Origin of the sequence: Streptomyces sp. NBC_01635 (assembly GCF_045209715.1) — a bacterium.
Taxonomy (GTDB): Bacteria; Actinomycetota; Actinomycetes; order Streptomycetales; family Streptomycetaceae; genus Streptomyces; species Streptomyces hirsutus.
In genome coordinates, this window is record NZ_CP109277.1 from 1764962 (window position 1) to 2223810 (window position 458849).

Here is a 458849-nt window from a genome sequence, read left to right on the forward strand (position 1 = left end):
TCTTCGCCGAGCGTGACGCGGAGCAGACGGAGAACCTCAAGCTCAAGGAGGAGCTGGCCGGGGAGGCCGAGAAGCTCCTGCCGATCACGGACCTGAAGGCCGCCCGCGCCGCGTTCCGCACGCTCAACGAGCGGTGGGAGGCCATCGGCCATGTGCCGCGGGACACCCGGCCGAAGATCGAGGGCCGGATGCACACCGTGGAGCGGGCCCTGCAGGAGGCCGAAGAGGCCGAGTGGCGCCGGACCAACCCGGAGGCACGTGCGCGTGCCGAGGGTCTGACCGGCCAGCTCCAGGCCGCCGTGGACAAGCTGAAGGGCCAGATCGAGCAGGCACGGGCGCAGGGCAACAACGCCAGGGCCCAGAAGCTCGAGCGGGAACTGGAGGGCCGCCAGGCGCTCCTGGACCAGGCTCTGAAGGGTCTGCAGGAGTTCGGCGGCTGACGCCGAGGACCGGCACGGCAGAGGGGCTCCCGTACCGCGTGTACGGGAGCCCCTCTGCCGTGCCGGCCGTGCGCCGTGGCCGGTCTACGTCCGGTTGCGGGCCGAGGTCACCCTGTACACGTCGTAGACGCCCTCCACGCCCCGTACGGCCTTCAGGACGTGCCCGAGGTGCTTCGGGTCGCCCATCTCGAAGGTGAAGCGGGAGGTGGCGACGCGGTCGCGGGAGGTCTGGACGGCCGCGGAGAGGATGTTGACGTGCTGGTCGGACAGCACGCGGGTGACGTCCGACAGCAGCCGGGAGCGGTCCAGGGCCTCGACCTGGATGGCGACCAGGAAGACCGAGGACTGGGTGGGCGCCCACTCGACCTCGAGGATGCGCTCGGGCTCACGGGACAGGGAGTCGACGTTCACGCAGTCGCTGCGGTGGACGGAGACGCCGCTGCCTCGGGTGACGAAGCCGATGATCGGGTCGCCGGGGACCGGGGTGCAACAGCGGGCCAGCTTCACCCAAACATCGTCGACGCCCTTGACGACGACCCCGGGATCGGCGTTGGAGCGGCGCTTGCGGCCCCGCCCGCGGGCCGGCGGCACCGACTCGTCGATCTCCTCGGTGGCCGCCTCCTCGCCGCCGAGGGCCTGCACCAGCTTCTGGACGATGTTCTGCGCGGCGACATGGCCCTCGCCGATCGCCGCGTACAGCGCGGAGATGTCCGAGTAGCGCATCTCGTGCGCGAGGGTGACCAGTGAGTCGCCGGTGAGGATGCGCTGGATCGGCAGGTTCTGCTTGCGCATCGCGCGGACGATGGCGTCCTTGCCCTGCTCGATCGCCTCGTCGCGGCGCTCCTTGGAGAACCAGGCGCGGATCTTGTTGCGGGCGCGCGGCGACTTGACGAAGCCGAGCCAGTCCCGGGAGGGGCCCGCGCCGGCCGCCTTGGAGGTGAAGACCTCCACCAGGTCGCCGTTGTCCAGGGTCGACTCGAGCGGGACGAGCCGGCCGTTGACCCGGGCGCCTATGGTGCGGTGGCCGACCTCGGTGTGGACCGCGTACGCGAAGTCCACCGGGGTGGCGCCCGCGGGGAGCGCGATGACATCGCCCTTGGGAGTGAAGACGAAGACCTCGTTGCGGGACAGGTCGAAGCGCAGGGACTCCAGGAACTCGCCGGGGTCCTCGGTCTCCTTCTGCCAGTCGAGCAGCTGCCGCAGCCACGCCATGTCGTTGACGGCGGCGGAGTCCTTGCCGGATTTGCTCGGGGTGACGTCGGTGCGCACCTTCGAGGCGCCGGCGACGGCCTCCTGCTTGTACTTCCAGTGCGCGGCGATGCCGTACTCGGCGCGGCGGTGCATGTCGAACGTGCGGATCTGCAGCTCGACCGGCTTGCCGCCGGGGCCGATGACCGTCGTGTGCAGCGACTGGTACATGTTGAACTTGGGCATCGCGATGTAGTCCTTGAACCGGCCGGGGACCGGATTCCATCGCGCGTGGACCGTGCCGAGGGCCGCGTAGCAGTCGCGGACGGTGTCCACGAGGACGCGGATGCCCACCAGGTCGTAGATCTCCGCGAAGTCCCGGCCGCGGACGATCATCTTCTGGTAGACGCTGTAGTAGTGCTTGGGACGGCCGGTGACGGTCGCCTTGATGCGGGCCGCGCGCAGGTCCTGCTGCACCTCGTCGGTGACGATCGCCAGGTACTCGTCGCGCTTGGGGGCGCGTTCGGCGACCAGGCGGACGATCTCGTCGTACATCTTGGGGTAGAGGATCGCGAAGGCGAGGTCCTCCAGCTCCCACTTGATGGTGTTCATGCCCAGCCGGTGGGCGAGCGGCGCGTAGATCTCCAGCGTCTCGCGCGCCTTCTTCTCCTGCTTCTCGCGCTTGAGATAGCGCATGGTGCGCATGTTGTGCAGGCGGTCGGCGAGCTTGATGACCAGGACCCGGGGGTCCTTGGCCATGGCGACGACCATCTTGCGCACGGTCTCGGCCTGCGCGGCCTCGCCGAACTTGACCTTGTCCAGCTTGGTGACGCCGTCGACCAGCAGGGCGACGGTGTCACCGAAGTCGCGGCGGAGCTGTTCCAGGCCGTACTCGGTGTCCTCCACCGTGTCGTGCAGCAGGCCGGCCATCAGGGTGGCCGGGTCCATGCCCAGCTCGGCGAGGATGGTGGTGACGGCGAGCGGATGGGTGATGTACGGGTCGCCGCTCTTGCGCTTCTGGCCTCGGTGCCAGCGCTCGGCGACCTGGTAGGCGCTCTCGATCTGGCGGAGGGTGGCGTTCTCGATCTTGGGGTCGTTGCCGCGCACTATCCGCAGCAGCGGCTCCAGCACCGGGTTGTACGGGTTGGCGCGCTGGACCCCGAGCCGGGCCAGACGGGCGCGGACGCGGTTGGAGGAGCCGGAGCGGGCCGGCTGCCCGCTGTTGGGGCGGACCATGGGGGCGGAGCGCTCGGACGACGAGGATCCGCCCGCTCGGGCGGGGGAGGGTTTGGGCCGTGGCTGCTCGGGCTTCTCCGCGGCGGCGGCCTGGGCGTGCCGGACCGGCCCGCGCGGGTCGTTCTTCGCGTGGGGCGTGCTCGGCACGGGCTTGGCCGCGGCAGCCGAGCCGGACTCGGGCTTGTCTGCGGTCAGGTGCTGGGCCTCGTCTGCCAAGAGGACTCCTCGTACGCGATCCGGGCCCCAGATCAGGTTCCGGAGCCCCCATGGTAGCCATCCCGTGCCTGCGGATCTCCCTCGGACCGGTGGGCGGATTGTTCACCTCTGAAACGCACGGGGCGGGCCCCGGATTCCCCCGGTGCCCGCCCGCGCGGTGTCCGCCACGCCCGTCCGGCGTGCTGCGTCGCTGGTGGGACGGTGTCCCCCGGCGCTCGTCAGAGCGTGAGCAGCGCCTCCAGCGGGGCGCCGGCCAGGGCCGGTTCCACGCGCGCCCGGCCGCCGAGGAAGCCGAGTTCCATCAGTACGGCGAGGCCCGCGACGTCGGCGCCCGCCCTGCGGATGAGCTGGACCGAGGCCTCGGCGGTGCCGCCGGTGGCGAGCACGTCGTCGATCACCAGGACGCGGTCGGCGGCGGTGAGGTCCTCGGCGTGCACCTCGATCTCGGCGGAGCCGTACTCCAGGTCGTACGCCTGGCTGAGGGTGGCTCCGGGGAGCTTGCCCGCCTTGCGCACGGGGATGAAGCCGAGGCCCGCGCGGACGGCGACCGGGGCGCCGAGGATGAAGCCGCGGGCCTCCAGGCCGACGACCTTGGTGGCGCCGGTGCGTCCGGCGATCTCGGCGAGGGCGTCACTGAGAGCGGTGAACGCCGCCGGGTCGGCCAGGAGCGGGGTGATGTCCTTGAACATCACCCCCGGCTCCGGGTGGTCCGCCACGTCCCGGATGCGGCTCAGCAGCAGGGTGGAGATATCGGTGAGTTCGGTCATCGGCGCTTTCCGGAAGGTCGGCCGCGCCCGCGGCTGCGGGGCGCGGACTGGTCGCGTGGGCCGACGACGGCAGCGGCGTCGTCCGGCCCGTTCTCGTAGTCGTCGTCGGGCACCCTGACGGTCCTCGGCTCGTCGTCCGTGTCGGTGCCCTGGGCGCGCTTGGCCAGGACACGCTTCCTCAGCGACCGCATCGGAGGCTCGAGCTCCTTGAGGTCGGCGACGAGCGGAGTGGCGATGAAGATCGACGAGTACGCACCGGCGGCGAGGCCGACGAACAGGGACAGCGAGATGTCGTTCAGCATACCGGCGCCGAGGACACCGCCACCGATGAACAGCAGGGCCCCCACCGGCAGCAGCGCGACCACCGTGGTGTTGACGGAACGGACCAGGGTGCTGTTGATGGAGCGGTTGGCGATCTCGCTGTAGGTCCAGCGGGACTGCTTGGTGATGTCCTTGGTCTGTTCCTTGAGACTGTCGAACACCACGACCGTGTCGTAGAGCGAATAGCCGAGGATGGTCAGCAGACCGATCACCGTGCCCGGGGTGACCTCGAAGCCCACGAGGGCGTAGATGCCTACGGTGATGGTGAGGTCGTGGATCAGCGCGACGAACGCGGCGACGGCCATGCGCCACTCGAAGGCGATCGCCAGATAGATCACGACCAGGAACAGGAAGATGCCGAGGCCCTGCCAGGCCTTGTTGGCGATCTGCTCGCCCCAGCTGGGACCGACCAGGTCCGCGTTGATCTGCTCCGCTTCGACCTTCAGGTCCTGGGAGAGCTCCGTCTTGATCTTGTCCGAGGTACTGGTGTCGATGGCCGCGATCTGGATGCGCAGGCTGCCGTCGCCGAGCTTCTGGACGATGGCGTCGTGGCCGGACGCCTCTTCCGCGTAGGTCTCGGCCTGGGCGACCGAGGCACTCATGTTCTTCGGGGTGGTGAAGACCGCACCGCCCTGGAACTCGATGCCCATGTGGAGGCCGCGCACCGCCAGGCCGACGATGGCCAGGACGGTGATCAGAAGGGAGACGCCGTACCAGATCTTGCGGTTCTTGATGAAGTCGTAGCCGACCTCACCGTGGTGCAGCCGGGCGCCGAGATTACCGAGCTTCGACATCTCTCACGCCTCCTTCGTCTGGACGGGGGCGGAGTGGCGGCGGGTGCGGCGCAGCGGGGGTTTCGCCCCGAGGGCCTTCGGATCCAGGCCGGACCACTTGTGACCGTCGGCGAAGAACTTCCGGCGGGCCATCAGCGTCAGCAGCGGCTTGGTGAACAGGAACACCACCACGACGTCGAGCACCGTGGTCAGACCGAGCGTGAACGCGAAGCCCTGGACCTTGCCGACGGTGACGACGAAGAGCACCGCGGCCGCGAGGAAGGAGACGAAGTCGGAGACCAGGATGGTGCGTCGGGCACGCGGCCAGGCACGCTCCACGGCGGTGCGCAGGACACGGCCCTCGCGGATCTCGTCCCGTACCCGTTCGAAGTAGACGATGAACGAGTCCGCCGTGATGCCGATGGCGACGATGGCTCCGCAGACGGCCGGCAGGTTCAGCGCGAAACCGATGGTCGGGCCGAGCAGCGCCATGATCACGTAGGTGAGGGACGCGGACACCAGCAGCGAGGCGACCGCGATGAACGACAGACCGCGGTAGTAGACCAGCAGGTAGAGGACGACCAGGGCGAGGCCGATCGCGCCGGCGATCAGGCCGGCGTGGAGCTGGTCGCCGCCGAGTGCGGCAGTGACGGTGGTGACGCTGTCCTCGCGGAACGTCAGGGGCAGGGCGCCGTAGGACAGCATGTTGGCGAGTTCCTCGGACGACTTCTGGGTGAAGTTGCCGGAGATCTCCGCGTTGCCGCCGGTGAGGGCCTGGCTGACGTACGGGTCGGAGACGACCTCGCCGTCCAGGACGATGGCGAACTGGTTCTGCGGGGACGGGTTCTGCGCCAGCTTGCCGGTGATGTCGGCGAACTTCTTGCTGCCCTGGTCCGTGAAGTCCATGGTGACGGTCCAGCCGGCACCGGTCTGCGTGTTGAGGACGGCCTTGGCCTCGTCGACGTCCGTGCCGTCGACGGCGGCGGGGCCGAGGATGTACTTCTGCCACTGGCCCTGGGAGTTCTGGCCGCAGGCCACGGTCGAGTCGGTGGCCTTGGCGCCGTCACCGGCGGAGGCGCGGACATCGGCCTTGGTGCAGTCGAGCGCGGCGTACTGGGCCTGGAGCTTGCCGTCCGTCTCGGCGGGGGCGCCGTCCGTCGCGGACGCGGAGGGGCTGGCCTCGGCCGAACCGCTGGGGGGCGCGGAGGGGGTGGGGTCGGCCTTCAGGGCCTCGGTGACCGCACGGCCCTGGGTGGTGGCGTCGGCCGACGGGCCGGTGGAGGCGGACGGGGACCCCTCGTCGGTGGTCTTGTCCGTGGCCTTCTCGCTCGCGCCGCCGGTGGCCTTGTCGCCCTCGGTACCCTCGGTGGAGGCGTCACCGGTGCCGCTCGGCGTGGGAGCGGCTCCGCCCGCGGCGAGTTCAGTGGCGACGACCGGGCGGAAGTAGAGTTTGGCGGTGGTGCCGACCTGTTCCCGGGCCTGTTCCGAGTTGGTACCTTTGGGAATGTTGACGATGATGTTACGGTCACCCTGCGTCTGGACTTCGGCCTCGGAAACACCGAGACCGTTGACACGACGCTCCATGATGGAGACCGCGGTCGCCATATTGGTCGGGTTGATCGCGGATTCCTGACCGGCCTCGGGGACGGCCGCCAGCGTGATGCTGGTGCCGCCGGCGAGGTCGATACCCAGACGCGGAGTCTTGTGTCCGGAGGCGAACATCCCTCCGATGAGCGCCACCATGGCGATCAGAATCAGGGCCAGCGAGCGCCACGGCTTGCTTGTGACGCTCGCGTTAGTTCCCTTTTTGAGTGCAGCCACCTTTTTGTAACTCCCTCTCGGGCCGCCCCGAGCCCGGTCGACGGGCGGGCGGCCATGACATGGTCTCGGGGTTCCGCGGGAGCTGGGCATGTCCCGGGCGCGCGGGCCGTACTGCCCGCGCACCCGGGGTCACGACTACTTCGCCTCGGAACCGCCGTCGGACTTCTTCGCCTGCTCGTCCGTCTTCGCCTTGTCGGCGGCGTCGGTGCCGGCATCGGCCGGCTCGGTGTCGGCGGACGCCTCGGCCGTGTCAGCCGTGTCAGCCGTGTCCTTCTTGCCGAAATCGACCGGCGCGTCGTCGGAAGCGGCGGAGGAGTCGTCGGTCTCGGTGAGGGAGGAGGCGTCGTCGGGGACGACGTCGGCGTCGGACTTCAGGTCGTGCTCGATGCCGTGAACGATGCGGTTGTACTCCTCGTCCGTCAGTACGGCACCGATGGAGTTCTTCGCGAACAGCAGTTCCACGCCGGGTCCGGCGTCGAGGAGGACCGTGTCTTCACTGACCTCCTTCACCGTGGCATACATACCCCCGATCGTGCGGACACCGGAACCCGGCTGCATCTGGTTCCGCATATCGATGGCCTGCTGCTGCTTCTTCTTGGCCGACCGGGTCATCAGGAACATGGCCCCGATGAGCACAATGAACGGGAGGAGGGTCAGGAGACTCACGGGTCGGACTTCCTTCACACGACCGCGATGGTGAACGGCCTGATGGTTGGGGGTATGTGATGCCGCCGACAAGGCGTGGCATCGGCGGATTCTAGGCGAGTCCGCGCGCAGGGAACAACGCTCAGCATGGCACCGGGGTTCCTCCCGTGGCCAATGCCGTCCCCCTCACGCCCCGAACAGGTCCTGTTGTCCGTTTCCGGCAACCGGGGAACCGGGCGGGACGAGACCGAGGTGCGCCCATGCCGCCGGTGTGGCGACCCGTCCGCGCGGGGTGCGGGCGAGCAGCCCCTCCCGTACGAGGAACGGCTCGGCCACCTCTTCCACGGTCTCCCGCTCCTCCCCCACCGCGACGGCGAGTGTGGACAGACCGACCGGTCCGCCGCCGAAGAGCTTGAGCAGCGCCTCCAGCACCGCGCGGTCCAGCCGGTCGAGGCCGCGGGCGTCGACCTCGTAGACCGCCAGGGCCGCCTCGGCAATCTCCCTGGTGATCCGCCCGTCGGCCTTGACCTGGGCGTAGTCGCGGACGCGGCGCAGCAGGCGGTTGGCGATGCGGGGCGTGCCGCGCGACCGGCCGGCGATCTCGGCGGCGCCGTCGGCCTCTATCCCGACGTCCAGGAGGCTCGCCGAGCGGTGGACGACGCGTTCCAGCTCGGTGGGCTCGTAGAACTCCATGTGCGCGGTGAAGCCGAAGCGGTCGCGCAGCGGGGGCGGCAGCAGGCCCGCGCGCGTGGTGGCGCCGACCAGGGTGAAGGGGGGCAGCTCGAGGGGGATGGCGGTGGCGCCGGGGCCCTTGCCGACGATGACGTCGACGCGGAAGTCCTCCATCGCCATGTAGAGCATCTCCTCGGCGGGCCGGGACATGCGGTGGATCTCGTCGAGGAAGAGGACCTCGCCCTCCTGCAGGGAGGACAGGATCGCGGCCAGGTCGCCCGCGTGCTGGATGGCCGGCCCCGAGGTGATGCGGAGGGGGGCTTCCATCTCGGCCGCGATGATCATGGAGAGGGTGGTCTTGCCGAGGCCGGGGGCGCCGGAGAGCAGCACGTGATCGGCGGTGGCCCCCCGCGCGCGGGCCGCGCGCAGCACCAGGTCGAGCTGCTCGCGGACCTTCTCCTGGCCGATGAACTCGTTCAGGTCCTTGGGGCGCAGGGCGGCCTCGACGGCCTGGTCCTCCCCGTCGGCGACAGATCCCACCAACCGCTCGGCGGCAGTGGGGTCGGTCGTGTCGTCCCAGTTCACTGAAAGTCTCCTAGCCGGATGGGGCGGGGCAGTACGAGGGAGGCGGGGCTCTTACGGGAGGGGAAGGCGGTGCGGGGTCAGCGGGCGCGGTTCAGGCTCTGCAGGGCCGCCTTCAGCAGCGCGCCCACCTGGGGTGTGCCCTCGGCCGCCTCGGCCTGGGGGGTGACGGCGGCGACGGCCTCGTCGGCCTCGCGCGTCGCGTAGCCGAGGCCGATCAGGGCGGCGTGCAACTGGTCGCGCCAGCCCGCGGTGACGGGGCCGGCGGCGGTCGCCGTGCCCACCGGTGCGCCGAGGCGGTCCTTCAGCTCCAGGAGCAGTTTCTGGGCGCCCTTCTTGCCGATGCCGGGCACGGCGGTGAGCGCCTTCTCGTCGGCGGTCGCGACGGCCCGGCGCAGCGCGTCCGGGACGTGCACCGCCAGCATGGCCTGGGCCAGGCGCGGCCCGACGCCGCTGGCGGTCTGCAGCAGCTCGAAGGTCTGCCGCTCGTCGTCGTCCGCGAAGCCGTAGAGGGTGAGCGAGTCCTCGCGTACGACGAGGGAGGTGGCGAGCCGGGCGGTCTGGCCGACGCGCAGCGTGGACAGCGTGTTGGGCGTGCACTGGACGGCCATGCCGACGCCGCCGACCTCGACGACCGCGGTGTCGGGGGCGAGTGCGGCGACCGTGCCGCTGACGAAGGCGATCATGCGGTGCGCCCCTTCGATGGGTTGGGCGATGGGTTCGATGAGGGGATCGGTGCTGTGGGTGTTCTCCGGCCGGACGCCTTCGGGGCGGCCGTGCGCGCAGGGGTCGCGCGCGGGGCGGTGCGGGAGGCGTGCAGGGCGGCGGCCTGCTGGAGGCGGTTCTGCGCGGGGGCCCGCCAGATGTGGCAGATGGCGAGGGCGAGGGCGTCTGCCGCGTCGGCGGGCTTCGGAGGCGCGTCCAGCCGCAGCAGACGGGTGACCATCGCACCGACCTGGGCCTTGTCCGAGCGCCCGGAACCGGTCACGGCCGCCTTGACCTCGCTGGGGGTGTGCAGGGCGACGGGGATCCCGCGGCGGGAGGCGCACAGCAGGGCGACGGCGCTCGCCTGGGCGGTGCCCATCACCGTACGGACGTTGTGCTGGCTGAAGACGCGCTCGACGGCGACGAACTCCGGCCGGTACTCGTCCAGCCACTGCTCGAGGCCCTGCTCGACGGCGACGAGACGGTGACCGAGGTCGGCGTCGGCGGGCGTGCGCACGACGCCCACACCGAGCATGGTCAGCGGTCGCCCCGCGACCCCTTCAACCACCCCGACACCGCACCTCGTCAGTCCCGGGTCCACCCCCAGTACGCGCACCCTGCACCCCTCTTCGCGGCTGATCCGCCGCCGCTCTCGCGGACCTGGTCGATCGCCGTCGGGGTTCCTCAATCGATGGTTGCGGTCCGGCGGACGGTGATCCTTGACGTGTGCCAGGCTATCGGCTGCCACCGACAGGAGCGGCGGGCCGATGGGGAGGTGTCCCATCGGCCCGCCGGAACCGTCGTGCACGCGGCAGCGCTACGCGTCGACCTTCTCCATGATCTCGTCGCTCACGTCGAAGTTGGCGAAGACGTTCTGCACGTCGTCGCTGTCCTCCAGCGCGTCGATCAGCTTGAAGATCTTCTTGGCGCCCTCCTCGTCCAGCTCGACCTGCATGGTCGGGACGAAGTTGGCCTCGGCGGAGTCGTAGTCGATCCCGGCACCCTGCAGAGCGGTACGGACCTCGACCAGATCGGTGGCCTCGCTGAGCACCTCGAAGGACTCACCGAGGTCGTTGACCTCCTCGGCGCCCGCGTCCAGGACGGCGGTGAGGACGTCGTCCTCGGTCAGCTCGCCCTTGGGGACGATCACGACGCCCTTGCGGTGGAACAGGTACGACACCGAGCCCGGGTCGGCCATCGAACCGCCGTTGCGGGTCATCGCGACGCGCACGTCGGAGGCGGCACGGTTGCGGTTGTCGGTGAGGCACTCGATGAGCACCGCGACACCGTTCGGGCCGTAGCCCTCGTACATGATCGTCTCGTAGTCGGCGCCACCGGCCTCGAGACCGCCGCCGCGCTTGATGGCGGAGTCGATGTTCTTGTTCGGCACCGACTGCTTCTTGGCCTTCTGAACGGCGTCGTAGAGGGTCGGGTTGCCCTCCAGATCGACACCGCCCATACGCGCGGCGACCTCGATGTTCTTGATCAGCTTCGCGAAGAGTTTGCCGCGCTTGGCGTCGATCACGGCCTTCTTGTGCTTCGTCGTGGCCCATTTAGAGTGGCCGGACATCTGCCTGTCTCCTTCGCGTAACCCATCTCTGCAACGAACGCAGGAATCCTACAAGGGTCAGGCCGCCTTGTACCCGCGCGCCATGTCGACGAACAGACCGTGCACCCGGTGATCTCCCGTCAGTTCCGGGTGGAACGACGTGGCCAGTGCGTTGCCCTGACGGACGGCGACGATGTGGCCGTCGTGCTCGGCGATCACCTCCGCACCGGCGCCGGCGGACTCGACCCAGGGAGCGCGGATGAAGACTCCGTGCACGGGGCCGCCCTCGACGCCCCTGACGTCGACCGCCGCCTCGAACGACTCGTTCTGCCGTCCGAACGCGTTGCGGCGCACGATCATGTCGACGCCTCCCACGGTCTCCTGACCGGAGCGCGGGTCGAGGATCTTGTCGGCGAGCAGGATCATCCCGGCGCAGGTGCCGTAGACCGGCATGCCGCCTTGCACGCGTGCGCGCAGGGGCTCCATCAGACCGAACAGGACGGCCAGCTTGGAGATGGTGGTGGACTCCCCGCCGGGGAGCACCAGGCCGTCGACCCCGGCGAGCTCCTCCGGGCGCCGCACCGGCCTGGCGACGGCGCCGGCCGCGGCCAGGGCGACGAGGTGCTCCCGTACGTCGCCCTGGAGGGCCAGGACACCGATGACGATGTCGCTCATGCCCGGTGCCTACCAGCCTCGGTTGGCGTAGCGCTCGGTCTCGGGAAGGGTGTCGCAGTTGATGCCGACCATGGCCTCGCCGAGATTGCGGGACGCCTCCGCGATCACCTTGGGGTCGTCGAAGAAGGTGGTCGCCTTGACGATGGCGGCCGCACGCTTGGCCGGGTCGCCGGACTTGAAGATGCCGGAGCCGACGAAGACGCCCTCGGCGCCGAGCTGACGCATCAGGGCGGCGTCGGCGGGGGTGGCGACACCGCCGGCGGAGAACAGCACCACCGGCAGCTTGCCCAGCTCGGCAACCTCCTTGACCAGCTCGTACGGGGCGCGCAGCTCCTTGGCGGCGGCGTACAGCTCGTGGTTGTCGAAGCCGCGCAGCCGGGCGATCTCGTTCTTGATCTGACGCAGGTGGCGCACGGCCTCGACGACGTTGCCGGTGCCGGCCTCGCCCTTGGAGCGGATCATCGCGGCGCCCTCGGCGATGCGGCGCAGGGCCTCGCCGAGGTTGGTGGCACCGCAGACGAAGGGGGTGGTGAACGACCACTTGTCGGAGTGGTTGACCTCGTCGGCCGGGGTGAGGACCTCGGACTCGTCGATGTAGTCGACGCCGAGCGACTGCAGCACCTGCGCCTCGACGAAGTGGCCGATGCGGGACTTGGCCATGACCGGGATGGAGACCGCCGCGATGATGCCCTCGATCATGTCCGGGTCGGACATACGGGCCACGCCGCCGTCCTTGCGGATGTCGGCGGGCACGCGCTCCAGCGCCATGACGGCGACGGCGCCCGCGTCCTCGGCGATCTTCGCCTGCTCCGGCGTGACGACGTCCATGATCACGCCGCCCTTGAGCTGCTCGGCCATGCCGCGCTTCACACGGGCGGTGCCGGTCTCGGGACCCTGGTTTTCGGAGAGCGTGCTGGACACGAGTGACCTCACTGATGACGAAGAGGGGGTTTCTACAGCACTGAGGAAACGTGAACGAACCAGTCCACAGCAAGAGCCAATGGAGAGGCGGTGGATCGTTTTGGGCGGAGCTCCCGGCGGCTCTCCCGGTGAGTGCCGCCGGCCGGGGCCCGCCCGGCGGATCATTCCGGAGACGCGGGACAGGCCCTAGGCCGCGCGTTCGATCAGGGCGGCCGGCGGTTCGTCGTCCATTTCGAACGCCATCGGGAACGGCGCGTGTCCCGCCAGCCGGAACCAGCGCACCTTCCGGTGCCGGCGCAGGGCGCGTGCGGCCCGTACGGTGTCGTTGTGGAAACGGCGGGCCATGGGCACCCTGCGGACCGCCTCGGCGAGTTCCACGGTCGCGTCCTCTCCCCCGGGCGCCTCCTTGACCGCGTCGACCTGCTGCGACTCGGCGAAAACGGCCCGCAGCGCCTGGCTCAGTTCGCTCTCGGCGACCTCCCGCTGCTCCTCCACCGCCTGCCGCGCGGCGTGCGCGGCCTCGTAGAGCACGATCGAGGCGGCGGGGTCGAGCACCCCTGACGTGGCCAGTTCCTGGGCCACGGAGGCGCGGCGCAGCAACTGCGCGTCCATTGCGGCGCGGGCGGCGTCGATCCGGGCGTGCAGCCGGTCCAGCCGCCCCGCCGTCCAGCTCAGGTAGAGGCCGATCACGACGAGGGCGACAAGGATCCAGATCAGGGTTGCGGTCACGGGCGGCAAGGCTACCGGGACACCGCACCCGCCCGGCCGAGCGTCCGGGGCGCCCCGGGGGCCGGCGCCGGCGCTCGTCGCCGTTCACCGGAGGTGCGGACTGTCGCGTCCCGGGCCCGGCCGAACAACTGCCCTCGGTCCTCGGCTGCCCTCAGTCCCTCGCCAGCCCGAAGCGCGACCACAGCCCCGTCGTCCGTTCGTCTGCGGCCACCGCCGCCGCTCCGGCGGTCACCGTCTCGTAGACGGACATGATGTCCGCGCCGACGGTCGACCAGTCGAAGCGGCGGACGTGGGCGCTGCCCCGCTCGCGCAGCTTCGCGCGCCGCTCCGGGTCCCCCAGGAGGCGTACCGCGGACTCGGCGAGCGCGTCGGCGTCCTCGTTGGGGAACAGTTCGCCGGCCGCCCCCCGGTCGAGCACCTGGGCGAAGGCGTCCAGGTCGGAGGCGAGCACCGGCGCCCCCGCGGACATCGCCTCGACCAGGATGATGCCGAAGCTCTCGCCGCCGGTGTTGGGCGCCACGTACAGGTCGACGCTGCGCAGGAAGCGGGCCTTGTCCTCGTCGCTGACCATGCCGAGGAACTCGACCCGGGAACGGAGTTCGGCGGGCAGGTCCTCCACCGCCTCCTTCTCGTCGCCGCGCCCCGCGACCAGCAGCCGCGTCTGCGGGCGGGCGGCGAGGATCTTCGGCAGGGCTCCCATCAGCACCGGCAGGCCCTTGCGGGGCTCGTCGATGCGGCCGATGAAGCCGATCGTGTCGCCCTGCCACTCGGGCCGGGGCTCGGCGCGGGCGAAGAAGTCGACGTCCACCCCGTTCGGGATCACCACCGCGTCGCCGCCGAGGTGTTCGACGAGCGTGCGGCGGGCGTACTCGCTCACCGCGATCCGTGCGCTGATCTTCTCCAGTGCCGCCTGCAGGATGGAGTACGCGGCGACCATGGCCCTGGAGCGCGGATTGGACGTGTGGAAGGTGGCGACGATGGGTCCCTGGGCCGCCCAGCAGGCCAGCAGGCCGAGCGAGGGCGAGGTCGGCTCGTGGATGTGGATCACGTCGAAGGCGCCCTCGTGGAGCCAGCGCCGCACCCGGGCCGCCGACAGGAAGCCGAAGTTGAGCCGGGCCACCGAGCCGTTGTACGGCACCGGCACCGCACGGCCGGCCGAGACGACGTACGGCGGCAACGGCGTCTCGTCGTCGGCCGGGGCGAGGACGGACACCTCGTGGCCGAGGCGGATGAAGTACTCGGCCAGATCGCGGATGTGGAACTGGACGCCGCCCGGCACGTCCCAGGAGTACGGGCAGACGATGCCGATCCTCACGGGGTTCCCTCCCGGGCGTCCTGATCGGGTTCCCGCGCGGGATCGAGATCCTTGAGCCACAAGCGCTGCAGCATGTGCCAGTCCTCCGGGTGGTCGGCGATCCCCGTGGCGAAGGCGTCGGCCAGCGCCTGTGTCATGACGGACGTCTTCTCGGCCCGCGTACCTGACTCGGGGACCGGGACCGCTGGATGGACCCGGCCCCGCATCACGGGCGAGTCGTCGTACCAGAGCGTCGCCGGCAGCAGCAGCGCTCCGGTGTGCTGGGCGAGCAGGGCGGGGCCGGCCGGCATCCGCGCGGTCTCGCCGAAGAACTCGACCTCCACGCCGGAGGCCGACAGGTCGCGGTCGGCGACCAGGCAGACCAGTCCCCCGTCGCGCAGCCGCCGGGCCAGCGTGCCGAACGCACTGCCGCCGCTGTGCGGGAGCACCTCCATGCCGAGGTCCTCCCGGTAGGCGACGAAGCGGTCGTACAGCGTTTCCGGCTTCAGCCGTTCGGCGACGGTGGTGAACGGGATGCCGAGCCCGGTGGTGGCCCAGGCGCCCGCGAGATCCCAGTTGGCGAGGTGCGGCAGCGCGAGGACGACGCCCTTGCCGGCCGCCATGCCGTCGGTCACTCGGTGGATGTCCTTGATGTCGATGCCGTTCGCGATGCGCTCCGGGCTCCAGGCGGGCAGCCGGAAGGACTCCATCCAGTACCGCAGGTACGAACGCATGCCCGCGCGGGACAGTTCGGCGAGCCGCTCGGGGCCCGCGCCCGGCACCACGCGCGCGTAGTTGCTCTCCAGCCGCTGCACGCCCTGGCCACGCCGCTTCCAGGCGAGATCGGCGATGGTCCGGCCGAGCCGCACGGCGACGGGTTCGGGGAGCTTCTTGACGGTGGCCCAGCCGGCGCCGTACAGAGCGTCGCTCAGGCGGTCCCGCGCGCTCACTTCGCGGCCCCGCTCCCGCGGGCCTCCTGCTCCCCGGCGGCCTCCTGCTCCTCCGCCTCCTCTGCGGACTCCGCCTCGGCGGACTCCCGGCGCACCGTGACGACCCGCTGGATCAGCGTGATCAGGCTGCCGACGGCGACGATCCACAGGGCGACCGGCAGCAGGTACTGGATGCCGGGCACACCGAAGGCGTGCAGACCCGCCAGACCGGCCGCGACCAGCGAGATCACGAGCCGTTCGGCCCGCTCGATCAGCCCGTTCACGGCCACCGGCAGCCCGATCGACTCGCCGCGCGCCTTGGTGTACGACACCACCTGGCCGCTGGCCAGGCAGAAGATCGACACGGCGCACAGGACGATGTCGTCGCCCCCGCCCGCGTACCACAGGGCGAAGCCGCCGAAGACGGCCCCGTCGGCGACCCGGTCCAGGGTGGAGTCGAGGAAGGCCCCCCAGCGGCTGGAGCGGCCCAGCTGGCGGGCCATGTTGCCGTCGACGAGGTCGGAGAACACGAACAGCGTGATCACGACCGTGCCCCAGAAGAACTCGCCCATGGGGTAGAAGACCAGCGCGCCCGCGACCACGCCGGCGGTGCCGATGAGCGTGACCGTGTCCGGGCTGACCCCCCGCCGGATGAGAAACGCGGCGAACGGTGTGAGGACACGCGTGAAGAATGCACGCGCGTACTTGTTCAGCATGGCCTTCCCGACGGTCGGTGTGGCCGTGTGGCCCCACTGGCCACCGGCTGGCCCATCGTAGTCACGCGCGCGTGTCACCGACGGCCGGGCACCCGAGGACCCGGTACGGGGACCGCCGTCGCACGGGTCCGCGGGCCGGACCGGGCCGGAAGCCGCGGCCGGGGCCGGACTCGGGACGTCCGGGGGCACGCCCGGGTGGCGCCGGGAGGCGGGATCGCGTCCTTCGTATGGACGCGCCGTGACGGGAGTGGAAAGCTCGAAGGACCGCGGGCGTCGCCGGAGCCGTCACCGCTCGGGGTGCCCCGGGCCAGGCCCCGGGGAGGATTCCGCGAGTCCGCGCCCACAGTGACCTCACCGTGCACGGGAGGCAGGACCATGGGCGACAAGGCGCACACACATCCCGGAGCCGCCGGAAGGGCACAGGCGGCCGACCACCCCACGTCCGTACGGAATGTGGTGCTGGTCGGCCACTCCGGATCGGGCAAGACCACCTTGGTGGAGGCTCTCGCACTGACCGCCGGAGCCGTGAACCGGGCAGGCCGGGTGGAGGACGGCGGGACCGTCTCCGACTACGACGACATCGAGCACCGGCAGCAGCGCTCGGTACAGCTCTCCCTGGTGCCCCTCGAATGGGACGGCATCAAGATCAACCTGTTGGACACCCCCGGATACGCCGACTTCGTCGGTGAGCTCAGGGCCGGTCTGCGAGCGGCGGACGCGGCCCTTTTCGTCGTCTCGGCCTCCGACGGGGTGGACGGCTCCACCCGCATGGTGTGGGACGAGTGCGCGGCCGTCGGCATGCCGCGGGCCATCGTCGTCACGCACCTGGAGGCGGCACGCGCGAACTTCGACGAGATGACGCGCGTGTGCGCGGAGACGTTCGGCGGGGACGACCCCGACGCCGTACTGCCGCTGTACCTGCCGCTGCACGGTCCGGAGGGGGCCGACGGGCACGCGCCCGTGACGGGTCTGATCGGGCTGCTGACCCAGAAGCTGTTCGACTACTCCTCCGGCGAGCGCAAGGAGCACGAGCCCGAACCGGACCGGCTGCCGCTGATCGAGGAGGCCCGCAGCCGGCTGATCGAGGGGATCATCGCGGAGAGCGAGGACGAGACCCTCATGGACCGCTACCTCGGCGGCGAGTCGTGCGACGTCAAGACCCTGATCGAGGACCTGGAGAAGGCCGTCGCGCGCGGTGTGTTCTTCCCCGTCCTGGCCGCCGCCCCCGCGGCCGAGGACGCCCGCCAGGGCTTCGGCACGGTCGAACTGCTGGAGCTGATCACCGGCGGCTTCCCGACGCCGCTGGAACACGGCACACCGCCGGTGACCACCATCGACGGCACACCGCGCGAGCTGAACCCGTGCGACCCCGACGCCCCGCTGGTCGCGGAGGTCGTCAAGACGTCGTCCGACCCGTACGTCGGGCGGATCTCGCTGATCCGGCTGTTCTCCGGCACCCTGCGCGCCGACCAGACGGTGCACGTCTCGGGGCACGGACTGGTCGACCGGGGCCACGAGGACCACGACGTCGACGAACGGATCGGCGCCCTGTCCACGCCGTTCGGCAAGCAGCAGCGCCCGGTGTCCCACGTCATCGCGGGCGATCTCGCGTGCGTGGCGAAACTGGGCCGCGCGGAGACCGGGGACACCCTGTCCGCCAAGGACGACCCCCTGCTGATGGAACCCTGGGAGATGCCCGACCCGCTGCTGCCCCTGGCCATCCAGGCCCACAGCAAACCGGACGAGGACAAGCTCTCGCAGGGACTGGCCCGCCTCGTCGCGGAGGACCCCACCATGCGTCTGGAGCACAACCAGGACACCCACCAGGTGGTCCTGTGGTGCCTGGGCGAGGCCCACGCGGACGTGGCCCTGGAGCGCCTGCGCAGCCGGTACGGCGTCCAGGTGGACGTCGTGGCCCACCGGGTGCCGCTGCGCGAGACGTTCGGCGACCAGGCCTCCGGGCGCGGACGGCACGTCAAGCAGTCCGGCGGGCACGGACAGTTCGCCATCTGCGAGATCGACGTGGAGCCGCTGCCGGGCGGTTCGGGCATCGAGTTCGTGGACAAGGTCGTCGGCGGCGCGGTGCCACGGCAGTTCATCCCGTCCGTCGAGAAGGGCGTACGGGCCCAGGCCGCCAAGGGAGTCGCGGCCGGTCACCCGCTGATCGACGTCCGGGTGACGCTGAGGGACGGCAAGGCGCACTCGGTGGACTCCTCCGACGCGGCCTTCCAGACGGCCGGCGCGCTGGCGCTGCGGGAGGCGGCCGCGGACGCGCGGATCAATCTCCTGGAGCCGGTGGCCGAGGTGAGCGTGCTGGTCGGTGACGACTACGTGGGCCCGGTGATGAGCGATCTGTCCGGCCGGCGCGGCCGGGTGCTCGGCACCGAGCAGTCGGCGGGCGGCCGGACCCTCATCAGGGCCGAGGTCCCGGAGATCGAGATCGGCCGGTACAGCGTCGATCTGCGGGCGCTCTCGCACGGCACCGCGCGCTTCAGCCGCCGGTACGTGCGGCACGAGCCGATGCCTGCGCAGGTCGCCGAGCGGGTCCGGGAGGAGGCGCTCAGCGCCTGACGGCGGACGGGGCGCGTGCCTCCTCCTCATCGCCACGGCCCGGGATCCGGCGCCGGGCACCCACGGGACCGTTCCGGCGGCCCCGCGGGCGCCCGCGCACCACCGCGCCCGGGCGTAGGCCCGTACACGTGCCCGGACATAAGCCCGTACACGCGTCCGCACGTGACGGAACGCGCCCCGAGAGGCCTCACTTCGTACCGGCAGGCGGCTTTCGGCCGTCCGCCGACGGACGCCGCCGGCGACGGATACCCTGAAGACCAGTTCAACAGGTGTGCGGAGCAAGGAAGTCGGGAAGGCCGCAAGACGACAGTCACGGCGATCGGGGGCGGGAATGGCCGTTGAAGGCGGTTACGCGGAGTTCTTCGGTCCGCAGGTGCCACGCACCGGCGACGAGGGGCAGACCCCGACGTTCGCGCTGGCCTCGGCCGCCTACCGGGACAATGAGGCCGACGAGATACTCAAGGCCAACACCGAGTGGCACAAGTCGTCCGTCAGCAAGCCCCGGATCGCGCTGTTCCGGCCGAATCTGGGCGAGGCGTTCTCCCGGGCGATCATCGACCGGATGCTGGGTTCCGGGCGGGCACCGCTCATCCAGTCCTTCGGCACCCAGCCGCAGGCGGTCGTGGAGCACAGCCTCGCGGCCCACCGCATCCGCAGGGAGCGGGACAACTGGCTCAGTGCCGTGATGGTGCTGTGCGGCGTGCTGTTCCTGCCCGGACTGCTGGTCTGGCTGCTGGTCTTCCAGATCCGCACCACCATCGCGCGGCGCGAGGACAAGCGGGCCGGCGCGCTCGCCACCACGCTGCTGGTCGCGATGGGACTCCTCGCCGTGGTCTTCCTGCTCCGGATGCCCTTCGACGGGTTCTGGGGCTGGTACGCGCGCGCTTGTGTCGTCGCCCCGGTGATCGGCTGGTTCTGGGCCAAGCGGATCTGCGAGCGCACGGCACGGGACCTCAGGGAGCGCTGGAGCAGCCTCCTCTCCGGCGGCAGCGTGGGCGCCAAGGTGCCCGAGGCGGTGCCGAGCAGCCCCGGCGAGACGGCCGCCGAGGAGCTGCGGCAGTCGCTGGCCCGGCTCAGCGCCGAGCAGCAGTCCAATTCCGTGTTCTACGCCGGGCCCAAGGGGATACTCGGCATGGGCACGCGTTGGGGCAGCTGGCAGCTCGCCGAGGAGCTGCTCCCGATCGACCCGGACCGGGAGATCAACCCGTTCCGCAGCTGGGACGTCATCAAGGCCGTCCACGACCGGCTGCGCATGCTGGAGCGCGGCCCGCTGCACACCGGTGGCTTCCCCAAGCCGACGGTGCGGCACTGGATCGTCACTCCGATCGGGGAGAACGCGGACGGGGTCTCCCGGCCCGACGGCACCGACGTCGAGGCCTACCGGATCAAGCCGCACGCCATACAGGAGATCTGCAACAACCAGCAGTTCGGCGCGGGCGACCGGCACTACCTGGGCGTGCAGTGGACCCTGTGGGACGGCCAGCTGGTCCTCACCATGCTGATCACGGTGACGGTGCTGCACGAGACGCTGCGCATCGAGGTCACCGGGCACGCCCTGGGCCCGGTGCACTCCCTGTTCACCAGCAAGCCGGCGGCCAAGGAGAAGAGCGTCCAGAAGTCGGTCAGGTTCTGGGAGACCCGGACGGTGAAGCTCCCGCTGGTCGACACCGACGAGGTGGTGCGCCTGGCCGCCCGTGCGCCGCTGACCTGGTATCCGCCGCTGCTCTACTGGCTGGGCGGCAAGCTCTCGCTGCCCGAGCCCTTCGGGCTGCGGCACGCCTGGGCGGACAAGCCGTGGCGGCACCGCTTCATGGCCGACGACGCGCTGCGCGCGGCCACGCCGGTCCTCCGGGCGGTGCACTCGGCGGCGATCAAGGTGCTGAAGGAGAACGGCGTGGACACGGAGAAGTTCGGTGCCCGCTCGTCGAACCTGAGCGGAGCCATCCAGGACGCGGCACCCCGCAAGGCGGACGTGTACGACGCGTAGGTTCCCGACCATCGCGCAGGGGGCGGGGCGGCCGTGGGCAACGGCCGCCCCGCCCCCTGTCGGACGGAGAAACGGACGGATCGGATCACTCCGTCGGCCAGGCCTCCGCGAGCATCTTGCGGGTGTCGCCCAGCAGTTGCGGCAGCACCTTCGTGTGGCCGACGACGGGCATGAAATTAGTGTCGCCGCCCCAGCGGGGCACGACGTGCTGGTGCAGGTGCGCGGCGATGCCGGCGCCCGCGACCGTGCCCTGGTTCATGCCGATGTTGAAGCCGTGCGCACCGGAGGCGGTACGCAGGGCGCTCATCGCGTGCTGGGTGAACTCGGCGAGCTCCGCGGTCTCCGCCGTCGTGAGATCCGTGTAGTCGGCGACGTGGCGGTACGGCACCACCATGCAGTGACCACCGGTGTAGGGGTAGAGATTGAGCACCGCGTACACCAGTGCGCCGCGCTGGATGATCAGCCCGTCCTCGTCGGACTTGGCCGGGATGGAGCAGAAGGGACAGCCGTCGTCGGCGCCCGGGCCGCTCGGCTTGTTCTCGCCCTGGATGTAGGCCATCCGGTGGGGCGTCCACAGACGCTGGAACGCGTCCTGCGTGCCCACTCCGATCTGCTGCTCCGGCTCACTCGTCATGCATGCAGCATATGGCGTCACTGCGGGGGTACGGCAAAGGCCCCCGGGGTTCCCGGGGGCCGACCCCCGCCTGCGCGGGGAGCCCTCGCGCCGACGCCACGAGGACGAGGGCTACGACGGAGCATCCCCGCGTCGGCGGGGAGCACATCAGACCTGAACCCGACGCTCCACCACGTCGACGATCTCGGCGATCGCCTCGTCACGGGGAATGCCGTTCTTCTGCGACCCGTCGCGATAGCGGAACGACACCGTGCCCGCGTTCATGTCGTCGTCGCCGACGATCACCATGAACGGCACCTTCTGCTTCTGGGCGTTCCTGATCTTCTTCTGCATGCGGTCCGAGGAGGAGTCCACCTCGACCCGCAGGCCCTGCTTCTTCGCGTCGGCGGCGAACTTCTCCAGGTACTCCACGTGGGCGTCGCCGACCGGGATGCCCATCGCCTGCACCGGCGCCAGCCATGCCGGGAAGGCACCCGCGTAGTGCTCCAGCATCACCGCGAAGAACCGCTCGATCGAGCCGAACAGCGCGCGGTGGATCATGACCGGGCGGGTCTTGGAGCCGTCCGCGGCCGTGTACTCCAGGTCGAAGCGCTCCGGCAGGTTGAAGTCGAGCTGGATGGTCGACATCTGCCAGGTGCGGCCGATGGCGTCCTTGGTCTGCACGGAGATCTTCGGGCCGTAGAAGGCGGCGCCGCCCGGATCCGGGACCAGGGGCAGGCCCTGCTTCTCGGCGACCTGGCGCAGCGTCTCGGTGGCTTCTTCCCATGCCTCGTCGGTGCCGACGAACTTTTCCGGGTCCTTGGTGGACAGCTCCAGGTAGAAGTCGGTCAAGCCGTAGTCGCGCAGCAGGTCCAGGACGAAGGTGAGGGTCTTGTCGAGCTCCTCCGCCATCTGCTCGCGGGTGCAGTAGATGTGCGCGTCGTCCTGGGTGAAGCCGCGGGCACGAGTCAGACCGTGCACGACACCCGACTTCTCGTAGCGGTAGACCGTGCCGAACTCGAACAGCCTCAAGGGCAGTTCACGGTACGACCGGCCGCGCGCGTCGAAGATCAGGTTGTGCATCGGGCAGTTCATGGGCTTGAGGTAGTAGTCCACGCCCTCGTCGAGCTGCATGGGCGGGTACATGCCGTCGGCGTACCAGTCCAGGTGGCCCGAGGTCTCGAAGAGCTTCCCCTTCGTCGCGTGCGGGGTGTAGACGAACTCGTAACCGGCCTCCTCGTGCTTGCGCCGCGAGTAGTCCTCCATGACCCGGCGGATGATGCCGCCCTTGGGGTGGAAGACGGCGAGGCCGGAGCCGATCTGCTCCGGGATGGAGAACAGGTCCAGTTCGGAGCCGAGCTTGCGGTGGTCGCGCTTCTCTGCCTCGGCGAGGAACTCCAGGTGCGCCTTCAGCTCGTCCTTGGACGGCCAGGCGGTGCCGTAGATGCGCTGGAGCATCGGGTTCTTCTCGCTGCCGCGCCAGTAGGCGGCGGCGTTGCGCATCAGCTTGAACGCCGGGATGTTCCGGGTCGTCGGCAGATGCGGGCCACGGCAGAGATCCCGCCAGCACAGGTCGCCGGTCTTGGCGTCGAGGTTGTCGTAGATCGTCAGCTCGCCGGCGCCGACCTCGACGTCCGCGCCGTCGTCGTGCGACGCGGAGCCCTTGAGGCCGATCAGCTCGAGCTTGTACGGCTCGTCGGCCAGCTCCTCGCGGGCCTCGTCGTCGGTGACCACGCGGCGGGCGAAGCGCTGCCCGCGCTTCTGGATCTCCTGCATGCGCTTCTCGATGGCCTTGAGGTCATCGGGGTGGAAGGGCTCGTCGACGTCGAAGTCGTAGTAGAAGCCGTCCTTGACCGGCGGGCCGATGCCCAGCTTGGCCTCGGGGAACAGCTCCTGCACGGCCTGGGCCATGACGTGCGCGGTGGAATGGCGCAGGATGTCGAGGCCGTCCGGGGACGAGATCTCGACGGCTTCGACGGTGTCGCCGTCGCTGACCTGGTGGGCGAGGTCCTTGAGCTCACCGGCCACCCGCGCGGCGATGACCGAGCGTTCGCCGGCGAAGAGCTCGGCGGCCGTGGTGCCCGTCGTCACCACGCGTTCTTCCCGCTCGGAATCGCGTTGGATGATCACACGGACGTCTGACACCGGTCTCTCCTGACTGAAGGCTGGGCCGCGGCGCCATACCTGAGCGCACGCATGGGTGCGATCGTACCGACCCGGACCGGTGCGGGTCGAAATCATTGCCGCGACCGTATGCGCCGCCGTCCCCGCCCGCGTCCCTCGCGCCGTCCCGGTGGCCGCCGTTGGCGGTGCGGGGTTTTTTTCCGGGCATGCGGGTGGCCCTGAGCGCGAAGAAGCCGGTCCGCCTGGGGCGGACCGGCTTTCCCGGTGGGCGATACTGGGTTCGAACCAGTGACCTCTTCGGTGTGAACGAAGCGCTCTCCCACTGAGCTAATCGCCCGGGAACGGACTGAACGATACAGGGCCGGGCGGGCTCGGTTCAAACCGCTTGGAGGTAAGCGGTCAGGCCGCGCCGCCCGGAGCGCATCATCAGGGTGTGGTTGGCGTGGAAGAGGGGGCGTCCGGGCAGGGCGAGGCGGCGCAGCAGGGGTCTGCGGAGGCCGGCCTCCTGGTCGTAGCGGGCGAGTGTGCCGTTGGGGACGGTGGGGGTGACGGTCCAGCGGGCCCAGCCGTCGAGGTCCCCGGACAGACGCACTTCGAGGACTCCGGCCAAGGGGTCGCGCCGGGTCTCCCGCAGGGTCGTCACCAGGTCGAAGGGCAGTACGGAGCGGATCCGGACGACCCCGCCGGTGGCGTCGAGCCGGGCCACCCCACGTACCTGCGGCCACCAGCGGGGATAGTCCTCGATGCGCTCCAGGGCGTCGTACACCGGTCCGGCGGGCGCGGGCAGGCTCCACAGGCTGCGGAAGCGGTAATGGTTCCGGTCCATGGGGGGAGTGTGCCCGCCCGCGCCCGGGACGTACGGTCTCCTGCCGCCTCTTACGGCATCCGGTGTCCCAGTAGGGCGAGGTTCTCGATGGCGGCGAGGCCGTAGAGCGCGGTGTCGTTGGTGGACACCCAGGTGGCCTCACTGCCGGCGACCAGGGCGGTCGGTCCGGTCACCTTCTCGGTCTTCCAGGGCGCGGACTCCTGGTAGCCGTCGGAGTGGTAGAACGTGTCCCACGCCCGGTCGGCGAGCTTGTCGTCACCGGTCTGCACGGCGGCGTAGGCGTCCAGGCGGGAATGGCCCTGGAAGAGGATCAGGCTGCCGAAGTTCGAGCCGTAACGGGCCGCCTGCTCCGCCTTGGTGGCGTTGAAGTAGCGGCAGTAGTCGTAGTAGGCCTCGTCGAAGGCCGGCATGTCGACCAGGTCGATGAGTTCGGCGCACAGTTCGTTCAGGCCGAAGACGGCCGACAGGTGGGAGACGCCGACCACGGGTTCCTCGGCGATCGCGAACCTCCCGGTGTCCAGGTCGTACAGTCCGGTGCCCTGGACGAATCCGTTGGGCTGGGCCGCGATGGTCTCCATGGTGGACAGCACGCGTGCTTTCGCCTTCTCCCATTTCGGGCCCCGGCGTTCCCATTCGGTGAGCCAGGCCGAGACCAGGCCGCTCCAGTCGGTGCCGAAGCCGATGGACAGGGCATGCCGGTCGGGGGTGTACGGCTCGGTGCGGATCTTGCGGATGGGGTCGAGGACGAGGAAGGTCTCGTCGGAGTCGACGTTGGCGTGCATGAGGTCGCCGACGCGTTCGTCGGCGGTGAGGAAGTAGTAGTAGCGCCGGTAGGTGGTGTTGGCGATGCGCTGCTGCTTGGCGCTGTCGGCCCAGTGCTGGACGCCGTGCCGGGTGCCGAGGCCGGCCCACTTGCCCAGGTGGTAGACGTCGACCTCGCCGGTGTGCCGGGTCATCGCCTCGGCGAAGCGGAAGATGTCGGCGCGGCCGGAGCGCAGGTAGGCGTACCAGAGCCAGAGGTCGGGCGAGAGTTCGGAGTTGTCCCAGGCGTAGCCGCCGACGTCGTAGCGCCACTGGTGGCGGACGGTGTCGTAGGTGTGCATGATGTCGCCGTAGTCCCAGAAGCCGTACCAACGGCGCATCTCCACCTGGTCCTTGTAGTAGGTGAAGAGGAAGTCGAGGTGGTCCTCGATCTTCGCCTTGGCCGGGGTGGAGCGGTCGGGTGCGGAGAACAGGCCGGGGCCGAACACCTTCGCGCCGATGAGCTGTTTCGGCGGTGCGGCGAGCTGCGGGAGGACGCGGACGGCCTCGACCTGTTGGGCGAGTTTCTCGGCGCTCGGGGTCGACTCGTTGGCCCAGAAGAGGAGTTCGGAGGTACGGGCGATGCCGTAGGGGGTGCCGAACTCGGGCTCGTAGTCCTCGTAGGTGATGTTGAGGCCTTCGAGCTGTTCGGGGAAGGTGTCCTGGCCCATGCCGTCGTGGTAGAAGCGCAGGTCCATGGGTTGCGCTTCCGGCGACCAGAGCCAGAGGGTGACCTCGGCCGCGTCGGTGTGGGCGTCGCGGATGTCGAGCTGGGCGGGGTGCTTCTCCCAGAAGTCACGCAGACCGAAGGAGAGTCCGCCGCCGACTCCGCCGACGTAGCCGAAGCCGGAGGCTCGTCGTCCGCCGCCTGCGCCGATCCAGCCGTAGCCCTTCTTGGTGCGCTTGCGCAGGGCGAAGCCGTCGGCGGAGAGCTGGGAGAGGGTGTAGTCGCCCCATTCGGGGATGTACTGCAGGCGGGTGGTGACCCGTTGGTCCCAGGTGGCGGGATCGGGCAGCTTCTCGCCCGCGAACTGGGCGGCCTGCACGGCGGCGCCCGGGTCGCGGCGCAGTCCGGTGATGCCCTTGACGGCCTCGCGCAGCATTCCCGTGCCCTCGCCGCCGAGGCGGATGTGCCGGTCGTAGGACTCGTCGCGCAGGGGCACGGTGAAGCGGACGCCGATGCCGCGGATGAAGTCGCCGCTCGCCCTGCCGGGTTCCTGCTGTCCGTCGTAGGTGACGGTGTGCACCATGCGGAAGGAGTCGGCGCCCGCGTAGAAGTAGAGGCGGATGGAGAAGGGCAGCCAACTGCGGTGTCCCTTGCGGTGTTTGCCGTCGACGCGGACGACGGCGCGGACCGGTCCCGCCTGTTCGACGGTGACCTCGTCGATGGCGCCGTCGAAGCGCTCGGTCCTGACGGTGGTCTGGTCGCCGTCCTCGGACTCGGGCTGGCGCAGCAGGACGAGGCGGCCGTTCCTGGCGATCTCGGTCGGGCCGCGGGTGACGGACTTGACGAGGGTGGCACCGGACCTGCCTATTCTCGCGGTGATGACGCCGGTCGAGATGTCGATGGTGGCGCCGCGCCGGTCGACGGTGACCTTCTTCTGCGGTGCCGCGGGAGCGCCGGTGGTCAGGGTGAGCTTGCCGGCGCCGGAACTGACTGCGTGCGCGGTCCACTTCAGGGAGCCGTCGGGCCAGTAGGCGAGGGGCCAGGACTGTACGGGGACGGCCCTGCCGTCGGCGTCGCTCAACGCGAAGGTCTGGTCGTCGCGGTGGACGCCCTTGGGCCAGGGCACGCCGACGGTGGATCCGGGTGCCGCGCCGAGGCCGCCGTCCTCGAGCCAGTCCAGGATCACGGGGTCGTCGCCGGCGCTCTCGGCCCTCGGTGCGGCGGCGGCGTCGCGGCCGCCGAGGGACCGGCTGAACTGGGCGGCGGCGCCTGCCACGGCGGCTGCCTTCAGGAGGGACCTGCGGGGGATGGGGGACATGGCCTTTCCTTTCCGTGCGGGATGCAAGGGGATGTCAAGGGCATGACAGGCAAGGGTGCGGCGCCGGGGCACCGTCCCTGGTACGGAAGACACCGCCTGTCAGCGGTGCCGGTGGCGCTCCTCCACGGCGACGGCCGCCGCCGCGACCGCGCCCAGGACGGGCAGAGCGAGCGGCGCGCTGAACCAGGCGGAGCAGACCACCACGGCCAGCCCGCCGACGATCAGGAAGGATCCGGCGGGATCGAGCACGGTGCGGCGGCCGGCCTGCGCGCACAGCGACCGCCAGGAGGCCCCGGGCCGCCAGGAGGCCGCCGCGCGCAGCCCGGCGACGACCGCCGCGATCAGGGCGAGCACGCCCACGGCGCCCACGAGCTCGCCGCCCGGCAGTCCGGCCCGTACGGCCCGCACGTCCACCCAGACCACGGCGAGGGCGGCCCACCCGGCGAGTCCGACGAGCCAACCGCCGCGCAGCGCCGACCGGAAGTCGGCCGTGAACTCCCGCAGCCCGCCGCGTTCATGGGCGAGCTGCCGTCCGAGGTGCCGCGAGCCGGCCGCGAACGCGGCGGGGTAGGTGACCAGCGGCAGCGAGGCCAGCGCGATCCACACCCCGGTGAGCAGGCACTCGGCGAACAGGGCGAACTTCCCGGCGAGCGGCGACTCGCCGCGGGCGGCACGGGTCCCGGTGTGCGCCTCGGTCACGATCGGTTCACCTCAGCCCTTCAGGCCGGACGTGGCCATGCCGTCGATGAGGTAGCGCTGGAAGGCCAGGAAGAAGGCCAGCACCGGCAGGAGCGCGACGAGGGACATGGCGATCATGCCGCCGTAGTTCGCCACCCCTTCCTGGTCGACGAACATCTTCAGTCCGAGTGAAACGGTGTACTTGCCGGGCTCGTTGAGGTAGATCAGCGGACCCATGAAGTCGTTCCAGACGTTGATGAAGGTGAAGATGGCACTGGTGATCAGGGCCGGCCGGCACAGCGGGAGCACGATCGACCAGTAGATGCGGAAGTGCCCGCAGCCGTCGAGGCGTGCCGCCTCGTCGAGTTCCCTGGGCAGGTTGCGCATGAACTGCACCATCAGGAAGACGAAGAACGCCTCCGTAGCCAGGTACTTCCCCAGCAGGAGCGGGGTGTACGTGTTGATCATGTCCATGTTGCGGAAGAGCACGTACTGCGGGATGAGCAGCACGTGGTACGGCAGCAGCAGGGTGCCGATCATCAGGGTGAAGAGCAGATTGCGGCCGGTGAACCTGATCTTCGCGAAGGCGTAGGCGGTCAGTGAGCAGGACACCACGATCCCGACCACCGAACCGACGGCGAGAAAGAGCGAGTTGACGAAGAACGTGGAGATCTGGATGTCCGCGATGCCGTCGGCGAGGCTCGTGTAGTTGGCGGTGATCGGGTCGGCCGGGAAGAGGTCCAGGCTACCGACGACGTCCTCACTGTTCTTGAAGGACCCGCCGATGACCCAGATCACCGGGTAGAGGATCACCGCGAGGATCGCCAGCGACCCTGTGTGCCAGGCGAGCGAGCCGGGCAGACGGCGCCGCAGGGCCCCCGCCCTCGTGGACCGGGCCGGCGCGCCGTCGGGGGCCGAGGGGGGTGCCCCCCGACCGAGCGAAGTCGAGAGATCGGGTGAGCTCATCGGCCGCCCTCCTCGTAGTGCACCCAGCGCTTCTGGGACCAGAAGAGCACCGCGGTGACCAGGGCGACCGCGACCAGCAGCATCCACGCCATCGCGGAGGCCAGGCCCATCCGGCTGTTCTCGAAGCCCTGGACGTACAGATAACAGGTATAGACCATGGTTCCGTCCGCGGGACCGCAGGCGTTTCCCCCGGCGCCGCCGCCGACGATGTAGGCCGAGCTGAAGATCTGGAAGGAGTGGATGGTCTCCAGCAGCACGTTGAAGAAGAGGACCGGGGAGATCATCGGCAGGGTGATGTTCCAGAACTGCCGGAGTCTGCCCGCCCCGTCGACGTCCGCCGCCTCGTACAGTTCGCGCGGCACCTGCTTCAGGCCGGCCAGGAAGATGACCATGGGGGCGCCGAACTGCCAGACGGTGAGCGCCACCAGGCTGTAGATGATCAGGTCCGGGTCACCGGTCCAGCCGCCGGCGTCGACGCCGAAGAGCTTCTGCGTGCGGTCGACGATCGCGTCGTCGGAGAAGATCGCCTTCCACACGATGGCGACGGAGACGCTCGCCCCGATCAGCGACGGCGCGTAGAAGGCGGCCCGGTAGAAGGCCTGCCCGCGCCGCTTCTGGGCCAGCAGCAGCGCCACCCCGAGCGCCGCGATCAGTTTGATCGGCGTACCCACGACCACGTACCAGAGCGTGACCTGCACCGAGTGGCGCCAGCGCGGGTCCGCGAACATCTCGGAGAAGTTGTCCAGGCCGATCCACCGGGGAGCGTCGAACAGGTTGTAGTCGGTGAACGCGAAGTAGAGCGAGGCGGCCATCGGGCCCGCCGTCAGCAGCAGGAACCCGGCGATCCAGGGGGACATGAAGAGGTAGCCGGCCAGGTTCTCCCGGCGGCCCCGCCGCTTGAGGGCGGCGGGACGCGGGGACTTCACCGGACCGTGCCGCGGCTCGGAGTCCCGGGTGAGGTCCTCCGTCGCAGGGGCGTGTGTCACGGCGCTTCCCATCAGCCGGCGAGAGCCGTCTTCGACTCGGTGAAGAACTGCTTGACGGCGTCCGCCACGGAGCGCTTGCCCAGGCCCAGTTCCTCGGCGATGCGCAGGAACGCGGCCTCGCAGATGTCGGCGCCGTTCGGGTGCGGGGTGATGGGTTCCAGGACGTCCGCCTCGACGAGGGACTCCTCGTAGGCCGCGATCGCCTTGTTGACCGGGTCGGTCGGCCGGTACGCATCGAACTGGGCCTGCGTCGTGGGCACACCGCGGTCGTATCCCATGATCTCGGCGACCTCGGGATCGTGCACCATGAAGTCGATGAACTGGGCTACTTCCTTGGGGTGCTGGGTGCGCTTGGAGGCACTGAGCATCAGGGAGCCGAGGTACTGACCGGTCTTCCTGCCGTCCGTGGTCGGGATGGGCGCGAGGCCGTACTCGCTCTTGCCCTCGGAGGTGTAGCGGACGGTGAAGTTGTCCCAGGTGAACTCGCTTCCGGCGAGTTCGGCGGAGAGCGCCGACTTGGGCTTGATCTGGGCGACCTTCTTCGGGTCGGCGAACAGGCCGGTCCGGACGCCCTTCTCCGCCTTGGTCCACCACTGGGTCAGATCCGCCTCGGTGAATCCCAGGCCGTCCTCGGTGAAGAACGCCTTTCCGTTCTGCCGCAGATACAGGTCGTAGAGGTACATGACGCCGTACATGCCGCTGTCTCCGGCCCGGCCCGCCCTGTCGCGGATCCTCACCATCGCCTCGTCGAAGTCGTCCCAGGTCCATCCCTGTTCGGGCTTGATGCCGGCCCGGGTGTAGACGGGCTTGTCGATGACCAGGGCCAGCGAGTTCGACCCCACGGGAACGCCGAGGAGCTTGCCGTCGACCTCGCCGAACTTCTCCAGGCCCGCCCGGAATCCGTCCATGGAGAGGTTGCCGGCCTTCACCTGCCCGTTGAGGTCGAGCAGCACATTCTTCGCATCGTATTTGCGGAGGAATCCGATGGCATTCTGGAACACGTCCGGAGGATTCCCTCCGGACGCCTGCGTGTTGAACTTCTTCCAGAAGTCGGGGTACGGCTGGAAGTCGGTCTTGATCTTGATCTTCGGGTACTTCTTCTCGAAGAGCGCGATGGTCTTGTTGATGCGTTCGGCCCGGTCCTCGGCACCCCACCAGGAGTAACGGAGCGTCACAGTCCCCTTGCTCGACCCGCTTCCCCCGCCGCACGCGGTGGCCGTGGCGCCCAGCCCCGCGACGGCCAGCGAGGCTCCCGCCGCTTTGAGGACCGTCCGCCTCCCGGCCTGCCTCTCCGCATTCCCGCCCTGCTGCATACGAGCCTCCCCGCGACGTCGCGTCCGCCTCATGAATCGTTTCAAGTAAGCGCTTGCTGGCACAAAGTACGGAGGACCCACGAGCGCGTCAATGATTCGGACAGGAATTGATGGGCGCACCGGCCGGGCGGGAGCCGCGACGGCTCGCACCCCTTCGACGGAGACGGACGGAGGCGGACGGAAACACCCAGGTCCGCGCGGCCCGGCCGACGGACCGAACACCGCCGGGCCCGCCGGAGCGCGGGGCCCGCAAGGTCACGGTTGAGTGAAGGCCGGCGCGGGCGGGGCGGTCGCACCACCCGTCGGGCAGCCGCGGGACACCGGGCGGAGGCATCGCGTGGCCTCACCGCCACGCACCCGCGCGCCGCCGGGGACACGCGGACGCACTGCGGCCCGGCTCACCGTCGGTGAGCCGGGCCGCAGTGGGATCCGGTGGGCGATACTGGGTTCGAACCAGTGACCTCTTCGGTGTGAACGAAGCGCTCTCCCACTGAGCTAATCGCCCGGACGCAGGAAGAACATTACCCCATGTCAGGGAGTGCCCGTGACGGGCGGGGACCGGTGCTCGCGCCCCCGCCGCGGCTCACTGGTTCTCGATCTTCCAGGGCATCACGAGGCCGAACTTCCACAGGTAGATCCCGGCCAGCGCGGTCCCGATCACGAGGGCGACGGTGGTCAGGATGATGTTCCGGCGCCGCACCCGGGGATCGAGTGCGCGCTGCGCCGCCTCGGTGACCTTGCGCTTGGTCCACCGGAGCACCAGCTGGGCCCAGACGAACTCGGTCGCCCAGATCGCCATGCCGCCGAAGATCACCACCCAGCCCGGCCCGGGAAGCACCAGCATGGCGGCACCGGCCATCACGACCGCGAGCCCCACGACGAAGACGCCCACCTGCCAGCTCAGGTGCAGAGTGCGGCGCGCTTTGACGAAGGCCGGCGCCCTGGAGCCCAGCGCCCGTTCGTCCGATGCCTGGTCGGCCCTGTCCATCCCCGCTCGATCCGCCGTCGTGGCCGCCTCGCCGGGTGTGTCACTCCCCGTGTTCATACGGCCAAACACTACCGGAGCCCCTCACTTCACCGGAACGGGCTCAGCTCGCGAACGATCTTTCGGCCGGTTGAGTTACGTAAACCCATGCAAAACACTCAGAGGGGTTTACAACGGCACCGTAGGTGGCATGTCGATTTCGCCGACGTGCGAATCCCCGAGCGCACACTGAGCGAAAGGCCCTGGCGCTTATGAACACCACGGTCAGCTGCGAGCTGCACCTGCGCCTCGTTGTGTCGAGCGAGTCCTCCCTGCCTGTCCCCGCAGGCCTGCGGTACGACACGGCCGACCCCTACGCCGTGCACGCCACCTTCCACACCGGAGCCGAGGAGACCGTCGAGTGGGTGTTCGCCCGCGACCTCCTCGCCGAGGGGCTTCATCGCCCCACGGGCACCGGCGACGTCCGCGTCTGGCCGTCGCGCAGTCATGGTCAGGGCGTCGTCTGCATCGCCCTGAGCTCTCCGGAGGGAGAAGCTCTGCTCGAGGCCCCGGCACGGGCTCTGGAGTCCTTCCTGAAGCGTACGGACGCCGCCGTGCCTCCCGGCACGGAACACCGGCACTTCGATCTCGATCAGGAGCTCTCGCACATCCTGGCGGAAAGCTAGGCGAGGGTTCACCAAGCTGCCCGACGCCGTCGACTCGGGGTGACGGCTCGGGCCCTGACAGCCGTGCAACGGCACACAACGGCGCCGACGCCGCGGGACACCGCGGGCGGCGCCGTTGTGCTGCGCTCGAGCTCCGGCACGGAACCCCGGCGGGACCGCTCCTCCGCGGCCCTCGAAGCCGTATGCGAGCGAGGAGCGCTCATGGGCTTGCGGGAGCCACTACCATCGGCCAGCATCGGCGGGCGCCCGCCCGACCCTCAGGCCAGGGAGCGAATCGTGCTGATCACCCACGACACCCGGTGCGCGCTGGACACCGTGGTGGATCTGGTGAACTCCGCGCCGGAGGACGACTCGGCACCGGACGGGCTGCAGGACCTCCCGGCTCTCGAGGCCTTCGTGCGCAGCCACGAGGTCAGCGAGGTCGGGGTCCTCACGGAGTTCGACCTGTCGGCGGTGCGCAGGATCCGCGGACGGTTCGCCTCGGTCTTCGCCGCTCCCGACGCCCACAGCGCAGCCAAACTGATCAATGAGCTGATCGCGGCCGCGGGCACCACGCCCCGGCTCACCAACCACGACGGCTACGACTGGCACGTGCACTACTTCGCCCCCGGTGCCTCGGTCACCGATCACCTGGCGGCGGACTGCGGGATGGCACTGGCGTTCTTCGTGGTCGCCGGGGAACAGGAGCGGCTGCGGCGCTGCGAGGCGCCGGACTGCCGGCACGCCTTCGTCGATCTCTCCCGCAACCGCTCCCGCCGCTACTGCGACAGCCGCACCTGCGGCAACCGCCTGCACGTCGCCGCGTACCGCGCACGCCGCAAGGAGGCGGCGGGCTGAGCGTACGCAGCGGGGCGAGGCGGGGGGCGCACTCCGGGGCCGAGCCGAGCCGGCTGAGCTGCCTGAGCCGGTCGTCCGGGCGGGCGACGTGGCGATGCCGTGCCGACGCGGTCCCGACGGGTGGCGCCGGGTACCGCGGGTACGGCTCACAGCCAGAGCAGGTCGTGCAGGGCGGCCGTGAGCAGCAGACACCCGATCACCGCAAGGAAGATCATCAGCGGTGGCTGGGAAAGGGCGAAGAGGCATCCACGCGGCTCATCCTGCGGCGGCGCGGCCTCGCTCTGTGTCGTGTCCAGCATCTCGCGGGGATCATGACGCATCGGGAGCGCCCGATGCGATCACCACTCACGGACTGAACGCGAGGGTCCGATTTCCACGATCCCTCGTCCGAGCTGTGATCGTTTGCGCACGCTCCGGGACCGCCTGTGACGCTTCGGCCCGCTGCCTCCCGCTCCCGCGTCACCCCGTCACCTGCGGTGCGGCGCGTCCGCCCAGGACGGCTTCATATGCCGTGCTTCTTGAGGATCGCCTCGATGTCGCTGAAGTCGTCGTCACTCTTGGGCGCGGCCGTGGGGCGGGTCGCCCCCGGGCGGGAGCCCGGCCCCAGGGAGGGGGCCGAGGCCGTGGGGGCCACTGCCCCGGGCTGCGCGGACGCCCCGGCCGTCCGGCGCTGCTGCTTGCGTTCCTTCCGCTCCTGGCGGGTGCCGCCGCGCCGGCGCTCCACCGCGCGCGTGGTCATGAACAGCACCCAGGACAGGCCCAGCACGCCGAAGCCCGCCCAGGCCGTGGGGCTGAAGGCGGTGTCGGCCAGCCACTCGACGACACCGGTCATCACCAGGCCGATGGGAACGAGCGCATAGGCGGCGATGCGGGTCGCGGTGAGGAAGCGCTTGCGGTAGGCCGTGACCAGCGCGATGCCCAGGCCTGCCGCGGACACGGCGGAGCAGACGGTCTCGGCAATCATCCGGTCCTCCAGGCAGGGGTTCGGTGGCATCGGGCACTTCGTCCCTTCCATCCTGCACCTTCCGGACCTCACCGGGCCATGCTCCGGCCGCAGATCAGGGACATCTCCGGGTCGGCTCCTCCGCAGGTGCCGGTGCGGCGTACTCCCCCGGAGCCCGTCGTCCCGGTCATGCCGGTCATGCCGGGCTCACGGGCTCACGGGCTCACGGGCTCACGGGTTCCGGCGCCTGATACAGCCTGATCCGCACGAAAGACTCTCGGGGCCGGACGGGCGACAGGTCCGATTGGGTGCCGCGGCGCGGGGCTGGAAGACTGTCGCCCATGAGCGACTCCTCCCCCGCCCGCGCCGCCGCCCCCGTACTCGACGTGTGGTGCGATCTGCAGTGCCCGGACTGCCGTGACGCCCTCGACGATCTCCGCGCCCTGCGCGCCCGGTACGGCGACCGTCTGGAGCTGCGGCTGCGGCACTTCCCGCTGGAGAAGCACAAGCACGCCTTCGCCGCCGCCCAGGCCTCCGAGGAGGCGGCCGAGCAGGGGCAGGGCTGGGCCTACGCCGAGGCCGTACTGGGACGGGTCGAGGGACTGAGCCGTGCGGGAGAACCCTTCCTGGTCGAGGTCGCCCGGGAACTCGGACTGGACGCCGAGGAGTTCGACACCGCGCTGATCGACGGCCGGCACATCCTGATCGTGGACGCCGACCAGGCCGAGGGCAAGGCGATCGGGGTGACCGGCACCCCGACCTATGTCATCGGCGGTGAGCTCCTCGACGGCGGCAAGAGCCAGGAGGGCCTGCGCGAACGCGTCGAGGAGATCGCGGACCGGCTCCTCGCCGAGCAGGACGGCTGACCGAGGATCTCCCCGGCCCCGGCCCCTACAGCAGGTGCTTGTACATCGTGTACCGCGTCGTCCTGTAACCGAGTGACGCGTACAGCCGCTCCGCCGGAGTGTTGTCCGCGAAGACGTTGAGACCGATGGCGCTTTTCCCCGCGGCGATCGACTGCGCCTCGGCGAGCAGCATGAGGGATCGCCCGTGCCCCCGGCCGCGGTGTGCGGCGTCGGCCTCGACGTCGAACACGTATCCATGGTCCTCGCGTACCGCGAGCCACAGCGTGCCCACGGGGATGCCCTCGTGTTCGAGGACGCTGAGGAGCATCTCCTCCGAGTCCCGTCCGTCGGGGAGCAGGTCAGCCTGCTCCCTGGCCGCCTTGGTCCGCGCCTCGGCCTCCGGGACACCGCGCTCGATCCAGCTCCGCGCGTACTCCGCCTCGCTCCTGACCGACCAGGTGCCGAACTCGGCGTCGGTCATCGGCCGTCCGCGACTGCCCTCCGGAAGGGCGGGCGGGACGTCCCCCAGCGCCTTCTCCATGGTGTAGTTGCGCACGACGTAGCCGAGCGCCGTGGCGAGGCGGAGCGCGGGCCCGGCAGGGGCACCAAACCCGGCCGCCCGTGTCTCGGCCCCTTCGGCTTCGGCTTCGGCTTCGGCTTCGGCTTCGGCTTCGGCGGGGATCGTCACCTCGATGCGGCGGCAGCCCCAGCCGCGGGCGATCTCCTCGGCGGCGAGCGCGGCCACCGTGCCCCGGCCGCGCCTGCGGTCCGGCTCCTCGATCCGCAGGTTCGTGATCCGGGCCACGGCGTCACCGAAGACGGGATGCGTACCGATGTGTATGCGTCCGACGGGACGGCTGTTGACACACACCTGGTAGCGGCGGGAGCGCGTGCCGTCGGGATTCTGCTGGAGCGGCTCGGCCGGCCGCAGGGTCGTGGTCATCAGTGATGTTCTACCCCTGCGACCGCCCGGATCAGCCGAATGTCACGCACCGGCCCCGTACCCGGTCCCCAACCTCGTCACGGATCGAGGTCGGCCGCCGCGCGCTCGTCGAAGATCCGCATGGCCTTGGCCGTCACCGGGCCCGGGGCACCGGGCAGTTCACGGTCGTCGACACGCCGCACGGCTTGCACGTCCCGCAGGGTGGAGGTGAGGAAGACCTCGTCGGCCCGCTGGAGGACGTCCATCGGCAGATCGGTCTCGGCGGCGCCGGTCCACTCGACGGCCAGCGCCCGGGTGATGCCCGCGAGGCAGCCGGAGGCGACCGGCGGGGTGTGGATCTCACCGTCCAGGACGACGAAGACGTTGGACCCCGTGCCCTCGCAGAGCCGGCCGACCGTGTTGCCGAACAGCGCCTCCGAGGCGCCCTGTTCGCGGGCGCGGGCGAGGGCGACCACGTTCTCGGCGTAGGAGGTGGTCTTCAGGCCGGTGAGCGCGCCGCGTTCGTTGCGGGTCCAGGGAACGGTGATCACGGCGGTGGAGTCGGGGCGGCGGGTGGTGTCGCCCAGGGCGACGACGAGGGTCGGGCCGTGCTCGCCGCGGTCGGAGCCGAGGGGGCCGTGGCCGCCGGTGAAGGTGATGCGCAGCCGGCCGAGCGGCATCGGGTTGGCCTCGATGACGGCCGCGCAGGCGCGGCGGACCTCGTCGAGGTCCGGTTCGGGCAGGCCGAGACCCCGGGCGGAGCGGGCCAGCCGGTCGAGATGCCGGGTCAGCGCGAACGGTCTGCCGTTCACGGTCTTCACCGTCTCGAAAATGCCGTCGCCCACGGTCAGTCCGTGGTCGAAGACGGAGACGCGGGCGGACTCGATGTCCTGCAACCCGCCGTCGAGCCAGATCTTCACCTCAGGGTCCCTTCGCTCACCTCGTGCCTGCCCGACGCTACCGCGAGCAGCCGGGACGCCTTCAGCTCGGTCTCCCGCCACTCCCCCTCCGGGTCGGATCCCCAGGTGATGCCGGCACCGGTGCCGAACCGGAGCACGGCACCGCCGTCCGGCTCCCGGTCGATCCAGAAGGTACGGATGCCCACCGCCAGCCCGGCGGCGCCCCGGTCGGCGTCGACCCAGCCGATGCCGCCGCAGTACGGGCCCCGGGGCGCCGTCTCCAGGGTGTCGATGATCCGCAGGGCGCTCGACTTGGGCGCGCCGGTGACGGAGCCCGGCGGGAACGCGGCGGCGAACAGCTCGGGCCAGCCGGTCCCGGGCCGCAGCTCGCCCCGCACCGTCGACACCAGGTGCACCAGCCCCGGATGCTTCTCGACGGCGCACAGGTCGGGCACCGTGACGCTGCCGGTGGAGCAGACCTGGCCGAGGTCGTTGCGGACCAGGTCGACGATCATCACGTTCTCGGCGTAGTCCTTGTCGAGGAGGTCGGCCTCGGTGCGTCCGGTGCCCTTGATCGGCCCGGACTCGACGACGCGCCCCTCGCGGCTCAGGAAGAGCTCGGGCGAGGCGGTGGCGACCTCCACGCCGTGCCCCGGCAGGCGGATCGTTCCTGCGTACGGTGCCGGGTTGCCGCGGGCCAGCAGGGCGGTGAGAGCGTCCACGTCGGCGTCGGCCGGGACGGGGGCGGACAGTACACGGCAGAGGTTGGCCTGGTACACCTCGCCGGCGGCTATGTGCTCGCGGATGCGCCGTACGCCGGCCACGTACGCGGCGTGGTCCAGGGAGGACGTCCAGTCACCGGTGGCCGGCCCGCGCCAGCCGCCCGGCACCGGCGCGGGTACCGGCTGCTCGTGTACGTCGCGGAAGCGCGCGCAGGTCAGACGGCTCTCGAAGTCCGCGCAGACGGCCCAGAAACCGTGCGAGTCCAGGGCCGCCGGGTCGTCGGTGACATCGAGGAGACCGGTCGCGACGCGGCTGCCGAAGCGGGCGAGGGGTGGGAGATCGAGCACGCCGTCGAGTCTATGGCGGGGGCCGTCGAGGTGACCTGGCCGTGTCCGTGAGCAGACGCAGCGCAGCACGCTGCACAAACGGGTTTTTGTACTGGCCCCGGAATCCGCTAGAGTTCACCACGTCGCCGGGACGCGCAAGCGGACCGGACCGACAGGCGGACGTAGCTCAGTTGGTAGAGCGCAACCTTGCCAAGGTTGAGGTCGCGAGTTCGAACCTCGTCGTCCGCTCGAAGGATCGGGGGCCTCCCGGGCCCCTGCGCTCCTGGTGGAGTGGCCGAGAGGCGAGGCAACGGCCTGCAAAGCCGTCTACACGGGTTCAAATCCCGTCTCCACCTCCATGGACGATTAGCTCAGCGGGAGAGCGCTTCCCTGACACGGAAGAGGTCACTGGTTCAATCCCAGTATCGTCCACTGGATCTTCGGATCCTCCGCGCGATTAGCTCAGCGGGAGAGCGCTTCCCTGACACGGAAGAGGTCACTGGTTCAATCCCAGTATCGCGCACGCAGCACCCATGATCCGCTTTTCGGAGCGGTCGTGGTCCCGAGGACGATTAGCTCAGCGGGAGAGCGCTTCCCTGACACGGAAGAGGTCACTGGTTCAATCCCAGTATCGTCCACATCACCCCGGAACCCCCGGCCGCTCAGGCGGCCGGGGGTTCCGTCGTCAGGACGAGAAGAGCATGCGGCCGAAGCCCTTGTTCCGGTGGTGGCCGTAGTGGTGACCGCCGTGCGGGGCGCCCCACGCGGGCTGAGGCGCCGCCGGGTATGCCTGCGGGGCCGCGGGAGGCGGCGGCGCGGCCTGCTGGGACCACTGGGACTCCAGCCGGGTCAGCGACTCCAGCTCGCCGTAGTCGAGGAAGATCCCTCGGCAGCCGCTGCACTGCTCGATCTGGACACCGTTGCGGTTGTAGGTGTGCATCGGCGCACGACACTTCGGACACTGCATGATCGGTTCAACTCCTCGCCGGTCGGACCTGCTTCAGGTATCTCCAGGACAGACTCTGCCCGACTGCGGTCGGTTGCACCCTACTTCGTCGATTCGTGCGCCAACTCGGCTGGGACCGCGGCTATGCGCCGGCAGGCGTCGACCAGGGCGTGGTCCACCTCGTCCAGGGGCCGCCCGTCCGCCACCGCCTTGGTGACCGTCCGCGCGGCGGTCTGCACGGTGAGGGCGCGGGCCGGCACGTCCAGGACGGCCCAGGGGTCTTCGGCGGCGTCGAGGGCGGGCCCGCCCGCGGCCCGGTACGCGTCGAGGAACCGCCCCCACTCCTGCGGCGCCAGCAGCCCGCAGGCGAACCAGGCGGCGGGACGGCCGAGATCCCAGGCCGGGGCGCCCACGCCCAGGTCGTCGACGTCGATCAGCCGCCAGGACGCTCCGGGCGCCCGCACGAGCTGGCCGAGGTGGAGGTCGCCGTGGCACAGGGCGGCCGGCTGCGGCATGGGCGCCTCGGCGCGCGCCCAGGCGGGCAGGGTCGCCCAGGCATCCAGTACGGGGGCCACGGCCGGGTGGTCGCCGACGGCACGGAGCCCGGCGACGGCACGGGCCGCCTTGAGCGGGCCGCGCATGACCGGCGCCGACGCGGGGACCGGCGTGCGGTGCAACAGGGCGAGCAGGGTGCCGACGGCCTCCCAGGGGGCGGCGTCGGGATCCTCCGGGTCGACCGGGCTGCCGTACGGCCAGAAGGTCACGAGCCTGCCGTGCAGGTCGGCCGGTGCCGGACCGAGCGGGGGCAGGAGCACGTCCGGGTGGCGGGAGGCGAGGGCGAGGCGCCGGGTCAGCTCGGCGGCGTCGGCGTCCGGCGCGTGGGCCTTCGCGACGGTGTCCGCGTGCCGGACGACGGTGCCGTCGGGCCGGTCCGCGAGGGTGCCGCTCACCCCGCAGGGGCAGGTGGGGGTGCGGGTGTGGGCGATGTCTTCGGCCCGGGCGGTGAGTTCGGACAGGAGGGGGATGGCTGTCATGGGTCTCCCTGATGCGGCCTGCGGAGAGAGTACGCGGGAGCGTGACCGGCGTTGGCCGGTGGCGCGGGGAAGGACACGACTGCCCGTGGTGGCAACGCACCGGTGGTGCAGTGGCGGCCGCGCGACTCGGCGACACTGACGAACACCGCCCGCAGCACCACCCCCGTAGGCACCGCGACCATTGATTGAGCAACCCCCACGGCCGGCAACCACCTCCGCGAGAGCGGCGCCGGTTCAGGCGCACAAAAAAGTGCCGGCGCAGCTCCCCAGCTGCGCCGGCATTCCTGCCGTCCGTCGCACCCCCGTCCCCACGGGGTTTCATGGGTGGATGTCCCCGCCCGGACCGCTCTTCCGGGCCTGGGGTCGCCGCTCAGCGCCCCAGCATCTCTCCCACGGACGACGCCTGTGTGGCCACCGTCTCCCACCCGTCGAAGACGAGGAGGAGCAGGGCCGCCAGGGGAAGAGCCATCAGTGTCGCCACCACCGGGTGGCGACGGCCCTCACGGCTCGGACGGAACATGGCGGCTCCCGCCTTGTGTGCCCGTGTGCGGACGACTGTCCGCGATGCCGTATGGGCCATGGCCCCTCTCCTGACCGTTTCTGTTGTCGTGGTGCCTCGGGTTCTGTGTGCGAACCTCTGGCAGCGGCGGGCGTCCGACCTCGGGGGACGAGTACCGCACCCGCCGCTTGACCTCAAATCTAGGTGCCCGGCGCTTCCCGGACGTCATGCCTTCGTACCGATTGCCGGGCCTCCCGGAGGATGAGCCGTGACCTGCGGCGTACTCCCCTGGGTGGAGACGGGCCGCTCCGTGTCAGGGACATCCCCGAGGGGGCGTCCGGTCCGCCCCCTTCTCGTCGCTCATGTCTCCGAGTCCTCCACCCGCGGCACCGGGTGCTCGACCAGTGCGAGGACCCGGTTCGCCATGAACCGGGCTGTTCGCACCGCAGTTCCCGTACGCGTGACTTCACTCACTTCGACCACGCCCCGGCGCACCGCCGTCTCCACCCTGCGGCCCGCCCTGCTCGCCACCACCTCGTACGTGCGCGTCGTGTCCCCGGCGTCCACGACTATCTCCACACGGTCGCCCTTCATGTGATCAATCCCCCTTCGGTATCGAATGGTTGGGACCGCCACCTCGCGCGAACCCGGCCTGTCCGCGCGTCCCCCGACCACTCTTCAAGTCTCCCACCCACCACTGACAATCCGCCGCTCCGAGAGGGCGCGGCCTCTGCGCAAGGGCGCCCGGAGAAACGTAAGCTGGGGCACGTCACAGGACCGGGCAGCGGGGATGAACATGGCGATGATGCGCCTGAGGCGCGAGGACCCGCGCGTCGTCGGCTCTTTCAGACTTCACCGACGGCTCGGCGCGGGAGGGATGGGCGTTGTCTATCTCGGTTCCGACAAGAAGGGGCAGCGGGTCGCACTGAAGGTCATCCGGCCCGATCTGGCGGAGGACCAGGAGTTCCGCTCGCGGTTCGCGCGGGAGGTGTCCGCGGCGCGCCGCATCCGTGGCGGGTGCACGGCCCGTCTGGTGGCCGCCGACCTCGACGCGGACCGGCCGTGGTTCGCCACGCAGTACGTGCCCGGCCCGTCGCTGCACGACCGGGTCGCGGACGGGGGGCCGCTCGGCGCGGCCGAGGTCGCCGCGGTCGGCGCGGCCTTGTCGGAGGGGCTGGTCGCCGTGCACGAGGCCGGGGTCGTGCACCGGGATCTGAAGCCGTCCAACATCCTGCTGTCCCCGAAGGGGCCGCGGATCATCGACTTCGGCATCGCCTGGGCCACCGGTGCCTCGACGCTCACCCACGTCGGCACGGCGGTCGGCTCGCCCGGCTTCCTCGCACCGGAGCAGGTGCGGGGCGCGGCCGTCACACCGGCCACGGACGTGTTCTCGCTGGGCGCCACGCTGGCGTACGCGTCGATGGGCGACTCGCCCTTCGGGCACGGCAGTTCCGAGGTGATGCTGTACCGCGTGGTGCACGAGGAGGCCCATCTGCAGGATGTCCCGGACGCGTTGGCGCCGCTCGTCCGCGCGTGCCTCGCGAAGGACCCCGAGGAGCGGCCGAGCACGCTCCAGCTGTCGCTGCGGCTCAAGGAGATCGCCGCCCGGGAGGGTCAGGGATTCACCGGCGTCCGTCCGCCGGCTCCGCGCGGCGCGGAGCCGGAGCGTGCGGCGGGGCGCTTGGCCGACACCTACCCGGACCGTGCGCAGCGCCGGGTGCCGGGGCAGCAGGGTGCGCCCGAGGGGCAGGCCACCACTCCCCCGCCGCACGCCGCGGCCCCGGGTCGCGGCGCCGGTCCGGCCGGGGGCGGGGCGCCGCGGCGGCGGGGCAACCGGAGCGTGCCGCCGTCGCGCGGGAGCGGCGCGTCACGCGGTGGCAGTGCCTCGCGCGGCGGCGCCTCCCGCGGTGGCACGCCTTCCCGGTCCGGGTCCCGGTCCACGTCGGGTTCCCGGTCCACGCCCGGATCACGGTCCACGTCCGGATCACGGGACTCGACGCGGTCGGGCACCGGCCCCCGTCGTCCCGGGCCCCGGACGACGGGGAGCGGCCTGCGGCCGGCCAATCCACGGCTGCTCCTGCAGCGGCTGTTCGTGTTCGTCGTGGTGACACTGGTGGTCGCGGTCGGCATCGCCTTGATCCAGGGCTGACAGGACCGGCCCGCGGCCTCGGCGACGACGGCAGGGGCGCAGTGGCCGCCGGTCACCGGAGCAGGGCGTCGGCCGACTCGGGACGGCCGACTCCACCCGAGTACCTGCCGGGGCCGCGCCCGAGCCGGGGTCGGGCGGGCTCGGCGGGTTCGTTCACGGCGCAGGCAGGCTCTCCCCGTCCTGTCCCGTCGGCCGGCCCGTCGCCACCGCGTAGAAGGCGACCGCGGCCGCCGCGCCCACGTTGAGCGAGTCGACGCCGTGGGACATCGGGATGCGGACCCATTCGTCGGCGGCGACCAGGGCCTGGGTGGACAGCCCGTCGCCCTCCGCGCCCAGCATCAGGGCGACCCTGTCCATCCGGTGCGGGGCGGCCTCGTCGAGGCTGCGGGCCTTCTCGTCGGGGGTCAGGGCGAGCAGCGTGAAGCCCGCCTCACGGACCGATTCCAGGTCCCTGGGCCAGCTGGTGAGCCTGGCGTACGGCACGGAGAAGACCGCCCCCATGGAGACCTTGACGCTGCGGCGGTAGAGCGGGTCGGCGCAGTCCGGGGAGAGCAGGACCGCGTCCATGCCGAGGGCCGCCGCCGAGCGGAAGATGGCACCGATGTTGGTGTGGTCGTTGACGGACTCCAGGATCACCACCCGGCGGGCGGTGCGCAGCAGTTCGGCAGCCGTGGGCAGGGGGGTGCGCTGCATGGAGGCGAGCGCGCCGCGGTGCACGTGATAGCCGGTGACCTGTTCGGCGAGTTCCGGGCTCACGGCGTAGACCGGGGCGGGGAGTTCGTCGATGACGTCGCGCATGACGTCGACCCACTTGGCCGAGAGCAGCATGGAGCGCATCTCGTAGCCCGCGTCCTTGGCGCGTCTGATGACTTTCTCGCCCTCGGCGATGAACAGGCCTTCGACGGGTTCGCGGGTGCGGCGCAGCTCCACGTCGGTCAGGCCCGTGTAGTCGTGCAGGCGCGGGTCGTCGGGGTCCTCGACGGTGATGAGATCGGCCACGGGGGTGATACTGCCTTGTCCTGGGTGTGGTGCCAACGGCCGGGATCGGCCGTGTTACCGGGGGTTACTGCCGGGGATGTCGCCTGCGGTCCACAAGGGTCGCGAAGGCTTACGAGGGCTGCGAGGGCTGCGCGGGCTGCGGAGCCCGCGCAGCAGGAAGTCCGACGTTCACGACCTCGCCGATGACGATGACCGCCGGCGGCTTGACCCCCTCGGCCCGGACGGTCTCGCCGACCGTGGCGAGAGTGGCGTCGACGCGGCGCTGGGCGGCCGTGGTGCCCTCCTGGACCAGGGCGACCGGGGTCTCCGGCGACCTGCCGTGCGCCACGAGGGCCTCGGCGATCCGGCCGATCTTGTCGACGCCCATGAGCACCACGAGGGTGCCGGTCAGCTTCGCCAGCGACGGCCAGTCGACCAGGGAACGCTCGTCGTCGGGCGCGACGTGCCCGCTGACCACGGTGAACTCGTGGGCCACCCCACGGTGGGTGACCGGAATCCCGGCCGCGCCCGGGACCGAGATGGAGCTGGAGATGCCGGGGACCACGGTGCACGCGATGCCCGCCTCGGCGAGCGCGTGCAGTTCCTCCATGCCGCGGCCGAAGACATACGGGTCCCCGCCCTTGAGCCGGACCACCGCCTTGCCCTGCCTGGCGTGTTCGATCAGCGCGTGGTTGATGGCCTCCTGCGCCATGAACCGGCCGTACGGGATCTTCGCCGCGTCGATCACCTCGACGTGCGGCGGGAGTTCGGCCAGCAGGTCGCGCGGGCCGAGCCGGTCGGCGATGACGACGTCCGCCTCGGCGAGCAGCCGGCGTCCGCGCACGGTGATCAGGTCCGGGTCGCCGGGACCGCCGCCGACGAGGGCGACGCCCGGGGTGCGGGTGCGGTGGTGCCGGGCGACGAGCGTGCCGTCGCGCAGACCCTCGACCACGGCGTCGCGGATCGCGGCGGTGTGGCGGGGGTCGCGGCCCTTGACGTCCGTGGTGAGGACGGCGACCGTGACTCCCTCGCTGTGCCCGGTGGCCGGGGTCCAGGCCGTGGCCTGGTCGGCGTCGTCGGAGCGGACGCACCAGACGCGGTGGTGTTCGGCCTCGGCGGAGGCGCGGGCGTTGGCCTCGCCGTCGCCGGTGGCGATCAGCGCGTACCAGGCGTCCGTGAGGTCGCCCTCGGCGTAGCGGCGCCGCTCCCAGGTGATCTCACCGGCGTCCGCCATCGCCTCCACGGAGGGCGTCGCCTCCGGTGAGATCAGAACGATGGACCCGCCGGCCGCTATGAGGGCGGGCAGCCGACGCTGGGCGACCTGGCCGCCGCCGAGCACCACGACTCGACGGCCGGTGAGGCGGAGGCCCACGGGGTAGGCGGGGTGTTCGGCCATGAGGCTGCGGCTCCTCGTACAGGCGGGCGTGCGAGGGGCGCTACGGCACTGGAGCGGCCCTGACGTGCGGTCTGCGGATGTGGGACCAGCGTACGGCGGTGGGGTCGGCGTACGGCGGGGGTGGGGCGGCGACGGCGGAACACCGGACGCCGCGCCCCACCCCTGCGGGGTACTGCTACTTCTCGGTGACGCCCGCCGAGTCGAACGTCGCCACCTCGTGCATGGCTCGCGCGGTGCTCTGCACCATCGGCAGGGCGAGCAGCGCACCCGTGCCCTCGCCGAGGCGCAGGTCCAGGTCGACCAGCGGACGCAGGCCCAGCTTGTTGAGCGCGGCCACGTGGCCGGGCTCGGCGCTGCGGTGTCCCGCGATGCACGCGGCCAGCACCTCGGGAGCGATGGCACGGGCCACCAGGGCGGCGGCCCCGGCGCTGACGCCGTCCAGGATCACCGGCGTACGCAGGGACGCGCCGCCGAGGAGCAGGCCCACCATGGCCGCGTGCTCGAACCCGCCGACGGCGGCGAGGACGCCGAGGGGGTCGGCGGGGTCCGGCTGGTGCAGTTCGAGGGCGCGGCGCACGACGTCGGTCTTGCGGACCAGGGTCTCGTCGTTGATGCCGGTGCCCCGGCCGGTGACCTCGGCCGGGTCCGCGCCGGTGAAGACGGAGATCAGGGCGGCGGACGCGGTGGTGTTCGCGATACCCATCTCACCGGTGAGCAGGGCCTTGTTGCCGGCGGCGACCAGGTCGCGGGCGGTCTCGATGCCGACCTCGATGGCCTGCTTGGCCTCCTCGCGGGTCATCGCGAGGCCGACGGTCATGTCGGAGGTGCCGGCGCGGACCTTGCGCGGCAGCAGTCCCGGGGTGGCCGGGAGGTCGGAGGCCACACCGACGTCGACCACGCAGACCTCGGCGCCCACCTGCGTGGCGAAGGCGTTGCAGACCGCTCCGCCGCCGAGGAAGTTGGCCACCATCTGGGCGGTGACCTCCTGCGGCCACGGGGTGACGCCCTGGGCGTGAACACCGTGGTCGCCCGCGAAGACCGCGACGGCCGCGGGCTCCGGAATGGGCGGCGGGCACTGCCGGGACAGTCCGGACAGCTGAGCGGAGATGATCTCCAGCATGCCGAGCGCGCCGGCCGGCTTGGTCATCCGCTTCTGCCGCTCCCAGGCCTCACCGAGTGCCTTGGCGTCCAGCGGGCGGATCTGCGCGACGGTCTCGGCGAGCAGGTCGTGCGGCTCCTCGCCGGGCAGCACCCGCCTGCCGTACGTCTCCTCGTGCACGACCCACGACAGCGGGCGGCGCTTGGACCAGCCGGCCTGCATCAGCTCGGGCTCGTCCGGGAACTCGTCGACGTAACCCACGCACAGGTAGGCGACCACTTCGAGGTGCTCGGGCAGGCCCAGGGAGCGGACCATCTCGCGCTCGTCGAAGAAGCTGACCCAGCCGACCCCGAGGCCCTCGGCGCGCGCGGCGAGCCACAGGTTCTGGACCGCCAGGGCGGAGGAGTACGGCGCCATCTGCGGCTGGGTGTGCCGGCCCAGGGTGTGCCGGCCGCCGCGGGTCGGGTCGGCGGTGACGACGATGTTCACCGGGGTGTCGAGGATGGCCTCGATCTTCAGTTCCTTGAACTGCTTCGCCCGGCCCTTGGGCAGGGACTTGGCGTAGGCCTCGCGCTGGCGCTCGGCCAGTTCGTGCATGGTGCGCCGGGTCTCCGCGGAGCGGATGACGACGAAGTCCCAGGGCTGCGAGTGGCCCACGGAGGGCGCGGTGTGGGCGGCCTCCAGGACGCGGAGCAGGACCTCGTGCGGGATGGGGTCGTCGCGGAACCCGTTGCGGATGTCCCGGCGCTCCCGCATGACCTTCCGCACGGCCTCGCGCTCGGCCTCGTCGTAGCCGGGGGCGGCGGGGCCGGCGGCCGGCGCGGCGTGCACCGCTTCGGCGCCTCGGGTGTCGAGGTCGTCGGGGTTCTGGGCCGGTACGGACTGGGCCGGTTCGGGCGAAGCCGGTACGGCCTGGATCGGCTCGGTCTCCGCGGGCGGGTGCTCGCCCGGCGCGTTCTCCGCGAGGCCCTGCTCGGCCGGCGGCTCGACGGCCGGTTCCGGGACGGGAGCGACGGGAACGGCGCCGGTGTCGACCCGGCGGGGCACGGGGGCCGGACCTGCGGCCTCCGGCACGGGCTGTTCCTCGGCGGGGAGGGCCGACGGCTGCGGCGGGGTCGGCGCGAGATGCGGGGTGGTCGGCACGGCTCCCTCGACGGGGACGAACTCCCCCAGGGTCTGGTCCGGCCGCGCCTCCGGGGGAACGCTGCCGGGGAGCGGCATGGCGGTGCCGTCGAAAGCGACCGGGTCGGCGGCGAGGGCCTCGGGGCCCGAGGGTGCCGGGGGTGCCGGGGAGTCGGGAAGCGGCGCCCATGCCTCCTGGGCGGGCAGGGCGAAGGGGGCGGCCGGGGTCTGCTGGAGGTCCTGGGCCGGGTGCGCGGCCGGGACGTACGGGCCGTCCGGTCCCTCGGTCACGGGCTCGGCTGCCGCCGCCTGCTGAAGCCCCGGCTCGGTTGCCGCCACGGGAGCGGGCTCCGTGGCGGGAGTGGGCTCCGTGTCAAGTGCAGGCTCCGTGTCGGGGGCGGGCGCTGCTTCGAGGGCTGACCCGTCGGGCTCCGGTTCCTCGGCGTGCTCGGGCGTCCGGAGGGCGGCGGCTTCGGGGGCCTGTCCCTGGTCGACGGGTGCGACCGGTTCGGCGGGTACGGGGGTGGACACCTCGGCAGCGCCGTCGTCCTGGGCGGCGGTGGCGCTCGCCTGCGGGGCTGCCGGGCCGGTGAACGGTCCCTGGGGTTCGTGGGTCACGGCGGAGAGGGCCTCGGTTCCGTCGGCGGCGACGGTGACGTCCTCCGGCGCCTGGGCGGCCACGGCCTCCTGGACCGGAGAGTCCGGCGCCACGGCGGCGACGGGGGCGGCGTCCGCCTCGGGCGCCGGCACCTGCTCCTCGGCAGCCGCTGCCGGTACGGGCTCGGCGCCCTGACCCGCATCCTGACCCGCGTCCGGGACGGGGGACGGTACGGCGTCCACGGCGGGACCGGCTGCGTAGCCGGGGCTCCCGGGCAGCCCGGCGGTCGCACCGGTCGCCGAACCCGGTTCCGTGCTCGAACCCGCGTCGGGCCCGGTCGCCTCGGCCGTCGGCACGGAAGAGCCCTCGGAGCCTTCGGACCCCGCAAGGCCCTCCGGTCCCGGAGCCCCCTCCGGACCCGGCGCGGGAACGGCGTCCGCGACCGGTGCGCCCGGGGTGCTCTGCCGGTCCGCCGCGGCCGCGGCGGCCTGCGGCGCGTCCTGCGGCTGACCGGCGCCCGCCTCCGTCGCGACGCGGGCGACCAGCGCCTGGGCGGCCCCCAGGGACCGCTGAGACGGAACAACCGTTTCCGCTTGGGCGGTCGCACCCACCGTCGCATGGGCGCCCCAGGGCTGCGCCGCCTGCGGGACCGCTTCCCGGGTGCGCGGCACGTCGAGGTACTCGGGACCGGCGGACGGCAGGCCTGTCTGGCGCACCGGCACGTCGGCGGGGCCGCGGTCGGCAAGGGAGCGGACCGGGCCGGCGGTGGTGCTGGGAATGGGCGGGCCGAGGTGCAGCGGCCGGCGCGGCGCGACCGGCGCCTGCGACCCGTGCGTGACCGCGGGACCGGGCGCCTGCTGCTGCCCGGGATCGGGCAGGCGGACGCCACCGAGGTCGACCGACCCGGTGTCCCGGCCGGACGTCTCGTGCGGTCCCGGCTCGTGCACGGTCTCGACGACCGGCTCCGGCGCGGGTGGGGCGACCTCGTTGCCCCAGGCGCCCTGGGCGCCCGGCAGCAGCAGGTCTTCGTCCTCGGCGGAACTCTCGGAGAGGTAGGCGTACGAGTCGGGCGCGGGGACGCCCGGCTGCTCCACCATGCCTGCGTTCTCCGGCTGTCCCTCGCCCGGGACCTGGCCGGTGTCGGTCATGCGTACCCCTCGCCCATCGGTTAGTGCTCCTACGACCAGCTCACCCGGAACGGCGCACCCGACCGCTCCACACTGAAGAACGAGCGTGCGTCCCCAGCGGTACGAACGGCCTTCCCTAAAAGGCGACAAAGCCATTCACAGGCATTGTCGCTGCCGTACGACCGCCGCGTCAGCTTGATCCGCGACGGTTCCGCTGTGGACTGCGCCACGTTGCGCGTCCTTGGCTTGTGCCGTACCACACACACCTCGGAACGGGCGTGTTTTCGGGACATCGGCCGACGAGTCGGCGGGCGTCCGAGTTGCGGTACAACGATCGGCCAGCCTACCGCGCGCGATACGACAACCCGCTCGCGGGGACGGCATCGGAACAGGGCGGCGCGCTCAGGTGGTACGCGTCGGCAGCACGCCGCTGAGCAGGAACGCGACGCTCCGTTCGGTCTCCGTCCAGGCCTTGGTGTCGAGCTCGACGGACTGCAGGAGGGCGCACTCGACCCGGTAGCCGTGCTCGGTCAGTTCCCGGCCGATCCGCTCGGCCGCGTCGCGGGTGGCGGCGTGCGTGACGATGCGCTGCGGGCGGCGGTCGGCCACCGCCAGGACCACGGCCGCTCCCCCGCCGCCGACGCGGACGACGTCCGGTTCGGGGAGGTCCTCCAGCACCTGCGGGGCGGTGCCGTGCACGACCTGGAGCTGAACGCCGTGACGGCGGGCGGTGGAGTCGGTGTGCGCGCAGGCCCGCAGGTCGCTGTCGACGGCGATGACCGCGGCGCCGGCCCGCGCCGCCTCGACGGCGAAGGCACCGCTTCCGCAGCCGATGTCCCACACGAGGTCGCCGAGTCTGGGGCCGAGCCGGGCGAGCTGGGAGACGCGCAGCGGCTCCCGTTCGCCCTCGCCGAGGCCGCCGCCGTAGGCGTCGGCCGGCAGCGTCCAGCCGCGCGGGCCGGCGGCGGGGTCGCGCCCGGCGATCCAGCCGCCGGACGCGGTGGTGGCCTGGCCGCCGGCGACGATGACGACGTTCGGGTCGCGCCAGGTGTGGTCGGCGGCCCGGTCGGAGGTGACGACGCTGACCCGCTCGCGCGCGGTGCCGAGTTCCTCGCAGATGACGAAGGTGCGGTGGACGCCCTCCATGAGCAGGCCCAGTTCGGCCGGGCCGGCGCCGGGAGACGTGAGAACCGCCACTTTGGTGTGGGCCCGGCATACGTTCACCGCGCGTCGCAGGGTTCGGGGATGTGCGACCACCACGTGTGCGTCGTCCCAGGGCATGCCGGCTCGGGCGAAGGCGGCGGCAACGGAGGAGACCGCGGGGACGACCTCGACCTCCAGGCCGAACTCGGGTGCGCGCAGGGTCCTTACGACGCCGAAGAAGCCCGGGTCGCCGTCGGCGAGGACCACCGCCGTGCCGCGGTGGCCGGCGACCCGGCGGGCGGCCAGGGCGACACTGCCGAGCCGGATGCGCTCGGCACCGGCGGGTACCTCGGGAAGTTCCAGGTGGTGCGCGGCGCCTGCCACCAGGGTGGCGGCGCCCAGTGCGGCGCGGGCCGCTGCGGTCAGCGGCGAACCGTCCCAGCCGATCACCGTGACCCGGTCGGCCATCGTCGTCAGTCTCCTGGTGTGCGCGGGGCGTCTTGGGTGTGCGGGGTGCGGTCGGCCGCTCCGCCCGCGGGCTTGGTGAGAGTACCCGGTACGGCCGTGAACCGGGGCGACCCGCCACCGTCCACCCGTCCGGGAGGATTCCGGACGGGGCTCAGCTCCAGTCGGTGAAGGCGGTGAACTGTCCGGTGTCGGCCAGTTGTTCGGCCGATCCCTCGAGGTCCTCCGGCAGCAGGCTCCACACGATGAAGTCGGTGCGTACGTCCGTCCAGACGCCGTCGTCACCGCGGACGTGGGCTATGCAGGCGTTGCGCAGGACGCCCTCGCTGAGGCAGCCGATCTTCTGGGCGACCTGCTGCGAGGCGGTGTTGTCGGCGGCCGTGCGCAGCTCGACGCGTTCCAGCTTCTGGTCGCCGAAGAGCCACTGGGCCGTGGCCATGGCGGCCTCGGAGGCGTAGCCCTCGCCGCGCGCCCAGGGGGCGACGATGTACGAGAGTTCGGTGGACCGGATGTGCCAGTTGGTCTTGGTGAGCCGGATGACGCCCACCAGGCGCTGGGTGAGGAACTCGGTGACGGCGAGGTCCAGTCCGCGTCCGGCCGCACGTTCGGCGGGGGCGTGCTCGGTGATCCAGGTGCGGGCGGCCTGCTCGGTGAAGGGCTGGGGGACGTCCGTCCAGGCGGCGACCTGTTCGTCGTTCATCATCTCGGTCAGAGGGGGGACGTCGTCCGCGTCGAGGGGACGCAGCACCAACCGCTCCGTGCTGATGGAGATGTTGGGGAAGGTGCTGCTCGTCATGCGCCGCTCCGTAACCTTCGTGACCGTCGGACACCGCTGAACTGCCCAGCATGCAGCATGAAAGCACCGAACCGCACCACGGGGTCCACTCCGTGTACCGGAGTGGACCCCGAGAGTGCCGGACGGGCGCCGGGCGCGGCGCGGGCGGCTGTGCGCCCCCTCGTGCGACCGGCCGTGTGCCCTGTGCCGGTGGTGCGCGTCGCCCGGACCGGACGGCGGATCAGAAGGCGGCGACGACCGAGCCGGCGTACTTGTCGTCGATGAACTTCTTGACCTCGTCGGAGGTGAGCAGCTCGGCGAGCTTCTTCACGCGCGGGTCGTCCTCGTTGCCCTCCTTGACCGCGAGGAAGTTGGCGTGCGGGTTGCCCTCGGCGGCCTCGAGGACGAGGGCGTCCTCGGCCGGCTTGAGGTCGGCCCCGATGGCGTAGTTGCCGTTGACGACCGCGGCGTCGACGTCGGCCAGGGCACGCGGCGTCTGGGCCGCCTCCAGCTCCTTGAACTTGAGCTTCTTCGGGTTCCCGGTGATGTCCGACGGGGTCGCCTCGAAGCCGACGCCTTCCTTGATCGTGATGATCTTGTTGGCGGCGAGCAGCTGCAGCGCGCGTCCCTCGTTGATGGTGTCGTTGGGGATGGCGATGGTCGCACCGCTCTTCAGCTCGTCGGTCTCCTTGACCTTCTCGGAGTAGAGACCGAGCGGCTCCAGGTGCACGTCGCCGGCGGGCACGATGTGGGTGCCGTTCTTCTTGTTGAAGTCGTCGAGGTACGCCTGGGTCTGGAAGTAGTTGGCGTCCACCGAGCCGTCCTCCGTGGAGGTGTTCGGCGTGACGTAGTCGGTGACCTCCTTGACCTCCAGGTCGAGCCCGGCCTTCTCCGCCAGGTTGTCCTTGACGAAGTTGAGGATCTCGGCGTGCGGCACGGGGCTCGCGGCGACGGTCAGCGGGCCGGAGGCGTCGGACCCGGACTTCTCCTCCGAACCGCAGGCGGTGAGGCCGAGGGTGAGGGCTCCGGCGGCGAGGACGGCGGTGGTGATCTTGACGGTGTTACGCACGAAAAGTGCCTTTCCTTCAGGGTGGTGCGGCCCCGACTCGGGGTGGTGCGGGGCCTTCGGGGAAGTGGGGATCGGGGGGTGGGCGAAGGCTGGGGGGCGAGGTTCGGGCTACCCGGCCTTGCCGGCGTCGGCCGTCGCGGCCGTCGTCGCCGGTTCCTTGGCCTTGAGCAGCCGCAGCCTCGGCCCGGAGCCCTGGCGTCCGCCCCGGTGGTGCAGGGAGCGGGCCGCGTAGTCGCCGGCGAACTGGATGAGGGAGATGACCACGGCGAGGACCGCCACGGTGATCCACATCAGTCCGGTCTCGAAGCGCTGGTAGCCGTAGCGGACGGCGAGGTCGCCGAGTCCTCCGCCGCCCACGGTGCCGGCCATGGCCGAGTAGCCGATGAGGGCGACGATCGTGGTGGTGATGCTGGCGATCAGTGAGGGCAGCGCTTCGGGGACGAGGACCCGGCGGACGATGGTCCAGGTATTGCCGCCCATGGCCTGCACGGCTTCGACGAGCCCGTGGTCCACTTCGCGCACGGCCGTCTCGACGAGCCGGGCGAAGAAGGGGATGCCGCCGATGGCGAGCGGCACGATCGCGGCCTCGCTGCCGATGGTCGTCCCGGTGATCCAGCGGGTGAAGCTCATCAGGGCGACCATGAGGATGATGAACGGCATCGAGCGGCCGACGTTCACGATCTGTCCGATGACCTTGTTCACCAGGCCGTTCTGCAGCAGTCCGCCCTTGTCGGTGAGGACGAGCAGGACGCCGATCGGGAGGCCGAGGGCGACGGAGATCAGGGTCGACCAGCCGACCATGATCAGCGTCTCCACACACGCCTGTTCCAGCAGCGGCTGCATCTGGGACCAGGTCACTTGGCCTCCTCCTTCACGAGCACCGACGGCGCCCGATCCACCTGCTGTGTCTGTTGCGCCGGTTCCGTCTGTTCGACGGTCTCGATGTGCAGCCCCTGTTCGCGCAGGAAGCCGATCGGTACGACGTTGTCCTCGTAGCGGCCCGGGAGTTCGATGCGCATCCTGCCCACCTGGAGGCCGCCGACGGTGTCGATGGCGGCGCCGAGGATCGAGATGTCGATGTTGTAGGTGCGGGCCAGCTGGGAGATGACCGGCTGGGTCGCGCTCTCGCCCTGGAAGGTGATGTCCAGGACGGTGCGGTTGTCGCCCGAGGCGTCGCCGGCGACCGGGAACAGCGCGGAGGCCAGTTCGGAACCGGGGGTCGCCAGGAGGTCGGTGACGGTGCCGGACTCGACGACGCGGCCGTGTTCCATCAGCGCGGCCGAGTCGCAGATCGACTTCACGACGTCCATCTCGTGCGTGATGAGCAGGACGGTCAGACCGAGCTGGCGGTTGAGGTCGCGCAGCAGCGTCAGGATGGAGCGGGTGGTCTCCGGGTCGAGGGCGCTGGTGGCCTCGTCGGACAGCAGCACCTTGGGATCGCCGGCCAGGGCGCGGGCGATGCCGACGCGCTGCTTCTGGCCGCCGGAGAGCTGGGCGGGGTAGGCCTTGGCCTTGTCGGCGAGGCCGACCAGGTCGAGCAGCTCCAGCGCCTTGCGGGAACGTTCCTTCCCCGACCGGCCGAGGATCTCCAGCGGCAGTTCGACGTTGTCCTGCACGGTGCGTGAGGAGAGCAGGTTGAAGTGTTGGAAGACCATGCCGATGCGGCTGCGCGCCTGTCGCAGTTCCCGGCCGGCCCGCGGCCCGCGCCCGGCCAGGGCGGTGAGGTCCTGCCCTGCGACGGTCACGGTGCCCGAGGTGGGGCGCTCCAGCAGGTTGACGCAGCGGATGAGCGAGGACTTTCCGGCGCCGGACTGGCCGATGACGCCGTACACCTCGCCTTCGCGGACGTGCAGGTCGACGCCGTCCAGGGCGGTGACCTCGCGTCCGCGCGAGCGGTAGACCTTGGTGAGGCCCGAGGTGGTGATCACGTGGGTAACCGTCACTTTCGAGTGCGCGGCACGTCAGGGCAGCCGCGCACGAGGCATTGAGGGGCGAAGCTCAGGGGCCAAAAGCGGCCCGGACTCGGCACGGCCTCTCGCGAGCGGTGCGGAAGCAACCAGGGAGAGACGTGCGCGCGGGGGCGTGGTTCGGTGCGCATGCGGAACACGGAGGACTCGCGTGCGGGTACGAACCGGCTCTCGCTTCGGGGCGCGAGGCTCAGATGCTGCGGGGGCCCTCTAGAAGGCGCGCATTCGGAGCGGACACATACATCCGGCACCGAGCGGCACACGCGCTTCGGTGGCAGGGATGCGGTCGCTCGTCGTGGTCATGCGGCAAGTAAAGCAGATGTCGGCCCCCGACCGGAGAGGGCTGTCCACATTCCGGACAGCCGTGGACACCCGTGACCGCACGTCAGGACCGTACGGTGATCTCCAGCCCGGTCTCCGTGACCAGTACGGACAGGGCCGACAGGTCCCCGACCACGAGATCGGCGGTCAGTTCGTAGGCCTGGTGGGTTGTGGCCAAGGCCACGGTGGTCATCCCGGCCGCCCGGCCCGCCTGGAGCCCGGCGGGGGCGTCCTCGAAGACGACGCAGTGGGCGGGGTCGACGCCGAGGGCGCGGGCGGCGAGCAGATAGGGCTCGGGGTCGGGCTTGCCCCGGGTGATGTCGTCGGCGGCGACGAGAGTCTTGGGCAGGATGCCGGCGGCGGCGAGGCGGGCCTCGGCCAGCCGCCGGGTCGCGGAGGTGACGACGGCCCAGCGGTCGGCCGGCAGCGCGCCGAGGAGGTCCAGGGTGCCCGGCAGCGGGATCGCACCGCCGTTCGGCACGTCCTCCACCTCCAGGTCCTCGATCCGTGCGACGGCCTCGGGCACGACATGGGCGGGCAGCAGGTCGGCGGCTATCTCGACGGCCGGGCGGCCGTGCAGTTCGATCCGCCCGAACTCCTCGGCCGTGATCCCGTACTCGACGGCCCACCGGGTCCAGCAGCGCTGCACGGATTCGAGGGAGGAGACGAGAGTGCCGTCGTTGTCGAACAGGAGGGCTTGCGCATGGATGGTCATGCCATCGACCCTACGGGCCCCGGTGTGCGGCTGTGCCCGTGCCCGGCCCCGCCGCATACGGGCATGGTGGGGCCGGGCGCGGTGGGACCATTACGGCGTAATAAGGTCGCTGCCATGCTTGATGCCCTGACGCTGGCGACCGGCGTCGCCGCGCTGCTGCTCGCCGCCTGGTGCGGCTGGGCCGCCTACCGCGACCAGCCGACGAAGGACTGGCACTTCATCGGCATGGCCGTGGTCACCCTGCTGACGCTGGTTCAGCTGGTGGTCGGGGTCGTGCAGCTGGCCCGGGGCGAGGAGCCGGAGCAGGGCACGGTCATCTTCGTGGCGTATCTGCTGGGCTCGTTCGCGTGCGTCCCGGCGGCGGGCTTCATGTCGCTGGCCGAGCGCACCCGGTGGGGATCGATCACGGTCGCCGCGAGCGGTGTCGTGCTGGCCGTGCTCGAGGTGCGGCTCTATGACATCTGGAAGGGCTGAGACGACCGTGACGGACCAGGAACCGGAGCAGAAGCCGGGCGGGACCCGGCTGATCGGCGGGCCCGGACTGCTGCTGGTGTGGCTGTACGGGGTGATGGTCGTCGGCGCCGTGTCGCGTTCCGTGTACCAGATCGCCACCGAGTTCGACCGGGCGCCGCTCGCCTACTCGCTCTCGGCGATCGCCGGAGTGGTCTACGGCTTCATCACGTACACCCTGGTCCGCGGTGGGGAGACGGCTCGCAGGGCGGCGCTGGTGTGCTGCGCGGCCGAGCTGGTGGGTGTCCTGACGGTCGGCACCTGGACCCTGGTGGATCCGTCCGCCTTCCCCGACGCGACCGTGTGGTCGGACTACGGGATGGGCTACCTGTTCATCCCCGTCCTGCTGCCCCTCACCGCGCTGTACTGGCTGCGCAAGGCCCGCCCGGCGTAACGGGCGTGCCCCGGGCGGACGGTGACGGGGCCGCGCCCCGATCGGGCACGGCCGCCCCGTCGCCCGCCCGGCGCTCTTCCCGTCAGGCGGTGGTCGCGTACGAATCCGCCGTCTTCTCCAGGACGATCATCGGTACGCCGTCCGTGCCCCGGGACGTCCCGACCCGCTGGTAGCCGACCCTGCTGTACAGCTGGAGGTTGCTCTCGCTGCGGTGACCGGCCTGGAGACGGAACATCCTGGCGCCCCGCTCGTCGGCGAGGGCGGACTCGGCGGCGCGCAGCAGCCGGGCACCGATGCCGTGGCCCTGGAGGCGGGGGTGGACGCAGAGCTTGCCGATGGCCGCGGCGGCGTCCTCGGTGCTCCTGCCGTGCACCGAGCCGACGATCTCGTCGCCGAGCCGGGCGACGAAGACCAGGTCGGCGGTGACCTCCTCGCGGACCGAGTCCAGACTCTGGACGAGCGGAGCGATGCGGTAGTTGCCGTACAGCGCCGCCTCGCTCTGGAAGCACAGGTACTGCAACCTGAAGATCTGCTCGGCGTCCTGCTCCGTCGCCGCAGAGATGGTCACGCTCATGCCCATGTGCGCACGCCTCCCGCTCACCTGATCACCTGTGGTCCCTCACTCCTATCCCCGTCCTCACCCCGATGCAACCTCCGGCGCGAGCAAACGACGCAGACATCCAAGACATCTGGAGCGTTCCGGACCCAGACTGCCTTGTGAGATACCCAACTCCCCTGCGATTTCCCGGTATGTCGGGTCGTGCGGGGACAGCAGGGCCTCCAGCAGCCGGGGGCAGCGGCCGGGCAGCCGGCGCACCGCGTCCCGCAGGGCGCGGCGGCGGGCGGCGGCCAGGGCGAGGAGCTCGGGGTCGCCCTCGCCGGTGCCGGCGGTGTCGGCGGGGTCACCGGCCCACGGCGTCTCGTGCCGGGCGGTGCGGCGGGTGCGGCGGGCCTCGGTGCGGACGGTCCGGCGGAGCCAGCCCGGCGGATCGTGCGGCGGGTCGTGTGCGTCGAGGCGCTCCAGGAGGCGCAGCCAGACCGCCTGTTCCAGGTCGGCGGGTTCGGCGCCGGACGCGTACGCCTCGGCGGAGGCCTCCGCGGTGAGCAGCGGACGGAGGGCGGTGACCAGGTCGTGCGTCATATGCGCAACGACGCCGGCCGCCCTGGCGGGGTTGCCGGAGCGGCCGGAACTCACCCCGACCGGGGCACAACGGCTCAGCCGTTGACGAAGTCCTCGCGGGCCAGCAGACCGGTGTCCGGGTGGTCGGTGAAGACGCCGTCGATGCCGGTGGCGAAGTAGGCCCGGAAGGCGCCGAAGACGTCGCCGTAGGCGTCGGGGTCGCCGCCCTTGCGGAAGTTCGCGGGCAGGAAGGGGTTCTCGTTGCGCATCGTGTAGGGGTGCAGGATCAGCCCGGCCCGGTGCGCGTCACGGACCAGGGTGGTGGGCTCGGCGAGGTTCCCGGCCGCGTCCCTGGGGATGACCAGGTCCAGGGTGGGGCCGATGCCCTGCGCATAGGAGGCGATCTCCTTGAGGCCCTTCGGCGTGACGAGGTCGGCCACCTTGCGCGGGTCGCCGTTCTCCACGAAGTCCCAGGGGCGGCTGTTCGCCCCGGAGAGCAGCACGGCGAGCGGGTTGCCGACGAGCCGGCTCATCCGCTGGATGCTGGTGGGCTCGAAGGACTGGACGATGACGGGCGAGTTCTTCTTGTCCTTGCCGTGCTTGCGCAGCAGCCGGGCGAGGAGTTCCTCGGTGCCCAGGCCCAGCTTGCGGAAGTAGGTGGGGTGCTTGAGCTCGGGGTAGATCCAGACCTGCTTGCCGCGCTCCCGGGTCTGCTCGTTCTGCCAGCGGAGCACCTCTTCGAAGGTGGGGATCCCCCAGCGGCCGTCGTAGAGGGTGTTGTGCGGGCGGTTGGCCGGGATGCGCTCGACGGCGCGGAGCCGCTTGAGTTCGGCGAGGGTGAAGTCCTCGGTGAACCAGCCGGTGGCGGAGACACCGTCGAGCAGCTTCGTGCGCTCGCGGTCGGCGAACTCGGGATGGTCCGCGACGTCCGTGGTGCCGCCGATCTCCGGCTCGTGCCGGCAGACGAGGTGGCCGTCCCTGGTGGGCACCAGGTCGCCGGCCTCGACGATGTCGGCGCCCAGGTCGAGGGCCAGGTCGTAGGCGCCGAAGGTGTGCTCGGGCCGGTATCCGCTGGCGCCCCGGTGGCCGATGACCGTCGGGACGGGCAGGCCCTTGAGCCCTCGTCCGCCGCGCCGGGATGCGCCGGGCCGGCTCTCGGCGGCTCTCGCCGTGCCGCCCAGCCCGAGGACCGTGCCGCCCGCGCCGAGCACCGCCGCGCCAAGGAGCGCGCGCCGTCCGGTCCCGCCGGTCGCCGTTTCGTCCGTCCGCTCGTCCGACTCCTGCGCTCCCATGGGGACCCTTCTGCCGTTGGCCGTCACTGCGGGGCGATCGTAGGGGCGCGTACATGACGAACGGGAGACCACGGCCGGAACACGCGGGTGACACGGGGATACGGGATGCCACACGGGTGAGCCGCAACCCGAACGGCCGTACGGGGAAGAAATCCTGACATGCCGTCGGGTTCGGGGGTGTCGCACCGGGGTACCCGGCCGCTCCGGAGGGTCTGCGGCGCGCCTCCCGCGGGCCGGGGGGCGCGCGTGGTTCCCTCCGGGCCGTGCCCGGACTCCGGACCGACGGCGGTCGCACCCCGACCGGCGCCGGCTCCCCCGGACGCGACATGCCTCACATCCGGCGCGTGGGTTACGGGCGCGCAACATCGTGTCACCGCAGGTGAACATGCGTAGACACCGTGTAATACCTGAGTGAACCCGACGTGCGGCACCCCCTCGGCCGCGAGTAATGTCCTCACCTGCACAGACTCATACCGCATTCCCGACACCGGAGGACCCGTTGTCCCGCTTCGCACTCATCAAGGCAGTGCTCGGCCCGGTCATGCGCCTGATGTTCCGCCTACGGGTGGAGGGCCAGGAGCACATTCCGGGTGACGGTCCGGTGATCCTGGCGGGCAACCATCTCACCTTCATCGACTCGATGATCCTGCCGCTGGTCTGCGACCGTCAGGTCTTCTTCATCGGCAAGGACGAGTACGTCACCGGCAAGGGGCTCAAGGGCCGGCTGATGGCCTGGTTCTTCACCGGTTCCGGCATGATCCCGGTCGACCGCGACGGCGGCCGGGGCGGAGTCGCGGCGCTGATGACGGGCCGCCGGGTGCTGGACGAAGGCAAGATGTTCGGCATCTACCCGGAGGGCACCCGCTCCCCCGACGGCCGTCTCTACCGGGGCCGGACCGGTATCGCGCGGCTCACCCTGATGACGGGCGCGCCCGTCGTCCCGTTCGCCGTGATCGGCACCGACAAGCTCCAGCCGGGCGGCGCGGGCCTGCCCCGGCCGGGCAAAGTCACGGTCCGCTTCGGCGAGGCGATGGAGTTCTCCCGCTACGAGGGCATGGACCGCGACCGCTACATCCTGCGGGCCGTGACCGACTCGGTGATGACGGAGGTCATGCGCCTGTCCGGGCAGGAGTACGTGGACATGTACGCCAGCAAGGCGAAGGCGGCCTGATCCCCGACGCCCCGTGACGTCCGGCGGGGCGAGGGCGCCGCGGCCCTACGGACGCCCGGCCCCCGCGGTTTCACCGGTCTCCGTGTTCCCGGCGGCGGCCGGCCCGGCCCACGGATTCCTCAGTGCCAGGCCAGCCGTGCGCGCCGCTCCCAGTACGCGTGCGGGTCCTCGGGCAGCGCGGCGAGCCGGGTGAGCTGGTCGTCGTCGAGGTCGACGACGGCCGCGTGCAGGTTGGAGGCGAGCTGCGCGGTGGTGGCGGCGCCGGAGAGGACGACGCCCGCCCAGGGCCGGCGCAGTACGAGCGCGAGGGCGACGGCGTCGCACGCCAGTCCGGTCTCCTCGGCGACGGCCCTGAGCGCGTCGGGGGCGTGGGCAGCGGCCAGTCGCCCGTTGGCCATGCCCTCCTTGACGATCACCGTGAGCCCGGCGTCGTGGGCTTCGGCCAGGGCGGGCTCGGCGGAGGTCTCCAGCGCGTTGTACGTGGACTGGACGGTACGGAACAGGGGTTCGCCGTCGACGGTGACGGCGAGCGCGGCGCGGATGGCGTCGGCCTGGGCCGGGCCGCTGGTGGAGAAGCCGACCGTGAGTCCCTGGGCCGCCGCCTCGGCGAGCCGGACGTGGAGGTCCTTGTCGGTGAGTGCGGGGCTCTCGGGGGTCACCGAGTGGATCTGGTAGAGGTCGAGCCGGTCCCCGAGCAGCGCGTCGGACTCGGCGCGCTGCCGCTCGTAGGCGGCGAGGGAGTGCTCCTTGACCTCGTGGTGCTCGGCGTCGATGGACCAGCCGGCGGTGTACGTGTAGCCCCATTTGCTGCCGATGACGACGTCGTCGGCGTCGGGCCGCTTCGTCAGCCAGTCGGCGAGGAACTCCTCCGACCTGCCGTACGAGCGGGCCGCGTCGAAGTAACGGACGCCCTGGGCGTAGGCGGCGTCGAGGAGGTCGTGGGTACGAGTGCGCAGGGCCTCGACGCTGCGATCGGCGCCGAGGTCGTCGTCACGGCCCAGGTTGATGTAGCCGGGTCGTCCGACGGCGGCGAGTCCCAGGCCGATGTGGCAGGTGGGGGTAGTGGCCGAAGCCAGTGCGGAGAAGGGCATCGGGGCTCCGTTCGGTCGGCTCCTTGCGGCTGCCGGACCAACGTAACCCGCGATGCCCCTGCGACACCCGCTCCCTTGCTTCTTGGCGTCGGCTACTTCTTGGCGTCCGCCCACGCGTGCTGGGCGGCCAGGTCCGTCCTGAGCTCGGCGAGCTGGACGGCGACCGCGCTCGGTGCCGTGCCGCCGCGGCCGTTGCGGGAGGCGAGGGCTCCGGGAACGTTGAGGACGGTGCGCACCTCGGGGGTGAGGTGGGCGGAGATCTTCACGAACTGCTCGTCGGTCAGCTCGTCGAGCTCCTTGCCCTCGGCCTCGGCGGTCTTGACGCACTCGCCGGCGACCTCGTGCGCGACGCGGAACGGCACGCCCTGCTTGACCAGCCACTCGGCGATGTCGGTGGCCAGTGAGAACCCGGCCGGGGCCAGCTCCTCCATGCGCTCGCGGTGCACGGTGAGGGTGGCCATCATCCCGGTGAAGGCCGGCAGCAGGATCTCCAGCTGGTCAATGGAGTCGAAGACCGGCTCCTTGTCCTCCTGGAGGTCGCGGTTGTACGCGAGCGGGAGGGCCTTGAGGGTGGCCATCAGGCCGGTCAGGTTGCCGATCAGCCGGCCCGACTTGCCGCGTGCCAGCTCCGCGATGTCCGGGTTCTTCTTCTGCGGCATGATCGACGAGCCGGTGGAGAAGGCGTCGTGCAGGGTCACGAAGGAGAACTCCTTCGTGTTCCAGAGGATGACCTCCTCGGCGATCCGGGAGAGGTTCACGCCGATCATCGCGGTGATGAAGGCGAACTCGGCGACGAAGTCCCTGGATGCCGTGCCGTCGATGGAGTTGGCCGCGCTGCCGTGCTCGAAGCCGAGGTCCCGGGCCACCGCCTCGGGGTCCAGGCCGAGGCTGCTGCCGGCCAGTGCGCCCGAGCCGTAGGGCGAGACCGCGGTCCGCTCGTCCCACTGGCGCAGCCGCTCGGCGTCCCGGGACAGCGCCTGGACGTGGGCGAGGACATGGTGGGCGAAGAGCACCGGCTGGGCGTGCTGGAGGTGGGTGCGGCCGGGCATGGCCACCTCCGGGTGGGCCTCGGCGAGGCCGACGAGGGCGTCCTGGAGATCGGCGATCAGGCCGCCGAGCGTGCGGGCGTGGTCCCGCAGGTACATCCGGAACAGGGTCGCGACCTGGTCGTTCCTCGAGCGTCCGGCGCGCAGTTTGCCGCCGAGGTCGGGGCCGAGGCGCTCCAGCAGGCCGCGCTCCAGGGCGGTGTGCACGTCCTCGTCGGCGATGGTGCCGGTGAACGAGCCGTCGGCGACGTCCGCCTCCAGCCGGTCGAGGCCCTCGGTCATGCGGGTGAGCTCGTCCTCGGTGAGCAGGCCCGCTCCGTGCAGCACGCGTGCGTGCGCCCGCGAACCGGCGATGTCGTAGGGCGCGAGCCGCCAGTCGAAGTGGACGGACGCGGACAGCTTGGCCAGGGCCTCGGCGGGACCGTCGGCGAAACGGCCGCCCCAGAGCCGTACGTCACCGCTGTTGCTGCTCACTTGCGTTGCTCCTCGAAGACAGGCAGGTCATGGATGGGCCACATCATGGATGCGCCGCCGCCTCCTCACTCAGGCGCAGGAGAGTGAGGAGGCGGTGTCAGAGTAGTGCGTGACGGGGCGTCAGCCGGTCAGGCCGTCGGGGTCTGTCCGGTCGGGCGATCCGCCGGTCGGAGGGTCAGGCGAGGTCGCGCTTGGCGGCGATCTTCGACGACAGGCTGTAGATGTCGATGAAGCCCTTGGCCGCGGCCTGGTCGAACGTGTCGCCGGTGTCGTAGGTGGCGAGGTTGAAGTCGTACAGGGACGACTCGGAGCGCCGGCCGGTGACGACGGCCCGCCCGCCGTGCAGGGTCATCCGGACGTCTCCGTTGACGTGCTGGTTGGCCTCGGTGATGAAGCCGTCCAGCGCGCGCTTGAGCGGGGAGAACCACTGGCCGTCGTAGACCAGTTCGCCCCAGCGCTGCTCGACCTGCCGCTTGTAGCGGGCGAGTTCGCGCTCGACGGTGACATTCTCCAGCTCCTGGTGGGCCGTGATCAGCGCGATGGCGCCGGGCGCCTCGTACACCTCGCGGGACTTGATGCCGACGAGGCGGTCCTCGACCATGTCGATCCGGCCGACGCCCTGGGCGCCCGCGCGCTCGTTGAGCTGCTGGATGGCCTGGAGGACGGTGACGGGCTTGCCGTCGATGGCGACCGGCACGCCCTCCTTGAAGGTGATGACGACCTCGTCGGCCTCGCGCGCCACGGCGGGGTTCTGCGTGTACTCGTAGACGTCCTCGATCGGCGCGTTCCAGATGTCCTCGAGGAATCCGGTCTCGACGGCGCGGCCGAACACGTTCTGGTCGATGGAGTACGGCGACTTCTTCGTGGTCGCGATCGGCAGACCCTTGGCCTCGCAGAAGGCGATGGCCTTGTCGCGGGTCATGGCGTAGTCACGGACCGGGGCGATGCACCTCAGGTCGGGGGCGAGGGCGACGATGCCGGCCTCGAAGCGGACCTGGTCGTTGCCCTTGCCGGTGCAGCCGTGGGCGACGGTGGTGGCGCCGTGCTTCTGCGCGGCGGCGACGAGGTGCTTGACGATCGTCGGCCGGGACAGCGCGGAGACCAGCGGGTAGCGGTCCATGTAGAGGGCGTTGGCCTTGATCGCCGGGAGGCAGTACTCGTCGGCGAATTCGTCCTTGGCGTCCGCGACCTCGGCCTCGACGGCACCGCAGGCGAGCGCGCGCTTGCGGATGACGTCCAGGTCCTCGCCGCCCTGGCCGACGTCGACCGCAACGGCGATGACCTCGGCGCCCGTCTCCTCGGCGATCCAGCCGATGGCGACGGAGGTGTCCAGACCGCCCGAATAGGCGAGTACGACGCGCTCGGTCACGGGATTCTCCTTACAGTGCATTCGCTGACATGCATGAGTATGCAGGAGGATGCATGATTCGTCAATCCGACTCCATCCGGAAGGCCTAACTCCGATCGGAGGGGTCGATTTCGCATGGAGTGTACGGATTCCTCCGTACGGAGTGCGCAGAGCCCGGGATTGATTCGGCGTGTGATTGAACGCGGGTAATCGCTTTCCCGTACCTCCCGCCGGACGCAGGCGCCGCGTCGGCACATCCGGGCCCTCCCCCACGGGCCCTCCCCCACGCAACCCCGAACCACCCCCGACCCGAGTGAGGCATTCGCATGTCCAGGGCCCTTCCGAAGTACAGCAAGCGTCGCGTCGGTTTCATCGGCGGCGCCGCCGCGGTGGCGCTGTCCGGTGCGGTGATCGCCGGATCCGCTCTCGCCGGCGAGTCGTCCGACGGCAACGACGCGAACGTCCGGACGCTCGCGGGGCCCGGCACAATCAGCTGCCCCGACGTGGCGCCGGAGCTTCCCGCCATCCCCGCCTCCGCCCAGGCCGAGGTCGACCGCAACCTCGGCCAGCTCGACACCCAGATCGACGAGGCCAACCGGCGACTCGTCGACACCGTCGGCCAGGGCGGCCCCAACTTCGTCCAGAACGCCATCCTCGGCCCCCTCGAGGACAAGCGCGTGGCCGCCATCAACCGCATCGCCACCGCCATCGGCCGCACCGCCGAACGCCCCGCCGGACTCGACTCCCTGGCCGCCTGCACGCTCGACGCGGAAGGCGCGGCGGACGCGGGCGGGGAGACCGGCGGCAGCGGCGACGGCGGAGAAGCCACCGCCCCGCCCGCCGAGGACACCGGTCAGGGGGCGGGCCAGGGCGACGCGGGCCAGGAGGGCGGGGACGGCGCGGGCGACGCCGGGAACGCCGGCGTGGGCACGATCAGCTGCCCCGACGTCGCGCCGGAGCTTCCCGCGATCCCCGCCTCCTCCCGGGCCGAGGTCGACCGCAACCTCGGCCAGCTCGACACCCAGATCGACGAGGCCAACCGGCGACTCGTCGACACCGTCGGCCAGGGCGGCCCCAACTTCGTCCAGAACGCCATCCTCGGCCCCCTCGAGGACAAGCGCGTGGCCGCCATCAACCGCATCGCCACCGCCATCGGCCGCACCGCCGAACGCCCCGCCGGACTCGACTCCCTGGCCGCCTGCACGCTCACGAAGTGACGTGACAGGCGCCTTGGCCGCCCCGCGACACGCCGGCCGGGGCGGCCACGGGCGATCCCCGGCGCCGTCCGGGACCCGCGTCGACCGCCCATGTGCTCAGACAGGCGAACGAACTGCCTTCATGCTCGGTGACCATGGGAAAGACCTATGAGCGCGTAGACGCCCGCCTGCGCACGTTCATAGAGGCACAGCCGGTCTTCTTCACCGCCACCGCGCCCCTGTCCGCCGACGGCACGGTCACCCTCTCACCCAAGGGCCTCACGGGGTCCTTCGCGGTCCTGGACGAACTCACCGTGGCCTAACTCGACTTCGCCGGTTCCACCGCCGAGACCATCGCCCGTCTCCGGGAGGACGGCCGCATCACCCTGATGTGGTGCGCCTTCCAGGAGCCGCCCACCATCGTGCGCGTGCACGGCCGCGGTGAGCCCGTCCTCCGGGACGACCCGCGCTTTCCGGAGCTGCTCGCCCGCTTCCCCGGCATCGACCCGACGGTCCACGGCCTGCGCGCGGTCGTCGTGGTGACCGCCGGCCTCATCCGCGACACCTGCGGCTACGCCGTCCCCTTCATGCCGTACGAGGCGGACCGCGACCTGCACGGGAAGCGGTTCGCGCGCGAGGACGACGCCTCGCTGGACGCGTACTTCACCAGGAAGGAACACATCGCGACGAGCCTCGACGGCCTCCCCGGGCTGCCCCTGCCCCGTCCCCGGCTCCCGTCCCGTCCCCGGTCCCGCGGCATCCGGCGTCCCCGGAGGCCGCGGCCCAGGACATGTTCCAAGCCTGCCGCGAAAGTCCGTCCCGCCTCCGGATATCGCTGAACGCTCCCGTGTCACGGCACGTATGTGTGGGCCAAGGGCCAAGTCCCACGGAGGAACCGTGACCACCACGCTCGCAGGCGGACGTGCCGCCCGCCGTCAGACGATGCGCCGCATCCGTCCACGCCGCTCACCCGCCGTGCCCCTGCTGCTCGCCGTGGGGGCGGGCGCGGTGGCCGTGCTGTGGTTGTGGTGGGACAACACACCGTCCATCTCGGACACCACCGGCCGGATCATCGCCGCGGGCCGCATCACCGGCCTCCTGGCCGGCTATCTGATGGCCCTCGTGGTGCTGCAGATGGCCCGGGTGCCCGCACTGGAACGCCGGGTGGGCTCGGACCGGGTCGCCCGCTGGCACGCGATGAGCGGGCGCTACACCGTCAGCCTGGTCATCGCCCACGTCTTCCTCATCATGTGGGGCTACGCCCTCCAGGCGGGCAAGACCCTCGGCGACATCGTCCAGCAGACGATCACCTCGGTCGAGCAGCTGCCGGACATGGGCAAGGCCGCCATCGGCACGGGTCTGCTGTTCGTGATCGCCTTCCTCTCGATCGGCCCGGTCCGCCGGCGGCTGCCGTACGACAGCTGGTACCACGTGCACCTGCTGACGTACGCCGCGCTGTACCTGACGTTCTGGCACCAGATCACCACCGGCAACGAGTTCGCCGTGGAACCGTCCGCGAAGACCTTCTGGTACGGGCTCTACGGCGTCGTCACCGCGCTGGTCCTCTGGTACCGGGTGCTCACCCCGATCCGGCTGAACCTGCGTCACCGGATGCGGGTGGAGGCGGTCATCGAGGAGACGCCGGGCATCGTGTCGGTACTGATCGGCGGGCGCAAGCTGCACCGGATCGGCGCCGAGGCGGGGCAGTTCTTCCGCTGGCGGTTCCTGGCGCCGGGAATGCGGTTCAGCTCCCACCCGTACTCGCTGTCGGCGGCGCCCCGCCCCGACATGCTGCGGATCACCGTGAAGGCGATCGGCGACCACACCTCCCGGCTGCGCGAGCTGGAGCCCGGCACGCGGGTGTGGGCGGAGGGCCCCTACGGGGCGCTGACCGCCCAGCGCCGCAGCCGCGGCAAGGTGCTGCTGGTCGCGGGCGGCGTGGGCATCACGCCGATGCGGGCCCTGTTCGAGACGCTGCCGGGCGCCTCCGGCGACATCACCCTGCTCTACCGGGCCAACACCACCCACGACCTGGCCCTGTGGAACGAGCTGGCCAAGATCGCCGACGAGCGCGGCGCCCGCCTGATGTACGCGGTGAACAGCCCCGACGGGGAACGCCCCGACATCTCCGCGGACAGCCTGCGCCGCAAGATTCCCGACATCGACGACCACGACGTCTTCATGTGCGGCCCGCCCGGGTTCGCCCAGTCGGTCTACGACGCACTGCGCGGCGCCGGGGTCCCCGCCCGCCGTATCCACCACGAGTCGTTCGAGATGTGAGCGACGGGTCATCCACACCCATCAGGAGCTTGAGAAGCGATGAGGAAGAGTCATCCCGTCCGGCGTGCTGTGCTGGCCACCGCCGCCACCGTCTCCGGGATCGTGCTGCTGCTGACGCTGAAGCCCGGTTCCGACCAGGGCTCGGCCGACGCGGCCGGCAGCGCGGTCCCGCCCGCGGCGCAGTCCCCGCAGGGCGGCGCCCAGGCCATCGCGAACGGCACCGTCACCGGTGACGCGGCCGACACCCAGTACGGCGCGGTGCAGGTGCGCCTGACCGTGAGCGGCGGAAAGATCACCAAGGCCGAGGCCGTCCAGTCCCCCAAGGGCGGCCAGAGCGACCAGATCAACGCCAACGCCGTGCCGAAGCTCAACCAGGCCGCGGTCACGGCGCAGGGCGCCGAAATCGACGCGGTCTCCGGCGCGACGTACACCAGCACCGGATACAAGAAGTCCCTGCAGTCCGCACTGGACAAGGCGAAGGCCGCCGGAGCGGCCGGGAGCGGGAACGATCAGGGCGGTGCGGGCGGCGCGCAGGCCCTCGGCGACGGCACGGTCACCGGTGACGCGGCCGACACCCAGTACGGCGCGGTGCAGGTGCGCCTGACCGTGAGCGGCGGAAAGATCACCAAGGCCGAGGCCGTCCAGTCCCCCAAGGGCGGCCAGAGCGACCAGATCAACGCCAACGCCGTGCCGAAGCTCAACCAGGCCGCGGTCACGGCGCAGGGCGCCGAAATCGACGCGGTCTCCGGCGCGACGTACACCAGCACCGGATACAAGAAGTCCCTGCAGTCCGCACTGGACAAGGCGAAGGCCGCCGGAGCGGCCGAAGCCGCCGAGAGCGGTGGCGACTCCGCCGCGGACGCGTCCGCCGGAAGCGGGCAGGACGGAGGCGGAGGGAACGCCCGGGCCGCCCTCGATGACGGCACCGTCACCGGTGACGCGGTGCAGACGGAGTACGGAGCCGTGCAGGTCCGGATCACCGTCGAGGGCGGGAAGATCACCAAGGCCGAGGCCGTCCAGGCCCCCAAGGGCGGCCAGAGCGACCGGGTCACCAACCAGTCCGTCCCGAGGCTCAACCAGGCCGTCGTGAAGACCGGCGGCGCGGACGTCGACGCCGTGTCGGGCGCCACGTACACCAGCGCCGGGTACAAGAAGTCGCTGCAGTCCGCGCTGGACCAGGCCGGTGGCTGAGACGGTGGCCGAGTCCGCACAGGCTCCCGCCGCGGTGCGTCGTACGGAGGAGACGATGGGGACCGTCTTCTCCTTCGACGTCCGCGGCGGGCAACCCGCTGCCGTGCAGGCGGCGTTGGAGGATGCGGCCGCCGGGCTGCGCCGCGTCGACGAGGTGTTCAGCACGTACCGGGACGACTCGCAGATCTCGCGGCTGGCACGCGGCGAGCTGACGGTCGCGGAGTGCGACCCCGAGGTCGCCGAGGTGCTGGAGCTGGCCGCGGAGGCGGAACGGGTGAGCGACGGCTGGTTCAGCACCCGCTACCGGGGCCGGCTCGACCCGACCGGCATCGTCAAGGGCTGGGCCACCGAGCGGGCCGCGCGACGGCTCGCGGAGGCCGGGGCGGTCGGGGTGAGTCTCAACGGCGGCGGCGACGTGCAGCTGCTGGGGACGCCGGGCGCCGGGCGGCCGTGGCGGGTGGGGGTGTCGGACCCGCTCCGTCCGGGCGGCCTGGCGGCCGTCGTCTCCGCCGCCGGGGCCGACGAGCTGGCCGTCGCCACCTCGGGCACCGCCGAGCGCGGCGATCACATCGTCGACCCGCGCACCGGCCGCTCCGCCGTGACCGACCTGGTCGCGGTGACGGTGGTGGCGCCCCGGCTGACCTGGGCCGACTGCTGGGCCACGGCCGCCTTCGCGATGGGGTCCCGGGAGGGGCTCGCGTGGCTGGAGACGCTGCCCGACGTGGAGGCGCTGCTGATCACCGCGGGCGACGAGGTGCGCTGCACGGGGGGCCTGGCGTCCCGGCTGGGATGAATCCCGGCCGGTGCCGGGGGACGCCGAGGCCGTCCGTACGGGGCCGCGGGCAGCCGCGCGGCTTTCAGTTCCCGTTCTGCGCCAGCCGCAGCATGTGCTCGGCCAGCGCCTGCCCGCCCGCCGGGTCGCGGCTGATCAGCATGAGGGTGTCGTCGCCGGCGATGGTCCCCAGGATGTCGTGCAGTTCGGCCTGGTCGATCGCCGAAGCCAGGAACTGGGCGGCGCCGGGCGGGGTGCGCAGGACGACGAGGTTGGCGGACGCCTCCGCGGAGATCAGCAGTTCCTGGGAGAGCCGCCGCATCCGCTCCTCCTTGGCGGACTCGCCCAGTGGTGCGCGCGGGGTGCGGAAGCCGCCCTCGCTGGGCACCGCGTAGATGAGGTCGCCGTCGGTGTGGCGGATCTTCACCGCGTTCAGCTCGTCCAGGTCCCGGGAGAGCGTCGCCTGGGTGACGGTCAGCCCGTGGTCGGCGAGCAGCTTCGCCAACTGGCTCTGCGAACGCACCGGTTGCCGGTTGAGGATGTCCACGATCCGGCGGTGACGCGCGGTGCGGGTCTGCGGTACGGCAGGCCCGGCAGGCTGTCCGTGGTCCTGATCGTGGCTCATCGGCGTCTCATTCTCCGGTTGTCCTCGGGGGCGTTCTTCGGCTTGTGGCGCGGTTCTCGCCCCGGTTCGTGGTCCGGCTCACTGTCCGGCTGGTCCTTCTCCGTCCGCCGCCCGGCGGACGGCGTCCAGGATGCCGGGCAGCGCCCCGAGGAAGGCGTCCACCGCGTCGTCCCCGAGGATCAGCGGCGGCATGAGCCGTACGACATCGGGGGCGGGCGCGTTCACCAGGAAACCGGCGTCCTGAGCCGCCTGTTGCGCCTGGGGCGCGAGCGGTTCGGTGAGCACGATACCCAGGAGGAGGCCGGCGCCCCGGACGTGGCTGATCAGTGGGTTGCCGAGGTTCTCGATCCCGGCGCGGAGCCGCTCGCCCTGCCGCTTGACGTTCTCGAGCAGTCCTTCGCTCTCGATGGTGTCGAGGACGGCGAGTCCGGCGGCGCAGGCGACCGGGTTGCCCCCGAAGGTCGTGCCGTGATGGCCGGGGCGCAGCAGGTCCGCGGCGCGGCCGAAGGCGACGGTCGCGCCGATCGGCAGTCCGCCGCCGAGCCCCTTGGCGAGGGTGACGACGTCGGGCAGGACTCCTTCGTGGGCCTGGTACTCGAACCAGTTGCCGGTGCGGCCGATGCCGGTCTGCACCTCGTCCAGGACGAGCAGCGCGCCCGTGGCGGCCGTGATGGCGCGGGCGGCCTTCAGATAGCCGGGCGGGGGCACCACGACCCCGTTCTCGCCCTGGATCGGCTCGATGACGACCAGCGCCGTGTCCGCGGTGACCGCGGCGGCCAGGGCCTGCGCGTCGCCGTAGGGCACATGGGTGACGTCCCCGGGCAGCGGTGCGAACGGCTCCCGCTTGCCCGGCTGGCCGGTCAGCGCGAGGGCGCCCATGGTGCGGCCGTGGAAGCCGCCGTCGGTGGCGACCATGTGGGCCCGGCCGGTCAGCCGTCCGATCTTGAACGCGGCCTCGTTGGCCTCGGCGCCCGAGTTGCAGAAGTACACCCGGCCGTCACGGCCGAAGAGCCGCAGGAGCCGTTCGGCGAGCTCGACGGGCGGCTCGGCGACGAACAGGTTGGAGACATGGCCCAGGGAGGCGATCTGCCGGCTGACGGCCTCGACGACGGCCGGGTGGGCGTGGCCGAGCGCGTTGACGGCGATCCCGCCGACGAAGTCGGTGTACTCCTTGCCGTCGGCGTCGCGGACGGTGGTACCCGCGCCGCTGACCAGGGACAGCTTCGGCGTGCCGTAGTTGTTCATGAGCGCGCCCTGCCACCGCGCGCTCAGCTCCTCGTTGCTCACGACTCCCCCTGTGCGTGCGGTGTCTCGTCCTGTGCGTGCGGTGCCCCGGCGGCGACGGCTGCCTCGGGGGTCTCGTCCGGGGTCCCGTCGGGCACGACCATGGTGCCGATGCCCTCGTCGGTGAAGATCTCCAGCAGGATCGAGTGCTGGACCCGGCCGTCGATGACGCGGGCGGTGGTCACGCCGTTGCGCACGGCGTGCAGGCAGCCCTCCATCTTCGGCACCATGCCCGAGGACAGCTCCGGCAGCAGCTTCTCGAGCTGGGTCGCGGTGAGGCGGCTGATCACCTCGTCGGAGTTCGGCCAGTCCTCGTAGAGCCCCTCGACGTCGGTGAGGACCATGAGGGTCTCGGCGTCCAGAGCAGCAGCGAGTGCCGCAGCCGCCGTATCAGCATTGACGTTGTAGACATGGTGGTCGTCCTGGGAACGGGCGATCGACGAGACGACCGGGATGCGGCCGTCGGCGAGCAGCGCCTCGATGGCGCCGGTGTCGATCTCGGTGATCTCGCCGACCCGGCCGATGTCGACCGGTTCCCCGTCGATCTCGGGCCGGTGCCGGGTCGCGGTGATGGTGTGCGCGTCCTCGCCGGTGAGGCCGACGGCGAAGGGTCCGTGCCGGTTGAGCAGCCCGACCAGTTCGCGCTGCACCTGTCCGGCCAGCACCATCCGTACGACGTCCATGGCGTCCTCGGTGGTCACCCTGAGGCCGGCCTTGAACTCGCTGACGATGCCGTGCCGGTCGAGCGCGGCGCTGATCTGCGGGCCGCCGCCGTGCACGACGACCGGCTTGAGACCGGCGTGCCGCAGGAAGACCACGTCCTGGGCGAAGGCGTTCTTCAGTTCCTCGTTCACCATGGCGTTGCCGCCGAACTTGATGACGACGGTCTTCCCGTGGTGCCGGGTCAGCCAGGGCAGCGCCTCGATGAGGATCTGCGCCTTGGGCAGGGCGGTGTGCTTGCGGGTGGTGCTCATGAGGAGTACGCGCTGTTCTCGTGGACGTAGTCGGCGGTGAGGTCGTTGGTCCAGATGGTGGCGGTCGCGTCACCGGCACCCAGGTCGGCGACGATGTGGACCTCGCGGTAGCGCATGTCGACCTTGTCGCGGTCCTCGCCGACACCGCCGTTCTTGCACACCCAGACGCCGTTGATGGCGACGTCGAGTGCGTCGGGCTCGAAGGCGGCCTTCGTCGTGCCGATCGCGGACAGCACCCGGCCCCAGTTGGGGTCCTCGCCGTGGATGGCGCACTTGAGGAGGTTGTTGCGGGCGATGGAGCGGCCCACCTCGACGGCGTCGTCCTCGGTCGCGGCGCCCACCACCTCGACCTTGATGTCCTTGCTGGCGCCCTCGGCGTCGCGGATGAGCTGCTGTCCGAGGTCGTCGCAGACGGCGCGTACGGCCTCGGCGAACTCCTCGTACGCGGGGGTGACACCGGCCGCGCCGGAGGCGAGCAGCAGCACGGTGTCGTTGGTGGACATGCAGCCGTCGGAGTCGACGCGGTCGAAGGTGACGCGGGTCGCGGCGCGCAGGGCCCGGTCCAGTGCCCCGGCTTCGACGTCGGCGTCGGTGGTGAGGACGACCAGCATGGTGGCGAGGCCGGGGGCGAGCATGCCGGCGCCCTTGGCCATGCCGCCGACGGTCCAGCCGTCCTTCGTCACGACGGACGTCTTGTGCACACTGTCCGTGGTCTTGATGGCGATGGCGGCCTTCTCACCGCCGTGCTCGGACAGCCGGCCCGCGGCCGTCTCGACTCCCGGGAGCAGCTTGTCCATGGGAAGCGTGACACCGATGAGACCGGTGGAGCAGACGGCGATCTCGCCCGCGCCGGCCCCGAGCACCTCGGCGGCCTTCTCCGCGGTGGCGTGGGTGTCCTGGAAACCCTTCGGTCCCGTACAGGCGTTGGCCCCACCGGAGTTGAGGACGACAGCGGCGACCTGCCCGCTCTTCAGCACCTGCTCGGACCAGAGCACGGGTGCGGCTTTGACACGGTTGGAGGTGAAGACGCCCGCGGCGGCGTGGCGCGGTCCGTTGTTGACCACGAGGGCCAGGTCCGGGTTGCCGTTCTCCTTGATCCCGGCGGCGATGCCCGCCGCCGTGAATCCCTTTGCTGCCGTCACACTCACGGCGCGACTCCGATCGTCGTCAGTCCGGTGGACTCGTCGAGCCCGAGGGCGATGTTCATGCTCTGCAGAGCGCCGCCCGCGGTGCCCTTGGTGAGGTTGTCGATGGCGCTGATCGCGATGATCCGCCCCGCGGCCTCGTCGTACGCGACCTGGATCTGAACGGCGTTGGAACCGTGGACGGACGCCGTCGCGGGCCACTGGCCCTCGGGGAGGAGGCGGACGAAGGGTTCGTCGGCGAACGCCTTCTCGTAGGCGGTCCGGACGGACTCGGCGGTGACACCGGGCCGGGCCTTCGCGGTGCAGGTGGCGAGGATGCCGCGGGGCATCGGCGCGAGCGTCGGCGTGAAGGAGACGGAGACCCGCTCCCCCGCCGCCGCGCTGAGGTTCTGGATCATCTCGGGGGTGTGCCGGTGGACGCCGCCGACGCCGTACGGCGACATCGACCCCATGACCTCGCTGCCCAGCAGGTGCGGCTTGGCCGCCTTGCCCGCGCCGGAGGTGCCGGAGGCGGCGACGATCACCGCCTCGGCCTCGGCGAGGCCCGCCGTGTACGCCGGGACCAGGGCGAGCGAGACGGCGGTCGGGTAGCAACCGGGCACCGCGATGCGCTTGGACCCCTCCAGCGCGGCGCGGCCGCCCGGCAGTTCGGGCAGGCCGTAGGGCCAGGTACCGGCGTGCGGGGAGCCGTAGTACCGCTCCCAGTCGGCGGCGTCGGCGAGCCGGTGGTCGGCGCCCATGTCGACGACGAGCACCTCCGGGCCGAGCTGCTCGGCGACGGCGGCGGACTGGCCGTGCGGCAGCGCGAGGAAGACCACGTCATGCCGTCGGCCCTGCCCGGCGAGCACCTCGGCCGTGGTCGGCTCGAGCACCCGATCGGCGAGCGGCACCAGATGCGGCTGCAGGCTCCCGAGCCGCTGCCCGGCGTTGGAGTTCCCGGTCAGCGCGCCGATCTCCACCCCGGGGTGCGCGAGCAGCAGCCTCAAGAGCTCGCCGCCCGCATATCCACTGGCCCCGGCCACAGCCACTCGTACGCTCACGGAAACCTCCTCCTCGATGGCATGACTATACGTACATCTGCAGGTTTATGCAATGGGGGTCGGACTGCCGACGCGCGCCGGTGTGGTGACTGAGCGCGATGGTCGGCCCTTGAGCACTCCTGTCGGCCCCTGAGCACGACGGTTGGCATGCAAGGCGATGGTGTGACCGTGCACTGGAGCTGTCCGACGGGCACCGGGCTCGTCGCGGGTGTGCATCCCACTCGGCCGCAGGGCAGCGCCTGGACGGGCTGACCTGCATGGTCTCCCTCGATCCCCTTCACCCGCCTTCGTGAACGTGCTGAGTCGGTGGCCTGTCGAGCCGACCGGGGATCGGCCCCGGGCCTCGAACCCTGCGATGGGGGACCGGCCGCCTCCCGACCACGGAATCGGGACCGGAAACTACGCTGGCGCCCCTTCCGCCCGCCCAAGGAGCAGCGTGCCGCCGTCCTTCGTCCACCGGATCACCAAATACGACCCCGCCGACCGCGACGAGCACGGCCACTACACCGGCGCCGAGGACACGGTCAGCGACCACGGACCTGTAGAAGCGGCGTACCTGGCGGCGATCGCCGCCTTCGCGGAGGCCTCGGACATCGACCGGCTGGAGATCCGCGAACCTGCGGTCACCGGCTTCGTCCACTTCGGCGTGGAACCGCCGATCGAGGGGCACGGCCTCGGCGGGCTCTTCCCGCCCGACCTCACCGGCTACCACGACGGGGCCGAGGTCTCCCTTCCCGTCGCCCTGGAACTGGTCCGGGCCATGCTCCGCGACCAGGGCGCCTGGTGCCGGCTGGAGGTGGGGGATGTGTTCACCGTGCACGTCGGGTGGGACCAGTACGTGTACGTGGGCAGCGACCGGCCCTGCGCGGAGGCCGTGGCCCGTACGCGGGAACTCGGCCTCTTCCCAGAACCGCTGACGGCCTCGCCCTACGCGGCTGAGTTCGACGAGGCGGAAGTGACGGAGCCGGCCGACGAGGACTTCTGGACGCGCGTGCGCGCCCTGCTCGCCTCACCGCAGACGTTGCTCCTCGAGGAGACCTACGTCCTCCCACGTTCTGCCGTCTCGATGAGTTCGGCCTGGAAGCCGTCGGGCAACGCCTTGAGCCGGATCGGGCGGTGATCGAGTGCCGGGTCGCCGAGCCGCGTTCACCGATCAGCGAACAGCACTGCCGCGAGGCCCTCTTGCAGATCTTTGACGAAATACTCGGGAACCTCCAGCGACGGGAAATGTCCCCCGATTTCGGGCGACCTCCATCGGACGATTTGTCGGTACCGCTCCTGCGCCCAGGGGCGCGGACACTTCTCGATGTCGCGGGGATACATACTGATTGCTGACGGGACATCGACCCGAAGTTCCGGGTCCAGCGAGTTGTGGCTTTCGCAGTAAATGCGGGCCGCCGACGCGCCGGTCCGCGTCAGCCAATACAGGGTGACGTCGTCAAGAATCCTGTCTCTGGAAATCTTCTCGAACGGGCTGTCTTCGGTATCTGACCACTCAGCGAACTTGTCAAGGATCCAGGCAAGAAGCCCGACCGGTGAGTCGACGAGCGAGTAGCCGATGGTCTGCGGTCGGGTCGCCTGCTGCTTCGCGTACGCCGCGCGGTGGCGCCAGAAATCGCGGGTTTCCTCGGTCCACTTGCGCTCGACCGCTGTCAGCCCGTCCGTTGTCAACCCGGGCGGCGCCTCCGCGAACAATGTGTGGATGCCGAGAACGTGCGCCGGGAACCTGCCGCCGAGAACCGTGGTGATATTTCCTCCCCAGTCGCCGCCGTGGGCTGCGAACTTGCTGTAGCCGAGCCTTCCCATCAGTTCCACCCATGCGGCCGCTATCTTTTCGGTTCCCCACCCGGTGGTGGCCGGCTTGTCGCTGTAACCAAAGCCTGGCAGCGACGGGACCACGACGTGGAACGCCGGCGCGTCTGCATCCTTCGGATCTGCTAGCTCGTCCACTACATCGATGAACTCAGCAATGCTGCCTGGCCAGCCGTGCGTCAAGATCAGAGGAGTGGCATCCGCACGTGCGGATCGGCGGTGCAGGAAGTGGATTCCCAGATCATCAATGGTCGTGCGGAATTGGCCGATCCGGTTAAGGCGCTCTTCGAACGACCGCCAGTTGTACCCGGTGCGCCAGTAGTTCACGACATCGACGAGGTCGGCGAGAGGGACGCCCTGTTCCCATCGACGAGTGCCGGGCCCGGCACGATAGACCGTCTCGACCTCCGGTAGCCGCGCCGCGGCCAGTCGCGCGCGCAGTTCGTCGAGGTCAGCGTCAGTTGCGTGGGCTTCAAATGCTTGCACGTCGCTGGTCGGACGGGGCATGAGACCTCCTGGCCGTCGCGGAACCGGCTACGACCTACCAAGAACCGGCTAAGGCGGTTCTAGCAGCTCTCCAAGCCATGCCGCAACCGGCTAAGGTGGTTCCATGCGTGCTGCGTTCCCTGACTTCCGCCTCGGTAAGGTGCTGGCAACCAGCTTCACGGGGACTCTGTCGGAGCGTCATGGCGACGCTGTGGAGCGCATTCCCACGCGGCACCGACTCGTCGACTGGCTGGCAGTCAACGGCCTCGCCGTGGACTCCTGCACCACTGCCCAGCTCGACCTCGCCCGGGAACTGAGGGAGTCGATTCACGCCGTCGCGACAGCGGCCGCGATCCAGGACGCCCTCCCCGCATCTGCCGTCCAAGTCATCAATGACTGCAGCGCTCAGGGGCGGGCCGCGGCGATCCTGACGCTCGAAGGCAAGCGGCGATGGCGGCTCAACTCGGCTTCCTGCGTGGAAGATGCCCTCAGCGTGATCGCCGCCGACGCGATCAGCATCATCGCAGGCGAACGAGACGGAAAATTGGCCTTGTGCGCATCACCAACCTGCCAAGCCGCCTTCTTCGACACCAGCCGAAGCCGCACTCGCAAATGGTGTGACATGAACACGTGTGGGAATCGTCAGAAGAAAGCGCGCTTCAATGCCAGCCAGCGCAAAAACCCCAGATCAGCGGAGTGATCGTTACCTAGTGCCGCATCAGGCAACGTTCGCCCTGTTGTGGTGTGACGCGCCGCCCGGATGCTTGGCCGGGCGGCATGGGGCGGCCACCTTCGTCGTGCAGCGATACAAGTACAGGCCCGCGCACTTGCCTGTTAGATTTTCCTTGAGCAACTAACCTTCCCGGTTCGGAGTTCGTATCCGCCGGGGAGGCTTTTTCATGCCCGGAAACAGATTGTCTCGGGCTGAAGTCGACCACCCTCACCACGGAGTCTCGTGTCAGACATCTCCCTGCGCCTCGCAGACCTTGCCGACAAGCCCACAGCCGAACGCCTGTGGCTGATGTTCCGACATGACATGTCGGAGTTGGAGGGTGACCTGCCCAACCCCGACGGATCCTTCCGAGACGAATGGCTTCACATGGCCTTCTCCGAACCCGACCGGGCACCGTATCTCCTGACGAGCGGTGACCGGCCCATCGGGTTTGCGTTCATCCGCGGTCTGACTGGTCCGACGCGCGTGATGAACAGCTTCTTCGTGGTGCGCGGGGCACGACGGACGGGGACCGGGATGCACGCTGCTCAGGGCATCGTGGCCCGGCATCCGGGGCCGTGGGAGATCGCGTTCCAGGATGCCAACCCGGGCGCGGTGAAGTTCTGGCGTCGCGTCGCCACAGAGATCGCCGGCGACGCCTGGACCGAGGAGCGCAGACCGGTGCCGAACCGGCCGGACCTGGCACCTGACGTCTGGATCTCGTTCAGTACCACGGCCGGATCAAGCAACGTTGGCCCTGTCGACGACTGCGCGTAGGCGCCGGTCGTCGGCGTGGCGGTTTCGCCAGATGATGTAGCGGCGGATCATGCTGCCCTGTTCCTTGTGGTCGGCGTGGTCGGTTCCATCGAGGGTGAAGTAGCGCAGGGCCGTGAACTGGGCCTCGATCCGGTTCAGCCAGGAGGAGTTCGTCGGCGTGTAGGCAATCTCGACGTTGTTCGCCGCCGCCCAGGTCCCGACCCTCTGGCATCTCTTCGTGGTCAGGTGCGGGGAGAAGTTGTCACAGACGATCGCGATGCGGACCTCGGGCGGGTAGAGGCTGCGCAGGTAGCGGCAGAACTCCAGGAACTGGGTGCGCTTCTTGACCGGCTTGATGTGGCCGTAGAGCCGGTCCCGGGTCAGGTCCAGGGCGGCGAACAGGTGCCGCACTCCGCCGTAACGGTTGTAGGTCGCCCGGCGCCGGCGACGGGGCTCCCGCTCGAGGTCCTTGTGCTTGCCGCCGCGTTCGGCCCACTGCCGACCGGGGTGGGGCATCGGGTTGAGAGGGCCGAACTCGTCCATGCAGAAGATGATTTCGGGCTCGCCGGCTTCGGGTATGACTTCGCCGTCGGCGATCGCGTAGAGGTGTTCCACGCGGGCCTTCTTGGCCGCGTAGTCGGGGTCGCGGGAGGTCTTCCAGGTCTTCAGGCGTTGAAAGGAGACGCCTTCCTCGCGGAGCAGGATGCGCAGGCCCTCGTGGCTGATGTCGTCGACCACCCCCTCGGCGACCAGGAAGTCCGCCAGTTTGGTCAGGCTCCAAGTGGAAAAAGGCAGGTCGTGCTCGGTCGGCTTGGACTTCGCGATCTTCTTGATCTCGCGGCGCTCGGGCAGCGTGAAGACCTTGGGCCGGCCGCCCTTGTACTTCGGGTAGAGCGAGTCGAAGCCGTCGGCGTTGAAGTTGTGGATCACGTCCCGGGCCCGGTCCGCGCTGGTGAACGTCACTTCGGCAATCTTGGCCACGGCCATGCCCTGTGCGGACAGCAGCACCATCTGGGCACGCCGCCAGGTCACCACCGATCCGGTTCCCCGGCGGATGATCCGAAGCAGCCGTCGGCCTTCGTCATCGTCGATCTCGCGTACACGTACTCGTTTTGCCACCTGGACAGGGTGACGGCCACGCGGCGCCCGGCACAGCACCCGGACGGCGCGTCAAATCACAACAGGGCAAACGTTGCCTGCTACGGCACTAGGTACAGCCAAGTGGGTTCCACGCCCGCGACACATCTGTCACGTTGGGTGCACCCGAACGGCACCACCAAGAGCCATCCGCCGCCTTCGATCAACGTCCTCAATCAGTACGTCTACGTTTACTGATCGGCGATGAGCCGGCAAACCGCTCACATCGCGGTGAACGCGTCCCGCTCGACGTTCATCGAGGCCCCCGGAGCCAGGCCGCCGGCAGCAAACACGCTGGCCTCAGCCCTTCCAGCCACTCCTGCTGACGTCGGACCGCCTCACCACGACATTCACGCACAGTGAGCGTCCACCACCATGATTCGCCAACCAGCCCTCTCAAGATCCGCCAACAAGAATTCTCCCGGCGCTCCTGACCTGCACAGCTCGGACCATGATCTGCCAACTGAAATCCTCGGTCACACCGGGGCTGTGCGGCTCGGCCCCGCATCCGGCGAGTGAGCAGTTCACCCGGCGGGGCCGAGTGCTCCAGTTCGGTGAGCTGAGCGTTGCGGCTGACGAGCGAGGTGATCTCTGTTGGGCCATGGTGCGGATGCAGTTGCGGGGCGGTTGCATAGGATCGCCGGCATGGCACTGCGACCTGTTCAGGTGAACATGAAGGCTCTCGATGCCTCGGCGGTCGGCCGGTTCTGGGCGGAGGCGCTCGGCTGGAGTGCCTACAGCCCCGGCGTGACCACCTACGTCGGACCCACCGGCGGCCTCGTCTGGCCGGACCCGGTCGCCGTCGGCGTCGACGTCGTTCCCGTCCCGGAACCCGGGACGACGGCGAAGAACCGGGTGCACCTCGATCTCGCCACCATCTCTGCGGCCCATCAGGCGGAGCTGGTCGCACGTCTGAAGGCTCTCGGTGCGACGCCCGCCCACGTGGGCCAGGGCGACGTGCCGTGGACGGTCCTCGCCGACCCGGAGGGCAACGAGTTCTGTGTGCTGGAACCTCGGGAGACCTACCGGGACACCGGGCCGATCGCCGCGGTGGTGGTCGACTGCGCGGATCCCCGGGCCATGGCCCGGTTCTGGGACGAGGCGTTGGACTGGACCCTGCGGGAGGTGACCGACGATTATGCGGTGTTGCGCTCCGCCGAGGGTGTCGGCCCGTATCTCGAGTTCCTCCGCACGCCCGACGTGAAGACCGTGCCGGACCACGTCCATCTCGACCTGCTGCCGTACCCCGGTGACGACAAGGCGGCCGAGGTGGCCCGGCTGCGGGCCCTCGGCGCCACCGACCTCGACCTCGGCCAGGGCGACGTCCCGTGGACGTGCCTGGCGGACCCGGAGGGCCACGAGTTCTGCGTCCTCGCCCCGTCTTGACGCGGAACCTCAGCACACCCCGGCACATGAGCCCGATGTACTCCTGCGCCATGCCCTGAGCGGGTCGGGCTGCGGCGTCCCGGTCGATCCGGGCGACGAGTGCTCGCGCGCAGGGTGCGGGATCAACCCGCTCACCGGCCGCAGCGCTCAACTCGCCGGCCGAAGTGCTCGGTCACAGCCGGTGAGATCCGGCGTTCCGGCCGGACCTTTGCCCCTGCGGCCGGCCCTGCCCGGCATCATGATCGTCCTGTTCCCCGCCGCGTCCCGGGCGTGCTCTTCGAGCATGGTGCGTCGTGAACACGCTGGTGACCGCGCAGCGGGCCCTGTTTGACCTTGACACGGTGACAAGGCCTTCACTGCTTGCCGAGGAGGTGGTCTCGTTGACTTCCTCCCCCTCCTGAAGGAGGGGGATTCCTACGGCTCGCGCCGTGGGGTTTCCTGCTTCACTGCCGACTGCCCGCCCGGAGTTCTCCGTTGAGGTCTTACACCGGCTCCACAGGCCGACACCGTCAGTCCGACGGCCAGAAGGTTCTGCGCCGCGTTCACGTCCCGGTCATGGGTCGCGCCGCAGTCACAGGTCCAGGTGCGGACCTGCAGCGGCAGCCTGTCCTGCAGGGCGCCGCAGTGGGAACACAGCCTGGAGGAGGGAAAGAAGCGGTCCACGGCCACGACGTCCCGCCCGTACCAGGCGGCCTTGTACTCCAGCATGCTCCGGAACTGCGACCACGCGGCATCACTGATGGCGCGGGCCAGGTTCCGGTTTTTGACCATGTTGCGCACGGCCAGGTCCTCGATCACGAGCGTTTGGTTCTCACGCACGAGTCGAGTGGTCAGCTTGTGCAGCACGTCACGCCTGCGGTCAGCGATGCGGGCATGGATGCGGGCGACCTTGCGCCGGGCCTTCTCACGGTTCGCCGAGCCCTTCGCCTTCCGCGACAGCTCCCGCTGGGCCCTGGCCAGACGGGCGCGGTCGCGGCGCTCATGCCGGGGATTGGTGATCTTCTCCCCGGTCGAGAGGGTCAGCAGGTGGTCCAGGCCCACGTCGACACCGACCGCCGTATCGGTGGCGGGAAGCGGCCGGACGGTGGAGTCCTCGCACAACAGGGACACGAACCAGCGCCCGGCCGCGTCCTGCGAGACGGTCACCGTGGACGGCTGCGCTCCCTCCGGCAGCGGCCGGGACCACACGATGTCCAGCGGTTCCGTCATCTTCGCCAGCGTCAGCCGCCCGTTTCGGTAGCGGAACCCGCTGGTGGTGTACTCGGCGGACTTCCGGGACTTCTTCTTCGACTTGAAGCGCGGATACTTCGCCCGCTTGCCGAAGAAGCCGGTGAACGCCACCTGCAGGTGGCGCAGGCACTGCTGGAGCGGGACCGAGGAGACCTCGTTCAGGTAGGCGAGTTCCTCGGTCTTCTTCCAGGCCGTCAGCAACGCCGACGTCTGGTTGTAGTTGACCCGCTCCTGCCGCGCCCACGCCTCGGTGCGGGCCGCCAGCGCCAGGTTGTAGACCTTCCGCACGCATCCGAACGTGCGCGACAGTTCGGCCGCCTGCGCATCGGTCGGATGGAAGCGGTACTTGAACGCCCGCTTCACGCACGCCGTGGTCACGCTCACAAACTAGCGGGACTGTCTGTGAGTATCAAATCCGCCGGTCAGAGCGCGGCTTTCCGCCTTGACGGCGGAACCCCGCCCAATGCCCTGCTCCGCAGGGGTTTCGTTTCCTCCCCCTCCTGAAGGCGGGAGTTTCACGAAAGGACTCAGATGACGGCCACGGGACAGGACGTGGATGCGGCACGAGTGATCCGGGGGCTGGAGGACGACCGTTCGTCCGTGCGGCTGCGGGCCGCCATGGCGGTCGGGACGACGCCCGACCCTCGCTTCGTCGACAAGCTCGTCGAGCGATGCGCGATCGAGCCCGAGTTCTTCGTCCGCGACATGCTGACCTGGGCGCTCACCCGCCACCCGGCGTCCATGACGCTTCCCGGGCTGCTCCGCGAAGTCCGCTCGGAGTGTGCGCAGGCACGGAGCCAGGCGCTGCACACGTTGTCCAAGATCGGGGACCGGCAGGCGTGGCCGGCGATCACCCGGGCGCTGCTGACCGACGCCGACGACGAGGTGGCGCGAAGCGCCTGGCGGGCCGCGGTCGTGCTCGTGCCGGAAAGCGAGGAGTCCGCGTTGGCCACGGCGTTGGCGACGCAGCTCGGGCGCGGTGAGCGGGAGACGCAGCTGAGTCTCAGCCGGGCGCTGGTCGCACTGGGGGAAGCGACCGCGCCGGCTCTGCACGCCGCGACGACGGCCCCCGACCCGCGCGTGTGCGCGCACGCGCTCACCACACAGCGGCTGCTGCGCGACCCGGACGCCGGATTCGAGTTCGCGATCGAGGAGGCCAAGCGCATCGTGGCCCTCGGCGGGTCCGGCGAGGAGGGACGATAGGGAGTGTTGATCGGTGAGGTGGCGCGACGGTCCGGGGTCAGTGCCCGCATGCTCAGGCACTACGAGTCGCTCGGTCTGGTGCGGCCTTCGGGTCGTACGGGCTCCGGCTACCGGGAGTACTCCGGGGAGGACATCCGGCGGATCTTCCACATCGAGAGCCTGCGGTCGCTGGGGCTGTCGCTACGTGAGATCGGGCGCGCGCTCGAAGATCCCGGCTTCACGCCCTCTGCGCTCGTCGGCGACCTCATCCGTCAAACGCGCGAACGCATCACGGCGGAGACCGAGATCCTCACGCGGCTGCGCCGGATCGATGCCGCGGATCCCGCCGGCTGGGAGGACGTCCTCCAGGTCGTTGCGCTCCTCCAGGCACTGGGCTCGAAGAGCGCCGACGCGCGCCAGCGCGCGGCCCTTTCCTCGGTCGACGAGGTCCCGGTGCCGGTGGAGGCCCTGGTCGAGGCGGTACTGAGCGAGACGGAGCCGAACGTCGCCGGAGCCCTTCGATGGGCACTGGCGCGATCGGGTGAGGGCGGCCCGGCGCTGCTGGCGGAGGGCCTCGGCTCACCGGTGGCCGCGGTACGGGAACGCGCCGTCCGGTCCCTCGCCGAGATGCCCGGTGATGAGGCTGTCGCGCAGCTGCGGGACGCTCTCGTGAACCCCGACGCCGTGGTCCGCGGGTACGCGGCTCTGGCGCTCGGGACCCGTGGGGTGGCCGACGCGGTCCCGACGCTCATCGACATGGTCGTGGAAGGAAGGAACGACACCGACGCAGCCGATGCGCTGAGCGTGCTGGCGAGCGGTGACGCGGCGGCGGATCGGATCGCGACCGGGCTCATCGACCGCCTCGCCCACGACACCACTCGAGCGCCTGCACGCGGGCGGCTGACCCAGGCGCTGGCGGGCATCCCGGGGACGAGGGTGTCACGTGCCCTCGTGGAGCTGTCGCATGACGGGGACCGTGCCGTGGCGCTGACCGCGGCGTACCTTCTTCAACTGCGCGGCGCACGGTGACGGATCTCCCCCGGGGTGCGCGTACGCGGCCCGCGCGGGGCGGAGGGGTCCCAAAACCCATCACCGTCCGCCGAAGGGGGCCGGCGGACCTCCTGGCCCGGTTTCCGCAGCGCTGCCCCGACATCGCAACGGACGACGAGGCCACGGTCGTCCGCTTCCGGGTGTCGCTCCAACGCCCATGGCCACGGGACGTCGTCATCCCGGCACGCCTCAACTGAGGTTCAAAGAACGTCCACCACCCGGCCCTGCCTCGAAATGCCCCGGTCAGCAGCGCCCACCCCGTCCGGCGGGCCGACCGCGACGCTCAGCCGGGCCGACTCGGGCGCTGAAGGGCCGACTGAGCCGCTCGGTCACAGCCGGGTCCGACGCTAGGGTCCCGCACATGTGGGAAAGGCTGGGAGCGGTCGACTGGGCGGGGCTGGAGCACAACTACGGGTCCGCCGAGGACGTGCCCGGCCTACTGCACCGGTGCGCGGGCCCGGATCCGACGAACGCCGAGGAAGCAGCGGGAGAGCTGCTCAACCTGCTCTTCCATCAGGGCGGCTGGATCTGCTCCGCCGCCTCGGCCGCGCTGCCCTTCCTGCTTCACCTGGCTGCCGACCCGCATGCGCCGAGCCGTCGCACGGTGCTGGAGCTGGTGGGCATGTTGGCGGCGGAGGGCGGACAGGTCACCGAAAGGTTCATGGATCCCGGCTGGGCACCGGCGTGGGAGCGGGTGCTGCCCGAAGTCCTTGCCCTGCTGGCCGACCCCGAGCCGGAGATCCGGCGCGCCGCGGCCGACGCGGCCGGTGCCTGTACCAGCCCCGGTGCGCTCCTGCTGCCCGAACTCCTGCGGTGCTGGCGGGCGGAGAGGGACCCGGTAACCCGGCTCGACCTGGTCCTCGCACTCGGCCAGGCACTCCGGCGGGAGCCGGCCGGTGACCGGTCCGACGAGGTCGTCTCCCTCCTCCGCTCACTGCTCGGCTCTCCGGAGTCTCAGCTTCGTCTGGCGGCGGTGCACACGCTCGCGGCAGGTGATCCGGGTCTCGCGGCGGGGCGGCTGGACCTCCTGCTGGACGCTGTTCGCGATCCGAGCGTGGAGTTGTGGCAGCACACCAGCTCGCTGGAGAGCGGGGCGCAGGGTGTCCAGGTCTGGACGGCGGCGCTGTTCGCAGGCGCCTCCACCGCCTCTGTCGCCTTCACGCAAGGCCTGCTGGCCGACCATCCCGACGAAGGGCAGCGGATCGGTGCTCTGGCTCAGGCGGGCGGGCTGCTGTCGCAGTGGCGCTCGCCGACCGATGCGCTGATGCCGGCCCTCGTGGCCCGGCTGGACGATCCGGTCACCGAGGTGCGCTACCGGGCGGCCGAACTGCTGGCCTGCCTCGGCCCCTCGGCCGCTGCCCATGCCGACGCGGTCGCCGGGCTCCTCGGCGACACCGCGGCCCGGACGACACGTGGGGCGGAGACGGTCGCCGAGGCGGCGCTGTGGGCGCTGGCCCGGATGAATGATCCGCGCTGCCTACCGGGCCTGGCCGACATCACGGCCGGCTCCCGATCCGGTTTCGCATCGACCTCCGCCTTCTTCGGCAGCGCCCGCGACGCCTTCCACATCCCCGTCCTCCCCACCCTCGACGAGGTACTCGTTCACCTGCCGGACCACGCCGATCTGCTGCTGCCGGCAATCTGCGACCGGCTCGGCACCGCCACGGACATCCACGTGCTCCAGCGTCTCTGCGACGTGCTGGCCGCCTGGGGACCTGTCGCGCAACCGGCAGTGCCGCACCTGCTCGACCTGCTGGGCGACGACAAGAACTGGACCGCGGCGGCGACGGCCCTTGCCGGGATCGGGCCGGCGGGCGGCGCGGGGCGTGAACTGCTGCTGGCCCGATCGACCGCCGCAGGCTCAGGTTCCGACGCGGAGCTTGCCGCCTGGGCGTACTGGCAGGTCGGAGGGGACCCGGAACCGGCCCTGAAGGTGCTGGGGACCGCCGCCGCCGAGAGCGGCTCCCCCCACCCGGCCCTGTCCAAGCTGGCCGCCCTCGGCCGCCACGCCGCCGGCGTGACGGCCCTGCTACGCACCATGACCGGGGCCGCCGACACCTGGACCAGGATCGAGGCCGCGCACGCCCTGTGGGCCGCGACCGGCGGCACGGGAAGCACCGTCCCGGTCCTTCTGGAGGCCGTGCAGGATCTGGCCGAGGACACCTACCTACCGGTCATGCTCCCCGCGGTGCGCCATCTGGCCCGGATCGGCGAGGCGGCCCGGCCCGCGGCTCATCTCCTGCGCGACCTGCCGAACCGTGACCGCCGCCTTCACTACTTCGGCGGCTGGCGCGCCTTCACCGAGGACGAGTCCGTACGCACCGCCGTCGACGAGCTGCTCATCACGGCCGGCGTCGGCTCCACCCATTGGTGATGTGATCAGGTGCGTGGCCGGCCGCGCCACCCGAAGCACTCAGCCGCACGGGGGAACCGGCCATGCGCCACGCCAGGGTGATGTGCATGCCGCCCTCGGCCAGGACCTCCAGGACCTCGGCGAACAGGTCGAAGGGCCGGCCGCACGGTGCCCGGTTCCGGGACAGGCGCTCGCGTGCGGTCGCGGCGTCCCGCCGGAGCAGGGTTGCGATGGGCCGCGAGGTGACTCAAGGCCGTGCGCTCCAGTGGGCGTGGAGACCCGAACCGACGAGGACGAGCAAGGAGCTTGCAGGCCGGACAGTTACAGGCGGAGGACGAGGTCCAACAACACGGCAAGCGGCAGCGACGGGTTGGCCGCCGCCGCTTCCGCCACCTGCCGGTCGGCGTCGGTGAGCAGGTCCACGACGACCGACGGTGAGAGGGCCGGGTGGCCGGCGGCTATGGGCCTCGCTCGGCTGTCCGCCAGGCAGGCGAGCAGCGCTCGGGCCGTCGCGTTCCGGTGTCGGGCAATCTCGCGGAATGCCTTCTGCGCCGGTGGTTCGTGCCGGGTCAGGTACTCCAGCAGTGCCGGACTCGCGTCCGGGTTGGCCGCCACCTTGGCCAGGACCCGGGCTCCGTGACGGTCGACCATGGTCCGCAACCGAGCTTCGGCAAGACCCGGGTGCGGAGCGACGGATTTGGTTACTTTCACGTCGGGGTCGTCGGCCAGCGCGTCGCGGATCTCCGGTGGCAGGTCGCGTCGTTGAGCCACGAGCATGCGCACGGCCGGGTTCGGTGACTGCGCCAGCTGCCGAACCTCACCGGGCGACGCGACAGCGATCCGTGGCAGCAGAGTGGCACCGATCTTGGTGTCGTCGGCCAGGTGGACGAGTACGTCGAGCGGTACCTTCGGGTTGCCCGCGAGCCTGCGCCGCACGTCGTGGCCACGGTCGTCGGCCAGGGTGCGCATCAGCACGGCGTCGATCGCGGGGTTCCCGGCGAGGTCGGCCCGGACACCGGGGACAGGATCTGCGGCCAGCCGTCGGTACACCTCCGTGGGCAGACCGGGGCGCGCGGCAAGCGTCCAGCGCAGCAGCACCGAAGGATGGTCCACGAAGCCGACCACCGCTTCGGTGGGTGTCCCCGGATTCCGCAGCGCGGCCTCCTGGATCTCATGCATCGCGGACTCGTGGGACCCGTCGCAGGAAGCGCCCGGAGGCAGCTCGCAGTCGGGCCGCGGGCACTGCGGCTCGTGCATGAACGGCGGCGCTTCACGGGCACAGACCAGGCATCGACGCGCCGGAGGCAGCCCCTCGCTGATGAGCGCTGCCAGTACGTCCGGGGGCGTCGCCTCGTTGGCAGCCACCGCACGGCGGACCTCGGTGTGCGGATGGCCGGCGAGCCTGGTGGCCATGTCGGGCGTGGTCCACAACGCCACCTCTGCGACCACGCGTACATCCGGGTCCGCGGCGAGCGTCTCCGTCACATTCGCCGGGAGGCCGGGGCAGGCGGCCAGTTTCTCCCGGTGCTCCAGGACCGGATCGGCTGCGAAGCGGCGCGCCCATTCCGGGGTACCGGCTCGCTCGTCGAGCAGGGCGAGGGCAACGTGCGGCTGTGTCACCGGATCGACGTCGGCGGCGGCCAACAGGCCCGCATACGCAAGCTGCACACCGCTCGCCGGAACCCGTGCGGCCAACGCGACCGCCTGTGCATGGCTCAGGTCCTCCCGAGCGACGAGACCCACGGCGATGTCATCGTCCGCGACCGCGATCAGTCGGTCGACCAGCTCGGCCGGCAGGGCCGGATTGGCGGCGAGCCCGCACAGCACATGATCCACGAAGGCCATCCTGCATCTGTCCCTGACACCGTGCCAGGGGCAGAGATCAACAGACCGCGGTAACAAGCCCTATCGGGCCGTGAAACCGACGAATGCCGACCAGGCCGCGCGGTGCACCGAGACACCAGGGCGGTGTATGTCCTTGGAATCGCGTACATGCATTCCGTGCGGGCAGGACGCCACCTCGACGCACTCGCCGCCTTCCTCACTGCTGTAGCTGCTCTTGACCCACAGAAGCCCGGACGCGTGCTCCCGTACCCTGGCTTTCATAGCTCCCCCAGCAGTTCCTCGATGTGGCTGAGCGACGCCCGGGGCGTGAGCGCCTGTGCCCGCAGAATGCCGTACTTGACCTCAAGACCCTTCACGAGCCGCCGCTCAGTGTGCACATGGCTGACGTTCTGAACCTCGACGTAAGCGATCCTGCGCCCTTCGGCCGTCTCGATCAAGATGAAGGGACCGGCCATTCCAACATTCTCCTCGCTGCCCAGCGGCATGACCTGGACCTCGACCGTCGGCCTCCGCCCGGCCAGCAGAATCTGTTCCAACTGGCCGCGCAACACGCTCCGGCCCCCGATCGGCCTTCGCAGCACGGACTCGTCGATGACGAAGCTCATCATCGGCTGAGGGCTCCGGCCATAGACCTCTTGACGCGCCAGGCGTGCCACGACTCGCCGGGCAATGGCATCCTCGTCGAGCGGCGGACGCATCATGCCGAACACCGCCTGCGCGTACTCCTCCGTCTGCAGCAGCCCCGGCACCGCCTGATTCGCGTACACGTGCAGTTCGACCGCTTCCGCCTCCAGTCGCGCCGCGTCCCGGAAGAACGCCGGATACTGCGCCCGCGCGACCTCCTCCTTCATCTCCTGGAGGACACCGCCCGCGTCCAGGAGTTCGTCCGCCCGGTCGATGAACTTCGGCGGCGGGATCCTGCGGCCCTGTTCGTACGCGGCGATCGTCGAGGGCGAGTAGCCCGTCGTCGAAGCGAAATCGGGCCGCTCCAGGCCCGCCCGGATCCGGAACCGCTTCAGCTGCCGCCCGAAGACACGCAGGATGCCGGAGTCCGCCCCCGCATCCTGTTCGCCTTCTTCCGCACCGGGCTCTTCGGCAGCCCGTCCCCTCAGTTCGCTCATGTGCATCACCGCCTCTCCCGTCAACGCGGCTCCGCGTCGAAGCGACACGCTCCGCCCCGCCCACACGCACCGACAGGCGCCGTACAGCGCCCAGGTGTGTGCACGCCGTTCGCCCCGCCGCACGAGAGCTCTTCCTCACCTCACTTGATAGGCAAGTCGCCACTTGCCTATTGTGTCGGTCATGGCGGAGGACGTCTTCAAGGCGCTGGCCGATCCGACCCGTCGGCGCATCCTCGATGAGCTGGCGGAACGGGACGGCCAGACGCTGTTCGAGATATGCACGCGACTGGTGACCAAGCACGGCCTGGGACTGTCCCGCCAGGCCGTCAGCCAGCACCTGGCCGTGCTGGAATCCGCGGGGCTGGTCCTTACCCGACGCCAGGGCCGCTACAAGTTCCACGACCTGAACACCGAGCCCCTTGAGCACATCGTGACCCGGTGGCTCAAGCCCGACAGACCGGAGAGCACGTCATGAGGATCCATCTGACCAGCGCCTTCGTCGACGACCAGGAAAAGGCCCTGCGCTTTTACACCGAGGTGCTGGGCTTCGTGAAGAAGCACGACCTCCCACTGGGCGAGGACCGGTGGCTGACCGTCGTCTCGGCGGAGAATCCCGACGGAACCGAGCTACTACTCGAGCCCTCTCGCCATCCTGTCGTGGCGGCGTACAAGACGGGGCTGGCCGAGGACGGCATTCCGGCCCTCTCCTTCGCCGTGGACGACGTACGCGCGGAGTTCGACCGGCTGCGCGGGCTCGGGGTGCAGTTCACCCAGGAGCCGCTGGAAATGGGCGAGGTCACCACCGCGGTCCTGGACGACACCTGCGGCAACCTGATCCAGATCGTGCACAGCAAGTAGGGACCCCGGGGAGGCCGGCGGCGCGCCCGCCTCCCCCGAGTCACGCCCCTCCCCCGGGCCGTACCTCCTCAGGCCGCGCCCTCCCACGCGCTCTGCAGGAAGGCCGAGGCGTCCGCCAGTTCCGGGAGGCTGATGCCGTGGCCCTGGCCCGGGTAGCGGTGTTCCTCGAGGCGGGCGCCGGAGTCCTCGCGGAGCCAGGTGCCCGTCCTGGTGACGAGGTCGGCGGGGATGACCCGGTCGGCGACGTCCCGGCCCCAGAAGACCGGCACCCCGGCCAGGCGACCCTGTTCCTCGGGCAGGCCCGCGTCCCACGGCAGGGTGCCGGACAGGAGGACGGCGGCGGCGAACCGCTCCGGGCGGGCGAGCAGCAGGCCGCCCGCCATGGCCATGCCGCCGGAGAAGCCGAGGAGCGAGACCGACGCGTGTCCGGCGGCCTCGGTGTCGAGCCAGTCGAAGAGCCAGTCGGCGGTGGCCGCGATGGAGTCCGGCAGGGGGCGCCCGATCCCCCGGTTGGCGAACCACGCGTATCCGCCGCCCTCGGCCAGCGGGGCGCGCACGAAAGCCACCGTGGCGCCCTGCGGCAGATGCGGCGCGAGCTGCGCGAACGACGCCTCGTCCGCTCCCCGCCCGTGCAGGGCGACGACCAGCGGCGTGCCGGGCCTGCGGTCGGGTGCGACGGACCAGGTGACCGTGGGGGCGGCGGTGTACGGCATGGCTACGGCACTCCTCGGGCGGTGCGGGACGGGCGAAGGGGCGGACAAGGGCACGAGCGGACGCGGACTTCGGCCCGGGACCGGGCACGACCGAGCGTACCCCTACTGATTGAAAGTTGAAGCAAAGGCGATTGTGGTTTAGCTTGAAGGTTCAAGTTTGTCGGATCGGGCCGTCGCTCAGTGACGCCCGGCACCCCCACCGTCTTCGCCGTCCCCTTTCGAGGAGTCCCCCCATGGCAAGTGCCACCACCCTGTCCCGCCCTGCCGCCGCCTCCGGGCAGGACGCCCCCGCCGTCCCCGCCCGCGCCTACGACGTCGGACTGCTGGTGCTGCGTCTCGTGCTCGGCCTGACGATGGCCGTGCACGGCGCGCAGAAGCTGTTCGGCTGGTTCGGCGGGGGCGGGGTCGAGGGCACCGGGATGTTCTTCGCGTCCCTCGGCTACCCCTCGCCCGAGGCGTTCGCCGTCGTGGCCGGGCTCACTGAGACCCTCGGCGGACTCGGCCTCGCGTTCGGCCTGCTCACCCCGCTCGCCGCGGCGGCCGTCGCCAGCACGATGGTCAACGCGATCGCCGTGAAGTGGGGCGGCGGCTTCTTCGCCCCGGAGGGCGTGGAGTACGAGCTCGTCCTCACCCTGGCCGCGGTGGCGCTCGCCCTGACCGGCCCGGGCCGGATCGCCGTGGACCGGCTGCTGCCCCGGCTGCGCTCGCACCGCCTCGAGTACGGCATCGCCGCGGTCGTGCTCGGCGCCGTGGTGGCCGGCGTCACCCTGCTGCTGCGTCCCTGAGGCACCGCGGGCGGTTCTCCGCTCAGCGCCGGGTGCGGGCCGCTCGCTGTCCTGGGGACGGCGGCCCGCACCCGGACCACTACCGCCGCTTGATCCTCAGGAACGTCACCGAGTTCTCCGGGAACGTGTACGTGAATCTGCCGGACACGCCCCGGAGCGTGGACGCCACCGGGGTCACCGGCGTGTCCGTCTCGGTGTTCATCGCGTCCGCCTCGGCGGCCAGGGTGGTCACCCGGGCGGTGGAGGCGGTCCTCGCGCCGCCGAGGTCGATGGCCGTACGGGCCTCGGCCGGCTGGGCGTTGACGACCTTGACGATCAGGTCACCGGTGCGGTCGTCCTCGGTGACGACCTGGCGGAACGGCTCGGCCGGCTTGTCGTCGGTGAAGCTGCCCCACTCCTGTCCGTCGAGGGAGAGGGTGACCTGGCGGCCGCGCACCTTGACGCCGATGTCGTAGGCGCGGCCCGTCTCGATCGATCCGGACTTGGAGAGCAGCGTCGACTTGCCGCCGTCCACGGCCTGTTCGACCGCGGATTGGGTGTTGTTCCAGCCGCCCAGGTTCCACCAGTAGTAGTTTCCGGTGTCCTTGACCCCGAAGGCGACGAGGAAGCCTTCCTTGCCAGACTTCTTGGTCGCCCTCACCTGCAGGTCGTAGTCCTGCCAGGCCGGGTCGCCCGCCGTGACCAGGGTGTTCTCGGCTGCTTCGTCGGTCTGGACGTACTGCCCGTCCTGGACGCTCCAGCTGCCGCCGCCGCTGTGCGTCCACTGCGAGGCGTCCCCGGAGAAGTCGTCGCCGAGCAGGGGCGCGCCGTCGGCGGCGGTCACCCGCACGTCGTCGTACGCGGCGCTGGTGGCCCAGGTCGACAGGCCGACCGCGCCGCTGAGGGGACCGCTGACGTCCGGTGTGCCGCTCGCCTCCGACGGGACCACGCGGTCACCGGTGTTGGTCATGAACAGCTTCTGGACCTCGTAGTTGGCCGACCCCCAGGAGGCGTGGTTGTTGAACCAGATCATGTCGGGCGACCACTGGACGTAGTCCTCGTTGGCCAGCAGCGGTGCGTACGAGGCGAGTTCCACGATGTCCGCGTTGCGTTCCAGGCCGGTCATGAACGCGGCCTCGGCCAGGCCGTTCTTCCAGGCGTTGCCCTGCGAGGCGTACTCGCCCAGGAAGACCTTCGGGCCGCCGCGGTCGTAGGAGTCGTAGCGGTCGTTGTTCTGCAGGAACCACTGCGGGCTGTTGTAGTAGTGCTCGTCGACCATGTCGACGTCGCCGTCGCGGTTGAGCTGCCAGAGGGTGTCGAAGGTCGTACCGGTGTCGTCCGGGCCGGAGTTGGAGACGACGGTGATGTCCGGGTACTCGGCCTCGATCGCCGCGCGGAACCGCTCGAAGCGGGCGAAGAACTCCCTGGGCAGGTTCTCCTCGTTGCCGACCCCGAGATGGGTGAGCCCGAAGGGCTTGCGATGGCCCATCTCCGCGCGCACCTTGCCCCAGGTCGAGTTCGCCGGGCCGTTGGCGAACTCGATCAGGTCGAGGGTGTCCTGGATGTGGCGCTCCAGCAGTTCCTCGTCCTCGGTGGCCCTGTTCTGGCCGCACCCGGTGACCAGGGCGGGCACGACCGGGAGCGGCATCGCGCCGATGTCCTCGGCGAAGCGGAAGTACTCGTAGTAGCCGAGTCCGTAGCTCTGGTTGTAGCCCCAGAAGTTGGCGTTGGTGGCGCGCTCCTCCACCGGCCCGACGGTGTCCTTCCACTGGTAGGCGCGCTTGCGCTGCCAGCCGGAGTCCTCGCTGTAGCCCTCCATGGAGCCGGTGTTGACCAGGCAGCCGCCGGGGAAGCGGACGAAGCCGGGTTTCAGGGCGGCGATCTTCTCGGCGAGGTCCTTGCGCAGGCCGTTCGGCTGCCCTTTGTAGGTGTCGCGCGGGAACAGGGACACCATGTCGAGGGCCGCGGCGCCGGAGGAGGCGACGGAGAGGCGGCCGCGGTTGCTGGTGCGGGCGGCGGTGAAGGTGGCCTCGTACCGGGCCCAGTCGCCCCTGACGGCCGCCCGGCGGACGTTCGCGAGGCTGCCGGCGGCGTCCTTGAGCGTGACGGTGAGGGTGCTGCCGCTCTCGGCCCGGGCCCAGACCGAGAAGTCGTACCGCTTGCCCTGCTCCACCCGGATGCCGGTGTTGTAGCCCGCGTTGGTGACGGACGAACCCGCTGCCAGGGACAGGTAGGCGCGGTTGCGTTCATTGAGCCAGCCGGAGTCGTTCCGCACCTCGGCCGTGCCTCCGGCAGTCCAGGAGGTCAGGGGCGTGTAGGAGCCGTTGTCGGCGGTGGAGTACTCAAAGGACCGGTTCTGCACGAGCTCGGCGTACAGCCCGCCGTCGGCGGCCCGGTTGATGTCCTCGAAGAAGACGCCGTACATCGTGTCGCCGATCGCGGCTCCCTCGGCGTGCGGGTCGACGGTGATCGTGTAGTCGGTGACGTCCTCGGCGTGTGCGGGGGCCGACAGCAGGGCGGCGGCGGTCAGTAACGCGGTGGCGGTGAGGCCCGTTCTGAGGCGGGTGCGGTTGCGTGGACGGGTGCGGGCGGTGCGTGACATGGATACTCCGCGGCTCTCGTGGGAGTGGGGGGAGTTTCGCCTGACGTGACATTCCCGGATGTGTTCGATATATCGACCGATGGTCAACACTTCGAACGGCAAGATAGGGAGGAGGCGGGAGCACGTCAATGGTGCGTGCGCGCCGGAGACGACGGGAGCGGGGCGGGATGGGCGAGTTCTGGCCGGTGCCGGACGCACTGGTCTACCTGAGGGGAAGCTGGCGGGTGACCCGGTCCGTGCGGGACCTCGCCAGTGGCGACCTGGGTCGGTTCGAGGGCATCACGCTTTTCGGCCCGCTGGAGGGCGGCGGCCTGCTGCACCGGGAGTCCGGCACCTTCACCTGGCGGGGCGTTACCCGGCCCGCCGAACGCACCCTGCGCTTCCTGCCCGGCCCCGGCGGCACGGTGGACGTGCGGTTCGCGGACGGCCGTCCGTTCCACGACCTCGATCTCTCGGCGGGCCGGTACGTCGCCGACCACCCTTGCTCCGCGGACCTCTACCGGGGCGAGTTCACCGTCCGTGACGAGGACCGCTGGCGGACGGTCTGGCGGGTGCGCGGCCCGGCCAAGGACCTGGAACTCGACACCGGTTATGTCCGCGCGGACTGACGGCCGCGTCCACGAGGGCGGCGAACGGCGGTAACCGCCCTGCCCGCGTCCGCTATATCCGTGTCGCCTGAGCGGAGACTCCTTCGATGCGCAGGCTCCAGCGGCCGGCCCGTCCGCTGACGCTCACCCGTGACAGCGAGCGGACGTCGATGTTCCAGTAGGTGGCGGGCGGCGCCTTCAGCGCGTACACGAGTGCGGCGCGGATCACGGAGGGTTCGGCGACCGCGACGACCCGGCAGTCGTCCTCCGGCGGCCGGGTGTCGAGCCAGTTGCCGACGCGGGTGATGAAGTCGAGGAGCGACTCCCCGCCGTGCGGGGCCGCTCGCGGGTCGGCGAGCCAGGCGTCCACGGTCTCCGGCTCCCGGGCCATCGCCTCACCCAGGGTCAGCCCGCGCCAGCGACCCATGCCGCAGTCCCGCAGGGCGAGCTGGACCAGTGGGGCGTAGCCGAGTCCGGCACCGGTGTCACGGCTGCGCGGGTTCGGCGAGCAGTAGCGCAGATCGGCGGCGGCGAGCGGCAGCAGTTCACGGGCCACCCGCTGCACATCGCTCCACCCGGCGTGATCCAGTGGCCGGTCGTCCTCGAAACGCTCGGTCAGGCGCGAGAGGCTTCCCGCCGCGGCAACGAACGTGACCCGAAGTGCCATGCCGCGATGGTCAGTCCCTGAAGTGCACAAATCAAGGGGTATGGCCATGGTGTTACCCGGAGTCCATCAGGCCGTCGGACAGCGGTCGGGACCTGCCGGACGAACCGACATGAAACGCCGCCCTTTCACCCCGTCCGCCCCAGCACCTCGTCCCAGGCGGTACGCAGTCGCCGTACGCCCTCCGTGATCTCGCCGGTGCCCGCGACCGCCGCGAAGCTCAGCCGCAGGTGGGCGGCCGGGGGCTCGGCGCTGAAGTAGGGGCGGCCGGGGGTGACGGCGACGCCGGCCCGCAGGGCCGCCGCGGTCAGGGCGGACTCTCCCCCGGGGCCGAAAGCCCGGGAGGTGCCCCCGGTGCCGTCGGGCAGGCGCAGCCAGAGGTGGTAGCCGCCGGCCGGGATGTGCGGCAGGGCCAGTTCGGGCAGCCGGAGCCGGAGCGCGGCGGTCATCGTGTCGCGGCGGGCTCTCAGCTCGGTGGAGACCGCCCGCAGGTGACGCGGCCAGGCGGGCGAGCCGACGAGTTCCAGTGCGGCCTCCTGGAGGGGCCGGGGAACGAAGAAGGTGTCGACGATCTGGATGGCGCGCAGCCGCTCCAGTACCGGGCCGTGCGCGACGAGGGCGCTCACCCGGAAACTCGGCGAGGTCGCCTTGGTGAGCGAGCAGACGTGGACGACGACGCCGTCGGGGTCGTCGGCGGCCAGCGGGCGGGGCAGGGGGCCCGCGTCCTCGTGGACCAGGCGCCGGACGAAGTCGTCCTCGACGACGAACGCGTCCGCCTCGCGTGCGATGCGCAGCACCTCGCCGCGCCGTTCGGGGGCGAGGACGGCGCCGGTGGGGTTCTGGAACAGGGGCTGGCAGACGAAAACCCGGGCGCCGGTGGCCCGGAAGGCGTCCGCGAGCAGCTCCGGCCGTACTCCGTCCGCGTCCACCGGCACGGGCACCGGACGCAGTCCGGCGGCTCGGGCGATGGCCAGCATGCCGGGGTAGGTGGGCGATTCCACGAGCACGGGGGCGCCGGGCGGGGCGAGCGCGCGCAGAGCGGTGGTCAGCGCGGACTGGCCGCCCGCGGTGATCAGCACCCCCGCCGCGGTGACCGCGCCTCCGACGCTGCGCGCGAACCACTCGCGCAGCTCCCCCAGCCCTTCCACGGGCGGTCTCCCCCAGGCTCCCGGCCGGCGCCCGGCCCGGGACAGTGCCGCCGCCATCGCGCGCTCCGGCTGCAGCGAGGGGTGCAGATAGCCGCCGTTGAACTCGATCACGCCGGGCGCCGGGGCGGCGAGCGAGACCAGGACGCCGGAGGCGTCGACCGAGCGCGGAACGAGATCGGCGGCGCTCTCGGCGCTGAGCGCGACCTCCTGCCAGGAGGTGTCGCCGGCCGTGGGGGCCGGGGAAGCGGGCCGGTCGGCACGGAACGCGCCGGCTCCGGGCCGGGTCACCACCAGCCCCTCGGCGGCGAGCCGGGCCAGCGCCCGCGAGACGGTCACGGGGCTCACCCGGAACCGCTCCACGAGCGCCCGGCTCGACGGGAGCTTTCCACCCGGTGAGTAGCGGTCCAGCTCCCGCCGCAGCCGATCCGTCAGCTCGGCCACACTGCTACGCTCATGCATGAGAGCAGAGAGTAGCGCTACTACCGCGGACCCGATAGCAGTCCCCGCCCGCCGGGACCCCGCCCGCCGGGATCCTGCCGGCTTGGGCACCCTGCAGGCCTCCCTCGGCGTGGTCGCCTTCTCGCTCACCTTCCCGGCCACCGCCTGGGGACTGGAGGGGTTCGGCCCCTGGTCCCTGGTGGCCGTGCGCTGCGTGCTGGCGGGTCTGATCGCGGGCGGCTGCCTGCTCGCGGTGGGAATGCGGGCGGGGACCCCGGAAGCGGGAGCGGCAGGTGTCCCCGGGCGTTCCCGGAAGAGTCCGGCGCGGTGGCGCGGGGTGCGGCTGCCCGCCCGCCGGCACTGGCCGGGACTCGCGGTGGTCGCCGCCGGAGTCGTCCTCGGGTTCCCGCTGCTGACCACGCTGGCCCTGCGGACGTCGACCACCGCGCACGCGGCCGTCGTGGTCGGCCTGCTCCCGCTCACCACCGCACTGTTCTCCGCCCTGCGCGTCGGCTCCCGCCCCTCACCGACCTTCTGGGCGGCGGCCCTCGCGGGTGCCGCCGCGGTGGCGGTCTTCACGGTGCGGCAGAGCGGCGGCGCGCTGACCACGGCCGATCTGTACCTCTTCGCGGCGCTGGTGGTGTGCGCGGCCGGGTACACGGAGGGCGGCAGGCTGGCCCGGGTGATGCCGGGCTGGCAGGTGATCGGCTGGGCGCTGGTGCTGTGCCTGCCGCTCGCCGTACCGGCCGCCGCCCTCGCGCTGGCCGTCGAGCCGGTGCGGCTGACCGCGCACGGCGTGGCCGGAGTGCTGTGGGTGGCGGCGGGGTCCCAGTTCCTGGGGCTGGTCGTCTGGTACCGGGGCATGGCGGCGATCGGCATCCCCCGGGCCAGCCAGCTCCAGCTCGCCCAGCCGCTGCTCACCCTGGTGTGGTCGGTGCTTCTCCTGGGCGAGCGTCCGACCGCGGCGGCACCGCTGACGGCGGCGGCGGTCCTGGTGTGCATCGCCGTCACCCAACGGGCACGCGGCTGAGGAACCGGTCCCGTCGCCCGCGCCACGTGCGGAGTTCCGGGGGCGCCGACCGCGCGCCCTGCCGGGCGGCGCGCTCCGCCGTAGACTCGGAGCCACGGACCGCTGCTCCCGCACGTGGTGAGGAGACCCCGATGCGCGCAACTGTGGGCGACCAGCTCGTCCAGCACGGCAGGGTGGTCGGCCAGCACGACAAGGTCGCCGAGATCGTCGAAGTGATGGGCCGGAAGGGCGATCCGCCCTACCGCGTCCGCTTCGAGGACGGGCACGAGGCCGTGTGCTCACCCGGCCCCGATTCCGAGATCCGGCACAGGAACCACTAGGCCGGAAAACAACCTTCTGAACCCGTCAGGCCGGGGGTGGCGCCGGCTCACCGTAGTGGTCGGCGACCACCCTGGCCATCGCGCCGGTCGGGTCGGCGGACGCCTCCCGGGCGGCGAAGAAGACGTGCCCGCGCGCCCGGGGGTACGACGTCGCGAGCGTGAGGTGCCGGGACAGCTCGGCCGGGTCCTGCCAGGCGGCGGGTTGCGCCGGATCACCCGCCTTGTAGAGCGCCTCGCCCACGTACAGCTGTGTCCCGGAGCCCTCCACGACCGCGGACCACCAGGGCAGCAGCTTCGCGTAGTCGGCGGCGGCGAAGCCGATGTTCCAGTAGAGCTGGGGACAGATGTAGTCGATCCAGTTCTCCCGTGCCCACCGGCGGGTGTCCGCGTGCAGGTCGTCATAGGTCTGCACGCCCGCCCGGGTGTCCGAGCCGAGGGGATCGGCCGTCGCGTTGCGCCAGACCCCGAAGGGGCTGATGCCGAAGCGGGTGCCGGGTCGGATCTCCTTGATCCGGGCCGCCGTCTCGCGCACCAGCCGGTCGATGTTGTCCCGCCGCCAGGCCGCCCGGTCGGGGAAGGCTCCGCCGTGCGTGTCGTAGGCGGTGTCGTCGTCGAAGGTCTGTCCCGCCACGGGATACGGGTAGAAGTAGTCGTCGAAGTGGACCGCGTCGACGGGATAGCGGCGCACCGCGTCGAGCATCGCGTCCTCGACGAAGGCGCGGACCTCGGGCAGGCCGGGGTTGTAGTAGAGCTTCCCGCCGTACGGGACCACCCAGCCGGGGTTCTCGCGGGCCGGGTGCGTGGCGGCGAGCCGGGTGGGGTCGGTGTGCACGGCGACCCGGTACGGGTTGAACCAGGCGTGCAGTTCCAGGCCGCGGGCGTGGGCCTCGGTGACGGCGGTGCCGAGCGGGTCCCAGCCGGGGTCCACGCCCTGGGTGCCGGTGAGGCAGGCGGACCAGGGTTCGTACGGGGACGGCCACAGGGCGTCGGCCGTGGGCCGCACCTGGAGGATCACGGTGTTGAGCCGGTTGCGGACGGCCGCGTCGAGGTGGGCGATCAGCTCGGCCCGCTGCTCGGCGGCGCTCAGCCCCGGACGGGACGGCCAGTCCCGGTTGGCGACGGTCGCCAGCCACACGCCCCGCATCTCACCGGCGGCCGCGCCCCGGCCCCCCGTCGCGCCCGCCGGCCCGGACAACGGCCGTCCCGGGGCGGCCGACGCGGCCGACATCATCGTCACCGCCGACAGCGCCGCCACCGCGAACGCCCTGCGTGACACTCGTCCCATTTCGCACCCGTCGCAAAAGCCGCGATCCGCCCGACCGCGGACCTCTCCGGACCCCAGGATGCCCGACCCCCGCGATCGATCATCGATACTTCCGGGTAACGTGCACGAACGGAGCAGGCGGCCGGAACCCGGCGCTCCTGCCAGGAGTCGTAGACAGCGCAGGCCAGAAGGACCCGAGCCGCGCCCAGGAAGCGAAAGGGACGATGTGACCGACATCGAACGCGTCGGAGTGGTGGGCTGCGGCCAGATGGGCGCGGGGATCGCCGAGGTGTGCGCCCGCGCCGGACTGGACGTGCGAGTCGCCGAGACCACCGGTGAGGCCCTGGAGATCGGCCGCACCCGGCTGTTCAACTCCCTGACGAAGGCAGCGGAGCGCGGCAAGATCACGGCGGAGGAGCTGGAGGCCACCCAGGCCCGGCTGAGCTTCACCACGGACCTGGGCGAGTTCGCCGACCGCGACCTGGTGATCGAGGCCGTCGTCGAGAACGAGCAGGTCAAGACGGAGATCTTCCAGGTGCTCGACCAGGTGGTGACCCGGCCGGACGCGATCCTGGCCTCGAACACCTCCTCCATCCCGCTGGTGAAGCTGGCGGTCGCCACCTCGCGGCCGGACCACGTCATCGGCATCCACTTCTTCAACCCGGCCCCCGTACAGAAGCTGGTCGAGCTGATCCCGGCCCTCACCACCTCCGAGGGCACGATCAGCCGGGCGCAGCTCTTCGCCGAGAAGGTGCTGGGCAAGCACGCGATCCACGCCCAGGACCGTTCCGGGTTCGTGGTGAACGCGCTGCTGATCCCGTACCTGCTCTCCGCGATCCGGATGTTCGAGTCGGGCATCGCCAGCCGCGAGGACATCGACAACGGCATGGAGATGGGCTGCGCCCACCCGATGGGCCCGCTGAAGCTGTCCGACCTGATCGGCCTGGACACGGTGGCCTCGGTCGCGCACTCGATGTACGAGGAGTACAAGGAGCCGCTGTACGCCGCGCCGCCGTTGCTGCAGCGGATGGTGGACGCGGGCCGTCTGGGCCGCAAGAGCGGCTCGGGCTTCTACAGCTACGGCTGAGTCGGTCGTCCGCGACAGTGAACTGACGAGCCGCCATATTCACTGAACGTCGCATTCCGGCCATGCACGTGGGCCCGGCACCCCTGAACCGCAAAGGGTGCCGGGCCCACGGCGTTCACACGCCGTGTGCGCTCCGGGCCCGCATATGCCCCCCGCACACTCTTACCCCGCGTCCACCAGGGGAGTTGACTCACCCTCCACAGACACGGAACGAGAAGGACTACGGAGAGGAGCTGAATCGTGATCCCCGATCCCGAACAGCCCGCCGTCCAGGGTGAGGTCGCAGAGTTACGGCGCCGCCTCGATGTGGCATACGCCCGCGTCGAGGGCGGACTGGCGCTGCTCAGCCACCGCACCGAGGAGGCGGCCAGGGAACTGGACGAGCTGAACACCCGGATCGTCACCCTGGAACACGCCCGCTGGCCGCTCCAGGCGGTCGCGGCCGTCACGGCCGTGGGCGCGCTCGTCGTGACGGCCTGGCAGGCGTTCGGCCACTGACGCACGCGCCCGGGCCGGGCGGCCGACGGCTGCGAAGAGGTCAGGGCATGGGGTCCTGACCCAGCCTGAGATGGTGCAACAGGAGTAACGCGGCTGCCATGTTGGCGGCCGGGACCTCGCCGCGGGCGACCAGGTCGGGAACCACCTTGAGCGGCACCCACTCCCGGCGGTCCGACTCGAAGTCGTCCACCGGGTGTCCGAGGTACTCGCCCTCGTCGGCCCAGTAGATGTGATGCCGGGCGTCGGTGAGCCCGTTGGACGGCTCCACGCTCATGAGATGGCGCAGGGGTCCCGGCCGCCAGCCGGTCTCCTCCTCCAACTCCCTGGCCGCCGCCCGGACGACGTCCTCGCCGTCCTCGACGACCCCTGCGGCGAGTTCCCACCCCCAGCTGTCGGTGATGAAGCGGTGACGCCACAGGAGGAGCACCTCGTTGGCCTCGTTCACCACCGTGGCCACGGCGACGGGCCGCAGCCGGATGAGGAAGTGGTCGAGACGCCGGCCGTCCGGCAGCTCGACATCCGCGAGATTGACACTGAACCAGCGGTTCGCATACACGGTTTGCTCGTTCTTGTTCGCCCACTGCACGGTTATGCCACCTTTCGTTCGACAGGTGGCAATATCGCAGCAGCGGCGGTTCGGCAGCAGGCGCACAGGAGGCCGCCGGCGGCGCAGCGGACGGCGCGGCACGGCGCACGACGCGCGGCTGGGGCATCCGGAGAACTCCCCGCCCCGCCGTGCCTACAGCGGTACGCGCAGGGCTCCGTCGATGAGTTCGGCCGCCTCGGCGGTACCTTCGCAGCCGTTGCGCACCAGGTGCTCGCGCACCGCCCGGAGTCTGTCGCGCAGCCGCTGCGACTCCATCCCCCGGGCCTGCTCGGCCATCTGCACGGCGATGGCGACCGCCTTGTCGGCGTTGCCCTGCCGCAGTTCGACGGTGCTCAGCATGGCGAGACGGTGCACCCGGCCCCGGTCGTGCGCGGGGTTGTCCACGGCGGCGGCCGCGTGTTCACCCGCCGCCGCCAGCTCGCCGAGGCTGAGCAGGGCTTCCGCCACCTGTACGTTGACCAGGCCCGGCTGGACATAGCCGGTCTCGTCGGGTTCGTGGCCGCGCCGGATGCGCTCGGCGGCCTGCTCGGCACGCCGGATGCAGGACAGCGCGCCGGAGCCGTCGCCCAGGTGCGCGTACGCCTTGGCCTGCATCGCGTACAGGTCGGAGGCGAGCGCCGGGGTGATGTGCTTGCCGGCGGCGCGGAGCGCGGCCTCCGCGAAGGCGACGGCCTGCCGGTGCTCCCGCATGAACAGCGACTGGTTGACGAGAAGCGCGATCACATACGCGCCGAGTCCCCGGTCACCGCTGGCCTTCGCCAGCCGGAGCGCCTGGTGGAAGTAGCGCTGGGCGAGGCCGTGGGCATCGGAGTCGTACGCGCAGATCCCGGCGACGGCCACCAGTCCTCCGGTGGCCCGGTGCAGTTGGCGGCCCACGGCGTCGGTGTAGCCGCCCCGGAGGAGGGGGGCGGCCTCGGTGTTGAGGAAGCCGACGATGCGGTCACGGGTCGCGACGCCGCCGGCCTTGCGGTACATCTGCTCGTAGTGGCTGCGGGCGGCGCGCAGCATGTCCAGGTCACCCGAGGTGACCCGGTGACGGCCGCCGCGCGAGACATCGACGTCCTCGGGCGGGTTCTCCCACTCCCAGACGGGCATCACGGCGGGGGTACCGGTGACCGCGGGCGCGCCCAGTATGTGCGGGCGCCGCTGCTGGTCGGAGCGCCACAGCGCGGTGGCCCGCTCGACGAAGCCGGAGAGCGTGCCGGTGTGCGGGGCGGAGGGTTCGCCGGGGACGCCGAGGCCGATGTCGTCGAGGGTGACCGGGCGGCGCAGCCGGCCCGCCAGCACCTCGCAGATCAGGTCGGGCACCTGGCCCCGGGGCCGCTGGCCCTTCAACCAGCGTGCCACGGCGGTGTGTTCGTATCTGAGGGACAGGCCGCGCGCCCGGCCGGCCTGGTTGACGTGTGCGGCCAGGCCCGCGTGCGAGATACCGGCCTCGTCCAGGACCGCGTCGAGCAGAGTGTTGGGCTGCATGAGGCCCCCCGGGGGATCGGTGCCGACAGAGTAGTGGCTGGGCGTTCACACGGGGTGTGAACGGAGTGCTCGCATCCGCAGGGTGTGCGCGCTGTCGCGGAGAGTTGCCGGCCGGTTGACTGAGGTGCCTCGCAAGAGGCCGGCCGGGCCGCCGGCTCCCCCTCGTACAGTGCGGCGGCCCGCTTCCATGCCGTCCGCCCGGCTGCCTGCCCGACACTCCGTGGCGGGGCGGACGGCACCGCCGGCCCCGGCGATCACGCCGGGCACCCCGGTCATGCCGGGTGCTGCAGCGGGCTCGTCGGGGAAAGGTCCGTCGTGCCGGACCGTGCGGCGCCCCCCGCCCCCGAGGGGGCGCGGGGGGACGGGCGCTCGTTCCTGAGGATCAGCAGGGCGACGTCGTCCTTGGGCGGGTCACCGGTGTGGTGGACCAGCGCCGTGAGGATCGTCCGCAGGACGGCCTGCGGTGTGGGCGCGGCCTCGCGGGCGGCCGAGGCGAGCACCTCGGACAGCGGGAAGAAGCGGCCGCCGGCGTCCCGCGCGTCCTCGGCTCCGTCCGTGTGCAGGACGAGCGTGTCGCCGGGCAGCAGCGGGGCGCAGGCGACGAAGGGGAGTTCGGCGGGCAGCGGAAACGGGCCGAGCGGCGGGAGCGGGTCCGTGCGGGCGAGCGGTTCGGCCCGTGGACCGCTCAGCAGATGAGGCCATGGGTGCCCGCAGTTCAGGGCCCGCATCTCCCCGTCGGGGAGGATCTCGAGCAGCAGGACGGTGACGAACTCCTCGGCGGTCCGGACGTCGTGGCCGGCGCGCGCCGACAGGCGCTCGGCACGCGCCCGCTCCCGCAGATGCCGGTCCATCGCCCGCTCCAGTCGGCGCAGGACTCCGGCCAGGTCGGGCTCGTCGTGCACGGCCTCGCGGAAGCCGGCGAGAACGGCGTCGACGGTGGGGACGGCTCCGAGCCCATGGCCACGGACGTCGCCGATGACCACCCGTACGCCGTACTCGGTGGCGACCACCTCATACAGATCGCCGCCGATCCGGGCGCCCCGGTCGGCGGACAGCTGGACGGCGGCGACGGCCAGCCCGTCGACGCGGGGAGGCGGCCGCAGCATGCGCTGCGCGGTGCGGGCGATCGTGCGGTTGCGCCGCACCTCCCGCAGCAGGCTCCGCCCGACGTGCAGGGCCAGTCCGGTACCGAGAGCGCCGAGGACCGTGGGCGGCAGTCCGCAGGCGAGCGCCCGGCGCAGCAGCGGGCAGTGGTCGGGTCCCCATGAGGCGGTCGGTCCCCATGAGCTGGTCCTGGACCGCCCTGTGCGGGGCGCCCCACCCTTGAAGCGGATCATGCCGATGGCCCCCCATTTTGGCCCTGACAGCGCAGACCGGCCTTGAAAGGCCGGTCTGATTCTGCCGACCGGATCACCCGATCCGGACGTATCGCCCGGAAATGTCACCCAAACGAGTGAGGTAACCGGGGGAACGGATGTGCGTGGGGCGCGTACGGCCCTGTGGGACGGTTGAGCCCTGCCCAGCGCGGCAAAGGCGGCCCCACCCCGGTACGGGGCGGGCCTTGCTCGTAGCAGCCCAGGAGCCCTGCGGCCGCCCGGCCTGGCTCCGACCGCCCGGCGGGTCTCCGGCATGATCCGCCAAAGGGCCCGGAAGCACACGGGGACCGCGTGGCCGGCCACGGCACGAACGAGCCGTGCGCGGCGGACACGCGGTCCCCGAAGAACGCCGTGGGCCCCGAGGAGTCCTCCGGGCCCGGAGGGCGTCAGCCCCGGAGGGTCGCCCCGGTGCGCTCGCCCGCGAGGGCGACCGCCGATTCGCGGGCCGCGGACGCCTCGTCGACCGTCAGCGTGCGGTCGGGCGCGCGGAACCGCAGCGCGTACGCCAGGGACTTGCGGCCCTCGCCCAACTGCTCGGCGTTCTCGTACACGTCGAACAGGCGGATGGATTCCAGCAGTTCACCGGCGCCCTCGCGCAGGGCCGCCTCGACGTCCGCGGCCGGCACGGAGCCGTCGACGACCAGGGCTACGTCCTGCGTGGCGACCGGGAAGGTGGAGATGCCCGGCGCCTGCGGGATGCTTTCGCCGGCCTGTTCCAGGGCGTCCAGGTCGAGCTCCATCGCGCAGGTGCGCGCGGGCAGGCCCAGGTTCTTCACCACGCGCGGGTGCAGTTCACCCGCGTGGCCGATGACTCGCTCGGTGCCGTCGACGGTGACCGCCAGTTCGGCGCAGCGGCCCGGGTGCCACGGGCCGTACCGGCCCTGGCGGACGACGAGTTCGGCGCCCGCCTCGGCGGCCACGGTCCGGGCGGCCTCGACCGCGTCGGCCCAGTCGGCCGGGCGGCCCGCGCCCCACCAGCCGGCCTGTTCGCGGGCCCCGGCCAGAACGGCGGCGACGTGCCGCGGCTGGTCCGGGAGCGCCGCGTCGAGCCCGGCGAGTTCCTCGTCGGTGGGCCGCCGGTCCACGGGCAGGCGGACGGCGGCCCGCTGCTCCTCGCGCGGCTTGAAGACCAGGCCGGTCTCGAACAGCGCGACGTCGTGGCTGCCGCGTCCGTCGTTGCGCCGCAGCGCGCCGAGCAGGCCCGGCAGCAGCGAGGTGCGCAGCACGGGCTCCTCGTCGTTGAGCGGGTTGGTCAGCTTCACCACCCGGCGGGCCGGGTCGTCCGCGTCCAGGCCGAGCTGGTCGAAGATCTGCTCGCCGACGAACGGGTAGTTCGGCGCCTCGACGTATCCGGCGCCGGCCAGGGCCCGGCCGGTCCGGCGGTGCAGCCGCTGCCGGGAGGTCAGCCCGCGTCCGGCGGGCGGCCGGGGCAGGGTGACGGGCAGGTTCTCGTAGCCCTCGAGCCGGATGACCTCTTCGGCCAGGTCGTTCGGGTCGGTGAGGTCGGGCCGCCAGGACGGCACGGTGACGATCAGCTCGTCCTGCCCGTAGACGTCGCAGCCGACCTGCTGGAGACGGCGTACGACGGTCTCCCGGCCGTAGGCGACGCCCGCGACCTTGTCGGGGTGGTCGGCCGGGATGGTGAGGGTATGCGGCGCGGAGGGGGCCATGAACTCGGTGACCCCGGCCTCGGCGGTACCGCCGGCGAGCAGCACCAGCAGGTCGACGGTGCGCTGCGCGGCAGCGGCGGCGGCCTGCGGGTCGACGCCGCGTTCGAAGCGCCGGGACGCCTCGGAGGACAGCTTGTGCCGGCGGGCCGTGCGGGCGACGGACACCGGGTCGAAGTGCGCGGCCTCGACGACGACCTCGGAGGTCGCCCGGCCGAGGGCGGGGGTCCCCCCGGTCGAGTCTGTTCGAGACTGGGGGAGGTCGGCGATCTCGGTGTCGGCGCCGCCCATGACACCGGCGAGCCCGATCGGGCCGCGCTCGTCGGTGATCACCAGGTCCTCGGCGTCGAGCGTGCGCTGCACCCCGTCGAGGGTGGTGAGCTTCTCGCCCTGCTCGGCCCGGCGCACGCCGATGGTGCCCCGGACCATGGAGCGGTCGTAGGCGTGCAGCGGCTGGCCGAGCTCCAGCATCACGTAGTTGGTGATGTCGACGGCCAGGGAGACCGGGCGCATGCCGGCCTTCTGCAGCCGGCGGGTGAGCCAGATCGGGGAGCGGGTGTCGGGGCTGAGTCCGGTCACCGTACGGGCGGTGAAGCGGTCGCAGCCGACGGGGTCGGAGACCTCGACCGGGTAGCCGTAGGCGTTCGGGCCGGGGACGTCGAGCAGGGCCGGGTCGCGCAGCGGCAGCCCGTAGGCGGTGGCGGTCTCGCGTGCCACACCGCGCATCGACAGACAGTAGCCGCGGTCCGGGGTGACGGCGATGTCGAGGACCTCGTCGACCAGTTCCAGCAGCTCGACGGCGTCCTTGCCGACCTCGGTCTCCGGCGGCAGCACGATGATGCCCTTGGTGCCGTCGTCGCCCATGCCCAGCTCGTCGCTGGAGCAGATCATGCCGTGCGAGACCTTGCCGTAGGTCTTGCGGGCGGCGATCGCGAACCCGCCGGGCAGGACCGCGCCGGGGAGCACCACGACGACCTTGTCGCCGACCGCGAAGTTGCGGGCGCCGCAGACGACCTCCTGGGGCTCACCGGTGCCGTTGGCCCGGCCGACGTCGACGGTGCAGAAGCGGATCGGCTTCTTGAAGCCCTCCAGCTCCTCGATGGTCAGTACCTGACCGACGACCAGGGGGCCCTTGAGGTCGGCACCGAGGTGCTCGACGGTCTCGACCTCGAGGCCGGCCGCGATGAGTTTGGCCTGCACGTCGCGGCCGGTCTCGGTGGCCGGCAGGTCGACGTACTCCCGCAGCCAGGAAAGCGGGACCCGCATCAGATCTCCATCCCGAACGGCCGGGTGAACCGGACGTCACCCTCGACCATGTCTCGCATGTCCTCGACGTTGTGGCGGAACATCAGCATCCGCTCGATGCCGAACCCGAAGGCGAAGCCGCTGTACTTCTCCGGGTCGACGCCGCAGGCGGTGAGCACCCGCGGGTTGACCATGCCGCAGCCGCCGAGCTCGATCCAGCCCTCGGACGAGCAGGTGCGGCAGGGGCGGTCGGGGTTGCCGACGGACTCGCCCTTGCAGACGTAGCAGAGCATGTCCATCTCTGCGCTCGGCTCGGTGAAGGGGAAGAAGTTCGGCCGCAGCCTGGTCTTCATGCCCTCGCCGAACAGCGACTGCACCATGTGGTCCAGGGTGCCCTTGAGGTCCGCCATGGTGAGGCCCGCGTCGACGGCGAGGAGTTCCACCTGGTGGAAGACGGGGGTGTGGGTGGCGTCCAGCTCGTCGGTGCGGTAGACGCGGCCGGGGCAGATCACGTAGACCGGCAGTTCGCGTCCGAGCAGGGAGCGGATCTGCACGGGCGAGGTGTGGGTGCGCAGCACGACGCCGGACTCGGTGCCGCCCTGGGGGCCCTGCACGAAGAAGGTGTCGTGCTCGCCGCGGGCCGGGTGGTCCGGGCCGATGTTGAGGGCGTCGAAGTTGAACCACTCGGCCTCGACCTGGGGGCCCTCGGCGACCTCGTAGCCCATGGCCACGAAGATGTCCTCGATGCGCTCGGACAGCGTGGTCAGCGGGTGCCGGGCGCCGGACGGTACGCGGTCGTGGGGCAGGGTGACGTCGACCGCCTCCTCCACCAGGACCCGGGCGTCCCGCTCGGCCTCCAGTTCGCTCTGACGGCCGGCGAGGGCCTTGTTCACGGCACCGCGCGCCTGGCCCACGCGCTTGCCCGCGTCGGCCTTGGCGTGCGGGGGCAGGGCGCCGATCTCGCGGTTGGCGAGGGCCAGCGGCGAGGCGGGGCCGGTGTGGGCGATCTTGGCCTCGTGGAGTGCGTCGAGGGAGTCCGCGGCGGCGAAGGCGGCGAGCGCCTCGTCCCGCATGCGCTCGATCTCTTCCGGTTTCAACGCCTCGACCTCTACAGGGTCGTACGACTTATTGGGTGCCGACATCTCTTCCCGTACTTCCGATTGGCTGGCTGATGGTCCCCGTCACCGGCTCGTGGCCGAAGCGTCTCCGTCTGTGGGACACAAAGGTGCCAGAGGCCGAGTCTAACGGGGTGAGGGACCGCGAATGCGCCCGTGGGGCCCGGGTGCGCGCTAGCTGAGGTACGCGGGGGCCGCCACGGGCAACGTAAATCGGAGTTCCGCGCCGCCACCGGGGGCGCGGCCGACCGTGATGGTTCCGCCGTGGGCCTCGACGATGCCCTTGACGATGTACAGCCCGAGGCCGGTGCCGCCGCGCTTGCTGCCCCGCCAGAAGCGGGTGAAGACGCGGTTCATGGACTCCTCCGGGATGCCGGGGCCCTCGTCGCTCACGGTGACCGACGTGGCCGCGTACTCGCCGTTCTCCCGGTCACGGGGGGACGCCGAGGGCGTGATGTCGATGGTGACGGTTCCCTCGCCGTGGCGCACCGCATTTTCCAGCAGGTTGCTCAGTACCTGGTCGACCTTGTCGGGGTCCGCCCACAGGTCGGGCAGGGGCTGCTGGATCCGCAGCAGGAACCGGTCGGCGGGCTGTCCGGCGGCGACGTACGCCTGGATGTGCCGTCCGACGGCGGCTCCGATGTCGACGGGCTGGCGGCGCAGCTCGAGGCGCCCGGAGTCGATGCGGGAGATGTCGAGGAGTTCGGCGATGAGCCGGGTGACCCGGTCGGCGTCGGCGTCGACGGTCTCCAGCATCAGCTGCTTCTGTTCGTCGGTGAACCGCTCCCACTTGGCGAGCAGGGTGGCGGTGAAGCCCTTGACGGAGGTGAGCGGGGAGCGCAGTTCGTGGGCGACGATGGCGATCAGTTCGGCGTGGCTGCGTTCGGTGCGGCGCCGGGCCTCGGTGTCGCGCAGCGACACGACGACGCGGTGGACCGGTCCGGTGGGCCGGGTGCGGACGTAGCGCGCGGAGACGAGGACCTCCCGTCCTCCGGGCAGCAGCAGGTTGCGCTCGGGCTGGCTCACCCGGATGGCGAGGCCGCCGTAGGGGTCGGTGAGCTGCCACCAGCGGCGGCCTTCCAGGTCCTCCAACGGCAGGGCCACGTCGAGCCGTTGGCCGAGGGCGCGCTCGGCGGGGACGGCGGTGATACGGGCGGCGGCGGCGTTGAAGCAGATCACCCTGCCGTGCTCGTCGGCGACGACGAGGCCGTCGGGCAGCTGGTCGGGGTCGATGCCGAGCTCGGCGGGGCCGGCGGGCCGGGGTGCTCCCGGTGCGCTGCTCGTGCCGACGGTCATCCCCGTATCCCACCTCTCCGTACTTCCTCGGGGTGCCCCGTGCTCAGGCGGAGTGCCCCGGTCCGGCCGGAGCCGGGGAGCCTGGGGTACGGCCGAGAGCTGGGGGAGGGTCCCCGGGCAGGTCACCTTACTAGCTCTCGGTGACGGAGCGGCACCCTCCGACGGCGCGCTGTGCACGCGCCGACGCGTAGAGACATACGGCGGCGGCGGTGGCGAGGTTCAGACTTTCGGCCCTTCCGTGAATCGGAACACGGACGACGGCGTCGGTGAGCGCCCGGGTCTCCTCGGGAAGCCCCCATGCCTCGTTGCCGAAGACCCAGGCGGTGGGTCCGCCCATGGTGCCGTGGTCGAGTTCGTCGTCGAGGTCGCGGTCGCCGGCGCCGTCCGCGGCGAGCACCCGTACGCCGGTGTCCCTCAGGGCGGCCACGGCGTGCTCGACGGGGACGCCCACGGCGACGGGCAGGTGGAACAGCGATCCGACGGAGGCGCGTACGGCCTTGGGGTTGTACAGGTCGACGGAGGCGTCGGTCAGGACGACGGCCTCGGCGCCGGCGGCGTCGGCGCACCGCAGGACGGTGCCGGCGTTGCCGGGGTCGCGTACGTGGGCGAGGACGGCGACGAGCCGGGGGCGGGCGGCGAGGATCTCCTCGAAGGGGGTGTCGAGGAAGCGGCACACGCCGACGAGGCCCTGCGGGGTGACGGTGGTGGAGATGTCGGCGACGACCTGCTCGTCGGCGAGGTGGATGCGGGCGCCGGCGTCCCGGGCGGCACCGATGATGTCCGCGTACCGCTCGGCGGCCTCCAGGGTGGCGAACAGTTCCACGAGGGTGGCGGCGCCGGTGTCCCGGGGAGCGGCGGTGCCGCGGTGAACGGCGGCCTCCCGTACGGCCTGCGGCCCCTCGGCGAGGAACAGTCGCTCCTTGCCCCGGAAGTTCCGTTTGGCCAGCCGCCGCGCGGCGGACACGCGGGGCGAGCGGGAGGAGATCAGCTCGGGGGTGGCGGGGGGCATTCGGTTCACTTTCGCTCTCGGCTTCCGGGGCAGCTCCCGCGCGGTGCCACGGAAGCTTCCGCACAGACTACGGACCCGCAGGCGCTGCCTGCGGGTCCGTTGGATCACGCCGGTTCGAGGCCGGCGCGGCGTCACGCGGCCTTGGGCGCGTTCACGTCCGCCGGCAGCGCCTTCTGGGCGACCTCGACGAGCGCGGCGAAGGCGGTGGCGTCGTTGACGGCCAGCTCGGCCAGGATCTTGCGGTCGACCTCGACGTTCGCGGCCTTCAGACCCTGGATGAAGCGGTTGTACGTGATGCCGTTCGCGCGGGCAGCGGCGTTGATGCGCTGGATCCACAGCTGGCGGAAGTCACCCTTGCGCTTCTTGCGGTCGTTGTAGTTGTAGACCAGCGAGTGGGTGACCTGCTCCTTGGCCTTGCGGTACAGGCGCGAACGCTGACCGCGGTAGCCGGAGGCCTGCTCGAGGATCGCCCGGCGCTTCTTGTGGGCGTTGACTGCCCGCTTGACGCGTGCCACTTTTTAACTCCTTGTAGCGGGGCCGCGGTTGATGGTCACGCGGCCCGAAATCGATTGGGTCCCGGTTCTGACGTGCCTAGGGCGCAGGAGCGCCGGAACGTCACTTGCCGAGAAGCTTCTTGATCTTCTTGGCGTCGCCCGGGGCCATCTCGGCGTTGCCGGTGAGGCGACGCGTCACACGGGACGACTTGTGCTCGAGCAGGTGGCGCTTGCCGGCACGCTCACGGAGCACCTTGCCGGAGCCGGTGACCTTGAAGCGCTTACTGGCACCGCTGTGCGTCTTGTTCTTCGGCATGGCGCCGTTATCTCCTCGTCGGTGGCGCTCCGGTGCCCGGTCACGAAAACCGGGCACGGTGGAGCGTCGTACTTGTTTCGGTTATGTCCTGAGGGCCGGCGGGCCCCCGAGGTCATGCGGTCACACGTCGGCGGGAGCCTCGGCCTGGGCCTCGGTCTCGGCCGGAGCTTCGGCCGGTGCTTCGGCGTCCGTCGAATCCTCGGCCTCCGCGGCGTTCTGCGAGCGGCCGGGGTGGGCCTTCGCGTCCGCCTTGCGGGCTTCCTGCGCCTGGCGGGCCTCGGCCATCGCCTCGGTCTTCTTCTTGTGCGGACCGAGAACCATGATCATGTTCCGGCCGTCCTGCTTCGGGTTCGACTCGATGAACCCGAGGTCCTGGACGTCCTCCGCGAGCCGCTGCAGCAGTCGGTAGCCCAGTTCGGGCCGGGACTGCTCGCGACCACGGAACATGATCGTGATCTTGACCTTGTCGCCCTGCTTGAGGAACCGGACGACGTGACCCTTCTTGGTGTCGTAGTCGTGCGGGTCGATCTTCGGCCGGAGCTTCATTTCCTTGATGACCGTGTGCGCCTGGTTCTTGCGCGCCTCACGGGCCTTCATGGCCGACTCGTACTTGAACTTCCCGTAGTCCATGAGCTTGCACACGGGCGGGCGGGCGTTCTCCGCCACCTCGACCAGGTCCAGGTCGTACTCCTGAGCAAGCTCCAGTGCCTTGGCCAGCGGGACAATGCCCACCTGCTCGCCACTGGGACCGACAAGTCGCACCTCGGGCACGCGAATCCGGTCGTTGATGCGGGGCTCGGCGCTGATGGATCCTCCTCGATAGCACCACGCGACGGTCTGGCGGACAGCCGCGTAACGTCTGTGTTCGTTAGACCTAACCGCGCCGAAGCAACAAAAATGCCCCGGACGATCACAGGCGGGGCTCCTCGAACTACCGGAACACCGCCGCGGTCACCGCGGGGCGCACTTTCGGGCGGATCACCGCTGAGCGGCACCGCCTGACCGGTGACCTGTCATCCGGGGGACGATCAGGTGGGAGTTCGAAAGCCTCCACTTGTGGGCCGGACACGCATACTGCGAGCAAACGGGTCCGACCGGTCGTTACACAAGGTTAGCAGCTTCCTCGGGAGCGCGCTAACCGTCTGCGCCGCGCCCCTGTCGGCGCCCCTCCTGCTGTCAAGGGGACACGCGCCGGGCCCTATCGTGTGGGGCATGAGTGAGACCTCCCCCTCGGACACCCCCGAGACCGCCGACAGCCCCGACTTCGACGCCATGGCCCGTGACATCGCCGAGGTCCCGGCCGTCGAGGTGATCGTGACGGTCGCCGTCAACCTGATGAGCGCCGCGGCCGTGAAGCTCGGGCTGACCGAGGAGGGCGACGCGCACAAGGACCTGGACGAGGCCCGCAAGCTGGTGCACGCGCTGGCCGGTCTGCTGGACGCGTCCACGACCGAGATCAGCTCCTTCCACGCGGCGCCCCTGCGCGACGGCCTGAAGTCGCTCCAGCTGGCGTTCCGCGAGGCCTCGCTCGTCAAGGACGAGCCGGGGCAGGGCCCGGGCGAGAAGTACACCGGCGCGATCTACGGCTGAGCGTGCCGGAGCCCGGTGGTCCGGGCACCGGCACGCGGGCGCGTACGGGTCACCCGCGTACGTAGAAGGGCTCGCCCGGCGGCGTCGCCCCGGCCGGCAGTACTGCCAGGTCGAGGCCGCGCACCAGGCGGGCCCTCAGTGTTTCGTCGGCGGCCAGGCTCTGTGCCACGGCGCGGGCGGCCTCGGCGACGGGGGCGGCGGGGTCGAGGACCAGGGCGAGGGTGCCGTCGGCCTGTCCCGGTCCGAGGTGGGCGCGCAGGACGGCGGGCTCCGCGGCGACGACGGCGCGCAGGGCCTCGACGACCAGGGGGTCGGCCAGCGGGTCGGCCGTCGTACGCCCCTCGGCGAGCGCGCGCAGCAGCGGGCCGGTCAGTTCGAAGGGAACGGGCCCGGCCATGTCGAGGACGACCGTGTCCGCCTTCTCGTGCGCGGCGGCCTGCAGGGCCTGGTGCAGCGGTACGGCGACCGGGCGGGCCGCCGGGTCCCAGCGGGCGAGCGAGTCGGTGGAGGTGAAGGCGGGCAGCGCGGTGCGGTCACCGGCCTTCAGGGTGGGGACGGCCATGTCGCTGGTCTTCTCCCGGCGCAGCCCGTTCTCGTCCTCCTCGACCTCGCCGAGGACGGCCACGACGGGGACCAGCAACCGGGTGCCCTTGAGCGCGTCGAGGACCGGCGTGACGGCGTTGCCGTCCTCGGCCCAGGCGGCGAGGGCCGCACTCAGCCGGGGGTCGGCGGAGCCGTCGTCGTCGCGGTAGCCGGGGTCGGGGATGTTCTTGTTCGCCACGGTCGTCGACCCTATCGGCCTGGAATGGCAGGCTCGCACGCGGGCGGGCGGCGGGACGGGGCGGCCGCGGAGCTGCGGGAAGGGGAGGTGCCGGTGAGGTCCGACGGGTGGGACGCGCGGTGGGCGGCGGCGATGGCGGCGGTGGCCGTGCCGGACGGCGCCGAGGTGTCGGTGGGGGTGCTGGACCCGGTGTCGGGGGCAGGCGTTTGCCACGGTGACCGGGCGTTCGTCACGGCGAGCGTCGTGAAGGTCGGCATCCTGGTGGCGCTGCTGCTGGAGGCGCAGGACGTGGGACGGGCGCTCACCGGTGAGGAGCGGTCGTACGCCGCGGCGATGATCGAGCGCAGCGACAACGACGCGGCGTCCGCGCTGTGGCGCTCGATCGGGCGGTCGGCCGGCCTCGACGCGGCACACGCCCGCTTGGGCCTGACCGCCACCGAGGGCGGCGACGGCCCCCGGTGGGGGCTGACCCGGACCACGGTCGCCGACCAGCTTCTGCTGCTCCGCCAGGTGTTCGGGGCACCGGCGGACTCGAGGCTGCCCCCCGCCTCGCGGGCGTACGTGCGGGAGTTGATGGAGCGGGTGGTCCCGGAGCAGGCGTGGGGGGTGCCGGTGGTGGCGGACGCGTTGCCGCCGGGCGGCGCGGCGTGGGCGGTGAAGAACGGCTGGGTGCCGCGCGACGCGACCGGGCTCTGGGTCGTGAACAGCGTCGGCCGCGTCACGGTCGGGGGCCGGGACCTCCTGGTGGCCGCGCTGTCCGACGGCAGCCCGACGATGGGCCGGGGCGTGGCACTGGTGGAGGCGGCGGCGCGGGCGGCGGTATCGGCGTTCACGGGAGAAGCCCGGCGGCGTCCGGAGCCGGGCCGGCGGCTCACCGCGTCGGGCGAAGCCGACGGCGCCCGTCCGGGCTGACGGGCCGAACGGGAGGGAAGCCGGGTGAGGGGGCGTCACCCCGGCACGCGGGGCCCCGGTGCGCCCCGCCGCACGGCACCGGACCCGGCTCCCTGATCCTGCCGGTCCGAACGGAAGCCCTTAGGCGTCCTCGTGGGCAGACCGGCGGCCGCGCCACAGGACGATCGTGGCGACCAGGAGGACGCCGCCCGCACCGCCGGCGAGGGGAGCGGCCCAGTCGGCGGTTCCCGTGTCGGACTCGGCGGTGTCCGGGCCGGGGCCGAAGTACCGCTCCCCGTAGGCCGCCGACTTCAGGCCCTCGGGCTTCAGCCGGGCGGCGGCCTCGATGGCGGCGGCCGGGTCGACGAAGCCGAAGCCGCGGGAGTCGTCGCGGCCGTCGGCGGGGGCGTTGCGGGCGGTGTCCTCCAGGAGACTCTTGAGCTGGGCCGGGGTCAGCCCGGGGTGGGCCGCCTTGATCAGGGCGACGGCGCCGGAGACGAACGCGGCGGCGGCGCTGGTGCCCCAGCCCTCGTAGTACTTGCGGTCGGGGTCGGCGATGATCACGTCGACCCCCGGGGCGCTGACCGTGGCGTACCAGCGCCGGGTGGAGAACGGGGCGCGGGTGCCGTAGCGGTCGACGGCGGTGACGGCGATGACCCCCGGGTAGGCCGCCGGGTAGGAGACGCGGTCGCCCTTCTCGCCGCCGTTGCCGGCGGAGGCGACGACGGCCACGCCCTTGCGGAGGGCGTACTGGATGGCCTCGTCCTCGCCGGACTCGGGGTGCGCGGAGGCGGAGTCGTCGCCGAGGGAGAGGTTGATGACGTCGGCGCCGTGGTCGGCGGCCCAGCGGATGCCTTCGGCGAGGGCGTTGCCGCGGGTGCTGCGGGCCTTGGCGCGGGAGGGGTCGCCGTCCTCCAGGATGACGCGGACGGGGAGGATCTTCGCCTCGGGCGCGATGCCCAGGACGCCTTCGCCGTTCCCGACGCCGTGTCCGTGACCCGCGATGATGCCGGCCATGGCGGTGCCGTGCCGGGCCCAGGGGCGGTCTCCGGTTTCGGCTCCGAAGCCGACCAGGTCCTTTCCGGCCAGGACGTTGCCGGCGAGGTCGGGGTGCTCGGCGTCGACCCCGGTGTCCAGGACGGCGACGGTGACGCCCGCGCCCCGTGTGGTGCGCCAGACCTCCTGGGTGTGCAGGGCGTCGATGCCCCACTGCTGGTCGCGGATGCTGTCCGCATGGGCGGCGGTGGCGGGGAGCAGGGCGAGGCCGGCGGCCAGCAGGACGCTCAGGGTGGCGGATCGAGCGGTCGCGGGCCTCATGACGGCTGCTCCGTGGTCGTACCGACGTTCTTGCGCAGGCCGCGTTCGACCCGGTCGGCGAGGCCTTGCGCCTCGTGGCCGAGGCCTGCCTGGGCGGGGGCGGTGGTGGCGCCGGACTCCATGGCGTCCTCGGCGGGCAGCGGGGTCTCGACGCCGCGGCCGTCGGCCCAGCCGGACACGGCGTAGACGACGACGGGGGCGTCGGTGAGGACGGAGATCGTCCAGGCGGCACGCTGCCCGGCGCCGAAGCCGGCGGCCGCGGTCCCCTTCGCCGCGTACGGACGGGGTATCAGGTCGGCGCGGCGGTCCAGGCGTTCCTTGTCGAAGCGGCCGGCGAGGGAGGCCATGCCGGCGGTGTCGGCCCGGGTGAACAGCAGGCCGACGGTGGTGACGTGGCTCTGGGTGGCGTCGGTGTAGGTGGCGCGCAGCAGGCGCTCGCAGCCCAGGGGGGCGAGCAGCTTGCGCAGCAGCGGGTCGAAGGCGTCCTCGCAGTCGCTGTCCGGGGCCACGGCTATCCGGGTCCAGACGCGGTCGGCGTCGCCGGGGCCGGCGCCTTCGCCCTGCAGGGTGGGCGGGAACAGTTCGTCGACGGGGACGTCGTGCCACATGCTTCCGGCGGCGGTGAAAGCGCTGTCGGCCCCCTTCTCGCCGGAGTCCCCGGCGAGCCAGCTCCCGGCGACGGCACCGCCGATCAGTCCCACGCCGAGCACGAGACAGACCGCGGCGGCCACGACCTGGGGGCGGCCCCGCCGGCCGAGCGGGTGCGGCCGGGCGTTCTCGTCGTACCCCTCGGGCTGCGCGAACGTCACGACCGGCCGGCCGGAGCCGGAGGCGCCGCCGGGTGCCATGGGAGCGCTCCAGGAGAACGCGGGGTCGGGGTCGCCCGGACCGGAGTACGCGGCGGTGGCCCGCCCGGCGCCGTACGGCTCGTCGGCGCCCGGACGCGAGGCCGGGACCCACGCGTCGTCCCGCGCGGGACGCGGCGCCGGTCCGGTCGGCCGGAGCGGCCCGACCGGGAGTGGCGGCGCGGAGGCCGGGTGCCCGGGGCCGTGCGACCCGTCGGTGCCGGGCCGCGGGCCCGGGGACATCGCGTTGTCCCGCTCCGGTCCGGACGGCGGGGCGGGGTGCGGCGGCACGGCCGGCCGGGGCGGTGCGGACGCCTGGACGGAGACCGGGCGCAGACGGGTCGTCGTCTCCGACGGGGTCTCGGGGCGCGCGCCGGTGCGGCGGGCGTCCGCGCGGCCTGCGGTGGGACGCTGCTCGGCGGGCCGTTGCTGTCCTGCGCGGAGGGGGCCGTGCGTGGGCTGCGGTGGCACGGTGGCCGAGCCGTGCGGCGGGGGGTCCGGGGACGGTGCCCCGCGGCCCGCGGTGGGCGGGGTGTCCGGGAAGCGGGCGGACGCCCTCGGCGGGGGCGGCGGAGCGCTGCCCGTACCCGCCGGTCCGCCCTGCCCGCCAGCACCGAAACTCGGAAAGCGGGGCCGGGACGGCGAGGACGCCGGGGACGAGGTCGAGGAGACGGAGGCGGAGGCGGAGGCGGAGGCGGAGGCGGAGGCGGAGGCGGAGGGGGAGGGGGACACCGGGGAGGAGGGAGCGGGTACGGGCATGTCTCCCGAACCGCCCTCCGCGCGGCGCGGGTCGGCGGACGGCGCCGCGGCCGGCCGGCGCACGTCGAACGCGCCGGTTCCGCCGGAGGTCCGTCCCTTGGGCTGCACCGGTGCGGCACCGTTCGCCGCTCCCCCGGCGGGCGTCGCAGCGGGCGTCCGCCGCGGTCCGGTGCCGGCGTCCGGCTGCCGTCGGTCCGGCTCACGAGCGTCCTCGTCCGCGCCGGTCGGCGGGTGGGACGGGCGCGGGAGCGCGGACGGCGGAGGAGGAGTCGTGGGGCTCGGAGAGGGGGAGGCGCGCCGCGCTTCCGTACTCATGCACCCCCCGTTTCCTCGTGCCCGGACCGTTTCCTCGCCGCGGGCCGGTGTCTGCCGCCGGACCCGGTACGAAGTCGTCCCGGGCACAGATACCCGCACGGAAGGAGCGTCATCCCGGTACGGGCCTTCGTCCGGCGTGGGCCGCCGGGCGTGCGCGTCACTCTACGACGTGACCCAGGCCGAACGGGAACCAGTCCGCAGGCCCGCGGCATCTGCCCGGAACATCCCCTACCCGTTCGGAAGACCCTTCTGGCAGGCTGCGTTCATGACTGCGCGTGCCTCCGACCGGGCCCGTTACGAACAGGCCACCGCCCATCTCGACGCCCCGCTCGCGATCGTGGATCTGGACGCCTTCGACGCCAACGCGGACGATCTGCTCCGCCGTGCGGGCGGAAAACCGGTCCGGGTGGCGAGCAAGTCCGTGCGCTGCCGCGCCCTGCTCGAACGGGTGCTCGCCCGGGACGGCTTCGCGGGCATCATGTCGTTCACCCTCGCCGAGTCCCTGTGGCTGGCCCGCTCCGGTTTCGACGACATCCTGCTCGCCTACCCCTCCGCCGACCGCTCCGGTTACGCCGAGTTGGCTGCCGATCCCAAGCTCGCCGCCGCCGTCACCGTCATGGTCGACGACCCGGCGCAGCTGGACCTGATCGACGCCGCGCGGGCCGGCGGCGGTGAGGTGGTGCGGGTCTGTCTGGAGCTGGACACCTCGCTGAAGCTGCTCGGCGGCCGGGTGCGGGTCGGTGCCCGGCGGTCCCCGCTCCATTCCCCCGCGCAGGTCGCCGAGGTGGCCCGCGCGGTGGCCCGGCGCCCCGGGTTCGAGGTCGTGGGGATCATGGCGTACGAGGGTCATGTCGCGGGGGTCGGCGACGCGGTGGCCGGGCAGCCGCTGCGGTCCCGGGCCGTGCGGCTGATGCAGGCCACCGCCCGGCGGGAACTCGCCGCGCGGCGAGCGGCGGTGGTGCGGGCGGTGCGGGAGGTCGTGCCGGACCTGGAGTTCGTCAACGGCGGCGGTACGGGCAGCGTGCAGTACACCGCGGAGGAGGACGCGGTCACCGAGATCGCGGCGGGTTCGGGGCTGTACGTACCGCGGCTGTTCGACAACTACACGTCGTTCACCGGGCGTCCGGCGGCGCTCTTCGCCCTGCCCGTCGTACGGCGGCCGGGCGTGGGCGTGGTCACGGTGCTCGGCGGTGGTTATCCGGCCTCCGGCGCGGCCGGCACCGACCGGCTGCCGGTGCCCTGTCTGCCCGAGGGACTGCGCTACGACCCCCAGGAGGGGGCCGGCGAGGTGCAGACGCCGTTGCTGGGCCCGCCGGCCGACGATCTGCTGATCGGCGACAAGGTGTGGTTCCGGCACGCCAAGGCGGGCGAGCTGTGCGAGCGGTTCGACGCACTGCGGCTGATCGAGGGCGACGCGGTGACGGACACCGTACCGACGTACCGCGGCGAGGGCATGACGTTCCTTTAGGGCCTGTCCGGCACGTAGGGCCTGTCCGGCGCGGGTCAGGGGGTGGGGCCGACGCTGTTGCCCACGCCGCCGCCCGAGTCCGCGTCGCCGACCGCGCGGATGCCCCGGGTGATGCGGTCCATGGCGGCCGGGGGCGGTGCGCCGTCACCCGCCTCGAAGACGTAGCGGACGACGATCGGCGCCCCGGTGCCGATGGTGGAGGGGAAGACCAGCGACTGCACGTACCCGCCGGGTCCCTTGCCGGTCGTCACCCGCCAGCGGACGAAGTACCCGGCGCGGCCCGCCACCGCGACCGGGCCGGACTTCACGACTTTGTGGGACTCGATGCCGCCGTAGGGCTGCTGGTCGAGGGCGTCCTCCTCGAAGGCGTCCTCGGCCGCGTCGGAGACGTCCTCCTCGGCGAGCAGCTCGGGCGAGGTCTCATCGGTCGCGGTCACCGTGCGGGACATGACGAGGCCGTGGCGGCAGACGCTGCCCTCGCCCGGGCAGTCGTGGGTGCCGGGGGTGGTCATGACGACGTCGTCCTGGCTGACGTGCTCCGGCCGCACCCAGCCGTCGAGGAGCGGGAAGGTGATCCCGTTGAGCTGGTCCTCGACGGTGTCCGGGTCGTCGGCGGGGGGTCCGGACACGGTCTCCGAGGGGGACGCGGACGGTGGGGGGCCGGTGCCGTCCGGCGCGTGGGCGGACGGCGCGGTGGTCGGGCCGGTCCTGATCTCCGGGTCGCCGTCGTCGCCGAGCAGCACCGCGCCGGTGACGATCGCGGCGACGAGCAGGGCCGCCGCCGTGACGAGGGCGATTACCCGGGTACGGCCGCCGGCGCCACCGGGGGACGGCGGCACCGGCCCGCCGGGGGCTTCGGGGCTGCGCCGGTGCTCGGTCCAGGCCGCGCCGTCCCACCAGCGTTCCAGGTGCGGGGCGTGCGGGTCGGGGTACCAGCCGGGTACGGGCGTCATGCTCATCCGGGCACTGTAGGACGAGTACCGGCGAAGCCCGCCTCCGTTCTCGTGACTCGTCCGCGCCCGGAGCAGGTTGCCGTCCCGGTCGCGGGCGACGGCGTCGGGGTTCAGCGGTGACCGGTCGGCATCGTCTCCGTGTCGAACGCCACGAAGCGCAGCTCCGAGGTGTAGCGGCGTCCCTCGTCGTCGTGGAGCCAGGTCTGCTCCGGTGAGGGCAGCATCTCCGTGAACGTGACCGTGCCCCCCGGGTCCCTACGGGCCAGCCGGCGCAGCGCCTTGGCGAGGATCGTGACGTACACGGGGCTGTCGAAGTCGACGTAGAACGGCCGGGACTCGGCCGGGGAGACGACGAAGACGTAGCGGGGCAGGCCGAGCCGGACGCGCCACCGCCGGGCGCGGACGAAGCGCCGGGCCTCGTCCTTGTCGTCGGCGAACCCCGCCTCCGACGCGGGCAGTCGCCACGTCTCCCGGGCCACCACCAGCCGGTCGACGGTGACGCGCGGTGTGTGGCCCTCCGGCGGCAGGAGGCGGAAGAGGTCCATCGACAGGGTGGTCAGGACGTGCGAGAAGACGTCCGCCACCGGGAACCGCGCGCCGTCCGGAAGCCGGACGACGAGGTCGCCGTCGCGGTCCTCGACGACGGCGTCGGCGCTGCGCACGGCCCGGGGGCGGGCGGGGTCCGCGGTGAAGTCGGTCAGCGCGACCTGGTAGTCCCGGGGCCGTATCAGCGTGTGCCGGACCCGGGCGGACAGGCGCGCACGGTGCTCCTTGGGGATCAGCGGCAGCAGGCGCGGCCCGGGGTGGTCCCGGTCGGTGAGACGGAGCAGTTCGTCGGCGTCCGGGTGCTGGTGGGTGAAGAGGGAGGCGCCCAGCGTGTTGGCGGCCAGGTGGAGTTCACCGAGGACGAGGGTGAAGTCGCCGCGGGCCACCGCCTCGGCGCCGTCGGCGGCGATCATGATGTCCGGGCTCAGGTACCGGGCCGCCGTCCAGCCGCCGGAGCCGGTGAACTCCTCCCGCACCGCCGCCTCGATGTCCGCGGAGCGGACGGTCACGCGGCGGGTGTTCGGGGGGATCGCGAGGATGCGCTGCCAGGCGGCGGCGAACTCCTCCTGGAGTTCGCCCGCGGTGGCGCGCGCGGTGCCGTGCAGCACCGGCAGGCACGCGAACCAGAGGGCGGCCAGGTCGACCGCTCCCTCGGCGGCGAGGCGTTCGTACACCGCGCGCGTCTCGGTCCGTACGACGTCGGCGAGCCGTGAGGTGAGCCACCCGGCGCTGTCCATGAGCAGCCGCAGCGGGCGCAGCGCCTCCAGCACATCGGGGCCGAGGCGGGCCGTCGCGGACCGGCGGGAGTCGTGGTACACGAGCGCCCGGCACGGCGCGGTCGACGCGGACTTCTCCCGTACGGCGGCGGTGTCGGTCAGTTCGGTGAAGTCCCGCTCCAGGCCGGTCAGCGCGCCGACCAACGCGTCCACGTCGTGGGCGGCGGCCACCGCCGCACGGCCCTCCTCCAGCCGGTCCAGCGCGGCGAGCCCCCGTCGGCGCGGTTCCGGCGCGCCGACGGCCTCCAGCCAGGCCCGCAGGTCCCGGTCGGGGTGGGTGCCCGCGGGTACGTCCAGGCGCCGGACCACCCAGCGGCGGGCGACCAGATCGGTGAGGACGGCGGGCACGTCGTGGTCCGGGAGCGCGGCGGCGATCGCCCGCGCGGGGCGGACTCCGTCGCAGAGGGCGAGGACGGCCGCGGTCTCGGCGGGTACCGTCACCGGGCGCCGGCCGGGCACGCGGACCCGGCAGCCGTCCACCGTCACGAAAGGCACGCGGCGGGGGGCGATCCACTCCCGCAGGCCGGGGTCGGCGTCCAGGGTTCTGGCCAGCGCGTCGATGCCCCAGCTCGCCCAGTAGACGGTGGACTCGGCGACGATTCCGGATCCGGTGTCGACGACGGCGCCGGACGCCGCGGCGTCCCAGCGGCCCCAGCCGACGGGGCCGAAGAAGCCGATGGTGTCGTTCTTCACGCAGAACCGCTGCCAGTAGTGGGCGACCAGTTCCTCGCGCTGCCGGGGCATGCTGCTGCGGCTGTCCGCGCCCGGCGTCCAGCGCAGGAACGGGGCGATGCCGGAGGTGAGCACCGGGCGGTTCTGCCAGGCCACCGCCTCCCGGAAGGACGGCGTGCGGGCGATGTCCTGGAGGGTGTGCGCGGTCTCCACGGCGGCGTCGGAGAAGAGACGGGTGAAGTCCGCCCAGCGGGCGCCGTCGAGAGGGGTGTCCGCGTCGAACTTGTCGGCGGCCTCGGCCAGTCCGGCCGGGGCCAGTCGCAGCACCCCGTCGGCGGGGAAACCGGGGCCGCGCAGCGCGAACTGCTCCCACAGACGCCAGCGGCCGAGGGACGGGACGAGGTCTTCGGTCATGGCAGGGCTCTCCTTGGCGAGCGCGGGAAACGGGCGGGCGGAGGGACAGCACGGGCGGGTCGGGTGGGCGCGCGGCACGACGGCAGGGTGGGAACGGGCGGGGAGCGGGCGGGGAGGGTTCAGGTCGGCACCGGGTATGGACGGGTGCGTGGCGCGCGCCGGTCCCTGGTCCTCGTGCGGGCGCGTCGGGGGCAGGGACCGGCGGGGCGCACAGTGGGTGCGGAGCGGGTGCCGCGGGGTCAGGAGCGCCCGTAGTCGGCGTCGACGACCTCGGCCAGGTCCCTCGGCGTGGGGTAGGCGAAGACCAGCGAGACCGGCACTTCCGCGCCGAGGGCTTCCTCGAGCCGGCCGGTGATCTGGAAGGCGGTGAGCGAGTCGCCGCCCGCCTCGTAGAAGTCGGTGTCCGCGGTCAGGTCGGGCAGGCCGAGGACGTCACGGAAGATCTCGACGAGCAGGTCGGCGGTGCGGGTGGCGGTCGCGGCGTTCTCGGTCATGGTGTGTACTCCTCGATGGTTGTCGCGGTGGGTGTTTCCACGGTGGTTTCCGTGGGTGTCGCGGTGCGCGGGCGGAGAAGGGCGTGCAGGCCGGCGGGGGTGTTGCCGCCGGAGACGACGGCCACGGCCCGTTCGCGGCGGCCGGCGCGCAGGGCTCCGGCCAGGGCGACGGCTCCGCTGGGTTCGGCGTCGACGCCCAGGCGGTGCAGCAGGGCCGCGGCGGCGAGGATCTCGGCGTCGCCGACGGTCATCAGGTCGTCGACGCGGTCACGGATGATCGGGTAGGGGACGCGTCCTGGCCGCTGGCCGCGCAGGCCGTCGGCGACGGTGGCGCAGGGCGGCAGTTGGACCGGGTGTCCCTCGGCCAGGGAGCGGGCGTAGCGGGGGGTCAGGGCCGGTTCGACGCCGACCACCCGGACCGGGTGGCCGACGGCGGCGAGGCAGACGCCGGCGAGGAGTCCGCCGCCGCCGGTCGGGACGTAGACCGTCTCGGTGCCGGGGGCGTCGGCGAGCAGTTCGGTGCCGACCGTGCCCTGCCCGGCTACCACCAGGGGGTGGTCCGAGGAGGGCACGAAGGTGGCGCCGGTCTCCTCCGCGAGCCGGCCGGCCCGCTCCTCCCGCTCGGCCACTCCCCCGCCCACCTGGACCGTCTCGGCGCCGAGCGCGCGGATGACGGCGGCCTTGGCGGGGGCCGCGCCCGCCGCGAGGACGACGGTCAGCCGGATGCCGAGGGAGCGGGCGAGCCAGGCGAGGGCGATGCCGTGGTTGCCGGACGAACCGGTGACGACCCGGTCGGCGTCCAGCGCCAGGACGGCGTTGGCGGCTCCGCGCATCTTGAACGAGTGGCCGGCCTGCCGGTGTTCGGCCTTCAGCAGCAGATCCGGTCCGTGGGCCGCCGTCACCGGGCCGCGCAGCAGGGGCGTGTGCAGGACATAGGGGGCGATCCGGGTGGCCGCCGCGACGACGTCGGCAGGACCGGGCAGGGTGCCGGCCGCGGCCGGCCGCAGGCCGGTGGCGGTCACGGGGCACTCCCGACGACCAGCCGGCGACGGTCCGCCTTGCCGCCCCGGGTGGTGGGCAGCGTGTCGTGGCGCTGGAACCGGCGGGGCATCAGGTGCGGCGGCAGCGAGCGGGCCAGGTGGGTGCGGAGCTCCGCGTCGGCGGTGGCGGTCAGGTCTCCGGTGACGTGGGCGGCCAGGTACGTCCGTCCCCGGTCGTCGGTGTGCGCGGTGACCGCGGCGCCGCTGACGCGCGGGTGGGACAGCAGGGCGCCCTCGATCTCGGCGGGGTCCACCCGGTGGCCGCGGATCTTGACCTGCCGGTCGGTGCGGCCGACGTAGGTCAGGCCCTGCGGGCCCCACCGGCCGAGGTCACCCGTGCGGTAGAGGCGGGCGCCGGGCGGGCCGAAGGGGTCAGGCAGGAAGCACTCGGCGGTACGGGTCGGGCATCCTCCGTAACCTCGCGCCACGCCCGCGCCGCCGATGTACACCTCGCCCACGTCGCCGTCGGGGACCGGTGCGAGGCCTGCATCGAGCACCCGGACGACCGTGCCCGCCCGGGGCGTGCCCACCACGTCGGCGGCCGTGTCGGGATCGGCCGGGACGGCGTGGCGGGTGGTGGTCATGGTGCACTCGGTCGGGCCGTACTGGTTGACGAGCGTGCCCGGTACCGCCCGCCGTCCGCCGGCGGTGAGGAACGGGCGCAGGGACTCGCCGCTGGAGGCGACCAGGGTGACGCCGGCCAGCGGGTCGGCCGGGTCCGGCTGCCCGGCCAGGTGAGACAAAAAGGACGGGGTGACGCTGAGCAGCGCGGTCACCCGGTGTTCGCGCACGGTACGGGCGAAGTCGCCGGGGCGCAGCAGCCGGGCGCGTTCCACGATCACCAGCCGGGCTCCGGCCAGCAGCGGGGCGAAGGTGTCCCGGATCGAGGCGTCGTAGCCGAGCGGCGCGGTCTGCAGGGCCACGGTGTCCGGGCCGAGGCCGAAGGCGCGTGCGGTGTCGCGCAGGTAGGCGTCGAGGGCGTGGTGTTCGACCAGGACCGGGCTGGGTTCCCCGGTGCTGCCGGAGGTGTGGCTGACGTAGGCCAGGGCCTGCGGGTCGACCGGCGGGGGCGGCGTCGCGGGATGGTCCGGCGGGGCGGTGGGGCGGTGGGGCCCAGCGGTGGGACCGTCGGGCTCGGCGGTCGGACGGACCGGCTCGGTGCCCGGACGCTCCGGCTCGGCGGCCGGACGGCCCGGCTCGGTGCCCGGACGGCCCGGCTCGGCGGCCGGACGCTCCGGCTCGGCGGCCGGACGGTCCAGCAGGACCGTGGGCACGTCCAAGCCGAGCGCGTGGGCGTGCGCGGAGGTGGTCAGCAGCAGGCGGGTGCCCGCCCCGTGGACGAAGGCCGCCAGCCGTTCGCGGGGCTGGGCCACGTCCAGGGTGAGGAAGGCGGCTCCGCAGCGGATGACCGCGGCCATCGCGGCCACCGCGTCGGCGCCGTGCTCGACGGCGACGGCGCACACCGTCTCCGGTCCGGCGCCGCGGGCCCGCAGCAGCCGGGTCAGCTCGTCGACGCGCGCGGCCAGCCGGCCGTACGTGATCTCACCGGCGGGGGTGTCCAGCGCGATCCGCCCCGGGTGGCGGGCGGCGTGCGCGGCAAGGTCGTCGGCGACGGTGCGCATCACGCCTCCTCCGTGCCGGTGACGGTCCGGTCGACGGCCACGAAGCGGAGTTCGGAGGTGTAGCGGTGCCCGTCGTCGTCGGTGAGCCAGGACTGCTCGGGGGTGGGCAGCATCTCGCTGACCTTCAGACGGGCCCCGGGGTCCTTGCGGGCGAGCCGGCGGGCCGCCTTGGCGAGGATGGTGACGTACACGGGGCTGTCGAAGTCGACGTAGAACGGGCGGGGTTCGGTCGGGGAGACGATGAAGACGAAGCGGGGCAGCTCGTGGCGGCGCTGCCAGTGCCGGGCACGCACGAATCGGGCGGCCTCGTTCTTCTCGTCGGCGAAGTCGGCTTCCGAGACGGGCAGTTGCCAGGTCTCGCGGGCCACGGTCATGCGGTCGACGGTGATGCGCGGGGTGTGTTCGCCCTCGGGGCGGAGGGTGAAGCGGTCCATGACGCGCTGGGTGAGGGTGTTGGCGTAGGCGTCGAGGACGTCGTGGGCGCTGCCGTCGGGCAGCACGGCGGTCAGCCGGCCGTCCCGGTTCTCGACGCGGACGTCGGCGCTCGGCACCGAGTTCGGACGGTGCGGGTCGCCGGTCTGGTCGACCAGGGTCACGTAGTGGTCCTCGGGTCGGTCCAGGGAGGGCCGGCTGCGGGTGGACCACTTCAGGGGCAGCTCCTTGGGCAGTGTGGGCAGCAGGCGCGGGCCGGGGAAGTCGCGGCTGGTCTCGGCGATCAGCCGGTCGCGGTCGGGGTGCTGGTGGACGAAGAGGGAGGCGCCCATGGTGTTCAGCGCGCAGTGCATCTCGCCGAGGACGAGGTCGACGTCCCCGCGGGTGAGGGCGTCCGCGTCCTCGGCGACGACCAGGATGTCGGGGCTGACGTAGCGGGCGAGGGACCAGCCGTCGCCGGACTCGCCGAACTCCCGGCGCACCCGGTCGGCCAGCTCGGCCGTGGTCAGGCGGACGCGACGGGCACCGGGCGGGAGGTCGAGGATCCGGGCCCACTTGGCACTCAGTTCGGCCTGGGCCGCGTCGATCAGGTCGCCGGCGTCCGGGTGCGGGGAGGGCAGGGTGTTCATCCACAGGGTGGCGAGGTCCACGGGTGTGCCGTCGGCGCTCAGGCGGTCGTGGACGGTGCGCAGCCGGGCGCGGATGGCGTCGGCGAAGCGGTTCGTCATCCAGCGGGCGGCCGTCAGGCACAGCTGGAGGGGCTCCAGACGGGCCAGCAGCGCGGGTCCGGCCGTGGCGGTGGCCGACCGTCGGGCGTCGGAGTACACCAGTCCCCGGCAGGGGGCTGTGCGTGCGCCCTTGGCGCGCTGGGCCTCGCTGTCGGTGAGGGCGGCGAAGTCGGCCTCCAGGGCGCCGATCGCGGCGGTCAGCGCGGTGGCGTCGGTCCCGGCGTCCCGTACGGCGTCGCGGCCGCGCTCCAGCACGGCGAGTTTCGCCAGTGCCCGGTCGCGGACGGTCTCGTCGGGTACGCGCTCCAGGATGTGACGCAGGGCCCGGTCGGGGTGGGTGGCCGCGGGCACCTCCAGACGCCACTGCACCCAGCGCCGGCCGGCCAGTTCGCGCACGATGCCGGCGACGTCGTCGCTCTCCAGGCCGAGGTCGGCGGCGACGGCGGTGAGGTGCCGGGTGCCGTCGCAGCGCAGCAGCACGGCCTGCTGGAGCTCCCCGACGGGCTGGGCGGGCCGTCCCGGGATCCGTACCGTGCCGTCCTGGCAGCGGACGAAGGACATCCGGCGCGGCGGGATCCACCGCATCAGCTCCTCGTCCTCGGCGAGCACCTTGGCCAGGGCGTCGACGGCCCAGCCGGAGAAGTAGACCTCCTGTGCGGCGAGGAAGCCCCGGCCGGCGTCCACGGCGACGGCGTGCGGCGCCGACAGGTCCCAGCGGCCCCAGCCGACGGGGCCGAAGAAGCCGATGGTGTCGTTCTTCACGCAGAACCGCTGCCAGTAGTGGGCGACCAGTTCCTCGCGCTGCCGGGGCATGCTGCTGCGGCTGTCCGCGCCCGGCGTCCAGCGCAGGAACGGGGCGATGCCGGTGCGCAGGACGGCGGGGTTCTGCCAGGCGAGGGCCGCCTGGAAACGGGGCTGGGCGGCGACTCGCTGAAGGTGGCGGGCGGTGTCCACGGCGGCCGCCGACAGCTCCTCGGCGAAGGCCTGCCACTCGGGTCCCGACAGATCGGTGCCGGGGCCGAATTTGTCGGCGGCCTCGGCCAGTCCGGGCGGGGCCAGGCGCAGCACGCCGTCGGCGGGAAAGCCGGGGCCGCGCAGCGCGAACTCCTCCCAGAGCCGCCAGCCTCCGCCCGGCAGCAGGACCGGTGCGTGCTCGTCCGACATCACGTGCTCCTTCCGGAAAGGGGGTGCGCGGGGAGGCCGCTCGGTCCGGCCGGGCCGTGGCCGCCGCCGGGAGGCCCGGCTCCCCGGGCGTACAGCACCGTCCCGCGCCGGGGCGGCCGGGCGCCAGAGAAGATCCGGCAGCAACGCGCGCCGCGGGCTCGGCGCGTTCGTCCCTGCCCCGGCCGGGGGCCGCCCGGCACGCTGTCGGCGTCGGCCCCGACCTGCGGCCGGCCCCATCACCTGCGGGAGGTTCACCGTGACGCAATCCCACTCCGCGACCGGCTCGGGCGCCGAGGAGGCCCGCCCGGGCACCGACGAGGTGTATCTCGTGGTGCGCAACGACGAGGAGCAGTACTCGATCTGGCGGGCGGACCGCGAAGTGCCCGCCGGGTGGTACCCGGAGGGCCGGCGGGGCAGCCGGCAGGAGTGCCTGGACCACATCGGCGTGATCTGGACGGACATGCGTCCGCTCAGCCTGCGCCGCCGGCTGGCCGGGGCAGATGTCTGAGCCACGGGCGGGCCGGCTCCTGGACCCGCCGGCGCACGCCCCGCCGCCGGCGCCGTCCGGGCTGCTGTGCCCGGCCGTGCTGGACCTGTCCGGGCTGCGGCACCGGGCGCGGGCGCCGGGCCCGCGCGTGCTGAGGGCGCCGCTGGAGCTGTACCTGGCCCGTGTCGGTGCCCTGGACGAGCGGACCCTGCGGGACGCGCGGGAGCTGCTGGACGCGGAGGAACGGGGCCGGGCCGGCGCGTTCCGGCACGACCGCGACCGCGACGCGTACGTGGTCGCGCACGCGGCCCTGCGCGACGTGCTGAGCACCCTGCTCGGCGTACCCGCCGACGCGCTGCCGTTGACGCGGGAGCCGTGCGCGGGCTGCGGCGGACCGCACGGGCGACCGGCCCTGCGCATGCCGGGCGTGCACTTCTCGCTGTCCCACAGCGGGGGTCTGGTGATGGTGGCGCTCGCCCTCGCGCCGGTCGGTGTCGACGTGGAGGGGCTGGCCACCCTGCGGGCGGCGCTCGGCGCGCAGTCGGCGCTGCACCTGGCGGAGGCGGACGAGCTGGCGCTGCTGCCCGCGCACGAGCGTCCGGCCGCGTTCACCCGGGCCTGGGTGCGCAAGGAGGCCTACCTCAAGGGCCTGGGCACGGGTCTGGTGCGCGATCCGGCGCTGGACTACGTCGGCACGGGGCCGCTGCCGACCGCTCCGGCACCGGGGTGGACGGTACGGGACGTCCTGGTCCCGGCGGGGTACGCGGCGGCGGTGGCCCTGCGGACGCCCTGACGGCGTACGCGTGAACACGGCGGGGACCGGTCCGAGGGACCGGTCCCCGCCGTGGCGTTGCGGCCTCCTGACGCGGTCCTGCGTCCCGCAGGTGGGCGAAGAGCGCGACGCCTTCACCAATAACCCACAAGTGCACAGGAGTTGGCGCGCTACGATCACCGGCGTGACCGCTCCGGAACCGACCATCGTCGCCACCTCCGGAGGTCATCGCGTCGGCACGCGCACCCGGGTCCTCTTCCACTCCCTGGTCCACCACGCGGTCGATCTCTCCGGTGCGCACGGCCGACGCCCCCGCGTCCTCTATCTGGGTACGGCGGTGGGCGACGCCGAGCACGTCACGGCGCGGGTGGGCGAGGCCGCCCGGGTGGCGGGCTTCGACCTCACCCCGCTCCAGCTCTTCCCGATGCCGAACGTGGACGACGTCGAGGGCACGGTGCTCGACCACGACGTGGTCTGGGTGATGGGCGGCTCGGTGGCCAACCTGCTCGCCGTGTGGCGGGCGCACGGGCTGGATGGGGTCCTGCGGCGCGCGTGGCGCTCGGGTGTGGTGCTCGCCGGGGTGAGCGCGGGTTCCATCTGCTGGTTCCAGGGTGGCACCACGGACTCCTTCGGCCCCCGGCTGCGCCCGGTCACCGACGGGCTGGGCCTGCTGCCGTACGGCAACGGGGTGCACTACGACAGTGACGAGGGCCGGCGTCCGCTGATCCACCGGCTGGTGGCCCAGGGCGTCTTCACGACGGCGCACTGCACCGACGACGGTGTGGGGCTGGTCTACCGGGGCACCGAGCTGGTCGAGGCGGTGGCGGAGGAGCCGGACAAGGCCGCCTACGTGGTGCGCCGGGACGGCGAGCGGGCCGTGGAGGAACGGATGGAGCCGCGGTTGCTGCCCGGGCCCCCCGGCTGACCGGCCGGACGGACGACCCCGCGAAGGAGCCGACGACCGCGTGGGGCGACGGGCACCGCGTGCGGCCGTCGCGGCTCCGTGGCCACGGCTCCCGCCCCCACCCCCGCGTCCGCGTCGCTCCACCGCCTCAGACCAGGCCGTGGCGTACGGCGTGGGCGACCGCGTGGGCCCGGTTGCGGGCCTGCAACCGGGCCATGATCTCGTAGATGACGTTCTTGACGGTGTGTTCGGAGCAGCACAGCAGCAGGGCGATGTCCGCGTTTCCGTGGCCCTCGGCCATGAGGCGCAGCACCGACGTCTGCCGGGCGGTCAGGGCGGGCCGGCCGCCGCCGTCGGCGGCGGCGGCCGGGTCGCCGGGTCGCGGACCGCCGGCCAGCAGGTGGGAGAGGTCCGGGTAGGGGATGCTCGGGTGCGGATGGGCCGCGCGGCGCACCGCCGCCGCCAAGCTCTCCTCGGTGAGGTCGGCGGCCCGCAGGACGACCGCCCCGGCCCGCAGCGCGAGCCGCAGTCCCGTGCGGCCGACGGTGTCGCACACCAGGACCAGCGGGCCCGCGCCGTGCCGGCCGCGCAGGGCCTGTGCGGCGTCGGCGGCGGCCACCACGGTGACGGTCCCGGGCCCGCCGTGCTCCGCCGCGTGGACCAGACCGGCGCGGCGGGCCGTCGCGCGGACTCGGTCGGCACCCCGTGCGGGCGGGATGCGAAGGGCCGGGAACACGCCGGCCGTGGCGGCGGACGCCCGGGGCGGCGCGGCGGTCAGGGTCGCGGTCACAGCAGGCCCGCCCGGAGTGCGTAGGCGACCGCGTGGGCGCGGTTGCGCAGCCGGAACCGCTGGGTGATGTCGTGCACCACGGTGGTCACGGTGCGCGGCGAGTAGGCGAGCCGCTGGGCGATCTCGGCCGTCTCGTGGCCGTCGGCGACCAGCCGCAGCACCGAGCGCTCCCGGTCGGACAGCATGCCGTCGGTCCAGCCGCCGGTGCCGTGCCGGGCGTCCGGCGGGCGGTCCAGGAGCTGTTCGAGCAGGCCGGGTGGCAGGGTGCAGTCGTCGCGGGCGGCGGCCAGCACCGCGTGGGCGAGGCGGGGGCCGTCGGCGTCCCGGCGCACCAGCAGGCCGCGGGCACCGGCGGCCAGGGTGTGCAGGGCGTCGCCGGAGGCGAGGACACCGGCCACCAGCACGACGGCGGGGCCGTGCCTCAGGGCGCGGGTGGTGCGCACCATGTCCAGCTCGCCCGGGCCGAGGCGGTCGACGGTGAGGACGGCGACCCGGGCCTCGGCGGGCTCGCACACGGTCAGTTCCGGGCAGGCCAGCAGGGTCGTACGCGTGCCGGCCTCCAGTACCGGATCGAGGGCGACCACGCCGACGGATACGGGTGCTCCCATCTGCTGCTCCTAGGAAGTCGGTTCGCCCGGTCGTGGGCACTTCGGGCGGTGTGCGGTGGGACTGCGCACCACCGTGCCGGGCGCAGGGACGCGGCGGCATCGGTAACCGGCCCCCACCTTTCCCCCGGGCGGGGCGGCCCCATCGGCTCGTGGGCCCCTCGCGTCCTCCTCCCGGCCCGGCGCACGGCGGCCGCCGGCCGGTCCGGTCGGCAGTGTGATCAGCGGACCTGGGATCCGGGAGACGGGAAAGGAGCGGCCAAGGGGCCCGCGGCCCGGAGAAGGGGTGCGCACGGGGGTCCGCGCATACGCCGTGGGGCGGGCACAAGGGCCGAACGCGCAGTATCACGTTTCCGTCCGGTACTCCGTCCCCCATCCGAGCTGCACGGGCGACCCCGCCTCCGAGCTGCGGGTTTGCCGGCCAAGGGGTGGTTTCGGGCGTCCGGGCCGCTGGAGCGGGGCGAGGGTCGCGCAGAATATGGGGGCCGCTTACCCATGTGGGGGTCACGGGGGTCTGCGACCTTCTTTCTCGTGACTGAGACCGCCAGCCTCCCGACGTCCCGGAGCACCGGCCTCCCGCCCTCGTGGTGGGCACCGGCGCTGTCCCTCGCGGAACGACTCGCCGCCCCCGGCCTCGCCGGGGCGCCCGCCGGAGCCACCTCCGGGGACGCACCCTGGGCCGCCGGGGACGCCGAGGGCTTCGCCCTGCGGCTGGCCGGTCTGGGCGTGGACGGGGCCACGGCCGCGGCGCTGGCCGCGGAGCCCGCGGCGCGGCTGGCCGCCCGTGCCCCGAAGCCCGACTGGGCGCGGTACGCCGAAGCGGCCCTGGACACCGCCGCGGCGGCACCGGTGGAGACGGTCGTCCCCGGTGAGGGACCCGACGCCTTCGCTCCGGTCGTCCGGCCGCTGGTCGCCACCGCCACCGCGCGGCTGACCGAGCTGCTGCCGGCGTTCGAGGACGCCGAACCGGACGTGTGGCGGGAGGCGTTCGCGCGGCGGCTGACGCGCCAGCTGGTCCGGCAGGCGGCGCGGACTCTGGTCCGCGAACTCGACACGGCGCGGCGCGCCGGGCGGCTGGCCGGCGCCGGTGCCCGCGAGCGGTTCGACGCCTTCGCCGCGGCCGCGGGCACCCGGCAGGGCCTCTGTGCGCTGTTCGCCGCCTACCCGGTGCTGGCCCGGATGCTCGCGCAGACCGCTCTGGACGCGACGGCCGCCACGGCCGAACTGGCGGCCCGTTTCGCGGCCGACCGAGAGGACCTGGCCGCCGGACTCCTCGACGGACGCGACCCCGGCCCGCTCGCCGGGGTGGACCTCGGCCGCGGGGACGCCCACCAGGGCAACCGGTCCGTCGCCGTCCTGCGGTTCGCCGGGGGCGACCGGCTGGTCTACAAGCCCCGGCCGCTCGACCAGCACGCGCTCCTCGACGACCTGGTGGACTGGCTGAACGCCAAGGTCGCCGGACTGGACCTGCGGACCCCGCGCAGCCTGCGCCGCGAGGCGTACGGCTGGCTGGAGTTCGTCGAGCACCGCTGGTGCCGGTCGGTGACCGAGACGGACGCGTTCTACCGGCGCCAGGGCGCGCTGCTGGCCCTGCTGTACGCGGTGGACGGCGCCGACATGCACTACGAGAACGTCATCGCCTGCGGCGACCAGCCGGTCCTGGTGGACGCCGAGACGCTGCTGCACACCGGGCTCGCGCAGTCCATGACGGCGGGCGCCGACCCGGCGGCGGACGCGCTGCACGCCTCCGTGCACCGCGCCTGCCTGCTGCCGCACCTGCTGATCGGCGAGCACGGGGCGCTCGACATCTCCGCGCTCGGCCGGTCCACCGACGGCACCTACCCGAGCGAGGGCCTGCACTGGCGGGACAGCGGGCTGGACACCATGCGGGCCGTACGCGCCCCGGTCCTCAGCCCCGCGGCGCACAACCAGCCGCTGCCCGCCGGCCGCCTTCTCGAGGGCGCCGATCACCGGGCGGCCCTGCTGGAGGGGTTCCGCGCCGCGTACGCGGCGTTCGCGGCGCACGGTCGTGAACTACTCGGCGACGACGGCCCGCTGATGGCCCGTGCCGACCGTCCCGCCCGGCTCATCGCCCGCTCCACCCGTCTGTACGCGACCCTGCTGGAGGAGTCGGCCCACCCGTCGCTGCTGGGCGACGCACTCGCCCGGGAGGGGGTGTTCGCGGTGCTGTGGACCGAGTCCGAGCACGACGAGGCACGCCGGCGGCTGATCGAGCACGAGACGGCGGCACTGTGGCGCGGTGACGTGCCGCTCTTCACCCATCGGCCGTCGGGGACCGCGGTCCGGGCCGACGACGGCACGTGGCTGCCGGCCGTGCTGCCGGTGGCGGGCGTGGCCGCGGTGCGGGCGAAGATCGCCCGGATGGACGAGGTCGACTGCCACGACCAGGAGTGGATCATCACGGCCACGCTCGCCGCCCGGGGCGCGGGCTCTCCGCTGGACCGGCCCAGGTCCGAACTGGCGGTGGAGCCGGTGCCGGCTGTCGCGCCCGACGCGTCCCGGCTGCTCGCCGCCGCGTGCGGGATCGCCGACGAGATCGCCGCCCGCGCGGTACGCGAGGGCGGGCGGACCAACTGGCTCGGCCTGGAGCGGGTGTCCGGGCCGCACTGGGCGGTGCTGCCGATGGGCGCCGGACTCGCGCAGGGCTACTGCGGAGTGGCGCTGTTCCTGGCGCACACCGCCGCACTGGCCGGAGCGGACCGGTACGCCGGGCTCGCCCGGGAGGCCGTCCGCCCCCTGCCCGTCCTGCTGAAGGCGCTGGCGGACGAGCCCGAGCTGAGCGCGGCGGCGGGCCCCGGCGCGTACGACGGTCTCGGCGGCATCGTGTACGCCGTGCTGCGTCTGTCGGCACTGCTCGGCCCGGACGTCGCGGACTGCCTGCCGGACGCGCTCACCGCTCTCGGCCACGCCGCCTCCGTGAGTTCCGAGCCCGGGTTCGCCACCGGCACGGCGGGAGCCCTGACCGCCGCGGTCGCGGCGCACGAGACGACCGGCGACCCGGCGGCGCTGAGCCTGGCGGACGCTCTGGCGGACCGGCTGCTCGGCTCGGTGGCCGGAGAGGTCACCGGCGCCGAAGGCGCCGTGCCGCCCGGTGCGGACCGGTGTGCCGCCGCCTCGCACGGCCTTCCCGCCGGTTTCACCGACGGCGCCGCGGGCATCGCGTGGGCCCTGCTGCGGTACGCCGCCCGCCGCCCCGGGGACGCCACCGCGCACACGGCCGCCGCCCGGACGCTGCTGGACACCGCGCTGCGCGACACCGGGGCCGCGTCCGCGGACGTGTCCTGGTCCGGCGGGTTCGCCGGTGCGGCGGCCGTCGCCGCCCACCTCTCCCCCGCGCCCTCCGTGTCCCGGGTCCCGGTCCGGCCCGCGGACGCCGAGGTCCGTCCCGACCTCAGCCTCGGGCGGGGCACGCTCGGCACGCTGGAAGCCCTGGCCGTGCGCGCCGGGAGGGGCGACCCGGCCGCCGCCGGAGCGCTCGCCCGGCGCACGGGCCAGGCACTCGCCCTCGTCGAGGCACAGGGCCACCGCTGTGCCACCCCCGACCACGTTCCCTCCCCCGGGCTGCTCGACGGGCTGTCCGGCATCGGCTACGGCCTGCTCCGTCTGGCCCACCCCGGCACCGTCCCGTCCGTCCTGCTCCTGGCCCACCCCGACCACTGACCGGCAAGGCGTCCGCGCTCCTCCGCCCCATGGCATCTCCGCCTCCATCCCGTGCTCGCCGTACGGAAAACAGAAGGGGAACACCTTTCATGGATCAGCACCTCGCCACCACCGCCGCCGACTCCGTCCAGCACAGCGCCGACGAGCAGGACGCGGCGGGCGGGATCACGCTCACCGGCCGCAACCGGGCCTGCGCCCGCGCCCGTGTCCTGGCCGGGATGGTGCTGACCAGCGGCATCGTCGTCACGCTGAGCACCCTGGACACCTCGGTCTCCGCGCCGGGCTGACCCCGCGCGGTGTCGAGTCGTGTGAGGGCGCGGGCCCGCCGGGCGGGCCCGCGCCGCGGCGCGTCCGGCGGTTTTCCGTCGGGCTCGTGCTCTGCCCGGGCCCCGACATGCCGATTATCATCTGCGTCCATGCGTTCCCATGCGCCTTTCCTCGTCGGGCGGGACCCCCAACTCACCCTGCTCGAACGTGCCATGGACCAGGCGAGACAGGGACGCGGCGGCGTCGTCTTCCTGGTCGGCGAGGCCGGAGTGGGCAAGTCGCGGCTCGCGGCGGAGGCCGTGGGCGGCGCGCTGGGCTCCGGTATGCGGGTGCTGCGCGGCCGCAGCAGCACCACCGGGCCCGCCGTGCCGTTCCGTCCGCTCACCGAGGCGCTGATGTCGCTGTTCCGCAGCGGCGAGCCCCTGGACGACCTCGCCCTCGGCCCCTACCGGCCGGTCCTCGGGCGGCTGATACCCGACTGGGACACAGGGGAGCGCGAGAGCAGTTCCATGGTGATCCTGGGCGAGGCGGTGCTGCGTCTGCTGTTGGCCGCCGGGCGCGGGCGGGGCCAGTTGCTGCTGCTGGAGGACCTGCACGACGCCGACCCCGAGACGCTCGGCGTCCTCGAATACCTGGTGGACAACCTGGAGTACACGCCGGTCCTGCTGCTGGCCACGGTGCGGACCGATTTCAGCGACGCGCTGGACCTGGCGCAGTCCGCCCGTCGGCGGGGCGTCGCGACCCTGGCCGAACTGCCGCCGCTGACCCGGCCCCAGGTGGACGAGATGACGGCGGCGCATCTGGGGGCCGACGGTCCGGGGAACGTGCCGGCGGCGGTGCTGGACCGCCTGTGGGAGGACAGCGCGGGCAGTCCGTACCTGGTCGAGGAACTGCTCCAGTCCATGATCGGGGCCGGGACGCTGGTGCAGGGCACCGACGGCTGGCGCGCGGTCGGCGATCTGCGCCGTGACGTTTCCTCGACGCTGGCCCGGGGCATCCTGCGGCGCATCGACCGGCTGGGCACACAGGGCCTGACCCTGCTGTCGGCCGCCGCCGTCCTGGGCCGCCGCTTCCCTCTCACCGTGCTCCAGCGCATGACCGGTGTCGAGGACCGGGCGCTGCTCAGTCATCTGCACGCGGGCGTCGCCGCCCGCCTGGTCATCCCCGACGAGCCCGCCCCCGACTGGTACTCCTTCCGCCACTCCCCCACCGTCGAGGCCCTGTTCACGCAGATGACGCCGGGTCAGCGGGCGGACCTGGCACGGCGGGGAGCGCGGGCCGTCGAGGAGCTCCATCCGGGTCTCGAAGGCGATTGGTGCGCGCTGGCGGCCGGGCTGCGCTGCGAGGCCGGGGACCGTGTGGAGGCGGGGCTGCTGTACGCGGACGCCGGCGGGCGGGCCCTGGCCGCGGGTGCCCTGGGCTCCGCCGTGACGCTGCTCAGCCGGGCCGAGGGCCTGCTGGCCGGCGCCGGCGATCCGCAGGCGCGGGCCTCGGTGCTGGAGAACCTGCTGCCCGCGCTCGCGGAGGCCGGCGACTTCGCCCGCGCCTTCGACCTGGCCGAGGACCTGCACGCGCTGGGCGGCGCCGGGCTGAGCGCCGTGCGGCTGGCCACGCTGCACACCCGGCTGGCCAAGGTGGCCCACACGGCGGGGCGGTGGAGCGACGGCAACCGGCAGATCGACCGGGCACGCGAGGTCCTGGCGACCGCCCCGGACGAGGCGACGGAAGCGGCCGTCGACGTCACGGCCGCCTACCTCGCCCTCGACACGCCGGGTTCGGACCGCACCCAGCACGCGGAGAAGCTGGCCCGGTCGGCGGCCGACACCGCCGAGCGCCACGGCCTGCCTGTGGTCGCCTGCCAGGCCCGGGAGCTTCTCGCCACCGTCGCCCGCGAGCGGGATCCGGAGGAGTCCGCGGCGATGCTCCAGCAGGCCCTGGTGACGGCGGAGCGGCACCGGCTGCCCCTGCAGCGCATGTACGCGGCCACCCGTATGGGCGGCAACGCCTGGCTCGCCGAGGGCGACACCTCCGGTCTGCTGGCGGCCCGCGAGGAGGCGCTGCGGCTCGGCTCGGTGAACATCATGCATACGGTGGACGGCATTCTCATCCTGGACGCGGTGCTGCGCGGCGACCACGAGAGCGCGCGGTCGGCGGCGGACGACTGCCTGGCCGTGGTGCGGCGGCTGCGCCTGGCGCCCGCCGTGCGGTACGTCCTGATGGCGCGGGCCGCCCTGGAGGCGCACCGCGCGGACCGGGCGGCGATGGAGACCGCTCTGGCGGCGTTCGCCGAGTGGGACGGCGCCGGTTCGCAGGAGGAGCCGCTGAGTCTCGGCCTGGCCCGCGCCTTCTGCGCGCTGCTGGAGGAGGACCGTGACCTGGCCCGCGCGGAGCTGCGGTCGGTGCAGGCGCTGGAGGCGGGCAACCCCTCCACCTACCACCTCGGCGGCACCCACGGCCTGGTCCTGCTGCTGGACGTGCTCTCCGGTGACGCGGGGCGGGCACGGCACGAGGAGATCACCGCCACCGCGATGGCCCGGATGCGGTGGAACCGCCAGTTCGTGCTGCTCGCCGACGCCGTGCTGCTGGGCCGGGAGGGAGCGGGGCCGCGCGCGGCGGCGGCGGTGGAGTCGGCGCTGACGGTGGCGCAGCCCTATCCGCTCGCCCGGCATCTGGGACTGCGGCTGATCGCGGACGCGGGGCACCGGGACGGCTGGGGCGATCCGGTGGGCTGGCTGCGCCGGGCCGAACACTACTTCCACGAACGGGACGTGGCGGCCGTCACCGGCGCCTGCCGGGCGGGGCTGCGCAGGCTCGGCGCCCCGGTGCACCAGCATCGCTCCGGCACCGGCCAGATCCCCGAGAAGCTGCGCGCGCAGGGCGTGACCGTCCGGGAGTTCGACGTGTTCCGGCTGCTCGCGGAGCGGCTCAGCAACAAGGACATCGCCGACCGCCTGTTCATCTCGCCCCGCACGGCGGAGAAGCACATCGCGAGCCTCATCACCAAGACGGGGTCGGCCAACCGCGCGGACCTGTGCGCGCGGTCGGCCGCCTTCCGGGGGTAGGACGCGCCGGCTACCGCATCTCGCGCACCGCCCTGGACCCCAGCACCGCCAGCCCTGTCGCGGCGAGCACCAGGGCCACCACCCCGAACAGGGCGAACGTGTCCCTCCCGGCCAGTGCCCCGCACAGGATCAGCGACAGCGGGGCCACGGCGTAGCCGAGGACCATGTCGACGGAGACGACGCGGCTGAGCACGTCCTGGGGGATGTTGCGCTGGATCCAGCTCAGTCCGAACACTCCCTGGAAGCCGATGGCGAAGCCCATGGCGAGGACGGTCGCCACGACGACCGGAGTGCTGTGCACCAGGCCCAGGACGGCCATTCCCGCGCCCAGCCAGCCCGCCAGCGCGGCCACCAGCAGGCCGACCCTGGGCCGCCCGCCGACGGCGCCTCCGACGAGTGTGCCGAGCACCGCTCCCCCGGCGAGTGAGCCGTTGAGCACGCCGAGCGTGGCCGAGCCGCCGCGCAGCACCTGGTCGGCGAGGGTGGCGAAGCCGACCGTGAAGGGCCCGGCGTAGCAGAAGTTGACGGCGGTGTCGAGGGCGACGACGGTCCGCAGCCGCGGGTCGCGCGCGGTGTAGGTGACGCCCTCGCGGATACGGGCGCCGAGGGACGCCTGCTCCTTCACCGTGCCGGCGGAGGTTTCGCGGGCCGCCGCGGGACGGGTGCGGACGCGCGCCACGCACAGGCCGCACAGGGCGAAGCAGACCGCGTCGACGAGGAAGGCGACCGGCGCCCGGGTCAGGGCGATGACCAGGCCGCCGACGGCCGGGCCGACGACGGCGGCGGTCCGCGCCCCGACCCCCATCAGCGCGTTGGCCGGGGTGAGTAGTTCGTCGTCCACGACCGAGGGCAGGATGGAGACACGGGCGGGCTGGAAGAAGGCGTCGACGGTGCCGAAGGCGGCGGCCGCGGCGCACAGCATCCACACCGTCAGGTGACCGCTCAGTCCGGCGAGTCCGACGGCCGCCATCAGCACCGCCCGTGCCCAGCTGGACACGACCATCAGGACGCGCGGGGACCAGGAGTCGCTGAGGCTGCCGCCCACCAGGGTGAACAGGGCTCGGGGGACGGCCTGGAAGGCCAGGACGTAGCCGAGGGTGAGAGTGGAGCCGGCCAGCCCGAGGGTGATCCAGGAGAACGCGACGACGCTGAAGCCGTCGCCGAGCAGGGACAGTGACTGTCCCGTCCACAGGAGGCGGAAGGACCGGTGCCGGGCGGGTGCCCACAGCCGCGGACCGGCGCCGGTGAGGGTGGTGGCCATGGTGTGCCTTTCGTCGGACCGGGTCCGGTCAGTAGTGCACGGGCAGGGCGGTGAGGCCGCGGTTGAGCAGGGAGGGCTGCCAGGCCAGGCCGCCGGGGTCGGCGAGGGTCAGACCGGGGTGGTCGCACACGAGCGTCCGTACGACGGCCACGGCCACCAGCCGGGCCAGGGCCGCTCCGATGCAGAAGTGGGCGCCGAAGCCGAAGCCGAGGTGGGTGGCGCCCGAGCGGCGGACGTCGAACCGGCCGGGGTCGGGGAAGCGGGCCGGGTCGCGGTTGGCCGCGGCGGTCACGAGGAAGATCCGGTCCCCGGCCCGCAGGGTGCGGCTGTCGAGATCGACGTCGCGGGCGGCGGTGCGGATGGACATCTTCGACGGGCCGTCCAGCCGCAGGGTCTCCTCCACCGCCCCCTGGGCCAGTTCGGGCTCCGCCCGGACGGCGGCCAGCTGGTCGGGGCGGGTGAGCAGGGCCAGGACGGTGTTGGCGATGAGGTTGCTGGTGGTCTCCCCGCCGGCGAACGCCATCTGGGTGAGCATGCCGACGAACTCCTCCTCGCTGACCGAGTCGCCGACCCGGCCCTCCCGCAGCACCTGGCTGATCAGGTCGTCGCCCGGTTCGGCGCGGCGCCGGGCGACGAGGGCGCCGAGGTAGTCCTCCAGGCTCACCAGCGCCTGGAGGGAGGCCCGGTACTCGCTCTCCTCCTGGGCGGTGCCGAGGACGAGGTCGGCGACGCGGGTGTTCCAGTACCAGAAGGAGGGCGCGTCGGTGGGCGGGATGCCGAGCCAGCGGGCGAACACCAGGGCGGGCAGCGGCTTGGCGACGCCGGCCATGAGGTCGCCGGTGCTGCCGGGCACGGCCTTGCGGGCGAGGACGGCGCGGGACGCCTTCTCGGTGAAGGTGCGGTAGCGGGCCACCGCGCGGGCGGCGAACGCCTCCTGGAAGACGCGGCGCAGCCTGCGGTGCTGGGGCGGGTCGTTGAAGACCATCCAGCGCGAGAGGATGCCGAAGGCCCGCTCGGCGTCCTCGCGGGCGCCCTGCGGGACGGCGTCCATCAGCGGCCGTACCCGGTCGGCGGAGACCGCGGGGTCGCGCAGGCAGCTCATCACCTGCTCGTAGCCGGTGACGAGCCAGGCGTGGTGCAGGGGGCTCCAGTGGACGGGGGCCTGCTCCCGCAGGGCGTCGAGGTGGCCGTAGGGGTCGGCGATCATGTCCGGGGAGAGCAGGTAGCGCTCGGCGAGGACGGGTGCGGGGGCATGGGCATGGGTGGTCATCGGGTCTCTCCCGTCCCGGTGCCGGGGGTGGTGCTCGTGGTGGTGCCGGCGGCCGCGGTGGTGCCGGTGTGCTCGATGCCGGCGAGCAGGGCGGCGATGCCCTGCACCCGGGGCTCGGCCATCATCGACATGTGGTCGCCGTCGCTGATGTGCAGCGTGAGCCCGCCGCCGGCCACCTCGCGCCAGCGGGCGACGTAGGTGTCGTAGTCGACGTCCAGGCCGGGCATGGTGCGGCCGCGCGGCAGTCCGGCGGCCTCGCTGCCCACCACGAGGTGCACGTGTCCGGGGTGGGGACGGACGTCGTAGGCGGCCAGGGCGGCGAGCAGCGAGTGCCACACCTCGATCGGGGCGCCTTCGACGAGGGCCGCCTCGGCCGGGCTCATGCCCGCTCCCAGCAGGGTGGCGGTGAGCTCGGCGGTGGCCCGGTCGCGCTGCGGCGAGGGCGGCAGTTCACGCAGCCGGTCCCGCAGGCGCAGCGCTTCGCGCAGGTCCCGGGTGACTCCGTCGAGGCGGGTGCGGGCGGCGGTGTTGGGCAGATACGGCTCGATCAGGACCAGCGGTGCGACGGCGTGTCCGGCCTCGTGCAGCTGGGTGGCCATCTCCAGGGCGATGTTGGCGCCCATGGACCAGCCGAGCAGGGCGTGCGGCCCGGTGCCGCCGCGCTCGGTGATCTCGGCGACGTAGTTGGCGGCGATGCCCGTCACGGTGCTCGGGTCGATGCCGCCGAGCAGGCCGCGCGCCTGGAAGGCGTGCACCGGGCGGCCCGGCGGCAGGGCGCGGGAGAGGGGGACGAACCAGGCGGCGCTGCCGCCGGTGGGGTGCACGCACCACAGGGGCTCCCCCGCGCCTTCGCGGAGCCGCACCTCGGAAGTGACGGCGGCGGGCAGGCCCTCGCCCGCCGCCCGGACGGCGTGCTCGGCCAGCCGGGCGAGGGTGGGGTGCTCGATCAGGTCGCCGACGGAGACCGGCAGGCCGCGCGCGGCGGCCATGAGGGAGACGCGGACGGTGGACAGGGAGCTGCCGCCGACGTGGAAGAAGTCGTCGTGGACGCCGATCCGGGACAGGCCGAGGACCTCGCGCCAGATCTCGGCCAGGATCTTCTCGGCGGCACTGGAGGGGGCGACGTACTCGGCGTCCGCGCGGTCGGGTCCGGCCGTCGGCAGGGGCAGGGCCCGCTTGTCGGTCTTGCCGCTGCGGTTGACGGGCATCTCGTCGAGGACGACGAACCGGGCGGGCACCATGTACGCGGGCAGTGAGGCCCGCAGGGCGCCGCGCAGTTCCTCCGGGGCGGGCCGGCTCTCCGTGGAGACGACGAGATAGGCGACGAGGGCGGGTTCGCCGGGCAGGTCGGTGCGGTGCAGGACCACCGCCTGGCGGACCTCGGGCAGCTGCCTGAGGGCGTGTTCGATCTCGCCCGGTTCGATGCGGAAGCCGCGCAGTTTCACCTGGGAGTCGCGGCGGCCCAGCCACTCCACGGAGCCGTCCGGCCGGTGCGTGCCGAGGTCGCCGGTGCGGCACAGGCGGTCGCCGGGGGCGCCGTACGGGTCGGGGACATAGGTGGCGGCGGTGAGGGCGGGTCTGCCCAGGTAGCCACGGCCGACGGCGTCGCCGCCGAGGTGGATCTCGCCGGGTACGCCGACCGGGACCGGCTGCAGGTCCTCGTCCAGGACGTGGACGCGGGTGTTGCGCATCGGGGTGCCGATGGGCGGGCGGCCCTGGCCGGGGTCGAGGTCGGCGGCGAGGGACCAGACGGTGGTCTCGGTGAGGCCGTAGACGTTCTGGAAGCGCCTGCCGCGCGCCCACCGGTCGGCGAGTCCGGCCGGGCAGGCCTCGCCGGCGACCTGGAGCACCCTGAGGTGGGGGAAGGCGTCCTCACCGAGCACGGCGAGGGCGCTGGGCGGCAGCATGGCGCCGGTGACGCGGTGCTCGCGTAGGGTGCGCGCGAGGTCGGGGCCGGGGCGCAGGTCGTCCCCGGGGGCGGTGACCAGGCAGCCGCCGTTGGAGAGGGACCAGGTCAGTTCCAGGATCGAGGCGTCGAAGCCGAAGGAGGCGAACTGCAGGACGCGGTCCTCGGGGGCCGGGTCCACCAGGTCGCGCTGGCCCTCGATCATGTTGGACAGGCCGCGGTGCGCGATGGCCACGCCCTTGGGCGTGCCGGTGGAGCCCGAGGTGTAGATGATGTAGGCGAGGGTGTCGGCGTCGGCCTCCGGGCCCGGCACGGGCTGCTGGGGTTCCGCGGGGGCGTCCAGGTGGATCACCGGCCCGTCGAACGGCACCGTCCCGGCGAGGGCCCGCTGGATCAGCAGCACCCGCATGCCGCTGTCCTGTGCCATGAACGCGAGCCGCTCGGTGGGGTGTTGCGGGTCCAGGGGCAGGAAGGCGCCGCCGGAGCGCAGCACACCGACGGCGGCGCGCACCAGGTCCGGGCCGCGTTCGGCGCAGATGCCGACCACCGTCTCGGGTCCCACCCCGAGCCGCCGCAGGCGACGCGCCAGTTGTTCGGCCTGCTCATGGAGTTCCGCGTACGTGACCCGCTGCCCGCGGTGCTCGACGGCTGCCGCGTCCGGGGTGCGGGCGGCGTGTGCGGCGATGTGCTCGTGCAGGAGCAGCGGGGAGGAGGGGACGAGGGGGCCGCGGGCCCACTCGTCGAGGGCGGTGGCGCGGGCGGCGCCGGTGAGGGCGGGACGGGTGACACGGCCGTCGGGGTCGGCGGTCATGGCCTCGAGCTGGGCGCAGTACACGTCGGCCAGCTGCTCGGCGGTGGCGGGGGCCACGTATTCCGGGTCGGCGTCGAGGGTGAAGGCCTTGACACTGGCGTTGACCAGCAGCGGGAACATGGTGCGGGCGATCTCCAGGGAGTCGTCCCAGGAGTCGTGTGAGAGGCGGTGGAAGTTGACGTAGTTGAAGACGGCGTCGGTCAGCCGCGGTTCGGTGGGCCGGAGTCCGGCGATGCGGACCAGGGGGACCCTGCGGTGCGGCAGCATGTCCTGCTCCGCCCGGAAGACGTCCCTCAGGTGGGCGAGCCAGGTGCCGCGCGGGCGGGCCACCCCGAACGGCACGGTGTTCAGGAACAGTCCGCGCATCCGGTCGGCGCCGGGCAGCTCGGGACGGCCGTTGGTCACCAGGCCGATGCTGTGGCCGAGGGCGCTGTCGTCGCGGTCGGCGAACAGGCTCATGGTGTGGTGGAAGGCGGCGATGAGGACGGTGCGGCGGGGCACGCCCGCTTCCTTGGCGAGCCGGCCGATGCGTTCGGCGAGGTGGGCGTAGGAACGGCGGACCTCGTGGACCGGCGGGTGGCCCTCGGCGGCGCCGTCCGCCCGGCGGCGGAGGGTCACCGGTCTCAGGTCGGCGAGCCGCTCGCGCCAGTACGCCAGTGACTCCTCGCTGTTCAGCGCGGCGCGTTCCAGGGCGACGTACTCGGCGAACGGCGGCGCGTCGGGCGGCTGCGGGGCGGTGCGGTGGGCGACGGCCTCCCGGTGCAGGGCGAGCAGGTCGGCGACGAGGGAGGTCAGGCTCCAGCCGTCGAGGACGACGTGGCAGTCGGTGAGGACGAGCCGCAGGTCGTGGTCGGTGACGTGGTGCAGGTGGAGGCGCACGAGGGGTGCCTCGGCCAGGTCGAAGCGGCGGTCGAACTCCTCGTCGACGAAGCGGCGCAGCCGTGCCCGCTGTTCCTCGCGGGGCAGTCGGCGCAGGTCGGTGTAGCCGACGGGCAGGTGCGCGGTGCGGTGGACGAGCTGGAGGGGCTCGCGGTAGGAGACGAGGTCGACGGAGGTGCGCAGGATCGGGTGTCCGGCGACCAGCGCGTCCACGGCGGCCTGGAAGGCGCCGAGGTCGAAGCCCTCGGGGACGGTGATCTTCAGGTCGGTGACGTTGTGGTAGGCGCCGCGCCGGGGGTCGGCGAGCATCTCGTGCAGCATGCCCGCCTGAAGCATGGTGAGCGGGTAGGCGTCGGCGAGGTCTTCGGGCAGCCGGTCGGCGTCGGCGGGGTCCACCTGGGTGAAGGGGGCGACCGGCTCGGGGGTGTCGGTGGCGTCGGAGACGAGCGCGGCCAGGTCGGCGAGGGTGCGGGCGCGGAAGACGTCGGCGACGGTGAAGGCGAGTCCGGCGAGCCGGCCCAGGCCGACCAGGCGCAGGGCGAGGATGGAGTCGCCGCCGAGGTCGAAGAAGTTGTCGGTGCGGCTGACGTGCTCGGTGCCGAGGACCTGGCTCCACACGCCGGCCAGGACCTGCTCGGCCGGTCCCTCGGGCGGCACGTGGGCGCGCTGTGTGGCGGCGTCGGCGTGCACGGCGCTCAGCGCGGCCCGGTCCACCTTGCCGTTGGCGGTCAGCGGCAGCCGCTCGTGGCGGACGAACAGGGCCGGGACCATGTAGTCGGGCAGGCTCAGCCGCAGTCCCTCGCGCAGGGCGGGCGGGTCGAGCGGGCGGCCCTCGGGCGTGACGACGTGCGCGACCAGCCGGGCCGTGCCGCCGTCGGCGCGGGCCACCACGGCGACGTCCGCGACGCCGGGCAGGGCGCGCAGCGCGGTCTCGACCTCGCCGGGTTCGATCCGGTGACCGCGGATCTTCACCTGGTGGTCGGCGCGGCCCACGTAGGCGAGTTCGCCGTCGGGCAGCACCCGTACCAGGTCACCGGTGCGGTACATGCGGGTGCCGGGGGCGCCGAAGGGGTTCTCCGGGAAGCGTGCGGCGGTCAGTTCGGGCCGGTTGCGGTAGCCGCGGGCGACGCCGCCGCCGGAGACGTACAGCTCGCCGACGGTGCCGGGCGGGACGAGCCGGCCCCAGGGGTCGAGGACGTAGCCGTGCTGTCCGGCCAGTGGCCGGCCGATGGGCGAGCGGACGGTGCCGTGGACGTCGTCCTCGGTGATGGTGCGGAGGGTGACGTGCACGCAGGTCTCGGTGATGCCGTACATGTTCACCAGGGCGGGCCGGTGCCCGGGGGCGGTGAACCAGTCGCGGTAGTCCCGCACGTCGAAGGCGTCGCCGCCGAAGACGACCGTGCGCAGGGCCAGGTCGCCGAAGCCGGCTCCGGCGTCCTCCAGGTGGGCGCGCAGGCCCTTGAAGGCGGCGGGGGTCTGGTTGAGGACGGTGACGCGCTCCTCGCGCAGCACGCGGTGCACGGCCGCCGGGTCGCGCACCTCGTCCGAGGGGAGCACCACGACGCGTCCGCCGGTGGCGAGCGGCGCCCACAGCTCCCACACGGAGAAATCGAAGGCGGGCGAGTGCATGAGCGTCCACACGTCGGCGGGGCCGAAGCCGAAGTGCCGGTCGGCGGCGCCCAGCAGCCAGGCCAGGTTGGCGTGGGTGACCTCCACGCCCTTCGGGCGGCCGGTGGAGCCGGAGGTGTAGATGACGTAGGCGAGGTCGTCGGGGGCCGGACGGATGTCGCCGCCCTCGTCGGACCCGTACTCGTCGTCGGAGTCGTCGAGCAGCATGAGCCGGGCGGGCAGGGAGCCGACGGCGGTGCGCGAGGCGGTGTCGGTGACGATCCAGTCGATGCCCGCGTCGGTGACGGTGAACTCGCGCCGGGCCTGCGGATGGGAGGGGTCGAGCGGCAGATGGGCGGCGCCGGCCCGCCAGATGGCGAGCAGGGCCACCGCCAGGTCGGGGGTGCGGTCGAGGCAGACGCCGACGAGTGAGCCGCGGGCCACGCCGGCGGCACGCAGCCTCCGCGCCAGCGCGGAGGCACGGGCGTCGAGCCGGGCATAGGTCAGGGAGCGGCCCGATCCGCTGACGGCGACCGCGTGCGGGGCGCGGGCCGCGTGCTCGGCGAACCGGTCGGGTGCGGTCCGCGGGGCAAGGGCGGTTCCGGTGCCGGTGTTGGCGGGGCCGTCCGGGCCGAGGAGGCGGCCGCGTTCGGCGGGGGTGAGCGGGTCGATGGTGCTGAGCGGGGTGTCGGGGGTGGCGCAGAACGCCTCCAGGAGGGTGACGGTGTGCCGGGCGAGGGCGGCGACGGAGGCTTCCTCGAACAGGTCGGGCCGGTAGACGAGGGACAGCTCGGTGCGGTCCTCGCCGGCGCGCAGGTCCAGGGTGAGATCGAACTTGGCGGTGGTGAGGCCGATCCGGTACGGGGTCACCACCGCCTCCCCGAGGGTGAGGCCGCCGGAGGCTGCGGTGCCGGACTGCGTGTAGAGCACCTGCACGAGCGGGTTGCGGGCCAGGTCGCGGTCCGGGCTCAGTGCCTCGACGACCTTCTCGAACGGCAGTGACTGGTGCGAGAACGCCTCCAGGACCCGGTCCCGGGTCCGGGCGAGCAGCGCGGCCGGGGTCGGGTCGTCGGAGAGGTCGCCGCGCAGCACGAGGGTGTTGGCGAAGAAGCCGACGAGCTGCTCGGTCTCGACGCGTTCCCGGTTGGCGACGACGGTGCCGACGGCGATGTCGCGCTGTCCGGTGTGGAAGGCCAGCGCGGCCTGGAAGGCGGCCAGCACGGTCATGTAGGGGGTCGTGCCGACGCGCTGCCCCAGTGCGGCGAGCGCGTCGGTGAGGGAGGGCGGCAGGGTGACCTGGTGGACGGCCCCCCGGCTGCCGGGGGTTTCGGGGCGGGGGTGGTCGGCCGGCAGCTCCAGCGGGGTGAGTCCGGCCAGGCGGGTGCGCCAGTGCTCCAGCGCGGCGGACCGGTCGCTCTCGCGCTGCCAGATCGCGTAGTCGGTGTAGTCCAGGGGAAGTTCGGGCAGGTCCGCGGCGCGTCCCCGCGTCCTGGCGCGGTACAGCTCGGCCAGGTCGCGGACGACGAGGTCGAGGGACCAGCCGTCGGAGACGATGTGGTGCATGCCCAGGACGAGCACATGGTCGTCGGTGGCGGCGCGCACGAGCGTGGCGCGGAAGGCGGGTTCGCGGGCGAGGTCGAAGGGGCGCAGGGCGGCCGCGTGCACGGCGGCGGCCAGGCGGCGCTCGCGGTCCTCGGCGTCCGCGCCGGTCACCTCGGTCACGTCCAGGACCGTGCTGCCCGCGGGCAGCACCCGCTGGTGCGGGACGCCCTCGTGCTCGGGGAAGACCACGCGCAACTGCTCGTGCCGGGCGACCAGGTCGGCGACGGCCACGCGCAGGGCCGGCACGTCCAGCGGGCCGGTCGTCCGCCAGGCGGCGGGGAGCAGGTAGGTGGGCGCTCCGGGGTCGAGCCGGTCCAGGAAGTACAGGCGCTGCTGGGCGGCGGACAACGGGATCCGCTCCGGGCGGGGCCGGATGCGGGTCGGCCCCGTGTCCCGGGACGCGGCCCGGCCGCGCAGCCGCTGCTCCAGCAGGCGCCGGGCCGCCGGGGAGAGGCCGCCGCCCGCGGCGGCGGGGCCGGGACGCACGTCGGATGTGGTCATGAGGGCACTCCGATCTCGGTTCTGGAGAAGAGGAAGTCGGTGAGGGGTGAGGGCGCACGGACTCGACGGCGGGGCCGGGCGTCACGGACGGCCGGAAGTCGCCTGTCGGGGACGGTCAGAGGTCGGCCGTCAGGGACAGGTCGATCTCGTCGTCGCTCATCTGCGAGATCAGCTCCAGCAGGCGCCGCTCCACCTCGGCGGCGAGCCGCTCGACTGTGGGGTGCTCGAAGAGGTCCCGGACCTGGAGCGGGCAGTCGAAGGCGGTCCGCAGGCGGGAGGCGACCGCCACCGCGCGCAGGGAGTGGCCGCCCAGGGCGAAGAAATCGTCGTGGACGCCGACCTTCGGCAGGTCGAGCACCTCGCACCAGATCTGTGCCACGACCGTCTCGGCCGGGGTGCGCGGTGCGACGCCGGCCCGCGGCGCGGGCTTCTCGGGCTCGGGCAGGGCGGCGGTGTCCAGCTTGCCCTGCACGGTCAGCGGCAGGGAGTCCAGGAGGACGAAGGCGGAGGGGACGAGGTAGTGGGGCAGATGGGTCCGGCAGTGCGTGCGCAGGGATTCCTCCGACAGCCCGCCGCCCGCGGCGTAGCCGACGAGGACGGTCTCGCCGTTCAGGGTGCGCACTACGACGGCCGCGCCCCGCACCCCCGGGTGCCCGCGCAGCACCGCCTCGGCCTCTCCCGGTTCGACGCGGAAGCCGCGGATCTTGACCTGGTCGTCGTTGCGGCCGAGGAACTCCAGTTCGCCGTCGGCCAGTCGGCGCACCACGTCGCCGGTGCGGTAGAGACGGCCGCCGCGCGCGCCGAACGGGTCGGGGACGAACCGCTCCGCGGTGAGGGCGGGCCGCCCCAGGTAGCCGCGGGCCGTCTCCGGTCCGCCGATGAGGAGTTCGCCGGGCACGCCGAGCGGTACGGGTTCGCCGAGCGGGTCGACCACGTAGGTGCGGCGGCCGCCCAGCGGGCGGCCGATGGGCACCCGGCCGACCGGTGCCCCGGGGAGGGTGTGCGCGGTGGCGGAGATCACCGTCTCGGTGGGGCCGTACGTGTTGACCACGGGCACCCCGGGCAGGTGCGCGAACCAGTGCCGCAGGGGGTCGGCGGGCAGTTCCTCTCCCCCGGTCACCAGCAGTCGCAGGGAGGCCAGTCGGGGAGCCAGCGTGTCCAGGCGGGCGACCAGCTCCGTCCAGTACGACGGTGTCAGTTCCATGACCGTCACCCGCTCGGCGGCGACGCGGGCGGCCAGCTCCTGGGGCGCCCAGATGTCGTCGGGGCGTACCAGCACCGTCGCCCCGGTGCTCAGCGCGGGCAGGATCTGCTCGAGGGAGGCGTCGAAGGAGGTCGAGGCGAAGGTGAGCACCCTGTCCCGCGCGGTCAGCCCGAACGTCTCGCGGGCGGCGCGCACATGGGCGTCCAGGGCGTGGTGCTCGACCCCGACGGCCTTGGGGCGGCCGGTGGAGCCCGAGGTGAAGATGACGTAGGCGAGGTCGTCGCGGTGGGGGGTGTGGCGGGGCCCGTCGGGGTCGGGCAGGACGTCGTCGGCATCGACCGCACCGGCCGTGAGGGCGACGGCGCGCTCCCGGGTGCGCGTGTCGCACACCACGTGCCGTACGGCGGCCTCCTCGCACATGTACCGCAGGCGTTCCTCGGGGAGCCTGGGGTCGAGCGGGACGTAGACGCCGCCCGCCCGCCAGACGGCGAGCATCGCCGCCACGGACCACACGCCGCGGCCGACGCACACGCCGACGGCGTCGCCCGGGACCGTGCCCGCGCGCGTCAGGGCCGCGGCGAGGCCTCCGGTGAGGGCGTCCAGGCGGGCGTAGTCGAGGGTCGTGTCCTCGCAGACGACGACGGGGGCGTGCGGCGCGCCCGCCACCTCGAACGCCGGCGCCGGCTCCGTGTCCCGCCCGGCGCCCGCGAGGAGGCGGTGCCGTTCGTCCGCCGAGAGCAGGGGGGCCTCGTCGGCGCGGGCGGTGGGATCGGCCAGCAGGGCTTCGAGGACGCGGCCGACGTGGCGGGCGAACCGGGTCGCGGTGTCCGGGTCGAACAGGTCGGCGGCGTACTCGACGTTGAGCGCGAACCGGTCCGGCCGGACCACGAAGGTGGCGGTCAGGTCGAACTTGGCCGAGCCCCAGGGCAGCGCGAAGTCGGCGGTCTGCAGGCCGGGCAGGCCGATGCCGGCCTCCGTGGACTCCTGGACGTCGACCATGGCCTGGAACAGCGGGTTGCGGGACAGGTCGCGCTCCGGGCGGAGCCTCTCCACGACCTGCTCGAACGGCACCTCCTGGTGGTCGAAGGCACCCAGGACGACGTCGCGCACCCGGTCCACGAGCGTGCCGAAGGCGGGCCGTCCGGACAGGTCGGTGCGCAGGACGACGGTGTTGACGAAGAAGCCGACCAGCGGCTCCAGTTCGAGGCGTCCGCGGCCGGCGACGGGCGTGCCCACGCAGATGTCGGTCTGCCCGGTCCAGCGGGCCAGCACCGTCTGGGCGGCGGCCAGCAGCACCATGAAGCGGGTCGCGCCGCGCTCGCGGGCGAGGGCGTCGGCCCGGTCGACGAGTGCGCGGGGCAGCTCGATCTCGACCGCGCCGCCCCGACCGGTGAAGGCGGGGGGCCGCGGCCGGTCCGTGGGCAGGTCCAGCACGGGGGCGCCCTCGAGGACCCGTTCCCAGTAGGTGAGCTGCGGTTCCAGGGCGCCGCGGTCGGCGCGTTCGCGCTGCCACACGGCGAAGTCGCCGTACTGCACGGGCAGCGGCGCCGACGGGGCGCCCCCGCCCGTCAGGCGGGCCGCGTAGTGGCGGCCGAGTTCGTCCAGCAGGACGCCCTTGGACCAGCCGTCGGTGACGGCGTGGTGCAGGGCGAGCAGGACGACGTGGTCGTCACCGGACAGCTCCCACACGCCGGCCCGCAGCAGCGGCGGCCGGGCGAGGTCGAAGCGGCGTTCGGCATGGGCCACGGCGAGGCTCCGTACGGCCTCCACGCGGGCCTGCTCGTCCGGGGCCTGCGGCGCCCGCTCCCAGCGCAGGGGTACCGGGACCGGGTCGTGGACCTGCTGCACGGGGCGGCCGTCGGACTCGACGAGGGCCGTGCGCAGCACCTCGTGCCGCTCGACCAGGTCGTTCAGGGCCGCCTGCCACGCGGCACGGTCCAGGCCGCCGCGCACCCGCCAGCAGTACCACAGCAGGTACGACTCGCCCCGGTCGGAGGTGCGGTCCAGGAACCACAGGCGCTCCTGCGCGAAGGACAGCGGCAGCGTCCCGCCGCGGTCGACGGGGACGATGCCGGTGGCGCCGCCGACGCGGGCGGCGGCCACCCGCGGGGCGAACCCCCGGACGGTGGGGTGCTCGAAGACGGTGCGCAGCTCGATCTCGCGGCCGAGACGCTGGGCGATCCGGGAGACCGCCATGGTGGCGAGCAGGGAGTGGCCGCCGAGGTCGAAGAAGCTGTCGTCCAGGCCGATCCGGTCCAGGCCCAGGACGTCGGCCCACACCTCGGCGACGATCCGCTCGGTCTCGTCGCGGGGCGCGGTGTACGCGGGGTCGTCGGCGGGGCGGGTGTGCGCGGGATCGGGCAGGGCGGAACGGTCGAGCTTGCCGGAGACGCCGACCGGGAGGGCGTCCAGGACGACGAACTCGGACGGTACGGCGTAGTGCGGCAGGTAGCGGGCGCACCAGGCGCGCAGGCTCGCCCGGTCGGGGGCGGCGGGCGCGTCCGGGGCCGGTACGACGTAGCCGGTCAGGCCGCGGCCGGTGGCCCGGTCGGGGCGGGCGGCGGCAGCGGCGACCAGCGGGCAGGCGCGCAGCACCGTCTCCACTTCGCCGAGTTCGATCCGGAAGCCGCGGATCTTGACCTGGTCGTCGTGGCGGCCGAGGAACTCCAGTTCGCCGCCGGACGTCCAGCGCACCAGGTCACCGGTGCGGTAGAGGCGGCCGCCGGGCGGCCCGTAGGGGTCGGGCACGAAGCGCTCGGCGGTCAGCGCGGGGCGCCCGAGGTAGCCGCGGGCCACCTCCGTGCCGCCGATGAGGAGTTCGCCGCGGACGCCGACCGGCACCGGCTCGCCGTCGGCGTCGACGACGTAGGCGCGGCGGTCGCCCAGGGGCCGGCCGATGGGCACGGTGTCCCCGGGCGGGTCGTCGGCGTCGTGGGTGGTGGCGGTGACCGTGGTCTCGGTGGGGCCGTAGGCGTTGCAGACCCGGGCCCGGGGGACGGCGGCGCGCCAGACCGCGAGGGTGTCGGGCGGGACGGCCTCGCCGCCGAGGATCAGCAGCCGCAGGGAGCCCAGGGCGGCGGCCAGCCGCCGGTCGAGACAGAGCGTGAGTTCGGACCAGTAGGTGGGGGGCACGTTGACGACGGTGAGACCGTGCCGCTGGACGATCTCGGGCACCTGCGTGGGCAGCCAGGGCTCGTCGGGCCGCATGACGACGGTGGCACCGGAGGTGAGGGCGGGCAGCACCTGGTCCAGTGAGGCGTCGAAGGCGAAGGAGGCGAAGGCCAGCACCCGGTCCGCGGAGGTGATCCCGAAGCGCTGCCGGGCGGCGGCGACGTGCGAGGCGAGGGCGGCGTGTTCGACGCCGACCGCCTTGGGCCGGCCGGTGGACCCGGAGGTGAAGATGACATGGGCCAGTTCGCGGGGGTGCGGCCGGTGGCGGGGGCCGTCCGCGGCCGGGCCGGCCGCGGTGACGTCCACCGTCACCGGCGCGAGCGGGGCGGCGGTGGCGGCGGTGGCGGGTTCGGCGACCACGCAGGCCAGTTGGGCCTCCTCGGCCATGTACCGCAGCCGCTCGGCGGGGAGTTCGGGGTCGAGGGGCACGTAGGCCCCTCCGGCCCGCCAGACGCCCTCGATGGCGGCGACCGACCACAGGCCGCGGCGCAGGAGCACGCCCACGGGATCGCCCGCGGTGACCCCGGCGGCGCGCAGCGCGGCGGCGAGTGAGCCGGTCATGGCGTCCAGTTCCGCGTAGCTGACGCTGTCCTCGCCGCAGCGCAGCGCGGTGACGTCGGGGCTGCCGGAGAAGGCCACCGGCGGCGCGGGGTCCGCCGCGCGGTCGGGCGCCCGGTGCCAGTCGGGCCGGGGACGGCCGCGGCCGCCGGGGCCGTCGGGCAGGGCGCGCGTCAGGTCCCGCACGGGGGTTTCGGGGTCGGCCAGGACCGCCCTGAGCAGGAACGTGTAGGAACGGGCGAAGGCACGCATGGTGGCGGCGTCGAAGAGCGCGGTGGCGTACTGGAGGATGGCGGCGACGCTGCCGTCGGTCCGCAGGGTCAGGTCCAGGAAGACGTCCAGCGGGGTCTCGGTGAGCGGCGGGGCGACCAGCGTCACCTCCAGGCCGGGCATCTCCACCGGTTCGACCGGCGCGTTGAGCAGGGTGAACGAGGCCTGGGCGAGCGGGTGCCGGGACAGGTCCCGGGAACCGCCGAGCGCGCCGACGACGAGGTCGAAGGGGGCCTCGGCGTGGGCGAGGTCCACCGGCACCCGGCCGCGCACCCGGTCCAGCAGGGCGCCGAAGCCGGGTCTGCCGGACAGGTCGGTACGCAGCACGACGGTGTTGACCAGGGGGCCGATGAGCGCGTCGGCGCCGCGCCGGGCCCGGTCGGCGAGCGTGCTGCAGACGGCGATGTCGTCGCGGCCCGCCCAGTGGCCGAGGAGGACCTGGTAGGCGGTGAGCAGGAGCGTGTAGCGGGTGACGCGCCGGGAGCGGGCCAGGGCGTCGACGGCGGCGACCAGGTCGGCCGGCAGGTCGAAGCGGACCACGTCGCCGGAGCCGTCCCACACGCGCGGTCGCGGCCGGTCGGTGGGCAGGTCGAGCGGGGTGAGGCCGCGCAGCCGTTCGCGCCAGTGGCCGAGGAGCCGTTCCAGCCGTTCGCCGCGCAGGCGTTCGGACTGGACGCGGGCGAGGTCGGCGTACCGCAGGGCGGGCGCGGTGACCGGCTCGCCGCGGTATCCGGCGGCGAGCTCGTCCAGCAGGACACCCCACGACCAGCCGTCCACGGCGATGTGGTGCACCTCGACGAGCAGCAGGTGCTCGTCTGGCGCCAGACGGGCGAGCACGGCCCGGACCGGGTGCTGCGCGGACAGGTCGACGGGGTGCCCCAGCCGACGGGCGAACAGCTCCTCGGGCCCGTCCACGTCGACCCGCTCCAGTTCGACGCCCGTGGGGGCGTCGACCACCGGCACCGGCTCCCCGCCGACGGCGCGGAACCGGGTGCGCAGCACCTCGTGCCGCGCCATGATCCCGGACAGCGACCGTTCCAGGCGGTCCGCGTCCAGCGAACCCCGCAACCGCAGGACCAGCGGGAGCATGGATCCGCTGGAGGAACCGGCCAACTGGTCCAGGAACCACAGCCGGCGCTGCGCGAAGGATGCCGTGGGGGAGTCGACGCCGTTCGGTGCCCTCTCGGGGGCCGGTCCTGCTGTCACTGTGAGCCTCCAAGCCGTGTTTCGCAGCAGACTGCCGTCGGCGGCCGGAGGCCCATAGGGAAGAAGACGCAGCACCGCGAGCAGAGCGGACTGCCGTCGTGGAGGGGGTCGACGGCGACTGGTTCACACGCTGCCGCAGGGCACGGAGCGGCGGTGTCCGCGTCCGGTGGTGGCGGGAGGCGTGAAGGAGCGGTGGGGGGCGGCGGACGGGGGTGCGACGGCGGGCCCGGCGACGCGCGCGGCGTACGCCGGGCCCCGGAGCGGCGGCACCTGTGGGGGACGTCAGAGCGGTGTGACGTACGCCCCCGAGATGCCCCCGTCCACCAGGAAGTCGGTGGCGTTGACGAAGGAGGAGTCGTCGCTGGCCAGGAAGGCGACGGCGGCGGCGATCTCCTCGGCTTCGGCGAACCGGCCGAGCGGGATGTGCACGAGCCGGCGGGCGGCGCGCTCCGGGTCCTTGGCGAACAGTTCCCGCAGCAGCGGGGTGTTCACCGGGCCGGGGCAGAGCGCGTTGACGCGGATGCCCTCGCGGGCGAACTGCACCCCGAGTTCGCGGGACATGGCGAGGACGCCGCCCTTGGATGCGGTGTAGGAGATCTGGCTGGTGGCCGCGCCCATCCGGGCCACGAAGGACGCGGTGTTGATGATGGAGCCCTTGCCCTGACGGCGCATGTAGGGGATCGCGGCCTTGCAGCACAGGTAGACGGAGGTGAGGTTGACCTCCTGGACGCGCTTCCAGGCGTCGAGTCCGGTCTCCAGGATGGAGTCGTCGTCGGGCGGGGAGACGCCGGCGTTGTTGAAGGCGATGTCGACGCTGCCGTAGGTGTCGTACGCCGTCCTGAACAGCGCCTCGACCTGCTCGGGCTCGGTGACGTCGGCCTTGACGAAGGTCCCGTCGATCTCCTCGGCCGCCGCCTTGCCCCGGGTCTCGTCCACGTCGCCGCAGACGACGTGCGCGCCCTCGGAGGCCAGCCGGCGGGCGGTGGCCAGGCCGATGCCGCTGCCCGCTCCGGTGACGACGGCGCTGCGGCCGACCAGGCGGCGGCAGATGATGTCCTCGGTCGCTTCGTTCACTGTGCGGAGCCCTCCGTACCTTCGGTGCCTGCCGTGCTCGACGGGACGCTGCTGATGAAGACGTTCTTGGTCTCGGTGAAGGCGGCCAGGGCGTCCGGGCCGAGTTCACGGCCGAGGCCGGACTGCTTGAACCCCCCGAAAGGGGTCCAGTAGCGGACACTGGCGTGGGAGTTGACGGACAGGTTCCCGGCGCGGACGGCGCCCGAGACCCGCAGGGCGCGGCCGACGTCCCGGGTCCAGACCGAGCCGGACAGGCCGTGGTCGGTGGCGTTGGCCAGGCGGACCGCGTCGGCCTCGTCCTCGAAGGGCAGGACGACGGCGACGGGCCCGAAGACCTCTTCGACGGCCACGCGCGCGTCCGGGGCGACGCCGGTGAGGACGGTGGGCGGGAACCAGAAGCCGGGGCCGCCCTCGGGGGCCTTGCCCCGGATGCCGTCGGCGTCGTCGGGGACGTAGGAGCGGACACGGTCCAGCTGGGTCCGGGAGATCAGCGGGCCCATGTCGGTCCGCTCGTCGGCCGGGTCGCCGACCAGGACGGACTCGATCGCGGGGGCGAGGAGGCCGAGGAAGCGGTCGTACGCCGAGCGCTGGACGAGGATGCGGGTACGGGCGCAGCAGTCCTGGCCGGCGTTGTCCAGGAAGGACATCGGGGCGGCGGCCGCGGCGGCCTCCAGGTCGGCGTCGGCGAAGACGATGTTGGGGCTCTTGCCGCCGAGTTCGAGGGTGACCGGCTTGAGGAGCGCCGCGCCCTTGGACGCCACCCGCCGGCCCACGGCGGTCGACCCGGTGAACACGATCTTGGAGACGCCCGGGTGTCCGACGAGCGCGTCGCCCGCGACCGGACCGTGTCCGGGGAGCACCTGGAACAAGCCCTCGGGAAGGTCCGCCTCCAGGGCGAGTCGGGCCAGGCGCAGCGCGGTCAGCGGGGTCGTCTCGGCGGGCTTGAGGAGGACCGCGTTGCCCGCCGCGAGGGCCGGTACCGCGCCCCAGGCCGCGATCGGCATCGGGAAGTTCCAGGGCGCGATGACGCCGACGACGCCGAGCGGTTCGAGGAATGTCACGTCCAGGCCGCCGGCGACCGGGATCTGCCGGCCGGTGAGCCGCTCCACTCCCCCGGCGGCGTAGTCGAGCAGGTCCCGGACGTTTCCGGCTTCCCAGCGGGCGTTGCCGAGGGTGTGCCCGGCCTCTTGGACCTCGAGGCGGGCCAGCTCCTCCAGGTGTCCGTCGACGACGGTGGCGAAGCGGCGCAGCAGCCGGGCGCGGTCGCCGGGGGCGAGGGCGGCCCAGGTCGTCTGCGCCCGCGCGGCCGCTGCGACGGCGGCGTCGACGTCGGTCGCGGAGGCGGCGGGGACGGTGGCGACGACCTCTTCGGTGGCGGGGTTCAGTACGCGCAGCTCGTCGGGCGGCGGCACTTCGTCGGGCAAGGCGTCGGACAGCGGCAACGGGGGCCTCACATGCGTTCGAAGGAGCGGCGCAGTTCCCAGTCGGTGACCGCGGCGTCGTAGGCGTCCACCTCGACGCGCGCCATGTTGCGGTAGTGCGCGACGACCTCGTCGCCGAAGGCGGCCTTCGCGAGGGTGCTGTTCTCCCACAGCTCGGCGGCTTCCCGCAGGGTCGTCGGGACGTGCTCGAAGCCGGCGGCGTAGGCGTTGCCGCGGCAGGGCTCGGGCAGTTCCAGCCCGTGCTCGACGCCGTGCAGCCCGGCCGCGACCATGCCCGCCACGGCGAGATACGGGTTGACGTCGCCGCCGGGCAGCCGGTTCTCGAAGCGCAGGGAGCGGCCGTGGCCGACGACGCGCAGGGCACAGGTGCGGTTGTCGTACCCCCAGGCGACGGCGGTCGGGGCGAAGGAGCCCGGCTGGAACCGCTTGTAGGAGTTGATGTGCGGGGCGTAGAGCAGGGAGAGCTCGCGGAGCGCGACGAGCTGTCCGGCGAGGAAGTGCCGCATGACGTCCGACATGGCCTCCGGGTCCTGGGCGGAACCCGGCATGGCGCTGGTGCCGTCGGGGGCGGCGAGGGAGAGGTGGATGTGGCAGGAGTTGCCCTCGCGCTCGTCGTACTTGGCCATGAAGGTGATCGACACGCCCTCCTGGGCGGCGATCTCCTTGGCGCCGGTCTTGTAGACGGCGTGCTGGTCGCAGGTGACCAGGGCCTCGTCGTAGCGGAAGGCGATCTCGTGCTGGCCGGGGTTGCACTCGCCCTTGGCCGACTCGACGGTGAGGCCGGCGGCGGCCATCTCGTTGCGGATGCGGCGCAGCAGGGGTTCGATCCGGCCGGTGCCGAGCACCGAGTAGTCGACGTTGTACTGGTTGGCCGGGGTGAGCCCGCGGTAGCCGGCGTCCCAGGCCTGTTCGTAGGTGTCCCGGAAGACGATGAACTCCAGCTCGGTACCGACCTGTGCGGTGTGTCCGAGTCCGGCCAGGCGCTCGAGCTGGCGGCGCAGTATCTGGCGGGGGGCGGCGACGACCGGGGAGCCGTCGGCCCAGGCCAGGTCCGCGACGACCAGGGCGGTGCCCTCGTTCCACGGCACGCGGCGGAGCGTGTCGAGGTCGGGGAACATGGCGAAGTCGCCGTAGCCGTTCTCCCAGGAGGACATGGCGTAGCCGTCGACGGTGTTCATGTCGGCGTCGACGGCGAGCAGGTAGGCGCAGCCCTCGGCGCCGTGCCGGAGCACCTCGTCGAGGAAGAAGCGCGCGGCGAACCGCTTGCCCTGCAGCCGCCCCTGCATGTCGGGGAAGGCCAGGACGACGGTGTCGATCTCACCGCCCGCGACGAGGGCGTGCAGCTCCTCGACACCGAGCGGGGGTGTGGGGTCTGCCACGGAAGGGCCTCCTCGGGCTGCTTCTGGCCCTTCTGGCCACACGCGGCCGCTGAGGGCTGCTCATGGCTTCTGCGGGCTTCGGTTCGGTCGGCCGGGAGCCATAAGGTATTGCGGACGACCATTGCTTGGGAAGGGGACGCGGCCGTATGCCGGAGGACTCGGAGAAGTCGGGGAAGCCGGAGGACGGGGCCGGCGCGGTCGGGGACGGTCTCGCTCCGGTGCTGCGGCCGGTGCGCGCCGGCAACGGCTTCGAGGAGGCGCTGGAGCAGATCCTTCAGGTGGTGCGGCTGGGCCTGGTCCCGGACGGGGAGCGGCTGCCGGCCGAGCGGGTGCTGGCGGAGCGGCTGGGGATCAGCCGGGTGACGCTGCGCGAGGTGCTGAAGGTGCTCCAGGACCAGGGTCTCGTGGAGTCCCGGCGCGGCCGGTACGGCGGCACGTTCGTGCTGCCCCGGCCGACGGACGCGGGCGGGTCCGAGCTGCGGCGGCGGATCGCCGAGGTCGACATCGAGGACGTGCTGCGGTTCCGGGAGGTGCTGGAGGTGGGCGCGGCGGGCCTGTGCGCCGCGCACGGCCTGCCGGACGCGTGGGCGGACCGGCTCCGGGGGGCGTTGGCGGGCACGCGCGACGCCCCGCTGGCCGAGTACCGCCGTCTGGACACCCTGTTCCATCTCACGCTGGCGGAGCTGTCCGGTTCGCCGACGCTGGCCGCGCAGTACGCGGCCGTCCGGGCGTCGGTGAACGACCTGCTGGACTGCATCCCGCTGCTGGTGCGCAACCTGGAGCACTCGCAGCGGCAGCACACCGCGCTGGTCGAGGCGGTGCTGGAGGGGGACGCCGACGGGGCGCGGGAGACAGCGCGCGAGCACTGCGCGGGGACGGCGGCACTGCTGCGGGGCTTCCTGGCGTGACGTGCCGGCGGCGGGGGCGGCGACATCCACCCGGGGCGGGGTCCGGGGCGGGATTCGGAACGGGCTCCGGGGCGGGGGTCTTGCGTCCCGCCGTCCGCGCCGGGACGGCATGGGCCCACAAAGGTCTGGATCCGCTCCATTTCCCGCTGCCTCGCCACCGCCCTCGTTCTTCTCGCTGGTCCACGCCGGGTCCCGCCAGCTGCTCGCGCTGTCCCGCGCCGGCTCTCTGCCGAAGTTCCTGTCCCTCACCAGCCGTCGCGGGGCCCCGTGCCTCGGGCCGCTGGTGCCCGGCGCGATCGGCTTCGCGCCGGCCGCCGGCCCGGGCAGCGGCGCGCGCGTGCTGAACGTCGCCGTCCTCGGCGCGACCATCTCGTACGCGCTGATGTCCCTGTCGCACATCCTGCTGCGCCGCCGCGAGCCGGAGCTGCCCCGGCCGTACCGTACGCCGGGGAGGGTCGTACGCCACCTGGTCCGGGCGGCCACGGCAACCTGAGCGGCCCCGGCCCGGCGGCCACCCGGCGCCCGGCGCGCGAGGTGCTCAGCCGCGGGTCAGGGTCAGCAGGTCGCGGGCCGGGCCCGTGGGGCGGTGGCCGGTCGGCCAGACCGCGCGCAGTTCGCGGGCCAGGGCGATGCCGTCCACGGGAACGCGGATGAGGCGGCGCATCGCCAGCTCCTCCCTGACGGCCAGTTCGCTGAGGACGGCCGGACCCGCGCCGCTGACCGCCGCGGCCTTCACCGCGGTCGTGGAGGACAGTTCGATCAGCGGGCGGGCCAGGCCGCCCAGCGCGGTGTCCAGGACCTGCCGGGTGCCGGAGCCCTTCTCGCGCAGGATCAGCGAAGTGGCCGCCAGTTCCTCGGCGGCGAGCGGCCTACGGCGGCGGGCCCAGGCGTGGGACGGCGCCGTCACCACGATCAGCCGGTCGTGGGCGATCACCGCGGAGTCCAGGCCCGTGGGCACGGTCAGCCCTTCCACGAAACCCACGTCCGCCTCGTCCGCCAGCAGCCGCTGCGCGACCGTCGCGGAGTTCCCGGCCAGCAGGGACACCGCCGTGTCCGGCCGCTGTGCGCGCAGCGCGAGCAGCCAGCCCGGCAGCAGATACTCGGCTATCGTCATGCTCGCCGCCACCCGCAGCCGTGAGTCCCGGCGGTCCCGCAGCGCCTGCGCGCCGGCGTCGAAGGCCTCCGCGGCCTCCACGATCCGCCGGGCCCAGTCGGTGACCAGCGCTCCGGCGTCGGTCAGGCGCGATCCGCGCGGTGAGCGGTCCACCAGCGCCACACCGAGCTGCCGTTCCATGGACCGGACCCGGCTGCTGGCAGCGGGCTGGGTGATGCCCAGCTCGCGCGCCGCGCCGCCCAGGCTCCCGACCCGCGCCACCGCCAGCAGCAGCTCCAGCCCCCCGAGGTCCGGCACCCGGTGGGCGAGGGTCCCCGCGGTCACCGGCCGATGTCCCGCATGGTCGTCCCTCGTGCTCATCACGCCAGCTTATGTCGCCCGGTGCTGCCGGCGACCCGCCTCTCGCAGCGCCCGGGGCAGCACCGCCGCCGCCTCGGCCAGCGACGGCCCGTACCAGGTGAGATGCCGGCCGCCGACCAGGGCGCAGGGCAGTCCGGGGAAGGCGTCCGGGCCGTCGTCGGCGGTGAAGCGGTACGGCTCGTCGGGCAGCACGACGAGGTCCGGGGCCGCCGCGCGCAACTCGTCCAGGGGTACGCGGGGATAGCGTTCCGGGTTGTCCGCGTAGAGGTGGTCGACGCCGAGGCGGGACAGCAGGTCGCCGGCGAAGGTGTCGCGGCCCAGCACCATCCAGGGCCGCCGCCAGACCGGCACGACCGCGGTACGGCGGGCCGCGGGGACTGCCACGGCGTCCCAGGCGGCCTCGGCCTCGTCCAGCCACCGGGGCCGGGTCACCACACCGCACGCCGTGAGCACCCTGGCCAGCTCGTCGAAGGCCTGGGGCAGCGTCCGCACCTCCGTCACCAGCACCTCGAGGCCCGCCGCGCGCAGGGCGTCGAGGTCGGGGGCGCGGTTCTCCTCCTCGTTGGCGATCACCAGATCGGGGGCGAGGGCGGTGATCAGGGGGACCTTCGGGTTCTTCGTGCCGCCGATCCGCGCCACGTCCAGGCCGGCGGGGTGCGTGCACCAGTCCGTGGCGCCGGCCAGGGCACCTGGAGCGGACAGCGCCACGGCCTCGGTGAGCGACGGGACGAGGGAGACGATCCGCACGGAAGTCACCGGCGCAGCTTGTCCCGGACCGCTTCGATGTGCTCGGCGACGGCGACGACGATCAGCCGGGTCTCCGGGACCGTGGCCCGCCACCGGTGCCGGACGCCTCCGGTGAGGTACAGGGTGTCGCCGCGGCCGAGGCGGTAGGCGCGGCCCTCCGCCTCGATCTCCACGGCGCCGTCCGCCACGTACATCAACTGGTCGTTGCGGAACTGGAATTCGCGCCCGGCGTCGTGGTCACCGGTGAACTCGGAGGCGTGCATCTGGTGGTGGCCCCGCACCAGGGACCGGACACGGGGTTCCGGCAACGGCTCGGTGCCCTCCGCGCGGACGACGTCGACACTGCACGCCGGGTCGGCGGCGGCGAGGAGTTCCACGGCGGTGGTGCGCAGGGCGTCGGCGACCTTCTCCAGGGAGCTCCGGCTGGGGCGCGCGCGCTCGTTCTCGATCTGGCTCAGGAACGGGACCGACAGGCCGCTGCGCTGGGCCACGACGGCAAGCGTGAGGTCCAGCGCACGGCGTCGCCGCCGCACGGCCGCGCCCACGCGCAGCGGCTGTTCTTTGTGGTCGCCCATCGCTCCGGCTCCCTCCTTCGCCCGTCGTCCCGTGCCCCGTCGTCCCGGCGCACTCCTGCTGTTGAGCTGTCTGCACCCTACGCATGTTCGGCAAACCGTTTCAGGCGCCTGTCATGTCGTCGTCCTGTGCACTCGCGCACGACCCCACAGTTCACGCCAGCCGATGCTCGGGTCCTCCGGTTCCCTGTGCGCAGGATGCGGGGTGTTTCCGCCATTGTCGCCCGAAGAGGGGCGAGAGGTCACGGCGAGGGCCTGGAGACCCGGGAGGGCATAGCGCTGCGTGATTGGCCGGATTCTTATCGTGTTCCCGTCGGGTCGTGTGCCCGTTCCGGTCGCGGGCCCTGTGCGGCGGCGGGCCCTGTGCGGCGGCGGGCCCGTTGCCGCCGTGGGCCCGTTGCCGCCGTGGGCCCGTGGTGGCGGTGAGCGCTGTTCGACTTGCACCGCACATGTTCCGAGGGGCGGACCCGGGCCCGCTGTCAGGTGCGGGGCCGGGCCCGCCCCTCGGGGCGAGCGGTGCGAGGTCACCGCGGCGACCGGTGATCACCGTGGTGACGTCGTCGTCACTGCGGGGTCATGCGCCCCACCACGTCGGGGTGCTCCTCGAGCCAGGCGGCGACGGCCGCCTCCTCCTTGCCCTGGCCCCGGTCCTTGATCTCCTTCTCGAGCGTGCCGAGTTCGTCCTCGCTCATCGTGAACCCCTTGATCCACTTCGTGAGTTCGGGATACTGCCCGGGGAACGCCTTGTTCGCGATGGTGCGGATGGTGTTGCCCTCGCCGAAGAGCTTCTTGTCGTCCTTCAGCTTGGTCAGCTCGTACTCGCTGTACGACCAGTGCGGCGACCAGAGAACGACCGCGACGGGCTCCTTCTTGGAGTAGGCGCGCTTGAGCTCGGCCAGCATCGCCGGCGTGGAGCCGTCGACGACCTCGTACTCCTTGTCCAGGCCGTAGCCCGGCAGGACCTTTTTCTTGAGCAGGTCCATCTGGCCGGTGCCCGGTTCGATGCCGATGATCCGCCCGTCGAACAGGTCGGCCTTGCCCTTGAGGTCCTCGAAGGACTCGACGCCCTCGACGTACGACGGGACGGCGATGTCCAGGGAGGTCGGCTCGTACCAGGTGCCGAGGTCGACCAGTTTGTCCTTGCTCTGGTCCCAGAAGTTCTTCTGGGCGTGCGGCAGCCAGGCGTCGAAGTTGAGGTCGATGTCCCCGGTGGAGAGGCCGGTGTAGACCGGGCCGACCTCCATCTGCTTCAGGTTCATCCTGTAGCCGCGCCGCTCGAGGACGTTCTTCCACAGGTAGGTGATCGCGATGTCTTCCTCCCAGGGGAACCACGCGACGGTCAGCGGGCGCTTCGCCTCGGCCGGGTCGGCGGCGGCGGCACCGGACTTCACCGGCGCCAGCTTGTCGACGACGTCCGGGTGGTCCTTGAGCCAGGCGCGGACGGCGTCCTGCTGCCTGCCCTTGCCGGCCTTGTTGATCTCGGCCTCCAGGCTGGTGAGTTCCTCCTCGGTCATCGAGAAGTCCTTCATCCACTGGCCGACGACGGGGTTCTCGGCGGTGAAGCCCTTGCGGGCCAGGGTGTGCACGCCGTCGCCCTCGCCCCAGGTGCCCTTGGGGTCCTTCAGCTTCTTCAGGTCGTAGTCGCTGTACGCCCAGTGCGGCGACCAGAGCGTGACGACGACCGGTTCCTGCTTGCTGTAGGCGCGCTTGAGCTCGGCCAGCATCGCCGGCGTGGAGCTGTCGACGACCTTGTACTCCTCGTCCAGGCCGTAGTCCGGCAGGACCTTGTCCTTGAGCAGGCCCATCATCCCGGCGCTGGACTCGATGCCGGTGATCTCCCCGCCGAAGGTGCCGGCCTTGCCCTTGAGGTCCTCGAGGGAGTCGAAGTCCTCCATGTAGGCGGGCACGGCCAGCTCGAGCGTCGTCTCCTCGTACCAGGTGCCGAGGTCCTCGAGCCTGTCGCCGTACTTCTTCCAGTACGCCTCGTGGGTGGTGGGCAGCCACGCGTCCGTCTGGAAGTCGATGTTGCCCTGCGCGAGCGCGGTGTAGAGCGGGCCCGCGTCGAACTGCGTGGCCTCGACCTCGAAGCCCCGCTGCTCGAGGACCTCCTTCCACAGGAAGGTGGAGGCGACGCCCTCGTCCCAGGGGATGTAGCCGATGGAGATCTTCTTGCCGTTGCCGACGTTCTCGGCGTCGGCGACGGTGTCCGTACCGCCGCTCTTGCCGTTGCCGCCGAAGATGCTCATGCCGCCGGCCACCAGGGCCAGGACGACGACACCGATCACGGCGACCTGCGGGCGCGGCCGGTAGGACCAGATCTTCAGTCCCTGCGCGGCGCGGGCCTTGGCGGCGGCGCGGCGGCCGAGCGGGGACACCTGGGTGCCCAGGGCGCTGGTCATGCGGTCGAGGTAGATCGCCAGGATGACGATGGCGAGGCCGGACTCGGCGCCGAGACCGACGTTGAGCTGGCCGATGGCCTCGATGACGGCGCCGCCGAGACCGCCGGTGCCGACCATGCCGGCGATCGCGGCCATGGACAGGCCGAGCATGATCACCTGGTTGACGCCCGCCATCACGGTGGGCAGCGCCAGCGGCAGCTGGACGCGCAGCAGGGTGTTGCGGGGCGTGGTGCCGAACGCCTCGGCCGCCTCCACGAGGTCCTTGTCGACCTGGCGGATGCCCAGCTCGGTCATGCGCACGCCGGGGGCGAGCGCGAAGATCAGGGTGGCGACGATGCCGGGGGCGGGGCCCGTCCCGAAGAAGAGGATCGCCGGGATGAGGTAGATCATCGCGGGCAGCGTCTGCATGAAGTCGAGGATCGGGCGCACGAAGGCGCTGACCCGGTCCGAGCGTGCCGCCCAGATGCCCACGGGCACGGCGATGACGAGCGCGATGACGGTGGCGACGATGACCAGGGCCAGCGTCACCATCGAGTCGTCCCACAGTTCGAGGGAGTCGATGAAGGCGAATCCCACGAAGGTGAGCACACCGGCGACGGTGCCGCGCAGCCAGAAGGCGATCACCGCGAAGATACCGGCGAGCAGCAGCGGCTCGGGCGCCTGGAGGACGGCGTTGACGCCGTCGTAGGCACCGGTGAAGACGGTTTTGAAGAAGTCGAACAGCCAGGTCACATTGGCGAGCAGCCAGTCGACGGCGCTGTTGACCCATTCACCGAGCGGAATCCTAGGCACGGGCCAACACCTTCTCGCCCTCGCCGCGCGGGGAGTCGCAGGTGCCGGGGGCGCGCTCCTCGTCGCCGATGAAGCCGACGAGCCGCTGCCGGGGCACCACGCCGATGACCGCGCCCTCGCCGTCGAGGACGGCCACGGGATGTGCCGCGCGGGCGCTCATCGCGCACAGGTCGGTGAACGGCGTCTGCGCCGTCGCGGTCTCGCAGGCGCAGTCCGCCTCGTCGCCGCGCACCTCCTGCTCCATCACCGCGCCGGCGGTCAGAACCCGGGAGCGGTCGACGTCCTGGGTGAAGGAGGCGACGTAGTCGTTGGCGGGGCGGATGAGGATGTCCTGCGCGGTGCCGATCTGCACGATGCGGCCGTCACGCATCACCGCGATGCGGTCGCCCAGGCGCATGGCCTCGTTGAGGTCGTGCGTGATGAAGACGATCGTCTTCTTCAGCTTCTTCTGCAGCTCCACCAGCTGGTCCTGCATGTCGCGGCGGATCAGCGGGTCGAGCGCGCTGAAGGACTCGTCCATCAGCAGCAGGTCGGCGTCGGTCGCGAGCGCGCGGGCCAGGCCGACCCGCTGCTGCATGCCGCCGGACAGTTCGTCGGGCCAGGACCGCTCCCAGCCGGCCAGGCCACACAGGGCGAGCGCCTCGTCGGCGCGGCGTTCGCGCTCGGCGCGGGGCACGCCCTGCACTTCCAGGCCGTATGCGGCGTTCTCGCGAACGCTGCGGTGCGGGAAGAGCGCGAAGTGCTGGAAGACCATGCTGATCTTCCTGGAACGGACCTCGCGCAGCTCGCGGTCGGACAGCGCGGTGAGGTCCTGGCCGTCGAAGCGCACCTGTCCGGCGGTCGGCTCCGACAGGCCGTTCAGCATGCGCAGCAGGGTGGACTTGCCGGAGCCGGACAGGCCCATGACGACGAAGATCTCGCCGGGTTCCACGGTGAACGAGGCGTCGATGACGGCTGCCGTGGTGCCCTGGGCACGCAACTCCTCACGGTCTGCCTCGTTCTGGCGCAGTCTCTCGACCGCCTGGCCCGGTCGTCTGCCGAACACCTTGTACAGATGCTCGGCTTCAAGCCTCGTTGACACGCGTACCTCTTGACTCGACGGCGATGGAAAGGAGCGGCGCCCGTCGGGACGGTTCAGGCGTTCCTGACAGTTGAACCTGCAACCGGCGTCACTCCGGGGCCGCGCCTCCCCGCTTTCGCCGGTCGCAAACGCGTACGTGTCCTGCCTCACAATCGGACCGCCCCGCCCGAGGGGCGCCTCACGCTTCGAGGACCGCCTCGCACGACGGGCGTCGCGTCCCGCAGTCGCAGTCGCAGCCGCGGTCCCGCGGCTGCGACTGCGACTGCTGCTGCTGCTGCTGCTGCGGGACCGCTACGGCGACTGCGACTGCGGGGCACTGTCGGCGGCGTGCGGCATGATGCGGAGCGTGACCGGACGACTGATGCTCCTAGACACCGCCTCCCTCTACTTCCGCGCCTACTTCGGCGTCCCGGACTCCGTCAGGGCCCCGGACGGCTCGCCGGTGAACGCCGTGCGCGGGCTGCTCGACTTCATCGACCGCCTGGTCAGGGACCACCACCCGGACGCTCTGGTGGCGTGCATGGACGCCGACTGGCGCCCGGCGTGGCGGGTGGAGCTGATCCCCTCCTACAAGGCGCACCGCGTGGCCGAGGAGCGCCCCTCGGGCCCCGACGAGGAGGAGGTGCCCGACACGCTGTCCCCGCAGGTGCCGGTCATCGAGGCCGTTCTGGACGCCGTCGGCATCGCGCGCGTGGGTGTGCCCGCGTACGAGGCGGACGACGTGATCGGCACGTTCACCGCGCGGGCGCGCGGTCCGGTGGACATCGTCACCGGCGACCGCGACCTGTACCAGCTGGTGGACGACGCGCGCGGCGTGCGGGTGCTGTATCCGCTCAAGGGTGTCGGCACGCTCCAGATCACCGACGAGGCCGTGCTGCGCGAGAAGTACGGGGTGGACGGCGCGGGGTACGCGGATCTGGCGCTGCTGCGCGGCGACCCGAGCGACGGCCTGCCGGGGGTGCCGGGGGTGGGCGAGAAGACGGCCGCCAAACTGCTGGCCGAGTTCGGCGACCTGGCTGGGATCCTGGCGGCGGTCGACGATCCGAAGGCCAGGCTCACCCCGACCCAGCGCAAGCGCCTCACCGAGGCGCACCCGTATCTGGCGGTCGCCCCGAAGGTCGTCCGGGTCGCGGACGACGTCCCGCTCCCGGAGGTCGACACGGCCCTGCCACGGACTCCGCGCGACCCTGACGCCGTACGGGAACTGGCGGCCCGCTGGGGCCTCGGCGGCTCCCTGGAGCGGCTGCTGACGACCCTCGCGCGGTAGGGGTCACCGCCGTGCGCCCAGGTAATCGCCGGACGGAGGTGTTAACTTAGGTAAACCTAACTGAGTGACAGGGAGACCCCACATGGCACAGCGACCGGGACGCCAGCCGCGCAGGCCCCACTCCGGGCAGGTGCTCCGCACCGAGCGGCTGACCCCGCACATGCAGCGGGTGGTGCTGGGCGGCGAGGGTCTGGCCGACTTCACGGCGGACACCTGCACCGACCACTACGTGAAGCTGCTGTTCCCCGCCGAGGGCGTCACCTACCCGGAGCCGTTCGACATGCAGCGGATCCGCGAGGAGTTCCCGCGCGACCAGTGGCCGGTGACCCGGACGTACACCGTGCGCCACTGGGACGCCGAGCAGCGCGAGCTGACCCTGGACTTCGTGATCCACGGCGACGAAGGACTGGCCGGTCCCTGGGCCCGGCGGGTCCTGCCGGGCGAGACCGTGTTCTTCACCGGCCCCGGCGGCGCCTACGCCCCCGACCCGAGTGCCGACTGGCATCTGCTGGTGGGCGACGAGAGCGCGCTGCCCGCGATCGCCCGCTCGCTGGAGGCCATGCCGAGCGGAGCCAGGGTTTACGCCTTCGTGGAGATCGAGGGGCCCCAGGAGGAGCAGAAGATCGACTCCGAGGTGGCGGTCACCTGGCTGCACCGGGGGGGCCGTCCGGTCGGCGAGGCGCTGGTGGAGGCCGTGCGGGGGCTGGAGTTCCCCGAGGGCCGGGTGCACGCCTTCGTCCATGGCGAGGCGCACTTCGTGAAGGAGCTGCGCCGTCTGCTGCGGGTGGAACGGCAGATCGCGCGCGAGGACCTCTCGATCTCCGGCTACTGGCGGCGCGGTCACAACGAGGACGGCTGGCAGGCCTCGAAGCAGGAGTGGAACGCGCGGGTCGAGGCGGAGCAGGAGAAGACGGAGTCGCCGGCCGCGGCCGGCTGAGCCGCCACCGGGTCACCGCCGAGTCGCCCCCGAGCCCTCACTGAACCACCGCTGGTTCCCCGCCGGCCCGCTGCCCCGGCCGAACCGGCATCCCGGGGTCCCGGCCGGCACACCCGGCGACGCCGGTCGGGTGAACCCCGGCCCCCGCACCGCGGCGGACGGCGTGGCGCGGCGTCCCGCCCCCGCCCCCTGCCCGAGGATCCGGGCGCGTGACAGACACCTTCGAAGAACTCGTGGCCAAGCAGCTCGCGGCGGACGAGGCGCACGTCCGCGTGCGCCATCTGCAGGAGACGTACGGGCCTCCCACGGGCACCAAGTGGAGCAGCAAGCAGACCATCACCTGGGAGACGGCCTGGCGGGCCTGGCGCGACCTCGCCCGTGAGTTCCGGGTGGCGGTGAACGACTTCGCGCGGGCCGAGGGGAGACCGCGCCACGTGGTCGAGGCCGAGATCAGGCAGGCGGTACGGCACGAGCAGCAGGGCGGGGCGGACACGTAGCCTTGGCCCTCGTGACCCGCAGACGCAGAACCGCCCCGCCCTCCCCGCTGCCGCAGCGCGACGGCGTGGACCCGGTGCGGGTGCGCCTGCCCGGCACGGGGCCGTGGGCCACCGTGCGGGACCATCTCGTGGCCCGGTTCCCGGTCGGCTCCGATGTCGTCGACGGCATGTTCGACGCGGGGCTGATCGTGGGCGCGGACGGGCGGCCCGTGCCGGCCGGCGCCCCCTGTGTGCCGGGGCTGTTCGTATGGTTCCACCGGGAGCTGCCGGCCGAGGTGCCGGTGCCCTTCCCGCTGGAGATCGTGTACCGGGACGAGCACATCGTCGTCGCCGACAAACCCCACTTCCTGGCCACCACACCGCGCGGCAGCCATGTCACCCAGACCGCGCTGGCCCGGCTGCGCCGCGAGCTGGGCATCCCGCTGCTGGGCGCCGCGCACCGCCTCGACCGGCTCACCGCCGGGCTGGTGCTGTTCACCGTGCGGCCCGAGGAGCGCGGCGCGTACCAGACGCTGTTCCGCGACCGGCTGATCCACAAGGAGTACGAGGCCGTCGCCCCGCACGATCCGGCGCTCGCCCTGCCCCGGACCGTGCGCAACCGGATCGTCAAGGAACGCGGGGTGCTGACCGCCCGCGAGGTCGAGGGCGAACCGAACGCGCTCAGCCGGGTCGAGCTCCTGGACCACCGGGCCGACGGCCTCGCCCGGTACCGGCTGGTCCCCGGCACCGGGCAGACCCATCAGCTGCGGGTGCACATGAGCGACCTGGGCGTACCGATCCTCGGTGACCCCCTGTATCCGGAGGTGACCGGCCCCGTCCCGGCCGGTGACTTCCGGCGCCCGCTGCAACTGCTGGCGCGGGCACTGGAGTTCACCGACCCCGTGACGGGGGCGCGGCACCGGCTGCGCAGTGGCCGAACGCTCGCGGCATGGACCTCGTACGGGGAGTGGGCCGCAGAGGACCGCACCGCCGGGCACTGCGCCTCGGACGGCCGCGCCGCCGTGGACCGGACCACCGCGGACCGGGCCGCTGCTCACCGGCCCCCGGCGCCCCGGACCTCCGGTCAGTAGCCGCGCCACCAGTTCAGGAAGCGCTGCCAGGCGCCCGGCGCGCGGACCGGTTCCTCGGGGCCGACGGCGGCCGGCGGCTCGGCGACCGGTTGCCCGGCCGACTGCGCGTCCGGTGTACCTGCCGTGGCCGCGGGCCGCGGGGCGGGGACGTCATGATGCCCGAACGGATCGGGGCGGGCGGCGGTCGGCGCGGCCGGCTCCCCCGGTTCGGTACTGCCGATGAGCCAGTCGCGGCGCGGGGCCGCCGGCCGGTGGTCGTGGTTCGGCCGCTCGGTGATGTCCTGCGGCTCCCTCGGGGTGAACCGGACGGGCAGCTCGATGAGATGGCGCGAGGCGATCGACTCGGTGTGGCGCAGGTCCTCGTCGTCGACGTCGAGCTCGAGGTCGGGCAGCCGCATCAGCAGCGCGTCGACGCCGATCTCGGCGATGGCACGCCCGATGTCCTGCCCGGGGCACTCGTGCGGGCCACCGCTGAAGGCGAGGTGGGAACGGTTGCCCTGCATGTGGGCGGTCGGCTCCGGGCGCACCCGCGGGTCGGCGTTGGCCGGGGCCGGGGCGAACAGCAGTCCGTCGCCCCGGCGGATGCGCTGGCCGCCGAGCTCCGTCTCCTGCTTGGCGAAGTAGGCGAAGATGGTGCTGAACGGCGGCTCGTCCCAGAGCAGTTGCTCCACCGCCTCCGGCACGGTCATCTGTCCGCCGTTGAGCTGGGCCCGGAAGCGCGGGTCGACCAGCACCGTGCGCAGCACGTTGGCGAGGAGGTTGGCGGTCGACTCGTAGGCGGCGATGAGCACCACCCGCAGGTGCTCCCTGACCTCGTCGTCGGTCAGTCCGGCCGGGTGGGTGATGAGATGGCTGGCGAAGTCGTCCTGCTGTTCCAGCCGGCGGCGCGCGGTGAGCCGGCTCAGCGCGTCCATGACGTACGCGTTGCTGGCGATGGCGGTCTCGGTGCCCCTGATCATGTCGCGGGCCGACTCGACCATCCGGTCGTTGTACTCGTCGGGCATGCCGAGGATGTGGCACATCACGGCCATCGGCAGGTGCTCGGCGTACTGGCCGACGACCTCGGCCTCGCCCACTTCGCAGAACCGGTTGACGAGACGCTGGGTGCAGCGGTTGATGTGCCGGCGCAGACTGCGGAAGTCGATGGTCGACACGGCGAAGTCGATCACGCCGCGCAGCCGCTCGTGTTCGTCGCCCTCGGCGTGGGCGCACATCGGCTGCCAGGCGATGTGCGGCATCAGCGGGTGGTCGGGTTTGACCAGGCCGTCCCGGAGCGGGGACCAGATACGGCTGTCCTTGGTGTACTGCGCGGGGGTGCGCACCATGTGCAGGTTCTCGGCGTGGCCGAGGACCACCCACACCGGAACGTCGTCGTGGAGCAGCGCGGGCGCCACGGGGCCGTGTTCGGCGCGGAGTTCCTCGTACAGGTTCTTCAGGTCCGCCGATTCGTGCAGCCGGTGCAGTCCCCCGGGGCCCTGGCCGTGTGCGGGGCAGCCGGGGGGCGGGGCGACCCGGGAGTCGTCCGTTCCGGTCGGGGAGTGGGATTCAGGCGTCACAGTGGTCGCTCCGGAAAACAGGGGGAGAGCAGGGGGGGAGAGCAGGGGTCGGGGTGTCAGGTGCGCGAGCCCGTCATGGCGAGCGAGTGCAGGAACCGCATCAGCGTGATCAGTACGTCCCGGCTGGAGGCGCGGCGTCGCACATCGCAGTCCATGATCGGGACGTCCTCGGACAGGTCGAGTGCCGTCCGCAGATCCGCTACCGGGTAACGGGGCGCGTCCGGGAAGGTGTTGACGGCGACGACGAAGGGGACGCCGCGTTCCTCCAGTCGTCCCATGACGTCGAAGCTGACTTCCAGGCGGCGCGTGTCGACCAGCACCACCGCGCCGAGCGCCCCCTCGAACAGGCCGTTCCACAGGAACCAGAAGCGCTCCTGGCCCGGGGTGCCGAAGAGGTAGAGCACCAGCTGCTCGGTGATCTTGATGCGGCCGAAGTCCATGGCCACCGTGGTGGCGGTCTTGGACGCGGACCCGAAGTTGTCGTCGACTCCGATGCCAGCCTGGGTCATGGTCTCCTCGGTGGTCAGCGGCTTGATCTCGCTGACCGACCCGACCATGGTCGTCTTGCCGACCCCGAAGCCGCCCACGATCACGATCTTCGCCGCGGCCTCGGCCGTGTGCGGCAGCTGATCCTCGGTCCGTGGGCCCGGGATGGTCTCAGAGCCTTTGAAGTCCATGCATCACCGCTTCGAGAAGGGAACGGTCGGGCAGCGCCTTGCGGACGATCGGGGCGCGCGCCTGCACCAGTTCCGCCGCCAGCATGTCGGTGAGCAGCACGGTCACCACGCCGAACGGCAGGCTGAGGTAGGCCGAGAGTTCGGCCACGGACAGGGGGGCGGCACAGAGCCGGAGCAGTGCCGCCTGCTCGGGCGTGGCGGAGTGCGGGGGGTCCTCGACGCTCGCCACGATCAGGGTCACGAGGTCGAGGTCCGCACGGTTCCCGTCCGCACCGGCGACGACGTACAGCCGCTCCGGGTTGGGCCGTTCGTCCTCCTTCTTGTCCTGGGCGGGTTGCGGAGGAGGGTCCTTCTGTGGGGAGCGCCTCTGGCGTTGCGGAGGAGTCATACGGTCGTCCCGTTCCGGCGGGGCGGGCTGGTGAGATGGGCGCCGATACGGACGACGAGGTCGCGCATCATGGCCCCCATCCGCCCGGGCTCACAGGTCATGTCGGAGAGCACCGCGAGATAGGCGTTGGCGCCGGCGGCCATCAGGTAGAAGTAGCCGCCGTTGATCTCGATGATCACCATCTTCATCTCGCCGTCGCTGCGCGGGAGCTCCCCGGCGACGGCACCGGCGAGGCTCTGCACGCCGGCACAGGCCGCGGCGACCCGGTCGGCGGCGTCCGGCTCGCCGCCGAAGCGGGCGATGCGCAGGCCGTCGGCCGAGAGCACCACGATCATCTCGACGCCGGGTACGCCGTCGGCGAGCTCCTTGAGCATCCAGTCGAAGTTGGCCCGTTGCTGGATCACTTGAGGTCCCCCTCGTCGTCGGCCTCGGTGCGGGCCGGTTCGTTGATCAGATGCAGGTACGCGGTCGGATTCCGGGTGAAGTCGGTGGGATGGACGCCGGGTTCGAGGTCCTTCTTCAGACCGTCCCAGAACGCGTCGACCCACAGCCCGGGTTCACGGTCGTCCTTCGGCTCGGCCGGTTCGGGCTGGGGGGCCGGCCAGGGGGACCGGATGGTCTCGCCCCGCTCGGCGGCCTCCCGCTCGGCCCGTTCGGCGGCGGCCTGCTCGGTGTACCGCTGGGTCAGCGACGTCTTCACCCGGCTGCGGCGCTGCGGCAGCCCGTTGGAGGTCCATTCGGTGACCTCGGGGACGTCGTCCTCCATGGAGACGGTGGCGGGGATGCTCGGGCTGGTGGGGCGGCGCTTCTTGGGGACGCGCTTGGGGCCCGGGAGCGCGTCGACCTGCATCGGCACCGCGGTCGCGCCGATGCCGTGGGCGAGACCGACGCCGGGCTCGGTGGTCATCATGGCGCTCGGCACGATGAGGACGGCGCGGACGCCGCCGTAGGCGGAGGCCCGCAGCGAGACCTGCATCTTGTACCCGGAGCAGAGCCGGCCGATGACGGCCAGGCCCAGCCGGGGGCTCGTGCCGAGGTCCTGGAGGTCGACGCCCGCCTTGGCCTTCTCCAGCTTGTCCTCGATCCGGGCCCGCGCCTTCTCGTCGAGGCTGACTCCGGCGTCCTCGATCTCGATGGCGACGCCGGTCTGCACCTCGATGGCGGTGACGTGGACCTTGGTGTGGGGCGGCGAGTAGCGCGTGGCGTTGTCGAGGAGTTCGGCGACGGCGTGGATGACCGGCTCGACGGAGATGCCCTTGATGTTGACCTTGGCGATGGACTTCAGGTCGATGCGCCGGTACTCGAGGATGCGGGACATCGCGCCGCGCAGCACGCTGTAGAGGGCGACGGGCTCGGGCCACTGGCGTCCGGGACGGCCACCGCCGAGTACGGAGATGGAGTCGGCGAGGCGGCCGATCAGCGCGGTGCCGTGGTCGATGCGCAGCAGGTCGTCGAAGACCTCGGGGTTGCGGCCGTGGTCCTCCTCCATCTCCCGCAGTTCCTTGGCCTGCTGGTGGACGATCGCCTGGACGCGTCGGGCGATGCTGACGAAGGAGCGCTGGGAGGAGTCGCGCAGGGCTTCCTCGTCGTCGATGATCTTCAGCATCGTCTTGAGCAGCTTGATCTGGTACTCGGGCAGATCACGCCAGGCCGGGTTGACCTTTTTGAGGTGGAGGAGCACTTCCCGGGGAGTGTTCCCGCGGTGCAGGAAGTCCAGGGCCTCGGGGACCACGGCGTCCGCGAAGTGCAGCGTCTCCGTGTCATGGGCGGCGATCCGCGCTTCCAGGTACGCGCGGTGACGGTCGTGTTCGGCTCGCTCGTCCCGTAGAACGCGGCCGCGGCGCACCGCCTCGGCCGCGGCGACGATCACCAGCAGGGTGGCGACGACACCACAGGCGCCGACGGCGATCCGGGCGGGCTCCGTCACCAGGGCAACGGCGGCTCCGGTTGCCGCGGCCATCATTATGGCCGGCATCAACAGCACGCGCGCGTAGGGAAGTTCGCGGCGACCGGGCGGGGATTGGACACTCACCATGTAGGCCTCTGAAAACGAATCGGCTGATGGTCGGGGGACATACGGGTGGGGATGGACCGGGAAATCATGGGAATCATCCGCGTAATAGGGAACAGACACACGAATTCATCCCAACTCGGTGCGCTGCGGGCGAGCTTAGTCCGACAGGATCAACGCCGTGTCATATTCGGCAAGTGCCGGAAATGACCCTTGGGGCAGGAGTACGCTCGGGTTCATTTACACGCCCAGGCATCATTCGAACACTTACCGTAATGGCGTGCGGGTGCGCGAAACCCACTTCACTGCGCAGGGTGAAGAACGCCCCCGACGGCCGCGGAACCATCCGGTCCCGGGGACGCCGAAGCCCGGCGCGCACGGAGCGCGCCGGGCTTCACTGCGAACCGGCCGGGCCGGACCCGTCGGCGGGGCGGGACGGTGCGGGGGCCGGGGCGGTCAGCCCACGGAGGAGTAGGCCACCACTCCGCGCAGCAGTCCGTCCACCGCCTTGCGGGCGTTCTTCGCGACGGTGGAGCCCTCCATCGCCGGTGCCGCGGCCGAGATCTGGCCGAGCACGTCGATGACCTGCTTGCACCAGCGCACGAAGTCCCCCGCCGGCATCTCCACCTCGCGCAGCACTTCGTCGAGGCCCTTGCCGGACGCCCACATGTAGGCCGCCCAGGCGAAGCCGAGGTCGGGTTCGCGCTGGCCCACGCCCTCGGTCTGGGTGATCCGGAAGTCCTCCTCCAGGGCGTCCAGCCGCCCCCAGATGCGGACCATCTCGCCGAGCGCGGCCTTCGCCCCGCCGGAGGGCACCTTGGGCACCACCGCGTCGTCGCTGACCCGGGCCTCGTACACCAGCGCCGAGACACAAGCGGCGAGTTCGGCCGGACTCAGCTGCTCCCAGACGCCCTCGCGCAGGCATTCACTGGCCAGCAGGTCGAGTTCGCCGTACAGCCGGGCGAGCCGCTTGCCGTGTGCGGTGACCTCGTCGCCGCGCAGGTAGTCCAGCTCGGTCAGCAGGGCGACGATGCGGTCGAAGGTGCGGGCGATGGTGTTCGTCCGGCCCTCGATGCGCCGTTCCAGCTGCTTGGTGTCCCGCCGCAGCCGGTGGTAGCGCTCGGCCCAGCGGGCGTGGTCCTCGCGGTCGTCGCAGCCGTGGCACGGGTGGGCCCGGATCGCCTTGCGCAGCCGGTCGATCTCCCGGTCGTCGGCCGCCTGGGAGCGCCGCTTGCGGTGCCGCTCCGGCTCGATGTGCCCGGCCTTGGTGCGCAGTGCGGAAGCCAGGTCGCGGCGGGACTGCGGCGAGCGCGCGTTGAACGACTTCGGGATCCGCATCCGTTCCAGTGCCTCGACGGGCATCGGGAAGTCGATCGACGCCAGCCGCTTGACCTGCCGCTCCGCGGTCAGCACCAGGGGACGCGGCCCGTCGTGGTACTCGACGCCGCGCTGTCCGCCCGCACGGCCCGCGGGCAGTCCCGGCTCGAGGACCAGGGCCAGTCCGGCGTACTTGCCGGCGGGTACGTGGATGATGTCGCCGGGCTTGAGCTTCTCCAGGGCCACGGCCACCTCGGCGCGCCGCTGCGCCGCGCCCTGACGGACCAGCTCCGTCTCCCGGTCCTTCAGGTCGCGGCGCAGCCGCGCGTACTCCTCGAAGTCGCCGAGGTGGCAGGTCATGGAGGCCTGGTAGCCCTCGAGGCCCTCCTCGTTGCGCTGCACCTGCCGCGAGATGCCGACCACCGACCGGTCCGCCTGGAACTGGGCGAACGACGTCTCCAGCAGCTCGCGCGAGCGGTGCCGGCCGAACTGCTCGACCAGGTTGACCGCCATGTTGTACGACGGCCTGAAACTGGAGCGCAGCGGATAGGTACGGGTGCCGGCCAGCCCCGCGAGGTGCTCGGGGTTCATGCCGCGCTGCCACAGCACGACCGCGTGGCCCTCGACGTCGATGCCGCGCCGGCCGGCCCGGCCGGTCAGCTGGGTGTACTCGCCGGGGGTGATGTCGGCGTGCTGCTCGCCGTTCCACTTGACGAGCTTCTCCAGCACCACCGAGCGGGCGGGCATGTTGATGCCCAGGGCGAGGGTCTCGGTCGCGAAGACCGCCTTGACCAGGCCGCGGACGAACAGCTCCTCGACGACCTCCTTGAACGTCGGCAGCATGCCCGCGTGGTGGGCCGCGATACCGCGCTCCAGGCCCTCCAGCCACTCGTAGTAGCCGAGGACGTGCAGGTCCTCGGTGGGGATGGAGGCGGTGCGCTCCTCGACGAGGGAGCGGACCTGCTCCCGCGCCTGGTCGTCGTTGAGCCGCAGCCCCGCGTACAGGCACTGCTGGACGGCGGCCTCGCAGGCGGCGCGGCTGAAGATGAAGGTGATGGCGGGCAGCAGACCCTGGGCGTCCAGCCGCTCGATCACCTCGGGCCGGCCCGGTGTCCAGACCCGCGTGCGCTGTCTGCGCTCCCGCTCCCGGTCCGCCTCGCGCATGTTCCGGCCGCGGCGCCGGTCGCCCCACGAGGGGCGGGTCGCCTCCATCCGGGCCATCCGCGTGAGGTCGGGGTTGACGGCCTTCTTCCGGCCCTCGCCCTCCTCGAACAGGTCGTAGATCCGGCGCCCGGCGAGTACGTGCTGGAACAGCGGCACAGGCCGGTGCTCGGAGACGATGACCTCGGTGTGGCCGCGGACGGTGTCCAGCCAGTCACCGAACTCCTCCGCGTTCGACACCGTCGCCGAGAGGGAGACCAGGGTCACCGACTCGGGGAGATGGATGATCACTTCCTCCCAGACGGCGCCCCGGAAGCGGTCGGAGAGGTAGTGCACCTCGTCCATGACCACGTAGCCGAGGCCCAGGAGCGTCTGTGAGCCCGCGTACAGCATGTTCCGCAGCACCTCGGTGGTCATCACGACCACGGGGGCACCGGAGTTGACGCTGTTGTCACCGGTGAGCAGGCCGACCTTGTCGGCGCCGTAACGGCGGCACAGGTCGGTGTACTTCTGGTTCGACAGCGCCTTGATGGGCGTCGTGTAGAAGCACTTCTTGCCCTGCTGGAGGGCGAGGTGGACGGCGAACTCGCCGACGATCGTCTTGCCCGAGCCGGTGGGCGCGGCCACCAGCACACCCTTGCCCGCTTCGAGCGCCTGGCAGGCCTCGATCTGGAAGGGGTCGAGGCCGAAGTCGTACATCTCGCGGAAGGAGGCGAGTGCGGTGGCCTGCTCGTCAGCGCGCCTGCGCGCCGCCGCGTACCGCTCGGCCGGTGAGAGATCCTCTGTCATCGTGCTTTCGAGCGTACCGGGCCGCACCGACAACAGGACGATCATTATCCGGATCCCTCCCCGCCGGCCCTCGGTCCGCGCAGCTCAGGGGTGGTTCTGCCCGGCTCAGGGGCCCACGACCCGTACCGCACCGCGCACACAGCTCGCGGTCAGCGGCAGCGGTCCGAGCGGTTCCCCGTCCGCGTACCCGGTGACCTCCTCGGCGGCCAGCTCCACCCGCGACGCCCGGAACACACTCACCTCGGGCCGGCCGACGTGCGTCCCGCGGTACACGGTGGGGAAGACCCGCAGCAGGGTGGCCCGGCCGAAGCCGCCGACCACCGTGACGTCGAACAGCCCGTCGGTGAGGTCGGCCCCCGGGCAGATCCGCATGCCGCCGCCGTACGACGCCCCGTTGCCGACGGCGACCAGCGTCGCCTCGACCTCGCGGACGTCGCCGTCGTCGAGGGTGATCCGGTACGGGATCGGGCGCAGGGCCGTGAGTTCGGCGACCATGGCGAGGTCGTACTTGAAGCGCCCGACGGGCAGCCGCATCCGGTTGCCGCGATCGTTGACCCGGGAGTCGAAGCCGGAGGCGAGGACGGTGCCGAACCAGCGGTCGCCCACCCGCCCGAGGTCGATGTCACGCACCCGCCCGCACTTGAGGGCGTCGGCGATCATCCGGCCGGCGGCGGCCGGTTCCTTCAGCGGCATGCCGAGCGAGCGGGCGAAGTCGTTGCCGCTGCCGACGGCGATCAGGCCGAGCGGGGTGCCGGTGCCGACGACGGCCTGCAGGGCCAGGTTCGCCATGCCGTCGCCGCCGACGGCCACCAGGGCGCCGGTGCCCTTCTCCACGGCGTCGCGCGCGCGGACGAGCGCGTCCGCGGCGTCCTCGCCGAGCACGGTCCGCACCGAGAAACCGGCCGCGCGCAACGCGGAAGCGGCCGGCAGCGCCGCCCGGGCGCCCCGGCCGCGTCCCGCGGCGGGATTGACGAAGAGGGTGATCTCGCTGGTCACGGGAGTGACCTTACGAGCTTCGACCCGCTCCTCAGGTCACGTCGTCATAACCGTTGACCCGGTCCCTGGTCGCCTGCTCGGGCACGGCGGCCACGGGTTCCACCGGGTCGACGGCCTCGGCGGTGAGGTCCAGCTCGGAGGCCTCGTCGTCGGCGGGGCCCACAGACTCCTTGCGGGCGCGTCGTTTGTCGTTGACCAGCGAGAACGCCACAGCAGCGAAGTAGAGAAGGATAATGGGACCGGAGAGCGCGATCATTCCCACGGGGTCGGTCGTGGGCGTCGCGACTGCGCCGAAGACGAAGACACCCATGACGACACCCCGCCACCAGCCGATCATGCGGCGGCCGGAAACGATACCGCCCATGTTCAGCATGATGAGCAGAAGGGGAAGCTCGAAGGCCAAGCCGAAGATCAGCACCATCCTGATGGTGAAGTCGAGGACCTCGTCGAGCGACAGGATGTTGGCCGATCCCCCGGGCGTGAGGCTGAGAAGCACCTTCACGCTGATCGGCAGGATGACGTACGCCAGGTAGGCACCGCCCGCGAACAACGGGACCGCAACCGAGACGAAGAAGTAGGTGTACTTCTTCTCCTGCTTGTGCAGTCCGGGGGCCACGAACGCCCAAAGCTGATAGAGCCACACCGGACTGGAGACGACAAGGCCGGCCATGAGGCTCACCTTGATCGTCGTGGTGAACGGCGACGTCAGAGTATTGAACGACACAATGGCGCAGTTGCCGCCGTCGCTGTTCGCCAGATCCTCGCACTTCGGCACCGGCTCCGCGAGGAACTGCATGAGCTGCTCGCTGTAGAACGCAGCTGTGATCATCACCACGATGATCACGGCAACAGACTTGGCGAGCCGATTGCGCAGCTCACGCAGGTGTTCCACAAGAGGCATCCGCCCCTCGGGATCCTTCTCCTGCTTGCGGGCAGACTTGAGCAACCCACGTTCCCATCTCGTGCGGCGGGCCGGGATCACCGGCCCTGCGTCAGCGCTTGGTCGTGTCCGTCGGCTCCGCGACCGGGCGGGAGCTGGTCACGTCGCCGGGGGCCGCCTGGATGGTGCGCTGCGCCGGGGGCTGCTCGCCGGTGGCAGGCGGATCGGCCGGGGCGGAGGACTTGCTCTCCTCCTTCATCGCCTTCGCCTCGCTCTTGAGGATGCGGGCCGACTTGCCGAGCGACCGCGCCATGTCCGGGAGCTTCTTCGCGCCGAACAGCAGGATGATGACGACGAGGATCAGAATGATCTCGGTAGGTCCGAGCCGTCCCATAAGTCTTTACCTTCTCACCGAGGCGGGTGGGTGGGTGGCTGTCCGACTGATCGGACAGGTGCCCGAACGACGGCGCTGTCAGCGATCGTAACGCTCAGAGGTGAACCTCCGGCAATCCCCGTGCGTACTCCCGTCCGCGGTCCGGGCCTCGTTCTCCGGGCCGCGATCAGCAGCGTACCCGCCAGTGCCGTCAACTCGACAGGGCACAGCGGGGATGCCGGATCCGGGGCGCTCAGAGCGCTTCCGCGGAGCGGGCCGCACCGGCCGCCGCCCGCTCCAGGTCCTCCGCGGCCCGGTTGATGCGCCGCGCCGAGTCACTGACCTGTCTGCCGAGCCGTTCCGCCTCGACGAAGACCCGTACGGCGAACACCCCGAGCACCACGAGCCCCAGGAACCCCACAGCAACCGCGAACATCGCCCAGAACATAGGGGGAGCCTAGACGGTCCCGGACCCCGCGGAACGCGGGGCGCCCGGGAGGCGACCGCGATCCTACGCCGTCGAGTGCAGTCGCAGGGTGCTGACCCCGCCGCCGGTGAGGAGTTCGACGACCCGCTCCCCCGCCGGCTTGCGGACCGCCGTCTCACACGCGGGGCAGGTGAACGAGTAGAAGGTGGTACGCCTGCTGGCGCCTATGACCAGCCGCAGCGCGCTCGCGCCCAGCTCGAAACGCCCCCTGCAGTCCGGGCAGCCCGCCCGGAACACGACCGGCGCCACGCTTCTCATCCCGGAGAACGCGGACGCCACCGTCATGCTCCGTACTCCAGGGGTCGCCGACTCGCTCACAGTCCTCGCTCCTGCCCGTCGTCCTGCCCGCCCCGGACCGCGCACACCGTGTGCGGCCCCGCTCATCCGGCCGTCCCGGTGCCGTCGTACGCCGCCAGCGCCTCGCGGGCCGCCCGCCGGGCACTGTCCGCGAGGTCGTCCGGCGCGACGATCCGGCCGTCCCGCCCGAGCCGCAGCGCCAGCCGCTTGAGCGACGCCGGGTCGGGTGTCCGCAAGGTGATACGCAGCCCGCCGTCGGGCAGCTCATCCGCGCTGTCGTGCGGGTAGTACTCGGCGACCCAGCGGCCTCCCGGCCCGACCTCGACCACGACCTGCGGATCCTCCGCCGCCGGCTGCACCAGCCCCTCCGAGAGGTCCCGCAGCTCGACCTCGGGCGGCGCGGACGGCTCGTCGAGGATCTTGATCTCGGCGACCCGGTCGAGCCGGAACGTGCGGCGCGCCTCGGAGCGGCGGCACCAGGCCTCCACATAGGTGTGCCCCACGCTGACCAGGCGGATGGGGTCGATCTCGCGCTCGCTGAGCTCGTCACGGGCGGGCGAGTAGTAGCGGATCCACAGTCTGCGGCGCTCGGCGATGGCCCGGTCGACGTCCGCGAAGACACCGCCCTCGGACTCGAAGGTCACCGACAGCCGGGCACTGGCCCCCGCCGCCTCACCAGCCGCGGTCTCCACCTTGGCGGTGGCCCGCAGCAGCGCCTGCCGGTCGCTCTCGCGCAGTCCGGGCAGGGTGGCCACGGCGCGCGCGGCGACCAGCAGCGCGGTGGCCTCGTCCGCGGCCAGGCGGAGCGGCTCGGCAGCCTCCGCCCCGAGCGCGGCCGGGTTGTGCCACCAGATGCGCTCCCCGTCGGTGTCGATGTCCAGCAGGTCGCCGCCGCGGAAACTGGTGCCGCACATGGGCAGCACGTCGAGGTCCGAGACCAGCTCGTCCTCGGTGATGCCGAAGGCGCGCGCCACGTCCTCGATCCGGGCCCCCGGGCGCTCCCTCAGGTACGTGACCAGGGAGAGCATCCTGCGGGTCTGGTCGATGGCGTTCACTGGCCTGACCGGTTTGCCTGCCACGTTCTTGTCCGTCCCCCTCAGCCCTTGGCCACGGCGCGCAGCCGGTCCACCACGTCGGCCCGCAGCTCGGCGGGCTCCAGGACCACCACGTCCGCTCCGAACTCCACCAGCCAGGCGTCCAGGCCGTGCCCGTACGGAATCTCCAACTCTTCCCAGCCGCCGCCGAGTTCCCGCACCGAGGTGGCCTTCGCCCGAAGGGGGTACCCCGCGTCGGTGCGCAGCCGGATGCGCGCGGAGCGGTCGGCGCTCTCCCCCGCCCAGCTCGCGACCGTCTCGCGGACCGTGACGACGTCCGGAACCGGAGCGGTGTACCGGGTGCCGCGCGAGCGCACCTTGCCGGTGATCCGGGACAGCCGGAAGACCCGCTCGGCGCCCCGGTCGCGGTCCCAGCCGGCCAGGTACCAGTGGCCGCGCCAGCACTCCAGCGCCCACGGCTCGACGTGGCGCGGTTCGGGCTGCGCGGCGGTGGCCTTGCGGTAGTCGAAGACGACGGGGCGGCGGTCGCGGCAGGCCAGCATCAGTGGTTCGAAGGCGGCCTCGTGCACGGGGATGCGCGGCTCGAGCGCGCTGTGGGCCCCGTAGGGGTCGACGTCCTCGGGCAGTCCCGCCGCGCGCAGTTTCTGCAGGGCTCCGCTGGCCGCGCCGGCCAGCCTGGCCTGCTGCCACACCTTGGCCGCCAGGCCCAGTGCGGCCGCCTCCTCGGCGTCGAGGGTGATGGGCGGCAGGCGGTTGCTGTCCCGCCGGGCCAGATAGCCGACCTCGCCCTCGAGGTTCTCCACGGTCTCGATGACGAGACCGAGTTCGCGCAGATCGTCCTTGTCGCGCTCGAACATGCGGTTGAAGGCGTCGTCCGAGGCCGCCTCGAGGTAGGCCTCGACGGACTCGCGCAGCTCACGCTTGCTCAGTGGCCGCCGCGTGCCCAGCAGGCACAGCGCCAGGTTCATCAGCCGCTCGGCCTTGGCAATGGCCATCGACGCCCTTCGCCTCCTCATGCTGCTCAGTCCGATGACCGTACCGCCCCGCGGTGGCGCGGCAAAAGCCGAGGGCCCATGCCCGGACAGGCATGGACCCCAGATGATCGACTCCGGTCACCACCCAGACCCGACGTCGCACGGACGACCGGCCGGTGATCGGGCGAGTGATCAGACCCCGAGCAGGTCGACCACGAAGATCAGCGTCTCTCCGGGCTTGATCGCCGGAGTCGGGCTCTGGTCGCCGTAGGCCAGGTGCGCGGGGATGGTCAGCTGGCGACGGCCACCGACCTTCATGCCCTGCACGCCCTGGTCCCAGCCCTTGATGACCCGGCCGCCGCCCAGCGGGAAGCGGAAGGGAGTGCCGCGGTTCCAGCTGGCGTCGAACTCCTCACCCGTGCTGAAGGCGACACCGACGTAGTGGACGGTGACGGTCTGACCCGCCTGCGCCACCTCTCCGTCGCCCTCCCAGATGTCCTTGATCTCGAGGTCCGCCGGGGGCTCGCCGCCCGGGAAGTCGATCTCGGGCTTGTCGATGCTCACGTCTTACGCTCCTGCTTGTTTACGGAAAGGCGAACGGACACAGTCTTACATCACACGCGGTCACAACTTCGCGAGGATGTCGACCGAGAAGACCAGTGTGGAGTCCTTCTTGATGTCGCTGCCCTCCGGCGGCGTGTCGCCGTACCCCAGCTCCGGCGGGATGACGATGAGGACCCGGCTGCCGACCTTCTTGCCGGTGAGCCCCTGCGCCCAGCCCTTGACGACCTGCTGCAGCGAGAACGAGGTCAGCTGCCCCCGCCCGTACGTCGAGTCGAACTCCTTGCCGCCGTCCCACAGCACGCCCTTGTACTGCACGAGCACACTGTTGTCGGCGCCGACCTCCTCGCCGTCGCCCTCGAGGATGTAGCTCGACACGAGCTTCTTCGGAGGGGCCACGTCGGGCACCTCGATGGAGGGCGCCTTGCCGTTCGTGTTCGTGCCGACCTTGGGCAGATCGACGTTGTCCTGGGCGACCTCGCGGCCGTCGGCGGAGCTCTTCGCGTTGAACGTGTCCTGCACGTCCACCACGAACACCAGGGTGTCGGTGCCCTTGATGCCCGCCTGCTCGTTGCCCTGCGAGCCGTAGCCCCAGGTGGGCGGGATCGCCATCTCGACCCGGCTGCCGGCCTTCTTCCCCGTCAGCCCGTACCGCCAGCCGTCGATGATGCTGCCCTGGGCCAGCTGGATCGCCAGCGGAGCCTTGCGATCGTAGGAGTTGTCGAACACCTTCGCGGTGCTCCACACCTGGCCCAGGTAGTGGGCCACCACGAAGTCGTTCTCGGCGATGGCCCTGCCGCCGCCCGCGATGACGGTCTTCACCGCGAGATCCTTGGACGGGTCACCGCTGCCCTTGGCCACGGTGGGCTTCTCACCGAACTTCACTCCCGCGGTGATCGCCGGCAGCGGGCCGTCGACGATCTTCGGTGGAGGTGCAGACGACGCCTCCGGCGCGGACGGCGAGGCGCTCTCGCTGGCCTCGCTCGAATCGGACCCGCCGTCGCCGCACGCGGCGAGAGTGGCCAGTCCAGCGGGTACGGCAATGAGAAGTGAGCGTCGGCGCACGGTGGGGGCCTCGTAATCATCGATCTTGTCGGTGGCGTCCGCGCAACTCTACGGCGTGAGAAGGGCGCCGCACTGAGTAACGTACGGCGCCCGTGTGGCGTTCCGCGGTTCGGGAGACCGCGGAACACCACATCTCACATGCCGGCGATCAGCTTCTCCACCCGCTCGTCCACCGACCGGAACGGGTCCTTGCACAACACCGTCCGCTGCGCCTGGTCGTTGAGCTTGAGGTGCACCCAGTCGACGGTGAAGTCCCGCCGCTGCTCCTGCGCCCGGCGGATGAAGTCACCGCGCAGCCGCGCCCGGGTGGTCTGCGGCGGAACGGACTTGCCCTCGAAGATCTTCATGTCGTTGCAGATCCGGGCGGCCTGCCCTCTCTTCTCCAGCAGGTAGTACAGACCACGACGGCGGTGGATGTCGTGGTAGGCGAGGTCTATCTGCGCGACCCGCGGATGGGACATGGTCATGTTGTGCTTGGCCCGGTACCGCTCGATGAGCTTGTACTTCATCACCCAGTCGATCTCGGTGCCGATGCGGTCGAGGTCCTCGGCCTCGATCGCGTCCAGCGTGCGGCCCCACAGCTCGAGCACCTGCTCGACCGTGCCGGTGCGGATGCCTCGGCGCTCGCAGAAGTCCACCGCCTTCTCGTAGTACTCGCGCTGCACCTCCAGGGCAGAGGCCTCACGGCCGCTCGCCAGGCGGACCTTGCGGCGGCCCGTGATGTCGTGGCTCACCTCACGGATCGCCCGGATCGGGTTCTCCAGCGTGAGATCACGCATCACCGTGCCCGCCTCGATCATGCGCAGCACCAGATCGGTGGCGCCGACCTTCAGCAGCATGGTCGTCTCGGACATGTTCGAGTCGCCGACGATGACGTGGAGCCGGCGGTACCGCTCGGCGTCCGCGTGCGGCTCGTCACGCGTGTTGATGATCGGCCGGGACCGGGTCGTCGCCGAGGAGACGCCCTCCCAGATGTGCTCGGCCCGCTGGCTGACGCAGTACACCGCGCCACGCGGCGTCTGCAGCACCTTCCCGGCGCCGCACAGCAGCTGGCGGGTCACCAGGAACGGGATGAGGATGTCCGCGAGCCGCGAGAACTCTCCGTGCCGGGCCACCAGGTAGTTCTCATGGCACCCGTACGAGTTACCCGCCGAGTCGGTGTTGTTCTTGAACAGGTAGACGTCGCCCGCGATTCCCTCCTCGTGCAGGCGTCGTTCGGCGTCCACCAGGAGTCCTTCGAGAATGCGCTCCCCAGCCTTGTCGTGGGTGACCAGCTCGGTCACGTTGTCGCATTCGGGTGTGGCGTATTCCGGATGCGAACCCACGTCGAGATAAAGGCGGGCGCCGTTGCGCAGAAAGACGTTACTGCTGCGGCCCCATGACACGACACGGCGGAAGAGGTACCGCGCCACCTCGTCAGGAGACAGACGGCGCTGTCCCCTGAACGTGCACGTGACGCCGTACTCGTTCTCCAGCCCGAAAATGCGGCGGTCCATGACTGAACATTACGCCCGATCCCCTGAACCCAAACGGGGTTCGAGGGCACGGTTCGGATCATTTTCCGAACCGGCCGCAACCACGGCCCCGCCTGCGGGAACCGCCAATACCCTTCCGGTGCACATCAAAACCAGCAAAGCCACGCCACCCGCGACCGCCGGTATCGCGAAACCCCCCTGCGCGCCGCTCGTCTCGACCACCGGCCCGGCCAGGCCCGTGCCCACCGAAGCGCCCACGGTGAACGTCGTCACCAGCCACGAGAACGCCTCCGTGACCGTCCCGGCCGGCGCGTGCCGGTCCACCAGCACGAAGGCGCACGCGATCGCCGGGGCCAGGAACACTCCGGCGACCACCGCGAGCAGGGTCATCGCCACCGGACCGGGCATCAGCGTCAGCGGCAGGTAACACACCGCCAGGAAAGCCACCAGCACCCGCAGTCGCCGCGCGGGCTCACCCGCCCACTGCCGCGCCCCGTACGCCATGCCGCCGACGAGCGCGCCGAGCCCCAGGCCCGCCATCAGCCAGCCGTACACATGATCGCCGCCGTGTTCGTCCCCGTAGGGCACCGAGGCCACCGTGATGGAGCCCAGCGCTATGCCGATGAACAGGAAGGCGCCCAGCAGCGCCAGCAGTCCCGGAGAACGCAGCGCACCCAGCCAGTGCGCCTCGCGCGGCGCCGACCGCCACGCGCGCGAAGGCGCCGAGACCACCACGGACAGCGCGCCCAGCACGCCCAGCCCGTTCAGCGCCAGCAGGGCGACCTGGGGCGACCACACCGACACGCACACCGTCACGAGCAGCGGCCCGACGGTGAACATCACCTCCTGCGCCACCGCGTCCATCGCGTACGCCCGGTGCACCTGGTCCTCGCGGTGCAGCACCGAGGACCACAGGGCCCGCAGCCCGCCCTCCAGCGGCGGCGTGAACAGCCCCGCGGCGGCCACCGCCGCGTACGCCGCGGCCCGTGGTTCGGTGCCCACGAACGCGAAGACCGCCATCGCCAGCGCCGACAGCACCGCGGCCGGCAACTGGACCCGTGGCTGGCCCCGCAGGTCCACGAGCCGCCCCAGCACCGGCTGCCCGACCGCGTTGGCCACGCCGTACACCGCCGCCAGGGCACCGGCCAGACTGTACGAACCGCCCTCCGCGCGGACGAACAGCACGATCGCGATGGCCGCGGTCCCGTTGGGCAGCCGGCCCACCAGCGTGCCCACCAGCAGCCGGGCCGCGTGCCGCACCCGGAGGATCTCCAGGTATCCCGTGGCCATGCAGCGCCCTCCACTCCCTCGCCGGTGCTCCTCGGAACCTCGACGTTTTACGTATAACCTCGGTCTCCATACGTACCATGTCCGCTGTTCGCCAGTCCAGACGGAGTCCAGTCGAAGGAGCGGTCCCACGGTGGCCCGAGCCCAGACCCGCCCCACCAGCCGGGACGTCGCGCAGGCCGCCGGCGTCTCCCAGGCCGCCGTCTCCCTCGTCATGGGCGACAAATGGCGCGGCCGCGTCTCCGAAACCACGGCACAACGCGTACGCGAAGCGGCGCACACCCTCGGCTACCGCCCCAACCTGGCCGCCCGCAACCTGCGCCTCGGCCGCACCCGCACGGTGCTCCTGGTCGTCCCCGCCCTCACCACCGAGTTCTTCGCCGGCGTCTACACCGGGGCCGCGCGCGTCGCCGCCCAGCACGGCTTCGGCGTCGTGCTCTACCCCTCCCCCGAGGGCATCGGCCCCGCCCGCAACCCCTTCGCTTCCGGACAGGCCGCCCTCGACGGCGTCATCGCGTCCTCCATGGCCGCGGACGCCCTCACCGCGATCCGCGGCGACCAGCTCCCCCTGGTCATGCTCGACAGCGACCCCGAAAGCACCCTGGGCGCCGCGACGGTCAACCTCGACATCGCCGACGGCGTCCGCCGCATCGCCCGCCATCTCCTGGACCTGGGCCACCGCGACGTCCTCCACCTGGCGGCGGACGTCCCCTCCTGGACCTTCGACGTACGCGCCCGCGAACTGGCGGCCCGGCTGGCCGCGGTCCCCGGCACGACTCTGCGCACCGCCCGCTCGCCCATCTCCATCCAGGGCGCCGTCACCGCCGCCCACACCGCCCTGGCCGCCCCCGGCCGTCCCACCGCCGTCGTCTGCGACGACGACCAGCTCGCGGCCGGCGCCTACAAGGCGGCACGCCGGCTCGGCCTGCGCGTCCCCGACGACCTCTCCGTCACCGGCCTCGACGACCTGGCCCTCGCCACGGCCCTCGACCCGGAACTCACCACGGTCCGCCTCGACGCGGAACTCTTCGGCGAACGGGGTATGCAGGCCCTCCTCGCGGTCCTCGACCACCGCACCCCCGAGGCCGAAGACATCCCCGTCCACCTGGTGGTCCGGGGATCGACGGCCCCGCCCGCCCCGCGCCCCTGACGCACCCGTGGGGGCGTCCGCCCGCACTGCGGACGCACACCCCCACCTGGCCGTACAGACCCACCGCCTCACCCGAACGGGACGGGTGCCGGCCGGTTCTACTCCTTGCCCTCCGGAGTGCCCTCGGACGGACCCCCGGACGCGCCTCCCGCCTCGTCCTCCGCCTCCACATCGGCCTCCGCCTCGGACGCCGTCTCCGCGCCGTCGGCCGCGAGCAGCCGTGCCAGCTGCCGCCCGGTGATGCGCTTGAACTTGCGCTGCTGCGGCCGCGTACGGTCCAGCACCGCCACCTCCAGCCGCTCCGCGGGAATCTCCCGCTCACTGCCGTTGGTGTCCCGCGACAGCGACTGCACCGCCAGCGCCAGTGCCTCGGCCAGCGTCATGCCGTCCCGGTGCCGCTGGTCCAGATAGCCGCTGATCTGCTCCGCGTTGCCCCCCACCGCCACCGAGCCGTGCTCGTCGACGATGGAACCGTCGTGCGGCAGCCGGTAGATCTGGTCGCCCTCCGGGGTCTCGCCGACCTCGGCCACCACCAGCTCCACCTCGTACGGCTTCTCCGCCGCACTCGAGAAGATCGTGCCCAGGGTCTGCGCGTACACGTTCGCCAGGCCCCGGGCGGTCACGTCGTCCCGGTCATAGGTGTAACCCCGCAGATCGGCGTAGCGCACGCCGCCGATCCGCAGATTCTCGTACTCGTTGTACTTGCCGGCGGCGGCGAAGCCGATCCGGTCGTAGATCTCGCTGAACTTGTGCAGCGCACGGGACGGGTTCTCGCCGACGAACACGATGCCGTCGGCATACTGCAGCACGACCAGGCTGCGGCCGCGCGCGATCCCTTTGCGGGCGTACTCCGCCCGGTCGGCCATCGCCTGCTGGGGTGAGACATAGAACGGCGTCGACACGGGTCAACCGTCCCTTTCTGTCGAAGTCACTGGATGGAGGCTGGGTGAAGGGCCGTCACCAACGAACCGCGTGCCCTACAGCAGCGCGGCGCGCGGACCGTCCGGCTGCTCCAGCCGCCGCTCCAGCACCGACCGGGCGATCCCGGACGCCTCGTCCTCGGTGAGCCGGCGGAAGCCGTCCTCGGTGATCACCGTGACGATCGGGTAGATCCGGCGGGCGACATCGGGGCCGCCGGTCGCCGAGTCGTCGTCCGCGGCGTCGTACAGGGCCTGCACCACCAGGGTGGTCGCCTCGGACTCGTTCAGATCGTCCCGGAAGAGCTTCTTCATGGCACTGCGCGCGAAGACCGACCCGGAACCGGTGGCCGCGTACCCCTTCTCCTCCGAACGCCCGCCCGTGACGTCGTAGGAGAAGATCCGCCCCTTCTCCCGGTCCACGTCGTAGCCCGCGAACAGCGGGACCACGGCCAGGCCCTGCATCGCCATCCCGAGGTTGGACCGGATCATGGTCGACAGCCGGTTCGCCTTGCCCTCCAGGGACAGCTGCGCGCCCTCGACCTTCTCGAAGTGCTCCAGCTCCAGCTGGAACAGCTTCACCATCTCCACGGCGAGCCCCGCCGTGCCGGCGATGCCCACCGCCGAGTACTCGTCCGCGGGGAACACCTTCTCGATGTCCCGCTGGGCGATGACGTTGCCCATGGTGGCCCGGCGGTCACCGGCGAGCACGACACCGCCGGGGAAGCTCACGGCGACGATCGTGGTCCCGTGCGGCGCCTCGATCACGCCCTGAGTGGGCGGCAGTTGCCGCTTCCCCGGGAGCATCTCCGGCTGATGCTCCGACAGGAAGTCCATGAAGGACGACGACCCGGGGGTCAGGAAGGCAGCCGGCAGACGCCCGGTGCTACGAGTGTTGGCTTCCACGCGATTCCTTCCACGTAAGCGGCAGCCCGCCTTATGGCATCGGGCCGGTCCTTGAACTGCCCCAGCGCGGCATTGCAGCTGAAGCACAGTACGCCACGGACCCTACCCGTCCTGTGGCAGTGATCCACCTGTGCGGCGGGGGCGGACGAACCTGTGCAGCAGGCGCCTCCTTGCGAGGCGACCGGTTCGTCGCACTCGGCTTCGGTGATGCCGTACCGGCACTTCGGGTGCTCCTGCCGCCCCCTGGACCGCCCTGCATGCCTTGCAGTGCGTCGAGAGACCGTCGGACGCGGTCGCATCGCGGTGCCACTCACTGTGCGGTTCGATCCCGCCGCACGTCCGGCAGAGCTTGCACCCCGCCGGGAGGTCCACCTTCTCGCGCACGGTTTTCCCGATGGCCTCCCGGCGGCGCCGGGAGGCCATCACGCCGATTCCTGTCACGCGCGAACACAGCGGCAGGAAGCTCACGCTTGTACTTCCTGCACTGCTTCATGTTCGGCCCGCCAGCCACCCTTCCCCCCTGAAATCTTCGATTCAAAGGTGAAGTGACGGAGTCGGCCTTTACTGCCCACCCTTTTGCACGAAGCTTCGCACGAAGTCCTCGGCATTGGCCTCGAGCACATCATCGATTTCGTCGAGGACGTCGTCCACGTCGTCGCTCAGCTGCTCCTGGCGCTCCTTGAGGTCTTCGGATGCCTGCGCCTCGGGCGCCTCCTCGACCTCCTCGGTGGAACGCGTCGCCTTCTGCTGTCCGCCGCCGGTGTCCTTGGTCGCCATAACCCCTCACCCCGCTCGGTTCGACGTTCTTGATCAGACCCTACAAGCAGGATCCGACATGGGCCCCGCAGTTCCTCCAACGTACGGCGGCCACCTCGATGATTCCCTTTCGCCGGACTTTCCACCCTGTCCGGCGGCCCGGTCATGCGGGCCGGCTCAGTTGCCGGACAACACCCTGACCAGGTCTTCTGCCGTGCGGCAGCGGTCCAGGAGCTCCTTAACATGATTACGCGTTCCGCGAAGTGGTTCCAGGGTTGGAACCCGCTGGAGCGAGTCCCGGCCCGGCAGATCGAAAATCACCGAGTCCCAGGAGGCCGCCGCGACGTCGTCCGCGTACTGCTCCAGGCAGCGTCCGCGGAAATAGGCGCGGGTGTCCTCCGGCGGCTTCGTCCGGGCCCGCTCGACCTCCGTCTCGTCCAGCAGCCGCTTGATGCTGCCACGGGCGACCAGACGGTTGTAGAGCCCCTTGTCGGGCCGCACGTCGGCGTACTGGAGGTCGACGAGGTGCAGCCGGGCCGCGTCCCAGTCCAGATCGTCCCTGCGCCGGTAGCCCTCCATGACCTGCCGCTTGGCGACCCAGTCCAGCTCGCCGGCCAGGCTCATGGGGTCGTTCTCCAGACGGTTGAGGGTGTCCTCCCAGCGGGCCAGGACGTCCTTGGTCTGGTCGTCGGCGTCGGCTCCGTACCGTTCCTCGACGTACTTGCGGGCGAGTTCGTAGTACTCCATCTGGAGCTGGACGGCGGTGAGTGTACGGCCGCTGCGGAGCGTGACCAGCCGCTTCAGGGTGGGGTCGTGCGAGACCCGGTGCAGCGTCCGTACGGGCTGGTCGACCGCGAGGTCCACGGCGATGAAGCCGTCCTCGATCATCGACAGCACGAGCGCGGTCGTGCCGAGCTTCAGGTAGGTCGAGATCTCGGAGAGGTTCGCGTCACCGATGATCACATGGAGCCGGCGGTGCTTCTCGGCGTCGGCGTGGGGTTCGTCGCGGGTGTTGATGATGGGGCGCTTCAGCGTGGTCTCGAGACCGACCTCGACCTCGAAGTAGTCCGCGCGCTGGCTGAGCTGGAAGCCGTGCTCGCGGCCGTCCTGGCCGATGCCGACGCGTCCCGCGCCGGTGAAGACCTGGCGCGAGACGAAGAACGGGGTGAGGTGGCGGACGATGTCCGAGAAGGGCGTCTCCCGCTTCATCAGGTAGTTCTCGTGGGTGCCGTAGGAGGCGCCCTTGTTGTCGGTGTTGTTCTTGTACAGGTGGATGGGCTGCGCGCCCGGGAGCGCGGCAGCCCGTTCCGCGGCCTCGGCCATGATCCGCTCGCCGGCCTTGTCCCAGAGGACGGCGTCGCGGGGGTTGGTGACCTCGGGGGCGCTGTATTCGGGGTGTGCGTGGTCGACGTAGAGTCGCGCGCCATTGGTGAGGATGACGTTGGCGAGGCCGATGTCCTCGTCGGTGAGCTGGCTGGAGTCGGCGGCCTCGCGAGCGAGGTCGAAGCCTCGCGCGTCTCGTAGCGGGTTCTCCTCCTCGAAGTCCCAGCGGGCTCGGCGGGCCCGGTGCATCGCCGCCGCGTAGGCGTTCACGATCTGGGATGAGGTGAGCATGGCATTGGCGTTGGGGTGGCCGGGGACGGAGATCCCGTACTCCGTCTCGATGCCCATTACTCGCCGTACAGTCATGCGGCCCTCCTTGCCCGGCGGCGTCCCCGGTCGGGGGCGCTGCTCAAGTACCGCTGGCGCTCCGGTGCGTGTGCGGTGCCCGTCCCCGCACTGTGCGACTCGGCGGTACCGAAGAGCCTAGAACGCCTTTGCGCTGGTGGGGAGATCATTTGCGTCATTGCTGTGTTCCGGTGGTGACTGCAGAAAACAGTCGGCTGCGGGTACCCGTCGAGGGCACCCGCAGCCGCCCTGTCTTTTACAGGTACTGACCGGTGTTCGCCACCGTGTCGATGGAGCGCCCCGTGTCCGAGCCCTGCTTTCCGGTGATGAGGGTGCGGATGTAAACGATCCGCTCGCCCTTCTTTCCGGAGATCCGGGCCCAGTCGTCGGGGTTGGTGGTGTTGGGCAGGTCCTCGTTCTCCTTGAACTCGTCCACGCAGGCCTGGAGGAGGTGGGAGACGCGGAGGCCCTTCTGGGTCTTTTCGAGGAAGTCCTTGATCGCCATCTTCTTGGCGCGGCCGACGATGTTCTCGATCATGGCGCCGGAGTTGAAGTCCTTGAAGTAGAGGACTTCCTTGTCTCCGTTGGCGTAGGTGACTTCCAGGAAGCGGTTTTCCTCGGTTTCGGCGTACATGTGTTCCACAGCGGTCTGGATCATGCTCTGGACCGTCGTGCCCCGGTCGCCGCCGTGCTCGGCGAGGTCGTCGCCGTGCAGCGGGAGGCGCTGGGTGAGGTACTTGCCGAAGATGTCCCTGGCCGCTTCGGCGTCCGGACGTTCGATCTTGATCTTCACGTCGAGCCGGCCGGGCCGCAGGATGGCGGGGTCGATCATGTCCTCACGGTTGGAGGCGCCGATCACGACCACGTTCTGCAGGCCCTCCACACCGTCGATCTCGGCGAGGAGCTGCGGGACGATCGTGTTCTCCACGTCGGAGCTGACGCCGGAGCCGCGGGTGCGGAAGAGGGATTCCATCTCGTCGAAGAAGACGATGACGGGGGTGCCCTCGCTGGCCTTCTCGCGGGCCCGCTGGAAGACGAGGCGGATCTGCCGCTCGGTCTCGCCGACGTACTTGTTGAGGAGCTCGGGGCCCTTGATGTTGAGGAAGAAGCTCTTGCCGGCGGCCGCTCCGGTCACTTCCGCGACCTTCTTCGCCAGCGAGTTCGCCACGGCCTTGGCGATGAGCGTCTTGCCGCATCCGGGAGGGCCGTAGAGCAGGACGCCCTTGGGCGGACGCAGTTCGTGCTCCTTGAACAGGTCCGGGTAGAGGTAGGGCAGCTCGACGGCGTCGCGGATGGCTTCGATCTGGTTGCCGAGGCCGCCGATCTGCTCGTAGCCGATGTCGGGGACTTCTTCGAGGACGAGCTCCTCGACCTCGCTCTTGGGGACGACCTCGTAGACGTACCCGGAGCGGGGTTCGAGCAGGAGCGCGTCGCCCGGGCGGATGGTGATGCCCAGCAGCGGCTCGGCGAGCCGGACCACGCGTTCCTCGTCGGTGTGACCGAGGACGAGTGCCCGTTCGCCGTCCTCGAGGATCTCCTTGAGGGTGACGATGTCGCCGACGCGCTCGAACTCCATGGCCTCGACCACGTTGAGCGCTTCGTTGAGCATCACTTCCTGGCCACGCCGGAGCTCGTCGAGGTCGATGCCGGGACTCACGTTCACCCGGAGTTTTCTACCGCCGGTGAAGATGTCGGCGGTGCCGTCCTCGTTCGCCATGAGGAAGACGCCGAAGCCGGCCGGGGGCTGTGCGAGCCGGTCGACCTCCTCCTTGAGGGCCACGATCTGGTCACGGGCCTCGCGGAGCGTGCCGGCGAGTCGTTCGTTCTGGGCGGACACGCCGGCCAGGTTGGTCTGCAGCTCGACGATCCGCTCTTCGAGAATCCTCGTGTGTCGCGGAGAGTCGGCGAGCTTGCGGCGCAGGACGGCGATCTCCTGCTCAAGGTAGGCAATCTGCCCGGCCGGGTCCTCGGACCCGCGTCCCGGGCGGATGCCGCGGTTCATGTCGTCGTCGTGGGCTGCCACGGTCCTCACCTCCTCCAAGGGGAGCTGGACGCTTCCAGACCCTACCTGGGCGGGTGTCGATTGAAACCCCTAGATCACAAAGACGGTCGGGGTGTGTCCGATCTTCACCCTTGCGCTCTCCCTCACGTCAGGGGAATACCCACCGAGGGTGACGGGAATCCCGGCGAAGGTAGGGTCGATGTGTTCAACACCCGTCGGAGCTGGCCGGATTCCCGTCCGGTTCGGGGCGGGAGACCGGGACACGGGGAGACGGCAGGAGAGATGAGCGTGCAGCAGGAGGCCGGCGTCGAGGGCGGAACCCTGGAGGTCTGGATCGATCAGGACCTGTGTACCGGCGACGGCATCTGCGCGCAGTACGCGCCCGAGGTGTTCGAGCTGGACATCGACGGGCTGGCGTACGTGAAGGGCTCGGACGACGAGTTGTTGCAGGCCCCGGGGGCGGCGACGCGTGTGCCGCTGCCGATCCTCTCGGACGTGGTCGATTCCGCGAAGGAGTGTCCGGGCGAGTGCATCCACGTGCGTCGCGTGGCGGACGGCGTGGAGGTGTACGGGCCGGACGCGGAGTAATCGGTCCGGTACCGCTCGTCACCGCTGTCCGTTTCCTCGCATGCTCTCCGGCGCTCCGGAGTGCGCGAGTGGGCGTGCGCCGGGGCGTGTGCCCCGAGTTGCGCGAGATGCTCCCGCGCCGGGTTCACACGCTCCGGGCGCCGGAGGGCTCGGAGCGGACGAACACCCCGTTGTCCCAATGCCACTTCGCGCTCTCGCGCACGTCGGGGCAGCAACGGGGCACGTCGGTGGACGAGTAGCCGAGAAGCGCCGCGGTGATCTCGCCGTCGCGCACGGCGAAGTCGTCGACGTTGGTGCGGTCCTCGGGATCGACGAGGGTGGCCACCACGCGAGGCGTGTCGACCCCGGCCGCCTGGGCCAGCACGTACATGCCGTCGGGCGGGGTGCCCATGGAGGCGTCGCAGTGGACGGCCGCCACCGTCTCGGGCAGGCCGTCGCCGTCCAGGTCACCGGCCGCGTGCTTCTTGACCACCACGCCCACCGGACCGCACTCGAGCGGGAACTCGACGGCCGCCGGGTCGGGGGGTGCCATGTGCACCGGGGCGCTCTTCGTCTCCGGGGCGGGTGTCTGGGCCGCCGTCGCGGCTCCGGGCTGCATCAGGGAGGAGAGCGCCACCACGCCCGCGACGGCCGTGGCGGTGGCGACCCAGTGGATCGGGCGGGTGTGCGTGTGCGCGAGCTCCGGGACGGCGGGTGACTGCACGAGGAGCGTCTCCTGTGAGAGCTGTGCCGGTGGGGTGTCCAGCATCGTGCCACACGTCACAGTGCGGGGGAACGGCGGGGTGCGGAGTCGTGCCGCAGGGCCCCGCCCCTTCCCGTCGCGTCAACGGGAGAGCGCCGTGGCGCAGTTCCCGGTGCAAGGGGGGAACTGCGCCACGGCGCTCGTGCGTTGTCGGGGTGGCGGTCGCGTCAGCGCGCGGTGCCCGCGTCGGCGTTGGGTCCCGAGTAGTCCTCGCCGTAGGCGCCCTTGGCCGGGCGGCGGCGGCGCATGGGGGGTTCCACGCCGTCGGCGAGCCGGCGGGCGGTGAGCAGGAAGCCGGTGTGGCCGATCATCCGGTGGTCCGGGCGGACGGCGAGACCTTCGATGTGCCAGTTGCGGATCATCGATTCCCAGGCGGTCGGTTCGTTGAAGGAGCCGATCTCCCGGATGGACTCGACGGTCCGGGCGAGCTGGGTGGTGGTCGCGACGTAGCAGCACAGGATGCCGCCGGGGACGAGCGCCTTGGAGACCGCCTCCAGGCACTCCCAGGGGGCGAGCATGTCGAGGATGACGCGGTCGACCTCGGTGTCGGACAGGTTGTCCTGGAGGTCGCCGACGGTGAGCTGCCAGGCGGGGTGCGGGCCGCCGAAGTAGCGCTCCACGTTGGCCTGGGCGATCTCGGCGAAGTCCTCGCGGCGTTCGTAGCTGTGCAGCATGCCCTGGTCGCCGATGGCGCGCAGCAGGAAGCTGCTGAGGGAGCCGGAGCCGACACCGGCCTCCACCACGCGGGCGCCGGGGAAGATGTCGGCGAAGGCGAGGATCTGCCCCGCGTCCTTCGGGTAGACGACGGCTGCCCCGCGGGGCATGGACAGGACGTAGTCGGGGAGCAGGGGGCGCAGCGCGAGGTAGGCGACGTTCCCGGTGGTGCGGACAACGCTGCCCTCGGGTGCGCCGATCAGCTCGTCGTGGGGGAAGGAACCCTTGTGGGTGTGGAAGTTCTTCCCGGCCTCGAGCGTGAACGTGTAGTGGCGGCCCTTGGGGTCGGTCAGCTGTACCTGGTCCCCGACCTTGAAGGGCCCACGGCGGCGGGCGGCACCGGTCGGTTCGGACATGTGACCAGCCTACCGGTCCCGGCAGGGACCGCTGACCACCCGGAGGCCGAGGGCGGACGGCGGGCGGAACGGCCTTCGGGCGGCGGGCGTCAGGCGGGGCGGGCCATGGCCTTGACGAAGGCGCGCTCGACGTCGGCCGCGGACAGGACGCCGTAGATCTCGCCGGTCGCCTCGACGACCAGGTACTCGGTGGCGGGTGCGGCACGCAGGGCTTCCAGGAGCTCCTCCCCCGCGAGTTCGGCGGAGACGCGCATGCCGTCGGTGAGGTCCTGGGCCAGTCCGCTGACCGCGACCCAGGGGCGGCGGTGCTCGGGTACGCCGACGATGGCGGCCTCGCGCACCAGGGACAGGGGGGTGCCGTCGGCGTCGACGACGACGAGGGCGCGGGCTCCGGCGGCGTTGGCGCGGCGCAGCGCCTCGGAGAGGGGGGTGTCGGTCTCGACGGGTACCGCACGGCGGGTCAGGGCGCGGGCGCGCAGTTCCGGCAGGTGCTCGCGCAGACGGGCCATGCGCAGGCTGTTGCCGGCGCCGGTCCAGATGATCGCCGCGAGGATGGCGGCGAGCAGGGCGTCGAGGACGGTGTCCATGCCGACGCCGTCCGCGGCGTCGGAGCCGAGGGCTCCGGACTGGGTGAGCAGGGGGAGGCCGACCAGGACGGCGATGGCGAGGGCGCGGCCCACCCAGGCGGCGGCGACGGTGCCGCTCATCGGCTTGCCGGTGATCTTCCAGACGACCGCGCGGAGCATGCGTCCGCCGTCGAGGGGGAGGCCGGGCAGGAGGTTGAAGACGGCCACGATGAGGTTCGAGATCATCAGGCCGGCCAGCAGGACGCCGGGGACGGAGCCGGGGTCGACCGCGAGCAGTCCGAGGTAGAACAGGCCGGACAGGACGAGGGAGAGCAGCGGACCCACGAAGGCGAGCACGAACTCCCGTCCGGGTGTCTCGGCCTCCTTCTCGATCTCGGAGACGCCGCCGAAGAACTGGAGCTGGATGCGGCGCACCGGGAGCTTGAAGCGGAGGGCGGCCAGGGTGTGGGCGAGTTCGTGGACCAGCACCGAGGCGTAGAAGGCGACGGCGAAGAACAGTGAGACCAGGTAGCTGGCGGCGCCGAGCTCGGGCAGCACACGGTCGATCTGGCCGCCGAAGACCCAGGTGATGAGGATGGCGACGAGGAACCAGCTGGGCGCGACGTAGACGGGCACGCCGAAGGGGCGTCCCATCAGCAGTCCGCCGCGCTTCTGCTCCGCCGGGCGCTGCGGCGCTGATTCCTTGCCGGGTGCCGAGTGGGCGAAGGGGCGGTCGGGGTGGTGGGGCTGGTGCGACGGGTCCGGCTCGGAGGGTGCGGGCCGGTGGCCGGCCGGGGTCTCGTCGGGCGAGGGGCCGGCCGCACGGCTGCCGGCCGGGATGTCGGTCCCGGCGGAGTCGGTCCCGTGCGGAGCCCTCGGCTCACGGGCCCCGGCGGGCTTCTCCGGCTTCTCCGAGGTCACCGGGGCGGAGGGCTGCTCGGGCGTCCCGTTCCGGGACGGGGTTCCGGCCTCCGCCGGGGCGCCGGCGGTCCGCGGCGGAGTGTTTTCGGAGTTCGGCGGGGTGCGCTCGGCGGCGTGCTCGTCGGGCCGGCCGCCCGAGGGGTCCGAGGGGTCCGAGGGGTTCGGGGCGGTTCCGGCCGGGCCGAAGCGGCCTCCGTCCGTGGTGGGTTCGTCTGCCGGGTGCCCTGTGTGGCGCTCGGCCGACTCGTCGTTGCCGGAGCGCGGCTGCCCGCGTCCGCCGCTTGCGTCCACCGGTGTCCCCTCGTCGCTGCGTCTCCCGCGCCTGCCGGACGGGAGGGTCTCGAGTCGATGGTATGCGGCCGTCGCCACACGTTTCGTCTCGGCACCCCTCTCCGTGCCCCTCCGTCACCGCGCCCGCTCCCCCTCTCCTTCCCCTTCTCCCCCTTCGGTCACCCCGCCGCGTGCGGTCACTGTCGGCGCTGGGCCGTAGGGTCTGTGGACATGGAGACGAGCACCGGGGCCGCGGGGCGGTCCGACAGCACGCCGGTCGTGGCGGCGGACGCGCCGGGCACGGCCGGGGCGGCGGCAGGGGGCGGGGAGACGGCCGGGGCGGCCGCAGCGCCTGCCGCGCGGCCCGCCGCCCCGCCCGCCTCACTGTCCCCGTCGCGCGCCAGTGACTTCATGCAGTGTCCGCTGCTGTACCGGTTCCGGGTCATCGACCGGCTGCCGGAGAAGCCGAGCGAAGCGGCGACGCGAGGCACGCTGGTGCACGCGGTACTGGAACGTCTATTCGATGCCCCGGCCGCCGAGCGCACCGCGCCGCGGGCGAAGGCACTCGTACCGGGGCAGTGGGACCGGCTGCGGGAGTCCCGGCCTGAGGTCGTGGAGCTGTTCGCCGAGGATCCGGAGGGCGAGCGGCTGGCGCGCTGGCTGGCGGAGGCGGAGCAGCTGGTGGAGCGCTGGTTCAGCCTGGAGGATCCGAGCCGGCTGGAACCCGCCGAGCGGGAGCTGTTCGTGGAGGCCGAGCTGGATTCCGGGCTGAGGCTGCGCGGGATCATCGACCGGGTGGATGTGGCGCCCACCGGCGAGGTGCGGATCGTCGACTACAAGACGGGCAAGGCGCCGCGGCCGGAGTACGCGGAGGGCGCGCTGTTCCAGATGAAGTTCTACGCCCTGGTGGTGTGGCGGCTGAAGCGGGTGATCCCGCGCCGCCTGCAGCTCGTGTACCTGGGCAGCGGCGATGTGCTGACGTACGACCCCGTCCGCGCCGATCTGGAGCGCGTCGAACGCAAACTGCTGGCGTTGTGGGAGGCGATCCGGCAGGCCACGGAGACCGGCGACTGGCGGCCGCGTCCCACCAAGCTGTGCGGCTGGTGCGACCACCAGGCGCACTGCCCGGAGTTCGGCGGCACTCCCCCGCCCTATCCGCTGCCGGTACGGACCGCCGGGGGCGACGCGGTGTGACGCGACCCGGACTCCGGCGGGACACGGGGCGCAGGGCACAATGAGGGCGGACTAGCGAAGGAGACTTACGTGGCCATCCGCGTCCTACTGGTCGATGACCAGCCGCTGCTGCGCACCGGCTTCCGGATGATCCTGGAGGCCGAGCAGGACATCGCGGTCGTCGGCGAGGCCGGGGACGGCCTCCAGGCCCAGGACCAGGTACGGGCGCTGCAACCCGACGTGGTGCTGATGGACATCCGCATGCCGCGGATGGACGGCGTGGAGGCGACCCGGCAGATCACCGGCCCCGAGCGGGACGGCCCGGCGAAAGTCCTGGTGCTGACCACGTTCGATCTCGACGAGTACGTGGTGGAGGCGCTGCGCGCGGGTGCCAGCGGCTTCCTGCTGAAGGACGCCCCGGCCCATGAGCTGGTGCAGGCGATCCGGGTGGTGGCCGCCGGCGAGGCGATGCTCGCCCCGAGCATCACGCGCCGGCTGCTGGACAAGTACGCCACGCATCTGCCGTCCGGCGACGAGCCGGTGCCGGACACACTGCACACGCTGACCGACCGTGAGGTCGAGGTGCTGAAGCTGGTGGCACGGGGACTGTCCAACGCGGAGATCGCCGCGGACCTGTTCGTCAGCGAGACAACGGTGAAGACGCACGTCGGCCATGTCCTGACGAAGCTCGGGCTGCGCGACCGGGTGCAGGCCGCGGTGTACGCGTACGAGAGCGGGCTGGTGCGCCCGGGGGCGCAGTAGCGACCGCCCGCTCACCCGGCGCCGCTCAAGCGCCGCACGTGCATGCGCCGAGGGCGCCTCCCGGAAGTCGGGAGGCGCCCTCGGCGCATGCGGGCCCGGACCGGGCCCGCCGTGTCAGCCGCTCACGCCACGGCCCAGCTCCCACAGCTGAAGCGTGGAGGAGGAGTTGAGCAGGTATGCGGTACCGGTGACGTTGTCGTTCGCGGCGACGTACTGCTTGCCCTGCCACAGCGGCAGCACGGGCACCTCCTCGGCAACGATGTCCTGGATCTGGTTCATGCTGTTGACAGCGGCCAGCCGGTCGGCCTGACGGCGGGTCTCAGGGATCAGCTTCTTGCGGATCTCGGTGTTGGCGTACGGCGAGTTGAGGAAGTTGTCCTCGTCCAGGAACGGGGCGAGGAAGTTGTCGGCGTCCGGATAGTCGGGGAACCAGCCCATGCCGTAGACGTCGAACTTGCCCTTCTGGCCGGCCGTCTTGAAGGTGTTCCAGCCCGTGCCCTCGATGTCGGTGTCGAACAGACCGCTGTCGTTGAGCTGCTTGCTGAGCTGCTCGAACTCCGCCTTGGTCGCGGGACCGTAGTGGTCGGTCGTGTAGTGCAGCGTCATCTTCACCGGGGTGGTGATGCCGGCCTTCCCCAGCAGCTCGCGGGCCTTGGAGACGTCGGGGTCGCCGTACAAGTTGAAGAACGCGTTGGAGTGACCGGTGACGGTCGCGGGGACCAGCGAGTACAGCGGCTCGGCCTGGGAGCCGTAAACCTTGGCGACCAGTTCGCCGCGGTTGATGACCCGGGCCATGGCCTGGCGGACGGCCTTGTTCTCCACGGAGGGGGCGTCGGTGTTGAAGGCCAGGTAGCGGATCTCCAGACCCGGCGACTCGACGAGGTCCACGGTGTCGTCGGAATCGTTGGCGAGCTTCGTGATCTGCTCCGGCGACATGCCTCGGGTCATGATGTCGATCTCGTTGCTCTCGAGCGCCTCGCCCATGGCCTCGGCGCTCTCGTAGGAGAGCATCTCGATCTTGCCGTGGCCGACCTTCAGGGACCCCTTGTAGGAGGGGTTCTTGACGTAGGTGGCGCGGACCAGCTCGCCGTCCTTGACCTCGGGTTCGAACGTGTACGGCCCGGAGCCGTCGATGTCGAACCCTTCGCGCAGCTTGTCCTTGTCGTAGGAGCCCTCGGGGACGATGCCGGCGACCGGGGTGGACAGCTTGTACGGGAAGGTGGCGTCCGCCGACTTGAGGTGGAAGATCACCTCACGGTCGCCCTGCGTCTCGACGGTGTCGATGGTGGACAGCAGCGCGAAGACACCGCTGTCGGCCTCGATCGCCAGGGCACGGTCGATGGAGTACTTCACATCGGCCGCGGTGATGGGGTCACCGCTCGAGAACTTCAGGCCTTCGCGCAGGGTGCAGCTGTACCGCTCGTTGCCGGAGTCGGTGAAACCGCAGCTCTCGGCCGCCTCGGGTACCGGCGCGCCGTCACCGCGCGGCTGGGTCAGCAGCGTCTGCACGGTCTGGCGCAGGATGTTCCAGGTACCGACGTCGTAGGCGTACGCCGGGTCGACCGGCGCGGGGTCGTCCTTCGAGAGGGTGAACCGGTCCGTGGTGCCGACGACGATCGCGTCGCCGTCGCCGCTCCCGCCCTCGGTATCGCCACAGCCGGCGAGTACCGGCGCGAGCAGACCGATCGCGGCCGCCAACACCAAAGTCTTGCGGTTCATGCTCGAGTTTCTCCAGAGCTGTCGACTCCGTGTATGCGGCATACAGGGGTGTTACTACCGATCACGGGGATAGGGGCGAGGTTCTCGCGATGAGATTAGTCCGGACTCGCGGGAAGGGCCGCAGCCACCGAAGTTGAGCCTCCATCACGCAGTGGAACCGGGTGTGAACGCACCGACGAACGTCGGTGCGGCAGGATTGGTGCAGTGATCCACCAATCAGGACACAAGGGAACGCCGGGGCCCGCCGAAAAGGGGCGGACACCACATGCCGACCCCCCTGTCGAGCCTCCGAGGAGTGGTGAACGTCACATGTGAAATCCAGCCGGGACCACCGGAATTCAACGGTCGGTAGCGGTCCGAATTCCTTCGGACACCCGCTGGGACCATCGGGTGCGGGCCCCCGGAATTTCGGTCCCATACACTGGTCTACGCTCGGTGAACGCCTAGCGCATTTCCGTCATCAGGCCGTGCAGAAAAGTCAGGTCGACGGCTTCCAGCGAGGGGACGACGGTCCGCCGGGCGGCCGCCTCGATCGGGGCCACCGAGGGCACCGCCACGACGTGGCATCCCGCGGCCTCGGCGGAAGCGATGCCGGTCGCCGTGTCCTCGACGACGGCGCACCACAGGGGGTCCACACCGAGTCCGGCGGCGGCGGCCAGATACGGCTCGGGGTGCGGCTTGGTGCGCGGGACCTCGTCACCGGCGACCGACAGCGCGAAGTGCTGGGGGCCCAGTGAGGTGAGCACCCGGTCGATGATGCGCCGGTGCGAGGCGGAGACCAGGGCCGTGGGGATGCCGTTCTCGGACAGCTCGGCCAGCAGGCGGGCGGCGCCGGGCATGAGCGGCAGGCTGTCGGCGATACGGGCCTCGAAGCCGTCGTTGAGCAGCACCGTCAGTTCGGCCAGGGGGATGTCGGCGCCGGTCGCCTCGACGAGGAAGCCCGCACTGCGGGTCATGGGGCCGCCGACCACGACGTGGCGCCAGGAGTCGTCGAGGGTGTGGCCGAGGGAGGCGAACACCTCGACCTCGACGTCCCACCAGAAGCCCTCGGTGTCGACCAGGGTGCCGTCCATGTCCAGGAACACGGCCTGAAGGGTGGATCCTCCGGCCTTGCGGGACGTGCCCGCCCGTACGGGCCGGAGGCTCTGGGAAAGGGTGTCGAGCGCGGGAACCGTACTGGTCATCCACGTACCTCCGTCAAAGGGACGATCAGGCCGGTTCCCTCTGAGGGAACCGGCCTGCGGTGGACCGACCAGTGTACGTCGTGCCCGGGGGAACCGCTTCCGGTGATGCACGGGCCCCCTGGCTAAGTCAGCGGGCGTTGAAGTACTTGGCCTCCGGGTGGTGGATCACGATGGCGTCCGTGGACTGCTCGGGGTGCAGCTGGAACTCCTCGGACAGGTGGACGCCGATGCGCTCGGGCCGGAGCATCTCGGCGATCTTGGCGCGGTCCTCCAGGTCGGGACAGGCGCCGTAGCCGAGGGAGAAGCGGGCGCCCCGGTACTTCAGGGCGAACATGTCCTCCATCCCGGCCGGGTCCTCACCGGCGAACCCGAGCTCCGAACGCACCCGCGCGTGCCAGTACTCGGCGAGCGCCTCGGCCAGCTGCACGGACAGCCCGTGCAGTTCGAGGTAGTCGCGGTAGGCGTTGGCCTCGAACATCCGCGCGGTCTCCTCGCCGATGCGGGAGCCGACCGTGACGATCTGGAAACCGACGACATCGGTCTCGCCGGACTCCTCCGGGCGGAAGAAGTCGGCCAGGCACAGGCGTCGTCCGCGGCGCTGGCGCGGGAAGGTGAAGCGGGTGCGTTCGTTGCCCGCCTCGTCCAGGACGATCAGGTCGTCGTCCTTGGAGACGCACGGGAAGTAGCCGTACACCACGGCCGCCTCGAGCAGGTTGTCCGTCTGGAGCCGGTCCAGCAGGCCGCGCAGCCTGGGCCGGCCCTCGGTCTCGACGAGCTCCTCGTACGTCGGCCCGTCGCCGGTGCGGGCCTGCTTCAGGCCCCACTGCCCCTTGAACAGGGCGCCCTCGTCGAGCCAGGACGCGTACTCCTTGAGCTGGATGCCCTTGATCACCCGGGTGCCCCGGAACGGGGGCTCGGGGACCGGGTTGTCGACGGCGACGTCCGAGCGGACGTGACCGGTCTCGGGGCGCTCGTCGATCTCCACGGTGGCCGCGCGGACCCGGCGCTGCCGCAGCTCGGGCAGCTTCGCGCCGGGCACGCCGCGCTTGATGCCGATGAGGGCGTCCATCAGGCGCAGGCCCTCGAAGGCGTCGCGGGCGTAGCGGACCTCGCCCTGGTAGATCTCGTGCAGGTCCTGCTCGACGTAGGCGCGGGTCAGCGCGGCGCCGCCGAGGAGCACCGGGTAGTCGGCGGCGATGCCGCGCTGGTTGAGCTCCTCCAGGTTCTCCTTCATGATCACCGTGGACTTCACCAGCAGCCCGGACATCCCGATCACATCGGCCCTGTGCTCGTCGGCGGCCTCCACGATCGCCGAGACCGGCTGCTTGATGCCCAGGTTGACCACGTTGTAGCCGTTGTTCGACAGGATGATGTCGACCAGGTTCTTGCCGATGTCGTGCACGTCGCCGCGGACGGTGGCGAGCACGATGGTGCCCTTGCCGTCCTCGTCGGTCTTCTCCATGTGCGGTTCCAGGTGGGCGACCGCGTTCTTCATGACCTCGGCGGACTGGAGCACGAACGGGAGCTGCATCTGGCCGGAGCCGAACAGTTCGCCGACCACCTTCATGCCGTCCAGCAGGGTGTCGTTGACGATGGCGAGGGCCTTGCGGGTCTCGAGCGCCTGGTCGAGGTCGTCCTCCAGGCCCTTGCGCTCGCCGTCGATGATCCGCCGCTTGAGGCGCTCGTCCAGGGGCAGCGAGGCCAGCTCCTCGGCCTTGCCGGCCTTCAGGGACTTGGCGGTGGCGCCCTCGAAGAGCTGCATCAGCTTCTGCAGCGGGTCGTAGCCCTCACGGCGCCGGTCGTGGATCAGGTCGAGGGCGGTGGTGACCTCCTCCTCGCTGAAGCGGGCGATGGGCAGGATCTTCGACGCGTGCACGATCGCCGAGTCCAGGCCCGCCTTGACGCATTCGTCGAGGAAGACGGAGTTGAGCAGAATGCGGGCGGCCGGGTTGAGACCGAAGGAGATGTTCGACAGTCCCAGGGTGGTCTGCACCTTGGGGTGGCGGCGCTTCAGCTCGCGGATGCCCTCGAGGGTGGCGACGCCGTCCTTGCGGGACTCCTCCTGGCCGGTGCAGATGGTGAAGGTGAGGCAGTCGATGAGGATGTCCTCCTCGTGGATGCCCCAGTTGCCGGTCAGGTCGGCGATCAGGCGCTCGGCGATCTCGACCTTCTTCTCGGCGGTGCGGGCCTGGCCCACCTCGTCGATGGTCAGCGCGATCAGCGCCGCGCCGTGCTCCTGGGCCAGCTGCGCGACGCGCGCGAAGCGGGACTCGGGGCCGTCGCCGTCCTCGTAGTTCACCGAGTTGAGGACCGCCCGGCCGCCGAGCTTCTCCAGGCCGGCCCTCAGGACGGGGACCTCGGTGGAGTCGAGCACGATCGGCAGGGTGGAGGCGGTGGCGAATCGGCCGGCCAGTTCCTCCATGTCGGCGACGCCGTCGCGGCCCACGTAGTCCACGCACAGGTCGAGCATGTGCGCGCCCTCGCGGATCTGCTCGCGGGCCATCTCCACGCAGTTGTCCCAGCGGCCCTCGAGCATCGCCTCACGGAACTTCTTCGACCCGTTGGCGTTGGTCCGCTCGCCGATCGCCAGGTAGGAGGTGTCCTGCCGGAAGGGGACGGTCTGGTAGAGGGAGGCCGCACCGGGTTCCGGGCGCGGGTCGCGCTCCGCCGGGGCGAGGCCGTGCACGCGCTCCACGAGCTGCCGCAGATGCTCGGGCGTCGTACCGCAGCAGCCGCCGACCAGGGACAGGCCGTAGTCGCGGACGAAGTTCTCCTGCGCGTCCGCCAGCTCCCCCGGAGACAGCGGGTACCGCGCGCCGTCCTTGGTGAGTTCCGGCAGACCGGCGTTCGGCATGCACGACAGCTGGATACGGGAGTGGCGGGCCAGGTAGCGCAGGTGCTCGCTCATCTCGGCCGGGCCGGTCGCGCAGTTCAGGCCGACCATGTCGATGCCCAGCGGTTCCAGCGCGGTGAGCGCGGCGCCGATCTCGGAGCCCAGCAGCATGGTGCCGGTCGTCTCCACCGTGACCGACACGATCAGCGGGACCTCGTGGCCGGCAATCTCCATCGCGCGGCGGGCGGCGATGACGGAGGCCTTGGTCTGCAGCAGGTCCTGGGTCGTCTCCACCAGCAGCGCGTCCGCGCCTCCCGCGAGCAGGCCCTCGGCGTTCTGCTGGTAGGCGTCCCGGATGGCGGCGAAGGTGGTGTGGCCGAGGGTGGGCAGCTTGGTGCCGGGGCCCATCGAGCCCAGCACCCATCGGGGGCGGCCGTCCCGCGCCGCGAACTCGTCCGCCGCCTCGCGGGCGATGCGCGCACCCGCCTCGGACAGTTCGACGACGCGGTCCGCGATGTCGTACTCGCCCAGGGCGGTGAGGTTGGCGCCGAACGTGTTGGTCTCGACGCAGTCGACGCCGGCGTCGAAGTACTCCAAGTGGACCGAGCGGACGATGTCCGGGCGCGTCAGGTTCAGGATCTCGTTGCAGCCCTCGAGGTTCTCGAAGTCCTCGAGCGTGGGGTCGTGCGCCTGGAGCATGGTGCCCATCGCTCCGTCGGCGACCACCACGCGGGTGGCGAGGGCCTCTCGGAGCGCGGCCACACGGGTCCGGCTGTCGGCGGAAGGGGTCAGCGGCAACGAGGCCATGTCAAAGGGCTCCCTCAAATGCGACGGCTGTCGGCTTTGCGGCTGTCCGGAACGATCCCCGATGGAACCTCCCGGGCAGGGCACGCCGCCAGCGTAGCCGGGACCGCTCCCCGATGTTCGGGCCGTCCACAAGCCGGACCATGATGAACGGGCCCCGGTGTCCTGCGGACGGGTGACGCGGCGGACGACACCGCGGTTCTCGGCCGATGACGGCGGATCGTTGGCGAGAGGTCGGCATCGAGCGGTAGTGTTCGGCATTGCCGAACAGAGATAGCGTCGCGGGGCGGCGGTCGAAGGGGACGGAGACAGCACGGCGATGGCACGGAACATCCAGTCGCTCGAACGGGCGGCGGCGATGCTGCGCCTGCTGGCGGGCGGCGAGCGGCGGCTCGGCCTGTCGGACATCGCCTCGTCGCTGGGCCTCGCCAAGGGGACGGCCCACGGCATCCTGCGCACGCTCCAGCACGTGGGCTTCGTCGAACAGGACGAAGTCTCCGGCCGTTACCAGCTGGGCGCGGAGCTGCTGCGCCTGGGCACCACCTATCTCGACGTGCACGAGCTGCGGGCGCGCGCCCTGGTGTGGACGGACGACCTGGCCCGTTCCAGCGGGGAGAGCGTCTATCTGGGGGTGCTGCACCAGCAGGGCGTGCTGATCGTGCATCACGTGTTCCGGCCCGACGACAGCCGGCAGGTCCTGGAGGTGGGGGCCATGCAGCCGCTGCACTCCACGGCTCTGGGCAAGGTGCTGGCCGCCTACGACCCGGTGGCCCACAGCGAGGCCCTGGAGGCCGACCGCTCGGCGTTCACCGAGCGCACGGTGTGCGATCCGGACGCCTTCGAGCGGATCCTCGACGTCACTCGCGCCCGCGGGTACGCGGTGGACGTCGAGGAGACCTGGGAGGGCGTCGCCTCGATCGCGGCCCCCGTCCACGACCGGCGGCGCATGCCGGTCGGCGCGGTCGGCGTCATGGGCGCGGTGGAGCGGCTGCAGCGGGACGGCGAGCTGCGTCCCGAGCTGATCGCGGCGGTCCGGGACTGCGCCCGCTCGGTGTCGCGAGACCTGGGCGCCCGCCGCTTCTGAACGCGGCGCGGGCGCGCCGGCCAAGCGCGGCCGGCCATGCGGGCCGCGGGCGGACCGGGGGCCGCCCCCGGTCGGGTACCAGGCGGATCCCGTGCGGCACCGGCTCGACGCATACCTCACGAACCCCGGTCCGGGACGCCGTACGGCGTCTCGGCCGTCGTCGTACTCCGCGACGGAGAAGCAGGACATATCCCCATGGATCGATTCCGAAGATCGACATCCCGGGGCAACCGATAACGATCGCGCTTTCGACGACCAAACCCTTGACGCGCAGGTGAGGGCGGGGAAAGACTCCCGTCCATCGGTCGGCATTGCCGAACACCTACCGGCAATACGCGTTAGGGTGTGGCAAGGGCCGGCCTCGCTCTCACCACGGAGGGCGCCAATCCCCGGCGGGACCCGGGGGTCGGTTTCCCTGGACGAAGGACAAAGGAGTCGCGGGTGTCCAGCTCCGACATCTTCATCGGCGAGACCATCGGTACCGCCGTACTCATCCTGCTCGGCGGCGGTGTGTGTGCCGCCGTGACCCTGAAGGCCTCCAAGGCCCGCAACGCCGGCTGGCTCGCCATCGCCCTCGGGTGGGGCTTCGCCGTCATGACGGCGGTGTACATCTCCGCTCCGCTCTCCGGAGCCCACCTCAACCCGGCCGTGACCGTGGCGCTCGCGATCAAGGACGGCGACTGGAGCAACGTTCCGGTCTACTTCGCCGGAGAGTTCCTCGGCGCGATGATCGGCGCGGCGCTGGTCTGGGTGGCCTACTACGGTCAGTTCCAGGCGCACCTGACCGACGAGGAGATCGTCGGCGACCGGGCCGCGCAGGCCACCGACGCCAAGGCGGTCGAGGCCCGGGAGAAGGGCGCCGGCCCGGTGCTCGGCATCTTCTCGACCGGCCCGGAGATCCGCAACGCGGTGCAGAACCTCGCCACGGAGATCGTCGGCACCTTCGTGCTGATCATCGCCGTGCTCACCCAGGGCCTGAACGACACGGGCAACGGCCTCGGCGTGCTGGGCGGTCTGATCACGGCCCTCGTGGTCGTCTCCATCGGTCTGTCGCTGGGCGGACCGACCGGTTACGCGATCAACCCGGCCCGTGACCTCGGTCCGCGCATCGTGCACGCCCTTCTGCCGCTGCCCAACAAGGGCGGTTCCGACTGGACCTACGCGTGGGTCCCGGTGGTCGGTCCGCTGATCGGCGGCGCCCTCGCGGCGGGCGTCTACAACATCGCCTTCGCCTGAGGGTGCCCCCGCCGCCGGGAAACCCCGAGTCTTGTAGAAGCGCCGTACGTACAGCCCCGTACCCAAGGAACCTCCAGGAGCACACAGTGACCGACGACCACTCCGCCGGCATCGCCTCCCACGGCCACGGTCCGTTCATCGCCGCCATCGACCAGGGCACGACCTCGTCGCGCTGCATCGTCTTCGACCGCGACGGCCGCATCGTCGCCGTCGACCAGAAGGAACACGAGCAGATCTTCCCCAAGCCGGGCTGGGTCGAACACGACGCCACCGAGATCTGGACCAACGTCCAGGAGGTCGTCGCCGGCGCCGTCGAGAAGGCCGGCATCACCCGGGACGACATCAAGGCCATCGGCATCACCAACCAGCGCGAGACCACCGTGCTGTGGGACCGGCACACCGGTGAGCCGGTCCACAACGCCATCGTCTGGCAGGACACCCGCACCGACGCCCTCTGCCGCGAGCTCGGCCGCAACGTGGGGCAGGACCGTTTCCGCCGCGAGACGGGTCTCCCCCTCGCCTCCTACTTCGCCGGACCCAAGGCCCGCTGGCTGCTCGACAACGTCGAAGGGCTCAAGGAGCGCGCCGAGGCGGGCGACATCCTCTTCGGCACCATGGACACCTGGGTCATCTGGAACCTGACCGGCGGTACGGACGGCGGCAAGCACGTCACCGACGTCACCAACGCGTCCCGCACCATGCTGATGAACCTGCACACCCTGCAGTGGGACGAAAAGATCGCCGAGTCCATCGGCGTCCCGACGGCGATGCTGCCCGAGATCCGCTCCTCCGCCGAGGTCTACGGCGAGATCGAGGGCGGCAGCCTGGGCGACCTGCTCGGCGGCATCCCAGTCGCCTCCGCGCTCGGCGACCAGCAGGCGGCCCTGTTCGGCCAGACCTGTTTCGCCGAGGGCGAGACCAAGTCGACGTACGGCACCGGCACCTTCATGGTGATGAACACCGGCGACAAGATCATCAACTCCTACAGCGGGCTGCTGACCACCGTCGGCTACCAGATCGGCGACCAGAAGCCGGTCTACGCCCTCGAGGGCTCCATCGCCGTCACCGGTGCGCTGGTGCAGTGGATGCGCGACCAGATGGGCCTGATCTCCACCGCCGCCGAGATCGAGACCCTCGCGCTCTCGGTCGAGGACAACGGCGGCGCCTACTTCGTACCGGCCTTCTCCGGCCTGTTCGCCCCGTACTGGCGCTCCGACGCCCGCGGTGTGATCGCCGGCCTGACCCGGTACGTCACCAAGGCGCACATCGCCCGCGCCGTCCTGGAGGCCACCGCCTGGCAGACGCGGGAGATCGCCGACGCCATGACGAAGGACTCAGGCGTCGAGCTGACCGCCCTCAAGGTCGACGGCGGCATGACCTCCAACAACCTGCTGATGCAGACCCTCGCCGACTTCGTGGACGCGCCCGTGGTGCGCCCCATGGTCGCCGAGACCACCTGCCTCGGCGCCGCCTACGCCGCCGGCCTCGCCGTCGGCTTCTGGAACAACACCGACGACCTGCGCGCCAACTGGCGCCGGGCCGCCGAGTGGACCCCCCGCATGGACGCGGAGATCCGCGACCGTGAGTACAAGAGCTGGCTCAAGGCCGTCGAGCGGACCATGGGCTGGCTCGAGGACGAAGACTGACGAGGAGCACGACCCGACATGACCACTCAGTCCACCCTGCAGTCCGTGCCTGCCCTGGGGACGCACCCGGCTTCCAGCTCGAACCCGAGCCGGGCCGAGACCCGGGAGCAGCTCTCCAAGGCGTCGTACGACCTTCTCGTGATCGGCGGCGGCATCCTGGGCATCTCCACCGCCTGGCACGCCGCGCAGTCCGGCCTCAGGGTGGCTCTGGTCGACGCCGGCGACTTCGCCGGCGCCACCTCCTCCGCCTCCTCCAAACTGCTCCACGGCGGTCTGCGCTACCTGCAGACCGGCGCGGTGAAGCTGGTGGCGGAGAACCACTTCGAGCGCCGTGCGGTCTCCCGCCAGGTGGCACCCCACCTGGCGAACCCGCTCACGTTCTACCTCCCCGTGTACAAGGGCGGGCCGCACGGCGCGGCGAAGCTCGGAGCGGGTGTCTTCGCGTACTCGGCCCTGTCGGCCTTCGGCGACGGGGTGGGCCACCTGCTCTCCCCCGCCAAGGCCGCGCGGGACGTGCCGGAGCTGCGCACGGACAACCTCAAGGCCGTGGCCGTGTACGGCGACGACCAGATGAACGACGCGCGGATGGCGCTGATGACGGTCCGCGCGGCGGCCGAGTCGGGCGCGGTCGTCCTCAACCACGCCGAGGTGACCGGCCTGCGGTTCACCCGGGGCCGGGTGACCGGCGCCGAGCTGCGCGACCGGCTGTCGGGCGACGAGTTCGGCGTCGACGCCCGTCTGGTGCTGAACGCGACCGGCCCCTGGGTGGATCACCTGCGCCGGATGGAGGACCCGAAGGCGGCGCCGTCCATCCGCCTGTCGAAGGGCGCTCACCTGGTGCTGAAGCGGACCGCCCCGTGGCGGGCCGCGCTGGCCACGCCGATCGACAAGTACCGCATCACCTTCGCCCTCCCCTGGGAGGACATGCTGCTGCTCGGCACGACCGACGAGGAGTTCGAGGGCGACCCGGCGGATGTCGCGGTCACCGAGAAGGACACCGCCCAGATACTCGACGAGGCCGCGTTCTCCATCCGCGACCAGCAACTGGACCGCGACCTGATCACGTACTCCTTCGCCGGCCTGCGGGTGCTGCCGGGCGGCCCCGGGGACACCGCGAAGGCCAAGCGCGAGACGGTCGTCAGCGAGGGCCGCGGCGGGATGCTGTCCGTCGCGGGCGGCAAGTGGACCACCTTCCGCCACATCGGCCGCACGGTGATGCGCAAGCTCCAGGAACTGCCCGGCCACCCGCTGGGCGACGCCTTCGAACCCGTCGGCTCGCTGCCGAGCAAGCTGCCGCTGCCGGGGGTCGCCAACCCGCGCGCGGTCGCCCACCGACTGCTGGTGGACGGCCCCGCGCCCGGTCCGCGCATGGCAGCGGACACCGCCCGGCACCTGGCCACCCACTACGGTTCGCTGGCCTTCGACATCGCCCGGCTGGCCAACGACGACCCGGCGCTGGCCCGGCGCGTCCACCCGGACGCGCCGGAGATCTGGGCGCAGGTCGTCTGGGCCCGGGACCACGAGTGGGCCGAGACGGCGGACGACGTGCTGCGCCGCCGTACGACGCTGACGATCCGAGGGCTGGCCACGGACGAGGTCCGTGCGCAGGTCCAGGACCTGCTCGACAGGAAGTGACCGCACGGTCACCGGCCCTGCCCGCGCGGGAGCGGTCCTCCCTGCGGCAGGGGGAGGGTGACACGGAGGGGCGATTCCCCACCGGCCTGCGGGCCGGCGGAGTCGCCCCTTCCGGCTGTGGGGCCCCCGAAGCCACGCGCAACGGCCCGGGCACCTCGGACGTCTGTTCCCTGTGGATCCGCTGTTTCCGGTGGATCCACGGGAAGGCCGGGACGGCGGTCACCGACGAGGCGATCGAGAAGATCAAGGGGGTGATCGTCGTCGGCACGCCGCGTCCCGGCGACCGGTTGCCCGGGGAGAGCGAACTCGCCGCCGGACCGGGACTGTCGCGCAACTCTCCGGGGAGGCGGTGCGCGCGCTGTCGCCGGCCCGGATCCCCGACGTGCGGCAGGGCGACGGCACGTACGTCACCGGCCCGGACCCGCAACCGCTGCTGGAGGCACTCGGTTTCGCCGTGGACCGCACCGGGAGGCCACGGCCCTGGAGTTCCTCGCCGCGCGCCGCACCCCGGAGCCGACCGTCACGGCCACCACGGCCGCCCTGATCAGCGAGCGGGAACCGGACCCGCCGGCCGAGCGGTTGGACGGACCCCGCGCGAACACCGGGCCGTCCCGGCGGCCCTGCGGGACCGGGACGCGAAGGCGGCGCGGTCGTGGGTCACCGTCCACCTCGCGGGCCTCGAGCGGTGGCCGCGTTCCACGCGGTGAAGGCCCGCCGTCCGCACCGTGAGCGGGCGGCCCTCCCGGGCGGCTCGGATCAACACGGGGTGTTTCCCGGCGCCTGCCGGGGCAGTGTTGGGGCATTCCCCCTGCGAGGGGGCTGCGGACGCTCCCCCCTGCACGCCGTAAGGTTGGGGCGTACGCGAGGGCACGTCGGAAGGAGGCGCTGGGTGATCGAGCTCGAGGGGGTTCCCGAGCTGATCGACCCGGTCATGGTGGCCGCGTTCGAGGGCTGGAACGATGCCGGTGACGCCGCCTCCACCGCGGTCGCGCATCTGGACAGGGAATGGAAGGGCGAGGTGTTCGCGGCGCTGGACGCCGAGGACTACTACGACTTCCAGGTCAACCGGCCCACGGTGTTCATGGACGGCGGCGTGCGGAAGATCACGTGGCCGACGACGCGGTTGTCGGTGGTCCGGGTCGGTGGCGACAAGCCGCGCGATCTGGTGCTGGTCCGCGGGATCGAACCGTCCATGCGCTGGCGCTCGTTCTGCAACGAGCTGCTGGGCTTCGCCCATGAACTCGGGGTGGAGTTGGTGGTCGTCCTGGGCGCTCTGCTGGGTGACACTCCGCACACCCGTCCGGTGCCGATCAGCGGGACCACGTCCGATCCGGACCTGGCCCGCCGCATGGACCTGGAGGAGACCAAGTACGAGGGTCCCACGGGGATCGTCGGCATTCTCCAGGAGGCGTGCACGCACGCGGGCGTCCCGGCGGTGTCGCTGTGGGCGGCGGTCCCGCACTACGTGTCGCAGCCGCCCAACCCGAAGGCGACGCTGGCCCTCCTGAACCGGCTGGAGGACCTGATCGACGTGCGCATCCCGCTGGGCGAACTGTCCGAGGACGCGCGCGCCTGGCAGGTGGGCGTGGACCAACTGGCCGCGGAGGACAGCGAGGTCGCGGAGTACGTCCAGTCGTTGGAGGAGGCCCGGGACACGGCCGAGCTGCCGGAGGCGTCGGGCGAGGCGATCGCCCGCGAGTTCGAGCGCTATCTGCGGCGCCGTGACGGTTCGTCCGGCCCGCCGCAGCCCGGTGGCCACGCCACGGCCGACGGCGGGGACGGCCCGTCGTTCCGGCGGGACGCCCCGGGCAGTCGGCCCCGTCCGCCGAAACCGGCGAAACCGGACACGGACGGCGAGGACTCCTCGGAGGACTGAGCGCGGACGGACGCGAAGGACCGAACGCGGCGGGCCGAGGCAGTCGGGCCCGGACGAACGCAGTGGGGCGCCCCGTCGGTGGACGGGGCGCCCCACTGCATTCCCGATCGTTTACAGCGCCACGCCGAGCAGGGCGTCCACGGCGCGGGAGACGATCCCGGGCGCGCCCATGTCCGTGCCTCCCTGCTGCTCCTGGGCCACGGCCCAGCGGTCGACGGCGGCCAGCGCCGCCGGAGCGTCCAGGTCGTTGGCCAGGGCTTCGCGGATCTCGTCCACCAGAGTCTCGGCGGACGGGCCGTCGGGGCGGGAGACGGCGGCCCGCCAGTGCCCGAGCCGCGTCACGGCGTCCTGGAGGACCTGGTCGGTCCATTCCCAGTCCGCGCGGTAGTGGTGGGCGAGCAGCGCCAGCCGGATCGCCGCCGGGTCCACGCCGTCACGCCGAAGCCGGGACACGAAGACCAGGTTGCCCTTGGACTTGGACATCTTCTCGCCGTGCAGGGCGACCATCCCGGCGTGGACGTACGCCTTGGCCATGGGGAACTCGCCGGTGAGCACCTGGGCGTGCGAGGCGCCCATCTCGTGGTGCGGGAAGACCAGGTCGGAGCCTCCGCCCTGGATGTCGAAGCCCATGCCCAGGTGGTCCAGGGCGATGGCGACGCACTCGATGTGCCAGCCCGGACGGCCCCTGCCGAGCGATCCGCCGTCCCAACTGGGCTCGCCCTCGCGGGCGGCCGACCAGAGCATCGGGTCGAGGGGGTTCTTCTTGCCCGGACGGTCCGGGTCGCCGCCGCGTTCGGCGGACAGCAGCCGCATGGCGGCCGCGTCGAGGTGCGAGACCTGCCCGAAATGCGGGTCGGCCTCGACCGAGAAGTAGGTGTCGCCCTCGAGTTCGTACGCGGCGCCGAGATCGCGCAGTCGTTCGACGAGCGGGACGATGCCGGGTATCGCCTCCACGGCGCCTATGTACTGACGCGGCGGCAGCATCCGCAGGGCCGTCATGTCCTCGCGGAAGAGCTGGGTCTCCTGCTCGGCGAGGGCGGCCCAGTCGACGCCGTCCCGCTCGGCCCGCTCCAGCAGCGGGTCGTCGACGTCGGTGACGTTCTGGACGTAGTGAACCTGCCGCTTGGTGTCGAGCCACACGCGCTGCACGAGGTCGAACGCGTTGTACGTCGCCGCGTGTCCGATGTGGGTGGCGTCGTACGGAGTGATGCCGCAGACGTAGATACGGGCTACGGGGCCGGGGTCGAGTGTGATCGAGCCCCCGGTCGCGGTGTCGTGAATCCTCAGGTCGCGTCCCTGACCGGGCAGGGCGGGGACCTCGGAAGCGGGCCAGGCATGCATGCCCTGAGCGTAACCGGACCATGGTCCAGGATACGAACCGGAGCGGGCCGGACGACCGGGAAGGCACTCTTGCGCATCACCGCCGAACGTGCGGGTGGCGCGCGGGCGAAGGGGGTGCGGGACTGTCCCGCCCGACCCGGACGCGGTCCGGATCGAGGCCGGACCGAAGCCGGAGCACCGTGCTCGGGCCGGGCCACGGGGCTCGGGCCGGACCGGCGTGGGCCGGACCGGCGTGGGCCGGACCGGCGTGGGTCAGACCGGCGTGGGTCAGACCGGCGGCCAGGGGATCGCGGGCCAGTCCCCGCCCGGCTCGGGATGGGTGCCGGAGGCGAGGAGGGAAATCACACGGGCGCGCGTGGCGTCGATCTCGGCGGGGGTGATCAGCGGGGCCAGCGAGACGGCCAGCGGGCCGCCCTCGGCGAGTGCCTTCCCGAGGATCTCGAGGGCCTCGCGCGCCTCCCCGGGCAGGGGCTCCCCCGCCCAGCCCCACAGCAGGGTGCGCAGCTTGTCCTCGACGTTGAAGGTGACGCCGTGGTCGATGCCGTAGAGCCGGCCGTCCGGGGTGGGCAGGAGGTGCCCGCCCTTGCGGTCGGCGTTGTTGATCACCGCGTCGAGCACGGCCATCCGCCGCAGCCGCGCGTCATCGGCGTGCACGAGCAGTGCGGTGCGCCCCTCGCCCACCTCGGCGAATCCGATCGCCTTCCAGCCGGGGGCGGGTTCCTCCCGGTCGACCAGGGCGAGGAGTTCCGTGCCCGGGGCGGTCTCGATCCACAGCTGGCACATGCCCTCGCCGTGCGGGCCGTCCCGCAGCACGGTGGGCGGCACCAGTCCCCAGCCGGTCGCCTCGGAGACCAGGTACGCCGCGACCTCGCGCCCGGCGAGCGTCCCGTCCGGGAAGTCCCACAGGGGCCGCTCCCCCGCGACGGGCTTGTAGACACAGGCGGCCTCGCGGCCCTCGTGGGCCACGGTGCAGTAGAGCGCCGCGTTCGACGCCTCACGGATGCGCCCGCGCACGGTCAGCTCGCCCTGGGCGAGCAGCACCGCGGCGGTGGGGTCTGCGGTGGTCACGCTCCGCGTCGGTATCCGTTCTGGCGCGGACACACATGTCCTTCCGGGTCGAGGGGGAGGCTGCACAGCGGACACGGCGGCCGGCCCGCGTTGACGACGTCGAGGGCGCGCTTGGCGAAGGCACGGGCCTGGACGCCGGTGAGCCGGACCCTGAGCATCGGGGGCCCGTTCTCCTCGTCCTGGAGCAGCCGCTCCTCCGCCTCGGCGAGGTCCTCCTCGGATTCGGCGTCCAGCTCGACGAGCGCCTGCGCCTCGACGATCATGCACTCCTCCTCGCCATCCCAGGCGAGCGCCATGGTGCCGACGCGGAACTCCTCCTCCACGGGGGCGTCCAGCGGGGCGGTGTCGGCGATCTCGGTCGGCGCCACGGCGGGCACGGCGGCGCTGCCGCCACTACGGCGTACGACCTCGTCGAGCAGTTCGTCCATGCGTTCGGCGAGTGCGGCGACCTGGGTCTTCTCCAGGGCCACGCTGGTCACCCGGGAGCCGGCTGAGGCCTGGAGGAAGAACGTACGGCGCCCTGGCAGTCCGACCGTACCGGCCACGAAACGTTCCGGCTGGTCGTAGAGGAACACCTGACGGGACACGTCCTGACTCCATCGAGAGTTGTGGGTACCTGTATCCACGGCGCTGCCGCGTCGGCTTCACCCTACTGCGGCCGACGATCACGGTGCGCCCGCGCCGCCCCCCACCGGGGCGTCGTCGGAGGGCGTCTCGTCGCGCGGTGCCAGGGCGTCGAAGTCGCCGGTGTCGCCGAGCCGCACGAGGTAGGGGCGCAGCCGCGTGTACCGGATCGCGGTGACGGAACACGGATCGACGGAAATCCTCTGGAAGAGGTCCAGATGAAGTCCGAGTGCTTCGGCGGCGAGGGACTTGATGATGTCCCCGTGCGAACACATGAGATAGACGGCGTCGGCGCCGTGATCGCGCTCCACCCGCGCGTTCCACTCGCGCACCGCTTCGGCGGCGCGCGTCTGCATCGCGCGCAGGGACTCCCCGCCGGGGAAGGCGGCGGCCGACGGATGGGCCTGGACGACCTCCATGAGGGGCTCGTCCTTCAGCTCGGCGAGCTTGCGGCCCGTCCAGTCGCCGTAGTGGCACTCCCCGATGCGGTCGTCGGTGTGGGCGGTGAGGCCGGGCCGGGCGTCCAGGAGCGGCCGGATCGTCTCCTGGCAGCGCTGGAGGGGGCTGGCGACGACCTCGGAGAGGGGCAGGGCGGCGAGCCGTCCGGGCAGGGCGGCGGCCTGCGCGGCCCCGCGTTCGTCGAGGGCGACGCCGGGCGTCCAGCCGGCGAGCAGTCCCTCGGTGTTGGCGGTGGATCGTCCGTGCCGGACCAGGAGCAACGTGGGCATGCGGCCCAGGGTAGGCGCACGCGCGGGTGCGTGGCCCGGCGCGTCGTACGGTGCGCCGTCCGCCGCGCCGCCGGATGTGTTGTCCGGCCGGTGCGGGGAATGTGCGCTCCATGATCGTCGACTGTGCCGTTTACCGGGAGGGGCGCCGGACGGAGGGGCCCGGCGACTTCTCCGACGCGCTGGAGCAGGCGCGGGCGTCGGGGGGTTTCGTCTGGATCGGGCTGCACGAGCCGACGGCGGACGAGTTCGATCTGGTCTCCCAGGAGTTCGGACTGCACCCGCTGGCGGTCGAGGACGCGCTCAAGGCGCATCAGCGGCCCAAGCTGGAGGTGTACGACGACTCGCTGTTCATGGTCCTCAAGCCGGTCGCCTACGAGCCTCACAGCGACACCGTCTCCACCGGCGAGGTCATGATCTTCCTGGGGGACGCGTTCGTGGTGACCGTCCGGCACGGCGGGGCTTCCCCGTTGAACGCCGTACGGAGCCGTCTGGAGCACGAACCGGACCTGCTGGTCAAGGGGGCGACGTCGGTGGTGTACGCGATCGCCGACGCCGCCGTCGACCACTATCTCGACGTGGCGACCGAGCTGCAGGCCGACCTGGAGGGGCTGGAGGCGGAGGTCTTCAGCCCGGACGGTGCCGGTACGCAGCACACGGCGTCCCGGATCTACACCTTCAAGCGGCAGATCCTGGAGTTCCGCCGGGCGACCGGGCCGCTGACGCAGCCGGTGGCACGGCTCATGGGGGCGGGCGCCTCCGGTGCGGCGGTGCCCTTCGTGTCCAAGAAGGCGCGGCCCTTCTTCCGTGACGTGCACGACCACCTCACGCGCGTGAACGAGTCCGTGGAGAGCCTGGACCGGCTGGTCTCGGACATCCTCTCGGCGCATCTGGCCCAGGTGAGCGTCCGGCAGAACGACGACATGCGGAAGATCTCCGCGTGGGCCGCCATGGCCGTGGTCCCCACGATGCTCGCGGGGATCTACGGCATGAACTTCGAGCACATGCCGGAGCTGCGGTGGGAGTGGTCCTATCCGGCGGTGATCCTGGTGATGGCCGTGCTGGAGGTGCTGCTGTACCGGCTGTTCAAGCGGCGCGGCTGGATGTAGCGGGCGGCGGGCCGAAGGGGGCGGGCGTCCGGCCCGGTGCGGCCGGCGGGCCGGTCTCCTCCTGGGGCACGGCCCCCTCCGGCTCCGTCCGTGGCTCAGGCGAACTCGGGGGCCGTGCTCTCCGGGCCGCCCAGGGCGTTGTGGCGGTCCGGCATCCTCAGCGAGACCATGCGGCGCCAGCCGCCCAGGCGCTCGTAGACGTACACCGCGTGGATGCCGGCCGCCAGGAGGGCCGACCTGGCCCTGGACCAGCCGAGGATGCGGCCCATCCGGTCCATCACCGCGAGGCTGACGTCCCGGTACACGCGGATCTCGGCGAGCGCGCTCGCGCGCAGGGTGCGCTGGATGGCGCGGCCGTGTCCGGCGTAGGCGAGGCGCAGGAGTTCCTCGTGGCAGTAGGCGAGGTGGTTGTCCTCGTCGTCGGAGATCATCCTGATCGCGCGGCCGAGTTCGGGGTGGTCGGAGAAGTGCTTGCGGAGCAGTTCCATCTGCTCGGAGGCGCGCTGTTCGGTGACCCGGCTGTGGGCGAGGTAGGTGACGATGTCCTCGACGGTGAGCGGCTCGTCGTGCCTGAGCCGGTCGTGCGCCAGACCGATGCCGCCGCGCTCGAGGAGCATCGTGTAGTCGGTCTCGGGCGGGACGGGGGCGGGCCGCACACCGCGCTTCTTCATCAGTGCGTTGAAGATGCGGCCGTGCTTGTCCTCGTCGGCGCCGTGCCTGGTGATCTTGGGAGCGAGCGCGCGCTGGGACTCGGGGACCAGAGCGGCGATCCTGGCGTTCTCCCAGCCGCCCTGGGCCTCCCCGCCGGCGGCGATGGAACAGAACAGCGCGAAGGACTCGTCGTCGTCGAGGATCTCCTGGAACAGACTCTTGACCGAAAGCATCATGGGCCCCTCTCCGCGAGGATTCCGCACGTCCGCAGTCCTGCGGTTCGCGGTGGTCCGAAGTGGTCCGCAGAGAAGGAGTCAAGTCCGGGGAGGGGCGCACGGCAACAGGGACCGCCGACAACTGCGCCGAACGGAGGACGGGCGAGGGGGCACCGGGGCGTAACCGCGGGAGCCGCCGGGCGTTGTGGTGGGTGACGGCCGTGGCGGGGAAGACCCCCGAGCCCCCGCCACGGCCGTGGAACCCCTCGCGGGCGGCCCCGCGGACGGTCCTATGCGAGACCGGCGCGTTCCAGGGCCTCGGTGCCGGCGCGCAGCGACGCGAGCCGCTCGTCGAGGGTGAAACCGGCCGGGGCGAGGGTGAGGGTGGTGACCCCGGCCGCCGCGTAGGCCTTCATCCGGTCCGCGATGCGGTCCACGGAACCGAGGAGCGTCGTGGAGTCGATCAGGTCGTGCGGTACGGCCGCGGCGGCGCCCTGCTTGTCGCCGGACAGGTACTTGTCCTGGATCTCGGCGGCCTCCCGCTCGTAGCCCATGCGCCCGGCGAGCTGGTTGTAGAAGTTCTGCTTGCGGCTTCCCATGCCGCCGACGTACAGCGCGGTGTAGGGACGGAAGGTGTCGGCGAGGGCGGTGACGTCCTTGTCGTCCCCGGCGGCGAGGGGCACGGTGGGGCAGATGTCGAAGCCGTCGAGGGTCTTGCCCGCCTTCTCGCGGCCCGCCCTCAGGTACCTGACGGCGGTGTCCTCCAGGTGGTCGGCGGAGGGGAAGATCAGCAGGGCGCCGTCGGCGATCTCGCCGGTCTGTTCGAGGTTCTTCGGCCCGATCGCGGCGATGTAGAGGGGGATGTGCTCGCGCTGCGGGTGCACGGTGAGCTTGATGGGCTTGCCGGGGCCGCCGGGGAGGGGCAGCGTCCAGTGCTCGCCGTCGTGGGTGAGGCGCTCGCGCGTCATGGCCTTGCGGATGATCTCGACGTACTCGCGGGTCCGGGCGAGCGGCTTGTCGAACTTGACGCCGTACCAGCCCTCGGAGACCTGCGGGCCGGAGACGCCGAGGCCGAGGCGGAACCGGCCGCCGGAGAGGGAGTCGAGGGTGGCGGCCGTCATCGCGGTCATCGCGGGCTGGCGGGCCGGGATCTGGAAGATGGCCGAGCCCACGTCGATGCGTTCGGTCTGGGCGGCGACCCAGGTGAGCACGGTGGCGGCGTCGGAGCCGTAGGCCTCGGCCGCCCAGCAGACCGCGTACCCGAGGCGGTCGGCCTCCTGCGCCACGGCGAGGTTGTCCGCGTCCATTCCGGCGCCCCAGTAGCCGAGGTTGATCCCGAGCTGCATGGCCCTCTCCCCTTACCCATCAGTAACGTCGTTTGTGCGGAGACCCTATACCGCGGGGCCCCGCGGGGGTGCGGTGCCGCTCGCGGTCTTCGTGCCGGGCGGCCCGGCCCCGCCCGGTGCCTGGGGAAATACGTTGTCCACAGGTACCCACACCACAAGGTCTGGCCAGTAATCTCGGCGTTCATGGAGCAGAGGCATCTCGGCCGTACCGGCCTGCGCGTGTCCCGGATCGGCCTCGGGACCCTGACCTGGGGTCGGGACACCGACGAGCACGACGCCGCGGACCTCTTGAAGACCTTCTGGGAGGCGGGCGGCAACCTCGTCGACACCGCCGACGTGTACGGCGACGGGGAGGCCGAGTACCTGCTCGGGCAGCTCATGGACGGGCTGGTGCCGCGCCGGGACCTCGTCATCTCGACCAAGGCCGGCAGCGTGCCGGACCCGAACCGCAGGGTCGACGGTTCGCGCGGTCATCTGCTCTCCGCGCTGGACGCCTCGCTCGCGCGTCTGGGCACCGACCACGTCGACGTGTGGCACCTCCACTCCTACGATCCCGCCACACCGCTGGAGGAGACGCTCCAGGCCCTGGACATCGCCGTCGCCAGCGGACGGGCCCGCTATGCCGGTGTGGCCGACTTCTGCGGCTGGCAGCTGGCCAGGGCGGCGACCTGGCAGCTCGCCGCGCCCGGCTCGCGGGCCCGGCTCGCGAGCACCCAGATGGAGTACTCGCTGCTCCAGCGGGGCGTGGAGCGGGAGGTGCTGCCGGCCGCCGTCGACACCGGGATCGGGCTGCTTCCCTCGTCCCCGCTCGGGCGGGGCGTGCTGACCGGCAAGTACCGGGGCGACGCCATGCCGCCGGACTCGCGGGGCGCCTCCGCGCATCTGGCGCCGTTCGTGGAGCCTTATCTGGACGACACGGCGAGCAGGATCGTGGACGCGGTGACGACGGCGGCGGACGGGCTCGCCGTGACCACGCTCCAGGTGGCTCTCGCGTGGGTGCGGGACCGGCCGGGCGTGACCGCCCCGGTCGTCGGCGCGCGCAACGCGCAGCAGCTCACGGCGGCGTTGTCGGTGGAGGCCCTTAGTCTTCCTGACGAGATCTGCCGGGCGCTCGACGATGTGTCGGCTCCCGTGCACCGCTATCCCGATCACGACTGGAGCACGCTGTGAGCACGGAGCCGCCCGAGGAGACCACGGAGAACGCCGGGCCGGGGACACCGGACGAGGCGGCGGACACCTCGGAGCCCGCGGCGACGCCGGAGGCCTCGGAGGCCTCGCCCGGGACCGTCCCGGATGCCCCTGCGGAGGCGGAGGGCACGGAGGCGGAGGGCGGGCAGACGGCCGGGGCCGGGCAGGTGTCCGAGGCCGAGGCCGAGTTGCTGGCGCAGCGGGCCGAGCGGGAGCGGATCGAGCGGCGGAAGGCGGAGCGGCAGGGACCGATCGAGGCCGGCGGCAAGCTGAGCGGCACGGCAGCCGATCTGCTCGCCGCCGTACGGGCCGTGGAGAGCGGCGAGAAGCCGGCGCCCGCGGTGTTCGAGGAGGCCCGGCCCGCGCCGCGGCGGCCCGCTCCCGAACCTGTGCGGCCGGCGCCGCCGGTGACCGCCGGGCAGGCACCCGCCGACAGCGTGGTCGTGGCCGTACGTGAGGTGCTCGCCCAGGGCGGCGCGCCCGAAGCGCTCGCCGTGCAGGCTGCCGGTGTGCTGGGCGAGGGGGCCGCACAGGCGTTGCGGGCCGATCCCTGGCAGCTGTTGCGGGTGGCGGGTGTGCGGCCCGAGCAGGCGGACGGTTTCGCACGGGCGCTGCTCGGCGGTGAGGCCGGGCCGGACGACGGGCGGCGGGAGCGGGCGGTCACCGGATGGCTGCTGGAGCAGGCCGCGACGGCCGGGCACACCGCCCTGGAGATGTCCGCGCTGACCACCGCGCTGGCGCGGCAGGGGGTACCGGATCCCGAGGAGGCCGTGCAGGCCGCGATCTCCGACGGTGACGTCCTGGTCTTCCAGGACCCGCTGCCGGAGACGGGAACCCCGGCACCCCGGCGGGACGACGCCGGGGACGACGCGGACGGAGCCGAGGAGGAGCGGCCCGTCAGGGTGCTCGTGGCGCTCGAGCGGTACGCGATGGCCGAGGAGAGCCTCGCCGACGGGCTGGCCCGGCTCGTCAACTCCGTTTTCCAGCAGGACGGTTCAGATGCGCAGTGGGAGCGGGCCGCCGCCTCGGCGGGCGGGTCCACGGGGGAACTGATCCGCGCGGTCGCCGGTCACGGACTGGTGCTGCACACGGGCGGGGAGGCGTCCCTCGCCGAGCCGGCGGCTCTGCTCCGGGCGGCACGCGGTCTCGGACTGCGCGCCTGGGCCGCCGTCCACACCCCGGTCGGGCGTACCCGGTTCGCGGCCCTGCTGGAGGCCGTCACGGCCGAGGGCACGGACCCCGGGGAGACGAACGCCGGCGTCACCGCAGCGGGGGACGAGAAGGCCGAGGACCCCGGAGTCGCCACCGTCGCCGGGCTGCTGTCCGGTGCCGAGGGACCGGGGCGGGACGCCGACGGGGCGCTGCTGCTGGACCTGCTCGTCGTGCTGGACGCTCCCCTGCTGGACGTCGAGACGGCCGCGCTGGTCACGGAGTCGCTGCCGGACGGCTCCCGGCTGCTGCTGGCCGGGGATCCGGGCGTGCTGTGGTCCGTCGGTCCGGGGCGGGTGTTCGCCGATCTGCTGGCCGCGCGCGTGTGCCCGCAGATCGCCTCCCGACGGCCGGATCCCGGGCCGCTGGGCGAACTGGTCTCCGGTATCGGGGTCGGTGAGCTGAACCAGGTGGCGGCACCCGGCAGGGAGGTCGTCATCGTGCCGGTGCGGGACCCGGGCGAGGCCGTGCACCGGACGGTGCAGCTCGTGATCGACTCGGTGCCGCGCGCGATCGGGGTACCCGCGGAGGAGACGCAGGTGATCACGCCGGGGCACGGGGGTGCGGTGGGCACGCGCGCACTGAACGCGGCGTTGAAGGAGCGGTTGAATCCGGGGCCGGGGCGCTTCGGCGGGTTCGACCCGGGCGACCGGATCGTCCACTCCCCCGCCCGGGGGCGTACGGTGCCGGGCCGGGTGGTGAAGGCCGGCGCCGACGGGCTGCACCTGTCCTGCGCGGGCGAGGCCGTCGTCGTACCTCAGGAGCGGGTGGAGCAGTCGGTACGGCACGGCTGGGCGCTGACGGCACACCAGGCGATGGGGAACCGGTGGCCGGCCGTGGTCGTGGTGCTGCCCGGCGATGCCGTGCAGGCGTTGAGCCGGCCCTGGGTGTACACGGCGTTCAGCAGGGCGGACCGCCATCTGTCCGTGGTGCACGGGGTGGAGCAGGCGCTGCCGCGTGCCGTGGCGGAGGTGCCGGCGAAGCCCCGGACGACCCGGCTGCCGGTACTGCTGGCGCCGCAGGTTCCGGCAGCGGCCGGCTGACTCCGGACACCACCCGTAACGGTGGCGGTGACTGCGGTGGCGGTGGCACCCCCGGTGCCACCGCCGGTGTCGCTCTCGCCGCCGGCGCGCCCCCGGGTGTGATCAGCGATCGGTGTCCAGGGCCGGAACCGGCCTGTCCTCGAGGCCGTCGTCGAGGTCGTCCACCTCGTCGTCGGGGTCCTCGTCGAAGACGGCGCTGACGTCGAAGCGGCACACGACCTGCGCCGGGTCCACCTCCTCGAACGGGGCTTCCAGCCATTCACCGGGTTCCGCCGGTTCGTCCGATGCCGTCACCCAGAGCGTGGAGTCGCCCTCCTCCAGGCCGAACTCCTTGTGCCGGGAGGCGATCTCGTCCGGTTCGTACTCGCCGAACAGGAGGCCGAGCGCGCCGTGGACGGTGCCCGAGGTGTCGGAGGTGTCGGAGGCGTCGGAGATGTCGTCGTCCGCCGCCTCGATCCGCTGCGCGTGCGCCAGCAGCCGCTGCGGCTCCGCGACGGCGTAGTCGCGGCGGATCAGCACGCTGAGCGCGCTGGGCTCCTCGGGCCCGGTGTAGGGCGGCAGTGCGTCCTCGGCCGCGGGGATCTCGAAGGGGGTCACCTCGTCGTAGCGGTCGTAGAGCAGTTCGTCGTACGACTCGGCGGCCACGGCCAGCTCGTTGAACGCCTCGTAGACGGCCGGGTCGTCCTCCCCCGACCGGCGTTCGACCGCGGCCAGGTGGCGGTCGAGCGCGGTCTTGACCGCCTCGGCGGCGGCGCGTACCTCGGCAGCGGTGGGCTGCGCAGCATCAGACATAGTGCAGACGCTATCCGTACCGGGGCCCAGACCGCACAATAGATGCGATGCCGGAATACGAATTTGTCGACGTGCACGTACCGCGCGGGGTCTCCCGCAAGGAAGCGGCCCGTCTGCTGACGGATCACGCGGAGTACGGTCACTGGGAGCTGGACCGACTGCGTCTGCTGCGCGACGGGAGCCGCAAGGTGCGGCTGCGGCGGCGGATCATCCGCCAGGTGCGCGCGACCTGGTGAGTTCGGACACACCGCAGGCCGGTACTCCTTCACCCACGGAGCGGGCCCGGCTGAGCCGGGCCCGCTCCGCACGACCGGTGGGGGCCGCTGTCGCGGCCGGTGTCACGCGGCGGCTCGTGCCTTGCGGTAGAGGACCACGCCGGCGAGCAGCGCGCCCGCGCCGACCGGCAGGGCGAGACCGACCGGCAGCTCACTGCCGGTCGCGGCGAGCTCCACGTCGCCCTGGGGCCGGGCGGCGGTGTGGGTGACCGGCTGATGACCGGGGGCGGAGCCGCCCGGGGTGGCCTCGCCTGGGGTGGCCTCGCCCGGGGTGGACGGCGGGCCCGGCTCGGCCTCGCCCGGTTCGCCGGGCAGGCTGGGCGCCTCCTGTTCGCCGGCTCCGCCGCTCGCGCAGTCATTGCCCAGAGCAACGTTGCCGAGACCGATGACGTTGACGCTGTTGCCGCAGACGTTCACCGGAACGTGGACCGGCGCCTCGATGCGGTTGCCGGACGCCACGCCGGGTGAGTCGGTGGTGTGCCCGTCGGCCTGCGCGCCACCGTGACCGCTCGACGGCGAGCCGCCGTGGTGGGCGCAGGAGTTGCCCACGGACGGGTTGAGGACGCCGACGGCGTCGACCGTGTTTCCGCAGACGTTGACCGGCGCGTGCACCGGCGCTTGGAGCGAGTTCCCGGAGAGCACTCCGGGCGACCCCTTGGCCACACCCTGTGCGCCGGAGTCGGCGTGCGCGATACCGCCCGCGGCGGCGATCACGCCGGACGCGGCTGCCACGGTCATCAGGCCCTTACGGGTGACCTGTCGCATGTACTGATTCCCTGCCTTCGACCAAGTACCGGGGAGGGTTTCCACGGATTCCTGGGATTCCCCCGACTTCTCGGACTCCACGAAATCCACGGATTCCCTTCCCGGTGTTCGGGACGTACTGGAAAACCGGTCGGCCCCGGAGCGCATGGCGCGCACTCCGGGGCCGACAAGCTCAAACCCTGAAAGGGCGTGCCCTAAGGGGCGAGGCACAATGTCACTGGTTGACGCAGGTGTTGCCGAACGCGGGGTTCAGCAGCCCGATCACGGAGACCGTGTTGCCGCAGGCGTTCACCGGGACGTGCACCGGAGCCTGAACGACGTTGCCCGAGGCGACACCCGGGGAGTTCACGGCAGCACCCTGGGCACCGGAATCGGCGGCGGCCATGCCCGCACCCGCGAGAACCAGTCCACCGGTGGCGGCAGCGACAGCGACGATCTTCTTGAGCATTATTCCTCCTCGTTGGCAATGCGATCCAAATCCGCGGATCACATCACGGGTAACGAGGAGGGAGTAATGAGGCTACGAGCTTATCGTCGGATTCACTCTTCCCGGTCATCTCCGCACGTCTGCACGAATAGTGACGGACCGTTCAGGACGCGTCCAGGAACCGGTCGAGCACCCGCACACCGAACTTCAGACCGTCCACCGGAACCCGCTCGTCGACCCCGTGGAACATGCCGGCGAAGTCCAGCTCCGGCGGCAGCTTCAGCGGGGCGAAGCCGAAGCAGCGGATGCCGAGGTCGTCGAAGGACTTGGCGTCGGTGCCACCGGAGAGCATGTACGGCACCGCCCGTGCGATCGGGTCCTCGGCGCCGAGCGCCAGCTGCATGGCGTCGACGAGCCGGCCGTCGAAACCGGTCTCCAGCGCCTTGTCCGCGTGCACGTCCTCACGCTTCACGCGCGGGCCGAGGATCCGGTCGAGATCGGCCAGGAACTCCTCCTCGTATCCGGGCAGGAAGCGGCCGTCGACATGGGCGGTGGCCTGGCCCGGGATGACGTTGACCTTGTACCCGGCGCCGAGCATGGTGGGCGCCGCCGAGTTGCGCAGCGTGGTGCCGATCATGCGGGCGATGCCGCCGAGCTTGGCGAGGGTCTCGTCCATGTTCTCCGGGTCGAGCTCGGTGCCCAGTGCGTCGGAGAGCTCGTCCAGGAAGGCCCGTACCGTCTTGGTGACCCGTACCGGCCACTGGTGCCGGCCGAGCCGGGCGACCGCCTCGGAGAGTTCGGTGATCGCGTTGTCGTCGTTGGTCATCGAGCCGTGGCCGGCCGTGCCGTCGACGGTGAGCCGCATCCAGTGCATGCCCTTCTCGGCGGTCTCGATGAGGTAGAGACGCAGCTTCTCGTTGACGGTGAAGGAGAACCCGCCGACCTCGCCGATCGCCTCGGTGACGCCCTCGAACAGCTCGGGATGCTCACGGACCAGGTGCTTGGCGCCGTAGGTGCCGCCGGCCTCCTCGTCGGCGAGGAAGGCGAGGACGACGTCGCGCGGGGGCTTGCGCCCGCTGCGCAGGCGGTCGCGGACGACCGCCAGCGTCATCGCGTCCATGTCCTTCATGTCGACGGCGCCGCGCCCCCACACGCATCCGTCGGCGATCTCGCCGGAGAAGGGGTGGTGGGTCCAGTCCTCGGCGTTGGCCGGTACGACGTCGGTGTGGCCGTGGATCAGCAGGGCCGGCCGGGAGGGGTCCTCCCCCTCGATACGGGCCACGGTGGAGGCGCGGCCCTTGTGCGACTCGAAGATCTGTGGTTCGAGCCCCACTTCGGCGAGCTTCTCGGCGATGTACTCGGCCGCCTTGCGCTCGCCGGGGCCCGAGTGGTCGCCGTAGTTGCTGGTGTCGATCCGGATCAGGTCGCGGCAGAGGTCCACGACCTCGTCCTCACCGGTGACGCCCTTGGCCGTGTCCGTCGCGCTCACGTGGTTCCTCCCGCTGTCGCTGCACACTGTTCCCTGCACGCTGTCACTGCTCGTGGGTCTCCCCCTCATCCTCTCCCCTGCGCGGCCCCGCCCCAAGGCGGGACCCGGCCCGTCACACGGCGTTCACGCCGGGACGGAGCACAGCCCGGACGGAAGCCGGGCGGGAACACCGCCGGACACGAGCGCAGCCGGGCCGCGCGCCCACCGGAGGTGATCGGCCACCCCGGAAAGCCTGGTAATGTTTACGTCGTCGCCGCGGGGGAAACCCGCGCGTCAGACACCTTGTCCGGGTGGCGGAATGGCAGACGCGCTAGCTTGAGGTGCTAGTGCCCTTTAACGGGCGTGGGGGTTCAAGTCCCCCCTCGGACACATGAACGCGAGGGCCGCGACCATCAGGTCGCGGCCCTCGCGCGTTGTCGCGCCCTGTCACGGAGGAAGACCATGGCCGATCGCCCCTGCCCCTGCGGGCTCCCCGAGACCTACGAGGCCTGCTGCGGCCGCTTCCACGCGGGGACGGCCGCGGCCCCGACCGCCGAGCGGCTGATGCGGTCGCGGTACTGCGCCTTCGTACGGCTGGACTCCGGTTACCTGCTGCGCACGTGGCATCCGCGGACGCGGCCGGAGCGGGTCGACCTCGATCCCGGGATGCGGTGGACCGGGCTGGAGATCCTGGGCACCGACGGCGGGTCCGCCTTCCACTCCACCGGGACGGTGACCTTCCGGGCGTCCTACCGGGGCGGCTCGCTGCACGAGCGGAGCCGCTTCGAGCGGGTGGACGGGGCGTGGGTGTACGTCGACGGGGAGTTCCTGAGCTGAGCCCGTCGGCGGACCCCCACCAGCCGGGCGCGTCCAGCCCCTCGCTTCGGGCCGCCGCCGACAGAGCGGAACACTGCTCCGCGCAGCGACCAGGACAACGCTCCGCTCGCCGACGCGGCCGGAGCCGGACGCTTCCGGCCGCCTCGGTCGCCGTCGGCCGGACGAGGCCACGCCCCGACCCGGCCCGCCCCGGTCACGGCGCCAGGATGTCCAGTTCCTGGAGGGCGCCCACGGTGATCTCGCGGGTCAGCTCCTCCGCGCGGGCGGCGTCGCGCTCGCGGACCGCTTCGGCGACCTGGACGTGCAGGGTGACCGCGGCCGGGTCGGGGTCGTCGAACATCACGTCGTGGTGGGTGCGGCCGGCCAGGACCTCGGCGACGACGTCGCCGAGGCGGGCGAACATGTCGTTGCCGGACGCGGTGAGGATCACCCGGTGGAAGGCCATGTCGTGGAAGAGGTACCCCTCCAGCCGGTGGCCGCGCGAGTTGGCGACCATGCCGAGGGCGCACTCGGTGAGTTCGGCGCACTGCTCGGCGGTGGCGTTGCGGGCGGCGAGCCCCGCCGCGACCGGTTCGACGGCCGAGCGCAGCACCGTGAGCGAGCGCAGTTGCCGGGGGCGGTCCGCGCCGGCCAGTCGCCAGCGGATGACCTGGGGGTCGTACACGTTCCAGTCGCAGGCCGGGCGGACCGTGACGCCCACGCGGCGCCGGGACTCGACGAGGTACATGGACTCCAGGACGCGCACCACTTCACGCATCACGGAACGCGACACCTCGAAACGCTGGGCGAGTTCGTCGGTGCGCAGGACGCTGCCGGGCGGGTATGCGCCCGCCGTGATCTCGGGGCCGAGGGTGTCCAGTACGTGGCCGTGCAGTCCCCGGCCCGTGTTGCTCATGCACTCAGAGTACGGGGCGGATCACCGGAACCAAAGGTCAGACTTATTCATCACAAGGTCTTGTTTTTGTCGTACCTTTAGGTTTCAGTTGCCTCGACATCAGGTTGTCGACGACGACAGCAGACAGTGAGGCAGCGATGAACACCCCCCATGTCGTAGTGGTCATGGGCGTCGCGGGCACCGGCAAGACCACCATCGGTCCCCTGCTCGCGGCCCAGTACGGCGTCCCGTACGCCGAGGGCGACGACTTCCACCCGCCGGCCAACATCGCCAAGATGTCGGCGGGCACCCCGCTCGACGACGAGGACCGTTGGCCCTGGCTGGACGCCATCGGCGAGTGGGCGCACGGACGTGCCGGACTCGGCGGGGTGGTCAGCTCCTCGGCACTGAAGCGGTCGTACCGCGACCGGCTGCGGGCGGCCGCACCCGGCGTGGTCTTCGTGCACCTCACGGGTGACCGCGCGCTGATCGAGGACCGGATGTCGCACCGCGAGGGGCACTTCATGCCCACGGCACTGCTCGACTCCCAGTTCGCCACGCTCCAGCCGCTGGAGCCGGACGAGGCCGGGGTCGCCGTGGAGGTCTCGGGCAGCCCCGAGGAGATCACCGAACAGGCGGTCGCCGCCCTCGCGGATCTCTCCGGAGCCCCCTCCTAGCTCCCGCCCGGCGCCGGCATCGGCCGGTCCTCCCCGTCGGCCTCGGCGAGTTCTCCCCCACCCGGGCCGAACCCCCATGAGCCCCGGGACGGCCCCACCGCCCCGGTCCTCTCCCTGATCCCCCTCCCCCCGTAACTCACAAGGAATCCACCGTGACCAGTCTCAGAGTCGAGCTGCTGGCAGCGGACGTACCCGAGCCGATCACTTCGGCCGGCCACGCTCAGCTGGGCATCGCCGTCCTGGCCGGCATCGCCGTCATCGTTCTGCTCATCACCCGCTTCAAGCTGCACGCCTTCCTGGCGCTGACCATCGGTTCGCTGGCACTCGGCGCGTTCGCCGGGGCGCCGCTGGACAAGGTCATCACCAGCTTCAGCACCGGACTCGGTTCCACCGTCGCCGGTGTCGGCGTGCTCATCGCCCTCGGAGCGATCCTCGGCAAGATGCTCGCCGACTCGGGCGGCGCCGACCAGATCGTCGACACGATCCTCGCCAAGGCCAACGGCCGCACCATGCCGTGGGCGATGGTGCTGATCGCCTCGGTGATCGGTCTGCCGCTGTTCTTCGAGGTCGGCGTCGTGCTGCTGATCCCGGTCGTGCTGATCGTCGCCAAGCGCGGCAACTACTCGCTGATGCGGATCGGCATCCCGGCCCTCGCCGGTCTGTCCGTGATGCACGGCCTGGTGCCCCCGCACCCCGGCCCGCTGGTCGCGATCGACGCGCTCGACGCCAACCTCGGCGTGACGCTCGCGCTGGGTGTGCTCATCGCCATCCCGACGGTGATCATCGCCGGTCCGGTCTTCTCCAAGTACGCCGCCCGCTGGGTGGACGTCCCGGCCCCGGACCGGATGATCCCGCAGCGCCCCTCCGAGGACCTGGAGAAGCGTCCCGGGTTCGGTCCGACGCTGGCGACCATTCTGCTGCCGGTCGTGCTGATGCTGGGCAGGGCCCTGGTCGAGATCGTCGTCGACGACCCGGAGAACGGCGTTCAGCGCGTGTTCAACGTCATCGGCTCCCCGATGATCGCCCTGCTCGCGTCCGTGCTCCTCGGCATCTTCACGCTGGTCCTGCCCGCCGGGTTCAGCAAGGAGCGGATCTCGGGACTGGTCGAGAAGGGGCTCGCCCCGATCGCGGGCATCCTGCTCATCGTCGGTGCCGGCGGCGGCTTCAAGCAGACGCTGATCGACTCCGGCGTGGGCCAGATGATCCTCGACATCTCCGCGGACTGGGCGATACCGGCCCTGCTGCTCGGCTGGCTGATCGCGGTGGCGATCCGGCTGGCGACCGGTTCCGCGACCGTGGCGACCATCTCGGCGGCCGGCCTGGTGGCACCGCTGGCGGCCGACATGTCGACCACGCACGCCGCCCTGCTGGTGCTGGCCATCGGCGCCGGTTCGGTCTTCTTCAGCCATGTCAACGACGCCGGCTTCTGGCTGGTGAAGGAGTACTTCGGACTGAGCGTCGGCCAGACCATCAAGACCTGGTCGGTGATGGAGACGATCATCTCGGTGGTCGCCGGAGCGCTGGTGCTGCTGCTGTCGTTGGTCATTTAGCTGATCACCGAAGCGGGTCACCGAGGCCGGTCACCACAGCCGGTCGTCCGGCTGATCACCTGACCGACCGTCCGATACGGCCGCGACCGCGGCACCGCCCACGCGGTGCCGCGGTCGCGGCCGTTCGCCCTGTATTCAGGGCCGCCACAGCGGGTGCTCGCGCCGCGCCCAGTCCCGGCCGACGGTGCCGGTGCGCATGCCCCGGCGGGCCTCCGGATCGGCCAGGGCCATGCCGACATGGCCGGCGAGGACGATGCCGAGGGTGAGCGCCAGCCAGTCGTGGACGAAGGTCGCGCTGGTGCGCCACACCAGCGGGGTGAGGTGGGTGAACCACATCATCAGGCCGGTGCCGAGCATCACCAGCGTGGCACCGGCGATCCAGGCCGCGTAGATCTTCTGTCCGGCGTTGAACTTGCCGGCCGGCCGCCGCGAGGGGCGTTTGTCGCGGCGCAGCGCGGCCCGCAGCCACGTGCGGTCGTGCGGGCCGAAACGGTTCAGGCGGCCCAGGTCGGTACGGAAGGCCCGGGAGAGCAGTCCGGCCAGGGCCGGCACCGGCAGCGCGAGCCCGGACCACTGGTGGACGGTGACCACCAGGGCGCGGCGCCCGACCGACTGGGCGAGCTGGGGGACGTACAGGCAGGCGGCGGTGAACACACAGAGGCCCATCAGCGCGGCCGTGGTGCGGTGCACCCACCGCACGGTGCGGGTGAAGCGCGGGACGCCGGTGGCGGCGGGCGGCAGGTCAGTGCGTGGGCTCATCGTCGCGTCCGTTCGAGCGGCCGACCCAGGCGTCGATGTCGTAGCCGCGCTCCTCCCAGTAGCCGGGTTCGACGTCCTCGGTGACGGTGATGCCGGAGAGCCACTTGGCCGACTTGTAGAAGTACATGGGGGCGACGTAGAGGCGGACCGGGCCGCCGTGGGCGTGGCCCAGGTCCTCGTCCTGCATGCGCAGGGCGACCAGGACGTCCGCCCGGCGGGCCTGGGCGAGGGTGAGGCTCTCCGAGTAGGCGCCGTCGAAGCAGGTGAAGCGCACCGCCCCGGCCGTGGCGCGCACGCCCGCCGCGTCCAGGAGCCGGGACAGGCGCACCCCCTCGAACGGGGTGCGGGGCACCCGCCAGCCGGTGACGCACTGGACGTCGCGGACCATGCGGGTCTGCGGCAGGGCCCTGAGGTCGGCGAGGGTGTAGGCGCGGGGACGGTCGACCAGGCCGTCGACGGTGAGGCGGTAGGTCCCGGCGCTCTTCCGCGGGACGGACGAGGTGACGGAGTAGTAGCGGAAGCCGCCGCCGTTCGGGAGCAGTCCGGTCAGGCCGGTGGGGTCCTTGTCGGATGCTCCGGCGAGGAAGGACTCCAGGCCGCGCTGGAGCACGGGGGCGGCGGCCACACCGAGGGCGCCGAGTCCGAGGGTGCCCAGGAAGACACGGCGGCCGATGGGCCTGCCCCGGTCGTCGGGCTCCGTCTCGTCCGGCTGTTCGCGTGCTTCCGGCCGCTCCCGGCCTTCCTGCTGTTCCCGGTCTTCCGGTCGTTCGCGTCCTTCCGGCCGCTCCCGGCTTTCCGGTCGTTCGGAGTTCACTGTTCCATTCGAGCACCCGCGCCCCGTGGGGGCCAGGGTTCGCGGGTGCCCGTCGGACTTCCGTAGGCCGCCCGGCCGCGCGGCGGGCTGCCCCGTCCGCGCTCCGGTGCGGGCTACGGCGTGCGCTCGGCTTCCTTGTCCAGCTGGAACGCCTCGTTGCCGAGCCCGATCCGGGCGTGCGTCCCGGGGGCGCGGGAGCGCAGGACCAGGCCCTGGACCAGGCCGGCGACGAGGGCCAGCCCGATGATGCCGGGCAGCAACAGGCTCAGGACGGAGCCGGGGCCGGCGCCGACGAGCACGTCGAAGTCCTTGACGGTGTAGCCGGCGATCACGGCCAGGGCGAGGCCCGCCAGCGTCGAGGTGACCAGCCGCCAGGCCTGGGCGCCCGCGGCACCGCGGCGGACGAAGAAGACGACGACGGACAGCGAGGCGATCGCCATCAGGACGATCACGCCGAGCGCGCCGATGTTGCCGAACCAGGTGAACAGGTGCAGGACGGGTGCGGTCGGGTCGCCGGTCGGCTTGTCGTCGGTGACCGCGAAGGCGAGGACGAGCACCGCGGCGATGCCCGTCTGGAGCAGCGACCCGGTGCCGGGGGCGCCGCTGGTGCCGGTGGTGCGGCCGAAGGCGGAGGGCAGCAGGCCCTCGCGGCCCATGGCGAAGGCGTACCGGGCGACGACGTTGTGGAAGCTGAGCATGGCGGCGAACATGCCGGTGACGAAGAGGATGTGCAGGACGTCCGTGAAGGTGCCGCCGAGCCGGGACTCGGTGAGGAAGAACAGCAGTCCCGCGCTCTGCTCCTGCGAGGTGGCGACGATGCCCGCGGGACCGGTGGCGACGGTGAGGGCCCAGCTGCTGATCGCGAAGAACACGGCGACGCCCGTGACGGCCAGGAACATCACGCGCGGCACCAGGACGTGCGGCCTGCTGGTCTCCTCGGCGTACACCGGGGCCTGTTCGAAGCCGAGGAAGGCCGCGATGCAGAAGCACAGGGCGGTGCCGACGCCGGCGCCGGTGAGGGTGTCCGGGTTGAAGGCGTGCAGCGACAGCCCTTCCTTGCCCGGGTCGGCGATCGCGGCGATGTCGAAGACGACGACCAGGAGCACCTCGATGACCAGCAGGACGCCGAGCACGCGCGCGTTCACGTCGATCTTCAGCCAGCCCAGCGCGCCGACGGCGGCGAGGGCCACCAGCGACGGTATCCACCAGGCGACCTCGAGGTCGGCGTAGGTGGCGAAGAGTCCCGACACCTCGAAGCCGAAGATGCCGTAGATGCCGACCTGGAGGGCGTTGTAGGCGACCAGCGCGACCATCGCGGCGCCCGCGCCGACGGTGCCGCCGAGGCCGCGGGAGATGTACGCGTAGAAGGCTCCGGCGTTGTGGACGTGCCGGCTCATCTCGGCGTATCCGAGGCTGAACAGCACCAGCACGACGCCGAGGACGACGAAGAGCAGCGGCTGGCCCACGATGCCCATCACCGCGAATGTGGTGGGCATGACACCCGCGACCACCATGAGGGGAGCGGTCGCGGCGAGCACGGAGAGCAGCAGACCGCCCGTGCCGAGACGGTCGGCACGCAGGGCGCGTTCCTGCCCCTTGAAGGTGCTGATGCCGTCCGCTGCGGATCTGCTCGTGCGCGCACTGCGCGAACTGTCCGTCGTCATCGGGAGAACCGTCCTTGGGTCGGGAGTGGGAGCTGCGCGATGGGTGGAGCGTGGCGGGTGGAGCGGGCCGGGTTCCGCGGGGCCGCGGGGGTCACCCGGTGCCGAGGGCGGCGATCCGCGCGGTGCGGAAAGCGGTGAGCGGGTCGCGGTCCGGGTACGACCAGGGGACCGGGGTGACCTTGTCGCCGATCCGGTGGAACAGGGCGGCGGCCTCGGCGCCCCGGCCCTCGCAGACCTTGGCGTGGGCGAGGAAGTTCAGGTCGATCAGGCGGCGCGGATGCTCTTCGTGCTCCCACTCCAGCCACCAGTCGAAGGCGGCCTTCATCACCTGCCGGGCACGGCGGCCCGCCCAGTGGCCGGATGCGGCCGGGTCGGCGCGCTCGTGACCGGCGGCGGCGAGGGCGCGGTAGCGCTCGGCGTGCGCGATGACCGGCAGGATCGCCAGGGGCGAGTCCGCGGGTGCCTGCTCCGCGGACCAGTTGGCGAAGTCGTAGACCTCGTGCAGCGGGTCCGGGCCCGCCTCCAACCGGCGTTCGGCGAGCCAGGCGACCACCAGATGGTGGGCGTGGTGGTGGTCCGCGTACCGGGAGCGGATCTGCTCGAAGACGCGGACCGCGTCGCCGTCGGCCCCCTGGGCGCACTCCAGCAGGAGCAGGCCGAGCCAGGGGGTGGGGTCGGCGGGCAGCACGGTGGCGGCCCGGTGGCAGGCCTCGCGCGCGCGGTCGGGCTTGTCCTTGCCGCGCAGGGCGCGCCGCACCTGGGCCAGGGCGAGCAGGACGGCCCCGTCCCCGGAGTCGGGTTCGGCGAGCAGCCAGTCGCGGGCCCAGGCGGCGCAGGTGGACTCCCGGGCGAGCACCGTGATCCGGTGGCCGCGGCGGTCCCAATCGTCCCCCGTGCGCACCAGCAGCGAGCGGCTGCTCTGCCACCGACCCTGCGCCAGCGCGGCTCGCGCGGCGACGAGTTCTTCGTCGTCGAGGGCCTCGTCGAAGGCCTGTGCCGCCCGTCTGCGGACACGGCCGAGGGGAGGCGGGGGTGGAGGCACCGCGGACTTCCTCACGCGCTCTTCTTGTGGTCGTCGGCTCACGACGGGTGGTCGGTACGGCAGTGGTCGGCTGCCGATTGCCATGAGCCGATCACTCACAGCAAACCGTCAGCCAACAGATCACGTCAAGGGCGCCCCATGCGTTACACGCGTCAACTGCGTTCACAAGTAGGCGACTTGTGAAGCCCCGAGCCGAAAGGTCGCGCAGGCGGCGTGAGGCGGCCGGCATTCCCCGCGCCCCGGACGGAGGCGTCGCGGGCGAGTGGTGGCTAGAGTCGGCCTCACGCGTCCGTCACTCCGCACGATCATCGAGGTACGCAGCGTGTCGGTTCCGGTACTGGTACTCGCCGTGAGTGCCGCGTGCTGCCTGGGCTTCGGTTTCGTCCTCCAGCAGAACGCGGCGCAGCGGGCACCGCTCGGCGATTTCCTCTCCCCCCGGCTCCTTCTCGACCTGATGAAGGTGCCCCGCTGGCTGGGCGGCATGGCCCTCATGGTGGCCGGCATGGCGCTCGGCGCGGCGGCCCTGGGCCACGGCGAGCTGTCGCTGGTGGAGCCGCTGCTGGCGACGAACCTGCTGTTCGCGCTCACGCTCTCCCGGCACCAGACGGGCCGGCCCCTGGGCCGCCAGGGCTGGGCGGGCCTCGCGCTGCTCGCGGGCGGGGTGACCGCGTTCGTCGTCGCGGGACAGCCGACGGGCGGCCGTGCGCTCACGGATCCGCTGCGGCACTGGCTGATCATCGGCGGCACGGTCGGGCTGGCCATGCTGCTCACGGGATGCGCCAAGCGGTCCCGGCTCACCGTGGGCCCGGCACTGCTGGCGCTGGCCGCGGGCCTGCTCTACGGCGTGCAGGACGCGCTGACCCGGGTGAGCGGGCAGCGCTTCACCGACGGGGGCTTCACGGGGCTGCTGAGCGGATGGCAGCCGTACGCGGTGCTGGCGCTGGGTGTGACGGGGTTGGTACTCGTGCAGAGCGCCTTCGAGACCGCGCCCCTGCGGATGTCCCTGCCGGCCCTGACCGCGGCCCAGCCGCTGGCCGGGATCGTCTGCGGCGTCGGCTTCCTCGGGGATCGGCTGCGCACCGACACGGGGGCGCTGGCCTGGGAGGCGTGCGGGCTCGCGGCGATCGTCGTGGGCATCGTGCTGCTGGGACTGCATCCCGCGATGCCGCCGGGTGTGGCCAAGAGTGCGCACATGGGCGATGTGCGGATGGGATGAGCGGTCGGACCCGCGCCGGGCGAGGAACGGCGCCACTGCTTGGATGGCCGTATGCATGCTGACGAGATCCTCGACATCGTCGACGAGAACGACCGGGTGGTCGGGCAGTCCCCTCGCGCTGAGGCCTACGCTCGGGGGCTGCGGAACCGTTGCGCCTTCATCCTGGTCAGGGATGCCGAGGACCGGATCTTCGTGCACCGGCGCACGGCGACCAAGCTCGTCCACCCCTCCCTGTACGACATGTTCGTCGGTGGGGTCGTGGGTACCGGCGAGAGCTACGCCGAGGCGGCCCTGAGGGAGGCCGAGGAGGAACTGGGCGTGTCCGGGCTGCCGCAGCCCGTGTTCCTCTTCAAGTTCCTCTACGACGGCGACAGGGGGAGCTGGTGGTCGGCGGTCCACGAGGTCCGCTGCGACCTGCCGGTGAGGCCCCAGGTGGAGGAGGTGGCCTGGCACGCCTTCCTGACCGAGCAGGAACTGGAGCGCCGTCTGGGCGAATGGGCGTGGGCTCCGGACGGTCTGGAGGCGTACGAGCGCCTCAGGGCCCACCGCGGGCAGCCGGACGGCCCGAGCCTGTGAGCCGCACCGGTCATGCCCGCGTCCAGGCCCCGGATAGGGTCGCAAAGTGATCGACTTCATGCGGAACGTCCGGTTGTGGTTCGCGCCCCAGGACGTGCGGCAGGAGGGGGACACGCCCGACTACCGGTTCTCGCTGGCGAACGAACGCACGTTCCTGGCCTGGCTGCGGACCGCGCTCGCACTGGTCGGCGGCGGCTTCGCGGTGGACCAGTTCCTGCCGGACCTGCGCTGGGGCTGGCGGGTCGGGCTCGCGCTGGCGCTGCTCGCCGCGGGGGTGCTGTGCGCGCTGCGCGCGGTCAACCACTGGGTGCGCTGCGAGCGGGCCATGCGGCGCGGGGAAGATCTGCCGGTGTCCCGGTTCCCGGTGCTGCTGAGCCTCGTCGTCGCCGTCGTCGCGGTGGCGATGGTCGTCGTGGTGCTCGTCGGGTGGGACGGATGACCGGGCCGGCCCGGGTACGGGAGGGCCGGGACCCGGGGCTGCAGCCCGAGCGGACCCGGCTCGCGTGGCGCCGTACGACCCTGGCGTCCACGGTCGCCGCCGTGCTGGCGGTACGGACCACGCTGCACGGCGGGGTCTCGGCCCCCACCGTGGTTCTGTGCGCGCTGTGCTGCGTCTGCTGGCTGGTGTTTCTCCTGGTCGCCCACGGCCGGATCCGCGCCCTCTCGGCCACCGGCACCCCGGCCGCCCCCGCCCCGCGGCGCCTCACCGCCGCGGTGCTGTGCACCACGGCCCTGGCCGTGTGCGGGGCGGCCCTCGTCCTTCAGGCCTGACGTACGTGGCCGACGGGCGGCCTACCGGCCTTCGGCCGCCGCTCCGTCCGCCGTCCCCGCGTCCACCGTCACCACGATCTTCCCCCTGGTCCGGCCCTCCTGGTTGAGGCGGTGGGCTTCCGCCGCGCGTTCCAGCGGGAACGCCTCGGAGACGTGCACGCTCACCACGCCCTGTTCCGCCAGTTCGGACAGGTGCCCGAGATCCTGCGGGTCCGGGCGGACGAACCAGTAACCGCCGCCGTACTCCACGACGGCGGGGTCGGCGATCGACGCGAGCCGGCCCTCGGAGGCCAGGGCGGTGGCGGAGGCCTTCAGGGCGTCACCGCCGACCGAGTCGAACACGGCGTCCACGCCGGCCGGGGCCAGTTCCCGCAGCCGTTCGGCGAGGCCGTCTCCGTAGGCCACCGGCTCCCCGCCCAGGCTTCGGACGAAGTCGTGGTTGCGCTCGCTCGCCGTGCCGAGGACGCGGGCGCCGAGATGTGCGGCGAGCTGGACGGCGATGGAGCCGACGCCGCCGGCCGCGGCGTGCACCAGGACGGTATCGCCCCGTTTCACCCGCAGGACCCTGTACAGCACCTGGTAGGCGGTGAGTCCCGCGAGGGGCAGTCCCGCGGCCTCCTCGAAGGACAGGTTGCGCGGCTTGCGCGCGAGGGCCCGTACCGGGGCGGCCACGTACTCGGCGAAGGTGCCGCGGGAGAGGAAGTCCTCGCGCACATAGCCGATGACCTCGTCGCCGACGGCGAACTCGGGGACGGCGGCGCCCGGCCGTACCACCACGCCCGAGACGTCCCAGCCCGGGACCACGGGGAAGACGGGGGCCAGGATCTGGTCGAGGTAGCCTTCGCGGCACTTCCAGTCGACCGGGTTGACGGCTGCCGCCCGCACCTTCACGAGCACCGAGTCGGGGCCGACCCGGGGCTCCGGCATCTCCGTGAGTTCGAGTACCTCGGGGCCGCCGTAGCTCGCATAGCTGATCGCCTTCATGGGACCGACCTTTCTCAGTTGTCTCCCGCCGCGCAAGTGGACCGCCGGGACCGCCGCCGTTCGCGTGACGGCCGGCGGGCGGCGGACCGGTGGCCGCCGGGTTCCCCCCGCGGCCCCGGCCACCCCGTGGCCCCGATCACGTTTCCCCCTCGCCCTGGACGGCATACCGACTGGTCGGCATCATATGTCGAGTACTGTCACCGGCCCGTAGGAGCGAGTATGAGCCCCGACCACCCGCCCGGACTGGATCTCGACCGGCTGGGCGCGCTGCTCGGCCGGGAGCGGCCCGGTCTGGTGAACGGCCCGCTCTCCGCCCGGCTGATCGAGGGCGGCAGGTCGAACCTCACCTACGCGGTCTCCGACGGCACCGCGAAGTGGGTGGTACGACGTCCCCCGCTCGGGCACGTCCTGGCCACCGCGCACGACATGAGGCGCGAGCACCGCGTGATCAGCGCGCTGCACCCCACTCCCGTCCCGGTGCCCCGCACGGTGCTGCTGTGCGAGGACGAGGAGGTGCTCGGGGCGCCCTTTTACGTCATGGAGTTCGTCGAGGGCACCCCCTACCGGACGGCGGACCAGCTGGCGCCGCTCGGCGCGGAGCGCACCCGGCAGGCGGTGCTCGCCCTGGTGGACACGCTGGTCGACCTGCACGCGGTGGACCCCGGCGAGGTGGGCCTGGCCGACTTCGGCCGCCCCGAGGGCTTCCTGGACCGGCAGCTGCGGCGCTGGGGCAAGCAGCTGGACGCCTCCCGCAACCGGGAGCTGGCCGGGATCGACGAACTGCACGCCGCGCTCGGCCGGGAGCTGCCCCGCTCCCCCGCGCCGGCCGTGGTGCACGGCGACTACCGCCTGGACAACGTCCTGATCGCGAGCACCGACGAGGGTGTCGACTCGATCCGGGCGGTCCTCGACTGGGAGATGTCCACCCTCGGCGATCCGCTGACCGACCTCGGCCTGCTGGTGATGTACGGCATGCCGCTGGGCACGCCCGACTCCCCGGTCTCCACGACCGCCGAGGCCCCGGGGCATCCGTCGCCCGCCGAGCTGATCGAGCGGTACGCCGCCCGTTCGGGCCGCGACGTCTCCGGGATCGCCTGGTACACGGCGTTCGCCTGGTTCAAGCTCGCGGTGATCCTCGAGGGCATCCACTACCGCTACACGCTGGGGCAGACCGTCGGCCCCGGCTTCGACCGCATCGGCGATCTCGTCCCCGTCTTCATCGAGCACGGTCTGACCACGCTTCGCGAAGGCCTCCGGAAGGACTGAACCATGGACTTCACGTTCGACGCGCGCACCGAGGAACTGCGGGCCGCGCTCCTCGCCTTCATGGACGAGCACGTCCACCCCGCCGAGCGGGTCGCCGACGAGCAGCGCGCCGCGCTGGAATCGCCGTGGGCGAACCCTCCGGTCGTGGAGGAGCTCAAGGCCGAGGCGCGCAGGCAGGGCCTGTGGAACCTGTTCCTGCCCGACTCCGCGTACGGCGCCGGGCTCACCAACCTCCAGTACGCGCCGCTCGCCGAGATCATGGGCCGCTCCCCGCAGCTGGCGCCCACGGCGACGAACTGCGCGGCGCCCGACACCGGCAACATGGAGGTGCTGACGCAGTTCGGCGACGAGCAGCAGCAAAAGCAGTGGCTGGAGCCGCTGCTGGCGGGTGAGATCCGCTCGGCGTTCGCGATGACCGAGCCGGACGTGGCCTCCTCGGACGCCACCAACATCACCACGCGGATCGAGCGGGACGGCGACGAGTACGTCATCACCGGCCGCAAGTGGTACATCTCCGGGGCGATGCACCCGGACTGCAGGATCTTCATCGTGATGGGCAAGACCGACCCGGGCGGGGCGGACGTCCGCCGCCAGCAGTCCATGGTCCTGGTGCCGCGCGACACCCCGGGCGTCACCATCACGCGTGCCATGCGGGTGTTCGGCTACGAGGACCACTACCACGGCGGCCATGCCGAGGTGGTCTTCGACCAGGCGCGCGTGCCGGTGTCGCACCTGATCGGCGAGGAGGGCGGCGGCTTCGCCATCGCGCAGGCCCGGCTCGGTCCCGGCCGGATCCACCACTGCATGCGGCTGATCGGCATGGCCGAGCGGGCGATCGAGCTGATGTGCCGGCGGGCCGTGTCCCGTGACGCCTTCGGCAAGTCGCTGGCCCAGCAGGGCGTCGTGCAGAACTGGATCGCGGACGCGCGGGTCGCCGTCGAGCAGCTGCGGCTGCTGGTGCTGAAGACGGCCTGGATGATGGACACGGTCGGCAACCGAGGCGCGCACACCGAGATCCAGGCCATCAAGATCGCGACCCCGCGCACGGTCGTCGGCATCCTCGACCGGGCCATCCAGCTGTACGGGGCGGGCGGGGTCAGCCAGGACCACCCGCTGGCCGAGCTGTACGCGGGCGCCCGGACGCTGATGATCGCCGACGGACCGGACGAGGTGCACCAGCGGTCGCTGGCACGGCGGGAGATCAAGAAGTACCTCTAGCCCCGGCGCCGGGGCCCCGGGTCTGCGGGGCCCGCGGCCCCGGCGCCTCAGGGCCGCAGGGCGCGCAGCAGCAGGTCGGCGAGGTGGTCGGCGACCTGCTGCGGGGTGAGGGGGCCGTCGGGGCGGTACCAGGTCGACAGGTGGTGGACGGAGCCGAAGTGGTAGTCCACCACCAGGTCGGCCGGGGTCGCCGTGGAGAACACGCCCGCCGCCTGGCCTTCCTCGACCAGCGCGCGGAAGCGCTCGTGGTAGCGGCGGCGCTCGGCCCGTACCTGCTTGTTCTTCTCCGGGCTCAGATGGTGCATGGAGCGGAAGAAGATGGACGCGTCGTCGAGGTTCTCGATCGTCGTGACGACGACGTCGGCCGCCGCGCCCCGCAGGCGCTTCTCGATCGGCTCGTCGGCGTTCGCGTAGGCGTCCAGACGCTCCTGCTGGACGCGCAGCACGCGCGCGTAGACCTCGTGCAGCAGGTCGTCCTTGGAGCCGAAGTAGTGGTAGAGCGCACCCTTGGTGACTCCGGCCGCCTCGACGATCTCCTGCACCGAAGTGCGGTCGTAGCCCTGCTCGGCGAAGAGCCGGGTGGCGGCGGCCAGGAGCCGCTGCGGCACCGGGGGCCCGTCGCCGTCCGTCGTCCTGGGCACTTCCGCCACCTGCCTTCCGTGTCACTGCCTGTCGTCGCCGGACCCTGCCGGTACCGCCGGCCGTCCTCGGCCGGGGCCCGCGGTCCGTCTCCCCCACGGGGATCTTCCCACCCCGCGGCCCCGGCGCGTCGGGCAGGACCGCATCGCGGTGTGCGGGACCTCCCCGCGTACCGGTTTCACCGGGTGGACTCCCAGTGCCGCTGGATGCGGTTCATGCCGCCGAGCCAGCGTTCCGGGTCGGCGGCGCGGGCCTGGTAGTACGCGGCGACCTCGGGGTGCGGCAGGATCAGGAAGCGGTCCTCGTCGATGCCGCGGAACAGCGCGTCGGCCACGTCGTCCGGCTCGATCGCGGTCGGTCCGAGGACCAGGTCGCCCGCGCTGCCGCTGGCGGTGAGCATGTCGGTGCGTACGCCCTGAGGACAGATCGCGTGGACCTTCACCCCCCGGTGGCGGTACGTCAGCGACAGCCACTCGGCGAAGGCGTAGGCGCCGTGCTTGGTGACGCTGTAGGGGGCCGTGCCGATCATGGTGAGCAGTCCGGCGGCGGAGACGGTGGAGACGAAGCGGCCGCTGCCGCGCTCCAGCCAGTGCGGGAGCAGCGCGTGCGCCGCGCGGACGTGGGCCATGACGTTGACGTCCCAGGAGAGCGCCCAGCCCTGCTCGTCGAGCGGTTCGCCGGGTTCCCCGCCGCCGCGGCCGACACCGGCGTTGGCGCAGTAGACGTCGACCGTGCCGCCGAGCGCGTCGCGGGCGTCGGGGACGACGGACGAGGCGTCGCCCGGGACCGCGATGCCGCCGATCTCGTCGGCGACGGCCTTGGCCCGGTCGGCGTCCAGGTCGTTGACGACGACCTGGGCCCCCTGGCCGGCGAAGCGGCGGGCGAGTGCCGCCCCGATGCCGCCCCCGGCCCCCGTGACGACCACCTTCGTACCCTGTACGGCTTCCACCATCGGCTCCTTCGGCACGGCTGCCCGGTTGCTTCTCGGCCACGTGACGGCATGACCCCGTGGCCGCCTCGGCCGCACGGCCACGTGGCCGTGCGACACATCGCGTCGCGCCAGACTAACCGGTCGGTATGCCGGGTGGAAGAGAAGTGTCGAACGGCGGCGGTCCGGCTCGTTCCCCGAGCGGTTCACGCGCGTTAACGTGCGTGAGCATGACACCGGCAGCGATCACGGAGGTCACGGTATGAGACTGTCCAGACGGAGCCTGTTCGCCACCACCACAGCCACCCTCGCGGCCGCCGCCGCGACCCCGGCGGCCTTCGCCCAGGGCCGTACGGGTCACCTGGAAGGGCACCCGGAGTCCGGGCGGGTGGCCCCGGCGGCCGGGCGCCGGGGCCTGCGCACCGGCTTCGAGCAGCTCGCCGCGGACGGTTACGCGGCGCTCGACGGGGAGCGGGTCGGCGTGGTCACCAACCCGACGGGCATCACCCGGGACGTGCGGCACATCGTCGACGTCATGCACGCCGACGACCGCGTGGACCTGACCGCCGTGTTCGGCCCCGAGCACGGTTTCCGGGGCACCGCGCAGGCGGGCGGCTCGGAGGGCCGCTACGACGACCCCGCGACCGGGCTGCCCGTCTACGACACGTACCTGAAGAGCGGCCGGCCGCTCGCCGACGTCTTCACCGCGTCGGGCGTCGACACGGTCGTCTTCGACATCCAGGACGCGGGCGCCCGCTTCTACACGTACATCTGGACGCTGTACGACTGCATGGAGGCGGCGCAGCTCGCGGGCAAGCGGTTCGTGGTCCTCGACCGGCCGAACCCGGTGACCGGGCGGGCGGCCCTGGGGCCCGTGCTGCACCCGGAGTTCGCGACGTTCGTCGGGCGGCAGCCGATCGCGCAGGCGCACGGGATGACGGTGGCGGAGCTGGCGCGGCTGTTCAACGCCGAGTTCCTGGCCGAGCCGGTGCGGCTGGAGACGGTACGGATGTCGGGCTGGCGGCGGTCCGACTTCTACGACGCCTCGGGGCTGCCCTGGGTGCCGCCCAGCCCGAACATGCCGACGCCCGAGACGGCCCTGGTGTACGCGGGGACGTGCCTGTTCGAGGGCACCAACCTGTCCGAGGGGCGCGGGACGACCCGGCCGTTCGAGCTCCTGGGCGCGGAGGGGATCGACGGGCGCTGGGCGGCCGAGGCGAACGGTCTGGGCCTGGCGGGCGTGCGGCTGCGCGAGGCGTACTTCGCTCCCACGTTCTCCAAGTTCCAGGGCAGGACGGTCGGGGGTGTGCAGCTCCACGTGCACGACCGGAAGGCGTTCGATCCGGTGCGTACGGGGGTGGGGCTGCTGGTGAGCGCGAAGCGGACGTGGAGCGGGTTCGCCTGGCGCCCGGACCACTGGATCGACAAGCTCACCGGCTCCGAGCGGGTGCGCACGATGATCGACGCGGGCGCGGACACGGACGAGGTGGTGGCCGGCTGGCGGGAGGAACTGGCGGCGTTCCGGCGGACGCGGCGGGAGTACCTGCTGTACCGCTGAGCGCGCCTCGGACACCGGCGCCCCGGACGACGGCCGACCGCCGCCGTCCGGGGCGCTCGGCGCATGCCCGCCCTCCCACCGCCGTCACCTGCACGGACACCGCCCCGGCGGCACTCCCGGGGACGGCGGGGCGACCGGGGACGCGATCGGCGCGCATAACCCCGCGGCCTTCAGGAACCCGTGGAGGCCGCGGGGAGTTCTCTGTCTGTCGAGGGTGCTGCGCGCGGCACGGTGTCTCCCCGACGGAGCCGCGGTGCCGGGATGTCCCCGCCGGGCATGCGCACGGGCCGTCGCGGGCAACCGCCGAGGACCGGGACGGTGAGCGGGACCACCGGGGAGGCGACCATGGACATGACCGTGGAGTGGACCACGGAGACGCTGTGGGGGACCACAACTGAATCACGGGTCACGGAAGTTGACCCAAGGCCCCGCGCGACCGGCCGAGGGGGGCCGCCGGAAAAAGGATGGAGCCGATTCGCTTGTCGATACGTCTATTCGACGACGTCCGTTCGACGACGCCGAAGTGACCGGATTACAGGTGCAGGTGTGACGGAGGTGCAGGACGATGGCCGGTTTCCGAAGTCTGGCGAGACAGGTCCGAGATCCGCGGTGCGACCTGGCACTGCGGCGCTATTCGCTGCGCAAGTGCCTTGAGCGGTTCGCTCCGTACGGGCACAGGGCGACCTGGGACCATTTGTGCGCGCGTGCGGGATTCGACCCCGAGGACCGCTCCGTCGACCCGGCGCGGCTCGTGGCCGCACTGGACGAGCTGGAGGAGGCCCGCGCGGTCTGGCTGGGCTACGAGGTGGAGTTCGCCGAGCGCCGCAGGAAGGAGAAGCACGGCGGCCTGCGCAGGCCGGGCAGTGTGGACGACTGGCACCGGCTGACCTGGGGCGGTTTCGGTGTGGCCTGGTGCGACGACCCGGGAGTGCATCCGCGGGAGCCGCTGGCCGAGGTGCTGCGGCGGCTGATCGCCGCGCTGGAGCGCGAGCCGGGTACGGCCTGCCCCGTGTGCCGGGGGGAACGGCTCAGGTGGCGGTACGGCCTGGACCACGAGCCGTCGGCGGGACCGGTCTGCGCGAACTGCGGGATCCTGGTGCCGCGCCCCGTCCTGACCACCGAGGCGCTGGCGGACGCCAGGCGGTCGAAGGTGCTGGTGTCGGCCTGAGGAGTGTGGGGGTGCGCCGGGGACGCCGCGCCCCCACTGTCACGCGGCGCCGGTGCCGGCCTGCGGGGTGCCCGGCCCGGGGGATCCCTTCTCGGCCAGCAGCCGGGAGCCCGTCAGACGGTCGCCGGAGACGTCGTCCGGGTTGGACAGGACGCAGGTGTCCAGCGAGAGGCAGCCGCAGCCGATGCAGTCGGTGAGGTGGTCGCGCAGCCTGTTGAGCCGCCTGATGCGCTCGTCCAGCTCCGCGCGCCACGCCTCGGAGAGGTGGGCCCAGTCGTCCCGGGTGGGGGTGCGCTCCTGGGGCAGTTCGGCGAGCGCCCCGCGGATCGTGGCGAGCGGGATACCGACCCGCTGGGCGGCCCGGATGAAGGCCACCCGGCGCAGGGCGTCACGGGTGTAGCGGCGTTGGTTGCCCGAGGTGCGCCGACTGCTGATCAGGCCCTTGGACTCGTAGAAGTGCAGGGCCGAGACGGCGGCGCCGCTGCGCGCGGCGAGCTGGCCGACCGTGAGCTCGTGGATCTTCTCCGGAATCTGGGGCACGCCTCGAAGGCTACCCACCCCGACGCGGTCGCCGGTCCGTTGACAAGGACCGTGCGGCCGACCATGCTAAGCAGTCGCTTAGGCATGCGCGCGGGTGGCGCGTGCGATCACGTGACGCGGGAGGCCGGGACATGGCAGAGCCGAGAATCTTCACGTCCGTCGACGACCTGAAGGCGGCGGTGGGCGATCAGCTCGGGTACACGGACTGGCTGGAGGTCGACCAGAAGCGGATCGATCTGTTCGCCGAGGCCACCGGCGACCACCAGTGGATCCACGTCGATCCGGAGCGGGCCGCGGCGGGTCCGTTCGGCACGACCATCGCGCACGGCTACCTGACGCTGTCGCTGCTGCCGCTGTTCGGTCCGCAGCTGCTCTCCGTCGAAGGCGTGCGGATGGGCGTCAACTACGGCACGAACAAGGTGCGTTTCCCCGCGCCCGTCCCGGTGGGATCGCGGGTGCGTGCCACCGCGAAGGTCACCGCCGTCGACGAGGTGGGGGGCGGTGTCCAGGTGACCACGGCGTTCACCGTGGAGCGCGAGGGCGGCGACAAGCCGGTGTGCGTGGCCGAGTCGGTGGCCCGGTACTACCTCTGAGGCCCGGCGGGTCGTGCGCTACTCCGCCCGGGCGGTGTCCGTGCGCTCGGCGCCGACCATGCGCAGGACGAGATCGGCGTAGAGGGCGCCGACCTCCTCGGGGGTGCGGGAGCCGTTGACGTTGAACCAGCGCGCCACGTCGATGCAGAGGGAGAGCACGGCGAGGGTGGTCCCCCGCACGTCGGGGACGTCGAACTCGCCCGAGCGCACACCCTCCTCGATGATCCCGCGCACCTCGGCGTCGACCAGCCGACGCAGGGCGATGATCTCGGCGCGGGCATCGGGGCCGAGCGAGTCGAGTTCGTACTGCACGACCCGTGCGGTGGTGCGCCCGCCGGCGTGCCAGCGGACGAAGGAGCTCACGGCCTCGGCGAGGCGCCGGGTCGGGCTGCCCTCGGCGCGGGCCGCGGTACGCAGGATGTCCAGGGCCTTCTCGTGGCCGATCCTGCTGATGCGGTGGAGCAGCTCTTCCTTGGTCTTGTAGTGGATGTAGAGCGCGGCCGGGCTCATGCCGGCTCGGCCCGCGATGTCGCGGGTCGTCGTGGCGTGGTAGCCGCGCTCCGCGAACGCCTCGACGGCGGCGAGCAGCAGCCGTCGGGCCGCGTCGGGCGTGACCTCACCCCACGGCTGCGCCTCGGCGCCGGCCGTCTCCTCCGCCGTACTCATCGCTCACCCCATTCACTGGCAGGGGTAACACCATACCGGCAAGGGTGAGCGATCGCTTAGGAGCGGTCCCCGCCCACTCGTCCGGGCGGGCGGGGACCGTGCCGCAGAGCGCTCACAGCTTCTCGAACGGGTCGTGTTCCGCGAGGAGCTTCTCCAGTCGCGCCTGGTCCACCCGGCTCACGATCTGCCCGGCCTCCTGACGGTCACGGATGACCTTGGCCAGGGTGAAGGCGGAGGTGACGAGGTACAGGACGGCTATCGCCATGAAGCCGCGCACCCAGGCGTTGGCGTCGAGCCGGACGATGCCGAAGGCGGTCGCCCCCAGGGCGATGGCGAACGATACGACGGCCTGACCGTAGAAGGCCGCCGTGTTCTGCTGCTTGAGGGGTGTGTCGCTCATGGGAACAGGGTCGGCGTCCGCGGCGCTCCGCACATCCGTCGGGATACTCAGATCCGCCACGGACCGGCTACTCAGACCGGCCGGTCCGTCTCCTCCCCTTGATCCGCCCCGTCCCGCCCCGTCCCGCCCCGTCCCGCCCGGTCCGCCCCTTCCGTACGGTCCCGCCCGGCGGCCTCCCCGTCTCAGAACGCCGAAACCCCGGTCAGCGCACGGCCGATGACCAGTTTCTGGATCTGGCTCGTGCCCTCGTAGAGCGTCATGACGCGGGCGTCGCGCAGCAGCTTGCCCGCCGGGTACTCGTCGATGTAGCCGTAACCGCCGTAGACCTGGAGGGCGTTGTTGGCGGCGCGGACGGCCGCCTCCGAGGCGAAGAGCTTGGCCTTGGAGGACTCGACGGCGAACGGCTGCCCGCGGTCGATCAGGTCGGCGACCCGCCAGGTCAGCAGCCGGGCGGCGTCGACGTCCACGGCGATGTCGCTGATCAGTTCCTGGACGAGTTGGTGGTGGGCGATGGTCTTCCCGAACTGCTCGCGCTCCCCCGCGTACCGCACGGCCGCGTCGAGCGCGGCCTGGGCGATGCCGACACAGCCCGCGGCGACCGACATACGGCCCTTGGCGAGGGCGGACATGGCGACGGAGAAGCCCTTGCCCTCGGGGGCCAGCATCGCGGACGCGGGCACGCGTACGTCCTCCAGCACCAGCTCGGCGGTGGCCTGGCCGCGCAGGCCGAGCTTGCCGTGCAGAGTGCGACGGGTCAGGCCGGGGGTGTCGGCGGGCACGAGGAAGGCGGACACGCCCTTGTGCCCGGGGGCGTCGGTCGACCGGGCGAACAGCAGGACGACATCGGCCCAGGTGCCGTTGGTGATGAACATCTTGGTGCCGTTGACGACGTAGTCGTCGCCGTCGCGCACCGCCCGGGTGGAGAGGTTTCCGGCGTCGGAACCGGTGCCCGGCTCGGTGAGGCCGAAGCAGCCGACGTACATGCCGGAGGTGAGCCCGGGGAGCCAGGTCCGCTTCTGCTCCTCGCTGCCCCACGCGGCGACGGTCTTGGCCACCAGCCCCAGGGACACGGAGACGATCCCGCGCACGGAGGAGTCGCCGCGGCCCAGTTCCTCGGTGACCAGGCAGTACGCGAGATGGTCGCCGCCGCAGCCGCCGTACCGCTCGTCGATCGTCAGCCCGAGGAAGCCGAGGTCGCCGAGTTTCTTCACGATGCCCCGGTCGACCTCCTCGGCACGGTCCCAGGCCGTGGCGTGGGGCACGACCTCACGCTCGACGAAGTCCCGGGCGAGCCGGCGGACGGCGCTCTGCTCCTCGCTGAGCTCCAGGTTCATGACAGTCACCCAACCCCGGGATTTTAATTACCACTGCTAGTTTTCTGGTCCAGCCCTACTATGTGCGCCATGGCCCGACCGCGCAAGCCCCTGCTCAGCACCGACCGGATCGTCGAAACGGCACGGGAGCTCGTGGACGCGGAGGGCCTGGCGGCCCTCTCCACGCGCCGGCTCGCCGCACAGCTGGGGGTCAGCGGGCCCTCGCTCTACAACCACTTCCGCACCAAGGACGAGATCCTGGAGGCGGTGGCCGACTCGGTGAGCGCGCTGGTCGACCTGTCGATGTTCGAGGACGGCCGGGACTGGCGGACCGCGCTGCACGACTGGGCCGTCTCCTACCGGACGGCGTTGCGCGCCCACCCCAACATCGTGCCGGTCCTGGCGCGCGGCCCCGGCCGCCGCCCGGCCGCCCTGCGGCTCGCCGACGCGGTCTACGGCGCGATGGCCGAGGCGGGCTGGCCGCCCGCGCAGGCCACGTCCATCGGCGCGCTGATGCGGTACTTCATCATGGGTTCGGCGCTCGGCTCCTTCGCCGGGGGCTTCGTGGACGATGCCGGCGCCTACGACCCCGCCGACTATCCCCACCTCGGCCAGGCCCATCTGCTCGCCGAGAAGCAGGAGAAGATCGACGAGCGAGCCTTCGAGACGGGCCTGACGGCGCTGCTGGACGGCCTGGCCGGGCAGTACGAGCAGGTGCGGAGCGCCGAGTAGGACCTCAGGGCCTCCCGCGGGCGACACGGGTGCGGTCAGGGGGTCAGACCGACCGTACGGTTCGGCCGTCGCCGAAGTGTCCGTACCGCATGCTGGGGCGCATGACCACGAAGGACCCCCGGTCCGCCGGGCTCGCACGGCTCGCCGGACTGCTCGCCGACGAGACCCGGGCCGCGTGCCTGCTGGCACTGCTGGACGGCCGGGCCTGGACGGCGGGCGAGCTGGCGCGGCACGCGGGTGTCGCCCCCTCCACGCTGAGCGGGCATCTGGGCAAGCTCGTCGCCGGCGGGCTGCTCGCCGAGGAACGGCAGGGCCGGCACCGGTACGTACGGCTCGCCGACGCGCGGGCCGCCCAGCTGGTGGAGGAACTGACCGCGCGGATCGCCCCGGATGCGGACCGGCGTCCGCGCACCCTGCGGCAGGCGGGTGCGGGCTCGGCGGCGGCCCGCGGGCGGACCTGCTACGACCATCTCGCCGGCCGGCTCGGAATCGCGGTCACGGACGCGTTCACGGCCCGCGGGCTGCTGCTCCAGGACACCGGGTTCGCGCTCACCGAGACGGGCCTGCGCTGGTTCGAGACCCTCGGCATCGGCCTCGACCGGCACGGCCGCCGTCCGCTGGCCCGTGCCTGCCTGGACTGGACGGAACGCCGCCCCCACCTCGCCGGAGCCGCCGGCGCGGCCCTGTGCCGGCACGCCCTGGACGTGCGGTGGTGCGTCCGCATCGGCTCCGAGCGCGCGGTGAAGGTGACGGAGGAGGGCGAGCGGGCGCTGTCGGAACTGCTGGGGATCGAAAAGTCGGCCCTGCGATGACCGGCGTCCCCGCACCGCACCGCACCGCTCCGGTACCCCTCGCTCCGCCACGCCCCGCTCCGTACGCTCCGTGGGCACCGTCCGAAAAGCGCGAGCCCGCGGGACCCCTCCCCTCCTAACCTCTGGACCATGATGAACGTTTCCCGTCCGCGCTCCGCCCGGCGTGCGGAGCTGCTCGCCGCCGGGGCCGCCACCGTCACCGTGGTGCTGTGGGCCTCCGCCTTCGTGTCGATCCGCAGCGCGGGGGCCGCCTACTCGCCGGGAGCACTCGCCCTCGGGCGGCTGGCCGCCGGCGTGCTGGTGCTGGGGGCGATCTGCCTGTGGCGGAGGGAAGGGATACCGCCGCGTTCCGCGTGGCGCGGGATCATGGTGTCGGGAGTGCTCTGGTTCGGCTTCTACATGGTCGCCCTCAACTGGGGCGAGCAGCAGGTCGACGCGGGCACGGCGGCCCTCGTGGTGAATGTCGGGCCGATCCTCATCGCGCTGCTCGGCGCCCGGCTGCTCGGGGACTCGGTGCCGCCGCGGCTGCTGGCCGGCATGGCCGTGTCGTTCGCCGGGGCGGTGACCGTGGGGTTGTCGATGTCCGGCGAGGGCGGCTCCTCGGTGCTCGGGGTGGTGCTGTGTCTGCTGGCGGCGATGGCGTACGCGGCGGGCGTGGTCGCGCAGAAGCCCGCCCTGGAAACGGGGAGCCCTCTGCAGGTGACGACGTACGGGTGCCTGGTCGGGGCGGTGGTGTGCCTGCCCTTCGCCGGGCAGCTCGTCCGGGAGGCTGCCGAAGCGCCCGTCTCCGCCACGCTCAACATGGTCTACCTGGGCGTCTTTCCGACCGCCCTCGCGTTCACCACCTGGGCCTACGCCCTGACCAGGACGACCGCGAGCCGGATGGGCGCGACCACGTACGCGGTGCCCGCCCTGGTCGTGCTGATGTCCTGGCTCGCGCTGGGCGAAGTACCGGGCCCGCTCACCCTCCTGGGAGGCGCCCTGTGCCTGGCGGGCGTGGCGGTGTCGCGGTCGCGGTCGCGGGCCGGGACGGGGCCGCGGCCGGAGTCCGGGGCCGCGGGCCCGGCGGGCACGGGCCCGGCGGGCACGGTCCCGGCCCCGCCGGGCCCGGAGGAGTACCGGGAAGGAACGCACGGCGTCCGGGAGGCACCGGACGCGCGGGAGGTACGGCCCGACCGGACGTCCGGCTCGATGTGACCGGGCAAGCACCCGCCGCCCCGTCCCCGCCCCGGAGGGAAACTCCGCTCGCCGCGCCGGGTCCTTCTAGAAGACCACCAGGGCCCGCCCGCCCTTGCCCGCCAGCATGGTGTCGAAGGCGGCCGGGATGCCGTCCAGGGCGATCCGTTCCGTCACCAGGGCGCCCAGGTCGAGCCGGCCGGCCCGGATGTGTCCGGCGAGGACGGGGAGGTCGCGGGCGGGGTCGGAGTTGCCGTAGACACAGCCGGACAGCGTCCTGCCCCAGTGGAAGATCTCCAGGGCGTTGAAGGTGACCTGCTGGTCCTTGCCGCCGATGCCGACGACCGCGGTGCGTCCGCCGCGCCGGGTGGACTCCCAGGCGGTGCGGATGGTGGTCGCACGGCCCACGCACTCGACGGCCACGTCCACGCCCTGCTTCCCGGTGAGGGCCCGGATCTCGCGGGCGGTGGTGTCCGAGGCCACGACGTACTCGGTCGCCCCGGCGGAGCGGGCCAGCTCCTCCTTCGCCGGGGAGACGTCGACCGCGACGATCGTCGCCGCGCCCGCGATCCGGGCCGCCTGGAGGGCGGCGAGGCCCACTCCCCCGACGCCGAACACCGCGACCGACTCGCCCGGCCGGACCTGCGCGCAGTGGTGGACGGCGCCGTAGCCGGTGAGCACGGCGCAGCCGAGCAGGGCGGCCTCGGTGAGCGGCACGCCCTCGGGGGCGGGCAGGACGCAGGACGCGGGCACCACCGTCTCCTCGGCGAAGGCGGCGACGTTCAGGCCGGGGTGAAGCGCGGTGCCGTCGTCGGCGCGGTGGGCGTGCACCGCGGCGGCGCCGCTCAGGGCCTCGGAGCACAGCCACACCTCGCCGCGCGCGCAGGCGGGGCAGGCACCGCAGGAGGGCGCCCAGTTGAGGACGACTCCGTCGCCGGGCGCGACATGGGTGACGCCCTCGCCGACGGAGACGACCGTGCCGGCCCCCTCGTGGCCCAGCACCGCCGGGACCGGGAGACGCATGGTGCCGTTGGTCAGGGACAGGTCGGAGTGGCAGACCCCGGCTGCGGCGAGCCGGACCCGGACCTTGCCGGGGCCGGGCTCGGGCAGGTCGATCCCCGTGATCTCCAACGGGGCGTCGACGGCGGGCAGTACGGCGGCGCGGACAACCATGGTGGTGGGACTCCCCTGGAACCGGAGGGACTTGGTCAGTGCTCGAGGAACTGGGACCGAGCCGGGTCGCAACCGGCTCGGAACCGGCTCGCGATCGGCTCAGAACTGGAGGGACTTGGTCTGGAGGTACTCGGTCAGGCCGTGCACGCCGAGTTCGCGGCCCACGCCCGACTGCTTGTAACCGCCGAAGGGCGCGAGGGGGTTGAAGCGGCCGCCGTTGATGTCGACCTGGCCGGTCTCCATGCGGCGGGCGAACGCCGTCGCCTGCGCCTCGTCGGCGGCCCAGACCGCGCCGGCGAGTCCGTAGACGGTGCCGTTGGCGATCCGCAGGGCGTCCTCCTCGTCCTCGTAGCGCAGGACGGACAGGACGGGGCCGAAGATCTCCTCCTGGGCGATGGTCATGTCCGGGGTGACGTCGGCGAAGACGGTGGGGCTGACGAAGCAGCCCTGCTCGCGCGGCGCGTCGGGGCCGCCGGCGACCAGGCGCGCGCCCTCGGCGACGCCCTTCTCGATGTAACCGCGCACCCGTTCCTGCTGCTTGGCGTTGACGAGGGGGCCGATGCGGTCGCCGTACTTGGCGGCGGCGGCCGCGGCGAGCTCGACGGCCTCGTCGTACTGGTCCCGGTGGACCAGCATGCGGGTCCAGGCGCTGCACGTCTGGCCGGAGTTGGACATCACGTTGGCGACCCCGACGTTGACCGCCCGTGCCAGGTCGGCGCCGGGGAGGATCACGTTGGCGGACTTGCCGCCGAGTTCGAGGGCGACCTTCTTGACGGCGGCCGCGGCGACGGCGCCGATCCGGCGGCCGACGGCGGTGGAGCCGGTGAAGGAGACCAGGTCGACGCCCGGGTGTTCGGCGAGGGCCTGGCCGGCCACCGGGCCGAGGCCGGTGACCAGGTTGAACACGCCCGCCGGGACGCCGGCCTCGTGCACCGCCTCGGCGAGGAGCCGGGCGACCAGCGGGGTGTCCTCGGCGGGCTTGACCACGATCGTGCAGCCGGCGGCGAGCGCCGGGGCGGCCTTGGCGACGATCTGGTGCAGGGGGTAGTTCCAGGGGGTGATCGCGCCGACCACACCGACCGGCTCGTGGAGGACGGTCGAGTTGCCCGTCCGCTCCTCGAAGGGGTACGTCGCCGCCAGCTCGGCGTACGAGCCCGCCACCGCGATCGGCACGGCCGCGTGCACGGTCTGCGAGAGCTTCAGGGGTGCTCCGAGTTCGGCGGTCACCGTCTGCGCGATCTCGTCCTGGCGGGCCACCAGCACGTCCCGGAGGGCGGCGAGACGGGCCGCGCGCTCGGCGGGCGGGGTCGCGGCCCAGGCGGGGAGGGCGGTGCGGGCCGCACGCACGGCGGCGTCCACGTCCTCGACCGTGCCCGCGGGGACGGTGGCGATCACCTGCCCGTCGGCCGGGTTCACGACCTCGATCACGTCCGGACCGGCCGCGGGGCGCCAGGCGCCGTCGATGTACATGCCGTCGTATGCCTTCATCGCACTTCCTCCGGGGCGGGGCGTCGTCGTCCACCCCATAAACTAGCGGCGCTAATTTAATGACGCCAGGGGGACACGGACCCGACTCGGCGGCGACCGGTGCGGGTGGGGGTGCGTCCGGACGGGGCCGTGGCGTCACTCGTCCAGGTCGGGCAGTTGCGCCGGGTTGGGGCAGATCCGTTCGCCGTGCCGGTCGAAGACGAACAGGTGGGCGATGTCGACCAGGAGCGGCACCTGCATGCCGTGCCGGAGGCGGATGTCCGGGGTGGTGCGGACGACGAGGTCGCCGGGCAGCCGGGGCCCGCTGGGGACGGGCTGCGGCTGCGCCCGCTCGGCGGGCTCCCCCGGGACGTCGCGCCCGGCCCGTGACCCGCCGGTCCGCGCCCGCAGCCGGTCCAGGACGCTGCCACCGACCTCGCGGCGGCGGCGCCGGGACGGGCGGCCGGGACGCGGACACGGGGCCTCCGGCTCGGGGACCACGGCGGGGCGGGAACCGGTGTTGAAGTGGACCAGGGCCTCATGGCCCTGGAACTCCACGTGCTCCACCAGACCGGTGAGCGCCGACTCCCCGGGGCGGACGGCACCGCCCGACGGGGCCCGCCCCGGTCCGCGCGGAGCCGGTCCCGTTCCACGGGAGGCCGTGCCCGGTGCACGCGGTCCTGTGAACCCGGGGGCTATCCGGACGGCTTCGGAGCGCAGGCCCACGATGACCTCGCGGCCCTGCTGCACTCGCAGCAACCGGTGGTCCGGGCAGAGGGGTTCGGGCAGCCGCAGGAACTGCTTGCCCAGGCTGATGGTCATCGCGCCGTCGAGCGGCGCACGGACCACCCCGCGCAGCAGGTTGATGCGCGGGGTGCCGATGAACGCGGCGACGAAGACATTGCTCGGCAGCGAGTAGACCGCGCGGGGGCTGCCGACCTGTTGCAGGACTCCGCCGCGCAGCACGGCGACCCGGTCGCCGAGCGACATGGCCTCGGCCTGGTCGTGGGTGACGTAGACGGTGGTGACGCCCAGGTCACGGGTGAGCTGCGCGATCTCGGCGCGCAGTCGGCTGCGCAGCTTGGCGTCGAGGTGGGACAGCGGCTCGTCCATCAGGAAGGCGGAGGGGTGGCGGGCGATGGCTCGGCCCATGGCGACCCGCTGGCGTTCGCCGCCGGACAGCTGGGCGGGGAAGCGGTCCAGGAGGTCCTCGATGCCCAGCAGGCGGGCGGTGGCGTCCACCCGGGCCCGGGGGTCGACGCCGGGGGCCTCGATGCGCAGGGGGAAGCCGATGTTGTCGCGGCCGGTCATGCTCGGGTAGAGGGCGAAGTTCTGGAACACCATCGCCATGTCCCGGCCGGACGGCGGCAGGTCGTTGCCGTACTCGCCGTCGAGGAACAGCAGGCCCTCGTCGATCTCCTCCAGACCGGCGATCATCCGGAGCACGGTGGACTTGCCGCAGCCGGAGGGGCCGAGCAGGACGAGGAACTCGCCGGGCGCGATGTCCAGCGACAGCCGGTCGACCACGCGTACACCGCGGGCGTAGGCCTTGCTCACGTCGTGCAGGGAGATGGCGCGTGTCATGAGGGTGCCCCCGGGGGCTCGTCAGGGCGCTGGTGCTCCGCGGTCGGACGCCTCGCGCGGGCCGTACGAGGCCGGACGGGGCCGTACGAGACGTATGAGTCACGGAAGCTAACGGAATGTATGCGACAAGGGGAAGACGCGGGGCGGGATCGGACGTCACCGTCCACTGGATGAGAAAGCGGACGAACTCATTCGGCCGGATCCGGCCCGATCCGGCGCCGGATCCGATCAGAACCGGACCCGTATCGCCCCACTCCGTACCGGCCCTCCCCGTACCGGCCCTCCCCGGCGGAGGCGGCGACCCGGCCAAGACGGTCGCAGGCCGGGCGGAGGGCGACGGCAGGCGCGGAACACCGGGTCGCAGCCCGGCTCGGGGCAGCGCGGTGAAGGCGTGCTGCGCCTTTCGCGCCTTTCGGTCACGTGACCGGTCCTGATGCCGTTCCGGGTACCCCCTCGGACGCGGCCCCGGGCGCGATCTCGACGGGCACGCCGTTGAGCACGGCGTTGCCCGACAGCGGGTCGAGGAGGCTGCCGTCGAGCAGTTGGTTGACGTTGACGCCGGGATCGGCCGCCGCGTGCCGCAGCCGGGTGCCGGGCCGGTCGTGGCCCCAGCCGTGCGGCAGGCTCACCACGCCCCGGCGCAGACCGTCGGTCACTTCGGCGGGTGCGGTCACCTCTCCCCCGGCGCCCCGGACGCGTACCGGCTGCCCGTCCCGGACGCCGAGGCGTTCGGCGTCGTCGGGGTGGATCTGCAGGGTGCACCGGTTGGTGCCGCCGGTGAGGGCGGGCACGTTGTGCATCCAGCTGTTGTTGGAGCGCAGGTGGCGGCGGCCGACCAGGACGAAGCCGTCGGGGCGTGCGTCGAGGGCGGCGCGCAGCCGGGGAAGGTCGGCGGCGATCGGTTCCGGCAGGAGCTCCACCTGCCCGCTGCGGGTCTTCAGGGGCTGCGGAAGGCGGGGGCTCAGGGGTCCGAGGTCGATGCCGTGCGGGTGGGCGAGCAGCCGGTCGAGGGTGAGGCCGTCCGGGTCGGCGCCGAAGCCGTCGCCGTAGGGGCCGAGGCGGAGCATCATGTCCAGCCGCCGCTCGGGGCCGTCGTGGCCGGTGAGCAGCCCCGCGAGTTCCTCCGGGTCGCGGCCGTGCACTGGGGAGTGCGGGTCGTTCACCGCCCTGCCGAGGGTCTGGTCGACGACCAGCCGGTCGACGGCCGCCGGGTCGGCGCCGTGCCGTCCGGTGGCGGCGAGGACGAGCCGGGCCAGGATCTCGGTCTCCGGCATGCGGCCGGGTGCCGGCGGGAGGGCGGGGCGGGTGTAGCGGACCTGGTTGCGTACGGCGAGGGTGTTGAAGGCGAAGTCGTGGTGCGGGCTCTGCGCGGGCGGGGGCGGCGGCAGGACGACGTGGGCGTGGCGCGAGGTCTCGTTGAGGTACGGGTCGACGCTGACCATGAAGTCGAGGGAGCCGAGGGCCTTGTCGAGGCGGTCGCCGTCGGGCGCGGACAGGACCGGGTTGGCGGCGACGGCGATGAGGGCGCGCAGCGGTTCGCCCGCGTCGGTGGCGGTGTCGATCTCCTCGGCGAGCGCGGAGAGCGGCAGTTCGCCCTTGGCCTCAGGGTGCCCGCTCACCCGGGAGTGCCAGCGTCCGAGGGTAAAGCCGCGGCCGGGTCCGGCGGGGCGCGGGGTCTTGTCGGTGGCGGCACGGGGGAAGAGGGCGCCGCCGGGCCGGTCGAGGTTGCCGGTGAGGATGTTGAGGACGTCGACGAGCCAGCTGGCCAGGGTGCCGTGCGGGACGGTGCAGCTGCCGATGCGGCCGTAGACGGCGGCGGTGGGGGCGGCGGCGAGTTCGCGGGCGAGGGTGCGGATGGTGTCCGCGTCGACGTCGCAGGCCGGGGCGACGGCCTCGGGGGTGAAGTCCTTTACCGCGTCGGCGAGTTCGGCGACGCCTTGCACATGGGGAGCACAGTCCCTCAGGTCGACGAGGTGTTCTTCGACGAGCACGGACGCCATCGCCGCGAGCAGCAGGGCGTCGGTGCCGGGCCGGATGGCGATGTGCCGGTCGGCGAGGCGGGCGGTGCGGGTGCGGCGCGGGTCGACGACGGTGAGGGTGCCGCCACGGGCCCTGAGCGCCCGGAGGCGGCCGGGGAAGTCGGGTGCCGTGCACAGACTCCCGTTGGATTCCAGGGGGTTGGCGCCGATGAGCAGCAGGTGGTCGGTGCGGTCGAGGTCGGGTACGGGGATCGCGTTGGCGTCGCCGAAGAGGAGTCCGCTGGAGACGTGCTTGGGCATCTGGTCGACGGTGGAGGCGGTGAAGAGACTGCGGGTGCCGAGCCCGGCGATCAGGACGGGCGGGTAGAGGGCGCCGGCCACGGTGTGCACGTTGGGGTTGCCGAGGACGACCCCGACGGCGTCCGGGCCATAACGTTCGACGACGGGCCGGATGCCGGCGGCGACCGCGTCGAAGGCCTCCTCCCAACTGGCCTCCCGCAACTCGCCGTCGACCCGGACGAGCGGGCCGCGCAGCCGGTCCGGGTCGGCGTCGACGGCGGGGAAGGCGGCCCCCTTGGGGCAGATGAACCCCTTGCTGAAGACGTCGTCACGGTCGCCCCGGGCGCCGGTGACCCTGCCCTCGTCGAGGGTGAGGGTCAGGCCGCAGGTGGCCTCGCACAGAGGGCAGATACGAAGAGCGGTGCGGGACATGGAACCTCCCGGGTACGGCGGCGGTGACGCACGGACGGGCAGGCGCAGGACAGCCGCACGGACAGGTTGACGAACCGAGCATACCGACTGGTATGCATGTGCGGGAGCCCCGTGCCGGCTCGTTCTCGGTCGCACGACAGGGGCCGTTGCGGGTGCCGAAGGCCGGTTCGCCGCCCGGCCCCGCGACGAGAGCCGTGCGGGCCGGTTTCCGGATCGCTCCAGCACGCGCGCCGGAGAGGCGCGCAGCATCTCCCGCAGTGCGGCGATGACCTTCTCGTCGCCCTCGGGCGCCGTCCGGAAGGCGAGGTGGACGAGGGCGTCGACGGTCTCGACGGCGCTGAGGAAGCCCCGGCACAGTTCCTCGTCCGGTGCGCGGTCCAGGTAGCGGGACAGCAGGTCGGTGAGGCGGCCGACGACGCGGTGGAGGGAGGCCGCGGGAGCGCGGGCGCGGGTTTCATCCTGCCCTTCGGTCCCGGTCGGGTGAACCCCGGCCCCCGGCGGCGAGGTCGGGGCCCGCCGTCCCCCGCTCCGCCGCGGTCGGGGCCGTGCCGGGACTCGGTTCCGAGACCGTGATGTCGGCCGTGCTCTCCACCGGCTTTCCGCCCACGGCCCACACCGAGTCGTCGTCCGCGTAGAGGCGGACGGTGACCTGGTGCGTGCCGCGCCGGACGGTGTGCGGGGAGAGGTGGTGGCCGGGCGCGCGCAGCAGGGCGACGAGCCGGTCGTTCACGTAGAGGTGCGCGAGGCCGCGGCCGGGCACCGCCCGGTTGTCGGTGCCCTCCGGCGAGAAGCGGAAGTTGCGCACGCGCAGCCGTACGTCCCAGCCGCCGTCGGCGTCGGGCGTGACCTCTACGCCGACCTCGGGGGCACCCTCCTCGTCCACCTCGCGGTAGGGCCGGCCCCCGTCGTCCCGCTCCTCCAGGAGCTTGCCCACCGGCGACGGCACCCCGGCACCCCGCTCCTGTTCCTGTTCCTGGGCAGCACGCGAGCCGCAGCCCGCGGACCCGGCCAGCAGTACGCCACACACCGCGAGCGCGGTGATCAACCTCCCCGTCCACGCCATGCGGGGGAGCTTAGAACAGGCGTCCGGTCGCACGGATCCCCCTGGAGTCGGGTTCCGCGTCCTCCGTCGAGAGGAGGGCGGGGGTACTACGGGAGGAGGGCGACCGCCGGTGCGGGACCGGGCGGGTGCGGGGCCGGACGGGTGCGGGGCCGGACGGGTGCGGGGCCGGGCGGGGCGAGCGGCATCCGGGGGCCGGGACCACCGCACCGTACGAAGCGATGTCGCGTGGCCCTCTTGCGCCGGGGAAATCGCAATCCTACGGTACTGCATAGGAATCGCACGCAAGGGAGCAGCGAAGATGAGCGATGGGGACACCGCCCGCGCGAGCGCATTCGAGCGTGGAGGAGCGCGCAAGGCCGCCGAGGGACTCGGCCACCTCTCCGGTTTCGGCAACGAGCACAGCTCCGAAGCGGTCCCGGGCGCCCTGCCCGAGGGGCGCAACTCGCCGCAGCGCGCGCCGCTCGGGCTGTACGCGGAACAGCTGAGCGGTACGGCGTTCACCGAGCCACGGGCCCACAACCGCCGTTCGTGGCTGTACCGGATCCGTCCGTCGGCCGCGCACCCGGCGTTCACCCGCACGGGTAACGGGGCGATCCGCAGCGCACCCTTCAACCAGACGGTGCCCGACCCCAACCGCCTGCGCTGGAGCCCGCTGCCCGCACCGGCCGAAGGCACGGACTTCCTGGCCGGCCTGTGGACGCTGGGCGGCAACGGCGACGTCGCCCAGCGCGCCGGCATGGCGGTGCACCTCTACCACGCCAACGCGTCGATGGACCGGGTGTTCAGTGATGCCGACGGTGAACTGCTGATCGTCCCGGAGGAGGGCGGGCTGGTGCTGCGGACCGAGTTCGGGCTGCTGCATGTGGAGCCGGGACACATCGCGCTGGTTCCCCGTGGGGTGCGCTTCCGTGTGGAGCTTCTGGACGATGTGGCCCGCGGCTATGTCTGCGAGAACTACGGAGCCGCCTTCCGGCTTCCCGACCTCGGCCCCATCGGCGCCAACGGTCTGGCGAACGCACGGGACTTCCGGGCGCCCGTCGCCGCGTACGAGGACGTCGAGGGGCCGGTGGAGGTGGTGAACAAGTTCTGCGGCAACCTCTGGTCGGCCACCTACGACCACTCCCCGCTGGATGTCGTCGCCTGGCACGGCAACCATGTGCCGTACGCCTACGATCTGCGCCGCTTCAATGTGATGGGCACCATCTCGTACGACCATCCGGACCCGTCGGTCTTCACCGTGCTGACGGCGCCGAGCGATACGCCGGGGCTGGCGGGGGTGGACTTCGTGGTGTTCGCGCCGCGCTGGCTGGTGGGCGAGGACACCTTCCGGCCGCCGTACTTCCACCGGAACGTGATGAGCGAGTACATGGGGCTGATCGAGGGCGCCTACGACGCGAAGGCGGAGGGGTTCGTGCCGGGCGGCGGCTCGCTGCACAACATGATGTCGGCGCACGGACCGGACCGGGAGACGTTCGAGAAGGCGAGCGCAGCCGAGCTGCGCCCGCAGAAGATCGACGACGGTCTCGCGTTCATGTTCGAGACGCGCTGGCCGGTGTCCCTGACGCCGCAGGCGGCACGCGCGGAGCATCTGCAGCAGCGCTACGACGAGGTGTGGCAGGGACTCGAGCGTCACTTCCGCACGATGTAGTGCGGATGATCCGGTGGCCGGGAGCCGAGGGCCGGGGTCCGGGGCTCCGGTTCGGCTCCGGGTGCCACAGCCGCTGTCGACGCACCCCTGCACCTCACATTGCACTGAACGTTCCCGACCGGTACGGATAGCCCGTGACCTCCTTCGCGCCGGATTCGATCGTCCTGAACCGCAAGTTGCCGCTCTGGTACCAGGTGTCGCAGTCGCTGCGTGCCTCGATCCTCGGCCGCTCGCCCCGGGACCCGCTGCGCCTGCCCACCGAGGAACAGTTGGCGGGGCACTACGGAGTGAGTGTGCTGACCATGCGGCAGGCACTGAAGGAGCTGGAGGACGAAGGGCTGATCACCCGGCACCGCCGGCGCGGCACGTTCATCGAGCCCGGTGCCCTCCGGGGCGCTCCGGTACGGCTGCTGGGGTCGGTGGACGCGATCGTGGCCCAGCAGTCCGGCATGACGACCGAACTGCTGGAGCACGGCACCGCGCCGGTGCCGGCCGAACTCGCCGAGCACTTCCCCGGGCTGACGGAGGCGGCGTCCTACCACCGGCTGCGCAGCGACGAGAAGACCGGCGAGCCGACCAACCACGCCCGCAACTACGTCCGTCCGGAACTCGCCGCCCGGATCGACCTGGAGGATCTGCGACGCTGGCCGATGACCAAGGTGCTGCGGGACGTCGTCGGGGTGGACATCGGCCGCATCACGGACACCGTGGAGGCGCGGCTCGCGGATCCGGAGACGGCCCGACTGCTCCGGGTTCCGCTGCTCAGCCCGATCCTGCACTACACCGGCGTCACCTACGACACCGACGGCACCCCCCTGGACGTGGCCGTGATCAACTACCGGGGCGACCGCTTCTCCTTCACCGTGACCCTGGAAGCCACCTGATCCCGGCCGCCCGTCAGGTCGTACGATGCCCAGCGTGACGCACGACGACGCTCCGCTGCTGGCGGACCTCATGCCGTGGTCCGTCGCACCGCCACGGCTCGGCCGGGGATGGCCTGCGGCCCCCGATCCGGCGGCGCTGAAGGCCCGTTGGAACGCCCTGATGAAGGCTGCGGGACCGGACAGGGAGGTCCTGCTGCAGCCGTCCCGCTCACGGACCGGGCACACGGCGGTCGGGCAGCTTCCGGGCCGGTCGGGCGGCACGGAGCGGCTGGCACGCGCCTCGGGTGCGTGCCCGGAACCGGTCCGCGTGCTGCGCTCCCCCTTCGACGAGCAGTGGCTGATTCCCGACCAGCGGCTGATCGACGCGGCCCGCCCCGAGTTGTGGCGGGTGGCGGACGAGCGGCAGATCTTCCTCGTCGAGACCGGGTCCGCCACGGGACGCGGGGCACGCACGCGGGGCGAGCGTCCCCGGGGCGGCGCCGCCGGCACCGACGACGCCGGTGACGCCGCCGGTCCTCGGCTCCTCGCCACCTCCCTGCTGCCGGTGCTCCGTCCCGGCCGGGTCCGCCCGTTGTACCGCCGGCCCGGCGGCGCGGAGCCGAACCTCGCCCCGGGCCTGTCCGAGCACCTCACGGCACGCCTCGGCCGGGAGGTGCCGGCCCTCGACGTGCTCGCCTGGACGATGGCCGTGGTGCGGCCCGGTCCCGGAGGGCTCGCGGTGCCGCTCACCGGGGACGCCGGCGCGTGGGACGCGGGGGTGGAGGTGGGGCGCCGGATGCTGTGGCTGATGCGGCGCGACGGGGAGCGCCCCCGACTCCCGGGCGGACGCCGCCCCTACGTCCGCGCCCCGCTCCCGTCCCGCCCGTCGACCGTCCGGTACGACCGCGACGAGGAGGCCCTGTTCTTCGACGAGGGCCGCGTCTCGCCGGTGCCGCCGGCGGCCTGGGACTACGAGGTGGCGGGGGTCCCGGTGCTGGAGCGGTGGTGCGCGGCCCGCACGGAGGAGGCCGAGTCGGGGACGCTGGAGGCGATCCGGCCGGCCGGCTGGCCGCAGACCTGGACGTCGGAACTCCTGGAGCTGATCACGGTCCTCGCCCTGCTCGCCGAACTGCGCCCGTTGCAGGCCGCGTCGACGGACCGTGCGACGACCGACCCGATCACACCGACGGAGTTGCGCGGGGCGGGCGTGCTCCCCGTACCGCGGTCGGCGCACGGGCCCGCCTCGGTCCTGGACGCGCACGAGGAGGGGCCGGAGGGTCAGCTCGCGCTGATCTGACACGGCACACCACGGATCCGGGCCGGACCCGCTCCCTGCCGGTTCCCACCGGCTCCGGCCCATCGGCCCTCATCAGTCACTGGTGCCGAAGCCGTCGAGCACCCGTTTGAGGTCCCGCTCGCCGCGGGAGGCCGTGGGACTCGCGCCCCACGGGAGCCCCCGTGGGCTCACCAGCACAGGCCGGGGCGGCAGGAGCCGGTGCCGGGGGGGAACAGCAGGGTCCCGGGACGGGACGGCAGAGGTTCGCACGCCCCCGGAGCACTGCCGGGTGGATCGGGGCGCCGGGAGGGACGTGACCGGGAACGAGGTACCGAGAGGGGTGCCGGAGGAGGACGACGTGCCTGTGCCGGAGCGCACCGATGGGCGGCGCCGCGCGCCGTGGGGGGACGGGCGGCGCGTGCGCGGTGCGCCACGCCGGGACGGTGGGCCCGTCCGGACGCGGGCGCGGGACTAGCGGCTGCCGAGGAGCGAGCGGCGCAGCCGGCGCAGCGGGGCGAAGAGCGAGACGCGGCTCGTCCTCGCCCGTGAGCCCCTGGCTCCGCGGTCGTGCCTGTCACGCGCTGTCAGTTCACGCATCAGCGATGTCGCCTCGGCCGTCTCGTGCTGCGGGACGGCGGGTCCCGCCAGCACCGAGAGGTGGCGGTCCAGGCGCGTACTGGTCGCACTGCTCCCGCAGGTGATCGCAGGGACCCTGGCCCTGCTCCGCACCGTTATCTGATCCATGTCACTCCCCACCCGTACGAGTCCGCCCGGCCCCGGGCAGGTTAACCCTATCGCCCCGTTCGGGCACTCGCGTATCTCGGTCGCAGGATTCACCTTCCCCGTAAGGAGGTTGACGAACACTCGGTGATTACTCTCCGAATCCAACCCCTTTCAGGGCGAGTTGGACTATCGGCTGGGTTGTGGGCTGCGGCGATCCACCGCCCGGCTCGACGGTTACGGCGAGTGACGTTGCGGAGATGTCGAGGTCGGAGGCGACCAGGGGCGCGTCGCTCTCGAAGAGCCCGAGGGAGTGCGGTTGTGCGCCGGGGCGCATGAGCCAGAGCTGACGCACACGTCCGTTCGGCGGGTTGTCGTATCCGCCGAGGGTGACGACGGCACTCCGTTCCGATGCGGAAGCGATCACTCCGATCGTGCCGCCCCGCGCGTCCCGGCCGCTGCTCGCGCGGGCGTCCGGGGCGGCGAGAACGTGGGCGATCTCACGTGCGCGGTCCCGTTCGGCGGCCAGTTGGCCCTGGGTCCGGTTCGCCTGGACGGCGAACAGTGCGGCGACGACGAGGGCAGCGGCGGCGGTGGCCGTCGCGAAGGGCACGAACAGCGGCATCCGGTGCCGCCCGCCGGTCTGCGGCACGGGTCCGGTTCCCCATACGTGGGGCGGGAGTTGCGGTGCACGCGCAGCACCCCTCTGCTCCTGGGGCCCGGGGGCGGGGACGGGGGCGGGATCCTGTGGGGTGGTCCGTACGGCGGCCATGACCCGGTCGCGCAGGGCGGGTGGCGCGGGGGCGGCCGTGGACCAGGCGAGGCGGACGGCGTCCTCGGCGAGGACGCGTACCTCGGCGGTGCAGCGGCGGCAGGTCGTCAGATGCCTCTCGAAACGGATGCGTTCGGCGGGTTCGAGTGCGTCGAGCGCGTAGGGGGCGGCCAGCGAGTGGAGATCTCCGCGGCCCCCGCGGTCCAACAGCCGGTCCAGGAAGCTCATGCGGCACCTCCCAGGCAGTGGCGCAGTCGGGTCAGGCCGTCGCGCATGCGTGTCTTGACCGTACCGAGCGGCAGGGAGAGCCGCTCGGCCACTTCACGGTAGGTGTAACCGTCGTAGTAGGCGAGGGTGACCGACTGCCGCTGCAGCGCGGTGAGCCGGTCCAGGCAGCGGCGCACCCACTCGCGCTCGAGGCCGGCCTCGACCTCCTCGGCGACCTGGTCGAACGCGGGCTCGCTGCCGCGCCGGGCGGCTTCGCGCTGCTCACGCTCGCCTGCCGCGCGGGCGCTGCGCACCCGGTCGACGGCCCGGCGGTGGGCGAGGGTGAGCACCCAGGACAGCGCGCTGCCCCGCTCGGGGTCGAACCGGGCGGCGGAGCGCCAGAGTTCGAGCAGCACCTCCTGTACGACCTCCTCCGACTGGGCGGGGTCGCGCACCACTCTTCGCACCAGTCCGTACACCGGCCCGGACACCAGTCCGTACAGCGCCTCGAATGCCTTCTGGTCGCCCCCTGCCACCCGCACCAGAAGCTCGTCGGCCTCCAACGCGCACCCCCCTCTCCCGGCCCTTTCGGGCCACCCGGTCACACAAGGCATGCGCAGCGAACGCGCCTCCGGAAGGGAAGTACGGATCAGCGGACCGAAAACGCGGGTCGACCAGCGAGAAATGCTACGGGCGTTCAACCGTGACGGACCCGTCGAGAACTTTTCGCCTCCCGACCAATCCGGTCCGGGCACGGCTCCGAATCCCGATGCGTCAGGCAAGTTGGCACTGAGGACGGACGGCATGACACCTAACTCCAGGACCGGCGCGGGACGCAGGAACCTCGCGACCCTGATCTGTGGCGCGCTGGCCGCCGGTGGGCTCGCCGCCGCCGGCACGGCGGCGCTGGAACCGGGGGCGGCCTCCGCCTCCAGTCACCGGGAGGCCCCGCTGATCTCGGGCACTCCGCAGTACGACAACACCGATCTGTACGCGTTCGTCAGTCCCGACAAGCCGGACACGACGACGATCATCGCGAACTGGATCCCGTTCGAGGAGCCGGCCGGCGGACCGAACTTCTTCACGTTCGCCGAGGACGCGCAGTACGACATTCACATCGACACCAACGGTGACGCGCAGGGCGAGCTGCTGTTCCGCTACACCTTCAGGACCCATACGAAGAACGAGAAGACGTTCCTCTACAACACAGGCCCGGTCACCGCCCTGGACGACCCGGACCTCAACATCACGCAGACCTACGACATCGAGCTGCTGAAGCTGAAGGACCAGCACCTGGTGTCCCGTACGAAGATCGCGGACGACGTCCCGGTGGCGCCATCGAACGTCGGCAAGGCGTCCATGCCGGACTACGACACGCTCCGCAAGCAGGCCGTGCACGAGCTGGCGGGCGGCGCCACGACGTTCGCCGGGCAGGCCGACGACCCGTTCTTCCTGGACCTGCGCGTCTTCGACCTGCTGTACGGCGGGAACCTCTCCGAGGTCGGCAACGACACCCTCAAGGGGTACAACGTCAACTCGCTGGCCCTGCAGGTGCCGACGGACATGATCACCGAGTCGGCGGAGCAGCCGGTCGTCGGCATTTGGTCCACGACCCGGCGCAAGAACGCCAAGGGGCAGTTCACCCAGGTGTCGCGGCTGGGCAATCCGCTGGTGAACGAGGTCGTCAACCCGCTGAAGGACAAGGACACGTTCAACGCGTCCGCGCCGTGGGACGACGCGCAGTTCCTGAAGAACGTCACGCATCCGGAACTGCCGAAGCTCATCGAGGCGATCTACAAGATCGAGGCGCCCGCCGAGCCGCGCGACGACCTCGTCGACGTCTTCCTCAAGGGTGTCGAAGGGCTCAACCAGCCGCCGCACGTGACGCCGTCGGAGATGCTGCGCCTCAACACGTCGATCGAGCCGGCGGCCGAACCGAAGCGGCTCGGTGTGCTGGACGGCGACAACGCGGGCTTCCCCAACGGGCGCCGGCTGACGGACGACGTGATCGACGCGGCGCTCCAGGTCGTCGAGGGCGAGCTGGTCGGCGCGGCGAACGACCTCGGTGACGCGGTCGACGCCAACGACAAGGAGTTCGGCGCCTCGTTCCCGTATCTGGCCACCCCGACGGAGGGGTCGCGCGGTCCGCTCGCCGAGGGCGTGGACAGCGGCAACGACGTACGCAACCAGCTCGGTGACGCGCTGCGGCCCGCCGGGGCCGGGGGCTCCGACGACACCACCCTGATCGCCGCGTCCGCGGGGGCGGGAGCCTTCGGGATCCTGCTGATCGGCGGGGCCCTGCTGTGGTGGCGCAGGATGCGCGGCCGGGCGTACTGAGCCACCGCGCCCACCGGGGTGGGGCGGGACCCGGGGCTCAGGGCTCCGGTCCTGCCTCCCCGACCGGCAGGCGGGCCTTTTGGCCCGCCCCGGTGACAGGCGCGGCCCGTCCCCTCCATCCCCGCGGCACGGGCCGCGCCGCCGGCCCCCCGCATCCCGCGAGCAAGCGGACAAGTGAGCAAGCAACCGAGGAGAGGCATGCCTCCGCGTACGAACGACCACGCCCCGGAGAGCGGCCGGGACACCGGACCGGCGGAGCCCACAGGGCTGTCCGGGCCCTCCGCGCCCGCGGGGCCCGCGGCACCGCCGGGGACCACGGACACGCGGCCGGGCACCGGCGACCGGGCCGACGCCCGCACCGGCACCGGGGCCGCCACCCGCACCGAGCCCGAGCCCGGCGCCGGGACCGGGACCCGGTCCGAGGCCGCCGCCCGCCCTGAGTCCGGGACCGAGGCAGCCGGGCCCGGCCCGGAAGCCTCCCCGTCCGGCGTGCGCATGGCCGCTCTGCGCCGGTTCTCCGCCGCCGCGTGCCGCTCGCGCGGGACGCATCTCACGGTGTGCGCCGCGTTGTTGGCGGTCGCGATGACCGCCGGAGCGGTCGCCGTCGGCGGCGGCCGGGACGGAACACAGGCCGGAGCGCGGACCGGCGCCGATGCCGCTCCCGCGGCCGGGGCGCTCGCGGTCGGGGCGCTCGCCGGGGGCGACCTGGACGCGGGGGTCCGTGCTCTGCAGTCCCATCTGCGCTCCCAGCCACGGGACTTCGGTGGCTGGGCAAGCCTGGGGCTCGCCTACGTCGAGCAGGCGCGGACCAACGGGGACCCGTCGCGCTACCCGCAGGCCGAGCGGGCGTTCGACCGCTCCCTCGCGCTCGGATCCGGCAATGAGCAGGCACTGGCCGGCCGTGCCGCCCTCGCCGCGGCCCGGCACGACTTCTCCGGCGCCCTGAAGTACGCCGACCGGGCCCTGCGGCAGAACCCCTACAGCGAGCGCGCCCTGTCCTCCCGTATCGACGCCCTCGTGGAGCTCGGCCGGTACGACGAGGCCGTCGAGGCCGCCGACACCGCGGACAGCAGGCGGCCGGGGGTGCCCGTCTTCACGCGGTACGCGTACGTGCGGGAGCTGCGCGGCGACGTGCGGACCGCGCGCGAGGTGCTGGAACGGGCCCTGGACGGCGCGTCCGCGCCCGCCGACGTGGCGTACGTGGCGACCGCACTCGGCCAACTCGCCTGGAACCAGGGCGACCACGAGACCGCGCTCACCCACTTCGCCCGTGCCCTCGCCGCCGACGAGGACCACCTCCCGGCGTTGGAGGGACGGGCCCGCGCCCAGGCCGCGAGCGGCGACCGCGCGGGCGCGATCAGGACGCTGGAGCAGGTCGTCGTCCGCTCCCCGCTGCCCGGCCCGCTGGTCGCTCTCGGCGAGCTGTACGAGGCCCGGGGCGCCGACGGCGACCGTACGAAGGCGGCCGAGCAGTACGCCCTCGTCGACGCGCACGCCGCCCTCGCCCGCGCAGGAGGGGTCAACTCCGACCTCGACACCGCGCTCGCCGCCGCCGACCACGGCGACCCCGAAGCGGCCCTGCGAGCGGCCCGCGCCGAATGGGACCGCCGGCACAGTGTGCACACCGCGGACGCCCTCGCCTGGGCGCTGCACCGGAGCGGGCGCTCCGAGGAGGCGCTCCCCCACGCCCGCCGGGCGACGGCCACCGGCTACCGCAATGCCGCCTTCCTCCACCACCGCGGCATGATCGAACGCGCCACCGGCCACGACGGCGACGCCCGCCGGTCCCTCACGGCGGCCCTGGAACTGAACCCCGGCTTCTCCCCCCTCGGCGCCCGCGAGGCCCGTGCCGCCCTCGACGACCTGGAGGCGGCACGGTGAACCTCCGTCGATCCCCGGCCGACGGCACCGGCCGCCGTCTCGCCACCGGTGCCGCCGTCCTCGCCGCCGCCTGTGCGTTCACGCTGGTCCCGGCGACGGCGGCGAGCGCGCATCCGCTCGGCAACTTCACCGTCAACCGGTACGACGGCCTGGTCGCCGCGCCGGGCGAGCTCCGCGTCCACCATGTCGAGGACCTCGCCGAGATCCCGGCCACCCAGGCGAAGCCGGACGTCGAGGCGCTGGGCACGGCCGAGTGGGCACGTCGGCGATGCGCCGGCGCCGCCCGCGACAGCGAGGTCCGGGTGGACGGGCGTACGGTCCCGGTCACCGTGCGGAGCAGTCGTGCGCGCGTGCGCCCCGGTCAGGCCGGGCTCGACACGCTGCGCGTGGAGTGCGGGCTGACCGCTCCGCTGCCCGAGGACGGCACGGTGGACGTCTCCTTCCGCGGAGCCGGGGCGTCCTCGGGTCCCGGCTGGCGGGAGGTCACCGCCCGCGGCGACCGGACGACGCTGGCCGCGTCGGACGTGCCCGAGACCTCGCTGTCACGGGAACTGACCCGCTACCCGGAGGAGCTGCTGTCCTCGCCGGCCGACACGGCGACCGCGTCCCTCCGGGTGCGCACGGGCGGGCCGGCACTGGCGGGGAAGGAGACCGAAGCGCCCGCCGCCTCCGTACTGCCCCGCGGCGCGGACCGGTGGACCCGCGCCCTCGACGACCTCGTCGCCCGGCACGACCTCACCGCGGGGTTCGCGGCGCTCGCGCTGCTGATCGCGGTGGTCCTCGGCGCGCTGCACGCGCTCGCGCCGGGTCACGGCAAGACGCTCATGGCCGCGACGGCGGCGGCCCGGGGCCGCAGGGCCCGGCTGCGGGACGTCCTGCCGATGGCCGCCTCGGTGACAGTCACCCACACCCTCGGCGTGGTGGCGCTCGGCCTGCTGGTCACGGCCGGTTCGGCCGCCACGCCCTCGGTCGTCGCGTGGCTCGGGATCGCGAGCGGCGCCCTTGTCACCCTGGCGGGCGCGAGCCTCCTCCGGCGGGCCCTGCGCAACCGGAACGCCGCACCGGGCCACCCGCACCACCACGAGCGCGAACACGGGCACGCTCATGACCACAGTCACGACCACGAGCACGGGCACGAGCACCCGCACGTCCATGACCACGAGCACGGGCACGCCCGGGCGGGCGGCGCGCATCCCCGTCCCCGCACCGTCGAGCACACCCACGGCGGTCGTACCCACACCCACGCCGTCGCCCCCACGCTGCGCGGCACCATCCTGCTGGGTCTCGCCGGCGGGCTGGTGCCCAGTCCGTCCGCCGTGGTCGTGCTGGTGGGCGCCGCGGCGCTCGGGCAGGCCTGGTTCGGGCTGCTGCTCGTCGTCGCGTACGGCGTCGGACTGGCGCTCACCCTCACCGCCGCCGGGTACGCCGTGGTGAAGGCTGGCAGCGGCGTGAACCGGCTCCTGGCCCGGCGCCCGCGCTGGACCGCACGCCCGGTGGTCGCGCTGGTGCGCCGGAGCGCGCCCCTGGGATCGGCGTTCGTCGTCGTGGCCCTGGGAGCCGGATTGGTGTTCAGGGGGGCGGCATCCGCGCTGGGCTGAGCTACTTTCATGGGGAAACGGAGAATTCGCCCGGATGCGATGGGGGGCGCCATGTCCGAGGGACCGGGCAGTGAGCGGGTGATCGCGGGCCGGTACCGGCTGCTGTCACCGCTGGGCGAGGGCGGCATGGGGACCGTGTGGCGGGCCCGTGACGAGGTGCTGCACCGCGAGGTCGCGGTGAAGGAGGTCCGCGCCCCGGCCGGGCTGCCGACGCCCGACGTGGAGAGGATGTACGCCCGGCTGGAGCGGGAGGCGTGGGCAGCCGCCCGGGTCGCCGACCGCAATGTGGTGACGGTGTACGACGTGGCGACCGAGGACGGGCGCCCATGGATCGTCATGGAGCTGGTCCGCGGCCTGTCCCTGGCCGAGGTGCTGGACGCCGAGGGCCCGCTGGACCCGCAGCGTGCCGCGCGCGTCGGCGCGGAGGTGCTGGCCGCGCTGCGCGCCGCGCACGATGCCGGGGTGCTGCACCGCGACGTGAAGCCCGCCAACGTGCTGATCGCGAACGACGGGCGGATCGTGCTCACCGACTTCGGGATCGCCACGGTCGAGGGCAGTTCCGCACTGACCATGACCGGCGAGGTGATCGGATCGCCCGAGTTCCTCGCCCCGGAGCGGGCGCTGGGCCGCACTCCCGGCCCCGAGTCCGACCTCTGGTCGCTCGGTGTGCTGCTGTACGCGGCGGTCGAGGGCAGCTCGCCCTTCCGCCAGGACACCCCGCTGAGCACGCTGCGCGCGATCGTCGACGAGGAGTTGCCGTCCCCGCGCCGGGCGGGGCCGCTGGCCCCGGTCATCGAGGGCCTGTTGCGCAAGAACCCGGCCGAGCGGCTGTCCGCGGTGCGGGCACAGCAGGACCTGCGGCTCGTCGGCGCTGGGGGTTCCCCCTCCGGGGGAGGCGCACCGGACACCGGTCCAGCGCGCGCCGGCACGACGGGACCGGACCCGTACGCCCCCACCCCCGCGTACCCGCACGCGGCTCCCGCCCCTCGGCCCACCCCGGCGGCCCCGGCACCGTCCCCGTCCACGTCCCCGTCCACGTCCCCGTCCACCGGGAACACCGCGGTCGCCCGTCCCGGGCGCAGTCGCCGGGCCGCCGCCGTCCTGGTCACGGGCGTGGCCGTGCTGGCTCTGGCGCTGGCCGGTCTGACGTACGCGCTGCTGAACCGTGGGGACGGCGTGGAAGGCCGTCCGGGCGGGGCGAGTCCGTCCGCGCGGACCGGCGACGGCAACGGGACCGGGAACGACGGCGGAACCGGGCGGACCGGCGGCGCTGCTCCGACGGTCTCCGAGCACGACGGCAAAAAAGGCGAGGGGGACGGCGAGGACGGCGGCGAGAGTCCCCCACCGCAGCAGTCGGTGCGGGTGACGGTGAAGGGCACGCACACGGAGTACTCCGGTGCCTGTCCCCCGCCGAAGGAGCAGTCGCCCTCGTTCACGGCGACGTTCACGGTGGGGCGGCTGCCCGCGGAGGTGTCCTACCGCTGGGTGGGCGAGGACGACTCGGTGGCCGACCCGGGGTGGCGGACGCTGTCGTTCCCTGAGGGCGGCGGGCGCACGAAGCAGGACACGGTGATCGTGACGACGTACCTGGAGTCCGGGACGCTGGAGAACAGCATCGGGGTGGAGGTGCGGGAGCCCGTGCACACGACGTCGGACCCGGTGCCGTTCTCGGTGACGTGCGAGACGGAGACCCCGCCGGACGGGGCCTCCTCCTCTCCTGCCGGTTCGGCGGCCGCTCCCTGAGGGACGGGGGATTCGGCAGTGGGGTGACGTTGCGTCGAGGGAGCCGCCCATGAGGAAGACGGCTCCCGGGCGGATCAGAGTGCGTTGTTGAACGCCGGGAGGTAGCCGCCGGACTGGCCGGCCGCCTTCGGGTGGTAGGACTCGCCGATGTTGGTCCAGTTCACGCTGTGCAGCCAGGAGCTGCCGGAGCAGATCTCGTGGCCGGTGAACGGGGAGCGCACGTCGGCGAAGGTGAAGCCGTGGGCGTTGACGCGCTGGGCGGTGGTGCTGTTGAGGAGGTCGGCCGCGTCGTTGATCGCCGCCCGCTTGTTCTCGGAGAGGCCGACGCAGGTGGCGCCGAGCTTGTAGAAGCGGGGGTAACCGAGGACGACGACCTTGGCGTTCGGGGCCCGGTTGCGGATGGCCGAGTAGACGTTGTCGAGCTTGCCGGGCAGCGTCGAGGTGACGTACGACCGTGCGGTGTTGATCCGGGAGAGGCAGGTGCTCTCGGACTGGAGCACACAGGTCGTCATGACGTCGGCGAAGCCCGCGTCGTTGCCGCCGACACTGAGCGAGACCAGACCGGTGCTGCTGCTGAGCGGACCGAGCTGCGACGCCAGAACTTCATCCGTTCGGGCGCCCGAGCAGGCGGTGAAGTCGAAGGACGAGGGTGAGTTGGCGGCTTCCCAGAGGTAGGGATAGGCCTTCGTGCTGCGCTTGCAGTCGCCGCTGGAGCTGATGTAGCTGCCCGCTCCGACGCCGGAGGAGTAGGAGTCGCCGAGCGCCACATAGCCGCCGACAGCGGCTTGTTGGGACGCGTGCGCCGCGGCCGCCCCGGTGAAGGCGGTGGCGACGGCGAGGAGGATGGAACCGAGATAGACGGAAAGTCGGGAACGTCTCATGGAACCTCCCTTTAGCAGGATCTCTGCCTCAACCTTCATAGCGACTACGCGCGTTGACTGGAAGTGTCCATGCCAAAAACGCCGACCCCTCCTCAGGACCCCCGCAACCTGTTCACCCCGCAACCACCAAGTCACCACCGGGCGACCACCACCGGGCCCCCGTCGGACCACCATCGGGCCACCATGGGCCCGCCGGCGAACCGTCACGAGACCGCCGTCGGCCCACTGGCGAACCGTCACGGGGCCGCCGCCGGACCGCCGTCGCCGGCCACCGGAACATCTGTTCAATCCCGGACGAATTCAGGCCTTGGGGCCGTTCGGCCCTTGACGCCCACAACGGGCTGCGTCAGATTGAAGCCCGGCATCCGACGCTTCGGGGGGCAAAGTCGGCCATGCAGACCATCCGCACTCGCACGTCTCTTCGCGTGAGCCACCACCGCACGGCCACAGCCGCACGGTCGGAGCCGCTCGGCCTGAACCGACCGACCGCCCCCGAGGCGCGGTTGCATCCGCACGCCACGGCGGCATGCTGGTGGCCGGGGGACGGCCAGAGGCACACGTAACAGTCAAACCAACAAAAACGTGAGTCCTGGTTTCAGGTCTTGCCATACGGGTTCAATCGTCAATACCGTCATACATTGCAATACATCTCACCCGCATCGGTCCGTCAGTAAGCGGCTCCAGGGGAGGGCTCAGGACCGCGACGTACCGGCGCGGGGCGCGGTAGGGGGGTGCCGTGCTCGGTGACCGCAAGGGATACCGGGCCGGGCCGCGCGGTCGGCCGGCGTGTGCCGCGGTCGGCCAGTTTTGCCAGCTCACCCGGCGTGCACGGGGCTTCTTCGCGTCGTGCGCGGGTGAGAACCCCCCTTTCGAACCGGACGAATAGCCGGGCTGCCCAGGGGCGGGCGGCCCACCGGACGAGAGGGACCAGACTCATGAGTTCCGTTCTGCAGCCGGCGACCGCGGACCAGAATCCGCCGGCCGCCAAGAAGTACCGGCCCGTCTCCTCGCACCTGGCCATCGCACCGCCGGTGAGCGTGGTGATACCGGCCATGAACGAGGCGGAGAACCTGCCGTACGTCTTCAAGACGCTTCCCGACTGGATCCACGAAGTGGTCCTGGTCGACGGCAACTCCACCGACAACACCGTCGAAGTGGCCCGGGAGTTGTGGCCGGACGTCAAGGTCGTCGAACAGCGCGGCAAGGGCAAGGGGGACGCCCTGAACACCGGGTTCCAGGCCTGCACCGGCGACATCATCGTGATGGTCGACGCGGACGGCTCGGCGGACGGCAACGAGATCGTGTCGTACGTCTCCGCCCTCGTCTCGGGCGCGGACTTCGCCAAGGGGTCCCGCTTCGCCAACGGCGGCGGCACCGACGACATGACCTTCATCCGCAAGCTCGGCAACCGGATCCTGTGCGGTGTCGTCAACCGCAAGTTCGGCGCCCGCTACACCGATCTCTGCTACGGCTACAACGCGTTCTGGCGGCACTGCCTGGACAAGATCGACCTCGACTGCACCGGCTTCGAGGTCGAGACCCTGATGAACATCCGGGTCGTCAAGGCAGGGCTGAGAGTGCAGGAGATACCCAGCCACGAGTACCTGCGCATCCACGGCGCGAGCAATCTGCGGGCCGTGCGGGACGGGTTCCGCGTCCTCGGGGTGATCCTCGGGGAGCGCTCCAACCGGCGTGCGCTGCGCCGCCGTCCGCACCACTCCCCGCTGCTCGACACGGTCCGGGGGAAGGTCTCTTGAGCGAGCCCGGCACCACGGGTGCTCCGGGCGGGCCGGGCGTGTCCGACGCGTCCGGCCCGCCCGGCGTCTCGGTCGTGATCTGCGCCTACACCGAGGACCGCTGGGAGGACGTCCTCGCGGCGGTCGCCTCGGTGCGGGCGCAGTCCCGGCCGGCCCTGGAGACCCTGCTGGTCGTGGACCACAACGAGGTCCTGCTGGACCGGCTGGCCAAGGAGTACCAGGACACTGACGACGTGCGGGTGCTCGCCAACGCGGGCCCCCGCGGCCTGTCCGCGGGACGCAACACCGGCATCGCCGCCTCGCGCGGCGGGATCGTCGCGTTCCTCGACGACGACGCCGTGGCCGAACGCGACTGGCTCGGGCACTTCGCCGAGGCGTACGCCGATCCGCGCGTGATGGCGGTCGGCGGGCGCACCGAACCCCTCTGGGCGTCGGGGCGGCGCCCCGGCTGGTTCCCCGAGGAGTTCGACTGGGTCGTGGGCTGCACCTACCGGGGCCTGCCCCCCGGACGCGTACGGGTGCGCAACGTCCTGGGCGGCAACGCCTCCTTCCGGCGCGCCGCCTTCGACGCGGCGGGCGGCTTCGCCACCGGGATCGGACGGGACGGGAACAAGCGTCCGCTGGGCGGGGAGGAGACGGAGCTGTGCATCCGCCTCAGCCGCGCCCGGCCCGACGCGGTCCTGCTGATCGACGACCGCGCGGTGATCCACCACCGGGTGCCCGAGGCGCGCGAGCACTTCCGCTACTTCCGCACCCGCACCTACGCCGAGGGCCTGTCCAAGGCCCTGGTGGCGCGCAGCGTCGGCGCCGGGAAAGGGCTGGAGTCGGAACGCCGTTACACCACGCGGGTCCTGCCGGCCGGGGTGGTGCGGGGGCTGCGGGACGCCCTGCTGGCCCGGCCGGGCGGCGCGGGTCGCGCGGGCGCGATCGTCGCCGGGGTGCTCACGGCGGCGGGCGGATACGTGGTGGGGAGCGTGCGGGCCCGGCGGGGCGGGGTCACGTTCTCCGTGGTCGACGTGTCGGCCGCGGAGGGCGGGGCGCACCGCGAGGGAGAGTGCCCGGGCGGGGAGCGAAGGGGTGCCCGTGGCTGACGAACGGGTGCCGATCCTTATGTACCACTCGGTGGCCGCCGACCCGAGCGACGCCACCCGCGCGCTGTCCGTGACCCCGCAGGCGTTCGCCGAACAGATGGCGGTGATCGCCGCGCGGGGCCTCACCCCCGTCGGCACGGCCGAACTGGCCGCCTGCTGGCGCACCGGGAGGCCGCTGCCCGCCCGGCCGGTCCTCGTCACGTTCGACGACGGTTACGAGGGCGTACACCGCCACGCCCTGCCGGCCCTCGCCGAACACGGCTTCCCCGCCACGCTGTTCGTCTCCACGGGCTGGCTCCGGGGGCCCTACGACACCGGCGGCGGCCTGGACACCATGCTCGACTGGGACCAGGTCCGCGAACTGGCCGCCGCGGGCGTGGAGATCGGCGGCCACAGCCACAGCCACCCGCAGCTCGACCAGCTCGACGACCGGCGGCTGCGCTTTGAACTGATCCGGTGCAAGGAGATCGTCTCCGACCAGCTGGGCCGCGTGCCCACGTCGTTCGCCTATCCCTACGGCCATTCCAGCCGCCGGGTGCGCGAGGCGGTACGGGAGACGGGGTACGCGCAGGCCCTCGCCGTCGGCAACGGGCTCGCCCGTCGCGCGCAGGGGCCCTACGCGCTGCGGCGTGTGACCGTGCGCCGGTCGACGGACGCCGCCGAGTTCGAGCGGCTGGTGGACGGCCGCGACCTCACCCGCGTCTTCGTCCGGGACCGGGCCCTGACCAAGGGGTACGCGGTGGTCCGCCGGGCGCGGCAGGCGCGGCGGCTGGCGGCGCGCGTCCGGCAGTGACACAGGTACGCGGCGCACGTCACGCGCCCCGCGCGCCTCGGGGAAACCGGGTGCGCGGGGGCGTCCGTGTGCCCGATCATGACGGTATGCCTGCGAACCCGCGCGACGCACTGCCGATCCGGCTCAACGTCGACGACAGCGACTCCCCGTCCGATGTCGTCGACGCGCTCTTCCTCGGCCGCTTCGCGACGGGCGAGCAGCCGTTCTCACACGCGGCGAACATCGACCGCGTGCGCTCCGGCGCTACCCTGCTGCCGACGGGCGCCGAGGTGCTGCGGGCCGCCCGGGACGGCGACCGCAGCGCCACCCTGGCCCAGGGCGACGGCTGGACGCTGCTGATCTCCCGCTGGAGCCGGGGCGCCGACGTCACCGTCACCGCGACCACCGCCGAACTCGCGGCGAAGATCCTCGACGAGGCCACGGACGGCGCGGCCGACGAACCGGAGCCGCAGCCGGAGAACGTCACCATGGGCTTCTGGTACGTGTCCCCGCGCCGCGGCCCGCACCGCACCACCCGGCAGATCTCCGCGGGCACCTGGGACGAGGTCCGGCCCAACTACACCGCGCCGGTGGCGGACGCCATGGACCGCCTGATGAAGACCACGCCGGAGGACATCGCGGGCCGGCTGCTCCTGCTGCACGGCCCGCCGGGCACGGGCAAGACGTCCGCGCTGCGCACGCTGGCCCGGTCCTGGCGGGACTGGTGCCAGGTGGACTGCGTCCTGGACCCGGAGCGGCTCTTCTCCGACGTCGGCTATCTGATGGACATCGCGATCGGTGAGGAGGACGAGACGACGGGCAAGGGGCGCTGGCGGCTGCTGTTGCTGGAGGACTGCGACGAGCTGATCCGCGGCGAGGCCAAGCACACGGCGGGACAGGCCCTGTCCCGGCTGCTGAACCTCACCGACGGCCTGCTCGGCCAGGGCCGCAACGTCCTGGTGGGCGTCACGACCAACGAGGACCTGGAGCGCCTCCACCCGGCCGTCGTCCGCCCGGGACGCTGTCTCGCCCGGATCGAGGTCGGGTCGCTGACCCGCGCCGAGGCGGTGAACTGGCTGGGCCACGAGGACGGCATCGGCCGCGAGGGCGCCACCCTGGCCGAGCTGTACGCCCTGCGCAGGGGCACCTCCCCGACGGCCCTGCCGGAACCGCGCGGGAACGCGGAGGCCGGGCTGTACTTGTAGGGACGGGGCACGGAGGTACGGGAACCGGGCCGGCGCCGCCTGTTCCCCCGCTCCCGCGCGGCTTCCCGCGGTTACGCCTCGTACGCCGCCCGCAGCGCGTCCCGGGCGGCGGCCAGGGCCGCGTCCTCGTCCAGTCCGAGCCGTCGCGCCCGTTCCGCGTACGTCTGGGCCGCCGCCGCGGCCTCGCGCTCCGCGGCCGAGCCCGCGGCGGCGACGAACGTGCCGTTGCGGCCGCGGGTCTCGATCACGCCGTCCGCCTCCAGCGCGCGGTAGGCCTTGGCCACCGTGTTCGCGGCGAGGCCGAGCGCCTGGGCCAGGCCCCGTACCGTCGGCAGCCGGTGGCCCACCGGCAGCACCCCCGACCGGGCCTGTTCGGAGATCTGGGCCCGCACCTGCTCGTACGGCGGCGCGCTGTCGTCGATGTGGATCTTCAAGGTCACGGCCCGATTGTCCCGCACCCGGCGGAAAATGAGAGGCAGCCGCAGCGCCTTCCCCCGTAGCGTGCACCTCCGTGACTGTGACCGTCCGCGATCTTCGCTCCGATGCCCGTGCCGACCTCGAGGGCTTCGCCCGCGTCCGGCACGAGGCTCTGCCGTTCATCCTCCTCACGCCGGACTCCCTGGCCCATGACCTCACCCGTATGCACCCCGACGCCCACTACCGTCCCCTGGTCGCCGTGGCCGACGGCGAGGTGATCGGCACGGCGCAGGTGCACCTGCACCACGAGAGCTCCGAGCCGGGCCAGGGCAACGTCAACGTGTACGTGCATCCCGAGCACACGCGCCGGGGTGCCGGGACACTGCTCGTGCGCGCCGCCGAGGAGCACCTGGCCGCGCACGGGGCGACCAGACTGTTCGCCTGGGTGCTGGACGAGCCGGGCAACCGCGCCTTCGCCGAGCGGCACGCCTACCGGGCGAGCCGCGCCGCCCACTTCCTCCGCCTGGACCTGGCGAACGGCACCCTCCCCCCGCTCCAGGACCCGCCGCCCGGCGTGGAACTGCGCACGGGCTCGGACTTCGCCGACGACCCGCGCCCGCTGTTCGCACTGGACGCGGAGACGACGGCGGACGAACCGAGCGATGGGGAAACGGAGCTCACCGACTACGAGGCCTGGCTGGAGGAGACCTGGAGGCACCCGCTGTTCAGCCCCGAGCTGACCTCGGTGGCGGTGGTGGCCGGCCGGCCCGCCGCCTTCTCCGCGGCCCGCACGGACGACGGCACCCGGTACGGCACGGTCATGACCGGTACCGCCCGGGCCCACCGCGGCCGGGGCCTGGCCAAGCTCGCCAAGAACGACTCCCTGCACCGCGCCCGCGCCGCCGGGTATACGGAGGCGTTCACGGGGAACGACACCGGCAACGAACCGATGATCGCGATCAACGAGTGGTTCGGTTACGAGGTCTGCGCCACGGAGGTGCGGTATGTCCGTGAACTCGGCTGACCGTCCGGCACTCCTGGACGTCGTCCTCGTCAAGGCGGGGCGCACGAAGATCAGTTACCCGGCCGAACTGCTCGCCGACGACGGCACCCGCGTCACCGTGCGCGCCCCCTGGGCGGGTGACGGCGTACGGGACTTCGGCTTCGTGCGCTTCGAGCCCGGTGACGTCTTCACGGAGCACTACTGGCGCGACCGGTGGTACGCGGTGAAGGAGGTGCGCACCGCCACGGGCACCCTCAAGGGCCACTACTGCGACGTCACCCGCCCGGCCGAGCTCTCGGCCGGCCGACTGCTGGTCGAGGATCTCGACCTGGACCTGTGGGTCTCGGCGGACGGCACGGACGTACGGCGGCTGGACGAGGACGAGTTCGCGGCGAGCGGCCTGACCGCGGCGGATCCCGGGGCCGCGGCCGCCGCGGTGGCCGCCCTCGACGAACTGGACGCCCTGGCCCGAGGGGGCGGGCTCGGCGCGCTACTCGCGTGAGGGTCCGGGTCGGTCCGGCACCGTGATCACGGCGTAGCGCTCGTCGTCCACGTCACGGCCCCACAGCGCCGCGTCGTCCGACAGCCGCTCCACGCCCGTCCGTCCACCGAGCGGAGCCAGGAGGGCGGTGAGCAGGTCCGCGGGTATCCCGACCGGGCTCACCGTCCCCCACACTCCTTCGACCAGGACGAGCCGCCCGCCGGGGCGCAGCAGCCCCCGCCAGTGCCGCAGCGCCCGGCCGGGATCGGGCAGCGTCCACAGCACATGCCGGACCAGGACGACGTCGTGGCACCGCTCCCCGGTCGGCGGTGCCGCGGCGTCACCGACGAGGAACACCGCGTCGTGTCCGGCGAGTTTCTCCCGGGCGAGCCGCACCATGACCGGTGACCGGTCGACTCCGGTGACCCGGTGCCCCTGCTCGGCGGCGAGCAGCGACAGGCTGCCGGTGCCACAGCCGAGGTCGAGGACATCGCTCGCCCGCTCGGGGAGCCAGGAACGCAGCCGCCCCGCCCAGGCCTCGCGCACCCGCGGGTCGCGCAGGCCGTGATCGGGTTCCTCGTCGAAGTCGGCCGCCCGCGCGTCCCAGTCGACACCCGCTGCGCCCGTCATGTCACTGTCCTCGGTCATGCGGCCAAGAGTGACACCCGCCACTGACACTCGACGAGTGACCGCGGCCACAGACAGTCCGGGACCGATGAGGAACTCTCCCCCGAAAGGTCCACCCCCGCGAGACCGCGGCACCCGTGGACCCCGAAGGAGGCAGCCATGCGCCGTGTCACCGTGCAGAAGCCCCTGAAGAGGACGACCGCGCCCCGGGGCCGCGACGAACCCGAGGACCGCCCCGCCCCGCGCCCGGAAATCCGCGAGGACATCGCCCGGACCTGGTGGCCCACTCCCTGACCAGGTCTGTCCGCCCCCTCCCGCCCACACCACGCAACTACTCGGCCGGCCGCTCGCGGGCTCTTACCTGATCCCAGCCTGAGCACTCCCTTAACGGGGCCATAAGGATCTCCGCGAGCGGCCTTCGGCAGGCGATTTCCCGGTTTCCCGGGGCTAGTTTCTGAGCCATCCCCCCACGGGATTCCCCCAAGCCCAGTGATCGTCCGAGGAGTTGCTGCCCCATGCCCGCACGCCGCAAGGCCGCTGTCGCCGCCGCCGGTATCGTCCCGCTCGCCCTGACCGGGCTGTCCGCCTCGCCGGCGGCCGCGCACGGCTCGATGGGTGACCCGGTCAGCAGGGTCGCGCAGTGCTTCGCCGAGGGGCCGGAGAGTCCGAAGTCGGCGGCGTGCCGGGCGGCGGTCGCGGCCGGCGGCACCCAGGCGCTCTACGACTGGAACGGCATACGCATCGGCGACGCGGGCGGACGCCACGAGGAGCTGATCCCCGACGGCAAGCTGTGCAGCGCGGGCAACGAGGCGTTCAAGGGGCTCGACCTGGCCCGCGCCGACTGGCCCGCGACGTCGGTGAGCAGCGGCTCGTACACCTTCAAGTACCGGGTGACGGCCCCGCACAAGGGCTCCTTCGAGGTGTACATCACCAAGCCCGGTTACGACCCGGCCCAGCCGCTGGGCTGGGGCGATCTGGATCTGGCGAACCCGGTGGCGACGGCCACCGATCCGGCCGCCGCCGACGGCTTCTACACGTTCACCGGCACCCTTCCCGAGCGCTCGGGCAAGCAGCTGCTGTACGCGGTGTGGCAGCGCTCGGACAGCCCGGAGGCGTTCTACTCCTGCTCCGACGTCGCCTTCGGAGGAGAAGGAGGAGGCGCGAGCGAGGACGCCGACGGCGGCGGAAGCGAGTCCGGCGCCGGTGACACGCCCAAGGACGAGGCCGCCCCGGCACCGGTCGCCTCCGCGCCCTCCGAGGAGCAGATCGACGAGGGGACCGACAAGTCGACCATCGAGAACCACGGCCACGGGGACGACGACCCGCACACCACCGCGCAGCCGACCCCGGCCGGCGACGACACCTCCCGTGACACGCCGGGCGCCGACGACAGCGCCGAAGGTGCCGACGGCACCCCCGACGTCGCCGCCAACCAGCCCAAGGCGGCCGGCACTGCGGGAAACCTCGCGGAGACCGGCGGCGACGGGAACACCCCGTACCTGATGGTCGGCGGGGCCGCCGCCCTGGCGCTCGGCTCGGCGGCGCTGTTCGCCTCCACCCGGCGGCGTGCGGCGAACGGGCGGCACGGCCGCTGACCCCGCGTCGACCGTGAACCGGGGCCTGTCCGGCGGCTCAGGCCGGACAGGCCCCGGCATGCGCACGGGCACGTACACGTGTCAGCGGCCCGCTTCGGCTACACGTGTCAGCTGAACACCGAGGCGCAGGTGGTGGGGCGGGCACGGGACGGGTCGAGGGCGTTGGCTACCTCGTGGAAGGCGATCCGGTCGATCAGCGCGATCGCCAGGTGCTCGGACAGGTCGACCGGGCACAGGTCCTGGAGCAGGACGTTGCGCACGTTGGGCCCGCTCAGGTACTGGCTGCGGTAGGGGGTGACCACTTCGTCGTACCGGGTGGCGATGACGGTGTAGCGGACGCCTGGCACGGTGTCGCCGCCCGCGTTGAGCCTGGTGAGGAAGTCCGAGCCGGCGACCTGCTGGGCGAGGGCGGGGGTCGCCTCGTTCAGCAGGTGGCCGACGCCCGGGAAGTACGGCAGCAGGTTGGTGAGGCCGGCGAGGGTGGTGCCGTGGTTGCTGGGCGCGATTCCGACGAGGGCGTTCACCTCGGCGGCGCCGCCGAGGAACTTGAGGTAGTGGCGGGGCATCATCCCGCCCTGCGAGTGCCCGACGAGGTCGGCCTTCGCCGCGCCGGTCGCGGCGAGCACCTTGTCGACGAAGGCGTCGAGCTGTTGCGCGGACTTGTCGATGGGGCCGAGGCCGTGGAAGAAGGGGACACCGTCGAGCTGGCCGTAGTCGAAGGAGAAGACGCAGTAGCCGCGGTGGGTCAGGTAGGGGGCGAGGCCCAGCCAGTTGTCGACGGAGTTCCCGAAGGTGCCGTGGACCAGGACGACGGGGCGGGGATGGGTGGCGGACGGCTTGCAGGAGTAGTCGTTCCAGCCCGAACTGGGCGCCCCCGCGGCGTGGGCGGTGGTGGCGGGGAGCAGGGCGACCGCGGCGGTCAACAGCAGCGCGGTCAGCGGTCCGAGCACTCGTCTCCAGGGCAGCATCGAGTGATCTCCTTACGGCTCAGGGGAGGTGCGGCGAAGGAACGCCCTGTGATCCGGATCACGAGGATGCTGGTCACTCGTCAAGTTACGGGCGAGTAGTACAATTGTGAAGTTACGGGTCAGTAAAAACTTTCAGCGACACCCGACGCCGGTGGCGACGCAAGTGATAAAGGGTCACCAGGCAGGGCGCACAGGCCCGTCGGGGGCGATGCGCAGCAGACGGTCGCGCAGCGCGCGGACCTCGCTCTCGCCGAGCACCTCGCCCCATGCGCGCACGGCCTCCGCCGCCGCCCCGGATTTCACCTACGCGCGGTCCGCGACCTCCTCCGGGCGGCGGACCTTCTCGTCCGCGGGGGCGAAGGTGAGCCGGCGGGAAGCCCGCTCGGCGAGGTCAGGCCCCTCCGGGCGCGGGGCCGGCGAGCGGGCACGGCCGCGTCGCAGGCCGGGCGTCCCGTACAGGGCGTACGCCGTCCCGGTGAGCGCCGCCGAGTACGCGCGGCCGGCCGTTCCGGGCGAGAGGTGCCGTAGCGCGGGGAGAGGCCGGAGACGATGCGTAGATGCGTGAAGCCCACATACGCACCTCCCGTACTCGTGAGTTCCGGCGCTCCGCGACGACCGTCGGACATCCGCTCCGGTTGCTCCCCCTCACCGCAGACCGGCTTTCGACAACAACGCCCTGACCGAGGCACTGCTGGTGCTGTCGGCATGGGCGCTCGCGGGCATCGTGATCACGATGGCCGCCGGCCTGCGCCACGGACGGCAGGAGCCGCAACCGCCCGCACGGACGCCCTGACCGCCGCCGCACACGCGGAAGTCCCGCCCCTCGTGGATCCGGGGCGGGACTTCACTGCGGTGTGCGCTCAGCCGATCTGGGTGCCGGTCGCCGAGAGGGCCTCCGTCACCGGCTGGAAGAAGGTCGTGCCGCCGGAGGAGCAGTCGCCGCTGCCGCCGGAGGTGAGACCGACCGCGCTGCCGCCCGAGAAGAGCGAGCCGCCGCTGTCACCGGGCTCGGCGCAGACATCGGTCTGGATCAGGCCGTTGACGATGTCGCCGTTGCCGTAGTTCACGGTGGCGTCCAGGCCCGTGACCGCGCCGGAGTGCACCTGGGTCGTGGAACCGCTGCGGGTGACCTCCATGCCCACGGTGGCCTCGGCGGCGCCGGAGATCGCCTGCGTGGAGCCGTCGTAGAGGTTCACCTCGCTCGGGTGGTCCACGTCGGCGGTGTACTTGACCAGGCCGTAGTCGTCGCCCGGGAAGCTGGACGCCTCGTTCTCACCGATCACGGTGCCGGAGGAGTCCGACCAGGTGGTGATGGACTCGGTGCAGTGCCCGGCGGTGAGGAAGTACGGCTCGCCGCCCTTGGTCACGTTGAAGCCGAGCGAGCAGCGCCCACCGGCCCCGGTGATGGCGTCGCCGCCTGCGACGTACGGGGTGAACTCGCTCTTGATGCGCTGGAGTTCGGCCTTGGTCCCGAGCCCGTCGACGACCTTCGTCAGCTTGGCCCACTCGGTTTCGGAGACCGTGCGGTCCGCGGTGACGACGACCTTGTTGATGGTCGGGTCGGTCACCCAGGAGGTACCCGGGATCGTCGCGTCCTGCTTGAGGGTGGTGCGCGCGTTCTTCAGTTCGGCGAGGGAGTTCGCCACGACTCTCGCCTTGGCACCGGCCTCCTCGACGGTTCCGGCGGCGGCCTCGTCGAGCACGTTCACCACGAGGCTCTTGCTCTTCGCGTCGTAGTACGTTCCCGCCGCGTCGGTGCCGAGGTCCTCGGCGAGCGTCGAGGCGAGGTTTCCGGCCGCCGTGATGGAGAGGGTCCGGGGCGCGGGGGCCTCCGGGGACTCACTGGCGTTCGCAGTCTGGAAGGTGACTCCCGCGGCGACCAGTGCGGCGATGCCCGCACCCGTCACGGCTGCACGCCGCCCGGGTATGCGTCGGTGCTTCAACTCGCGTCCTCCTGTGGGGGGACGGCCCGGGAGGTTGTGGGGACCTCACGAACCGGAAGGCGTACGGCCACGGGGGCGGCGCACAGAAAAAGCCGAGCCCCGGACCGGTGAACGCCGCCCACTATTCCGAGACCCACAGGGAGCACACAAGGTCGACTTCAGGACGTGCGTACGGCAACGAGCTCACGCCTCCTATGTCCTGACAGGTCATGGACACGCGGGGCAGTTCGCACTGCAAATACTACGAGCAAGTAACCAGCGTGCTGATTCGAGAGATTCACCCCTGGCTTGAAATCACCCTCGCCCGGTCCGAATTCGAGTGGGGCGCGATGGACGGAAGTTGCTCCTGCACCGATTCCCGCACCAGGTCCCGCGCCGCCCCCAGGACCTCCCGAGACCCCCGCGACTGCCGTTGCGACGGTGTCCTCCGCTGCGGACCCGCCGGTGCCGGCGGGTGGACGGCCCGCTCCGGAAAGCGCATCGGTGCGACGGGGAAGGGCAGCACCGGTTCGGCGTCGGCGTCGGTGATCCTGGCGGGCGCCGCCCTGTGCGTCCTGGTGTGCGTTCCTCGAAAGCGGCTCCGTGTCCGCACAAGGGCGAGCCCCCGCACGCTGGTTGCGTGCGGGGGCTTGTTCGTCGCGTGTCTGCCGCGGTGAGGCCCTGCGCTGCGGGACCGGTGGTACCGGCCGGTCCCGGTCGGCGGGCGTCCGGCCTAGTAGACGCTGACTCCGTAGGCGCTCAGGGCCTCCGTCACCGGCTGGAAGAAGGTCGTGCCGCCGGAGGAGCAGTTGCCGCTGCCGCCGGAGGTCAGGCCGTACGCGGTGCCGTTGCTGCCGTAGAGCGAGCCGCCGGAGTCGCCGGGCTCGGCGCAGACCGTGGTCTGGATGAGGCCGGAGACGATGTCGCCGCCGCCGTAGTTCACCGTCGCGTTGAGCGCGGTGACCCGGCCGCTGTGCGTACCCGTGGTGGAGCCGTCGCGGATGACGGTGGTGCCCACGCTCGGGGTGGCCGCGCTGGTGATGTCCACACCGTTCGCGGTGCCGGGGCGGCTGACGGACCCGGTGTAGCGCACGAGGCCGTAGTCGTTGCCCGGGAAGCTGGAGCCGGCGGTCGTGCCGATGGCCGTGGTGCGGGCGGAGTTGGAGTACCAGGTGCCCGCGCCGTCGGTGCAGTGACCGGCCGTCAGGAAGTACTCGACGCCGCTGCTGCTGCGGACGTTGAAGCCGAGGGAGCAGCGCCAGCTACTCGCGTAGATGGCGTCGCCGCCCTGGATGAGCTTGGTGAACTGGCCGGGTGTGCGCTTGATCTGCAGCGCGTCGGCGTCGGCGCCGGCCTCCTGCTTGATCTTCGCGATCTCGGCCTCGGACACCGTGCTGTCGACGGTGACGACGACCCGGTTGGTCTTGCTGTCGACGGCCCAGGCGGTGCCCGGGACGTCGGCCTCCAGCACCGAACCGCTGACGCTCTTGAGCTCGGCGGAGCTGAAGGTGGTGGGAGCTTCGGATGCGTTCGCGCTGGGGATCGCGATCGCGGCGGCGGCGACGAGGCCGGTGGAGACGGCGATCAGCCGGGTGCGTCTCGATATGCCGCTGCGGGGGGTGGTGCGCTTGATCCTCACTTCTCGTTCCTCCATGAAGGACGTAGGGGGCCCCGTGGGGTTCGGGCCCGTGAGGCGCAGTCAGGGGATCGGTCGCCCGGATTCCGAACATGCCGTGCCCCTGACAAGCGCTGGGGGTGAGTATTCGGTCGACGGACCGGTCGACGCAAGAGTGCCTTTCGGTCGTCGCCCTGTGAACCACCTGTGCGGCGCGACCCTCGACACCCCTGCGCCACCAGCCGATATCCCCATTCCGCAACCGGTCGCCGCCACCCCGGAGATGTCCGGAAGTGAACCCTCCGAATACTCTTGCGAACGTCCCTCCGAACCCGCCGCCGAAGGACTCGACAGCCCTCGAACGCGCCGCCGAACGCCACGCCGGGCATCCCGCCGGGCATCCGCCCGACCGTCCGCCGTACGCCCTTCGGGCCGCTGCACGGCTCAGGCCCCTCCGCGGACGCCTCTCCGCACCCCGGACTCAGCAGTCGCACCCGCAGTCGCAGCCGCCGTCCTCACCACAGCAACTGCAGCACTCGCAGCAGTCGCAACACCCGCTGCAGTCGCAGTTGGAGCAGGCCGACTTGCGCTCCCCGGTCCAGGGGTCCTCGTGGGTGCCGCAGCACAACTGGCACGTACAGAACAGTCCCACCCACACCGCGCACCCGGCGATCAGCCCACGTCGGCGCGGCGGCCCGGGCGGCACCGGACCGCCGGGACCGCCCGGCATGCCCGGGGCGCCGGGTGCGCCGGGCGGTGAGTAGGGGTGGGAACCGTGGGCAAAAGAAACGGTGTTGAAGGCACGATCTACGGAGTTGGGCAGTTCATGAACGAGCAGCCGGTGAGCGAGACCGCCGTCGGTGAACTCCGTCTCGCGCAGCGCGAGACGGATGCCCCGTACGGCGTCGTCGGCGAGCCGGCGGGCCTCGGTGAGCGGAGTGCCGGTGGCGGTGAGGGGGTTCCACGCGCCCGACGCGGCGTCGGCCTCCCGGTCCTCCACGGCGTCCAGGAGATGGGCGAGCCGGCCGAAGAGCCGTCCCGCCTCGGCGAGCGGCCCGGCGTTGCGCGCCCGTCCGGCGAGTATCGCCGTGTGCGCGAAGGCTGCCGCGGTGGCGGTCTCGGTCGGTTCGGTGACGGTGAGGATCGGGGTGCCGGGGCCCGCGAGGGTTTCGATGCCGGTCTGCCGGTCGACGGCGTCGACCAGGACGGCCGTGTCGAACCCGACGTCCGTACCGGTCCGCGCCCCGGCCCGGTCCCAGCGCGCGGCGACACGGCGCGCGGCGAGCGCCACCGGGCGGCGGGCCAGCAGCCCGTCCCGGTCGGCGACATGGTCGCGCACCTTGGCGGAGGCCAGGACCAGCGATACGGCCGCCGCGAGCCGCGCGCCCTCACCGTGCGCGACGGAGGCGGTCCGCATACCGCGCAGTGGACACGGCCCCGCTGTGCGCCGCCCGGCACCGGTGTCTTCGGCCTGAGCCTCCGTCAGGACGGAGATGAGCAGCCCGTCGTAGTTGGTGACGACGCGTGCGAGCTGTCCGTGGTCCCCGCGCAACGCCAGGCACAGTCCGCACAGATGCGCCATCCACTGAGCCGTGAACCGTTCACCGAGCCGGTGGCGGCAGGGCCTGACCATTCCGAACATGATGTTCCCCCGTACGTGGTCCGAAGTGGAGCGGCGGCATCGTACTCGCCGCCACGTTCACCCGTACGCGCCGCCGCTCACCCATACGCCGAGAAGAATCATATTTCACTCACAGTCAGCATTCTCTTACATCGGGACCCTTGGGGGGCTTGGGCTCTCGACGGATGCGCCCTGCACCAGTACCGTCACAAACCCCCCGCACGGCGTCCCATCACTTGGCGCGCCATCCGCATCATGGACGACCATAGGGATGCGGAAAGCAAGAAGGACCGCTGTGAGAGGAGGCGTCCATGGGATCGGTACGCAAGGCAAGTGCCTGGCTTGGCCTCGTCGACGACAACGAAGACGAGCGTTACTACGACGACGACTACTCCGACGGGGCTGCGCCCGGGGACGCCTGGGTCACCGATCCGCGGGTCAAGGTGGCCACGGACGTCGCCGAGGAGAGGGGCCGCCGCATCGGCACGGTGACCCCGGACAGCTTCCGGGACGCCCGCGCCATCGGCGAACTGTTCCGGGACGGGATCCCCGTCATCATGAACCTCACCGCCATGGAGGCCGGTGACGCCAAGCGCGTCGTCGACTTCGCCGCCGGGCTGATCTTCGGCCTGCGCGGTTCCATCGAGCGCGTGTCCAACCGGGTGTTCCTGCTGAGCCCGGCCGACACCGAGGTCATCAGCGGGGAGCCGGCGGCGCGCCGGGCGGACGGCTTCTTCAACCAGAGCTGAGGCAGGGCCGCTCCCCGGCCCTGCCTCCGCCCCTCCCCCACTCCCACTCCCACTCCCACTCCCACTCCCACTCACGGCCTACCGGAACGCGTCGATCCCGGTCAGCGCCTTGCCCAGCACGAGCTGGTGCATCTCCACGGTGCCCTCGTAGGTGAGCACCGATTCGAGGTTCGTCGCGTGCCGCATGACGGGGTACTCGAGCGAGATCCCGTTGGCGCCGAGGATCGTGCGAGCCGTACGGCAGATGTCGATGGCCTCGCGGACGTTGTTCAACTTGCCGAAGCTGACCTGCTCGGGCCGCAGGCGGCCGGCGTCCATACGCCGCCCGAGATGATGGGCGAGCAGAATCCCCTTGTGCAGTTCGACCACCATGTCGGCGAGTTTGGCCTGCGTCAGCTGGAACCCTCCGATGGGCCGCCCGAACTGCTCCCGCGACGTCGCGTAGTCGACGGCGGCCTCGAAGCAGGCGCGCGCCGCGCCCATCGCGCCCCAGACGATCCCGTACCGGGCGTGCGTCAGGCAGCTGAGCGGTCCACGCAGTCCGGTCACCTCAGGCAGCACGGCGTCGGCGGGCAGCCGTACCTCGTCGAGCACCAGCTCGCTGGTGACGGAGGCGCGCAGCGACCACTTGTGCTTGATCTCGGGCGCCGAGAACCCGGCGTTGCCGGTGGGCACCACGAAGCCACGGATCCCGTCGTCGGTCTGCGCCCACACCACGGCGACGTCGGCGACGGATCCGTTGGTGATCCACATCTTGCGGCCGTTCAGCACCCAGTCCCCGCCGTCGCGCTTGGCGTGGGTCCGCATGGCGGCGGGGTCGGAGCCGTGGTCGGGTTCGGTGAGCCCGAAGCAGCCGATGATCTCGCCGGCGGCCATCCCCGGCAGCCACCGCCGCTTCTGCTCCTCGCTGCCGAACCGGTGGATCGCGTACATGGCGAGCGAGCCCTGTACGGAGACCAGGGACCGGATGCCGGAGTCGGCGGCCTCCAGCTCCAGGCAGGCGAGCCCGTACTGCACGGCCGAGGCGCCCGCGCAGCCGTAGCCGCTGAGCGGCATGCCGAGCACGCCGATCCCGCCGAGTTCCCGGGCCAGCTCGCGGATACCGGGCAGTTCGCCCTTCTCGTACCAGTCGGCGACGTACGGCAGCACCCGGTCCCCCGCCCAGGCACGCACGGTGTCCCGGACGGCCAGGTCCTCCGGCTCCAGCAGGTCGTCGAGGCCGAGCGGGTCGGCCGGGTCGAAGGGGGGCGACTTCGCGGACGCGGACATGGACACTCTCCGGGGCGATCGGGCCGGTGCGGATCCGGGCGGACGCGGCCGGTACCGATGCGGCCGGCAGGACTCGGCCGGTGCGGATACGACCGGTGCATGCGGCTCGTACGGATGCGGCTCGTGCTGCTCAACTGGCGCTGCCAGTCAGGTTCGGGCCGACGTTACGACGCGGTGTCGCGCACGTCCACCCGGCTGCCCCGCGGCATGCCTCACACCGAGACGCGGGACTCCGCGGCCTCCCTGGGCGTGGGGACATCGGCCGCCTCGGCCGGGGCCCGGGCGGGTCCGTCCGAGGGCGCTCCGGCGGGCGTTTCCCCGGCGGTCACCGGCTCGCACTGCATCGTCCGCGGCAATCGCAGCGCCATCACGGCCCCGAGCAGCAGCAGGGCCGCGCTGGCCAGCAGGGTCACATGCAGCCCGTGCACGAAGGCGTGGCGGGCCGCGTCCCGCAGGGCGGCTCCGGCGGGCCCACCCAGCTGGGCGGCGACCTCGTAGGCCTCGCCCAGCGAGTGCCGCGCCGCCGAGGACTCCGAGGCGGGTACCCCGGCGACCTCTTCGAGGCCGGGCGCGTAGGCCGCGTTCATCACGCTGCCGAGGAGCGCTATCCCCATTCCGGCGCCCAGCTGGTACGAGGTCTCGCCTATGGCGGCGGCCCCGCCCGCCTGCTGCGGGGGCGCCTCGCTCAGCATCGACTCGTACGCCCCGAACAGGGTGGTCTCCAGGCCGAAGCCGAGCAGGACGAACCCGCCCAGCAGGAGGGCCCGGTTGTCCTGCTCGCCCATCGGGGTCAGCAGCAGGACCGCCGCGGCCGTCAGACAGAAGCCGGAGAAGACCATGCGGCGCGGTCCGAACCGGCGCAGCAGCCGCGCGCCCGCCAGCCCCGCCGCCATCGCGGCGAACGTCAGCGGCACCAGCCGCAGTCCGGTCTCCAACGGAGAGAGCCCGAGGACGAGTTGGAGGTACTGCGCGGCGATCAGTTCCAGTCCGACCAGGGCGAGCATCGCCAGCACGATGCAGCCCACCGACGTGCTGAACGCCGGCCGGGCGAACAGGCGCAGGTCGACCAGCGGGTGCGCGCGTCGCCGCTGCCTGCGGACGAAGGCGGCCAGCAGGACGGCGCCCACGGCCAGCACCAGTACGGTCCACAGGCCCCCGGCGGATTCACCGCCGAGCCGCTTCACGCCGAGGACCACCGCGAACAGTCCGGCGGCGGCCGTCAGCGCGCCCGTCACGTCCCAGGGACCGGTGCCGTCGCCCTTCGACTCGGGCAGCAGGAACCGTCCCACCGGGAGGCTGACCAGCATCAGCGGAATGTTGATGAGGAAGACCGAGCCCCACCAGAAGTGCTCGAGCAGAAAGCCGCCGAGCAGCGGTCCGACCGCCGCGCCCACCGCGGCCACCGCGCTCCAGATACCGATGGCGAGCGCCCGCTCGCGCCGTTCGGGGAAGACCTGCCGCAGGATCGACAGCGTCGCGGGCATGATCATCGCGCCGCCGACGCCGAGCAGCGCCCGCGCCGCGATCAGCACCGGCGCGCTGTCCGCGAGGGCCGCCATCCCGGAGGCGAGGCCGAACAGGGCGTAGCCGAACAGGAGGACGCGTCTGCGGCCGACCCGGTCGCCCAGTGTGCCGAAGAGGATCAGCAACGAGGCGCAGACCAGCGGGTAGGCGTCGACGATCCAGAGCAGTTCCATCGCGCCGGGCCTGAGGTCCTCGGTGACGGTGGGGACCGCCACGTGCAGCACGGTGGCGTCGACGGCGACGAGCAGCAGGCTGACACAGAGGACGACGAGTACCACCCAGCGGTTGGCACCGGCCCCGGCCGCCCGACGGCGCGGTGAGGCGGCCGTGGTCGTCCCGGACATGTACAGACCTCCCAGATGCTCCCTCGCCCTCGGCGGGCTCACGGGGTGGGGGACTCCCCCGTGACTCGGCCGGAGAGGAGCGGTACGAACTCCGGCCCGCGCAACGAACGGCGAGTGACAGGCAGCGTACGCGAGGCCGGGCCGGTATTGAGTGGCGGGCCTCTCACATCTGCGGCCGACAGGTGTGGCGTACACCACTTCCGCGCGGCTTCCGCGGGCCGCTCCGGGGCCCGCTCCGGGGCTCTCCGGGGCTCGCACACCCGCGGGCCTGAGCGGCCGGGAGGGACCGGCCGCGCACCCGGTCGATAATCGGGCCCGTGACGGATCTCGAGACGCCTGCCGCACCGGTCCGCCCCGGAGCGCTGCGCAGGGCCGCGCCGGCGCTCCTCGGGTACGCGGCGGTGCGCATCCTGGGCCTCCTCGTCCTGGCCCTGTGGAGCGAGGCACGCGGCAGGAGCGCGTACACCCTGCTCACGGCCCGCTGGGACGCCCTCTGGTACACGAGGGTCGCGGAGCTGGGGTACGGCTACGAGGTCCGCCTGGCGAACGGGGACGTGCACTCGAACCTGGCCTTCTTCCCCCTGTTCCCCTGGCTGGAGCGGCTGGTGGCGGCGGTGTCGCCGCTGTCGTACGCGGACGGGGGCTTCGTGGTCGCCGTGACGGCCTCGCTCGCCGCGGCGTGGGGGATCTTCGCGGTGGCGGACCATGTGTACGGGCCGCGGGCCGGGGTCTGCGCGGTGCTGCTCTGGGCGGTGCTGCCGGTCGGGGTCGTCCAGTCGATGGCGTACAGCGAGTCCCTGTTCACGGCGCTCGCCGCCTGGTCGCTGTACGCGGTGCTGACCGGGCGCTGGGTGACGGCGGGGATCCTGGCGTCGCTGGCCGGTCTGACCCGCCCGGTCGGACTGGCGGTGGTCGCGGCGGTCTGGGCGGCGGGCGTCGTCTCCTTCCTGCAGGACCGTCGCGGTGCCGGGGAGGAGCACCGCTCGTTCGGGGGGAGCCGTGGCGCGGCGGCGGTGGACGGCGCGCGCTCCGGAGAACGCGCCGCCCCGGGCGGGGACACCCCGCGCGTGCCTTCTGCCGGGGGCGCACTCGTCCTGCCGGGCGCTCCCGGCACGGTCGTCCGCCGGGCGCTCGGCCTGTTCGTCGCTCCGCTCGGTGCCGCCGGTTACGTTCTGTGGGTCGGACACCGGACCGGGAAGGGCCCGTTCGGGTATCTCGACGTACAGGCGGGCTGGCGGAACGGGTTCGACGGCGGTTTTGCCTTCGCCCGGTTCACGGCGGAGAAGTTCACGTCGTTTCCGTCGGTCCCGGCGGGGCTCGGGCTGGTCCTCGGGGTCGGCCTGCTGGTGCGGCTGTACGTCCTCTGTGTACGGCAGCGGCAGCCGCTCCCGCTGCTGGTGTACGCCGGCACGGTCACGGTCCTCGCCCTCTGCGCGTCGAGCTACTTCGGCTCGAAACCGCGTCTGCTGATGCCCGCCTTCCCCTTGCTGCTGCCCCTCGCGCTGACCCTGGCACGGCTGCGTACGCCCAGGTCGGCGCTGGTGGTGGGGTCTGTCGCGGTGGTCTCGGCGGTGTACGGCGCCTTCTGGCTGAACGGCTCCGGGCCGCCCTGACCGGCCCCGCGGGCCCTGCCCGCTCCCTCCCCGGGCAGACGGACGGTGAGCTCCGGGGAAAATCCGCGCCGGCCTTCGGTGAACGCATTCTAAAAGCGCGATAAAAATGCCCCCTCGAATGATCAAAAGAATTGAAGGCGGCAACGGCCGGCGATTACCGATTCGCGGAGAATAAAGGCCGTCTTGAGAGCAATCCCACATCACATCGTCATCACAAAGCCGCTGATTCGACAGGGCTGGGCGCTCACTCCCTGTAACGTCGATTGGGTGCGTACCGAACGGAAGACCACCCGTCTGGACCGGGTGTTCGCGAGGCTGGATCGTGAGCCGGAACGACCGGCCCACATCGACGTGCCTCGAATGAGCCGGCACCGGACGGTGCTTTTCGGCTCCACCCTGGCCTTCTACGTGGCGATCGTGTGGGCCGTCGTCACCACGTCCTGGCTGGTCCGGCTGGACTGGCAGGTGATGTTCTTCCGCCCGTACGAGCAGTGGGCGGAGCTGCACGCCTTCGTCGACTACTACGTGGTGCTCGGCCAGCGCGGTCCGACCGCGGTGATGGTGGCGGCCTGGCTGGGCTGGCGCTCCTGGCGGCAGCACACCCTGCGCCCCCTGCTCGCGCTCGCGGTCTCCCTGCTGCTGCTCAACGTCACCGTGGGCGCCGCGAAGTACGGCATGGGACGCCTCGGACCGCATTACGCGACCGAGATCGGCTCCAGCGAGATGTGGCTCGGCGGCAGCATATTTCCCAGCGGTCACACCGCGAACGCGGTGGTGACCTGGGGAATCCTGGCCTATCTGGCCTCCACTCCGAGAACGAGGCGCTGGCTGTCCGCCGTGTCCGCGGTGACCTCACTCGGCGTCGGGCTGTCCACCGTCTACCTCGGCACCCACTGGCTGAGCGACGTCCTGCTCGGCTGGGTGGCGGGTCTGCTGATCCTGCTGGCCCTGCCCCGGTTCGAGCCGCTGATCGCCCGTGCCGAGGACCGGATCTTCGGCTGGCGCGACCGCTGGCGGGACCGCTGGTACGCCCGGCGGGGCCGGGCGGCACCCGCGGCCCCCGTCGCGACGCCGGTCATGCTCAAGCCACTCACCGGCCGTGAGGCCGGCGCGGCCCCCGAACCGGTCTCCGCGTCCCGTCCGGCCGGCCGGACGCCCGCCTATCTGGCGCCGGGACCGTACTCGACGCGCGCGGAGTGCACACCGGTCACTCCGGCCGGCAGCCGCCGCCCGCCGCACGGCGAACGCCATCCGCGCGGCAACACCCCGGCAACCCGCTCCTGACGGTCCCACCGGGCCCCGCGGCGACAGCCCGGTACGCGCACCTCGGCCCCGGTTCCCTCGTGGAACCGGGGCCGTCGCCGTGCCTCAGCCCTTCCAGGACCGCGCCACCGTGCCGTCCTTCACCTCGAAGTTCAGCCGTCCCACGCGGTACTCCATGGTGATGATCGTCCCCGGCTGCAGCGCCCGGACCGTCGCCCAGCCGCGCTCGCGCGCGAGGCGTTCGGCCCGGTCCACGGGCAGGCCCACATAGGCGTCCGGGTTGTCGTCGGGTTCCGCGGAAGGTGTCGGAATGGGTGCCATACGGTCACGCTATGCCCTGCCCGGCGGACGGGGAAGGCCGGACCGGGAACACCTGCCCGGGATCCCCCGGCGGTCACACTTCTGTCACAGGATCACGACAGACGTTTATGCCCACACCCATCACACGAATGGGTGATTCGAAGCCTCTCCGAGCGCGGTCGAACGTAATTCCCGGACATCGCTCCGAGGTCTCGGATAAACCCGGCGGAGCGTCCCTGAAGAAACACCCCGGGCCGTTCGAGCCATTCCATTCCGTCGCCGGGACGACAGGTGCGCTCCTGGAGGACGGGACCGCGGGGAAACTCGCGCTTCCTTCACACGATCCACCCACCCCGCCGACCGGTACGGGCGGGCCCGGACCGGCCCTGCGCGGCTCCGCTCGGTCCGGCTCCGCCCGGCACGGCCCGGGCGGCACGGCCCGGGCGGCACGGCCCGGGCGGCACGGCCCGGGCGGCACGGCCCGGGCGGAGGGATCCGGCGTCAGCTCGCCGCGCCGGATCCCTCCGCCCGGGCCAGGGCGCGGGAGAGCCGGTCGCGGGCCGTGGCGATCGCGTCGGTCAGCCCGGCCGGCTCCAGCACCTCGAACTCGAAGCCCAGCAGCGTCACGTGGACCACCAGGGCGTCGAAGCTCGCCGCCCCGGTGGTCAGGACACAGGCGTCCGGTCCTTCCGCCCGGAGCGTGCCGACGGAGGGCGAGATCCGCTCCGTGGCCTCCTCCACGGGCACCAGCAGCCGTATCGCGGCCTGCGAGGCGTACACGCGCGTGGAGACGCCCCGGGACACATAGGCGGCCAGATCTTCGGCCGGGGGCTCACGCGGGACGAAGCGCGGACCGTGCGGGGGCTTCGGGGTGAGGCGGTCCACCCGGAAGGTGCGCCAGTCCTCGCGGCCGAGGTCCCAGGCCACCAGGTACCAACGGCGTTCCGAGCACACCAGACGGTGCGGTTCCACGGTGCGGCGACTCGTCACGCCGTCGTGGCCGCGGTAGGCGAAACGCAGACGTTCGGTGTCGCGGCAGAGCTGGGCGAGTTCGGTGAGCACGGCCGGGTCGACGGCGTCGGCGCCCGGTCCGCGCAGCATCGGCACGGTGACGGCGTTCAGGGTGCCCACCCGGCGGCGCAGCCGGTCCGGCAGCACCTGTTCCAGCTTGGCCAGGGCCCGCACGGAGGTCTCCCCGATGCCTTCGATGCCCTGTCCGGCCGCCGTACGCAGTCCTACCGCGACGGCGACGGCCTCGTCGTCGTCCAGCAGCAGCGGCGGCAGTTCGGCGCCCGCGCCCAGCTGGTAGCCGCCGCCGGTTCCGGGGCTGGCGTCGACGGGGTAGCCGAGCCCGCGGAGCCGGTCCACGTCGCGGCGCAGTGTCCGGGAGCTGACCCCGAGCCGCCCGGCCAGATCGGCGCCGGACCACTCGCGGTGGGCCTGGAGCAGGGACAACAGTCGCAGCAGTCGTGCCGAGGTCTCCACCATGGGCCGAGTCTGTCAGCCTTCGCGGACAGCCACTGTCCGCAACGAGGTGGGCCCCCGCCCGGACGCCGGGATCCGGCGGCCGCCCGGACGGGGCCTTGTCCCACCTCACCACCCGGTGCCTCCGGGGCGGATCAGAGCACGAGACGCTGGCCGGGCAGGATCATGTCGGGGTCGCCGCCGATGACGGCCTTGTTGGCGGCGTACAGCTGTTGCCAGGTGGTGCCGTACCGGACGGCGATGGCGCTCAGCGTGTCGCCCTCGCGGACGGTGCAGTTTCCGCCGGACGAACTCCGGTCCGCGCCGCCCGACGGCTGAGCCGGCGCCTTCGACGGGACCGACCGGTTCGGCTGCTCCGGCCGGGTCGGCCGGTCCGACGACGTCGACCGCCGGGAGGACTCCGCCGGCTTCGCCGGGGCTTCCCGGGCGGTCACCGAGCCGGCACCGGGTGCGCTCCCGGACGCCCCGGCACGTGCCGAGCAGGTGGGCCAGGCGCCCCACCCCTGGCCGCGCTGGACCTTGGCGGCGATGGTGATCTGCTGGGCCTTGGTGGCCCGGTCGGCGGTCGGCGCGTAGGCCGTGCCGCCGTACGCGCGCCAGGTGGAGGCGGAGAACTGGAGCCCGCCGTAGTAGCCGTTGCCTGTGTTGATGTGCCAGTCTCCGCCGCTCTCGCACCGGGCGATGCGGTCCCACACTCCGCTGTCCGCCGCCGTGGCGCTGCCGGCCGAGGCCAGCATTCCGAGGGGCGCGAGCAGTGCCGCGCCGGCCAGAGCCGCCGCCGTACGGGGCTTCTGGGTCTTCCGGGTCCTGCGGGCGTCGTCGCGGGTGGTGTCGGCACAATCGGACATGTAGTTCCCTCTCCACGGACCCGGGGTCCCCGGAGCGGAGCGCCACCGCCGCGTCACGGGACGCGGCATGTCGCGCTCGCCCCGTCCGCCGTCGGGTCGTGCGAGGGATCCGGTGGTGCGAGGGATCCGGCTGGTGCGGTCGGCGGACGTTCCCGAGCGGTGCTCACTGCACACGGCGGAGGAATCTAGGCAGCCGACCGGGTCGGCATCAAGCAACTCCCCGTCTTCGCAGGCCAGTTCGGCATTACCCTCGGTAGCGTCAATTTCAGGACACCCACTTCATTCGCTGATTTCATGATTTATTGACCAGCGGGACGCATGCCCTGTGAGCCACTTCACCCGACCAACAGCGTTGACACGGAGGTCAGTTGACGATGAGTGCCCGGTTCCGAGCTGGAAGTGACCGTGTGCGCAGGATGGTTCGATTCCGTTCGCTCCCGGGCGTGACTCCCGCCACAGATCGCCCGTTGTCATCTGTATGAGCCGGGGGCCCGCCCCCGGAACACGGGCCGGGACCCACCCGGACTCGCCACGCACCGCATCCCGAGGGAGCCACCCGTGCCGCGCATGCTCGACGTCAGCAACGAGGTACGCGCCGAGATCGGCGACGAAGAAGCCGACCGCCTGCTCGCGGGAGATTCCGCCCCGGGCGGTTACGACTGCACCTCCTGCCGCACACCGGGCGATCCGGAGCAGGAGCGGACCAGTACCGTCCTGTTCGTCGGGGACGAGACCGCCGTCCTCGCCTTCGCCCATTCCACCTGCCTGCCCTCGCAGGTCGTCCAGGTCACCGAGGAGCAACTCCAGGGCGCCGTGCGGTCCATCAGCGGCGACGCCGCGGCCCCGGCGGCGCCCGTGCAGAACGCACAGGCCGCACAGACGGCCCCGGCGCAGGCCGCTCCCTATCAGGCCGCGGCGCCGTACGTCGTGCCCGAGCAGGCCGTGCTCGGCGTGACCAGCGGACTGGTCCTGATCGCCGGGGAGCTGCACCCGGCCCTCGTCGTCGAGCCGACCTCCCCGGTGGCGCGGCCCGGTGCCCTCGGGTCCGGCGACGACTTCCTGCCGCTGCTCATCGAGCAGGGCTTCATGCCCGTGACCGAGCTGTCCACCGCACCGTCCGTGCTGCACGGCTGGTCGGTTCTGCTGGCCGTGGGACAGCTGCACGCGGTGCTCCAGCCGAACCCGAACGGCGGGCAGCCCGTGGCCTGGTGGCAGGCGCACCAGCCGCTCCAGGTCACCGAGGGCTGGCGGGCTGCCGCCAACAAGCACCAGCAGGTGCTGCTGTTCGCGGCTCCGGTCGGCTCGATCGGCCGTCAGCCGCGCGAGGACCTGCTGCGCGACGCGCTGGACAGGGCCGCGGCGAACGGAAGGCTGGTCACGGCAGCGCTGCCGCTCGCCGGTCTCTGACCGGCTGACGGCTGACGGCTGACGATCCACGGCCGGCACCCGGCCTGCCGGCCGGCAGGCCGGTGACCGGCGAAAACCCGTACCCCGGCCGCATCCCTTACCGGGCGGGGTCGTTTGGAGATACGTGCACGCATACGACGCTCCCCGCCGCCAGCCCTTCCCGTTGGTCCCCGCCCCCGTACGATCGGCTCAGGACTCGGCGGGCGGCCCTTCGGCCACGCCCATCTACGACGCGCTCTACGCCGAGTACGTGAAGTCCTTCCGCTCGTTGCCGGGTGACCGCAGCGGCGAGGAGAAGCTGGGCTTCACCGCCTTCGGAGGCGTCCCGCGCAGTACGGACTCGTCCGTCGGCCACGGTTCGGGGACGTTCGGCGGTTCCGTCGGCGGCGGGTCGTACGGCGCCTACAGCGCGGGGGCGAGCAGCGCCCGGCAGAGCGCGGGGCAGCAGCCGCAGTGGCAGCGTGTCTCGGCGGTCGGCCGGCACGCCATCGGGAGGCACCACGTCCCGGCGGCACTTCCTCCGGCCCCGCGTCGGGAAGCCTGACCAAGGGCCACCGGGTCTGCCGTCGGCACACAGGGTGAAGGGGGCGGTCCCCATGGGGACCGCCCCCTTCACCCTGTGTGCCGACGTGACGTCACTTCTTCTTGCCGCGCTTCTCGCGCACCCGCACCGAGATGTGGATGGGGGTGCCCTCGAAGCTGAACTCCTCGCGCAGCCGGCGCTCGATGAACCGCCGGTAGCCCGCCTCGATGAAGCCGGAGGCGAACAGCACGAACCGCGGCGGCTTGGTGCCCGCCTGCGTGCCGAACAGGATGCGCGGCTGCTTGCCGCCCCGCACGGGGTGCGGGTGGGAGGCGACCAGCTCGCCGAGGAAGGCGTTCAGCCTGCCCGTCGGGACGCGGGTCTCCCAGCCCGCCAGGGCCGTCTCGATCGCCGGGACCAGCTTCTCCATGTGGCGTCCGGTGCGGGCCGACACGTTCACCCGCGGCGCCCAGACGACCTGGCCGAGCTCGGTCTCGATCTCCCGCTCCAGGTAGTAGCGGCGCTCCTCGTCGAGGGTGTCCCACTTGTTGAACGCGAGGACGAGCGCGCGCCCCGCCTCGACTGCCATGGTGACGATGCGCTGGTCCTGCACCGAGATGGAGTCGGCGGCGTCGAGGAGGACGACGGCGACCTCGGCCTTCTCGACGGCGGCGGCGGTGCGCAGCGAGGCGTAGTAGTCGGCGCCCTGCTGGAGGTGCACGCGCTTGCGGATGCCCGCGGTGTCGACGAACTTCCAGGTCTTTCCGCCCAGCTCGATCAGTTCGTCGACCGGGTCGCGGGTGGTGCCGGCGATCTCGTTGACGACGACGCGCTCCTCGCCGGCGACCTTGTTCAGCAGCGAGGACTTGCCGACGTTCGGGCGCCCGATCAGGGCGACCCGGCGCGGACCGCCGACCGCCGTGCCGAAGGTCTGCGCGGGGGCCTCCGGCAGCGCCTCCAGGACCTGGTCCAGCATGTCGCCGGTGCCGCGGCCGTGCAGGGCGGAGACCGGGTGCGGCTCGCCCAGGCCCAGGGACCACAGGTAGGAGGCGTCGGCCTCGCCGCTCTGGCCGTCCACCTTGTTGGCGCACAGGACGACCGGCTTGCCGGCCTTGCGCAGCAGCCGGACGACGGCCTCGTCGGTGTCGGTCGCGCCCACCTTGGCGTCCACCACGAACACGACGGCGTCGGCCGCCTCGATCGCGTACTCGGCCTGCGCCGCCACGGAGGCGTCGATGCCGAGGACGTCCTGCTCCCAGCCGCCGGTGTCGACGACCTTGAAGCGACGGCCCGACCACTCGGCCTCGTAGGTGACGCGGTCGCGGGTGACGCCCGGCTTGTCCTCGACGACCGCCTCGCGGCGGCCGATGATGCGGTTCACCAGGGTCGACTTGCCGACATTGGGCCGGCCGACGACGGCGAGCACGGGCAGCGGACCGTGGCCGGCCGCCTCGATGGCGCCTTCGACGTCCTCGAGGTCGAAGCCCTCCTCCGCGGCGAGCTCCATGAACTCCGCGAACTCGGCGTCGCCGAGCGCCCCGTGCTCGTGCTCGTGCTCGGCCGAGCCGTCGGGCTGGATGTGGTCGTTCATGAAGTCCGTACCTCGTTGTTCATCGTGGTGGTCGGTGGAACACCCGATTCCGGGCGTTCCACTACTCAGTGTCCGCTAGCGCCCGGTGAGGCGCCTGGCGTTTTCCAGGTGCGCGGTGAGCTGCTTCTGGATGCGCTCGGTCGCCTCGTCCAGCGCCTTGCGGGTACGCCGTCCGCTGCCGTCCCCCGCGTCGAACGGGTCTCCGAAGACGACGTCGACGCGGGAGCGCAGCGGAGGCAGTGCCTTTATCAACCGTCCGCCCTGCCCGGAACTTCCCAGGACGGCGACGGGCACGATCGGCGCGCCGCCGCGCAGGGCGAAGTAGGCGAGCCCCGCGCGCAGCGAGGCGAAGTCGCCCTCGCCGCGGGTGCCCTCGGGGAAGATACCGAGGACTCCGCCCTGTTGCAGGACCCCCAGCGCCCGGGAGACGGCCGTGCGATCGGTGGTGTTCCGGTCCACCTTCACCTGGCCGATGCCGGTCAGGAACGGGTCGAGCGGCCCGATGAACGCCTCCTGCTTGATCAGGAAGTGCGTGGGCCGGGGCGCCACGCCCATGACCATCGGACCGTCGATGTTGTGGGAGTGGTTCACGGCGAGGAGCACCGGGCCGGAGGCGGGCACCCGCCAGGCGCCCAGCACGCGCGGCTTCCAGAATCCGTACATCAGGCCGACGCCGATACGCCGCCCGACCTCGGCGCCCCGCGCCGACGGAAGCCCGGTCACCGGCCGGCTCGCTTCTCCTCGACGAGGGTGACGACACACTCGATGACCTGCTGCAGGGTCAGGTCGGTGGTGTCCACCTCGACCGCGTCGTCCGCCTTGGCCAGCGGGGAGGTCTTGCGGCTGGAATCGGCCGCGTCCCGCTTGACCAGGGCCTCGCGCGTGGTGTGCAGGTCGGCGCCCTTGAGCTCACCGCTGCGGCGGGCGGCCCGCGCCTCCGGGGAGGCGGTGAGGAAGATCTTCAGGTCGGCGTCGGGCAGCACGGTGGTCCCTATGTCGCGGCCCTCGACGACGATGCCGGTGACGGCGGAGGCGGCGATGGAGCGCTGCAGCTCGGTGATCCGGGTGCGCACCTCGGGGACCGCGCTGACCGCGCTGACCTTGGAGGTGACGTCCTGCTCGCGGATCGGGCCGGCCACATCGACGCCGTCGACCGTGATGGTGGGCTTCTCCGGGTCGGTGCCGGAGAGGATCTCGGGCTTGCCGGCCGCGGCGGCGATCGCGGAGGGGTCGGCGGTGTCGATGCCGTTGGTGACCATCCACCAGGTGATCGCCCGGTACTGGGCGCCGGTGTCCAGGTAGCTCAGGCCGAGCTGTGCCGCCACGGCCTTCGACGTGCTCGACTTGCCCGTGCCGGACGGGCCGTCGATGGCGACAATCACTGGCGTGGAGCTTTCCACAGTGGGGACCTTCCTGGACCTGGCTGGCGGGGAGCGGGGCGCGAAACCGCCCTGCACAAGGTTACTGGGTGTGCGTCCCCCGATCGGCCGTACCCGGGGGCGGGGACGCGGCCACTCCGGGGATCGGCACCGGCCCCGCCTTCGGCACCCGTGCGCGGCCGCCCGCAGGCCGGCCGTCGGCCGCCCGCCGCGGACGGCGTCCGCCGTCCGCCGGCCACCGTCCGGCAGGTGCTACTGCCGGACGGACCAGCCCCGCTCCCGCAGCCCCGCGGTGAGCACCGGAGCCGCCTGGGGCTCCACCATGAGCTGCACCAGACCGGCCTGCTGCCCGGTCGCGTGCTCGATACGGACGTCCTCGATGTTGACGCCCGCACGGCCGGCGTCCGCGAAGATACGCGCCAGCTGTCCCGGCTGGTCGTCGATGAGCACCGCCACGATCTCGTACGCACGCGGGGCCGAGCCGTGCTTGCCGGGGACCCGGACCTGGCCGGCGTTGCCGCGGCGCAGCACGTCCTCGATGCCGGTGCTGCCCTCGCGCCGCTTGTCCTCGTCGGAGGACTGCAGCGCGCGCAGGGCCCGTACGGTCTCCTCCAGGTCGGAGCCGATGTCGGTGAGCAGGTCGGCGACCGGGCCGGGGTTCGCGGAGAGGATGTCGATCCACATCCGGGGATCGGAGGCCGCGATCCTGGTCACATCCCGGATGCCCTGCCCGCACAGCCGTACGGCGGCCTCCTCGGCGTGCTCCAGGCGCGCGGCGACCATGCCGGCCACCAGGTGCGGCATGTGGGAGACCAGGGCCACGGCGCGGTCGTGGGCGTCGGCGTCCATGACGACCGGGACGGCCCTGCAGTGCGAGACCAGCTCGAGGGCGAGGTTCAGCACCTCGGTGTCGGTGTCCCGGGTGGGCGTGAGCACCCAGGGGCGGCCCTCGAAGAGGTCCGCGCCGGCCGCCAGCGGGCCGGACTTCTCACGACCGGACATGGGGTGGGTGCCGATGTACGCCGAGAGGTCGAGCCCGCACTGCTCCAGTTCGCGGCGCGGTCCGCCCTTGACGCTGGCGACGTCGATGTAGCCCCGTGCCACCCCTCGCTCCATGGCGTCGGCGAGCACCCGGGCCACGTGGGCGGGCGGGGCGGCGACGATCGCCAGGTCCACCGGCCCCTCGGGGGGGCCGTCGGTACCGGCGCCGAGCGCGGCGGCCGTACGGGCCTGTTCCGGGTCGTGGTCGACGAGGTGGACGGTGACGCCCCGCTGGGACAGGGCGAGGGCGGCGGACGTGCCGATCAGTCCGGTACCGATGACGAGCGCGGTTCTCACTGGGCGATGTCCTTGCGCAGGGCCGCCGCGGCGCCGAGGTACACATGGGCGATCCCGGCGCGCGGCCGGTCGGACTCGATGTGCGCGAGGATGCGGACGACGCGGGGCAGGGCGCCCTCGATGTCCAGTTCCTGGGCGCAGATCAGGGGGACGTCGACGATGCCGAGCTTGCGGGCGGCGGCGGCCGGGAAGTCGCTGTGCAGGTCGGGCGTGGCGGTGAACCAGATGCTGATCAGGTCGTCCGTGACCAGATCGTTGCGTTCCAGTACTGCGGTGAGCAGCGCGCCGACCTGTTCCTCCATGTGGCCGGCCTCGTCCCGCTCCAGCTGGACGGCACCCCGGACCGCTCGTACCGCCACGGCGTTGCTCCTTGCTGACGTGCGTATCGGTTGTTCGGTCGTCCAGCCTAGTCAGAACGGGCGCGGTGGGTGTCCGGTGCCCGCCCGCCGAGACGGCCGGCGCGAAAACGCCGTGATCTCACGAAGATCCCCGTTCCCGGTGATTCCCTCCCCCGGAGTGACGACATGACGGGCACGCCCCCCGCACGCTCCTGCGCACCGCACGACGCACGGTCCTTCTCGCGACAGGCGCGACGGCGCCGGCCGCCGGCTGCGGCGGGAACGGGGGCGGAAGCGGCGACGGCTCCCCGCCGGACACCTCCTCGGACACCGCGGCACCGGAAGGCTCGGCGGGGCGGGGACTCACCACGACCGACGACACCCCGGGGGGCGGGGGCGTGCTCCTCGAGGACGAGAAGGTGGTGGTGACCCGGCCCGAGCAGGGCGGCTTCAAGGCCTTCTCGGCGATCCGCACCCACCGGAACCGCCTGGTGGCGAGCGTCTCGGACGGCACGGTCGACTGCGCCTGCCACGGCAGCCGGTTCCGGATCACCGACGGCTCGGTGGAGCGGGGGCCGGCCGCCAGGGCGCTGCCCGCGGAGCGGATCACGGTGGAGAGAAATTCGATTCGCCCGGCGCGAGCCGGCCCGTACGCTCCGGGCATGCATTCCGCCGAGCTCCTGGTCCGCGACCACACGGTCTACGCCTGCGTCATGGGTTCGCGTGCCTTCGGCCTGGCCACGGAGGGCAGCGACACCGACCGCCGGGGCGTCTTCCTCGCTCCCACTCCCCTGTTCTGGCGCTTCGACAAGCCGCCGACCCATGTCGAGGGCCCGGCCGAGGAACAGTTCAGCTGGGAGCTGGAACGCTTCTGCGAGCTGGCCCTGCGCGCCAACCCCAACATCCTGGAGTGCCTGCACTCGTCGTTCGTGGAGTACGCCGACGACACCGGTCGCGAACTGCTCGCCCTGCGCGGGGCGTTCCTCTCCCGCCGGGTCCACGAGACGTTCATCGGGTACGCGTACGGCCAGCGCCGCAAACTCGAGGCCGACGTCCGCGTGCACGGGGCGCCCCGCTGGAAGCACGCGATGCATCTGCTCCGCTTGCTGGCCTCCGCCCGCGACGTGCTGCGCACGGGCGTCCTCACCGTCGACGTGGGCGAGCACCGCGAGCCGCTGCTGGCGGTGAAGCGGGGCGAGGTGCCCTGGTCCGAGGTCGAAGTCCGGATGGCCCGGCTGGAGCAGGAGGCCGCTGAGGCGCTGCCCCGTACACCGCTGCCGGCGCAACCGGACCGACGCCGGATCGAGGACTTCCTGGTCCGCGTCCGCCGCGCTTCCGCCCTGCGGGCAGGGTAGGGACGGGCGTCCCCTTGCCCTGCGTGCTCCCCCTCAGAGGTCCCAGAGCGCTCCCAGGGCCAGCAGTTCGTCCCGGTACTCGATGCGGTCGGCCCAGGCGTCCGGCCAGGCGTCCGCGCCGAGGTGGGCGCCCGCGAAGGCACCCGTGAGGCAGGCGATGGAGTCGGAGTCGCCGGAGGTGCAGGCGGCGCGGCGCAGGGCCGTGAGCGGTTCGTCGACGAAGAGCAGGAAGCACAGCAGCCCGGTCGCGAGGGCCTCCTCCGCGATCCAGCCCTCCCCCGTGGCCAGGCACGGGTCGGTCTCCGGCGAGACGGTGCGCACGGCGCGCCGGAGGCGTTCCAGGATCTCCAGGCAGTCGTCCCAGCCGCGCGCGATGAAGTGCTCGGGGCTGGGGTCCCCCGCGCGGGTCCACAGGTCGCCGAGCCACACCGCGTGGTAGCGGGTGCGGTTCTCGTACGCGTAGGAGCGCAACAGGCCGATCAGCCCGGTCGGTTCGGCACCCTCGGCGAGCAGGCGTACGGCGTGGGCGGTGAGGTCGGAGGCGGCGAGCGCGGTCGGGTGCCCGTGGGTGAGGGCCGACTGCAACTGGGCGGCGCCCGCGCGCTGTTCCTCGCTCAGCCCGGGAGCGAGTCCGAGGGGCGCGACCCGCATGTTGGCGCCGCAGCCCTTGGAGCCGATCTGACTGGCGTCCTGCCAGGAGCGGTCCTCCTCGGACAGCAGGTGGCAGGCTTTCAGACAGGTGTTGCCGGGCGCCCGGTTGTTCTCGGGCGAGCGGTACCAGTCCACGAACTCCTCGCGCACCGGCCGCTCCAGCCGCTTCGGGGCGAGCCGTCCCCGGTCCATCGCCGTGCGCAGTCCACGCCCCAGGGCCAGCGTCATCTGGGTGTCGTCGGTGACGATCGCCGGCTTCGGCAGGCCCATCTCCCGCCACGGCCCGAACGTGGTGAGGATCGAGGGGACGTCGTTGAACTCGGTGGGGAAACCGAGCGCGTCCCCGAGGGCGAGTCCGGTGAGTGCGCCCGTGGCGGCGCGCTTGGTGACGACGGTGTTCATGCGGGACGTCCTTCCGGGGCCGGCCGGAGCAGAGGCGGGTGGAGGGTGGTGGCGGTGCCCGCCCGGTAGAGCGCGGCGGGTTTGCCCCGGCCGCCGGTGAGGCGTGCGGCGCCCGGGACCGGTTCGACGAAGCCTGAGGAGGCGAGCACCTTGCGCCGGAAGTTGGGCCGGTCGAGCGGGGTGCCCCACACGGTCTCGTAGACCTGCTGCAACTCGCCGAGGGTGAACTCGGGCGGGCAGAAGGCGGTGGCGAGGCAGCTGTACTCGAGCTTGGCGCCGACGCGTTCCCGGGCGTCGGCCAGGATCCGGTCGTGGTCGAAGGCGAGCCCCCGCACGGAGCCGTACGGGATCCAGCGGGCCTGCGCCGCGTCGCCGCCCCCGCGCGCCTCGGGGGCGTCGGGCAGCAGCGCGGTGAAGGCGACGGAGACGACCCGCATCCGGGGATCTCGGCCGGGTTCGCTGTAGGTCCGCAGCTGCTCCAGGTGCAGTCCGGACACGTCCGTCAGCCCCGTCTCCTCGGCGAGTTCACGCCGGGCGGCGGTCTCCGCCGACTCGTCCGGCTGCACGAACCCGCCCGGCAGCGCCCAGCGGCCCGCGTACGGCTCCTCACCGCGCTCGACGAGCAGCGCGTGCAGCACGCCCGTGCGGAGCGTGAACACGGCGAGGTCCACGGTGACGGCGAAGGGCTCGTAGGCGTACTTGTCGTAGCCGCCCATGACCGCACCTCCTTTTATAGTCAGGTCGACTATAAAAGGAGGTGCGGTCCCGCACAAGGCCTTAGAGCTCGACCTCCTGCATCAGCATGCCGACCTCGGTGTTCGACAGCCGGCGCAGCCAGCCCGACTTCTGGTCGCCCAGGGTGATCGGCCCGAAGCCGGTGCGCACCAGCTTGTCGACCGGGAAGCCCGCCTCGGCGAGCATGCGGCGCACGATGTGCTTGCGGCCCTCGTGCAGGGTCACCTCGACGAGGTAGTTCTTGCCGGTCTGCTCGACGACGCGGAAGTGGTCCGCGCGCGCGTAACCGTCCTCCAGCTGGATGCCGTCCTTCAGCCGCTTGCCCAGGTCGCGCGGGATCGGCCCGACGATGTGGGCGAGGTAGGTCTTCTTCACCCCGTACCGCGGGTGGGTCAGCCGGTGCGCCAGCTCACCGTGGTTGGTGAGCAGGACGACGCCCTCGGTCTCGGTGTCGAGCCGGCCCACGTGGAACAGCCGGGTCTCGCGGTTGGTGACGTAGTCGCCGAGGCACTGACGCCCGTCGGGGTCCTCCATGGTGGAGACGACACCGGCGGGCTTGTTCAGCGAGAAGAACTGGTAGGACTGGGTGGCGACGGTCAGCCCGTCCACCTTGACCTCGTCCTTCGCCGGGTCGACCCGGCGGCCCTGCTCCAGCACGATCTCGCCGTTGATCTCGACCCGCGCCTGCTCGATCAGCTCCTCGCAGGCGCGCCGGGAACCGTACCCCGCGCGGGCGAGGACCTTCTGCAGCCGCTCGCCCTCCTGCTCGGCGCCCGGGAAGGTCTTCGGGAGCCTGACGTCCTTCTTCTCCGCGTACCGGTCGCGGTTGCGCTCCTCGATCCGCGTCTCGTACTCGCGTGAGCGGCCCGGAACCGTACGGCCCCCGCCGCCCTTCTGCCCGGACCGGGAGCCCTGGGAGGAGCCGCCGGACGGCTTGGCGCCGGTGCGGCCGGACTTCGGGCCCTCCTTGGTGGGCCCGGGTCCCACGTCGTAGCGGCGCTCCTCCGGGCGGGGCTTGCCGGGGCGGCCCTGCCCCTGCTTCTGGTCCCTGTTGCCGCCGGAACCGCGGGGGTTACCGCGTCCGCCGCTCTTGCCGCTGCCGCTGCTTCGCATCACATTTCCGTTGTTGTCGTTTTATGCGTGTTCGTCGGATGGACCGTCGTCCGGGTCCGGGGCGTCCGGATCGAACGACGGCACGGCTTCCTGGGTCTCGGCCTCGATCGCCTCCGCCTCGGGGAGGAAGGGCGCGAGCTCCGGGAGCTCGTCCAGACCGCGCAGGCCCATCCGCTCCAGGAAGTAGTTCGTCGTCGTGTACAGGATCGCACCTGTTTCGGGTTCCGTGCCCGCCTCCTCGACCAGACCGCGCTGCAGCAGGGTGCGCATGACCCCGTCGCAGTTCACTCCGCGCACGGCGGAGACCCTGCTGCGGCCGACCGGCTGACGGTAGGCGACCACGGCGAGGGTCTCCAGGGCGGCCTGGGTGAGCCGGGCCTGCTGGCCGTCCAGAACGAAGCCCTCGACGGCCGCGGCGTACTCGGGACGGCTGTAGAAACGCCAGCCGCCGGCGACGAGCCGCAGTTCGAAGCCGCGTCCCTGGACGGTGTACTCGTCGGCCAGCGCCCGCAACGCGTCCGCGACCTGCCGTCGGGGCCGCTCCAGGATCTTCGCCAGCCGCTCCTCGGTCGCGGGCTCGTCCACGACCATGAGAACCGCCTCCAGCGCGGGCCTGAGCTCGAGGTCCGCGACGGTGCGCAGCCCCGCGGGAGCATCGTCTGTGTCCTCACTCACGTCCTGCTCACCCCTTCTCCTTCCTTCGGCGGCTCTCCCGGCGCCTCGGGCGGTCGGTCGAACTCGTCGGTGACCGTGGGGGCGGCGGTCCCGTCACCGCCGGTCCAGCGCACGGTCAGCTCGCCGAGCGCGGTCTCCTGGTCGAGGGCGACGGCCTTCTCCCGGTACAGCTCCAGGAGCGCGAGGAACCGGGCGACGACGGTCAGGGTGTCGTCCGTGTCCTCGGTCAGGGCCCGGAAACTGGCCTCGCCGAGCTCTCTCAGCCGCGCGACCACGATCCCGGCCTGCTCCTGCACGCTGACCAGCGGCGCGTGGATGTGGTCGACGTACACCTGCGGCTTGGGCCTGGGCTGCATCGCCTTGACGGCGAGCCGGGCGAACCCCTCCGCGCCGATGCTGATGACGACCTCGGGGAGCAGCTCGGCGTGGTGCGGTTCGAGCCCCACGGTACGGGGGTGGCGCCGGGCCTCCTCGTCCAGCCGCAGGCCGAAGATCTCCGCGATCCGCTTGTACGCGCGGTACTGGAGCAGGCGGGCGAACAGCAGGTCCCGGGCCTCCAGCAGGGCGAGGTCGGCCTCGTCCTCCACCTCGGCGGCGGGCAGCAGGCGGGCCGCCTTGAGATCGAGCAGCGTGGCCGCGACGACCAGGAACTCGGTCGTCTCGTCCAGGTCCCAGTCGGGTCCCAGTGCCCGGATGTACGCCATGAACTCGTCGGTCACCCTGGACAGCGCGACCTCGGTGACGTCCAGCTTGTGCTTGGAGATCAACTGAAGCAGCAGGTCGAACGGTCCCTCGAAGTTCGACAGCCGGACCTTGAACCGGCCGTCGCCCTCCTCCTCGGCCGCCTCTGCCGCCCCGACCGTTTCGGACCCCGCGAGCGCCTCGGGCCCCGCGGCCTCGTCGGCCGTCCCGGCTCCCTCGGCCCTCGGGTGCCCCTCGGCACGCTCCGGGTCGTGCGTCCCCGAGCCGGCGTCCCCCGCACCCGCCGCCCCGGGCCCGGCGGCCGTTTCGTCGCCCGTCCCGGGGCCCGCGGGCGCCGTCCCGGGCGGCAGAGCGGCGTCCGCCTCCACCCCCGCCTCCGCGGGCGGTGTCGTGGGCGGCACGCCCCCCGGTCCCCGCCCCAGCGCGCGACGGCGGCCGGGCCGCGGGCCGCGTCCGGCGGCGGGGGTGTCGTTCGAGGTCATGGCCTCCGCAGGCTACCGCTACCGTCCGCGCAGACGTCGTACGAGGATGCTGGCGTCTCCGCGGGACTCCAGGTCGGCGAGGACCACGGCGACCGCTTCGCGGACGATCCTGCCCCGGTCGACGGCCAGTCCGTGCTCGCCCCGGAGCACCAGACGCGCGTGCTCGAGGTCCATGAGCTCCTCGGCGGACACGTACACCGTGATCTTCTCGTCGTGCCGCTCGCGGCCGCTGGGCCGGCGTGCCGCTGCCCTTCCGCGCTTGCGGGGGGCCGTCTCTGCGGCCGGTCCCTCCGACGCCCCCTGCCGTCGCGCGGAGCGCTCCGGCGCGGCGCGGCTGCGGGACTCGCCCGCTTCGGCCGGCTCCGCGTCCGTGGCGACGTGCTCGGCGCCCCCGCCGTCACCGCCCTGCGCGGGCACCGACTGCGGGGTGTCCTCCTGGGCCGCGGCCGCGTCGCTCTCCCCCGCGGGAGCGGGGACCCGGCCCTCGCCGTTGGCCTGGCGCCTGGGCGTGGACGCCTGGAGTGCCATCCCCCCTGTCGTACGGAAGAGTTCGTCGGCCCCCGGCAGACTCACTCGGCGTGACACCGGGCGAGCACCTCCCTGGCAAGCTGGCGGTAGGCGGCGGCGCCGACGGAGTTGGACGCGTACGTGGTGATCGGCTCACCGGCGACGGTGGTCTCCGGGAAGCGGACCGTGCGCCCGATGACCGTGTGGTAGACGTGATCGTCGAAGGCCTCGACGACACGCGCGAGCACCTCGCGGCTGTGCACCGTGCGCGAGTCGTACATCGTGGCGAGGATCCCGTCGAGTTCCAGCTCGGGGTTGAGCCGCTCCTGGACCTTCTCGATGGTCTCGGTCAGCAGCGCCACACCGCGCAGCGCGAAGAACTCGCACTCCAGCGGCACGATCACCTTGTGCGCGGCCGTCAGCGCGTTGACCGTGAGCAGGCCGAGCGAGGGCTGGCAGTCGATCACGATGTAGTCGTAGTCGTCCATGAGCGGCTTCAGCGCGCGCTGCAGTGTCGACTCGCGGGCGACCTCGGAGACCAGCTGGACCTCGGCCGCCGACAGGTCGATGTTGCTGGGCAGCAGGTCCATGTTGGGGACCGCCGTCTTCAGCAGCACCTCGTCGGCCGCCATGCCCCGCTCCATGAGCAGGTTGTAGACGGTGAGGTCGAGTTCCATCGGGTTGACGCCGAGTCCGACCGACAGCGCGCCCTGCGGGTCGAAGTCGACGAGCAGCACCCGGCGTCCGTACTCCGCGAGCGCGGCGCCCAGGTTGATGGTCGACGTCGTCTTGCCGACGCCGCCCTTCTGGTTGCACATCGCGATGATCTTCGCGGGACCGTGGTCGGTCAGCGGGCCCGGGATCGGGAAGTACGGCAGCGGACGTCCGGTCGGGCCGACGCGCTCGCGGCGCTGGCGGGCCGCGTCGGGCGCGAGGGTGGCCGCGTACTCGGGATCCGGCTCGTACTCGGCGTCGGGATCGTAGAAGTGCCCCTCGGGCAGTTCGTCGTAGTCGGCGAAATGGTTGTGGGGCGCGCCACTTCCGTCGCCGGCCATGGCGTTCACGTGATGGCCATCCATGCTCTGGTGTGCAGTGGGAGTCGCCTGCTGGATCTGATGGGGTGCGAAGGTGCGCACGGCGACGGAGCCGACAGGAGCGAACCCCGCGGGACCTCGCCCCCGTGCAGTCATTCCTGGGTGACCACCCCCGGGAGTAAATGTCGACTCATTCACAAGTCGTCTTACCTCCTTGGTGACCAGGAAACTTCTAGACAGGTCAGCGTGGCATCATGCCGACGGTTGGCGACTCTATGGCGTGTCGGCGGTCCGCAGCAACACAATCCGCCGGACCCGGCCCGATGTGTCGACAATGAAACATCCCTCTGTCAAGGGCGTACGGCCGTCGCACGGCAGGTTTCACCGGTGTGCGAATCGGTGGAAGGGGTGCGTTCGAGGCGAGTTGCCCCTGATCCGTGAAGTGACCATACACACATCTCGCCACGCTCGATGGGCAAGGTGGGTCCGGATGCATGACGTTGACCGAAGAAGTTGACGTATCGCCTTTGTCGAGCGCGACTTGGTCGACTTAACGCCCGGAGGCGGCCTCCGGGCGTCGAGCCGGGGACGGCCACACGGAGACGGTCCGGGGCGGCGTCCGCGCGGCACCTTCCCGGTCCGGCCGGGCAGCGCGACGGGGTTCAGCCGAGCAGCGCGGCGAGTTCGACGTGGTCCAGACCGTGTGCTGCGGCGACCTCCCGGTGAACGACCTCGCCGTCATGCGTGTTGAGGCCCTTGGCGAGCGCGGGGTCGCGGCGCAGCGCCTCCACCCAGCCGCGGTTCGCGAGCTCGACGATGTACGGCAGCGTGGCGTTGGTGAGCGCGTAGGTGGAGGTGTTGGGCACGGCGCCGGGCATGTTGGCGACGCAGTAGAAGACCGAATCGTGGACCCTGAAGGTCGGCTCGGCGTGGGTGGTCGGGCGGGAGTCCTCGAAGCAGCCGCCCTGGTCGATCGCGATGTCGACGAGGACGCTCCCGCTCTTCATCCGCGAGACGAGGTCGTTGGTGACCAGCTTCGGCGCCTTGGCGCCGGGGATCAGCACGGCGCCGATCACGAGATCGGCCTCGATGCAGGCCTTCTCCAGCTCGAAGGCGTTGGAGACGACCGTCTGGATCTTCGTGCCGAAGACCCGGTCCGCCTCACGGAGCTTGTTGATGTCCTTGTCGAGCAGGGTCACGTGGAAGCCCATGCCGACGGCGATCTGCGCGGCGCTCCAGCCGGAGACGCCTCCGCCGATGACCACGGCACGGCCGGCCGGCACCCCGGGGACCCCGCCGGGCAGCACGCCGCGGCCGCCGCCGGCCCGCATCAGGTGGTAGGCGCCGACCTGGGTGGACAGCCGGCCCGCGACCTCGGACATGGGGGCGAGCAGCGGCAGCGCGCGACTGGGCAGCTCCACGGTCTCGTAGGCGATCGCGGTGGTGCCGGAGGTCAGGAGGGCGTTCGTGCACTCCCTGGAGGCGGCCAGGTGCAGGTAGGTGAAGAGGGTCTGGTCCTTGCGCAGCCGGCGGTACTCCTCGGCGACGGGCTCCTTGACCTTCAGCAGCAGGTCGGCGGCGGCCCACACCTCGTCGGCGGTGTCGAGTATCTGCCCGCCCGCGGCGATGTACTCGCCGTCCGGGATCGAGGAGCCCACGCCGGCGCCGCGTTCGATGACGACCTGGTGACCGTGGCGCACCAGCTCGTGTACGCCGGCGGGGGTGATGGACACCCGGAACTCGTTGTTCTTGACCTCGCGGGGGATGCCGACCTTCACGTCGATCACGGTCCTTGGTTCGGGGACATGAGGTAGTGCTACACATACCCGGGCACGCGCGCACACCGGGAGAGACCGCGGAAGACGACGCGGCAAGACCATCTCAATGAAGGCATTCCCGCTGCACAGCCTTACAAAGCATCAATCTTCCGCGAGGGAGCCGCGGATTTCGTAGGCGTTGTCTTCTTGCTTCGGGTCGATTCCAGGCTCCTGGGCCTCTTCTCCCAGCATCTGCTCCGCCGAGCTTCGGTGCAGCGCGGCCGACGTGGGGTCTCCCAGGTGGTCGAACGTGTCGGCGAGCCGCAGGTGCAGCGCGGCCTGCAGCCGGGTGTCCTCGGCCCGCCGGGCCCACTCCACCGCCTCCCGGCAGGTGCGCAGCGAATCCTCGGGACGCCCCGCGTACTCCTGGACCCGGGCCAGTTCGCTCAACGCGCGCGCCTGGGCGGCCAGATCTCCGTTCTTCCGGTGCCCGGCGACCGCCGCCCGCCAGTTCCGCAGCGCCTCGCCGTAGCGGCCGGCGTAGGTGTGGGCGGCGGCGATCCGGCCGTACAGGCGGGCGGCGTCCGCGCGCTCGCCCTGAGCGAGCCGCTCGGCCAGGGCCCGGCCGAACCAGTCGGCGGCCCGGTCGAAGTCGCCGAGCTCCAGATGGGCGCCTCCCACGGATTCCGTCGCACGGCCGGTCGCGTACGGATCGTTCGCCGCGCGGCCGGCGTCCAGCGCGGCCCGGTAGCGCGCCAGCGCGTCGGCCGTGCGGCCGGTACGGGCGTCGAGGTCGCCGAGGTTCAGCAGGGCCGCGGCCTGCTCGCGGGGAAGTCCCCTGCGCTCGGCCACGTCGAGGACCAGGTGGTGGATGCCGTAGAGGTCGCCGGCGGCGGCCCGGGTCCCGAAGTGGGCCACCATGGCGCGCACCAGCTGGGCCATCAGGCGGCGGGCCAGGGTGTCCAGCGTCCCGTCGGCGACCGCGAGGCGGGCCGAGGCCAGCAGAGCGGGCCTGCGGACGCGCAGCCAGTCGGCGGCGTCGCGGGGGCTGGGGAAGCGCAGGGAGCGCGGCATCCCGAGGAGCTTCTCGCGTGCCTGGGGGCTGTCGGTCTCGGTGATGGCCCTGCACGACTGGAGCAGCCGTACGGTCCGTTCCAGCATGCGGGCGCGGGCCAGCTGGAGCTCCCCGGGCCGTTCGTGGGCCTCGGCGAGGCCTTTCAGCAGGGGGTGCAGGCAGCCGGGCACCTCGTACTGCGGCGGCGAGGTCTCCACGGCGTGCAGCAGACCCACGGAGACGAAGTCGTCCAGGGTGGTGCGCGCGCTGCTCACCGAGCATCCCGCGAGGGCGGAGGCGGTGTGCGGGTCGGCCAGGCCAGCCGGGGCGAGGCTCAGCAGACGCAGTATCCGGGCGGCGGGCGCGGGCAGCTCGTCGTGCACCAGCCGCAGGGCGCGGCCGGTCACGGTGCCCTCGTCGGCTCCGGCGTGCAGATGCCTGGCGAGGTCGGCGACGGCGGCCTTGGGCCGGGCGGCGAGCCAGCCGCCGGCCAGGACCAGGGCGGCGGGCTGTCCCTGGCACTGCTCGGCCAGGCCCTCCGCGGCCCGCGGGTCGACGGTGATGCGGACCGAGCCGGCGATCCGGGACAGCAGTTCCACGGCGGACTTGGTGTCGAGGCCGCCGAGGGTGCAGGGGCGGACGTCGGAGATGCCGGTCAGCGGGCCCTGGGAGATGGCGATCACCAGGCAGTCGGGATTGTCCGGCAGCAGGGCGTCGACCTGCTCGGCGTCGGCCGCGTCGTCCAGCAGGAGCAGCGTCCGGCGGCCGGCCAGGGCGGTCCGCAGCGCCTCGACGAGATCGTCCTCGTCGGCGCCGGCCGGGGTGGGCACCTCGAGCGCGTCGAGCAGTTCCCGCACGGAGCGCTCGACGGGCACGCGCGCGCCGTCGGTCTCGCTCAGCCGGGCGCGCAGCACTCCGTCGGGGTAGCGGTCGGCGACCTGGCGGACGAGTTCCTCACCGAGCGTCGTCCGGCCGGAGCCGGGCCGGCCGGCGATGAGCAGCACCCGGGCGCGGGGAGCCTTGCGGCCGGAGAGGGTGTCGAGCCCGGCGCGCTCGATGTCGGCCCGGAGTTCCTTCAACTCTCTGGTGCGGCCCAGGAATCGGGTCTCCGCGGCAACGTCGTGGGAGAACCGCACGCCGTCCGTGTCCACCGCCTGGTCCGTCACGGGCCACACTCCCGTCCCACCGCACGCGCAAGCCCGCCGGGACTCCGGATCGGACGTTTTTCAGAGCCTAGTTCACGCTCTGCTACGTTCCGTGTGGAGCACGGCGGACGCGTCCCCCGATCGGATCAGCCGATGGTCACATCACGAGGAGACCGGGGTGGTTCAGGCTTCGAACGGGCGGGCAGGCCACGGCGCCTCGGCCGGACGCAGCGCGTCGAGTCCGTCTCCGTCCCGCGCGGCGACGAGCGAAAGCACACCCACCACCAGGCAGTTGTTGTGCAGTTCGCCGGCCAGCACGCCGCGGACCAGGTCCGTGACGGGCACCCGGGCCAGTTCCATGTCCGCCTCTTCGTCCTCGACGTCGAAGCGGTCGCCGTCGGCTTCGGACAGCCCCCGGGCCAGGAAGATCCGCACGGCCTCGTCGCAGCCGCCGGCGGTGGTGTAGACGTCGGTCAGCACCCGCCAGTCCTCCGCCTTGACGTGCGCCTCCTCGTACAGCTCCCGCTGGGCGGCGTGCAGCGGGTTCTCGCCGGGGACGTCGAGCAGGCCGGCCGGGATCTCCCACAGCTTGTGGCGCACGGGGTGGCGGTACTGGCGCAGGACCAGGACGCGGTCGGTGTCGTCGAGGGCGAGGACGGCCACGGAACCGGGGTGGACCTGGTAGTCACGGTGGACCACGGTCCCGTTGGGCATGACCACGTCGTCGGTGCGTACGGAGGTCTTGTTGCCGACGAAGGGCGTCCTGGTCGCCCGGACCTCCCACTCCTCCGGGGTGTCCTTGATGGTCGTTCCGGTCATTGCGGTCCTTCCCAGACGTGCAGGCGTGCAGGCGCACAGCGGCGGCCGGGGCGCTCGCCGATTGAGTGTTCCGCGCCCCGGCAACCGTACAACCGGTGTGCTACTTCGAGATCTTCCGCTCGACCGCGGCCTTGACGAGGCCCGCGAACAGCGGGTGCGGACGCGTCGGACGCGAGCGCAGCTCCGGGTGCGCCTGGGTCGCGACCAGGTACGGGTGGACCTCGCGCGGGTACTCGACGTACTCGACGAGCTTGCCGTCCGGGGAGGTGCCGGAGAAGACGATGCCGGCCTTCTTCTCCAGCTCCGCGCGGTAGGCGTTGTTCACCTCGTAGCGGTGCCGGTGGCGCTCCTCGACGTACTCCTTGCCGTCGTACACCTCGCGCACGATCGAGCCCTCGGCCAGCTTGGCCGGGTACATGCCGAGCCGCATCGTGCCGCCCATGTCGCCTTCACCGGCGACGATGTCGAGCTGCTCGGCCATGGTGGAGATGACCGGGTGGGAGGTCGCCGGGTCGAACTCGGTGGAGTTGGCGTCGGAGATGTCCGCGAGGTTGCGGGCCGCGTCGATCACGATGCACTGCAGGCCCAGACAGAGACCGAGCAGCGGAATCCGGTTCTCGCGCGCGAAGCGGATCGCGCCGACCTTGCCGAGCACCCCGCGGTCCCCGAAGCCGCCGGGGATGCAGATGGCGTCGACGTCACCGAGCTGCGCCTGGGCGCCGGCCGCGGTCTTGCAGTCGTCGGAGGTGACCCACTTGATCTTCACCCGGGCCTTGTTGGCGAAGCCGCCCGCGCGCAGCGCCTCGGTGACCGAGAGGTAGGCGTCGGGCAGGTCGATGTACTTGCCGACCAGGGCGAGGGTGACCTCGTGGTCGGGGTTGTGGACCCGGTCGAGCAGGTCGTCCCAGGTCGTCCAGTCCACGTCCCGGAACGGCAGGTCCAGCTTGCGCACGACGTAGGCGTCCAGGCCCTCGGTGTGGATGACCTTCGGGATGTCGTAGATCGAACGGGCGTCGGGGCAGGCGACCACGGCGGCCTCGTCGACGTCGCACATCAGCGAGATCTTCCGCTTGATCGCGGTCGGTACCTCGCGGTCGCAGCGCAGCACGATCGCGTCCGGCTGGATACCGATGTTGCGCAGCGCCGCGACCGAGTGCTGGGTGGGCTTCGTCTTCAGCTCGCCCGAAGGGCCGATGTAGGGCAGGAGCGAGATGTGGACGACGAACACGTTGTCGCGGCCGACCTCGTGCCGCACCTGGCGGACGGTCTCCAGGAACGGCAGCGACTCGATGTCGCCGACCGTGCCGCCGACCTCGGTGATCACGACGTCGACCTCGTCCGTCGCCATGCGGCGGATGCGGTGCTTGATCTCGTTGGTGATGTGCGGGATGACCTGCACGGTGTCGCCCAGGTACTCGCCGCGCCGCTCCTTGGCGATCACGGTCGAGTAGACCTGGCCCGTGGTGACGTTGGCGGAGCCGTCCAGGTTGCGGTCGAGGAAGCGCTCGTAGTGCCCGATGTCCAGGTCGGTCTCGGCGCCGTCGTTGGTGACGAAGACCTCACCGTGCTGGAAGGGGTTCATCGTGCCGGGGTCGACGTTGAGGTACGGGTCGAGCTTCTGCATGACGACGCGCAGACCGCGGGCCTTGAGCAGCATGCCGAGGCTGGAGGCGGTCAGCCCCTTGCCGAGCGAGGAGGCGACACCCCCCGTGACGAAGATGTGCTTGGTCGTCGTGGATTTTGGCATGGCCAAGAGGGGGCTCCCGTGGTCGCGGTCTGGGGGTGCGGGGCGACCGGCTGCCGGAGGATTCCGGCGACGCCGTCGCTGCGGTTCGGGGGTGCCCTTTTTGGATTTCCCCTCCGGGGAAGGGGCCCACCGGTCCACGGGCTACCAGCGTATCAGCGCCGCGGGGCGATGCTGTCCGGGCACGCTCCGCGCATGCGCGGACACGCTTCCGTGACCCGTCACACGTCCCTCACCCTCTGCTCACCCGTTCGGCGGATGCGCGTTGGCCGGAGCGGCACACAGACCGTCTACGTGCGTCGTATCCTGCTCGGACACCCGCTGGCGAGCCCGGCCGGCCGAACGGCACCACCCCCGCCCGTCTCACCGGAACAACGCAAGCTCGTCAGTTCGTTGAGTAACAATGGGCGCTTTGCATTCACCGCTGAGCGACTGCTTTGCTTCATCGCTCAACAACTCATTCCAAAAACCCCTTGACCGCACCAGCGACAACCCCTCGCGGGGTGACGTGGCCGTTCGACTGGAGTTGCACGTGGCCGGGCGCATCGAAGATTACGCACTCATCGGAGACATGCAGACCGCTGCCCTGGTCTGCCGGGACGGCACGGTGGACTGGCTGTGCCTTCCCCGCTTCGACTCGCACGCCATCTTCGCCGGCCTGCTGGGCACCGAAGAGCACGGCTTCTGGCGGATCGGCCCGGCGCACGCCGCCGATGCCCCGCCGCCGGCCGCGACCCGGCGCGGCTACCGCGGCGACTCGCTGATCCTGGAGTCCGAGTGGGACACCGGGCGCGGCACGGTCCGGGTGACCGATTTCATGCCCCCGCGCGACGGTGCGCCGCAGCTCATCCGCATCGTGGAGGGCGTCTCGGGCCGCGTGCCGATGCGCTCGGCGCTCCGGATGCGGTTCTCCTACGGCCGGGTGGTGCCGTGGGTGCACAAGCACGAGGGACGCACGGTCGCCGTCGCGGGCCCGGACTCGGTGTGGTTCGACACGTCCGCCGAGACGTACGGGGAGTCACTGACGACGTACTCGGACTTCACGGTGTCACCGGGCGACCGGATCGCGTTCACGCTGTCGTGGCAGCCCTCGCACAAGGAGCCGCCGCCGCTGCCGGAGCCGGAGCAGTCGCTGGAGGCGACGGAGGACTTCTGGCGGGAGTGGGTGGAGCACTGTACGTACCACGGCCCCTACCGCGAGGCCGTGATCCGCTCCCTGATCACGCTGAAGGCACTCACCTACGCCCCGACCGGCGGCATCGTCGCCGCGCCCACCACCTCCCTGCCGGAGGACATCGGCGGCGTCCGCAACTGGGACTACCGCTACACCTGGCTGCGGGACGCGGCGATCACCCTGTCCTCGCTGCTGCGCACCGGCTATCGCGAGGAGGCCCGCGCCTGGCGCGAGTGGCTGCTGCGCGCGGTGGCCGGCGACCCGGAGAACCTGCAGATCATGTACGGCATCGCCGGTGAGCGCGAGCTCGGCGAGGCGGAGCTGGACTGGCTGCCCGGCTACGAGAACTCCGCCCCGGTCCGGGTGGGCAACGGCGCGGCGCACCAGCTCCAGCTGGACGTGTACGGCGAGGTCACCGAGGCCCTGCACCTGGCCCACATGACGGGCCTGGCCCGCAACGACTACGCGTCCCTGCTCCAGCTGAAGCTGATCCAGTACCTGGAGAAGCACTGGACGGAACCGGACGAGGGTATCTGGGAGGTCCGCGGCCCGCGCCGGCACTTCGTGCACTCCAAGGTGATGGCGTGGGTCGCCGTCGACCGCACCATCAAGCTCATCGAGTCCGGTGACGTGGACGGCCCGCTGGAGCGCTGGAAGCAGCTGCGTGACGACATCCACCGGGACGTGTGCGAGAAGGGCTACGACAAGGAGCGCAACACGTTCACGCAGTCGTACGGCTCGAAGGAGCTGGACGCCTCGCTGCTGCTGATCCCGCAGATGGGCTTCCTGCCGCCGGACGACAAGCGGGTGATCGGCACCATCGAGGCGATCCAGCGCGAGCTGTCCACCTCGGACGGCTTCATCCTGCGCTACCCGACGGAGGGCTCCGACGAGGGCGTCGACGGGCTGCCGGGCGACGAGGGCGCTTTCCTCGCCTGCTCGTTCTGGATGGCCGACGACCTGGCGATGATCGGCCGCGTGGACGAGGCCCGCAGGCTGTTCGAGAGGCTGCTGGCCCTGCGCAACGACCTGGGCCTGCTCGCCGAGGAGTGGGACCCGGTGCGGCAGCGCCAGGTCGGCAACTTCCCGCAGGCCTTCAGTCACGTCCCCCTCATCGACACGGCCCTGCGCCTGACGGCCTCGGGGGCGTACGGGGGCTGAGCGGGCACGCTGTCCGCCGGACGGGCCCGGCCCGTCCGGCGGAGGCGGCCGGGAGCGGTGGCCCCGCGCAGAAGGCGACGCGTCCGGTCCGGTGGTCTCAGATCAGGGGCCGGGGCTGCGTCAACTCGTCGTAGACGCTGAGGACCTGGGCCACCGCCTCGTCCTCCGTCGGCCATCCGGCCGCCTGCCGGGCGCCCCTGGCCCTGAGTTCGTCCCGGCGTCCGGGGTCGCCGAGGAGCCGTACGACGGCGTCGGCGAGGGCACGCGCGTTGCGGTACGGGACGAGTTCGGCGGCGTCGCCGACCAGTTCGGGGATGCCGCCGGCGTCGGCCGCGACGAGCGGCACGCGCGCGTGGAGGGCCTGCTGGGCGAGGACGGAGCGTCCCTCCCGTCGGCTCGGCAGCAGCGCGAGGTCGGCGGCCTCCAGCAGGTCGGTGATGTCGTCGCGCCGGCCGACGAGCCGGACCGGCAGGTCCTCGTCCGTGATCCGGCGCTGGAGTTCACCGCGCAGCGACCCCTCCCCCGCGACGGCGACCAGCGGCTGGGGGTCGAGGAGGCGCCATCCGTGTGCGGCGTCGAGCAGGGTGTGGTGGCCGCGGTCGCGTTCGAGGGCGCCGACCGCGATCAGCAACGGGCGGCCGGTGGCACCGAGTTCGGCCAGGAGTTTGAGCCGCGACCCGTCCGGGTCCTCCGCCTGCGGGGCCGTGCGCAGCCCGGGGAAGGCGACGGCCGCCAGCCTCGCGTCCCGCGCTCCTCTCCGGCGTGCCCGGTCGACCAGGGCGGAGGTGGTCCCGAGCACCACGGTGGCCGCCTTGACGACCCGCCGCTCCATCAGCCGCAGGACGTGCGCGCGGGCGCCCTCGGCGGGCGCCCGGTCGTGCCAGGTGACGATCAGCGGAGTGCGCCGCCCGCCGAGGGCGAGCACGGTCCTGAAAGAGGCGTGCAGACCGTGCGCGTGCACCAGGTCGGCATCCGCGCATGCCGCCCGCAGCGCGGACAACGAGCCGGGGTCGCTGCTGCGCGGCACGTGCACGTGCTCGGCGCCGACGCCCGTGAAGTCGTAGGCGTGCTCCGCCTCGGTGGGGGCGCACACGGTGACCCGCACGCCCCGCGCGACGAGCCCCGCGGCCAGCGAGCGCACGTGGGCGCTGGTCGCGGCAGTGCCGCCGCCCAGCACCTGCACGGTGCGCAGCGGCGTCTGGCCGTGCGGTGAGTGGCTACTCACGGGGGTCACGTGGCCGAGCTCCTGGTTCGGGTCGGGTGGTCCCGAAGAACGTACAGAAGGACCGTGCGGAGAGGATGGACCGCACGGTCTCCTACGCGTGCTCGGTCAAGCATGCCAGGAAGCAAGGGACTTCCGGCAACGACCGGAGCGGCCGTCCGCAGCGGAGCGGACGGAAACGTCACCCGTACGAGTGACTGAGAGCTCCGAACACAAGGGGAGTCCGATCAGCTCGCGGCGTCATGGGGGTCCCCCCTGCTCGAGCGGAGCCGAGAGCTTGGGGGAGCGTGCGATCGCAAGGCGCCGGAAGGTCCTCGATGGGGGTCCCCCCGCTTGAGCGGAGCCGAGAGTGGGGGAGGAGCTGCCAGGACCTTTGGGCAACGCGGCTGGGGGTCCCCCCTGCTCGCAGAGCTCGGGGGAGTGCGTGCCGGACGCCGCGAGCCGGGCGCCCATGGTGTTCGGGGCTCCAAGTGCCTCCTGTCGGCCGACGCCTCCGTGGACGACCGGCCGACCGCCGGCTCCGTCAGCCGTCCGCGCGGGGCTGTCAGCCGTCCGCGCGTGCCGTCGCCAGGAGTTCCTCCGCGTGGGCGCGGGCCGTCTCGGAGTCCTCCTGGCCGGCCAGCATCCGCGACAGTTCCCGGATCCGGTCCTCCCCTTCGAGCACCTTCACACCGGACCGGGTGACCGTGCCGTCGTTCGTCTTCGCCACCAGCAGCTGCCGGTCCGCGAAGGCGGCCACCTGCGGCAGATGGGTGACGACCACGACCTGGGCGCTCTTCGCCAGCTTGGCGAGCCGCCGCCCGATCTCGACGGCCGCCTTGCCGCCGACACCGGCGTCGACCTCGTCGAACAGATACGTGGGCACCGGGTCCGTCCCGGCGAACACGACCTCCACGGCCAGCATCACGCGCGACAGCTCACCGCCGGAGGCGCCCTTGGCGATGGGCCGGGGCGGCGCGCCGGGGTGCGGGGCGAGCAGCAGCTCGACCTCGTCGACGCCCGACGGTCCGTGGGCGACCGTGCGCCCGCCGACCTCGACGCCGTCCGGGTCCTCCGTCTGCCGGATGTCGAACGACACGCGCGCGTGCGGCATGGCGAGGGAGGCGAGCTCCGCGGTGACGGCGGCCGCGAAGCGCTCCGCGGCCTCGGTGCGCGCCTGGGAGAGGGTCTGTGCCAGCCCGCCCAGTTCGGCACGCAGGCGGTCGCGTTCGGCGGTGAGTTCCTCGATCCGCTCGTCGTCGCCGTCCAGGTCGGTGAGGCGCGCGGCGCTCTCCTCGGCCCAGGCCAGCACGGCGGAGATGTCCTGGCCGTACTTGCGGGTGAGCCCGGTGAGCGCGGCCCGGCGTTCCTCGACCGCCGCCAGCCGCAGTGGGTCGGCGTCCAGGTCGTCGGCGTACCCGGCGAGGTCCCCGGCGACGTCCCGCAGCAGGATGCCGACCTCGCCGATCCGGTCGGTGAGCGCGGCCAGTTCCGGATCGTGCGCCCGGACGGCTTCCAGGGCCCGCTGGGCGCCCGCGACGAGCGTTCCCGCGTCGACGCTCTCGGGGTCCTCCGGGTTTCCGGCGAGAGCGGCGTGGGCGAGGGACGCGGCGGACGCCAGGGCCTCGGCGTGCCCGAGCCGTTCGGCCTCCTCCGCCAGTTCCACGTCCTCGCCGGCGCGGGGCTCCACACCGGCGATCTCGTCGAGCCCGAAACGCAGCATGTCGGCCTCCTGGGCCCGTTCACGCGCGCGGGTGGTGAGCTCCTCGAGTTCCGTGGTGACGGCCCGCAGCCGCTTGTACGCCCCCGTGTACTCGGCGAGCGGCCCGGCGACCGCGTCGCCCGCGTACCGGTCGAGCGCCTGCCGCTGCCGGGACTGCTTGAGGAGCCCCTGCTGGTCGGTCTGCCCGTGCACCGCCACCAGGTCGTCGGCGATCTCGGCGAGGAGCCCCACGGGCACGCTCCGCCCGCCCAGGTGGGCCCGGGAGCGCCCCTCGGCGGAAACGGTACGGCTGATCAGCAGCGCCCCGTCGTCGAGCTCGGCCCCGGCCTCTCCCGCGCGTGCGGCGGCCGCGGCGCCCTCGGGCACGGCGATCCGCCCCTCGACGACCGCGTTCCTGGCACCGATCCGCACCAGGGCCGCGTCCGCCCTGCCCCCCAGCAGCAGCCCGAGACTGGTGACCACCATGGTCTTGCCCGCGCCCGTCTCACCGGTGACTGCGGTGAAGCCGGGTGAAAGCTCGACCACGGCGTCGTCGATGACTCCGAGCGACCGTATCCGCATCTCCTCCAACACGTCCCAGACCTTACGAGGTTTTCCTCGCACCGTGCGACGCCGCCCCCCGCCCGGACGAAAACACCGCAGGTCGTCACCCGTGAGCGGGCCCCGCTCACCGGCGGGTCCCGGCGCCCCGGTACGGCGCGGGCGGAGGCCGGACGAAGGGGAACGCGCGTGCTAGTGCGGTGCTCCCCGCCACCCCGAGACCGGCAGTGCGAACTTCGCCACCAGCCGGTCCGTGAACGAGGCGTGATGCAGCCGGGCCAGCCGGACCGGGACGGCACCGCGCCGGACCTCCACCCGCGCGCCGGCGGGCAGCTCCACGGTCCGACGCCCGTCGCACCACAGCACGCCGGGCGGGACGTGCGGCAGCATCTCCACCGCGAGCACCGAGTCCGGCGAGGTCACCAGCGGCTTGGCGAACAGGGCGTGCGCGCTGATCGGCACCATCAGCAGCGCCTCGACCTCGGGCCACACCACGGGCCCGCCGGCGGAGAACGCGTACGCGGTCGATCCGGTCGGGGTGGCGCACACGATGCCGTCGCAGCCGAACCCGGTCACCGGACGCCCGTCGATCTCCAGCACGACCTCCAGCATCCGCTCGGCGGACACCTTCTGCACGGCGGCCTCGTTCAGCGCCCAGTCCGTGTGCACGATGGTGCCGTTCTGGTGCACGACGACGTCGACGGTCATCCGTTCCTCGACCTCGTACGCCTTGCTCACCACCCGGTCGACGACCTTGTCGAGGTCGTCCCGTTCGGCCTCGGCGAGGAAGCCGACGCTGCCGAGGTTCACGCCGAGCATCGGCACGCCCGAGGCGCGGGCGAACTCCGCGCCGCGCAGCAGGGTGCCGTCGCCGCCCAGCACGATCAGCAGTTCGCAGCCGTCGAGGCACTCGGGGGTGGCCTCCTTGACGGTCTCCACCTCGTCCGGCAGCGGCAGGTCCCGTGCCTCGGTCTCCAGCACCCGCACCCCGAGTCCGGAGTGCAGCAGCCCTTTGACCACGAGTTCCGCGCTGCGGATGGCCGCCGGGCGGCCGGTGTGGGCGAGCAGGAAAACGGTACGCACTCGGTTCGGTGTCAAAGCGGCCCCTCCGCCACTGCACGGTCGACGTCGGCCGGGTCCAGTTCCGGAGCCCCGGCCCGCAGCCACAGAAAGTACTCGACATTCCCCGAGGGTCCGGGCAGCGGACTCGCGGTCACACCCTTCGCCCCCAGTCCCAGCTCCCAGGCCTTGGCGGCCACTCCCCGCACGGCCTCGGCGCGCAACTGCGGGCTGCGGACGACGCCGCCGCTGCCCAGCCGCTCCTTGCCCACCTCGAACTGCGGCTTGACCATCATCACCAGATCGGCGTCCGGCCGCACGCACCGTGTCAGGGCGGGCAGGACCAGCCCGAGCGGGATGAAGGACAGATCCCCCACGACAAGATCCACAGGCTCCCCATCGATTGCTTCAAGCGTCAACTCCCGTACGTTCGTACGGTCCTTGACGGTGACGCGTTCATCGTTTCGGAGAGACCAGGCGAGTTGTCCGTATCCGACGTCCACGGCGACCACGTGCGCGGCCCCGGCCCGGAGCAGGACGTCGGTGAAGCCACCGGTCGAGGCACCGGCGTCCAGCGCCCGCCGCCCCTGGACGACCAGCCCCTGCGGCACGAACGCCTCGAACGCGCCGGCGAGCTTGTGACCGCCGCGCGACACGTAACCCGGGTCGCCGGCGTCCTCGGCGACGAGGATCGCGGCGGCGGTCTCCACCTGGGTGGCGGGCTTGGTCGCGACGGTCCTGCCGACGCTGACCCGCCCGGCGGCGATCAGCTGACCGGCGTGTTCACGCGACCGGGCGAGCTTCCGGCGGACCAGTTCCGCGTCGAGACGGCGGCGTGCGACTCCTGCCACGTTCGGTTCAGCTCCCCTGTCGGTACGTCGGATCGGACTCGTGGCCCGAAGGGCCCCGTTGAGGGGCGGCGGTCGGGTGACGGGTGGGCACCGGAGGTCCCGGGCGGGCGTCGAGCGCGGTGAGCGCGTCGCGCAGCCCCCGGTGCACATCTTCGTACACCTCGACATGGCCGTCCGTGGCGAGGTGGTCGGCGTCGGCCAGTCGCTCCACCCGCGCGTCCACCTCGGCGTTGCCGGTGGGGGTGCGGGGCACGTTCAGGGGCGCGGGGGCGGCGGGGGCGTACTCGGGCACGGCCCGGGGGGTGGCCTCCTCGGCCGGTGCCCCGGGATGCTCCGCCCGCGGAAGCGGCTGCTGCGCGCTCCCCGGCTGGGGTACTGCGTCGTTCATGCCCCGACGCTACCGCGAACCGCTGGGGTACCGTCGTCCACGATGGCCACGATCGAGGAATGCCGTGCCGCACTCGGCAGACTGTCCGACTCCATGCAGCGTACCGAGGGCGACGTCCGCGCGGCCGTGGCGATGGACCGCTCGGTCAGCTGCCATGTCACCGACCTGGACGTGACCTTCGCCGGCCGGCTCACCGGCGGGCGGATCGAGGTGCACGACACTCTCGAGGGTGCTCCGCGCGAGCGGGCCCAGGTCAGGCTCGCCATGAAGGGGGACGACCTGCTGGCCCTGGTCGACGGCGAACTGCATTTCGCCAGGGCGTGGGGGTCGGGCCGGGTGAAGCTGGAGGCAGGCCTGCTCGACCTGCTCCACCTCAGGAAGCTTCTCTAGCTCCCACCTTCGCCGCGGCCTGCTTGCCCGTGTCCTGCTTCACCGCGGTCCGCGCCTTGCGGGCGGCCGGCACGATCAGGGGCGTACCCGTCTCGGGGTCGTCGATGACCTGGCAGCTCAGGCCGAAGACCTGCTCGACCAGCCCGGCGGTGACGATCTCCTTCGGGGCACCCTTCGCGATGACCTTCCCTTCGCGCAGCGCGATGAGGTGGGTGGCGTACCGGGCGGCGTGGTTGAGGTCGTGCAGGACGGCGACCAGGGTGCGGCCCTGCTCCTCGTGCAGTTCCGCGCACAGGTCCAGTACGTCGATCTGGTGCTGGATGTCCAGATAGGTCGTCGGCTCGTCGAGGAGCAGCAGCGGGGTCTCCTGGGCGAGCGCCATGGCGATCCACACGCGCTGCCGCTGCCCGCCGGAGAGTTCGTCGACATGGCGTTCGCCGAGGTCGGCGATGCCGGTCCGGGCCATCGACTCCTGGACGACCCGCTCGTCCTCGGTGGACCACTGACGCAGGATGCCCTGGTGCGGATACCGGCCGCGCCCCACCAGGTCGGCGACGGTGATCCCGTCGGGCGCGATCGACGACTGGGGCAGCAGTCCGAGGGTGCGGGCCACCTTCTTGGCGGGCATCGACTGGATGACCTGACCGTCCAGCAGCACCCGTCCCCGGCTTGGCTTCAGCATCCGGGACAGCGCCCGCAGGAGCGTGGACTTGCCGCAGGCGTTCGGGCCGACGATCACGGTGAAGGAGTTGTCCGGTATCTCCACCGACAACTGCTCGGCGATGACACGCTGGTCGTAGGCGAGGGTGACGTCCTCGGCGGACAGTCGGTTCACAGTGCTCCTTCGGTTGTTCAGCCCGCCGGTCTGTCGGTCGGCCGGTCCGTTGGTCGGTCGCCTCATATCCGGCCCGCCCTGCGTTCGGTGACCAGCAGCCACAGCAGGTAGACACCGCCGAGCACGCCGGTGACCACGCCCACCGGCAACTGCTCGGCGCCGAAGGCCCGCTGCGAGATCCAGTCGGCGCTCACCAGCAGGGCGGCGCCCATGCACATCGCCGGCACCAGGTTCGGCCCGGGCGAACGGGTCAGACGCCGGGCGAGCTGCGGCGCGGTGAGCGCGACGAAGCCGACCGGCCCGGAGGCGGCCGTCGCCGCCGCGGTGAGCAGGACCGCGGACAGCATCAGCACCAGCCGTACGCGCTCCACCCGGACCCCGAGGGCGTACGACACGTCGTCGCCCATCTCCATCATCCTGAGCCCACGGGAGTTGGCGAGAACCAGCGGTACGAGGAGGGCGCACAGCGCGAGCAGGGGCCAGACCTGGTCCCAGTCGCGGCCGTCGAGGGAACCGGTCATCCAGACGATCGCACGGGCCGCGTCCACGATGTCGGACTTGGTGAGCAGATAGCCGTTGACCGCGGTGACGACCGCCGAGACACCGATACCGACCAGGACCAGCCGGTATCCGTGCACCCCCCGCTTCCAGGCGAGCACGTAGATGGCGAACCCGGTCGCCAGTCCGCCGACCAGGGCGCCGAGGGCGACCTGGTTGGCGGTTCCGGAGAACAGCACGATCACCACGAGCGCGCCGGCCGTGGCGCCCTGGCCCAGACCGAGGACGTCCGGACTGCCCAGCGGGTTGCGGGAGATGGACTGGAACAGCGCACCGGCGAGACCTAGGGAGGCACCGACGAGGAGTCCCACCAGGACCCGGGGCAGCCGCAGTTCGGTGACGATGAACTCCTGGCCCGGGTCGCCCTCGCCCAGCAGCGTCCGGACCACGTCGGCGGCCGGTATCGGGAAGTCGCCGGTGCCGATCAGCACCACGCTCGCGGTGAGCGCGACGAGCAGCAGCAGGGTGCCGACGACGAGAGTGCGCACGTCCACCCGGAGCGAGAGGCCGCCGGGGGTGCGCACGGCACGGTGGGTCTTCACAGCTGGGCCGTCCTCCGCCGTCGTACGAGATAGATGAACACCGGGCCGCCGAGGATCGCGGTGACGATGCCGACCTGGAGTTCGGCGGGCCGGGTCAGGACGCGGCCGATCACATCGGCGCCGAGCAGCAGTACGGGCGACAGGACCGCCGTGTACGGCAGGATCCAGCGCATGTCGGGTCCGGTGAACGAGCGCACCACGTGCGGCACCATCAGACCGATGAAGGCGATCGGCCCGCAGGCGGCCGTCGCGGCCCCGCACAGCAGGGTCGCGGCGAGCATGGCCAGCCCTCGTGTGCGGTTCAGATGGGCGCCGAGGGCCTTGGCGGTGTCGTCGCCCATGGCCATGGCGTTCAGCGGCCGGGCGAGCAACAGCGCCAGGACGAAGCCGGTCAGCAGGAACGGCAGCACCTGCTGGATGATCGCGCTGTTCGCCGAGGACAGCGATCCGACCGTCCAGAAACGCATCCTGCCCAGGGCGGCCTCGTCCAGGATCATGACCGCCTGGAGGTAGCCGAACAGCGCGGCGGTGATCGCGGTGCCGGCGAGTACCAGGCGCACCGGTGTCGCGCCCCGGCTGCCGCCGAGGAACCACACCAGTGCCCCGACCGCCGCAGCCCCGCAGAACGCGAACCACACGTAGCCGGACAGTGAGGTGACGCCGAAAAAGGTGATGGCCGTGACGACCGCCGCGGACGCACCCGCGTTGATGCCGAGCAGTCCGGGATCGGCCAGCGGATTACGGGTCAGCGCCTGGAGGACCGCTCCCGCCAGGCCGAGCGCGGCACCGGCGAGCGCGCCGAGAACGGTCCGTGACAACCGGTCGGCGACGACGGCGTCGCCGTAGGTGCCCGAATCCTCGAACAGGCCGTGCCAGACCTGTTGCAGGGACAGGTCCTTCGCCCCGATCGCGATACTCGCCAGGGCGACGAGCACCAGGATCACGGCGGAGAGGAACAGCCCTGGGACACGGAGTGGCGCCCGGCGGTTCGGATGCGCGGGGGCAGTGTCCGCGCGCTGTTCGGGGGGACTCTCGACCAACACGCAGTTAGGTTAGCCTACCCTCCTATTCGATCACGACTCCTCGGATCCCCGGCCGTCCGGTACCGCGCACTCCTCACAGCCCCAGCCGCGCCAGTGCCTTCCCCCCGTCCAGCCGGCACCCGCCGTCGCCCGCCACTGTCCACGCCGCCGCGCACAACGCCCGCAGTCCGTCCAGAGCCGTACCCTCCCCGTCCAGCTCCAGGCGCTCACCGGCCGCCGTCGCCGTCCAGCCACCGCACCGGAATCCGCCGCCGTCCGCCGCGACGACCTCCGGCTGCCCGGTGAGCATCCCGCGCAGATCGGCGTCGACGAAGGTCGGCCGGTGCTGTGGCGGAGCCGCCAGCAGCTGCGCCCCGTCGGTCACGCCCGTGAGCACCAGCAGGGAGTCGACACCGCCGTTGAACGCGCCCTCGATGTCCGTGTCCAGCCGGTCGCCCACCACCAGCGGCCGCTCGGCGCCCGTCCGCAGAATCGTCTCCCGGTGCATCGGCGGAAGCGGCTTGCCCGCCACCTGCGGCTCGGCGCCCGTCGCGATCCGTACGACCTCCACCGCCGCCCCGTTGCCCGGCGCGATGCCCCGGCCGCTGGGGATCGTCAGATCCGTGTTGGACGCGAACCACGGCACCCCACGCGCGATCGCGTAACTCGCCTCCCCGAACCGCCCCCACGGGAAGTCGGGACCGCCGTATCCCTGCACCACCGCCGCCGGGTCGTCGTCCGCCGACTCCACGGGCGTCAGCCCGCGCTCGCTCAGCGCCACCCGCAGGCCCTCGCCACCGATCACCAGCACCCTGGCCCCCGGCGGCACTTGCTCACTCACCAGCCGCGCGACCGCCTGCGCCGATGTGATCACATCGGCGGCCTCCGTCGGTATCCCCAGCTCCGTCAGATGCGCGGCGACGGTGTCCGGCGTGCGCAGGGCGTTGTTCGTCACGTACGCCAGGTGCATGCCCCCGGCGCCGGCTGCGGCCAGCGACTCCACCGCGTGGACGATCGCCTTCCCACCCGCGTACACCACACCGTCGAGGTCCAGCAGCGCCGTGTCGTACGCCTCGCTCAGGGCCTGCCCACTGCCCTCGGGCCTCGTCCTGACGCTTCGGCTCATTGTGCATCGCTCCTCGTTCGACGGCTTTCCCCGATCATCCCCCATGTCACCGAGACCGTACGATGCCTGGATGAAGACTGCAGGTCCCTCGGAAGCGAAGGTGCGCCGAGGCCTGGAACTCACCCCGTTCCGAGGCCTTCGTTACGACCCCGAACGGGTCGGCAGCCTGGCCGCCGTGACATCCCCGCCGTACGACGTCGTCGTCCGCCCGGACGGTCTGCATCACTTGCAGTCCGCCGACCCGTACAACATCGTCCGGCTGATCCTGCCCGAGGCCGAAACCCCCGAAGCCCGCAATGCCCAGGCCGCCGAGACCCTGAACCGCTGGCGGGCCGAGGGCGTCCTGACCACGGACCCCGAACCCGGTCTCTACGTCTACGAACAGCGCGACGGCGACGGTCTGCTGCAGCGCGGGATCATCGGCGCCCTGCGGGTGTCGGACCCCGACGAGCGGCTGGTCCTGCCGCACGAGGACGTCATGCCGCACATCGTCGCCGACCGCGCGGCCCTGATGCTGGCCACCTCGGCGAACCTCGAGCCCCTGCTGCTGACCTACCCCGGCGACGGATCGGCGACCGCCACCGCCGACCTGATCGAGCGCACGGCCAAGACGCCTCCCGTCCTCGCGACCACCACGGAGGACGGCTTCCACCACCGGCTGTGGTCCCTCACCGGCCCCGAGGACCTGGCCACGGTCCGGACCGACCTGGCCGGCCAGCAGGCGCTCATCGCCGACGGTCACCACCGCTGGGCGACCTACCGCCGCCTGCGCGCGCAGCACCCCTCCCCCAGCCCCTGGGACCACGGCCTGGTGCTCCTCGTCGACACGGCCCGCTACCCGCTGCGCGTGCGCGCCATCCACCGCCTGCTGCACGGCCTGCCCGTCGCGGACGCGCTGGCCGCCCTCGACGGCCTGTTCCGGGTCCGCCGCATCGACGCCGCGTTGCCGGAGGCCATGGAGGTGCTGGCCGGGGCTGCCGGTGCGGGCAACGCCTTCCTCCTGGCCGGCGACGGCGCCTTCCACCTCGTCGACCGCCCGGACCCGGATCTGCTGTCCCGTACGGTCCCCGCCGACCGCCCGGAAGCCTGGCGCACCCTGGACGCGACGGTCCTGCACTCCACGCTCCTGGCCCAGGTGTGGCACATCCCCGAGGACTCCCCGGCCCACATCGCCTACATCCACGACACGGCCGCGACCGTCGAGAAGGCGGAACGCGACGGCGGTACGGCGGTGCTGATGCATCCGGTCCGCGAGGAAGTCGTCCGCGACCTCGCCCGCCAGGGCGTCACCATGCCCCGCAAATCGACGTCCTTCGGCCCCAAGCCGGCCTCGGGGCTGGTACTGCGCGCGTTCGACGTGTGACGCGTCGCCGGTAACGCACGAAGGGGTGGGATTCCCGGTCGGTGAACCGGGAATCCCACCCCTTCGTGCGTCCGGACGCTCAGGCGCCGGGCGTCAGGCGTCAGTCCTTGTCGACGTCGGTCTCGGCCTTGTCCGCATCGCCGTTGTCCGGGTCCGGGTCCAGGTCCGTGCGCACGTCCTCGGTCTCGGCCTCGTCGGCCGAGGTGTCGGAGGCGGCGTCGACGTCCGCGTCGGCCTCGTCATGCGCGTCGATGAACTCCACGCCGTCCATCTCGGCCAGCCGGTCCGAGGCGTCGGTGCTGCCGTCCCGGTCGGCCTCCACGGCCTTCGCGAACCACTCCCGGGCCTCGTCCGCCCGGTCGGCGGCGAGAAGCGCGTCGGCGTACGCGTAGCGCAGCCGCGCGGTCCACGGCTGTACGGCTTGGGACGCCAGCTCGGAGCTCTGGAGCGTCACAATGGCGGCGTCCAGTTGCCCCATGTCGCGCCGCGCACCGGCCGCGACGAGCCGCATCTCGACCTGCCCGGCCTTGTCCAGCTTCTGCACCTCGGGGGCACCGGCCATGTCCAGCGCCTTCTCCGGCCGCCCGAGCCCACGCTCGCAGTCGGCCATGAGGGGCCACAGCTCCGCGGTGCCGGTCATCCTCCGCGCCGCCCGGAACTCGGCCAGCGCCTCGGAGTACTTCTGGTTGGCGTACGCGGCGAAGCCGGCGGCCTCCCGTACGGCGGCGACGCGCGACGCCAGTCGCAGCGCCACCTTGGAGTAGCCGTACGCGGCCTCGGGGTCCTCGTCGATCAGCCGGGCGACCATCACCAGGTTCTTGGCGACATCCTCCGCGAGCGTCTTGGGCAGGCTCTGCAACTCCTGCCGTACGTCCTTGTCGATCTCCTCGCCCGTGACGTCCTCGGAGATCGGCAGCCGCTTGATGGGCTCCCGGTCGCGCTCCCGCTCCTCACGGAACCGGCCGCCACCGTGCCGGTCGTCGCGCCCACGGAACCCACCGGGCCGCCCGCCACGCTCGTCCCGGCCATGGAAGCCACCACGGTCCCCGCCACGGCTGTCACCGCGGCTGTCGTCGCGACGGAAGCCGCCACGCTCAGCGCCCCGGTCCCCGCCGCGACTGTCGTCCCGACGGAACCCACCGCGGTCCCCACTGCGGTGGTCGTCCCGGCCCCGGTATCCGCCCCGCTCACCGCCACGGCTGTCGTCGCGACGGAAGCCACCACGGTCAGCGCCCCGGTCCCCGCCCCGGCTGTCGTCCCGGCCGCGGTATCCGCTCCGCTCGCCGCCACGGCTGTCACCGCGGCTGTCGTCGCGACGGAAGCCACCACGGTCCCCGCCCCGGTCCCCGCCGCGACTGTCGTCCCGACGGAACCCACCGCGGTCACCACCGCGGTGGTCGTCCCGGCCGCGGAAACCGCCCCGCTCGCCACGGTCGTCACTGCGCCGGTCGTCCCGACGATCATCACGTCGGTCATCTCGGCGCTCGCCACGGTGATCGTCACGTCGGCCGTATCCCCGGTCGTCGTCGCGACGGAAGCCACCACGGTCCCCGCCCCGGCTGTCGTCCCGGCCGCGGTATCCGCTCCGCTCGCCGCCACGGCTGTCACCGCGGCTGTCATCACGCCGGAAGCCACCACGGTCAGCGCCCCGGTCCCCACCGCGACTGTCGTCCCGACGGAACCCACCGCGGTCACCACCGCGGTGGTCGTCCCGGCCGCGGAAACCGCCCCGCTCGCCACGGTCGTCACTGCGCCGGTCGTCCCGACGATCATCACGTCGGTCATCTCGGCGCTCGCCACGGTGATCGTCACGTCGGCCGTATCCCCGGTCGTCGTCGCGACGGAAGCCACCACGGTCCCCGCCCCGGCTGTCATCCCGCCCGCGGTATCCGCCCCGCTCGCCGCCACGGCTGTCATCACGCCGGAAGCCACCACGGTCGTCGCGGTGGTCGTCCCGGCCGCGGTATCCGCTCCGCTCGCCGCCACGGCTGTCACCGCGGCTGTCATCACGCCGGAAGCCACCACGGTCAGCGCCCCGGTCCCCACCACGGCTGTCATCACGCCCGCGGTAACCGCCCCGCTCACCGCCACGGCTGTCACCTCGGCTGTCGTCCCGGCCGCGGAAACCGCCCCGCTCCGGCCGGCCGGCACCTCGGTCGTCACGCCGATCGTCCCGACGGACCCCACGGTCGCGGTCGCTGGATCGACGCGGGCCGGCGCTCCGCGGGCCGCCTCGGTCCGAACGGTCACCACTGTCCCGTCGCCGCTGGTCGCGCTCCGGTCGGTCGTCGGGAGAGTTGGTGGACATCGGTGACTCCTGTCTTAGGTACTGCAAATATTCTCGCGCAGCCGGACATCCGACGCGCTCCAGAAAATAAAAAAGGACCCCTGGCCCCAGCTGAACGCTGGTGACCAGGGGTCCTTCCAAAGATTGTTCGGCGGCGTCCTACTCTCCCACAGGGTCCCCCCTGCAGTACCATCGGCGCAATAAGGCTTAGCTTCCGGGTTCGGAATGTAACCGGGCGTTTCCCCTACGCTATGACCACCGAAACCCTAATGGTTTCGAGCGAACAAGCACACTTTTCTTTTATGTTCTACTCAAAGCCGACAACTGTTCGTTGTCTCAGAACTAACACAGTGGACGCGAGCAACTGAGGACAAGCCCTCGGCCTATTAGTACCGGTCAACTCCACACGTTACCGTGCTTCCATATCCGGCCTATCAACCCAGTCGTCTACTGGGAGCCTTACCCCATCAAGTGGGTGGGAGTCCTCATCTCGAAGCAGGCTTCCCGCTTAGATGCTTTCAGCGGTTATCCCTCCCGAACGTAGCCAACCAGCCATGCCCTTGGCAGGACAACTGGCACACCAGAGGTTCGTCCGTCCCGGTCCTCTCGTACTAGGGACAGCCCTTCTCAAGACTCCTGCGCGCGCAGCGGATAGGGACCGAACTGTCTCACGACGTTCTAAACCCAGCTCGCGTACCGCTTTAATGGGCGAACAGCCCAACCCTTGGGACCGACTCCAGCCCCAGGATGCGACGAGCCGACATCGAGGTGCCAAACCATCCCGTCGATATGGACTCTTGGGGAAGATCAGCCTGTTATCCCCGGGGTACCTTTTATCCGTTGAGCGACGGCGCTTCCACAAGCCACCGCCGGATCACTAGTCCCGACTTTCGTCCCTGCTCGACCCGTCGGTCTCACAGTCAAGCTCCCTTGTGCACTTACACTCAACACCTGATTACCAACCAGGCTGAGGGAACCTTTGGGCGCCTCCGTTACTCTTTAGGAGGCAACCGCCCCAGTTAAACTACCCATCAGACACTGTCCCTGATCCGGATCACGGACCCAGGTTAGACATCCAGCACGACCAGACTGGTATTTCAACGACGACTCCACCCGAACTGGCGTCCGAGTTTCAAAGTCTCCCAGCTATCCTACACAAGCCGAACCGAACACCAATATCAAACTGTAGTAAAGGTCCCGGGGTCTTTCCGTCCTGCTGCGCGAAACGAGCATCTTTACTCGTAGTGCAATTTCACCGGGCCTATGGTTGAGACAGTCGAGAAGTCGTTACGCCATTCGTGCAGGTCGGAACTTACCCGACAAGGAATTTCGCTACCTTAGGATGGTTATAGTTACCACCGCCGTTTACTGGCGCTTAAGTTCTCAGCTTCGCCACCCCGAAGAGTGACTAACCGGTCCCCTTAACGTTCCAGCACCGGGCAGGCGTCAGTCCGTATACATCGCCTTACGGCTTCGCACGGACCTGTGTTTTTAGTAAACAGTCGCTTCTCGCTGGTCTCTGCGGCCACACCCAGCTCAGAGGGAAAACCTCATCACCGGACATGGCCCCCCTTCTCCCGAAGTTACGGGGGCATTTTGCCGAGTTCCTTAACCATAGTTCACCCGAACGCCTCGGTATTCTCTACCTGACCACCTGAGTCGGTTTAGGGTACGGGCCGCCATGAAACTCGCTAGAGGCTTTTCTCGACAGCATAGGATCATCCACTTCGCCACAATCGGCTCGGCATCGGGTCTCACCCTTATGCCATCCGGATTTACCTGGATGACGGGCTACACCCTTACCCCGGGACAACCACCGCCCGGGCTGGACTACCTTCCTGCGTCACCCCATCACTCACCTACTACGGGTTGGGTTCGTCGGCTCCACCACTTTCCTTTCCCCGAAGGGTCCGGAACGGCTTCACGGACTTAGCATCGCCCGATTCAATGTTTGACGCTTCACAGCGGGTACCGGAATATCAACCGGTTATCCATCGACTACGCCTGTCGGCCTCGCCTTAGGTCCCGACTTACCCTGGGCAGATCAGCTTGACCCAGGAACCCTTGGTCAATCGGCGCACACGTTTCTCACGTGTGTATCGCTACTCATGCCTGCATTCTCACTCGTCAACCGTCCACCACTGCCTTCCGGCGCGGCTTCACCCGGCAGACGACGCTCCCCTACCCATCACAGCGGGCGTTGGCCCTATAGCTGCAATGACACGACTTCGGCGGTACGCTTGAGCCCCGCTACATTGTCGGCGCGGAATCACTAGACCAGTGAGCTATTACGCACTCTTTCAAGGGTGGCTGCTTCTAAGCCAACCTCCTGGTTGTCTGTGCGACTCCACATCCTTTCCCACTTAGCGTACGCTTGGGGGCCTTAGTCGATGCTCTGGGCTGTTTCCCTCTCGACCATGGAGCTTATCCCCCACAGTCTCACTGCCGCGTTCTCACTTGCCGGCATTCGGAGTTTGGCTAAGGTCAGTAACCCGGTAGGGCCCATCGCCTATCCAGTGCTCTACCTCCGGCAAGAAACACGCGACGCTGCACCTAAATGCATTTCGGGGAGAACCAGCTATCACGGAGTTTGATTGGCCTTTCACCCCTAACCACAGGTCATCCCCCAGGTTTTCAACCCTGGTGGGTTCGGTCCTCCACGAAGTCTTACCTCCGCTTCAACCTGCCCATGGCTAGATCACTCCGCTTCGGGTCTTGGGCATGCTACTGCGTCGCCCTGTTCGGACTCGCTTTCGCTACGGCTTCCCCACACGGGTTAACCTCGCAACACACCGCAAACTCGCAGGCTCATTCTTCAAAAGGCACGCAGTCACGACGTTGAGTGCAAGCACTCAACGCGACGCTCCCACGGCTTGTAGGCACACGGTTTCAGGTACTATTTCACTCCCCTCCCGGGGTACTTTTCACCATTCCCTCACGGTACTATCCGCTATCGGTCACCAGGGAATATTTAGGCTTGGCGGGTGGTCCCGCCGGATTCACACGGGATTTCTCGGGCCCCGTGCTACTTGGGTGTCTCTTCAACGAGCCGTTGACGTTTCGGCTACGGGGGTCTTACCCTCTGCGCCGGACCTTTCGCATGTCCTTCGCCTACATCAACGGTTTCTGACTCGCCTCATGGCCGGCAGACCATGAAATAAGAGATCCCACAACCCCGCATGCGCAACCCCTGCCGGGTCTCACACGCCTGCGGTTTGGCCTCATCCGGTTTCGCTCGCCACTACTCCCGGAATCACGGTTGTTTTCTCTTCCTGCGGGTACTGAGATGTTTCACTTCCCCGCGTTCCCTCCGCATACCCTATGTGTTCAGGTATGGGTGACAGCCCATGACGACTGCCGGGTTTCCCCATTCGGACACCCCCGGATCAAAGTCTGGTTGACGACTCCCCGGGGACTATCGTGGCCTCCCACGTCCTTCATCGGTTCCTGGTGCCAAGGCATCCACCGTGCGCCCTTAAAAACTTGGCCACAGATGCTCGCGTCCACTGTGCAGTTCTCAAACAACGACCAACCACCCGTCACACACCGCTGACGCGATGCTGTACCGGGGTCGGCACTGAAGGCAGCCGATACGGCCGTGCCCTCAGACACCCAACAGCGTGCCCGACCGGTCCCCGTCCGAGGATCGTGCTTTCCACACCCCCGGCAAGGGGGGCAGTACTCGCAGTCCTCGGCCCGAAACGACCGGCCGACTAATCAACGTTCCACCCATGAGCCACCAGCACCGGACGTGCGCCGGTGTACTGGCCTCTGGCCGGGCGAACCCGGCGAGAAGTGCTCCTTAGAAAGGAGGTGATCCAGCCGCACCTTCCGGTACGGCTACCTTGTTACGACTTCGTCCCAATCGCCAGTCCCACCTTCGACGGCTCCCTCCCCACGAGGGGGTTGGGCCACCGGCTTCGGGTGTTACCGACTTTCGTGACGTGACGGGCGGTGTGTACAAGGCCCGGGAACGTATTCACCGCAGCGATGCTGATCTGCGATTACTAGCAACTCCGACTTCATGGGGTCGAGTTGCAGACCCCAATCCGAACTGAGACCGGCTTTTTGAGATTCGCTCCACCTCGCGGTATCGCAGCTCATTGTACCGGCCATTGTAGCACGTGTGCAGCCCAAGACATAAGGGGCATGATGACTTGACGTCGTCCCCACCTTCCTCCGAGTTGACCCCGGCGGTCTCCCGTGAGTCCCCAACACCCCCGAAGGGGCTTGCTGGCAACACGGGACAAGGGTTGCGCTCGTTGCGGGACTTAACCCAACATCTCACGACACGAGCTGACGACAGCCATGCACCACCTGTACACCGACCACAAGGGGGCGCCTGTCTCCAGACGTTTCCGGTGTATGTCAAGCCTTGGTAAGGTTCTTCGCGTTGCGTCGAATTAAGCCACATGCTCCGCTGCTTGTGCGGGCCCCCGTCAATTCCTTTGAGTTTTAGCCTTGCGGCCGTACTCCCCAGGCGGGGCACTTAATGCGTTAGCTGCGGCACCGACGACGTGGAATGTCGCCAACACCTAGTGCCCACCGTTTACGGCGTGGACTACCAGGGTATCTAATCCTGTTCGCTCCCCACGCTTTCGCTCCTCAGCGTCAGTAATGGCCCAGAGATCCGCCTTCGCCACCGGTGTTCCTCCTGATATCTGCGCATTTCACCGCTACACCAGGAATTCCGATCTCCCCTACCACACTCTAGCCTGCCCGTATCGACTGCAGACCCGGGGTTAAGCCCCGGGCTTTCACAATTGACGCGACAGGCCGCCTACGAGCTCTTTACGCCCAATAATTCCGGACAACGCTCGCGCCCTACGTATTACCGCGGCTGCTGGCACGTAGTTAGCCGGCGCTTCTTCTGCAGGTACCGTCACTTGCGCTTCTTCCCTGCTGAAAGAGGTTTACAACCCGAAGGCCGTCATCCCTCACGCGGCGTCGCTGCATCAGGCTTGCGCCCATTGTGCAATATTCCCCACTGCTGCCTCCCGTAGGAGTCTGGGCCGTGTCTCAGTCCCAGTGTGGCCGGTCGCCCTCTCAGGCCGGCTACCCGTCGTCGCCTTGGTGAGCCGTTACCTCACCAACAAGCTGATAGGCCGCGGGCTCATCCCTCACCGCCGGAGCTTTCAACCCCCGCCCATGCGGGCGGGGATATCATCCGGTATTAGACCCCGTTTCCAGGGCTTGTCCCGAAGTGAGGGGCAGATTGCCCACGTGTTACTCACCCGTTCGCCACTAATCCACCCCGAGGGGCTTCATCGTTCGACTTGCATGTGTTAAGCACGCCGCCAGCGTTCGTCCTGAGCCAGGATCAAACTCTCCGTGAATGCTTTCCCGTGATCGGGAGAACACCACGAGAGCGGAACGGTCGGGCGGAATGGGCCCCACCGTTCACAGCGTCCTCGCTGTGTTGTTCTTCAAAGGAACCTCGTCCCGGCCTGCTGGCCGAAGACGGGGTATCAACATATCTGGCGTTGATTTTTGGCACGCTGTTGAGTTCTCAAGGAACGGACGCTTCCTTTGTACTCACCCTCGCGGGCTTTCCTCCGGGCGCTTCCCTTCGGTCCTGCGTGTCCGACTCTATCAGATCTTTCCGATCCGATTTCCTCGGGCTGTTCGCCTTCCCGGGTCCCGCATTTCGCGATTTCCCTTTCCGGCGACTCCGACTTTATCAGACTCTTTCGGGCCTGATTCCCAGTCGATAGGATCGTCGGAATGCTTTGGGTTTTCACCCGTCGGCCTTTCGACGTTCACTACGTTAGCCGATTCCCTCGCTCGATTCACAATCGGGCTTCATCGGTTCGAAATTCGGACATGAGAACATGACGAATTCGACCCTTTTGAGGGTGATCTTGAGTAGTGGGTTGACCGCTTCCGGCTGCAGGCGAATGCCGTACCCGGTTCAGCGGCTCGGACCACACTACGCACCTTCCAAGGCGGAGTCAACCTCGTCGGCGCTTCGGGGCGTGGGCCCGATACGGGCTCACCGTGGGGTCGTCGGCGACCCAGAAGCGCCAGGGGTGCACGGCTCCATCGCCGGGGACTCCGGTGCGTGGGCCGTTGCGTACCTGGTCGGCGGGGCAACGGTGCCCGTGAGGACCCGTAGCGGAGTGTCGCCCGAGGCGCAGGCGTCCGTACCGTCCAGGGAACGGTCCACGTCCAGGGCCGTCGCCAGGCGGGCCGGGCCTTTGGCCAGTTCCTTGTCGTTGCGGGCCGAGAGCCGGCGGGTACGGGCGAGCTCGGCGCCCTCGACGATCTCACCGGCCCGCAGGAGTACCCCGCTCGCCCGGTTCGCGGGCCCGCACACCAGGTTCATGCAGAACCAGATGTGTAGGTAACGCATTGAGCATGTATGTCGTAGCACCATCGGCAAGGCGACACCAGGCAGGAGAGACAGACGGTGCGAGCGATTGTCTACGCCAGGCTCAGCCCAACCCCGAGGCCCTCCGGCCCGAGTCGGCTCACATCGACAGTCACCCGGCCGGCCGGGAACACGTCACGCGCCATGCTCGCGAGCGATCGCGCACCTTCGGACCCAACCGCGCCGACTCACCGGCGAGCCGCGAGTGAGGCGCACAGCGGCTCAGGCTCCGCCGGACGGCTTGGCTCTCGGGCTCAGTCGGTACGCCGAGACCGTTGGATCACCGGCGAGGTAGAAGCGGTGCTGCCAGTCGTGGGCTTTGCTCACGCCTACCCGAGGACCGACCCGGATGAGTGCCGCGGGTACCGGCTCCCCCTCGGACAGCGCGACCGAGGCGCCTGCCAATAGGTCTGCGCCGTTGTGCTCTGCCGTGATGCCGAGCGCTCGGCAGAAGTTCCCCGGGCCCCGCGCGAGACGTGCACTCTCGACCTTGCTCCCTCGCCGCGTGCGGGCCAGGTCTTGCCCTTCGATGACCCTGCCTGCCCGGATGAGGACAGCTGTAGCGATGCCGTCTGCCCCGGTGACGATGTTGGCGCACCAGTGGAGACCGTGGGACCGGTAGACGTACAGGCGTCCCGCGGGTCCGAACATGACGGCGTTTCGGGGTGTCCTGCCTCGGTAGGCGTGGGAGGCGGGGTCGGCCGAACCGGAGTACGCCTCGGTCTCCGTGATGGTGATGCTCACGGTTCCCTCGGGGGCCTCGTGGGTGAGGATGGCGCCGAGCAGCCCGGGGGCGACTTTTTCAGCAGGGCGAGCGAGGAGGGCAACGTTCATGCCGACCGCCTTGACATGTCGTAGGTGAAGTAGACGTACACATGGCCGGGCGGACCGAACATCACGCCGTTGCGGGCGGTGCGGCCCCGGTAGGCGTGGGAGCCGGGATCGTTGGGGCCGTCGTAGGCCTCGACCTCCGTCAGACGGAGGGTGATCGGACCGTCCGGCGTGGCACGCACGACGAGCCTGCCGAGCAGGTCGGGGGCGACCTCGAGGACGGGGCGGTCGAAGAACTCCCTGGGCAGGGGCGTACGGTCGGGGCTCGCGATCATGGCGTCCGAGAGTACTCCAGGCGGGTTCGGCCACGGGGTGGTCACAGGGCGCCGCACTTGCAAGGGTGACGGACACGGAACCGGCCGGAGCCGGATCGCGTTGTTAGGGGTCGTAGGTCCACATGTGGCGACGACGCGATAGAGAACGACAAGGGGAGAGACATGGCGTTCAAGAAGCTGCTCGCGAGCCTGGGAGCCGGCGGGGCTTCGGTCGAGACGGTGCTGCACGAGGTCAACGTCGTTCCGGGTGGGGTCGTCCAGGGTGAGGTGCGGATCCAGGGCGGGTCCGTGAATCAGCAGATCGAGGGTCTGTCGGTCGGTCTGCAGGCCAAGGTCGAGGTCGAGAGCGGCGACGAGGAGTACAAGCAGAACATCGAGTTCGCCAAGTCTCGACTCGGTGGCGCCTTCGAACTCGAGGCCGGCGCCGTCCACGCGGTCCCGTTCGGGCTGGAGATCCCCTGGGAGACTCCGATCACGATGATCGACGGGCAGTCGCTGCGCGGGATGAACATCGGTGTGACCACGGAGCTGGCGATCGCACGGGCCGTGGACTCCGGTGACCTGGACCCGATCAGTGTGCACCCGCTGCCGGCGCAGAAGGCGATCCTGGACGCGTTCATCCAGCTGGGCTTCCGGTTCAAGAGCGCGGACATGGAGCGCGGCCACGTCCGGGGGACGCGCCAGCGGCTGCCGTTCTACCAGGAGATCGAGTTCTTCCCGCCGCAGCAGTACCACGGGCTGCAGCAGGTCGAGCTGACCTTCGTGGCCGACGACCAGGCGATGGACGTCGTGCTGGAGATGGACAAGAAGCCCGGTCTGTTCAGTGAGGGCAGTGACACCTTCCGGTCCTTCAAGGTGGGGCTGAACGACTACCAGGGCACCGACTGGGCCGCTTACCTCAACCAGTGGCTGTCCGAGGTCGGCAGCAGGCGGAACTGGTTCTAGGCTCGGTTCCACCGAACGTAGGCGATCAGCAGGAGGTACCGAGGTGACCGAGCTCGAGCGGCGTCCGCTCCCCCATGACTTCCACCCGCCCGTACCGTCGTTCACGGTGACGAGCAGGGAGGTCGAGGAGGGCGCGACGCTCCGGGAGGCCCAGGTGAAGGCGGGCGGCAACACCTCGCCGCAGTTGCGCTGGACGGACTTCCCGCCGGAGACCAGGAGCTTCGCCGTGACCTGCTACGACCCGGACGCCCCTACGGGGAGCGGGTTCTGGCACTGGGTGGTGTTCGACATCCCGGCCTCGGTGACCGAGCTGCCGACCGGTGCGGGCAGCGGCGCGTTCGAAGGGCTGCCCGTGGGCGCGATTCAGGCGCGCAACGACTACGGCACCAAGGACTTCGGCGGTGCGGCGCCGCCGCCCGGTGACGGACCGCACCGGTATGTGTTCACGGTGTACGCGGTGGATCAGGAGAAGCTCGGTCCGGACTCGGACGCGTCCCCTGCGGTCGTGGGCTTCAACCTGCGGTTCCACACGCTCGCGCGGGCCCGGCTGATCGGTGAGTACGAGGTGCCCGCCGGCTCCTGACCCGATCCCGGCGTTCACGGAACGTTTGCCCGCCCCTGGTCTTGGAATTGATCAGGGGCGGGCATTTTTGTTGCCGGGGACGGGGACACCTCCCGTGAAGCAGCAGATATTGCGTTGTCCATCTCGGCGTGCCCGGCCAGAGTTGATCCCAGTCCGCCGAGGGGTGGGCCGGTGGGCACGGAAGGTGGGCTGGTATGCGGGACACGCTGGTACTGAACGCGAGCTTCGAGCCGTTGTCGACGGTCACCTTGAACCGAGCCGTCGTTCTGGTGCTCCAGGACAAGGCGGTCGTCGAGCAGGCCCACCCCGAGCTGCGGATGCGGGGAGCCGCGGTCGACATACCGGCGCCTCGGGTGATCAGGCTCTGCCAATACGTCAGGGTGCCGTTCCGAAGACGGGCGCCGTGGTCGCGGCGGGGTGTTCTGGTGCGCGACCGGAACCGGTGCGCGTACTGCGGGCGGCGGGCCACCACCGTGGACCACGTGGTGCCGCGGTCGCACGGTGGTCAGGACACCTGGCTGAACACGGTGGCCTCGTGCGCGGAGGACAATCACCGCAAGGCGAACCGGACTCCGGAGCAGGCGGGGATGCCACTGCTGCGGCAGCCGTTCGAGCCGACTCCGGCGGACGCGATGCTGCTGGCGCTGGGGCGGGAGGACTTGGACGCGCTCCCGGAATGGCTGGCTCAGCCCGCGGCCTAGAGCCTGCTTCTCGTACGCATACGGCGGGGCCCGCTTCCCGAGGGAAGCGGGCCCCGCCGTATGCCGGTCGCGTACTGCCGTTCGCCTACCGCCCGTCGTCGGGCTCAGTCTATGGAGGGCTTCTCCCGGCGCTCCGGGATGGTGCCCGAGTTGCCGTTGCCACCGCCCTGGCCGCCACCGCCGAAGCCACCGAAGTTGCCCATGGCGCCCGACAGGCCCTTGAGCGCGTCGCCGATCTCGCTGGGGACGATCCAGAGCTTGTTGGCGTCACCCTCGGCGATCTTCGGAAGCATCTGGAGGTACTGGTAGGAGAGCAGCTTCTGGTCGGGGTCGCCCGCGTGGATCGCCTCGAAGACCGTCCGGACGGCCTGGGCCTCGCCCTCGGCCCTGAGGGCCGCTGCCTTGGCCTCGCCCTCGGCCCGCAGGATCTGGGACTGCTTCTCACCCTCGGCGCGCAGGATCTCGGACTGCCGGACACCTTCTGCCTGGAGGATCGCGGCGCGCTTGTCACGGTCGGCGCGCATCTGCTTCTCCATCGAGTCCTGGATGGAGGTGGGCGGCTCGATCGCCTTGAGCTCGACGCGGTTGACGCGGATGCCCCACTTGCCGGTGGCTTCGTCGAGGACACCGCGCAGGGCCGCGTTGATCTCCTCGCGGGAGGTCAGGGTGCGCTCGAGGTCCATGCCGCCGATGATGTTGCGCAGGGTGGTGACGGTGAGCTGCTCGATCGCCTGGATGTAGCTGGCGACCTCGTAGGTGGCGGCCCGCGCGTCGGTCACCTGGTAGTAGATGACGGTGTCGATGTTGACGACCAGGTTGTCCTGGGTGATCACCGGCTGCGGCGGGAAGGGGACGACCTGTTCGCGCAGGTCGATCCGGTTGCGGATGGTGTCGATGAACGGGACGACGATGTTGAGGCCCGCGTTGAGTGTGCGTGTGTAGCGGCCGAAGCGCTCGACGATGGCCGCGCTTGCCTGCGGGATGACTTGGATCGTCTTGATCAGGGCGATGAAGACCAACACCACCAGGATGATCAGAACGATGATGACCGGTTCCATCGTCGGTTCCCCGTACCCTTCTTCGTCTCGGCGCCTTCGGAAGATCCTATGCCTGTGGAAGATCTTGCTGGTCGAGTCTGCCAGACCGTAGTGCAACTCGCTGGCTGTTCGGTCCAGTTGCTGTCCCGCGGGAGCACGTCGTACGAGGTCGACCGCGCAGGTCGGGCGGTCGGTCGTGCGGTCACATGACGATCGCCGTGGCTCCCTCGATCTCCACGACGTCCACTTCCTGGCCGACTTCGAAGGCATGGCCGGAGTCGAGGGCGCGTGCCGACCAGACCTCGCCGGCGAGTTTGATCCGGCCTCCGGAGCCGTCCACCCGCTCCAGTACGACCGCCTGCCTGCCCTTCAAGGCGTCCACGCCGGTGGCGTGTGGGGGGCGTTGTGTGCGCTGTCGCTTCGCGATGGGCCGTACGACGGCGATGAGAGCGGTCGAGACGACGGCGAAGACCACGACCTGGAGCACGGCGCCGCCACCGAAGATTCCGGAGACCACCGCGGCGGCGACGGCGCCCACCGCGAGCATGCCGAGTTCGGGCATCGCGGTGATCACCAGCGCGATGCCGAGTACAGCCGCACCGATCAGCCACCAGAGCCATGCATCGATGTCCACATGGTCATGGTAGGACCACGCACCCGGTCACCGACAGAGCGCCCGGGGTGTGAACGGGCCTTCTCGGCCCGGTTTTTGAGGGGGCCGTGTCCCGGCGCGTCCCGGAGTCCCCGGACCTGTTCCCTGAACTCTCCTCCGCGCAGGGCCGGTTCGGGCCGTCGGCCTCAGACCATCGGGAGGCCCTGCGCGGTCCAGCGGTCGCCGACCTGCTCCACGACCAGCGGGAGGCCGAAACAGAGGGAGAGGTTGCGGGAGGTGAGCTCGAGTTCCAGCGGGCCGGCGGCGAGGACCTTGCCCTGACGGATCAACAGCACGTGGGTGAAGCCGGGGGCGATCTCCTCGACGTGGTGCGTGACCATGACCATGGAGGGGGCGATCGGGTCGCGGGCGAGGCGGCCGAGGCGGCGTACGAGGTCCTCGCGTCCTCCGAGGTCCAGGCCGGCGGCGGGCTCGTCGAGGAGCAGCAGTTCGGGGTCGGTCATCAGCGCGCGGGCGATGAGGGTGCGCTTGCGCTCGCCCTCGGAGAGGGTGCCGAACGTGCGGTCCACGAACTCGGACATGCCCAGACGGTCGAGGAAGGCGCGGGCGCGCTGTTCGTCGATCTCCTCGTACTCCTCCTGCCAGCCGGCGGTCATGCCGTAGGCGGCGGTCAGTACGGTCTGCAGGACCGTCTGGTTCTTGGGGAGCTTGTCGGCCATGCCGTTGCCGGCGATGCCGATGCGCGGGCGCAGTTCGAAGACGTCGGTGCCGGGGGTGCCGAGGGTCTCGCCGAGGATGGTGGCGGTGCCGTTGCTGGGGAACAGGTAGCTGGAGGCGATATTGAGGAGCGTGGTCTTGCCCGCGCCGTTGGGGCCGAGGATGACCCAGCGCTCACCCTCCTTGACCGACCAGGCCACCTGGTCCACCAGAGCCCGGCCCTCGCGGACCACGGATACGTCCTGAAGCTCCAGAACCTCGCTCATGAGCGCGTTGTCTCCCCTTGCAGTGTGGCCGGGTCTCGGCTGTCTCGTACGCCTGTGATCGGTCCGCCGCCCCCGTGGGCGCAGCCCTCCATGAAATCTACGCCACCGGTCGGCCCGGACATCCCATCGGTCCGGTCCTTAGGGTGGGGGCATGCTCTCGGAACCACGTTCAGGACGTCTCACCTCATGGGGAAATGCCCTTTTCTACGGTCTTGTCTCGCCTGATGACGCCGTGCTCGCCATCGTCGGCGACGACGCGGTGCACCGGGTGGAGGGGTTGCCGGGCGAGCCCGCGCCGGTGGGCCTCACGCTGGCGCTCGGACGGCTGCGGGCGCTCGGGGCGACCGGGCTGCGGATCGCGCTGCCCACGCCGGGGCATCCGCTGGGGCTGAGCGGGCCGCCCGAGTTCAACGCGCGGGCGCTGGAGGCCGGGGAGGCGGTGGTCGGTCACGGGACCGCCCTGGGGCTGGTGCCCCGGGTGTGGGAGGCCGGGCCCGAGGGTGATGTGCATGTGGAGGTCGTCTGGCACTGCCTGCCGGTGCGGGAGGCCCCGCCCGCCGATGTGCCCTCCCTCGGTGAGGCGGAGCGGGAGCTGGCGGAGGCGCTGCGGGAGGCGACCGAGGTCCTGACGCGGCTGGACGTGGCCGGGTCGGGGCCGGTGGCCGAGGCGGCGATCGACGCCTACCGGGCGCGGGCGGAGCCGGGGTGTCAGGTGCTGGCGCCGGGATATCCGCCGCGGGCGGTGCGGGTGCTGGAGCTGGCGCAGCGGGTCGGGGCGCTGGTCTCGCTGGCCCGCGCGAACGGGCATGGGGGCGCGGTGAGCGCCTCGGAGATGGCGGCCCGAGGGGAGGCTCTGCGTCCGGTGGAGCGGACGGCCCGGCGGGCGCAGGTCGCCGCGTACAACTCCGTGGTGGAGGAGCGGGAGCGGGGCGTCGGGTGAGTACCGGTCGGTCGGTGACCGGGGGAACGATCCTTGTGGCCCCGGTGCCCCGGGCGGCGGTGACAACGCCGACCGGCCTCCCGGGTGGGGCCGGGAAGCCGGGGGCGTCACCGGTGGGGTGACGGGCGTCAGCCGTTGACCGCCACGTTGCCGAAGGCGGGGTTCAGCAGGCCGATCACGTTGACGCTGTTGCCGGACACGTTGACCGGGACGTCGACCGGGACCTGGATGACGTTGCCCGAGACGACGCCCGGGGAGCCCACGGCCGTGCCGTCGGCGTGCGCGCCGTCGGTGGCGGAGGCCATGCCCGTACCGGCGGCCAGCAGTCCGCCGGCCATCATCGTCACGGCCGCTGCCTTCTTCAGGTTCTTCACTTTCCGAGCCCTCCTCGCGGTCCCCGCGGCAGGCGCCGCGGTATGTACGGGACAACGGCGGGGGCCGAAGAAGGATGCGCCATCCGGGTGACATTCCCACGACGGTATGAATCTCGGACCGGAGGGGAACCATCCGCCCGGCGCCGGACGTCATGTGCCCGGCCGCCGGGCAGCTGGTCGAGCACTCGGGTGTCCGGAAGCGCTTGAGGGGCTCGGGCTCAGGTGCTCAGCCCGTGGCGCACGGCCCACAGGGCGGCCTGGGTGCGGTCCGACAGGTCGAGTTTCATCAGGATGTTCGAGACGTGGGTCTTCACGGTCTTCTCGGAGAGCACAAGGGCGCGGGCGATCTCCCGGTTGGAGCGTCCGTCCGCTATGAGGCCGAGCACCTCGCGTTCCCGCTCCGTGAGCGAACCGGCGCGGCCCTGACCGGAGTGGGTCTCCTCCTGGGCCAGCAGGGCCCCGGCGACCTCGGCCTGGAGGAGGACGTGCCCGGCGTGCACGGAGCGGATGGCGCCGGCGAGCGCATCGGGGTCGATGTCCTTGTACACGTATCCGGCGGCGCCCGCGCGCAGGGCCGGGACCACGGTGCGCTGCTCGGTGAAGCTGGTGACGATCAGCACGCGCGCGCGATGGTCCAGTTCGCGGAGCCGGCGCAGGGCCTCCACGCCGTCCATGCCCGGCATCCTGACGTCCATCAGGATCACGTCGGGCCGCAGTTCGCCGGCGAGGGCGACTCCTTCGGCGCCGTCCGCGGCCTCGCCGACGACCTCGATGTCGTCCTGCACCTCCAGGAAGGTGCGCAGGCCCCGACGGACCACCTGGTGGTCGTCGACCAGCAGCACCCTGATCGCGTCAGCCACCGGGAACCTCCATCTCGATCGCGGCGCCCTTGCCGGGCTCCGATTCCACGGTCAGGCTGCCGCCGACCCCGCTCGCCCGGTCGCGCATGGAGACCAGGCCGAGATGGCGTCCCGCGCGGCGGATGATTCCCGGGTCGAAGCCCTTGCCGTCGTCGGCGACCCGCAGGACGGCGCCGCTGCCACGGCGTTCCAGGGTGACGTCGACATGGTCGGCCTCCGCGTGCCGCAGCGCGTTGTGCAGCGCCTCCTGCGCCACGCGCAGCACCGCTTCCTCCTGGGTGGCGGGCAGGGCGCGCACACCGCGGGCGGTGAAGGTCACACGCGCGCTGTGCGCGCGGTCGAGGACCTGGACCTGGGTGCGGAGGGTGGCGACGAGGCCGTCCTCGTCCAGGGCTGCGGGGCGCAGCTCGACGACCGCGGCGCGCAGTTCCTCGGCGGCCTCGGCCGCGAGTGCGGCGACCTGCTGGAGTTCCCCCTTGGCCCGGGAGGGGTCGCGGTCCACGAGGCGGGCGGCCGCCTGAGCGGTGAGGCGCAGGGAGAACAGTTTCTGGCTGACGGCGTCGTGGAGCTCGTGTGCGAGACGGGAGCGTTCCTCGGCGATGGTCAGTTCGCGGCTGCGCTCGTAGAGCCGGGCGTTGGTGAGGGCGATCGCGGCGTGCTGGGCCAGGATGCCGAGGACGTCCTCGTCGTCCTGGGTGAATCCGCAGGTGCCGTCCGGCTCGGGACCTCCCGGGGTCTGGGGCGGGTGTCCTTCCGCGGGCCTCAGCTTGTTGGCGAGGAAGAGGGCGCCGATGACCTCGTCGCCGTCGCGGATGGGCAGGCCCAGGAAGTCGACCAGGTCGGGGTGGGCGCTGGGCCAGCCCCCGAAGCGGGGGTCCTTGCGCACGTCGGCGAGGCGCTGAGGTCCGTCCTCGCGCAGCATCGCGGCGAGAACGCCGTGCTGGCGCGGAAGGGGACCGATGGCCTTCCACTGTCCGTCGCTGACACCGTCGACGACGAACTGGGCGAAGCCGCCGTGGTCGTCGGGGACGCCGAGTGCGGCGTACTGGGCGTCGAGCAGCTCACGCGCCGAGGCGACGATCGTCTTGAGGACGTCGCGCACCTCGAGGTGCCTGCTCATGGCCAGCAGCGCGGTGCTCACCGCGGCGAGGCCGGACGGGGGACCGTGGCTCATGTCCTCACGGTACCGGCGGGTCCCGCCACCGCGGATCCGTCCGGTGACGGCGGTGGCCCGGGCCCAAGGTCGTAGGACCTCGGGCCTGCCGGGAGCTCTCCGACGGCCTCTCGCAGTACCGGCCGAGACCCCTCACGGAACGGCTTGCTTCAGCAACCCTCGGTGAGGACCACAGAGGTCCGGTGTGAGGCCGGGCATAGGACGTGCATCACGTACGAAGGTGGATAGGAGAGAAAAAAGGGGCATCTCGGCGGGGCGCATGTCCGATTCGTCCCTCATGCCCCTACCCTGATCCACTATCCGCCTTAGTACGTCACACCTTTGCCCCGCCATTTTGCGGCCGCTAAGAATGGCTCCCGTCGCTCAGCGCCGTGGGTTGTCCCCCCACGGCGTTCGTGCCGGAAGAAACCATGTCCCCACCGGACGTTGAGCGACCTCCGCGCTAGTCGAAGAGGTCTCCCACTCATGTCGAAGAACTTCCTCACCCGTGGTCATGCCCGTGCGTTGAACCGCCATCACAAGATCGCCGTCGCCGGTGTCGCCGCTCTCGGTGCCGCCGCCATCGGCTTCTCGGCCACGCCGAGCGACGCCTCGACGACCACCACGAGCGAGGCGGCCCCCGCCGCGCGGATCTCGTACAGCACCGAACCGATCAAGGACGTCAAGGGCACCATCACCGACCAGCTGGCCGGCTCCGGTGTGAAGACCGAGCTGATCGCGGCGAAGAAGCAGGCAGCCACCGACGCCGCGGCCAAGAAGAAGGCCGACGCGGCCGACGCGAAGAAGAAGGCCGAGCAGGAGCGCGAGACCGAGGAAGCGGCCAGCCGCTCCGGCGACCGCCACTGGGGCGGCAATCGCGTCGACACCGGCAAGCCCGCCCAGGAGAACTACGCCGACAACCTCGACGGCTGGATCCGTGAGTCCCTGGACATCATGAACAAGCGTGGTATCCCGGGCTCGTACGAGGGCATCCACCGCAACATCATCCGGGAGTCCTCGGGCGACCCGAAGGCCATCAACCTGTGGGACATCAACGCCCAGAACGGCATCCCGTCCAAGGGTCTGCTGCAGGTGATCCCGCCGACGTTCACGGCGTACCACGTCCCGGGCACGTCGAAGAACATCTACGACCCGGTCGCGAACATCACCGCCGCCTGCAACTACGCGGCCGACCGGTACGGCTCCATGGACAACGTCTACAGCGCGTACTGAGGTCGGCGCGGACCTCTTCACACGACCTGGCGCGAACGGACACGCCGAAGGGCGGCACCCTCCTGACAGGGTGCCGCCCTTCGGGGCGTACGGCGCGCGGGCGGCCGCTCCGGTTACTTGCGCATGACCTCGGGCTCGTGCCGGCGCAGGAAGCGGGCCACGAAGAAGCCGCAGATCACGCCGAGGGCGATGAGCGCGCCCATGTCCATGAGCCAGGTCCCGGCGGTGTGCTCCCACAGCGGATCGGGGTCGCCCGGCGTCTCCGGCGGGCTGATCAGGTTGAAGTCCAGCGTGGCACCGGAGGCGGCGACCGCCCAGCGCGACGGCATCAGGAACGAGAACTGGTTGACGCCGACCGTGCCGTGCAGCGCGAACAGGCAGCCGGTGAACACGACCTGGATGATCGCGAACATCACCAGCAGCGGCATGGTCTTCTCGGCGGTCTTCACCAGCGCGGAGATGATCAGGCCGAACATCATCGAGGTGAAGCCCAGCGCCATGATCGGGATGGACAGCTCGAGCAGGGTGAAGCCGCCGAGGACCAGTCCCTCCTCGGGGAGCTCCCGGCTGGAGAAACCGATGACGCCGACCAGCAGGCCCTGCAGCACGGTGACCATGCCGAGCACGAACACCTTGGACATCAGATACGCCGAACGGGACAGTCCCGTGGCACGTTCCCGCTCGTAGATGACCCGTTCCTTGATCAGCTCACGTACGGAGTTCGCGGCGCCGGCGAAGCAGGCGCCGACCGCGAGGATCAGCAGGACCGTGGCGGCGGTGCCGTTGGGAGTGATCTGGCCGGCCTGGTTGGGCGCGTTCGGCAGCAGTCCCCTGTCGGGGTCGATGAGCAGACTGACCGCGCCGAGGACGGCCGGCAGGATCACCGTCAGGGCGAGGAAGCCCTTGTCGGAGACGATCACCGAGACGTAACGGCGTACCAGTGTGACGAACTGCGACATCCAGCTCTGCGGCTTCGGCGGCCGCAGCGTCTGCATCTGGGGGGCCGGTACGGACTGCGGCGCGACCGCGTCGATGTCCGCGGCGTACATCTGGTAGTGCTGCGAGCCCTTCCAGCGGCCCGCCCAGTCGTAGTCGCGGTAGTTCTCGAATGCGGAGAAGACGTCGGCCCAGGTGTCGTAGCCGAAGAAGTTCAGCGCCTCGTCGGGCGGACCGAAGTAGGCGACCGAGCCACCGGGTGCCATCACCAGGAGCTTGTCGCAGATCGCCAGCTCGGCCACGGAGTGGGTGACGACGAGGACGGTGCGCCCGTCGTCGGCGAGTCCGCGCAGCAGCTGCATGACATCGCGGTCCATGCCCGGGTCGAGGCCCGAGGTCGGCTCGTCCAGGAAGATCAGCGACGGCTTGGTGAGCAGTTCCAGTGCCACCGAGACCCGCTTGCGCTGACCGCCGGAGAGGGACGTGACCTTCTTGCCCTTGTGGATGTCGAGCTTCAGCTCGCGCAGTACCTCGTCGATGCGGGCATCGCGCTCGGCGGTCGTGGTGTCGGCCGGGAAGCGGAGCTTGGCCGCGTACGTGAGGGCCTTCTTGACGGTCAGCTCCTTGTGCAGGATGTCGTCCTGCGGGACCAGACCGATGCGCTGGCGCAGCTCGGCGAACTGCTTGTAGAGGTTCCGGTTGTCGTAGAGGACTTCGCCCTGGTCGGCCGGCCGGTAGCCGGTGAGCGCCTTGAGCAGGGTCGACTTGCCGGAGCCGGACGGGCCGATGACCGCGATCAGCGACTTCTCGGGCACGCCGAAGGAGACGTCCTTGAGGATCTGCTTGCCGCCGTCGACCGTGACGGTCAGGTGCCGGGCGGAGAAGGACACCTCACCGGTGTCGACGAACTCCTCGAGCCGGTCACCGACGATCCGGAACGTCGAGTGGCCGACGCCGACGATGTCGGTCGGGCCGAGCAGCTGCGTCCCGCCCTTGGCGATCGGCATACCGTTGACGTAGGTGCCGTTGTGCGAGCCCAGGTCGCGGATCTCCATGCGACCGTCGGGCGTCGAGTGGAACTCGGCGTGGTTGCGGGAGACCTGCAGGTCGGAGACGACCAGGTCGTTCTCCAGGGCACGGCCGATCCGCATCACGCGGCCGAGCGAGAACTGGTGGAACGTGGTCGGACTGCGGTCGCCGTACATCGGCGCCGCCCCCGCGGCGCCCCCGGGACCCTGCTGCTGCGGCACGTGCGGCGCGGGCTGCTGCTGCGGCGGCTGCGCGGGCTGCTGCCAGCCGCCCTGCGCCTGCGCCTGCTGCTGCCCCTGCTGGACCCAGCCCGGGGCCGCGCCCTGCACCCCCTGCGCGGCGTACGGCTGCTGCGGCTGCGGCGAGGCGGCCGGGGCCGCGGCGCCGGACAGGGTCACCCGCGGCCCGTCGTTCGCGTTGCCCAGGTTCAGCGCCGTGTCGGAGCTGATCTCCAGATGATGGATCCGCTGCCCCTGCGCGAACGTGCCGTTGGTGCTCCCATGGTCCTCGACGACCCAACTGCGGCCGTTGAAGCTGATCGTGGCGTGACGCCAGGACACCCTGGCATCGTCCACCACGACGTCCCCCTGCGGATCGCGGCCCAGGGTGTACGACCTGGACGGGTCGAGCGTCCAGGTCCGTCCGTTTGATTCCAGTACGAGTTCCGGCACTCCATGCCCCACTGAGTTGTCCCCCGAATTTCCCCCATCGCAGGGAGTCTAGGGATGTCGAACATCGGGGGGAACTATTTCAGGCTCGGCCCTCCGACCGGTAGTCGGGCCTTGCGAAGCGGGCGCCCGACGCTTCGACCGCCGCCGTTGACGGTGTGGAAACCGGGCCGGAGAGTGGTAAACCACGCGAGGGGGACACGCGCGGCCACCTCGCCGCGGGAGCGGATCGGGGGGTCTGCCATGAGTGGTGCCACGAGTGCTGCCACGGGCGTCGGCACCACGGAGCACGGCACGCGCGTGCCGTGGGCGGACGTCGTGATGTCCGCGGTCGCCGCGGTGAGCTGGGCGCTGATCGGAATGGCGGGGACGGCGGCGCTCGGGCTGCACCTGCTGGACGCGGACTCGGCGGGTTCGCTGGGGCCGATGACGGCCGCGGTGGTGGCGCTGGCGGCCGGCGGCTCGGTCACCCCGTCCGGCGACGTGTCGGCGTTCGGGCTGTCGGGCGCGGAGGCGAGCACGGCCGTCGAGATCACGCCACTGGGGGTGAGTCTGGTCGGTGCGCTTCTGCTGTCGTATTTCTTCCTACGGTCCCTGCGGGCCGCGGACGCCCTGTTGTCACCGGCCGAGCTCGTCGCCCGCGCGGGCACGGTCGCAGCGCTCTTCGTGGGCATGTCGGGCGGGCTGGTGTGGGCGGGCCACGACGTCGTGACGATCGACGGGGGCGCGCTGGGGCCGGCCGACCTGCCGGGCGGTGGAGGCGGCGGACTGGAGATTCCGGGGCTGGGCGACCTCGGGGACCTCGAGGGACTGCTGCCGGACCGGATCGGCGACCTCGTCGAGGCCCGGGCGACGGTCGGGTTCACCGTCGACACGGTGCCGACCCTGCTCGGCGGCCTGGGCTGGTCGGTCTGCGTCCTGGCCGTCGCGTTGCTGGCGTCCCGGCGCACTCCGCTGCCACGCGGCTGGGACGCCGTGCACCGGGCCGTACGGCCTGCCGTGTCCGCCCTGGTCATGGTGGGGTTGGTGGCGGTGGCGGCGGGGCTCACGGCGGCGGGGTACGCGGCGATCGACGACGAGCACCCCCGGCGGATCGCCGGGGCGGCTCTGCTGGGCGCGCCGAACGGGGCGTGGCTCGGCCTCCCGATCGGGCTGTTCGTGCCCTGGGACGGGCGGGCGACGGGTGTGCTGCTCGGTGTTCTGCCGCACCCCGTGGACGACCTGCTGCGCGGGGGGTCCGGCCGGCCGGTCACGCTGACCCGGCTGGCCGAGCTCGACGGACGGGTGTGGCTGCTGGGGGTGGCGGCCGCGGTGATGATGCTGCTGGCCGGTGTGCTGGTAGCGGTACGGACACCGCTGGGGGCGACGACCGATCCGGGCGAACCGGGTGGCGGGGTGCCGGGTGCGCGCGGCATCGGTGGTGCGGGTGCCGTACGGGAAGGGGGTGCCGCGGGGTTCGCCTGGCGGTGTGCGCTGCGGCTGGGGGTCGCGACGGCATGGGCCCTGCCTCTGCTGGCCCGGCTGACGGAGGTGTCGGTGAACGCCTCGCTGTCCGTGCTCGGCTTCGACGTGTTCGGGGCGGGCATCGAGTTGCGCGGGAGCCTCGGCATGGCGCTGCTCATGGGCGCCGTCTGGGGTGCGGGCGCGGGTGCCACGGGGGCGCTGCTGGCGTGGGCGAGCGGGGCCGCGGGACGGCGGGCGGCGCCGTTGGCCCGAGCGGCGGCCTCAGCCCCGGAAGATCTCCGGGCCGGGAAGGGCGCGGCGGGCGCGGCGGGTGCCGGCAGTACGGGGGCCGTACGGGGTGCCGGGGCCTTCGGCCCTACGGAGGGCGGGCCGTCGGCCGGGGCGGGAGCCGGGCCGTATGCGCCGGGGGTGCCGTATCGGCCCCCGAATCCGGACACCAACCCGTATCTGACCGTGCCCGAGGAGCTGTGGGGGCCCAAGGACGCCCGCCCGCCCGAGGAGGGGCGGCAGCGGCCCGGCCCGCCACCGGCACTCGGTGACACACGGCCGCCCGGCCGAACGGCGGACGAGCCTCCCCGGGACGGCGGCGGTCCGGGCGAACCGGGCGAGGGCGGGCCGGGCGACGACATCTCCGACGCTCCTACCGTGATCCGTCCCGTCGAACCGCCTCCGCGTGGCCGGCCCGGGGGCGGGCGGTCCGGGGGCGGTGCCGGGCCGTCGGCCGGGAGGCGGCCGCCGTTGTGGCCGGACGAGGGTCCGCCGCCCCCGCCGCCTCCTCCCCCGCCGCCGCGCGGGCCCGGCGGCGGGCGGTGAGAAAGGCCGGGTGAGGGAAGCCGCACCCGGGGCACGTAAGGTCCGGGACACCTCGGTGACACCGAGAGTTCGCTGTCCGCCAGACGGACCTCGGGCGCGCGGGGCACTGCGTGCCGGATACGGTGGGAACACCATGAGTGCATCGCAGACCTCGGACGTTCCCACACTCCTCGTCAAGATCTTCGGCAAGGACAGGCCGGGCATCACAGCCGGTCTCTTCGACACCCTCGCCGCCTACTCCGTCGATGTGGTCGACATCGAGCAGGTCGTCACCCGTGGCCGCATCGTGCTGTGCGCGCTCGTGACCGAGCCGGCGCAGGGCCTGGAGGGCAATCTGCGGGCGACCGTCCACAGCTGGGCGGAGTCCATGAAACTGCAGGCGGAGATCATCTCCGGCATCGGCGACAACCGCCCTCGCGGGCTCGGCCGTTCCCTGGTCACCGTGCTGGGCCACCCGCTCACCGCCGAGACGGCGGCGGCGATCGCCGCGCGGATCACCCGGTCCGGCGCCAACATCGACCGTGTCTTCCGGCTCGCCAAGTACCCGGTGACCGCGGTGGAGTTCGCGGTGTCCGGCACGGAGACGGAGCCGCTGCGCACCGCCCTGGTGACCGATGCGGCGAAGCTCGGCGTCGATATCGCCGTCGTGGCGGCCGGACTGCACCGGCGCGCTCAGCGCCTGGTCGTCATGGATGTGGACTCCACACTCATCCAGGACGAGGTGATCGAGCTCTTCGCCGCCCATGCCGGGTGCCAGGACAAGGTCGCCGAGGTGACCGAGGCGGCGATGCGCGGGGAACTGGACTTCGAGCAGTCGCTGCACGCACGCGTGCGGCTGCTGGCGGGACTGGACGCCTCCGTGGTGGACAAGGTGCGCAACGAGGTACGGCTGACGCCGGGCGCCCGTACCCTGATCCGCACGCTGAAGCGGCTCGGTTACCAGGTGGGTGTGGTCTCCGGGGGGTTCACCCAGGTCACGGACGATCTGAAGGAACAGCTCGCGCTGGACTTCGCCCACGCCAACACGCTGGAGATCGTCGACGGGAAGCTGACCGGCAGGGTCACGGGCGAGATCGTGGACCGGGCGGGCAAGGCGCGGCTGCTGCGCCGGTTCGCCGCCGAAGCGGGGGTTCCGTTGTCGCAGACCGTGGCGATCGGCGACGGCGCGAATGACCTGGACATGCTCAACGCGGCGGGTCTCGGTGTCGCCTTCAACGCCAAGCCGGTGGTACGTCAGGCCGCCCACACGGCCGTGAACTTCCCCTTCCTGGACACGGTCCTGTATCTGCTGGGCATCACGCGCGAAGAGGTCGAGGCGGCGGACATTCTCGATCTGGACTGAGCCGTACGGAGGACTCTCGGGCCCACCGGCCGCACCGCACCCGGTCCGTCCGGGCCACGGCCTTCCTGTTCGCGGCCGCCTTGTTCCCGGCCGCCGGCGCCCTTGCCGGGAGGGGGCCCGGCACCTGGTCCATAGCCGTCGGTGCCCGGCCCCGCCGTCATGCCGTGCGGGTCACTCGCTGGGAGCCCAGTAGTCGAGCAGGGTGGCGACGCCCGGCTCCAGGGACTTCCAGGAGCCGGTGAAGGACAGCACGGCGAAAGCGGCTGCCGGATAGCCGCGGCGGCTCATCCGCTCGCCCGCGTCCCCCTCGGCCGATCCGGCGAGGATCTCGGCGACCGCCTGGACCCCGGGGTTGTGGCCGACCAGGAGCACGTTCTGCGCGTCGTCCGGGGTTTCGTTCAGCAGGGCGATCAGCTCGCCGGGCGAGGCCTCGTAGATCCGCTCCTCGTACACCGTCTTCGGGCGCTGTGGGAACTCGTGCACCGCGATTTTCCACGTCTCCCGGGTCCGGGTCGAGGTGGAGCACAGGGCCAGATCGAAGGCGATGGCGGAGTCGGCGAGCTTGCGTCCGGCGACTGCGGCGTCCGTCCTGCCGCGCTCGGCGAGCGGGCGCTCGTGGTCGGCCACCGGTGGCCAGTCGGCCTTCGCATGCCGGAAAAGGACAATCCTGCGGGGTTCTGCGACGCTCATGTGACCCAGCTTCGCACGAAACAGGCCATGGGGCGCAGGTAGTTGACGGCCACTTCCAGGGTGCTCAGCGGGCTATGAGCTGCTGTGCCCGCTCGATGAGGTGGGTGATCCCGGGCTCGGCGGTCGCCGCGTGCGCGTCCGCGGGGTTCAGGAGCAGGGTGAGCAGCGCGACGAAGGCGAGTGCGGGCAGGGCGAGGGCCCACCACGGCAGCCGGAGGTCGACGCCGCCCCGGGGAGCCGGGTGGGGCCGGGTGTGCGTGCGCGCCGACATGGGGGCCTCCGCTCTTCGAGTGGTCCGTGGCCGCGTCTCGCGGTCACATCTCGAAGGTATGTACTTCCGGGCTCCCAACCCATCCGGTGACCCACCTACTTGACCCTGAGCCTGGCCCCCTAGGGGATAGGGGTGCCAGCACCACCATGGGCCCCGGGCCGGGGCGGCGGGGGTGTCACGGCGCCAGGATGCTCGCGATCACACCGATGACGATGAAGATGGCGAAGAACGCGCCGAAGACGAGCAGCATCTTCTTCTGGCCGTTCTGGGGGTTCGGGTCGAGGACTGGCATGGGCCAAGTCTCGCACCCGCCATCGGTCCGGCGCGCTCCGGGGCGGGGCGGGTCGGAAAACCGGGAGGCCGCGGGCTCAGCGGCCGGCCGCCGCCTCTTCCTCCACCGTGCGGGCACGGCCCGCCAGCACGCCCGCGACCATCTGCGGGATCAGCAGGGCGGCCATGAGCGCCAGCGGCAGGCCCCAGCCGCCGCTGTGCTGGTAGAGGACGCCCACCAGGAGGGGGCCCGGGAGGGAGATCAGATAGCCGGTGCTCTGTGCGAAGGCCGACAGCTTGGCCACACCCGCGCCGGACCTCGCCCGCATCCCGACCATGGTGAGCGCGAGCGGGAAGGCGCAGTTGGCGATGCCCAGCAGCAGCGCCCAGGCCAGGGCGCCGGCGGCGGGCGCGAAGTACAGCCCGGCGTATCCGGCCAGCCCGCTCGCGCCGAGCACGACCACGATCGGGCCCTGGTGGGGCAGCCGCGCGGCGACGCGCGGGATGACGAAGGCGAGCGGCACCCCCATCACCATGATGAGCGCGAGCAACAGCCCGGCCGTGCTCGCGGGCACGCCCGCATCCCGGAAGATCTGGGGCATCCAGCCCATGGTGATGTAGGCGGCGGTTGCCTGGAGCCCGAAGAAGACGGCCAGCGCCCAGGCGGTCCGGCTGCGGGTGATCCGCAGCCCGGGTGCGGGCGCCTGCTCCCGTGACGGGTGCCGGCCGGACACCCGTTCCCCCGGCGTTCCCTCTCCCGGCTTTCCCTCTCCCGGCGTACGCCGCTCTCCCCTGTGCCGCTCCCGCGCGGGCGTCCGCTCCGCCGGTGCCCTGCCCCGCTCCCCCAGGAACAGGAGCCAGGGCAGTACGGCGGCCGCGGCAAGCGCCGCCCACAGGGCGAGTCCCGACTCCCAGTTCCCGCCCAGTGCCTCGGTCACCGGCACGGTCACCGCCGCGGCCAGGGCCGTGCCGAGGGCGAGGGCCATGGAGTACAGGCCGGTCATGGAGCCGACCCGGTCCGGGAACCACTGCTTGACGATGACCGGCATCAGGACGTTGCTGACGGCGATGCCCATGAGCGGGAGGGCGCTGACCGCGAGGAAGCCCGCCGTGCTCCCCGTGAACGGGCGTATCAGCAGACCGGCGCCGATGGCGGTCATGCCGGCGCACACCACCGCACCCGGGCCGAAGCGGCGGGCCAGCCGTGGGGCGGTGACGCCGAAGACGGCGAAGCACAGCGAGGGCAGTGAGGTGAGCAGTCCGGCCACGGTGCCGCTCATACCGAGCCCGGTGCGGACCTCCTCGAGCAGCGCGCCGAGGCTGACGATGGCGGGTCGGAGGTTCAGCGCCGCCAGCACGATGCCGACGACGAGCAGCCGCACCGTCCACGCGCGCGTGCCGGATCGTCCGGCTCCTCGGTCACCGACCTCCGGGCCCCCGGCCTCCCGGTGACCAGGCTCCGGTCCGTCGGTACCCCCGGCGGGCCCCTCACGGGTCTCCGTTCCGTCGGACGCCGGAGCCGCCGCGCACGTGGTCGTGGACGCGACCGTCCGGGATTCCTCGCCAGCCATGAGACCCATCATAGAATCATAGGATGATTGGTTGTCCACGCCTGGAGCGCCGTCCGACGCCTCCGTCGTGCGAAGGTGTGTCATGCCCCTGAGTCATCCCCGTCGTTCCGCGCTGTCCGAGCAGGTCATCGCCGCGCTGCGCGCCCAGATCACCTCGGGCGAGTGGCCGGTCGGCTCCCGCATTCCGACCGAGCCGGAGCTGGTCGAACAGCTGGGGGTGGCCCGTAACACGGTCCGCGAGGCCGTCCGCGCGCTGGCGCACAACGGGCTGCTGGACATTCGCCAGGGCTCGGGCACGTATGTCGTCGCCACGAGTGAGCTGGCGGGTGTGATGCACCGGCGCTTCGCCGACGCCGACCCCGGGCACATCGCGGAACTGCGCTCCACCCTGGAGGCGTCCGCGGCGCGGCTGGCCGCCCGGCGGCGCACCGAGAGAGACCTCAAGCAGCTCGACACGCTGCTGCTGCGCCGCGAGGAGGCCTGGCAGTCGGGTGAGGCGGAATCCTTCGTGGCGGCGGACACCACCTTCCACCTCGCCGTCGTGGCCGCGTCGCACAACGACGTGCTGACCGCGCTGTACGCGGACCTGAGCGAGGTCCTGCGGGACTGGCTGCGCGACGACGTGGGCCAGGAGCTGACCCCCCGGACGCACATGGACCACTCGCGGCTGCTGGACGCGATCCGCGCGGGTGACGCGGCGACGGCGGCCGAGGAGGCCGCCGCCTATCCGCTCGTGTGCCGTCCGGGACGCGTCAGCCCGCCTTCCGGTGGCTGATCCACGCCGTCCCGACCTCCTTCCAGCAGCGTCCGGCGAGCCGCACGGTCTGCGCGGGCCCGGCGGCCACCGGGGCACTGTCGCTGTCGAGGTCCCACCATCGGACGCATTCGATGTGCAGGCGCACGTGGTCGATGCCCGGGTACGGGTTGTGGCAGTACGCGGTCACCCAGGACCCGTCGACCCCGATCCGGCAGGCGGCTCCGAAGGGATCGTCGGACGCCGCGGCGTCCGATCCCGCGTCGGCGGGGTGCACGCGCGCGTGCGGCATCGCCTCGTACGGCATCGCCTCGTACGGCAGGATCGGCACGAGGCCGACACCGGCAGCGACGGCGACGGTCATCGAAGCCAGGCGGTAGAAGCGCACAAGGGGACCTCCTCGGCCGTGCTGGGAGGGAGGGGGATCACGCGACGAACACGTACTCCACGGTCCCCCGCCGACGCCGGGCCCCGCCTGCCCTGCTGAGCCGATCGGGTGACACGGCCGAGGGCCCGCACCCTCACGGGTGCGGGCCCTCGAAGGCCACTGCGGGCGGAACCCGGCCGGGGCTCAGGCGCCGATGGCGTGCAGTCCGCCGTCCACGTGGACGATCTCGCCCGTGGTCTTCGGGAACCAGTCGCTCAGCAGGGCGACGACACCGCGGCCGGCCGGCTCGGGGTCCTTCAGGTCCCACTCCAGCGGGGCACGGGTGTCCCAGACGGAGGCCAGCTCGCCGAAGCCCGGGATGGACTTGGCGGCCATGGAACCGAGCGGGCCCGCCGAGATGAGGTTGCAGCGGATGTTCTGCTTGCCCAGGTCACGGGCCATGTAGCGGCTGGTCGCCTCCAGGGCGGCCTTGGCGGGGCCCATCCAGTCGTACTGCGGCCAGGCGTACTGCGCGTCGAAGGTGAGGCCGACGACGGAGCCGCCGTTCTGCATCAGCGGCAGGCAGGCCATGGTCAGCGACTTCAGGGAGAACGCCGAGACGTGCATGGCCGTGGAGACCGACTCGAACGGCGTGTTCAGGAAGTTGCCGCCGAGCGCGTCCTGCGGCGCGAAGCCGATGGAGTGCACGACGCCGTCGAGGCCGCCGAGCTCCTCGCCCACGATGTCGGCCAGCCGGCCCAAGTGCTCCTCATTGGTCACGTCGAGCTCGATGACCTTGGCGGGCTTGGGGAGCTTCTTGGCGATGCGCTCGGTCAACGTGGGCCGCGGGAACGCGGTCAGGATGATCTCGGCGCCCTGCTCCTGTGCCAGCTTGGCGGTGTGGAAGGCGATGGAGGACTCCGTCAGCACACCGGTGATCAGGACGCGCTTGCCCTCGAGAATTCCGCTCATGATGTTCAGTGACCCATTCCCAGTCCGCCGTCAACGGGAATGACGGCTCCAGTGATGTACGAGGCGTCGTCCGAGGCGAGGAACCGCACCGCGGCGGCGATCTCCTCGGGCTGCGCGTACCGGCCGAGCGGCACCTGCGCCACGATGCCCGCCCGCTGTTCGTCGGTGAGCACCTTGGTCATGTCGGTGTCGACGAAGCCGGGCGCGACGACGTTGAAGGTGATGTTGCGCGAGCCCAGCTCACGGGCGAGGGAGCGCGCGAAGCCGACCAGGCCGGCCTTGGACGCGGCGTAGTTCGCCTGTCCCGCCTGGCCGGCCAGGCCCACCACCGAGGAGATCAGGACGACCCGGCCCTTCCTGGCGCGCAGCATGGCGCGGTTGGCGCGCTTGACGATCCGGAAGGTGCCGGTGAGGTTGGTGTCGACGACCGAGGTGAAGTCCTCCTCGGACATGCGCATCAGGAGCTGGTCCTTGGTGATGCCGGCGTTGGCCACGAGCACCTCGACCGGGCCGTGCTGGGCCTCGATCTCCTTGTAGGCCTGCTCCACCTGCTCGGAGTCGGTGATGTCGCACTTGACGGCGAGGCAGCCCAACTCCGTGAGGGCGGCCGGCGGCTCACCCGAGCGGTACGTGATGGCGACCTTGTCACCGGCGTCGGCGAACGCGCGGGCGATGGCGAGGCCGATGCCCCGGTTGCCTCCGGTGACGAGAACCGAGCGGCTCAACGGATCACCCTTTCGATAGCGGTCTGGTTCCCCCGCCCGAACACCTGAATGACAGGCGGCGACGGCAGGCGGCTTCACCGAAAACCTATCGGTCCGGGCGCACCGGAGGACATTCGGGCACCGACAGTGGCCGATGGGACTCACTGTCGGATCCCTACAGAAACGGCCCGGGTCCCGGTCCGCGTCACCCCACTGCCGTGCCGCGCCACGCGCCGTGCCGTTCGCCGGGGTGCAGGCGGCCGGAACGAGCGCGGGAAAACGCGGGGGACCCGGAGGCGCGGCATGATTCACTGCCCTCGACGGTCCGTCAGCGAGCGTTCGAAGGGAATCCCCACTCGTGCCCCACGAAGTTGATCAGACGTTCCTGGCGCTGCCCCTGCGCCCCCTCGCCGACGCGGCGCTCGCGCGGGCGCGGGCGCTCGGGGCGGAGCACGCGGATTTCCGGCTGGAGCGGGTGCGCGACGCGTCCTGGCGGCTGCGGGACGCCAAGCCGGCCGGCTCGTCGGACACCACCGACCTGGGGTACGCGGTGCGCGTGGTGCACGGCGGGACGTGGGGTTTCGCGTCCGGCGTGGATCTCACCCCGGACGCCGCCGCCAAGGTCGCGTCGCAGGCCGTGGCGATGGCGAAACTGTCCGCCCAGGTGATCAGGGCGGCGGGGTCGAAGGAGCGGGTGGAGCTCGCGGACGAGCCGGTGCATGCCGAGCGGACCTGGGTGTCGTCGTACGGGATCGATCCGTTCGACGTGCCCGCCGGGGAGAAGGCCGGGCTGCTGGCCGAGTGGAGCGCGCGGCTGCTGGCGGCGCGCGGGGTGGACCATGTGGACGCCTCGCTGCTCACCGTGCACGAGAACAAGTTCTACGCGGACACCGCGGGGACCGTCACCACGCAGCAGCGGGTGCGGCTGCACCCCGTGTTCACGGCCGTGTCCGTCGACGAGTCGAGCGGTGAGTTCGACTCCATGCGCACCCTCGCACCGCCCGTCGGGCGCGGCTGGGAGTACCTGACGGGCACCGGCTGGGACTGGGACGACGAGCTGGAGCGGATTCCCGGGCTGCTGGCCGAGAAGATGCGCGCGCCAAGTGTCGAGCCGGGCCTGTACGACCTGGTCGTGGACCCGTCCAACCTGTGGCTGACCATCCACGAGTCCATCGGGCACGCCACCGAACTGGACCGGGCCCTCGGCTACGAGGCGGCCTACGCGGGCACCTCGTTCGCCACCTTCGACCAGCTGGGGAAGCTGAAGTACGGCTCGGAGCTGATGAACGTCACCGGCGACCGCACCGCCGAGCACGGCCTGGCGACCGTCGGGTACGACGACGAGGGCGTCGAGGCGCAGTCCTGGGACCTGGTGAAGGACGGCACGCTGGTCGGCTACCAGCTGGACCGGCGGATCGCGCGGCTGACCGGGTTCGAGCGGTCCAACGGGTGCGCGTTCGCGGATTCCCCCGGGCATGTGCCGGTGCAGCGCATGGCCAATGTGTCGCTGCGGCCGGATCCGGCCGGGATGTCGACCGAGGATCTGATCGGGGGCGTGGACCGGGGCGTCTATGTCGTCGGCGACCGGTCGTGGAGCATCGACATGCAGCGGTACAACTTCCAGTTCACCGGGCAGCGCTTCTACCGGATCGAGAACGGGCGGCTCACGGGGCAGCTGCGGGACGTCGCCTACCAGGCCACGACCACCGACTTCTGGGGTTCCATGACGGCGGTCGGCGGCCCGCAGACGTATGTCCTCGGGGGCGCCTTCAACTGCGGCAAGGCCCAGCCGGGACAGATCGCGGCGGTCTCGCACGGCTGCCCGTCCGCCCTCTTCAAGGGCGTCAACATTCTGAACACCACGCAGGAGGCGGGTCGATGAGCGCGCGCACCACCAAGCCGTACGAGAGCGTCGAGCGCGCTCTCGCCCTGTCCCGGGCCGACGGCTGTGTCGTGATCGCCGACGAGCAGTCGACCGCCAATCTGCGCTGGGCGGGAAACTCGCTCACCACGAACGGCGTCACGCGCGGGCGCACGCTCACCGTCATCGCCACCGTGGACGGCGTGGAGGGCACCGCGTCCGGTGTGGTGTCCCGGTCGGCGGTGACCGTCGACGAGCTGGAGCCCCTGGTGCGGGCCGCCGAGGCCGCCGCGCGGGGTGCCGGTCCCGCCGAGGACGCCCAGCCGCTGGTCACGGGAGTAGCGGGGACGACTGAGTCTCCCGAGTTCACCGAGGCGCCCGCGGAGACCTCGTCCGCCGTGTTCGCCGACTTCGCTCCGGCGCTCGGGGAGGCGTTCGCACGCGCGCGCGTCGGCGGCCGGGAGCTGTACGGCTTCGCCAACCACGAACTGGTGTCCAGCTATCTCGGCACGTCCACGGGCCTGCGGCTGCGGCACGACCAGCCCAACGGGACGCTGGAGCTCAACGCCAAGTCGCCGGACCGTACCCGCTCGGCGTGGGCGGGCCGCTCCACACGGGACTTCAAGGACGTCGACCCCGCGGCGCTCGACGCCGAGCTGGCGGTGCGGCTGGGCTGGGCCGAGCGGCGGCTCGAGCTGCCCGCCGGCCGGTACGAGACGCTGCTGCCGCCTACCGCCGTCGCGGACCTGCTGATCTACCAGCTGTGGTCGGCCTCCGGCCGGGACGCGGCCGAGGGCCGCACGGTGTTCTCCAAGCCCGGCGGCGGCACCCGGGCCGGCGAGCGGCTGACCGGACTGCCGCTGAACCTGCGCAGCGACCCGAACGAGCCGGGCCTGGAGTCGGCCCCGTTCGTGATCGCGCACTCCTCCGGGGGCGACCGGTCGGTGTTCGACAACGGGCTGCCGCTGGCGCCCACCGACTGGGTGCGGGAGGGCGAGCTGAACCGGCTGACCACCAGCAGGCACAGCGCGGCCCTCAGCGGGCTGCCGGTGGCGCCGGCGATCGACAACCTGATCCTGGACGGCGGCGGCGACCGCTCCCTGGAGGAGATGGTCGCGGCCACGGGTCATGGTGAGCCCTGCCTGCTGCTGACCTGCCTGTGGTACATCCGCGAGGTCGACCCGGCGACCCTGCTGCTCACCGGTCTGACCCGGGACGGTGTCTACCTCGTCGAGAACGGCGAGGTCGTCGGCGAGGTCAACAACTTCCGGTTCAACGAGTCGCCGGTGGACCTGCTGGGCCGGGCCACCGAGGCAGGGCGTACGGAGAAGACGCTGCCCAGGGAGTGGGGCGACTGGTTCACCAGGGCCGCGATGCCCGCGCTGCGGGTCCCCGATTTCAATATGAGTTCTGTCAGCCGGGGCGTATAACCTCGTTGCTGTCCGGGCCGTCACCCGACTGCCCGGACGGCAACGAACCGAAGAAGCACCGAGGAGACGCGAGAACCGTGACGGACATCGTCGACGAGCTGAAGTGGCGCGGGCTGTTCGCCCAGTCCACCGACGAGGACGCCTTGCGCAAGGCGATCGCGGACGGTCCTGTCACGTTCTATTGCGGCTTCGACCCGACCGCGCCGTCCCTGCACGTCGGACATCTGGTGCAGGTGCTCACGATGCGCCGGCTCCAGCGGGCCGGACTCCGGCCGCTGGCGCTGGTGGGCGGCGCCACGGGCCAGATCGGCGACCCCCGCCCGACGGCGGAGCGCACGCTGAACGACCCGGAGACGGTGTCCGGCTGGGTGGACCGGCTGCGTGGCCAGATCGAGCCGTTCCTGTCCTTCGAGGGCGAGAACGCGGCCACGATGGTCAACAACCTCGACTGGACGCAGAACCTGTCCGCGATCGAGTTCCTGCGGGACATCGGCAAGTACTTCCGCGTCAACAAGATGCTGACGAAGGACTCCGTCGCACGGCGGCTGGAGTCCTCCGAGGGCATCAGCTACACGGAGTTCAGCTACCAGCTCCTGCAGGGCATGGACTTCCTCCAGCTGTACCGGCGCTACGGCTGCACGCTCCAGCAGGGCGGCAGCGACCAGTGGGGCAACCTCACGGCCGGGCTCGACCTGATCCACCGCCTGGAGCCGGACGCCGAGGCGCACGCGCTGGCGACGCCGCTGATGACGAAGGCGGACGGCACCAAGTTCGGCAAGACCGAGGGCGGCGCCGTCTGGCTCGACCCGGAGATGACCACGCCGTACGCGTTCTACCAGTTCTGGCTGAACGTGGACGACCGGGACATCTCGACCTACCTGCGCATCCTGTCCTTCAGGTCCCGCGAGGAGCTGGAGGCGCTGGAGCAGCAGACGGCGGAGCGCCCGCAGGCGCGCGCGGCGCAGCGCGCCCTGGCGGAGGAGCTGACCACGCTGGTGCACGGCGCCGGTCAGACGGCCGCCGTGATCGCCGCGTCGAAGGCGCTGTTCGGCCAGGGCGAGCTGGCGGAGCTGGACGAGCGGACGCTGACGGCGGCCCTCTCGGAGGTGCCGCATGTCCGGGTCGCCGAACTCGGCCCGGTCGTCGACCTGTTCGCCGAGGTCGGCCTGGTACCCAGCAAGTCGGCCGCGCGGCGCACGGTGAAGGAGGGCGGTGCCTACGTGAACAACGTCAAGGTCACCGCCGAGGACGCCGTCCCCGCGAAGGAGGAGCTGCTGCACGGCCGCTGGCTGGTGCTGCGCCGGGGCAAGAAGAACCTCGCGGCGGTGGAGGTCACGACCGCCTGAGCACACCGCTCGGCGCACCACGTGAACGTCCTCGCGTGACATGACGGGGGCGGCCTCCGGTGGACTGTGGGGTGCCCCACGTTTCCGGAGGCCGCCCCCGTCGTCGCGTCTCCGGGGCCCGGCGCGTCGTACCCGCCGTGCCCGCCGCCGTGCTCGGCGTGCGTCAGGTCCGCTGGGTGCGCCTGCCCTTCATCTGCACATACAGCATGTCGACGAGGAAGACGATGATGACGGCCGCCACCACCTGGAAGATGTGCCGGAGCCAGTCGATGCCCGATGTCGCCTCGACGCCGAAGCCGCGCGCGATGGCGTTGCCCGCGAGGGCGCCGAGGATGCCGCAGATGGTGGTCAGCCACAGTGGACTGTGCTGCTTCCCCGGGATGATCGCCTTCGCGATCAGACCGAGCACGAATCCCACGATGATCGCCCACAACCAGCCCATGACTGCCTCCTGGTACACCTTGACGCGAGCATTACGGCCAGTGTCGGCCCGGACCCGTTACGCCGCATGTCGGCCGTGCCGTACGGACTGCGGCGCAGGCGGGGCGGGCGCAGCGGGGTACGGGCCCGGGGCGCGGACGGGGACACGGGCCGGGCGACCCGGCTTCGTGGGCGCTGGGGGGTGCGGCGTAACGTGGTGCTGTGTGGGCCCGAGTCCCGGCCGGCGCAGGACGGTCGGAGGCAGGGAGAGTCCGATTCGGGCGGATGGTGGAATGCGATGCGGAAGCAGCATGGCAACGGCGGCGTCCAGGTGTTCCGGATCACCGGCGCCAGAACGGGTCTTCAGGAGGACGTGCGCGGGCGGCAGCGCCGGTACGTGATCTCGATGATCGTTCGTACGATTTCGGTCGTCCTCGCGGCCACCCTCTGGAACGTGGAACGGCACGTCGCGATCGTGGCGCTGGCTCTCGGCATGCTGCTGCCGTACATCGCGGTGGTGATCGCCAACGCCGGGCGCGAAAACGCGCCGTCACTGCCGTCGACTCATCTGACGCCGCAGATGCGGCCGATGATCACATCTTCACGGACGAATGACGGTCCGGCGGAATCCGGGACGGAAGATGTGACGCCCGAGCCCACACCCGGCGCACGAACGGAGCGGCCCGAGCCGTCATGGCCTTCGGGACATGACCATGACCGGCCGTAAGCGGAAGACGTTAACCCGCCAAGCTCAAGAAAAGCTCAGATCAATCATGTTGTTCCGGTGCCGGGGGCAGGGTGACCCGTGACATACTTCGTACGCGCTCCGCATCCCCCGTCGGAGCGACGGACCGACGCCGGGCAGCTCCCCCCGTGGCTGCTCGGCGTCGCCTTTTCCTCCGCTTTCACCCTTTCGCGCGGGACGTCGCACTACGCCGACCGGGTTAGGGTCGGCGGTGTGATGGACCCTGATCCCGAGACGCCGATCTGTTCCGCGAAGGGCTGCCGTGCCGCCGCCGTGTGGGTGCTCGCCTGGAACAACCCGAAGCTGCACACGCCGGAGCGCCGCAAGACCTGGCTCGCGTGCGAGGAGCACCGGGAGCACTTGTCGCAGTTCCTCGGTGTGCGCGGATTCCTGAAGGACGTCGTGCGCTTCGAGGAGTGGAAGGCGCCCGAAGGGGCGTAGGTCCCCAGACCGCTCCGCGAACCGCCCCGGGCCCTCCCGGCGGCCCTCAGCCGCCGATCGCCGACATCGGGCGGTCCGGCTGCACGAAGGACGGGTCGTCGAGGCCGGCGCCCGCCTTCTTGCCCCACATCGCCAGTTTCCAGATCCGGGCGATCTCCTCGTCGGGGGCGTCGGAGCGCAGGGCGGCGCGCAGGTCCGTCTCCTCGGTGGCGAACAGGCACGTGCGTATCTGTCCGTCGGCGGTGAGGCGGGTGCGGTCGCAGGCCGCGCAGAACGGCCGGGTGACGGAGGCGATGACGCCCACGCGGTGCGGGCCGCCGTCCACCAGCCAGCGCTCGGCCGGGGCCGAACCCCGGGCCTCGTCGCCCTCGGGGGTCAGCTCGAAACGGGTGCGCAGGGAGGTGAGGATGTCGCCTGCGGTGATCATGCCGTCGCGCTTCCAGCCGTGCTGGGCGTCCAGGGGCATCTGCTCGATGAACCGCAGCTCGTAGTCGTGCTCCACGGCCCAGGCGAGCAGGTCGGGGGCCTCGTCGTCGTTGAGCCCGGGCATCAGGACCGAGTTGACCTTCACCGGGGTCAGGCCGGCCTCGCGGGCCGCGTACAGGCCGTCGAGCACGTCCTGGTGGCGGTTGCGGCGGGTGAGGGTCTTGAAGACGTCCGGACGGAGCGTGTCCAGGGAGACGTTGACCCGGTCCAGGCCGGCCCTCCTCAGGGCCTCCGCCGTGCGCCGCAGGCCGATGCCGTTGGTGGTGAGGGACATCTGGGGGCGGGGCTCCAGGGCGGCGACGCGCTCGACGATGCCGACCAGGCCGGGGCGGAGCAGGGGCTCACCGCCGGTGAAGCGGACCTCCTCGATGCCGAGGGAGGTGACGGCGATGGCGACGAGGCGGACGATCTCGTCGTCCGTCAGCAGGTCGGGTTTGGCCAGCCACTGCAGGCCCTCCTCGGGCATGCAGTAGGTGCACCGCAGATTGCATCGGTCGGTCAGTGACACCCTCAGGTCGGTGGCCACCCGGCCGTACGTGTCGATGAGCACGTGGGCCCCCTCCCTCCACTCGGATCACTCATGCTCCGTACATGTGAGCCTACGTGACGCCACCGACAAGCCACAGCGCCCCGATGCCACGAAATGCACGACGGCCGCGTCGCGGGAACCTTCGAGGGGGTTCCCGCGACACGGCCGAAAGGGGGGCGACCGGGTCGGTCAGTGGGCGCCGGTGCCGGTCAGCGACCGGACCTCCAGCTCCGCGAACTTCTTGACGTCGGGCTCCTCCTTCGACAGGACGGTGCCGAGCCAGCCCATCAGGAAGCCGAACGGGATGGAGATGATGCCCGGGTTCTTCAGCGGGAACCAGGCGAAGTCGACGTCGGGGAACATCGCCTTGGGGTCGCCGGAGACGACGGGCGAGAACAGCACCAGGCCGACGGCCACGATGAGACCGCCGTAGATCGACCACAGGGCGCCCTGGGTGGTGAACCGCTTCCAGAACAGGCTGTAGAGGATCGTCGGCAGGTTGGCGGAGGCGGCGACCGCGAAGGCCAGCGCGACCAGACCGGCCACGTTCAGGTCGCGGGCGAGGGCGCCCAGACCGATGGAGACGACGCCGATGAAGATGGTCGCCCAGCGAGCCGCGCGGACCTCCTCCGCACCGGTGGCCTTCCCCTTGCGGATGACGTTGGCGTAGATGTCGTGCGCGAAGGAGGACGACGAGGCGAGGGTGAGGCCGGCGACCACGGCGAGGATCGTGGCGAAGGCGACCGCCGAGATGGTGGCGAGCAGGATCGCGCCCCAGGTCGAGTCGACGCCGCCCAAGTGGAGGGCGAGCAGCGGGGCGGCCGTGTTGCCGGACGGGTTCGAGGCGATGATCTCGTCCCGCGAGATGAGCGCGGCGGCGCCGAAGCCGAGCGCGATGGTCATCAGGTAGAAGCCGCCGATGATGCCGATGGCCCAGTTCACGGACTTACGGGCGGCCTTGGCGTTGGGCACCGTGTAGAAGCGGATCAGGATGTGCGGCAGGCCGGCGGTGCCGAGCACCAGGGCGATGCCGAGGGAGATGAAGTCCAGCTTGGTGGTGCCGCTCGCGCCGTACTGCAGGCCGGGCTCCAGGAAGGACGCGCCCGCGCCGCTGTTGTCGGCGGCCTTGCCCAGCAGGTCGGAGATGTTGAAGTTGAACTTCAGCAGCACCAGGAAGGTGATCAGGATGGTGCCGCCGATGAGGAGCACGGCCTTGACCATCTGCACCCAGGTGGTGCCCTTCATGCCGCCGATGGAGACGTACACGACCATCAGGACGCCGACCAGGGCGACGATCAGGATCTTGCCGGCGTCGGAGGTGATGCCGAGCAGCAGCGAGACGAGCACGCCGGCGCCCGCCATCTGGGCCAGCAGGTAGAAGATCGAGACGACGATGGTGGAGGTGCCGGCGGCGGTGCGCACGGGCCGCTGGCGCATGCGGTAGGCGAGGACGTCACCCATGGTGTAGCGGCCGGAGTTCCGCAGGGGCTCGGCGACCAGGAGCAGGGCGACCAGCCAGGCGACGAGGAACCCGATGGAATAGAGGAAGCCGTCGTAGCCGAAGAGGGCGATGGCACCCGCGATGCCGAGGAAGGACGCGGCCGACATGTAGTCGCCGGAGACCGCGAGTCCGTTCTGGAAGGCGCTGAACTGGCGTCCGCCCGCGTAGAAGTCGGCGGCGTCCTTGGTCTGCCGGCCCGCCCACACGGTGATGCCGAGGGTCGCGAGGACGAACAGCGCGAACAGGGTGATGATGAGCGGGCGGTGCTCGCTCGCCTCGTTCGCGGCGAGCTGGATGTGGGTGATCGAGGGGCTCATGCGCCACCCTCCATACGCGTCTTGATGGCCTCGGCCTTGGGGTCGAGTTGGGTGGCGGCGTGCCGCGAGTACCACCATGCGATGAGGAACGTGGTGAGGAACTGCAGGACACCGAAGACGAAGGCGACGTTGATGTTGCCGAACAGCTTGGTGCCCATGAAGCCGCCCGCGTAGTTCGAGAGCAGCACGTACAGCAGGTACCAGATGATGAAGCCGACGGTCAGGGGAAAGGCGAAGGAGCGGTAGGAGCGGCGCAGTTCACCGAACTCAGCGCTCTCCTGCACCTCGGTGAACTCCTCGGGTGTGGGGAGTTTGTGCTGCTCTGCTGAGGGGGGCGGTGCTTCGGCGGCCACGAAGTCTCCTCGCGTTACGGGTGGGTTCGGACGGGGACGGGGGCGAGTGTCCTCGCGCTCCCTGCACAACGTCACGGCGCCACGCGAGGACCGGTTCAACCCCGCGTGCTTCTTTTGCACGGACGTTCACCGAAGACACGGCCGAGAAAACATTGCTGCCCGGCGAGCGCGCGGGATAGCTTCGCCCTGCACTACCCGTCATGTACCTGCCCGAGCACCACCTGTGCCTCGGGCCGGTTTTGTTTCCGGATGATGTGGAGATCCCATGGCCCATCTGCGTTCCAGACGCCGGCTCGCCCTCGCCGTGCCCGTCGCGCTGTCCCTGACCGTCTCGCTCGGCTTCCTGCCGGCGACGGCCTCGGCGGCTCCGCAGGCGGCATCGACGGCAGCTGAACGGGCGAACGAGCAGGCGACGGAGCGGGCGACGGACGCCTCCGGTCTGGCGTACGTCGTCAACACCAGGACGGACCGCCGCACGATCGCGTCGGTGGAGAAGGCGGTCGCCGCGGCCGGCGGGACCGTCGTGATCACGTACGACCGGATCGGTGTGATCGTCGTCCACTCGGCGAACCCCGGCTTCGCCCAGGAGATGCGCGCCGTGCGCGGGGTGCAGTCGGCCGGCGCGACCCGCACCGCACCGCTGGTCCCCGCGGGGACCACGGACGAGGGTGCGGCGGACTACGTGACGGCCGAGGAGGCCGCCAGGACGGGGGCCGTCTCCGTGCGGACCCCCGGCAGCGAGCCTCTCGAGGCCGACCAGTGGGACCTGCGCGCGATCGGCGCCGACAAGGCGGCGCAGATCAACCCGGGCAGCCGCAAGGTCACCGTCGCCGTGATCGACACCGGCGTGGACGACTCCCACCCCGACCTCGAGCCGAACTTCTCCGCCGCCCAGTCGGCCAACTGCGTCGGCGGCAAGGCGGACACCAGTGAGGGCGCCTGGCGCCCGTACACGGACGAGGACTACCACGGCACCCACGTGGCCGGTGAGATCGCCGCGGCCCGCAACGGCATCGGCGTCGCCGGTGTCGCGCCCGGCGTCAAGGTCGCGTCCATCAAGGTGAGCGACCCGGACAACGGGCTGTTCTACCCGGAGAACGTCGTCTGCGCCTTCGTGTTCGCCGCCGACCACGGCGTGGAGATCACGAACAACAGCTACTACGTCGACCCGTGGCTCTACAACTGCATGAACGACCCGGACCAGCGGGCGATCGTCGACGCGGTCAACCGGGCCCAGAAGTACGCCCAGCTCAAGGGCACCCTGCACGTCTCGTCGGCCGGCAACTCCAACCACGACCTGGCCTCGGACGCGATCGACGACGCCTCCAGCCCCAACGACACCACGCCGGTCGAGCGCACCATCGACCCGTCCGAGTGCCTCGACCTGCCGACCCAGCTCCCGGGCGTGGTCACGGTCAGCGCGACGGGCGTGCAGAACCTCAAGTCGTACTACTCCACGTACGGCAAGGGGGTCGTCGACGTGGCCGCGCCCGGCGGCGACGGGCGCTACCAGACGCCCGACACCCCGTCGAAGAACGGCCGCATCCTGTCCACCATGCCGAACGGCCAGTACGCCTTCCTGCAGGGCACGTCGATGGCCGCGCCGCACGTCGCCGGTGTCGCCGCGCTGCTGAAGTCCAGGTACCCGTGGGCGCCCCCGGCCCAGTTGCAGGCGCTGCTGAAGGCGCAGGCGAACAACCCGGGCTGCCCGGAGTCGTACGACCAGAACGGCGACGGCGTGCAGGACGCGACGTGCGAGGGCGGCAGCCGGGTCAACGGCTTCTACGGCCACGGCATCGTCGACGCGCTGCGCGCGGTGAAGCGCTGACCCGGTGACGCGATGACGCGGTGACGCGGTGACGCGTTCCTCGTCCTGCGGGGTCTGCGGGTGAGCGGGAGGGGGCCGGGCGATCATTCGTCCGGCCCCTTCCGCTGCCGGTCGGCCGATACCGCATAGTGCACCCATGACCGACACCGACCGTCCCTCCCCCTCCCCCTCCCCCGGCTCCTTCGCCGACCCCGGCCCCGGCCTCACCGCCGCCTGGTCCTCATTGGGCGGAGACCCGGCTCTCCTCGCACGCGTGACGACCGTCGAGCGGTCCGAGGCGCTTCCCGCGCGGCTGCCGGTACGGGAGGTGGCGCGCGCCTGCGTGGGCGCGTGCGCGCTGGCCGCGGCCGAACTGGGCGCGCGACGGACGGGACCCGCTCGCCCCGGTCGTCCCCCGGGCCCCGGAGTGCCCGCCGTGCGGGTGGACGACGGAGCGGTGGCGGCGGCGTTCGTCAGTGAGCGGCATCTGCTGGTCGACGGGCGGGCTCCGGTGTCCTTCGCCCCGCTGTCGCGCTTCTGGCGCACGGCGGACGGGTGGGTGCGCACGCACGCCAACTACCCGCACCACCGGGCCCGGCTGCTCGCCGCGCTGGGTACGTCCGACGACCCGGAGAAGGTGGCGGCGGCGCTCGCCGAACGGTCGGCCGCGGAGGTCGAGGAGACCGTGTACGCCGCCGGGGGCCTCGCCGTCGCGCTGCGGACGCCCGCCGAGTGGGCGGCGCACGAGCAGGCGGCGACGGTGGCGCGGCGCCCGCTGGTGGAGCGCGGATGGCTGGATTCCGCCCCCGCGCGGACACTCACCCCCGTGGACCGTGACCCCCTGCTGCCCGCCGCGGGACTGCGGGTGCTGGATCTGACCCGGGTCGTCGCGGGCCCCGTCGCCACCCGCACGCTCGCCCTGCTCGGCGCGGACGTGCTGCGTCTGGACCCGCCGGGGCTGCCCGAACTCTCCGACCAGCACACCGACACGGGGTTCGGGAAGCGTTCGGCCCTGCTGGATCTGTCGGCCGGCCGCGACACGTTCGAGGAACTGCTCGCGGCGGCGGACGTGGTGGTCACCGGGTACCGGCCGGGGTCCCTGGACCGCCTGGGGCTGAGCCCCGAGGCACTGGCCGAGCGCCGGCCCGGAGTGGTCGTGGCCCAGTTGTCGGCGTGGGGGGCGTACGGGCCGTGGGGCGACCGGCGCGGCTTCGACAGTCTGGTGCAGGCGGCCACGGGCATCGCGGTGAGCGAGGGTTCGGCCGGGCGGCCGGGGGCGCTCCCGGCGCAGGCCCTCGACCACGACACCGGGTATCTGCTGGCGGCGGCGGTGCTTCGGGCGCTGGTCGAACAGGCGGACGAGGGCGGCAGCCGGTTCGTCCGCCTGGCGCTGGCGCGGACGGCGGCCTGGCTGCTGGAGGGAGCCGCGCCCACGCGTGCGCCGGGCGGCGACCGGACCGCGGCAGCCCCCGGTCCCGCCTCCGCCCCCGCCCCCGTCCCGGCCGCGGGCGGGTCTGCCGCCGACTGGCTCACGGAGACGGACAGCGCCATGGGGAGACTGCGGTACGCCCGGTCCCCGGTGTCGTTCACCGGCGGCCCCGATGACTGGGGCCGTCCGCCCGGACCGTGGGGTGCCGACGCGGCCCGGTGGGGGACGGGGCCGGTGAGGGACGGGGCCGGTGGGGGACGGGGCCGGTGACGAGCAGTCGGCCGGGGCGGTAAATGCGGCCTTGGCGGGAAATACACGCCTGCCCTCCACCCCGTGCTTGCCCGTTCTGTGAGCCCTTGTGAAGATCCTGGGGTGACTCTGACAAACCCCACGTCCGGGACGACCGGCGCGCACAAGGACGCGCGGCGTCCCGGGACCGGCCCGGCCGTCGCCGTCCTCGTGCTGGTGGCGCTGGCCGCGCTGATACCGCTCCTCGGCCCGTCCCCGGCCCTGCACGAGACCGGTGAGGCCGCCGCGCCCGGCACCAGCGGCATAGCCCTGCTGCGGACGGTGCTGTTCGCGGCGCTCGCCGTACCCGTCGGCGAGCTGTTCGTGAGACGGCTGCTGCGTTCCGTACCCGACGCTCCCCCGGCCGTGCCGCGCAGCTGGTCCACCGTCGCGAACTCCGTCGGTTTCGTGGCCGCTCTCGGGCTCGCCTGCGTCGTGGCCACCGGGAACCTGGTTCCCGACAGCCTCGCCGCCATCGACGTGGGCAGTCTGTACGACTCGCCGGAGGGCAAGCTCGCCCTCCTTGAGGTCAACGCGTTCCTCGCCGCGGCCCTGTGCGCCGCCTCCGGCCGCCCGGGGACGCAGGTCTGGCCGCTGGCCGCGATCGTCGTCGCCGAGGCCCTGCGCGCGCACCCCGAGACCGAGTACACCCCGCTGATCGGCTCCGGGCTGACGTTGATCCACCTGGTCTGCGCCTCGCTCTGGGTGGGCGGCCTGCTGTACGCGCTGCGCGCGATGCGCGCGTGGCGGGGCTCTCCGGCGGGCGCCGTGCTGCTGGGGCTGTACGCGCGCGTCGCGGCCGTTCTGCTCGTCGCCATCACGGCGACCGGGGTGTGCAGTTCACTGCGCCGGATGCCGCCGGAGTCGATCCTGGAGCAGCTGACGGACACGGCGTACGGGCGTGTCCTGCTCGCCAAGGTGATCCTGATGGCCGGGGTCGCGGCCCTCGCCCTGTGGGCCAGGATCCGGCTGGCCCGCGCGGCCGATCCGCTGAGCGCCGGTGCCCCCGCGCGGGCGGAGGCGTACGTTCTGGCCCTGGTGGTGGCGGTGTCGGGCCTTCTGACGGCGCTGCCGGTGCCGATCCGCTGGTGAGGGGCGGGCGGTGGGGGTCTCCCACCGCTCCTGGGCACGGACGCCCGGGCGGGCGCCGCTCCCGGCCGTGCGGACGAGCGCGGCCGGCGTGCACCGGAGGAACCGTCGGAGGCGGCACCCGGCACACCTCTCCGCACGCTCCCGGCACCGAACGGACGTGCTCCGTGCGATGCCTGACGGGCAGGGCTGTCGGCGGGGGCCCGTATCCTCGTGAACCATGCTCGAAGACCTCACGACCGAAGCGTCCTCCCCCACCGCGTGGCCGGCCGCGTATCCGCAGGGATACGCGGTCGTCGACGTGGAGACCACGGGGCTCGCCCGGGACGACCGCATCATCTCGGCGGGCGTCTACCAGCTGGACGCGCGCGGCGAGGTCGAGGACCACTGGTACACGGTGGTCGATCCGGAGCGGGACCCCGGCCCGGTGTGGATCCACGGTCTGACGCGCGAGGCGCTGCGGGGGGCACCCCTCTTCACCGACATCGCCGGGGAGTTCGCCACCCGGCTGGAGGGCCGGGTGCTCGTCGCGCACAACGCCGTCTTCGACTGGCAGATGATCGCCCGCGAGTACGCGCGCGCCCGCGCGCAGGCGCCGGTGAAGCAGCGGCTGTGCACGATCGCCCTCTCCAAGGAGCTCGCGCTGCCGCTGCCCAACCACAAACTGGAGTCGCTCGCCGCGCACTTCGGCGTGGTCCAGCAGCGCGCGCACCACGCGCTGGACGACGCGAGGGTACTGGCGGAGGCCTTCCGGCCCAGCCTGCGGACCGCGGCGGCGCGCGGCGTCCGCCTGCCGCTGCACGAGTGCCTGCCGCTGACGGAGTGGACGGACCGGCCCCGCACCGGACAGGAGGCGGGCCCAGGGAGCGGCTACCGGACCACCGGTTGGCGCCCGTCCCGCAAGCGGCCGGCGTGCCCGTACCCCAACCCGGGCCGGTACGACCCGGGCAAGCCCCTCAAGCAGGGCATGCGGGTCGCCTTCTCCGGCGACACCTCCGTGGAGCGGGACCTGCTGGAGGACCGGGCGACCGAGGCCGGGCTGCATGTCGCCACCAGCATCTCCCGGCTGACCAGTCTCCTGGTCACCAATGATCCGGACTCGGGCACGTCCAAGGTGGTCAAGGCCCGGCAGTACGGCACCCCGGTCATGGACGAGGCGGCGTTCGGACAGCTGCTGCGCGACATCGAACCCGCCTCGGACGGCTGACCCCGCACGCCCGGCCCGCCGGGCAGGCCCAGGGCCTGTCCGGCGGATCGAGTCGGAGGCAAGGGACGGTATCCGTCCGGCTGGGGTGAGCGAGGACTGGTGCGTTCAGCCGCAAGGCGGAGGAGGGCGTCGACGCGATGGGGGTCCCCCTGCTCATGGGGGTGCCCCCGCTCGAGCGAAGCCGAGAGTGGGGGAGGAGCCGAGCGCTCGGGGGAGTCGGCAACCGACGACGACGCCGCAGATGAGCGTGCAGGTCCTCGCCTCTCCGGCATGACCCGCCGGACAGGCCCTAACCGCTCACACTGCCGACCTTGTCCACGATGCCGGCCTTCCCTTCCGCGCGGGCGCAGTGCGCTCCGCAGTACCAGTGGCCGTCGACCTCGACGCCCTGGCCGATGATCTGCACCCGGCAGTGCTCACAGATCGGGGCCATGCGATGAATCGCACAGGCGAACGAATCGAATACGTGGGCGGAACCGTCCTGGGTCGTGACGGTGAACGCCAGCGCGTAGTCGTTCCCGCACACTTCGCAACGTGTCATAAACCGCATCGTTGGGGCCGGGCGGGGCTCCGGCAAGCCGAGGGGGGCCGCCGCCCGGAGGTTCTACCCGGTCGGCGCAGCGGCCCGGAGGGAGCCACCGCGCCTCCCCCGCCCCGAGGGCTCCCGTCCGGCCGGTCCTCGGTGAGGGCCGGAGCGGGATCGTCGACCGGGTGTGCGGACGTACCCGCCTGAATGCACCCCCCGGCCCTGGTTGTACGGTCGTGGGGTGTACCGCTTCCTGTTGTCCCGCCAGTGGGTGATTCTCACTCTGCTGGCGCTCGCGCTCATCCCGACGATGGTCGAGCTGGGCTTCTGGCAGTTGCACCGTCACGAGCGCCGGGTCGCGTTGAACCAGGTGATCGCCGACTCCCTGGCCGCGAAGCCGGTGCCCGCCGAGTCCCTGACCTCGCCCAGGGCGAAGGTCGACCACGACGACCTGTACCGCAGCGTGACGGCGAAGGGCAGCTTCGACGCCTCCGACGAGGTCGTGGTGCGCCGCCGCACCAACGCGGACGAGGAGGTCGGCTACCACGTCCTGACCCCCTTCGTCCTCGAGGACGGCAAGGTCCTGCTGGTCAACCGGGGCTGGATCCCCGCGGACGGCCCGAGCCAGACCGCGTTCCCGAAGGTTCCCGCACCGCCCGGGGGCGAGCTCACCATCACCGGGCGGCTGATGCAGGACCAGACGACCGAGGACAGCGGCATCAAGAACCTCCAGGGCCTGCCGGACCGGCAGATCATGCTGATCAACAGCGAGCTGGAGGCCGACCGGCTCGGCAAGCAGGTCCTCGGCGGCTACGTCGACCTGACCGACCCCGAGCCGGGCGGTGACACCCCGGAGCCGATCCCCTCCCCCGAGCACGACTCGATCGGCCCTCACCTGGCGTACGCCTGGCAGTGGTGGCTGTTCGCCGCGGGCGTCCCCGTGGGCTGGGTCGTCCTCGTCCGCCGCGAGGCCCGGGAGCGGACGGAGAAGGCGGAGCGGGAGGCGGACGCCGAGGGCGCGGCGGACACCGAGCCCGCCGCGGTGTAGCCCTTCATTCCCCCGGCCCGCCCCTGATTGCCGCACCCGGCGGCCGGGCATCCGCATCTCGTGCACCGTATCGAGGACTACGCGCTCATCGGCGACGAACAGACCGCTGCCCTGGTGGGCGCGGACGGCTCCGTCGACTGGCTCTGCCTGCCCCGCTTCGACTCCGGCGCCTGCTTCGCCCGGCTGCTCGGCGACGAGGACAACGGTCACTGGCGCATCGCGCCCGTGGGCGCCGAGCGGTACACGCGCCGCGCCTACCGCCGGGACACCCTCGTCCTGGACACCGAGTGGGAGACCGACGAGGGCCTGGTGCGCGTCACGGACCTGATGCCGCAGCGCGACCGCGCGCCCGACCTGGTGCGCGTCGTCGAGGGCGTCCGCGGCGAGGTGACCGTCCGCAGCACGCTCCGGCTGCGCTTCGACTACGGCTCGGTGGTGCCCTGGGTGCGCAGGGCGGACGGCCACCGGGTGGCGGTCGCCGGGCCGGACTCGGCATGGCTGCGCAGTGTGCCGGAGGTGCCCACCTGGGGCGAGGACCTCGGCACGCACTCCGAGTTCACGGTCGCGCCGGGCGAGCGGGTCGCGTTCGTCCTCACCTGGCACCCGTCCCACGAGCCGCGCCCGCCGCTGGTGGATCCGTACTCCTCGCTGCGGCACAGCATCGCCGACTGGCGCGCGTGGGCGTCCCGCTGCCGTTACGACGGGCCGTACCGGGACGCGGTCGTGCGGTCCCTGATCACGCTCAAGGCGCTCACCTACTCGCCGACGGGCGGCATCGTCGCCGCGCCCACCACCTCCCTGCCGGAGGAACCGGGCGGGGTGCGCAACTGGGACTACCGCTTCTGCTGGCTGCGCGATTCCACGCTGACCCTGAACGCGCTGCTGGCGGCCGGCTACCAGGACGAGGCGGAGGCGTGGCGCAACTGGCTGCTGCGCGCGGTCGCGGGCGACCCGGCAGATCTTCAGATCATGTACGGGGTGGCGGGTGAGCGGCGGCTGCCCGAGACCGAACTGCCGTGGCTGTCCGGCTTCGACGGCGCCACTCCGGTACGGGTCGGGAACAACGCCGTCAACCAGCTCCAGCTGGACGTGTACGGCGAGGTCGTGGACTCGCTGGCACTGGCCCGACGGTCGGGCCTGTCCCCGCACCCGGACGTGTGGGCGCTGCAGAGGGTGCTGCTGGACTTCCTCCGGTCGGTCTGGCGGCAGCCGGACGAGGGGCTGTGGGAGGTACGCGGCGGCCGGCGGCACTTCGTGCACTCCAAGGTGATGGTGTGGGTGGCCGCCGACCGTGCCGTGCGCCTCCTGGAGGAGAACCCGGACCTCGACGGCGACGTCGAGCGCGCTCTCAAGGACTGGCGCGCGTTGCGCGACGAGGTGCACCGTGACGTGTGCGAGAAGGGGTACGACCCCGAGCGGAACACCTTCACGCAGTCCTACGGCTCGCGGGAACTCGACGCCGCGCTGCTGCTGATCCCCCGGGTGGGCTTTCTGCCGCCCGACGACCCCCGGGTCCTCGGTACCGTCGACGCGATCCACGCGGAGCTGGGACAGGACGGGCTCGTGCGCCGCTACACCCCGGACCGGAACGACGTGGACGGCCTGCCCGGCGTGGAGGGCGCCTTCCTGGTGTGCTCGTTCTGGCTCGCGGACGCCCTGCATATGACGGGCCGGACGGCTCAGGCGCGCGAGCTGTTCGAACGGCTGCTGGGACTCGCCAACGACGTGGGTCTGCTGGCGGAGGAGTACGACCCGGTCGGCGAGAGGCTGCTGGGCAACTTCCCGCAGGCGTTCAGTCACATCGGTCTGGTGAACACCGCTCTCGCCCTGTTCGGAAGCGAGGAGGCAGGATAGGGGCCATGGATCTTGGACTGAAGGACCGGGTGTACGTCGTCACCGGAGCGACCCGCGGGCTGGGCAACGCCACCGCGCGCGAGCTGGTGGCGGACGGCGCGAAGGTGGTCGTCACCGGACGGGAGCACGAGAGCGTCGCCGAGGCGGCTGCCGATCTGGGGCCGGACGCGGTCGGCGTGGCGGTCGACAACGCCGACCCCGGGGCGGCGGCGCGGCTGATCGCGACCGCGCGCGAGCGGTTCCACCGTTTCGACGGCATCCTCGTCAGCGTGGGCGGACCTCCGCCCGGGTTCGTGGCCGACACCACCGACGAGCAGTGGCAGGCGGCGTTCGAGTCGGTGTTCCTGGGCGCGGTGCGGATGGCCCGGGCCGCCGCGGCGGAGCTGGGCGAGGGCGGTGTCATCGGCTTCGTGCTGTCCGGCTCGGTGCACGAACCACTGCCCGGCCTGACCATCTCCAACGGGCTGCGCCCGGGGCTGGCCGGCTTCGCCAAGTCCCTCGCGGACGAGCTGGGCCCGCGCGGCATCCGGGTCGTGGGAGTGCTCCCGGGGCGCATCGACACGGACCGCGTCCGTGAGCTCGACTCCCTCTCCGCCGACCCGGAGGCCACCCGCCAGGCGGCCCAGTCCCGCATCCCGCTGCGCCGTTACGGCACCCCTGCGGAGTTCGGCCGCGCCGCCGCCTTCCTCCTCTCCCCGGCCGCCTCCTACGTCACGGGCGTCATGGTCCCGGTGGACGGCGGGGTGCGGCACGGGTTCTGAGGAGCGTTCCGGAGGCGGGGCCGCGCGGAACGGCCCCGTCAGCGGCGCAGCAGGAGCGAGGTCACGCGCAGCCGGCCGCTGTGGATCCACACGTCGGAGTACTCCACCGGCCGCCCGTCGTCCAGATAGGTGACCTGCTGGAGGTACTGCACCGGGCTGCCCTGTTCCACGGCCAGGGCGCGGGCGGTCTCCTCGGTGGCCGCCTCGGCGCTGAACGTGCGACGGGCGGTGGCGATCCGGAGACCGAACGTGCCCTCCAGCTCGCCGAAGAGGCTCGAGGACGTGAAGTCCGCCCGCTCGATGCCGGGCGCGAGGTCGGCCCGCACGAAGTTGAACAGGAGCGCGACCGGGCCCTCGGGGATGGTGCGCACCCGCACCAGGCGCAGTACCTGGGCGTCGGGGGAGGTCAGGTCGAGCAGGGCGGCGACGGGCCGGGGCGGGGTGATCAGGGAACACTCCCGCACTTCGGTGGTGGCGACGACGCCCTGGCTGGCGAAGTCCTCCGAGAGGGTGCTCAGCTTCTGGGCGATCGACGGTTCGATGACCGTGGACGTGACGAACGTGCCGCGTCCGCGGACCTGCCGCAGCAGCCCTTCCTCGATGAGGGTCGTCAGGGCGCGGTGCACCGTGCCGCGGCTGACGCCGAACTCCTGGGCCAGTTCGGGCTCGCTCTTGAGCCGGTAGTGCGCCGGCCACTGACCGCTCGCGATGCGCAGGCGGATGTGTTCCGAGATCTGCACGTGGATCGCGGTGGGGACGTTGCGCCGGATGCCCGGAAGACCTCCTTCGTCGGCCGTCACGGTCACGCGTCTCCTCTCCAGGTGGATGCGCCGTGCCCCGGCCGGAGGAGGCCGGAGCACGGCAGCCGGTCGGTCACAGCCGCCCGGCGGCTGGTCAGTAGCTGACGGTGTGATCGTCGCCGGTGTCGGTGACGATCGCCCTGCCGGCACTCGTACCGAGCAACGAGGCGCCGGCACGCAGGAGTTCCAGGGACTGGCGGTAGGACTTGATGGAGCCCGACGCCTTCACCCGGACACCGTCACGGGCCCGGTCGACAAGGTAGCGGACGCTTTCCGGCCCGGCCGTCTCGATCTGCCCGCTGCTGGCGTTCTTGAGGTAGGCGACGCCGGCTTCCATGGCCAGTTCGACGGCGGCCTCCTTCTCCTGCGCGCTGAGCAGCGGCAGCTCCAGCATGACCTTGACGGGGCCTCCGAAGGCGCGGACCACACCCGCGATGTCCTCGCGGAACTCATCGTACTTGCCGCTCTTGAGCCAGCCGACCTGCACGCCGATGTCGAGCTGGGTGGCGCCGAGCCGGGCTATCTCGGCCGCCTCGGCCGCCTTGCCCGCGCTGGTCATGACGCCCACCGTGGGGAAGTCCAGGGCGGAGGCGACCTCGATCCCGGTGCCGCGCAGTTCGGCGACCACGACGGGGAGCCAGGAGGCGGGAACCATCGCGGCGTTGAAGCCGTAGGTGACGGCCTCCTGCGCGTGGGCGACCATGTCGTCGCGGGTGGCGTCGGGCTCGATACGGGTGTGCTGGATGTAGGGGGCCAGCTCGGCCGGGCTGAGCGTCAGCTCGGCGGCGGGGGTCGTCACGGTGTCGGACACGGGTTGTCTCCCTGAGAGGTGGGGGTGGTGCGGGCGGCGGAACGGTCCGGCGCCCACGACGTCGGATCCCGGGGGATCAGAGCTTGGAGGCGTACTCCGGAGGGACGACGACGTCCTCCTTGTCGAACCAGCGGGGCGCGTCGACACCGCAGAACAGGCCGATGTTGCCCCAGGGTTCGAAGGCGCCGGTGCGGACGACGACCTTGGCCTGGCGGGCCAGTTCGCCGAGCACCTCGGTGTGCGGCCGGGTGGTGAACTCGGCGCCGGAGAACCTCTCGCGCAGCCATGCGTCGAGCCGGGGGTGACGGGTGGGGACGTCCTCGGCCCGCACCACGCCCTCGACGACGAGTTCGTCGGCGATCAGCCCGAGCACGGTCCGCAGGTCCGGAAGGTTCTCCGCGATCGCCAGGTCGACGCGGTGGGCGTCCCGGGGGACGGGGAAGCCCGCGTCGACGACCAGTAGCAGGTCGGTGTGGCCGAGGGTGGCCAGGGCCCCGCTCAGTTCGGCGTTGAGGATGCCGTGTCGTTTCATGGTCGTTCCCTTCTGTGGTGAGGAAGTTGATGCTCAGGCAGCCGGCGCCGCTCCGGTCGCCAGGGTCATGATCGATTCCTCGGTCGCCTCGGCCGACGGCACGATGCCGGCGACGCGGCCTTCGCTCATCACGACGATCCGGTCGGTCAGGGTGAGCAGTTCGGGCAGGTCCGAGGAGGAGCAGAGGATCGCGAGGCCCTTCTCCGCCAGCTCGAACAGCTGCTCGTAGATCTCCGCCTTCGCTCCGACGTCCACCCCGCGGGTGGGTTCGTCGAGGATCAGCACGGCCGGGTCGATCGCCAGCCAGCGGCCGAGGACCACCTTCTGCTGGTTGCCGCCGGACAGGCTGGTGATGGGCTGCTCCATCGTGGCGGTCTTGACCCGCATGCGCTGTGCCTGTTCGGTGGCCTGCCGGTTGAGGGCCCGGCGGCGGAGCAGTCCGAACCGGCTGAGCCGCTCGGTGGTCAGCGCGCTGACGTTGTCACCGACGCTCATGGTCGTCAGCAGGCCCTGGGCGCGGCGCTCTCCGGGGACGAACGCCAGGCGGCGGCCGACGCTGGCGACGGGGTTGCGCCGCTGGTAGGGCTCGCCCAGGAGTTCCACCTCGCCGCCGGTGCCGCGGTCGCCGCCGAAGACGTTGTGCAGCAGTTCCACCCGCCCGGAGTCCGGCAGTCCGGCCACTCCGAGGATCTCGCCGGGCCGGATCTCCAGGGACACGTCCCGGTGCCGACGGCCGGTCAGCCCGGCCAGGCGCAGGGCGGGCGCGGCGCCGGGGTCGGGCCGGTGGTCGGGGCGCCGTTCGAAGTGGCCGAGGCGGCGGCCGACCATGGCGGCGACCGCCTGGTCGGGGGTGGTCTCGGAGTTCCGCCAGGAGGCGACGTGGGAACCGTCGCGCAGCACCTCGATGCGGTCGGCCAGCCGGAAGACCTCCGGCATGCGGTGGGAGACGTAGAGCAGGGTGGTGCCGTCCGCCTTGAGGCCGTCCATCAGGGTGAACAGCCGCTCCGCCTCGGCGGGGGTGAGCATCGCGGTCGGCTCGTCCAGGATCAGGACCCGGCAGCCCCGGGCGACGGACCGGGCCACCACGACGAGCTGCTGGGTGGCCAGGTCCAGCGACCCGACGGGCGTGGCGGGGTCCAGGGCCAGGTCCAGGCGGGCCAGGATCTCGGCGGTGCGTTCCGCCATCCGGCCGCGGGAGGGGAACCAGCGGTTTCCCGGTTCCATACCGCTCAGGACGTTCTCGGCGACGCTGCGGTCGGGCAGCAGCGAGAGCTCCTGGGGAACGATCGCGACACCGTGCCGGTCCAGCATGGTGCTGGGGTCGAAGGAGGTCACCTGCTCCCCGAAGACGGTGACGGTGCCCTCGCTGGGCGGCTGGAGCCCGGCGAGGATCTTGAGCAGGGTGGACTTCCCCGCGCCGTTCTCTCCGAGCAGCGCGGTGACCTCGCCGGCGGGGACGTCGAAGGAGACGTCGGACAGGGCGCGCACCGGGCCGAAGCTGCGGGACAGTCCGCGTATCTCGACGGCCGTGGCGGCCTGGGGCGCGGCGGTCACTTCTCCACCGTCGCTTCACCGAGGTTGTCCCGGGTGACGAACTGGGCCCCGGTGTTCACGCCGCTGATCTCCGTGCCCTCGTCGAGGAAGTCGTGGAGCACCTTGACGGCCTGGTAGCCCTGCTCGGTCGGGTTCTGGCTGATCGTGAAGTCGACCACCCCGCTCTCGAGGTACTCGGCGGTCTGGGGCAGCAGGTCGAACCCGCCGACGGTGACGGCGTCCTTCTTCTTCGCGCCCGCCACCCACTTGGCGGCGGCGGTCGTGGAGCAGCAGTCGAGACCCGCGACCGCGACGACGCCGGACTGCCCGGACATCGTGGACTCGACGGTGTTGTACGCGGCGCTGGGCTCGTTCCCGACGTTGACCGGGCCGACGATCTCCAGGCCGCTTCCGGACATGCCCTGTTCGAATCCGCTGAACCGGTCGTGGGACCAGCCGGCTCCGGTGTCCACCGAGAAGACGACGACCTTGCCCTTGGCGTCGGCGCCGAGTTCCTCGCGGAGCCGCTCGGCCTGCGCCTTGCCCGAAGCCTTGAGGTCCTGGCCGACGAAGCCCATCTGCTCCGAGTCCGGGTTGTCGGTGTTGAAGGAGACGACGGGGACACCGGCCTTGTACGCCTGGGCTATGACGGGCTTGAGGGCGTCGCTGGACGCGGAGGAGACGGCGAGGCCGTCGACGGCCTTCTGCTGCAGCAGCGTCTGGATCTCGGAGACCTGCTTGGCCGCGTCGCCGCCGGTGGGCCCGATCAGGCTCGCCTCGACGCCGAGTTCCTTGCCCGCCTTCTTCATGCCCGCGCCGATGGGCGTGGCGAAGGCCAGGGACGGGTCGTGGTAGCTGAGCTTGATCCGCAGCGGCTTGCCGTCGTCGATGCGCTGCTGGACGTGGGCGGCGAGCTTGAACCCGTCGTCGGAACCCGCGCTGTCGGCGGAGGTGACGGCTCCGCAGGCGGTGAGGCCGAGGACGGTGGTGGCGGTGGCCACGGCGATGAGGCTTCTGAGGGGGAGACGAGAGGACACGGGAGACTCCTTTGTCACGGGGTGTCGCTGGGGCGGCGGCCCGGGGGCACTCTGCGGCGGCCGTGCGGCCGGCCGTGCGGGGCGTGTGCGGCCGGCGGTTCGGGGCGTGTGCGGCCGGCGGTTCGGGGCGTGTGCGGCCGGACGAGGTGGTCGGGGAGGGGCTTGGACGGGGAGGGAGGAGGGCGGCGGTCAGGCGCGGGACTTGCGCCGGCGTTGCCAGGTGTCGGCGGCGACCGCGGCGACGATGACCAGGCCGGTCACGACGGTCTGCCAGAAGGAGGAGATCCCCTTGACGTTGAGGATGTTCTGGAGCAGGCCGATGAAGGCGACGCCGATGACGGTGCCCCAGATGGTGCCGGAGCCGCCGAACAGCGCGGCGCCGCCGATGATGACCGCGGAGATCACGGTGAGTTCCATGCCCTGGCCCGTGACGCCCTGGACGTAGGACAGGAAGGACAGGCCGAGGACGCCCGCGAGTCCGGCGGTGAATCCGGAGAGGACGAACGCGGTCAGCTTGACCCGCTTGACGTTGACGCCGACGAGCCGGGCGGCTTCCTGGTTGCCGCCGACGGCGTAGGTGTTGAAGCCGAAGCGGGAACGGGACAGCAGCACCGCGCCGATCACGGCGATGACGGCGAAGAACACGAACTGCATCGGGATGACGCCGAACAGGAGGCCCTGCCCCAGCAGGTTGAAGTCCGCGACGCCCGCCTGCGAGGAGCTGAGGGAGATCGGGGCGCCGTCGGAGATGAGCAGGGCGACGCCGCGGAACACGCTGAGCGTGCCGAGGGTGACGATGAACGACGGCACGCCGAGCACGACCACCGCCAGGCCGTTGAGCAGGCCGGCCACCGCGCCGACGGCGAGTCCGACGAACGCCGCCAGGCCCCAGCTCCAGCCGTCCGAGATCAGGATGCCGGTCGAGATCGCCGACAGGGCGTAGGTGGAGCCGACGGAGAGGTCGATCTCTCCGTTGAGGATCACGAAGGTCACGCCGATGGCCATGATGCCGATCTGGGACACCTGCTGACCGACCGAGAGCAGGTTGTCGGACTGCGCGAAGCTCGGCGAGAGGATGCTGCCCAGCACGAAGAGCAGGACGAGCGCCGCGAAGACACCGGACTCCCGGGCGTGCAGCATTCTGCGCAGTGGAAGTGCGAACTCCCGCTGCGCGGGCGCGGTGGTCGTGGTCATCGTTCGGTTCCCATCAGGTCATCCAGCTGGTCTCGGGTCGGCAGTGCGGGAACGACCCCGGCGATGGTCACGGTGTGGGCGCCGGCCACCCCGGCGATGTGCGCCGCCTCGGTGAGGGGGCGTCCCTCGGCGAGGGACACGGCGAGCGCGGCGGTGAAGGAGTCGCCCGCTCCGGTGGTGTCGACGACGGACTCGGCCGGGTGCGGCGGAATCCGCGTCGTGGCGCCCGCCTGTGCGACGAGTGCTCCCTCTCCGCCCCGGGTCAGGACCGCGGCGCCGCCGGTGAGCGCGCACAGACGGCGTGTCAGTTCCCCGTCGTCCAGTCCGTGCCCCTCCTGGAGTCCGAGGAGCACGGGGGCCTCGGTCTGGTTGGGAGTGATCACGTCGATCAGCGGCCAGAGGTCGTCGGGCAGCGGGCGGGCGGGGGCCGGGTTGAGCAGTGTCGTGGTTCCCGCTCGACGGCCCGCGCGCAGCGCCGCGGCGACGGCCGCCTCGGGGATCTCCATGGAGACCACGAGGATGTCGGCGGCGGCGATCTCGGCGTGGAACGACTCCACGGCGGCCGCGTCCAGTTCGTCCAGGGCGCCGGGGGCGATGCTGATGCGGTTCTCCCCGGACGGTTCGACCAGGATGAAGCCGACCATCGTCGGGGCGCCGGCCGTCAGGACGTGATCCGCCGCGACGCCTTCCTCGCGCCACAGTGCGCGAGCGGCCCGCCCGAAGTCGTCGTCACCGACGGCGGTCAGCAGGGAGACCTGTGCGCCGAGCCTGGCGGCACCGATGGCCTGATTGCTTCCCTTGCCCCCGGGACCCGGTGAGAACACCCCGCCCGAGACGGTCTCGCCTGCGTCAGGAGACCTGGGCAACCGCATGGTCAGCCCGGCCCCATAGCTTCCGACAACCGCCACCTTGACCATGCGCCCACCTCATTGCATAGGGACAACCGTGAACATGAGGGTGAGCGTATGTACAGTGATGTCTATAGTCAATGGCCAAGAGAAAGCGTCTTTTGAGCCAACATCGGGAGGCCGACGGAGCCGTCCGGGGCAGCCCTGGTGTACACCGCGGGCCCAGGTGAACTCCGGTGCACCCGGGGAGGGGTCAGCACACCCGGGGAGGGGTCAGTGCACCTGGAGAGAGGTCGTCGACCGACCTTCCCCGCTCGCGGACACGCCGGCGGGAGCGGGATGCCCTCGGAGTGCCCGCGCGTCTTCGCAGAGAACCGGTGAATGCGCCGGGGCGCTCAACTGACCCGTTCCGCGTGGTGTTTGACCGCGCGGAGGCGGACCTCGGACGGGAGGGTGGCGAGGCCCGCCGACTCGCGGGCGTGGGCCAGGGCTCCGGTGGTGAGGGTGTCCAGCGCGGTGCCGGGGTCGACGTGGGGTTCCAGGAGGAGGTGGACACGGGTGTGCGGGACGCCGCGGCGGCCGGTCAGCCGTACACGGGCCTGTTCGACGCCGTCCAGCCGGCCCGCCTCCTGGGCGAGGGCGGTCTCCAGCGCCTGGCCGCGCAGCACCGCTTCGTCACCGTCACCCGTGTCGACGAAGACCTCGGCGAGCCGTCGCCTGCGCAGCACCGCGACCAGCCACCACAGGAGGAGCAGGACGAGGACGGCGAGCGCGGCGATCACGACCGGCCACCACCAGCCCTCGTCCCGCCACCGGGTCCGCTCGGTCTCGTCCAGCAGGACGTCGTTCCGTCCGCCGTGCAGCCACCAGGAGGGCGCGGGCGCCCCCAGGCCGATGGCCAGGACGGACCCGCCGAGGGCCACCAGCAGCAGGCCCACGATCCCGAGCAGGACGCGGTTGACGATCCTGATCACCGCTCTCACCCCTTCCGGCCGGGACGCCGCACCCGTACCGCCAGTGCCGGCGGCCGGGACAGCGCCATGCGCCCGACCACGTCGGCGAGCACCTCGCGCAGGTCGGCCCGTACGTCGTCCAGTTCACGGAAATGCGAGACCGCGCGGACGTCGGCCCGCCTGCGGGTCACCCGTACGCGTACCGACCGCACCCCGGCGACCTCCATGGCCCGGTCCCGCAGCACCATCGCCGCCGCGTCGCGGTCGAGACCGGCGCGTACGTCGGGGTGGACGCGGCGCATCGGGAGCAGGGACCGCAGCCCGGGGGTGAGGGCCAGCAGGAGCAGCCAGAGTCCGAGGGCGGTGGCGACGCCGGCGCCCAGCAGCACCCAGGCGTCGTCCAGGGGCCGCTCGGCGAGCTGGTCGGCCAGCTCCCGGCGCCAGCTCATCGCGGGCCGGTCGGCACGCACCGCGGCGATGTCGTACAGGAACGCCGCCGCCACCACCAGGAGCAGCAGCGCGAGCAGGCCGCCGGAGATCCTGCGCGTCGACCAGAAACGCCGGGCACCGCTGCCCACGGCGTCGTCGTCCGGCGCGGGCGGCCGTGTCTTCTCCAGGACGGTGCCCGTGGCGACTTCGCCGGGCCCGGATCCGCTCATCGGGTCCTCCTGCGGGTCTCTTCGAGCACCGCCGGGTGCAGCCGTTCCACCTGGACGGCGACCTCCGGTACCTGCATGCCCGTCAGCCCGGACACCCGTTCGATCACCTGGCGGCGCACCTGGCCGCACCGGCCGCCGATGTCGCCGGGGTAGCCGAGTTCGACGTGGACGCGGACCCGCGCGGTGTCGTCGTGGTGGACGACGACCGTGGCGTGCGGCGGCTCGGCGTCCCGGGGCAGCGGTCCGACCGCCTCGCGGGCCGCCTGGGAGGCGATCTTCGCGACCACCCGGTCGGCGATCCGGGTCGCACCGCGCTCGCGCGGCGGCACGGGGCCCGCGGCACCGTCGACCTCACCCTCCGCCGTGCTCACCGGTCCCACCGGTGTCACCGCCGCCGTTCGTTACGGGGACGGAAGAAGTCGCCGAACTCCAGGTCCCCCTCGAGGAACCGCCCGACGACGAAACCGACGGCCCCCAGGGCCGCCACCAGTAGGAAGGCTCCGAATCCGCCGAAGTATCCGGCGAAGCCCAGCGCCATGCCGGCGATCATGCCGACCACGGCCATGCTCATGGTGCGCTCCTCAGTTGCTCAGCGGTTCGCCGTCCTCGTGGTCCCGGGCCCCGTTCACCGCCCGGTTTCTCACTGGAGGCGGCTCTCCGGCTCCTCGTCCTCCTCGTCCGGCAGCTTCACGTCGCTCACCGCGATGTTGACCTCGACCACCTCGAGGCTGGTCATCCGCTCGACCGCCGCGATGACGTTCTCCCGTACGGCTCTGGTGACGTCGCCGATGGACACGCCGTAGTCGACGACGATCTCCAGGTCGAGCGCGGTCTGCACCTCGCCGACCTCGGCCTTCACACCCCGGGCCACCGATTTCGTCCCGCCCGGCACCCGGTCGCGCACGGCCCCGAAGGTCCGGGACAGGCCGCTGCCCATGGCGTGCACGCCGAGGACGTCCCGCGCCGCCATGCCCGCGATCTTCTCCACGACGCCGTCGGCGATCGTGGTGCGGCCGCGCGTGGCGGGGTCGCCTCCGCCTCGCCGGGTGCCCGGTCCCCTGCGCACGGAGGTGTCCGGCCCGGTCTTCTCGAGGTCGGCGGCCCGCGTCGAGCCGCCGTCCGTGATGTCGCTCATCGCCGTACGTCCCTTCCGATCGTCGTCTACGGGACCACCGTATGCGCCGATGCGTGGTTGCGCGCCAGGGATACGGCAGGCTGGAGGAATGACGGCGGACCGGTGGACTCGGACAGTGCGGCAGCAATTGGGACTGGGCAGGCTTCTGCCCCTGGGCGGACCGCGCGACGGCGCGTGGATCTTCGAGCGGGCCGCCGGGGCGGTCCTGCGACGTGCGGTGGCGCGGGCCGAGCCGGGCCTGCGCCTGGACGGTCTGCGGATCGCGCTCGCCGCTCCGGAGGAGGCCGGTGAGCCGGTGGTGCCCGCTCCGCCCAGTGCCCTGCCACCGGGCTCGCTGCGGGTGGCGGCCCGGTTCGCGGCCCCGGCGGCGGAGCCTCTGCCGGTGACGGCGGACCGGCTGCGGGCGGTGTTGTCGCGGGCCGCGGCGGAGCGGATCGGGCTGGTGGTGGCGGAGGTGGACCTGGAGGTGGCGGAGCTGCTGGACGCGGAGGCCGGGACGGCGGGCCCGGCGGCGGAGAGCGGGCCGCCGGGCAGCGCGGTGGACGGGCCGGCCGATGCTCCGTTCGAGGGCCGGGGCGGTACTCCGACCGAGGGCCGGGGCGGTACTCCGACCGGGGCACCGGAGTCCGGTGGTCGGTCCGACGAGGACCGGGTCGCCGCCGCGGCGCTCGCCGTACCGGGGGTGTCCCGGCTGACGGGTGCGCTCGGCCGGGCGGTACACCTCGCACCGTCGCCGCAGGCGCCCGACGGTGTCACCCTGCCCGGCCGTCACGTGCGCGTGGACCTCGCCGTCGGGGCGGACCACCGGGCCCTGGACGTGGCCCGGTCGGTCCGCGCGGCGGTGTCGGCCGCCCTGCCGGACCGTCCGACGGTGGCGGTCCTGGTCACAGCGGTCGACTGACGCTCCTCAGCGCGTCACCGGCCGCTCATTCACCGAGACCGGCCAGGTCCCGCAGCCGGCGGCCCTGGGCCGCGCGCTCGGCGGCCCGCTGCTCCTCGTACGTACGCTCCGCGGCCCCGCTCAGCAGCGCCTTCGTCTCGATCACCGCGTCCCGGGGCGCGGCGAGCAGCGCCGCCGCGAGGTCCCGCACCGCTCCGTCCAGTTCCTCGCCGGGCACGGCGATGTTGGCGAGTCCGGTGCTCACGGCCTCCTCGGCCGTGACGTACCGGCCGGTCGCACAGATCTCCAGCGCGCGGGCGTACCCGACGAGTCCGACCAGCGGGTGCGTGCCGGTCAGGTCCGGGACGAGGCCCAGGCCGGTCTCGCGCATGGCGAACTGGACATCGTCGGCGACGACCCGCAGGTCGCAGGCGAGGGCCAGCTGGAAACCGGCCCCGATGGCATGCCCCTGCACGGCCGCGACGGACACGATGTCGCTGCGCCGCCACCAGGTGAACGCCTCCTGGTAGGTGGCGATGGTCGCGTCGAGGTCGGCCTCGCTGCCGCGCGCCATCTCGACGAACGACGGATCGCCCTCGATTCCCTCGGGGGTGAGCATCTGCCGGTCGAGGCCGGCGGAGAAGGACTTGCCCTCACCGCGGAGCACCACGACCCGCACGGAGCCCGGCAGCAGCCGGCCCGCCTCGGTCAGCGCACGCCACAGAGCGGGGCTCTGCGCGTTGCGCTTGGCCGGGTTGGTCAGCGTCACCGTGGCGATCGCGTCGTCGACGGTGAGCCGTACGCCGTCCTGGTCGAGTACGGGACCGAGGTCCTGGGCGGGCGAAGCCATGGGGCGCCTCCGATGGGTGCGGTCGTCCTCCGTGCCGTAGACGGGACCGGGCCCGCCCTGCGGCACAGCTAAGTGACTGCACAGTAACCACCCGCCCGGCCTGTCGGCCGGCCGGGTGGCCACCTCGGATCGCGGGCGCCCGGGGATCAGGCCGAAGCGGCCTTCTTGCCCCGGGTCGCCCCGCCACGCCCTCGGAGCGTGACGCCCGATTCGCTGAGCATGCGGTGCACGAAGCCATACGAGCGGCCGGTCTCCTCGGCCAATGCCCGGATGCTCGCACCGGCGTCGTATTTCTTCTTCAGGTCTGCCGCGAGCTTGTCGCGCGCGGCGCCGGTCACCCGGCTGCCCTTCTTCAGAGTCTCGGCCACCCGTGCCTCCTCATGGGAAGTGCGCTCTGGTCTCCTCATGATCACCCCTCTTGGGCCCGATGGCCACCCATTCGGCAAGGTCCGTGCGACAAGGTTGTGACGACAGGAGTGCATCCCCACATATGGAATGACTGATTCCACGAGGTGCCGACCACACCGACGGACGCGCTCCGCCGTGAAATACCAGGTCAGAAAGACGTGGCGGCCGAGCCCCGGGCGCTCGGGGGCTCGGCCGCGAAATCGGTGCAGGACACACCTGGGTACGAGGAGATCTCACACGAATGAGGGATCACCGATGGGCCGAATGATCCATACGCGGTGGATCAGGCCCGCGACCGGCAGGGTCGGCGGCCCGGGTGCCGCTCAGGCGAGGGCGACGAGGTCCGCGTAGTCGGCGCCCCACAGGTCCTCGATGCCGTCCGGCAGCAGGATGATCCGCTCCGGCTGCAACGCCTCGACGGCGCCCTCGTCGTGCGTGACCAGCACCACGGCGCCCTTGTAGGTGCGCAGCGCGCCGAGGATCTCCTCGCGGCTGGCCGGGTCGAGGTTGTTGGTGGGCTCGTCGAGCAGGAGCACGTTCGCCGAGGAGACCACGAGGGTCGCGAGCGCGAGCCGGGTCTTCTCGCCGCCGGAGAGGACACCGGCGGGCTTGTCGACGTCGTCACCGGAGAACAGGAACGAGCCGAGCACCTTGCGGACCTCGACGAGGTCCATGTCGGGCGCGGCGGAGCGCATGTTCTCCAGCACCGTGCGGTCCCGGTCGAGGGTCTCGTGCTCCTGGGCGTAGTACCCGATCTTGAGCCCGTGGCCGGGTACGACCATGCCGGTGTCGGGCTGTTCCACTCCGCCGAGGAGGCGCAGCAGGGTGGTCTTGCCGGCGCCGTTGAGTCCGAGGATGACGACGCGGGAGCCCTTGTCGATGGCCAGGTCGACGTCGGTGAAGATCTCGAGCGAGCCGTACGACTTCGACAGGCCCTCGGCGGTCAGCGGGGTCCTGCCGCAGGGGGACGGGTCGGGGAAGCGCAGCTTGGCGACCTTGTCGGCCTGGCGGACGCCTTCGAGGCCGGACAGCAGGCGCTCCGCGCGGCGGGCCATGTTCTGCGCGGCGACGGTCTTGGTGGCCTTGGCGCGCATCTTGTCGGCCTGGGCGTTGAGGGTGGCGGCCTTCTTCTCGGCGTTCTGCCGCTCGCGCTTGCGGCGCTTCTCGTCGGCCTCGCGCTGCTGCTGGTAGAGCTTCCAGCCCATGTTGTAGATGTCGATCGTGGAGCGGTTGGCGTCCAGGTAGAACACCTTGTTGACGACCGTCTCGACCAGGTCGACGTCGTGGGAGATGACGATGAAGCCGCCGCGGTAGGTCTTGAGGTAGTCGCGCAGCCAGACGATCGAGTCGGCGTCGAGGTGGTTGGTCGGCTCGTCGAGCAGGAGGGTGTCCGCGTCGGAGAACAGGATGCGGGCCAGCTCGATACGGCGGCGCTGACCGCCGGAGAGCGTGTGCAGCGGCTGGCCGAGCACCCGGTCGGGCAGGTTCAGCGCGGCGGCGATGGTGGCGGCCTCGGCCTCGGCCGCGTACCCGCCCTTGGTGAGGAACTCGGTCTCCTGGCGCTCGTACTGCCTCAGCGCCTTCTCCCGGGTGGCGCCCGAGCCGTTCGCGATGCGCTGCTCGTTCTCGCTCATCTTGCGGATCAGGTTGTCCAGGCCGCGGGCGGAGAGGACACGGTCGCGGGCGAGCACGTCGAGGTCGCCGGTGCGGGGGTCCTGGGGCAGATAGCCGACCTCGCCGGAGCGGGTGACGTTGCCGGCGTCGGGGACGCCCTGGCCGGCGAGGACCTTGGTGAGGGTGGTCTTGCCGGCGCCGTTGCGGCCGACCAGGCCGATGCGGTCGCCCTTGGCGATGCGGAAGGTGGCACTCTCGATGAGGACACGGGCACCGGCGCGCAGCTCGATGCCGGAGGCGGAGATCACGGACAGGCTCCAGGGCTTTGGGTGGCGGTGGGCGGCTGAGGGCGTTCCCGCCGTCTAATGCGCGAGGAGAATGGCCATGGGAGCCATTCTAACGGGGCCGCGCAACCTCTTTTCCGGCGCGCGGGTGTGCGGTGCCGGACGCTCGCCCGGACCAGGCGGTGTTGTCGGTGGCGGGTGCCAGACTGAGCGGCAGGTCGAATTTCTGGCGATCTTCCGGAGATTGTCCGGTTGCAGGACACAAGGGGTGATGTCCATGGCAGGTACGGGCGGCGGGCGTCCGAGCATCTTTCCGACCCTGCTGTACGCGGACGCGAAGGCGGCGATCCGGCAGCTGACCGAGGCCTTCGGGTTCACCGAGCTGTCGGTGTACGAGGACGGGGGCGGCAAGGTGGCCCACGCCGAGCTGGTACAGGGCAACGGCGCGGTGATGCTGGGCTCCAAGGGCACCGGCAGCGCGTTCGACAAGGCGATGGAGGGCTCGGGTCCGGTCGGGGTCTACGTCGTCGTGGACGACGTGGACGCGCATCACCGGCGGGCGGCGGAGCAGGGCGCGGAGATCGTGATGCCCCCGACGGACCAGGACTACGGCTCGCGGGACTACATGGCCCGCGACATCGAGGGCAACATCTGGAGCTTCGGCACGTACGCGCCCGAGACCGGGGCGTGAACGGGGAGCGGGAAGGGCCGCGCCGGGAAGCGCCGCGCTGAGGGGCCGGGAGCGGCGGGGACCGGCCCCCGCAGGGCCGCGCGGGCGGTCCTGCGGGGGTCGTTCGGGCCGTGCCGGGTCCTGCGAGGCGCGGGCGGTTCGTGCGGGGGCCGGTGTCAGCCTCCGGTGTGCACCTGGAAGGCAGCCCGGCGGACGGCTTTGGCCAAGGCCGGGTCGGGGTGGGCGGCGGCCAGGGCGACCAGGACCTGGACGGTCCGCGGGTGTCCGACGGCGCGCACCTCGTTCAGCAGGGCGGGGACGGTGGGCTGGACCGCGGACTCCAGATGCCGCACCAGCAGCGGAGCCTCCCCGTGATCGGCGACCGCGGCGGCGGTGTCCACCCACAGCCAGGTGGCCTCCGCCCGGGTGAGGACCTCGTGGGCGTCCTCGGGGTCGGCACCCTTGTGCTCGGCGAGCCACAGCAGGGCGTAGGGCCGCAGCGTCGGCTCGTCGCACACGGCGCGGACCTCGGGTTCGGCGGGGGCGCCGACGACCCGCAGCGCCTCGAAGGCGAGACCGCGCAGCAGGGCGTCCTCGCCACGGGCGGCGTCGAGCAGTTCGGTGACGGCGCTGCCCACCGGGCGGGCGGCGAGCCAGGCGCGGTACTCGGCGCGGGCCGCGTTGGGGCGCAGTTGGGCGCAGCCGCGGAGCATGTCCTCGGCCCCCTGCTCGATGTTCCCGGCGGGGCTCTGGGCGGCGACGCAGATCTGCTCCAGCTTGACCCAGACCGCCCAGCTGCCGAGGGGGGTGAGGGTGGCCTGTCCCTCGCCACAGGTGAGGGCGCCCACGGCGGCGAGGGCGCGCAGGGCCCAGTCGAGGAGCGGGGCGAGCGGGACGTCGTCGGCACCCGGCCCGGCGAGGGCGGGGGTGGGCGCGGGCACGGCCGGTCCGGGCTCGGGCTCGGGGTGGGCGGTGCCGGAGGGGCGGGGCCCGTAGTCGACCTCGCAGCGCTCCGTACGCAGTTCGGTGACCCGCTGCTGCAGGAGGTCGAGGAGCTGCGGCACGGGGACCGGGCCGGCCGACAGCTGGAGGAAGGAGAGGACCTGCGGCATGGCCGAGACGACCTCGCCCACGGCGGCGGGCCCGTGGTCCTCGGGTTCCGGGTGGGCGAGCGACCAGGCGTCGAACAGGGCGACCCAGCCCCGCAGGACGGCACTGTCGTCACGGTCCCAGGCGCGCAGCCGCCAGCCGGGGCGGGCGGTGTCGCCGTGCACCTCGATCAGGCCGGCGAGCCGGGCCGTGTCCCAGTCGGCGCGGACCTGAGCCGGAGTCAGGCCCAGGTCCTCGGCCGCCCATTCGACGGTCGCGTCGGAGAGGATGGCCCGGCCGGCGGCGGTGGCGCTGCCCCGGCCGGGGCCCAGTGCGGCGTCGGCCCAGCGGGCGACGCGGGCCGCGCCGGCCAGACCGGAGCGCGCCATTCGGGCCAGCTCCGCGGGGGCCGGTGTGCCTTCCGGCGGGCGTGGCGCAGGGCGACGCGAGCGCTGCTGGTTCATCGCCCTGGGGGCGGCGGCCAGGGGTCGCGGGCGGACAAGTCGAAGCCTGGAGTCGCGCGGGATACGGGACGTCACGGGTGCAGTCTCGCGGTTGACGGTCCGAAAACCCAAACGGAATGCCACGGGCGGCGAAGGGGAGGGCCAATGCACGGGGTCGCGGGGCAGTCGGCGGAAGGAAACGGGCCGGGAGAAGGAAGAGGACACGCCGGGAACACGCCGCGGAACGGAATCCCCGGCGACGGCCCGCGGGACCGGCGGGCGCGGGCCGCCCCGACCCGGCGCGCCGGGTCAGGGCGGAGCGGGGCGGGACGGCGTGGCAGGCCTGAGGGGCCGGGCACGGCGGGCCAGGCGCGGTGAGCCGGGTCGGGTCGGGTCGGTCACATGAAACAGACCAGGTCGGGCCGAGGCGATCACATGAAAGGGGTGAGGAAGCGGCGCAGCGCCTCTTCGTAGGTGTGCGGGTCGGCGTTCCACATGGCGCCGTGCGGCGCGTCCGCGACCGTGTGCAGGGTGACCGTGTTGGGCTGGGCGGCGGCCAGGCGGCGGGAGAACTGCCAGGGGGCCACGGTGTCGCCGGGGCCGTGGACGATCAGGGCGGGGATGCCGACGCGCTCCGGCCCCGGGGTGCCGGGGCGACGGCCTCCGTGGGGGTCGCCGTGGCGGCCGGTGCGGCCCTGGGCGGCGCGGACGGCCAGCGGCAGCAGCGCTCCGGGGGTGCGGCGGGCGGCGGCGAGGGCGCGCAGCGTCGCTTCCCAGCTGAGCACCGGGGAGTCGAGGACCAGCCCGGCGACGTGGTCGCGCAGGGTGGAACGGGCGGCGGCGCGCAGCGCCATGGTCGCTCCGGTGGACCAGCCGAGCAGGACGACCTGCCGGGCACCGGCGTCCACCGCGTACCGGATCGCCGCGTCGAGGTCGCGCCACTCGGTCTCGCCCAGGTGGTTGAGGCCGTCGGGCGAGCGCGGTGCGCCCTGGTCGCCCCGGTAGGCGAGGGCGAGCACCGGGAAGTGGTGGCGGTGCAGGAACTCCATGAGGTTCATGGCCTGTTCCCGGGTGGCGCCGAGACCGTGCACCGCGAGCACCCAGGTGTCCCGGACGTCCGGGACGAACCAGGCGGGGAGGGGACCGAGTTCGCCGGGGACCTCGACGTCGGTGTGGTCCAGGCCCAGGGCGGTCCCCGGGTCGCCGACGTGGAGGTTCGGGGTGAGCCAGACCCGGTCGCCGGGCTCCAGGGTGCCCCGTACGACGCGTTCCAGGCGGCGTACGACGGTGTCGGCAGACTCCGGAACGCCTTCCAGGACGGGCCCGACGACCGCGTGGGTGCCGTCGCCGGAGAGGCCGTAGCGGCCGGGCCGCAGTGTGGCGAGGTGCCGGGTGAGGGTGACCTGGCCTGCGGCGGTGCCGTGCACGGTGAGCCGGGGCTCGGTGGGCAGGGGTCTGCCCGGCGGCGCCTTGAGGGCGGCGTCGCTGGCGAGCCGGCCGACCGCCACCGTGGCGACGGAGGCCCCTATCACGGCGGTGACGGCAGCGGCCGTCGCTCTGACAGTACGCACCCACCCAGTGTCCCGGCCGCCCGGCCGCCCGGCCACCCCAGCGACGGGCAGGAGCCCGAGCCGACGGGATGCCCGGGGGTCGTGGGCCGCCGGGGCGCCGGGAGACCGGAATGCCCGGTCGCCGGGTCACGCGGTGTCGACCGGTCGATGGGTGCCGCGCCCGGCGCGTCGTCACCCGACCGCGCCGGAGGACGCCACCACTCCTCCGGCGCCGGCCGCTCCGGGCTCCGCCCTGCCCACCGGCCGGGCGGGCGGGTCAGCCGCGCTGTCCGTAGCTCCGCAGGCGGTCGGCGACCTCCGCCAGGTGGCCGGCCGACAGGAGGTTCGGGGAGCGGCCGGGGACGGACGAGGCGGTCAGCCAGAGCCTGCACATCCACTCCAGTTGGGCGGTGCTGTCGTAGGCCTGGTCGAGGGTCGTGCCGTGGGTGACGGTGCCGTGGTTCTGGAGGAGGCAGCCGGTGCGGTCCTCGAGGGCGCGCAGCATGTTCTCGGCCAATTCGTCGGTGCCGTACGTCGCGTAGGGAGCCACCCGGACGGGTCCGCCGAGCGCGGCGGCCATGTAGTGGATCAGTGGGAGTTCGTCGACGAGTGTGGAGACGGCCGTCGCGTGCACGGCGTGCGTGTGCACCACCGCGCGGGCGCCGGTCGTGCGGTACACCGCGAGATGCAGGGGCAGCTCGCTGGTGGGGGCCAGGGTCCCGAGGACCTGCCGGCCGGTGAGGTCGACGCCGGTGACGTCGTCCGGCGTCAGCCGGTCGTAGGGCACTCCCGACGGTGTGACCAGCACGGTCTCCCCGACCCTCACCGAGACGTTGCCGGAGGTCCCGACGACGAGCCCGTCGGAGACGGTCCGGCGGGCCGCCCCGACGAGGGTGGCCCAGGCGTGCGCCTCCTCGCCGCTCACGGCCCTGTCCTGCGGCTTCCGCCGTTCTCCTACGCGCTGCGGGCGGTCCTCGGCACGTGCTTCGTCCTCCGCGGCCCGCCGGTCCCTCCGTCGCTCGGTCATGCCGCGATCCTGCCGGGTGACCGAACTCTCCTCAACCGTGTCCCGTCGGCTCCCACGCCCGTCCGCGACCAACCTCGGCCTCCTGTGGAGCAGTCGGCTTCATCACGGTCATCCTGACGCCCATCCCAGTTCATCTTCCGTTCACCCAAGTTACCTACGTTCAACGCGCCAATGACTTCGAACGATTGCCTGGGTAAATGGAAAGCTTCTCGCTGATCCTCGCGATTGTGGTGGTAACCGCACTTGCGTTTGATTTCACGAACGGTTTCCACGACACCGCGAACGCGATGGCGACGACCATTTCGACCGGTGCCCTCAAGCCCAAGGTTGCGGTGGCGATGTCCGCCGTGCTCAACCTGGTGGGCGCCTTCCTCTCCGTGGAGGTCGCCAACACGATCTCCAAGGGCCTCGTCGACGAGGCCGGCATCCGTCCCGAGGTCATCTTCGCCGCACTGGTCGGCGCGATCCTCTGGAACCTCCTGACCTGGCTGGTCGGTCTGCCGTCCAGCTCCTCGCACGCCCTGATGGGCGGCCTGATCGGCGCCACCGTCGCCTCGGCGGGCTTCGGCGCGGTGCACGGCGACGTCCTGGTCACCAAGGTGCTGATCCCCGCGATCGCCGCGCCGCTGGTCGCCGGCCTGGCCGCGATGTTCGCGACCCGGCTGACCTACCGCATGAACCGCAAGGCTGCCGGCAGCAAGGCCTCCGAGAAGGGGTACCGGGCCGGACAGATCGCCTCCGCCGGTCTGGTCTCCCTGGCCCACGGCACCAACGACGCCCAGAAGACGATGGGCATCATCACCCTGGCCCTGGTCGCCGGCGGCACTCTCGCCCCGGACTCCGACCCGCCGATGTGGGTCATCGTCTCCGCGGGCATCGCCATCGCGCTCGGCACCTACCTCGGCGGCTGGCGCATCATCCGCACCATGGGCAAGGGCCTGACCGACCTCCAGCCGCAGCAGGGCTTCGTCGCCCAGACCAGCGCCGCGACGGTCATCCTGGCCTCCTCCCACCTCGGCTTCTCCCTGTCCACCACGCACTCCGTCTCCGGTTCCGTGATGGGTGCGGGCCTGGGCCGCAAGGGCGGCGTGGTCCGCTGGTCGACGGCCACCCGGATGTTCGTCGCCTGGGGTCTGACGCTGCCGGCGGCGGCCATCGTCGCGGCGATCGCCGAGTGGGTCTGCGGCTTCGGCAGCTGGGGCACCGCTCTCGTCGCGGTCTTCCTGATCACCTCCAGTGCGGCGATCTGGAAGATCTCCCGGCGCGAGGTCGTCGACCACACCAACGTCAACGACACCGACGACACCACCGGCACCGACGCCCCCGGCGAGGAGCAGAGCGGCGTCGTGACCGCAGCCATGGCCGCGGTGGCCCCCCCTCCGGCGGGCCCCGTGACCGAGGAGCTCTCGGCCACCATCCCGGCTCCCGCCGACCCGGCGACCCCTCCGGCCAGGACCACGGTCTGACCCCGCGGGGAGACGCGCAGAAGGCCCCGCAGGAAGACACGCAGGAAGACACGTAGGAGAAGAGCACCATGAAGATCGACTGGGCGGCCCTCGGTTCCGTCTTCGGCGTCAGCCTCGTGGTCACCGTGGCCCTGGTGGCCCTGTTCACCCTGGGCATCACCGGCCTGTCCCGCCGTGAGCGGGCCGCCGCCCAGGGCCAGTCCGCGGTCCTGGCGGTCACCGGCGCCTACACCTGCTTCGCGGCCTGCGCGGCGGCGGTGGCGTACGGGATCTATCTGATCATGGCCTGACGACTGCCCGAGGGCTGTCCGAGAGCTGTCCGATTCACCTGACGGCGCCTGATCACGGGGCAGGACCCGGGCCGGCGTCCCGGTCGGGGTCATGTCGTCCGTCCGGCGGGCGGTGCGGGGCGCCTTGCCTCCGTACCGCCCGTTCCGCGGTTCCCGGACCATCCGTCGACCGCTCCCGGACCGCCTGCCGGCCGTTCCCGCACCGCCCGTCACGCCGCGGGATCCCCGGCCCGCGGTTCACCCTCCGAAACCCCTCTGTGGGCCTCAGCACACTTCAGCCTCGCAGGTCAAAGGCAAGTTGACGGTTCTTCCGGACCGTGGTGGACTTCCGGAGCCATTACGGCGGCAGGAGAGGAAGCCGGTGCGAATCCGGCGCGGTCCCGCCACTGTCACCGGGGTGAACGACCCCGGAAGCCAGGAACTCCCACCGCCGGTCTCGTCGAACCAGGGCGTGGACACCCTGAGTGAGGACATACCGCCATGCCCGGCTGCCTGTTGAGGTCGACCAGCGATGCTCCGCCCCGGCTCGGGGCGGCCACTCCCGCCGGATCCCTCACCGGCTGAACCCATGGGTGCCGATCGCGAGTTCGCGTACGGCGCCGCCGCCGGCCTCCTCGGCGACCTGCTTCTCGGCGATCCCCGCCGAGGGCATCCGGTCGCCGCTTTCGGGCGGGCCGCGGCTGCCGTGGAACGGGTCCTGTGGCAGGACGACCGGGGCCGGGGCGCGCTGCACACCGCCGTCTGCGTCGGCGGGGCCGTCGCTCTGGGGAGCCTGGCCGCCCGCTGCGTACGATCCTCCCCCGCCGCCTCCGTCGCCCTGACCGGCGCGGCCACCTGGGCCGTCGTCGGAGGGACGTCGCTGGCCCGGGAGGCCCGCGCCATCGGGCGCGCCCTGGAGTCCGGGACCGTCGAGGGGATCGAGGCGGCGCGGGCCCGGCTGCCGCACCTGTGCGGACGGGACCCGCAGGCGCTGGACGCCGAAGGGATCGCCCGCGCGGTCGTGGAGTCCGTCGCCGAGAACACCTCCGACGCCGTGGTGGGCGCCCTGGTATGGGGTGCCGTTGCCGGTGTGCCGGGGCTGCTCGGGTTCCGGGCCGTCAACACCCTGGACGCCATGGTCGGCCACAAGTCCCCCCGCCATCTGCGGTACGGCTGGGCCTCCGCGCGCCTCGACGACGTCGCCGGGTGGCCCGGGGCGCGGCTGACCGCCGTACTCGCCGCGGTCGCCGGGCCGGACCCGCGGGGTGCCGTCCTGGCCTGGCGCACGGATGCCGCGAAGCATCCGAGTCCCAACGCCGGGCCCGTGGAGGCGTCCTTCGCGGGCGCGCTCGGCGTGCGGCTCGGCGGGACGCTGTCCTACTCCGGGCGGGTCGAGCACCGGCCCGTGCTCAACGGCGGCGGCCGTGCCGTGACCGTGGCGGACATCGACCGCACGGTACGGCTCTCACGGCGTGTCGGCTGGCTGGCACTCGGCGTCGGCGCCGCCGCGCGCATCGGTGTACGGGCCGTTGCGCGGGCCGTCCCCCGGGTGCGCGGAAAGGGGCGTACGGCATGAGGGGCGGTATGACGGGCGGCGGGCTGCTGGTCGCCGGTACGACGTCGGACGCCGGCAAGAGTGTGGTGACCGCCGGGATCTGCCGGTGGCTGGTGCGGCAGGGCGTCAAGGTCGCGCCGTTCAAGGCGCAGAACATGTCGCTGAACTCGTTCGTGACGCGGGAGGGCGCCGAGATCGGGCGGGCGCAGGCCATGCAGGCCCAGGCCTGCCGGATCGAGCCGACCGCGCTGATGAACCCGGTGCTGCTCAAGCCGGGCGGGGAACGGAGCAGCCAGGTCGTGCTGCTGGGCAGGCCGGTCGGTGAGATGAGCGCGCGCGGCTACCACGGCGGGCGGCAACAGCAGCTCCTGGGCACGGTGCTGGACTCCCTCGCGCAGCTGCGGGCCACGTACGACGCGGTGATCTGCGAAGGGGCCGGCAGCCCGGCCGAGATCAATCTGCGGCGCACCGACATCGTCAACATGGGGATCGCCAGGAACGCCTCGCTCCCCGTCCTCGTCGTCGGCGACATCGACCGCGGCGGGGTCTTCGCCTCCTTCTTCGGCACCGTCGCGCTGCTGTCGCGCGAGGACCAGGAACTGGTCGTCGGCTTCCTGGTGAACAAGTTCCGGGGCGATGTCTCGCTGCTGGAGCCCGGCCTGGACATGCTGCACGGTCTGACCGGGCGGCACACGTACGGCGTGCTGCCCTTCCGACACGGGCTCGGCATCGACGAGGAGGACGGACTGGCGGTGTCCCTGCGGGGCGCCGTACGGGAGTCCGCGGTCGCCGCGCCGGTCGGCGAGGACGTGCTGCGCATCGCCGTGTGCGCGGTGCCGCTGATGTCCAACTTCACGGACGTGGACGCGCTGGCCGCGGAACCGGGCGTCGTGGTCCGTTTCGTGGACCGGCCCGAGGAACTGGCCGACGCCGACCTCGTGGTGGTGCCGGGCACGCGCGGCACCGTACGGGCGCTTGAGTGGCTGCGGGAGCGCGGGCTCGCGGACGCGCTGCGGCGGCGGGCGGCCGAGGGACGGCCCGTGCTCGGGATCTGCGGGGGCTTCCAGATCCTCGGCGAGCACATCGAGGACGACGTGGAGAGCCGCGCCGGCCGGGTCGACGGGCTCGGAATCCTGCCCGTACGGGTGCGGTTCGCCCGGGAGAAGACGCTCGAGCGGCCCGTCGGGGAGGCCCTCGGGGAGCCCGTCGAGGGCTACGAGATCCATCACGGGGTCGCCGACGTACGGGGAGGGGAGGCGTTCATCTCCGACGGGAGGGGACACAGCCTGGACGGCTGCCGGGTCGGGCAGACCTGGGGCACGCACTGGCACGGTTCGCTGGAGTCGGACGGCTTCCGCCGGGCCTTCCTGCGCGAGGTGGCCGCCGCCGCGGGACGCCGTTTCGTACCGGCCCCCGACACCTCGTTCGCCGCGCTGCGCGAGGAGCAGCTCGACCGGCTCGGCGATCTGATCGAGCAGCACGCGGACACGGACGCGCTGTGGCGGCTCATCGAGTCCGGCGCCCCGCGGGGACTGCCGTTCGTTCCGCCGGGAGCGCCCGCATGAACACCGTGGTGCGGCCGGCCGTCGGCTCGGCGGGGCTCCGGCGGATCGTGACGGCGGGGAGCGCCGGCACACGAGAGCACGGCGGCCCGGACGCCGGGGCCGTGGACGGCCGGGAGATCCGCCCTCGGGCCTGCGGAGAACAGGTTTCGATCCCGGCGGTCCCGCGGCCCGCGGCCGCACTGAACAGCCGGACACCATCCGAAGGAGTGATCACCGCGTGAGTACGCCCTATCCCTTCACCGCCGTCGTCGGCCAGGACGACCTGCGGTTGGCCCTGCTGCTGAACGCGGTGTCACCACAGGTGGGTGGCGTTCTCGTGCGGGGGGAGAAGGGGACCGCGAAGTCGACGGCCGTCAGGGCGCTGGCCGCGCTGATGCCGGAGACCGAGGTCGTACCCGGCTGCCGGTTCTCCTGCGACCCCGCGGCCCCGGACCCGTCGTGCCCCGACGGACCGCATGAGTCCCGCCCCGGGGCGCGCCGCCCCACGGCCCTCGTCGAACTCCCGGTCGGTGCCTCCGAGGACCGGCTGGTGGGTGCCCTCGACATCGAGCGGGCGCTCGCGGAGGGGGTGAAGGCCTTCGAACCGGGCCTGCTCGCGGGCGCCCACCGGGGGATCCTGTACGTCGACGAGGTCAACCTTCTGAACGACCATCTCGTCGACCTGCTGCTGGACGCGGCCGCCATGGGCGCCTCGTACGTCGAGCGCGAGGGTGTCTCCGTACGGCACGCGGCGCGCTTCCTGCTCGTCGGGACCATGAATCCCGAGGAGGGCGAGCTGCGGCCCCAGTTGCTGGACCGGTTCGGACTGACCGTGGAGGTCAAGGCCTCGCGGGAGCCGGACCAGCGGGTGGAGGTCGTGCGGCGCAGGCTGGCCTACGACGACGCCCCGGAGGAGTTCGCCGCACGCTGGGCCGGCGAGGAGGCTGCCGTACGGCAGCGGATCATGGCGGCGCGGGAGTTGCTGCCGTCGGTGCGACTGGGTGAGGGGGCGCTGCTGCAGATCGCGGCCACGTGCGGCGCCTTCGAGGTGGACGGCATGCGTGCCGACATCGTGATGGCGCGCACCGCGACCGCGCTGGCGGCCTGGGCCGGGCGGACGGACGTGCTGGCCGAGGACGTACGGCAGGCCGCGCTGCTGGCACTCCCCCACCGGCGGCGGCGCAACCCGTTCGACGCGCCGGGGCTCGACGAGGACAAGCTCGACGAGACGCTGGAGCGGTTCGGCGGGCAGAACGAGGACGGAGACGGGGACGGGGACGAGGCGGGGAACGACGACGGGGACGGCGACGGCGACGGCGACGGGCCGGGTCCCGGCGGTGGTCCCGGCGGGCAGCCGGAGCCCGGCGACGGGCCGCCCGGCGACGGTGACGTCGCCGCGCGGCCCGAGGCCGATGAGGCCGGAAAGCCGCAGGCGGGGCCCGGTGGCGGCGCGGGTGAGCGGGCCCCGGCGCGTGCTTCCGAGCCCTTCCGTACGAAGGTGCTGAGTGTCCCCGGCATCGGCGAGGGTGCCGCCGGGCGGCGGTCGCGGGCGCGGACCGACCGCGGACGGACCACCGGGGCGCGCCGGCCCCGGGGTGCGCTGACCAAGCTGCATCTGGCCGCCACCGTGCGGGCCGCGGCGCCGCATCAGCGGGTGCGGGGGCGCAGCGGCCCGGGGCTGGTGGTCCGGCGGGACGATCTCAGGCAAGCGGTGCGGGAGGGCCACGAGTCCAATCTCGTGCTGTTCGTGGTCGACGCCTCCGGGTCGATGGCCGCGCGGCAGCGGATGAGCGCCGTGAAGGGTGCCGTGTTGTCGCTGCTGCTCGACGCCTACCAGCGGCGGGACAAGGTGGGACTGGTGACCTTCCGCGGTGCGGCCGCCGAGGTGGTGCTGCCGCCGACCTCGTCCGTGGACGCGGCGGCGGCCCGGCTGGAGTCGCTGCCGACCGGCGGGCGTACACCGCTCGCGGCGGGGCTGCTCAGGGCGCACGACGTGCTGCGCGTGGAGCGGCTGCGGGACCCGGCGCGGCGGCCGCTGGTCGTGGTGGTGACCGACGGGCGGGCCACCGGTGGCCCGCAGCCGGTCGCCCTCGCCGGGCGGGCGGCACGGCTGCTGGCCGCCGAGGGGACGGCTTCCGTGGTGGTGGACTGCGAGGCGGGGCCGGTGCGCCTGGGTCTGGCGGGGCAGCTCGCGGGTGAGTTGGACGGTACGGCGGTGACGCTGGACGAGTTGCGGGCGGACTCGATCGCCGGGCTGGTCAGGGATGTGCAGGGTGCCGGAACGAGGAGGGCGGCGTAATGCCGAAGGGACAGCCGAGTGTCGTACCCCAGGACGGGCTGACGACACGTCAGCGGCGCAACCGGCCGCTGGTCGTCGTGCACACGGGCGTCGGGAAGGGCAAGTCGACGGCCGCTTTCGGGCTGGCGCTGCGGGCCTGGAACCAGGGCTGGCCGATCGGGGTGTTCCAGTTCGTCAAGTCGGCGAAGTGGAAGGTCGGCGAGGAGAACGCGCTGCGGGTGCTCGGCGCCTCCGGCGAGGGGGGCAGCGTCGACTGGCACAAGATGGGCGAGGGCTGGTCCTGGGTGCAGCGGGGCCTCCACGGCGACAACGCGACCAACGAGGAGAAGGCCCGGGAGGGCTGGGAGCAGGTCAAGCGGGACCTGGCCGCCGAGACGTACCGGCTGTACGTGCTGGACGAGTTCGCGTACCCGATGCACTGGGGCTGGATCGACACCGACGAGGTCGTGTCGGTGCTGCGTGAGCGGCCCGGGACCCAGCACGTCGTGATCACCGGGCGGAACGCACCGGAGAAGCTCGTGGACTTCGCCGACCTCGTGACCGACATGTCCAAGGTCAAACACCCGATGGACGCGGGGCAGAAGGGGCAGAGGGGCATCGAGTGGTGAGAGCGTCGGTGCCGTCGTCGGCACGAGCGTCCACGGCGCCGCCCCGGCTGGTCGTCGCCGCGCCCTCGTCGGGCAGCGGCAAGACCACTGTCGCCACGGGCCTGATGGCCGCGCTCGCCGCGCGGGGACTGGCCGTGTCCCCGCACAAGGTCGGGCCGGACTACATCGACCCGGGGTACCACTCGCTGGCCACCGGGCGGGTGGGGCGCAACCTGGACGCGTACCTGTGCGGGCCCGACCTGATCGGTCCGCTGTTCCTGCACGGGGCGCGCGGGTGCGACATCGCGGTCGTCGAAGGCGTGATGGGGCTGTACGACGGGGCCGCAGGGCAGGAGGAGCTGGCGTCCACGGCCCAGGTGGCGAAGCTGCTGCGGGCGCCGGTGGTGCTGGTCGTGGACGCGTCGTCGCAGTCCCGGTCGGTGGCGGCGCTGGTGCACGGGTTCGTGACGTGGGATCCGGAGGTGCGGATCGGGGGCGTGATCCTCAACAAGGTCGCGTCGGACCGTCACGAGGCTTTGCTGCGGGATGCGTTGGAGTCGTCGGGGGTGCCGGTGCTCGGTGTGGTGCGGCGGGCTCCGCGGGTCGGCACACCGTCGCGGCATCTGGGGCTGGTGCCGGTCGCCGAGCGGCGGGACGGTGCGGTGGAGGCGGTCGCGGCGATGGCCGCGCAGGTGGCCGCCGGGTGTGATCTGGAGGCGTTGGTCGCGCTGGCCCACCGGGCCGGGGACTTGTCGTGTGCGGAGTGGGACGCGGCGGCGGCTCTCGTTCCCTCTCCCCCGCCGCCCCGCCCCCTCCCGGCCCCGGGGGCCGGGCTCCCGGAGGGGCCGGCGGTGGTCGCCGTTGCCGGCGGGGCGGCGTTCTCGTTCTCCTACGCGGAGCATGCGGAGCTGCTCGCCGCTGCCGGGGCCGAGGTCGTCGTCTTCGATCCTCTGCGGGACGAGGAGCTGCCCGAGGGGACCCGGGGAGTGGTCGTCGGGGGCGGGTTTCCCGAGGTGTACGCCACCGAGCTGTCGGCCAACGAGCCGCTGCGCAAGGCCGTCGCCGAACTGGCCCTGAGCGGTGCCCCGGTGGCCGCCGAGTGTGCGGGACTGCTGTATCTGTGCCGGGAGCTGGACGGTCTGCCCATGTGCGGAGTGCTGGACGCCACCGCGCGGATGACCGAGCGGCTCACCCTCGGTTACCGGGACGCGGTGGCCGTGTCGGACAGCGTGCTGGCCCGGGCCGGGACGCGGATGCGGGGCCACGAGTTCCACCGCACCGTCGTCGAGCCCGGCGCGGGGGACGCACCCGCGTGGGGTATGCGGGCACCGGCCCCACGCGTCGAAGGCTTCGTGCGGCGCGGTGTGCACGCCAGCTATCTGCACACGCACTGGGCGGCCGAGCCCGGGGTGGCCCGCCGGTTCGTGGAGCGGTGCCGGACCTCATGAGCGGCGGCGGGACGAGCGGCCGTGCGCGCGAGGCCGTCCATGGGCCGTCTTTTCTCGTCGTCGGGGTCGGCGCCTCGAAGGGCGTCCCGGCCGAGGAGGTGCTCACGCTGATCGAGGCAGCCCTGCGCGACGCCGGGCTGTCCTCCGCCTCGCTCGCCCACCTGGCCACCGGGGACGCGAAGGCCGAGGAGCCCGGCATCGTGGAGGCGGCCCGGCGGCTGGGGGTGCCTCTGGTGGTCCACGGCTCCGAGGAACTGGCGCGCGTCGAGGTGCCCCACCCGTCCGACGCGCCGCTGGCCGCCGTCGGCACCCCGTCGGTCGCGGAGGCCGCCGCGCTGGCCGGCGGGGGTGAACTCCTCGTGCCCAAGCGCAAGTCGGAGCGCGCGGACGGGCAGCCGGCGAGGGCGACCTGTGCCGTCGTACGGCGGCCGGCACCGCACACGCACCCGCGCTCCCCTGCGAACTGAACCGGAGGACAGCATGCACGACCTGCGACACCACGGAGACGCCGAGGTCCGGGACGACGGCTCCGCGCTGGTCGACCTCGCCGTGAACGTCCGTGCGGGCACTCCCCCGGCGTGGCTGCGCGAGCACATCGCCGGGTCGGTGGCCGGCCTCGCCGCCTACCCGGACGGGCGGGCGGCGCGGGCCGCGGTGGCGGCGCGGCACGGGCTGCCGGTGGAGCGGGTGCTGCTGACGGCGGGGGCGGCGGAGGCGTTCGTGCTGCTGGCGCGGGCGCTGAAGGTGCGCCGGCCGGTGGTGGTGCATCCGCAGTTCACCGAGCCGGAGGCGGCGCTGCGGGACGCGGGGCACACGGTCGACCGGGTGCTGCTGCGGGAGGAGGACGGTTTCCGGCTGGATCCCGGCGCGGTTCCCGGGGCCGCGGACCTGGTGGTGATCGGCAACCCGACGAATCCGACGTCCGTACTGCACCCGGCCGCCGACATCGCCCGGCTCGCCCGGCCGGGCCGGATCCTGGTCGTGGACGAGGCGTTCCTGGACGCGGTGCCGGGCGAGCGGGAGGCACTGGCGGGCCGGACGGACGTACCGGGGCTGGTGGTCCTGCGCAGCCTCACCAAGACGTGGGGCCTGGCGGGACTGCGCATCGGGTACGTCCTGGCCGGGCCGGAGACGATCGGGCTGCTGACGCGGGCGCAGCCCCTGTGGCCGGTGTCCACGCCCGCGCTGGCGGCGGCGGAGGCGTGCGTGGGGCCCAGGGCTCTGGCGGAGGCGGACGAGGCGGCCCGCCGCACCGCCACGGACCGCTCCCGTCTCCTCACCGGCCTCGGGGAGTTCGCCGACCGCGGGGTACGGGCCGTGGAAGGCGCCGAGGGCCCCTTCGTCCTCCTGCGGCTCCCGCACGCGGCGGCCGTACGGGAACGCCTGCGCGCACTCGGTTTCGCGGTACGGCGCGGGGACACCTTCCCGGGCCTCGACCAGCGCTGGCTGCGCGTCGCGGTACGCGACCGTGGGACGACGGACGCGTTCCTGGAAGCGCTGGGCCAGGCCCTGGACGCGAGCCGGGCCGAGCCGAGCTGAGCCGCACACGGCGGCGGCCCGGCCGCGACGGCCCGTCCCTCACCCGCCGGCCCCGGGCCGTCGGCATCGTCGTCGTGGCCGCCGGTGTCAGGCACGGCGGCCACGACGCGCCGGTGTCAGGCGCGGCGGCCCCTGCGGGACAGCAGGACCGCAGCGCCGCCCGCCGCGAGGAGGGCGAGGGCGCCGCCCGCGACGTACGGAGTCGACGAGTCGCCGCCCGTCTCTGCCAGGTCCGCCCGGGCCGGTGCCGCCTGTTCGGCCCGTGCGCCCTGGGGCTTGACGTCGGCGTCGGTGCCGCTGCCGGCCGGGGGTGCGGCCGTGTCGGCCCGCTCCTCCTCCTGCTGCTGCCGCTCCGGCTCCTGCTGCTCGGCGGGAGCGGCGGGCGCGGGGGCGGCGTCGGCGCCCGGGGCCTCGCACGTGGCCTCGGCGAGGGTGACGGTGCCGTTGACCTCGGCGACGTTCAGCTTCAGCGGGTTGACGGACACCTTGAGCTGCAGTGCGGTGGCGGCGGCCGTACGGGAGGTGGTCTCCGTCTTCGACAGGTCCAGGCGGACCTCGCCGACGCCCGGCACCTTGACCTCGGTGGGGCCGGAGGCGGTCAGCCTGGTGCGCTTGCCGAGCACCGTCACCGTGCCGGGCAGGGTCGCCGAGGCGAGCGGGGCGCGGCCGGTCTCGCAGACGGCCTTGGAGGTGACCGTCTCGAGCTCGACGAGCGACAGCAGGGGAAGTCCGGGCAGATGGATCCGGGCCTTGGCGAGGGTGGTGGAAGCCTCGGCCCTGTTCCCCTCGACCGTCGCCTTCGCGTCGGCCACCTCCGCGCGCAGCACGCTGAAGGGCTTGCCCTGGTCGACGCCCTCCAGGTCCGCGGTGAGGGCGGTCCTGCGCGCGCTCTGCGGCGCGTGGACCTCGTTGAGGGAGACCGTGAGCGGGACGTTCGCGGTCTTGTCGAGCAGGGCGACGTCGAGCCCGGTGCGCAGGACGGCCGCGCTCGCGCTGCCGTGTTCCCCGGTGGCCTGCGCCGTGCCCGCTCCGGCCAGTGCCGCGGGACCTGCGGCAAGGACGGTGGCCGTGGCGACGACGGCCCAACGGCGTGCGGGCATACGGATGTTGGTGCTGTTCAAGGTGGTGGGACCCCCATGAGACGTGGGTGGGACCCGGAAAGAATGACCGCACCCGGAGGGGATCGTCAGCAATCCGACTACTCTTCACTCCTTCGTGGCGAGTCCGCCGATGCATTCGATTCCCGGAGGTTCCAGGGGCACGGCCGTTCCCCTCCGCCGTCCGAGCACCACCCGGTGGGCGGGTTTCGGCCACCGGGCCGTGTCCTCCGCTTCGCACCATGCCCCCGGACCGTGGCGTCCCTCCGCACCATGCCCCGGGCCGTGTCGTCCCTACGCGACCACGTGCCCGTTCAGCACCACCCTGCGCGGGTCCGCCAGCACCCGTACGTCGGCGCGCGGGTCGGAGGCGTAGACGACGAGGTCGGCCGGGGCGCCCTCGTCCAGGCCGGGGCGTCCGAGCCAGGCGCGGGCCGCCCAGGTGCCGGCCGCGAGGGCGTCGACGGGCGGGATGCCGGCGGTGACGAGTTCGGCGACCTCGGCCCCCGCGAGGCCGTGCGGGAGGGCGCCTCCGGCGTCCGTACCGACGAAGACGGGGATACCGGCGTCGTAGGCGGAGCGCACGGTGTCGTAGCGGCGCTCGTGGAGCCGGCGCATATGGGCCGACCAGCGCGGGAACCGGGCCTCGCCGCCGTCGGCGAGGCCCGGGAAGGTGGCGATGTTGACGAGGGTCGGGACGATCGCCACGCCCCGTTCGGCGAACAGCGGGATGGTGTCGTCGGTCAGGCCCGTCGCGTGCTCGACGCAGTCGATGCCCGCCTCGACCAGGTCCCGCAGGGAGTCCTCGGCGAAGCAGTGCGCGGTGACGCGGGCGCCCAGCCGGTGCGCCTCGGCGATCGCCGCCTCGACGGCGCCGCGCGGCCAGCAGGCCGACAGGTCGCCGAGGTCACGGTCGATCCAGTCGCCGACGAGCTTCACCCAGCCGTCGCCGCGCCGGGCCTCCTGCGCGACGTACGCGACGAGGTCGTCGGGTTCGACCTCCCAGGCGTAGTTGCGGATGTAGCGGCGGGTTCGGGCGATGTGCCGGCCGGCCCGGATGATCTTCGGGAGGTCGTCCCGGGCGTCGGTCCAGCGGGTGTCGGACGGCGAGCCGGCGTCCCGCAGCAGCAGGGCACCGGCGTCGCGGTCGGTGAGCGCCTGCTTCTCGGCGACGTGGTCGGGGACCGCTCCGTGCTGGTCGAGGCCCACGTGGCAGTGGGCGTCGACCAGTCCGGGCAGCACCCAGCCCTCGGCGGTCCTCACGTCGCGGGCCCCGGCGGGACGGTCGTAGGAGATCCGGCCGTCGACGACCCACAGCTCGTCGCGGACCTCGTCGGGTCCGACGAGGATCCGCCCCTTCACGTGCAGCACCGCGCGTTCGCTCATGCACGGCACTTTATTGAACCGTTCCTAGGCAGTGAGCAGGAGTGAGTCCTGACTCTCCGGCACGCCCCGAACGGTCTTGGGCGCACTGGTCCTCCGCTTTCGCATCCTGGGCGGCGACGCATATCACGTATGCGGTCCGTCCCAGGCGGGCGGAATCCCTACGACCTGGCCATGCGGGTGTGGCCAGAGGCGACGGGGAGGCCCCGAACCATCTCTCCGGTAGAACGGGGGCCCCGACTGCCGACGCCACACCCGGCGTCCCAGATCGCACCGAGTGCGTTACGCGCACCCAGCCAGGCACACCCACGGAACTTCACCCCGTTCACTCAATCGTTCCCATGTGCACCAAAACGAGGTACTGGACCAGCAGTTGTGTACCCTCCCCCGGCTGGAGCAGGGGGATTCCTGGCTCAGGAAGCCCCACAGGTCAGCGACCTGCGAGGTCCTGCTCCCTCACCACCAGCCGGGACGGAACCTGCCCGGTTCGCCGAGCAACGCTCGAGTCTGTCGTCTTGGCTGTCGATCGACACGGTGTGCGCGCTTGGTTCTCGCAGCGCACGGCAGGAACTTCACCCGTTCGAAGGAGATCAGGTGAGCCGCGGGCTGGACTCGCCCACCTGCTCGGAGGTCTCCTCCTCCACGTCCGCCATGGCGGGGTCGAGGAGCCGGGAGAGGAAGTGCCGGGTGCGTTCGTGCCGGGGGGCGCCGATGACCTGGTCGGGGGCGCCGTCCTCGACGATCACCCCGCCGTCCATGAAGACGACCCGGTCGGCGACCTCGCGGGCGAAGGTCATCTCGTGGGTGACGACCATCATCGTCATGCCCTCGTCGGCCAGCATCCGCATCACCGCCAGCACGTCGCCGACCAGCTCGGGGTCGAGCGCCGAGGTCGGCTCGTCGAACAGCATCACCTCGGGGCCCATGGCCAGCGCCCGGGCGATGGCGACGCGCTGCTGCTGGCCGCCGGAGAGGGAGGACGGGTAGGCGCCCGCCTTCTCCGCGAGACCGACCCGCTCCAGGTTCGCGGCGGCGGTCCGGGCGGCCTCCGCCTTGCTCCGCTTCAGCACCCGGCGCTGCGGCAGGGTGAGGTTCTCGGTGACGGTGAGGTGCGGGAACAGGTTGAACTGCTGGAAGACCATGCCGATCCGGCGGCGGGCGGCGTCGATGTCGACGTCCGGGTCGGTGAGCTCCGTACCGCCGACGTACACCTGACCCTTGGTGGGCTCCTCGAGCAGGTTCACGCACCGCAGGAGGGTCGACTTGCCCGAGCCGGACGGCCCGATCACGCAGACGACCTCGCCCCGGCGGATCTCCAGGTCGATGCCGCGCAGCACCTCGTTGCTGCCGAACGACTTGTGCAGTCCGCTGACCCGGATCTCCGGGTTACCGGGCCGGTTCTCCGGCTGCTCGCCGGTCTGCCCGTCCGGCTGGTTGTCCGGCTGGCTCATTTGACGGCCTCCTGGGCCTTGGCCTCCATACGGCGTACGACGAAGCCGAGCGGAATGGTGATCAGCAGGTAGCACAGGCCGGCGACCAGGATCGGGGTGGAGTTGGCGGTCTGGCTGGCCAGGTCGCGGCCGTACTTGGACAGTTCGCGCTCCTCCAGGGTGACGCCGAGGAACAGCACCAGCGAGGAGTCCTTGAAGAGCAGGACGAGTTCGTTGGTGAGCGGCGGCAGGATGACCCGGAAGGCCTGCGGGATGATGATCGAGACCATGGCCCGCGCGGGCGAGAAGCCCAGCGAACGGGCCGCCTCCATCTGCCCCTTGGGCACCGCCTGGATGCCCGCGCGGATCGTCTCGGCCATGTAGGCGGCGGCCACCAGGCCGAGCGCGAGGGCGACCTTGCCGTAGGTGCCGCCGACGATCTCCGTGCCGGGGAAGGCGAGCGGCACGGCCACGCCGATGAAGATGAAGATCAGCAGGGCGGGCAGGCCCCGGAAGATCTCGATGTAGATGCCCGCCAGCCAGCGGTACGGGCCGACCGACGACAGCCGCATCAGCGCGAGGAGCAGGCCGAGGGCGAGTCCGACGATGAAGCCGGTCACCGTGTAGAGCACGGTGTTCTTCAGCGCCAGGGTGATGATGTCCGGGAACATCCGCTCGGCGATGTCGAGCTGGGCGAACTGGTTCTTCAGCCTGCCCCAGTCCGCCGAGGCCGCGAAGGCGGCCACGGCGGCGACGAAGACGACGTACTGGGCGCCGCGCGACAGCCGGCGCTTCTGGCTCCGGGTCAGGCCCTTCTTCCGCAGCTCCGGAGGCACCTTCGTGTCGGCCATGGGATCAGGTGGCGGACGGTTCGGCGGCGGACTCGTCGTACGGGCCGATCCACTGCTCGTACAGCTTCTTGTACGTGCCGTCGGCCTTGGCGTCCGAGAGCGCCTTGTTGACGGCCTTCTGGAGCGCGGTGTTGCCCTTCTTCACGGTGAAGCCGTACTGCTCACCGGTGTCGAGGTTGTCGACGACCTCGAAGGCGTCGGCGGTGGCCTTGTCCTTGAGCCAGCCCTGGACCACCGGGAAGTCGATGACGACGGCCTTGACCTGGCCGGTGCGCAGGCCGTTGAGGACGGCGTCGGAGGACTCGAAGGAGACCGGGTCGAAGCCCTCCTTCTTGACGTAGTCCTCGCCGGTGGTCTGCGCCTGGGCGCCGATCTTGACGTTCTTCGACTTCACGTCGGCGAGCGAGGTGACGCCGGCCTTCTTGTCGACGAGGACGGCCTGGGTGGCGTTGAAGTACGGGTCCGAGAAGTCGACGTTCTTCTTGCGTTCCTCGGTGATGGTCATACCGGCCGCGGCCAGGTCGCACTCGCCGGAGTTGAGGAACGCGCCGGTCTTGAAGTTCTCGAACGGTGTGTCGAGGATCGCCTGCTTCACTTCCAGGTCGTCGGCGACCAGGTCGATCAGCGCCACGTCGAAGCCCTGCACCTTGCCGTCGATCTCCGACTGGAAGGGCGGGTACGGGAGGTGGGTGCAGGTGGTGAGCTGCCCCGCCTTGGCGAGTTCGACGCCGCCGGCCGCGGTCTTGGAGGCACCGCCGTCCCCGTCGTCGGTGGAGGTGCAGGCGGTCAGGAGGACCAGCCCGGCCGTCGCGGTGGTGGCGGCCAGAACACGGGTCCTGCGGCCGAGGAGCGTCTTCACTGAGGCCTCCTGGTAGGGAACAAATGAGGTTCTGATTATAAGGAGAAGTTTGGGTTACTCAAACCAAACCGATGGCTGCGGCGCCGTCCGACCTAAGAACCGGGCGTGGGAAGGGACTTACCGGCAGCCCGGCCGGGCGCCCCGAGGGCCCGGCCGGGCGTCCCCTCGGCCCGGCCCGGGCGTCAGGCCGGGCTCCCGGGGCCCGGACCGGGTTCACCGGGAGCCGGGGATACGCTCGACTCCGTCGAACCCGTGCCCCGCGCCCCGCGCACGACCCGTGGCGCCGTAGAGCCGTGATCTGGAGAGCAACGCCGTGAGCACCCACCCCTTCCTCGGTCTGGCCCCGCTGAGCGCCGCGCGCTTCGCCTCGATCGAGGACCGCGTGGCGCGGCTGCTGCGCACCACGCAGGACGTCGTGATCATGCAGGGCGAGGCGCTGCTTCCGCTGGAAGGCGCGATCCGCGCGACCGCCGGCCCCGGCACGACCGCGCTGAACGTCGTCACGGGCCCGTACGGGCAGACCTTCGGCGACTGGCTGCGGGACTGCGGCGCCGCGGTGATCGATCTGGCGGTGCCGTTCCACACGGCGGTGACGGCCGGGCAGATCCGCGAGGCCTTCGCCGCGCACCCGGAGATCGACTTCGTCTCCCTGGTACACGCGGAGGCGGCCACCGGCAACACCAACCCGGTCGCGGAGATCGGCGAGGCGGTGCGGGCGCACGGGGCGCTGTTCTATCTGGACGCGGTGGCGTCGATCGGGGCGGAGCCGGTGCTGCCGGACGCGTGGGGCGTGGACCTGTGCGTGATCGGGGCGCAGAAGGCGATGGGCGGCCCGGCCGGTGTGTCGGCAGTGTCGGTGAGCGAGCGGGCGTGGGCCCGGATGGCGGCGAACCCGCGGGCGCCGCGCCGCTCGTATCTGTCCCTGCTGGACTGGAAGCAGCGCTGGCTCGACGGGGGCCGCGCGGCACTGCCGCACGCTCCGGCACAGCTGGAGATGCTGGCGCTGGAGGCGTGCGTGGAGCGCATCGAGGCGGTGGGCCTGGAGACGCTGACGGCACGGCACGCGGCGGCCGCGGCGGCGACCCGGGCGGGGGCGCTCGCACTGGGCGGCGGCCTGGAGCCGTACGTCCACGACGCGGCTCAGGCGGCTCCGGTCGCCACGACCCTGCGGGCCCCGTCGGGCGTGGTGGCCTCCGGGCTGGCGGCCCGCGCCCTGGCCGTGGACCCGGCGCTGCCGCTGGCGGCGGGGGGCGGGTCGCTGGCGAAGGAGATGATCCGCGTCAACCACTACGGCCCTGACGCGACCCGGGGCGCGGTCCGGGCGAGCCTGACGGCCCTGGGCACGGCATTGGCGGAGCAGGGCCTGCCGGTGGACGTGCAGGGGGCCCTGCGAGCGGCCGACCACGGCTGGCGGTAGGCGACCGACCGCCGCCCCGCCCGGCGCCGGGCAGCCGGCACTCGCCCGCCGGGGCGCACGCGGGCCATGAGGGTCGACGCCGGCCCCTTTCCGGAACGCGTCACCGGCGGCAGCGCAGCGTGACAACGGCGCCACCGAACGGGACGCAGGAATCCGGGCATCAATTCACGGGATTATCGGAAGTCTTTCCCGGGTATTCTCACTCGCCATTCTCCCCCTTATTTAAATAATACCTTCCAGGGCAGCTTCCCATGTCCTTCTGCCCCCTTTCATCGAACCTAAACGCATCGATTTTCCATAGTCCGGAACTGGCGCATCCCGGACATGATCGCGGGCGTTATGGACTTGTGACCAGCTCCACAAGGTGACCGATTTGCGGCTTGAATCCCGCCCGAACAGGGGCATTCCGCCAGGCTTCCGCTTGCGGCTTCACGCTCGCGCGATAACATAGACAAGCCACTCAGGTAACCCCGACAGCCGATGCATTTTCGAATTTACCTGGGTAAGTTCAATTCACATGACTGCCGCACAAGCAGACCCGCAAATCGACCGCCCCGCCCCGGCGGACGGAGCCGCGCTGTGGCGGATAGCAAGGGACTCGAAAACCCTCGACCTGAACTCGTCGTACAGCTATCTCCTGTGGTGCCGGGACTTCGCCGCCACATCCGCCGTCGCACGTGACGCCGGCGGGGAGCCGATCGGCTTCATCACCGGCTACGTACGGCCGGACAGCCCGCACACCCTGCTCGTCTGGCAGGTCGCGGTGGACGAGACGCACCGCGGCCGGGGCCTGGCCGCCGCTCTGCTCGACGGTCTGGCCGCACGGACCGTCGCGGAACACGGAGTGACCACCGTGGAGACCACCATCACACCGGGGAACACCGCGTCCGAGCGCCTGTTCACCGCGTTCGCCGAACGCCACGGGGCCCGGCTGGAGCGCGAGGTGCTGTTCGAGGCGGAGCAGTTCCCCGACGGACCGCACGACCCCGAGGTGCTGTACCGCATCGGTCCCCTCTCCCCCTGACCACCGGCCCCGCGCACACGGACCCGTGCGTCACTCCGCCGGTCCCGGACTCCCTCTGACTTCCCACGCCACTGAGGAGCGATTCGTCGTGACCATCACCCAGCCCGATCTGAGCGTCTTCGAGACCCTTGAGTCCGAGGTGCGCAGTTACTGCCGCGGCTGGCCCACCGTGTTCGACCGAGCGCACGGCAGCCGCATGTACGACGAGGACGGCCATGAGTACCTCGACTTCTTCGCCGGAGCCGGCTCACTCAACTACGGCCACAACAACCCGGTACTGAAACGGGCGCTGATCGACTACCTGGAGCGGGACGGCGTCACGCACGGGCTCGACATGTCGACGACGGCCAAGCGCGCGTTCCTGGAGTCCTTCCAGAACTGGATCCTGCGTCCGCGCGACCTGCCGTACAAGGTCATGTTCCCGGGCCCGACCGGCACCAACGCCGTGGAGTCGGCGCTGAAGCTGGCCCGGAAGGTGAAGGGGCGCGAGTCGATCGTGTCGTTCACCAACGCCTTCCACGGCATGTCGCTGGGCTCGCTCGCCGTGACCGGCAACGCCTTCAAACGCGCCGGGGCGGGCATCCCGCTGGTGCACGGCACGCCGATGCCGTTCGACAACTACTTCGACGGCGCGGTCGAGGACTTCCTGTGGTTCGAGCGGCTCCTGGAGGACCAGGGCTCCGGCCTCAACAAGCCCGCCGCGGTGATCGTCGAGACCGTACAGGGCGAAGGCGGCATCAACGTCGCCCGGCCCGAGTGGCTGCGCGCCCTGGCCGAGCTGTGCGAACGCCAGGACATGCTGCTCATCGTCGACGACATCCAGATGGGCTGCGGCCGCACCGGCGCCTTCTTCTCCTTCGAGGAGGCCGGCATCACGCCCGACATCGTCACCGTCTCCAAGTCGATCAGCGGCTACGGACTGCCGATGGCGCTGACCCTGTTCAAGCCCGAACTGGACGTCTGGGAGCCGGGCGAGCACAACGGCACCTTCCGCGGCAACAACCCTGCCTTCGTCACGGCGACCGCCGCCCTCGAGGCCTACTGGGCCGACGGGTCGGCGATGGAGAAGCAGACCCGGACGCGCGGCGAGCAGGTCGAGCAGGCGATGGCCGCCATCGCCGAGGAGAACCGCGCCGACGTGAAGGAGTACCGCGGTCGCGGGCTCGTGTGGGGCATGGAGTTCCACGACAAGGCGCGGGCCGGACGCATCGCCGCGCGCGCCTTCGAGCTCGGGCTGCTGATCGAGACGTCCGGCCCGGAGAGCGAGGTCGTCAAACTCCTTCCGGCCCTGACCATCACCCCGGACGAGCTGGACGAGGGGCTGACCACACTGGCCCGCGCCGTCCGCGAGACCGCCTGAACCGTCCGGACCACCGGAATACTCCGGTCCGTCCGGGCCACCCGATCAGGGTGGACCCCCTGAACCGTCCGCTGAACCGTCCGGGTCCCGGGCCTCGGCCCGGGACCCGGACGGACGGCGGGCACCACCGGCACCATCACCGAGGAGGCATCGCAACACCGTGATTGTCCGTTCCTTCAAGGAGCTCGAAGGTACCGACCGGCACGTGAAGTCCGCGTCCGGTACCTGGGAGAGCAAGCGCATCGTCCTCGCCAAGGAGAACGTCGGCTTCTCCCTGCACGAGACCATCCTGTACACCGGTACGGAGACGTCGATGTGGTACGCGAACCACATCGAGGCCGTCGTCTGCGTGGAAGGAGAGGCCGAACTCACCGACCACGACTCCGGGCTGACGCACACGATCACGCCCGGGACGATGTACCTCCTCGACGGGCACGAGAAGCACACGCTGCGGGTCAAGAAGGACTTCCGCTGCATCTGCGTCTTCAATCCGCCCGTGACCGGACGGGAGGACCACGACGAGAACGGCGTATACCCGCTGCTCACCGAGGAGGTGTGAGGTTCCATGACCACCGCTGCCGCCAGCACCCAGACTCACGTCCCCGACCTCTATCCCACCCGAGGCAACGCCGAGGTGCTCACCCCCCGGCAGGACCCGGTCGTCTGGGGCGCCCCCGACGCCCCCGGCCCGATCGCTCCGGCCGGCCTGGGGTCGTTCGAGCGTGACGGTTTCCTCGCCGTCGATCAGCTGATCACCGACGACGAGGTGGCCGTCTACCGGGACGAACTGAACCGGCTGGTCTCCGACCCGGCGATCCGGGCCGACGACCGGTCGATCGTCGAGCCGCAGTCCAAGGAGATCCGGTCGGTCTTCGAGGTCCACCGGATCAGCGAGGTGTTCGCGCGGCTGGTGCGCGACGAGCGCGTCGTCGGCCGGGCCCGGCAGATCCTCGGCTCCGACGTGTACGTCCACCAGTCGCGGATCAACGTCAAGCCGGGCTTCGGGGCCAGTGGCTTCTACTGGCACTCGGACTTCGAGACCTGGCACGCCGAGGACGGACTGCCGCGGATGCGGGCGGTGTCGGTGTCGATCGCGCTCACCGAGAACTTCGACACCAACGGCGGGCTCATGATCATGCCGGGGTCGCACAAGACGTTCCTCGGGTGTGCGGGGGCCACGCCGAAGGACAACTACAAGAAGTCGCTGCAGATGCAGGACGCGGGTACGCCCTCCGACGAGGGGCTGACCTCGCTGGCGTCCGAGCACGGCATCAAGCTGTTCACCGGCAAGGCCGGCTCGGCGACCTGGTTCGACTGCAACTGCATGCACGGCTCCGGGGACAACATCACGCCGTTCCCGCGCAGCAACGTGTTCATCGTGTTCAACAGCGTCGAGAACACGGCCGTGGAGCCGTTCGCGGCGCCGGTCCGGCGGCCCGAGTACATCGGGGCCCGGGACTTCACTCCGGTGAGGTGACCACGTCGGCCTGAACGCACCGGCGTGACCATGGCTGCGGGCCGGGCCTCCTCGTGTGGGACGGGGGGCACCGGCCCGCTGCCGTTCCCGGCCCGCGCAGCCCGTGGTCTCCCGGGCGGCCCCGGGTGGGCACGCGCGGCTCAGCCGGGCAGCGCGTCCAGCAGCCGGTCCACGTCGGCCGGGGTGTTGTAGAGGTGGAAGGACGCCCGCAGATGGCCGGCCCGGTCGGACAGGGCGAAGCCCGCCCTGCTCAACTCCGGCTGGAGACGGCCCAGTCCCGGCACGGACACGATGGCCGAACCGGGCGAGGGCACGGGCTCGTGGCCCCGCGCGACGAGCCCCGCCCGGAAGCGGTCGGCGAGGGCGACGTCGTGGGCGTGGACGGCGTCCACCCCGATCTCCTCGACGAGTTCGAGGGAGGACCGCAGCCCCGCGTAGGTGAAGAGGGCGGGGCTCGTGTCGAACCGGCGGGCGGAGTGGGCGAGTTCGGCGACGGGCCCGTAGCAGCTGGCCCAGGGTTCCTCCCCCGCGGCCCAGGACGCCTGTACGGGGACCAGGTCGCCGAAGTCCTCCGGTACGGCCAGGAAGGCTCCGCCGTGCGGGCCCAGCAGCCACTTGTAGACGATGGCGACGGAGTAGTCGAAGGCACCGGCGTCGACCGGCAGCCAGCCGATGGCCTGGGAGAGGTCGACGTAGGTACGTGCGCCGTGTGCTCGGGCCGCCTCCCGCAGCGCGGGCAGATCGGCGATCCGGCCGTCGGCGGACTGCACGGCGCTGACGGCGACGAGGGCGGTGTCCGGGCCGACGGACTCGGCGAGCCGCTCCAGCGGCACGGCCCGCACCTTGAGGTCGCCGCGGACGTGGAACGGATTGAGCACCGAGGCGAAGTCGTTCTCGACGGTGAGCACCTCGGCGCCCGGCTGCAGTGAGGCCGCGATCAGCGCGGTGTACAGGGTGACGCCGGCCCCGACCGCCACGCGCTCGACGGGGACGCCGGCCAGCCGGGCGTACGCGGCCCGGCTCGCCTCGACGTCGTCGTACAGCGGATCCAGCGGACCGCCCTCGGCCCTCAGCCGCACGGCGTCCCCGAGAGCGGTCACCGTGCGGGCGGGCAGGAGAGCGTTGGCGGCGGTGTTCAGGAAGGTGTTCTTCGGGGTGAACTCGGCACGGACGAGATGCTCGAAGGTCTCGAAGGTCTCCATGGGACCACTCTGCGGCCCCGGGATCTCCCCGTCCATCGGCTTGTTCTGCACGAAACCGCCAAGGAACCCTTATGGATACGTCTTGACCTGCGAAGACGCGAGGCGGTGGGTTCGGCTCGGCGGTTTCGGCGCGGCCGGTTCAGGTCTGCGGCACCGCGCAGCCGTCGGGACCGCAGATCTCCGCTTCGCCCTCGACGGTCTTCAGCCGCGGACGCGCGTCCCAGGCCTGGGTCAGCGCTCGGGTGAACACCTCGGCGGGCTGGGCGCCGGAAACACCGTACGTGCGGTCGAGGACGAAGAAGGGCACGCCCCGCGCGCCGAGTTCCGCGGCCTCCCGCTGGTCCTCGCGCACCTCGGCGGCGTACGCCTCCGGGTCGGCGAGGACCGCGCGGGCGGCGTCGGTGTCGAGGCCGGCGGCGCCGGCGAGTTCGAGGAGGCGGTCGTCGTCGCCGAAGACGGACCGCTCCTCGGCGAAGTTCGCCTTGTAGAGCAGGTCGAGCAGCTCCACCTGGCGGCCCTTCTCGCGGGCGAAGTGCAGCAGGCGGTGCATGTCGAAGGTGCCGCCGTGGTCACGGCCCCGGGTGCGGTACGGCAGCCCCTCGGCGGCGGCCTGGGCGCCCAGGTTGTCCTCGCCGGCCTCGGCCTGCGCCTGGCTCATGCCGTACTTCTTGGTGAGCATCGAGAGGACGGGCTGGGTGTCGTCCTTGGCCCGGCCCGGGTCCAGTTCGAAGGAGCGGTGCACCACTTCGACGTCGTCCCGGTGCGGGAACTCGCCGAGCGCCTTCTCGAAACGGGCCTTGCCCACGTAGCACCAGGGGCAGGCGATGTCCGACCAGATCTCGACACGCATCGTTGAGGCACTCTCCCAGTCGTAGGGCACGGAGACTCCCTCCGCTGACTGCGTGAACCTTCAACCAGTGCGGTTCATTCCCCGGGCACCGCGAAGCGCGGGTACAGGTGGTGGTGGTCGTCGGGGGCGGGCGGACGGGCCGGGTCGGGGGTCCGGCCCGGGCGGGCGCAGAAGGCCTGGGCGCGGCGGTTGTCGACGTGCACGTCGAGTACGGCGGTGTGCGCAGGCCGTTCGCCCGCCGTTCCTCGACACAGGCGGTGCGCAGGGCCGTGCCGATGCCGGTGCGCCCGTGGTCGGGGCCGACGTGGCACCGGAACAGCTCGACCGTGCCGGCGGGAGCGTCCGGCGGGGTGCGGAAGCAGGCGAGGCCGGTCAGGTGTCCGTCCCGCACCGTGCACAGGACCCGCCCCTCGGGCCGTGTGACGGCCTCCCTCCATACGGCCGGCCGGTCGGCTCCGTCCTCGGGGATGCCGTCCGGGCAGTACGCGGAGCGGGCCCTCGGGTGCAGCGCGGCGATGTCGGCGGCCTCGGCGGCGAGGGCGGTCCTGGTCACCGGGGAATCCGTGGTCCGGCGCGTTGCGGTCATGCGGCTCAGGAGATGCGCGGGCGGGACGGCGGTTCCCTGTCGGACGGTGGCGCCCCGCCCGGACCACAGGGCTCCGCCGCTCCCGCCGCTCCCGCTCTCAGCTGCCGTCGCGCAGGTCCTGCGGCCAGTTCGGCCGGAACTCGATGTGGTCGTAGGTGACCACGCAGCCCTCGCCCATCGGGGACTGGGTCATGAAGCCGATGAGGGCGGCTCCCGCCTCCTTCTCCGCGTCGAGGGTGAAGAGGCGGACGAAGGTCCAGTGCTCGCCGTCGCGGGAGGCGTGGAAGGCGAAGGCGCGGCCGGTGCGACTGACCCTCAGCCACGCGGAACTGCCGTCCACGGTGAAGGAGTTGGCGTCGTCGGAGTGGCCCCGGGTGACGACCGTGCAGATGGTGGGCACGTCCGGGGAGTACTCCAGGCACAGCTTGGCCCAGTTCCGCTCGCCGGTGTGGACGTAGAGCACTCCGGCGTCGAAGGCGGCGGCGAAGCCGACCGTGACCCGGGCGATCAGCTGGAAGTCGCCCTCGGGAGCGCCCAGCAGCCGGGGTGCGTCGGCGGCGGGGTCCAGGGCCTCCCCGGTGGGCGGTACGAAACGGTCCTGGCGCGGTCCGGCCCAGCCGGTGAGGACGCCGTCCTCGTGGGACCAGTGTCCGTCGGGACCGTAAGTGCGCAGGGGAAACGGCAGTTCTGGGAGCTTCACGTCCATGGGGGGAGTCTCGCAGGTTCCCCGCGCGCGGGGGCCCGTCCGGCGGATCGTGCCGGACGGACCCCCTGTGCACGCGGTCGAACCTGCTCCGCCGTGCGCGGTCAGCGCTCCAGGCGGCCGTTGAACCGGCGGGGCAGCCCGAGCGGGTTGTCGTCCCGCAACTCCTGCGGCAGGAGGGCCTGCGGGCTGTTCTGGTAGGCGACGGGGCGCAGCCAGCGCTCGATGGCGGTGCCGCCGACCGAGGTGGAGGTGGAGGTCGTCGCCGGGTAGGGGCCGCCGTGGTGCTGGGCGGGGGCGACCGCGACACCGGTCGGCCAGGCGTTGACGAGCACCCGGCCGGCGAGCGGGGTCAGCTCGCCGAGGATCTCCGCGCCCCGGCCCTGCCCCGCGCCCTCCTCCTCGGAGAGGTGGACGGTGGCGGTGAGGTTGCCGGGGAGGCGGGAGAGGACGGCGCGGACCTCCGCGTCGTCCTCGTAGCGGACCACGACGGTGACCGGGCCGAAGCACTCCTCCAGGAGAAGGTCGTGCTCGCCCTCCGCGGCGAGCCTGCTCGCCGGCACGGTGAGGAAGCCGGCGCTGACGGTGTGCTCGCCGCCCGCGCCCGGCGTCACCGGGGACTCCACGTCGGGCAGCCGGGTCCGCTCGGCGACCCCGGCGACGAAGTGGTCGCGCATGCGGTGGTCGAGCAGGACACCGGCGTCGGTGTCGCTGACGGCGTCGGTCAGGGACTTGACCAGGCGGTCGCCGGCCGCGCTCGCCGGGGCGAGGACGAGACCCGGCTTCACGCAGAACTGGCCGACGCCGAGCGTCATCGAGCCGGCGAGCCCGGCACCGATCGCCTCGGCGCGCTCGGCGGCGGCGGCCTCCGTGACGAGGACCGGGTTCAGGGAGCCCAGCTCCCCGTGGAACGGGATCGGGACCGGGCGTGCGGCCGCCGCGTCGAAGAGGGCCCGGCCGCCGCGCACCGAGCCGGTGAAGCCGGCCGCCGCGACCAGCGGGTGCCGGACCAGCTCGACGCCGGCCTCGAAGCCGTGCACCAGACCGAGCACGCCCTCGGGGACGCCGTGCCGGGCTGCCGCCCGGCGCAGCACCTTGGCGACCAGCTCGGACAGGCCGGGATGGTCGGGGTGGGCCTTGACGACCACGGGGCAGCCGGCCGCGAGGGCACTCGCGGTGTCGCCGCCGGGGACGGAGAAGGCGAAGGGGAAGTTGGAGGCCGAGTAGACGGCGACCACGCCCAGCGGGACCTTGTGGCGGCGCAGGTCCGGGACGGGCGGGGTCGCGGTGTCGTCGGGGTGGTCGATGACGACGTCGAGGAAGGCGCCCTCGTCGACGATGTCGGCGAAGGCGCGCAACTGGTAGCAGGTGCGGGCGAGTTCGCCGGTGAGGCGGACCGGTCCGAGGGCGGTCTCGGCATCGGCGACCTCGATGAGCGTGCCCTTGGCGGCCTCGAGTTCGTCGGCGGCCGAGCGCAGGAGGGCCGAGCGGACGGTGCGGTCGGCAAGTGCGCCCCGTGCCTGGTGGGCGGCCCGGACGGTGGCGTCCACCTCCTGGGCCGTGGCCTCCACCGCGACCTGTTCCCGCTGCTTCCCGGTTCGGGGGTCGACACTCCAGACTGGTGCTGCTGCCACCGCGAGTCCCTCCGCTTGACTGCCGCTTGCAATGCCGCAGTATGTACGTCATCCACCAGGAGTGTTCGATATACTGAACGCTGTCTCTGGTGATGAATATGCTGTTGGAGACTATAACTTCAGCTCCTCGTCGAACGAAGGGTCAAGGGCATGTCGGCTGGCGAGACGGGCGGCGGCGCGCAGGTCAAATCCGCGGTGCGGACCGTTGAACTGCTCGAGTACTTCGCCGGGCGCCCCGGCATGCACTCCCTGGCGGCGGTCCAGGAGGCCGTCGGCTATCCCAAGTCGAGTCTCTACATGCTGCTGCGCACCCTCGTCGACCTCGGCTGGGTGGAGACGGACGCGACGGGCACGCGGTACGGCATCGGCGTGAGGGCACTGCTCGTGGGCACGTCGTACATCGACGGGGACGAGGTCGTGGCGGCGGCCCGGCCCACGCTGGACCGGCTGTCGGACGACACCACGGAGACCATCCACCTCGCCCGGCTCGACGGCACCAACGTGGTGTATCTGGCCACCCGGCAGTCGCAGCACTATCTGCGCCCCTTCACCCGGGTCGGCCGTCGGCTGCCCGCGCACTCGACGTCGCTCGGCAAGGCGCTGCTGAGCACGTACCCGGACGAGCAGGTGCGCAAGATGCTCCCGGAGACGCTGCCCGCCCTCACCGAGCACACGATCACCGACCGGGAGAAGCTCATCGAGGAGCTGCACCAGGTGCGGGAGCAGGGCTTCGCGGTGGACCGCGAGGAGAACACGCTGGGGCTGCGCTGCTTCGGGGTGGCGATCCCGTACCGCACCCCCGCGCGGGACGCGATCAGCTGCTCGGTGCCGGTCGCCCGGCTCACCCCCGCGCACGAGCAGATGGTCAAGGACGCCCTGTTCGACGCGCGCGACCGGCTGACGCTGGCCACCCGGAGGCTCTGACCGTGACCGACCCGAAGATCGCGCTGCGCGCGGTGCACGACAGTGATCTGCCGGTCTTCTACCGGCAGTCGAACGACCCTCAGGCGCTGCGCATGGCGGCCTTCACCGCCGAGGACCCGGCCGACCGGGAGGCGTTCGAGGCCCACTGGGCGCGTATCCGCACCGCGCCGGACGTCGTTGTGCGCACCGTGCTGTGCGACGGCGACGTGGTGGGCCACGCGGCGGTGTACGGGGCGCCGGGCGAGCGCGAGGTGACGTACTGGGTCGACCGCGCGCACTGGGGCAGGGGCATCGCCACCGCCGCCCTGCGCGCCCTGCCGGCCGAGGTGACCGAGCGCCCGCTGCACGCGCGCGTGGCCGCGGACAACGCGGGGTCGCTGCGGGTCCTGGAGAAGTGCGGCTTCCGGGTCGTCGCACGGGAGACGGGGTACGCGCCGGCACGGGGCGCCGAGACCGACGAACTCGTCCTCACGTCGGCCGTCTGACCCCTGCCGCTCCCCGAACGGCGTTCACCGAGCGGCCAGTTGACCGAAATCGGGTTCCGGGCGATCAATTCGTCAAGGCGCTGAACCTTTCCGGTCCGCCAGCCGTCTGAACAGGTGACGGGCCGCCCCATCCCCCCGGGGCGGCCCGTCGCCTTCCGTCGGCGCCGGGCCCGGCCGTATGCCGGACCGGACGCTCCGCCGACCGCCGGACGGGCCCTACTTCACACCCAGGATCTGCTCGATCGGGTCGATCGCGAAGTACACCAGGAACAGGGCCGAGGTCCCCCACAGCAGCCAGTGGATCTCCTTCGCCCTGCCCAGCACCGCCTGGATCAGCACGTAGGCGACGAAGCCGGCGCCGATGCCGTTGGTGATCGAGTAGGTGAACGGCATGACGGCGATGGTGAGGAAGGCCGGGATGGCGATGTCGTACCGGTCCCACGGGATGTGCCTGACCTGGGTCATCATCAGGAAGCCGACGGCGACCAGGGCGGGAGCCGCCGCCTGGAGCGGGACGATGGTCAGCACCGGGGTGAGGAACAGCGCCAGGGCGAACAGCCCGCCGGTGACCAGGTTGGCGAACCCGGTGCGGGCGCCCTCGCCGACGCCGGCCGCCGACTCGACGTACGAGGTCGCCGAGGAGGAGGACGCCGCGCCGCCGGCGACGGCCGCGGCACCGTCGATGAGCAGCACCCGGCCGAGGTTCGGCACCCTGCCCTGCTCGTCCAGCAGTCCGGCCTCGGCGCTGACGCCGACGACCGTGCCCATGGTGTCGAAGAAGTCGGACAGCACCAGGGTGAACACCAGCAGGACGATGGTGATGACGCCGACCTGCCCGAAGGCGCCGAACAGACTGAAGTCGCCGATGAGGCCGAAGTCGGGGGCGGAGACCACCGAGTCGGGCCACGCGGGCGTGGTCAGCCCCCAGGTGGGCACGTCCGCGAGGGCGTTGATGACCATGGCCACCAGGGTCATGACAACGATGCTGACGAGGATGGCACCGCGCACCTTGCGGGCGAGCAGCGCGACGGTCAGCAGGACGCCCGCGCAGAAGACGAGCATCGGCCAGCCCGCGAGGGTGCCGGTGCCGCCCAACTGGACCGGCACGGTGGTGTTCGCGACGTCCGGGACACGGGTGACGAACCCGGCGTCGACGAAGCCGATGAGGGCGATGAACAGGCCGATGCCGACGCCGATCGCCTGCTTCAGCGCCTGCGGGATGGCGTGCATGACGGCCTCGCGCAGGCCGGTCACCACCAGCACGCAGATGAGCAGGCCCTCCAGGACGATCAGGCCCATCGCGTCGTCCCAGCCCATCAGCGGGGCGACCTGGAAGGCGACGACGGCGTTGAGCCCGAGCCCGGCGGCGAGCGCGAGGGGAAGGTTGCCGCCGACGCCCATGATGATCGTCATGACGGCGGCCACCAGGGCGGTGGCGGTGGTGAGCTGGACCGGGTCGAGCTGTTCGCCGAACCTGTCCTTCGCGCTGCCGAGAATCAGCGGGTTGAGGACGAGGATGTAGGCCATGGTGAAGAACGTGGCGAAACCGCCGCGTATCTCCCGGCCGACGGTGGAACCGCGTGCCGATATCTTGAAGAACCGGTCGACGCCGTTCCCCGCCGGGGGCCGGGATTCCGGCTTGTCGGCCACCTGTTGCGAGTCGGACATGGCGAACTCTCCTCGATGCCTGAGTGGTTGCCGTCGATCATCGGTGCTCGTCGACGCCTGAGTGATCCCTGTACGGATGCTGGCTGGATTGTGCCCACGCCGCATCGCGTTCAGGTGTTCTCCTTGTTACGGAATCGCATGCCGACCGGTCACACAGCGTTCGACCCTCCGTACGGGCCGCGCGATCCGTACGGTCCGCACAGTCCGCACGGCATCGAACAGTGAACAAAGCCTGCACACACCCGAGTTGGCGCCCGTCGGGCGCCCGGGGTCCGCCGCGAGGGGAGTTGGTCGTCCGTGGGCACCGTCGTGGACGGCAGTACCGCCGCGGAGTTCCATGCCTTCTTCGAGCGTCACTACGCCGAACTGTCGCGGCTGGCCGCCCTGCTGACGGGCGAGGCGGACACCGCCGACGACCTGGCGGCGGACGCTCTGCTGGCGCTGTGGCACCGCTGGGACCGGGTGCGCGCCGCCGAGCATCCGGCGGCGTACGCGCGGGGCGTGGTCGCCAATCTGGCCCGCACCCGTATACGCAGCGCGGTGCGCGAGCGGCGCCGGATCGCCCTGTTCTGGTCGCAGCGCGAGGAGCGGGCCGAGAACCCCGACGTCGCGGGGGTGGTGGACGTGCGGGAGGCGTTGCGCCGGCTGCCGTTCCGCAAGCGGGCGTGTGTGGTGCTGCGGCACGCCTTCGACCTGTCGGAGAGGGACACCGCGCTGGCCCTGGGTGTCTCGGTGGGTACCGTGAAGAGTCAGACCTCGAAGGGGATGGCCGAACTGCAGCGGCTGCTGGGCACGCCGTCGCCCGAGGTGCCGCGACGGGTGCACGCGGCGCATGCCGCGTGGGGCGAGGCTGCCGTGGGAGGGGGCCGGTGACGATGCGGCGGGACGAGGTGCCCGAGGAGGTGCGCGCCCGGCTGCGGGAGGCGGCCGGGGCGCACCGGCCCGGCCGGGAACGCATGCTGGCCCGGGTGGAGCGCGGCATGGCCGGGCCGGACCGGCCGGTCCGCCGGGAGGCGCGTCCCCGGGAACCGGGCTGGATCCGGGTGGTGGGCGCGACGGCCGCGGTGGCCGGGGTGCTCGCGGCGGGCGGTTACACGGCGGCGTCCGCGGTGAAGGACGCCCGGACTCCCCCGCAGCGCCAGGTGGCGGTCTCCCCGGCGACGGCCTCCGCGCCGCCCTCGGCACCGGCACCGGAGACGCCCGACGCGGTGCGGCCGTCCGCCGGCTCCGAGGGCGGCCCGCTGGGTGCGGACGGTGCGGTGAACCCGCACAGCAACGAGTTCTGGGCGCAGAGCGATGTCGCCCTGCGCACCGGCGAACGGCTGACCGCGCTGACCGTGCGGCTGCGCGTCGCACAGACCGGCGGGGTCTCGTCGACGGGTGCCTGGCGGTCGCTGCCCGAGGAGGACTTCGTCCTCACGGTGGGCGAGCGGGGCGGGTTCCTCGTCTACACCTGGACCCTCAGGGAGGGCCGCACGGTCCCGCCGGGCGAGTGGGTGTTCGCCGGCCAGTACGACCATGCGCGCGGCGGCCGCGACGCGCGGAAGGACACCTGCACGGCGACGGCCGCCACCGCGGGAGGCGAGCGGCTCTCCGTGAAGGGCGGATTCACGGCCGATGACGCCGACGCCCCCGACAGCGCCGGGGATTCGGGGTCGTGACCCGGAGCCGGCCCGTCCACCGGCGGGCGGCACCCCCGAAACTTTCGGCTCCCGCCACCCCGTTGACCCTCCGGCTCCCCCTGGCGACACTCCGAGGACACCCACTCAACAGAATCCATCAGCCCCCCACAGGAAGTGTCATGCGTCGCCCTACCGCCCGCACGCTTCTGGTCCCGTTCCTCGCCCTCCTCCTCGCCCTGCTCGCCGCACCACCGGGCACCGCGCACCCGGGAGCCGCACCCGTGAACCACGCCGAGGCCCCCGGGGCCGCCCCGAGCGCCCCGCGGTACGCCGGATACCTCTTCGCCTACTTCACCGGCGAGGGCACCGCCGACGGCGAGCAGATCCGCTACGCCCTCAGCCGCGGCGACAACGCGTTGAGCTGGCGCGAACTCAACGGCGGGCAGCCGGTGCTGACCTCCACGACCGGTGAGAAGGGGCTGCGCGACCCGTTCGTGATCCGCTCCCCCGAGGGCGACCGGTTCTTCCTCATCGCCACCGATCTCAGGATGTACCGGAACAGCAGCGGCAGCTGGGACGAGGTCCAGCGGCACGGCAGCAAGTCGATCATGGTGTGGGAGTCCATCGACCTGGTGAACTGGACCGACCAGCGCCTGGTGCGGGTCTCCCCCGACAGCGCCGGCAACACCTGGGCGCCCGAGGCCCACTGGGACGCGTCGCGGAACGCGTACGTCGTCTTCTGGGCGTCGAAGCTGTACGCGGCCGACGACCCCGGCCACACCGGATCGACGTACAACAGGATGCTCTACGCGACCACGCGGGACTTCCGCACCTTCAGCGAGCCGAAGGTGTGGAACGACCCCGGCTACTCGGTGATCGACTCCACGGTGGTCGAACACCGGGGCGCCTACTACCGCTACACCAAGGACGAGCGCGACCCGTCCTCCGGCTCCCCGTGCTCGAAGTTCATCACCGGAGAGAAGGCGGCGGACCTGACCTCGACGTCGTACGCCTTCGTCGCCGACTGCATCGGCAGCGGGGCGATGAGCCGGGGCGAGGGGCCGACGGTGTTCAAGTCCAACACCGAGGAGAAGTGGTACCTGTTCATCGACGAGTACGGGGGCCGTGGCTATCTCCCCTTCGAGACGACCGACCTCGCCTCGGGCCGCTGGACACCGTCCACCGGCTACCGGCTGCCCGCCAGTCCCCGGCACGGGACGGTGATCCCGGTGACGCGGGCGGAGTACGACCGGCTGCTGGCCGCGTACCCGTAGGGGTCCGGGCCGCCCGGCCGGCCGCCGTCACAGGACGGCGTCGAGCCAGGCGTGGACCTCGTCCTGCATCGCGCCGTCGAAGACGTGGCCGCGGTCCGGCCACGTCTTCAGCCGCAGCCGGCTCCCGGCACCCTGCGAGTGCCACACGGTGCGCAGCTTGTCGTAGGCGGTCCGCACGCCGTCGGCGGGGAACAGCGGGTCGAGCCCGCCGTGGAAGAACAGCATCGGCCGGGGTGCGGCGATGCTCGCCACGTCGGGGATGTCCAGGTGCCGGGTGAGGCCGGGGTGGAGCATGTGGAACGCCGACTGCCCGCGCAGCGTGTTGTTGCCGGGCACCATCATGTCCTTCAGCCCGGTCATCCAGCACACGCTCGCCGCGGCCGCGACGTGGTCGCTGAGCGCGGCCGCCTGCCAGGCCCGGTAGCCGCCCATGGAGAAGCCCAGGGCGGCCACCCGGCGGGCGGCCACCCGGTCGAGGCCGGCCAGGAAGGCGGCGGCGCGCTGGTCCTCGCGGGCGTGGAGTCCGGCGAGCGAGGAGCCGAGGTGGAAGAGGTTGCTCGCCAGTTCCTGCTGCCGCTCGTAGGCCAACGGCCCCCGCTCGCCCCATCCGAGGGCGTCCAGGCAGAGCACGACGTAGCCGCGCCGGGCGAGTGCGTCGCCGACGAAGCGTCCGCCGAAGTGCCGCGCGGCCCACTGCTCGGCGGAGGCGAGCCGGGTGTCGTCGTACCAGGGCCGGACGCACTTCTCCTTGCCGATGTCGAAGCGGGAGCCGTGGTCGTGCAGGAGCAGCACGGCCGGGAAGGGCCCGGTGCCGTACGGGGTGAGCAGTACGCCGCGGGTCCTGCCGTACCGGGTGAGCGAGAGGGTCACCGACTCGCGGGTGAAGCCGCTTCCCGCGGAGTCGTCGGGGGCGGCGGGACCCGCGGCGAACTCGGGCGCGTACGGCGTGCCGTCCTGGTCGTCGACGACGAGCAGTTCCTCGACCTTTCCCCGGGCCGCCCGCCGCCACGCGTCGAAGTCCCGGACGGGTGAGGCGCCCCAGGCGAGCGGGAACGTCAGGTCGTCCTTGAGGACCTGGTGGAGTCCGGGCGGGCCGGGGACGGGGGCGGAAGGAGAGGTCACCTCGCGGCCGGCCGGGGGTGCCAGTCGCCGAGGTAGGTCTCGGGAGTGTGGGCGGCGGCCTGGGCCCGGGTGAGCCGGGGCCGGTTCTCCGGGACGGTGACCACGGCGCCGGGACCGGTGTTGCGGTACTCGGCGAAGCGCTGGTCCTGCCAGGGGTGACCGGCTGCCATGGCGGTGTAGGGCGCGACGGCGTCGATGCCGGGGCCGAGGCGGGTGTCGCGGACGGTGAGCATCGGGCGGGCGGTGGTGTCGGAGCTGGGCACCCAGGGGCGGGCCAGCTTGTAGTAGCCGTCGGGTGCCTCGCTGCTGACGGTGCTCCTGGTGACGAGGTAGCCGCGCGGGTTGGCGCCGGCGGTGGAGGGCGCGAAGACGAAGCCGTACGGGGCGCCGGTCAGGTCCGGGCGGATCAGGGTGCGGAAGTGGCAGTGCTCGAAGACGGCGGTCGCCCGGCCGAAGACGAAGTCGACGTCGCCCTCGGCGTAGCAGTGGGAGAAGTACTGGCGGGCGAACGTGTCCGGGGACGGGGAGTCGGCGTACAGGGTGTCCTGGTGGCCGAGGAACCGGCAGTGGGTGAAGGCGCTGCGGTCGCCCTGCACCTTGAGGGCGACGGCCTGGGTGCCGCTGGTGCCGGGGAGGTCGGTGCGCAGCCAGTCGTTGGCGAAGGTGATCCGGCGGGCGGTGAAGCCGTCGGGGCGCACGGTGGTGGTGGCGGAGCCGGAGGTGCCGTAGGGGCCGGAGCCGTCCGGCTTCGGGGTACCCGCCGCGTTGTTGTGGACGATCACCGTGTCCCGGGGGTCGCGGGAGGCGCCGATCCAGGTCATGCCGGTGCGGTCGGCGTCGACGGAGACCGTCTCCCGGTAGGTGCCGGGGGCCAGGACGAGGACGCGTCCGGTGCCGGTCGCGGCGGTCACGGCCGCCTGGACGGTGGTGAAGTCACCCGCGCCGCCGGGGTGCACGTACAGGGTCCCCGGGGTCAGCCGGTCGGCCGGCGAGCCGTACCGGCCGAAGGGGCGGCGCGGGCCGTGGGCGGCCCGGGCGGGGGCGGCGGCCAGGGCGAGGGCGGTCGCGGTGGCGGCCGAGGCGCCCGTGAGCAGGAGACCCCGCCGGGAGACGGGCGGGGACGTGCGCGAGGAGAACGGCAGCGGGCGGCCGTGGGGCGAGGGCATGCGGGTGGCTCCTTCGGTACGGGACCGGGCGGGCCGGGGCGGACGGACCGGGGCGGACGGGCGACGGTGGGCGGACCGGGGCGACGGACAGGACGGACAGGACGAGCGGAGCGGGCGGGGTGGACCGGGGCGGGCGCGCGCCACAGTGGGGGTGGTACGCGCCCGCCCCGGCGTCAGGGGCGCGGGAAGGAGATCAGTGGAGGCGGCCCGCTCCCGCACCGTGCTCGACCAGCGCCGGCACCGCCTGCGCCCGGTCGACGTCGGCGCGCAGGGTGGGTGTCCAGCCGGCGCCGGACCGGAGGGTCTCCTCGGGGATCTCCGCGTTGTGCGCGGCGATCAGGTCGACCCGCTTGCCGTTGACGAGGTTGTTCTGCGCGGTGAGCGGGAAGTCGTTCCACCGCTTGAGGATCTTGGCCGGGCTGACGCCCTTCGCCAGGGTGAACGCGTTGTGCTCGGCGACGAGCTGGGACTCCTTGCCGATGCCGAAGCTGTAGCCGTAGCCCGCGTCGGCCACGAAGTGGTTGTTGTAGACGTCGACCTGCCCGAAGCGGACGCGCGGCGCGCGCTCGACCAGCTTCGAGAACAGGTTGTGGTGGAAGGTCGCCTTCAGCTTGCCCCGGTCGCCGACGGCCGTGGACTCGCCGTCGCTGTTGCCGATCAGGATCGTCTTGTCGTGCTCGGTGAAGACGTTCCAGGAGGCGGTGACGTAGTCGGCGCCGCGGACGATGTCCAGCTCGCCGTCGTGCTGCTGGTACAGCATCCCGAAGTGGGTGGGGGCCGCGCTGTCGGGGTGCTCGCCGTCGGTGAAGGTGTTGTGGTCCAGCCAGACGTGGGTGGCGTTGTACACGACGGCGGTGTCGTACTCGGAGTTCCAGTTGCCCCGGTCGCCGTCGGTCGGGTCCCACTGCGGGAAGCAGTCGAGGGGGCTCTCGAGGGTGAGGTTGCGGACGATGACGTTGTCGACGTCCTTGATCTGCAGGCTGGCGCCCTTGAACCCGGCGTTCTTCCCGATGCCGATGATCGTGGTGTTGGCGGGGACGTTCGCCTTGATCGTGGTGTTCTGCCGGGCCGCCGAGGCCCTGCGCAGGCCCTCGGGGCTGTCGTCGGGTTCGTCGCTCAGGTCCTGTTCCAGGCCCCAGGTCTCGGGCGCGTACTTCTCCAGGTAGGCGTCGAAGCCGTAGCCGGGGACGGCGAGCGAGTCGCAGCCGGCGGAGACCGCGTCGATGGTCCCCCGCACCTTGATGATCTTCGGCGCGCTGCCGCCGTCCGCCAGGGCCGCCTTGAAGCCGGCCCAGTCGCTGACGGTGTGGACGTGCCCGGGGGCGGCGCCGGCGCCTCCGGTGGTGCCGGTGCCGTGGGACGCCCAGCCGTCGTTCGCGCCGAGTGTCTGCCGGGCGGGGTCGCGGTGCTTGCCGGGGTGGTCACCGAAGTGGCCGCCGTGCGCCTGGGCGCCGGTGCCGGTCAGGGCCAGGACGAGGGCGGTGCAGCCGGCCAGCCCGGCGGCTTTCAGCGTGGCATGCCCATGCCAGTTGCGTCTGTTCGGGGTGCGGGTCATGGTGCGGGTCTCCCTGTGTCTCGTTCCGTCGGTGTCGCGGACCGTCGTGCGCGCCACTCGCGTGGCTCACCCGCCTCGCACGGTGCGCGCGGGGCGGGTCCGGCGGGTCAGGCGGTGGCGCCGCCGTCCGGCCAGGTGATCCAGGACTCGGGGATCACGTCGTCCAGCCGGCGCACGTCCCGCGGCGCGAGCACCCGGGTGCGCAGCAGTTCCCGGGCGACCAGTCGCGCCACGGCGATGGCGCCGGGCGGGTTGAAGTGCGTGTTGTCCTGCTCGGTCGCCGTCCAGTTGAAGTACTTCTTCGTCTCCTCGGCCCCGAGCTCCTGCCACAGCGCCAGCGACAGGGCCTGGGTGTCGAGCAGCGCGACCCGCTCCTCCCGCGCCAGCGCCCGCATCGCCGCCGGATAGTCGCCGTGGCTCGGCACGGCGGCACCGCCCGCGTCGAACCTCCGGCGTTCCACGGCGGTGGCCAGCACGGGCCGCGCCCCACGGGCCCTGGCCCCGTCGACGTACAGCCGCAGATACTCCCGGTACGTCGTCCAGGGCTCGGTGTAGCGGGTCGGGTCGGTGGCCTTCTCGTCGTTGTGCGCGAACTGGATCAGCAGGAGGTCGCCGGGCCGGACGGCGGCGAGGATCGCGTCCAGCCGCCCCTCGTCGACGAAGCTCTTCGAACTCCGGCCGTTCACCGCGTGGTTGGCGACCTCGAGGCCGGGGCGGAGCAGGAAGGGGAGCGCGGTGCCCCACCCGGTCTCGGGGGCGGCGTCGGCGTACTTCTGGGCCGCGGTGGAGTCCCCGGCGATGTAGAGGGTGCGGGGGCGGGGACGCCCGGCGGCGGCCCGGGCGGTGCCGGTCACGGCGAGGGCGAGGGGAAGGCCGAGACCGGCGGCGGATACCTGTCTGCGAGTGAGCGACACAAGTCTGTGCCTTTCAGCAAGGGTCCGGAGGAGCCCCGTGGGGGGCGCGGGACTGTACCTGTGTGCGGGCCGCGGCCGGGCGGGCGCGGCCGGCCGCGGGGCGGCCCGTGCCCCGGAGGTGACGGGCCGCCCCGCGGTGTCGCCGGACGCGGCTCAGGCCATCTGCTCCTGCCACTCGGCCTGGGCCTCGTTCAGCTGCTCGGCCAGGTCGTCGAGGAAGTCCTTGGCGCTCATGTCCCCGAGCAGCACCTTCTGGAAGCCGGGCTCGTTGTCGGCCTTGGAGATGGTGTTCCAGTCGGGCAGGTAGTACGGCAGCTGGACGATCGTCGTCGACCCGTCGCTCAGCGCGTCCGCGGCCAGCTTCGTCGGCTCCGCCTTCTGGATCCAGTCGTCCTCGGCCGCGTCGAGGTGGGCCGGCACCTGTCCGGCGGACTCGTTGAACTTCGAGTTGGCCTCGTGCGAGGTGGCGTACTCGATGAACTTCCAGGCGGCGTCCTTGTTCTTGGAGCTCTGGAACACGCCGAGCCCGTCGACCGGGTTGGAGACCTGGACCCGGGCCCCGTCGGGTCCGGTCGGCTGCGGGATGCCCCGGAACTTGTCGGCGCCGAACGCCTTCACGTGGTCCTGGTACGAGCCGAGGTTGTGGTTGAGCATGCCGATGGTGCCCGAGTCCCACTGCGCGACCATCTTGGTGAAGTCGTTGTTCAGGTCCGCGGCGGGAGTGACCTTCTTGAACAGGCCCGCGTACTTCTCCAGCGCTTCGACGTTCTTCGGGTCGTTGACCGTGGTCTTCTCACCGGTGGAGTCCCAGAACGTGGTGATGCCGGACTGCCCGTACATCGCGTCCAGGGCCTGGGCGATGGAGCCGGCGCCACCGCGGATGGTGTAGCCGAACTCGTTCTTGCCCTTGTCGCTGAGCTTGTCCGCGGCCTTGAAGAAGCGGTCCCAGGTGGTCGGCTCCTCGAGGCCCGCCTTCTCGAACAGGTCGGTGCGGTAGTAGAGGACACCGTTGTTCGCGGAGGTCGGGATCGAGTACAGCTTGTCGTCACCGCCGCCGGCGGCGCGCAGCGACTCGACCATGTCCTTGTTCAGCTTGCCGTCGAGGGACGACTCGCCCAGCCGGTCGTCCAGCGGGTCGAGCGCCTTCTGGGCGGCGAAGCCCGCGAGCATCGCCGCGCCGACACCGCCGACGTCCGGCAGGCCGCCGCCCTGGATGGCGGTGTCGACCTTGGACTGGTACTCGGTGGAGGCGATCCCGACGTACTCGACCTTGATGTCCGGGTTGGCCTTCTCGAAGTCGGCGATGATCTCCTTCCAGATGTCGGTGCGGACACCGCCGTTGCTGTCCCAGAAGGTGATCTTGCCCGTGCCGCTGCCCTCGGCGCCCTTGTCGCCGCCCGCGCCGCTGCCGTCGTCGCCGCAGGCGGTGACGGTCAGCGCGAGCACGGCGCCCAGGGCGACGGCGACCGGAGTCCGGCGCCTGCCGGTGCTGCTGCTTCTGCGATTGCTGATCTTCATTGGTCGGCTCTCTTCTGGTTCTGGTTCCAACGGGAGGTGCGGGACGTGCGGGTGTGGGGGGCGTTCGTGGTCGTCCGGCGGGGCTCGGTCAGGTGGGGGGCGGTGCCGGCGCGGGCGCCGGGATCGTGCCCGGGATCGAGGTCGGCATCAGCAAGCGCTTGCCCAGGAGGTGCATCATTGCGGCTCCCAACAGGCGTACGGAGGAGGGTGGTCAAGCGGGACTGATCCTGAACCGCGTGAAGGTCGCCGTCCCGGCGTGCCCCTGGCCCGTCGGGGCGAGGGCGGCCAGGCCGAGCAGGGCGCCGACCCAGCGCCACGGTGTGGCGGCGAAGGTCTGCCCGGAGGGACGGAAGCCGTCCCCGGTGTCGTACGAGAAACGGCAGCGGGCCCCGGCGCCGGCCTCGATCCGCAGCCGGACCCCGCCTTCGGGGGCGAGCCGGGGGTGGCCGGCGTCGCGTTCGCTCTCGGCGACCGTCTCGGCGAACCGGTGCACGAGGTGTGCCGTGCCGTCCGTGCCGCGCTGGAGTCCGATCCAGGCGTAGGCGTCCCCGAGGACGGCGAGGCCCGCCCGTGCTCCGGGCTCCGGGCTGTCGAGCCGCAGGTCCACCTCGACGGTGCACGGGGTGCCGGGCAGCCGCTGGGTGAGGACGTTCGGCAGTGTGCGCAGGTCGTGCGCGTCGGCGGTCCGGACGCAGGTCAGCCGCAGGCCGTCGGCGGAGTGCTGGGTGGCCCAGCCGTCCCGGGGGTTGGCCGTCCACTGCCACTGACGGCCGTGCCGGCCGCCGGGGAAGTCGTCGTCGGTGGCGGGCGCGGCGGCCGGCTGGGCGGGCAGGTCCGGGCGGCGGTGCTCGGCGACGGGTGCGCCGTCGTCCCCGATCACCGGCCAGCCTCCCCCGCTCCCGCTTTCTCCCCCACTCTCGGCTTCGCTCGAGCGGGGGGACCCCCATGAACGGGAGGTGCTCCCCGCGGGGCCCCAGCGCATCGGCTGGAGGTGCACGACCCTGCCGTACGCCCCGCGCTGCTGGAAGTGCAGGAACCAGTCCTCGCCGGACGGGGTGCGCACCCAGCCGCCCTGGTGGGGCCCGTTGACGTCGGTGTCCCGCTGCTCCAGGACGACCTTCTCCTCGTACGGGCCGAAGAAGTCGCGCGACCGGAAGGCACCCTGCCAGCCGGTCTCCACTCCCCCGGCGGGCGCCAGGATCCAGAACCAGCCGTCGTGCCGGTAGAGCTTGGGGCCCTCCAGGGTGAACCAGCCGGGGATGCGGTCGGCGTCGACGATCACCTTGCCCTCGTCGAGGAGTTCGGTGCCGTGGGGGTGCATGCGGTGGCCGGTGAGCCGGTTCTTGACGCCGGAGCGGGACCTCGCCCAGGCGTGCACGAGGTACGCCTCGCCGGTCTCCTCGTCCCACAGCGGGCACGGGTCGATCAGGCCCTTGCCGGCCTTCACCAGGTGGGGCCGGGTCCAAGGACCCCGGATCTCGGGGGCGTTGACCTGGAAGATGCCCTGGTCGGGGTCGCCCCAGAAGATCCAGAACCGGTCGTCGTGGTGACGCAGGGACGGCGCCCAGACCCCGCAGTCGTGCCGGGGCACCCCGAACCCGCTCTCGGGTTCCAGGCGTTGCAGCGCGTGGCCGACGAGTGTCCAGTTGACCAGGTCGCGGGAGTGCAGCAGCGGCAGTCCGGGGACGCGGCCGAAGCTGGAGGCGGTCAGGTAGAAGTCGTCGCCGACGCGGATCACGTCCGGGTCGGACCAGTCGGCGTCGAGCACCGGGTTGCGGTAGGTGAGGTCCGTCGGCGAGGCGCTCACGGGCTCACCGCCTTGCGGACCAGGGCGGCGGCGGCGTCCCTGCCGAGGCGGCCGTCGGCGACGACGGTGACGACGCGGCGGACCACCGTCTCCCCGGGCGGGACCGGCAGCCGGGCGTCGTGGGCGAGGGAGGAGCCGACACCGGGGTACTCGGCGGCGCGCACGAACCAGGGGTCGCGGCGGGTCGCCTCCGTGGCCCCGGCGAACACCAGCGTCCAGCCGGCGCCGGCCAGGGCCACCCAGTCGGCCGGACGGCCGTGCACCCCTTCCTCGCCCTCGGCGGAGGCGGTGAAGACCTCCGGATCGCTCTCCTCCTTGCGGGCCCGCCAGAAGAAACCGCCGTAGGCGGCGCCGGCGCGGCCGTTGGTGGCCGGGCTGCCGACGGAGAGCGGGGCCTTGGTGACGTTGGTGAGGGAGAAAGTGAAGTCGAGCGCCCAGGCGGTGTCGGTGAGTCCGGTGGCGGCGACGGTACGGCGCTCCCGCAGCAGCTCGCCGGGGGCGGCGACCCAGCGCAGCTCCTCCACGAAGCCGTCGGGGTCCCGGAGCTGGAAGCCGGTGTGCCGCTGGGAGCCGTGGTTGTCCAGCTCGGTGGAGCCCCGGTCGCGGACGTAGGTGCGCCCGCCCCAGAAGTTGTGCCCCTCGACGTCGGGAACGGCGACACCGACGCCGAGGTGGTGGGTGTGGTCCGCGGGGGACAGTTCGGTGACCGCCGTGCCGGCCAGCGTGGTGACGGGGTGCAGATACGGACGCGGGGAGAGCCTGCGGGGCAGCTCGGGCCGGGTGACGTACCGGCCGACCGGCCGGCCCGCAACGCGCAGGACCGCGAAGTCGTCACTGGTCATCGGGTGCTCACCTCTTTCGGCGGGTGCGGTGCGGACTGCTGTGCGGACGGTTCTCCGGACTGCCGCGCGGACCCGGGTGCGGCCTGCCCTGCGGGCAGGGCCCAGGGGGCGCCGAGTTCGGAGTAGAGGGACAGGGTGTCGGCGGCGGCCGCGACGAGTCCGTCGACGCCGGGGACGACGCGGCGGTTCTCGCCGGGGACGCGGTGCCAGGCGCCGGCGGGCAGCGGGGCGGGGTCGGGGGCCCGCCGGATCGCCTCGACGACCTTCATGAAGGCGCCGGTGGCGTCCGGGGTGACCAGCAGGGGAGCGCCGGTGACGAGGTGGTCGACCAGGTTCTCCAGCAGGTCGGTCCGGCCGAAGTGGAGTTCCTCGGGGCCGTGGCCCGCGCGCTGGACCAGGACGCGGTCCTGCTTGTACCAGAAGGTGATCCGGCCGCTGGTGCCGTGCACGAGGACGTACGGGTCGTCGGCCCGCTCGGCGCACAGGGTCGCGGCGACGGTGACCGGCCGGCCCTGTGCGGTGGTGACGCGGACGCAGGACGTGTCGTCGGACTCGATGTCGTGGGCGCGCAGCAGTTCGGTCTCGATGCCGGTGACGTCCTCGGCCCGGGTGCTGCCGGCCAGCGCCAGGGCAGTGGCGACGGCGTGGGCGAGCGGGTTGGTCAGCGCCCCGTCGATCACGTCGACGCCGTTCAGCCGGCGCCGGCCCGCCCAGGGCGCCCGCCGGAAGTAGTCCTCCGGACGCACCCAGGCCCCGGCGCCGCCGATCCCGGTCGGCCGGCCGATGGCACCGTCGGCGACCAGGGCGCGGATGGCGGGCACGGCGTGCGAGCCCAGCGACTGGAAGCCGATCTGGCAGGCGATCCCGGCGGCGGCGACCCCGTCGGCCATCCGGCGGAACTCGGCGTAGGACGGTGCCGGCGGCTTCTCCAGCAGGAGGTGCACGCCCCGTTCGGCGGCGGCGAGGGCGAGGTCGGTGTGGGTGTGGATCGGGGTGCAGACGACCGCGATCCGGGCCCCGGTGGACTCCAGCAGGGCGCCGAAGTCGGCGGACTGCTCGGGTGGCTCGCCCTCGTATTCGTCCTCGGTGAGCGGGGTGAGTTCGCAGATGCCGGCCAGCCGGACGAGCCCGTCCTCCTGGAGCCTGCGGATGTTCGCGAGGTGCCAGCGGCCGTGACCGCGGGCGCCGGCGAGCACGACGGGCAGCGGCTCGGGCCGGGGCGTGGCGCCGGACGCGGCCCCGGGGGCGGCCCGGGGTGCGGGCTCGGGTGTGGTCATCCCTTCACCGCCCCCGCGCTGAAGCCGGTGATCAGCCACTTCTGGATGAAGGCGAACACGATCACGACGGGCACGGCCGCGATGATGCCGCCCGCGGCGAGGGCGCCGAGGTCGACGCTGTCCGCGCTCATCAGGGTGTTCAGACCGACCGGGATGGTCTGCTTCTCCTGGTTGTTGAGGAACATCAGGGCGAACAGGAAGTGGTTCCAGGAGTGGACGAAGGCGAAGGAGCCGACTGCTATCAGTCCGGGCCGCAGCAGCGGCAGGACGACCACCCGGAACGCCCGCATCCTGCTGCACCCGTCGACCCAGGCGGCCTCCTCCAGGGAGTACGGCACGTTCTTGATGAAGTTGCTGATCAGGATCATCGACAGCGGAAGCTGGAAGACCGTCTCGGCGATGATGACGCTGCCGAGCGAGTTGATCATCTGCAGTCCGGCGAAGATCTCGAACAGCGGGACCAGGAGCAGTGCGCCGGGCACGAACTGGGAGCACAGCAGGGCGAGCATGAAGACCCGCTTGACGCGGAAGTCGAACCGGGCGAGCGCGTAGCCGCCGGCCAGGGCGACCAGCGTCGTCGTGATCAGGGTGGCGACGCCGACGAGCACGCTGTTCTGGAAGAAGGTGCCGAAGGCCCGGTCCGTCCACACCTTCTCGAAGTGGGCGGTGGTCATCGGCCAGGGCACCAGCGAGGTCGAGCCGGCCGGGCGCAGGGCGAAGAGCAGGATCCAGTAGAAGGGGACGAGGGTGAACAGGAGGTAGATGCCCAGGGGGAGGTAGATGTGCCAGCGGGGCACCTCGTCCCAGGCGCGGTGTTTCTTCCTCGCGGGACGGCTCGGCGGCTCGGCGGCGGAGCGCGCGGGGGCCGGGGCGGCCGGGGAGGCCTCTTTGGTGATCACTTGCTTTCGCCTCCGAACTTGCTCAGCCGCAGGTAGACGATCGAGCAGAAGAGCAGAATCACGAACGCGACCGTGGTGAGGGCCGACGCGTAGCCGAAGTTGTGGGCGTCGACGCTGGTGTTGGCGATGTAGAGCGGGAGCGTCGTGGTCACGCCGGCCGGTCCGCCGCCGGTGAGGGTGTAGAGCAGGTCGACGTTGTTGAACTCCCACACCGCGCGCAGCAGGGTGGACAGGATGATGGCGTCCTTGAGGTGGGGCAGCGTGATGTGCGTGAACTGCTGGAAGCGGCTGGCCCCGTCGACCTCGGCGGCCTCGTACAGGTCCTTGGAGACGGACTGGAGGTCGGCGAGGATGAGGATGGCGAAGAAGGGGACGCCGCGCCACAGGTCGGCGACGACCACCGCCGAGAAGACGGTGGAGGTGTCCGAGAGCCAGCTGGTGCCGTACTCGCCGATGCCCATGTCGGCGAGGTAACGGGTGATGCCGGTCTGGGAGTTGTAGAGGAGTACCCAGATCGCCGAGGTCAGCACGCCGGAGACGGCCCACGGGGAGAAGACCAGGGCGCGGCCGACGCCCCGCCCGACGAAGGTCTGGTTGACGATGAGCGCCAGCGCGAGTCCGAACATCAGCTGGAGGCCGACCTCGACGACGACCCACTTGGCGCTGAAGACCAGGGTGTCCCAGAACAGCGGGTCCTCGGTGAAGAGGTGGACGAAGTTGTCGAGGCCCGCGTAGCCGTTCCGCCACGGCTTGGTGGGGTTGTAGTTCTGCAGGCTGTAGTAGAAGACGCTGATGACCGGGTAGGCGATGAAGCCCAGCATGAGCAGACCGGCCGGGGCGATCAGCAGGTAGGGCAGTCTGCGCGGCGTGGCGGAGGCACGGCGCCGCCTCGGTGGCGTGGGCGGTTTCGCCACGGCTGCGGCTTGGGCCATGACTGTTCTCCGTTTCTCGGTGTACGTCGTGCTGTGCGGAGGTGAAGCGCTTTCTTCTCAGGTGTGCGGGTGTCCACGCGATCCGGGGGCGGACCGCGCGGGGGTGCTCGCGGTCAGCCCGCGTAGGGGTCCTGCACCGTGCCCGGCCGGGCGAGGAACTCGAAGTCGCAGCCGGTATCGGCCTGGGTGATCTGCTCGTTGTAGAGCGCGCCGTAGCCGCGTTCGTACCGGACGGGCGGGGGCGTCCACCGCGCCCTGCGCCGCTCCAGTTCCTCGTCGTCGACCTCGAGCCGGAGCAGCCGGCGTTCGACGTCGAGGGTGATCAGGTCCCCGGTGCGGACGAGGGCCAGCGGGCCGCCGACGTACGACTCGGGGGCGATGTGCAGCACGCAGGTGCCGTAGCTCGTGCCGCTCATCCGGGCGTCGGAGATCCGCACCATGTCCCGTACCCCCTGCTTGAGCAGGTGGTCGGGGAGGGGCAGCATGCCGTACTCGGGCATGCCGGGCCCGCCCTTGGGGCCGGAGTTGCGCAGCACCAGCACGTGGTCGGCGGTGATGCCCAGGTCCGGGTCGTTGATGGTGCGCTGCATGGTCCGGTAGTCGTCGAAGACGACCGCGGGGCCGGTGTGCCTGAGCAGGTGCGGTTCGGCGGCGATGTGCTTGATGACGGCGCCGTCGGGGCAGAGGTTGCCGCGCAGGACGGCGAGCCCGCCCTCGTCGGCGACGGGCTTGTCCCGGGGCCGGATGACGTCGTCGTGGTGCACCTGCGCGCCGGCGATCTGCTCGCGCAGGGTGTCGTGGGAGACGGTGGGCCTCTCCAGGTGGAGCAGGTCCTCGATCCGGGAGAGGAACCCGGGCAGCCCGCCCGCGAAGTGGAAGTCCTCCATCAGGTACGTCTGTCCGCCGGGCCGTACGTTGGCGAGCACCGGGACGGTGCGGGCGATGCGGTCGAAGTCGTCGAGGGTGAGGGCGACGCCCGCGCGGCCGGCCATGGCGATCAGGTGGATCACGGCGTTGGTGGAGCCGCCGAGGCCCAGGACCGTCGTCACCGCGTCCTCGAAGGCGTCCGCGGTGAGGATGTCGCTCAGTTTCCGGTCGCGGTGGACCAGTTCGACGATGCGCAGTCCGGCGGCGGCGGCCATCCGGTCGTGCCCGGAGTCGACGGCCGGGATGCTGGAGGCGCCCGGCACGGTGACGCCGAGAGCCTCGGCGGCGGCGGTCAGCGTGGACGCCGTGCCCATGGTCATGCAGTGGCCGGGCGAGCGGGCCAGGCCGCTCTCCAGTTCCTGCATCTCGCAGTCGCCGATGACACCGGCCCGCTTGTCGTCCCAGTATTTCCACATGTCGGTGCCGGAGCCGAGGGTCTCCCCCCGCCAGTGGCCGGGGAGCATGGGGCCGGCCGGGACGAAGACGGTGGGCAGGTCGACGCTGGCCGCGCCCATGAGCAGGGCGGGCGTGGACTTGTCGCAGCCGCCCATCAGCACGGCCCCGTCGACCGGGTAGGAGCGCAGCAGCTCCTCGGTCTCCATGGCGAGGAGGTTGCGGTAGAGCATCGGGGTCGGCTTCTGGAAGGTCTCGCTGAGCGTGGAGACCGGGAACTCCAGCGGGAAGCCGCCCGCCTGCCACACCCCGCGCTTCACGGCCTGCGCGCGGTCGCGCAGATGGACGTGGCAGGGGTTGATGTCGGACCAGGTGTTGAGGATCGCGATGACGGGCTTGCCCAGGTGTTCCTCGGGCAGGTAGCCGAGCTGGCGGGTGCGGGCGCGGTGGCTGAAGGAGCGCAGTCCGTCCGTGCCGTACCACTGGTGACTGCGCAGTTCCTCGGGCCGCTTGTGCCGCTCGTCGGGGACGTTCACACGGACCACCCCGCGGTGATCGCGGCGACCTCGGCCCGCTCGTCCTCGGGCAGCGGCCTGCTCGGCGGGCGGACCTCGCGGCGGCACAGGCCGAGGGAGGCGAGGGCCTCCTTGACGACGGTGACGTTGTTGGCGGAGCCGTTGGCGGCACGCAGTTCCTCGAAGCGGCGGATCTGCTCCCAGACCTTCATGGCGGTCGCGTAGTCGCCCGACCTGAGCGCCCCGATCATGTCGAGCGACACCGACGGGGCGACGTTGACCAGGCCGGAGGTGAAACCGGTGGCGCCCGCCGAGAAGTAGGAGGGGGCGTACGGCTCGGCGAGCCCGGCGACCCACACGAACCGCTCGAGGCCGGCGTCCCGCGCGAAGGCGGCGAACTTCGCCGCGTCCGGCACGGCGTACTTCACGCCGATGACGTTGGGGCAGGAGTCGGCGAGTTCGGCGAGGCGGGCGCCGGTGAGCTGCGCGTTGCGGATGTAGGGGACGACGCCCAGGTCGGGCACGGCTTCGGCGATGGCGCGGTGGTAGTCGACCCAGCCGCTCTGGGAGACATAGGGGTGGACGGGCTGGTGCACCATCACCATCCGCGCGCCGAGGTCACGGGCGTGCCGTGCGGAGGCGACGGCGGTCGGCACGTCGTGTCCCACCCCGACCAGGACGGACGAGCCGTCACCGGTCTCCTCGAGGGTCAGCTCGGTGACCGTGCGCCGCTCCTCGGGGGTCAGGGCGTAGAACTCGCCGGTGTTGCCGTTGGGGGTCAGGGTGGTGATGCCGGCGTCGAGGAGGCGGCGCAGCAGGGCCCGGTATCCGGCCCGGTCGACGGAGCCGTCCTCGGCGAACGGGGTCACCGGAATGGCCACCACGTCGGCCAGGGCCGCCCGCTGGGTCTCGAACGTCGTCGTCATGCCTGACCGTCCTCTTTCTGGGCTGCCGGGGCTGCCGGTGTTGCCGGTGTTGCCGGTGTTGCCGGGGCTTCGGGGATGTCCTGGACTTCGGGGCCTTCCCCGGCACCGAGTTCCGCGCCGGGGAAGGCCCGTCGTACGAAGGAGGCGATGTGCGCGTGCAGGGCGCGCGCCGCGCCGTCCGCATCGCCGGCGAGGGCGAGGGCGAGGATCTCGCGGTGCTCGCTCGCCTCCCGCTCCCAGGAGGGGTCGGCGGCCCAGGCGACGGTGGAGACGAGTGCGGCCTGGTCGCGGACCTCGTCGAGCATCCTGCCGAGCAGCGGGTTGCCGCACGGCAGGTACAGGGCGCGGTGGAACTCGCGGTTGGTCAGGGAGCGTTCGGCGGTGTCGGTGGCCTCGTCGGCCCTCGTCAGCGCGTCACGCGCGGCGTCCAGGGAGGCACCGCGCCGGACGGCCCGTCGCAGCGCCTCGGGTTCGAGGAGCAGACGCACGTCGCAGACCTCGCGCGCCATGTCCACGTCGACCATGCGCACCGTGACGCCCTTGTACTGGCTCATCACCACCAGACCGGTGCCGGCCAGGGTCTTGAGCGCCTCCCGCACCGGGGTCTTGGACACCCCGAACTGCGCGGCGAGGTCGGTCTCGACCAGGGCCTGGCCCGGCGTCAGCCGGCCGGTGAGGATGCGGCGTTTGATCTCCTCCAGCACGTACTGCGTGCGGGAGGGGATCGGGGTGGGCACAGAGGTCATGCGCGCCTCTCGGATCTCGCGTATCGCGTCTCATATATGACGTACGAAGTACGACGCGATGAAACTAGGAGCGGCCCGGGGTTTCGTCAATGCTTCTGACAAAGGAAGTTCGGGTCGCCGTCCCCGGCCTCCGGAGCGGCCGGCCGCCGTGTCGGCCGCGGGCACGCCCGTCCGGAAAGGCGACCGGACGGGCGTGCCCGCGCGGGACCCGTGAACGCGCGGCGGCCGGGCACCCGTCCTGCCCGGGTGCCCGGCCGCTCGGGAAACCGCCGGGTCAGGCCTTGGATGTCCACCCCGGATCGCGGCCGCTCAGCCCCACCGTCCGGTCCAGCAGCGGGGCGTCGGACGGCACGGGCACTACGGGGCCGAAGATGCCCTCGCCGCCGTTCCGGCCGGGCTCCGCCGCGGCGGCGAGCAGGAAGGTGTGTGCGGCCTCGAGGGCGGCGGGGTCGGGCGCGTAGTCCTGGCCGGTGGCGCGGGCCAGGTCCCAGCCGTGGACGACCAGTTCGTCGGCGACCACGGCTCCGGCCACCTCGCCCGGCAGGTCCACGCCCCCGGCCCTGGTCATGCCGGTCCAGGCCCGGGGGGCGCGCCAGGCCTCGGCGAGTTCGTCGAGCACCGCGGGCAGGTCCTCGCGCCGGCCGGGGCGGAGGTCCGGCAGAGCGGTGTCCGGACCGGTGTCGGTGGTGACGCCGAGGTCCTTGCGCCCGGCGTCGCGGAAGGCGATGCTCAGCCCGGCGAGGTGGTCCAGGAGGTGGCGCACCGCGTACCGGGGGCAGGGCGTCCCGTCCGCGAGTTGCGCGTCGGTGACTCCCTCGGCGAGGCGCGCGATGATCCGCGCCTGCGGTCCGAGGTCGAGGGTCGGGTCGGTCATGGGCTGCTCCCTGCTCCTCATGGCTGTGCCCGTGCACGCACGGGTGTTCCTGGAGGGTTGACCGAGCCGGGCCCCGGAACTCATCGCTCTCCCGTGCCGCGGATAAGGCGTCTGCCCGATCCGTACGGACGGTCCTTAGCCCCACGATGACCTGGCATGACGACGAACGGAACGCGGGGAACGGACGGGTCGGGCGGGCAGGCCTGGGCCGCGGTGCGCGTGGTGCGGGACCGGAACGCGCGGCTCTACCTGGCCTCAGTGGTGGTGTCGGGTTTCGGCACGTCCGCGCTGTGGCTCGCCTCCGGTGTGTGGGTCAAGGACCTCACCGGCTCGGACGGGCTGGCCGCGCTGTGCCTGCTGGCGATGTGGGCCCCCACCCTGGCCGGCCCGCTGCTGGGCACGCTCGCCGACCTCCCCCAGTCTCGGCTTCGCTCGACCGGGCGGTGCCCCCATCGTCGCAAGCCGCTGCTGATCGGCACGAGTCTGCTCCTGGCCGGGCTCCTGCCCGCCCTCCTCGCCGTCGACTCTCCGCACGGCCTGTGGCTGCTGTACGCGGTGCTGTTCGTGTACGGCGCGGCGGGCGTCGTCCACGACGCGGCCGAGTCGGCGCTGATCGTCACCGCCGTGGACCGGTCCCTGCTCGGCGACTTCAACGGACTGCGGATGACGGCCGGCGAGGGCATGAAACTCCTGGCCCCGCTGGCGGGCGCGGGCCTGTACGCCGCGTACGGCGGGGCGGGCGTCGCCCTCCTCGACGCGGTCACCTTCCTGTGCGCCACGGTGCTGTACGCCTTCCTGCGCGTACGGGAGGAGCGGCCCGCACCCCCGCGGGACAGCCCGCGGGAGCGCGTCGCCGAGGGCGCCCGTCACCTGTGGTCGCACCCTGCGCTGCGCCCGCTGGTCCTGGCGGGCGGCGCCACGATGCTGTGCGCGGGACTCAGCGGGGCGCTGGTCTACGCCGTGGTCGAGGACCTCGGCCACTCCCCCGCGTACGCCGGTGTGCTGTACGCCGTCCAGGGCGCGGGCTCGGTGGCGCTCGGCCTGGGCTCGGGACCTGCCCTGCGCCGCTTCGGCGAGCGGCGGTTCGCGGCGTACGGCATCGCCCTGCTGGCCGCCGCCGTCGCGCTGCGCGCGGTGCCGAACGATCCGCTGGCCTGGGCGTGCAGCGCGACGATCGGGGTGGGGCTGCCCGCCGTCCTGATCGCCACGCCGACCGCCGTGCAGCGCGAGACGCCCGGCCCGCTGCTGGGCCGGGTCACCGCCACCGCCCACACGCTGGTGTTCACGCCGAACGTGGTCGGGCTGGCGGCCGGCGCGGCGCTGGTCGAACTGCTCGACCACCGGCTGCTGCTGGTCGCCCTGGGGTGCGCGCTGGCGGCGGTGGCGGTGACGCTGTTTCAGAGCGCGGTGAGCGCCGAGCGCACCGCTTCCAGGTCGCCGTCCGACGCCAGTCCCGCGTGATACAGCCGCAGTTCCGTCGCGCCGAGGCGGCGGGCCTCGGCCGCGTCCGCGGCGAGGGTGCCGGGGCTGCCGCCCATGCCGGAGACCACGGTGAAGTTGGCGGCGAGGACGGCGTCCGGGCGGTTCTCCCGCGCGAACGGCGTCAGCGGGGCGGGGCCGCCGGTGCAGGGGACGACCACGCCGTCGGCGACGGAGAGGATGTGCGCGGGGTCGACGCCCGCGTTGGCGCCGCAGTGGTACGACACCGGGTCCGCGTGCAGCAGGACCTGGAAGCCCTCGGGCGCCGCGTCGCGTACCGCCCGGACCGCCGCCTCCTGGAGCGTGCGGGCCGTCGCGTCGCGCCACGCGCGCGTGGCGGCCGCCGTCTCCTCGCCGAGGAGCTTGCCGACTCCCGCCCAGCCTCCGTCGGAGGGCGCCCCCCGCCACACCGGTTCCAGGGCGGCCCGGACGGTCGCGGCCAGTTCGGCGGCGTCCAGGCCCTGAGCCCCGTAGCCCTCGCGGCAGGACGGGCAGAAGCACAGGGACATCAGGTACTGCCCGGCGTCCCCGAGGCCGACCCCGGCGATCTTGTCGTGGGCGTGCAGATGTGCGAGCCCGTACCAGCCGAGGGATTCCAGTTCGGTGCCGCTCGCCCCGGGCCGGACCGCCGCCTCCGCGGCCAGGCCGGTCAGGTAGGCGCGGGTGGCGGGCTGGGCGATGCAGGGCGCCCACGGGTAGCGGTCGCCGTGGGCGTTGACGACCGAGGTGTCCGGATGGTCGGCGCCGAGGCGGGAGTTGTGCGCGAGCACGACCCAGGTGTGCACCTGGAGGCCCGCGTCCGCGAGCGCCGCCGCGGCCTCGCCGAAGGCGTCGCCGGGGGCCCAGTCGCCGGAGGGGTACGGGCGCGGGGTGCGGCCGGCCCAGTGGGCGCCGGGCGGGTAGAGGACGGCCGCGTGCTCGGCGGTGACGATACGGTGGCGCGGGTGACGGGGGGTCAGCGCGCGCGTGGAGTGGTAGGCGGAGGCGAGCGTCGCCTGCGCCACGCCGAGCCCGGCGATCCGCGCGGGGGCTTCCGGATCCCCGTTGACGTCCCAGGGGTAGACGAACGCCGATGCCTTCACTTGGCCTCCTCGATCAGTGCGAGTCCTCGCTCGATCAGCTGAGCGAGTCGCTTGACATGATCCCCGGCCGGTTCGTCGAGCGGCGGCCGGACCTCGCCCACGTCCAGGCCGCGCAGCCGTACCCCGGCCTTGACCAGGGAGACGGCGTATCCGCGGCCCTGGTCGCGCAGTTCGACGAAGGGCCGGTAGAAGCCGTCGAGCAGGCGGTCCACGGTGGCCCGGTCGCCGGTGTGCAGGGCCCGGTGGCAGGCGAGGGCGATCTCGGGCGCGAAGCAGAACACCGCGGACGAGTAGAGGGTGATGCCGAGGGCACGGTAGGCGAGCTGGGTCTGTTCGGCGGTGGGCAGCCCGTTGAAGTACAGGAACTCGCCGGGGGCCTCGGTGCGTACGGCGCTGACGATCCGCTGCATGTGGTCGAGGTCGCCGTGGCCGTCCTTGAGGCCGACGATCCCCTCGGTGCGGGCCAGTTCGACGACGCTTTCGGGCGTGAACAGGGCGTTGTCGCGCTGGTAGACGATCACCGGCAGGGCGGTCGCCGCGGCCAGTTCGCGGTAGTGCCGCACCAGGCCCGTCTGGCCGGCCCGCACCAGGTAGGGCGGCATGGCGAGCAGCCCGTCCGCCCCGGCCCGCTCGGCGAGTCCGGCCCAGCGCACCGCGAGGCCGGTGCCGTACCCGGCGCCCGCGACGACCGGGACGCGTCCGTCGGCCGCCTCGACGGCGACCCGCACGCACGCCTCGAACTCCTCGGGCGTCAGGGCATGGAACTCCCCGGTGCCGCAGCAGGCGAAGACGGCGGCGGCACCGGCCTCGACCCCGCCGCGCACATGGAGCCGGTAGGTCTCGAGGTCGACGGAGCCGTCGGGTCCGTAGGCGGTGACCGGGAAGAACAGCGGTCCGCTGGGGATGCCGAGTCGGGCGGCGAGAAGGGCTGGCGTCACAAGCTCTCCCAGGTCCATATTCTTGATTGACGTCTACATCTCTGAACGATGCCACGCTAGAGCGCCCCCAGGACGCCGGTCAAGCACGCCGCCCCGTCACACACCGGCCGATTTCTCCACTCCACAGGAGGTCACAGGAGGCTGGGGGGATACTTGACGGGCGACGGGCCACCTCCTTACCGTGTCCACGCATATGAATGCCGTGCGCGCACATGCACGGCCGGTGACGCAAGGAGATCCTTGATGCCCGCTCCCCGCACCGTCCTGCTCACCGGTGCCGCCGGCGGCCTCGGCACCCTGATGCGGGGCCTGCTCCCGGACTACGGTTACGAGCTGCGCCTGCTCGACCTGCGGCCCGTCGAGGGGGAGCCGGACGCGATCGTGGCGGATCTGGCCGACAGGGAGGCCGTGCGCGAGGCGGTCCGCGGGGTCGACGCGATCATCCACCTCGCGGGCATCTCCCTGGAGGCCTCCTTCGAGAAGATCCTCGCGGCGAACATCGAAGGCACCTACCACCTGTACGAGGCCGCGCGCGAGGAGGGTGTGGGGCGCGTCGTCTTCGCCTCCTCCAACCACGCCGTCGGCTACACCCCGCACCCGCGGGGCGACGACCCCCTCATCCCCGTCGACACCCCGCGCCGCCCGGACACCTTCTACGGTCTGTCCAAGTGCTTCGGCGAGGACCTCGCCCAGCTGTACTGGGACAAGCACGGCCTGGAGACCGTCTCCGTACGCATCGGCTCCTGCTTCCCCGAGCCGACCAGTGTGCGGATGCTCTCGGTGTGGATGAGCCCCGCCGACGGCGCCCGCCTCTTCCACGCGGCCCTGACCGCCGAGGGCGTCGGCCACACGGTCGTCCACGGCTCGTCCGACAACACCCGGCTGTGGTGGGACCTCACCTCCGCGCGCGCTCTCGGTTACGACCCGCAGGACGACTCCGAGCCGTTCGCCGCGAAGCTCGTCGCCGAGCAGGGCGAACTGGATCCGGCCGACCCGGCACAGGCACGCATCGGCGGACACTTCGTGACCGACCCCCCGATCTGGCCGTACTGACGGCGCCGGCAGGCGCCGGCAGGCACCACTACACCGAACCGACGCCGCCCGCACACGGGCGCGGCGGAAAATCGACGTTCCCGGCGACGGGCGGGCACCGAACGGGCCCGCCGTCGCCGCATTCGGGCATCCGTGATGCCCGTTTCCCCGCCCCCGCCCGCCTCTCCCCAGGTCCG

396 protein-coding genes, 8 tRNA genes, 3 rRNA genes, 13 pseudogenes and 1 riboswitch (1 of these 421 cut by a window edge) are annotated in these 458849 nt (G+C 72.0%); of the genes and pseudogenes, 150 read left to right on the forward strand and 270 right to left on the reverse strand.

Annotated features, from left to right (window positions below):
• Positions 1-440, forward strand: partial view of a DUF349 domain-containing protein gene (locus tag OHB56_RS08480; RefSeq protein ID WP_326751707.1) — the 3' end only. 790 nt of this gene lie to the left of the window's left edge; the window shows 440 of its 1230 coding nt (coding positions 791-1230); its start codon lies beyond the left edge, outside the window; its stop codon occupies positions 438-440.
• A gap of 84 nt (positions 441-524) precedes the next feature.
• Here the strand turns inward: OHB56_RS08480 and OHB56_RS08485 are convergent, their stop codons facing one another.
• From OHB56_RS08485 to pgsA, 15 genes are all read right to left on the reverse strand, one after another.
• Complete coding sequence (locus OHB56_RS08485; protein ID WP_406352482.1) at positions 525-3080, reverse strand: RelA/SpoT family protein; 2556 nt, start codon at positions 3078-3080, stop codon at positions 525-527.
• Positions 3081-3298: 218 nt separating this feature from the next.
• The gene (locus tag OHB56_RS08490; protein WP_326751709.1) at positions 3299-3847 is read right to left on the reverse strand and encodes an adenine phosphoribosyltransferase; all 549 of its coding nucleotides are present in this window, start codon (positions 3845-3847) and stop codon (positions 3299-3301) included.
• Positions 3844-4962: a protein translocase subunit SecF gene (gene secF / locus OHB56_RS08495; RefSeq protein WP_326751710.1), complete on the reverse strand. Its 1119-nt coding sequence runs from the start codon at positions 4960-4962 to the stop codon at positions 3844-3846. Before secF ends, OHB56_RS08490 begins: the two co-directional genes overlap by 4 nt.
• A gap of 3 nt (positions 4963-4965) precedes the next feature.
• Entirely contained in the window at positions 4966-6762 is a 1797-nt protein-coding gene (secD, locus tag OHB56_RS08500; RefSeq protein ID WP_406352485.1) for a protein translocase subunit SecD, read from the reverse strand.
• Positions 6763-6897: 135 nt separating this feature from the next.
• Positions 6898-7428, reverse strand: coding sequence for a preprotein translocase subunit YajC (yajC, locus tag OHB56_RS08505; protein ID WP_406352487.1), 531 nt, complete (start codon positions 7426-7428; stop codon positions 6898-6900).
• Positions 7429-7593: 165 nt separating this feature from the next.
• Entirely contained in the window at positions 7594-8664 is a 1071-nt protein-coding gene (gene ruvB / locus OHB56_RS08510; RefSeq protein WP_326751713.1) for a Holliday junction branch migration DNA helicase RuvB, read from the reverse strand.
• A 77-nt stretch (positions 8665-8741) separates the two neighbouring features.
• A complete protein-coding gene (ruvA, locus tag OHB56_RS08515) occupies positions 8742-9347 on the reverse strand; it encodes a Holliday junction branch migration protein RuvA (protein ID WP_406352489.1) in 606 nt (201 codons plus the stop codon).
• Positions 9344-9982, reverse strand: coding sequence for a crossover junction endodeoxyribonuclease RuvC (gene ruvC, locus OHB56_RS08520; protein WP_326751715.1), 639 nt, complete (start codon positions 9980-9982; stop codon positions 9344-9346). The genes ruvA and ruvC overlap by 4 nt, the downstream gene beginning before the upstream one ends.
• Before the next feature lie 201 nt (positions 9983-10183).
• The gene (locus OHB56_RS08525) at positions 10184-10936 is read right to left on the reverse strand and encodes a YebC/PmpR family DNA-binding transcriptional regulator (protein ID WP_326751716.1); all 753 of its coding nucleotides are present in this window, start codon (positions 10934-10936) and stop codon (positions 10184-10186) included.
• 57 nt (positions 10937-10993) lie between these two features.
• Positions 10994-11590, reverse strand: a complete 597-nt coding sequence (pdxT, locus tag OHB56_RS08530) for a pyridoxal 5'-phosphate synthase glutaminase subunit PdxT (protein ID WP_326751717.1) — start codon at positions 11588-11590, stop codon at positions 10994-10996.
• A 9-nt stretch (positions 11591-11599) separates the two neighbouring features.
• Complete coding sequence (pdxS, locus tag OHB56_RS08535; protein ID WP_055594602.1) at positions 11600-12511, reverse strand: pyridoxal 5'-phosphate synthase lyase subunit PdxS; 912 nt, start codon at positions 12509-12511, stop codon at positions 11600-11602.
• Between the two features lie 186 nt (positions 12512-12697).
• Positions 12698-13240 carry a hypothetical protein gene (locus tag OHB56_RS08540; RefSeq protein WP_326751718.1) on the reverse strand — a complete coding sequence of 181 codons (543 nt, stop codon included), beginning with the start codon at positions 13238-13240 and terminating at the stop codon, positions 12698-12700.
• Positions 13241-13391: 151 nt separating this feature from the next.
• Positions 13392-14555: a glycosyltransferase family 4 protein gene (locus OHB56_RS08545; RefSeq protein ID WP_406352491.1), complete on the reverse strand. Its 1164-nt coding sequence runs from the start codon at positions 14553-14555 to the stop codon at positions 13392-13394.
• Complete coding sequence (locus OHB56_RS08550) at positions 14552-15484, reverse strand: phosphatidylinositol mannoside acyltransferase (RefSeq protein ID WP_406352492.1); 933 nt, start codon at positions 15482-15484, stop codon at positions 14552-14554. Before OHB56_RS08550 ends, OHB56_RS08545 begins: the two co-directional genes overlap by 4 nt.
• Positions 15481-16179 carry a phosphatidylinositol phosphate synthase gene (pgsA, locus tag OHB56_RS08555; protein WP_406352494.1) on the reverse strand — a complete coding sequence of 233 codons (699 nt, stop codon included), beginning with the start codon at positions 16177-16179 and terminating at the stop codon, positions 15481-15483. The genes OHB56_RS08550 and pgsA overlap by 4 nt, the downstream gene beginning before the upstream one ends.
• Before the next feature lie 375 nt (positions 16180-16554).
• Between pgsA and OHB56_RS08560 the strand changes: the two genes are divergently transcribed.
• Positions 16555-18750 (forward strand): elongation factor G-like protein EF-G2, encoded by a 2196-nt coding sequence (locus tag OHB56_RS08560; RefSeq protein WP_326751722.1) that lies wholly within the window; start codon positions 16555-16557, stop codon positions 18748-18750.
• A 331-nt stretch (positions 18751-19081) separates the two neighbouring features.
• Positions 19082-20737 (forward strand): hypothetical protein, encoded by a 1656-nt coding sequence (locus OHB56_RS08565; RefSeq protein WP_326751723.1) that lies wholly within the window; start codon positions 19082-19084, stop codon positions 20735-20737.
• A gap of 85 nt (positions 20738-20822) precedes the next feature.
• Here the strand turns inward: OHB56_RS08565 and OHB56_RS08570 are convergent, their stop codons facing one another.
• From OHB56_RS08570 to OHB56_RS08620, 11 genes are all read right to left on the reverse strand, one after another.
• The gene (locus tag OHB56_RS08570) at positions 20823-21371 is read right to left on the reverse strand and encodes an HIT domain-containing protein (protein ID WP_326751724.1); all 549 of its coding nucleotides are present in this window, start codon (positions 21369-21371) and stop codon (positions 20823-20825) included.
• Between the two features lie 147 nt (positions 21372-21518).
• Positions 21519-23495 carry a threonine--tRNA ligase gene (gene thrS, locus OHB56_RS08575; protein ID WP_326751725.1) on the reverse strand — a complete coding sequence of 659 codons (1977 nt, stop codon included), beginning with the start codon at positions 23493-23495 and terminating at the stop codon, positions 21519-21521.
• Between the two features lie 244 nt (positions 23496-23739).
• Positions 23740-23811: transfer RNA gene (locus OHB56_RS08580), tRNA-Val, on the reverse strand.
• A 39-nt stretch (positions 23812-23850) separates the two neighbouring features.
• Positions 23851-24300, reverse strand: coding sequence for an SRPBCC family protein (locus OHB56_RS08585; RefSeq protein ID WP_406352498.1), 450 nt, complete (start codon positions 24298-24300; stop codon positions 23851-23853).
• A 50-nt stretch (positions 24301-24350) separates the two neighbouring features.
• Positions 24351-27086, reverse strand: a complete 2736-nt coding sequence (locus tag OHB56_RS08590; protein WP_406352499.1) for a Tat pathway signal sequence domain protein — start codon at positions 27084-27086, stop codon at positions 24351-24353.
• Between the two features lie 99 nt (positions 27087-27185).
• Complete coding sequence (locus OHB56_RS08595; protein WP_406352501.1) at positions 27186-27785, reverse strand: hypothetical protein; 600 nt, start codon at positions 27783-27785, stop codon at positions 27186-27188.
• A gap of 12 nt (positions 27786-27797) precedes the next feature.
• Positions 27798-28730: a carbohydrate ABC transporter permease gene (locus OHB56_RS08600; protein WP_326751729.1), complete on the reverse strand. Its 933-nt coding sequence runs from the start codon at positions 28728-28730 to the stop codon at positions 27798-27800.
• Complete coding sequence (locus OHB56_RS08605; RefSeq protein ID WP_326751730.1) at positions 28727-29728, reverse strand: sugar ABC transporter permease; 1002 nt, start codon at positions 29726-29728, stop codon at positions 28727-28729. Before OHB56_RS08605 ends, OHB56_RS08600 begins: the two co-directional genes overlap by 4 nt.
• Positions 29728-31029, reverse strand: a complete 1302-nt coding sequence (locus OHB56_RS08610) for an extracellular solute-binding protein (protein ID WP_326751731.1) — start codon at positions 31027-31029, stop codon at positions 29728-29730. Before OHB56_RS08610 ends, OHB56_RS08605 begins: the two co-directional genes overlap by 1 nt.
• A gap of 433 nt (positions 31030-31462) precedes the next feature.
• Positions 31463-31534: transfer RNA gene (locus tag OHB56_RS08615), tRNA-Val, on the reverse strand.
• 78 nt (positions 31535-31612) lie between these two features.
• Complete coding sequence (locus OHB56_RS08620; RefSeq protein ID WP_406352504.1) at positions 31613-32074, reverse strand: TIGR02611 family protein; 462 nt, start codon at positions 32072-32074, stop codon at positions 31613-31615.
• A 191-nt stretch (positions 32075-32265) separates the two neighbouring features.
• Between OHB56_RS08620 and OHB56_RS08625 the strand changes: the two genes are divergently transcribed.
• Both OHB56_RS08625 and OHB56_RS08630 read left to right on the forward strand, forming a co-directional pair.
• On the forward strand, positions 32266-32679 hold the full coding sequence (locus OHB56_RS08625) for an SsgA family sporulation/cell division regulator (RefSeq protein ID WP_004002642.1): 414 nt from the start codon (positions 32266-32268) through the stop codon (positions 32677-32679).
• Positions 32680-32955: 276 nt separating this feature from the next.
• The gene (locus tag OHB56_RS08630) at positions 32956-33516 is read left to right on the forward strand and encodes a CGNR zinc finger domain-containing protein (protein WP_326751733.1); all 561 of its coding nucleotides are present in this window, start codon (positions 32956-32958) and stop codon (positions 33514-33516) included.
• Between the two features lie 146 nt (positions 33517-33662).
• On the opposite strand, the gene OHB56_RS08635 is transcribed toward OHB56_RS08630, so the two are convergent.
• Positions 33663-33815, reverse strand: coding sequence for a hypothetical protein (locus tag OHB56_RS08635; RefSeq protein ID WP_167353808.1), 153 nt, complete (start codon positions 33813-33815; stop codon positions 33663-33665).
• 203 nt (positions 33816-34018) lie between these two features.
• Positions 34019-34480, reverse strand: coding sequence for a hypothetical protein (locus OHB56_RS08640; RefSeq protein WP_326751734.1), 462 nt, complete (start codon positions 34478-34480; stop codon positions 34019-34021).
• A gap of 320 nt (positions 34481-34800) precedes the next feature.
• Here OHB56_RS08640 and OHB56_RS08645 point away from each other — a divergent pair, with 320 nt between their 5' ends.
• Positions 34801-35325 (forward strand): DsbA family protein, encoded by a 525-nt coding sequence (locus OHB56_RS08645; protein ID WP_326751735.1) that lies wholly within the window; start codon positions 34801-34803, stop codon positions 35323-35325.
• A gap of 25 nt (positions 35326-35350) precedes the next feature.
• Here the strand turns inward: OHB56_RS08645 and OHB56_RS08650 are convergent, their stop codons facing one another.
• The 3 genes from OHB56_RS08650 to OHB56_RS08660 form a co-directional block, all read right to left on the reverse strand.
• Complete coding sequence (locus OHB56_RS08650) at positions 35351-36247, reverse strand: GNAT family N-acetyltransferase (protein ID WP_406352507.1); 897 nt, start codon at positions 36245-36247, stop codon at positions 35351-35353.
• 77 nt (positions 36248-36324) lie between these two features.
• Positions 36325-37146, reverse strand: coding sequence for an aminodeoxychorismate lyase (locus OHB56_RS08655; protein ID WP_326751737.1), 822 nt, complete (start codon positions 37144-37146; stop codon positions 36325-36327).
• Entirely contained in the window at positions 37143-38195 is a 1053-nt protein-coding gene (locus tag OHB56_RS08660) for a chorismate-binding protein (RefSeq protein ID WP_406352510.1), read from the reverse strand. Before OHB56_RS08660 ends, OHB56_RS08655 begins: the two co-directional genes overlap by 4 nt.
• Positions 38196-38350: 155 nt before the next feature.
• Between OHB56_RS08660 and OHB56_RS08665 the strand changes: the two genes are divergently transcribed.
• The 5 genes from OHB56_RS08665 (at position 38351) to OHB56_RS08685 (ending at position 38812) form a co-directional block, all read left to right on the forward strand.
• Positions 38351-38423, forward strand: a tRNA-Gly gene (locus OHB56_RS08665).
• A gap of 36 nt (positions 38424-38459) precedes the next feature.
• Positions 38460-38533: transfer RNA gene (locus tag OHB56_RS08670), tRNA-Cys, on the forward strand.
• Between the two features lies 1 nt (position 38534).
• A tRNA-Val gene (locus OHB56_RS08675) sits at positions 38535-38606 on the forward strand.
• Between the two features lie 19 nt (positions 38607-38625).
• Positions 38626-38697: transfer RNA gene (locus OHB56_RS08680), tRNA-Val, on the forward strand.
• Between the two features lie 43 nt (positions 38698-38740).
• Positions 38741-38812: transfer RNA gene (locus tag OHB56_RS08685), tRNA-Val, on the forward strand.
• Between the two features lie 47 nt (positions 38813-38859).
• On the opposite strand, the gene OHB56_RS08690 is transcribed toward OHB56_RS08685, so the two are convergent.
• The 4 genes from OHB56_RS08690 to OHB56_RS08705 form a co-directional block, all read right to left on the reverse strand.
• Positions 38860-39141 carry a zf-TFIIB domain-containing protein gene (locus OHB56_RS08690; protein WP_326751739.1) on the reverse strand — a complete coding sequence of 94 codons (282 nt, stop codon included), beginning with the start codon at positions 39139-39141 and terminating at the stop codon, positions 38860-38862.
• Positions 39142-39221: 80 nt separating this feature from the next.
• The gene (locus tag OHB56_RS08695; RefSeq protein WP_326751740.1) at positions 39222-40154 is read right to left on the reverse strand and encodes an aminoglycoside phosphotransferase family protein; all 933 of its coding nucleotides are present in this window, start codon (positions 40152-40154) and stop codon (positions 39222-39224) included.
• Between the two features lie 370 nt (positions 40155-40524).
• Positions 40525-40734: a hypothetical protein gene (locus tag OHB56_RS08700; protein WP_326751741.1), complete on the reverse strand. Its 210-nt coding sequence runs from the start codon at positions 40732-40734 to the stop codon at positions 40525-40527.
• 279 nt (positions 40735-41013) lie between these two features.
• Complete coding sequence (locus OHB56_RS08705; RefSeq protein ID WP_055594627.1) at positions 41014-41247, reverse strand: hypothetical protein; 234 nt, start codon at positions 41245-41247, stop codon at positions 41014-41016.
• A gap of 196 nt (positions 41248-41443) precedes the next feature.
• Between OHB56_RS08705 and OHB56_RS08710 the strand changes: the two are divergent.
• Positions 41444-42879: pseudogene (locus tag OHB56_RS08710) on the forward strand (protein kinase domain-containing protein); the annotation flags it as partial.
• 76 nt (positions 42880-42955) lie between these two features.
• Here the strand turns inward: OHB56_RS08710 and OHB56_RS08715 are convergent.
• From OHB56_RS08715 to OHB56_RS08755, 9 genes are all read right to left on the reverse strand, one after another.
• A complete protein-coding gene (locus OHB56_RS08715) occupies positions 42956-43801 on the reverse strand; it encodes a TrmH family RNA methyltransferase (protein WP_406352512.1) in 846 nt (281 codons plus the stop codon).
• Between the two features lie 109 nt (positions 43802-43910).
• Entirely contained in the window at positions 43911-45176 is a 1266-nt protein-coding gene (cobA, locus tag OHB56_RS08720; RefSeq protein WP_406352514.1) for a uroporphyrinogen-III C-methyltransferase, read from the reverse strand.
• A 175-nt stretch (positions 45177-45351) separates the two neighbouring features.
• Positions 45352-49143, reverse strand: coding sequence for a nicotinate-nucleotide--dimethylbenzimidazole phosphoribosyltransferase (cobT, locus tag OHB56_RS08725; protein ID WP_406352516.1), 3792 nt, complete (start codon positions 49141-49143; stop codon positions 45352-45354).
• A gap of 381 nt (positions 49144-49524) precedes the next feature.
• On the reverse strand, positions 49525-50733 hold the full coding sequence (cbiE, locus tag OHB56_RS08730) for a precorrin-6y C5,15-methyltransferase (decarboxylating) subunit CbiE (protein WP_326751745.1): 1209 nt from the start codon (positions 50731-50733) through the stop codon (positions 49525-49527).
• A gap of 151 nt (positions 50734-50884) precedes the next feature.
• On the reverse strand, positions 50885-51526 hold the full coding sequence (locus OHB56_RS08735; RefSeq protein WP_326751746.1) for a GNAT family N-acetyltransferase: 642 nt from the start codon (positions 51524-51526) through the stop codon (positions 50885-50887).
• A 220-nt stretch (positions 51527-51746) separates the two neighbouring features.
• Positions 51747-52574 carry a MetQ/NlpA family ABC transporter substrate-binding protein gene (locus tag OHB56_RS08740; RefSeq protein ID WP_326751747.1) on the reverse strand — a complete coding sequence of 276 codons (828 nt, stop codon included), beginning with the start codon at positions 52572-52574 and terminating at the stop codon, positions 51747-51749.
• A 108-nt stretch (positions 52575-52682) separates the two neighbouring features.
• Positions 52683-53432 (reverse strand): methionine ABC transporter permease, encoded by a 750-nt coding sequence (locus OHB56_RS08745; protein ID WP_326751748.1) that lies wholly within the window; start codon positions 53430-53432, stop codon positions 52683-52685.
• Entirely contained in the window at positions 53429-54502 is a 1074-nt protein-coding gene (locus OHB56_RS08750) for an ATP-binding cassette domain-containing protein (RefSeq protein ID WP_326751749.1), read from the reverse strand. Before OHB56_RS08750 ends, OHB56_RS08745 begins: the two co-directional genes overlap by 4 nt.
• A gap of 424 nt (positions 54503-54926) precedes the next feature.
• Positions 54927-55577, reverse strand: a complete 651-nt coding sequence (locus OHB56_RS08755; RefSeq protein ID WP_406352521.1) for an HAD family hydrolase — start codon at positions 55575-55577, stop codon at positions 54927-54929.
• A gap of 114 nt (positions 55578-55691) precedes the next feature.
• On the opposite strand from OHB56_RS08755, the gene OHB56_RS08760 reads away from it, so the two are divergent.
• On the forward strand, positions 55692-56051 hold the full coding sequence (locus tag OHB56_RS08760) for a hypothetical protein (RefSeq protein ID WP_055596162.1): 360 nt from the start codon (positions 55692-55694) through the stop codon (positions 56049-56051).
• Positions 56032-56481, forward strand: coding sequence for a hypothetical protein (locus OHB56_RS08765; protein ID WP_388432729.1), 450 nt, complete (start codon positions 56032-56034; stop codon positions 56479-56481). Before OHB56_RS08760 ends, OHB56_RS08765 begins: the two co-directional genes overlap by 20 nt.
• 82 nt (positions 56482-56563) lie before the next feature.
• Here the strand turns inward: OHB56_RS08765 and OHB56_RS08770 are convergent, their stop codons facing one another.
• From OHB56_RS08770 to OHB56_RS08780, 3 genes are all read right to left on the reverse strand, one after another.
• Positions 56564-57061, reverse strand: coding sequence for a GNAT family N-acetyltransferase (locus OHB56_RS08770; protein ID WP_055596164.1), 498 nt, complete (start codon positions 57059-57061; stop codon positions 56564-56566).
• 57 nt (positions 57062-57118) lie between these two features.
• On the reverse strand, positions 57119-57622 hold the full coding sequence (locus OHB56_RS08775) for a sigma-70 family RNA polymerase sigma factor (protein ID WP_326751752.1): 504 nt from the start codon (positions 57620-57622) through the stop codon (positions 57119-57121).
• Between the two features lie 74 nt (positions 57623-57696).
• Positions 57697-58893, reverse strand: a complete 1197-nt coding sequence (locus OHB56_RS08780) for a glycerophosphodiester phosphodiesterase (protein ID WP_406352524.1) — start codon at positions 58891-58893, stop codon at positions 57697-57699.
• 499 nt (positions 58894-59392) lie between these two features.
• On the opposite strand from OHB56_RS08780, the gene OHB56_RS08785 reads away from it, so the two are divergent.
• Positions 59393-60064, forward strand: a complete 672-nt coding sequence (locus OHB56_RS08785; RefSeq protein WP_326751754.1) for a lysophospholipid acyltransferase family protein — start codon at positions 59393-59395, stop codon at positions 60062-60064.
• 119 nt (positions 60065-60183) lie between these two features.
• Here OHB56_RS08785 and OHB56_RS08790 read toward each other — a convergent pair whose 3' ends face one another.
• The 3 genes from OHB56_RS08790 to OHB56_RS08800 form a co-directional block, all read right to left on the reverse strand.
• Complete coding sequence (locus OHB56_RS08790; protein ID WP_326751755.1) at positions 60184-61155, reverse strand: aldo/keto reductase; 972 nt, start codon at positions 61153-61155, stop codon at positions 60184-60186.
• Positions 61156-61247: 92 nt separating this feature from the next.
• Positions 61248-62675, reverse strand: a complete 1428-nt coding sequence (argH, locus tag OHB56_RS08795) for an argininosuccinate lyase (protein ID WP_326751756.1) — start codon at positions 62673-62675, stop codon at positions 61248-61250.
• 175 nt (positions 62676-62850) lie between these two features.
• Positions 62851-64044 (reverse strand): argininosuccinate synthase, encoded by a 1194-nt coding sequence (locus OHB56_RS08800; protein WP_055625922.1) that lies wholly within the window; start codon positions 64042-64044, stop codon positions 62851-62853.
• A gap of 305 nt (positions 64045-64349) precedes the next feature.
• On the opposite strand from OHB56_RS08800, the gene OHB56_RS08805 reads away from it, so the two are divergent.
• The 5 genes and pseudogenes from OHB56_RS08805 to OHB56_RS08825 all read left to right on the forward strand — a co-directional run bounded on the left by OHB56_RS08805 (position 64350) and on the right by OHB56_RS08825 (position 69483).
• Positions 64350-65240, forward strand: coding sequence for a hypothetical protein (locus OHB56_RS08805; RefSeq protein ID WP_406352527.1), 891 nt, complete (start codon positions 64350-64352; stop codon positions 65238-65240).
• A gap of 134 nt (positions 65241-65374) precedes the next feature.
• Positions 65375-65947 (forward strand): annotated as a pseudogene (locus OHB56_RS08810) (pyridoxamine 5'-phosphate oxidase family protein); the annotation flags it as partial.
• A gap of 169 nt (positions 65948-66116) precedes the next feature.
• On the forward strand, positions 66117-67499 hold the full coding sequence (locus OHB56_RS08815) for a ferredoxin reductase family protein (RefSeq protein ID WP_326751758.1): 1383 nt from the start codon (positions 66117-66119) through the stop codon (positions 67497-67499).
• A 39-nt stretch (positions 67500-67538) separates the two neighbouring features.
• Positions 67539-68690: an FMN-binding protein gene (locus OHB56_RS08820; protein ID WP_406352529.1), complete on the forward strand. Its 1152-nt coding sequence runs from the start codon at positions 67539-67541 to the stop codon at positions 68688-68690.
• A gap of 55 nt (positions 68691-68745) precedes the next feature.
• On the forward strand, positions 68746-69483 hold the full coding sequence (locus OHB56_RS08825) for an FAD:protein FMN transferase (RefSeq protein WP_055591945.1): 738 nt from the start codon (positions 68746-68748) through the stop codon (positions 69481-69483).
• Between the two features lie 64 nt (positions 69484-69547).
• Here OHB56_RS08825 and OHB56_RS08830 read toward each other — a convergent pair whose 3' ends face one another.
• From OHB56_RS08830 to argC, 5 genes are all read right to left on the reverse strand, one after another.
• On the reverse strand, positions 69548-70087 hold the full coding sequence (locus OHB56_RS08830; protein WP_055591944.1) for an arginine repressor: 540 nt from the start codon (positions 70085-70087) through the stop codon (positions 69548-69550).
• A 78-nt stretch (positions 70088-70165) separates the two neighbouring features.
• Positions 70166-71374, reverse strand: a complete 1209-nt coding sequence (locus OHB56_RS08835) for an acetylornithine transaminase (RefSeq protein WP_406352531.1) — start codon at positions 71372-71374, stop codon at positions 70166-70168.
• Complete coding sequence (argB, locus tag OHB56_RS08840) at positions 71371-72345, reverse strand: acetylglutamate kinase (RefSeq protein ID WP_055591942.1); 975 nt, start codon at positions 72343-72345, stop codon at positions 71371-71373. Before argB ends, OHB56_RS08835 begins: the two co-directional genes overlap by 4 nt.
• Entirely contained in the window at positions 72342-73493 is a 1152-nt protein-coding gene (argJ, locus tag OHB56_RS08845) for a bifunctional glutamate N-acetyltransferase/amino-acid acetyltransferase ArgJ (protein ID WP_326751761.1), read from the reverse strand. Before argJ ends, argB begins: the two co-directional genes overlap by 4 nt.
• Positions 73490-74530 carry an N-acetyl-gamma-glutamyl-phosphate reductase gene (argC, locus tag OHB56_RS08850; protein ID WP_326751762.1) on the reverse strand — a complete coding sequence of 347 codons (1041 nt, stop codon included), beginning with the start codon at positions 74528-74530 and terminating at the stop codon, positions 73490-73492. The genes argJ and argC overlap by 4 nt, the downstream gene beginning before the upstream one ends.
• A gap of 436 nt (positions 74531-74966) precedes the next feature.
• Here argC and OHB56_RS08855 point away from each other — a divergent pair, with 436 nt between their 5' ends.
• On the forward strand, positions 74967-75650 hold the full coding sequence (locus OHB56_RS08855) for a hypothetical protein (RefSeq protein WP_406352534.1): 684 nt from the start codon (positions 74967-74969) through the stop codon (positions 75648-75650).
• A 26-nt stretch (positions 75651-75676) separates the two neighbouring features.
• Here OHB56_RS08855 and OHB56_RS08860 read toward each other — a convergent pair whose 3' ends face one another.
• Entirely contained in the window at positions 75677-76849 is a 1173-nt protein-coding gene (locus tag OHB56_RS08860; protein WP_406352536.1) for an epoxide hydrolase, read from the reverse strand.
• A 103-nt stretch (positions 76850-76952) separates the two neighbouring features.
• Here OHB56_RS08860 and OHB56_RS08865 point away from each other — a divergent pair, with 103 nt between their 5' ends.
• Complete coding sequence (locus tag OHB56_RS08865; protein ID WP_406352538.1) at positions 76953-77528, forward strand: CGNR zinc finger domain-containing protein; 576 nt, start codon at positions 76953-76955, stop codon at positions 77526-77528.
• A 255-nt stretch (positions 77529-77783) separates the two neighbouring features.
• Positions 77784-78317, forward strand: a complete 534-nt coding sequence (locus OHB56_RS08870) for a GNAT family N-acetyltransferase (RefSeq protein WP_406352540.1) — start codon at positions 77784-77786, stop codon at positions 78315-78317.
• On the opposite strand, the gene OHB56_RS08875 is transcribed toward OHB56_RS08870, so the two are convergent.
• On the reverse strand, positions 78282-79415 hold the full coding sequence (locus OHB56_RS08875) for an IS630 family transposase (RefSeq protein ID WP_406352542.1): 1134 nt from the start codon (positions 79413-79415) through the stop codon (positions 78282-78284). The genes OHB56_RS08870 and OHB56_RS08875 overlap by 36 nt on opposite strands.
• Positions 79416-80078: 663 nt before the next feature.
• Here OHB56_RS08875 and OHB56_RS08880 point away from each other — a divergent pair.
• A complete protein-coding gene (locus tag OHB56_RS08880) occupies positions 80079-80819 on the forward strand; it encodes a VOC family protein (protein WP_406352543.1) in 741 nt (246 codons plus the stop codon).
• Positions 80820-81233: 414 nt separating this feature from the next.
• Here the strand turns inward: OHB56_RS08880 and OHB56_RS08885 are convergent, their stop codons facing one another.
• A complete protein-coding gene (locus OHB56_RS08885; protein WP_406352545.1) occupies positions 81234-82433 on the reverse strand; it encodes an RNA-guided endonuclease InsQ/TnpB family protein in 1200 nt (399 codons plus the stop codon).
• 147 nt (positions 82434-82580) lie between these two features.
• Here OHB56_RS08885 and OHB56_RS08890 point away from each other — a divergent pair, with 147 nt between their 5' ends.
• The 3 genes from OHB56_RS08890 to OHB56_RS08900 all read left to right on the forward strand — a co-directional run bounded on the left by OHB56_RS08890 (position 82581) and on the right by OHB56_RS08900 (position 86655).
• On the forward strand, positions 82581-83252 hold the full coding sequence (locus OHB56_RS08890; protein WP_406352547.1) for a HEAT repeat domain-containing protein: 672 nt from the start codon (positions 82581-82583) through the stop codon (positions 83250-83252).
• Between the two features lie 3 nt (positions 83253-83255).
• A complete protein-coding gene (locus OHB56_RS08895) occupies positions 83256-84260 on the forward strand; it encodes a MerR family transcriptional regulator (protein WP_406352549.1) in 1005 nt (334 codons plus the stop codon).
• 382 nt (positions 84261-84642) lie between these two features.
• Positions 84643-86655, forward strand: a complete 2013-nt coding sequence (locus tag OHB56_RS08900; RefSeq protein ID WP_406352550.1) for a hypothetical protein — start codon at positions 84643-84645, stop codon at positions 86653-86655.
• A 300-nt stretch (positions 86656-86955) separates the two neighbouring features.
• Here the strand turns inward: OHB56_RS08900 and OHB56_RS08905 are convergent, their stop codons facing one another.
• From OHB56_RS08905 to OHB56_RS08915, 3 genes are all read right to left on the reverse strand, one after another.
• Entirely contained in the window at positions 86956-88470 is a 1515-nt protein-coding gene (locus tag OHB56_RS08905; protein WP_406358976.1) for a hypothetical protein, read from the reverse strand.
• Positions 88471-88539: 69 nt separating this feature from the next.
• On the reverse strand, positions 88540-88740 hold the full coding sequence (locus tag OHB56_RS08910; RefSeq protein WP_079034576.1) for a DUF397 domain-containing protein: 201 nt from the start codon (positions 88738-88740) through the stop codon (positions 88540-88542).
• Complete coding sequence (locus OHB56_RS08915) at positions 88737-89600, reverse strand: helix-turn-helix domain-containing protein (protein ID WP_406352552.1); 864 nt, start codon at positions 89598-89600, stop codon at positions 88737-88739. The genes OHB56_RS08910 and OHB56_RS08915 overlap by 4 nt, the downstream gene beginning before the upstream one ends.
• 181 nt (positions 89601-89781) lie before the next feature.
• Between OHB56_RS08915 and OHB56_RS08920 the strand changes: the two genes are divergently transcribed.
• Both OHB56_RS08920 and OHB56_RS08925 read left to right on the forward strand, forming a co-directional pair.
• Positions 89782-90075, forward strand: a complete 294-nt coding sequence (locus OHB56_RS08920; RefSeq protein ID WP_055591936.1) for a helix-turn-helix transcriptional regulator — start codon at positions 89782-89784, stop codon at positions 90073-90075.
• Positions 90072-90458, forward strand: coding sequence for a VOC family protein (locus OHB56_RS08925; protein WP_406352553.1), 387 nt, complete (start codon positions 90072-90074; stop codon positions 90456-90458). Before OHB56_RS08920 ends, OHB56_RS08925 begins: the two co-directional genes overlap by 4 nt.
• Before the next feature lie 68 nt (positions 90459-90526).
• Here the strand turns inward: OHB56_RS08925 and OHB56_RS08930 are convergent, their stop codons facing one another.
• Positions 90527-91171 carry an alpha/beta hydrolase gene (locus OHB56_RS08930; protein ID WP_406352555.1) on the reverse strand — a complete coding sequence of 215 codons (645 nt, stop codon included), beginning with the start codon at positions 91169-91171 and terminating at the stop codon, positions 90527-90529.
• A gap of 233 nt (positions 91172-91404) precedes the next feature.
• Between OHB56_RS08930 and OHB56_RS08935 the strand changes: the two genes are divergently transcribed.
• A complete protein-coding gene (locus OHB56_RS08935; protein ID WP_406352557.1) occupies positions 91405-91956 on the forward strand; it encodes a DoxX family protein in 552 nt (183 codons plus the stop codon).
• 79 nt (positions 91957-92035) lie between these two features.
• On the opposite strand, the gene OHB56_RS08940 is transcribed toward OHB56_RS08935, so the two are convergent.
• Positions 92036-94537, reverse strand: coding sequence for an alpha-L-arabinofuranosidase C-terminal domain-containing protein (locus tag OHB56_RS08940; RefSeq protein WP_406352558.1), 2502 nt, complete (start codon positions 94535-94537; stop codon positions 92036-92038).
• Positions 94538-94704: 167 nt separating this feature from the next.
• Between OHB56_RS08940 and OHB56_RS08945 the strand changes: the two genes are divergently transcribed.
• Positions 94705-95145, forward strand: a complete 441-nt coding sequence (locus OHB56_RS08945) for a DUF6314 family protein (protein WP_326751781.1) — start codon at positions 94705-94707, stop codon at positions 95143-95145.
• Between the two features lie 52 nt (positions 95146-95197).
• On the opposite strand, the gene OHB56_RS08950 is transcribed toward OHB56_RS08945, so the two are convergent.
• A complete protein-coding gene (locus OHB56_RS08950) occupies positions 95198-95791 on the reverse strand; it encodes a histidine phosphatase family protein (protein WP_326751782.1) in 594 nt (197 codons plus the stop codon).
• A gap of 125 nt (positions 95792-95916) precedes the next feature.
• Positions 95917-97395: a PLP-dependent aminotransferase family protein gene (locus OHB56_RS08955; protein WP_406352561.1), complete on the reverse strand. Its 1479-nt coding sequence runs from the start codon at positions 97393-97395 to the stop codon at positions 95917-95919.
• On the opposite strand from OHB56_RS08955, the gene OHB56_RS08960 reads away from it, so the two are divergent.
• Both OHB56_RS08960 and OHB56_RS08965 read left to right on the forward strand, forming a co-directional pair.
• Positions 97394-98404, forward strand: a complete 1011-nt coding sequence (locus OHB56_RS08960) for a DMT family transporter (protein WP_326751784.1) — start codon at positions 97394-97396, stop codon at positions 98402-98404. The two genes, OHB56_RS08955 and OHB56_RS08960, sit on opposite strands and share 2 nt — an antisense overlap.
• Positions 98405-98535: 131 nt before the next feature.
• Positions 98536-98724 (forward strand): DUF1918 domain-containing protein, encoded by a 189-nt coding sequence (locus OHB56_RS08965; RefSeq protein WP_326751785.1) that lies wholly within the window; start codon positions 98536-98538, stop codon positions 98722-98724.
• Between the two features lie 25 nt (positions 98725-98749).
• Here the strand turns inward: OHB56_RS08965 and OHB56_RS08970 are convergent, their stop codons facing one another.
• Positions 98750-100009 (reverse strand): glycoside hydrolase family 10 protein, encoded by a 1260-nt coding sequence (locus tag OHB56_RS08970; protein WP_406352564.1) that lies wholly within the window; start codon positions 100007-100009, stop codon positions 98750-98752.
• A gap of 205 nt (positions 100010-100214) precedes the next feature.
• Here OHB56_RS08970 and OHB56_RS08975 point away from each other — a divergent pair, with 205 nt between their 5' ends.
• Positions 100215-101075 (forward strand): 3-hydroxybutyryl-CoA dehydrogenase, encoded by an 861-nt coding sequence (locus OHB56_RS08975; RefSeq protein WP_326751787.1) that lies wholly within the window; start codon positions 100215-100217, stop codon positions 101073-101075.
• Between the two features lie 240 nt (positions 101076-101315).
• The gene (locus tag OHB56_RS08980; protein WP_326751788.1) at positions 101316-101573 is read left to right on the forward strand and encodes a hypothetical protein; all 258 of its coding nucleotides are present in this window, start codon (positions 101316-101318) and stop codon (positions 101571-101573) included.
• Positions 101574-101613: 40 nt separating this feature from the next.
• On the opposite strand, the gene OHB56_RS08985 is transcribed toward OHB56_RS08980, so the two are convergent.
• The 10 genes from OHB56_RS08985 to infC form a co-directional block, all read right to left on the reverse strand.
• A complete protein-coding gene (locus tag OHB56_RS08985; protein WP_055627819.1) occupies positions 101614-102159 on the reverse strand; it encodes an NUDIX hydrolase in 546 nt (181 codons plus the stop codon).
• A 153-nt stretch (positions 102160-102312) separates the two neighbouring features.
• Positions 102313-103653 (reverse strand): transcriptional regulator, encoded by a 1341-nt coding sequence (locus tag OHB56_RS08990; protein WP_326751790.1) that lies wholly within the window; start codon positions 103651-103653, stop codon positions 102313-102315.
• 272 nt (positions 103654-103925) lie between these two features.
• Positions 103926-104990, reverse strand: a complete 1065-nt coding sequence (locus OHB56_RS08995) for a PP2C family protein-serine/threonine phosphatase (RefSeq protein ID WP_406352566.1) — start codon at positions 104988-104990, stop codon at positions 103926-103928.
• A gap of 425 nt (positions 104991-105415) precedes the next feature.
• A complete protein-coding gene (gene pheT, locus OHB56_RS09000) occupies positions 105416-107962 on the reverse strand; it encodes a phenylalanine--tRNA ligase subunit beta (RefSeq protein ID WP_406352567.1) in 2547 nt (848 codons plus the stop codon).
• A complete protein-coding gene (pheS, locus tag OHB56_RS09005; protein ID WP_406352568.1) occupies positions 107962-109083 on the reverse strand; it encodes a phenylalanine--tRNA ligase subunit alpha in 1122 nt (373 codons plus the stop codon). The genes pheT and pheS overlap by 1 nt, the downstream gene beginning before the upstream one ends.
• Before the next feature lie 147 nt (positions 109084-109230).
• Positions 109231-110352 carry an ATP-binding protein gene (locus OHB56_RS09010; protein ID WP_406352570.1) on the reverse strand — a complete coding sequence of 374 codons (1122 nt, stop codon included), beginning with the start codon at positions 110350-110352 and terminating at the stop codon, positions 109231-109233.
• Between the two features lie 130 nt (positions 110353-110482).
• On the reverse strand, positions 110483-111361 hold the full coding sequence (locus OHB56_RS09015) for an RNA methyltransferase (RefSeq protein WP_326751794.1): 879 nt from the start codon (positions 111359-111361) through the stop codon (positions 110483-110485).
• A 131-nt stretch (positions 111362-111492) separates the two neighbouring features.
• Positions 111493-111876, reverse strand: a complete 384-nt coding sequence (gene rplT, locus OHB56_RS09020; protein ID WP_004933571.1) for a 50S ribosomal protein L20 — start codon at positions 111874-111876, stop codon at positions 111493-111495.
• A 100-nt stretch (positions 111877-111976) separates the two neighbouring features.
• Positions 111977-112171: a 50S ribosomal protein L35 gene (gene rpmI / locus OHB56_RS09025; protein ID WP_055574739.1), complete on the reverse strand. Its 195-nt coding sequence runs from the start codon at positions 112169-112171 to the stop codon at positions 111977-111979.
• Positions 112172-112291: 120 nt separating this feature from the next.
• Positions 112292-112978 carry a translation initiation factor IF-3 gene (infC, locus tag OHB56_RS09030; protein ID WP_326756933.1) on the reverse strand — a complete coding sequence of 229 codons (687 nt, stop codon included), beginning with the start codon at positions 112976-112978 and terminating at the stop codon, positions 112292-112294.
• A gap of 405 nt (positions 112979-113383) precedes the next feature.
• On the opposite strand from infC, the gene OHB56_RS09035 reads away from it, so the two are divergent.
• A complete protein-coding gene (locus OHB56_RS09035) occupies positions 113384-113761 on the forward strand; it encodes a DUF1844 domain-containing protein (RefSeq protein ID WP_055596207.1) in 378 nt (125 codons plus the stop codon).
• A gap of 49 nt (positions 113762-113810) precedes the next feature.
• On the opposite strand, the gene OHB56_RS09040 is transcribed toward OHB56_RS09035, so the two are convergent.
• Positions 113811-114542 carry an SseB family protein gene (locus OHB56_RS09040; RefSeq protein ID WP_406352573.1) on the reverse strand — a complete coding sequence of 244 codons (732 nt, stop codon included), beginning with the start codon at positions 114540-114542 and terminating at the stop codon, positions 113811-113813.
• A gap of 24 nt (positions 114543-114566) precedes the next feature.
• On the opposite strand from OHB56_RS09040, the gene OHB56_RS09045 reads away from it, so the two are divergent.
• Positions 114567-115454, forward strand: coding sequence for a serine hydrolase (locus OHB56_RS09045; RefSeq protein WP_406352575.1), 888 nt, complete (start codon positions 114567-114569; stop codon positions 115452-115454).
• 120 nt (positions 115455-115574) lie between these two features.
• On the opposite strand, the gene mycP is transcribed toward OHB56_RS09045, so the two are convergent.
• Both mycP and OHB56_RS09055 read right to left on the reverse strand, forming a co-directional pair.
• Positions 115575-116750: a type VII secretion-associated serine protease mycosin gene (gene mycP / locus OHB56_RS09050; RefSeq protein ID WP_406352577.1), complete on the reverse strand. Its 1176-nt coding sequence runs from the start codon at positions 116748-116750 to the stop codon at positions 115575-115577.
• A complete protein-coding gene (locus tag OHB56_RS09055; protein ID WP_406352578.1) occupies positions 116747-118669 on the reverse strand; it encodes a hypothetical protein in 1923 nt (640 codons plus the stop codon). Before OHB56_RS09055 ends, mycP begins: the two co-directional genes overlap by 4 nt.
• A 265-nt stretch (positions 118670-118934) precedes the next feature.
• Here OHB56_RS09055 and OHB56_RS09060 point away from each other — a divergent pair, with 265 nt between their 5' ends.
• Positions 118935-120137 (forward strand): amino acid deaminase/aldolase, encoded by a 1203-nt coding sequence (locus tag OHB56_RS09060; RefSeq protein WP_406352580.1) that lies wholly within the window; start codon positions 118935-118937, stop codon positions 120135-120137.
• A gap of 35 nt (positions 120138-120172) precedes the next feature.
• Here OHB56_RS09060 and OHB56_RS09065 read toward each other — a convergent pair whose 3' ends face one another.
• The 6 genes from OHB56_RS09065 to OHB56_RS09090 form a co-directional block, all read right to left on the reverse strand.
• Positions 120173-121090 (reverse strand): DUF2510 domain-containing protein, encoded by a 918-nt coding sequence (locus OHB56_RS09065; RefSeq protein WP_406358978.1) that lies wholly within the window; start codon positions 121088-121090, stop codon positions 120173-120175.
• 110 nt (positions 121091-121200) lie between these two features.
• Positions 121201-123498, reverse strand: a complete 2298-nt coding sequence (locus OHB56_RS09070) for a lantibiotic dehydratase (protein ID WP_406352582.1) — start codon at positions 123496-123498, stop codon at positions 121201-121203.
• Between the two features lie 239 nt (positions 123499-123737).
• Positions 123738-123992 (reverse strand): acyl carrier protein, encoded by a 255-nt coding sequence (locus tag OHB56_RS09075; RefSeq protein WP_055630974.1) that lies wholly within the window; start codon positions 123990-123992, stop codon positions 123738-123740.
• On the reverse strand, positions 123989-125014 hold the full coding sequence (locus OHB56_RS09080) for a threonine/serine dehydratase (protein WP_406352583.1): 1026 nt from the start codon (positions 125012-125014) through the stop codon (positions 123989-123991). Before OHB56_RS09080 ends, OHB56_RS09075 begins: the two co-directional genes overlap by 4 nt.
• A complete protein-coding gene (locus tag OHB56_RS09085) occupies positions 125011-126654 on the reverse strand; it encodes an amino acid adenylation domain-containing protein (RefSeq protein WP_406352584.1) in 1644 nt (547 codons plus the stop codon). The genes OHB56_RS09080 and OHB56_RS09085 overlap by 4 nt, the downstream gene beginning before the upstream one ends.
• Positions 126654-128978: a lantibiotic dehydratase gene (locus OHB56_RS09090; protein ID WP_406352586.1), complete on the reverse strand. Its 2325-nt coding sequence runs from the start codon at positions 128976-128978 to the stop codon at positions 126654-126656. Before OHB56_RS09090 ends, OHB56_RS09085 begins: the two co-directional genes overlap by 1 nt.
• A gap of 319 nt (positions 128979-129297) precedes the next feature.
• On the opposite strand from OHB56_RS09090, the gene OHB56_RS09095 reads away from it, so the two are divergent.
• The 3 genes from OHB56_RS09095 to OHB56_RS09105 all read left to right on the forward strand — a co-directional run bounded on the left by OHB56_RS09095 (position 129298) and on the right by OHB56_RS09105 (position 131162).
• Positions 129298-129486, forward strand: coding sequence for an MbtH family NRPS accessory protein (locus OHB56_RS09095; RefSeq protein ID WP_355795245.1), 189 nt, complete (start codon positions 129298-129300; stop codon positions 129484-129486).
• Positions 129479-130258: a 4'-phosphopantetheinyl transferase family protein gene (locus tag OHB56_RS09100; RefSeq protein WP_406352588.1), complete on the forward strand. Its 780-nt coding sequence runs from the start codon at positions 129479-129481 to the stop codon at positions 130256-130258. The genes OHB56_RS09095 and OHB56_RS09100 overlap by 8 nt, the downstream gene beginning before the upstream one ends.
• A 163-nt stretch (positions 130259-130421) precedes the next feature.
• A complete protein-coding gene (locus OHB56_RS09105) occupies positions 130422-131162 on the forward strand; it encodes a peptidase E (RefSeq protein WP_355886828.1) in 741 nt (246 codons plus the stop codon).
• A gap of 127 nt (positions 131163-131289) precedes the next feature.
• Here OHB56_RS09105 and OHB56_RS09110 read toward each other — a convergent pair whose 3' ends face one another.
• Together OHB56_RS09110 and OHB56_RS09115 are read right to left on the reverse strand one after the other, a co-directional pair.
• A complete protein-coding gene (locus OHB56_RS09110) occupies positions 131290-131931 on the reverse strand; it encodes a response regulator transcription factor (RefSeq protein ID WP_406352590.1) in 642 nt (213 codons plus the stop codon).
• Positions 131928-132539 (reverse strand): LuxR C-terminal-related transcriptional regulator, encoded by a 612-nt coding sequence (locus tag OHB56_RS09115; RefSeq protein WP_381171166.1) that lies wholly within the window; start codon positions 132537-132539, stop codon positions 131928-131930. Before OHB56_RS09115 ends, OHB56_RS09110 begins: the two co-directional genes overlap by 4 nt.
• A 528-nt stretch (positions 132540-133067) precedes the next feature.
• On the opposite strand from OHB56_RS09115, the gene OHB56_RS09120 reads away from it, so the two are divergent.
• The 3 genes from OHB56_RS09120 (at position 133068) to OHB56_RS09130 (ending at position 139546) form a co-directional block, all read left to right on the forward strand.
• Positions 133068-136217 (forward strand): type 2 lanthipeptide synthetase LanM family protein, encoded by a 3150-nt coding sequence (locus tag OHB56_RS09120; RefSeq protein WP_406352593.1) that lies wholly within the window; start codon positions 133068-133070, stop codon positions 136215-136217.
• An 89-nt stretch (positions 136218-136306) separates the two neighbouring features.
• Positions 136307-136504 carry a hypothetical protein gene (locus tag OHB56_RS09125; protein WP_055591552.1) on the forward strand — a complete coding sequence of 66 codons (198 nt, stop codon included), beginning with the start codon at positions 136307-136309 and terminating at the stop codon, positions 136502-136504.
• Between the two features lie 129 nt (positions 136505-136633).
• Entirely contained in the window at positions 136634-139546 is a 2913-nt protein-coding gene (locus OHB56_RS09130) for an AAA family ATPase (protein ID WP_406352595.1), read from the forward strand.
• 10 nt (positions 139547-139556) lie between these two features.
• Here OHB56_RS09130 and OHB56_RS09135 read toward each other — a convergent pair whose 3' ends face one another.
• From OHB56_RS09135 to OHB56_RS09165, 7 genes are all read right to left on the reverse strand, one after another.
• Entirely contained in the window at positions 139557-140807 is a 1251-nt protein-coding gene (locus OHB56_RS09135; RefSeq protein WP_406352597.1) for an MFS transporter, read from the reverse strand.
• Between the two features lie 28 nt (positions 140808-140835).
• On the reverse strand, positions 140836-142077 hold the full coding sequence (locus tag OHB56_RS09140) for a cytochrome P450 (RefSeq protein WP_406352598.1): 1242 nt from the start codon (positions 142075-142077) through the stop codon (positions 140836-140838).
• On the reverse strand, positions 142074-149384 hold the full coding sequence (locus tag OHB56_RS09145; protein WP_406352600.1) for an amino acid adenylation domain-containing protein: 7311 nt from the start codon (positions 149382-149384) through the stop codon (positions 142074-142076). The genes OHB56_RS09140 and OHB56_RS09145 overlap by 4 nt, the downstream gene beginning before the upstream one ends.
• Positions 149385-149499: 115 nt before the next feature.
• Complete coding sequence (locus OHB56_RS09150; RefSeq protein ID WP_406352602.1) at positions 149500-155793, reverse strand: amino acid adenylation domain-containing protein; 6294 nt, start codon at positions 155791-155793, stop codon at positions 149500-149502.
• A 282-nt stretch (positions 155794-156075) separates the two neighbouring features.
• Complete coding sequence (locus OHB56_RS09155) at positions 156076-156867, reverse strand: 3-oxoacyl-ACP reductase (protein WP_406352604.1); 792 nt, start codon at positions 156865-156867, stop codon at positions 156076-156078.
• A complete protein-coding gene (locus tag OHB56_RS09160) occupies positions 156864-158291 on the reverse strand; it encodes an aldehyde dehydrogenase family protein (RefSeq protein ID WP_406352605.1) in 1428 nt (475 codons plus the stop codon). The genes OHB56_RS09155 and OHB56_RS09160 overlap by 4 nt, the downstream gene beginning before the upstream one ends.
• 26 nt (positions 158292-158317) lie before the next feature.
• On the reverse strand, positions 158318-159688 hold the full coding sequence (locus tag OHB56_RS09165) for a glutamine synthetase family protein (protein WP_406352607.1): 1371 nt from the start codon (positions 159686-159688) through the stop codon (positions 158318-158320).
• Between the two features lie 146 nt (positions 159689-159834).
• On the opposite strand from OHB56_RS09165, the gene OHB56_RS09170 reads away from it, so the two are divergent.
• On the forward strand, positions 159835-160596 hold the full coding sequence (locus tag OHB56_RS09170) for a FadR/GntR family transcriptional regulator (RefSeq protein ID WP_406352608.1): 762 nt from the start codon (positions 159835-159837) through the stop codon (positions 160594-160596).
• Between the two features lie 163 nt (positions 160597-160759).
• Positions 160760-161056, forward strand: a pseudogene (locus tag OHB56_RS09175) (amino acid permease); the annotation flags it as partial.
• 78 nt (positions 161057-161134) lie between these two features.
• On the opposite strand, the gene OHB56_RS09180 reads toward OHB56_RS09175, so the two are convergent.
• The 5 genes from OHB56_RS09180 to OHB56_RS09200 all read right to left on the reverse strand — a co-directional run bounded on the left by OHB56_RS09180 (position 161135) and on the right by OHB56_RS09200 (position 167661).
• Positions 161135-162070, reverse strand: coding sequence for a LysR family transcriptional regulator (locus OHB56_RS09180; protein ID WP_406352609.1), 936 nt, complete (start codon positions 162068-162070; stop codon positions 161135-161137).
• Between the two features lie 9 nt (positions 162071-162079).
• The gene (locus OHB56_RS09185; RefSeq protein ID WP_406358980.1) at positions 162080-162817 is read right to left on the reverse strand and encodes a helical backbone metal receptor; all 738 of its coding nucleotides are present in this window, start codon (positions 162815-162817) and stop codon (positions 162080-162082) included.
• Between the two features lie 5 nt (positions 162818-162822).
• The gene (locus tag OHB56_RS09190; protein ID WP_326751804.1) at positions 162823-163392 is read right to left on the reverse strand and encodes an XRE family transcriptional regulator; all 570 of its coding nucleotides are present in this window, start codon (positions 163390-163392) and stop codon (positions 162823-162825) included.
• A 560-nt stretch (positions 163393-163952) separates the two neighbouring features.
• Positions 163953-166580: an ABC transporter permease/substrate binding protein gene (locus tag OHB56_RS09195; RefSeq protein ID WP_406352611.1), complete on the reverse strand. Its 2628-nt coding sequence runs from the start codon at positions 166578-166580 to the stop codon at positions 163953-163955.
• Positions 166573-167661: a betaine/proline/choline family ABC transporter ATP-binding protein gene (locus tag OHB56_RS09200; protein WP_326751806.1), complete on the reverse strand. Its 1089-nt coding sequence runs from the start codon at positions 167659-167661 to the stop codon at positions 166573-166575. The genes OHB56_RS09195 and OHB56_RS09200 overlap by 8 nt, the downstream gene beginning before the upstream one ends.
• A gap of 334 nt (positions 167662-167995) precedes the next feature.
• Between OHB56_RS09200 and OHB56_RS09205 the strand changes: the two genes are divergently transcribed.
• The 4 genes from OHB56_RS09205 to OHB56_RS09220 all read left to right on the forward strand — a co-directional run bounded on the left by OHB56_RS09205 (position 167996) and on the right by OHB56_RS09220 (position 171432).
• A complete protein-coding gene (locus OHB56_RS09205; protein WP_406358982.1) occupies positions 167996-168928 on the forward strand; it encodes a 5'-3' exonuclease H3TH domain-containing protein in 933 nt (310 codons plus the stop codon).
• 82 nt (positions 168929-169010) lie between these two features.
• Positions 169011-169865 carry a siderophore-interacting protein gene (locus OHB56_RS09210; protein ID WP_326751807.1) on the forward strand — a complete coding sequence of 285 codons (855 nt, stop codon included), beginning with the start codon at positions 169011-169013 and terminating at the stop codon, positions 169863-169865.
• A gap of 209 nt (positions 169866-170074) precedes the next feature.
• The gene (locus tag OHB56_RS09215; RefSeq protein ID WP_326751808.1) at positions 170075-170362 is read left to right on the forward strand and encodes a hypothetical protein; all 288 of its coding nucleotides are present in this window, start codon (positions 170075-170077) and stop codon (positions 170360-170362) included.
• Between the two features lie 11 nt (positions 170363-170373).
• The gene (locus tag OHB56_RS09220; protein WP_406352614.1) at positions 170374-171432 is read left to right on the forward strand and encodes an RluA family pseudouridine synthase; all 1059 of its coding nucleotides are present in this window, start codon (positions 170374-170376) and stop codon (positions 171430-171432) included.
• Here the strand turns inward: OHB56_RS09220 and OHB56_RS09225 are convergent.
• The 17 genes from OHB56_RS09225 to OHB56_RS09305 all read right to left on the reverse strand — a co-directional run bounded on the left by OHB56_RS09225 (position 171426) and on the right by OHB56_RS09305 (position 188784).
• Positions 171426-172988, reverse strand: coding sequence for a cytochrome P450 (locus tag OHB56_RS09225; RefSeq protein ID WP_326751810.1), 1563 nt, complete (start codon positions 172986-172988; stop codon positions 171426-171428). The genes OHB56_RS09220 and OHB56_RS09225 overlap by 7 nt on opposite strands.
• A gap of 56 nt (positions 172989-173044) precedes the next feature.
• On the reverse strand, positions 173045-173665 hold the full coding sequence (locus OHB56_RS09230) for an ATP/GTP-binding protein (RefSeq protein ID WP_326751811.1): 621 nt from the start codon (positions 173663-173665) through the stop codon (positions 173045-173047).
• Positions 173646-174053, reverse strand: coding sequence for a DUF742 domain-containing protein (locus OHB56_RS09235; RefSeq protein WP_326751812.1), 408 nt, complete (start codon positions 174051-174053; stop codon positions 173646-173648). Before OHB56_RS09235 ends, OHB56_RS09230 begins: the two co-directional genes overlap by 20 nt.
• Positions 174050-174457 (reverse strand): roadblock/LC7 domain-containing protein, encoded by a 408-nt coding sequence (locus OHB56_RS09240; protein WP_042168469.1) that lies wholly within the window; start codon positions 174455-174457, stop codon positions 174050-174052. Before OHB56_RS09240 ends, OHB56_RS09235 begins: the two co-directional genes overlap by 4 nt.
• The gene (locus OHB56_RS09245) at positions 174454-176088 is read right to left on the reverse strand and encodes an ATP-binding protein (protein ID WP_326751813.1); all 1635 of its coding nucleotides are present in this window, start codon (positions 176086-176088) and stop codon (positions 174454-174456) included. Before OHB56_RS09245 ends, OHB56_RS09240 begins: the two co-directional genes overlap by 4 nt.
• A gap of 432 nt (positions 176089-176520) precedes the next feature.
• The gene (locus OHB56_RS09250; protein WP_406352616.1) at positions 176521-179376 is read right to left on the reverse strand and encodes a DEAD/DEAH box helicase; all 2856 of its coding nucleotides are present in this window, start codon (positions 179374-179376) and stop codon (positions 176521-176523) included.
• Positions 179377-179436: 60 nt separating this feature from the next.
• Positions 179437-180327, reverse strand: coding sequence for a diacylglycerol kinase (locus OHB56_RS09255; RefSeq protein WP_406352618.1), 891 nt, complete (start codon positions 180325-180327; stop codon positions 179437-179439).
• Positions 180328-180358: 31 nt separating this feature from the next.
• The gene (tatC, locus tag OHB56_RS09260) at positions 180359-181228 is read right to left on the reverse strand and encodes a twin-arginine translocase subunit TatC (RefSeq protein WP_326756938.1); all 870 of its coding nucleotides are present in this window, start codon (positions 181226-181228) and stop codon (positions 180359-180361) included.
• Positions 181229-181319: 91 nt separating this feature from the next.
• Positions 181320-181601, reverse strand: coding sequence for a Sec-independent protein translocase subunit TatA (gene tatA, locus OHB56_RS09265; protein ID WP_326751816.1), 282 nt, complete (start codon positions 181599-181601; stop codon positions 181320-181322).
• A 232-nt stretch (positions 181602-181833) separates the two neighbouring features.
• Positions 181834-182028, reverse strand: a complete 195-nt coding sequence (locus OHB56_RS09270) for a hypothetical protein (RefSeq protein WP_326751817.1) — start codon at positions 182026-182028, stop codon at positions 181834-181836.
• A 63-nt stretch (positions 182029-182091) separates the two neighbouring features.
• Positions 182092-182385: a hypothetical protein gene (locus tag OHB56_RS09275; RefSeq protein ID WP_079047886.1), complete on the reverse strand. Its 294-nt coding sequence runs from the start codon at positions 182383-182385 to the stop codon at positions 182092-182094.
• Between the two features lie 62 nt (positions 182386-182447).
• The gene (locus OHB56_RS09280; protein ID WP_079047885.1) at positions 182448-183443 is read right to left on the reverse strand and encodes a YafY family protein; all 996 of its coding nucleotides are present in this window, start codon (positions 183441-183443) and stop codon (positions 182448-182450) included.
• 17 nt (positions 183444-183460) lie between these two features.
• Positions 183461-184414, reverse strand: a complete 954-nt coding sequence (locus OHB56_RS09285; protein WP_326751818.1) for a WYL domain-containing protein — start codon at positions 184412-184414, stop codon at positions 183461-183463.
• Positions 184415-184585: 171 nt separating this feature from the next.
• Positions 184586-184957 carry an FKBP-type peptidyl-prolyl cis-trans isomerase gene (locus OHB56_RS09290; RefSeq protein ID WP_018570341.1) on the reverse strand — a complete coding sequence of 124 codons (372 nt, stop codon included), beginning with the start codon at positions 184955-184957 and terminating at the stop codon, positions 184586-184588.
• Between the two features lie 60 nt (positions 184958-185017).
• On the reverse strand, positions 185018-186019 hold the full coding sequence (locus OHB56_RS09295) for an FKBP-type peptidyl-prolyl cis-trans isomerase (protein ID WP_326751819.1): 1002 nt from the start codon (positions 186017-186019) through the stop codon (positions 185018-185020).
• Positions 186020-186153: 134 nt separating this feature from the next.
• Positions 186154-187515, reverse strand: coding sequence for a Pup--protein ligase (gene pafA, locus OHB56_RS09300; protein ID WP_055596754.1), 1362 nt, complete (start codon positions 187513-187515; stop codon positions 186154-186156).
• A gap of 9 nt (positions 187516-187524) precedes the next feature.
• Positions 187525-188784, reverse strand: coding sequence for an MFS transporter (locus OHB56_RS09305; RefSeq protein WP_406352623.1), 1260 nt, complete (start codon positions 188782-188784; stop codon positions 187525-187527).
• Positions 188785-188914: 130 nt separating this feature from the next.
• On the opposite strand from OHB56_RS09305, the gene OHB56_RS09310 reads away from it, so the two are divergent.
• Positions 188915-189931 carry a LacI family DNA-binding transcriptional regulator gene (locus OHB56_RS09310; RefSeq protein WP_326751821.1) on the forward strand — a complete coding sequence of 339 codons (1017 nt, stop codon included), beginning with the start codon at positions 188915-188917 and terminating at the stop codon, positions 189929-189931.
• Between the two features lie 98 nt (positions 189932-190029).
• On the opposite strand, the gene prcA is transcribed toward OHB56_RS09310, so the two are convergent.
• From prcA to arc, 6 genes are all read right to left on the reverse strand, one after another.
• Positions 190030-190833 carry a proteasome subunit alpha gene (prcA, locus tag OHB56_RS09315; protein ID WP_326751822.1) on the reverse strand — a complete coding sequence of 268 codons (804 nt, stop codon included), beginning with the start codon at positions 190831-190833 and terminating at the stop codon, positions 190030-190032.
• A gap of 75 nt (positions 190834-190908) precedes the next feature.
• Positions 190909-191754: a proteasome subunit beta gene (gene prcB / locus OHB56_RS09320; protein WP_326751823.1), complete on the reverse strand. Its 846-nt coding sequence runs from the start codon at positions 191752-191754 to the stop codon at positions 190909-190911.
• Positions 191706-192053, reverse strand: a complete 348-nt coding sequence (locus OHB56_RS09325) for an endonuclease VII domain-containing protein (RefSeq protein WP_326751824.1) — start codon at positions 192051-192053, stop codon at positions 191706-191708. The genes prcB and OHB56_RS09325 overlap by 49 nt, the downstream gene beginning before the upstream one ends.
• 262 nt (positions 192054-192315) lie before the next feature.
• Positions 192316-192531 (reverse strand): ubiquitin-like protein Pup, encoded by a 216-nt coding sequence (locus OHB56_RS09330; RefSeq protein ID WP_055571807.1) that lies wholly within the window; start codon positions 192529-192531, stop codon positions 192316-192318.
• Positions 192532-192687: 156 nt separating this feature from the next.
• On the reverse strand, positions 192688-194199 hold the full coding sequence (dop, locus tag OHB56_RS09335) for a depupylase/deamidase Dop (RefSeq protein ID WP_406352627.1): 1512 nt from the start codon (positions 194197-194199) through the stop codon (positions 192688-192690).
• Positions 194200-194434: 235 nt separating this feature from the next.
• A complete protein-coding gene (gene arc / locus OHB56_RS09340; RefSeq protein ID WP_326751825.1) occupies positions 194435-196201 on the reverse strand; it encodes a proteasome ATPase in 1767 nt (588 codons plus the stop codon).
• Between the two features lie 261 nt (positions 196202-196462).
• On the opposite strand from arc, the gene OHB56_RS09345 reads away from it, so the two are divergent.
• Positions 196463-196768, forward strand: coding sequence for a ferredoxin (locus OHB56_RS09345; protein ID WP_406352630.1), 306 nt, complete (start codon positions 196463-196465; stop codon positions 196766-196768).
• Positions 196769-196892: 124 nt separating this feature from the next.
• Here OHB56_RS09345 and OHB56_RS09350 read toward each other — a convergent pair whose 3' ends face one another.
• From OHB56_RS09350 to OHB56_RS09360, 3 genes are all read right to left on the reverse strand, one after another.
• On the reverse strand, positions 196893-197471 hold the full coding sequence (locus OHB56_RS09350; RefSeq protein ID WP_326751827.1) for a hypothetical protein: 579 nt from the start codon (positions 197469-197471) through the stop codon (positions 196893-196895).
• A 206-nt stretch (positions 197472-197677) separates the two neighbouring features.
• Positions 197678-198580, reverse strand: coding sequence for a tRNA (adenine-N1)-methyltransferase (locus OHB56_RS09355; RefSeq protein ID WP_055597854.1), 903 nt, complete (start codon positions 198578-198580; stop codon positions 197678-197680).
• A gap of 89 nt (positions 198581-198669) precedes the next feature.
• Positions 198670-200358, reverse strand: coding sequence for a site-2 protease family protein (locus tag OHB56_RS09360; protein ID WP_406352632.1), 1689 nt, complete (start codon positions 200356-200358; stop codon positions 198670-198672).
• 210 nt (positions 200359-200568) lie between these two features.
• On the opposite strand from OHB56_RS09360, the gene OHB56_RS09365 reads away from it, so the two are divergent.
• Together OHB56_RS09365 and OHB56_RS09370 are read left to right on the forward strand one after the other, a co-directional pair.
• The gene (locus OHB56_RS09365) at positions 200569-201531 is read left to right on the forward strand and encodes a RecB family exonuclease (protein WP_326751829.1); all 963 of its coding nucleotides are present in this window, start codon (positions 200569-200571) and stop codon (positions 201529-201531) included.
• Between the two features lie 69 nt (positions 201532-201600).
• Positions 201601-202272, forward strand: coding sequence for a response regulator transcription factor (locus OHB56_RS09370; RefSeq protein ID WP_326751830.1), 672 nt, complete (start codon positions 201601-201603; stop codon positions 202270-202272).
• A 114-nt stretch (positions 202273-202386) separates the two neighbouring features.
• Here the strand turns inward: OHB56_RS09370 and OHB56_RS09375 are convergent, their stop codons facing one another.
• From OHB56_RS09375 to metH, 3 genes are all read right to left on the reverse strand, one after another.
• The gene (locus tag OHB56_RS09375; RefSeq protein ID WP_326751831.1) at positions 202387-203991 is read right to left on the reverse strand and encodes an ABC transporter substrate-binding protein; all 1605 of its coding nucleotides are present in this window, start codon (positions 203989-203991) and stop codon (positions 202387-202389) included.
• A 443-nt stretch (positions 203992-204434) separates the two neighbouring features.
• Complete coding sequence (locus OHB56_RS09380) at positions 204435-205175, reverse strand: HAD family hydrolase (protein ID WP_406352636.1); 741 nt, start codon at positions 205173-205175, stop codon at positions 204435-204437.
• 127 nt (positions 205176-205302) lie between these two features.
• The gene (gene metH / locus OHB56_RS09385) at positions 205303-208815 is read right to left on the reverse strand and encodes a methionine synthase (protein WP_326751833.1); all 3513 of its coding nucleotides are present in this window, start codon (positions 208813-208815) and stop codon (positions 205303-205305) included.
• A gap of 316 nt (positions 208816-209131) precedes the next feature.
• On the opposite strand from metH, the gene OHB56_RS09390 reads away from it, so the two are divergent.
• The 6 genes and pseudogenes from OHB56_RS09390 (at position 209132) to OHB56_RS09415 (ending at position 216289) form a co-directional block, all read left to right on the forward strand.
• The gene (locus tag OHB56_RS09390) at positions 209132-209896 is read left to right on the forward strand and encodes an IclR family transcriptional regulator (RefSeq protein ID WP_326751834.1); all 765 of its coding nucleotides are present in this window, start codon (positions 209132-209134) and stop codon (positions 209894-209896) included.
• Positions 209897-210337: 441 nt separating this feature from the next.
• Complete coding sequence (locus OHB56_RS09395; RefSeq protein ID WP_326751835.1) at positions 210338-211132, forward strand: MIP/aquaporin family protein; 795 nt, start codon at positions 210338-210340, stop codon at positions 211130-211132.
• Between the two features lie 110 nt (positions 211133-211242).
• The gene (gene glpK / locus OHB56_RS09400; protein ID WP_406358985.1) at positions 211243-212778 is read left to right on the forward strand and encodes a glycerol kinase GlpK; all 1536 of its coding nucleotides are present in this window, start codon (positions 211243-211245) and stop codon (positions 212776-212778) included.
• A gap of 18 nt (positions 212779-212796) precedes the next feature.
• Entirely contained in the window at positions 212797-214413 is a 1617-nt protein-coding gene (locus OHB56_RS09405) for an FAD-dependent oxidoreductase (protein WP_406352639.1), read from the forward strand.
• A gap of 194 nt (positions 214414-214607) precedes the next feature.
• Positions 214608-215120: pseudogene (locus tag OHB56_RS09410) on the forward strand (FadR/GntR family transcriptional regulator).
• A 182-nt stretch (positions 215121-215302) separates the two neighbouring features.
• On the forward strand, positions 215303-216289 hold the full coding sequence (locus OHB56_RS09415) for a PAC2 family protein (protein ID WP_406352641.1): 987 nt from the start codon (positions 215303-215305) through the stop codon (positions 216287-216289).
• A 111-nt stretch (positions 216290-216400) separates the two neighbouring features.
• Here OHB56_RS09415 and mshC read toward each other — a convergent pair whose 3' ends face one another.
• The 4 genes from mshC to OHB56_RS09435 form a co-directional block, all read right to left on the reverse strand.
• On the reverse strand, positions 216401-217630 hold the full coding sequence (gene mshC, locus OHB56_RS09420; protein ID WP_326751838.1) for a cysteine--1-D-myo-inosityl 2-amino-2-deoxy-alpha-D-glucopyranoside ligase: 1230 nt from the start codon (positions 217628-217630) through the stop codon (positions 216401-216403).
• A gap of 267 nt (positions 217631-217897) precedes the next feature.
• Positions 217898-218698: an SCO1664 family protein gene (locus OHB56_RS09425; protein ID WP_406352643.1), complete on the reverse strand. Its 801-nt coding sequence runs from the start codon at positions 218696-218698 to the stop codon at positions 217898-217900.
• Positions 218695-219285 carry a DUF3090 domain-containing protein gene (locus OHB56_RS09430; RefSeq protein ID WP_279336909.1) on the reverse strand — a complete coding sequence of 197 codons (591 nt, stop codon included), beginning with the start codon at positions 219283-219285 and terminating at the stop codon, positions 218695-218697. Before OHB56_RS09430 ends, OHB56_RS09425 begins: the two co-directional genes overlap by 4 nt.
• 78 nt (positions 219286-219363) lie before the next feature.
• The gene (locus OHB56_RS09435; RefSeq protein WP_406352646.1) at positions 219364-220050 is read right to left on the reverse strand and encodes a histidine phosphatase family protein; all 687 of its coding nucleotides are present in this window, start codon (positions 220048-220050) and stop codon (positions 219364-219366) included.
• Between the two features lie 110 nt (positions 220051-220160).
• Between OHB56_RS09435 and corA the strand changes: the two genes are divergently transcribed.
• On the forward strand, positions 220161-221156 hold the full coding sequence (corA, locus tag OHB56_RS09440) for a magnesium/cobalt transporter CorA (protein ID WP_326751841.1): 996 nt from the start codon (positions 220161-220163) through the stop codon (positions 221154-221156).
• A gap of 95 nt (positions 221157-221251) precedes the next feature.
• Here corA and OHB56_RS09445 read toward each other — a convergent pair whose 3' ends face one another.
• The gene (locus OHB56_RS09445; RefSeq protein ID WP_406358987.1) at positions 221252-222040 is read right to left on the reverse strand and encodes a ferritin-like domain-containing protein; all 789 of its coding nucleotides are present in this window, start codon (positions 222038-222040) and stop codon (positions 221252-221254) included.
• 272 nt (positions 222041-222312) lie between these two features.
• A complete protein-coding gene (locus OHB56_RS09450) occupies positions 222313-223368 on the reverse strand; it encodes an LLM class F420-dependent oxidoreductase (RefSeq protein WP_406352648.1) in 1056 nt (351 codons plus the stop codon).
• A gap of 183 nt (positions 223369-223551) precedes the next feature.
• Between OHB56_RS09450 and OHB56_RS09455 the strand changes: the two genes are divergently transcribed.
• Positions 223552-224538 carry an aldo/keto reductase gene (locus tag OHB56_RS09455; RefSeq protein WP_406352650.1) on the forward strand — a complete coding sequence of 329 codons (987 nt, stop codon included), beginning with the start codon at positions 223552-223554 and terminating at the stop codon, positions 224536-224538.
• On the forward strand, positions 224535-226808 hold the full coding sequence (locus tag OHB56_RS09460; protein WP_406352652.1) for a helix-hairpin-helix domain-containing protein: 2274 nt from the start codon (positions 224535-224537) through the stop codon (positions 226806-226808). The genes OHB56_RS09455 and OHB56_RS09460 overlap by 4 nt, the downstream gene beginning before the upstream one ends.
• 102 nt (positions 226809-226910) lie before the next feature.
• Here OHB56_RS09460 and OHB56_RS09465 read toward each other — a convergent pair whose 3' ends face one another.
• Positions 226911-227600, reverse strand: a complete 690-nt coding sequence (locus OHB56_RS09465; RefSeq protein WP_326751845.1) for a hypothetical protein — start codon at positions 227598-227600, stop codon at positions 226911-226913.
• 47 nt (positions 227601-227647) lie between these two features.
• Between OHB56_RS09465 and OHB56_RS09470 the strand changes: the two genes are divergently transcribed.
• Positions 227648-227836, forward strand: a complete 189-nt coding sequence (locus OHB56_RS09470; protein WP_055592975.1) for a DUF5703 family protein — start codon at positions 227648-227650, stop codon at positions 227834-227836.
• 102 nt (positions 227837-227938) lie between these two features.
• Here the strand turns inward: OHB56_RS09470 and OHB56_RS09475 are convergent, their stop codons facing one another.
• The 3 genes from OHB56_RS09475 to OHB56_RS09485 form a co-directional block, all read right to left on the reverse strand.
• Entirely contained in the window at positions 227939-228640 is a 702-nt protein-coding gene (locus tag OHB56_RS09475; protein ID WP_326751846.1) for a chaplin family protein, read from the reverse strand.
• A 214-nt stretch (positions 228641-228854) separates the two neighbouring features.
• Positions 228855-229088 (reverse strand): chaplin ChpH, encoded by a 234-nt coding sequence (chpH, locus tag OHB56_RS09480; RefSeq protein WP_326751847.1) that lies wholly within the window; start codon positions 229086-229088, stop codon positions 228855-228857.
• A gap of 142 nt (positions 229089-229230) precedes the next feature.
• Positions 229231-230556, reverse strand: a complete 1326-nt coding sequence (locus OHB56_RS09485; RefSeq protein WP_326751848.1) for a M20/M25/M40 family metallo-hydrolase — start codon at positions 230554-230556, stop codon at positions 229231-229233.
• A 284-nt stretch (positions 230557-230840) separates the two neighbouring features.
• On the opposite strand from OHB56_RS09485, the gene OHB56_RS09490 reads away from it, so the two are divergent.
• Together OHB56_RS09490 and OHB56_RS09495 are read left to right on the forward strand one after the other, a co-directional pair.
• Positions 230841-230925: transfer RNA gene (locus OHB56_RS09490), tRNA-Leu, on the forward strand.
• A gap of 72 nt (positions 230926-230997) precedes the next feature.
• On the forward strand, positions 230998-231372 hold the full coding sequence (locus OHB56_RS09495; protein WP_326751849.1) for a YchJ family metal-binding protein: 375 nt from the start codon (positions 230998-231000) through the stop codon (positions 231370-231372).
• Positions 231373-231565: 193 nt separating this feature from the next.
• Here the strand turns inward: OHB56_RS09495 and OHB56_RS09500 are convergent, their stop codons facing one another.
• On the reverse strand, positions 231566-232267 hold the full coding sequence (locus tag OHB56_RS09500; RefSeq protein WP_360041523.1) for a FadR/GntR family transcriptional regulator: 702 nt from the start codon (positions 232265-232267) through the stop codon (positions 231566-231568).
• 137 nt (positions 232268-232404) lie between these two features.
• On the opposite strand from OHB56_RS09500, the gene OHB56_RS09505 reads away from it, so the two are divergent.
• The gene (locus tag OHB56_RS09505; RefSeq protein WP_326751851.1) at positions 232405-232923 is read left to right on the forward strand and encodes a gluconokinase; all 519 of its coding nucleotides are present in this window, start codon (positions 232405-232407) and stop codon (positions 232921-232923) included.
• Positions 232924-233075: 152 nt separating this feature from the next.
• Positions 233076-234473, forward strand: coding sequence for a gluconate:H+ symporter (locus OHB56_RS09510; protein WP_326751852.1), 1398 nt, complete (start codon positions 233076-233078; stop codon positions 234471-234473).
• 135 nt (positions 234474-234608) lie between these two features.
• Here OHB56_RS09510 and OHB56_RS09515 read toward each other — a convergent pair whose 3' ends face one another.
• The 4 genes from OHB56_RS09515 to OHB56_RS09530 form a co-directional block, all read right to left on the reverse strand.
• Entirely contained in the window at positions 234609-235232 is a 624-nt protein-coding gene (locus OHB56_RS09515; protein ID WP_406352656.1) for a cytochrome b/b6 domain-containing protein, read from the reverse strand.
• Entirely contained in the window at positions 235216-236046 is an 831-nt protein-coding gene (locus tag OHB56_RS09520) for a molybdopterin-dependent oxidoreductase (protein ID WP_406352657.1), read from the reverse strand. The genes OHB56_RS09515 and OHB56_RS09520 overlap by 17 nt, the downstream gene beginning before the upstream one ends.
• 113 nt (positions 236047-236159) lie before the next feature.
• On the reverse strand, positions 236160-237710 hold the full coding sequence (locus OHB56_RS09525; RefSeq protein WP_326751854.1) for an APC family permease: 1551 nt from the start codon (positions 237708-237710) through the stop codon (positions 236160-236162).
• 91 nt (positions 237711-237801) lie between these two features.
• Positions 237802-238752, reverse strand: coding sequence for a hypothetical protein (locus OHB56_RS09530; RefSeq protein WP_406352659.1), 951 nt, complete (start codon positions 238750-238752; stop codon positions 237802-237804).
• A 322-nt stretch (positions 238753-239074) separates the two neighbouring features.
• Between OHB56_RS09530 and OHB56_RS09535 the strand changes: the two genes are divergently transcribed.
• The 4 genes from OHB56_RS09535 to OHB56_RS09550 are packed head-to-tail and all read left to right on the forward strand — an operon-like array spanning position 239075 to position 241315.
• A complete protein-coding gene (locus OHB56_RS09535; RefSeq protein WP_406352660.1) occupies positions 239075-239968 on the forward strand; it encodes a DMT family transporter in 894 nt (297 codons plus the stop codon).
• Between the two features lie 51 nt (positions 239969-240019).
• Positions 240020-240544 (forward strand): NUDIX hydrolase, encoded by a 525-nt coding sequence (locus OHB56_RS09540; protein WP_406352662.1) that lies wholly within the window; start codon positions 240020-240022, stop codon positions 240542-240544.
• A 46-nt stretch (positions 240545-240590) separates the two neighbouring features.
• Positions 240591-240983, forward strand: coding sequence for a YidH family protein (locus OHB56_RS09545; RefSeq protein WP_406352664.1), 393 nt, complete (start codon positions 240591-240593; stop codon positions 240981-240983).
• Positions 240980-241315 carry a DUF202 domain-containing protein gene (locus OHB56_RS09550; protein ID WP_406352666.1) on the forward strand — a complete coding sequence of 112 codons (336 nt, stop codon included), beginning with the start codon at positions 240980-240982 and terminating at the stop codon, positions 241313-241315. Before OHB56_RS09545 ends, OHB56_RS09550 begins: the two co-directional genes overlap by 4 nt.
• A 21-nt stretch (positions 241316-241336) precedes the next feature.
• Here the strand turns inward: OHB56_RS09550 and OHB56_RS09555 are convergent, their stop codons facing one another.
• Complete coding sequence (locus OHB56_RS09555; RefSeq protein WP_406352668.1) at positions 241337-242299, reverse strand: NADP-dependent oxidoreductase; 963 nt, start codon at positions 242297-242299, stop codon at positions 241337-241339.
• Between the two features lie 219 nt (positions 242300-242518).
• Between OHB56_RS09555 and OHB56_RS09560 the strand changes: the two genes are divergently transcribed.
• Positions 242519-243565, forward strand: coding sequence for a phosphotransferase family protein (locus OHB56_RS09560; RefSeq protein ID WP_406352670.1), 1047 nt, complete (start codon positions 242519-242521; stop codon positions 243563-243565).
• A gap of 3 nt (positions 243566-243568) precedes the next feature.
• Entirely contained in the window at positions 243569-244783 is a 1215-nt protein-coding gene (locus tag OHB56_RS09565) for an acyl-CoA dehydrogenase family protein (protein WP_406352672.1), read from the forward strand.
• Positions 244784-244830: 47 nt separating this feature from the next.
• Here the strand turns inward: OHB56_RS09565 and OHB56_RS09570 are convergent, their stop codons facing one another.
• Both OHB56_RS09570 and OHB56_RS09575 read right to left on the reverse strand, forming a co-directional pair.
• Positions 244831-245424, reverse strand: a complete 594-nt coding sequence (locus OHB56_RS09570) for a TetR/AcrR family transcriptional regulator (protein ID WP_326751862.1) — start codon at positions 245422-245424, stop codon at positions 244831-244833.
• 176 nt (positions 245425-245600) lie between these two features.
• Complete coding sequence (locus OHB56_RS09575) at positions 245601-246374, reverse strand: SDR family oxidoreductase (RefSeq protein ID WP_406352674.1); 774 nt, start codon at positions 246372-246374, stop codon at positions 245601-245603.
• Positions 246375-246612: 238 nt separating this feature from the next.
• Between OHB56_RS09575 and OHB56_RS09580 the strand changes: the two genes are divergently transcribed.
• A complete protein-coding gene (locus OHB56_RS09580; protein ID WP_406352676.1) occupies positions 246613-247908 on the forward strand; it encodes an exo-beta-N-acetylmuramidase NamZ domain-containing protein in 1296 nt (431 codons plus the stop codon).
• 565 nt (positions 247909-248473) lie between these two features.
• Positions 248474-249076 carry a hypothetical protein gene (locus tag OHB56_RS09585; RefSeq protein ID WP_055593004.1) on the forward strand — a complete coding sequence of 201 codons (603 nt, stop codon included), beginning with the start codon at positions 248474-248476 and terminating at the stop codon, positions 249074-249076.
• A gap of 39 nt (positions 249077-249115) precedes the next feature.
• Here OHB56_RS09585 and soxR read toward each other — a convergent pair whose 3' ends face one another.
• Positions 249116-249616 (reverse strand): redox-sensitive transcriptional activator SoxR, encoded by a 501-nt coding sequence (gene soxR, locus OHB56_RS09590; protein WP_406352678.1) that lies wholly within the window; start codon positions 249614-249616, stop codon positions 249116-249118.
• Positions 249617-249747: 131 nt separating this feature from the next.
• On the opposite strand from soxR, the gene OHB56_RS09595 reads away from it, so the two are divergent.
• A complete protein-coding gene (locus OHB56_RS09595; protein ID WP_326751866.1) occupies positions 249748-250209 on the forward strand; it encodes a MaoC family dehydratase in 462 nt (153 codons plus the stop codon).
• A gap of 18 nt (positions 250210-250227) precedes the next feature.
• Here the strand turns inward: OHB56_RS09595 and OHB56_RS09600 are convergent, their stop codons facing one another.
• From OHB56_RS09600 to OHB56_RS09610, 3 genes are all read right to left on the reverse strand, one after another.
• Positions 250228-250875, reverse strand: a complete 648-nt coding sequence (locus OHB56_RS09600; RefSeq protein ID WP_055625879.1) for a TetR/AcrR family transcriptional regulator — start codon at positions 250873-250875, stop codon at positions 250228-250230.
• Between the two features lie 112 nt (positions 250876-250987).
• Entirely contained in the window at positions 250988-251275 is a 288-nt protein-coding gene (locus OHB56_RS09605) for a YiaA/YiaB family inner membrane protein (protein ID WP_326751867.1), read from the reverse strand.
• A 182-nt stretch (positions 251276-251457) separates the two neighbouring features.
• Positions 251458-252609: an acyl-CoA dehydrogenase family protein gene (locus tag OHB56_RS09610; protein ID WP_406352681.1), complete on the reverse strand. Its 1152-nt coding sequence runs from the start codon at positions 252607-252609 to the stop codon at positions 251458-251460.
• Between the two features lie 69 nt (positions 252610-252678).
• On the opposite strand from OHB56_RS09610, the gene OHB56_RS09615 reads away from it, so the two are divergent.
• From OHB56_RS09615 to OHB56_RS09625, 3 genes are all read left to right on the forward strand, one after another.
• A complete protein-coding gene (locus OHB56_RS09615; RefSeq protein ID WP_326751868.1) occupies positions 252679-253320 on the forward strand; it encodes a TetR/AcrR family transcriptional regulator in 642 nt (213 codons plus the stop codon).
• Positions 253321-253421: 101 nt separating this feature from the next.
• Entirely contained in the window at positions 253422-254132 is a 711-nt protein-coding gene (locus OHB56_RS09620; RefSeq protein ID WP_406352683.1) for an ArsR/SmtB family transcription factor, read from the forward strand.
• Between the two features lie 129 nt (positions 254133-254261).
• Positions 254262-255329 (forward strand): DMT family transporter, encoded by a 1068-nt coding sequence (locus OHB56_RS09625; RefSeq protein WP_406352685.1) that lies wholly within the window; start codon positions 254262-254264, stop codon positions 255327-255329.
• Positions 255330-255395: 66 nt separating this feature from the next.
• Here OHB56_RS09625 and OHB56_RS09630 read toward each other — a convergent pair whose 3' ends face one another.
• The 6 genes and pseudogenes from OHB56_RS09630 to OHB56_RS09655 form a co-directional block, all read right to left on the reverse strand.
• Entirely contained in the window at positions 255396-256481 is a 1086-nt protein-coding gene (locus tag OHB56_RS09630) for a Zn-dependent alcohol dehydrogenase (RefSeq protein WP_326751871.1), read from the reverse strand.
• 99 nt (positions 256482-256580) lie between these two features.
• Positions 256581-257969: an aldehyde dehydrogenase family protein gene (locus tag OHB56_RS09635; protein WP_406352687.1), complete on the reverse strand. Its 1389-nt coding sequence runs from the start codon at positions 257967-257969 to the stop codon at positions 256581-256583.
• 135 nt (positions 257970-258104) lie between these two features.
• Positions 258105-259532, reverse strand: a complete 1428-nt coding sequence (locus OHB56_RS09640) for an ABC transporter ATP-binding protein (protein ID WP_406352689.1) — start codon at positions 259530-259532, stop codon at positions 258105-258107.
• A gap of 416 nt (positions 259533-259948) precedes the next feature.
• Positions 259949-262222: a molybdopterin oxidoreductase family protein gene (locus OHB56_RS09645; RefSeq protein WP_406352691.1), complete on the reverse strand. Its 2274-nt coding sequence runs from the start codon at positions 262220-262222 to the stop codon at positions 259949-259951.
• Between the two features lie 249 nt (positions 262223-262471).
• Positions 262472-262660: pseudogene (locus tag OHB56_RS09650) on the reverse strand (TetR/AcrR family transcriptional regulator); the annotation flags it as partial.
• A gap of 16 nt (positions 262661-262676) precedes the next feature.
• Complete coding sequence (locus OHB56_RS09655) at positions 262677-263285, reverse strand: hypothetical protein (RefSeq protein ID WP_406352692.1); 609 nt, start codon at positions 263283-263285, stop codon at positions 262677-262679.
• A 298-nt stretch (positions 263286-263583) separates the two neighbouring features.
• Between OHB56_RS09655 and hmgA the strand changes: the two genes are divergently transcribed.
• The 3 genes from hmgA (at position 263584) to OHB56_RS09670 (ending at position 267093) form a co-directional block, all read left to right on the forward strand.
• On the forward strand, positions 263584-264933 hold the full coding sequence (gene hmgA / locus OHB56_RS09660) for a homogentisate 1,2-dioxygenase (protein WP_406352694.1): 1350 nt from the start codon (positions 263584-263586) through the stop codon (positions 264931-264933).
• 134 nt (positions 264934-265067) lie between these two features.
• Positions 265068-265817 (forward strand): GntR family transcriptional regulator, encoded by a 750-nt coding sequence (locus OHB56_RS09665; RefSeq protein ID WP_326751877.1) that lies wholly within the window; start codon positions 265068-265070, stop codon positions 265815-265817.
• 25 nt (positions 265818-265842) lie between these two features.
• Positions 265843-267093 (forward strand): type ISP restriction/modification enzyme, encoded by a 1251-nt coding sequence (locus tag OHB56_RS09670; RefSeq protein WP_406352696.1) that lies wholly within the window; start codon positions 265843-265845, stop codon positions 267091-267093.
• 450 nt (positions 267094-267543) lie between these two features.
• On the opposite strand, the gene OHB56_RS09675 is transcribed toward OHB56_RS09670, so the two are convergent.
• The 3 genes from OHB56_RS09675 to OHB56_RS09685 all read right to left on the reverse strand — a co-directional run bounded on the left by OHB56_RS09675 (position 267544) and on the right by OHB56_RS09685 (position 269334).
• Complete coding sequence (locus OHB56_RS09675) at positions 267544-267816, reverse strand: hypothetical protein (RefSeq protein WP_406352698.1); 273 nt, start codon at positions 267814-267816, stop codon at positions 267544-267546.
• Positions 267817-267943: 127 nt separating this feature from the next.
• The gene (locus OHB56_RS09680) at positions 267944-268792 is read right to left on the reverse strand and encodes an anti-sigma factor (protein WP_326751880.1); all 849 of its coding nucleotides are present in this window, start codon (positions 268790-268792) and stop codon (positions 267944-267946) included.
• The gene (locus OHB56_RS09685) at positions 268789-269334 is read right to left on the reverse strand and encodes a sigma-70 family RNA polymerase sigma factor (protein WP_055630684.1); all 546 of its coding nucleotides are present in this window, start codon (positions 269332-269334) and stop codon (positions 268789-268791) included. Before OHB56_RS09685 ends, OHB56_RS09680 begins: the two co-directional genes overlap by 4 nt.
• A gap of 241 nt (positions 269335-269575) precedes the next feature.
• Here OHB56_RS09685 and OHB56_RS09690 point away from each other — a divergent pair, with 241 nt between their 5' ends.
• The 4 genes from OHB56_RS09690 (at position 269576) to OHB56_RS09705 (ending at position 276330) form a co-directional block, all read left to right on the forward strand.
• Complete coding sequence (locus OHB56_RS09690; protein WP_406352699.1) at positions 269576-271108, forward strand: DUF4331 domain-containing protein; 1533 nt, start codon at positions 269576-269578, stop codon at positions 271106-271108.
• A gap of 198 nt (positions 271109-271306) precedes the next feature.
• Positions 271307-272989 (forward strand): tetratricopeptide repeat protein, encoded by a 1683-nt coding sequence (locus tag OHB56_RS09695; protein ID WP_406352701.1) that lies wholly within the window; start codon positions 271307-271309, stop codon positions 272987-272989.
• A complete protein-coding gene (locus tag OHB56_RS09700; RefSeq protein WP_406352703.1) occupies positions 272986-274587 on the forward strand; it encodes a nickel/cobalt transporter in 1602 nt (533 codons plus the stop codon). Before OHB56_RS09695 ends, OHB56_RS09700 begins: the two co-directional genes overlap by 4 nt.
• Positions 274588-274638: 51 nt before the next feature.
• Positions 274639-276330: a serine/threonine-protein kinase gene (locus OHB56_RS09705; RefSeq protein ID WP_406352705.1), complete on the forward strand. Its 1692-nt coding sequence runs from the start codon at positions 274639-274641 to the stop codon at positions 276328-276330.
• 74 nt (positions 276331-276404) lie between these two features.
• Here the strand turns inward: OHB56_RS09705 and OHB56_RS09710 are convergent, their stop codons facing one another.
• A complete protein-coding gene (locus tag OHB56_RS09710; RefSeq protein WP_406352707.1) occupies positions 276405-277211 on the reverse strand; it encodes an SGNH/GDSL hydrolase family protein in 807 nt (268 codons plus the stop codon).
• A gap of 935 nt (positions 277212-278146) precedes the next feature.
• Here OHB56_RS09710 and OHB56_RS09715 point away from each other — a divergent pair.
• From OHB56_RS09715 to OHB56_RS09730, 4 genes are all read left to right on the forward strand, one after another.
• Positions 278147-278968, forward strand: coding sequence for a glycosyltransferase family 2 protein (locus OHB56_RS09715; protein ID WP_326751886.1), 822 nt, complete (start codon positions 278147-278149; stop codon positions 278966-278968).
• A gap of 38 nt (positions 278969-279006) precedes the next feature.
• On the forward strand, positions 279007-280059 hold the full coding sequence (locus OHB56_RS09720; RefSeq protein WP_326756945.1) for a glycosyltransferase family 2 protein: 1053 nt from the start codon (positions 279007-279009) through the stop codon (positions 280057-280059).
• Entirely contained in the window at positions 280052-280852 is an 801-nt protein-coding gene (locus OHB56_RS09725; protein ID WP_406352709.1) for a polysaccharide deacetylase family protein, read from the forward strand. Before OHB56_RS09720 ends, OHB56_RS09725 begins: the two co-directional genes overlap by 8 nt.
• 86 nt (positions 280853-280938) lie before the next feature.
• Positions 280939-282036: a DUF5925 domain-containing protein gene (locus OHB56_RS09730; protein ID WP_326751888.1), complete on the forward strand. Its 1098-nt coding sequence runs from the start codon at positions 280939-280941 to the stop codon at positions 282034-282036.
• Between the two features lie 71 nt (positions 282037-282107).
• On the opposite strand, the gene OHB56_RS09735 is transcribed toward OHB56_RS09730, so the two are convergent.
• Positions 282108-282476 carry a GntR family transcriptional regulator gene (locus OHB56_RS09735; RefSeq protein ID WP_326751889.1) on the reverse strand — a complete coding sequence of 123 codons (369 nt, stop codon included), beginning with the start codon at positions 282474-282476 and terminating at the stop codon, positions 282108-282110.
• 71 nt (positions 282477-282547) lie between these two features.
• On the opposite strand from OHB56_RS09735, the gene OHB56_RS09740 reads away from it, so the two are divergent.
• Both OHB56_RS09740 and OHB56_RS09745 read left to right on the forward strand, forming a co-directional pair.
• On the forward strand, positions 282548-283477 hold the full coding sequence (locus OHB56_RS09740; RefSeq protein WP_406352712.1) for a GNAT family N-acetyltransferase: 930 nt from the start codon (positions 282548-282550) through the stop codon (positions 283475-283477).
• The gene (locus tag OHB56_RS09745; RefSeq protein WP_326751891.1) at positions 283458-283958 is read left to right on the forward strand and encodes a DUF402 domain-containing protein; all 501 of its coding nucleotides are present in this window, start codon (positions 283458-283460) and stop codon (positions 283956-283958) included. Before OHB56_RS09740 ends, OHB56_RS09745 begins: the two co-directional genes overlap by 20 nt.
• On the opposite strand, the gene OHB56_RS09750 is transcribed toward OHB56_RS09745, so the two are convergent.
• Complete coding sequence (locus tag OHB56_RS09750) at positions 283947-284585, reverse strand: class I SAM-dependent methyltransferase (protein WP_355894715.1); 639 nt, start codon at positions 284583-284585, stop codon at positions 283947-283949. The genes OHB56_RS09745 and OHB56_RS09750 overlap by 12 nt on opposite strands.
• A 138-nt stretch (positions 284586-284723) precedes the next feature.
• Between OHB56_RS09750 and OHB56_RS09755 the strand changes: the two genes are divergently transcribed.
• Both OHB56_RS09755 and OHB56_RS09760 read left to right on the forward strand, forming a co-directional pair.
• Positions 284724-284858: a hypothetical protein gene (locus OHB56_RS09755; RefSeq protein ID WP_364738198.1), complete on the forward strand. Its 135-nt coding sequence runs from the start codon at positions 284724-284726 to the stop codon at positions 284856-284858.
• 221 nt (positions 284859-285079) lie between these two features.
• A complete protein-coding gene (locus OHB56_RS09760; protein ID WP_406352714.1) occupies positions 285080-286159 on the forward strand; it encodes a lytic polysaccharide monooxygenase in 1080 nt (359 codons plus the stop codon).
• Between the two features lie 107 nt (positions 286160-286266).
• Here the strand turns inward: OHB56_RS09760 and OHB56_RS09765 are convergent, their stop codons facing one another.
• The 6 genes and pseudogenes from OHB56_RS09765 to OHB56_RS09790 form a co-directional block, all read right to left on the reverse strand.
• A complete protein-coding gene (locus tag OHB56_RS09765) occupies positions 286267-287127 on the reverse strand; it encodes an esterase/lipase family protein (protein ID WP_406352716.1) in 861 nt (286 codons plus the stop codon).
• A gap of 174 nt (positions 287128-287301) precedes the next feature.
• Positions 287302-287418, reverse strand: a pseudogene (locus OHB56_RS09770) (MarR family transcriptional regulator); the annotation flags it as partial.
• Positions 287419-287430: 12 nt separating this feature from the next.
• Positions 287431-287622: pseudogene (locus OHB56_RS09775) on the reverse strand (hypothetical protein); the annotation flags it as partial.
• 365 nt (positions 287623-287987) lie between these two features.
• A complete protein-coding gene (locus tag OHB56_RS09780; RefSeq protein ID WP_406352717.1) occupies positions 287988-289070 on the reverse strand; it encodes a S1 family peptidase in 1083 nt (360 codons plus the stop codon).
• A gap of 712 nt (positions 289071-289782) precedes the next feature.
• A complete protein-coding gene (locus OHB56_RS09785; protein WP_326751896.1) occupies positions 289783-290688 on the reverse strand; it encodes a S1 family peptidase in 906 nt (301 codons plus the stop codon).
• Positions 290689-291145: 457 nt separating this feature from the next.
• Entirely contained in the window at positions 291146-292306 is a 1161-nt protein-coding gene (locus OHB56_RS09790) for a DUF5685 family protein (protein ID WP_406352719.1), read from the reverse strand.
• Positions 292307-292596: 290 nt separating this feature from the next.
• Between OHB56_RS09790 and OHB56_RS09795 the strand changes: the two genes are divergently transcribed.
• Positions 292597-293034: a cell division protein SepF gene (locus tag OHB56_RS09795; protein WP_406352720.1), complete on the forward strand. Its 438-nt coding sequence runs from the start codon at positions 292597-292599 to the stop codon at positions 293032-293034.
• A gap of 78 nt (positions 293035-293112) precedes the next feature.
• On the opposite strand, the gene OHB56_RS09800 is transcribed toward OHB56_RS09795, so the two are convergent.
• Entirely contained in the window at positions 293113-294303 is a 1191-nt protein-coding gene (locus OHB56_RS09800) for an acyl-CoA dehydrogenase family protein (protein WP_406352722.1), read from the reverse strand.
• A 212-nt stretch (positions 294304-294515) separates the two neighbouring features.
• A complete protein-coding gene (locus OHB56_RS09805) occupies positions 294516-296171 on the reverse strand; it encodes an MFS transporter (RefSeq protein ID WP_326751900.1) in 1656 nt (551 codons plus the stop codon).
• Positions 296172-296488: 317 nt separating this feature from the next.
• Between OHB56_RS09805 and OHB56_RS09810 the strand changes: the two genes are divergently transcribed.
• Positions 296489-297784, forward strand: coding sequence for a hypothetical protein (locus tag OHB56_RS09810; protein WP_406352723.1), 1296 nt, complete (start codon positions 296489-296491; stop codon positions 297782-297784).
• Positions 297785-298051: 267 nt separating this feature from the next.
• Complete coding sequence (locus tag OHB56_RS09815; RefSeq protein ID WP_326751902.1) at positions 298052-299068, forward strand: phosphatase PAP2 family protein; 1017 nt, start codon at positions 298052-298054, stop codon at positions 299066-299068.
• A gap of 84 nt (positions 299069-299152) precedes the next feature.
• On the opposite strand, the gene OHB56_RS09820 is transcribed toward OHB56_RS09815, so the two are convergent.
• The 3 genes from OHB56_RS09820 to OHB56_RS09830 form a co-directional block, all read right to left on the reverse strand.
• Positions 299153-299368 (reverse strand): I78 family peptidase inhibitor, encoded by a 216-nt coding sequence (locus OHB56_RS09820; protein WP_326751903.1) that lies wholly within the window; start codon positions 299366-299368, stop codon positions 299153-299155.
• Positions 299369-299848: 480 nt separating this feature from the next.
• Positions 299849-300835, reverse strand: a complete 987-nt coding sequence (locus OHB56_RS09825; RefSeq protein WP_406352724.1) for a helix-turn-helix transcriptional regulator — start codon at positions 300833-300835, stop codon at positions 299849-299851.
• A 131-nt stretch (positions 300836-300966) separates the two neighbouring features.
• Positions 300967-301680 (reverse strand): transglycosylase family protein, encoded by a 714-nt coding sequence (locus OHB56_RS09830; RefSeq protein ID WP_406352726.1) that lies wholly within the window; start codon positions 301678-301680, stop codon positions 300967-300969.
• Positions 301681-302238: 558 nt separating this feature from the next.
• On the opposite strand from OHB56_RS09830, the gene OHB56_RS09835 reads away from it, so the two are divergent.
• Together OHB56_RS09835 and OHB56_RS09840 are read left to right on the forward strand one after the other, a co-directional pair.
• Positions 302239-303087: a hypothetical protein gene (locus tag OHB56_RS09835; RefSeq protein ID WP_406352728.1), complete on the forward strand. Its 849-nt coding sequence runs from the start codon at positions 302239-302241 to the stop codon at positions 303085-303087.
• A gap of 124 nt (positions 303088-303211) precedes the next feature.
• Complete coding sequence (locus OHB56_RS09840) at positions 303212-303631, forward strand: hypothetical protein (RefSeq protein ID WP_326751906.1); 420 nt, start codon at positions 303212-303214, stop codon at positions 303629-303631.
• Positions 303632-303722: 91 nt separating this feature from the next.
• Here OHB56_RS09840 and der read toward each other — a convergent pair whose 3' ends face one another.
• From der to aroH, 5 genes are all read right to left on the reverse strand, one after another.
• Positions 303723-305201, reverse strand: coding sequence for a ribosome biogenesis GTPase Der (gene der, locus OHB56_RS09845; RefSeq protein WP_326751907.1), 1479 nt, complete (start codon positions 305199-305201; stop codon positions 303723-303725).
• 75 nt (positions 305202-305276) lie between these two features.
• On the reverse strand, positions 305277-305924 hold the full coding sequence (locus OHB56_RS09850) for a lysophospholipid acyltransferase family protein (protein ID WP_326751908.1): 648 nt from the start codon (positions 305922-305924) through the stop codon (positions 305277-305279).
• Positions 305921-306601, reverse strand: a complete 681-nt coding sequence (gene cmk, locus OHB56_RS09855; protein ID WP_406352730.1) for a (d)CMP kinase — start codon at positions 306599-306601, stop codon at positions 305921-305923. The genes OHB56_RS09850 and cmk overlap by 4 nt, the downstream gene beginning before the upstream one ends.
• A gap of 231 nt (positions 306602-306832) precedes the next feature.
• The gene (locus tag OHB56_RS09860; RefSeq protein WP_326751910.1) at positions 306833-307918 is read right to left on the reverse strand and encodes a prephenate dehydrogenase; all 1086 of its coding nucleotides are present in this window, start codon (positions 307916-307918) and stop codon (positions 306833-306835) included.
• Complete coding sequence (aroH, locus tag OHB56_RS09865) at positions 307915-308277, reverse strand: chorismate mutase (protein WP_406352731.1); 363 nt, start codon at positions 308275-308277, stop codon at positions 307915-307917. Before aroH ends, OHB56_RS09860 begins: the two co-directional genes overlap by 4 nt.
• A gap of 377 nt (positions 308278-308654) precedes the next feature.
• On the opposite strand from aroH, the pseudogene OHB56_RS09870 reads away from it, so the two are divergent.
• Positions 308655-308840: pseudogene (locus OHB56_RS09870) on the forward strand (Rieske (2Fe-2S) protein); the annotation flags it as partial.
• Between the two features lie 78 nt (positions 308841-308918).
• Positions 308919-309611, forward strand: a complete 693-nt coding sequence (locus OHB56_RS09875) for a DNA polymerase beta superfamily protein (protein ID WP_326756947.1) — start codon at positions 308919-308921, stop codon at positions 309609-309611.
• 33 nt (positions 309612-309644) lie between these two features.
• On the opposite strand, the gene OHB56_RS09880 is transcribed toward OHB56_RS09875, so the two are convergent.
• The 11 genes from OHB56_RS09880 to OHB56_RS09930 form a co-directional block, all read right to left on the reverse strand.
• The gene (locus OHB56_RS09880; RefSeq protein WP_326751912.1) at positions 309645-310664 is read right to left on the reverse strand and encodes an ADP-ribosylglycohydrolase family protein; all 1020 of its coding nucleotides are present in this window, start codon (positions 310662-310664) and stop codon (positions 309645-309647) included.
• Positions 310661-311380: an NUDIX hydrolase gene (locus tag OHB56_RS09885; protein WP_406352733.1), complete on the reverse strand. Its 720-nt coding sequence runs from the start codon at positions 311378-311380 to the stop codon at positions 310661-310663. The genes OHB56_RS09880 and OHB56_RS09885 overlap by 4 nt, the downstream gene beginning before the upstream one ends.
• 61 nt (positions 311381-311441) lie before the next feature.
• On the reverse strand, positions 311442-312512 hold the full coding sequence (locus OHB56_RS09890; protein ID WP_406352735.1) for a pseudouridine synthase: 1071 nt from the start codon (positions 312510-312512) through the stop codon (positions 311442-311444).
• A gap of 21 nt (positions 312513-312533) precedes the next feature.
• The gene (gene scpB, locus OHB56_RS09895) at positions 312534-313187 is read right to left on the reverse strand and encodes an SMC-Scp complex subunit ScpB (RefSeq protein ID WP_326751915.1); all 654 of its coding nucleotides are present in this window, start codon (positions 313185-313187) and stop codon (positions 312534-312536) included.
• Positions 313184-314371: a segregation and condensation protein A gene (locus OHB56_RS09900; protein ID WP_406352737.1), complete on the reverse strand. Its 1188-nt coding sequence runs from the start codon at positions 314369-314371 to the stop codon at positions 313184-313186. The genes scpB and OHB56_RS09900 overlap by 4 nt, the downstream gene beginning before the upstream one ends.
• An 18-nt stretch (positions 314372-314389) precedes the next feature.
• Entirely contained in the window at positions 314390-314956 is a 567-nt protein-coding gene (locus OHB56_RS09905) for a hypothetical protein (RefSeq protein ID WP_079034967.1), read from the reverse strand.
• Positions 314941-316068 carry a ParA family protein gene (locus OHB56_RS09910; RefSeq protein WP_079034968.1) on the reverse strand — a complete coding sequence of 376 codons (1128 nt, stop codon included), beginning with the start codon at positions 316066-316068 and terminating at the stop codon, positions 314941-314943. Before OHB56_RS09910 ends, OHB56_RS09905 begins: the two co-directional genes overlap by 16 nt.
• A gap of 506 nt (positions 316069-316574) precedes the next feature.
• The gene (gene ald, locus OHB56_RS09915) at positions 316575-317699 is read right to left on the reverse strand and encodes an alanine dehydrogenase (protein ID WP_326751917.1); all 1125 of its coding nucleotides are present in this window, start codon (positions 317697-317699) and stop codon (positions 316575-316577) included.
• 132 nt (positions 317700-317831) lie between these two features.
• On the reverse strand, positions 317832-319889 hold the full coding sequence (locus OHB56_RS09920) for a tetratricopeptide repeat protein (RefSeq protein ID WP_406352740.1): 2058 nt from the start codon (positions 319887-319889) through the stop codon (positions 317832-317834).
• A gap of 162 nt (positions 319890-320051) precedes the next feature.
• Entirely contained in the window at positions 320052-320687 is a 636-nt protein-coding gene (locus tag OHB56_RS09925) for an NUDIX hydrolase (RefSeq protein WP_326751919.1), read from the reverse strand.
• Between the two features lie 100 nt (positions 320688-320787).
• A complete protein-coding gene (locus tag OHB56_RS09930) occupies positions 320788-322434 on the reverse strand; it encodes a CTP synthase (RefSeq protein ID WP_326751920.1) in 1647 nt (548 codons plus the stop codon).
• A gap of 529 nt (positions 322435-322963) precedes the next feature.
• Here OHB56_RS09930 and OHB56_RS09935 point away from each other — a divergent pair.
• Positions 322964-324766, forward strand: coding sequence for a glycoside hydrolase family 15 protein (locus OHB56_RS09935; RefSeq protein WP_326756948.1), 1803 nt, complete (start codon positions 322964-322966; stop codon positions 324764-324766).
• A gap of 97 nt (positions 324767-324863) precedes the next feature.
• On the opposite strand, the gene OHB56_RS09940 is transcribed toward OHB56_RS09935, so the two are convergent.
• From OHB56_RS09940 to OHB56_RS09960, 5 genes are all read right to left on the reverse strand, one after another.
• Complete coding sequence (locus OHB56_RS09940; RefSeq protein WP_406352743.1) at positions 324864-326000, reverse strand: glycosyltransferase family 4 protein; 1137 nt, start codon at positions 325998-326000, stop codon at positions 324864-324866.
• Between the two features lie 532 nt (positions 326001-326532).
• Complete coding sequence (recN, locus tag OHB56_RS09945) at positions 326533-328251, reverse strand: DNA repair protein RecN (RefSeq protein WP_326756949.1); 1719 nt, start codon at positions 328249-328251, stop codon at positions 326533-326535.
• 171 nt (positions 328252-328422) lie between these two features.
• The gene (locus OHB56_RS09950; RefSeq protein ID WP_326751926.1) at positions 328423-329328 is read right to left on the reverse strand and encodes an NAD kinase; all 906 of its coding nucleotides are present in this window, start codon (positions 329326-329328) and stop codon (positions 328423-328425) included.
• Entirely contained in the window at positions 329325-330140 is an 816-nt protein-coding gene (locus tag OHB56_RS09955) for a TlyA family RNA methyltransferase (RefSeq protein WP_326751927.1), read from the reverse strand. The genes OHB56_RS09950 and OHB56_RS09955 overlap by 4 nt, the downstream gene beginning before the upstream one ends.
• 7 nt (positions 330141-330147) lie before the next feature.
• Positions 330148-330528, reverse strand: coding sequence for a hypothetical protein (locus OHB56_RS09960; RefSeq protein WP_406352745.1), 381 nt, complete (start codon positions 330526-330528; stop codon positions 330148-330150).
• 42 nt (positions 330529-330570) lie between these two features.
• On the opposite strand from OHB56_RS09960, the gene OHB56_RS09965 reads away from it, so the two are divergent.
• A complete protein-coding gene (locus tag OHB56_RS09965) occupies positions 330571-330918 on the forward strand; it encodes an SCP2 sterol-binding domain-containing protein (RefSeq protein WP_326751929.1) in 348 nt (115 codons plus the stop codon).
• Here the strand turns inward: OHB56_RS09965 and OHB56_RS09970 are convergent.
• The 4 genes from OHB56_RS09970 to OHB56_RS09985 form a co-directional block, all read right to left on the reverse strand.
• The gene (locus tag OHB56_RS09970; RefSeq protein ID WP_406352747.1) at positions 330902-331819 is read right to left on the reverse strand and encodes an ABC transporter ATP-binding protein; all 918 of its coding nucleotides are present in this window, start codon (positions 331817-331819) and stop codon (positions 330902-330904) included. The two genes, OHB56_RS09965 and OHB56_RS09970, sit on opposite strands and share 17 nt — an antisense overlap.
• The gene (locus tag OHB56_RS09975; RefSeq protein ID WP_326751931.1) at positions 331816-332853 is read right to left on the reverse strand and encodes an iron chelate uptake ABC transporter family permease subunit; all 1038 of its coding nucleotides are present in this window, start codon (positions 332851-332853) and stop codon (positions 331816-331818) included. Before OHB56_RS09975 ends, OHB56_RS09970 begins: the two co-directional genes overlap by 4 nt.
• The gene (locus OHB56_RS09980; RefSeq protein ID WP_326751932.1) at positions 332850-333896 is read right to left on the reverse strand and encodes an iron chelate uptake ABC transporter family permease subunit; all 1047 of its coding nucleotides are present in this window, start codon (positions 333894-333896) and stop codon (positions 332850-332852) included. Before OHB56_RS09980 ends, OHB56_RS09975 begins: the two co-directional genes overlap by 4 nt.
• A gap of 73 nt (positions 333897-333969) precedes the next feature.
• Complete coding sequence (locus tag OHB56_RS09985; RefSeq protein WP_406352750.1) at positions 333970-335001, reverse strand: HAD hydrolase-like protein; 1032 nt, start codon at positions 334999-335001, stop codon at positions 333970-333972.
• A gap of 70 nt (positions 335002-335071) precedes the next feature.
• On the opposite strand from OHB56_RS09985, the gene OHB56_RS09990 reads away from it, so the two are divergent.
• A complete protein-coding gene (locus OHB56_RS09990; protein WP_326751933.1) occupies positions 335072-336364 on the forward strand; it encodes a DUF1015 domain-containing protein in 1293 nt (430 codons plus the stop codon).
• A 100-nt stretch (positions 336365-336464) separates the two neighbouring features.
• On the opposite strand, the gene OHB56_RS09995 is transcribed toward OHB56_RS09990, so the two are convergent.
• The gene (locus OHB56_RS09995) at positions 336465-337280 is read right to left on the reverse strand and encodes a hypothetical protein (protein WP_406358989.1); all 816 of its coding nucleotides are present in this window, start codon (positions 337278-337280) and stop codon (positions 336465-336467) included.
• Positions 337281-337391: 111 nt separating this feature from the next.
• On the opposite strand from OHB56_RS09995, the gene OHB56_RS10000 reads away from it, so the two are divergent.
• The gene (locus OHB56_RS10000) at positions 337392-338678 is read left to right on the forward strand and encodes a hypothetical protein (RefSeq protein WP_406359321.1); all 1287 of its coding nucleotides are present in this window, start codon (positions 337392-337394) and stop codon (positions 338676-338678) included.
• Between the two features lie 119 nt (positions 338679-338797).
• On the opposite strand, the gene rrf is transcribed toward OHB56_RS10000, so the two are convergent.
• The 6 genes and pseudogenes from rrf to OHB56_RS10030 form a co-directional block, all read right to left on the reverse strand.
• Positions 338798-338914, reverse strand: a 5S ribosomal RNA gene (gene rrf, locus OHB56_RS10005).
• Positions 338915-339017: 103 nt separating this feature from the next.
• Positions 339018-342140, reverse strand: a 23S ribosomal RNA gene (locus OHB56_RS10010).
• A 317-nt stretch (positions 342141-342457) separates the two neighbouring features.
• Positions 342458-343987: ribosomal RNA gene (locus OHB56_RS10015) — 16S ribosomal RNA — on the reverse strand.
• Together the 16S, 23S and 5S rRNA genes form the textbook arrangement of a ribosomal RNA operon.
• A 615-nt stretch (positions 343988-344602) precedes the next feature.
• A pseudogene (locus OHB56_RS10020) lies at positions 344603-344988 on the reverse strand (DNA-3-methyladenine glycosylase); the annotation flags it as partial.
• A 255-nt stretch (positions 344989-345243) separates the two neighbouring features.
• Complete coding sequence (locus tag OHB56_RS10025) at positions 345244-345855, reverse strand: DNA-3-methyladenine glycosylase (protein ID WP_326751934.1); 612 nt, start codon at positions 345853-345855, stop codon at positions 345244-345246.
• A 14-nt stretch (positions 345856-345869) separates the two neighbouring features.
• A pseudogene (locus tag OHB56_RS10030) lies at positions 345870-346127 on the reverse strand (DNA-3-methyladenine glycosylase); the annotation flags it as partial.
• A gap of 162 nt (positions 346128-346289) precedes the next feature.
• Here OHB56_RS10030 and OHB56_RS10035 point away from each other — a divergent pair.
• From OHB56_RS10035 to OHB56_RS10045, 3 genes are all read left to right on the forward strand, one after another.
• Positions 346290-347072, forward strand: coding sequence for a sporulation protein (locus OHB56_RS10035; protein WP_326751935.1), 783 nt, complete (start codon positions 346290-346292; stop codon positions 347070-347072).
• 43 nt (positions 347073-347115) lie between these two features.
• Entirely contained in the window at positions 347116-347655 is a 540-nt protein-coding gene (locus tag OHB56_RS10040) for a YbhB/YbcL family Raf kinase inhibitor-like protein (protein WP_326751936.1), read from the forward strand.
• 194 nt (positions 347656-347849) lie between these two features.
• Positions 347850-348356, forward strand: coding sequence for an HNH endonuclease (locus OHB56_RS10045; protein ID WP_055573809.1), 507 nt, complete (start codon positions 347850-347852; stop codon positions 348354-348356).
• Positions 348357-348460: 104 nt separating this feature from the next.
• Here the strand turns inward: OHB56_RS10045 and OHB56_RS10050 are convergent, their stop codons facing one another.
• The 3 genes from OHB56_RS10050 to OHB56_RS10060 form a co-directional block, all read right to left on the reverse strand.
• On the reverse strand, positions 348461-349414 hold the full coding sequence (locus OHB56_RS10050) for an SPFH domain-containing protein (protein ID WP_055596026.1): 954 nt from the start codon (positions 349412-349414) through the stop codon (positions 348461-348463).
• Positions 349415-349595: 181 nt separating this feature from the next.
• Positions 349596-350027: an NfeD family protein gene (locus tag OHB56_RS10055; protein ID WP_326751937.1), complete on the reverse strand. Its 432-nt coding sequence runs from the start codon at positions 350025-350027 to the stop codon at positions 349596-349598.
• 164 nt (positions 350028-350191) lie between these two features.
• Positions 350192-350989 carry an ABC transporter ATP-binding protein gene (locus OHB56_RS10060; RefSeq protein WP_326751938.1) on the reverse strand — a complete coding sequence of 266 codons (798 nt, stop codon included), beginning with the start codon at positions 350987-350989 and terminating at the stop codon, positions 350192-350194.
• Between the two features lie 151 nt (positions 350990-351140).
• Between OHB56_RS10060 and OHB56_RS10065 the strand changes: the two genes are divergently transcribed.
• Positions 351141-351929, forward strand: a complete 789-nt coding sequence (locus tag OHB56_RS10065) for a hypothetical protein (protein WP_406352752.1) — start codon at positions 351141-351143, stop codon at positions 351927-351929.
• Positions 351930-352057: 128 nt separating this feature from the next.
• On the opposite strand, the gene OHB56_RS10070 is transcribed toward OHB56_RS10065, so the two are convergent.
• From OHB56_RS10070 to OHB56_RS10080, 3 genes are all read right to left on the reverse strand, one after another.
• Positions 352058-352303, reverse strand: a complete 246-nt coding sequence (locus OHB56_RS10070) for a chaplin (RefSeq protein WP_326751940.1) — start codon at positions 352301-352303, stop codon at positions 352058-352060.
• Between the two features lie 218 nt (positions 352304-352521).
• On the reverse strand, positions 352522-353163 hold the full coding sequence (locus OHB56_RS10075) for a response regulator (protein WP_406352754.1): 642 nt from the start codon (positions 353161-353163) through the stop codon (positions 352522-352524).
• Complete coding sequence (locus tag OHB56_RS10080) at positions 353156-354337, reverse strand: GAF domain-containing sensor histidine kinase (protein WP_326751942.1); 1182 nt, start codon at positions 354335-354337, stop codon at positions 353156-353158. Before OHB56_RS10080 ends, OHB56_RS10075 begins: the two co-directional genes overlap by 8 nt.
• A gap of 465 nt (positions 354338-354802) precedes the next feature.
• Here OHB56_RS10080 and OHB56_RS10085 point away from each other — a divergent pair, with 465 nt between their 5' ends.
• Positions 354803-355549: a transglycosylase SLT domain-containing protein gene (locus OHB56_RS10085; protein ID WP_406352757.1), complete on the forward strand. Its 747-nt coding sequence runs from the start codon at positions 354803-354805 to the stop codon at positions 355547-355549.
• A gap of 113 nt (positions 355550-355662) precedes the next feature.
• Here the strand turns inward: OHB56_RS10085 and OHB56_RS10090 are convergent, their stop codons facing one another.
• Entirely contained in the window at positions 355663-358185 is a 2523-nt protein-coding gene (locus OHB56_RS10090) for an FHA domain-containing protein (protein WP_406358991.1), read from the reverse strand.
• Between the two features lie 240 nt (positions 358186-358425).
• Between OHB56_RS10090 and OHB56_RS10095 the strand changes: the two genes are divergently transcribed.
• Positions 358426-360459 carry a streptophobe family protein gene (locus OHB56_RS10095; protein ID WP_406352759.1) on the forward strand — a complete coding sequence of 678 codons (2034 nt, stop codon included), beginning with the start codon at positions 358426-358428 and terminating at the stop codon, positions 360457-360459.
• A 133-nt stretch (positions 360460-360592) separates the two neighbouring features.
• Complete coding sequence (gene serB, locus OHB56_RS10100; protein ID WP_406352760.1) at positions 360593-361801, forward strand: phosphoserine phosphatase SerB; 1209 nt, start codon at positions 360593-360595, stop codon at positions 361799-361801.
• Positions 361802-361972: 171 nt separating this feature from the next.
• Here serB and OHB56_RS10105 read toward each other — a convergent pair whose 3' ends face one another.
• From OHB56_RS10105 to OHB56_RS10120, 4 genes are all read right to left on the reverse strand, one after another.
• Positions 361973-362491: a histidine phosphatase family protein gene (locus OHB56_RS10105; protein ID WP_326751947.1), complete on the reverse strand. Its 519-nt coding sequence runs from the start codon at positions 362489-362491 to the stop codon at positions 361973-361975.
• A gap of 64 nt (positions 362492-362555) precedes the next feature.
• A complete protein-coding gene (locus OHB56_RS10110) occupies positions 362556-362762 on the reverse strand; it encodes a hypothetical protein (RefSeq protein ID WP_055596367.1) in 207 nt (68 codons plus the stop codon).
• A gap of 175 nt (positions 362763-362937) precedes the next feature.
• A complete protein-coding gene (locus tag OHB56_RS10115) occupies positions 362938-363054 on the reverse strand; it encodes an SGM_5486 family transporter-associated protein (protein ID WP_095534108.1) in 117 nt (38 codons plus the stop codon).
• A 76-nt stretch (positions 363055-363130) separates the two neighbouring features.
• The gene (locus tag OHB56_RS10120) at positions 363131-364615 is read right to left on the reverse strand and encodes a CynX/NimT family MFS transporter (protein ID WP_406352762.1); all 1485 of its coding nucleotides are present in this window, start codon (positions 364613-364615) and stop codon (positions 363131-363133) included.
• A 70-nt stretch (positions 364616-364685) separates the two neighbouring features.
• On the opposite strand from OHB56_RS10120, the gene OHB56_RS10125 reads away from it, so the two are divergent.
• A complete protein-coding gene (locus OHB56_RS10125) occupies positions 364686-365378 on the forward strand; it encodes a FadR/GntR family transcriptional regulator (protein WP_406352764.1) in 693 nt (230 codons plus the stop codon).
• On the opposite strand, the gene OHB56_RS10130 is transcribed toward OHB56_RS10125, so the two are convergent.
• From OHB56_RS10130 to fabG, 3 genes are all read right to left on the reverse strand, one after another.
• A complete protein-coding gene (locus tag OHB56_RS10130; protein WP_406358993.1) occupies positions 365356-365721 on the reverse strand; it encodes a hypothetical protein in 366 nt (121 codons plus the stop codon). The two genes, OHB56_RS10125 and OHB56_RS10130, sit on opposite strands and share 23 nt — an antisense overlap.
• Positions 365722-365928: 207 nt before the next feature.
• Complete coding sequence (gene fabI / locus OHB56_RS10135) at positions 365929-366696, reverse strand: enoyl-ACP reductase FabI (RefSeq protein ID WP_406352766.1); 768 nt, start codon at positions 366694-366696, stop codon at positions 365929-365931.
• A gap of 5 nt (positions 366697-366701) precedes the next feature.
• Positions 366702-367421, reverse strand: coding sequence for a 3-oxoacyl-[acyl-carrier-protein] reductase (fabG, locus tag OHB56_RS10140; protein ID WP_055596371.1), 720 nt, complete (start codon positions 367419-367421; stop codon positions 366702-366704).
• Positions 367422-367758: 337 nt separating this feature from the next.
• Between fabG and OHB56_RS10145 the strand changes: the two genes are divergently transcribed.
• The 3 genes from OHB56_RS10145 to tyrS all read left to right on the forward strand — a co-directional run bounded on the left by OHB56_RS10145 (position 367759) and on the right by tyrS (position 372037).
• A complete protein-coding gene (locus OHB56_RS10145; protein ID WP_406352768.1) occupies positions 367759-369282 on the forward strand; it encodes a TldD/PmbA family protein in 1524 nt (507 codons plus the stop codon).
• Positions 369279-370691 (forward strand): metallopeptidase TldD-related protein, encoded by a 1413-nt coding sequence (locus tag OHB56_RS10150; protein WP_406352770.1) that lies wholly within the window; start codon positions 369279-369281, stop codon positions 370689-370691. The genes OHB56_RS10145 and OHB56_RS10150 overlap by 4 nt, the downstream gene beginning before the upstream one ends.
• Before the next feature lie 77 nt (positions 370692-370768).
• The gene (tyrS, locus tag OHB56_RS10155) at positions 370769-372037 is read left to right on the forward strand and encodes a tyrosine--tRNA ligase (protein ID WP_406352772.1); all 1269 of its coding nucleotides are present in this window, start codon (positions 370769-370771) and stop codon (positions 372035-372037) included.
• A 163-nt stretch (positions 372038-372200) separates the two neighbouring features.
• Here tyrS and OHB56_RS10160 read toward each other — a convergent pair whose 3' ends face one another.
• Complete coding sequence (locus OHB56_RS10160) at positions 372201-372479, reverse strand: GlsB/YeaQ/YmgE family stress response membrane protein (protein WP_326751954.1); 279 nt, start codon at positions 372477-372479, stop codon at positions 372201-372203.
• Between the two features lie 276 nt (positions 372480-372755).
• Between OHB56_RS10160 and OHB56_RS10165 the strand changes: the two genes are divergently transcribed.
• Positions 372756-373184, forward strand: coding sequence for a DUF3099 domain-containing protein (locus tag OHB56_RS10165; protein WP_326756952.1), 429 nt, complete (start codon positions 372756-372758; stop codon positions 373182-373184).
• Between the two features lie 234 nt (positions 373185-373418).
• Positions 373419-373643: a hypothetical protein gene (locus OHB56_RS10170; RefSeq protein ID WP_055597603.1), complete on the forward strand. Its 225-nt coding sequence runs from the start codon at positions 373419-373421 to the stop codon at positions 373641-373643.
• Positions 373644-373689: 46 nt separating this feature from the next.
• On the opposite strand, the gene moaA is transcribed toward OHB56_RS10170, so the two are convergent.
• From moaA to OHB56_RS10185, 3 genes are all read right to left on the reverse strand, one after another.
• On the reverse strand, positions 373690-374679 hold the full coding sequence (gene moaA / locus OHB56_RS10175; protein ID WP_326751955.1) for a GTP 3',8-cyclase MoaA: 990 nt from the start codon (positions 374677-374679) through the stop codon (positions 373690-373692).
• A gap of 168 nt (positions 374680-374847) precedes the next feature.
• The gene (locus OHB56_RS10180; protein WP_055597601.1) at positions 374848-376476 is read right to left on the reverse strand and encodes a cation acetate symporter; all 1629 of its coding nucleotides are present in this window, start codon (positions 376474-376476) and stop codon (positions 374848-374850) included.
• On the reverse strand, positions 376473-376829 hold the full coding sequence (locus OHB56_RS10185; RefSeq protein ID WP_326751956.1) for a DUF485 domain-containing protein: 357 nt from the start codon (positions 376827-376829) through the stop codon (positions 376473-376475). Before OHB56_RS10185 ends, OHB56_RS10180 begins: the two co-directional genes overlap by 4 nt.
• Positions 376830-377094: 265 nt before the next feature.
• Here OHB56_RS10185 and OHB56_RS10190 point away from each other — a divergent pair, with 265 nt between their 5' ends.
• From OHB56_RS10190 to OHB56_RS10205, 4 genes are all read left to right on the forward strand, one after another.
• The gene (locus OHB56_RS10190; RefSeq protein ID WP_406352776.1) at positions 377095-378657 is read left to right on the forward strand and encodes a S8 family peptidase; all 1563 of its coding nucleotides are present in this window, start codon (positions 377095-377097) and stop codon (positions 378655-378657) included.
• A 136-nt stretch (positions 378658-378793) separates the two neighbouring features.
• Positions 378794-380335, forward strand: coding sequence for a CoA transferase (locus tag OHB56_RS10195; protein WP_406352777.1), 1542 nt, complete (start codon positions 378794-378796; stop codon positions 380333-380335).
• Between the two features lie 102 nt (positions 380336-380437).
• On the forward strand, positions 380438-381445 hold the full coding sequence (locus OHB56_RS10200; RefSeq protein WP_406352779.1) for a CopD family protein: 1008 nt from the start codon (positions 380438-380440) through the stop codon (positions 381443-381445).
• A 217-nt stretch (positions 381446-381662) separates the two neighbouring features.
• Positions 381663-382649, forward strand: coding sequence for a DEDDh family exonuclease (locus tag OHB56_RS10205; RefSeq protein ID WP_406352780.1), 987 nt, complete (start codon positions 381663-381665; stop codon positions 382647-382649).
• Between the two features lie 289 nt (positions 382650-382938).
• Here OHB56_RS10205 and OHB56_RS10210 read toward each other — a convergent pair whose 3' ends face one another.
• Positions 382939-383190, reverse strand: a complete 252-nt coding sequence (locus OHB56_RS10210; RefSeq protein WP_055596621.1) for a hypothetical protein — start codon at positions 383188-383190, stop codon at positions 382939-382941.
• Between the two features lie 226 nt (positions 383191-383416).
• Between OHB56_RS10210 and OHB56_RS10215 the strand changes: the two genes are divergently transcribed.
• The 3 genes from OHB56_RS10215 to OHB56_RS10225 are packed head-to-tail and all read left to right on the forward strand — an operon-like array spanning position 383417 to position 386838.
• On the forward strand, positions 383417-384223 hold the full coding sequence (locus OHB56_RS10215) for an SURF1 family protein (RefSeq protein ID WP_406352783.1): 807 nt from the start codon (positions 383417-383419) through the stop codon (positions 384221-384223).
• 60 nt (positions 384224-384283) lie between these two features.
• Positions 384284-386077: a glycoside hydrolase family 15 protein gene (locus OHB56_RS10220; protein ID WP_326751962.1), complete on the forward strand. Its 1794-nt coding sequence runs from the start codon at positions 384284-384286 to the stop codon at positions 386075-386077.
• A gap of 5 nt (positions 386078-386082) precedes the next feature.
• Positions 386083-386838: an SDR family oxidoreductase gene (locus OHB56_RS10225; RefSeq protein WP_055596619.1), complete on the forward strand. Its 756-nt coding sequence runs from the start codon at positions 386083-386085 to the stop codon at positions 386836-386838.
• Positions 386839-386876: 38 nt separating this feature from the next.
• Here OHB56_RS10225 and OHB56_RS10230 read toward each other — a convergent pair whose 3' ends face one another.
• The 12 genes from OHB56_RS10230 to OHB56_RS10285 all read right to left on the reverse strand — a co-directional run bounded on the left by OHB56_RS10230 (position 386877) and on the right by OHB56_RS10285 (position 396340).
• Complete coding sequence (locus OHB56_RS10230; protein ID WP_055596624.1) at positions 386877-387638, reverse strand: GntR family transcriptional regulator; 762 nt, start codon at positions 387636-387638, stop codon at positions 386877-386879.
• Positions 387639-387732: 94 nt separating this feature from the next.
• Complete coding sequence (gene deoC, locus OHB56_RS10235; RefSeq protein ID WP_406352786.1) at positions 387733-388449, reverse strand: deoxyribose-phosphate aldolase; 717 nt, start codon at positions 388447-388449, stop codon at positions 387733-387735.
• A gap of 76 nt (positions 388450-388525) precedes the next feature.
• A complete protein-coding gene (rbsD, locus tag OHB56_RS10240) occupies positions 388526-388981 on the reverse strand; it encodes a D-ribose pyranase (RefSeq protein ID WP_055596617.1) in 456 nt (151 codons plus the stop codon).
• Between the two features lie 33 nt (positions 388982-389014).
• Positions 389015-390535: a sugar ABC transporter ATP-binding protein gene (locus tag OHB56_RS10245; protein ID WP_326751965.1), complete on the reverse strand. Its 1521-nt coding sequence runs from the start codon at positions 390533-390535 to the stop codon at positions 389015-389017.
• Positions 390532-391551 (reverse strand): substrate-binding domain-containing protein, encoded by a 1020-nt coding sequence (locus OHB56_RS10250; RefSeq protein WP_055596615.1) that lies wholly within the window; start codon positions 391549-391551, stop codon positions 390532-390534. The genes OHB56_RS10245 and OHB56_RS10250 overlap by 4 nt, the downstream gene beginning before the upstream one ends.
• A 189-nt stretch (positions 391552-391740) precedes the next feature.
• Positions 391741-392745, reverse strand: coding sequence for an ABC transporter permease (locus tag OHB56_RS10255; protein WP_406352789.1), 1005 nt, complete (start codon positions 392743-392745; stop codon positions 391741-391743).
• Complete coding sequence (locus tag OHB56_RS10260; RefSeq protein ID WP_326751966.1) at positions 392742-393662, reverse strand: ribokinase; 921 nt, start codon at positions 393660-393662, stop codon at positions 392742-392744. The genes OHB56_RS10255 and OHB56_RS10260 overlap by 4 nt, the downstream gene beginning before the upstream one ends.
• Before the next feature lie 326 nt (positions 393663-393988).
• Positions 393989-394576, reverse strand: coding sequence for an alkaline shock response membrane anchor protein AmaP (gene amaP, locus OHB56_RS10265; protein ID WP_406352791.1), 588 nt, complete (start codon positions 394574-394576; stop codon positions 393989-393991).
• Positions 394573-395205: a DUF6286 domain-containing protein gene (locus tag OHB56_RS10270; protein ID WP_406352792.1), complete on the reverse strand. Its 633-nt coding sequence runs from the start codon at positions 395203-395205 to the stop codon at positions 394573-394575. The genes amaP and OHB56_RS10270 overlap by 4 nt, the downstream gene beginning before the upstream one ends.
• On the reverse strand, positions 395202-395576 hold the full coding sequence (locus OHB56_RS10275) for an Asp23/Gls24 family envelope stress response protein (RefSeq protein WP_406352794.1): 375 nt from the start codon (positions 395574-395576) through the stop codon (positions 395202-395204). The genes OHB56_RS10270 and OHB56_RS10275 overlap by 4 nt, the downstream gene beginning before the upstream one ends.
• A gap of 14 nt (positions 395577-395590) precedes the next feature.
• On the reverse strand, positions 395591-395776 hold the full coding sequence (locus tag OHB56_RS10280; protein ID WP_055573450.1) for a hypothetical protein: 186 nt from the start codon (positions 395774-395776) through the stop codon (positions 395591-395593).
• Positions 395777-395845: 69 nt separating this feature from the next.
• Positions 395846-396340, reverse strand: a complete 495-nt coding sequence (locus tag OHB56_RS10285) for an Asp23/Gls24 family envelope stress response protein (RefSeq protein ID WP_055594854.1) — start codon at positions 396338-396340, stop codon at positions 395846-395848.
• 88 nt (positions 396341-396428) lie between these two features.
• Between OHB56_RS10285 and OHB56_RS10290 the strand changes: the two genes are divergently transcribed.
• Positions 396429-397241 carry a nucleopolyhedrovirus P10 family protein gene (locus tag OHB56_RS10290; protein ID WP_406352796.1) on the forward strand — a complete coding sequence of 271 codons (813 nt, stop codon included), beginning with the start codon at positions 396429-396431 and terminating at the stop codon, positions 397239-397241.
• Positions 397242-397266: 25 nt separating this feature from the next.
• Here OHB56_RS10290 and OHB56_RS10295 read toward each other — a convergent pair whose 3' ends face one another.
• The 3 genes from OHB56_RS10295 to OHB56_RS10305 all read right to left on the reverse strand — a co-directional run bounded on the left by OHB56_RS10295 (position 397267) and on the right by OHB56_RS10305 (position 400400).
• Positions 397267-398070 (reverse strand): enoyl-CoA hydratase/isomerase family protein, encoded by an 804-nt coding sequence (locus tag OHB56_RS10295; RefSeq protein WP_326751973.1) that lies wholly within the window; start codon positions 398068-398070, stop codon positions 397267-397269.
• Positions 398071-398216: 146 nt separating this feature from the next.
• Positions 398217-398438: a helix-turn-helix domain-containing protein gene (locus OHB56_RS10300; protein WP_018567695.1), complete on the reverse strand. Its 222-nt coding sequence runs from the start codon at positions 398436-398438 to the stop codon at positions 398217-398219.
• 363 nt (positions 398439-398801) lie between these two features.
• On the reverse strand, positions 398802-400400 hold the full coding sequence (locus OHB56_RS10305; RefSeq protein ID WP_406352798.1) for an ABC-F family ATP-binding cassette domain-containing protein: 1599 nt from the start codon (positions 400398-400400) through the stop codon (positions 398802-398804).
• A 253-nt stretch (positions 400401-400653) separates the two neighbouring features.
• On the opposite strand from OHB56_RS10305, the gene OHB56_RS10310 reads away from it, so the two are divergent.
• Positions 400654-401067: a VOC family protein gene (locus OHB56_RS10310; protein ID WP_326751975.1), complete on the forward strand. Its 414-nt coding sequence runs from the start codon at positions 400654-400656 to the stop codon at positions 401065-401067.
• A gap of 155 nt (positions 401068-401222) precedes the next feature.
• On the opposite strand, the gene OHB56_RS10315 is transcribed toward OHB56_RS10310, so the two are convergent.
• The 3 genes from OHB56_RS10315 to OHB56_RS10325 form a co-directional block, all read right to left on the reverse strand.
• Positions 401223-402674, reverse strand: a complete 1452-nt coding sequence (locus tag OHB56_RS10315; protein WP_406352800.1) for a hypothetical protein — start codon at positions 402672-402674, stop codon at positions 401223-401225.
• Between the two features lie 335 nt (positions 402675-403009).
• Positions 403010-404149 carry an alpha/beta fold hydrolase gene (locus OHB56_RS10320; protein ID WP_326751977.1) on the reverse strand — a complete coding sequence of 380 codons (1140 nt, stop codon included), beginning with the start codon at positions 404147-404149 and terminating at the stop codon, positions 403010-403012.
• 256 nt (positions 404150-404405) lie between these two features.
• A complete protein-coding gene (locus tag OHB56_RS10325) occupies positions 404406-405155 on the reverse strand; it encodes a class II aldolase/adducin family protein (protein ID WP_406352802.1) in 750 nt (249 codons plus the stop codon).
• A gap of 197 nt (positions 405156-405352) precedes the next feature.
• Here OHB56_RS10325 and OHB56_RS10330 point away from each other — a divergent pair, with 197 nt between their 5' ends.
• From OHB56_RS10330 to cobC, 10 genes and pseudogenes are all read left to right on the forward strand, one after another.
• Positions 405353-406621, forward strand: a complete 1269-nt coding sequence (locus tag OHB56_RS10330) for an inorganic phosphate transporter (RefSeq protein ID WP_326751979.1) — start codon at positions 405353-405355, stop codon at positions 406619-406621.
• 68 nt (positions 406622-406689) lie between these two features.
• Positions 406690-406911 carry a hypothetical protein gene (locus OHB56_RS10335; protein ID WP_326751980.1) on the forward strand — a complete coding sequence of 74 codons (222 nt, stop codon included), beginning with the start codon at positions 406690-406692 and terminating at the stop codon, positions 406909-406911.
• 304 nt (positions 406912-407215) lie between these two features.
• Positions 407216-407355, forward strand: a riboswitch (cobalamin riboswitch).
• A 124-nt stretch (positions 407356-407479) separates the two neighbouring features.
• Positions 407480-408466, forward strand: a complete 987-nt coding sequence (locus tag OHB56_RS10340) for a cobalamin biosynthesis protein (protein ID WP_406352804.1) — start codon at positions 407480-407482, stop codon at positions 408464-408466.
• Between the two features lie 8 nt (positions 408467-408474).
• Complete coding sequence (locus OHB56_RS10345) at positions 408475-410010, forward strand: cobyric acid synthase (RefSeq protein WP_406358994.1); 1536 nt, start codon at positions 408475-408477, stop codon at positions 410008-410010.
• A complete protein-coding gene (locus tag OHB56_RS10350; RefSeq protein WP_406352806.1) occupies positions 410007-410231 on the forward strand; it encodes a hypothetical protein in 225 nt (74 codons plus the stop codon). Before OHB56_RS10345 ends, OHB56_RS10350 begins: the two co-directional genes overlap by 4 nt.
• Positions 410228-412288 carry a putative cobaltochelatase gene (locus OHB56_RS10355; RefSeq protein ID WP_406352808.1) on the forward strand — a complete coding sequence of 687 codons (2061 nt, stop codon included), beginning with the start codon at positions 410228-410230 and terminating at the stop codon, positions 412286-412288. The genes OHB56_RS10350 and OHB56_RS10355 overlap by 4 nt, the downstream gene beginning before the upstream one ends.
• The gene (cobO, locus tag OHB56_RS10360) at positions 412288-412896 is read left to right on the forward strand and encodes a cob(I)yrinic acid a,c-diamide adenosyltransferase (RefSeq protein WP_406352810.1); all 609 of its coding nucleotides are present in this window, start codon (positions 412288-412290) and stop codon (positions 412894-412896) included. The genes OHB56_RS10355 and cobO overlap by 1 nt, the downstream gene beginning before the upstream one ends.
• Complete coding sequence (locus OHB56_RS10365) at positions 412893-414323, forward strand: cobyrinate a,c-diamide synthase (protein WP_406352812.1); 1431 nt, start codon at positions 412893-412895, stop codon at positions 414321-414323. Before cobO ends, OHB56_RS10365 begins: the two co-directional genes overlap by 4 nt.
• A pseudogene (locus OHB56_RS10370) lies at positions 414320-414757 on the forward strand (cobalamin biosynthesis protein); the annotation flags it as partial. The gene OHB56_RS10365 and the pseudogene OHB56_RS10370, both read left to right, overlap by 4 nt.
• A gap of 46 nt (positions 414758-414803) precedes the next feature.
• Entirely contained in the window at positions 414804-415862 is a 1059-nt protein-coding gene (cobC, locus tag OHB56_RS10375) for an Rv2231c family pyridoxal phosphate-dependent protein CobC (protein WP_406352814.1), read from the forward strand.
• Between the two features lie 116 nt (positions 415863-415978).
• On the opposite strand, the gene OHB56_RS10380 is transcribed toward cobC, so the two are convergent.
• The 5 genes from OHB56_RS10380 to OHB56_RS10400 all read right to left on the reverse strand — a co-directional run bounded on the left by OHB56_RS10380 (position 415979) and on the right by OHB56_RS10400 (position 421482).
• Positions 415979-416983 carry an SCO1860 family LAETG-anchored protein gene (locus tag OHB56_RS10380; RefSeq protein WP_406352815.1) on the reverse strand — a complete coding sequence of 335 codons (1005 nt, stop codon included), beginning with the start codon at positions 416981-416983 and terminating at the stop codon, positions 415979-415981.
• Between the two features lie 270 nt (positions 416984-417253).
• Positions 417254-418345 carry an amidohydrolase family protein gene (locus OHB56_RS10385; RefSeq protein WP_326751987.1) on the reverse strand — a complete coding sequence of 364 codons (1092 nt, stop codon included), beginning with the start codon at positions 418343-418345 and terminating at the stop codon, positions 417254-417256.
• 587 nt (positions 418346-418932) lie between these two features.
• Positions 418933-419793, reverse strand: coding sequence for an amino acid ABC transporter ATP-binding protein (locus OHB56_RS10390; RefSeq protein WP_326751988.1), 861 nt, complete (start codon positions 419791-419793; stop codon positions 418933-418935).
• Positions 419790-420623 (reverse strand): amino acid ABC transporter permease, encoded by an 834-nt coding sequence (locus tag OHB56_RS10395; protein ID WP_326751989.1) that lies wholly within the window; start codon positions 420621-420623, stop codon positions 419790-419792. The genes OHB56_RS10390 and OHB56_RS10395 overlap by 4 nt, the downstream gene beginning before the upstream one ends.
• A gap of 4 nt (positions 420624-420627) precedes the next feature.
• A complete protein-coding gene (locus OHB56_RS10400; RefSeq protein ID WP_326751990.1) occupies positions 420628-421482 on the reverse strand; it encodes a transporter substrate-binding domain-containing protein in 855 nt (284 codons plus the stop codon).
• Positions 421483-421795: 313 nt separating this feature from the next.
• Here OHB56_RS10400 and OHB56_RS10405 point away from each other — a divergent pair, with 313 nt between their 5' ends.
• The 5 genes from OHB56_RS10405 (at position 421796) to thpD (ending at position 426760) form a co-directional block, all read left to right on the forward strand.
• Positions 421796-422899, forward strand: coding sequence for a pyridoxal-phosphate-dependent aminotransferase family protein (locus OHB56_RS10405; RefSeq protein ID WP_406352818.1), 1104 nt, complete (start codon positions 421796-421798; stop codon positions 422897-422899).
• A 517-nt stretch (positions 422900-423416) separates the two neighbouring features.
• A complete protein-coding gene (gene ectA / locus OHB56_RS10410; RefSeq protein WP_326751992.1) occupies positions 423417-423923 on the forward strand; it encodes a diaminobutyrate acetyltransferase in 507 nt (168 codons plus the stop codon).
• Between the two features lie 88 nt (positions 423924-424011).
• Positions 424012-425283: a diaminobutyrate--2-oxoglutarate transaminase gene (gene ectB / locus OHB56_RS10415; RefSeq protein ID WP_326751993.1), complete on the forward strand. Its 1272-nt coding sequence runs from the start codon at positions 424012-424014 to the stop codon at positions 425281-425283.
• 160 nt (positions 425284-425443) lie between these two features.
• On the forward strand, positions 425444-425842 hold the full coding sequence (locus OHB56_RS10420) for an ectoine synthase (RefSeq protein WP_055591917.1): 399 nt from the start codon (positions 425444-425446) through the stop codon (positions 425840-425842).
• A 6-nt stretch (positions 425843-425848) separates the two neighbouring features.
• Positions 425849-426760, forward strand: a complete 912-nt coding sequence (gene thpD / locus OHB56_RS10425; protein WP_326751994.1) for an ectoine hydroxylase — start codon at positions 425849-425851, stop codon at positions 426758-426760.
• 140 nt (positions 426761-426900) lie between these two features.
• Here thpD and OHB56_RS10430 read toward each other — a convergent pair whose 3' ends face one another.
• The 6 genes and pseudogenes from OHB56_RS10430 to OHB56_RS10455 all read right to left on the reverse strand — a co-directional run bounded on the left by OHB56_RS10430 (position 426901) and on the right by OHB56_RS10455 (position 431735).
• Positions 426901-427962: an aminotransferase class V-fold PLP-dependent enzyme gene (locus OHB56_RS10430; RefSeq protein WP_406352821.1), complete on the reverse strand. Its 1062-nt coding sequence runs from the start codon at positions 427960-427962 to the stop codon at positions 426901-426903.
• 139 nt (positions 427963-428101) lie between these two features.
• On the reverse strand, positions 428102-428812 hold the full coding sequence (locus OHB56_RS10435) for a DsbA family oxidoreductase (protein ID WP_406358996.1): 711 nt from the start codon (positions 428810-428812) through the stop codon (positions 428102-428104).
• Positions 428813-428886: 74 nt separating this feature from the next.
• On the reverse strand, positions 428887-429015 hold the full coding sequence (locus tag OHB56_RS10440) for a hypothetical protein (protein WP_406352823.1): 129 nt from the start codon (positions 429013-429015) through the stop codon (positions 428887-428889).
• Positions 429016-429092: 77 nt separating this feature from the next.
• Positions 429093-429398: pseudogene (locus tag OHB56_RS10445) on the reverse strand (GNAT family N-acetyltransferase); the annotation flags it as partial.
• Between the two features lie 97 nt (positions 429399-429495).
• Positions 429496-430104 carry a DUF1349 domain-containing protein gene (locus OHB56_RS10450; protein ID WP_326751997.1) on the reverse strand — a complete coding sequence of 203 codons (609 nt, stop codon included), beginning with the start codon at positions 430102-430104 and terminating at the stop codon, positions 429496-429498.
• Positions 430105-430205: 101 nt separating this feature from the next.
• The gene (locus OHB56_RS10455; RefSeq protein ID WP_326751998.1) at positions 430206-431735 is read right to left on the reverse strand and encodes an aldehyde dehydrogenase (NADP(+)); all 1530 of its coding nucleotides are present in this window, start codon (positions 431733-431735) and stop codon (positions 430206-430208) included.
• Between the two features lie 150 nt (positions 431736-431885).
• Between OHB56_RS10455 and OHB56_RS10460 the strand changes: the two genes are divergently transcribed.
• Together OHB56_RS10460 and OHB56_RS10465 are read left to right on the forward strand one after the other, a co-directional pair.
• On the forward strand, positions 431886-432659 hold the full coding sequence (locus OHB56_RS10460) for an IclR family transcriptional regulator (protein WP_326751999.1): 774 nt from the start codon (positions 431886-431888) through the stop codon (positions 432657-432659).
• A gap of 2 nt (positions 432660-432661) precedes the next feature.
• The gene (locus OHB56_RS10465) at positions 432662-433144 is read left to right on the forward strand and encodes a GNAT family N-acetyltransferase (protein ID WP_406352826.1); all 483 of its coding nucleotides are present in this window, start codon (positions 432662-432664) and stop codon (positions 433142-433144) included.
• A gap of 216 nt (positions 433145-433360) precedes the next feature.
• On the opposite strand, the gene OHB56_RS10470 is transcribed toward OHB56_RS10465, so the two are convergent.
• Positions 433361-434812 (reverse strand): NCS2 family permease, encoded by a 1452-nt coding sequence (locus OHB56_RS10470; RefSeq protein WP_406352828.1) that lies wholly within the window; start codon positions 434810-434812, stop codon positions 433361-433363.
• A gap of 297 nt (positions 434813-435109) precedes the next feature.
• On the opposite strand from OHB56_RS10470, the gene OHB56_RS10475 reads away from it, so the two are divergent.
• The 3 genes and pseudogenes from OHB56_RS10475 to OHB56_RS10485 form a co-directional block, all read left to right on the forward strand.
• A complete protein-coding gene (locus tag OHB56_RS10475; protein WP_326752002.1) occupies positions 435110-435685 on the forward strand; it encodes a SigE family RNA polymerase sigma factor in 576 nt (191 codons plus the stop codon).
• Positions 435686-435687: 2 nt separating this feature from the next.
• Complete coding sequence (locus OHB56_RS10480; RefSeq protein ID WP_406358998.1) at positions 435688-436473, forward strand: hypothetical protein; 786 nt, start codon at positions 435688-435690, stop codon at positions 436471-436473.
• 140 nt (positions 436474-436613) lie between these two features.
• Positions 436614-437705: pseudogene (locus OHB56_RS10485) on the forward strand (glycoside hydrolase family 43 protein); the annotation flags it as partial.
• Between the two features lie 30 nt (positions 437706-437735).
• On the opposite strand, the gene OHB56_RS10490 reads toward OHB56_RS10485, so the two are convergent.
• The 14 genes from OHB56_RS10490 to OHB56_RS10555 form a co-directional block, all read right to left on the reverse strand.
• Complete coding sequence (locus OHB56_RS10490) at positions 437736-438830, reverse strand: dienelactone hydrolase family protein (RefSeq protein ID WP_406352830.1); 1095 nt, start codon at positions 438828-438830, stop codon at positions 437736-437738.
• Positions 438827-439996 carry a pectinesterase family protein gene (locus tag OHB56_RS10495; RefSeq protein ID WP_406352832.1) on the reverse strand — a complete coding sequence of 390 codons (1170 nt, stop codon included), beginning with the start codon at positions 439994-439996 and terminating at the stop codon, positions 438827-438829. Before OHB56_RS10495 ends, OHB56_RS10490 begins: the two co-directional genes overlap by 4 nt.
• Before the next feature lie 193 nt (positions 439997-440189).
• Positions 440190-441551: a polysaccharide lyase family 1 protein gene (locus OHB56_RS10500; RefSeq protein ID WP_406352834.1), complete on the reverse strand. Its 1362-nt coding sequence runs from the start codon at positions 441549-441551 to the stop codon at positions 440190-440192.
• A 107-nt stretch (positions 441552-441658) separates the two neighbouring features.
• Positions 441659-442465, reverse strand: a complete 807-nt coding sequence (locus OHB56_RS10505; RefSeq protein ID WP_364741927.1) for a rhamnogalacturonan acetylesterase — start codon at positions 442463-442465, stop codon at positions 441659-441661.
• 153 nt (positions 442466-442618) lie between these two features.
• Positions 442619-443983 carry an ABC transporter substrate-binding protein gene (locus OHB56_RS10510; RefSeq protein WP_406352837.1) on the reverse strand — a complete coding sequence of 455 codons (1365 nt, stop codon included), beginning with the start codon at positions 443981-443983 and terminating at the stop codon, positions 442619-442621.
• Between the two features lie 211 nt (positions 443984-444194).
• Positions 444195-445790 (reverse strand): family 43 glycosylhydrolase, encoded by a 1596-nt coding sequence (locus tag OHB56_RS10515; RefSeq protein WP_406352839.1) that lies wholly within the window; start codon positions 445788-445790, stop codon positions 444195-444197.
• Positions 445787-446632, reverse strand: coding sequence for a PmoA family protein (locus OHB56_RS10520; protein ID WP_326752010.1), 846 nt, complete (start codon positions 446630-446632; stop codon positions 445787-445789). The genes OHB56_RS10515 and OHB56_RS10520 overlap by 4 nt, the downstream gene beginning before the upstream one ends.
• A complete protein-coding gene (locus OHB56_RS10525) occupies positions 446629-447909 on the reverse strand; it encodes a Gfo/Idh/MocA family protein (RefSeq protein WP_406352841.1) in 1281 nt (426 codons plus the stop codon). The genes OHB56_RS10520 and OHB56_RS10525 overlap by 4 nt, the downstream gene beginning before the upstream one ends.
• Positions 447906-448808, reverse strand: coding sequence for a carbohydrate ABC transporter permease (locus OHB56_RS10530; RefSeq protein ID WP_406352843.1), 903 nt, complete (start codon positions 448806-448808; stop codon positions 447906-447908). Before OHB56_RS10530 ends, OHB56_RS10525 begins: the two co-directional genes overlap by 4 nt.
• The gene (locus OHB56_RS10535) at positions 448805-449740 is read right to left on the reverse strand and encodes a sugar ABC transporter permease (RefSeq protein ID WP_326752013.1); all 936 of its coding nucleotides are present in this window, start codon (positions 449738-449740) and stop codon (positions 448805-448807) included. Before OHB56_RS10535 ends, OHB56_RS10530 begins: the two co-directional genes overlap by 4 nt.
• Before the next feature lie 113 nt (positions 449741-449853).
• On the reverse strand, positions 449854-451596 hold the full coding sequence (gene araD / locus OHB56_RS10540; protein ID WP_326752014.1) for an L-arabinonate dehydratase: 1743 nt from the start codon (positions 451594-451596) through the stop codon (positions 449854-449856).
• A complete protein-coding gene (locus OHB56_RS10545; protein ID WP_326752015.1) occupies positions 451593-452501 on the reverse strand; it encodes a dihydrodipicolinate synthase family protein in 909 nt (302 codons plus the stop codon). The genes araD and OHB56_RS10545 overlap by 4 nt, the downstream gene beginning before the upstream one ends.
• Positions 452498-453247: a GntR family transcriptional regulator gene (locus tag OHB56_RS10550; protein ID WP_406352847.1), complete on the reverse strand. Its 750-nt coding sequence runs from the start codon at positions 453245-453247 to the stop codon at positions 452498-452500. The genes OHB56_RS10545 and OHB56_RS10550 overlap by 4 nt, the downstream gene beginning before the upstream one ends.
• Positions 453248-453521: 274 nt before the next feature.
• Positions 453522-454121: a TIGR03086 family metal-binding protein gene (locus OHB56_RS10555; protein WP_406352849.1), complete on the reverse strand. Its 600-nt coding sequence runs from the start codon at positions 454119-454121 to the stop codon at positions 453522-453524.
• 156 nt (positions 454122-454277) lie between these two features.
• Between OHB56_RS10555 and OHB56_RS10560 the strand changes: the two genes are divergently transcribed.
• A complete protein-coding gene (locus tag OHB56_RS10560) occupies positions 454278-455582 on the forward strand; it encodes an MFS transporter (RefSeq protein WP_406352850.1) in 1305 nt (434 codons plus the stop codon).
• Here OHB56_RS10560 and OHB56_RS10565 read toward each other — a convergent pair.
• Together OHB56_RS10565 and OHB56_RS10570 are read right to left on the reverse strand one after the other, a co-directional pair.
• On the reverse strand, positions 455519-456682 hold the full coding sequence (locus OHB56_RS10565) for a hypothetical protein (RefSeq protein WP_326752019.1): 1164 nt from the start codon (positions 456680-456682) through the stop codon (positions 455519-455521). The genes OHB56_RS10560 and OHB56_RS10565 overlap by 64 nt on opposite strands.
• Positions 456679-457620: a 5-dehydro-4-deoxyglucarate dehydratase gene (locus tag OHB56_RS10570; protein ID WP_326752020.1), complete on the reverse strand. Its 942-nt coding sequence runs from the start codon at positions 457618-457620 to the stop codon at positions 456679-456681. Before OHB56_RS10570 ends, OHB56_RS10565 begins: the two co-directional genes overlap by 4 nt.
• 243 nt (positions 457621-457863) lie before the next feature.
• Here OHB56_RS10570 and OHB56_RS10575 point away from each other — a divergent pair, with 243 nt between their 5' ends.
• Positions 457864-458673 (forward strand): NAD(P)-dependent oxidoreductase, encoded by an 810-nt coding sequence (locus tag OHB56_RS10575; RefSeq protein WP_326752021.1) that lies wholly within the window; start codon positions 457864-457866, stop codon positions 458671-458673.
• Positions 458674-458849 lie beyond the last annotated feature (176 nt).

Excerpts from the sequence above, each read along its gene's own strand:
- OHB56_RS08490 (WP_326751709.1), bottom strand. The coding sequence starts at position 3,847 with ATGACCGAACTCACCGATATCTCCACCCTGCTGCTGAGCCGCATCCGG.
- secF (WP_326751710.1), bottom strand. The coding sequence starts at position 4,962 with ATGTCGAAGCTCGGTAATCTCGGCGCCCGGCTGCACCACGGTGAGGTC.
- ruvA (WP_406352489.1), bottom strand. The coding sequence starts at position 9,347 with ATGATCGCCTTCGTCAGCGGCACGGTCGCCGCACTCGCCCCCGACACC.
- OHB56_RS08525 (WP_326751716.1), bottom strand. The coding sequence starts at position 10,936 with ATGTCCGGCCACTCTAAATGGGCCACGACGAAGCACAAGAAGGCCGTG.
- pdxT (WP_326751717.1), bottom strand. The coding sequence starts at position 11,590 with ATGAGCGACATCGTCATCGGTGTCCTGGCCCTCCAGGGCGACGTACGG.
- pgsA (WP_406352494.1), bottom strand. The coding sequence starts at position 16,179 with ATGCTGAACAAGTACGCGCGTGCATTCTTCACGCGTGTCCTCACACCG.
- OHB56_RS08560 (WP_326751722.1), top strand. The coding sequence starts at position 16,555 with ATGGGCGACAAGGCGCACACACATCCCGGAGCCGCCGGAAGGGCACAG.
- OHB56_RS08565 (WP_326751723.1), top strand. The coding sequence starts at position 19,082 with ATGGCCGTTGAAGGCGGTTACGCGGAGTTCTTCGGTCCGCAGGTGCCA.
- OHB56_RS08570 (WP_326751724.1), bottom strand. The coding sequence starts at position 21,371 with ATGACGAGTGAGCCGGAGCAGCAGATCGGAGTGGGCACGCAGGACGCG.
- OHB56_RS08585 (WP_406352498.1), bottom strand. The coding sequence starts at position 24,300 with ATGGACCGGAACCATTACCGCTTCCGCAGCCTGTGGAGCCTGCCCGCG.
- OHB56_RS08590 (WP_406352499.1), bottom strand. The coding sequence starts at position 27,086 with ATGTCCCCCATCCCCCGCAGGTCCCTCCTGAAGGCAGCCGCCGTGGCA.
- OHB56_RS08600 (WP_326751729.1), bottom strand. The coding sequence starts at position 28,730 with ATGAGCTCACCCGATCTCTCGACTTCGCTCGGTCGGGGGGCACCCCCC.
- OHB56_RS08605 (WP_326751730.1), bottom strand. The coding sequence starts at position 29,728 with ATGGGAAGCGCCGTGACACACGCCCCTGCGACGGAGGACCTCACCCGG.
- OHB56_RS08610 (WP_326751731.1), bottom strand. The coding sequence starts at position 31,029 with ATGCAGCAGGGCGGGAATGCGGAGAGGCAGGCCGGGAGGCGGACGGTC.
- OHB56_RS08620 (WP_406352504.1), bottom strand. The coding sequence starts at position 32,074 with ATGAACACGGGGAGTGACACACCCGGCGAGGCGGCCACGACGGCGGAT.
- OHB56_RS08625 (WP_004002642.1), top strand. The coding sequence starts at position 32,266 with ATGAACACCACGGTCAGCTGCGAGCTGCACCTGCGCCTCGTTGTGTCG.
- OHB56_RS08635 (WP_167353808.1), bottom strand. The coding sequence starts at position 33,815 with ATGCTGGACACGACACAGAGCGAGGCCGCGCCGCCGCAGGATGAGCCG.
- OHB56_RS08640 (WP_326751734.1), bottom strand. The coding sequence starts at position 34,480 with ATGATTGCCGAGACCGTCTGCTCCGCCGTGTCCGCGGCAGGCCTGGGC.
- OHB56_RS08645 (WP_326751735.1), top strand. The coding sequence starts at position 34,801 with ATGAGCGACTCCTCCCCCGCCCGCGCCGCCGCCCCCGTACTCGACGTG.
- OHB56_RS08650 (WP_406352507.1), bottom strand. The coding sequence starts at position 36,247 with ATGACCACGACCCTGCGGCCGGCCGAGCCGCTCCAGCAGAATCCCGAC.
- OHB56_RS08690 (WP_326751739.1), bottom strand. The coding sequence starts at position 39,141 with ATGCAGTGTCCGAAGTGTCGTGCGCCGATGCACACCTACAACCGCAAC.
- OHB56_RS08695 (WP_326751740.1), bottom strand. The coding sequence starts at position 40,154 with ATGACAGCCATCCCCCTCCTGTCCGAACTCACCGCCCGGGCCGAAGAC.
- OHB56_RS08700 (WP_326751741.1), bottom strand. The coding sequence starts at position 40,734 with ATGGCCCATACGGCATCGCGGACAGTCGTCCGCACACGGGCACACAAG.
- OHB56_RS08705 (WP_055594627.1), bottom strand. The coding sequence starts at position 41,247 with ATGAAGGGCGACCGTGTGGAGATAGTCGTGGACGCCGGGGACACGACG.
- cobA (WP_406352514.1), bottom strand. The coding sequence starts at position 45,176 with ATGGCCGAACACCCCGCCTACCCCGTGGGCCTCCGCCTCACCGGCCGT.
- cobT (WP_406352516.1), bottom strand. The coding sequence starts at position 49,143 with ATGACCGACACCGGCCAGGTCCCGGGCGAGGGACAGCCGGAGAACGCA.
- cbiE (WP_326751745.1), bottom strand. The coding sequence starts at position 50,733 with ATGGCCGACCGGGTCACGGTGATCGGCTGGGACGGTTCGCCGCTGACC.
- OHB56_RS08735 (WP_326751746.1), bottom strand. The coding sequence starts at position 51,526 with ATGACGAGCAGCACCTTCCCCAACATCTCCATCAGCACGGAGCGGTTG.
- OHB56_RS08755 (WP_406352521.1), bottom strand. The coding sequence starts at position 55,577 with ATGACCATCCATGCGCAAGCCCTCCTGTTCGACAACGACGGCACTCTC.
- OHB56_RS08760 (WP_055596162.1), top strand. The coding sequence starts at position 55,692 with ATGCTTGATGCCCTGACGCTGGCGACCGGCGTCGCCGCGCTGCTGCTC.
- OHB56_RS08765 (WP_388432729.1), top strand. The coding sequence starts at position 56,032 with ATGACATCTGGAAGGGCTGAGACGACCGTGACGGACCAGGAACCGGAG.
- OHB56_RS08770 (WP_055596164.1), bottom strand. The coding sequence starts at position 57,061 with ATGGGCATGAGCGTGACCATCTCTGCGGCGACGGAGCAGGACGCCGAG.
- OHB56_RS08775 (WP_326751752.1), bottom strand. The coding sequence starts at position 57,622 with ATGACGCACGACCTGGTCACCGCCCTCCGTCCGCTGCTCACCGCGGAG.
- OHB56_RS08780 (WP_406352524.1), bottom strand. The coding sequence starts at position 58,893 with ATGGGAGCGCAGGAGTCGGACGAGCGGACGGACGAAACGGCGACCGGC.
- OHB56_RS08790 (WP_326751755.1), bottom strand. The coding sequence starts at position 61,155 with ATGCCCTTCTCCGCACTGGCTTCGGCCACTACCCCCACCTGCCACATC.
- OHB56_RS08805 (WP_406352527.1), top strand. The coding sequence starts at position 64,350 with ATGTCCAGGGCCCTTCCGAAGTACAGCAAGCGTCGCGTCGGTTTCATC.
- OHB56_RS08820 (WP_406352529.1), top strand. The coding sequence starts at position 67,539 with ATGAGGAAGAGTCATCCCGTCCGGCGTGCTGTGCTGGCCACCGCCGCC.
- OHB56_RS08825 (WP_055591945.1), top strand. The coding sequence starts at position 68,746 with ATGGGGACCGTCTTCTCCTTCGACGTCCGCGGCGGGCAACCCGCTGCC.
- OHB56_RS08830 (WP_055591944.1), bottom strand. The coding sequence starts at position 70,087 with ATGAGCCACGATCAGGACCACGGACAGCCTGCCGGGCCTGCCGTACCG.
- argB (WP_055591942.1), bottom strand. The coding sequence starts at position 72,345 with ATGAGCACCACCCGCAAGCACACCGCCCTGCCCAAGGCGCAGATCCTC.
- OHB56_RS08860 (WP_406352536.1), bottom strand. The coding sequence starts at position 76,849 with ATGCCCCGTCCGACCAGCGACGTGCAAGCATTTGAAGCCCACGCAACT.
- OHB56_RS08865 (WP_406352538.1), top strand. The coding sequence starts at position 76,953 with ATGCGTGCTGCGTTCCCTGACTTCCGCCTCGGTAAGGTGCTGGCAACC.
- OHB56_RS08880 (WP_406352543.1), top strand. The coding sequence starts at position 80,079 with ATGGCACTGCGACCTGTTCAGGTGAACATGAAGGCTCTCGATGCCTCG.
- OHB56_RS08890 (WP_406352547.1), top strand. The coding sequence starts at position 82,581 with ATGACGGCCACGGGACAGGACGTGGATGCGGCACGAGTGATCCGGGGG.
- OHB56_RS08900 (WP_406352550.1), top strand. The coding sequence starts at position 84,643 with ATGTGGGAAAGGCTGGGAGCGGTCGACTGGGCGGGGCTGGAGCACAAC.
- OHB56_RS08910 (WP_079034576.1), bottom strand. The coding sequence starts at position 88,740 with ATGAAAGCCAGGGTACGGGAGCACGCGTCCGGGCTTCTGTGGGTCAAG.
- OHB56_RS08915 (WP_406352552.1), bottom strand. The coding sequence starts at position 89,600 with ATGAGCGAACTGAGGGGACGGGCTGCCGAAGAGCCCGGTGCGGAAGAA.
- OHB56_RS08920 (WP_055591936.1), top strand. The coding sequence starts at position 89,782 with ATGGCGGAGGACGTCTTCAAGGCGCTGGCCGATCCGACCCGTCGGCGC.
- OHB56_RS08925 (WP_406352553.1), top strand. The coding sequence starts at position 90,072 with ATGAGGATCCATCTGACCAGCGCCTTCGTCGACGACCAGGAAAAGGCC.
- OHB56_RS08930 (WP_406352555.1), bottom strand. The coding sequence starts at position 91,171 with ATGCCGTACACCGCCGCCCCCACGGTCACCTGGTCCGTCGCACCCGAC.
- OHB56_RS08935 (WP_406352557.1), top strand. The coding sequence starts at position 91,405 with ATGGCAAGTGCCACCACCCTGTCCCGCCCTGCCGCCGCCTCCGGGCAG.
- OHB56_RS08940 (WP_406352558.1), bottom strand. The coding sequence starts at position 94,537 with ATGTCACGCACCGCCCGCACCCGTCCACGCAACCGCACCCGCCTCAGA.
- OHB56_RS08945 (WP_326751781.1), top strand. The coding sequence starts at position 94,705 with ATGGGCGAGTTCTGGCCGGTGCCGGACGCACTGGTCTACCTGAGGGGA.
- OHB56_RS08950 (WP_326751782.1), bottom strand. The coding sequence starts at position 95,791 with ATGGCACTTCGGGTCACGTTCGTTGCCGCGGCGGGAAGCCTCTCGCGC.
- OHB56_RS08960 (WP_326751784.1), top strand. The coding sequence starts at position 97,394 with ATGAGAGCAGAGAGTAGCGCTACTACCGCGGACCCGATAGCAGTCCCC.
- OHB56_RS08955 (WP_406352561.1), bottom strand. The coding sequence starts at position 97,395 with ATGCATGAGCGTAGCAGTGTGGCCGAGCTGACGGATCGGCTGCGGCGG.
- OHB56_RS08965 (WP_326751785.1), top strand. The coding sequence starts at position 98,536 with ATGCGCGCAACTGTGGGCGACCAGCTCGTCCAGCACGGCAGGGTGGTC.
- OHB56_RS08970 (WP_406352564.1), bottom strand. The coding sequence starts at position 100,009 with ATGGGACGAGTGTCACGCAGGGCGTTCGCGGTGGCGGCGCTGTCGGCG.
- OHB56_RS08990 (WP_326751790.1), bottom strand. The coding sequence starts at position 103,653 with ATGCAGCCCAACACTCTGCTCGACGCGGTCCTGGACGAGGCCGGTATC.
- OHB56_RS08995 (WP_406352566.1), bottom strand. The coding sequence starts at position 104,990 with ATGATCCGCTTCAAGGGTGGGGCGCCCCGCACAGGGCGGTCCAGGACC.
- pheT (WP_406352567.1), bottom strand. The coding sequence starts at position 107,962 with ATGCGGGTCCCGCTTTCCTGGCTGCGGGAGTACGTCGACCTGCCGGCC.
- pheS (WP_406352568.1), bottom strand. The coding sequence starts at position 109,083 with ATGTCGGCACCCAATAAGTCGTACGACCCTGTAGAGGTCGAGGCGTTG.
- OHB56_RS09010 (WP_406352570.1), bottom strand. The coding sequence starts at position 110,352 with ATGACCGTCGGCACGAGCAGCGCACCGGGAGCACCCCGGCCCGCCGGC.
- OHB56_RS09015 (WP_326751794.1), bottom strand. The coding sequence starts at position 111,361 with ATGCCCCCCGCCACCCCCGAGCTGATCTCCTCCCGCTCGCCCCGCGTG.
- rpmI (WP_055574739.1), bottom strand. The coding sequence starts at position 112,171 with ATGCCGAAGAACAAGACGCACAGCGGTGCCAGTAAGCGCTTCAAGGTC.
- OHB56_RS09035 (WP_055596207.1), top strand. The coding sequence starts at position 113,384 with ATGAGTGAGACCTCCCCCTCGGACACCCCCGAGACCGCCGACAGCCCC.
- OHB56_RS09045 (WP_406352575.1), top strand. The coding sequence starts at position 114,567 with ATGGCAGGCTCGCACGCGGGCGGGCGGCGGGACGGGGCGGCCGCGGAG.
- mycP (WP_406352577.1), bottom strand. The coding sequence starts at position 116,750 with ATGAGGCCCGCGACCGCTCGATCCGCCACCCTGAGCGTCCTGCTGGCC.
- OHB56_RS09055 (WP_406352578.1), bottom strand. The coding sequence starts at position 118,669 with ATGAGTACGGAAGCGCGGCGCGCCTCCCCCTCTCCGAGCCCCACGACT.
- OHB56_RS09060 (WP_406352580.1), top strand. The coding sequence starts at position 118,935 with ATGACTGCGCGTGCCTCCGACCGGGCCCGTTACGAACAGGCCACCGCC.
- OHB56_RS09065 (WP_406358978.1), bottom strand. The coding sequence starts at position 121,090 with ATGACGCCCGTACCCGGCTGGTACCCCGACCCGCACGCCCCGCACCTG.
- OHB56_RS09070 (WP_406352582.1), bottom strand. The coding sequence starts at position 123,498 with ATGACCGAAGACCTCGTCCCGTCCCTCGGCCGCTGGCGTCTGTGGGAG.
- OHB56_RS09075 (WP_055630974.1), bottom strand. The coding sequence starts at position 123,992 with ATGACCGAGAACGCCGCGACCGCCACCCGCACCGCCGACCTGCTCGTC.
- OHB56_RS09085 (WP_406352584.1), bottom strand. The coding sequence starts at position 126,654 with ATGCGCACCGTCGCCGACGACCTTGCCGCGCACGCCGCCCGCCACCCG.
- OHB56_RS09090 (WP_406352586.1), bottom strand. The coding sequence starts at position 128,978 with ATGTCGGACGAGCACGCACCGGTCCTGCTGCCGGGCGGAGGCTGGCGG.
- OHB56_RS09100 (WP_406352588.1), top strand. The coding sequence starts at position 129,479 with ATGTCTGAGCCACGGGCGGGCCGGCTCCTGGACCCGCCGGCGCACGCC.
- OHB56_RS09115 (WP_381171166.1), bottom strand. The coding sequence starts at position 132,539 with ATGGGAGCACCCGTATCCGTCGGCGTGGTCGCCCTCGATCCGGTACTG.
- OHB56_RS09125 (WP_055591552.1), top strand. The coding sequence starts at position 136,307 with ATGGATCAGCACCTCGCCACCACCGCCGCCGACTCCGTCCAGCACAGC.
- OHB56_RS09130 (WP_406352595.1), top strand. The coding sequence starts at position 136,634 with ATGCGTTCCCATGCGCCTTTCCTCGTCGGGCGGGACCCCCAACTCACC.
- OHB56_RS09135 (WP_406352597.1), bottom strand. The coding sequence starts at position 140,807 with ATGGCCACCACCCTCACCGGCGCCGGTCCGCGGCTGTGGGCACCCGCC.
- OHB56_RS09140 (WP_406352598.1), bottom strand. The coding sequence starts at position 142,077 with ATGACCACCCATGCCCATGCCCCCGCACCCGTCCTCGCCGAGCGCTAC.
- OHB56_RS09145 (WP_406352600.1), bottom strand. The coding sequence starts at position 149,384 with ATGACCACATCCGACGTGCGTCCCGGCCCCGCCGCCGCGGGCGGCGGC.
- OHB56_RS09170 (WP_406352608.1), top strand. The coding sequence starts at position 159,835 with ATGCCGGAGGACTCGGAGAAGTCGGGGAAGCCGGAGGACGGGGCCGGC.
- OHB56_RS09180 (WP_406352609.1), bottom strand. The coding sequence starts at position 162,070 with ATGAGCACGAGGGACGACCATGCGGGACATCGGCCGGTGACCGCGGGG.
- OHB56_RS09190 (WP_326751804.1), bottom strand. The coding sequence starts at position 163,392 with ATGGGCGACCACAAAGAACAGCCGCTGCGCGTGGGCGCGGCCGTGCGG.
- OHB56_RS09205 (WP_406358982.1), top strand. The coding sequence starts at position 167,996 with ATGATGCGGAGCGTGACCGGACGACTGATGCTCCTAGACACCGCCTCC.
- OHB56_RS09210 (WP_326751807.1), top strand. The coding sequence starts at position 169,011 with ATGGCACAGCGACCGGGACGCCAGCCGCGCAGGCCCCACTCCGGGCAG.
- OHB56_RS09230 (WP_326751811.1), bottom strand. The coding sequence starts at position 173,665 with ATGGACTTCAAAGGCTCTGAGACCATCCCGGGCCCACGGACCGAGGAT.
- OHB56_RS09235 (WP_326751812.1), bottom strand. The coding sequence starts at position 174,053 with ATGACTCCTCCGCAACGCCAGAGGCGCTCCCCACAGAAGGACCCTCCT.
- OHB56_RS09245 (WP_326751813.1), bottom strand. The coding sequence starts at position 176,088 with ATGGTGAGTGTCCAATCCCCGCCCGGTCGCCGCGAACTTCCCTACGCG.
- OHB56_RS09250 (WP_406352616.1), bottom strand. The coding sequence starts at position 179,376 with ATGATCGTCCTGTTGTCGGTGCGGCCCGGTACGCTCGAAAGCACGATG.
- tatC (WP_326756938.1), bottom strand. The coding sequence starts at position 181,228 with ATGCCTCTTGTGGAACACCTGCGTGAGCTGCGCAATCGGCTCGCCAAG.
- tatA (WP_326751816.1), bottom strand. The coding sequence starts at position 181,601 with ATGGGACGGCTCGGACCTACCGAGATCATTCTGATCCTCGTCGTCATC.
- OHB56_RS09270 (WP_326751817.1), bottom strand. The coding sequence starts at position 182,028 with ATGTTCTGGGCGATGTTCGCGGTTGCTGTGGGGTTCCTGGGGCTCGTG.
- OHB56_RS09285 (WP_326751818.1), bottom strand. The coding sequence starts at position 184,414 with ATGGCCATTGCCAAGGCCGAGCGGCTGATGAACCTGGCGCTGTGCCTG.
- pafA (WP_055596754.1), bottom strand. The coding sequence starts at position 187,515 with ATGGACCGCCGCATTTTCGGGCTGGAGAACGAGTACGGCGTCACGTGC.
- OHB56_RS09305 (WP_406352623.1), bottom strand. The coding sequence starts at position 188,784 with ATGGCCACGGGATACCTGGAGATCCTCCGGGTGCGGCACGCGGCCCGG.
- OHB56_RS09325 (WP_326751824.1), bottom strand. The coding sequence starts at position 192,053 with ATGCGACCGCGTCCGACGGTCTCTCGACGCACTGCAAGGCATGCAGGG.
- OHB56_RS09330 (WP_055571807.1), bottom strand. The coding sequence starts at position 192,531 with ATGGCGACCAAGGACACCGGCGGCGGACAGCAGAAGGCGACGCGTTCC.
- dop (WP_406352627.1), bottom strand. The coding sequence starts at position 194,199 with ATGACTGTACGGCGAGTAATGGGCATCGAGACGGAGTACGGGATCTCC.
- OHB56_RS09345 (WP_406352630.1), top strand. The coding sequence starts at position 196,463 with ATGAGCGTGCAGCAGGAGGCCGGCGTCGAGGGCGGAACCCTGGAGGTC.
- OHB56_RS09355 (WP_055597854.1), bottom strand. The coding sequence starts at position 198,580 with ATGTCCGAACCGACCGGTGCCGCCCGCCGCCGTGGGCCCTTCAAGGTC.
- OHB56_RS09365 (WP_326751829.1), top strand. The coding sequence starts at position 200,569 with ATGGAGACGAGCACCGGGGCCGCGGGGCGGTCCGACAGCACGCCGGTC.
- OHB56_RS09375 (WP_326751831.1), bottom strand. The coding sequence starts at position 203,991 with ATGAACCGCAAGACTTTGGTGTTGGCGGCCGCGATCGGTCTGCTCGCG.
- OHB56_RS09380 (WP_406352636.1), bottom strand. The coding sequence starts at position 205,175 with ATGACCAGTACGGTTCCCGCGCTCGACACCCTTTCCCAGAGCCTCCGG.
- metH (WP_326751833.1), bottom strand. The coding sequence starts at position 208,815 with ATGGCCTCGTTGCCGCTGACCCCTTCCGCCGACAGCCGGACCCGTGTG.
- OHB56_RS09390 (WP_326751834.1), top strand. The coding sequence starts at position 209,132 with ATGGCACGGAACATCCAGTCGCTCGAACGGGCGGCGGCGATGCTGCGC.
- OHB56_RS09405 (WP_406352639.1), top strand. The coding sequence starts at position 212,797 with ATGACCACTCAGTCCACCCTGCAGTCCGTGCCTGCCCTGGGGACGCAC.
- mshC (WP_326751838.1), bottom strand. The coding sequence starts at position 217,630 with ATGCATGCCTGGCCCGCTTCCGAGGTCCCCGCCCTGCCCGGTCAGGGA.
- OHB56_RS09435 (WP_406352646.1), bottom strand. The coding sequence starts at position 220,050 with ATGCCCACGTTGCTCCTGGTCCGGCACGGACGATCCACCGCCAACACC.
- corA (WP_326751841.1), top strand. The coding sequence starts at position 220,161 with ATGATCGTCGACTGTGCCGTTTACCGGGAGGGGCGCCGGACGGAGGGG.
- OHB56_RS09445 (WP_406358987.1), bottom strand. The coding sequence starts at position 222,040 with ATGCTTTCGGTCAAGAGTCTGTTCCAGGAGATCCTCGACGACGACGAG.
- OHB56_RS09450 (WP_406352648.1), bottom strand. The coding sequence starts at position 223,368 with ATGCAGCTCGGGATCAACCTCGGCTACTGGGGCGCCGGAATGGACGCG.
- OHB56_RS09455 (WP_406352650.1), top strand. The coding sequence starts at position 223,552 with ATGGAGCAGAGGCATCTCGGCCGTACCGGCCTGCGCGTGTCCCGGATC.
- OHB56_RS09465 (WP_326751845.1), bottom strand. The coding sequence starts at position 227,600 with ATGTCTGATGCTGCGCAGCCCACCGCTGCCGAGGTACGCGCCGCCGCC.
- OHB56_RS09470 (WP_055592975.1), top strand. The coding sequence starts at position 227,648 with ATGCCGGAATACGAATTTGTCGACGTGCACGTACCGCGCGGGGTCTCC.
- OHB56_RS09475 (WP_326751846.1), bottom strand. The coding sequence starts at position 228,640 with ATGCGACAGGTCACCCGTAAGGGCCTGATGACCGTGGCAGCCGCGTCC.
- chpH (WP_326751847.1), bottom strand. The coding sequence starts at position 229,088 with ATGCTCAAGAAGATCGTCGCTGTCGCTGCCGCCACCGGTGGACTGGTT.
- OHB56_RS09495 (WP_326751849.1), top strand. The coding sequence starts at position 230,998 with ATGGCCGATCGCCCCTGCCCCTGCGGGCTCCCCGAGACCTACGAGGCC.
- OHB56_RS09500 (WP_360041523.1), bottom strand. The coding sequence starts at position 232,267 with ATGAGCAACACGGGCCGGGGACTGCACGGCCACGTACTGGACACCCTC.
- OHB56_RS09505 (WP_326751851.1), top strand. The coding sequence starts at position 232,405 with ATGAACACCCCCCATGTCGTAGTGGTCATGGGCGTCGCGGGCACCGGC.
- OHB56_RS09515 (WP_406352656.1), bottom strand. The coding sequence starts at position 235,232 with ATGAGCCCACGCACTGACCTGCCGCCCGCCGCCACCGGCGTCCCGCGC.
- OHB56_RS09525 (WP_326751854.1), bottom strand. The coding sequence starts at position 237,710 with ATGACGACGGACAGTTCGCGCAGTGCGCGCACGAGCAGATCCGCAGCG.
- OHB56_RS09540 (WP_406352662.1), top strand. The coding sequence starts at position 240,020 with ATGCATGCTGACGAGATCCTCGACATCGTCGACGAGAACGACCGGGTG.
- OHB56_RS09550 (WP_406352666.1), top strand. The coding sequence starts at position 240,980 with ATGACCGGGCCGGCCCGGGTACGGGAGGGCCGGGACCCGGGGCTGCAG.
- OHB56_RS09555 (WP_406352668.1), bottom strand. The coding sequence starts at position 242,299 with ATGAAGGCGATCAGCTATGCGAGCTACGGCGGCCCCGAGGTACTCGAA.
- OHB56_RS09560 (WP_406352670.1), top strand. The coding sequence starts at position 242,519 with ATGAGCCCCGACCACCCGCCCGGACTGGATCTCGACCGGCTGGGCGCG.
- OHB56_RS09565 (WP_406352672.1), top strand. The coding sequence starts at position 243,569 with ATGGACTTCACGTTCGACGCGCGCACCGAGGAACTGCGGGCCGCGCTC.
- OHB56_RS09575 (WP_406352674.1), bottom strand. The coding sequence starts at position 246,374 with ATGGTGGAAGCCGTACAGGGTACGAAGGTGGTCGTCACGGGGGCCGGG.
- OHB56_RS09580 (WP_406352676.1), top strand. The coding sequence starts at position 246,613 with ATGAGACTGTCCAGACGGAGCCTGTTCGCCACCACCACAGCCACCCTC.
- OHB56_RS09585 (WP_055593004.1), top strand. The coding sequence starts at position 248,474 with ATGGCCGGTTTCCGAAGTCTGGCGAGACAGGTCCGAGATCCGCGGTGC.
- OHB56_RS09595 (WP_326751866.1), top strand. The coding sequence starts at position 249,748 with ATGGCAGAGCCGAGAATCTTCACGTCCGTCGACGACCTGAAGGCGGCG.
- OHB56_RS09600 (WP_055625879.1), bottom strand. The coding sequence starts at position 250,875 with ATGAGTACGGCGGAGGAGACGGCCGGCGCCGAGGCGCAGCCGTGGGGT.
- OHB56_RS09605 (WP_326751867.1), bottom strand. The coding sequence starts at position 251,275 with ATGAGCGACACACCCCTCAAGCAGCAGAACACGGCGGCCTTCTACGGT.
- OHB56_RS09610 (WP_406352681.1), bottom strand. The coding sequence starts at position 252,609 with ATGAACCTGGAGCTCAGCGAGGAGCAGAGCGCCGTCCGCCGGCTCGCC.
- OHB56_RS09615 (WP_326751868.1), top strand. The coding sequence starts at position 252,679 with ATGGCCCGACCGCGCAAGCCCCTGCTCAGCACCGACCGGATCGTCGAA.
- OHB56_RS09620 (WP_406352683.1), top strand. The coding sequence starts at position 253,422 with ATGACCACGAAGGACCCCCGGTCCGCCGGGCTCGCACGGCTCGCCGGA.
- OHB56_RS09625 (WP_406352685.1), top strand. The coding sequence starts at position 254,262 with ATGATGAACGTTTCCCGTCCGCGCTCCGCCCGGCGTGCGGAGCTGCTC.
- OHB56_RS09630 (WP_326751871.1), bottom strand. The coding sequence starts at position 256,481 with ATGGTTGTCCGCGCCGCCGTACTGCCCGCCGTCGACGCCCCGTTGGAG.
- OHB56_RS09635 (WP_406352687.1), bottom strand. The coding sequence starts at position 257,969 with ATGAAGGCATACGACGGCATGTACATCGACGGCGCCTGGCGCCCCGCG.
- OHB56_RS09640 (WP_406352689.1), bottom strand. The coding sequence starts at position 259,532 with ATGACACGCGCCATCTCCCTGCACGACGTGAGCAAGGCCTACGCCCGC.
- OHB56_RS09645 (WP_406352691.1), bottom strand. The coding sequence starts at position 262,222 with ATGTCCCGCACCGCTCTTCGTATCTGCCCTCTGTGCGAGGCCACCTGC.
- OHB56_RS09655 (WP_406352692.1), bottom strand. The coding sequence starts at position 263,285 with ATGGCGTGGACGGGGAGGTTGATCACCGCGCTCGCGGTGTGTGGCGTA.
- hmgA (WP_406352694.1), top strand. The coding sequence starts at position 263,584 with ATGAGCGATGGGGACACCGCCCGCGCGAGCGCATTCGAGCGTGGAGGA.
- OHB56_RS09670 (WP_406352696.1), top strand. The coding sequence starts at position 265,843 with ATGCCCAGCGTGACGCACGACGACGCTCCGCTGCTGGCGGACCTCATG.
- OHB56_RS09675 (WP_406352698.1), bottom strand. The coding sequence starts at position 267,816 with ATGGATCAGATAACGGTGCGGAGCAGGGCCAGGGTCCCTGCGATCACC.
- OHB56_RS09680 (WP_326751880.1), bottom strand. The coding sequence starts at position 268,792 with ATGAGCTTCCTGGACCGGCTGTTGGACCGCGGGGGCCGCGGAGATCTC.
- OHB56_RS09690 (WP_406352699.1), top strand. The coding sequence starts at position 269,576 with ATGACACCTAACTCCAGGACCGGCGCGGGACGCAGGAACCTCGCGACC.
- OHB56_RS09695 (WP_406352701.1), top strand. The coding sequence starts at position 271,307 with ATGCCTCCGCGTACGAACGACCACGCCCCGGAGAGCGGCCGGGACACC.
- OHB56_RS09705 (WP_406352705.1), top strand. The coding sequence starts at position 274,639 with ATGTCCGAGGGACCGGGCAGTGAGCGGGTGATCGCGGGCCGGTACCGG.
- OHB56_RS09710 (WP_406352707.1), bottom strand. The coding sequence starts at position 277,211 with ATGAGACGTTCCCGACTTTCCGTCTATCTCGGTTCCATCCTCCTCGCC.
- OHB56_RS09715 (WP_326751886.1), top strand. The coding sequence starts at position 278,147 with ATGAGTTCCGTTCTGCAGCCGGCGACCGCGGACCAGAATCCGCCGGCC.
- OHB56_RS09730 (WP_326751888.1), top strand. The coding sequence starts at position 280,939 with ATGCCTGCGAACCCGCGCGACGCACTGCCGATCCGGCTCAACGTCGAC.
- OHB56_RS09745 (WP_326751891.1), top strand. The coding sequence starts at position 283,458 with ATGTCCGTGAACTCGGCTGACCGTCCGGCACTCCTGGACGTCGTCCTC.
- OHB56_RS09750 (WP_355894715.1), bottom strand. The coding sequence starts at position 284,585 with ATGACCGAGGACAGTGACATGACGGGCGCAGCGGGTGTCGACTGGGAC.
- OHB56_RS09755 (WP_364738198.1), top strand. The coding sequence starts at position 284,724 with ATGCGCCGTGTCACCGTGCAGAAGCCCCTGAAGAGGACGACCGCGCCC.
- OHB56_RS09760 (WP_406352714.1), top strand. The coding sequence starts at position 285,080 with ATGCCCGCACGCCGCAAGGCCGCTGTCGCCGCCGCCGGTATCGTCCCG.
- OHB56_RS09765 (WP_406352716.1), bottom strand. The coding sequence starts at position 287,127 with ATGCTGCCCTGGAGACGAGTGCTCGGACCGCTGACCGCGCTGCTGTTG.
- OHB56_RS09790 (WP_406352719.1), bottom strand. The coding sequence starts at position 292,306 with ATGTTCGGAATGGTCAGGCCCTGCCGCCACCGGCTCGGTGAACGGTTC.
- OHB56_RS09795 (WP_406352720.1), top strand. The coding sequence starts at position 292,597 with ATGGGATCGGTACGCAAGGCAAGTGCCTGGCTTGGCCTCGTCGACGAC.
- OHB56_RS09800 (WP_406352722.1), bottom strand. The coding sequence starts at position 294,303 with ATGTCCGCGTCCGCGAAGTCGCCCCCCTTCGACCCGGCCGACCCGCTC.
- OHB56_RS09805 (WP_326751900.1), bottom strand. The coding sequence starts at position 296,171 with ATGTCCGGGACGACCACGGCCGCCTCACCGCGCCGTCGGGCGGCCGGG.
- OHB56_RS09820 (WP_326751903.1), bottom strand. The coding sequence starts at position 299,368 with ATGGCACCCATTCCGACACCTTCCGCGGAACCCGACGACAACCCGGAC.
- OHB56_RS09825 (WP_406352724.1), bottom strand. The coding sequence starts at position 300,835 with ATGGTGGAGACCTCGGCACGACTGCTGCGACTGTTGTCCCTGCTCCAG.
- OHB56_RS09830 (WP_406352726.1), bottom strand. The coding sequence starts at position 301,680 with ATGTCCGATTGTGCCGACACCACCCGCGACGACGCCCGCAGGACCCGG.
- der (WP_326751907.1), bottom strand. The coding sequence starts at position 305,201 with ATGAACGACCACATCCAGCCCGACGGCTCGGCCGAGCACGAGCACGAG.
- OHB56_RS09875 (WP_326756947.1), top strand. The coding sequence starts at position 308,919 with ATGCATTCCGCCGAGCTCCTGGTCCGCGACCACACGGTCTACGCCTGC.
- OHB56_RS09880 (WP_326751912.1), bottom strand. The coding sequence starts at position 310,664 with ATGAACACCGTCGTCACCAAGCGCGCCGCCACGGGCGCACTCACCGGA.
- OHB56_RS09885 (WP_406352733.1), bottom strand. The coding sequence starts at position 311,380 with ATGGGCGGCTACGACAAGTACGCCTACGAGCCCTTCGCCGTCACCGTG.
- OHB56_RS09890 (WP_406352735.1), bottom strand. The coding sequence starts at position 312,512 with ATGCGAAGCAGCGGCAGCGGCAAGAGCGGCGGACGCGGTAACCCCCGC.
- OHB56_RS09900 (WP_406352737.1), bottom strand. The coding sequence starts at position 314,371 with ATGACCTCGAACGACACCCCCGCCGCCGGACGCGGCCCGCGGCCCGGC.
- OHB56_RS09910 (WP_079034968.1), bottom strand. The coding sequence starts at position 316,068 with ATGACTGCACGGGGGCGAGGTCCCGCGGGGTTCGCTCCTGTCGGCTCC.
- OHB56_RS09925 (WP_326751919.1), bottom strand. The coding sequence starts at position 320,687 with ATGACCGGAACGACCATCAAGGACACCCCGGAGGAGTGGGAGGTCCGG.
- OHB56_RS09930 (WP_326751920.1), bottom strand. The coding sequence starts at position 322,434 with ATGCCAAAATCCACGACGACCAAGCACATCTTCGTCACGGGGGGTGTC.
- recN (WP_326756949.1), bottom strand. The coding sequence starts at position 328,251 with ATGCGGATACGGTCGCTCGGAGTCATCGACGACGCCGTGGTCGAGCTT.
- OHB56_RS09960 (WP_406352745.1), bottom strand. The coding sequence starts at position 330,528 with ATGAACGACGCAGTACCCCAGCCGGGGAGCGCGCAGCAGCCGCTTCCG.
- OHB56_RS09965 (WP_326751929.1), top strand. The coding sequence starts at position 330,571 with ATGGCCACGATCGAGGAATGCCGTGCCGCACTCGGCAGACTGTCCGAC.
- OHB56_RS09970 (WP_406352747.1), bottom strand. The coding sequence starts at position 331,819 with ATGAGGCGACCGACCAACGGACCGGCCGACCGACAGACCGGCGGGCTG.
- OHB56_RS09985 (WP_406352750.1), bottom strand. The coding sequence starts at position 335,001 with ATGAGCCGAAGCGTCAGGACGAGGCCCGAGGGCAGTGGGCAGGCCCTG.
- OHB56_RS09990 (WP_326751933.1), top strand. The coding sequence starts at position 335,072 with ATGAAGACTGCAGGTCCCTCGGAAGCGAAGGTGCGCCGAGGCCTGGAA.
- OHB56_RS10000 (WP_406359321.1), top strand. The coding sequence starts at position 337,392 with ATGGAAGCCACCACGGTCCCCGCCACGGCTGTCACCGCGGCTGTCGTC.
- OHB56_RS10025 (WP_326751934.1), bottom strand. The coding sequence starts at position 345,855 with ATGAACGTTGCCCTCCTCGCTCGCCCTGCTGAAAAAGTCGCCCCCGGG.
- OHB56_RS10035 (WP_326751935.1), top strand. The coding sequence starts at position 346,290 with ATGGCGTTCAAGAAGCTGCTCGCGAGCCTGGGAGCCGGCGGGGCTTCG.
- OHB56_RS10045 (WP_055573809.1), top strand. The coding sequence starts at position 347,850 with ATGCGGGACACGCTGGTACTGAACGCGAGCTTCGAGCCGTTGTCGACG.
- OHB56_RS10050 (WP_055596026.1), bottom strand. The coding sequence starts at position 349,414 with ATGGAACCGGTCATCATCGTTCTGATCATCCTGGTGGTGTTGGTCTTC.
- OHB56_RS10060 (WP_326751938.1), bottom strand. The coding sequence starts at position 350,989 with ATGAGCGAGGTTCTGGAGCTTCAGGACGTATCCGTGGTCCGCGAGGGC.
- OHB56_RS10065 (WP_406352752.1), top strand. The coding sequence starts at position 351,141 with ATGCTCTCGGAACCACGTTCAGGACGTCTCACCTCATGGGGAAATGCC.
- OHB56_RS10080 (WP_326751942.1), bottom strand. The coding sequence starts at position 354,337 with ATGAGCCACGGTCCCCCGTCCGGCCTCGCCGCGGTGAGCACCGCGCTG.
- OHB56_RS10085 (WP_406352757.1), top strand. The coding sequence starts at position 354,803 with ATGTCGAAGAACTTCCTCACCCGTGGTCATGCCCGTGCGTTGAACCGC.
- OHB56_RS10095 (WP_406352759.1), top strand. The coding sequence starts at position 358,426 with ATGAGTGGTGCCACGAGTGCTGCCACGGGCGTCGGCACCACGGAGCAC.
- serB (WP_406352760.1), top strand. The coding sequence starts at position 360,593 with ATGAGTGCATCGCAGACCTCGGACGTTCCCACACTCCTCGTCAAGATC.
- OHB56_RS10105 (WP_326751947.1), bottom strand. The coding sequence starts at position 362,491 with ATGAGCGTCGCAGAACCCCGCAGGATTGTCCTTTTCCGGCATGCGAAG.
- OHB56_RS10110 (WP_055596367.1), bottom strand. The coding sequence starts at position 362,762 with ATGTCGGCGCGCACGCACACCCGGCCCCACCCGGCTCCCCGGGGCGGC.
- OHB56_RS10115 (WP_095534108.1), bottom strand. The coding sequence starts at position 363,054 with ATGCCAGTCCTCGACCCGAACCCCCAGAACGGCCAGAAGAAGATGCTG.
- OHB56_RS10120 (WP_406352762.1), bottom strand. The coding sequence starts at position 364,615 with ATGATGGGTCTCATGGCTGGCGAGGAATCCCGGACGGTCGCGTCCACG.
- OHB56_RS10125 (WP_406352764.1), top strand. The coding sequence starts at position 364,686 with ATGCCCCTGAGTCATCCCCGTCGTTCCGCGCTGTCCGAGCAGGTCATC.
- OHB56_RS10130 (WP_406358993.1), bottom strand. The coding sequence starts at position 365,721 with ATGACCGTCGCCGTCGCTGCCGGTGTCGGCCTCGTGCCGATCCTGCCG.
- fabI (WP_406352766.1), bottom strand. The coding sequence starts at position 366,696 with ATGAGCGGAATTCTCGAGGGCAAGCGCGTCCTGATCACCGGTGTGCTG.
- OHB56_RS10150 (WP_406352770.1), top strand. The coding sequence starts at position 369,279 with ATGAGCGCGCGCACCACCAAGCCGTACGAGAGCGTCGAGCGCGCTCTC.
- OHB56_RS10160 (WP_326751954.1), bottom strand. The coding sequence starts at position 372,479 with ATGGGCTGGTTGTGGGCGATCATCGTGGGATTCGTGCTCGGTCTGATC.
- OHB56_RS10165 (WP_326756952.1), top strand. The coding sequence starts at position 372,756 with ATGCGGAAGCAGCATGGCAACGGCGGCGTCCAGGTGTTCCGGATCACC.
- OHB56_RS10170 (WP_055597603.1), top strand. The coding sequence starts at position 373,419 with ATGGACCCTGATCCCGAGACGCCGATCTGTTCCGCGAAGGGCTGCCGT.
- OHB56_RS10180 (WP_055597601.1), bottom strand. The coding sequence starts at position 376,476 with ATGAGCCCCTCGATCACCCACATCCAGCTCGCCGCGAACGAGGCGAGC.
- OHB56_RS10190 (WP_406352776.1), top strand. The coding sequence starts at position 377,095 with ATGGCCCATCTGCGTTCCAGACGCCGGCTCGCCCTCGCCGTGCCCGTC.
- OHB56_RS10195 (WP_406352777.1), top strand. The coding sequence starts at position 378,794 with ATGACCGACACCGACCGTCCCTCCCCCTCCCCCTCCCCCGGCTCCTTC.
- OHB56_RS10205 (WP_406352780.1), top strand. The coding sequence starts at position 381,663 with ATGCTCGAAGACCTCACGACCGAAGCGTCCTCCCCCACCGCGTGGCCG.
- OHB56_RS10210 (WP_055596621.1), bottom strand. The coding sequence starts at position 383,190 with ATGACACGTTGCGAAGTGTGCGGGAACGACTACGCGCTGGCGTTCACC.
- OHB56_RS10225 (WP_055596619.1), top strand. The coding sequence starts at position 386,083 with ATGGATCTTGGACTGAAGGACCGGGTGTACGTCGTCACCGGAGCGACC.
- rbsD (WP_055596617.1), bottom strand. The coding sequence starts at position 388,981 with ATGAAACGACACGGCATCCTCAACGCCGAACTGAGCGGGGCCCTGGCC.
- OHB56_RS10255 (WP_406352789.1), bottom strand. The coding sequence starts at position 392,745 with ATGACCACGACCACCGCGCCCGCGCAGCGGGAGTTCGCACTTCCACTG.
- OHB56_RS10260 (WP_326751966.1), bottom strand. The coding sequence starts at position 393,662 with ATGGTCAAGGTGGCGGTTGTCGGAAGCTATGGGGCCGGGCTGACCATG.
- OHB56_RS10270 (WP_406352792.1), bottom strand. The coding sequence starts at position 395,205 with ATGAGCGGATCCGGGCCCGGCGAAGTCGCCACGGGCACCGTCCTGGAG.
- OHB56_RS10280 (WP_055573450.1), bottom strand. The coding sequence starts at position 395,776 with ATGAGCATGGCCGTGGTCGGCATGATCGCCGGCATGGCGCTGGGCTTC.
- OHB56_RS10285 (WP_055594854.1), bottom strand. The coding sequence starts at position 396,340 with ATGAGCGACATCACGGACGGCGGCTCGACGCGGGCCGCCGACCTCGAG.
- OHB56_RS10290 (WP_406352796.1), top strand. The coding sequence starts at position 396,429 with ATGACGGCGGACCGGTGGACTCGGACAGTGCGGCAGCAATTGGGACTG.
- OHB56_RS10295 (WP_326751973.1), bottom strand. The coding sequence starts at position 398,070 with ATGGCTTCGCCCGCCCAGGACCTCGGTCCCGTACTCGACCAGGACGGC.
- OHB56_RS10310 (WP_326751975.1), top strand. The coding sequence starts at position 400,654 with ATGGCAGGTACGGGCGGCGGGCGTCCGAGCATCTTTCCGACCCTGCTG.
- OHB56_RS10325 (WP_406352802.1), bottom strand. The coding sequence starts at position 405,155 with ATGACCGAGCGACGGAGGGACCGGCGGGCCGCGGAGGACGAAGCACGT.
- OHB56_RS10330 (WP_326751979.1), top strand. The coding sequence starts at position 405,353 with ATGGAAAGCTTCTCGCTGATCCTCGCGATTGTGGTGGTAACCGCACTT.
- OHB56_RS10335 (WP_326751980.1), top strand. The coding sequence starts at position 406,690 with ATGAAGATCGACTGGGCGGCCCTCGGTTCCGTCTTCGGCGTCAGCCTC.
- OHB56_RS10340 (WP_406352804.1), top strand. The coding sequence starts at position 407,480 with ATGGGTGCCGATCGCGAGTTCGCGTACGGCGCCGCCGCCGGCCTCCTC.
- OHB56_RS10345 (WP_406358994.1), top strand. The coding sequence starts at position 408,475 with ATGACGGGCGGCGGGCTGCTGGTCGCCGGTACGACGTCGGACGCCGGC.
- OHB56_RS10350 (WP_406352806.1), top strand. The coding sequence starts at position 410,007 with ATGAACACCGTGGTGCGGCCGGCCGTCGGCTCGGCGGGGCTCCGGCGG.
- cobO (WP_406352810.1), top strand. The coding sequence starts at position 412,288 with ATGCCGAAGGGACAGCCGAGTGTCGTACCCCAGGACGGGCTGACGACA.
- cobC (WP_406352814.1), top strand. The coding sequence starts at position 414,804 with ATGCACGACCTGCGACACCACGGAGACGCCGAGGTCCGGGACGACGGC.
- OHB56_RS10385 (WP_326751987.1), bottom strand. The coding sequence starts at position 418,345 with ATGAGCGAACGCGCGGTGCTGCACGTGAAGGGGCGGATCCTCGTCGGA.
- OHB56_RS10390 (WP_326751988.1), bottom strand. The coding sequence starts at position 419,793 with ATGAGCCAGCCGGACAACCAGCCGGACGGGCAGACCGGCGAGCAGCCG.
- OHB56_RS10395 (WP_326751989.1), bottom strand. The coding sequence starts at position 420,623 with ATGGCCGACACGAAGGTGCCTCCGGAGCTGCGGAAGAAGGGCCTGACC.
- ectA (WP_326751992.1), top strand. The coding sequence starts at position 423,417 with ATGACTGCCGCACAAGCAGACCCGCAAATCGACCGCCCCGCCCCGGCG.
- thpD (WP_326751994.1), top strand. The coding sequence starts at position 425,849 with ATGACCACCGCTGCCGCCAGCACCCAGACTCACGTCCCCGACCTCTAT.
- OHB56_RS10430 (WP_406352821.1), bottom strand. The coding sequence starts at position 427,962 with ATGGAGACCTTCGAGACCTTCGAGCATCTCGTCCGTGCCGAGTTCACC.
- OHB56_RS10435 (WP_406358996.1), bottom strand. The coding sequence starts at position 428,812 with ATGCGTGTCGAGATCTGGTCGGACATCGCCTGCCCCTGGTGCTACGTG.
- OHB56_RS10450 (WP_326751997.1), bottom strand. The coding sequence starts at position 430,104 with ATGGACGTGAAGCTCCCAGAACTGCCGTTTCCCCTGCGCACTTACGGT.
- OHB56_RS10460 (WP_326751999.1), top strand. The coding sequence starts at position 431,886 with ATGTCGGCTGGCGAGACGGGCGGCGGCGCGCAGGTCAAATCCGCGGTG.
- OHB56_RS10470 (WP_406352828.1), bottom strand. The coding sequence starts at position 434,812 with ATGTCCGACTCGCAACAGGTGGCCGACAAGCCGGAATCCCGGCCCCCG.
- OHB56_RS10480 (WP_406358998.1), top strand. The coding sequence starts at position 435,688 with ATGCGGCGGGACGAGGTGCCCGAGGAGGTGCGCGCCCGGCTGCGGGAG.
- OHB56_RS10495 (WP_406352832.1), bottom strand. The coding sequence starts at position 439,996 with ATGCCCTCGCCCCACGGCCGCCCGCTGCCGTTCTCCTCGCGCACGTCC.
- OHB56_RS10500 (WP_406352834.1), bottom strand. The coding sequence starts at position 441,551 with ATGACCCGCACCCCGAACAGACGCAACTGGCATGGGCATGCCACGCTG.
- OHB56_RS10510 (WP_406352837.1), bottom strand. The coding sequence starts at position 443,983 with ATGAAGATCAGCAATCGCAGAAGCAGCAGCACCGGCAGGCGCCGGACT.
- OHB56_RS10520 (WP_326752010.1), bottom strand. The coding sequence starts at position 446,632 with ATGACCAGTGACGACTTCGCGGTCCTGCGCGTTGCGGGCCGGCCGGTC.
- OHB56_RS10525 (WP_406352841.1), bottom strand. The coding sequence starts at position 447,909 with ATGACCACACCCGAGCCCGCACCCCGGGCCGCCCCCGGGGCCGCGTCC.
- OHB56_RS10535 (WP_326752013.1), bottom strand. The coding sequence starts at position 449,740 with ATGGCCCAAGCCGCAGCCGTGGCGAAACCGCCCACGCCACCGAGGCGG.
- OHB56_RS10545 (WP_326752015.1), bottom strand. The coding sequence starts at position 452,501 with ATGACGACGACGTTCGAGACCCAGCGGGCGGCCCTGGCCGACGTGGTG.
- OHB56_RS10550 (WP_406352847.1), bottom strand. The coding sequence starts at position 453,247 with ATGACCTCTGTGCCCACCCCGATCCCCTCCCGCACGCAGTACGTGCTG.
- OHB56_RS10555 (WP_406352849.1), bottom strand. The coding sequence starts at position 454,121 with ATGACCGACCCGACCCTCGACCTCGGACCGCAGGCGCGGATCATCGCG.
- OHB56_RS10560 (WP_406352850.1), top strand. The coding sequence starts at position 454,278 with ATGACGACGAACGGAACGCGGGGAACGGACGGGTCGGGCGGGCAGGCC.
- OHB56_RS10575 (WP_326752021.1), top strand. The coding sequence starts at position 457,864 with ATGCCCGCTCCCCGCACCGTCCTGCTCACCGGTGCCGCCGGCGGCCTC.